Here is a 456,379-nt window from a genome sequence, read left to right on the forward strand (position 1 = left end):
CCGGGATGTTCCCCGCCACCAGCACCGTCGCGCCGAACTCACCGAGCGCTCGCGAGAACGCCAGCAGCGCGCCCACCACCACCCCGCGCCACGCCAGCGGCAACGTCACCCGGAAGAACGCTCGCGCCCGCGAATCCCCCAACGTGCGCGCCACCGCCACCAACCGGGGGTCCACCTCCTCGAACCCCGAGCGCGCCGAGCGCACGAGCAGCGGGAACGCCATCACCGCGCTCGCCAGCACCACCGCCCCCGGCGTGAACACCACCTCCACGCCCATCGCATCCAACACACGCCCCAGCGGCCCCTCGCGCCCGAGCAACTCCAACAACACCAACCCCACCGCCGTCGGCGGCAACACCAGCGGCAGCGCCAGCACCGTGTCCACCACGCCCCGCCCCGGCCCTCGCCAGCGCGACAACGCGTAGGCCACCGCGACCCCGGGCGGAAGGATGACCAGCGTGGCCACCGCCGCCACCGTCACCGTGAACCCCACCAACCCCACCGTGTCGGCCGTCACCGCGCCTTCGTCCCCGCGTCGGCCGGGAGCACGACGAAGCCATGGCGCTGGAAGGCCGCTCGCGCGGGCTCCGTCTGGAGGAACTTCACGAAGGCGACGCCGACCTCCGGCGCCTTGCCCTTCACCAGCGCCGCCACCGGGTAGACGATGCGCGGCGCATCCGCCGACGGCACCTCGAACGCCACCCGCACCTTCTTCGACTGCGCCGCGTCCGTCGCGTACACCACCCCCGCGTCCACCCGCCCCGCCTCCACCGCCGCCAGCGCCCCCCGCACGTCCAACGCCGGCACCACCTTCCCCTCCACGTCCTTCCACGCCCCGACCTTCTCCAACCACGCCTTCGCGTACACCCCCGCGGGCACGATGCCCGGGTCCGCCAGCACCAGCCGCTTCAGCCCCTTCAGGTCCTCCGCCCTGCCCGGCGCCACCTTCGCGCCCACCGGCACCACCACCACCAGCCGGTTCGACAGCAGCTCCACCCGCGTACCACGCCGCACCAGGCCCGCCGCCTGCACGGCCTCCATCCGAGCCACGTCCGCCGACAGGAACGCATCCGCCGGCGCGCCCGCCATCGCCTGGCGGGCCAGGTCCCCCGACGAGCCCAGCGCCACCACCACCGTGTGGCCCGTGGCCTTCGTGAAGGCCGGCCGCAGCTCCTCGAGCACGTCCGTGGTGCTGGCCGCCGCGAAGACGAGCCCCTCCTCCGCTCGCGCCAACAAGGACACGAGGAACAGGGACGTCACGTACAGCCGAAACATGGTACGCACTCCTGCACGCTCCTCTCACCACCGTCGGCGAAGGAGCGCATTGTCCGCACGGCAGCCCACGCCGTGACAACGGGTTGACCCGTGGGGCCATGCCCGCTAAGCCATACTCCGTGTCCCGGAATATCCATTCTAAAGAGGATGAGGACCTGTCGGCGGACGTGCTGAGGCTCCAGCACCTGCTGCTCGCCATGGGCCGGCGCCGTTCGCTCCGCGACCCCATCGCCGCCACGTGCGAGCAGCTCCAGTTCACCGCGCCCCAGGTCCATGCGCTGCTGTGGCTCGGCCAGGACGGCGCGCTCACGATGGGTGAGCTCGCCCGCCGGCTGGGGGTCACCGAGAAGACCGTCACGGGGCTCGTCGACCGGCTGGAGCGCGAGGGACACCTGGTGCGCGAGCGCACCGCCGAGGACCGCCGCGTCGTGCGCTGTCGGCTCACCACCGATGGCCTGCAGACCTACCAGCGGCTCGAGCGCTTCGTGATGCAGGGCATGGGGCAGTTGCTCCACATCCTCGACGCGGGCGACCGCAAGGCGCTCTTCCGCATCCTGGAGAAGCTCCTGCGCCGCATGGACACGCTGGGCGCGGCCGCGGCCACGCCCTCCCGCGAGCGCTCGGCCTGATGTCCCCCGAGCGGGCGAGCCACGCCCGCTCTTGCGTGCCGCCAGCAGCGAGGCGCCCCAACTCACTCCCGTGACGTCGCGTGGGCCCGAGGGAGGAACGTGATGAAGGGATGCAGAAGCACGGGAGTCCTGGCCCTGGTCCTGATGCTGTCGGCCTGCCGACGCGGCCAGGAGGAGGCGCCCGCTCCTCCGCCTGCCTCCACCGGGTCCCCGAGCGCTGAGTCCGCGCCCGCGAAGCAGGTCATGCCGCCGGACATGAACGCGGCGCTCGCGTCCGTCGCGCCGCTGGTCGCGTCGGTGCAGCCCGCGGTCGTCAAGGTGGAGGTGCGGGACGCGGCGCCCACCCGGCGCTCGCGTCCGGGCTCGCCGTGGGGTGACGAGGGTCGAGGTGGGACGTTCGGCGGCGCGCTCCCGTTCGGCTCGCCCTTCGAGGACCCTCGTGAAGAGGGGCCACGCCAGGGGCTCGGCTCCGGCTTCGTGGTGGACGCGCGTGGGCTGGTGCTCACCAACAATCATGTGGTGCAGGGCGCCAGGTCCATCCAGGTGCACTTCTCCGACGGGCGACAGCAGGACGCGAAGGTCGTGGGCACGGACCCGCTCACGGACGTGGCGGTGCTCCAGCTCCAGGGGAAGGTGGAGAAGCTGCCCGTGGTGAAGCTGGGCGACTCGGACGCGCTGCGCGTGGGTGACTGGGTGGTGGCCATCGGTAATCCCTTCGGCCTGGACTCGAGCGTCAGCCTGGGCATCGTCTCCGCCAAGGCGCGCGACATCCAGGCAGGCCCCTTCGACGACTTCCTCCAGACGGACGCCGCCATCAACCCGGGCAACTCCGGCGGGCCGCTGTTCAACCTCCAGGGCGAGGTGGTGGGCATCAACACCGCCATCGCGGGCCAGGGCTCCGGCATCGGCTTCGCCGTGCCCAGCACGCTGGTGAAGCAGCTGCTGCCCCAGTTGGAGAAGGAGGGCACCGTCACCCGGGGATGGCTGGGCGTGGCGGTTCAGGACGTGACGCCGGATCTGGGCGCCGCGCTGGGGGTGCCGGTGCGCGATGGCGCGCTCGTCACCGATGTGACCCAGGGCACTCCGGCGGCTGAGGCGGGGCTGCGTCCGGATGACCTCATCATCGAGGCGGGGGGACGGCCCATCGCCTCGGGACGCGCGCTCACGCGCACCGTGGCGCTGAAGGCGCCGGGCAGCACGCTGCCGCTCACCGTGTATCGCGATGGGAAGAAGACCGAGGTGAACGTGACGCTGGGCACCCGACCGGACCTGGAGGGCGTGGCCGCGCGACGTCCCGCCGAGGAGCCCGAGGCACCGGCGCATCAACGCGTGGGGCTCACGCTGTCGGACATGGACCCGAGGCTGGCGCGGGCGCAGGAGCTGCCTCGCGCGGGCGCGCTGGTGACGGACGTCGTCCCGGGCTCCAGCGCCGAGCGCGCGGGACTGGTGCCCGGCATGGTGGTGGTGGAGGCGTCGGGTCGGGCCGTGCGCCGCGCCTCGGATCTGGCGCAGGCCCTGCGCGAGGCCGAGCCCGGTGAGTCCGTGCTGCTGCGCGTGGCGATGCCTGGCGGCGACCGCGTGCTGCGCGCGCTCAAGGCGCCGGAGTCGTGACGTCCGCGGGCGCTCGCGCGAGCAGCACGCGTGGGTGCAGCAGCAGGGCGAGGGCCTCGCGCATCGTCCAGTAGCAGCGGTCCACCCAGCTCAGGTTGCGCTCCGTCTGGAGCGCGGGGCTGGTGAGCACCTCGAAGCCGTTGAGTCGGAAGTACTGCCGCGCGCGCAGCAGGTGATACGGGTCCGACACCACCACCACGCGCCGCGCCCCCAGCTCTCGCAGCAGGGCCGACGTCAGGCGCGCGTTGTCGTCGGTGGAGTGACTCTCCTCCTCCAGCACGCACGCCTCCGGGGGCACGCCCAGTCGGGTCGCCAGCGCCAGCATCGCGCGTGCCTCCGAGGGAGGATGCACGCCCACGCCTCCGGAGAACACGAGCCTCGACGCCACGCCGCGCTGGTACAGCGCCACGGCCTGCTCCGTGCGTGCTCTCAGCGCACCGGAAGGGACACCGCCCGCCAGCACCCGCGCGCCCAGCACCACCACCGCATCCGAGGACTCGGCGCGCTCGCGCTGACCGAAGCGGTCCACCCAGAACGCGAGGCCGAACACACCACACGTCGCCACGCCAACGGACACGACGATGAGTCGGCGGAGACGACCAGGACGGGAGCGCAGCGAAGCGGGAGGCACGCACCCCACACTATCCGCGAGACGACGCGTTTACCTCAGGGCTCGAAGCCACCGAGGAACAACTCCCACGCGCCCGCCAGCCGACCCGTGCCCAGGTCCACCGGCCCCAGCTGCGTGCCCAACACCGCGCCCGGCCCCTTCGTCGACAGCGACACGAAGTCCCTCACCGCGTCCGCGTCACCGAGCGCCTCCCGGGGAAAGCCTCGCGCCCACTGCACCACCCCATCCACGCGGTCCAGCTTCACCAGGAACAGGTTCATGCGGCTCTCCGCCACCCCCGCCATGGGGCCCGTGCCCAGGTCATCGCCCTCCTCGTATCGGCCGACGACGAGCGCCCCCTCCTGCTCGTCCAACGCGAGCCCCGTCCCCATGAAACCGAAGTCACGCAGCCAGCGAGGCGCACCCTCCGGGTCGAACGCCGCCACGAAACCCCTGCCGCCTCCAGGCTCCACCGCGCAGGTCCGCTCCAAAAACGTGAGCGGCGCGGTGAAGCCTCCCGTCACCAGCACCCGCTGCCCCCGCACCGCCACGCCCGTGGCCCGGCCCGAGCGCGTGTCGAGCCGCCGCTCCCACCGCGCCCGCCCTCGCGCATCCAGCTTCACCAGGAACGGCTGCGAGTCCAGGGCCCCACGCACACGCGAAGCCTGGAGCGCCCCCGCGACGTAGACCTGCCCCTCCGCGTCCACCGCCGCTGACACCGCCTCGCCCTGCCCTTCGTGCACATACGTCCAGAGCAGCGCGCCCTTCGCGTCCAGCTTCACCGCGGCGGGAACCCGACCCCGCTTCGCATCAAACACAGAGCCCACCAGCACCAGGTTGCCCAACCCATCCACGTCCGCATGCCGAGGAACCAGCGTGTCCGGCACCCCGAGCGCCTCCAGGCTCCGCGCCCGGATGAACACACCGTCACGTCCCAGCTCCAACAGGAACCGACCCGCCGGCAACGGCCCGCCTCCCAGGTCCGCCCCCGCCACGTTGCGCCCCACCACGAAGACGCGCCCGCGAGCGCTCACCGCGAGCACCTCCGCGAACCCGGGCAACGACAGCGACCACTGTCGCTCACCCCCCGTGCCGTAGCGCGCCACCGCGAAGGTCTCCGGTGTCACCGGCCCCGTGCGAGGGTTGAGCAGCGGACCGAAGAAGTCCGCCACCGCGGCGTCCGAGTTGAGCGCCACCACCACCTCGCCCCGCGCGTCGTGCGCGAGCCCCGCGGCCGATTCGCGCCCCGGCCCCGTCAACGGCCGCACCCACCGCGTCGCGCCCGTCGAACGCGGGCCCCGGGTGACACGCTCGACGCTCGAGTCCTTCTCCGGAGCCGGGAGCTCGTGCCGCTCACAGGCCAGGGCGAGCACCACCACCCCCCAGCCCACCCTCCAGCCCCGTCCGCCATGAAGCATCGCGTCGTGCCCCCAAACCACCTGCGCAGGCCCATGAAATTCCGAGGAAGCGTCGGGCAGGGTGGGGACCGGCGGCTGTCCGGTCGAGGGGCCCCCGGGTGCGAGATGACCAGCCGCATCTGGACGCGGGGCCCGCGCGTGGGCTCCAATCCACCGGGTGATGACCCAGGATGAAGTGGCGAAGGCGCTCTCGGACGTGGAGCTGGTGCCGTGCGCGGAGATGGCGCTGGCGGACGCGCGACGTCTGGTGGACGCATGTCTCGAAGCGGACGTCCCGGCGCTGGTGCACCGCGAGGCGTGCGCGAAGCCAGGCTGCAGCCCGAAGTTCCAGGTGCTGGTGCGCCCCGAGGACGGCGTGCGCGTGGCCACGCTGCTCCAGCAGCGCTGGATGGACAGCATCCAGCGCGAGGGCGTGCTGGCACAGGGCGCCGCGCCCTTCGTGCTGCCCGCGTCCGAGGAGGGCGAGCCCCCCTGCCCCGCCTGCGGCACCGTCGCGCCCCTGGTGGAGGGGGCGTGCGCCGACTGTGGTCTTCAGCTCGAGTAGCGACCGGGCGGCGCCTGCGGCGCGAGCCCGAGCACCCTAACCTTCCCGGGAGACACCCGGGACGGACTCCCCGAGCGCGGCCCCGCGCGGGGCAGCAGTGGAGGCACACGGATGGAAGTCAAAGGCGTGGCGTTCCTGGCACGGCAGCAGATGACGGTGCAGGCGCACGGTGAGCAGGCGTGGCGGGACTTCCTGGCGGACATCAAGAAACGCGAGCCCGTCTTCTCCCTGCCCATCCTCCCGGTGACGCGCATCCCGGTGGATGCGTTCCTCCGGTTCAACGAGGAGCTGCTCCAGCGCTTCTATGGCGGGGACCAGGGCGTGTGGTGGCAGTTCGGCGTGAAGTCCGCCGAGTACGCGCTGGGACAGGGGCAGCTCAAGGCGATGTTCAGCCCCGGTGACTTCCGCCGCTTCCTCTTCTTCACGCCCGGCATCTGGAAGGGCTACTTCACCGAGGGCGAGATGGAGGTGCTGCCGGGTCAGGGCTACACGGACCTGCACATCTTCAAGGTGCCCAAGCCGCACGTGTACTTCGAGCTGTCGGTGATGGGCTTCGCGGCGGGCGGCCTGACGTTCCTGGGCGCGAAGAACCTGAAGCACGAGGTGCTCAAGGGCTTCACGCGCAAGGACCCGGACGTGCTCTACCGCTTCAACGTGAGCTGAGCGCGGCGGTGGACGCGGACACGTCCAGGCGCAGGTCCGCCACCACCGGGTAGTGGTCGGACGCGTCCACGCGCAGCACGCGGCTGGCCACGGGCGTGAAGGCGTCACACGCCAGCACGTAGTCGATGCGCAGCGTGGGCAGGAACAGGGGCATGGGGTAGGTGCCCCGTGCTCCGCCCGTGGCGGCGACGACGTCCTTCATCTGCCGGCGCAGCAGGCGCAGCGGGTTCGAGTCCGGGTCGTCGTTGAGGTCGCCCATGAGCAGGTGGGGCCTCGTGTCCTTGGCGAGCAGGTTCGCCACGAACGCGCTCTGGCGCAGGCGCGCGCGGGCGTTGAAGGGTCGGCGGATGAGGTGCGTGAGGTAGACGCTCACCTCGCGGCCATCCACGTCCATCACCGCGTGGGCGAGCGTGCGCGGCTCGGCGCCCTGGGGGTTGGGCAGCGGGTATTGCGCGAGCGCCTCGAGCGGGAAGCGGGACAACAGCGCGATGCCGTACGCGCCGCCGTGGAGGTCCGTGGTGCGGAAGTGCGCGCGGTGGGGCAGGCCGGTGAGGCGCGCGAGGGCCTCCACCTGGTCCACGCCGCCAGCGCGGGCCGAGCCGACGTCGACCTCCTGGAGCGCGACGACATCTGGCACGGAGGCGCGGATGACGCGGGCCACGCCGTCGAGGCCGCGGGCACCGGACTGGATGTTGAAGGTCATCACCCGCAGCGTCCCGGGCTCGCGGTGCACGGCGGCCACGGGGACTTCGGGCGGGAGGAGACCGGGGCCGGTCGCACACGCGAGCGGCCCCAGCATGAGCAGCATGGGGAGGAGGCGGAGGTGCATGGGGCGAAGGCGCGATGCTACGTCGCGCCGTCGTCCGTTGTCGCCCCGCCCTCCGGGGCCTGTCCGATGGGCAGGCGGGCGGGCTACTCGTCGCGGCGGCGCAGGCGCGCGCCGAGCAGCATCAGCGCCGCGCCGAGCAGGGGCGCGCCGCCGGCGGCGGAGCAGCCACCGCTGTCATCATCGCCGCCGCCGTCGCCGCCACCATCACCGACCTTCACCTTGAGCTGGGTGCCCGCGGACGCGTCACCGGTGTCCTCGCCGTTGCCGTTGGTGGAGTTGCCGGCGCCGAAGAGGGTGAGGGTGGTGCCGGTGGACGGGGCGACGACGCTGAAGGCGAAGCGCACGGAGCCGTCGGTGAAGGGCTTCGGCTGGGAGTGGGTGAGCTCGCCGGAGAGCTTCTTGGAGTCGGAGCCGCCGGCGGTGAGGGTGGCCTCGCCGTCCACGGCGACGTTGTAGCCACCGCGCACGCCGGGGCCGCCGGTGATGACCAGGGTGTAGCTGCCCGTCTGGCCGGGGTTGAGCGTGGCGGGGCCCTCGATGGTCACCGTGGGCGCGGTGCCCGAGCGCGAGTGGCAGCCGGAGGAGCAGGTCTGCCCGCTCTTGCCGCTGTAGTTGCTCTGGCCGGTGGCGTAGGCGAAGGCGGAGCCGGAGACGAGGCACGCGGCCAGGGCGGCGGCGACCTTGAGGGACGGAAGGAACGACTGCATGAAGCCTCCAGGTTGAGGAACCCGAGAAGGAAGGGGGAGACCTTCATACCGCGACGCGGCAACGCTTCCCAGCACTCGCCCGGGAGGGCCCACGTGACGGTTTCGTCGAGGGTTTCGCTCCCGCGCGAGGACTCCAGTCACTCGGTATCAGAGGTCCCGGCCGACACCTCGTAAGGGTGCGCAAGCCACTGGCAAGAGGCGGCTCGAACACATGTCTCACGAGGGGTTCGCGAGGCCGCGGGTGATGGACTCACCGCCCTCCTCGCACCCAGCGGACGTGCCCCGCGTGCCCGTCAGGGTGACACACGGGGGAGGTCCGGAGCGACGGGGCCGTTGATTTCTGGGTGGCCCCATCGTAGGCAACCGTCCTCTTTCCACGACTTTAGAAGGGTGCTCCGCACATGGCCGAGAAGCTCACGCCCCGCGAGAAGGGCTTTTCCGAGTGGTACGTCGACGTGGTCCAGAAGGCGAAGCTCGCCGACTACTCGGACGTGAAGGGCTGCATGGTCATCCGGCCCAACGGCTACGCCATCTGGGAGAACATGCAGCGCGTCCTGGACAAGATGTTCAAGGACCTGGGCCACAAGAACGCCTACTTCCCGCTGCTCATCCCCGAGAGCTACCTCAAGAAGGAGGCCGAGCACGTCGAGGGCTTCAACCCCCAGCTCGCCGTCGTCACCCACGCGGGCGGCGCCAAGCTCGAGGAGCCCTACGTCATCCGGCCCACCTCCGAGACCATCATCAACCGCAGCTTCGCCAAGTGGATCCAGAGCTACCGCGACCTCCCCCTGCTGCTCAACCAGTGGGCCAACGTCATGCGCTGGGAGATGCGCACCCGCCTGTTCCTGCGCACCACCGAGTTCCTCTGGCAGGAAGGCCACACCTGTCATGAGACCGAGGAGGACGCGGAGAAGGAGACCCTCCAGATGCTGGAGGTCTACCGGACCTTCGCCGAGGACTACATGGCCATGCCCGTCATGACGGGCCGCAAGTCCGAGTCCGAGCGCTTCGCCGGCGCCCTGCGCACCTACAGCATCGAAGCCATGATGCAGGACAAGAAGGCCCTGCAGGCCGGCACCAGCCACAACCTGGGCCAGAACTTCGCCAAGGCCTTCGAGACCAAGTTCCAGGGCCGCGACGGCCGCGAGCACTTCGTCTGGCAGACGTCCTGGGGCGTCTCCACGCGCCTCATCGGCGGCCTCATCATGACCCACTCGGATGACTCGGGTCTCATCGTCCCGCCGAAGCTCGCCTCCAACCACGTCGTCATCATCCCCATCTTCGGCAAGGCCACCGACGCGGAGAAGGCCCAGGTCCTGGAGAAGAGCCACGGACTCGCCGCCGACCTGCGCAAGGCGGGCCTGGGCGTCGTGGTGGACGACGACGACAGCAAGGGCCCGGGCTTCAAGTACTTCGAGCACGAGCTCACCGGCACCTGCGTGCGCATCGAAATCGGGCCCAAGGACCTGGCCAAGGGCACCTGCGTCATGGTGCGCCGCGACCTGAAGGTGAAGGAGTTCATCCCGCTCGGCGAGGCCGCCGCCAAGGCCCAGTCCATGCTGGACAGCATGCAGAAGGACCTGTTCCAGAAGGCCAAGGACTTCCGCGAGGCGCACACCTTCGAGGTCAACTCCTACGAGGAGATGAAGGAGAAGGCGGACGCGGGCTTCCTGCTCGCCCACTGGAACCTGGACCCCAAGGTGGAGGCGCGCATCAAGGAGGAGACCGGCCTGACCACGCGCAACCGGCCCTTCGCCCTCAAGCAGGAGCCGGGCAAGTGCATCGTCACCGGTGAGGACTCGCCGGGCCGCATCGTGTTCTCCAAGGCGTACTGAGCCGTCCCTTGTAGACACCGAGGGCCGTGGGAGGAGCCGTGTCGCTCCCCTCGCGGCCCTCGCGCTTTCTCAGCCCACCTCGCGCAGCGCCCGCCGTCCCGGGACGAACGTCGCCACCGGCTCCGTCTTGCCCGCGACGGGCAGCGTCGTGGCCGGCTCGAACGACAGCGAGGGGTCCGCCTCGCTCGCGCGGCACGTGGCCTCCGACACCAGCATGGGCACGCCGACCTTCTTCGTCAGGCCCTCGATGCGGCTGGCCAGGTTCACCGCGTCGCCAATCACCGTGTACTCGCGCCGCTGCGCGCTGCCCACGTCCCCCACCACCACGCGCCCGGTGTGGATGCCGATGCCGATGCGCAGCGGCTCCTCTCCGCGCGCCACGCGCTCGGCGTTGAGCGTCTCCAGCGCCTCCAGCATCGCCAGTCCACACGCCACCGCGGAGCGCGGGTGCCCGGGCAAATCCAGCGGCGCGCCGAAGTACGCGAGGATGCCGTCGCCGATGAACTTGTCGAGCGTCCCGCCGTGGCGGAACACCACGTCCACCATGCGCGACAGGTACTCGTTGAGCAGCGCCACCACCTGGGGGCTCTCCATGCGCTCGGACATGGAGGTGAAGCCGCGGATGTCGGAGAACAGCAGCGTCACCTCGCGGTGCTCACCGCCCCCGGCCTCGGAGCCGTGCTGGGCAATCTGCCGCGCGACCTCCGGCGAGAAGTAGCGCCCCAGCCGCTCCAGGCGCATCTCCTCGCGCGCCACCTGCGTCACCAGCCCCAGCACCTGCCGGCCGATGAAGGACGCGGCCGCCGCGCCCAAGGACAGCACCAGCACCAGCCCCGGCAGGAACGCCTCCCACGCGAGGCCCGCCTGGAACACCAGCGCGGCCTCCAGGCCGATGGCGAGCGCGGTGGCCAGCACGACGATGACGGGCGAGAGCGTCACCAGCGACACGAGCACCACCAGCACGATGTACACGCCCAACGTCAGCAGTGAAATCGGCACCGCGTTGTCGTTGTCCACCGCGCCGATGGCAAGCGACTGGAGGACGAAGATGGCGGGCATGTCCAGGAACGCGAGCCCGAGCGCCGGACGGCGTCCCAGCGAGGGCCACCTGCGCGCGCCGGCCCACAGCGCCACGGCCAGCACCAGGTAGGCGACGAGCACGGAGGGCGGCACGCGCCACTCGAGCTGGAGCGCCATCCCCAGCCAGCACACCACGCCGACGGCGCGGACACGGTTGAGCCACTCGCCGACCTGCGCGCGCCACCCGGCCAACCTCCGCCGCAGCGTATCCTCGACCTGGGAGAGCCTCCGCATGCCCCTGTCACGCTAGCCCACCCTCCCCTCGCCCCTCCAGGGAGGTCCGAGACACGAGCCTGGGTCCTCGCGGACGGCTATCCTCGCGGGCCGGAGACATCCATGGCGAGCATCGGTCACGTGGCGGTGGGGCTGGCGTTGGGGAGGTACGAAGCGAACGGCAGGGCGACGAGGCGGCTGCTCGCCTCCATGGCGCTGTTCTCCGCGCTGGCGCTCTTGCCCGACGCGGACGTGGTGGCCTTCGTGTTCCGCATCCCCTACTCGGCGCCCTGGGGACACCGCGGCGCGTCGCACTCGTTCGCCTTCGCCGCGGGCATCGCGCTGCTGGTGGCCCTGGTGGCGAGGTGGCGAGGCGCCTCCGCCACGAGATGGGGAGGGCTCGCGTTCCTCGCGGTGGCGAGCCACGGGCTCCTGGACGCGCTCACCGACGGCGGGCTGGGCGCGGCGCTCCTGTGGCCCTTCTCCAACGCGCGCATGTTCGCGCCCGTGCGTCCGCTGCCCGTGTCCCCCATCGGCGCGGGCATGCTGTCGCCGCGAGGGATGTACGTCGTCGGCGCGGAGCTGCTCGCGTTCATCCCCCTCTGGGCCTATGCGCTCTGGCCGCGCCGGTCCGCGAGGAGGAGCTGAGCCATGCGACTGTTCACCGCCGTCACGCTGGGCGATGTCATCGAGGCGCGCGCCGCCGGGGAGCTGTCGCGACTGCGCGCGCTGGCGCCCACGGCCCGCTTCGTGCGCGCCGAGGGGGTGCACCTCACGTTGGTGTTCCTGGGGGAGGTGGAGTCCTCGCGGCTGCCCGCCATCCGTGAGGCCCTCGCGTCGGTGGGCCCGCGCCACGCGCCGTTCACCTTGTCCGTGGGAGGCGGCGGCACGTTCGGCACGCCGTCACATCCGCGCGTGCTCTGGTCCCACGTGCGCGGAGACGTCGAGGCGCTCGAGGCGCTGCAGGCGGACACGGCCGCGCAGCTGCTCCCGCTCGGCTTCGAGCCCGAGCACCGCGACTACGCGCCCCACCTGACGCTGGCCCGGGCCAAGGCGCCCAGGGGCGACCCCGCGCTGCTCGCGTGCGCGCAGGCCCTGGCGAGCGTCGAGCTGGGCGAGGGGCGCGTGGACCGGCTCGTGTTGTTCGAGAGCCGAGGGCCCGACTACGTCCCCGTGGTGGAGGTGCCGCTCACGCGCGCGAGCTGATGGCGCGTGGTCGCGCCCCGCTCCAACGCGGTGCCAGCTCACCCGCTCACGCGCGGACTGATGGCGTGTGCCACAAACGAGCCCACACACCGCGCCAACGCGGTGCCAGCTCACCCGCTCACGCGCGGACTGATGGCGCGTGCCCCAGACGAGCCCACGCACCGCGCCGACGCTGCGCCCACTCGTCCGAGCCCACGCACCGCGCCGACGCGGCGCCCACTCGTCCGAGCCACGGCGAGGGCAGACTCCCACGGTGTCAGGACGACCTCCCCCGGACGCGCGCTGGCACCACCCCTGCAATCCACCCAGCCGAGCGCACGCAAGCGCCGGAAAGGACGGGCACATGCGGTGGATGATGGGGTGGGCGCTGTGGCTGTGGGGACTCAGCGCGGTCGCGGCGCCACGCGATGCGCTGGAGGCGAAGCTGCGGACGGGGGACATCGTCCTGCACACCTCGCGCTCGCGGCAGTCGCAGGCCATCCAGGTGGCCACGCACAGCCCGCTGTCCCACGTGGGCCTGGTGGAGGTCACCGAAAAGGGCGCCTTCGTGGTGGAGGCCGTGCAGCCCGTGCAGCGCGTCCCCTTCGCGAAGTGGAAGGCGCGCGGCGTGAAGGACCGCATCCTGGTGCTGCGCGCGGAGGACGTCGACGCGAAGACGAAGCAGCGCGTGCTCGCGGCGGCCAAGGCCCATCTGGGCAAGCCGTACGACTGGCGCTTCGAGTGGGGCGACGACGCGATGTACTGCTCGGAGCTGGTGCGCAAGGCGTACGCCCAGGGCGCGGGCGTGGAGTACGGCGAGCTGGAGACGCTGGGCTCGCTCGATGTCGAGGGCCTGCGCAAACAGATGCGTGAGCGCTACGGCGCCAAGGTGCCCCTCGAGCTGACCCTGATAACGCCGGCGAGCCTGGCCCGGGATACCCGCCTGTCTGTGGTTCACTCGGATTTTCCGGAAGTGCCGTAGCAGGGCCTTCCGCATATCCGGGGTGTATTCAACCCCGTCACGCGAACGCGTGAGACAGGGCCCGGAGCAGGTAGACTCCGTCTCATGAGACGCCTCCTGCTCGTACTCCCCTTGGTCCTCATCGTCGGCTGCAAGAAGGACGTCACCCAGGGCGCGGTGAAGGTCACGGTGAACTACACCCGTTTCCTGCCCGGCTGCCTGCGCGTGCAAGCGCGCGACGTGGAGAGCGGCAAGGAGCTCACCCAGGACGTGACGGAGGTGCGCGGGACGCGGGCCCAGGGCGGCACGATGACGGTGGGCGTGGCGCCTCCGACGGACTGGGGAAAGACGGTGGAGGTGCGCGCCACGGCCTTCGAGCAGGCCTGCGTGGGTGACGGCGTGGTCACCGACTCGCAGCGCGTGACGCTGGTGATGGATGCCATCCAGGACACCACGCTGACGTTGCAGGCGGTGGACGCGGACCAGGACGGCTATGTCGACGTGAGCAGCAACGGCACCGACTGTCGGGACGACGTGGCCGACATCAACCCGGGCGTCGAGGAGCGGTGCAACGACCGGGACGACAACTGCGACGGCGTCGGTGACGCGGAGCACTTCCAGCTGGGCGCGAGCTGCTCGACGTCGGATGACTGTCACGGTGTCTACCGCTGCGACCTGACGGACTTCGTCCAGTACTGTGAGACGCCACCGAGCCGCAGCGTGTATCCGGACAACGACAGGGACGGTCACGGACAGCTGGGCTCCGAGCCGCTCCTCGTCTGCAACGCCACGCCCGAGGGCTACACGTCGGGGCCGCCGGACGACTGCAACGACAACGCCTTCAGCGTGCACCCGGGCAGCCAGGACCGCTGCGACGGCGAGGACACCAACTGCGACGGCCGGCTGGACGAGGACTTCCCTCAGCTCACCCAGGCGTGCACGGACGCGTTCCAGTGCGCGGGCGCGCATGCCTGCGCGGAGGACAAGCTGGGGGTCACCTGTGTGTCCACGGTGACGCCGACGGCCTGGTACCCGGACGAGGACGGCGATGGCTTCGGCGCGGCCTCCGGAGAGGTGCGCTCCTGCGTGAAGCCCGCGGGCGTCTGGGTCACCAACAACACGGACTGCAACGACGGCAACGCGCGCACGTATCCGGGCGCTCCGGAGATTTGCGACGGGCTGGACAACGACTGCGATGATCAGCCCGAGAACGCGCAGGCGGTGTGCCCGGGTGGCGCGGCTCCGGCATGGAGCAGCCGGACCGTCACCAGTGGAGGACAGAAGCACTGGTACTCCGCCTCCTCGTGGACGAAGGGCGGCGTGTGGGTGGGCGGCCACGACGACCGGCTCGCGAAGCTGGTGCCGAGCGCCACCAACTTCTCCGTCACCTCGGACACGGGCTGCGGCGCGTCCGACACGCAGTGGCGCGCCGTCTGGGCCGACCCTGGCAACAATGGCCGGGTGTGGCTCGGCTCAGAGGGCGGCAAGAAGGCGCACCAGGACGTCAACGCCTCGGGTTGCACCCAGGTGTCGGACGATGACAAGTGGATCTTCGGCCTGACGGGCGTGAGGAACGGCGGGGTGCTCACGATTCACGGCGCCGCGTCGCCCAATGACACCGACTCAGCGACGACGGGCCAGGCTTTCGCATGGGATGGCGGCGGCACGCTCGACTACAATGCCGCCAACAACCCGCTCCCCAAGGTCGAGGACGTGCATGGCATCTCCCATGCGCACCTGCTGCTGGTGGGCGGGCAGTCGGGGGGCCCGCGGGTCTTCCGGTTCAACCCGGGCAACAGCCGCTGGGAGTCGGAGAACGCCGAGCAGGACACGATTGGAGCCCAGCGCCTGCGAGGCGTCTGGGTGGTCAACGAGCGGGTGGCCTTCGCCGTGGGCGACGGTGGAACGGTGTTGAGGAAGGTCAACGGCACGACGTGGACCCGGCAGACCTTCCCCAACAACCATCAACTGACGTCTGTCATCGCCTTCGGCGCTGGCTCGGCGTACGCCACCTGCGCCAACCAGCACATCTACCGGTACGACGGGCAGTCGTGGACGAATGTCTACTCGGGAGACAGGCGCTACAACGACATCACCGGAACGGGTCCCGATGACCTGTGGGTGGTCGGCAACGACGGGCGCATCGTCCGCTGGCCGGCGTGGCCGTAGCCGCTCGAGTCACCCGCCCCGTCGCGCCACCACGAAGCGGCGGGTGAAAAGGAACGGAGTGCCCCGCGCATGCGCGGGGTACGCCTGACGCAGCCGGGGCCGCAGCTCCTCCACGAAGGCCTGGCCCTCCTCGCCCCCCAGCGCCGCCAGCACGGGGCGCAGCGTCGTGCCCAGCAGCCACTGGAGCACCGCGTCCTCGCCCGGCAGCAGGTGCAGGTACGTGGTCTCCCACGCGTCCACGGACAGGCCCAGGTCGGAGAGCAGGGACTCATAGCGCTCCAGCGTCTCCACGGGCCTGCGTCGCACGGGCGCGAGCTTCGCGGCGAAGCGCGGCAGGCCGCGCACCTCGTCGACGAGCCGATGTGAGGGCGCCTCGAAGTTGGCGGGGACCTGGAAGGCCAGCACGGCGCTCGGGGCCAGCTTCGCCACCAGGCGCCCCATCAACGTCGCGTGGTCCGGCAGCCAGTGCAGCGCCGCGTTCGACACGAGCACGTCCAGCGGCTGCTCCGGACTCCAGTCCGCCAGATCCCCCACCTTGAAGCGCACGGTGGCCGAGCCCGGACGGCGGCGCGCCTCCTCGACCATCTCCACCGAGGAGTCCACGCCCACCACCCGGGCCCGGGGCCAGCGCTCGGACAGCACGCGCGTGAGGTCCCCCGTCCCGCAGCCCAGGTCCGCCACGTGCGAGGGGGACTGCGCGTCCACGCGCGACAGCAGCTCGAAGAACGGGCGCTTCCGCTCGTCACGGAAGCGCGTGTACTGCGTCGGGTCCCACATGCCTGTCCTCCCGGTGACGCGCCCACGTCGCGCACCGGAGGATGTAACCCACGACGTGGGCCCGTGCTCGCACACCGACGTGCACCGTGAGGTGGAGCACTCGGGCCCCACCTCACGCCTCACGCTCAGCGTCGGATGCGCAGCACCTGGAAGCCCGTCCCCGCGCTCCCGAAGCCGCTCACGTTCTCCATCCGCACCACCAGGTCCCCGGAGGGCAGCACGCCCCACACGTCGGCGCGCGCCAGGTCCGCGCCACCCAGCCGCTCATACCGCCGCGCCTCGCTCCACGTCGCCCCATCGCCGCTGGTGAACAGCCGCACGAAGACATCCCCCGCCGCGTGCACGTCCCCGGCGCTGGACCACGCCGTGCCCAGCACCCAGCCACCGCCGGGCGCCGCCGCCAGCGAGTACGCCGGCCCCGGCAGCTCGAACACCGTGCTCACCTGCCCCGTGCGCGACACCCGCAGCAGCTTCGGATGCTCGGGCTCGAAGAGCGTCGACTGGCCGAGCAGCAGCGTGCCGTCCGCCAGCACCCCGCCCGCCACGCCGTTGGCCGCGTAGCCCTGCAGCATCGACGTCCACGTCCGCCCGCCATCCGTCGAGCGCAGCACCGCCGCCTGCGTCTTGTTGCTGCCCATCATCGCCCACAGCGCGCCCGTCGCCGGGTCCGCCACCAGCGCATGGCCATGCCGGTGCGCCGTCAGCGTGGAGCGCACACTCCAGCTCGCCCCGCTGTCCGTGCTCGCCCACAGCCGCACCGGCACCGCGGACGAGGTGAACGTCTGGTACTCGAGGAAGAACCAGGTGTTCCCGAGCTGCGCGAAGCTGCGCGGCCCCATCGCCCGGTAGCTGCCCAGGCTCACCTCGTCCCGCCACGTGCGCCCGCCGTCCGTCGAGCGCTTCAGGAAGTACGCGCCGCTGTGACTCACCACCGCCAGCAGCGTCCCGTTCGACATCGCCGCCATCGTCCACAGGTTGCCGCTGTCCTGGCTCCGCGCGGAGAAGCTCACGCCCCCATCCGTGCTCGCCATCAGCCGCGAGCGCTCGCCCCCCACCGCGAGCCCGTACAGCGTGCCGGCCCCATCCACCGCGAGCAGCTCGTGACTGGAGGAGGAGCGCACCACGTCGAGCGAGAACGGCCCCTCCCCCTGCGGCTCCTCGTCCCGCACCCACGCCACCCGCGACACCGTGCCCCGCGAGCTCGCGTCCGGCGCCTCGCCATACAGGCACGGCACCTCCGCGCTGTCCGAGGGCAGCACGTCCACCGCGTTGGGATAGCCCTTGAACGTCGCGTCCCCATCCAGCGTCACCGCGCTGCCCAGCGTGCCGTCCGGCGCGAGCACCCTCGCGCGCAGCTCGTAGTGCGCGTTGAGCACGCGCATGCGGTTGTAGAAGATGTAGAGCGAGTCCCCCACGCGGGTGACGGCGGCCTGGATGGCCCAGTCCGACGTGCCCTCCACCAGCGTGCGCGGCCCGAAGGACGTCCCGTCGAAGCGCCGGTAGTACAGCCGCTCCTGCTCGTCCTTGTAGACCAGGTGCATGCCGCCCCGGCCGTCCGCCACCGCGCTCAGCGCCGCGCCATGGTAGATGCCGTCGGAGAACGCCTCGCGCACGGGCGCCCAGGTGCCCGTCGGGTCCTCGTCGTCACGCACGCGCATCCGCGTGGGCACGAAGCCGTCATGCATGGCGTAGACGAAGACCAGCCGCGTCCCCACGCTCAGCAGCCGTCCTCCGCCGCGCCTTCTCACCTTGTCCAGCGCCTGGTGCCCACCGAAGCTCTGCCCCCCGTCCGTGGACACCGCCACCACCGCCGTGGAGCCGCCGTCGGACTCCAGCCGGAAGGCCTGCACCCACAGCCGCCCCTTCGAGTCCCGCGCGAGCAGCGCCCGCGAGTAGCCCGTGCTCGCGTCCGCGTTCATCACCCGCACCGCCGGCTCCGGCGTCCACGTGTCCGCGCCGGACTGGTAGCGCCACCACTGGAACCAGACGTCATGCCGGCTGGAGGGCTCCAGCTGTGGCCCCTCGTAGGAATACACGAGCGCCACGTCCCGCCCCACCGCGAGCAGCTCCGCCCGGTCCGCGTGCGTGGCATCCGACTGGATGTCGCCCACCCGCCGCACCGTGCGCAGCGCGTCCTCGGAGCGGTAGAGCACCAGCCCCTTGGACTCCACGTTGCCGTGCTGGATGGCCACCAGCAGGCTCGCGGGACGACCACTGCCTGTCTCGACTCGAACGATGTGGCGCTGCGCCGGGAGCGTGAGGGCATTGCCCCCGCTCACCGGTACCAACGCCGTCCCACCCGCCGCGAGCACCGCGGCGAGCAAGGCCCCTGCAAGCCCTGTCATGAATCCCCTCCCCGGACATCCGAGGAGAGAATGTGGGCGAGCACCTACCGAGGGAAGTCACCCCGCAGCGTGCGGGCCCCCATCCGTTGAACAGCAACGGGGCCCGTGTCGCCGGCTGCACGCTCCCCAGCGAAGGGAGCGCGGCCCGGGGCGAGCCCTCCGACTACTTGGCGCGACGACGCTTCGCGGGGGCGGGAGCGCCCGCATCCGGGGCACCGGCGTCCGGAGCGGTGGCCTCGACAGCGCCTGCGTCCGGGTCCGTGCCACCGTCACCCACGCCACCATCCGCGCCCGCCGCGCCCGCGCGCGGAATGGCCGGAGGAGGATTCACCAGCCCCAGCGAGCCCAGGAAGTCCTCCGCGCCCGGCGCGCCGATGCTCGGGTTGTAGAGGACCAGCATGGTGTAGAGGCGCGGGCCCACCAGGTAGTTGCGCGCGCGCACCTCGCCGTTGGGCGAGGACACCGTGTAGGACTTGCCGGGGTAGCCATCCAGCGTGAGCTCCTGCTCGTTGCTGACGGTGCCCTTGAGCTGGTTGGTGAGGCCGTCGCGGCCCTCGTTGAGGAACGCCTCGGGAGGACGGCTCGCGACGACCTTCTCCGGGTAGTCCGCGGTGCTGATGGAGTAGATGACGCCCTCGGCGGTCTGCAGCGAGTACGCCGCCGTGGAGACCTCGCCCGCGGGGATGTTCACCTTCTGGCGCTGGACCTGGGGCTGGCCCGGCATCTTCACGGTGAAGCCCTCTTCGGCCGTCACCTCGGTCAGCTGCGGGCCCGCGGCGGCGGCCGGCTGGCCCCCCGACTCACCGCCCTCGTTCGGCAGCTCCTCGACGGTGGAGGTCGCCTGCTGGTTGGGGTCGGTCTTCTGGGCGCTGACGCACGCGAGTGAAATCAGCGACAGGGTGGCAAGGGCGGCAAGGAGGCGAGACAACGAAGGCATGGGCGCGCTTCCTGAAATTTGGTGTGGGAGATGAACGCGGTGCGTCGGACGACGCTAATAGAACTGCTCGACTTCTGACTACCCGAGATTGGGACAGCCGCCAGTTTCCAGGTGTCACGCACACCCCAGAAGCGTCCGCGGCCGGACGGAAGCGGGCGCTTCGGAGGCTGAAAATCGGCCTCCGGAAGCTATTCACCCAGGTAGGCCCGGCGCACCTCCGCGCTCTCCAGGAGCGCCTTGCCGGGGCCCGCCATCGCCACCTCGCCCGTCTCCAGCACGTAGCCGTAGTGGGCGCAGTTGAGCGCCAGGTGGGCGTTCTGCTCCACCAGCAGCACGCTGACACCCGTCTGGTTCACCTCGCGCAGGGTGCGGAAGATGGTCTCCGTCACCTGCGGGGCGAGGCCCAGCGAGGGCTCGTCCAACAAGAGCAGCTGGGGCCGGCTGAGCAGCGCGCGGGCGATGGCCAGCATCTGCTGCTCGCCGCCGGACAGCGTGCCCGCCATCTGGGTGCGCCGCTCCTTGAGCACGGGGAAGAGCGTGAAGCTCTTCTCCATGTCCGCCTTCACCTCCGCGGTGTCGCGGCGCAGGTAGGCGCCCAGCTCCAGGTTCTCCAGCACGGACATGTTGGGGAAGATGCCCCGCCCCTCCGGCGCGTGCGCCATGCCCCGGGGCACCAGCTGGTGCGCCTTGAGGTGGGTGGTGTCCTGGCCGCCGAAGCGAATCTTCCCGGCGCTGGCCTTGAGCATGCCGCTCACCGCGCGCAGGGTGCTCGTCTTGCCCGCGCCGTTGGCGCCGATGAGGGCGACGACTTCACCCTTGCCCACCGTCAGCGACACGCCCTTCAGGGCCTGGATGGCGCCGTAGTGGACCTTGATGCCCTCCACCGTCAGGAGCGGCGCGAAGGCCTGGCGCTCACCCAGCGTCTTCACCTGCGCCTCGCTCACGCCGCGCCTCCGTGACTCTCCAGGTAGCTGTCGCCCAGGTACGCCTCGATGACCTTGCGGTCGCTGCGCACCTCGGCGGGCGCCCCGCGCGCGATGGTCTCGCCGTGGTCCAGCACGGTGATGCGCTCGCAGATGCCCATCACCAGCTTCATGTCGTGCTCGATGACCAGCACACCCAGCTTGAAGTCGTCGCGCAGCTTGCGGATGAGCACCATCAGGTCCGCCTTCTCGCGCGTGTTCATGCCGGCGGCGGGCTCGTCGAGCAGCAGCACCCGGGGCTGGCTGCCCAGGGCGCGGGCAATCTCCAGCCGGCGCTGCTCACCGTAGGGGAGGTTTCGCGCCTCCTCGTCGCGGCGGTGCGACAGGCCCATGACCTCCAGCAGGTGCTCGGCCTGCTCGGTCAGCCGCCGCTCCTCGCGCTGGAAGCCCGGGGTGAGCAGGAGCGAGCGCCACCAGTCCGCGTAGTTGTGGGCCGCGTTGCGCAGCTTGGAGCCCACGCTGAGGCTGGACTGGTGCAGCGCCGTCTGAGCACGGCAGGCCACCTTCACGTTGTCCAGCGCGGAGAGCGCGCGGAACAGGCGGATGTTCTGGAAGGTGCGCGCCACGCCCAGCAGGTTGATTTGATGCGGCTTGCGCCCGTTGACCTGCGTGCCGCTCACGCGCACCACGCCCTGGGTGGGCTGGTAGACGCCCGTCAGCACGTTGAACGCGGTGGACTTGCCCGCGCCGTTGGGGCCGATGAGGCCCAGCAAGTCCCCCTGCCGGATGGACAGGTGGAAGTCGGTGAGCGCCTTGAGGCCGCCGAACTGGATGCTCACGCCGTCCGCCACCAGCACGGGCTCGGGGGACGTGGAGGAGAGGGCCGTCACGTTCGCGCTCACGCCAGCCCCCGGCGCTTGCGGGGCAGCCACCGTGGCAGCACGTCCCAGATCTCCTTCGTGCCGAACAGGCCCTGGGGCCTGGCGAGCATCAAGACGACGAGCAACAGGCCGTAGATGGGCATGCGAATCTGGTCCACCCGCTGCGCCAGGCTGCCCTCGGTGCCCAGCGCGCCGAACAGGGAGCGCATGCCTTCGGGCAGCAGCGTCAGGAAGATGGCCGCGACGAAGGCGCCCGTGGTGGAGCCCAGGCCGCCCAGCACCACCATGACGACGATTTCCATCGAGCGCACGAAGGTGAAGGAGCCGGGGTTGATGATGGGCACGAAGTGGGCGAACAGGCCGCCGGCGATGCCCGCGAAGAACGACGAGAAGACGAACGCGCGCACCTTGTAGCCGGTGGTGTCCACGCCCATGGCCTCGGCGGCCACCTCGTCCTCGCGGATGGCCCACAGGCTGCGGCCGTGGCTGGAGCCGGCGATGCGGCGCGCGGCCAGCACCACCAGGAACACCCAGAAGAACACCATGCCGGGGCTCGAGTACTGGGGGATGCCCGACAGGCCCAGCGCGCGGCCGAACGCGTCCGTGTTCTGAACCACGACGCGGATGATTTCGCCGAAACCCAGCGTGACGATGGCCAGGTAGTCACCGCGCAGGCGCAGGGACGGCAGGCCCACCAGGAAGCCGCACGCCGCCGCCGCGACGCCGCCCGCGAGCAGCGCCACGGTGAAGAGCACCTGGTCGCTGGCCGCCACGGGGAGGAAGGACAGCGCCACCTCCTTGAGCTGCAGCGAGCAGTACCCGGCGATGTACGCGCCCACGGCCATGAAGCCCGCGTGGCCGATGGAGAACTGCCCCGTCATCCCGTTCACGATGTTGAGGCTCACCGCGAGGATGATGTTCACGCCGACGACGGACAACAGGTACGTGGCGAAGTCGGAGCCGCTCAGCGCCCACTGGAACAGCACCAGCGTGGGGATGGCGACGAGGACCGGCAGCACGCCACGCAGCGAGGGCGGCACGAGCGTGCGGGCCTCGGGGATGGGAAGCGCGGGGGTCTCCATCAGACCTTCTCCGCGGCGACCCGGCCGAACAGGCCACCGGGCTTCACGAGCAGCACCAGGATGAGGAAGCCGAAGGCCACCGCGTCGCGCCAGGTGCTGGCCGCGTAGCCGACGACGAACTCCTCCACCAGCCCCAGCACCAGCGCGCCCACCACCGCGCCCGGCACGTGGCCGATGCCGCCAATCACCGCCGCGACGAAGGCCTTGAGGCCCACGTACAGGCCCATCAGCGGGCTCACCGACGTGTCCTTGATGGCGTAGAGCAGGCCCGCGCCCGCGGCCAGGCCGCTGCTGAGCATGAACGTCAGCGCGATGACCCGGTCGGTGGGAATGCCCATCAGCGCCGCCACCCGGTGGTCCCAGGACACCGCGCGCATGGCCCGGCCGAAGCGCGTGCCGAACACCAGGTACTGCAGGCCCACCATCAACCCCACGGCGATGAGGAAGCTGATGACCTGCCAGTTCCACACGACGACGTCGCGGTCCCCGATGATGAGCCACTCGGTGGGCTCGATGATTTCGGGGAACGCGCGGGGGCTGGCGCCCGGCAGGAAGCCGATGTCCAGCTGGAAGCCGTAGGACAGGGCGAAGGAGATGCCGATGGCGGTGATGAGCGCTGTCAGCCGGGGCTTCTCGCGCAGGGGACGGTAGGCGAAGCGCTCGATGAGGAAGCCCATGAGCGCGCAGCCCAGCATGGCCACCGCGAAGACGGCGGCAATGCCCAGGAACGAGCCGCGCGCCTCGCGTCCAATCGCGAACGCGGTGGCGTAGCCCATGTAGACGCCGACCATCATGACGTCGCCGTGGGCGAAGTTGATGAGCTTGAGGACGCCGTACACCATCGTGTAGCCGAGCGCGACGAGCGCGTAGATGGTGCCGGCGGCCAGGCCGTTGATGAGGTGCTGGAGGAGCTGCGCCATTTAGGGATTGATGGTCGTCACGTACTGCGTCTTGCCATCCCCGACCTTGAGGACGACGGCGGACTTCACGGCGTTGCGCTTCTCATCCAGGGTGACGGTGCCCGCCACGCCCGGGAAGTCCTTGGTCTGGGCAATCGCGTCGCGCACGGACGGGCCGCTCAAATCCTTGGCGCGCTTGAGCGCTTCAATCGCCACGCGGGCCGCGTCGTAGCCCAGCGCCGCGAGCGCGTCCGGGACGCCGCCGTAGGCCGCCTTGTAGTCCGCGATGAACTTCTGCACGCGGGGGTCCGGGTTGTCCGGCGAGTAGTGGTTGGAGAAGTAGCTGCCGGTGATGGCGCTGCCACCCAGCTCGAAGAGCTTCTCGGAGTCCCAGCCGTCGCCGCCCATCAGCGGCACCTTGAGGCCCACCTCGCGCGCCTGGCGGGCGACGACGCCCACCTCGCTGTAGTAGCCCGGCACGTAGATGCCATCCGGCTGCGTCTTCTTGATGGCCGTCAGCTGCGCGCGGTAGTCGGTGTCGCCCTGGCTGTAGCTCTCCGTGGTGGCGATCTTCCCGCCCATCTCCGTGAACTTGCGCGTGAACACGCCCGACAGGTCGATGGAGTAGGCGCTCTTGTTGTCCTGCAGCACCGCCACCTTGCCGAGCTTCAGGTCCTCGCGGGCGAACTTCGCCATCACGAAGCCCTGGAACGGGTCGATGAAGCACACGCGGAAGATGTAGTCGCCCTTCTCCGTCACCGTGGTGTTGGTGGACGAAGGGGTAATCATGGGCACGCCCGCCGCCTGCGCCTTCTCCGCCATGGCCAGCGAGTTGGACGAGGCCACGTCGCCCAGGATGAGCACCACCTTGTCCTGGGTGATGAGACGGGTGGTGGCCTGCGCGGCCTCCTCCGGCTTGCTCTGGTTGTCGTAGACGCGGATCGCCAGCTTCTTGCCGTTCACGCCGCCGGCGGCGTTGGCCTCCTTGAGCGCCAGCTCGATGCCGTTGCGCGTGGAGATGCCGAACGTCGCCTGGCCGCCGGTGAGCGCGCCCACCTGGCCCAGCAGGATGGTGTCCGCGCCCGCGGGCGTGCCGCCGCCGGGGCTTGGGGCCTGTCCCTGCGCGGCCTGCGTGCCGGCCTCACCAGAAGGGGTGGGCTGCGTCTTCTTCTCGCAGGCGGCCGCCAAGACGGCGAGCGCGGCGAGCAGCATCGGGGCAAGGCGTCGCATGCGGAGCAATCCTCCTCAACAGGGGGTGCTGCGAGTCAAAGCCCCGGTTTTCTAGGGGAGCCCTCTCCATGGGTCAAGCGCGCTGCCAGACAGGCCCTCCCCCCACGTACCCTCCGTGCGGCGCGTCACGCGAGCCCCCGTCGAGGGCGGAGCGCTCGAATCCCAGGCTCCCGCGTCATCCCACCCGCTTCGCCGGGGGTGCCCGGAAAGTGGACAGGGCCGGAGTTCGCGCGGGCGGGCGGGCATGGGGCGCGACGGCGACCACGGGGGCGAGCCCTGAGCACGCATGTTGGCGAGACACTGTTCATCCGCGGACCCGCTCCCACCTTCCCGGTGATGCAGCAGGAGGCATTCAGGAGGAGCCAGCCATGCTCAAGAACAAGAAGGACGTACGCGAAGGGATGGTTGTCCGCAGCATCGACGACGAGAAGCTCGGCAAGGTCTTCGCCATCGGCGACGACGCGTTCCACATCGAGAGAGGCCTGTTCTTCCCCAAGGACTACCGGGTCTCCTTCACCGAGGTGAGCGAGATTCGCAACGGGGAGGTCATCCTCAACCGCGGCAAGGAGGCCCTGCAGCAGGTCTCCGAGGCGGAGCGCACCCGGAGCGGCGCGGACCTGGGCACCGCCGGCGCCATGGGGCTGGCGTCCGAGCGCACGGTGACGGAGACGCGCGTGCGGGAGACGGACCTGAACGCGGGCCGGGCCTCGGTGACGCCGCTGCCCACCACGGGCTTGAAGGAGGACGTCGGCTACCAGGCCAACATGAAGGCGGACACGGAGCTGCGGCGCGCCAAGACGGAGTGGAACGACAACCGTGACATCTCCATCCCCGTCCACCGGGAGCGGCTGAGCGTGGAGAAGCACGACATGCAGGCCGGAGAGCTGCGCGTGCACAAGGAGATCGTGGAGGAGGAGGAGGTGGTGAAGGTCCCCCTGCGCCACGAGCGGGTCCGCGTGGAGCGGCGGGCGGTGACGTCGGACACGCCGGTGACGGGCGCGTTCAAGGACGAGACCATCGTCGTCCCCCTGCACGCCGAGGAGGCGGAGGTCATCAAGCGCCAGGTGCTCGACGAGGAGGTCGTCATCCACAAGGACGTCGTCGAGGAGGAGCGCCGCTTCACCGAGCGGGTGCGCCACGAGAACGTGGACATCCGCACCGAGGGCGAGGTCGACGCGCCGCGCACCCTCAACGCGACGTCCGACGACCCGTCGCTGCGCCGCTCCTGAGGCATCGGTCGCGTGAAGTGAAGGCATGGCACCCGGCCACCGCTCCCCGACAGCACGGGGGCGGTGCCGGGGTCAGCGCGCGGCCTTCTTCTGGGGCTGGGGCGAGGGACGCGGGCGCGGCTCGGTGTCCACGTCCTCGATGTCCTGCTCCACCGCGGGCGGGGACACGCCCAGGCGGCCCTGCGCCTCGGTGCGGTCCAGCTGCTGCAGCTCGCGCAGCCGGTCCGGGAAGTGCCGGGCCATCAGCCGCGCCAGCTCCGCGTCCTTCACCGGCGTGAGGGCGTCCTGCAGCCGCTCCGCCATCTCCAGGGCGTCGGAGAAGCGCGCCGTGGGCGACTTGGCCAGGGCCATCTCCAGCACGTCCCACAGCGGCTGGGAGATGGAGTCCGGGCGCGTCAGCCGCTCGTCGCAGATGGCCTGCATGGAGCGCAGCTCGTCGCCCCGGTCGAACGCCCGCTTGCCGGTGAGCGCCTCGTAGAGGATGAGCCCCATCGCGAACAAATCACTGCGCGCGTCCAGCCGCTGCCCCCGCGCCTGCTCCGGGGACATGTACAGGGGCTTGCCCTTCACGATGCCCGGCAGCGTTATGGTCCGCTGGGCGCGCGCCTTGGCCACCCCGAAGTCGAGAATCTTCACCCGCCCGTCGAAGCCCACCATCAGGTTGTGCGGGGACAGGTCGCGGTGCACCAGGTGCAGCGGCTTGCCGTCCTCGCCCTTGAGCGAGTGCGCCGCCTGCAGGCCGTGCAGCGCCTGCACCACCACCGCCACCGCCTGCTCGGGCATCAGGGGCCCCCGGCGCGCGCGCAGGAGCCGGTCCAGGTCCACGCCCCGCACCAGCTCCATGGCGATGAAGTACGCCCCCTGCGCCTCGCCGAAGTCGTACACGTGCACCAGGTTGGGGTGCGCCAGCCGCAGGCCGATGCGCGCCTCGTCCAGGAACTGCTGGACGATGGCCGGGTCCGCCGTCAGGTGCGGGAGGATGCGCTTGAGGGCCACCAGCCGGCCCAGCCCCTCGGGGCCCCGGGCCCGCGCCACCAGCACCTGGGCCATGCCGCCGGTGCCCAGGGGCGTGAGGACCTCGTACTTGCCGATGCGCCCGCGCGGCACCGGCGTGTCGTCCATGGCCAGGTCGTCCAGCCGCTCCAGCGGGCCCTGCCCGTCCGTCAGCGCCAGGAAGGCCAGCACCGACGTGTCGAGCTGCTCGCCGATGGCCTCCACCAGCTTCATCACCAGCCCGCCGCCGTCCGGGAAGGCGCCCTCCACCGCGAGCCCCATCCCGCCCAGCTCCAGCGTGCCCAGCTTCAGCCGGGTGCAGAAGAGCATCCGCCCGTTGGGCAGCCGCTTGGGGCCGCGCCAGAGCGCCGCCTCGAACACGTCCGCGCCCAATTCGCCCAGCACCCGCGTCAGCACGGGCCCCCGGGTGCCGCGCAGGGAGACGAAGCCCGCGGGCGCATGCACCATGCGCGCGCACTGCGTGAGGAAGACGTCCAGGCCCGCGTCCAGCGTCAGGCCGCGCTGGAGGCAGTCCTCCAGGATGTCGTCCGCCATCCGCTGCACGGCCACCAGCCCACGCAGGAACGCGACCTCTGTCTCCAAGGAAGGGAATTCCACCCCCCTATTACAACCTGGGAGGGATTCCCCGGGAAGCCAGGGACCAAGAACAGCGTGCGTGGGTCAACGACACCGCGTGGGCTAGACGCGCTCGCGGTCCTTCAGGGCCGTGGCGCCGGGCGGCAGGCGCTCGGAGGGGCTGGTGGGGAGAACCACGCGGCGGTCCTCGATGAGGCCGTGGGCCTCCAGCACGCGCTCCAGGTAGGCCACGCGCTCGCGCAGCAGGGCGTTCTCCGGGTGGGAGCCCAGCTGGGCCTCGCGCAGGCGGATGAAGGCCTCCAGCACGGGCTTGAGCGAGAAGCGCAGCGTCAACCCCAACAGGGGGATGCCGCACGTCATCGCCACCACGAGCACCATGACGACGCCTTCGACTGGATCCATGACTGAGACCTCGGAACGGACAGGGGGTGACTGACTCTACGCCGGAAGGGTTCCGGCGATTGCATCCCCCCGCCCGTGAGGCGGGTGCTTCAGCTCGCCTGGCCCGTGTAGATGGCGTCGGCGATGCGGTAGGCGCTGCCCTCCAGGCGCTGGAAGGCCTCCTTGAGGGCGACCGGGTCGGAGGTGTTGAGCAGGCCCTTGAGCCGCTCCAGGTCCGACTTGATCTCCTCGCGGTCCTTCTCCGACAGGAGGCTGGCGTACTCCTCCAGGCTCTTCTCGGTGGTGTAGATGAGGCCGTCCGCGTTGTTGCGCAGCTCCGCCAGCTCCTTCTTCTTCTTGTCGTCGGCGGCGTGCGACTGGGCGTCGTTGATCATCGCCTGGATTTCGGCCTCCGACAGGCCGGAGTTGCTCACCACGCGCACCTGCTGGACCTTGCCGGTGCCCAGGTCCTTGGCGCTGACGTGCACGATGCCGTTGGCGTCGATGTCGAACGACACCTCAATCTGCGGCACGCCACGCGGCGCCGGCGGGATGCCCACCAGCTCGAAGCGGGCCAGCGTCTTGTTGTCCGCCGCCATCTCGCGCTCGCCCTGGAGCACGTGCACACTCACCAGCGGCTGGTTGTCCACCGCGGTGGAGAACACCTGGCTCTTCTTGCAGGGGATGGTGGTGTTCTTGTCGATGATCTTCGTGAAGACGCCGCCGGCCGTCTCGACGCCCAGGGACAGCGGCGTCACGTCCAGCAGGAGGACGTCCTTCACCTCGCCCTTGAGCACGCCGCCCTGGATGGCCGCGCCCACGGCGACGACCTCATCCGGGTTGATGCCCTTGTGCGGCTCCTTGCCGAAGAACTCGCGCACCTTCTGCTGCACGCGGGGCATGCGCGTCATGCCGCCCACCAGGAGCACCTGGTTGACGTGCTGCGCGGTCAGGCCCGCGTCCTTCAAGGCGATCTTGCAGGGCTCGATGGTGCGGTCGATGAGGTCCGCCACCAGCGCCTCGAAGGTGGAGCGGTCCACCGTCTCCGTCAGGTGCTTGGGGCCGGAGGCATCCGCGGTGATGAACGGCAGGTTCACCTCCGTCTCGGGCGCGCTGGACAGCTCGTGCTTGGCGCGCTCGGCGGCCTCCTTCAGGCGCTGCAGCGCCATGCGGTCGCGGCGCAGGTCCAGGCCGTTGTTCTGCTCGGCGAAGCGCTTGGCCAGGTAGTCGATGAGCCGCTGGTCGAAGTCCTCGCCGCCCAGGAACGTGTCGCCGTTGGTGCTCTTCACCTCGAAGACGCCGGCGGTCAGCTCCAGGATGGAGATATCGAACGTGCCGCCGCCCAAATCGTACACGGCCACGCGCTCGGTGCCGCCGTCCTTGACCTTGTCCAGGCCGTACGCGAGCGCCGCGGCGGTGGGCTCGTTGATGATGCGCAGGACGTTGAGGCCCGCGATGCGGCCGGCGTCCTTGGTGGCCTGACGCTGGCTGTCGTTGAAGTACGCGGGGACGGTGATGACCGCCTCGGTGACGGGCTCGCCGAGGTAGTCCTCCGCCGTCTGCTTCATCTTCATCAGGACGATGGCGGAGACCTCCGGCGGGCTGTGGCCCTTGCCGCGGATCTCCACCCAGGCGTCGCCGTTGGGGCTCGCGGCCACCTTGAAGGCGCTCACGCCGATGGCCTTCTTGGCCTCCGGCGAGTCGAACTTCCGACCGATGAGCCGCTTCACGGCGAACACGGTGTTCTCCGGGTTGGTGATGGCCTGCCGCTTGGCAATCTGGCCCACCAGCCGCTCACCGGAGTCCGTGAAGCCCACCATGGAAGGCGTGGTGCGGCTGCCCTCGCTGTTGGGGATGACCACCGGCTCGCCGCCTTCCATGACGGCGACGCAGGAGTTGGTGGTCCCCAGGTCGATTCCAATCACCTTGCCCATGATGCTTACTGGCTCCCCCCGGAAGTGCTGTCCGTGTGCTGCTCGGGTGCTTCGGCCCGCGGCTCGGCTTCCGCCGGAGGTGAGTCCTCGGCGGGCGCGGGGGTGGATGAGGCGGCGGCGTCCACGACGGGCGCGGCGACGGCCTCGGGCGCGCGCGCGACGACGACCATGGCCGGGCGCACCAGGCGCTCGTTGAGGAAGAAGCCGCGCACCACCTCGTAGACCACGTGGCCCGCGGGCGTGTCGGCCGTCTCCACCTGCTGGATGGCCTCGTGCATGCGCGGGTCGAACGGCTGGCCCTTGGCGCTGAAGGACTTCACGCCGTGGCGGCCGAGCGCGTCCTCGAAGGACTTGCGCGTCATGGCCACGCCCTTCTGGAAGCTCTCGATGTCGGGCGACTTGGTCGCGGCCTCGAGCGCGCGGTCCAGGTTGTCCATCACCGGGAGCAGGTCCTTGAGCAGCTTCTCCGAGCCGAAGCGCTGGACCTCCTCCTTCTCCTTCTGCGCGCGCTTGCGGTAGTTCTCCAGGTCCGCGGCGGCGCGGACCATGCGGTCCTGCGCCTCCTTGGCGCGCTCGTGCGCCTCGCGCAGCCGCTCCATGGTCTCGCGACCCTTGGCCTGGCTGAACTCGACCTGCGCCTTGAGCGACTCCACCTCCTGACGGAGCTGGGCGACCTCTTCCGCGGTCGCGGAGGGCGCTGGGGAGTCCTGGGGAGGCACGGAATCCTCGGGGGCGACGGAGGCGGCCGCGTCCTCGGAAGCAGCGGCCTGGGGGGCCTCCACCTCGATGACGGTCACCTCTTCATCCTCCATGCGACGCTCGACGCTGCGGACCGCCGCGTCGATGACGTCCTGCCCGATTTCCGCCTGGATGCTGTCCTTTTCACTGGAGCCGGCCACGGCGCGCACTATCTCACGCGCCGCACACCGTTCCAACTGGCGGCAATGACTGACGGAACCGGAACCGGAAGTCCGGACCTGTCTGATTCAAGGCCGGGCGGAACTTCACGCTCCGGCGGTGGGCTTCTTCGCGCGACCGACGGTCTTCTTGGAAGTTGGGGCGGCCTTCTTGGCGGCCGGGCGGCCGCTGGCCTTCTTGCGGCCGATGGACTTGGTGCCGGGGGCGGCCTTCTTCGCGGCCTTGGGTTCGGGCTTGGGGCGCGGGGCCCGGGGGGCCTCGGCGTCGGCGGCCTCGGACTTCGTGGTGCCCGGCGCGCCCGCCTCGCCCTCCTCGGGACGGAAGGCGCGCTCCACGGCGCCCTCGACCTGGCGCACGGCGGTTTCAATCTTCTCCGCGGCGACCTTGGTGGTGCTGGCGGCCCAGGTGCGCAGCTGCACCAGGCCCTCCTTCACCTTGGCCTGCTTGTCCGGGTCCTTCACTTCCTTGAGGAGGCGCTGGGCCTCGCCGCGCAGGTCATCGGTGGTGCGCTTGAGCTCGTCGCCGGTGCGCTTGAGGAACTCCATCAGGTGCTTGTCCCACTTCTCGGCCATTGCGCAGGTCCTCTCGTCCGGGCGGCGGCGCCCCCCGTGGGTTTCGCGGCCCTCGAATATGTCACGGACATCCCCCGGCGCCATTGCAGTTCCCCGAGGGGACACGTCCCGCGAGCATCCCCCCACGGGATACGGCTAGAGTGTCTGATTCCATATAGGGGGAACGGCCGAGCCCCCACCGCTTCTCGGGGAGACCACCTTCATGTCCATCCAACGCGCGGTCGGGATGCTGCTCATCCTGACCTTCCTGGGCGCCTGCTCCGGCGGGGACGACCCGAACCCCGGCAGCGGCCCGAAGCTGCCCAACATCTCCGCGCTGACCGACACCACGGTGGGCGCGCCCTACGACACGCGGATCACCGCCACGGGGGGGACGGCGCCCCTGCGCTACACGCTGAAGTCGGAGGTGCCCCCGGGCTTCTCGTTCTACTCGACGGACGGGCGGCTGACGGGCCCGGCGAGCGCCGCGGGGGACTACTCCCTCCAGGTCGGCGTGGTGGACGTGGAGAAGAGCGAGGACTCGCGGACGTACACCCTCAAGGTGTGGCCGGCGCCGGCGCTCGTGGGCGCGACGCTCACGGCGGCCGTGGCGGGCAATGGCTACACGTACACCTTCGGTGGCGTGGGCGGGCGGCCCCCGGTGACGTTCTCCGTGGTGGAGGGCGCGCTGCCGGAGGGCCTGTCGCTGTCGCAGGACGGCGAGGTGACCGGCGTCGCGACGCTCGCGGGCACGACCAGCTTCACGGTGAAGGTGGAGGACGCCAGCGGCATCGCCGCGCAGGCGCGCTACTCGCTGGAGGTGAAGCCGGGCACGGGCACGCCGGACGGAGGCGGGACGGATGGCGGCCCCTCGACGAGCTTCCCCCTGTCGGTGGGCAACTGGAACATCGAGTGGTTCGGCCACACGGGACAGGGGCCGTCGGATGAGGCGCTCCAGCTGGCCAACGTGAAGACGGTGATTGCCGGCGCGGGCGTGGACGTCTGGGGCCTGGCGGAGGTGGTCGACGCGGCGCACTTCGAGGCGCTCAAGGCCCAGCTGCCCGAGTACGACGGCTTCCTGGCCAGCGACCCGCTCGTGTCGTCCGGCTCCTTCTATTACGACGCGGACGAGCAGAAGCTGGGCATCCTCTACAAGAAGGGCCTGGTGCAGGTGCGCGAGGCGCGCATCGTGCTGGGTTCGAGCGACTACTACTTCGCGGGCCGGCCGCCGCTGCGGGTGGACCTGCGCGTCACCCGGTCCGGCACGAACGTGGACCTGTCCGTGCTGATGCTGCACATGAAGGCCACGAGCAACGGCACCGAGTCGGCGGACTACGAGCGGCGGCTCGAGGCGGGGCAGCTGCTCAAGGGCTACCTGGACAGCAGCATGCCCACGCAGCGGGTGATGGTGGTGGGCGACTGGAACGATGACGTGGACGTCTCCACCGTCAACAACCGCGACACGCCCTATCGGAACTTCGTGGACGACGCCGACAACTACCGCTTCGTCACCCAGGAGATGTCCGTGTCGGGCATCGGCTCCACGGTGAGCCGCAACACGTTCATCGACCACCAGCTGGTCAGCAACGAGATGCTGGAGTCCTACGTCCCGGGGTCCGCCGCGGTGCTGCGCCCGAGCATCACCCGCTATGGCACCACCACGTCCGACCACTACCCCATCATCAGCCGCTACAACTTCGGGCAGGTGACGGCGCGCACGCTGAAGGTCACCGCGCCCAACGGGGGCGAGGTGCTCGCCGCGGGCAGCACGTTCGACATCACCTGGACGGCCTCCGGCGTGCAGAACGTGCGGCTGCAGTACTCGCTCGACAACGGCGTGGTGTGGAGCGACATCGCCACCTCCGTGCCCGCGGCCTCGGGCAGCTTCACGTGGACGGTGCCCTCGGAGGGCTCCTCCACCGCGCGGGTGCGCATCAACGACGCGGCGGACTCCACCCTGGCGGACATCAGCGATGCCCCCTTCACGCTCAACCGGCCCGTGCCCACGCTGTTCATCAACGAGTACCTGCCCCAGCCGCTGCCGCCGAGCGGGAGCACCACGCCGGACTACGACAAGATGTTCGTGGAGGTGCGCAACACCGGCACTGCCGCGGTGAACCTGGGCGGCTACTCGCTGCATGACGACGAGTCCCGGCGCGGCGACAAGCCCGCGCGCCACGTCTTCCCCGCGGGGACGATGCTGCAGCCGGGCGCCGTCTACACCGTGTATGGCGACGCCTCGGCCGTGCCCATGGGCGTGCCCAACACCGCGGGCGCCAACGGTGGCGACGGACTTCGCTTCAACCGCTCGAACGACTCCGCCTACCTGGTCCGTCCGGACGGCTCCGAGCAGGACCACGCCTCCTACGGCAGCACCACGCTGGGCGTCTCCTTCAACCGCAACCCGGACGGCACGGGCGCGGGCGAATGGGTGCGCCACGATTCGCTGTCCTCCTCGCTCGCGTCCCCGGGGCGCCGCGTGGACGGCTCGGCCTTCTGAGCCGCGCTGAAGGCCACACGGGCGACGGGCTCTCGCAAGCCCGGACGCCCAGCATCGACGGCGGGAGCCTTCGACCTCGCCCGCGCCCCATTGGCGCGGGGTGGGTCGGAGCGCTCCCGCTTCAACATCGACCCAGGCGGGTCTTCCCATCCCACGATGGAAGTCTTTGAAAGGAATCAGGGCAAACCCCTGAATCAACTGGCCTTTCCCCAAACGCAACTCAAGGTCAGGTGTGAGGGATAATCTCCTCAAAGCCAGTCGAGCCGGAGAAGACCGATGTCCCTCCCTCCCTTGTCCACGCGTCGTCCCCCCACGCCTGTCACCTCGCGAGAGGAGGCCCCGCGTGAGGTGCCCCGGACGGAGCCCACCGCGCCAGCGATTGCGCCTCGGGCGCAGCCTCCGGCGGAGTTCCGCGGCGTCTCCAGCTTCGACCCCGCTCCGGCGGGAGAGCGTCGACAGGTCGCGCAGGCGGTGACGGGCGCCGCGCCGAGCGCTCCCGCCGAGGCGCCGCGCGCGAGCTGGGCCCAGAGGGTGGGCAGTTGGGCGGCGGACACGGCGCGGGGCTACGCCACGGGCGCCGCGAACCTCGTGCTGGACTCGGCCAGCCTGGTGAACGCCGGCGTCAACCGGGGCCTGGGGGCCGCCGGCATCGACTTCCGCTTCCGCACCGACCTGGCCATCCAGCCCCGCTCGCAGGCGGAGGCCGCCGCGCAGAACGCCGTGAGCCTCTCCTCGATGCTGCTGGGAGGCGTCGGGGCGGCCCGCGCCACGGCGGGTGCCATCGCCCCCCGCGTGGGTGGAGCGGCGGCGGCCGCGGGTGTGGAGGGTGTGGCCGCGCCCGCCGCGGCGAGGGTGCTGCTGGAGGAGGCCAAGCAGGGCAAGCACATCGTCGGGCACCAGAACTACATCCCGGGCCGCAGCCCCTTCACGCACCCCAACCCGCAGGGCCTGCTGGACCGCTTCTCCGGCCAGGGCCAGCCCGTGGGCAGCGTCGCGCGCGGTCAGCCGGGCTTCCGGGAGCGGGTGGACTTCGGTGAGGTCATCGGTCAGGTCAACGGCCAGCCGACGACGCGCGGAATCATCCACTACTCGAGTCAGGGCGCGCATATCGTCCCCGCCAATCCATGAGCACCCCCAACCGAAGCAGCCTGGTCCACCTGTCGCTGCAGCGGGCGCTGCTGGGAGCCATCCCCTCCCGGCTGCGCGCCGTCACCGTCCGCTTCGATGACACCAGGCTGCACTTCGAGGCGTTCTTCGACGGCGCGATTCGCGACGAGGACCGCGAGACGATGTCCGAGGTGGAGACCGAGCTCATCGCGGACTTTCCCGACGACCACGAGATCTCCCACGAGTTGATCCGCCTGGACCCCCCGGCCCTGATTCCCAAGGACCGGGCGTGGGTGTACTACCGCCAGGAGTCGTAGCCCTCGGAAGCGGTCAGGGCGTCACGCCAGCCCGCGTCGACGGCACGCCATGCCTGTCCCGGCATGGCCCCGCCCTTCCTCGAGGAGACGCCCATGGTGGAGACGCTCACGCTGTACCGCCCGGTGGGGCTGAAGGAGGCGCAGCTCGTCCGGGAGGTCGACGGCCGAGGCTTCCCTCCCCGGCTGCCGGACCAGCCCTTCTTCTACCCCGTGATGAACGTGGACTACGCCCGGCAGATTGCCCGGGACTGGAACGCGCCGGACGCGGGCAGTGGCCACGTGGGCTTCGTCACCGCCTTCGACGTGCAGGCCCCCTTCCTCGCCCGCTACCCCGTCCGCACCGTGGGGGCCAGGCTCCACCAGGAGCTGTGGGTCCCCGCCGAGGAGCTCGCGGAGTTCAACGCCCACCTCGTGGGCCCCATCCGCTTCCTCGAGGCCTGGTTCGGCCCGGACTACCAGGGCCCCGCCATCCCCTGGGTCCCCGCCGGCGACCCGCACACCGTGGCCCGCCCGGCGCGCTGAAGCCAAGGGCCCGGGCCCGTCCAGCCTGAAGTGCCGCCGGGAGGGAAAGCCCCCTCCCGGCAACTATTTCCGACCCGCCACGCAAGGAAATCGACCCCTCTTCGTTGAGGTGGACGACCCATTTCGAGGGCACGCTCCGTATCCTTTTTCGAGGATGACGGCTGGCCGGGCATTGGGCTCGGACTCGGCTCGCGTGGGTCGGAGACACCGTGCTGCCAGGCAATGACCGCTCCGTCCTGGAGTCCTTCCGTCGTGGGGACACCACCGTCCTCACCCAGGTGTACCGCGCCTATTCGCCGGAGGTACTGCGCTACCTCTCACGACGGTTCGCGGTGGGCGCGGAGGGAGGAGCCAGCCGCACCATCTCCCTGTCCGCGCTGGACCTGGACGCGGCCCACCAGGAGACATTCGTGCGCGCGTTCCGCCCCAACATGCGACAGGCCTACGACGGGGTCCGCCCCTACCTGGGCTTCCTGCTGACGGTGGCGCGCTCCACGGCCATCGACCTGATGCGCGCATCGGGGCGGGTGTCCCGGGAAGCGGTGTCCCTGGACGAGGCGCCGGAGCTCGGTCAGCTCCCCAACGAGGGACGCAGCCCGGAGGAGGAGGCGCTGGGCACCGAGGTGCGCGAGCTGGTGCGCCGCTTCCTGGAGTCCCAGCCCGAGGAGGCCCGCGCGCTCGCCCAGCTGCGCTTCGTGGACGGGCTGTCCCAGGAGAGCGCCGCCGAGCAGCTGCAGCTCACCCGCGGAGAGGTCCGGGTGCGCGAGCGGCGGCTGCGCACGCAGTTCACCGAGTACCTGAAGACCTCCGGCTGGTTGGAGACGGCGGCGGAGCCCGGGCGCATGGAGCTGGGTGTGCTCCTGGCGACCCTCGCCCTGTGCGCCATAGGGAGCATCCCATCATGAGGTGGTACGAGCGACACATCGACGCGGGACTGACGCGACAGGCCCAGGGTGAGCTGCCCTCGCCCCAGGCCGCCCGCCTGCTGCGCCATGCGCATCTGTGTCACCGATGTGGCCCGCTCTATGAACGCTGGGCCCGGGCGCAGCGCGCCCTGGAAGGCTCGCTGGAGGCGCCCTCCTCCGTGGAGCGGCACGCGCTGACGGAAGGCGGCCTGGAGGCCGCGCTCGCGGCGGCCGCGCCCCTGGAGGCGCCCGCGCGCTGGCCCTCGCTGACGGCCCTGGGCGGCGCGCTGGCGGCGGTGGTGCTCGCGGTGGTGCTCACGTCGCTGCCCCGGGACGAGTTCCGCTCGCGGGGCCTGGGCACGCCCCCACCCGGCGTCGCGCTGCGCATCTTCTGCGCCACGCCCGGCCAGCCGCTCAAGGAGCTCCACGCGAGCGAGGCCTGCCCCGCCGGCGCCATGCTCGCCTTCGCCGCCGGAGGACAGGCGCCCTACACCCACGTGGCCCTCCAGGTCCGCGGCACCCAGCGGGCGGAGCTGATGGCCGGGCCCTTCGTGCTGACGGGCACCCCGGGTCAGGAGGCACCGCTGGAGCTGACGGTGCCCCTGCCGGAGACGGTGGGTGAGGCGGAGGTGACCGCCGCGTTCGCCGGCAGCCCGTCCGCGGCCCTGGCGGCCTTGCGCGGCGAGGAGCAGGGGGGGGCAGTGGTGCTCAAGCAGACACTGAGGGTAGAGGAAGGTCCATGAACAAGCTGGGAGTGCTCCTCGGGGTCGCCGCGCTCTTCGCAGCCCGCGACGCCTCGGCGGATGCCCTGGTCCGACGTGCCCTCGTGATTGCCCACAACGGGAGCGACGACCCGTCGCTGCCCGCGCTGCGCTTCGCCGACGATGACGGCGTGCTGTGGGCGGAGACGCTGCAACGGCTGGGCGTGGAGACGACGCTGCTGGTGGACCCCGACGCGGCGACGCGCGCGGGGGGACGGCCCGTGCTCGCGGGCGCGCGGCCGCCCACGCCGGAAGAAGTGAAGCGCGAGGTGGCCCGGCTGCGCGCCGCCAGCCTGGCCGATGACGAGGCGGGCCGCGCCACGGACGTGCTCGTGGTGTACGTGGGCCACGGCAACACGGACGAGGCGGGCCGCGCCTACTTCACGCTGGCCGGGGGCCGGCTGGACAAGTCGAGCCTCTACGCGGACGTGGTGGACCCGCTCGCCGCCGACTACGTGCACCTCATCGTGGACGCGTGCCGCGCCTCGGGTGTCGTCGGCAGCCGCGGCGGGCAGACGGAGGCGGCGGTGCTGGCGGAGCTGCGCGGCATGCTCGCGCGCGAGCAGCTGGCCACGCGCCCCATGGTGGGCGCCGTGTTCGCGGAGAGCGACGACGGCGAGACGCACGAGTGGTCGCGCATCCGCGCCGGCGTCTTCAGCCACGTGGCGCGCTCGGGCCTCTTGGGCGCCGCCGACATCAACGGCGACGGGCAGGTGGAGTACAGCGAGCTGGGCGCCTTCGTGTCCGCGTCACTGCAGGGCGTCAAGGGCCTGCCCGCGCGGCTGAGCATCCACGCCTTCGCGCCCACCGGCGAGCCGCGCCGGCCGCTCGTCGGCGCCGCGCCCGCGGGCCCCAGCCTGGTGCTGAGCTCGAACTTCGGCCAGTCGCGCGTGTCCGTGGAGGACGCGGAGGGCCGGCGGCTCGCGGACGTGCGGCGCGCGGAGGACCAGTACGTGATGCTGCGGCTGCCCGAGCGCGACGTGTACTGGCTGCGCACCCCCACCAGCGAGGCGCGCATCACCCTGGCGGAGCTGAGCCAGGGGGTGCTGGACTTGAAGCCACGCGAGCTCCAGGAGCGTGGCCCCGCCGAGGAGGCGCTGCGCCGGGGCCTGTTCGCGGTGCCGCTCGACAAGAACTTCTATGACCAGTACGTGGCCGCTGCGGGCCTGGTGCCCGTGGACTTCTCCCGCGCCTTCCCGCCGGCCGAGGGCGGCGGCTTCGTGCCCCGCTCGCTCGTGTTGACGGCCCCCCACCCGTTCTTCTCCGGCCTGGAGGTGGGGCTGGTGGGCCAGCAGGCGCCGCTGGGGCTCGACGCGTACGCCACCGGCCCCAGCCTGTCGTGGCGCAGCCAGGGCGACTCGAACTTCTATTACGGCGGGCGCGCCAGCTACACGGTGATGCCCAAGCGGTTCGAGAACGTGCGCACGCACCGCGCCACGGTGCTGGCGCTGGTGGGCACCCGGGACGTGCGGCGCACCCCGCTGTTCGTGGAGGCCGGAGCGGGCTGGGGCATGCTCGGGGTGTCGTCGCCGAACAAGCGCATGGGGGACCTCACCGTCTCCACGGGCCACCTCGCGGCGGGGGCGTCGGGACGGCTCCTGGGCATGCACCTGCGGCTGGCCGCCACGGCCTCCGCGGACCGCGTCACGCTGGATGGCGATGACGCGTGGGACACGATGTTCGGTCTCGAGCTCGCGTTCCGACGCTGAAGCGCCGAGCGGCCTCAGGGGGCCTCATGATGCGACGTCTGGGAGTGACGCTGCTGGGCCTGCTGCTCGCCGGCTGCGACGGAATCAACCTGTCGCAGCTCACCTGGCGCTACCCGCCGCTGACCCGCTTCGAGGTCGAGCCTCCCGGAGGCCGGTGCCCGTTCGGTGGGGACCGGGTGCTCACCGGCATCGACCAGAACGAGGACGGGCTGCTGACCGGCACCGAGGTCATGTCGGAGCACTACGACTGCGACGGCCAGCCGCTGGACTGGGTGACGCAGGCGCGCCCCGTGGAGCCCACCGATTCGTGCCCCCTGGGCGGCGTGAGCACGCGCTCCGGACTGGACCAGAACCGCGACGGCGAGCTGAGCGACGCGGAGGTCACCCACGAGCGGCTCGACTGCACGGGCGTGTATCCGGTGAACGTCCGGGTGCGGGGCGTCGCGGAGGGATATCCCGCGTGCGAAGGAGAAGGCGCGCTGGTGGAAGCGGGGCCCGACCTGGATGGCGACGGCCAGCTCGGGGCCATCGAGCGGAGGTCCCTGGCGGTGCACTGTGGCGAAGCCCCCTCGCGAATCCTGGCGCGGCTGGAGAGCGAGCCCGTCGGGGCGCGCTGCGCGATGGGCGGCCACCGGGTGGACTCCGGAGCGGACCAGAACGCCGACGGCGTCCTCCAGGAGCAGGAGGTCACCCAGCGCAGGCGGGTGTGCCAGGGAGCGCCCATCCTCGACGGAGACCTCTTCGCGACCACCGCGGAGGACTTCGCGCTGCTCAAGACGCTCGTCCGCATCGAGGGCTCGCTCGTGCTCTTCCGCACGCCGCTGGAGCAGCTCGTGCTGCCGCGATTGGCGGAGATCTCCGGCGGGTTGATCGTGTCGGAGAACGCCACGCTGACGCGCCTGGAGCTGGACGCGCTGCGCTTCGTGGGCAACGAGGTGCAGATCTTCGTCAACCTGGAGCTCACGGTGCTGCGCTTCGGCGCGGCGACGCAGCCCCAGCCGGTGTGGCTGGAGAACAACCTCTCGGTCTGGAACAACCCCCGGCTGGAGAGCCTGGACGGGCTGCGCAGCGTGCGCGTCCGTCAGGACCTCTTCCTCGCCTACAACGACTCGGCGCAGAGCCTGGTGTCGTGGGACCTCACGGACCTGGGGGGGACGCTCTCCGTCGCCGACCACAAGAGCCTCAGCCGCCTGCCGTTCCAGAACCTCCGGACGGTGGGGGGCTCGCTCGCCATCCACAACAACCCGGTGTTGACCACGATGAGCTTCCCCGACCTGCTGGAGGTGGGGCAGTCCATCGACATCGGCAACAACGCCTCGCTCAGCCGCTTGTCGGGGCTGTCGTCCCTGCGCGCGGTCCATGACGTCTTCATGGTGAGCAACAACGAGTCCCTGCACTCCATCGACGCGATGCCGGGGCTCAACCACGTGGGCTCGCTGATGCTGATGAACAGCCCTCGGCTGGAGGCGTTCGACTTCACGAACCTCCAGTCCATCCGCGGCCAGCTCGTGGTGGCCTACTGCCCGAAGCTGTCGAGCCTGGGCGCCTTCCCGCGCCTGGAGTCGGTCGCCGGCCTGGAGCTCCTGGACAACGCCTTGCTGTGGGATGTCTCGGGCCTGGACCGCGTCCGGAGCCTGCGCTCGCTCGTGGTGCGGGACAACGCCTCCCTGCAAGGCCTGGCGGGCCTGCGCAAGCTCCTGTCCGTGTCGGACCTGACCATCCAGGACAACCCCCGGCTGCTGACGTTGGACCTGGACGGGCTGACGGAGGTCGGCGCCACGCTGACCATCCAGCGCAACCCGTCGCTGCCGTCATGTCTGGCGAACCAGCTGGCGGACCGCGCCCTCCGGGGCGGGACGCGCACGGTCCAGGACAACGACGAGCAGACGCCCTGCTCCTCGCCCCTGCTCCTCCCCGGAGAGCCGGTCGCGGCCCGCGGGGCCGCCGCTGGAGAAGACGCACCATGAGATGGACCTGGCTGGCCCTGCTGCCGCTCGCGGCGGGGTGTGACTCCCTGCGCATCCGCGACCTGATGGACCACCCGACAGCGCTCAGCCGGGAGGTGGTGGAGCTGCCCGGCGAGAGGTGTGAGCTGGGAGGCCGCGACGTGCTGGTGGGCACGGACGACAACCGCAACGGCGTGCTCGACGACGAGGAGGTCACGGGCTCGACGCTCGTCTGCGCCATCGCCGAGACGCAGATGCGGGTGGAGCAGCAGCCGGTGCCCCCGGGCGAGCGGTGTCCGGGCGGGGGGTGGGTCACCCGCGCCGGCCACGACTTCAATCAGGACGGCGTGCTGGACATGGAGGAGGTCGCCCGCGAGGTGTATTCGTGCCGCGACATCGCCGAGGCCCAGCTGCTCACGCGCACGCGAGCGGCCACGCCCTCCTCCCGCGTCTGCCTGGAGCCCACCACGCTCACCGTCGTCGAGGCGGGCCACGACGAGGACGGCGACGAGGTGCTCGGCGACGACGAGGTGCGCACCCGCCTGGAGGTCTGCGTGGAGACCTCCCGCCTGCTCATCACGCGCGCCTGGGAGCCGACGTGCGCGGCCGGGGGCACCCGCGTCAGCGCGGGCATGGACCTGGACGCGGACGGGGTGCTCGACGACGAGGAGGTGCTCGCCTCGAATCCCATCTGCGAGGACCTGAACACGTTCGACGGCACCTTCGTCATCCGGGGGCCGGTGGACGTGGCCGTGCTGAAGGGCATCTCCCGCATCCGGGGCAACCTGGAGGTGAGGACGGGCAACACCCCGGTCGCCGAAATCCAGCTCACCGCGCTGGAGGTCGTCGACGGCACGCTGTACGTGCAGGACAACGCGTCCCTCACGCGGCTGGAGCTCCCCGGGCTGCGCTTCATCGGCCAGGGGCTGAGCGTGCTGAACAACGCCGCGCTGGAGACGGTGACGGTGGGCGGCGCGACGGGACAGACCTCCTGGGTGGGCACCCATCTGGAGGTGGCGCACAACCCCCGGCTCCAGAGCCTGGACGGGCTCCAGTCGGTGGTGCCGCGGGGCGGCGTGCTCATCGAGGACAACGCGCGGCTCACCCACTCGTCGGAGGGCCTGGGACTGCGCGCCATCCAGACGCTGACGGGCTCGCTGCGCATCAAGGACAACCCCGCGCTGGAGCTCCTGCCGCTGCCCAACCTGACGAGCGTGGCGCAGAGCGTGCTCATCGAGAACAACGCGCGCCTGACGACCCTGGAGGGCACGCGGCTGGAGCACATCGGCAAGAACCTGGAGGTGACGAACAACCCCGCGCTGCGCACGCTGACGGGGCTGGGGGCGCTGCACACCATCGGGGTGACGCTGGAGGTCCGGCTCAACGCGGCGCTCGTCGACAGCCACGGGCTGGGCTCGCTCGCGCAGGTGGAGAGCATCTTCTTCTCGCGCAACGACGCGCTGGCGTGGTGGGGGAACATGCCCCGGCTGCAGGGCATGCGAGGCACCCTCTCGCTGGAGGCCCACGCGCGCCTGGTGGAGGTGCGCGGCATGGAGTCGCTGCGGATGCTGTCGTGGCTGAGCCTCTACAACAACCCCGCGCTGACGACGCTGACGGGGCTTGCGGGCGTGGAGCGGCTGACGGGGCTGGCCTCGGAGCAGAACGGCGCGCTGACCAGCCTCGCGGACCTCAAGGGCCTGCGCACCCTGGAGTCGCTGATGCTGCTGGACAACCCCGTCCTGACGGAGCTGGGGCTGCCCGCGGTGCAGCAGGTGTCGCGGTACTTCTCCATCCAGCGCAATCCCCAGCTCCCCACGTGCCGGGTGAGGGCCTTCGGCGAGCGCGTCTACACCGGTCCGGGGAACGTCTACCTGGTGGCGGGCAACGACGACGCGGCCACCTGTCCCTGAAGGCGAAACGTCGTGCGAGCCGGGCCTCCGTGCCCGGGAAGAAAGGGGGCTCCCATGCGGTGGTACTGGCTGGTGCCGCTGGCCTGGCTGTGCGGCTGTGATGACATCCGACTGGGCAGCTTCCTCGAGTCGCGCCCGACGTTGAGCCGCAAGGAGGGGGTGCCACCCGGCGAGCACTGCGCGCACGGCGGGCAGGTGGCGTACGCGGGCGAGGACCTCAACGGCGACGGCCTGCTCGCCGACGACGAGGTCACCCGCGCGGAGTACCTGTGCACGCCCGCGCCGCCCCAGGCGAGGCTGCGCACCCGCGGCGAGCCCGCAGGCGAGCACTGCGAGCATGGTGGCCTCGCGGTGGAGACGGGCGTGGACACCAACGCGAACGGCACGCTCGAGGACGACGAGGTGGACGACGTCGACTACTTCTGCGCCACCCCCCTCCCCGGCGTGCTGGTGCACCTGCGGCGCGAGCCCATGGGTGAGACCTGCCCGCTTGGAGGACAGGTCACCCAGGCGGGGCTCGACGCGAACGGGGACGGACTGCTCCAGGCCGGTGAAATCTCCCGTGAGGTCGTGGGCTGCATGGAGCCCGCGCGGGTCCTCTCGCGGCTCGAGGCCCTGGGCGTGGGCGGTGCATGCGGCACCCAGTCCAGGTACGCGGTGGAGTCGGGACCGGACCACGACGGCGACGGCGCGCTCGACGACGACGAGGTGCGGGCCGTCAGTCAGCTCTGCGCCTCGACGATGAACACGCTGTCGTGGCGCCATGCCGACGAGCCCGCGGGGATGAACTGCGTCTCTGGCGGCGTCGTGGTGGCGGCGGGCAATGACCTCGACCAGGACGGTGTGCTCCAACAGAGCGAGGTCCTCGACGTCGCATATGTCTGCCATCCCTCCGCGACCTACGACGGCGACTATGTCGTGACGACGGAAGCGGACGTCGCGGCCCTCCAGGGCATCTCCCGCATCCGGGGCGACCTCGTCGTCTCCTCTCCCAGCCTCCTCGAGCTCGCGCTGCCAGGCCTGGAAGCCGTGGACGGAAGCCTGCGCATCCAGTCGAACCCACAGCTCTCCCGCGTGGTCCTGACCTCCCTTCGCTTCGTGCGCGAGGACCTGTCGTTCTCCGACCACGACGTCCTGCGGCTGGTGTCGCTCGGTCCCACCAACGCTCCCGTGCCGCAACCCGTGTATGTGGGCGGCTCCCTGCGGGTGGAGCGGAACCTCCAGCTGCCCTGGGCCGGTCTGTCCTCGGTCGCGCCGCGCAAAGGTCTGCGGGTGACGGACAACTTCTCCCTCCTGGAGCTGGGCCCCCTGCCCTTCGTGGACACGCTCTCGGGGGACGTGGTCATCGAGCGGAACCGGCTCCTCAGGAAACTGAAGCTCTCCCAGCTCACCCACGTCGGCGCGAACTTCTTCCTCCGGGACAATCCCAGCCTGACGTCGCTCGAGGGGCTGGACCTGCTGCGCGGCGTCGGTGGCGACTTCTCCGTGATGGAGAATGGCCTGCTGGCAGACGTGGCGGCGCTGACCCGCCTCGAGGCCGTGGGCGGAGCCTTCGTGCTGGAGACCAACGCGAACCTGAAGCACGTCAGCCTGCCCCGGCTCTCCCGGGTCGAGGGCCTGTTCATCACGCAGAACCCGGCGTTGACCACCCTCGGCCCGCTCCCCGCCCTGCGGGACACGGGGCACGCCTTCGTCCTCGTCCTGAACGACAACCTGGACCTCGTCACGGGGCTCGAAGGGCTGCGCGCCTTGAACGGCACGCTCGCCATCGGCGGCAACCCGAAGCTCACGAGCCTCATGGCCTTCGAGCCCCTCGAATCGCTGACCCACCTGCAAATCAACGAGAACCACGCACTGCCGAGCCTCGCGGGCCTCCACAACCTCCGCACCCTCGACACGCTGTCGGTGCGCGAGAACCCGGCCCTCACCGAGTTCGGGCTCCAGGCCCTGACGCAGGTCCGGGGCTCCTTCGTGGTGCGCGACAACCCCCAACTGTCCCAATGCCATGTCACCGCGAGAGCGGACGCCGTCTTCACCGGCCCCGAGGACGAGCGCTCCCTCTACGGCAACGACACGACGGCGGTGTGCACGCCCCCTTGAGCCCCGCCCGCTGACGCCCGCCCTCCGAGCGCGCCACGGGCCGCCCGTCCCGTCGCCTGGGGCACGAAGCCGCGCCGATGCGCTCCTTCCCGGAGGAGCGTGCGCATGGCCAAGCCCGTCATCCTCGCGGTGGACGACGACACGGAGGTGCTTCGCGCGGTGGAGCGCGACTTGCGGCGCCAGTACGGCCGCGAGTACCGGGTGCTCAGCGCGGACCGGGGAGAGGCCGCGCTGGAGACGGTGCGCCAGCTGCGGCTGCGCGGCGACCCGGTGGCGCTCTTCCTGGTGGACCAGCGCATGCCGGGCATGTCCGGCGTGGAGTTCCTGGAGCAGGCGAAGACGCTCTACGACGAGGCCCGGCGCGTGCTGCTCACCGCGTACGCGGACACGCAGGCGGCCATCCACGCCATCAACGAGGTGCGGCTGGACCACTACCTGCTCAAGCCCTGGGAGCCGCCCGAGGAGCGCCTGTACCCGGTGCTGACGGACCTGCTGGAGGAGTGGTGGGCCCACCACCCGCCGACCTTCGAGGGCATCCGCGTGCTCGGCAACCGCTGGGCCCCTCGCTCGCATGCGCTGCGCGACTTCCTGGGCAGCAACCAGGTGCCCTACCAGTGGCTCGACGTGGAGGGCAGCGACGAGGGCCGCCTGCTGCTCGCGCAGGCCGGAGGCGCCGCGGTGGAGAAGCTGCCGCTGGTGCTCTTCCCGGACGGCACGCGGCTGATGGGCCCGTCCACGCTGGAGGTGGCCGAGCGCATCGGCCTGAAGGTGCGCGCGACCAAGCCCTTCTACGATTTGGTCATCATCGGCGGAGGCCCCGCGGGGCTGGCGGCCGCGGTGTACGGCGCGTCCGAGGGCCTGGGCACGGTGATGGTGGAGCGCAGCGCGCCGGGAGGCCAGGCGGGCACCAGCTCGCGCATCGAGAACTACCTGGGCTTCCCCGCGGGGCTGAGCGGCTCGGACCTGGCGCGGCGCGCGGTGGCGCAGGCGGCGCGGTTCGGGGTGGAGATACTGACGCCGCAGGAGGTGAGCCACCTGCGCGTGGAGGACCCGTACCGCATCGTCACGCTCGCGGATGGCACGGAGCTCAGCTGCCACGCGCTGCTGCTCGCCATGGGCGTGCAGTGGAAGAAGCTCTCCACGCCCGGCATGGAGGCGCTCACCGGAGCGGGCGTCTACTACGGCTCGTCGCGCACGGAGGCGCTGTCGTGCAAGGACGAGGAGGTCTACATCATCGGCGGCGCCAACTCCGCCGGACAGGCCGCGCTCTACTTCGCGCAGTTCGCCCGTCGGGTGACGCTGGTGGTGCGCGGGGACTCGCTGGAGAAGGGCATGTCCCATTATCTGGTCGAGCAGGTGCGCTCGCTCGCCAACGTCACGGTGCTGCTCGACACGGAGGTGACGCGCGTGGAGGGCGGCGCGCATCTGGAGCGCGTCACGCTGGCCACGCGCGGACAGCCCGAGCGCACCGTGCCCGCGAGCACGCTGTTCGTGATGATTGGCGCGGTGCCCCGGACGGAGTGGCTGGACGGGCTGGTGGCGCGCGACGAGCGCGGCTACATCCTCACCGGCCCGGACCTGATGCCGGCCGGACAGCGGCCCAAGGGGTGGAAGCCGGAGCGGGCGCCCTTCCTCCTGGAGACGAGCGTGCCGGGCATCTTCGCCGCGGGCGACGTGCGCCACGCCTCCATCAAGCGCGTGGCCTCCGGCGTGGGCGAGGGCTCCATCGCCATCTCCTTCATCCACCAGTACCTGAGCGAGGTGTGACGTGTCCGTGGAAGCGAAGCAGCCCCAGGAGCGACTGCGGTGCCTGGAGCACACCGTGCTGCGCCAGGAGAAGCTGGCCGCGCTGGGGCGACACGCGGCGGGGCTCGCGCACGAGATGAACAACCCGGCCTCCGCGGGCCGGCGCGCCACCGAGCAGCTCACCCAGGCCATGGACGCGCAGGAGGACCTGTCCGTCGCGCTCGACCAGTGGCGCCTGACGCAGGCCCAACGCCAGTTGCTGCTGCGCACCTGCCGGCAGAGCCAGGGCCGGGGCGCGACGCGCGACATGGACCCGCTCACGCGCGGAGACGCCGAGGATGCGCTGGCCACGTGGATGGACGCGAAGGGCGTGGTGAACGCGTGGGACCTGTCCCCCACGTTGCTGGACGCGGGCATCGGCGAGGCGCAACTGGAGCCGCTCACCCAGGCCCTGCCCGCCCAGTCGCTGCCGGACGCGCTCGCGTGGCTGGAGGCCCTGGTGCGCACGCGCGCGCTGCTGGCGGAGGTGCGGCAGAGCACCACGCGGCTGGCGGAGCTGGCGGGCGCGGTGAAGTCCTATACCCACGCGGGCAAGGAGCAGCCCGAGCCCGTGGACGTGCACGAGGGGCTGGAGAACACGCTGCTCCTGCTCAACTACAAGCTGAAGCACGGCGTCGAGGTGAAGCGCGAGTACGACCGGAGCCTCCCGCGCGTGCAGGCGCTGCCCGGGATGCTGAACCACGTGTGGACCAACCTGGTCGACAACGCCATCGACGCCATGGGCGGCAAGGGCCACCTCACGGTGCGCACCGCGAAGGACGAAGACTCCCTCCTCGTGGAGGTGGTGGACGATGGGCCCGGCATTCCGCCCGAGCTGCTGCCGCGCATCTGGGAGCCCTTCTTCACCACCAAGCCCATGGGCCAGGGCACCGGCCTGGGCCTGGACATCATCCGCCGCGTCATCGTGGACCGGCATCACGGCGACGTTCGCGTGGAGTCGAGGCCGGGCCGCACCGCCTTCCAGATACGCCTGCCCCTGAAGTGAGGCTCACGCGCCGCGCAGCTCCTCGGGCTCCGGACGCTGACGCGGCGAGGGCGCGCGCGGACGCGCGGGCTCGGGGATGAAGGCACCATCGAGCTCGAAGGGCAGACGGACCTGGAAGCACGTCTCGCCGGGGCGCGAGGTGACGATGACCTCGCCCTGGTGGAGCAGCGACACCACGCGGTGGGTGATGCTCAGCCCCAGGCCCGTGCCCTCGCCCACGCCCTTCGTGGTGAAGAACGGGTCGAAGATGCGCGGCAGCACCTCGGGCGGAATGCCGGGCCCGTCGTCCACCACCTCGACCACCACGTGGTCCGTGTCCCGGTGCGTGCGCAGCCGCAGCGTGCCGCCGCCGTGCTCCTTGATGGCGTCAGCCGCGTTCTCGATGAGGCTGGTCCACACCTGGTTGAGCTCCGTGCCGTACGCGGTGATGGGCGGCAGGCTCCGGTCGTACTCGCGCACCACCTGGACGCCGCGCAGCCGGTGGCCCAGCACCGCCAGCGTGCTCTCCAGTCCGTCATGGACGTCCACGCGCTGCAGCGGGGCCTCGTCCAGGTACGTGTACGCGCGGGCCGCGTTCACCAGCGAGGCGATGCGACCTCCGGCCTGCCCCACCTCGTCGAGCAGCACGGAGATGCCCCGCGTGGCGGCCACCCAGCGCAGCGTGCCCTTCAGCACCTCGCCCGACAGCGACGCCAGCTCGTGCTCCAGCTTCTCGAGCGACAGCCCCGACTCCACCAGGTCCGGCGCCATCACCCAGGCCTCCTCCACGCCGCGCGCGTCCAACCAGCGCGCGAGCGCGTCCTCCGCGTCGCCCTTGTCCAGCGGGTTGAGCGTCTCGGGTGACACCGAGCCGCGGGCCTCCAGCGCGCGCACCTGGGGCTCGGACAGCGTGCGGCAGTCCAGGGACAGGGCCAGCGAGGGCAGCTCGCGCAGACGGTCGCCCAGCGCGCGCACACCGCGCATCACGGCGGACACGGGGTTGTTCAGCTCATGCGCCAGCCCCGCCGCGAGCGTGCCCAGCGAGGCGAGCTTCTCCTGCTGGAGCGAGATGGACTGGAGCGCCTTCATGCGCTCGGCCATCTTGCTCAGGATGCGCTGATTGGCCGTGGGACAGTCCGCGAGCATCCGCCAGAAGGACGGGTGCGACAGCCGCAGGAGCCGACAGTGCGTGAGCGCGCGGCTGCTGGCGAGGAAGCACTGGCCGAGCAGCAGCGGCACCTCGCCGAAGAAGTCGCCCGCGCGGAACACGGAGATGAGCGTCTCCACGCCGCCCACGGTCTTGGTGATGCGAATCTCGCCCTCGAGGATGAGGTAGAAGGAGGCGGGCTCGCCCTCGTGGCCCAGCCACTCCTGGGGTTGGAGCTCCAGGTGGGTGGACTCGGCGCGCAGGCGCTCGGCCTCCTCCTCGTCCACTTCCGAGAAGAGGGTGCTGCTTCGCAGCTCCGCGAGGAAGCGCTCCGCCGCGTCTCCGTCCTCCGCGCTCGCCAGGGTGGGACGCGGCACCGGACCCGGGGCGTCGGGGCGTGGCGGGGGAGCGACATGCGGCTCCATGCGGAGGCTCCTTTTCGACGGGGTTCCCCCGAACAGTGCGCCCCGCCCTCCGTGCCCGCCGTCCTCCGCGCTCCGCTGTCCGCCTCCCGGAGGGGCCCTCGGGCGGCGGCTGCCTGCCCTGTCCGGATGTGGGTGGGCGATGCGCGCACCGGACGTTCGGACGATTCCGGGCCTCGGGTGCAGGTGGAGATGGACACCCTTCCGTCCACCCAGGCAGCATCCAGGCGACATGGGAAGCGAGGACATCGTCACAGCGCTGCGCCGGGTACCGCTGTTCTCCCGGCTGGGCGACGAGCAACTGCACTGGGTGGCCAGCCATGGGCGGCAGCTCCACTTCCCAGCGGGGGCCCGCGTCGCCGCGCAGGGCGACCCGGCGGACGGGCTCTCCATCATCCTCGAGGGCCGCACGGTGTGGGCCCGCCGCGTGGGCGAGCAGGACACGCCCACCGGCGCGCTGGAGGCAGGCGACATCTTCGGGGAGCTCATCCTCTTCCTGAACTCGCCCTACCCCACCACCGGGCACGCGCACACGGACGTGCGCCTGCTGAGGTTGGAGCCCGCCGCCTTCTGGGAGCTCTTGCGACTGGCGCCGTCCTTGAGCCGGGGGCTGATGGAGGTCGCGGCCCAGCGCACCCAGCCGCAGGAGGTGGTGTCCACGCAGCAGCCGCTGGCGTTGAAGCCGGGGCAGATGGTGGCGGGGCTCGCGCCGGAGCTGGGCAACCCCGCGGCGTCGGCGAACCGGAGCGCGTCGCGGCTGCGGGACACGCTGCGGCTGGTGTCCGCGCGGGCGATGGCGCTCGGGCAGCATGGGCTGTCCTCCGCGCAGCGCGGGGCGCTCTTGGCCCTGCCCCGCGAGGCCGCCGACCGCGCGCGGGCCACGCCGGCGCTGGAGCCGCTCGCGCGCACGCAGCGCGAGGAGGAGATCGGCTCGTGGCTGGAGCTTCGCGGGATGACGGACGCGTGGGACGTGGCGCCCGCGCTGGTGGCCTCCGGGCTGGATGTGGCCTGGCTGGACTCGGTGGCGCGCCGCGTGGGTGAGGCGCTGCTGCGCGACACGCTGTCCTGGTTGGTGGCCGCGGTGAGCGGTGACGTGCTGCTGGCGGAGGTGGAGCGCGGCAGCGCGCGGGTGCACGCGCTGGTGGAGGGCGTGAAGGCCTACAGCTTCATGGACCGGGCGCAACCCTCCGAGGTGGACGTCCACGAAGGCCTGGAGAACGCGCTGTCGGCGCTGCGTCACCGGCTGGAGGGAGACCACGTCCGCATCGAGCGGCAGTTCGCCTCGGACGCGCCGAAGCTCCAGGCGGAGGCCCACGCGCTCGACGAGGTGTGGACGCAGCTGGTGCTCAACGCGCTGGAGGCGCTGGGGGAGCGGGGCGGCACGCTGCGGCTGCGCACGTGGACGGAGGCGCGGGGGCTGGTGGTGGAGGTGGCGGACGACGGGCCCGGCATCCCGAAGGACTTGATGCCGCGCATCTTCGAGCCCTTCTTCAGCACGAAGCCGAACGCGGCGGGGCTGGGGTTGGACATCAGCCGGCGCATCATCGAGCGGCATGGCGGGGACGTGCGCGTGCTCTCCGCGCCGGGGCACACGCGGGTGCAGGTGCGGCTGCCGGCGTGAGGGCGGCTGTCATCCGGCGCACGCGCGGAGCATCCACCGGGTGACGGAAGCGCGCGGCGAGCGTCGAGCCGTGCACGCAGGCGGAGGCCCCAGACTGGCTCCGGGCGCGGCATGAAGGTGGAGTGTCTCCACGTCAGGGGGAGCACTCCATGTCCGGCGAAATCCAGGGCGCCTGGTTCAAGGCCATCCTCGGCTCGATGACGGCGGCGGCGTCGCGTTTTCCCACGCACCAGCGCACCATCAACGGCATGCGTGACGACACGTGGTACGCGTGGGAGGACTACGTGCACATCATGCGCGAGCTGCACAAGTCGCTGGGAGACCGGGCGGTGGAGGCCATCGCCCAGCGCTCGGGGATGCGCACGTTGCCGCTGGCGCGGGCCAGGGGCTTCGACTCGGTGGAGAAGGTGTTCGGAGACTTCGACTCGGTGCTGCGCTCGCTGGTGAAGGGGCTGCCCTCGACGGACAGCGCGCGCACGGTGGCCTTCATGCCGCTGGCGGCGGAGCTGGAGAGCGGCTCGCGGCTGCCGGCCCCGCTGCTGTTGGGGACGTTCCGGGGCTTCCTGATGGGCTTCGGGAAGATTGTCACCGAGGCGAAGACGACGCCTCGCATGGGGATGCAGCGCTACTCGCTCAAGTGGATGTGACGCGGGCGCGGGTCACCAGGCGCTCCACGCTCCTCAGGTGGGCGCGGCCGAAGAGGAGCATGGCCAGCACGGCGCCGCAGAGGGCGAGGAACATGTCCCACTGCGCATCCCAGATGTCGCCCTGGGTGCCGAGGAACGCGTCACCGCCGGCCGGGTCCAGCGCGAGCGCGGCCCACCACTCGAGCAGCTCGTAGAAGGCGCTGATGGCGAGCGCCACCGAGCCGGTGAGGAAGTTGAGCCACCCGCCCCGACGCAGCGGCGTGGAGCGCAGCAGGACCTCGCGGATGATGAACGCGGGGAAGAAGCCCTGCACGAAGTGCCCCAGCCGGTCGTAGGGATTGCGGGACAGCTCCAGCGCGTCGCGCACCCAGTTGCCCAGGGGCGTGAGCGCGTAGGTGTAGTAGCCGCCGTAGGTCAGCACGAGGATGTGCAGGAAGACGCAGACGTAGACCCAGCGCGACATCGGGAAGCGGCGGAACGTGGCGGCCAGCGCAATCATACCGGCGAGACCGGGGCCCACCTCCAGCAACCAGTTGAGCTTGCCGGCGGGGCTGAGGAAGAACGTGGCGACGAGGATGGGCGCGAGCACGGCCGCGAGCAGCAGCGGGGTGCGCGCCTCCTCACGGGACCCTCGCACGGGCGGATAGAACGGCGCGACGCTGTCGACGGCGGGAGCGTCGAGCGGGACTGCGGGCTGCATGGCGGGCCTTTGCTCGGTCATGTCCGGACTCGGGGAGGACGGGCGCCGCGCAGCATGGCACGGAGATGGAACGGGCGTCGCCGGGTCGCGCGCGAGCACGCACGCGGGTCATCTCTGGCAGGCTGCGCCGCATGACGACGCGCATCGGCATCATCGGCACCCGGTGGGGACTCATGCACGTGGGCGCGTTCCGCGCGGCGGGCGTGCAGGTGGTGGCGCTGTGCGGCCGCTCCCCGGAGTCCACGCGCGCGGTGGCCGAGCATGAGGGCATTCCCCTCGCCACCACGGACGTCCATGAGCTGTGTGCCGCCGTGGACGCTGTCGTGGTCGCGAGCCCCGATGCACAGCACGCGACGCACCTGCTCACGGCCCTCGAAGCCGGGCGCGCGGTGCTGTGCGAGAAGCCCCTCACGCGCACCGTCGAGGACGCGCGGCGCGTCGTCCTCCGCGCCCGTGCCCTGTCGAGCCCCAGCGCCGTCAACTTCCCCTATCGCATGCTGCCACCCGTACGCGCGCTGAAGTCCTGGCTCTCGGGACGCAAGGTGCAGCACCTCGTCGTCACGCTGCGCACCGGCTTCGTCCCGCGCCATGAATCCAACGTCGAGGACGCCTCGGGAGACTGGGGTGGCCTGTCCCACGTCCTCGATGCCGCGCTGTGGCTGACGGACGCGACGCCGCTGTGGGTACAGGCCACGCTCTCCGGGCGCCCCATCCACACCGCCGCGCTGCACGTCGGGCTCTCCAACGGCGCGGTCCTCGTCCTCACCCACGCCGCCTGCGCGGAGCCCGGAATCCAAGGGGGCTGGAGCCTGCTCGGCCAGGACTGGGAGGTGGGCTTCTCCGCGGGCTATGTGCCCGCGCGTGAGGGCTGGTGCATCTCCCCCATCCGAGGCTTCGAGCACGGCGGTTGGAGCGACGTCGCCCCCGGCGCCGAGCCCCACCCCGGACAGCTCGAACCCTGGGCCCAGGCCCACGTGGAGACCGCGCGCCGGTTCCTCGGCCTGCGAGGTCACGCGCCTCGCGATGGGCTCGCCACCGTGGAGGATGGAGCCCTCGTCCAGGAGGTCCTCGCGGCGGCGCTCCGCTCCGACTCCGAGGGGCGTCGAGTCCCCATGACGCACACCTCCAAGCACGGGTGACCCCCACCCTCGCGCTCGCTCCCCTGTCGGGCGCAAGCCATTGCAGGGGGCCCTCGTTTTCGTCTGGCGAGGGGGCCCACTAGAGTAGCGGGGGAATGTCGTCCCCCACCCCTGGCAGCGCCAACGCCCACCGTCCCGCCGAGCCGTGGCTCGAGGAGCTCGACATCCTCGTGCGGGCCCGCTACCCGCTGCTCTACCTGGTGTCGTGGGAGGAGCACCGCGTGGACGCCATCCTCGCGGAGCTGGCGCGCGCGCACGGCAAGGCGCTGTTCCAGTGGTCCATCACCAAGGGCCTGCGCGCCTCCGGCACCACGCGCGCCGCGCCGCTGCCCGACGACACGCGCAACCCCCTCGACGCGCTGGCCGCCATCGAGAAGCTGGGCGAGCCCGCGCTGGTGGTCCTCAAGGACTTCCATCCCTACCTGGAGGAGAAGGGCGTGGTGCGCGCCCTGCGGGAGCTGGCGCACTTCCTCAAGAGCACCTTCACCACCGTCATCCTCCTGTCGCCCACGCTGCTCATCCCCGTGGAGCTGGAGAAGGAGGTCTCCGTCATCGACGTGCCCATGCCCGGGTACAACGACTTGCTCAAGCTCCTGAGGGAAATCGTCGCGGTGGTGCGCCGCACGAACAAGGCGACCATCGAGCTGTCGCGCGAGCACGCCGACCAGCTCATCAAGGCCGCGCTCGGGCTGACGATGTCGGAGGCGGAGAACGCCTTCGCCAAGGCCATCGCCCATGACGGCAAGCTGGGCCCCGAGGACATCAAGCGCATCCAGGACGAGAAGCGCCAGGTGATTCGCAAGAGCGGGCTGCTCGAGTACTACCCGCCCGAGGAGTCCCTGGGCAACGTGGGCGGCCTGGAGTACCTCAAGGCCTGGCTGAGCCAGCGCACCGCGGCCTTCGGCGAGCGGGCCCGACAATTCGGCCTCCCCGAGCCTCGGGGGCTGCTGCTGCTCGGCGTGCAGGGCTGCGGCAAGAGCCTCACCGCGAAGGCCATCAGCGCGCACTGGAACCTGCCGCTCCTGCGCCTGGACATGGGCCGCATCTTCAGCGGGCTCATCGGCTCGTCCGAGGAGAACCTGCGCAAGGCCATCCGCGTGGCCGAGGGCGTGGCGCCGGTGGTGCTGTGGGTGGACGAAATCGAGAAGGGGCTGTCGGGCGTGGCCTCCTCGAGCACCGCGGACAGCGGCGTGTCCGCGCGCGTCTTCGGCACGCTGCTCACGTGGCTCCAGGAGAAGACGGCGCCCGTGTTCGTCGTCGCCACCGCCAACCGCATCGAGGGCCTGCCCCCGGAGGTGCTGCGCAAGGGCCGCTTCGACGAGATCTTCTTCATCGACCTGCCCGAGCAGGCCGAGCGCGAGGACATCTTCCGCATCCACCTGCGACGCCGGAAGCGCGAGCCCTCGGACTTCGACGTGGCGGAACTGGCCACGCTCACCCAGGGCTTCAGCGGCGCCGAAATCGAGCAGGTGGTGGTGGCCGGTCTGTATGAAGCCTTCGCGGAGAACTCCGAGCTGGCGCAGCAGCACCTGGTGCGCACCCTGCGGGACACCTTCCCGCTGTCGGTGACGATGCGGGACGAGATTCGCCGCCTGCGCGACTGGGCCAAGGGGCGCACGCGTCCGGCCTCGTCCTCGGGCGCGCTGGTCGAGAGGGCGCCATGAGTCCCAAGCTGTCGCGCTTCCTGCACCTGGAGAAGGACCGGAGTGAGCGCTCGAAGCGCGAGCAACCCTCCCAGTTGCAGGACGGTGGCCGCCGCTTCGAGGACATCGCCGAGCGCGGCGCGCTGCCCCAGGGCGACGTCCCCGAGGCCCACCTGGAGCGCTTCAAGGCGGAGGCCCCCGTGGTGCTGGAGCCGCGCGCCGCGAGCCTGGAAGAGGCCTGGGATTTCCCGCGCTGCGCCATCTGCGACTCCGACAACGGTCGCTTCGCGAAGCTCTGTCAGCAGTGCGGCGCGGACCTGGGGACACCGCAGCAACTGGAGCATCGGGCCAGGCTCGCGGCGGAGCGGCGAGAGGCGCGCGCCCGTGAACTGGGCGAGGAGCGACAGGGCGCGCTCGAACGGCTGGAGCAGGAGCGCCGCGCGGACTCGGAGCGCTACGCGTATCTCCTGGAGAAGCTGCGCGCCGAGGAGCAGTCCTACCGGGGCTGGCGCATCTTCGCGCGGCACTCCACCGTGGGCACGGGGCTGCTGGCGCTGCTGCCCAACACGCTCACGCGGTGCCTCACGGTGGCGGGCTGCGTCGGCGTGTGCGCGGGCCTGATGCGCTTCGGGACGGGCAACACCCGCGTGGTGGGCGCCTGGCTGCTCATCGTCTTCGTGCTGCTGTTCGTGCCCAGGTCGGCGTTGCGCCACCGCTGGCGCCTGCGCTGACCGCCGCCCTCTTCGAGCCGGAGAAGGAGCGCGCTCGCGACTGCTGCCGCCGCTGGCGCCTCCGTCGAGCCAGCGAGGCACCGCGTGCGCACGGTTCCTCGCGGTGCTCGCGCTGACCGCTCCCCCTTCGCACCGAGGAAGCGGTCGCGCTCACACGGGCACTACCCGCCGGTGGTCTCGGTCTCCGGGGTGCTCGCCCCGTTGACGGCGATGGCGCCGGCGTTGCCGCGCATGAAGGCATCCAGCTCCGCGGGAGACAGCTCGATGGGAGCCGCCGTCGGCTTCGTGTGCGCGGGGTCGCAGACGATGAAGTTGCCCTCGGGCGTCCTGCCCACCACGGCGACCAGGTGCTGGGTGGAGCCGTGCTGGCCCTTCCACGTGTCCGCCTTCTGGTGCCACTCGTCGGGCACGCCATTCCGCAGGTCCGGCGCGCCGTCATTGTCGCTGTCGACGTAGAGGTTCCCCTCGGGGCTCACCAGCGCCTCGGGCGTCCCCTCCGGGGCCGGCTTCTTCTCCACGAAGGTGCCGGAGATGACCACGGTGCTGCCGTTGTCGATGGCCGTCATGATGGCCGTCGAGTTCGCGGCCACGCTCGACGTCGTCCCACCCGCCGCGGCCACCGCGTTCTCCACGTCCTTGAAGCCGGTGAACGTGGAGTTCTCGTTGCCCGTCCCATCCAGCGAGTACGCCAGCGTGCCGTCCTCCTTCGTGTAGACGCCGTCGCTGTCCGTGTCGTCCGCCTGGTTGCCCCAGTAGCGCACCGCCTGCACGTCCGCGCCCGTGGTGCCGTTGTGCTCGATGCCTGGGATGGCCGGAATCTCCAGCCCCTCGTTGAGCAGCGCCGTCAGCGTGGAGGAAGGTCCGCAGTTGGCGTTGCTGGCGTCGCCGCCCACCTCCTTCTCGGCGGCGAACTGGTTGACGAAGACGCTCTGGTACGCGGCGGCGGCCGGCGTGGTGATGCCACCCGTGGCGGCGGGCTGCGCGGCCTCCTCCGCCGTCAGCTCCCGCGTGAACTCCGCGCTCACCCAGCCCGTCTCCCCGCCGGGCCCGCGCACGTAGATGAAGCCGTTCTTCTCCGACGACCCGCCATCCGGCGGCGTGGCCACCTCCAGCCGCGCGCCCGAGGGGAAGCTGCCCGTGGGCTTCTGGGACGTCCCCGCCTCGGGGCGGAGGTTCAGCGTGTCATCCCCCGTGGTCACCGTCCGCTTGTCCCCCGGCTGCACCTGCCCATCCCCCTGGTTCGCGGAGACCGGGGCGGCGGTGACGGGGGTGGCGGGAGGCGGGATGACGGTGGGGCTGCCGAGAATCACCGTCGGCGGCGGCAGGACGTTCAAGGCCACCGGAGCCCGGGCGGGCTTGCCCTGCTCGAACGAGGACACCGCGAAGTCCACCACCGCCTTGGCCGCCGGCTGCATCGCGGGCGGCACCGCCTGCTGGACAGTGGCGTTCGCCACGGTGCGGATGATAGGACCCAGACCCCTACGAATTGCATCAGTCATGTAATTTCCCCCTCTACTGAAAACATTCTACTCGAAATGTTTTCGCATGACCAGGGCCCGGCGTTCATCCGTCATCTGGACGCGGGCTGGTCACGTCAGGAGGGGAGGCCGAGCGCCACCAGGGCGGCGGCCACCACCTGCTTCACGGGGACCCCGGCGGCCTCGGCGACGCGGCGGCAGTCCTCGAACTCCGGATGCGCGTTGAGGACGGCGCCGTCCCGCAGGCCGCGCTTCACGCGCACGCGCCCCCACGGCGTCTGCACCTCCACCCAGTCGCGCGCCAGGGCCTGACGCTCGACGCGGTGGTAGCGCACGCCCAGGGACGTGGACTCGCGCAGGAGCAGGTCCACCGTGGTGTCTCGCAGGCCGCCCTCCACCAGCGCGCTCAAGAGGTGCCCCGGGCGGCCCTTCTTCATCACGACGGGCGCCACCCACGCATCCAGCGCGCCCACCGCGAGCAGCCGCTCCACCAGGTGCCCCAAGAGCTGCGGCGTGGCGTCGTCCAGGTTCGCCTCCACCACCCACAGGCCCTCGGTGCGCGAGTCCTCCAGCCGCCCCAGCGACGCGCGCAGCACGTTGGGCCTGTCGCGGAAGTCCTTCGTGCCCACGCCGTAGCCCACCTTCTCGACGATGAAGTCGGGCGGGTGGCCAATCTTCGCGAGCACCTTGAGCAGCGCCGCGCCGGTGGGCGTGGTCAGCTCACCCACGCCCTCGAAGCGCACGGGCACGTCGCGCAAGAGCTCCAGCGTGGCCGGCACGGGGATGGGCATCATGCCGTGCGCCACGCGGATGGAGCCGCTGCCCAGGGGGGGCGGCGCCGCGTGGACCTCCGGGTCACCCAAGAGCTCCAGCACCACCGCCGCGCCGCAGATGTCGACGATGGAGTCCACCGCGCCCACCTCGTGGAAGTGGATGTCGTCGATGGAGACGCCGTGCACCTTCGCCTCGGCCTCCCCAATCGCGCGGAACACCGCGAGCGCCCGCTCCTTCGCGCGGGGCGGCAGCGTGGACGCGGACTCGATGAGGCGGCGGATGTCCGCGTAGGCGCGGTGCGGATGGGCCTCGCGCGCGTCCAGCACCACGTCCAGGTGCGTGCCGCTGATGGCGTGGCGCACCGCGCGGCCCACCGCCAGCTTCCAGCCCGGGACGCTCAGCCCCCGCAGCGCCGCCTCAATCGCCGCGGGCTCCAATCCCAGGTCGATGCCCGCCGCCAGGAACATGTCCCCGGCGATGCCGCCCACCGGCTCCAGGTAGAGGATGCGCCGCATGCCGCTCACCGCCGCCCCTTCGTGCGCGAGACGAGCGCGGCGTAGAAGCCCCCGCCGAAGCCGTTGTCGATGTTCACCGTCGCCACGTTGGAGGCGCACGAGTTCACCATCGCCAGCAGCGCGGACACGCCCTTGAAGTTGGCGCCGTAGCCCACCGACGTGGGCACCGCGACGATGGGGATGCCGACGAGCCCGCCCAACGCGCTCGCCAGCGCGCCCTCCATGCCCGCCACCACCACCGCGGCGTGGCACTCCTGAATCTCCTCCCGGCGCCGCAAGAGCCGGTGGATGCCCGCCACGCCCACGTCGTAGACGCGGCGCACCTCCGCGCCCATGGCCTCGGCCGTCACCGCGGCCTCCTCCGCCACGGGGATGTCGCTGGTGCCCGCGGTGACGATGGCCACGCGGCCCGCGCGCACCTTGCCCTGCTTGAGATGGAAGATGCGCGCCACCGGGTGGTACAGGCCCTTGGGGAAGCGGGCCACCAGCGCCTCCGCCTTGTCCGGCTGCAGCCGCGTCACCAGCACCGTCTGCTTGCGCTCCACCAGCGCGCCGACGATGCCCAGCAGCTGCTCCACCGTCTTGGGCTCGCCCAGCACCACCTCCGGGAAGCCGAAGCGCAGGTTGCGGTGGGTGTCGAGCGTCGCGTACCCCAGCTCCGCGAAGGGGAGGTCCTTGAGCTTGCCCACGGCGTCATCCACCGAGACGCGGCCCGACTTCACGCTCCCCAGGAGCTGCTTCAGCGCCTTCTCATCCATGGCGCCCCTGTACCCCGAAACGGGCTACACGCCCAGCCGCGCCAGGAGCGCCCGGGAGCTGTCGCGCTCCAGCACCAGCAACAGCTGCCCGCTCACCGGGGGCGTGGCCGCCGCCATGAAGCGCGCCTCCAGCACCACCACGCGGCCAGGGTCGCCCTCCACCTGCCCCACCGCCGCGCCCACCAGCTCGCGAGCGCTCGCCCGCCGCAGCGTGGGCACCGACGGCATCAGCCGCCAGGACGTCAGCTTGCCGATGGCGGACAGGCACGCGCTCGCGACGATGTTCGCCGCCTCCGACACCGCGCTGTCGCGCTCGGCCTGCCCGCACTCCTGCGCGCCCAGCAGCAGCGTCTCCAGCGCCTGCGCATCCGAGGCCGGCAGGGCCAGCATCAGCACGCCCCGCAGGGCCCCGGTGATGGCGAGCCAGGCCGCCACCGCGGACGCGTCGCCGCCCAACAGCCCCGCGGCGTCCTCGGGGCCGGTGAGCACCACGCGGGGGACGGACAGGTCCACCTGACGTCCGCCCATGAGCCGGGAGAGCGCGTTGGCCGCATGGCCGCAGCCGATGTTGGCCACCTCGCGCAGGGCATCGAGCTGCGCATCGCTGGGAAGAGGCAGGCTCACGCGGACAGTAACCTCGGAACATCCAGGATGAAGACCGGACGGCCGCTGCCGAGGATGGTCACCCCGGAGAGGCCGGGCAACAGGTCCAGCGGGCGCGACAGCGGCTTGAGCACCACTTCCTCCTGGCCGAGCAGCCGGTCCACGCCCAGCGCCACCCGTCCGGAGTCCCCCTCCATCACCACGAAGGGCCGCACCCCGCGCAGGCCGGGCGCCGGCACGCCGACGAGCGAGTCCAGCGCGTGCACGGGCAACAGCGAGTTGCCGTGCGGCAGGAGCGCCGTCTCGCGGCTGCGGCTGAGCGCGTCGCTGTCCGCCTCCGTGGCGCCCACCACCTTGGCGATGGGCAGACCGAAGACCTCCTCGCCCACCTCCACGAGCAGCAGGTGCACCACCGCCACCGTCAGCGGCAGCCGCAGCGTGAAGCGCGTGCCCCGGCCCGTCTCGCTGTCGATTTCGAGCGTGCCACCCACGCTCTCCACCACGCGCTTGACGGCGTCCATGCCCACGCCTCGGCCGGAGATGTCCGTCACGTCCTTGGCCGTGGACACGCCCGGCAGGCACGACAGCATGAAGGCCTCGCGGTCCGTCATCCGCGCGGCGGCCTCCGGGGTGAGCAGCCCGCGCGCCACCGCGGCGGACTTCAGCTTCGCGGGGTTCATGCCGCGGCCGTCGTCCTCCAGCTCGATGATGACGCGGTCCCTGGCGCGCTTGACGGCCACGAGCACGCGCCCGCGCGGGCCCTTCTTCGCGGCGACGCGCTCCTCGGGCGACTCCAGGCCGTGGTCGATGCAGTTGCGCAGCAGGTGCAGCAGCGGGTCCGCCAGCTCGTCGAGGATGGCGCGGTCCAGCTCGATTTCGGCGCCGGTGATGACCAGGTCGACCTCGCGCTCCTTGCGCCGGGCGATGTCGCGCGCGGCGCGGGGGAGCCGGTCGGTGATGAGCGACAGCGGCGTCATGCGCGCCGTCATCACCTTGTCGTGCAGGTCCTTCACCAGCGTGTGCAGCCGGTAGACGCCCTCCTCCAGCGCGGGGCGCACGTTCTCCGGCAGCACCTTGCCCACCTCGCGCAGGCGCGCCGTGGCGAGCATCAGCTCACCCACGGTGTCGAGGAAGTAGTCGAGCAGCTCCGTGCGCACGCGCACCGTGCGCGACGAGGAGTCCGCGCCCACGCCGCGCCCCGCCTCCGCCGCCGACGCCGGGGCGACCACGGGGAGGGGGACCGCCACGGCGGGCTTCACCGAGACGACGTCCACCTCGGCCACGTTCTTGAGCGACTGCTGGATGCCCGCCTCGCCCACGGACGTCTCCAGCTCCAGCTGGATGTAGCCGTCCGGGATGCGACCGGCCTTGAGCTCCTCGAGCGCGGGCCGCAGGTCCACCAGCGTGCCCAGCGTGGTGAGCCGCTTGTGCACCAGGAAGGCGCGCACGCCGGGCACCTGGCACGTGGGGGAGATGCGCAGCCGCACCGCCCAGCGCTGCGTGCCGCCTTCGGGGCGCTCGCCGGGCAGCGGCGCCGTGGAGGCCGCCTTGAGCGCCGTGCCCAGGTCGTTCAACGCCACGTCACCGAGTCCGAGCGGGGCTCCCGTGGACGCGTTGCCGTGCGGAGAGGATGCGGGCGCGCCGATGCCGAGCACCTCGCGCACACCGCCGACCCCCGGGTCCAATGAGGTCAGTCGGGGGGGGACCGGCGACTGGGGACCGAGGTCCGCGCCGCTCGTGCCCGTGGGGCCGTTCGATGGGGAGGACGTGCTGGGAGCGGCACCGGACGCAGAGGCTGGACCACTGGCCGTGCCGCCCGGTGAACCGTTGCCGCCCGTCGAGCTCACGCCGCTCGTCGAGCCTGCACCGTCACTCGCGCCGCCAGACGAGCCCGCACCACCTGCCGCGCCCGTCGCGCCCCTGCTGCCCGCCCCCGGGCCGCCGGTCGTGCCCGAGCCACCCCCGCCAGCACCACCATCCGTCGAGCCCGCGCCGGAGGAACCACCACCCGTGGCACCCGAACCACCCGTCGAGCCCGCGCCAGAGGCGCCACCACCGCCTGCGCCGGAGCCACCCGTCGAGCCCGCGCCCGAACCACTCGCGCCGGAGCCACCCGTCGAGCCCGCGCCCGAACCACTCGCGCCGGAGCCACCACCCGTCGCGCCCGAGCCGCCAGTCGTGCCCGAACCACCCGTCCCGGAACCACCACCCGTCGCGCCCGAACCACTCGCGCCAGAGCCACCACCCGCCGTGCCCGTGCCGCCCCCGGAGCCGCCCGAGGAATCTCCGCCGTCGGAGCCCTCCGGCTTGAGCACGGTCACCTTCGCGACGCGCGTGGCGGTGGGGGCGTGGCCCGTCATCGTGGTGACGCGGGCGGCGAGCTGCGCCAGGAGCGGGGCGGCTTCATCCGGAGGATGTCCCTCGGCCACGGCGCGCACCTGCGCCAGCAGCGTGTCCGAGGCACTCAGCAGCAGGTCCACCAGGTCCCGGTCCAGCCGGCTGCGGTCCTGCCGCACGGCGTCCACCAGGTCCTCCACCCGGTGCGCCAGAATCGCGATGGGCTCGAAGCCCATCGACGACGCCATGCCCTTCACGGAGTGGGCGTGGCGGAACATCGAGTCCACCGCGCTCGAGGACCCCTCGCGCTCCAGCTGTACCAGGTCCCTGCCGAGCGCCTCGAGGTGCTCGGTGGCCTCCGAGATGAAGAGGCCCAGGTAACGGGACATGTCCATCGTCATGCCCGACCTCGTTCAGAAAGCGCCGAGTGACCGCCCGCGGGCGACGTCGCTCACGCCCCTCCCACTCCCAGGACCTTCTTCACCACACCCAGCACGTCCTCGGCGCGGAACGGCTTGACGATGAAGTCCGAGGCGCCCGCCTCGATGGCCTCCATCACCAGGCTCTCCTGACCGAGCGCGGAGCACATGATGACCACCGCGCTGCTGTCGTGCTTGATGATCTCCCGCGTCGCCTCGATGCCGCTCTTGAACGGCATGACGATGTCCATCGTCGTGAGGTCGGGCTTGAGCTCCTTGTACTTCTCCACGGCCTCCAGGCCATTGGCCGCTTCGCCGACGACCTCGAACCCTCCAGACGCGAAGATGTCCTTGATCATGTTGCGCATGAAGATGGCATCGTCGACGACCAGGACCCGCTTAGCCATGTGAAGAACTCCGCCTCCGAATCGCCTAGCCTAGAGGAGCGCGCACACTAGCACCCGCGCTTTCCAGGGGGCTACTCACTTGGAATGGGTGAACAAGGCAACCACCGCGGCGTCCAGTCCCTCCGGGTCCAGCACGGTCACTCCCAGCCCACCCAGCCGGGCGACGCCACGGATGGCCGGTGTCGACTTCCCCGGCGCCGTGCTCACCCGCTCGACCGCCTCGATTCCATCCACATCCGTCACCAACAGTCCCAGATCCCTCCGGCCGCGGTCCAGAAGAACCACGCGGGACGGGGGCGAGGCCCCATCCGGGAGCCCCAACAGCTGGCGCAGCTCCACCACCGTCACCACCCGGCCCCGCAGGTTCATCACCCCGGTAATCGCAGCCGGCGCGCGCGGCACCCGGGTGAAGCGCTCCGGAGGCACGACGACCTCCCGCACCGCCGACAAGGGCAGTCCGTAGCGCTCCTTCTCCACCCGGAAGATGACGTGCCGCACAGAGGTCGTGTTGTATCAGCTTTGCATTGAGCGGGACGCCGTGGCGCGTCGCGCCGTGCGGGGCCGCTTCCCCCCGGGCGCCACTTTCCTCGCGGACGGTTTGTCTGCCGCCGCAGCCACCTTCTTGCCAGGACGCTTCACCTGCGCGCCCGAGGTCTTCGAGCCTGCGGGTGCCGCCTTCACCCCCACGGCCTTCGCCTCCACGCCCGTCGACTTCACGTTCGCGCTCACCGTCTTCGGCTTCGTGGCGGCTGGCTTCAGCTTCGCGTCCGACGACTTCACCTTCGCGCTCGCCGACTTCGCCTTCGCACCAACCGCCTTCACCTTCGCGCCCGTCGACTTCGCCTTCGCGCTCACCGTCTTCGGCTTCGCGGCGGCGGGCTTCAGCTTCGCGTCCGTCGCCGTCACCTTCGCGCTCGCCGTCGTCAGCTTCGCGGCGGCGGGCTTCACCTTCGTGCCCGACGACTTCGCGCCCGACACCGTCGACTCCGCGCCCACCGCCTTCGTCTTGCTCGCGGCGGACTTCTTCACCACGGACGCACCGTCCCCCAGGGACTTGGGCGCCACGGCGCGGAAGCTCTCCTGGATCCACAGGGCCATCAGCTCCACCGGGACCTCCTGTCCGGGGGAGAAGCGCGCCGTCACCCAGCCGCTCTTGCCCAGGCCGTAGCCCGTGGGCTCGGCGAACGGGAGCATCAGCGCCGCCTCGTTGGACGTGGGCAGCTTGGTGGTGACGCGCAGCCCCTCCTCGTCGAGCACGAGGATGGCGAACATCTTCCCGCGCACCTTCGCGGTGCGGTGTCCCCAGGGGAACTCCTCGGTGACGTCCGGCAGGGCGAGCATCACCTCGCGCAGCCGCGCCTCCGCGGCGCCCAACACGACGGTGGCGCCCTGGCTCATGGCCCCAGACGGAAGCTGCGCACCACGCTCTGCAGCTCGACGGAGAGGTTGGTCAGCTCGCTCGCCAGCGACGTCATCCGCGACACGGCGGCCGTCTGCTCCTGGATGACGGACTGGATGGCCTCGGTGGAGGCGGCGTTGTTGCGCGCCACCAGCTTGATCTCCTCGATGGCCTTCACCATCTCCTCGCTGCCCTTGTGCTGCTCGCGGGTGCTCTCGGAGATGAGGTGCACCTTCTCGGAGCCCTTGCGGATGGTGTCGGTGATGGCGCCCATGGAGCGCACGATGTTGGTGAGGTCCTCGCGGCCCTCCGCCAGCTCCGCGATGCCCTCCTTCATGGCGCTCACCACGGACGTCGACTGACCGGAGATGTCCCGCGCCAGCTTGGAGATCTGCTCGGCGGAACGGCCCGCGCTCTCCGCCAGCTTGCGCACCTCGTCGGCCACCACCGCGAAGCCTCGGCCGTACTCACCCGCGCGCGCCGCTTCAATCGTCGCGTTGAGCGCCAGCAGGTTCGTCTGCTGCGCCACCTGGGTGATGGCGTCGACGATCTTCGAGATCTCCTGCGTCTTCTCGCCGAAGGCGAACACCTGCTGGCTGGCGGACTCGATGCGGTTGAAGACCTTCTTCACCTTGTCGCCGGCCAGCCGCGCCGCCTTGGAGCCATCCTCCGCCGCGCTGCTCGTCTCCGCCGTCGTGCGCGCCGCGTCCTCCGCGCTGCCCGTCGTGCGCTGGATGCTGCTGGCCATCTCCGTGATGACCTTGGAGGCCTTGGACACCAGCTGCGACTGCGTCTCCGCGCCGCCCGCGATGATGTTCATCGACGAGCCCACTTCCTCCGTGGAGCCGTTGACGTTCTCCGCCGAGCGCTGCAGGTCGATGGCCGTGTCGGCCACGCTCTTGGCCGTCTCTTGGATCTTGCCCACCAGCTCGCGCAGGTTCTCCTGCATGCGGATGATGGCGCCCGTCAGCTCGTCGATTTCGTCGCGCGTGCTGCCGCCCTCGGCGGCCACCGGCTTGGACAGGTCGCCCTGCGAAATCTCGTACGCGGAGTTGCTCAGCACCTTCACGCGCGTGACGCGCGCCAGCAGCGACGGCAGCGCGAAGGCGGCAAGACCGGTGATTCCAATGGCCCCGAGCATCCGGATGGCCACCTTCCACTCCGCCACCTGGTCCAGGCCCAGCATCTCGACCAGCCCTTGCGCCAGCGGCTCCGAGGCGACCATCCAGATGGTGAGCGCCAGTCCCAGCACCACGTAACCCTTGGTGATGCTGGACTGGAGGGAGACCACCTTGGTCGTACGACGCCCGTCCACCGCGGCGCGCACCAGGCGCTGCAGGGGCTCGCGGCGAGGCGTCAATCCGGGGGCAGTGTCGTCACGTAGGGGACGGCGCACGGGATGCTTTCGGGGGAGGGGCGGAAGCGCCCTGGGTTTAGCCTTGCTGTCGGGCAGGGTCAATCCACCCGGGAGGCTTGTCGGAAGTGGTCGAACCCGCCCGGCCGGCGCACGTCGCGTCCGGACTCGTCGTGGATCACCCACCCCACCCCCTCCGAGAGCGCCCCCACGCGCGTCACCGGATGGCCGCCCCGAGCACACGCCCGCTCGAAGGCACGCCCCCGCGCCGAGGGGACGGCCATGAGCAGCTCGTAGTCCTCCCCGCCCGCCAGCGCCCCCTCGGGGCCCAGCTCCCGCCGCACCGCGGCCGACATCGGCAGCTTCGCCAGCTCCACCACCGCGCGCACCCCCGACGCGGTGCACAGGTGACCCAGGTCCTGTGCAAGACCATCGGAAACATCCAGTGCCGCGGATGCGAAGCGCGCGGCGAGCTGGCCCAGGGCGACGCGAGGTCGGGGTCGGCGTTGGCGTTGGACGCTGGCGCCGCGCTTCACCCCGGCGCGCAGGTGGGCGAGCCCCAGCCTCGCGTCGCCGAGCGTGCCGGACACGTAGAGCCAGTCACCGGGCCGGGCCCCCGCGCGGGTGAGCGGAGGGCGGGAGAGCTCGCCGGTGGCGGTGATGGTGATGGACAGCTCGCGCGCGGAGGTGAAGTTGCCGCCCACCAGCGCCACGCGGTGCTCGCGGGCGAGCGCCGCCATGCCCCGGGCGATGCCCGACAGGTGCGCGGGAGGGAAGTCCCTGGGCAGCGCGAGCGCGCAGACGAACCAGCGCGGCGTGGCGCCCATGGAGGCCACGTCCGAGAGGTTCACCGCGAGCGCCTTGTGGCCGATGTCCGCGGGGGAGAAGGACGCGCGGGTGAAGTGCACGTCCTCCACCACGGCGTCGGTGGTGACGCACAGCGCCCCGCGCGAGGGCGCGAGCACCGCGCAGTCGTCCCCGGGGCCCACCGGCACCCGGGCCTTGGGGAAGTGGCCGAGGAAGCGGCGGATGAAGTCGAACTCACCAGGCATCGTCCGACAGCAAAGACCAAGGGCGCGTCTATTGGAAGACGCTGAGGCCCACGCCGGGCACCTCGCCCCCGTGCAGCCAGGTGGCCACGGCGTCGCCCCGCGCGCCCACGGCCACGTGCGCAAAGCCCGTCTGTGCGGAGGTCTCCGTGTCGAGCCAGGTCGCGGGTCCCCAGCCTCGGCCGAGGACGTAGCGACTGGCGGCGATGCGCCGGCCGCCCTCGACCTCCTGGGTCCAGACGGCGAGCGACTCCCACGCGCTCACCGACACCACCCGCGGGTCCAGGGCGACGAGCCCCTTCGGCGGCGGGGCCACGTCCTCGCGCGGACGGAAGCCGCGGGTGAAGTCGAAGGGCCGGCTGGACAAGCGGGTGACGCCGTCGCGCGCGCGGGGCCAGACCACCAGGGTGCGTCCCTCCCGCTCCGCGGTGGCCTGGGCCGCGCCGGAGCTGCCGAGGACCTCCTCCAGGCGCTCGGGCGTGGACCAGCCCGAGCCGGGCACGAAGCGCCGCGCCCACAGCTCCACCTCCACCGCGCCCAGGCCGCTCCACAGCGCGAGCGCCGTGCCGCCCGGCCCCGCCACGGGCTCCGCGTAGAAGCCGTCCACGCCTGGAGGGCTCAGGCGCTCCGCGGCGCTCCAGCCCTCGGAGGGGGTCCACCGGCTGAACCACGCCACGGGGATGCCCTCCAGCTCGTCGAAGCGGTCCCACCCCACCAGCACGTGGCCGTCCGAGCTCACCGACACCCGAGGCGCCAGGGAGAAGCCCGGCGCGGGCGTGTCGATGCGGCGCGCGGGCTCCCAGCCCGTCGCGGGCGAGCCGCGGGTGGTCCAGACGTTCTCGCTGAACGTGTCGCCGTCGAACTGCGTCCAGATGACGGTGAAGCCGCCCGCCGCGTCGCGCGCGAGCTCCAGGTGCGTCGCGTCTCCCAGGGGATGCGCCAGCACGCGGTCCGCCTTGCTCCATCCCTCGCCCGGCACGTGCCGCGCGGACCACAGCTGCGTCGCCGTCGAGCCCTCGCTCTGGAGCCACATCAACAGCACGCGGCCCTCGCCGTCGGCGACGACCTGCGGCTGCCGCACCCGGAGCTCGTCGTCCGGGAGCTCGCGGAAGAGGTCCACCTTGCGCGCGGAAGACCATCCCGTGGTCGGCGTGTACTCGCTGGCCCACAGCCACGCGTCCAGTCCGTCGCTCTCGGTCCACACCGCCATCGCGCGGCCGGACTCCGTCACGGCCACCCGGGGCGTCGCCACCTCCAGGCCCGGAGTCCCCACGAGACACGGCGTGGCCCACCACGAGCGGCCCGTCAGGTCCACCGCGGTCTGCGCCGATGGCGCCACGGACGAGAGCCCCGTACGAGCACTCCACGCCTCGAGCCGCTCGGAAGTCCCCGCCCGCGAGAGCTCCGCGTGGGTTCGCCACGAAGCGAAGTGCTCAGGCGCTTCCACGGACAACGCGCGCGCGCGCCCCTCGCCAGCCCGCCACGCCTCGGGCGACCCCGACGACCCTACCCGCGCAAGCCCCGCACGGGCGCTCCCCGCCTCGAGCCGCTCGGGCGCTCGCGCCCCCACCGCCGACGGCGTGCGCGCGAGCCCCACGCGGGCCCTCCACGCCTCGAGCCGCTCGGGCGGGCGCACCCGCAGCGGCACCTGACCGGGCCTCCCGGGCTCCACGGCGGCGGGACGCTCCGGACAGAAGCCCGGCGGCGGTGGCCGGGGTGGCGCGTCTCCGCAGGCCAGCAAGCCCATCACCAGCACGCTCATCACCACCGTGTTCCGCATCCGTGCTCCTGTCGTCACCAGGTTGTCTCTCGTGCCCACCCAGACAGAACGCCCCACCGGCGCCAGGCGCGTCGGTGGGGCGGCGGTGCTTCGTTCCTCGAAACCGCGAGCTAGCGCTGACCCGCCACGAACGCGGGGGCCAGGGCGTAGTCCTTGTGCCACGAGGCCGGCAGACGCTCGAGCGTCTCGCGCGAGTCCGCCACGGGCGCCGTCAGCTCGCCCTGCATCGCGTTGTCACCCACGCGGAAGCCGTTGGCGAACATCGTGTTCGCGTGCTTCCCCGCGCGCGCCAGCTCCTCGGTCGTCCCCAGGCTGAAGTTGTAGACCTTGCCCGTGTACTTCTCGCGCGTGACGGAGGTCAGCGTGGCCACGCCCTCGCGGGTGCTGACCTGGTCCGCCACCTTCAGCTTGCCGGCCGCCAGCGGCCTGCCATCCGCCATGATGACCGGGTGCTTGTCGGTCAGGCTGACCGCGTGGCCCTTGTCGTCACGCAGGTTCACCATCGCGTCGCGCTCGCCACCCACCTGGACGTCGCGCACGGTGAGCGTGTCACCCTTCGCGTTCGTCACGATGCGCTGGCCGCGCTTCACCGACTCCACCGGGACGACGCTGCCATCGGCCAGCACCACCTGCGTGCCCTCCGCCATGCAGGAGTTCCACACCTGCACACCATAGCGATAGCGCGAGTCGGACAGCATGCGCACCGTCACCGAGGCCGGCGTGTTCGCCGCCGTGCCGCAGTTCACCTTGGTGCTCACCGTGATGACGTACTCCACCGGCTGGTTGATGATGGTCTGCATCGCGCAGTTCTCGACGCCCGTGCCCGCGATGGACGTCTCCCGCGTCAGGTCCGCCAGCAGCGTCACGTTCGCCGTCTGGCTGTTGATGGAGCTGGTGAGGAAGGGCGTCAGGTCCGCCTGGCTCATGCAGGTGCCGCCCGTGATGGGCTTGACCAGGCGCACCTTCGAGCCCGGGAGGATCTCCTTGATGACGCAGGCGATGCCGTTCTTGCTGCCCGCGTTGAAGGTGAACTTGGTGGGCACGTAGACGTGGCTCCAGTCCCACGCGCGCGTCAGGGGGAAGTTGTTGCTGGCATCCCCCACCCACGAGGCCGTCACGGCGGGGTTGCGCAGCGCGATGCTCGTCGGGGTGTTGGCCCCCGAGGGCGCCAGCGTGGCGCCCACCGCGGCGTAGTCACAGTCGATGCCGCCGCGCATCTGGCACAGCTCCGTGTTCAGCTTGCCGCTGTTGGGCACCGACAGGCGCGGGTGCTCGAGCGCCAGGTCCGCGCCGCCCGTCGTCGTGCTCGACTGGCCGCGCACGAAGGTGACGACCTCCTCACCCGTGTTCTCGTTCATGGCGATCATCATCGAGTCGAGGATGACCTGCCGGTCCTGGTTCACCGGGATGGCCGGCCGCACGATGACGTCGTCGAAGCTCTGGCCGGCCGCGTACTCCTCGCCGGAGGCCGAGTCCACCACCGTCGTCTGCGTCTCCGCGTTGTTCGCGTTGAAGGCGACGATGTCCGTGTACACGTAGCTGGCGCCGTTGAGGCACGCGGCCCAGGGGTTGCTCTCGTAGACGCGCACCGAGCCGCTGGTGACGCCGCGGGTCAGGTTGAGGAAGTGGTCACAGCCCCAGTTGTTGGCCAGCGGCGCGGCCTGCGTGCCCGCGGCCTGGTGCGCCAGGGCCTTCCTCTGCGCCAGCGCCAGCCGCTCGAAGAGCCGGGGCGAATTGGCGACCGTCTTCCCGGAGCCGCGCAGGCGGTTCATCACGAAGCGGTACTGGGCCGGGTCGGCCAGGTCGATGGCGATGCTCTCGCCACCGGCGCCCCGGGTCTTCTCCTCGAAGACGCGGCGCATGTACTGCGAGTCCTCCACCAGCGTGGCCCCGTCCAACCCCCGGTCCGGGGAGCGCAACGGGCCGGCCCAGGCGGACGTCGCGAGCGCGACGAGCGGCAGGGCCGCGGTAACAGGCACCGAGAAACGCGAGCACGGCTTCATGTGTAACCCCCTCTGCTGCAGTGGACTGCCGACGACGACAACCACACCGACGACACTCAGACCTGCGTGTGGACCGCTGCCCCCCAGGGCGGGCCTGTCTGCCGAAAGGCCCGCGCATGACCGCTACGGCCAGGCGTCCCGACGGGCGCGGGGGTGCGACGACCGCCCGCCGGGACACCTGGAGTCGCTGACTACTGCGCGTTGCAGGCCAGGCCGCAGACGTCCTGCGCCGCCTCCACGCAGATGACGTCCCAGGAGCCCGAGCAGCAGAACGGGTCGCCCTCGCACACCGCCGCCGCGCACGGCGAGCAGTGAGTGGCGATGGGGTTGCCCGGATTGCACACGTTGTGGCACGGGCGCGGGCGGCTCAGGTACTCCTCCAGGACGGCCTTCCTGTGCGGCAGGAAGACGTTGGTGAGCGCCGGGGAGATGCGGAAGCGCGTGCCCTCGGGCCCCTCCTCCGTCAGCTCGCTCACGTGGGTGAAGCCCAGCGAGGCGGGCCACACCACGCCGCCGCCCAGGTTGTTGCCGTTGCTCAGGTCGTGGCAGCCCGCGCACGACAGCGCCTTGGCGCGGGACACAATCTGGTTGGGCGTCAGCGTGCTGCCGATGCGGGTGAGCTCGTTCTGGATGAGCGTGCGCAGCGCGGAGGCGTTGTTGCCGAAGTGGAAGGTGTAGTTGTTCTCCGTGCCCTGCGCGTCGGACTGGCCCGCGTTGAACTGGTCCTGCACGTCCATGTTGAAGAGGTTGACGTCGTTGCGCGCCAGCGCCTCCACCTGGCTGGCGAAGAAGAAGCGGAAGTCCTCGGCCCGGGCGTGCGTGGACGTCGGGCTGAACAGCGGGCCGAACGGGTTCACCTTGTCCGTGGAGAGGATGGCCCTCAGCGACGTGCACGTGCCGGCCAGACACGTCTTCTGCAGCTTGAACTCACGCAAGAGCCAGTTGGCCTGCATGAACTGGTTGGTGCGAATCTGGCCCGCGACGGTCGCCGGGTCCGCGCCGTAGTTGTCGATGTGCACCACCGGCCGGAAGCCCGGCAGGCCCTGCAGATAGAACGCCCGCAGCTGCTGGGTGCGCGAGGCCACATCCGGGTTGGTCGTCAGCCGCTGCCAGAACTCCGCCACCGGCAGGCACCCGTCCAGCCCCTCGTCCTGGTGGGGGTTGGGCAGCACGGCCTCGAAGATCATGAAGTTGCGCTGGCCGGCGTTGGTCTCTCCGGACCTGCGCGCGAAGACGATGCGGTACTCGCCGCAGTTGGAGCCGTCCGCGGGCGCCAGGTCGAAGCGGTTGAACAGGCCCACCGCCCGGTAGCCCTGCGTCGCGACGTTGAACGGGTCCTGGCCGGCCTGGGCGCCCTCCGCATTGCGGCACTGGTACGGGAAGCTGTTGAAGACGGACTGCGAGCCCGACATCTGGTCGTTGCAGTGCTGGTTCGGGTTGATCTGCCCCGGCGTCGGGTTCTGCGTGTCCCAGAGCTGGCGGTAGAGCTTGAGGCCCGTCATCCCCGCCACGCCGCTCTGCACGGCGAGCTGGTCCATGACCTCGCGCAGGGAGAAGTTGTTGACGATGGCCGTCTCGGTGACGATGAGCGAGCGGAACGTGTTGACCGTCACCGTGTTCATCGCCGACTTGTCGCCGGAGGCGAGCAAGAGGCCGATGCCGCCGCGCTCGGAGTGCAACGGCGCGGGCCGCGCGGCGGGTGGGGCCTCGGCCTCCACCACGTCCTCCTGCGTGCTACAGCCGGCGAGAGCCAGAATCGATGCCAAAGCAAGACACGAGCGCCGGATGCGCTTGTCCATATGCTCCCCCTCTTCGGATTGACACAACTGGTTTCACCACGTCTGTCCAACGCGCGCCCTTATGAAGCATTCAACAAATATTTACAAGACAGAATCGGATTCACCACAAATCCCACCCAGCCATCCATGCGGGTGCTCTACGGAATTCCCACGACATGCGAGGACTTGACCCTGGGTGCGTCAAGACTGCACGCGCAGGCGCACCCAATGGGACGCACGCGGCGTCAGGAGCGGACGCGCCGGGTCCCGAGCGGACACGCGCGCCCGCGTCCCGGACGCACGCGAGGGCGCGTCCGGTGAGTACGCGAGACATGTGTCAGAGGGTTGTCCGCGGGCAGGCGCGCGCGACGGGGCTCGGGGCCACACGTTCGGACGCCAACAGCATACATGCCCGCGAGGGCGGCATCTGGAATTTTATGACAGGGCTAATCGCTGACAGTCATTCAACGCGTGGCGTCGGGCGGGAGGCCACGGTGCGCAGCGCGGTGGTGAGGCCCGCCCACCACAGGCCCATCATCGCGAGGAAGGCGGCGACGTCCTGGCCATGACGCACGGGGTGGTCGGGGCGCAGCGACTCCCAGCCGCGGTGCTCCAGGACGACGCGGGTGCCGCCCTCGGCGGACTCGAAGCGCACCTCCACCTCGGTGAGCTCGCCGGGCGCGAAGTTCCTGCCGCGCCACTCGAAGCGCAGGTGGAGGCCCGGCTCCCACGCCAGCACGCGGCCAATCTCGAAGACGCCCTCGGCGTCCTCCTCCACCAGCCGGCCTCCGGCGCCGCCCTCGAAGCGCACCACGCTGTCGGGCGAGCGGGAGCCCCGGAAGCGGGGCCCCTTGCGCCACCAGAGGTTGGTCTCCTCGGTGAAGACTTCGAAGGCCACCTGGGGCTCCAGTCTGAGGAAGGTCGTCACGCGGGCGGTCTGCGGCGTCGTCATCTCGGGGCCTCGAGGCTCAGGTCTTCTTGCGGGTGCGTTCGGCGTGGGCCTTGAAGGCGGAGAGCTGGTCGCTCCAGAAGGACTCCACCTCGTCGAGCCACGCGCGCAGCTCCCCGAAGCGCTCGGGGCGCAGCCGGTACACCTTCACCCGGGCGTCGTCCTCGAGGGCCTCCTCCTCCACCAGCCCCGTCTTGCGCAGCACGCGCAGGTGACGGGACATGGCGGGCGCGGACATGTCGAAGGCGGCGGCCAGCTCGCCCGCGCGCCGGGGCTCCTCGCAGAGCAGGTCGATGACCCCTCGACGGGTGGGGTCGGCCAGCGCGGCGAAGGTCTCATCCAGGCGACGGGCGGCTCCCATGGCGTCAGCCCTTGGAGGACATCCGCTGGGCGAACCACCAGGAGTGGCCCTCCAGGTCCTCGGCGCCGTAGCCCCGGTCCGTCCAGTAGTCCTCGCCGTAGTCCGTGGTCTTCGGCTCCTGGGTGATCCGGGCGCCCGCGGCCTTGGCCCGCGCGCAGTGCGCGTCCACGTCATCCACGTACACCATCAGGTAGCACGCGCTCGTGCTCCCCGTCGTGCGGCCCGGGAACTTGGGGGAGACCGAGTTCACCAGGATGACGGCCTCGCCATACACGAGCTCCGAGTGGACGATGACGCCCGGCGCGCCCTCCACCTTCAGCCGCGTCTGGAAGCCGAAGGCCTTCTCCAACCAGTCGATGGCCTTGGGCGCGTCCTCGTAGAACAGCCCGGGACTGATGCGTGAGAACCCCTCGGGAACCGGCTTCATGGCGTGTCTCCTTGGCGAACGAATCGTTAACCTCTGGGGCAATATTTAACGCCGTCGTTAACCATCCGCAAGCGCGACGCGCACGGCGAGGGGCGCGGCTCGCGAAGCGTGTGGAAAGTCGGCCGGGCCCTCGGTGGGGCTCCGGCCGGCGGTGCGCGGGGAGCGGCGCGCTAGACGAACAGCATCGGGTCGAACTCGTCCACGTTGACCGGCAGGAGCCGGGGCAGCGGGCGCTGGAACACCTTCGCGTTGAGCTCCAGGTCGACAATCTTGAGGCCCGCGGGGACCAGGTCCCGGAAGCGCTGGCTGACGTACTCGCGCAGGCCGAGCACGGCCACCTGGCGCTTCTCCTCGAGCATGGGCTTGAGGGCCTCGGCGAAGTCACCGCCGTCGTGGCTGGCCAGGCCCACGGCCGCCTTGGGCCGCTGGGTGCGGATGGTCTCCAGGAGCTTGAGGATGCCCAGGTCCACCACCTTCTGGTCCGGCCGTCCGTAGAGCAGCGCCACCTCGCAGCCCGCGGACTTCAGCGCGCGGATGAAGCCAATCATCACGTCGGGCAGCTGCTCGCCGCGCGCGTTGAGCACCACCACGCAGCGCACGGGCGCGGGGAAGTACGTCTCGCAGAAGGCGACCAGACGGTCGAACTGCACGCGGTCCTGCGACTCGGGTTTACGGCCGACGACGTTGGAGACGGCCCAGTCGATGTTCTCCGCATCGATGAGCACGTAGGAAGCGGCGGAAGGACGTCCGGTGAGCATGGGCGCGGACAATACGCCCGGGCGATGCCTTCCGGGGGGATTGCGTGTGACACGTCCACGACGCGCCACATCCCGCGCCCGGGAAGGCACGGTCCCGGTCGACCTCCCGCGTCAGAAGCGGTCGGGCCCCGGGGGCAGCTCGGGCACGGGCGCGGGGGCGGCCAGCAGGCCGTGCTCGGGGATGGGCGGCTGCATGGGCAGCACCACCGTGAAGCGCGAGCCGCGCCCGAACTCGCTCTCCACGAACACCTTGCCGCCGTGGCCCTCCACCAGGCTCTTCACGATGGCCAGGCCCAGCCCCGCGCCGCCGTGCTCGCGCGTGGAGCTGCCGTCCACCTGATAGAAGCTCTGGAAGATGCGCTCGAACTGGTCCTCGCGGATGCCCACGCCGGTGTCCTCCACGCAGACGCGGTAGCCGGTGAGGCCCAGCGCGTCCTGGACACCCGCCTCCGACATCACCACCGACACCCGCCCTCCGGACGACGTGAACTTCAGCGCGTTGGCGAGCAGGTTCACCAGCACCTGGCGCAGCTTGTCCGCGTCGCCCGCCAGCCGGGGCCTGGGCACGGGCGGCAGGCGCACCTCCAGCTCCACGCCCTTTCTCTGCGCCTGGGGCAGCACGCTGGAGACCGCCGTCTGGATGACGCTGGCCAGGTCCACCGGCCCCACCGACAGCCGCAGCTTGCCGGCTTCAATCTGGCTCAGGTCGAGGATGGACGAGATGAGGTTGAGCAGCGACTCGCCCTTCTCGACGATGGTGCGCACGTAGAGCAGCTGCTCGGGGTTGAGCACGCCGGCCAGGCCCTCGGCGAGCATCTCCGAGTAGCCGATGATGGACGCCAGGGGCGTGCGCAGCTCGTGGCTCACCGTGCCCAGGAAGGTGGACTTGAGCCGGTCCAGCTCCTTGAGGCGCGTGTTCACCTGGGCCAGGCGCGTGTTCTGCGCCTCCAGCTCGCGGTGCGTCTCCAGCATCGCCTCGATGTGCAGCTGCGTCGTCAGGTAGGTGCGGTGGCCGCTGGCGACGAGCGCGGCGAGCACCTGGCCGAAGTGCGTCAGCACCTGCACCACGGTGCGCTCGGGCGCGCGGCGCACCTTGGACACCAGCTCCTGGGCGCGCGTGAGCTCCAGCGCGGGGATGTCCGTGAGCGTGTCCGGGAAGTCGCCCAGCTCCTCGGGGGTGAAGGGCCCCAGGATGACGCGGCCCAGGAAGTCGCCCTCCCAGCGCACGGGCATCACCAGGTAGCGCAGGCCGGTGAAGCACGGCAGCGCGATGAGGCCCGCCTCCTCCGCGCCGTCGCCCTGGGCCACGCGCGCGCCGTTGAGCGGGACGACGGGGCCGTCCTTCACGCGCGCCACGGTGGCGGTGCAGCGCGAGCGGCCGTCCGGGAAGGAGAAGACGTACGCGCAGAAGTCGCCGTGGCCCACCTTCACGTCGGCCAGCTTGGTGCCGCGCGCGTCGAGCACCTTGATGCCCACGCGGTACAGCTCGCTGAAGCTCTTCACCACCTCCGAGAACGACGGGAGGTCCAGCATCTCTCCCAGGGACAGCCGGCGCTGGAGCACGGACTCGCGGCGCGAGCCCTCCGGGGGCACGCTGCCCTGATAGCCGCTCATCGCCCGCCCCCCACCTGCTCGTCGCGGGTGACGGCGGCGTAGCGCCCGGCCAGCGCGGTGCCCGACAGGTCCATGCGGCCGAAGACCTGGGACAGGAACTCCGCCTCGGTGAGGCCCACGTTGCGCGCCAGGTGCGCGCGCGCGTCCAGCCGCCGGTAGGCCGCCTGCGCCACGGCGTGGAAGGTCTCCAGCACGCCCTCGCCCTTGAGGGCCACCGCGCCCACCACGGCCTCGCCGCCGCGCTTGCGCGCCTCCTCCAGCTCCGCGTCCGTGCGCGCGTCGGGCAGGTCCCGCTTGTTGAACTGGATGACGACGGGCACCTGCGCGGGGTCCAGCCCGTTCTCCTTCATGTTGTCCTGCAGGTTGCGCCAGTAGGCGTTGTTCTCCGCCGTCGCGCTGTGCCGGCTGTCCGCGATGAACACCACCGCGTCGGCCCCCTGCAGCACGATGCGCCGGGTCGCGTTGTGGATGACCTGCCCGGGCACCGTGAAGAGCTTCACCTTCACCTTGAAGCCCGAGGACGTGGAGAAGAAGACAGGCAGCAGATCGAAGAACAGCGTCCGGTCGTCGTGTGTGTCCACCGTCAGCAACCGACCCCGGACCTCCGGGTACGCGCGGGCGTGGAGCTGACGCAGGTTCGTCGTCTTCCCGCTGAGTCCGGGACCGTAGTAGACGATCTTGAGCGTCAGCTCGCGCTGGGCGTGGTTCAGTTGCAAGGGGTGCTCGGGCAGGCGGAGTCGAGGGGAGGAGAGGCCAGCCCTCCGGTGACGACCAGGGTTTTTATAGTGGGAACGCCTGCTTCGCGGAAGGCCGGCCGGATGGCGGCCGTGGAAGCGGGGCCTCTGCCCTGGAATGGCGCCGGCGAAGGTGGGGTTGACCCGAATCCGACCCTCTCGTGCCAGGGGGAGGCAAACTCCTCACTTGAGAAGACAATGTGCGCGGAATCACCGCGTGCACCGGTGGCGGGGGTGCGGTTAGGATCGCAGCGCGACGGAGGAGATGGCGATGACGATGAAGCAGGTGGACCCGGGCGTGGAGATGGCCCCAGCCCCGGTGCTGGATGTGGTGGGCCTCCCCAACGACCTGATGGCGGCGGTGAAGTTCACCCTGCCCACCGACGAGGACATGACGGCGGTGGCGGCCCTGCGCGCCAGCTCCGAACCCTGGAAGAGCCGGGGTGAGACGCAGGAGGACAGCCTCAAGGCCCTGACCCAGCTCAAGCCCTTCATCCACGTGGCCCGGCTGCAGAGCCAGATCGTCGGCTACGTCACGGTGGAGCGCGACGGCCCGGTGCCCGGCGCCGCCTACCTGCGCAACATCGTGGTGAAGCCGGAGCTGCGCAAGAAGGGTCTGGGGATGGTGGTGCTGGAGCAGGCGCTCCGGGCCGCGCGGGACATGTACCGCAAGACCATTGCCCTGCGCGTGGACCCGTCCAACGCGCCCGCGGTGGGCTTCTACCGCAAGGCGGGCTTCACCACCGTGGCCACGGTGGTGTCCAAGAAGTCCGGCAAGCTGCGGCTCCTGATGTCGCGCGAGCTGTAGTCCCGCGCCGTGGCGCACCTGGCGGGAGGCCGCTTGCCTCCCGCCCTCGCTCCGAGCGGGCCCTCAGGGGCCCCGGAGCCCCCTCCCCCACCTTGGCGAATCGACTCCGTCCACCGCTGACAGGTGGGTGTGGGGCCCACTGCGCGTGGCGACGGCAGGCGGGCGTGGCGCGGGGGAAGAAGCGCCAGGATGGACCGGGGGGTGGGCGCATTCGACGCGTTGTCGACTATCCTGCGGACCACCCCCGCGCTTCGCGCTTCGCCCCAGCCCGAGTCGACTTCCGCATGAGACCCCTTGCTGAGCTGTTGCGCCATCTGTCGCGGCCTGGAGTGACGGAGCTGACCCTGGCCACGGGCCGACCGCCGATGATTCGGGGGAGCAGTGGCTATGAGCCGGTGGACCCGGCGGCGGTGACGACGGAGGACGTCGTGCGCGCGCTGCAGGCCATGGTGGGCGTGGCCCGGGCCTCCACCGTGTCGGATTCACCGTCGCAGTGGTCCGTCAACGCCAACGGGTTGGGCGCGCTGTCCATCGCCGCCCAGCGCCGGGGCGACCTCATGCACCTGAGGCTGTCGCGCGCGGCGGAGGCGGGCGCCACGGCGGCGGCTCCGGCCGCATCGACGGCGGCGACCGCGGCGGCTCCGGCGACCGCGCGAGCTCCCGCCGCGGCCGTGCAGGGCGCGGCAGGGTACGGCGGACAAGCCGCTGCTTCAGCGGGCGCCTCCGCGCAAGGCGCGGGACAGGGCGCGGCAGGGTACGGCGGACAAGGCGCTTCGGCGGGCTACGCCGCACAAGGTGCGGGACAGGCCACGAGCGCGGCAGCCGGGTACGGCGCACAGTCGGCTGCGAGGAACGTGGCCACCGGGGGCCACGGCGCGCAGGCCGCGTCACCGGGCGCGGCGGCCGGTTACGGTGCGCAGGGCACCACGGGACAGGCCACGTCGCCGGGCGCTTCAGCGGGTTACGGCGCGCAGCCCGCTTCGGCGGGCTACGGCGCACACGACGCGGGACAGGCCTCGTCACCGGGCGCATCGGCGGGCTACGGCGCACAGGGTGCGGCGGCGCAGAACACCGCGACCGGGTATGCCCCCTCGCAGGGCGGGTATTCGAGCGCGGGCACGCAGGAGGCCGCGCGGAACCTCGCGGCGTCGCGGCTGACGGGTGGGGCCCGGGACCTGGCGGTGGTGCTGGAGCAGGGCCGCAGCGTGCGCGCCAGCGACGTGCACGTGGTGGCCGAGCGCCCCGTGCTCTTCCGCCTCGCCGGGGACCTGGTCCCCCAGGGCGGCGTGCTCGACGCCGCGCGCGTGGAGGGCATGCTGCTGCCCGTGGTGCCGGAGCGGCTGCGCGCCGTGCTGGAGCGCGACGGCAGCTGCGACTTCTCGCTCGACTCCCCGGAGATGGGGCGCTTCCGCGTCAACGTCTCGCGGCACCGCACGGGCCTCAAGGGCACCTTCCGCGTCATCGCCCGCGACATCCCCACGCTCGAGTCGCTCGGCCTGCCCCAGGACATCGCGAAGGCCACGCACCACCACCAGGGCCTCATCGTCATCACCGGCCCCTCCGGCCATGGCAAGACGAGCACCCTGGCGGCGCTGGTGGACCTCATCAACAGCCACACGTCCCACCACATCCTCACCGTGGAGGACCCGGTCGAGTTCGTGCACCCGCGCAAGAAGGCGCTCATCAGCCAGCGCGAGGTGGGCGCGCACACGCGCACCTTCGCCAGCGCGCTCAAGGGCAGCCTCCGCGAGGACCCGGACGTCATCGTCGTGGGCGAGCTGCGCGACACGGAGACGGTGCGCATGGCGCTGGCGGCCGCGGAGACGGGCCACCTGCTCATCAGCACCATGAACACGCCGAGCGCGGCGAAGACCATCGACCGGCTCATCGACCTGTTCCCGCCCGCGGACCAGCAGCAGGTGCGCCTGTCGCTGTCGAGCGGCCTGCGCCTCATCGTCAGCCAGCGGCTGATGGCGAGCGCGGACGGCAAGAGCATGGTGGCCGCGGCGGAGGTGCTGCCGGGCTCCGTCGCGCTGGGCAACCTCATCCGCGACAACAAGACGTACCAGATTCCCTCGCTGCAGCAGCGCGGCAAGAGCCTGGGCATCGTCCGCTTCGAGGACTCGATGGCGGACCTGGTGCGCGCGGGCAAGGTGAAGCTGGAGGTGGCCAAGGGCTTCGTGGACAACCCGGACGAGCTGGAGGCGGTGGTGACGGGACGCAGGCCGGGCACGGCGGTGGCCGCGCCGGAGACGCCGCAGGACAGCGCGCGGCTGCTCAGCAAGATGGGCTCGCTGATGGGAAGGAAGGGGGGCTGAGATGAGCACGCCACGCATCGCCCAGTTCTTCGACATCCTCTTGGAGCAGAAGGGCAGCGACCTGCACCTGAGCGTCGGCTATCCCCCCATGGGCCGCATCCGCGGGGAGCTCACGCCCCTGCGCGAGGCGGCGCTGACGACGCAGGAGCTGGAGGGGCTGCTCTTCGAAATCGTCAACCCGGCGCAGAAGCGACAGATTGTCGAGGAGCTGGACCTCGACTTCGCCTACGGCTACGGGACGAAGGCGCGCTTTCGCGCGAACTACTTCTACAAGCAGACGGGCCTGGGCGCGGTGTTCCGCACCATTCCGAGCAAGGTGCTCACGCTCGACGACCTGAAGACGCCCGACATCGTGCGCAAGCTGGCCGAGCGCCGCAGCGGCCTGGTGCTGGTGACGGGACCGACGGGCAGCGGCAAGTCCACCACGCTCGCGGGCATGGTGAACCACATCAACCAGACGCGCCCGGCGCACATCCTCACCATCGAGGACCCGGTGGAGTTCGTCCACGAGTCCGCGAAGGCGCAGGTGACGCACCGCGAGGTGGGCCCGCACGCGTCGAGCTTCGCCACGGCCATCCGCTCGGCGGGCCGCGAGGACCCCAACGTCATCCTCATCGGCGAGCTGCGCACCAACGAGACGATGAAGCTGGCGCTCCAGCTGGCGAGCTTCGGCGTGCTGGTGTTCGCCACGGTGCACACCAACAGCGCGCCGGCGACCATCGACCGCATCATCAACTCGTTCCCCGCGGACGAGCAGGCGCAGGTGCGCGGCATGCTCGCGGAGAGCCTGGCGGGCATCGTCGCCCAGCAGCTCATCAAGACGGCGGACGGCAAGGGCCGCGTGGCGGCGCTGGAAATCCTGGTGGGCGGCGCGGCCATCGCGGCGATGATTCGCGAGGGCAAGGTCTTCCAGATTGCGTCCAAGATGCAGGCGGGCCAGGGCCAGGGCATGCAGACGCTGGACATGCACCTGGAGCGCCTGGTGCGCGACAACGTCATCACGCCCGACGCGGCGCTGGAGAAGGCCCAGGACAAGGAGAACCTGGCCAAGGTCATCCAGCGGCTCAAGCCGGACTGGGTGCTGCCGGAGTCGATGAAGGCGTAGCGCCCGTGTCAGGAATGCCGTGGCATTTCGTCCCTCGCGCCCGCGGGAGGGGCGACATGCTCTACGGCGACGAGAAGTCCTTGCAGATGGCGCGCAGCCTGTTGCCCTCGCAGTGGAGGGAGAAGGCCCGTTGGTATCGGGCCAGCCAGAGCCGGAGCACGCGGCGCGCCGTCCGGGTCCGCGTCTCCCGGCTGGCGCTGGAGCCGGACCTCTTCGAGGACTGCGCCGACCTCGACGAGGATGCCGCGTCGAAGATGGGCTGGGTGGTGCACCGTCGACGCCGGTCCGACAAGGTGAACCCGTTCATCCGCTGGGCGAAGCACCGCACCGCCGAGGAGCCGAGGGACTCCCGCCTGAGTCGCATCCGAGGCGTCGTGCCGGAGGGCCTCATCGGCGCCCACGCGCTCGACCATTTGCGTGGCGACGAGCATTTCATGAGCACCGCGGACCTGGCCTCCTGGGAAGCGCGGCGATGGGTCAGCAAGAACCGGTGGCGCTCTGAACGGGGGTTGATGGCGCAACTGCTGCGGCGACTGTTGCGCATCGCTGGAGGGCAGAAGGCTTTCAACGGGTACCTCAAGCGAGCCTCCGCCAAGGGCTGGAGCAAGCGACTCGGGCACGATGGTCAGCGCCACACGGTCTTTCACGGCGACGACTCACTCCGGCTGTTGATGGGGGTGCACGACGTGCGTCCCTTCCTGGACGCCATCGAGGTCCACGCGCGCACACCCCGAGACTGGAGCCGGCCTCAAAGACCCGCGTCGACCCGGGGGCCTGCGCTGGACTTCCTTCGCGCCTTCCACCGCCACACGTTCGACCTGGACGCCACGCTCAGGAGCCTCCCGGTCCCCAAGCTGACGAACCTGCCGCCCTGAGACTCCTGGTGCGCGTGCGAAGTCGGTGGTGGGCGACAGGTCCCTGAACCAGGATGGGCGCATGATTCACGGTCTGGAGCAGGTGGACACCGAGCGGCTGCGGCTGCGCGCCTTCCGCGAGAGCGACGTGGAGGCGATGTTCGAGCTGCACAGCGACCCGAGGACGAACCTGGTCGATGCCTCCGCCGCGATGAGTACGCGGGAAGAAGCGCGGGAGCTGCTGTCGCGGTGGCTGGGGGATTGGGCCGAGCGGGGCGTGGGGTACTGGGCGGTGGAGCGGCGCGAGGCGCCCGGCGTCGTCGTGGGAGTCGGGGGTGTGCGGCACAAGCCGCTCGAGGGGCGGACGGTGTTGAACCTGGCCTATCGGTTCTTCCCGTCCACGTGGGGCTCGGGGTTCGCGACCGAGGTGAGCCTGGTGGCGCTGGAGAAGGCGCGGCTGCACCTGCCGGAGGTTCCGCTGGTCGCCATCATCCATCCCGACAACGTGCCCTCCGTCCGCGTGGCGGAGCGACTGGGGCTGCGCTTCGAGCGCATCATCCCCTACGGGACGGGAGACGTTCCCCACCGGCTGTACGTGGTGGGGTGAAGTCCCATCGAAGCACCTTCTTCTACAGGCGCGCGCGCAGGCCCTCGCGGAACAGCGTGAACACGGCCTGGCCGCAGCGGTCGGAGGCATCCGCGCGGGCCCTGGCCACGCGGACCTCGTAGCGGAGGCCCTTCAACAGCAACTGCTTCGTCTCTCCCACGGAGACCGTGACAGGCGCCGAGTCGCGTCCCCGTGGTCCCTCGAAGCGCAGCCTCGCGCCACGGGTCCGCTCGCCCGGCTTCGCTTCACAGCCCGCCAGCTCCCAGTGCACCTTCAGCTCCGGCACGAGCCCCGGAGGCAACAGGACCTCTCCGTCCGGCGTCGTGGGCGCGCTCGGCACCGTGAGCAACAGCAAGCGCCCCTGCTCGTCTCGGAGCGTGTCACCCGCGAGGAGCGCAGGTTGGTCGCCATCACCGGACAGACAGCTCGCGGGCTCGCGATGACTGGCCCACGTCAAGATGCGCCCGGTCAGATCCGCCAAAACCTCCGGCACCGTGAGCCCGTAGCTCACGCCTCCGTGCACTTCGCCTTTCGCGTACTGGAGGACCGAAGCCCACTGGTCCGCGTGGCGGTAGGCGCCTCGCAGCTGTCGGGCCACCTGGAACTGACGCTCCAAACGAGGCCCCTCGCGCTCGAGCGCCAGCGTCTCCGGCTCCTCCTTGAAGGCCACCTCCACCCTCCCCTCTCGCCACAGCTCGTCACAGGCCCGATGCGAGTCGGTCGTCGCGGAGGAGCCCCAGGCGGGCGACGCGGCCCTGGGCGTTCGGACCTCCGGCGACGCCATGACCATGGCGCCCGCTTCCCGAGAGACAGGCGCGCGACCGCCATCGTTCGAAGAAGGAGAGGACCCACCTGACGCTGTCGTGGACGACTCGCCAGCGTCCGACCGCGCGGGCTCTGTCCGGGACAGGCACGCTGTGTGGGCGAGCGCCAACACCAGTCCCCCACTCGCGACGAGCACGCGCGACGCCGCGCGCCACCTCGGCCGCCCCCAACCGTCACATGCGACCTCTCGCCTCATCATCGCGGATGCCTTTTCATCGCCCGGACGGTTCCACGCGCAACATGAGCGCGGGGCCACTTCGAGAGGCCTCGCGAGGCACGCGTCTCGTCGTCCCGCCTGGCCTCCGGTCCGGGCCCATCAGAGACACTCCGCGTACAGCAGCGTCCCGTCCGCGGACACGTGGAAGTCCCGCCCCTCCACCCGCCCCCGCGCCAGCAATCGCTCCCGCTTGCGGCGGACGTCCTCACGCCTGCGGCTCACCGAGCGCTCCTCGTGCGGAACCCGAGGCTGGAACCGCGCGGGCCCGCCCTTGTCATCCGGCGCGTACCGCGTGAGCAGCGAGCGCTTCACGCCGCGCTCCGCGCCGTCATCCGCATCCCCGTCGTCGGTGAAGTCGACCTCCAGCGAGCCCCACTCACCCACGTCACAGTCACACGAGCCACACCCCGGGAAGCTGCATCCGAGGAACCCGTCCCGACAGGAGACACACTCGTACTTCGGCGAGGAGCCACACGTCGCGCAGCCGTTGTCGCCGAACGAGTACGAATGCCAGCCGGAGTGACTCACGCCCGTGAACTGGTAGCGGTAGTTCATCACGCTGTCGTGCACCACGCTGTACTGTCCCCCCACGTCGTTGCCGTTGTGGTCCAGGTCCAGGTTGTGCCCCAGCTCGTGGATGAAGGTGCCTCGCTGCTCCTGGATGCTCGGGCTGCTGAAGCAGCCCATGCTGACGATGAGGTCATTGCCCAGCATCTCCGCCTTGCCCGAGGAGCACGTGCTGAGGCTCGTGTGCCGGTACGCCCACATCGCATAGTGGAAGTACGGCCGGCGCTCCGGGTTCGTCGACGAGAAGTGGCTGCCCTTCAGTGAATAGAAGTCCACGCCGCCCGTGCAGCTCCCGTAGCAGACCACCTCGCTCCACGGCAGCGGGTTGTCGATGAAGGCATGCAGCCGCACGCTCCCACCCGAGTCCTGCGCGAACACCGCCGCCGCGTCCGCCACCAGCCCCGCATAGGGCTGCCGGGTGAGGTACGGGTTCGTCGGGTGCTGCATCCAGTCCACCTCCACGAAGATGTCCCGCTTCGTGGGGCTCCCCCACTCGGAGAAGGAGAAGCCGTCGTTGCCGAACACCTCCAGCGTGTCCGGGATGCCGTCCCCATCCGAGTCCTCCTCGTCGACCTGCAGCCCGAGGAGCGGCTCCAGCGCGTCCGACAGGCCGTCCTCGTCATCATCATTGTCGTCGAAGATGGTGGACCAGAGCTCCTCGTCGTGGATGAAGCTCGCCGTGCCCGTGCTCCCGGGGAAGCGGCCCACCACCACGCGCTGCGTGCCCACGTTCTGCGTGCTCGCCGCGGTGACGAGCGGGTAGTACTTGGGGCCGCTGTCGTCATCGTGCTGCAGGTACTCGGTGTTCGAGCGCAGCAGGAAGAGCAGGTGGTCTCCACCTCCCGGCGTGGCCGCCGAGGCCCGGAAGGTGTCCTTCGCATTCCACGCGAAGAGCACCGGCACGCCCCCGAAGGGCTGATTCGTCAGGATGCGCTCGTTGTTGCGGTACACGCTCGCCGTGCCGCCGCGCCCGTCCGCGTAGGCGCGAACCCAGACGCGGTAGTAGCCCGTGTCCGGCGCCACGAAGGTCACGCACGAGCGCGTCCCGCCCAGGCAGTCATCGCTCACCGCCACCTGGCTCCAGCCGCTCCTGTCCCGCAGCACGTGCAGCACCGTGTCCGGCGCCGAGCCCGAGAGCTCCCGCGTCTCGAACGTGTAGCTCTGTCCGGCCTCCAGCCAGGTGCTCAGCCAGATGAAGCTGCCCCAGTCCCTCGGGGCCACGTAGTGCGGCCCTGCCCACGCCAACATCGGTGCCAGCAGCACGACCGCGCGCAGCGCTCCCATGAAACCCTTCATCGCGTCTGCTCCCCCTGGAAGAACCATTCCTTGAACGTGTCCTGCGCCCGGGCTCGGTCCTCGGGCGAGAGCTCCCGCCACTTCTCCTGCTCCCGCGCGAGCGCCTGCCGGTAGCGGGCATCCACCTCGCGCGCCCGCGCATCCTCCGCGAGAGGGGCGGAGAGCTTCGCGACCAGGTCGAGCGCCGCGTGGTAGCGCCGCTCCAGCCGTGCGCGCGTCTCGGGGGTGGCGTCCATGAAGGCCCGCTCCGTGCGCGCCACGAGCGCGGACAGGTCATCCACCGACTCCTCGCGCAGCAGCGCCTGCTCCTCCGCCGTCAGCGGCACCAGCGCGTCTTTCGCGAAGCGCGCCAGCGCGGAGTCCGGGGGCACGAGGCCCGCGACCTGGACCGTCGCTCCACCCGCGCCCTTCACCTGCTCCACACGGAGCCCGGGCTCCGGCATCGCCTTCGGAGGGTCGTTCGTCGCGGGTGACGGGGACGTGGCCACCGCAAGAGGCTCTGCGGCTGGCGCCTCACGCCGCCCGGGTGGCACCGACACGCAGATGCCCAGGGTGACGAGCACCGCGCCCAATATCACTCCACTCAAGCCTGCTCGTGCGCGCATCCGCCCCCCTCGCGCCTGATGCTAGCACCCGTCCCAGGCCACGCGGCGGCAGGGCCACCTCCGCCCGGTCTCCAACACCCCGTGCTCATGCCAGGACAGGCCCTCACGGGATGAATCCTCTCTCACCCGACACATGCCCTCCGGCCCCATGGCCGACGGGACCTCAACGCGCCTGGCGGGAAAGCTTCGGTCGCCCGTGACCAGGAGCGGCCCTCTCGCTCAACGGACACCCGCTACCGTGTGGAGCTTGTTGTCCGCGAGCTTGACGTCCCCCTTCCGGCACCTCCCCTCCCTGGAGCCGCAAGAGGCCGGCGCGAAGACATGCGACGAGGCCCTTCAGCTGGTGGGGCTCGACAGGCGTCCTGCTCAACGAAGACGCGTCGAAGCCCCGCTCACGGGTGCGCCCCGGCGGACGCCGGCATCGGACCCACTGAGAGCGGGAGGCCCGGATTGGGCGTGAGAATCTCGCAGCCCTCGCGCGTCACCAGCACGGTGTGCTCGAACTGCGCGGAGAGGCTGCCGTCCACCGTCACCACCGTCCACTCGTCCTCCAGGATGCGGATGTCGGGACGCCCCAGGTTCACCATCGGCTCGATGGTGATGACCATGCCCGAGCGCAGGGTGATGCCCGTGCCCTTCTTGCCGAAGTGCGCGACGTGAGGAGGCCCGTGCATCGAGCGGCCGATGCCGTGCCCGCCGAACTCGCGCACGATGCTGCACCCCTCCTTCTCCGCCAGCTCCTGGATGGCCGCGCCGATGTCGCCCAGCTTCGCGCCATGGCGCACCACGGAGATGCCGATGTCCCGACACCTGCGGGCCACGTCCACCACGTGCCTCGCGTCCGCGGACACCTCGCCGATGCAGAACGTGGCGGAGGTGTCCCCGTGATAGCCATTCAGGTTCGTGGTGACATCCACGTTGATGATGTCACCAGGCGCCAGCCGCTCGTTCGGGTCCGGCACGCCGTGACAGACGACGTGGTTGCGGCTGGTGCAGACCGTGGCCGGAAAGCCGTGGTAGCCCAGCTGGCTGGGGATGCCGCCCCGCCGCGCCGTGTCCTCGCGCACCCACTGGTTGATGTCCTCGGTGGAGATGCCCGGCGCCAGCCGCCGCGCGACCCAGGCGAGCGTGCCGGCGGCCGCCGCGCCCGCCAGCCGCAGACGCTCGACCTCCGCGTCCTTGAAGAGTGGAGTTCCCATGGCGGGACAAGGTGACCGTCCCGCCCGGGAGCGTCCAATGCTGTTTCAGCATCGTCCCCGGACGTCAGGGCGTGTAGCAGTTGAACTGCATGGTGTAGACCGCCCAGAACTCCCTGTCGTCGATCTCCCGGCAGTCACCCCGGGTCTCGACGACGTTGCAGAAACCCTGGGGACAGATGGCATTGGCCTTCACCCGGGCTTCGATACGCGCGGTGGTATAGGCCCCCGCACAGGAGAAGCCAGAGCCGTCCCCCATGGTGCCGTGCAGCGAGGTGCCGCAGGCGAGCGCCTGCGAAGCCCCCGCCGTCTCCGGGACGAAGTCCTCCTCACCCGGGTCTCCTCCGTTGCACGCGGCCACGAGAGGAAGCAACAGAGACATCCCCAGACGCCAGCTGTGTCGTGTCATCCGAGCGAGGCTAGCGAGCGGACCCTCCGGGCCTCCATCGTGGAAACCCACGCCAGGATGCCCAGTGACAGCGGCCTGGCGTGAGTCCTACTCGGCCTCGTCGGCGAGCGATTTCCAATCGAGTCGAGGCGTGAGCACCAGCGTGCCTTCCCTGGGCACGTCCACGTCGCTGACGTGGAAGCGTGGCAGCGCCTTGCTCGTGAGCAGGAGCGTGGCCCGGCCCGCGGGGACGTGTCGGAAATACAGCGCGTCCTCCCCCCACTGCGCGCTCAGGCCCGGGGCCATGCACGCCCCCAGCTCCTCCTCCTTCGTCGGATGCGCGACGCCCCCCGGCACCAACGCGACGCTGAGGTCTTCGTGGTAGGGCACCACCAGCTTCACGATGGCACCCGCCGTCAGGGCCTGGAAGGAGACGGAGGCCCGGCCGCGCTCGGGGACCACCACGCGCTGGGGAAGGAACGTGGGGGACTCCTGCTCCGTGTACCGCGCGGGAAGCACCGAGACGACCCAGGTGCCCGGGGCCAGCCCACCCTTCCAGGCCTGTCCCCGTTCGAGAGGACTCGTGGCCCAGTCTCCATCCGGGGCACTGAAGTACGCCACGTAGCCGTCCAGGGGGCGGCCGCGGGCATCCTTCGCCGTCACGCTCACGAGCGCCGTGGGCTCCAGTCTCGCCGTCACCTCCTCCTGGCCCTCGCCCACCGACAATCGCAGCACATGGTGGCCTGCCGGCTCACGGAGCGTCAGGGTGAGCGGCCCCGGCGCCAGCTCCTGTTCCTTGAAGAGGAACAGGCCTTGCGCATCCGAGAGCGTCTCCAGCTCCCTCGACTCCGCAGCCGCGGCCTGCGCGCGCGCGGAGACGGTGACTCCCGCCAATGGCTGGTCCGTCAGGGCATCCACGACGCGGCCTCGGAGACGACGGCCTCGCTCCAGCCTGATGTCTCCCAGGTCGAGGTCCGGCGCCTGCGGGCCCCCGTCGATGAGGCGCTCCGCGGAGCGCAGTCCCTCGGCCGCGAAGAAGTACCGCCTGGAGGAGACGTGAGGATTCCGGGGGAACGAGAACGTCCCATCCTCGGACTCCACCAGCTCGCCTCCCGCCATGAAGCGACGAAGGGGACTTCCGTCGGGGCCGACGACGCGTCCCCGGACCCGGGCCTGGCGGTCCATCACCAGCCGCAGCGGCGTCGTGCCGGAGGGCACACGGAGCGCGGGCTCGTAGAGCGTGTCCTGGATGATGAGGCTGCGGTGGACACCGCCGTGGGTCTGGAGCACCGCCTGCGTGGCGGCATCCAGGCGCAGCGCGTAGCCGGGCTTGAAGGCCGTGATGGCGTGCGCGCTGGGGCCAAGCCCTCGCAGCACGAAGCGGCCGCTCGCGTCGGTGGGAACGCCCCGGTCGAAGCGCTCCACCATCTTGAGGATGGCGGGCCCCCCCGGGGGCAGCGCATCGCGCGGTTCGGCGCGGACGAGGACCCCTTCGAGGGGGGCTCCCTCGGCGTCGACGACAAGGCCCTCTCGCGTCTGCCCCTCGTCGAGGCGCAGCTCCACGCGCGTCACCGCATCGGCCGCGACCTCCACGTCGCTCCAGGCCCGCTGGTCCACGCTGTCCGTCGTCCGCTCCACGACCACCCGGTAGCGTCCCGGAGCGAGTCCCCGGCGCGTGAACCGCCCCTGGGTATCCGTCCTCGTCGCGTTCAGCCTGAGCTCATCCGTGAAGAGCTTCAACACCACGGAGCCCCCGACGAGCGGATGTCCACGCCCATCCACCACGTGTCCCTCCACCGTCGCACCGACGCGCACGATGATGTGCACGTCGCGCGCTGGCACCTTGACGAGGACGGGCGCGTCGAGGAAGTCCGGTGTGTCGACGACGACCTCGTAGTCACCAGGCTCGGAGGCATCCAGCGTGAAGCGGCCCTCGGCGTCCGTGGTGTCGTCCTCGGTCTGCTCCGGACGACTCCCCTCCCCGACCCAGCGGAGCCCGACGGGGACGTGGGTGACGGGATGTCCCGCCCCATCCGTGACCCGTCCGGTGAGGGAGTACGCGCGCGCCAGCGTGAAGTCCTGCGTGCCCGTGTCCGCGGACACGAGGCGCTGCTCGGCCTTTGACGGCTCGAGCCAGCCCTTCGCCCGGAGGGTGAAGTCCCAGGCTCCGGGTTCCACGGGGCCCAGGCGATAGCGCCCCTGCGCGTCGGTGACGGCCGTCAGCGGCTCGCCCTGCTGCGCCGAGGAGGCCAGCTTCACGCTCACGCCCTCCAGCGGCTGTGAGGCGTCGTCGAACACCGTGCCCTCGACGTGGAGCGCGCTGCCCAGCTCCAGCGTCACGTCGCGAAGGGAGGACGCACCGAGGTCCAGTCGGGTGAGGGCGTAGAGACCTTCGTGCTCCGCGGTGAGGGTGTGGTGCCCCGTCGAGAGCTCGAAGGTGAAGGCGCCTCGGGCGTCCGTCCTTGTCTTCGTGGCCTTCGGATTCTCGGGGGCGCTGGTCCGGAGGGCGCGGACCTCCACGTCCTTCACGGGCACACCGCGGGACATCACGCGTCCGGAGACAGCGCGCACCGGACGCAGCTCCAGGTCCCATCCCGAGGTCCCCGTCGTCACCGCCGGGGACCAACCCTCTTTCGACGCGAGCACGAGATAGTCTTCGCGCGGCAGGGGACCGAGCTGGAAGCGCCCCGCGTTGTCGGTGCGCGTGTCGAAGAAGCGCGTGTGCCCGCGGCTCACCACGGTGATGGAGACGTCGGGCAGCGGTGCGCCTTCGCTCGTGACCTTTCCTTGTCGCTGCGTGCTCGCCTCGAGCACCAGTTGCACACCCCGGCTCCCTGCTGGAATGCCCGGGTGCACGGTCGCGCCGCTCCCGGAGAGGACCCAGAGCGACTGAGGGCCCTCGGGAAGCCCCTCCAGGACGAAGGTGCCGTCCCGCGTCGACACCGCCTGCGCGAAGACGGGCGCCTCGCCTTCGCGCGCGAGGAGCCGCTGCACGATGAGGTCCTCCGTCCACGGCAGACACCACGGCAGGCTCCTCGTGCGCGGGAAGACGGACACCACCTCTTCAGCCGGGTCCCCCGGCCCGGGAGGCGGCGTGTCCTCGGGGCACGGCAGCGCTGAAATCGTCTCGCCCTCGATGGGCCAGGAGGCGGAGACCCGGGCGCCGGTGACGGGCTGTCCCCACGCGTCCACGACGGTGCCCTGGATGCGCAGCCCCGCGGCGGCAGGGGGCCTGGGGGGCGCGGTGCGAGGGAGCGTGCCGCCCGAGCGGGTTCGGGTGTTGCCCTCGGGCTGGGACTGCTCGGGGCCCAGCAGCTTCCATGAGAGGAGCGCCATCGCGCCCAGAATCAGGAGGGTTCCCCCTATCCACCCGCGCATGCTCCAGTTCCTGCCGTCCGACATGAGGGATTCGAGGATATCAGCGGGCGGCCGGTCGCCCTCCTGCTGGATTCGGAACAGGGGCGGGGGATGGGGGGTGCACGTCGGGGGGAGGTCTCGATAACGTGGGGGTCGTGAGCATCACGCACCTCCAGTCCTTCGTCGCCGTGGCCGAGGAGAAGCACGTGGGCCGTGCCGCGCGTCGGCTCCACCTGACGCAGCCGCCGCTCAGCCGGCACATCCTCGCGCTGGAGGATGAGCTGGGCACCCGGCTGTTCGAGCGCACGCGCCAGGGCATGCGCCTGCTGCCGGCTGGCGAGGTCTTCCTGCACCACGCGCGCCGCATCCTCGCGGAGGTGGACACGGCGGTGCTCACGGTGCGCGGGCTCGCGCCGCGTGAATCAGACGGGTGATGTCTCGCCCGCGACTTCCAAGGGCAGCGACAGGGTCTCTCCTCGGTGAACGAGGGCCGCGGCTCGAACCCATTGCCGCACCTGGTGGGCGCTGAGCGGCAGCTCGCGGAAGAGCCGGTACGGAGAGAAGTCACCCACCGACATGTCGAGCAAGGGGCTCTGCCCCACGCGCTCGGCGCGCAGCTCATGGCGGAGCCCCGCCACTTCGATGACGAGCGCACAGTCCAGCGCGTCGAGTCTCCGGACCTCGAGGATCCGCAGGACGCCCCCCGTGCCGTGCCCTCCCCGCTGCGTCTCTTCTGACGTGGACATCGGGTGCTTCTCTCCGCCTCGCGTCGCCCATCGGACGAAGTCACACGGGACCAGGACCGCTCGCCATGGTCAAGCCATGACTCGGTGCGCGCCCCGCGCATACTGAGGCACCTCGCCTCCCACCGGAAGGGACCACCCGAACATGCCTCGCAGGTCGTCTCGCCTCACCTCGTCGAAGCTCCGTGGGTGCCTCCTGCTTCCAGGTGCGCTGCTCGCGTCCGCGACCTGGGCCCAGTCCGCCGACCCCGAGACGAATCCCCCGCCGCTTGACGTTGTCACCGCCGCGTCGACTCGCACGACCCCGACGGCGCACGAAGGTCCTCACCTCCCTGGCCATGTCGTCGCGCAACCCGCGTCCACGAGCCCGCCCCCCGTCGACGACACACCTGAGCCCGCGGAGCCCGACTCGACCTCGCGCACCGTCGTCACGGGCACGCGGCTGCCGCGTCCCATCCGCGACGTGCCCGCCACCACCGTGGTGCTGCCTCGCGAGGAGATCGACCGCAGCCCCACGCTGACCCAGGACACCCTGGTCCGCTCGCTGCCGTCCGTCGCCACCTTCCGTCGGACCCCGAGCCTCGTCTCCGACCCCACCGCGCAGGGACTCAACCTGCGCGGCCTGGCGCCCTCCGGCGTCGCGCGCACGCTCGTCCTCCTCGACGGTGTCCCCGTCAATGACCCGCTCGGAGGCTGGGTCTTCTGGCGCTCGCTTCCACGACTGGGCCTGGAGCGCATCGAGGTCGTCCCCGGCGGCGGCTCCGCCCTCTACGGCAGCTCCGCGCTCGGCGGCGTCGTGCAGCTCATCTCCCGTCCCATCACCGGCCCCGCCCTCGACGCCGACGTCTCCTATGGCAACCGCGGCACCGGCCTCGTCGCAGCGCGCGGCGCCCAGCGCTGGGGCCCCGTCGCCGCCGCCCTGGAGACCGAGCTGCTCACCAGCGACGGCTACCGCATCGTCAGCCCCGGCCAGCGCGGCGCCATCGACGGCGACACGCCCAGCAACCACGTCGTGCTCAACGGCCGCGTCGAGGCCCAGCCCACCGACACGCTCACCCTCTCCGCCCGCGCCAACCTCTTCCGCGAGAACCAGAACGGAGGCACCCGCTTCACCACCGCCCGCGTGGAGCTCGCGCAGTTCGGCGCGAGCGCGCGCCTCCAGACCGAGGCCCGCGGCACCTTCACCCTCGACCTCTTCGGCCGCGCGCTCCGCTTCGAACAGGACCGCGCCCGCGTGGCGCAGGACCGCGCCACCGAGGTCCGCGCCGCCTCCCAGGACGTCCCCGCCAACGACCAGGGCGCCTCCCTCGTGTGGACCGCGCCCGACTGGAGCGCGGGCGGCGCCCATCAACTCTCCGCGGGGCTCGACGCCCGCCGCATGGCCGGCACCTCGCAGGAGCAGCTCTTCCCCGCCACCCAGGCCCCCGAGGCGCTCGTCGCCCGCGAGGCCGGCGGCACCCAGTGGAGCGGCGGCCTCTTCCTGCAGGACCTCTACGCCCCCATCCCCGCCGTGGAGCTGTCCGCCGCGCTCCGCCTGGATGCGTGGCGCAACACCCGCGGCCAGCAGCGCGTGGAGCGCGTCAACGGCGCCACGGACACCACCCGGTACGACGACCGCACCGAGCACCAGCTCAGCCCACGGCTGGGCCTGCGCGTGCGCCCGTGGGACCCCGTCACCTTCCGCGCCTCCGGCTATCGCGCGTTCCGAGCCCCCACCCTCAACGAGCTCTATCGCCCCTTCCAGGTCGGCACCGTCCTCACCGCCGCCAACGCGGACCTCTCCGCCGAGCGCCTGTGGGGCGCCGAGGCCGGCGTCGAGGTCGAACCCCTGCGCGCCCTCACCGCGCGCGTCACCGGCTTCTGGAACGTGCTCGAGGACCCCATCACCAACGTCACCCTGCCGGGCAACGCGGGCCGACAGCGCCAGAACCTGGGGCGCGCCCGCGTGCGCGGCGTGGAGGCCAGCGTCGACTGGCGACTGTCACGCCGCTGGACCGCGCTGCTCGCGTACACCTTCGTGGACCCCACTGTCACCGAGGCCCCCGGTCAACCCGAGCTGGTGGGCCGCCAGCTCGCGCAGGACCCCAGGCACCGCGGCGCCGCCAGCCTCACCTTCGAGGACCCGCGCCTGTTCACCACCACCGTGCAGCTCCGCGTCATCGGCCCCCAGTTCGAGGACGACCTGAACGAGCGCGGCATGGGCGGCGCGCTCGTGGTGGACGCCGCCGTCAGTCGACGGCTCTTCTGGAAGGTGGACCTGTTCGCCGCCGTGGAGAACCTCTTCGACCGCGAGTACCTGGCCGGCCGCGCCGGCGTGGACACCCTGGGCCCGCCCGTGCTCGCGCGCGTGGGCCTGCGCCTCAGGGATGCGCCGTGAGCCTCACGGACACTGGCGGAAATAGTCCACGCGCCGCAGCGGCCTGGCCCCGACCTCCGGCACGAACACCGAGGTGAGCATCACGTGCACGCGCTGCCACGCGTCCAGCTCCATGAAGGCCCCTCCGTAGTCGCGTCGGTCCGGCCCCACATTGGCGTCCAGCGTGGCCTTCACCCAGCCCTGCTGCGTCTGGACCCAATGGGCCAACGGCCCCGAGAGCCCCGACATCAGCAGGTGCACGGCGCCCGAGCTGTCCACCGCCATGCTCTCGAGCGGATGGACCCCCGGCTCGATGAGGCTCGTGTTCCAGTTCCCCTGCTCATCCCGAACGGCCAGCCAGGTCCCACCGGAGGAGCTCCACGCGACGTGCGGGACACCGGAGGAGGACAGCGCGAGGAGCGGGTCTCCCCACACCTCGGCGACGACCTCCGACACCCAGGTGCCCGAGGCGTTCGTGGCGTAGTGGAGGCGCTTCTGCGGATACCCCTCGTAGACCAGGTGGGCCTTGCCTTGCCCGTCCACCTTCAGCGAGGTGAAAGCAGACCGGTCCAGGGCCCGCAGGCCCGTGTCCTCCACCACGAGCTCCCCCGGAGGCCCATGCGTGTACATGAGGCGGTGCTCCGCGCCGATCCACGTGGACAGCGCATGGATTTGGCCTTGCGCGTCCAATTCGAGGCTCTTCACCAGACCGCTCGCCATCCGCGTCTCGACCCAGCGGCCCGACGTGTAGCGGAAGAAGTGCGTGGGGACATCCGTGGCGCCCTGCGCGAACTGCGGACTCAGGGCCACGTGGACCTCGCCCGAGGCGTCCACTCGGATGCCACCCGGCCAGGGCGGCGGCCCCATGAAGCCCGTCCTCGGAAACGTACGCCAGGGCTTCGTCGTCGGCACCCGCACGATGTCGTCGGTGAACTCGATGAGGTACGCGTCACCGTCCGCGTCGAGCGCGAAGTGCGCGTAGCCCTTGGTGCCCTCGGGCAGCAGGTTGCGCTTCTGCCAGCCCTGCTCGCACGCGCTCCAGGCCGACATGCGCGCGTCGACGCCCGCATCACTCAGCACGGGGCCATCCGGGTTGTGCGGCCACCCTCCCGCGTCCGGCGTCCCGCCATCCTCATCCACCCCGCCGTCCGCTGGAGGGAGCAGCTCACCGCCATCCCCCTGCCCGCCATCCTCCCCTGCATCCGGCCCGGCGTCCCGCATCATGGGCGGAGGTCCCGCGTCGTCTCCGGCGTCGAGGCCCGTCTCCGGCTCGCCGCCATCATCCCTCCCCGCGTCCCGGCTCTTGCCGCCAGCGTCCTCCTGGAGCCCGATCCACTTCTTGGGGTCGATGATGGGCTCACACGCGCACAGCCCCACCGAGACACACAGCAGGACGAGACGCAGTCGGAGAGAGGGCGAGCGGTCCACGAGCAACCTGGGGAGCGGAGACGGACCCGAGGGCCACGTCGGTGATGAAGGAAGCGAGAGGGAACTGTATCCGAAATCACGCGGGGGCCCAGGCGGGCCCATTCACTGACATTGCCGATAGGAGTCCATGGTTCGCAGCGGCCTGCCGCTCACCTCGTCGGGCTTCAGCCACGTGTGCATCACGTGCGCGCGGCCCTGTGAATCCAGCTCCATCGACGACCCCGTCGCGGAAGGAGGAAAGCCGAGGGGCTCGGGGCCGAGCCTCGTCCGCACCCAGCCACCACTCGCGTTGCTCAGGTGCAGCGGCGAGCCGTCCCACACCGTCAACAACAGGTGCACAACACCCGTCGGGCTCACGGCCAGCGCCTCCATCGAGGCCCTTTCGTCGCCGACGGACACCGCGGTCCATCCCGTCTGCGCGTCCCGCGAGGCCAGCATGATGTGGGTGCTGTCCATCCAGGCGATGTACGGCGCCCCCGAGGGCGACAGCGCGAGGTAGCCATCGTCCCCCTGCGAGGAGACGGGCTCCTCCACCCAGGCGCCGGACGCGTTCGTGGCGTAGTGGATGCCCCGGGGCTTCCTCGGGATGAAGGCCACATGCGCGTGTCCCCGGGCATCCAGCTGGAGGCTCGCCCGGTAGATGTCGTCATCGAGCACGAGCCCCGACTCCTCGACCACCAGCGCGTCCGGCGGTCCATGTGTGTACAGGAGGCGGTTCTCCGGGCCGATCCACGTGGACATCGCGTGCAGGTGTCCGCGCGAGTCCACCTCCAGGTCCCACAGCAACCCGCCAGGCTTCACGGTGTGGACCCACCGGCCCGCGGTGTAGCGCAGGAAGTGGACGGGGACGTCCGTGTCGCCCTCGAGGTAGCGCGGGCTCAACGCCACGTGGACCTCTCCCGTCGGACCCACGCGCACGCCGACCACGTAGGGCTGCGGCCCCAACCACCCCGTCCTCGGGAACGTGCGCCAGGGCTTCGTCGTCCCCACGCGCAGGATGTCGTCGGTGTGCTCGATGAAGTACGCGTCACCGTCCGCGTCGAGCGCGAAGCTGCCGTACCCCTTGGTGCCCGCGGGCAGCACGGTGCGCTGCTGCCAGCCCGCGTCGCACCGGCTCCACTCGCTCATCCGCACGTCGACGCCGCCGTCTCCCAGCACCGGGCCGTCGTTCCCGACGCCACCTCCCGCGTCCCCCGCGTCACCGGGGCCGCCATCGGCGCCGCCGTCCTCGCCCGGCGTGGGCTCGCCGCCGTCCTCCCCCGCGTCTTCACCCGGCGTGGGCTCGCCGCCGTCCGCTCCGGCGTCATCGACATCCGGGTCGTCATCCACGGCGCCCGCGTCGGGCGGCTTCGCGATGGCCCAGGGCGACAGGACGATGGGCTCACACGCCACCACCCCCGCCACGGCGGCGAGCAGGAGCACTCTCGAGCAGAGCAGGACAGCCCAATCCACGAAACACCCTGGGAGCGGGGACGACAGGAGGGGACACACCCCGCCAGGGGCATACGCAGCGGGCGATTTATCCGGGCCATTTCCGCCCGGAAAATCCGCCGCTCAGTCCACCGGCCGCAGGATGCGCAGGGGGCGCACCGGGCCGTTGAACCAGCGGCTCAGCTCCACCAGGTCATCCACCCGGCGCGCGTCCGGGAGGCTGTCCAGGAACACCTGCCCGTACGCCTTGGTGCGGATGCGCCGGTCCAGCATCGTGACGATGCCCTTGTCGGACTGTGTGCGAATCAGCCGGCCGAAGCCCTGGCGCAAGGCCAGCGCCGCCTGGGGCAGCTGGTACTGCTCGAAGGGCTCCTCACCCCGGGACTGCAGCTGCTTGATGCGCGCGGCCACCAGCGGGTCTCCCGGCGAGGCGAACGGGAGCCGGTCGATGATGACCAGGCTCAGCGCGTCCCCGGGCACGTCCACGCCCTCCCAGAAGCTGTGCGCCGCGAAGAGCACGCTGGGCGTGTCGCGGAACGCCTCCAGGAGCTGCGCCTTGGGACGCTCGCCCTGCAGCAGGGCTTGATACGGCAGCCGCCCCGCCGTCAGCTCGTACGCGCGCACCATGTTGCGCAGCGACGTGAAGAGCACGAAGGCGCGCCCGCCCGTCACCTCGCACAGCCGGATGATTTCTTCCGCCGCCGCCTCGATGAAGCCCGGCGCGGTGGGGTCCGGCAGGTGCGTGGGCAGGTACAGCGCGGCCTGGCGCGGATAGTCGAAGGGGCTGGGCACCGCCAGCGTCCGCACGCGCGTCACCGTCTGGCCGTCCTCGCCGTACAGCCCCATGCGCCGGGCGAAGAAGTCGAAGCGGCTCTCCGCCGCCAGCGTCGCGGACGTGTACACCACGGTGTCGAGCGCGCCGTACATCCGCTCGCGCAGCTCCTTCGCCACGTCGATGGGACTGGCGCGCAGGAACAGGCCCTTGCCGCGCTGCTCCGCCCAGTACACGTGGTCCGTCGACTCCGCCTTCTCCAGGAAGGTGAGCTGCTCCTCCAGTTCGTCCGCGCGGCGCGTGATGGCCGCCAGCTCCGGCTCGCGCTCGCCCGCGGTGAAGGCGGACAGCGCGCCCAGCCCCTCGCGCACGCCGCCCAGCGCGCTGGTGAGCTTCGCCATGCCCTCCGCCTGGAGCGTCACCGACGCCTCGTGGCCGGACAGCCCCAGCGCGCGGGGTGCCTGCGCGAAGAAGGCGTCCGCGCCGGTGCGCAGCCGGGCCGCCAGCGCGCGCAGCATCGCGTGCCGCGAGTCCTCCTCCTTCAGCGCCGCCACCGCGTCGCGCGCCAGCTCCTCCAACCGGTAGTTGGAGACACCCACGCCGAAGTGCCCGCTCGCCGCGTCCTCGAGCGCGTGCGCCTCGTCGAAGATGACCGCCTCGTAGAAGGGCAGCACGCCCTCGGTGCGCTTGCCGGAGCTGCGCAGGGACAGGTCCGCGAAGAACAGGTGGTGGTTGACCACCAGCAGGTCCGCGCCCTCCGCGCGCTTCCGCATGCGCGTGACGAAGCACGTCTCGTACAGCGGGCAGCGCGTGCCCACGCACGTCTCGGACGTGGTGGACAGCCGGGGCCAGGCGCTGAAGGACTCGGGCAAATCCAACTCGCCGCGGTCGCCCGTCTGCGTGTCCTCCGCCCAGGCCTTCAGCTTGGGCCAGTAGCGCGACTCCTCGCGCGTGGCGAACTGCGGGTCCTTGGAGAACGCCTCGTAGCGGTGCAGGCAGAGGTAGTTGTTGCGCCCCTTGAGGTAGGCCGCCTCGAAGGTGAGGCCCATCTTCTCGCGCAACAGCGGCAGGTCCTTGAAGAAGATCTGGTCCTGCAAGGTCTTCGTCGCCGTGGACACGACGACGCGCCGGCCCGACAAGAGCGCGGGCACCAGGTAGGCGAGCGTCTTGCCCGTGCCCGTGCCGGCCTCCGCCAACAGGTAGCTGCGCTCGGCGAAGGCCCGCTCCACGGCGCGCGCCATCTGGAGCTGCTCCGGGCGGTGCTCGTACGCCGGCAGCGCCACCTGGAGCGCGCCCCCCGGACCGAGCAGGCCATCGACGGACAGAGTGGGAGAGACGGGGAGCGTCATCGGGAGTGGCCAGCCTCGCGCAAGCGGCCCGACACGATAGCAGCCACCCGCGTCCGGAGCCCGTTTCCGACCACCCGCGAGCGCCACGGCCCGCACGGCCGGCCGCCTGGCGACGGGGCGTTTCGCGCCGGAGGATTCGTCAGGGCACGTCGCCGGACAGGAGCACGCCGACGCGCTGGATGATGAAGGCGGACATCAGCAGCACCACCAGGAAGAGCACCGCGATGGCCACCCCGCGCATCCGCCGCGACAGCAGCGACGCCCCCGCGCCCTCCACCTCCGTGGGCACCACCACCGTGGCGCGGCGGACGATCTCCTCCCGCGCCCGCTGCGCCACCGCGTCGTCCGGCGCCCGCGCCAGCCGCACGCGGTACAGCCGGCCCGCCGTCGCCAGCTCCCCGCGCCCCATGGCCAGGGTCAGCAGCCGGTCATGCGCCTCCCACTGTCCCCACTCCCCCGCCAGCCGGCGCCACTCCTCGCGCAGCGCCTCCGAGGGCTGGTGCTCCGACTCCACGAAGTTGGCGTACACCAACCCGCACTGCGAGCAGGACGTGTCCACCTCGCGCCGCGTCGACACGCACTTGGGGCAGTGACCGGGCGGCGGCACGAAGAGCGCTTCGTCGTCCAGCGGCGGCGCCGCGGCCACCGCGCCCCGCACCACCCGCAGGGCCGGAGCACCGGCGCGCGCGGCGGACTCCAACACGGGCTCCTCCGCGGGCCTCGCGCTGGCGAGCGGCTCGCCGCCCACCGACGGCGTCACCGCCAGCGGCTGCGCGGCCCGGGCGCGACTCTCCGCGCCGCACCGCTGACACGACACCACCAGCCCTCCGGACTCCAGCCGGTAGGACTCCAGGGGGATGAGCCGCTCGCACGCCTCGCACTGGAACTTCATGACACCACCTGACGCAGGGGCACGGGCATCGCGCAGCCGATGAGGGCCAGCAGGCACAGCGCGCAGATGAGCTTGCGCGTGGGGCTGAGCGGCTCCTGCGGGTACACGACCTCCGGATGCCCGAAGCCCACCACCTTGCTCGTCACCAGGAGCCACAGCCCCCAGGACGCGGTGACGAAGAGCGTGAGGAACAGCAGCACGGCGGCCATCAGCCGCCCCACCCAGTGCGCGTGGCGCCCCAGCACCGCGAACGCCAGGTGCCCCCCATCCAGCTGCCCCATGGGCATCAGGTTGAGCAACGTGACGAGCAGACCGAACCAGCCCGCGATGACCACCGGATGCACCAGCACGTCCTTCCCCTCCGGCAGGGGGCCCAATGCCAGCCACGTCAGCCCCTGCATCAACAGGCTGTCACCAAACAGGGTCTGCACGCCATGGAAGGCTTGCTCCGGCGCGGGCGGCGCGTGGGTCACCTTCGCCATCACCCAGGTGAACAGCTCCTTGCCGTACACCCACAGCGAGGACTCGCCGGGGAACTGCGAGGCGACCTTCGGCGCGTCCACCACCGCCGAGTGAGACAGCCCCCAGTACAGGATGGGCAGCGCGACGACCAGCCCCGCCAGCGGCCCCGCCGCGCCGATGTCCACCAGCGCGTTGCGGTGGGGGATTCGGTCGCGGATGCGGATGACCGCGCCCAGCGTGCCCACCCCCAACACCGGCAGCGGGATGAAGTACGGCAGCGACGTGTCCACCCGGTGCAGGCGCGCCAGCACGTAGTGACCCATCTCGTGAGAACCGAGAATCGCGAGCAGAGAAAGGCTGAACGACAGCGCGCGCGTGGCGGCCTCGGTGGAGACCTCGTCGGGCGAGTACGGCCGCTGGAAGTGGAAGTAGAGCAGGTAGGACGTGAAGGTCGTCGCCACCGTCAACAGCAGCAGCAAGAGGTGCAGCCAGTACCTGGGCGCGGGACGTGCGACGGGGACGGAGTCCATTCAGGGAGCCTCGGGTTCTGGGCTAGCAAGGCGAGGTGCGCATTACAACGCGGGCGCGCATCCACCATGGCCATACAGTGTGTCCGGACGGACCTTGACATGGGGTCGACATCTGGTACGACCGCGCCCGCTTGAAGGTCACTTTCAAACGGACGTGCGCCCTCGTGGGTGCTCGTCCACCGGACAAGCGACACTCACTAGAGGGGAAAACCATGAAGAAGCTCATCCTGTCGGCCGTTGCCGCGTCCAGCCTCATCGGCTGCACCAGCGTCGAGAGCGCCGTTGTCTCCGGGACCGAAATCGCCGCCAACGGTGAGGCCGTGGCCGTCATCCAGACGAACGCGCTGGGCCTGACCGCCATCTTCCACATCATCGACATCGTCCAGAGCGACCTGGACACCGTCGTCAACAAGCTCCTCATCGCCGAGGCGAAGGCCATGGGCGCCTCCAAGGTCGACCTGAAGTCGGCCAGCACCACGCCCCGCCACGGCATCTACGCCCTGTTCGGCACCATCATCGGCGTGACCTCCTCCACGGCCACCGGCGTGGCGGTGAAGTAGTCAGGCAGCCGGCCCTTCAGGGTTCGGCGACCTCGGGAGGCCCCCTGGCGACAGGCGGGCCTCCTTGCTTTTCAGCCCTCCTCCTGCCCCACTCGCGCCCCATGTCCCCTCGCCTCTTCGTGTGCTGTGTCGTGCTCGTCCTCGCGGGCTGCTCTCGGAAGTCGGACGACGTCGCGGCGCTGGCCTCGCAGGTGAAGACGCGGCTGGTCGAGCGTGACCAGAAGCTGTCCGGCTACGGCATCATCGGGATTGTGAAGGACGAGGGCCAGGACGCGGTGCCCTTCACCTTCGAGCACCGCGCGCCGGACCGCATGCGCGGCACGCTGGGCGAGCCCCCCGCGCGCATCTTCTCGTGGGACGGCACGCACCTGTTCGAGCAGCTCGACGGGGAGAAGCGCTTCACCACGTTCAAGTCGGAGCTGCCTCCGGCGAAGCTCGCGGGCTTCCTCACGCAGACCTTCAGCGCCTTCATCCCCGAGGGCTTCCGCGCGCCGCTGGTGTCGCACGGGGCCACGCTGCGCCGGGTGAAGCACGCGCGCGCCGAGGAGGCCGTGGAGCTCTCGTTGTCGCTCGGCGGCGAGGCCCAGGGAGTGGAGCTGGTGTACGTGCTGCGCTGGCCGCAGCTCGACTTCCTGACCAAGCGCTCGCGCTCGCCGGACGGGACGGAGGCGGAGGTGCGGATGGAGGAGGAGCACTGCGACCCCCAGCTGGGCCTGTGCGTGCCGAAGCGGCTGAGCCGCTGGTTGGGAGGCCGCAAGGTGGGCGCGACGACGCTCATCCAGCTGGAGCTGACGAAGCCGCCGCCCAACGACGCCTTCACCCTCGTGGCGCCCGAGGGCTACGATGTGAAGACGCGGACACTCGTGGAGGCCACGGAGGAGAACCCTCCCTCGGGCGGTTGACCCTCGACAGGTGCGTCCCCACTTTCGCCCGGGAGGCGAGTGATGGTGGAGAACGTCATCTTCGACGTGGATGGAACGCTGGTGGACTCGGTGGACGAGCACGCCGAGGCGTGGCGACGCTCGTTCCTGCATTTCGGACGGGATGTCCCCTTCGCGCACGTGCGCAGCCAGATTGGCAAGGGCGCCGACCAGCTCATCCCCGTGTTCTTCAACGACGAGGAGCTGGAGCGCTTCGGCAAGGAGCTCGAGGAGTACCGCTCCAAGCTGTTCCTGGACGAGTTCCTGCCCAAGGTGCGGCCCTTCCCGCGCGTGCGGGAGCTGTTCCAGCGGCTGCGTCAGCAGGGGCGGCGGCTGGCGCTGGCGTCCAGCGCGAAGGACGAGGAGCTCAAGCACTACGTGCGGCTGTGCGGCATCGAGGGCCTGTACGAGGCCAAGGCCAGCAAGGACGAGGTGGACAAGAGCAAGCCCCACCCGGACATCTTCGAGAGCGCGCTGGCGCGGCTGGGCCGCCCGGACGTGAGCACCGCGGTGGTCGTGGGGGACACGCCCTACGACGCGCTCGCCGCCGGCAAGCTGGGCCTGCCCACGGTGGGTGTGCTGGCCGGGGGCTTCCTGGCCGAGGACCTGCGCGCGGCGGGCTGCCGCACGCTGGTGAAGGACGCGGGGGAGCTGCTGCGGCTGGCCGAGGAGTCCTCGGTGGAGTGGCCGTGGAACGGGCCGGGCGCGTCGCCCGCCGCCAAGGATGAAGAGCCGCGCTGAGCGCCGCGTGCGCCGCCGGACTCCGGACGGCGCATCGGGTCCTGCTCGCCCGCTGGCGCGCGTCAGGCACCTCGTCGAGCCTGGCTCGAAACGCATGACAGGCCAGGCGCACCGCCTCACTCGAGATGGAGGCGCCTGACCTGGGGACTGCTACTTGCGCGAGCGCCCGCCGCGCGAGGTCCGCCGGGCGGTGGTGCCGCGACGGCTGGTGGTCTTGCGCGCCGTGCCGCCGCGAGAGCGGCTGCTCGTGGATGAGCGACGGGCCGTGGCGCGCCTGGCGGCCGTGCGGCGCGCGGTGGACTTGCTGCCGGAGCGCGTGGCGCGCGTGGGCTTGCGCGCGGTGGACTTCCGGCTGGACGTGGCGCGCTTGGTGGCCGTGCGGCGGCCTCCCTTGCTTCCGGCCTTGCGCGCGTTGGCGCGGGCCTTGGGACGACGGCGCGCCGCCTTCGCCTTGCTGCCGGAGCCGCCCTTCATGCCGCCACCGGTGAGCTTGTTCACCGTGGCCCAGGCCCGAGCCTCCGCGGTCTTCTCCGAAGTGCCCTTGTCCTCGTAGCCCTTCTCGATGTGCTCGGCCATCCGCTTCTGTTTCGCCGTGTACTTCGCCTTGCTTCCTCGTGCCATGCGTCGCCCTCCGGGCTGTGTGCTCCACCGGCACAGGGCCGGCCTTGCCTGGAAGGTGCGCAGCCACCCATGCACAGGGAAGGGGCGCGGCAACTTCTTCCCACCCAAGAGGTTCGAGCCGTGCGAGGCCGGACACCGCGGCCCCTCACCCGGAGCGCATCCGATGAACCGACGCACCCGCATCCTCGCCGCCACGCTGCGCCTCGCCCTCGCGTGGGGACTGACCGCCTGCGGCCCCGAGTCGAACGAAGCCGCCGCGCCCCATGTCCGCGAGGCCGCGTCCTACCTCGCGCTCGCCGAGGAAGAGGGCGGGCTCGGCGAGGACGCGGTGGTGGACGCGGACACGCCACGGCTGGAGGCCATGGTGGAGGAGGAATTGGAGGACGGGCGGACCGAGCCCACGGACACCGGTGACGTGTGCGACTTCGAGGCGCACCGCGCTCGAGTCGTGGCCCGCCATGACGAGAACGCGGATGGTGTGCTGGGACGGCGAGAGCTTCGCGCGCTGCGCGTGGACCTGGGCGAGCGACGCGACAGCCTCGACTCCCGACGGGTGCACGAGGGCCGGCGTGTCCGACCGCAGGCCTTCTGGCGTGTGCGCTGGGTCTTCGACCAGGACACGGACGGCGCGCTGTCGCCCGAGGAGCGCGCCGCGCTGGGGGATGCCATGGAGGCACGTTGCCAGCGCCTGCGTGCGCAGCGACTGGAGCAGTACGACACGAACGGCGATGGCGTCCTGGATGAGACCGAGCGACGGGTCGTGCGTGAGGCGCGGCGCGCCCGCTGGGAGTTCCTGCGACGGGAGTGGCTCGAGACGTACGATGTGAATCGCGATGGTGTGCTCGATGCATCGGAGCGCGCGACGCTGCGCAAGGCGCGCGTGGAGGCGGCCTGGAAGCGGCGCGCGGAGGTGCTCACCACGTACGACACCGACGCGGACGGCGTGCTGAGCACCGCGGAGGCATTACCGCTGAGAGAAGCCCTTCAGCAGCGCATCACCGAAGGCCACGACGCGGAGCGCTGAGCCGCTGCGTCCGCGCGCCACCGAACCGGCACGAAGCTGCGGGGCCCACCCGCTGCGGCGAACAGGGTCGCTCGAACGCCTCCACCGACACGAAGCCGCTGCGTCCATCCGCTGCGGCCGCCAGGCCCGTGGTGCCCCACCGATACGAAGCCGCTGCGTCCACCCGCTGCGGTCGCCAGGCCCGTGGTGCCCCACCGACGCGAAGCCACTGCGTCCACCCGAGGCTCCTCCCTACGGGAGATCCCCATGAGCCCGGCCCCACGCATGGAGCCATGACGTCCTCCGTCATGTCGGGCGGGCCCGCAGGCCCACACCGAGCCCTTCACCCTCCGGATGGAGGGCCTGGCCCCAGGAGGAGGCTCCCGGCCCCGCGCTCGCCGCGAGCCTCGTCCTCCGGGGCCCGCTGGCCTCGCGGACGGGGCGTGCACATCTTGCCGACCACGCGACAAGGAGAAGGTCCCTGGAACCCGCGCTCATCGAGCCTCCCCGCCGGCTGCCTCTCGACGAGGGCCCCGCGGCTTTGGTCGTGAACACGCAGTCCCGCTCGGGCCGGGAAGCCTATGCGCTCGCCAGGAGCGCCCTCGCCTCCCGGGGTGTCGTGCTGGCGGAGAGCCATGCGTTGTCCAGAAGCGGACGACTGCGCCGCGTGCTGGAACAGCTGCTCGAGCGGGGCACGCGCCGCATCCTCGTCGGAGGTGGAGACGGGACGCTGAGCGGCGCGGTGGGCCACCTGCTGGGTCGCGACGTGACGCTCGGCGTGCTGCCGCTGGGCACGGGCAACGACTTCGCGCGCTCGCTGGGAATCCCCGCCGACGTGGAGGCCGCGTGCGACGTCATCGCCCGGGGCTACGCGGCGCGCGTGGACGTGGGCCTCGCCAACGGTCGCCCCTTCCTCAACGCGGCGAGCCTGGGCCTGGCCACCGCCATCGCCAAACGCCTGACGAAGCGACTCAAGCAGCGCGCCGGCGTGCTCGCCTATCCCGTGGCCGCCGCCGCCGAGGTGATGGACCTCAAGCCCTTCCGCATCCGGCTCAAGGCGGACGAACAGGAGGTGGAGATGGACGTGCTCCAGCTCGTGGTGGGCAATGGCCGCTACCACGGCGCGGGCATCATGGTGGCGCCGGACGCGCGACTGGACGACCGACGGCTGCACGTCTACGCCATCGAGGCCCCGTCGGCGAGCTCGGGCCGCGACGGCACGGGCCTGGGCCAGCTCCAGGACCTGGCCACCCTGGCGCGCGTGGCCCTGTCGCTCCGCAGCGGAGAGCATGTGGACCACCCCGCCGTCACCTCGCTGCGCGCCGCGCGCCTCTACGTCGAGGCCACGCCCGCCCAGGAGATCAACGCGGACGGGGAGCTCATCGGGATGACGCCCATGCGCTTCGAGGTCGCTCCCGCGGCGCTGCGCGTCTACGCCCCCGCGCCCTCCTGAATTCCGAATTGTTTCAGGGTGGCTTACGCTGGCCTCTCCGCGAGGACGAGCCATGCGACAGCGTTTCCACCGTCCCTTCATCATCGCCGCCTTCCTGGCCCTCTGCGCCGTGCTCCTGCTCTGGCTCCGAGTCCCGCATCAGGGCGAGGCGGCCCCCGCGAAGGAGCCCACCCCGCCTCGCCCCCTCAACGGCGAGACGACGCGGCCCGCCCCTGGAAGCTCCGCGCCCGCCACGCCGCGTGACACGCCGGTGACGCCCGACGAGGGCGCCTTCCTCGTGCGCGTCACCGGGCCCCAGGGGCCCCTGGCGGGCGCGAAGGTGCGCGCCTTCCGCCGGCCTCCCGATGAACGCCGCGAGCCCACGTGGCGACTCACCAGCGAGGGGACCACGGGCCCGGACGGCACCGTCCAGCTCCCCGCGCGCCCCGGTGACTATCTCGTCACGGCGCAAGCCCCGGGCCACGCCCCCGCGCGCCGCGAGGCCACCCGCCCGGAGGACCTGCCCCAGACGGTGGTCGAGCTGACGCTGACCGAGGGCGTGACGTTGCGAGGCCGCACGGTGGAGGAGGGCGGCGGTGAGCCGGTGCCCCTGGCCGAGGTGACGCTCCATCCCTACCCGGGCACGGCCTTCTCCTGGGCCCAGCCCGTGGAGCTCGCGGAGGAGGCGGCCACGGCGACGAGCGACGGCCGTGGCCAGTTCGAGCTGTCCGGCCTCGCGCCCGGCCGCTACCGGCTCACCGCGCAGGCGCCCGGCTTCAGTCGCCGCGAGCTGCTCTTCCTCCACGTCCCCCAGCAGGGGGAGCTGGTGGTGGGGCTGTGGGGCGCGGGCACGCTGGAGGGGTATGTCGTGGACGCGAAGGGGCAGCCCGCCCCTGGCGCGCGGGTGCGGGCCACGGGAGGCCTGACGCCCCTGGAGACGACTTCGAGCGAGGGCGGCGGGTTCGCGCTGGAAGTGGGCATGGGCAACTGGGTGCTGACCGCGCAGCGTGGCGACGCGGTCGGTCGCGCGCCCGGGACGTTGTTCGTGGGCCCCGGCCAGACGCTGCGCGGCCTCACCCTCACGCTGGGCGCCGAGGGTGGCCTGACGGGCGAGGTGCGCTCCACCGACGTCGCCTTCCCGGTGCGCTCCGCGGAGCTGGTGGTGCACCCCGCGGACAGCCAGGGGGAGCTCGCGCGCACGACGCTCGGCGGTGGCGGCATCTACCGGCTGGGACTGCCTCCAGGCAGCTACGACGTGGTGGTCCAGTCGCCGGGCTTCTCGCGAGGCATGAAGGCGAACGTGGAGGTCGGCACCGGCGTCTTCACGCAGCTGGACTTCGAGCTGGAGCCCGCGAGCGCCAGCCTGCAGGGCATCGTCCAGGACGCGCGCGGCACGCCCGTGGAGGGCGCGGAGGTGCGCCTGGACGCGGGCCGCCGCTCGGGTGTGGCGGCGCGCACCACGCACACCGACGCGAGGGGCGCGTTCGCGTTCCGGGAGCTGGTCCCCGGACAGGTGCACGTGCGCGCGCGGCGCGAGGGCGTCCAGGGATGGACGGAGAAGGTGGAGACGCTGCTGCCGAAGCGGTCTGTCTGGACGACGCTGGTGCTGGCGGACACCGGCATGGTGCAGGGCCGCGTGACGCAGGCGTCCGGCAAGCCTCCGTCCGAGCCCGCGCTGGTGCGCGCCGTGGCCCGCACGTCGACGGGCGGCGGCGCGGCGAACATCAGCTACGCGGAGACGGACGCGCAGGGCGTGTACTCGATGGAGCTGCCCGCGGGCGTGTACCAGCTCACCGCGGTGCTGCCGCGCGCGCGCTTCATCTACTTCCAGGACGATGACCCCAGCGTCACGGTCCATGCGGGGAGCGCGGTGCAGCAGGACCTGGTGCTGCTCGAGGAGCGCGGCATCTCCGGCACGGTGCGCGAGCCCTCGGGCGCCCCCAGTCCCTTCGCCATCGTCGCGGCGGTGCAGGGCGGTGACATGCCCTTCATCCTGCGCGTGCAGGCAAACGAGGAGGGCACGTTCGAGGTCCCCACGCGTCCCCAGGGCGCGCCGCCGCTCGCGGAGCTGGCGGCGTACAACGCGGGACGCACGGTGAGGGTGCCCTCGGTGAGCGAGGGTCAGGGTCTGGTGGAGCTGCGGCTGAAGCCGGCGGCGCGCCTGCGCGGGAAACTGGTCGCGAAAGGGGGTACCCCCCCGGATGGCTTCACGTTGACGCTGACGGAGGCGAGCGGCGAGGAGCTGCCCTGGGAGGCGGAGGCGCCGTCGACGCGGCACTTCACGGGTGACACGTTCGAGCTGCTCGACGCGCCGGGACAGGCGCTGAAGGTGCACGTGCGCGCGAGAGACGGGCGCACGGGCTCCGCGCAGGTGGCGCTGACGCCGGGCGGCGCGAGCGAGGTGGAGGTGGAGCTCGAGGGGACGGGCGCCGCGGGAATCGCGGGGCGCGCGGTGTGGGCGCGCAATGGGGGACCGGCCGCGGGCGTGGCGGTGTTCCTGGACCAGCCCGTGTCCGCGAAGCCCGACACGCACACCGGCCCGGACGGACGCTTCCAGCTCCCGGACGTGCGCCCCGGGCCGCACACGGTGCGCCTGATGCCGTTCGAGGGCCGCGTGGAGACGCGCGCGGTGAAGGTGAAGCCGGGCGAGACGACGGACGTGGGCGACGTGACGGTGTCTCCGCGCCGCGCGCAGCCGGGCACGGTGGGGGCGGGCTTCAGCGAGGCGCGCGGCTCGGTGGAGGTCGCGTGGCTGACGCCGGACGGGCCCGCCGCGCGCGCGGGCGTGGTCGTGGGAGACCGGCTGGTCTCCGTGGATGGCCTCGTGGTGAGGGACCGCGCGGAGGCGGAGGCCAGGACACGGGGCACGCCGGGCTCACCCGTGCGGCTCCAGGTGCGACGCGAAGGGCAGGAGCGCGAGCTGTTCGCCACCCGCGCGGAGTAGGCCGCGCGGCACGCGCCCGTCCCTGCGTCGGGCTACACCTTCTCCAGCACGCGCGAGAGCACCTGCGCGGTGAAGTTCACCAGCGGAATCACGCGCCGGTAGTCCATGCGCGTCGGGCCGATGACGCCCACCGTGCCCAGCACCTGCTCCTGGTTCCCGTAGGGGCTGGCGATGACCGTCACGTCACCCGCGGCCGAGAAGTCGCTCTCCGCGCCGATGAAGATCTGCATCTCGTTCGCGCGCTGCACCCGGTCCAGCAGCGACAGCAACCGGTGCTTCTCATCGAGCGCCTTGAACAGCGCGCGCATCCGCTCCACGTCCGCGAACTCCGGCTGCTCCAGGAAGGAGCCGGTGCCCTGGATGAGCACGCGCTCCGTCGTCGGCAGGTCCGTGGCGGCCGCGCCCAGCTTGAGCGCCTTCGCCGTCAGCGCGTTGTAGAGCGCCTGCTCCTGGTCCATCTCCGCGCGGATGCGCTCGCGCGCCTCCTCGAGCGGCACCTCGTGCAGCAGCTCCGACAGGAAGTTGCTCGCCCGCATCAGCTCGTCCGAGGTGATGGGGAAGTCCACCGTGATGGCCTTGTTGACCACCTGCCCGCTCTGCCCGACGAGGATGGCCAGCACCCGGTCCTCGCGCAGCCGGACGAACTCGATGCGCCGGAACACCGCCGAGTCGGGCCGAGGCGTCACCACCACGCCCGCATGCCGCGTCAGCGAGTGGAGGATGCGGCTCGCCTCGCCCAGCATCTCCTCCAGGTTCGCCTCATGGAACAGGCCCGCGTGGATGAGCTCCCGGTCCCTGGGCGTCGGGTCCTTCAGCTTGACGAGCGTGTCCACGTAGAAGCGGTAGCCCGCATCCGTGGGGACCCGGCCGGCCGACGTGTGCGGCTTCTCCAGGAAACCCAGCTCCTCCAGGTCGGCCAGCACGTTGCGCATGGTCGCCGAGGAGACCTCGAACCCAGGGCGCCGGGTGAGCTGCTGGCTGCCCACCGGCCCGCCCGTGGAGATGTACTCCTGCACCACGGCTCGCAGGACTTCCTTCTCGCGTTCACCCAGCTCTTCGGACATCCAGGCGCTCTCACTTGGGAGCCCGTGGCCCACCACCTCGCGGCCACCGCTCCAACACCCAAGTGTAAGAAAGCGCGTCCGCGGGTTCAATCCACGCCCCATCCGCCGAGCGGCCGACAGCGGGCCCCCACCGCGCCCCGTCCGCCAGCGTCCGAGCGGGCGGGCACTCGCACTGTATCGCCCGGGAGAACGACCGACTGTGGGGTATGGCAATGCTCACATGGCCGACGGGGTGTGCCGACGCTACAAGCCGCGCCACCGTGACCGCCTCATCCGCCGCGTCATCCCTGTCCGCGCCTCCCGCCCCCACCCTCACCTCCGTCTCCCTCGCGGACACGCCCACCCCGAGCGCCCCGCGCGGCCGCCTCCTCTTGTGCCTGGTGACGCTGTACCTCGTTTGGGGGTCCACCTATCTGGCCATCCGCTGGGTGCTCCAGGGAGGCATGCCGCCGTTCCTCGCGTCGGGGACGCGGTTCCTGCTGGCGGGGACGCTGATGTTCGCGGCGCTGTGGCTCAAGGGCACACCCGTGCCCACCGGGCGACAGTGGGGCGCGAGCGCGGTGGTGGGCACGCTGCTTCTGGGCGTGGGCAACGGCGGGCTCGTCTTCGCGCAGCAGTGGGTGCCCTCGGGCGTGGCGGCGCTGGTGGTGGGCAGCCTGCCCATGTGGTCGGCGCTGTTCGGTGGGCTCTTCGGACAGTGGCCCGGGAAGCTGGAGCGCTGGGGGCTGGCGGTGGGCTTCGGCGGCATCGTGCTGCTCAACCTGGGAGGTGAGCTGGGCGGAAGCCTGCTGCCCACGCTGGTGTTGCTGGTGTCGCCGGCGAGCTGGGCGCTGGGCTCGGTGCTGGGCCGGCGCATGCCCATGCCCACGGGCATGATGGCGCCCGCGGCGCAGATGCTGTGCGGCGGCGCGCTGATGCTGCTCTTCGGGCTGTTGCGCGGCGAATCGTTCGACGTGATGCCGGAGCCGCGCGCGTGGGCGGCCTTCGCGTACCTGGTGACGTTCGGCTCGCTGGTGGGCTACAGCGCGTATGCGTACATGATGCGGCACGCGAGCCCCTCGCTCGCCACCAGCTACGCGTACGTCAACCCGGTGGTGGCGGTGCTGCTGGGCGCGGTGTTCGCCGGCGAATCCCTGAGTCCCCTGGCGTGGGTGGCCATGGCCGCGATTCTTGGCGCCGTGGTGCTGCTGACACGCAAGCGCTGAGGGACGACGTTCGCGGACCCGCCGTGCCCGGGGGGACACACGTGCGGTGTCAACCCGGGCCGACGAGGCCAGACGGCGCTTGACGTGGGTTGTGTCTCGGGCTGTTTAACGGAGGGATGGAATCCCTTCGCGCGCTCTGCCTCGCCTGCCTGCTCGTGACGGGCGTGTCCACCGCCGCTCCCGTCATCCAGGTCCCCGAGGGAGGCCCGAGCGTCCCCGTCACCGCCAAGGGCACGCTGTGTGGCCCCGTGAGGGCCGGCTGGACGCTGTCGCCGGACGGACGCTCGCTCAAGCCTCCCGCGCGCGTGGAGCAGGATGACGCGCGCATCCTCGAGCTGAAGGTCGCGCCCACGGGTGGCCAGTGCGAGACGACGGAGGAGCGCGTCACCGTCATCGCCACCGGCCCCTTCCCGCGCGTGGACGCGGCGGGCACCAACTTCTTCCCCGACGAGGGCCGGGTGGAGCTGCGCGGCACGGGGCTGTCGCACGTGGGCGTCGCCTGGAGCGGCACGCCGCGCACGGTGGCCGAGCCGACGTTGATGGAGGGTCAGGACGTGTGCCTGACGCCCTCCGTGGAGCGAGGCCCGGGCAACTGCACGGTGCCGGTGGCGCGCGGGCTGCCCACGGACGCGGCGCTGTACTGGACGCCGCCGCATGGGCGCTGGGGCAAGGACGTCACCACGTTCGATGCGTCCGGCAACGTGGTGGACCCGGAGACCTTCCGCCTGCGTCCCGGGCGCGTGGTGCTCACCCAGCCGCTCATCCAGTCGGCGGGCGTGGACGTGTCGCGCGGGCCGGGCTTCGTGGCGCTGAGCCACTCGGAGGCGCTGGCGTCGGTGGACTGCGGTCCGGTGCGCTGCGAGGTGAACGAGGGCTCGGTGTCCTTGCGCAACGTGCCGGGCGTGGACGTCAGCGTGACGCTGCGGCTGAGGCTCGCGCCGCGCATCTACTTCGCGCGCGGCGAGGCGCTGGACCAGGTGCTGGTGGAGACGCTGCCGGTGCTCGCGTGTCCGCTGACGGCGGTGGACGGCACGGTGCTGCGCGACGCGGAGAACTCCGCGATGGTGGTCCGCCTGGACGTGTCCTGTCAGCACGACCCGCGCAAGCTGCTCTGGGCCATGAACGACCAGCGCGCCCGCGTGGAGCGCGTGGTGAAGGCCTCCGACGGCACCTACGTGCTCCTGCGCACCGGCGGCACGTCCGAGCAGCAAGTGACAGTGAGCGCGCAGACGTCGCGGGTGGAGGGCTCGGTGGTGGCGTCGGACACGACGAGGACGCAGCCGTTGCCGGTGCCCAGGGCGTCGCTGGAGCTGGGCGACCAGGGCACCATCGACTTCATCCCCATCAACCGGCCCGCGGAGCTGCACGTGGCGGCCAGCGGCGAGCAGGGCCGCTTCGTGCCGCGCCCCGTGGCGGGCGCGTACACCGTCACGACGCGCGACGGGACGACGTACGTGCAGGGCGAGCCCACCGCGGGCGGCTTCGTGTCGCTGCGCTTCGGCTATCAGCTCTCCACGCTGCCGGGGGAGCTGGCCACCACGGACCTGGTGGTCGTCACGGAGCGGGTGCAGCGCTCGGTGCGCGAGGCGAGCGTGCCCATCCGGGTGGAGAGCGTGGTGGAGCTGGTGTGCGCGGACAAGGACGGCAAGGACCGGGTGCTGGAGCCCAGCCGTCCGCACCGCATCGACTACGCCATGCGCAACTCCTGTCGGGTGGTCATCCACCGCGAGCGGCTCAAGCCCGAGCAGGGCGCGCAGGAGGTGGTGCTGCGCATCGGCGTCACCAAGCCGGATGGTTCGGCGCGCGGGGAGAGCCAGGTGGAGCAGCGCATGTTGCTGCGGCCGCAGGGGGAGACGCGCACGATTCCGGTGCCGGGGCAGCTGGGCCAGTTCGACCGGATTCTCGTGCAGGTGTCGCTGGTGGCGGACGAGTCGCGCTATGCGCTGAGCACGGCGGACCGCTCGGGGCTGCCGTCGGCGCAGTGGACGGCCATCGTCAGCGGCGGGCGGCTGCGGCTGTACACGACGGCGACGATTCCGGCGGGTCTCTACCGGGCCACGGAGCCCAGCGGTCAGCTCATCCTCAACTTCGGCGTGGTGTCGCGCCTGGCGCTCTTGAATGACGAGGGCCAGGAGCGGCTGCTCGGCTTCGAGATGGGGCTGATGGGCATGGGATTGATTCCCCAGTCCGGCGACATCGAGTTCCCGCCGACGTTGGCGGTGGTGATGGGGCTGAGCTTGCGGGTGCCCATCGGTCCGGGCGCGGCGGTGGGCGCGCAGGCGTGGGTGGCGCGGGAGTTCCGCGACGACATCACCCGCCGCTCGGACGGCTCCGTCGTCGACTCGAGCCGCTGGTCCTTCATCTTCGGACCCAGCATCTCCGTGGGCAACGTGGGCTTCAACCTGTGACGCGAGGGGGCGCCCTCGCGCCCCTCGTCAGCTCGCCGTGCGCGGGCCCGGCTGCGTGTGGTGCACGCCCGGCACTTCCGTCTCGCGCGGCAGCCACACGTTGAAGGTGGAGCCCTGTCCCGGCACGCCCGGGGACTCCACCCAGATGCGGCCGCCGTGCTGCTCGACGATGCCCTGGCTGATGGTGAGCCCCAGGCCCAGTCCGCCGTACTTGCTGCCGTGCGCGCGGCCGAAGCGCTCGAAGATGAGCGCCTGCTTGTCCTTGGGAATCCCCACGCCGCTGTCCTTCACGGACAGGTGCACGCCCTCGCTCCCCTCCCCCGTCAGCCGCACCAGCACCGCCCCGCCCTCCGGCGAGTAACGGATGGCGTTGGACAAGAGGTTCGTCAGCACCTGGTCCAGCCGCCCGCGGTCCCAGATGCCCTCCAGGTTCTCCGGCGTCTCCACCTGGATTTCATGCCCCTGCGACAACACCGCCATCCGGTCGCGCGTCTCGTGCACCAGCTGGCTGAAGTCGAACCGCTCCAGCTCCAGCGACAGCCTTCCTGCCTGCAGCCGGCTGATGTCCAGCAGGTCCTCGACCAGCTTCGCCATCCGGTCAATCTGACGGTTGATGATTTTCAGCGACTTGCCCGGCCCCGCCTCCGTCTCGCCCCCCAGCTTCAGGAGCGCCAGGTGCGCGTGCCCCTTGGCCGCCGCCAGCGGCGTGCGCAGCTCGTGGCTCGCCGCCGCCAGGAACGCGTCCTTCGCCTCGCTCGCCAGCCGCAGCGCCGTCTCCGCGCGCTGCCGCTCGGTGATGTCGCGCGCCACGGAGATGAACCGCCCGGGCCCCTCCGCCGCCGACACGAACTGGAGCACCACCTCCACCGGCACCTCGCTGCCATCCCGCCGCCGGTGCGTCGTGGAGTACGTCTGGCTGGGCAGCGTCCCACTCACCAGCGGCGCCAGCAGCTTGCGGAAGCCCGCCTCGTCGAACGCCCCCTCCACCTCCAGCACCGACAGCCCCACCAGCTCATCCGTGGTGCTCGCCAGCTGCTTCGCCGCGCCCGCGTTCGCGTACGTCAACGTCAGCGAGTCCGGCGAGAACATCAGGACGCAGTCCAGCGTCGCGTCCAGCGTCATCTTGAAGCGCCCCAGCGCCTCCTCGGCGCGGCGCTTGTCGTCGATGTCCGTGGCCACCGCAATCCATCCCACCACGTGGCCCGTCTCGTCCCGCTCCGGCACCGCGCGTGCCAGGTGCCAGCGATACACCCCGTCGAACCGGCGCAGGCGGAACTCGCGCTCCACCCGCTGACTGGAGCGGATGGCCGTCTCCCACGCCTGCCGCATCTCGTCGCGGTCCACCGGGTGCACGAACTCCAGGAAGGTGCTCAAGGACAGCGGCTGCTCCTCGTGGATGCCCGTGTAGTCACGCCCCGCGCGGTTCGCGTACGTGAACGAGCCGTCCGCGCGCGCCGCCCACATCACCTCCGGCAGCGACTCGGTGAGCCGCCGGTAGCGCAGCTCGCTCTGGCGCTCCATCGCCTCGCGCTCGCGCTGACGCAGCAAGGCCGCCTGCCGCTGGATTTGCTGCTCCTTGAGGAACAGGTCCACGAAGACGCTGACCTTCGAGCGGAGGATTTCCGGGTCGAAGGGCTTGAGCAGGTAGTCCACCGCGCCGTGCGCGTAGCCCTTGAAGATGTGGGCCGCGTCGCGGCTGAGCGCGGTGAGGAAGATGATGGGGATGGTGCGGGTGCGCTCGCGCTGCTTGATGAGCGTGGCCGTCTGGAAGCCATCCAGCCCCGGCATCTGCACGTCCATCAGGATGACGGCGAAGTCGCGCTGCAGGAGGAACTTGAGCGCCTCCTCGCCGCTCGTCGCCTTGACGAGCTCCTGCCCCAACGGCTCGAGGATGGCCTCCAGCGCCAGCAGGTTGGACGGGTGGTCGTCCACCATCAAGATGCTCGCCCTGGAACGGGTGCTGCTGTCCTGCGGGCGTTCGGCGGAGATGTGTTCGCTAGGCGTCATTGAAATAGGAGCAAGGTATGCCCCGACCGTTTACTGGCCGGACAGGCTAGGCGCGGCCTCCGCCGGTCAAAAGCCCGGCAAAGACGAGTCGTGCGCTAGCCATCAATCGGACCCTCTCTTCGTCATGCCGATACCCACAGACGGATGAGCTCCAGAAGCTTGTCCGTATCCACCGGCTTGGGCAGGTAGTCGCTGGCCCCTGCGGCCATGCACTTCTCCCGGTCGTCCTTCAGCGCCTTGGCCGTCACGGCGATGATGGGGAGGCTGGCGTACCGGAGGTCCTTGCGGATGGCCCGCATGGTCTCGTACCCGTCCATCTCCGGCATCATCACGTCCATCAGGACGACATCCACGTCGCGGTGCTGCTCGAGCGTCTCGATGGCCGCCCGCCCGTTCTCCGCGAAGACCACCTGCATGCCGTGGTTCTCCAGCACGCTGGTGAGGGCGAAGATGTTGCGCATGTCGTCATCGACGACGAGCACCTTCTTGCCAACAAGCTCGGACTCCTCCTCGTTGCGCTGGGCCAGCGCCGCCCGCGCCCGGGGAGGCAGATTCTGGTCCAGCCGGTGCAGGAACAGCGCGGTGTCGCTGAGCAACTGTTCGGGACTCTTCGTTCCGCTCTTGAGGATGACACTGCCGGTGTAGCGGCGTAGGCGGGCCTCGTCCTTGGGCGTGAGCTCCTTGCCCGTGTAGATGACGATGGGCAAATCCCGGAAGCGCTGCTGGGTCTTGACCTCCTCCACCAGCTTGATGCCGTCCATGTCGGGCAGCAGCAGGTCGATGACCAGGCAGTCGTACTCACCCTCCTCCAGCTTCTGGAGGACCTCCTGGCCGGTGGCCACGGCCGTGACGACGACGTCACCGCCCTCGGCGAGCAGGCTGACCAGGCTGCTGCGCTGCACGTCGTCGTCCTCGACGAGCAGCAGGCGGCGCTCCTTGCGCTCCAGGAAGCGCGCCAGCTGGTTGAACACCCGCTCCAGCCCTTCCTTGCTGACGGGCTTGGTGAGGTAGCCGAACGCGCCCTGGGCGTTGCCCAGGTGCTTGTCCATGACGCTGATGATGTGGACGGGGATGTGGCGCGTGCGCGGGTTGCGCTTGAGCCTGTCGAGCACGCTCCAGCCGTCCACCACGGGCAGCTGGATGTCGAGCGTCACCGCGTGCGGCTGGAACTCGTTGGCCATGGACAGGCCGGTGTCGCCGCGGGTGGCGACCAGGGCCTTGAAGCCCTTCTCGCGCGCCAGCTGCACCATGATGCGGGCGAACTTCAGGTCGTCCTCGATGATGAGCAGGACGCGGTCACCCTCGCGGATGTGGTCGCGGTCATCCTCCACCGCGAGCGGCGGCAGGAGCGAGTCCACCGGGGGCGGCAGCGCGGCGTCCAGCACGTGGCCGCTCTCCGCCACGGCGGGAGGCACCGGCGCCGGCGCGGGAGGCAGCGGGGCCTCCGGCACCACGTTGCTGCCGCGGGGCATCAGGGGCTCGAGCGGCGCGGGCATGGCGGGCAGGGCCGGCAGGCCGTCGTCGTCGGGGCCCACGTACTCGGGCGGCAGGTACAGCGTGAAGGTGCTGCCCTTGCGCGGCTCGCTGCTGACGTGGATTTCGCCGCCCAGCAGCTTGGCGATTTCGCGGCTGATGGACAGGCCCAGGCCGGTGCCGCCGTACTTGCGGGCGGTGGAACCATCCGCCTGCTGGAAGGCCTCGAAGATGAGGCGCTGCTTGTCCTTGGCGATGCCGATGCCCGTGTCCGTCACCGCGAAGGCGATGACGTAGCGCGAGCGCTTGAGCACCTCGTGCTCCAGCCGCGCGCCGGGCTCGGCCAGCTTCACCGTCAGCTTCACGCTGCCTTCGTCGGTGAACTTGAAGGCGTTGGAGAGCAGGTTCTTGAGCACCTGCTGCAGCCGCTGCGGGTCGGTGCGGATGGCGCGCGGGGTGCCCTGCGCGACCTCCACGGTGAAGGCCAGGTTCTTCTGCTCGGCCACCGGGCGGAAGCCGCGGTCGATGAACTGGTTGAGCTCCGTGAGGACGATGTCCCGGGGCTCCACCTGCATCTTGCCGGCCTCCACCTTGGACAGGTCGAGGATTTCGTTGATGAGGCTGAGCAGGTCTCCGCCGGACGCGTAGATGGTGTTGGCGTACTCCACCTGCTTGGTGGAGAGGTTGCCGTCCTTGTTGTCCGACAGGAGCTTGGCCAGGATGAGCAGGCTGTTGAGCGGCGTGCGCAGCTCGTGGCTCATGTTGGCCAGGAACTCGCTCTTGTACTTGGAGATGACGGTGAGCTGCTCGGCCTTCTCCTCCAGGCTGACGCGGGCGCGCTCGACCTCGTTGTTCTTCTCCTCGACGCGGCGGTTCTGCTCCTCGAGCAGCTTCGCCTTCTCCTCCAGCTCGCTGTTGCTGCGCTTGAGCGCGTCCTGCTGCTGGGTGAGCTCGCGCGACTGGCTCTGCAGCTCCTGAGTGAGCCCCTGCGACTGCTGCAGGAGCTGCTCGGTGCGCATGTTCGCCATGATCATGTTCAGGACCACGCCGATGCTCTCGGTGAGCTGGTCCAGGAAGATCTGATGGATGGCGCTGAAGGTGTGGAACGAGGCCAGCTCGATGACCGCCTTCACCTCGCCCTCGAAGAGGACGGGCAGGACGATGATGTTGAGCGGGGCGGACTCACCCAGGCCGGAGGAGATGGTGATGTAGTCCGGCGGGACGTGGGTGAGGAGGATGGTCTTGCGCTCCAGGGCGCACTGACCGACGAGCCCCTCGCCCAGGCGGAAGCGGTTGGCGATGTGCTTGCGCTCCCGGTAGGCGTAGGTGCTGGTCAGCTTGAGCACCGGCGTCCCGGAGTCGGTGTCCATCAGGAAGAAGGCGCCGTGGTGGGCGGAGACCAGCGGCGTCAGCTCGCTCATGATGAGGCGACTGACGGCGTCCAGGCTCTTCTGGCCCTGCATCATGCCGCTGAACTTCGCCAGGTTCGTCTTGAGCCAGTCCTGCTCCTGGTTCTTCTGCGTGGTCTCACGCAGGTTGACGATCATCTGGTTGATGTTGTCCTTCAGCGCGGCGACCTCGCCCTCGGCGACGACGGTGATGCTGCGGGTGAGGTCACCCTTCGTCACCGCGGTGGCCACGTCGGAGATGGCGCGCAGCTGGCTGGTCAGCGTCCCGGCCAGCTGGTTCACGTTGTCGGTCAGCTGCCGCCACGTGCCGCGAGCGCCGGGCACGCGGGCCTGGCCGCCCAGCTTTCCTTCGATACCGACCTCGCGGGCCACGGTGGACACCTGCTCGGCGAAGGTGCCCAGCGTGTCCGTCATGTTGTTGATGGTGTCCGCGAGCGCGGCCACCTCGCCCTTCGCGTCGACGATGAGCTTCTGGGTGAGGTCACCGTTGGCGACCGCCGTCACCACGCGCACGATGCCGCGCACCTGCGTGGTGAGGTTGGAGGCCATGAAGTTCACGTTGTCCGTGAGGTCCTTCCACGTGCCGGCCACACCGGGCACGCGGGCCTGGCCGCCCAGCTTCCCCTCGACACCCACTTCGCGGGCCACGGTGGACACCTGCTCGGCGAAGGTGCCCAGCGTGTCCGTCATGTTGTTGATGGTCTCCGCGAGCGCGGCGACCTCGCCCTTCGCCTCGACCACCAGCTTCTGCTTGAGGTCGCCGTTGGCGACGGCCGTCACGACCTTGACGATGCCGCGCACCTGCGTGGTGAGGTTGCGGGCCATGAAGTTCACGTTGTCCGTGAGGTCCTTCCAGACGCCGGACACCCCGCGCACTTCCGCCTGACCGCCCAGCTTTCCTTCGGTGCCGACCTCGCGCGCGACGCGCGTCACTTCCGAGGCGAACGAGTTGAGCTGGTCCACCATGATGTTGATGGTGTCCTTCAGCTCGAGGATCTCACCCTTGGCGTCGACGGTGATCTTCTTGGACAGGTCTCCGTTGGCCACCGCGGTGGTCACCAGCGCGATGTTTCGCACCTGCGCGGTGAGGTTGGAGGCCATCGAGTTCACGTTGTCGGTGAGGTCCTTCCACGTGCCGGCGACCCCGGGCACCGCGGCCTGACCACCGAGCTTGCCGTCCGTGCCGACCTCCTTGGCGACGCGGGTCACCTCGGCGGCGAACGCGCGGAGCTGGTCCACCATCGTGTTGATGGTGCTCTTGAGCTCGAGGATCTCGCCCCGGGCCTCGACGGAGATCTTCTGCGACAGGTCGCCATTCGCGACCGCCGTCGTGACCTTGGCGATGTTTCGCACCTGGTCGGTGAGGTTGCCGGCCAGCACGTTCACGTTGTCGGTGAGGTCCTTCCACACGCCGGCGACCCCGGGCACCGCGGCCTGACCGCCCAGCTTGCCCTCGGTGCCGACCTCCTTGGCGACGCGAGTCACCTCGGACGCGAAGCCGCGGAGCTGGTCCACCATCGTGTTGATGGTGTTCTTGAGCTCCAGCACCTCGCCCTTCACGGAGACGGTGATCTTCTGGGACAGGTCGCCATTGGCGACGGCCGTCGTGACCTTGGCGATGTTTCGCACCTGGTCGGTGAGGTTGCCTGCGAGGACGTTCACGTTGTCGGTGAGGTCCTTCCACACGCCGGACACGCCCTTCACGTCGGCCTGTCCGCCCAGCTTTCCTTCGGTGCCGACCTCCTTGGCGACGCGAGTCACCTCGGCGGCGAACGCGCGGAGCTGGTCCACCATCGTGTTGATGGTGCTCTTGAGCTCCAGCACCTCGCCCTTCGCGTCGACGGTGATCTTCTTGGACAGGTCGCCATTGGCGACCGCCGTCGTCACCTCGGCGATGTTTCGCACCTGGGCCGTGAGGTTGTTGGCCAGCAGGTTCACGTTGTTGGTGAGGTCCTTCCACGTGCCCGCGACGCCCGGCACCTCGGCCTGGGCGCCCAGCTTGCCTTCCACGCCCACCGTGCGGGCGACGTCCGTCACCTGCTGCGCGAAGATGGACAGGGTCTGCGTCATCGCGTTGATGGTGTCCGCGAGCGCGGCGATCTCACCCTTCGCGTCCATCATCAGCTTCTGGGTGAGGTCCCCGTTGGCGACCGCCGTCACCACGCGCACGATGCCGCGCACCTGGCTGGTGAGGTTGGACGCCATGAAGTTCACGTTGTCCGTGAGGTCCTTCCAGACGCCGGACACCCCGCGCACCTCGGCCTGACCGCCCAGCTTCCCCTCGGTGCCGACCTCCTTGGCGACGCGGGTCACCTCGGACGCGAAGCCTCGGAGCTGGTCCACCATCGTGTTGATGGTGCTCTTGAGCTCCAGCACCTCGCCCTTGGCGTCGACGGTGATCTTCTTGGACAGGTCACCATTGGCGACGGCCGTGGTGACCTCGGCGATGTTGCGGACCTGGTCGGTGAGGTTGTTCGCGAGCAGGTTCACGTTGTTGGTGAGGTCCTTCCACGTGCCCGCGACGCCCGGCACCACGGCCTGGGCGCCCAGCTTGCCTTCCACGCCCACCGTGCGCGCGACGTCCGTCACCTGCTGCGCGAAGATGGACAGCGTCTGCGTCATCGCGTTGATGGTGTCGGCCAGCTCGGCGACCTCGCCCTTGGCCTCCATCTTCAGCCGCTGCGTGAGGTCACCGTTGGCGACCGCCGTCACGACCTTGGCGATGCCGCGCACCTGGGTCGTGAGGTTCACGGCCATCACGTTCACGTTGTCGGTGAGGTCCTTCCAGGTGCCGGAGACGCCCTTCACCTCGGCCTGACCGCCCAGCTTGCCGTGGGTGCCGACCTCGCGCGCCACGCGCGTCACCTCGGAGGCGAACGAGTTGAGCTGGTCCACCATCGTGTTGATGGTGTTCTTGAGCTCCAGAATCTCGCCGCGCGCGTCCACGGTGATCTTCTTGGACAGGTCGCCGTTGGCCACCGACGTCGTCACCAGGGCGATGTTGCGCACCTGGGTGGTGAGGTTGGAGGCCATCGAGTTCACGTTGTCGGTGAGGTCCTTCCACACGCCGGCAACGCCCTTCACGTCGGCCTGACCGCCCAGCTTGCCGTCGGTGCCCACCTCGCGAGCGACGCGCGTCACCTCGGAGGCGAAGGCGCGGAGCTGGTCCACCATCGTGTTGATGGTGTCCTTGAGCTCCATCACCTCGCCCTTCACGTCCACGGTGATCTTCTTGGAGAGGTCACCCTTGGCGACGGCCGTCGTCACGTCGGCGATGTTGCGCACCTGGGCCGTGAGGTTGTTGGCCATCAGGTTCACGTTGTCGGTGAGGTCCTTCCACGTGCCGGCGGCGCCGGGCACCTGGGCCTGGGCGCCCAGCTTGCCCTCGACGCCCACCGTGCGCGCCACGCTGGTCACCTGCTGCGCGAAGACGTTGAGCGTGTCCGTCATGTTGTTGAGCGTGGAGCCCAACGCGGCGATTTCGCCCTGCGACGGCACCATCAGCTTCTGGGTGAGGTCGCCGTTGGCGACCGCCGTCACCACCTTCACGATGCCGCGCACCTGCGTCGTGAGGTTGGACGCCATGAAGTTCACGTTGTCGGTGAGGTCCTTCCACGTGCCGGAGACACCGGGCACCGCGGCCTGACCGCCCAGCTTTCCTTCCGTGCCCACCTCGCGCGCCACGCGCGTCACTTCGGAGGCGAAGCCATTGAGCTGGTCCACCATCGTGTTGATGGTGCTCTTGAGCTCGAGCACCTCGCCGCGCGCGTCCACCGTGATCTTCTTCGACAGGTCGCCGTTGGCGACGGCGGTGGACACCTCGGCGATGTTGCGCACCTGGGCCGTGAGGTTGTTGGCCATCAGGTTCACGTTGTCGGTGAGGTCCTTCCAGACGCCGGAGACGCCCTTCACCTCGGCCTGACCGCCCAGCTTGCCGTCGCTGCCGACCTCGCGCGCGACGCGCGTCACCTCGGCGGCGAACGAGTTGAGCTGGTCGAGCATCGCGTTCACGGTGGTGCCGATGCGCAGGAACTCGCCCTTCACCGGCTGGCCGTCGATTTCCAGGGCCATCTTCTGGGTGAGGTCGCCCTCGGCCACGGCCACCAGCACGCGCGCGACTTCCGTGGTCGGCTGCACCAGGTCGCCGATGAGCGCGTTGATGGAGTTGATGCTCGTGGCCCAGTCTCCGCGCCCGTCGCCCAAGGACACGCGCTCGGCCATGCGGCCCTCGCGACCGACGACTCGCGCCACGCGCACCATCTCGTGCGTCATGGCGGAGTTGAGGGTCACCACCGCGTTGAAGGCGCGGGAGATGTCGTCCATCACCGGCACGGAGGTGAAGTCCGGCAGGCGCACGGAGAAGTCGCCGCCTTGCACGGCCCGCAGCGCGGCGAGCAGCGTCTGCATGGGGTCATCCCCGCGGATGCGCGCGCCCGGCGTCCTCGCGCCGCCGCCTCGGCCGCCCGTCTGTCTGCCGCCCTCCTCGGTGACACGGCCGCGCGTGCGCTCGGACTCGACGCGGTTGGCCGCGAGCTGCGGGCTGGACGCCGCTTCGCTCCGGGGCTTGCGCGTCGAGGCGCGCTTCCTGCCATTGCCGTTGGAGCTGGGAACCTTGGTGTCGTCCACGAGGAGAACCCTTCTGATCGGGATGAACGCCGCGAGCCGAGACCTCGCAGCGGACGGGCAGGAGCGAATCTCCTGTGAGTTCGCGGGCTTGTCGAATCAAAGCCCCGGTCCTCCAGGTGATTTGTCGCTTACTGAACTTCGAGCCCGGGCGATGGATACCGCGCGTGAAACATGCGGAACCCACAGCCTCTGTCCAACATGTCAGGGCGGCGGCGCCGTGCAGGGAAAACCGTCGCAGCCCTGGACATAAAGCGGCCGACCGGAGAGCCGGCGAGCAGGGGCCAACGCGCGGCCCTCGGGCACGGGAGTCCGCTCCCCCGTCCGCACATCGAGCGAGAACGACGGCGCCCCGGTCGGGGAACAGCCGATCATCAACTGCTCGGGTGCGTCCAGCCACCACATCGTTTCCACCTGACAGGGGACATCGAGGGGGCGGTGGGAGAGGGAGCGGGTGTCGTAGACGCGGAGGTGTCCGTCGGAGAGCACGGCGGCCAGCACGCCGCCGGCGCCCACGGAGAGCCGGGCGGTGGAGGCGGGGACCTGGGTCTGCGCGAGCACGGAGCCGTTGGAGGAGACGGAGACGAGCTGCCCCGAGGCATCGAGGGCGAGCATGCCGTGCGCGTGTCCGGCGAGGGCGATGGGCTGGAAGTCGCCCATGGGGACGAGGGTGGCGCCGTCCTCGCGCAGGAGGCGGTTTCCGGCGGAGAGCCACAGGTGGTTGTCCGCGTCGAAGGCGATGGCGAGCGCGCCGGTGAGGTCATGGCGCGTGGTGGCGTTGGCGGGGCCGCAGGTGGCGACGGAGTGGGCGCCGAAGACGGCGGCGCGCGAGGCATCGGGCGAGACGGCCCAGCCGAGCCGGGCCTCGGGGTGGGCCTTGAAGAGACAGTGGTTGAGGGCGCCGAAGTTCGGGTCCGTCGTGGGGGAGGACACGAGGTAGGGCAGGCTGGTGGTGGCGACGTAGAGGAGCAGGCCCAGGGAGACGGCGGAGGCGAGGGTGAGGGGCCAGGGCCTGAGGCTGCGCGCGCGGGTGTTCCTGGCGGGAGCACGCGCGTTCTTCCTTCCCGTGGTCACCGCGCTCTCGCGTCCGCTCAAGGTGACTCCTCGCTGCCTCGCGCCGCCCGGCCCTACGCATAGCGCCCGGCCTGTCTCCAGGCCACTCCCCCCGAGGTGCATCCCAGCACATCACGGAATGGACTCGGGTGCCTGCTTGCTTCATGCGGAGCAACGGATGATTGGGGCAGGACTGGTCCGCGCGTTGCACAGCGGGCCGGCCATGCGTCGCATCCTCCCCGCGCGGGCACGACTGTGGCTGCTGGGCCTCATCCTCGTGGCGCCGCTGGCCACGGTGGAGTGTGTCTATCGGTACGCGCTCACGCGCCTCCCGGAGCTGCCTCCTTCGCCCACCCAAGGGCTCACGCCCTCCGCGCGTCAGCGGGTGACGTGGTGGAGGGATTTCTCTCCTGACACGGAGCGCGTGCAGCCCGTGTGGTCCTGGACCGTGGTGCAGGGGCTGCTTCGCGTCGCGCTCTCCCCACCCTCGCTCGGAGAGGGGCTCATGCCCGAGGGCTTCGAGCACGCGCGGGACGCGGCGGACCGCTGGCTCCGCGTGTTGAAGGCTCGCGACTCGGTTCGATATCGGGGACTCGAGCGGGTCGCCCTGGCCATCTGGCTCACGCGCCACTGGGATGAGGCGGACTGGCGGGTCGCCGCCATCGAGTCACGGTGGCACGCGTCGAGCGTGAGGCGCGGCGTCCCCGTGTTCCTCGCGCGAAGCTGGACCCAGCTCCCCGTCGAGGACCTCGCGTTGCTCATGGCCCTGGGGCAGCTCTCCTGGCGCGTGGACCCGTGGTGCGAGCGGGAACAACTCCATGCGGTCCGTGATGCGCTGCTGTGGACGCTGCATGACCGCGAGGGGCTCGATGAGCCGGCGCTGGCGACGGCCCTCCGCGCACCGCTGTTCCTCACGGTGCGCCCCATCGACTGGGGAACTTGTGGACAACCCGCGCTGACACGCGTGCTGGAGTCTCGGGTCACCACGCCGCTCCCCGAGTAGCCACGGGGCCGAGCCCTCCGTGAGGCTCGCTTGTCGCTGGCCGTCCTCGCCTCAAGTTTGAGCACGAGGAAAGGACCCCACCCATGCGACGAGCGCTCTGCACCGCGGCCCTGACGTTCAGCTTCCTCTTGTCTCCTGTCGCCCTCGCCCAATCAGCGGGCAGCGGAGCGGGCGCAGGGACGTCCTCTCAATCCCAGTCGGGCGTCGGCGCCAACCAGGCACCTGGCACCTATCCGTCCGGGACCTTCTCCGTCGTTCCCTATGGGTCCACGGGCGCTGAAGACATCTCCAGCACGACCACCACCACGCAGGCGACCGGTGGCGCTGGCAACACCTCGAACACCAACGCTGGCGGCACGGACACAGGCAACAATGCGTCGGATGCGCGCGGAACGGGCGGCTCTGGCAACAAGGACTCCGTGCCCGCCGGTCGCCCCGAGCCCACGCGCCAGGGCACCGAGCCGCGAGATGCGGCGGGCGATGCACGAGGCGGCAGCGCGGAGGCAGCCGCGTCCGGAGAGGACCTGAGCCAGAGAGACCTGACCCGAGAGGTCGCCATGCTTCGCAACGATGTCCTGCGACTCCAGCGACAGGTCAACGCGCTCCGAGGCGGACATGCCAATGACGATGACTCGGGGAAGCAGCAGGACGGCACGGGAGGCTCGGGCCCAGCGAGCGCGCCTCGACAGGACGCCTCCGCCAATGACACCGGCGACGTGAACGCCGACCCCGAGAAGACCATCGTCGCGAACGTCGTCATGCGCGGACAGGTGACCTCGGCCACCCAGGACCGGATTGTCATCAAGGACTCGGAGACCGGGGACCTCTACGACCTGCGCGTCGGAGAGAACACCCGCATCGTCCGCAACGGTCAGCGCATCTCGACGCAGGGCCTGCGACAGGGCACCGCCGTCCAGGCCGCCTACAACCTCATCGCGGATGGCACCTCCGACGCGACCCGAATCCAGGTGACACCGCGCTCGCGCTGATTCCCGGCGGAGGCGCTCACGTCAGGCCCCGGCGCAAGCACCTCTCGCTCACGCGCGAACCATGAGCTGGGTCCGCGTCCTGCCCGCGCGGGCGCCTCGGCGCGCGGCCTGCGCGCCTCGTGTCGCCAGCTCATGTGCGAAGGAGCTTCACCGCTCGCGCGCGAACCGCTCGATGCGCACAATCGCCAGCTCCATCTTCTGGCGCGCCGAGCTGTTCGCCGAGTGCACGCGGACTCGCGGAGGAACGAAGCCTCGCGTGGCCACCGCTTCCTCCAGCCACAGCAGCACGTCATACCCGGTGCCGTGCTCGTCATCCCCGAGGTCATGGTCGAGGCTGAGCTCGACCACCTGTCCTCCCTCGAGCAACGCGATGGCCTCTTCCGGCCAACGGACAGCCACCCAGCCCTCGGGAGCGGGCCGCTCGTCATCCAGATACACTCTCACCGCGTCACCCCAGGCGAGTCAGCGTCCGCCGTCCTTCGACGACTTGCCCTCGGCGAGCTGACGCATCTTCGCGGCGAAGGGGCTCTCCCCCTCTACCCGGTTGGGACCGCCCGCCAGCCGCTGCCGCCGAGCCATCGCCAGACCTCCCTCCGCGGGGCCCTCGAGGGCCTCCTTCTCGTAGCGGTCCTGCCCTCCGAGCGCGCGTCCCACGGGACGAGCGGAAGCAACACGGCGGTTCGTATCCACGGGCATGACCAGACCTCCAGCGGTGACGACGCCCCGTTCTACCCCACCTGCGTCCCGCTCGCAGCCCCCAGGGTCTCCTCGGGCGACTCCAGCACCTCCCCGACATGCCGGAGCACCCGCGCCACCACCTCCACATCCAGCGCCCGCGCATCCCACGTACACGTCAGCGTCATCACCTTCCCCGGCACCAGCTCCCCCGCCTCCACCACCGGCTCGGTCCGCACGGAGCAAGGCGCCAGCACCAACGGCACCCGCGTGTACGGCACGGTCGCCACGTAGCCCCGTTCGAGCCCCAGCGTGCCCAGGCTCGTCACCACCACCGAGCCGAACGGGTCCCTCGGCATCCCCACCCAGCGCAGGTCCACGTTCAGCGTGAACCACACGAAGGACAACAGCCGCAGCGCCCACCCCATGAACATCCCCGGGATGCGATACGAGCGGCGCTTGCCCCGCTCGATGACCGCGTCCTCCCGCGAGCGCACCCGCCCCACCACGCCCTCCATCGCCCGCACGAAGTCCGCGAGCGACAGCGTGTCCGCGCGGTGCACCGTGGCCGTCGTCAGGTCCACGCGCCCCGACGGCTCGGGCTGCACCACGAGCACGCACACGCCCACGTCGACGCGCGGGGACGGGCTGCCCCAGCGCATGAGCACGTTGGCCTCGGGGTACAGCCGCAGCGCGTCCGCGGCGGCCTTGGCCACCAGGTGTGTCACGGTGAGCCGCTGCCCCGTCCGCTCGCGCCACGCCTCCAGGAACGCGAGCGCGCGCTCCATGCGCACCTCGAGTGCGGCATAGGAGGTCGGGTCCCGAGGCGCGCCCCAGGCCCCCAGGGCGAGCTTGCGGAAGGCACCTGGTGGTGGCGCCGGCTTCAGGTCGAGGTCCACGAAGAGCCCGGGCTTCGCATGGAGTCCAACGCTCCTGCAACCCCACCCTGCGCGGCGGAGGGCACCCTGTTAGACAGGTCGTCCGCAGCCAGCCCTCCACCGAGGCCCCCGACATGACGCCCATCGCCCTGGCCCTGTCCCTCGCCCTTCACGCCGCGCCGGCCCCCAAGGCCGCGCCCCCGACGAAACCCGCCGCCCCCGCCAAGAACGTGTCCGCTCCCTCGACGCCCGAAGACCTCACCGCCGCCACCCGCACGTGGCACGAGCAGCGCCTCCAACGACTCCAGTCCGAGGACGGCTGGCTGTCCCTCGTGGGTCTGTTCTGGCTGGAGGAGGGCACGCAGACCGCCGGCTCCGCGCCGGACAACAAGCTGGACTTCCCGGACGGCACGCCACCGAAGCTCGGCACCTTCACGCGCAAGGGGAAGGAGGTCTCCTTCCAGCCCGAGAAGGGCGTGCAGTTCACGCGCAACGGTGAGCCCTTCACCGGCGGCGCGTTGAAGACGGACGAGCAGGGCTCGCCGGATGTGCTGAAGCTCGGCAGCCTCAACTTCCACGTCATCCAGCGCGGCGACAAGGTGGGCGTGCGGGTGAAGGACTCGCAGTCGCCCGCGCGCACGGGGTTCCACGGCATCCCCACGTACCCCGCGAGCAACGCCTGGCGCGTCACCGCGCGCTTCGAGCCCGCCGAGACGCCGCGCATGCTCCAGGTCCCCAACGTGCTGGGCACCACGGAGGAGATGAAGGCCCCGGGCACGCTCGTCTTCACGGTGGCGGGCAAGGAGTACCGCCTGACGCCGGTGGAGGACGGCTCCAACCAGCTCTTCGTCATCTTCGCGGACGAGACCAACCGCGATTCGACGTACGGCGCGGGCCGCTTCCTGTACGCGGACATGCCGAAGGACGGCCAGGTGGTGCTCGACTTCAACCGCGCCTACAACCCGCCCTGCGCGTTCACCCGCTTCGCCACCTGCCCCCTGCCCCCGCGCGGCAACCGCCTGGCCCTGCGCGTGGAGGCCGGTGAGAAGCGCTACGGCGACCACTGAGCCACGGACGAAAATCGACTCATCCCACGGGCCGGCTCCGCATCCATCGCGGGCCGGCCCGTTCATTTTCCATCGTGATTCCAAAGAGATGGAAGCCTCAGAACGCGGCGCGCGCGTCCTGTGTTCTGCTCACGAATCGAATCACTCTTCTGCTCACGGAGGAGGACTTCGGGAGTATGCGGAGGCACGGGCATGGCCACGGTGGAACAGCTTCTCGCGGCGCTCGGCCGTCGCGGCGATGCGCAGGCGAGCGAGCTCGCCACGTGGCTCCAGGTCTCTCGGCCCACGGTGACACGCTTGCTCGCGGCCGCGGGAGACCGGCTGTGCCGCATGGGGAAAGGCCCCGCGACGCGCTATGCGCGGACACGCTCACTGCCTTCACTCGGCACGCGGCTGAGCCTCCATCGCATCGACGAGACAGGTACCATCCATCGGGACGGAGAGCTCCACCTGCTCGCGGAGGGACGTCACTGGCTCGAACGCGTGAAGGGAGAATCCGAGCTGTTCGAGGGACTGCCACCCTTCGCGGCGGACATGAGTCCCCAGGGCTACATCGGTCGGACCTTCTCCCTGCGATGTCCCGAGCTCGCCCTGCCCCAGCGTGTGACGGACTGGACCGATGATGACTGTCTGGTCGCGCTCGCGCTGCGAGGCGAGGACTGCGTCGGAGATTTCATCCTCGGCGATGAATCACTCGACCGGTATCTCGCGACGCCCGATACACACGCCACTCCCGACGACTATCCCCGGCTCGCTCGGGCCTCGGGACAGGGACATCCTGGCTCCTCCGTGGGAGGCGAGCATCTCAAGTTCGCGACGCGCGTGAAGGACCGGCACGTCATCGTGAAGTTCGCGGGCAATGACGAAGGCGCGGCAGTGTCCCGATGGAAGGACCTGCTCGTCACCGAGCACCTCGCGCTCGAAGCCATCCGTGACGCGGGGCACGCGGCGGCGTCGACACGCTGGTTCGATGCGGAGGGCTATCGCTTCCTCGAGGTCGAGCGCTTCGACCGCGTCGGCCTCCGTGGCAGACGCGGCCTGCTCTCACTCGGCGCCATCGACAATGAGTACCTCGGCGTGCGCGGCACCTGGACCCAGGCCACGCTGAAGCTGTGCGAGGCCCGCTTCATCTCCGAGGAGGACGCACGCCAGGCGCGGTGGCTCGACGTCTTCGGCCAACTCATTGGCAACACCGACCGACACTTCGGCAACCTCGCCTTCTTCACGGAAGGACCGAAGCGGTTCCGGCTCGCACCCGCGTACGACATGCTGCCGATGATGTTCGCGCCCGTGGGCACGAACCTCGTCGAGCGCGAGTACACACCCCAGCCTCCCAACGCGACCACGCTGGACGTCTGGCCTGACGCCGCCCGTCGGGCCCTCGCCTACTGGGAGCGACTCACCCAGGAACTCACGCTCAGCGCCCACTTCCGCGAGCGCTGCGCGGCCTGTGCCGAGTCGTTGCGCGCGTTCATGCAGACACAACGCCTCTGAGCCCAGGTCCGTGGCTCAGTGCATCGTCGGAGGCTGCTCCGACGCGGCCTCGGGGGCGAGCGGCGCCTCCAGTCGCCGCGCAATCCCGTGGTCCACCTGACGCAGCAGCGCCTCGCTGAACGCCAGCAGGTCCCCCGGGTTGCGCGAGGTGATGACGTTGCCGTCCTCCACCACCTCACGGTCCACCCAGCGCGCGCCCGCGTTGATGAGGTCCGTCTTCAACGACGGCCACGAGGTGAGCGTCCGCCCATCCGCGATGTCCGCCTCCACGAACATCCACGGCGCATGGCAGATGGCCGCCAGCGGCTTGTCCGCCCGGAAGAAGTCCCGAACGAAGCCCACCATGTCGATGTCCATGCGCAGGTGGTCCGGCGAATAACCGCCAGGAATCACCAACGCGTCGAACTCCCGCGAGGACACGTTCCTCACGGCCTTCTCCGGCGTGATGACCTCCTCCCCCTTCTTCCCCTTCACCGGCTCGCCAGCCTCCAGGCCGATGATGACCGCCTCGTGCCCCGCCTGCTTCACGCGGTCGTAGGGCACACGAAACTCCGCATCCTCGAAGTCGTCGGCGAGGATGAACGCGATGCGCGCCATAGGACGTCTCCTTGCTTCACCTGGGTGGGTTGTCCCGTGCGCTGAAGGTGCCCACGCGCCCCACCGCGAAAAAGGAGTGATCGCAGCCCCAGCCCGTCCGCCTGCCCGCCCTGCCCTCAGGGACCCTCTCACCCGATGAACCGTCCACCCCTCCGCACCCGAGCACCCTCGGCGCTGGCGTGAGCGCTCACCGCCGGACATTAATCGCCCCATGCGCGTCTCTCGCCTGCTCGCCCCGAGCCTCGTCGTGCTCGCCCTGTCGGCCTCCGCCTGCCGCAAGAGCCAGTCCCAGGGCACCGCCAACTCCCAGGACTGCGTGCGCGTCGCCGACGACTGGGGCCCGGATGGCACCGTCCCCATCACCGTGGACGTCGTCGCCGAGGGACTCGAGGTGCCCTGGGGCATCGCCTGGCTGCCCGGCGGTGACGCGCTCGTCACCGAGCGCCCCGGCCGCATCCGCCTGCTCAAGGCCGGCGCCCTCCAACCCCAACCCGTGGCCACCGTGCGCATCACCCGCGCCGCGGAGGGCGGACTGCTCGGCATCGCCGCGCACCCGGACTTCACCACGAACCGCCAGTTCTACGTCTACGTCACCACCGACGCCGGCGGACAGGACGAGAACCGCATCGAGCGGTGGACGCTCTCCGAGGACCACACCACCGCCACCTTCGACCGCGTCGTCTTCGGAAACATCCCCTCCGCCACGTACCACGACGGCGGACGCCTGCGCTTCGGCCCGGACGGCATGCTCTACGCGGGCACCGGCGACGCCCGCTCACCCGACCGCTCCCAGGATGTGAACGACCCCGCCGGCAAGCTCCTGCGCCTCACCCCCGACGGCCAGGTGCCCCAGGACAACCCCTTCCCCCACTCGCCTGCCTTCCTCACCGGCCTGCGCAACCTCCAGGGCTGGGACTGGAAGGATGCCACCACGCTGTACGTCACCGACCACGGCCCGAGCGGCGAGACGATGCGCCGAGGACATGACGAGGTCAGCCTCGCGCGCCCCGGCGGCAACCTGGGCTGGCCCGGCATCTACTCGTGCGAGGTGCACGAAGGCTGGGTGACGCCGTCGCTCACCTTCGCGGACGCCATGCCTCCCGGCGGCGCCGCGCTCTACACCGGCACCGCCATCCCCGAGTGGACGGGCTCGCTGCTCATCGGAACGTTGGGCTCAAAGCACCTGCACCGGGTGGAGTTCGACCAGGGCAACCCCGCCCGGGTGGCCCGGCACGAGGTGTACCTGCGCGACACGCATGGCCGGCTGCGGGAGGTGAGCATGGGGCCGGACGGCCACCTGTACGTCACCACCAGCAACTGCGACGGCCGAGGCGACTGCGGGCCTCGCAAGGACCTCATCCTGCGCTTGCGGCGTTGACGCACGGGGGCCTTACGGGCGCTCGCGCGTTCTGGAAGACTGCGCGCCGTGCACTTGGAGATGCCCCTCGTCATTGGATTGATGGTGGCAGCCATCGTCCTGGCCATCGCGGCCAAACGGGCGAACATGCCCTACAACGTGGCGCTCGTGGTGGGAGGGCTGCTCATCTCGGTGGGCAACCTGCTCCCCGGCGTGCCGCCCCTCAACCCGGAGGTGGTGTTCCTCGTCTGCCTCCCGGCGCTGCTCTTCGAGGGAGGCATTACCGCGGACCTCAATGGCATCCGCGCCAATGCCCTGCCCATCCTCATCCTGTCCACGTTGGGCATGGTGCTGGCCATCGGCGCCACGGGCTCGCTCCTGCACGTGCTGGTGGACCTGCCCATCTGGCCCGCGCTGCTGCTGGGCGCGCTGCTCGCCGTGACGGACACCGTCTCCATCCTCTACGCGTTCCGCCGCGCGCCGGTACCCTCGCGGCTGTCGGGCATCATCCAGGGGGAGAGCCTCTTCAACGACGGCACCGCGCTGGTGGCCTACGCGGCCATCGCCAGCGTGGTGGCGGGAGCGGCGGCGCCGTCCATCCCCATGCTCGCCGCGCGCGTGCTGCTGGCCTCCGCGGGCGGCGCGGTGGTGGGGCTGGCGGTGGGCATGCTCGGCGGCTTCGTCATCCGTCGCACCGAGGACCCGCTCGCCGAAATCATGGTGACGACGGCCGTGGCGCTCGCGTCGTTCGTGGTCGCCGAGCAGCTCCACCTGTCGGGCGCCATCGCCGCCGTCGTCGCGGGGCTCGCCGTGGGTGTCAGCCTGCGCAGGGAGGCGTCGCCGCAGAGCCAGGTGGCCATCCACTCCTTCTGGGAGTACGCCACCTTCGGGGTGAACACCTTCCTGTTCCTCGCGGTGGGGCTCACCACGAAGCCGCAGACGCTGCGCGACTACGTGCCGGAGACGCTCATCGCGGTGGGCTGTGTGCTCGCCGGGCGCGCGGTGGCCATCTACCTGCCCTTCCTGCTGCTCAAGCTCGCGCGTCCGGCGGAGGCGGTGCCGCCCCGGTGGCAGCACGTCTTCATCGTGGGGAACATCAAGGGCGCGCTCTCCATCGGGCTCGCGCTGGGTCTGCCGGCGACGACGCCGGGGCGCGAGAAGCTGGTGGCCATCGCGTTCGGCGTGACGCTGGTGTCGCTCGTGGGACAGGGCATGGCGCTCACGCGCGCGTTGAAGTGGTTGGGCTTGTTCCAGCAGGACGAGGTGGCGCTGTCCATGTCCGAGCAGCGCGGCCGGCTCATCGCCAGCCGGGCGGCGCATCAGGAGCTGGCGACGCTGCACGAGCAGGGGCTGGTGCCCCGGGCGGCGTATGAGCACCTGCGCAGCGAGTACCAGGTGAGCATCGCGCGCGCGGAGCGGGAGCTGCGCCGGCTCAACGAGCACCATCTGGCGCAGGGCGCGAAGGACCTCATCGCCATGCGGCGGCGGCTCATCGACGCGGAGCGCACGGCGTTGCAGAACGCGCGCAGGAGCGGGCTCATCCCCGAGACGACGGCGGAGCACATGCTGGCGCAGCTGGATGAGCGCACGTTGAACCTGGAGAAGATGCTGCACGGCGCGCACGGCGAGGAGCCGACGGCGGAGCACGGGAGGAAGGCGTCGTGAAAATCATCATCGCGGGAGGGGGCCGGGTGGGCAGCGTGCTGGCGGCGCGGCTGGTGGCCGAGCAGCACACGGTGACGGTCATCGAGCGGGACGCGGGCATCTGCGCGCGCCTGTTCGACGAGGTGGGCGTGGTGGCCGTGTGCGGGGACGCGACGAGTCCCCAGGTGCTGGAGGCGGCGGGTATCTCCTCGGCGGACGTGGCCGCGGGGGTGCTGGCGCGGGACCCGGAGAACCTGGCGTTCGCCATGCTGGTGCGCAGCATGTCGCCGGCGCGCATCATGGTGCGCATGCTGGACACCAGCTATCGCGAGGCGTACCGGCTCGCGGGCGTGAAGGAGCTGGTGGCCGAGGCCGAGGTGGTGGTCGCGAAGATGACCACGGCCATCGACTTCCCGCAGGTGGCGGGCTCGCTGCCGCTGGGTGACGGCGACACGGTGCTGTTCGAGCTGGAGCTGCCCTTGCGCGCGCGGGTGGCGGGGCAGACGGTGGCGCAGGTGCGGGCGATGGAGGGCTTCCCGCGCGAGTGCGTGTTCATCGGCATGGTGGACCCGCAGGGGCGGGCGACGCTGCCGGACGGGAGCACCGTGCTGCGCGCGGGGCACACCATCATCCTCGTGGCGCGGCGGGCGCACCTGGCGGACGCGGTGACGTTCCTCACGGCGGAGCCGGTGGGCACCACGGGCGCGGCGGCGCTGGCGGCCACGCTGCGCAAGGTGGACTTCCTGGCGCCGTTGAATCCGGAGGAGCTGGAGACGGTGGCGCGCGGCGCGGAGCACCTCCAGCGGCCGGCGGGCACGGAGCTGTTCCGCCAGGGTGACGCGGGCGAGAGCTTCTACGTGGTGCTCTCCGGCGAGGTGCAGCTCAAGGACACGGGTGGACAGGCCGTGGCCCTGGTGAAGCCCGGGGGCTTCTTCGGTGAGCTGGCCTTGCTGACGGGCGAGCCGCGCACGGCCACGGCGGTGACGGCGACGGCGTGCGAGCTGGCCGCGGTGGGCCGCGAGGACTTCCGCAGCGTCGTCATGGCCAACCCCGGCGTGGCGCTGGAGATGAGCCGCATCCTGGGCGAGCGGCTGTCACGGGCCCAGGGTGGCAAGGCGCACAAGCGGTGGGGGCTCTTCGGACGGTAAGGGCTCGGACCTGAGCGCGAGGCGATGGCGCTGAACCGTCGGCATCGCGAGGCTCGCGTCTCCGGGCGGCACGGGCACCGCGCATGAATCGAGGACCGGAGCGGACGAGGCACTGCGATGCCCCGCCCCCTCGGACAGCGTCTTCTCTGCTCGCGCACGATGCGCTCACCCAGCGCGAGCGCACGAATCGAGGACCGGAGCGGACGGGGCACCGATGCGCCCCGTCGCTCGGACACCTCAGCCCGCGTTGAGCGTCTTCAACAACCGCTCGGCCTGCTCGCGCACCACGCCTTCGCCCAGCGCGAGCGCCTTCTGCGCGTGGTGGATGCACGCCTGACGGTCCGTCAGGAACGTGGCCACCGCCATGTTCAGGTGCGTGGTCGCATCCTCGGGATGCGCCGCCAGCGCGCGCTCCAGCAGGGGCTTCGCGACGGCGTGCTGGTCGTCCTGCATCAGCAGCAACGCCAGGTCATTCACGGGCCCCAGCTCCGTGGGGACCAGCGCCACCGCCTCCTCCATCCGTCGGCGCATCTCCGCGCGCTCACCCAGCGCGCCATGCATCTGCGCCAGCGCCTGGAGCGTCTGCCAGCTTCGCGGCGCCAGCCGCAGCGCCTCCTCGAAGAGCGCCTTCGCCTCCGGGAACTGCGCCGCGCTCATCATCGCGAGGCCGTGCATGTAGACGTAGTTGACGTGCGACGGGTCGAACTGGCGCAGCTCCTGCGCGGTGCGCTTCGCCCCCTCGGGGCTGCCCCCGGACAGGTACAGCTTGAACAAATCCTCCAGCACCGCGCGCCGCAGCCCGCCCTGCGCCTTCTCCAGTGCCTGCGTGCCCGCCTGGATGCCCAGCCCCAGCGAGCCCTGCGCCGCGTGCGCGCGCGACAGCATCAGCAGCGGCATCGCCTCCTGCGGCGCGGCCTCGGACGCCTTCTGGAAGTGCGTCACCGCCGCGCCCGCCTGCCCCTGCGCCAGGCCGATGCGGCCCAGCTCGAAGTGCACGTGCGCGCTGCCCGGCGCCACCTGGAGCGCGGACTCGTACGCGGCCTTCGCGCCCTCCAGATCCCCCCGGTCCAGCAGCAGCCCGCCCAGGTTGAAGCGCTCGAAGTAGCCCGCCGTCGGCGCCGAGGCCAACGCCTTGAGCGCCTCCAGCGCCTCGGCGCTCCCCGCCTGCGCCCGCAGCATGGCCAGGTGCGCCTGGCCCTCCGCGTGGTCCGGCTTCACCTTCAACAGCCGCAGCGCCGCCGTCTCCGCGTCCGCCGCCGCGCCCGTGCTCAGGTACGTCCGGACGAGCCCCAGCAGGCACTCCACGTCGTCCGGGTCGATGGCGAGCCCCTTCTGGAAACTCTTCACCGCCTCCTGCGGCTGCCCCACCTGGAGCAGCCGTCCGCCTTCCCGAGCATGCGTCGATGACATGCGCCGGGTTTATCACGGCGCTGGCGCCCCGACACCCCGAGGCCCCCCGCCCTGCGCTGGGAGAGCGGGTCGTGACACTCAGCGACGCAGGGCCGCCGCCGCGATGCCCGGCACCTTGAGCCACGAGGGCGATTTCTCGAACTGGACCAGCCGCTGTCCCAGCTCACCCACCCCACGGTGCCCCGGCACCCACGGAGGCGCCGGCAGGTTCGTCAGCGGCGCGCGGAGGACCGACTTCTCCACCCCCTCCAGCATCAACGTGTTGTGCACCCAGCCCAGCCCGCTCTGGATGTCTCGCGGCGTCGAGGACGGATGCCCGCCCCACGGCAGCGACACCAGCGCGTACGCCGCCGCGGGCCACGTGTTCACCGCCACCGTGCCGTAGCGCAGCTCGCGCACCGCCTGCTCCACCGCGCGGCAGACCTCCGCGTCCTTCAGCGAGCCCGGATGCACGATGAGCGTGGCGTTCAGCGTGCCCCACACCTTCTCGTTCAGGAACGCCACCGCGCGCGCCAGGAAGGCCACCGGGTCGTCCGTCCCCTCCAGCCCCGTCTCCGACAACACCGTGCACCACGGCTCGTGGCGGAAGACGCGGTCCTGCGTCTGGAGCGGGTCCACGTCGGCAATCAGCGCGTAGGGCAGCTCCCCCTCCGCGGCCCGGCCCACCTGGCGCAGGTGCGCGCGGCCTTCGGTGAACTGACGCCAGCGCTGGTCCGCGCCCGGGTAGTACGCGCGCCGCACGGCCGCCTTGCCCAGGCTCGCCTCCACCGCGTCGACCACGCGCGAGCGCGCGCTCCACGACTTCGGCTGCACCAGCAGCTTCGCGGAGTTGCAGTTGAAGGACGCGTTGTTGGCCACCATGCCGGCGATGTTGTCCGCCTGGAAGCGCAGCTCGCCGTCCGAGTACGGCCCCGGCACCACCACCACCGGGGAGATGTTGCCCAGCTCGCTGGTGAAGGGCTTCTTCAGGAGCGGCTCGTTCCGGGCCCGCCGCGCGTCCGACTCGGGCCCCGGCGGTCCCCACACCAGCGCGTCATGCGTCTTGTCGCTGCCGGTGATGTGGACCTCGTCCACCGCGGGATGTGACACCAGCGCCGCGCCCTCCGCCGCTCCGCCGTACACCACCGCGAAGAAGCCCCGGCGCACCAGCGGGGCGAACGCCTGCGCCAGGAAGGGCCCCAGGTAGGCGTTCACCGGGTTCATCTTGAGCACGCAGGCGGTGCCCTCGACGAACAGCTTGTAGAGACAGTCCGCCGGGGGGATGGAGTTGACGTTGCCCGCGCCCAACACCGCGCACAGCCGGCCGCCGTGCGGCTCCCGGTAGAACGCGGCCTGGTGCTCGCGCAGGTTGGCGGCGGTGACGCCGGGCTGGAAGTGGACCTCGCCCTCGTTGCGCGGCAGCAACATCCCCTCCAGCGAGTCCATGGGGAAGATGCGCGCCGCGAGCCTCCCGTCCTCGAGCGTGCGCAGGCGGGAGGCGGGGATGCGGGGGACCCCGTGGTGCTGGATGTCCCGGAGCGAGGCGGCCAACAGGCGCAGGTTGCGCACCACCACCATGGGGCCCGACAGCCACTCCTCACCGGCCAGCGGACTGTCGGGTTTGATGCCCTTCGCCTCGCACGCCGCGCGCACGCTCGGCTCCGCGATGGCGACATAGCCCCGCCCCAGCTCCTCCAGGAGGGAGATTCGCTCCGGCAGCGTGAGCTTCACCCAGGAGAGCGAGCCCGACTTCACGCGCTGGATGGCGGACTCGAGCGCTCCGGCGGGGGTTCCCTGCGGACTTGCGGCGAGACTCATCGGACGGGGCCTCCTGTGAGAGGACGGGTGGCTCCTCTCACGGTAGAGGAGCGCTCATCCCCGCGTCCCAGGTGCCCGCCGGCAACCGTCATCAGGTGGGCAGCGGCTGGCCCAGGCCCTTCCTCAGGGCCTCGTCGATGAGGGACTGGACCTTGCGCTCGGCCTCGCGTCGCAGGGCTTCGGCCTTCTCGCTGACCTTCTCCTGTTCGCGACCGAGCGCTTCCTGACGCTCGCCGAGCTTCTCCTGCTCGCGGCCGAGCGCCTCCTGCTCACGGCTCAACGCTTTCTGCTGCTCGTCGAGCGCGTCGATCTGCTTGTCCAGCTCCGCCTCCTGCTTGTCGAGCTCCGCCTGGCGGCGCTCCCGCTCGGCCTCGGGCAGGGCGTCCGCGCGGTTCGACTCGAAGCGCAGCCCGGCGCGCTTGTGGGCCAGCTCCGCGTGCCGCAGGCCGAGCTCGCTCTGCTTGATGCCCAGCGCGCCCTGCTTCATGCCGAGCGCGCCCTGCTCGCGGCCCAGCGCGCCCTGGCGCTCGCCGACCTTGCCCTGCGCCTCGCCCGCGGTCCGCACGTCGTTGAGCGCCTCGCGCACCGTCTTCAGCGTGGCCGCGTCGCGGATGAGGAAGGTCTCGCCCTTGCGGCGGACGTAGAGCAGCTCGCCGCCCTTCTTGTCCTTGAACATCTTGGCGAGCTGCAGGTCCACCATGCTGCCGTTCATCGTCGCGCTGTCGCCGGACAGCAGCACGTAGCCGGAGTCGTCATCGAGCGGCTCGGGAGGACGCGGCGGCTTCGGCGCCGGGGGCCCACCCGCCATGGCCATCATCGGCGTCGGCGGCGTGGGAGGACGCGGCGCGCTCCCCATCATCGGCGTCGGAGGCGTCGGCGGCATCACGCGCATCGAGGGCGTCAGCGGCGTCACGAGCGTCGGCGGCGTCACCGCAGCCGGGGCCGTGGGCGACACCGGCGTTCGCGGAGCGGCGGGCGAGGCCGGCGTCGGCGCGGGCATCACGCCGGTGCGCGTCGTGCCCTGCTTCTGGGACGGCGAGGCCGGCGTCTCGGCGGCGGGCGCCGGAGAAGGCGCGGCGGCGGGCGCCGGTGCCTTCGACGTGTCCTGTCCTTCCGGCCGGGCGACGACCTGGAAGGGCACCAGGGCCACGAGGCCCAGCACGGACAGCGTCACCTTCAACCAGCGACGGGAATGGGAGGAACCGATGTCGACGTGCTCCAGCATGCTCAACCTCCTGTGCAACGCGTGAACGTGGTCCGAGGCGCCGAGCGCCGCGGCGCTTCCATGGGGACGGGCGACCCCGAAGGCGAGCAGCAGCTCGCCGTAATCCGCGGGCTCCGCGCCGGTGAGACGCAGGGCCTCCGCGTCACACGCCTCCTCGCGAGCCAGCGCGTATTCCTTCACCGCGCGCCGCGCGAGCGGATGGAAGAACAGCAGCGCCTCCGTGAGCGCCGGCACCCAGCCGAGCCACAAGTCGCCGCGCTTCAGGTGCGCCACCTCGTGCGCCAGCGCCATGCGCAGCCCCGCCAGCGGCAGCCGTCGCACCGCCTTCGTCGGCAGCACCACCACGGGCTTCCACAACCCCGTGGCCAGCGGGCTCGTCACCTGGTCCGACACGAGCAGCGCCGGCACGCGCCGCAGCCCCGCGCTGGCGGCCAGCTCGCGGACCTCCTCCTCCAGGTCCGGATGATTCAAGCACCGCGCATCCCGACGCAGCCGCGCCATCGTCACCCAGTTGCGAGCCTGCGCCCGCACCCGCCACACCACGCCCCCGAGCCACGCCGCGAGCACCGCCCACAAGAGGAGCGCCTTCCCATGGGACGCCAGCATCCGCGTCCACCCCGCCACCTCACCGCGAGGCGCGACCGGCGACACGACGAGCCCCTCCGACGCGACCTCGCGCTTCTCCACGTGCACCTCCCGCGTGCCCACCCCGCGGTACACCGGCGCCTCCACGTACGCCCCATGCACCACCGGCGCCGAGGGCTCGACCTGCGCCAGCGAGGCCACCGGCTCCGCCGACGCGCCGCCCAGGAACGAGAGCGACGCGGGCAACACCGGCAGCGACAGCGGATGAGGCCCCACCAGCGACACCACGAACTTGAGCGCCACCAGCCACCACAGCCCCGCGCGCACCGCGGCCGGCATCCGCGCCCACAGCCGCGTCAGCGCCCACACCAGCCCCGCGCACAGCGCGCCCTGCCACGACGCGCGCCACAGTCCCTCCGGCCATGACGACAGCCACGCGGCCACATCCACGAGCCATTCCGTTCGCATGGGCTAGTCCTTCTTCTTCTTCGAGCGAAGCCGAGCCACCACGTCCTGCAGCTGCGCCAGCTCCGCGTCGGAGACATCCTCCGCCTCCGACAGATACGCGGCGAACGGCGACAGCGAGCCGGACAACGTCCTCTGCACGAAGTCGTCCACCACGCCCCGCAGCAGCTCCCCCTCCGGCACCGGCGAGGCGTACTGGAACACGCCGTCCACCTTGCGCCGCGTGAGGTACCCCTTCTGCCGCAGCCGCTCCATCACCGTCAGGATGGTGGAGCGCGCCAGGCCCTGCGCCTCGCCGAAGCGCTCCGCCACCTCGCCCACCGTGGCCGGCCCATGCTCGGCCACGTACCGCAGCACCGACAGCTCCTGCTCACCGACCGGCTTCTTCATGGCGCATCCCGTGACGACAACTGTAGTCACGAAGAAGGTACGCGTGACTACAAACGTAGTCAAGCGCGAGGCTCCAGGGGAGCGGCGCCCTTTCGCGGGCCCGGAGCGCGTCCCATGTTTGAAACAGCGCCCTCCCAGGTCCGGGACGGGAGCAGGCGACATGGGCACGGAAGGTGGAGCGCATGGCGAAGGGCGACATGCGACGATGGCAGGCGGGCCCGGGTGCCCAGGCCGCCTCGCGCCCCGTGACGCCCCACGAGCGGCTGCTCCAGGTGGGCCGCGACCTGCGCGCCGCGCTCGTCGTCGACGCCCAGGGAGGCGTCATCTGGATGGACCTGGTGCTCGCGCTGGCGGCCGGCTGGGAGGGCGGTGGAGAGCAGGGCCGCTCCTGCCGAGAGGTCCTCGCGCGCCTGCCCTGGCTCTTCACCGCCGTGCGGGCCGCGCTGGCGGGCGAGCAGGGGCTGGGTGAGGGCAGCGGCCAGGGACAGCGTCTCTTCGCCGTGGTGCTCCCCGTGTACGGGGACGACGGCTCGCTCGTGGGCGCATGCGCCCGGCTTCAGCCGCGACAGGCCCCGCGAACAGCGCACGCCGTCCCGAGCGCGGAGCACGTGCGCGAGCACTACGAGAGCCTCATCGACAGCATCGACGGCATCGTGTGGGAGGCGGACGCGGAGTTCCGCTTCACCTTCGTCAGCAACCAGGCGGAGCGGCTGCTGGGGCTGCAAGCGCGGCGCTGGGTGAGCGAGCCCGACTTCTGGGCGCGCCATGTCCATCCGGAGGATTGGAGCCGCGTCATGGCCACCTGCCTGGGCGCGCTGCGCCAGGGGCGCACCCACGAGCTGGAGTTCCGCATGATGACCGACAGCGGCCAGGCCGTGTGGATGCGGACGCAGGTCACCGCCACCGCGGAGGAGGGCCGGCCGGTGAGGCTGCGCGGGTTGCTGGTGGATGTCACCGAGCAGCGCCGCGCGCGCGAGCGCCTGGAGCACACCCACTCCGTGCTGCGCGCGACATTCGACTCCATCGCGGACGGCGTCATCGTGGTGGACGCGGAGCGGCGCATCATCGCCTTCAACAAGCGCTTCCAGGACATGTGGGACCTGAGCGACGCGCTGATGCGCCCACGCATCGCGGAGGCGGCCCTCCGCCACGCCGCGCCCCAGACGGCGGACCCGGAGGCGTTCCTCGCCAGCATCCAGGCGCAGTACATCCCCTCCGACGCCGTCCACGTGGACGTCATCGAGATGAAGGACGGCCGCGTGCTGGAGGGCACGTCGCTGCCACAGCGGATGGGCGACGCCATCATCGGCCGGGTGTGGAGCTACCGGGATGTGACGCAGGAGCGCCGCGCGAAGGTGGAGCGGGAGCGGCTGCTGGTCGCGGAGCAGAACGCGCGCGAGCGGACCGAGGAGTCCTTCGCGCTGCTCGACACCTTCCTGGCCCACGCGCCCGTGGGGCTCGCGTTCCTCAACCGGGAGCTGCGCTACCTGCGCATCAACACCGCGCTCGCGTCACTGCACGGCCACTCGCGCGAGTGGGAGCTGGGGCGGACCGTGTGGGAGGCCAACCCGCTCATGGCGCCGCACTTCGCGCCGCTGATGCTCCAGGTGATGGAGACGGGCATCCCCATGAGCGACATGGAGATGTCCGGCAACGTGCCCGCGACGCCGGAGGAGCTGCGCCACTGGCGCGTCAGCTACTACCCGGTGAGCACGCCCAGCGCGGGCATCGTCGGCCTGGGCGCCGTCGTCGTGGAGGTGACCGAGGAGCACCGCGCCCGACAGGAGCGCGAGCGGCTGCTCAAGGAGGCCCAGGAGGCCATCCGCGTCCGCGACGACTTCCTGTCCATCGCCGCCCACGAGCTGAAGACGCCGCTGACGCCGCTCAAGCTGCACCTGCAGATGATGAAGCAGCAGGCCACCCAGGGCCACGCCCCCAAGCCCCACCACGTGGACAAGGCGCTCTCCCAGGTGTCGCGCCTGTCGCTGCTCATCCACGACCTGCTGGACGCCACCCGCATCGAGGCGGGACGGCTGGAGCTGCACCGGGGCGCCGTGGAGCTCCAGACGCTCATCGACGAGGTGCTCGCGGAGACACGCCCGCTCACGGGACAGCACACCCTGGAGCGCGTGGTCCCGCCCGAGCCGCTCGTCGTGCTGGGGGACCGCGGGCGGCTCGCGCAGGTGCTGTCGAACCTGCTGGAGAACGCCTTCAAGTACAGCCCCACCGGGGGCTGCGTGCGGCTGAAGCTGGAGCGCGACGGGAGCTGCGCCCACGTGTCCGTGCGCGACTCCGGCATCGGCATCCCCGAGGACCAGCGCGAGCACCTGTTCCAGCGCTTCTTCCGCGCGCGCAACGCGCCCATCTCCGGCTTCGGCGGGCTGGGCCTGGGGCTCTACATCTGCCGCGACATCATCGAGCGCCACGGCGGCCACATCTGGGTGGACACCCGCGTGGGCCACGGCTCCACCTTCCACTTCACCCTGCCCCTGGCCCCCTGAGGCGCGCGCCTTCAGCGCTGGAAGTCCACGCCCACGCCCGCGCCCACCGTCACGCCGCGCACCAGCACGTTGTCCGCCTGCGGGAAGTGCACCGTGCCGCCGGAGCCCCAGGCGTACAGGTGGTTCACCAGGCGCTGACGCACCTCCGCGCTCACCGAGTAGCGCGGCCGGTCTCCCAGCGCCGTCAGCACCGCGCGGCCCAGCACGCGGGTGCGCCCGCCGGGCAGCTCGAAGCCCGCGGACACGTCCAGGTCCGTGCGGCCGAAGCCGTGATACTGCGCGGCCACGCTGCCCAGCAGCAGCGTGGTGTCCGCGCTGCCCTTGGCGATGGAGGCCTCCAGGTAGCCGGAGAAGCCCGTGGGCAGCTCCTCGTCCGCGATGGGCTGCTCCGCCAGGCCCGTGCCGGAGAAGCGCCCCAGCTCGTAGTCCGGGCCGAACATGCCGAAGCGGAAGCGCCCGCCCTGACGGCGGCCCTGCACCGTCACGCTCAGCTGCGTGCCGCTGGCCAGCTGCCCCTCGAAGGCCACGCCCAACAGGCCACCCACCGCCGGAGAGTGCGACTCAGCGAAGCGCGCGCCGCCGCCCAGGAGCGCCCACGCGCGCAGCCGCTCGCCCTTGTACAGCGCGATGTCGCCGCCCAGCGAGGTGAGCGTCATGTTGGGGGACTCGCCGCCGGCCTTGCCCGCGTCGTGCGCGGCGGACAGGCGGAGCAGGTAGCGGTCGAAGCGGTTCGCGTCGTCGCTGGCCGCGCGGCCCAGGTCCAACATCACCTCCGCGGCGAAGATGCGCGCGGCGAGCACGTCGCTCGCGATGACCTCCGCGCGCACCGGCCCCTTCACCACCGTCAGCGAGCCGCCGGCCGGGTGGTAGTCGGGCGACAGCACGTTGCTGTAGCGGCCCATCAGGTAGCCCCGGCCCAGCGACTCCTCGACGAAGGGCTCCACGCGCAGGAAGAACGGCCGGCCCTCCTGGCCGATGCGCAGCATGCGCACCACCTGCCCCATGTCGCTCAGCTCGTCCCAGTCCTCGCGGCGCAGGCGCGCGCCGTAGTCCCCGTCCGCCTGCTTCGGCTCCTCGTCCACCATGCGCATCCGGAGGTTCGCCCCCAGCCGCAGCACGAAGGAGTCTCCCTTCGTCAGCCCCAGCGACGGGTAGACGCGGATGAACAGGTCCTGCCCGCCTCCCGGTGTGCCGGACGGCAGGCTCAGCCCGCCCACCTCCAGCTGCCCGCCGAAGCCGAAGCCGTCACCGCCCTTGCGGCTGCCCGGGGGCGCGGGCTCGTCCAGGCGCGCCTTGGACACGGGCGTCTGCTGGCCGGAGGAGATGGAGCTCTCGTCCGAGGGCCCCTCCTCGGAGATGGTGGAGCTCTGGTGGGTAACGAGGGCGAACAGGACGAGGAGGGGGGCGCCAGTCATCGTCTCCCGAGTCTACCCGGCCCCGCCCTCCCGCGAAGCGCCCGGCCGCCGCCCGGGTGTGGGTGACACTGCCGAGCCTCGGCACACCCACCCGACGGGTGACACCCCGGGAGTGACGGGTGCGTCACCCTCCGCCGTAGTGGCCGCCCCCCTCGGAGTCCGCGTCCGCGGGGAGGATGGCCCGGTGGGGCCGCTCCTCGGCCGCGCCCACCAGCCAGCGCGACAGCAGGCGGATGCCGGAGGCGAACAGCCCGTCCTCGCCGCCGCGCAGCGCCTCGAAGAGGGACTCGTCCAGCACGGAGTCCTCCGGGTCGATGACCAGGTCCTCGGGCTCCAGCGACTTGAGCAGCGGGCTCTGGTCGAACACCGTCTCCATGGGGTGCGGGCGCAGCCGGTGCAGCCCCGCGCTCGCCACCGCGTCCAGCCAGTCCACCAGCCCCGCGTCCGCGCGCATCAGCGGCGCCAGCGTCTCCGCGCCGGACAGCCCCGCGTGCTCGGCCATCAACGACACCCGCACGCGGCGGATGGCGCGCGACACCGCGTCGCCGTCGGCCTCCGCCTCCCAGCTCAGGTTCAGCTCCGAGTCCAACCCCAGGCTGCGGTTGGTGGTGTTGGCCGAGCCCAGCGTGAGGAAGCGGTCGTCCACCACCATCACCTTCGAGTGGATGTAGGTATAGACGTCCTCGCCCGTCTGCTCGTCGCGCGCCGCCGAGCAGTACACGCGGAAGGTGTTGCCCGTCTCGCGCGCCACCCGCTCCAGCGCGCGCAGCAGCCGCACCTGGGCGATGCCCATGGCCAGTTGCTCGCGCAGCGCCTCGGGCTGCTTGGGCAACACCAGCACCACCTGGATGGGTGGACGCCCGGACTCGCGGAAGCGGCGCACCAGCGCCTGGAAGATGGCGCGGGAGGAGAAGTACTGGTTCTCGATGTAGATGAACCGGTCGGCCGCCTCGATGGCGTCCAGGAACAGCGCGCGCACCTCCTGCACGGCCTCCTGGGGCGGCAGCAGCGTCTTGCCGAACGTGCGGCTGATGGCCACCGGCCCCGGCGGCGCCGGCACGCTCGAGCTGAACGTCACGTCGTCGCGCGCCACCGTCGGCAGGTGCAGCTCGCCGCCGCCCGAGTGCGCCCATCTCGCCTCGAACAGCTCCGTCAGCCGGCCCACCACCGGTCCGGTGAACACGGCCTGCACGTCGTGGTAGGGCCCATGCGGGTCCCTGCCGCTGTCGCAGCGCAGCGACGAGCTCAGCCGGTGGTCGCGGTCGTCCCAACGACAATCACAGACATCCATGCCGCCGCTGAAGGCCTGCACGCCGTCGATGACCACCAGCTTCTGGTGGTGCGCGCCATACAAGGGACTGGACGGGTCGAAGCGGAAGCGCACGCGCTCGTTCGTCGTCCAGTTGAACAGCAGGTGCTGCATCCACTCGCGCTCCATCGCGAGCAGCAGGCTGAAGTCCCACGCGAGGATGTACACGTGCAGTTCGGGGTTGGCCCGACACAGCGCGTCCAGCATGGGCAGCAGGCGGACCTCGCCGCCGCGCGCCTCCTCCAGGTCCTCGCCTCTCAGGAGCGACACGTCGCTGTCGAACTGCCAGCCCGTCATCGCGATGTAGCGCCGGGCCTTCTTCGCGGCCCGGTACAGCTCACGGTAGTAGGCGCGTCCATCCACGAGAACGCCCGCGTCGCTCGTTTCCTCCACCGTCCAGCAGTTGCGTCCGGGAATGATGATGCGCTTCACACACCCAACCCCCTCGCCGCCCTCCCCTGGCGCCACGCGCTCGTGGCGCCCTCACCGCCAAGGCCCCGGCCCTCAGCCCACGAAGACGATGTGCTTGCCGGTGGCCAGCACCATGTCCTGCGAGGACATCACCTGCTTCACCTTCTTCACCTCGCCGCCCACCGTGTCGAACGCGGCCGCGATGAGGTCCCCCAGCGTCACCTGCACCTTGCGAGCGCTCTTGCCAGCCCCCGACACCGCACGGGCCGTCGTCGCCTTGACCTGCCGAGCCTTCCGGATGACCGCTCCACGCCGCTGAGTCTTCGCCATGGTTCTTCTCCAAGGATGAGGGTTACCGCGTAATCCCGCCGCCACCGCCGCCGCCCGACTGCCCCCTGCCCTTGAGCAACCCACGTGCCGAGCCGCCTCCCCCTGTCCTCTCGCGGGTTTGCGGCACTCGCCCCCGCCCGGAGGGCTGGAAGGACTGCCATTTTTTCAGTCCGTGCGGCGATCTCCGCACCCAATGTTCCCAGCCCCGCATGGGCACACCCACCCCCACGTCCCACGCCACACATGACTGTCTGGAATCAGACACGAGACAGTGAGACATGGGTCAGCCCCGCCCCAATCCAAAACATCCACAGCAACGGAAAAGTTTGAACATATCAGTCAATTTGAAAATACCCGCGAAACCCGGTTCAATGCGTGGCATCGAATCGCGAGGTCAGCCACGTATGGAATTGAAGACCCCCTCCGTCCATCCCACCCCTCCGGCCTTCGCGTCCTACCAGGGCATCGAGGTCATCGGTCAGTCCATCCTCGCCATCGTCAACGGGATGGAGCTGGCCCAGGCGCGGGCGCTGCGCATCCTCGCGGAGAATGGCATCACCCCGCTGGAGGCCAAGACCTGGTACCCGATGTCCGCGCTGCTGAAGTCCTTCAGCCTGGTGTTCGACAAGATTGGCCCCAGCACGGTGCGAACGATTGGCCGGAAGATTCCGGACAGCGCGCACTTCCCGCCGGACATCGACACGCTGGAGAAGGGGCTGCGCGGCGTGAACATGGCCTACGGCATGAACCACCGCGGCAAGGGCAACATCGGCGGCTACCACTTCGAGCCCGTGGACAAGCGCAACGCGAGGATGCGCTGCGACAATCCCTACCCGTGCGACCTGGACTACGGCCTCCTGGAGGCAATCACCGACAAATTCCGCCCCAAGGATTCTCTTTGGGTGCGTATTGAACATGACCCCAAGAGTTGCCGTCGCCGGGGAGATGGGGCCTGTACGTACAACATCAGTTGGTAGCGCACACCGCTGGCCTCCAAGCCCACACATCTCCCCTGCGTGGGCCTGGGCGCTTCGACAAGACACTCCGCCAGGGCCGAGCGGAGTCCAAGCATCCGCATCTGGGAGGGACATCCATGAAGGCCGTGCTCCAACACATCGCGGTGTGCGAGGAGCGGTTCGCCTCACACCCCTTCTTCTCGGACCTGAAGCAGGACCGCCCGATTGAGCAGGTGATGGCGTTCGCGCCGCGCCTGACGTTCTGGGTGATGACGTTCCAGGACGTGCTGCGCCTCAACGCGCACTTCATCCAGGACGCTCATCTCAAGATGCTCGCCACGCGCCACCACGCGGAGGAGGGCGGCCATGACCAGTGGTTCGAGGACGACATCGCCCAGCTCACCGGGGGCTCGCTGAGCATCGGCGCGCTCTACGGCAAGGCGCACGCGAAGACGCGCGACGCCGCCTACGCCATCATCAGCGAGGTGTACCGGCCGGTGGACGACCGGCTGCGCATCGTCCTCTTGTGGGCGCTGGAGTCCACCAGCCACGTGTTCTTCAGCCGCACCGCCATCGTCAGCGCGGCGCAGGGCGCCGACGAGCGGCTCAAGTACTTCTCCGACCACCACATGCAGGCCGAGGCGCAGCACGCCATGTTCGAGCAGGAGCTGGCGGCGGAGCTGGAGGCCATGGTGCTGGAGCCCGAGGTGCGCCGCGACGCCCTGGCCATGGTGGACCGCGTCTACCGCGCGTTCGACACCATGTTCGACGGGCTGCGCATCCACCTGGAGCACGAGCGCGCCGACCAGGCCGAGCCCCGCCAGGCGACGGTGGCCCCGGCGCCCTCGCGCGTCGAGGAGCCCTTCGAGGTGGACGAGACGGACTTCAGCGACGTGGCGCTCGCGGTGGACCGGGCCGCCTGAAGTCCCGAGAAGACCTTGGCCGGCCAAAGCGTGACGCGGCCGGCCCGGGGTTACTTCGAGGGCGGGGAGAGCACCAGGATGAGCTCTCCGCCCACGTGCTTGCCGGCCTTCTGGTAGACGGCGCCCTGACGGCCCAGCTCCACGTCCAGCGTGGGCTGGCGGGGGATGGCCACGCGCACGGTGGCGGTGCCGTCCTTCATGCCCACCAGTTGCAGCGACGCGTTGCTGCCGTTGGGCAGCTTCACCTCGGTGGACTGCTTCGCGGTGACGTCCAGCGTGTCGTTGGACAGCCGCTTGAAGGAGGTGAAGTTGAAGTTCTGCTTCTGGAACTGCTCCTTCATCTTCGCCAGCTCCGGAGGGTCCACCTCCGTGCCCTTCTTGGAGGCGAGCACCACCTCCACCTGGACGCGGACCTTCTGCTCCTCCTGGGCCTGGCTCACCAGCGGCATGAGCACGCCCAGGCCCAGCACGGCCAGCAACACCCGGCCGGACGACATGTGTCTCATCACAGGGGACCTCCCGAGGGCCGCTCCACTTCCGACTTCGGCTTGCCCAGGGGTTTTACTCCCTTGCCGCCACGAAGGCCGCCCCCAATGTCCTCGCCCTGCTCCTCATCCTCCTGGGACGGGTCGTCCTGCGTCTCCTCGTCGACCAGCCAGATGATGGTGCCACCATTGTCCGTCTCCATCACCACGGGCGCCACGCGCGCGTCCTGGTAGGGCTGGATGGACTTCACCGTCATGCGCTCGGCGCCGTAGCCCACCGGGGCCCTGTCGCTGAGCAGCAGCGGCAGGCCCACCGCCACCAGCACCGCCGCGGTGGCCAGCGAGGAGACCATCGCCGTGCGCTGGTAGAGGAACATCTCCGACAGGGCCAGCTTCAGCCGCTCCAACAGGGGCGGCTTCTCCGGCGTCACCCGCGCCATGACCTTCTGGGCGAAGTCCTTGAAGTCGACGTCGTCCACCGCCATGTCCAGGCCGACCCGGAGCAGGCCCGACTCGGCGCGCAGGTCCGCCGCGCGCCCGGTGCAGTCTCGGCAGGCGGTGAGATGCCGCTCCACGTTCACCCGCTCCGCGGGCGTCAGCTCTCCGTCGACGTACGGAGAGAGCATGGGGACGAAACGCTCACATGCGGGATTTCCGGCCATAACCTTCACCCTGCTCGGTGGTGGAACCTGCGAATGCTGTGGCTGTGACGCCGGGTCCCCTCAGATATTCGAGGGCCCTTCATTCGTTCCCCACGCCGCTCTTCGCTTCGTCCAACTCCAGGTATTCACTCAGGATTTTCTGGACCTTGGCCCGGGCATGGAACAGCCGGCTCATCACGGTGCCCTTGGGAATATCGAGCGTGCGGGCCAGGTCCTCGTAGGACATGCCTTCGATCTCCCGGAGCAGCAGGATGGCGCGGTGCTTCTCCGGCACCGTGCTCAGGGCCTCCTGAATCTTCTCCGCCAGCTCCCGCCTCAGCGCGCTCTTCTGGGGGTTGGTGCCCAGGCGGCTGCCCAAAGCGCCGATGCGCGCCTCGGACAGGTCCATGGCCTGGCTCTCGTCGAACTCCACCGCCTCGCCTCCACCGCCGCGCTTTCGCAGCACGTCGATGCAGATGTTCACGGTGATGCGGTAGAGCCACGTGTAGAAGGACGAGTCGCCCTTGAAGTGGTCCAGGTACTTGTAGACCTTGACGAACGCCTCCTGGGAGACGTCCATCGCCTCCTCCTTGTCCTTGAGCATGCCGAGCGCGACTGCGTACACCTTGCGCTGGTAACGCTCGACGAGGAGCTTGAAGGCGCGTTGGTCGCCGCTCCGGACGCGCTTGACGAGTGTGAGGTCGTCGGTTGCCAATGGGTGCGGCAACGTACCACAAGCCGGCGGGGGCCGAGACTTTTCGCACGCGGACCGGAAGAGTCCCCCTCGCCCGCCCTAGAGGCTGACGAGCGCCAGCACGACGAGCGCGATTCCCACCAGGGCCAGCACCGCCCCGAAGGCCACCCGGTCCCACTGCCCCTGCGCCACCGCGCCGTCCTCGGCGTCGTCGCGGAAGCGGTGCAGCACGTTCCAGAGCATCATCGCGCCCAGCTTCTTGTTCGTCGTGCGGCGCGGGAGGCCCTCGTCGTCCGGCTCGCCCTCGTCCCGCTCCTGGGACTCCGCCGGCCGCATCGCGATGGGCGCGGGCGCGCCTCGCAGCGAGTCCGGGCCCCGGCCCTGGGCCGCGAGCCCCGGGTCGACGGTCCCCTCGGCGCGCACCGCGGCCTCCGAGTGGCGGACCTCCGGGGGCGGCTCCAGCCGGACGCTGGCCACGCGCTCGCGGGCCTCGTCGGGCGTGCGGGCCTCCAGCACCCACAGCCCCTGCGTCACGCCGTCCTTCCCCGTGTTCGCGTCGCGCAGCTCCGCGAAGCCGTGGCCCTCCAGCGACTCCCGGAAGGCCTCCTGGCCCTCCTTCTGGGGCGGCTGGGCGGCGGCCGTCTCCGCGTACGCGGCGAAGAAGGCCCACAGCCGGGTGGCGCGCTCGGAGCCGGACATGCCCGAGGGCTGCAGGTGCGCGGACAGGAGCGCCGCGTCCGAGCCGAAGCGCACGCCCAGCTCCTGCTTGCCCACCAGCTTCTCCAGTCCAGGGGGCACCAGCTCCGCCACCTTGCGCAGCGGGGCGCGCTCCTGGCCCCCCAGCGTCGGCTGGCCCGTGGTGGGCACCTGGCTCTTGAAGCCGTCCTTGTTGCCCCCCGGGAGGCCGCCGCGCTCCGGCGCCTTGGGGCCCACGCGGGGGATGGGGCCCGCCGGCGACTTGAGGATGTGCTGGGCCAGCCGGGCGAAGGCAGAGGGGACGCGCGAGGAAGAAGACATGGCGGGTTCCTCATCGGCCGTGGAGTGGGACGGCGGCTGCTCGAGAGGGTCGGAGCCTAGCGCGGGTCGCTCCGGAGGACCGTTCCGGGGGTTGAACGAAGTGTCCGCCACCGACGCGCGCGGCGGGCGGCCAGGCTCGGTGCCGTACGCCACGCCGTCCCCAGGGAGCACAGGCAGGCCGGCGGGCGGTGTCCCCGAGCCCGGGCGCCCACCTCCCCTGCCCGAGCGGGGGCCCTCGCGAGGCGCCCGGATGTCTCCGACGTGGCCCATCTCCCGGATTCTCGCGCCAGGAGCGGGGCGGGTTGCGCCCGGGGGCTACTCGCCCTCGCGCTCGACCTCGATGGGCGTCGTCATGCCATTGGAGTCCAGGCGCACGCGATAGACGGAGTTGAGCCCGTCCGCGTCGAAGTCGCCGCGCGCCAGGCACGACACCTCCGGCTCGCCCACGGGGCTCTCCTGCAGCACCACCTCGTACTGGAAGCGCACGCCGTCCTGGGGCTCGAAGCCCAGCCGGTGGAAGGCCTCGTCCTCCGGGAAGGGCACCGCGCGGCCGCCCCGGGGCACCTCCCGCGGCGTGGGCCCGGCGAGCTGGTAGTTGCCGTGCTCGTCGCGGTAGGCCTGCACCGCGTCACACAAGGCCAGCACGTTGAGGCGCGCCTCGCGGTCCGTCAGCGGCTCGGCGGGCGCGGGCGACAGCCGGTACGCGAACACGAAGGCGGCCCCGGTCGCGAGCACGAGCCCGACGACGGCGAAGGGCCACTTCCTGCCCATACCGCTCGGTGCGGGTGTCTTCGCCATGGCGCTCAGCCCTCCTTCGTCCACGCGGCCCAGTCGCGCGGGCTGCGCAGCACGTCCACCAGCCGGGCCTCCCAGGTGCCGGGCTCCGGGTGGAAGTCGTAGCGCCAGCGCGTCTGGGGCGGCAGGGACATGAGGATGGACTCGGTGCGCCCGCGCGTCTCCAGGCCGAAGACGGTGCCCCGGTCGTACACGAGGTTGAACTCCACGTACCGGCCGCGCCGCACCTCCTGCCAGACGCGCTGCTCGGGGGTGTAGGGCGTGTCCTTGCGCTTCTGGGCGATGGGCAGGTACGCGTCCACGAAGGCCCGGCCGCAGTCGCGCACGAAGTCGAACTCGCGCTCCAGCTCGCCCCCCATGTTCTCGAAGAAGACGCCGCCCACGCCGCGCGTCTCGTCGCGGTGGCGCAGGAAGAAGTACTGGTCGCACGCCGCCTTGAAGCGCGGGTAGTAGGCGGCGTCGTGCTTGTCGCACGCGGCCTTGTGCACGCGGTGGAAGTGCGCCGCGTCCTCTTCGTAGAGGTAGTACGGCGTCAGGTCCGCGCCGCCGCCGAACCACGCCTTGCCGCCCTGGTGGATGAAGCGGTAGTTGGCGTGCACGGTGGGCACGTGGGGGTTGCGCGGGTGGAGCACCAGGGAGATGCCGCCGGCCCAGAAGCTGCGCCCCTCGCCCTGGAGCTTCTTGGCGAACTGGTCCTCCAGCTCGCCGAAGACCACCGAGGTGTTGACGCCCGCCTTCTCCAGCACGGCGCCGTCCTCCAGCACGCGGGTGCGCCCGCCGCCGCCGCCGGGGCGCTGCCACGGGTCCTCGCGGAAGCGGGCCGAGCCATCCAGCGTCTCCAGCGCCTGACAGATTTCGTCCTGCAGGGACTGGGTGAAGGCGGCCATCCGCTCCTTGAGACTCTCCACGTCCACCTTCGTCATGCTCGGCTCCCGGCGATGCCCACTCACTGCGCGGAGTAGTCGGCCGGCGCCTCGAAGTCCACAGGAGGAACGGGGGGCGCGTTGTGCCCGGCGGCATCGAACGCCTCGATGCGGGCGCGGTAGCTGCGGCCGTCCTCCATGGCGAACGTCCCGCTGCACGCCTCATGGCCGATGAAGGCCGCGTTGTTCGTCACCGGCACCACGTACTGCTGCACGCTGGGGCCCGGGCGCCGGGGCTCCAGCTTGACCACCAGGTAGGCGGGGCTCTCCTCGCGCAGGGACAGGTTCAAGCGCACGAAGCGGGCGGTGCCCTGGGCGGTGCGACGCAGGAAACCCTCGGAGACGGCGGGGCGCTTGAGCCAGCGCGGCGGCTGGGTGTCGGCGCCCTTGCCGGTGTGCCACTCGGGCAGCACCGCGCCGCCGCGGCCGTTGAGCAGCGCCACGTTGGGCAGCGCCTCGTCGATGCGCAGCGTGTAGCGCTTGTCCGCCTCCAGCTTGCCCACCACCTTGAGGATGATGGTGGCCCGGCCCAGGCTGCTCTCCCAACCGCGCTGCGCCTTCACCTCCGCCTCGTGGCCGTCCGCCACCAGCCGCAGCTTCTTGCCCACCAGCGCCACCACCGGCTCGCGGGCCGTGCCCACGCCCTCCAGGAGGAAGCGGCTGTTGATGGGGACGATGGCGCCCGGCGTGGGGAAGACCTGCACGCCGTCCCCCAGGCACTGGGCGAAGGCGTCGCGGGCGAGGAGCAGCACGAACAACGGCACGAGGAATCGGAGCACGGTGGAGCCAAGTCTGCGCCCCTGCGGGGTGGATGCCAAATCCGTTCCCGGGCCCTGGCGATATGGGGACCACGCCCCGTGCGTTCCAGCACGCGAAGCCCACGCCATCGCCCCGGGCGTCGGACCGTGCTTCACGTCACTCCACGTACGGGGCCACCTCCGGACATATTTCCATGCGCTCACGCCTCTCGACGTGGGTGACGGCCTGGCTCCTCGTGGGGGCCAGCGGCTGCGCCGTCACCCGGGACCCTCGACAGCAATTGCTGGAGACCACCAGCGCGAACGCCGTCTACAAGCTGCCGCCCGACGCGCTGCTGGAGGCGACGCGCCAGCTGCTGGCGGAGCAGAAGTACGAGCTGCTCCCGAGCGTCGACCCGCTCTACGTCCACACCACCTGGCGCATCGAGGGCAACCTGGACAGCGGGGCGAGCTGGTCGAAGATCTTCGTCCAGGTCCACCCCACGTCCAACGGGCGCGCGGTGGTGCGCGCCTACCGCATGGCCTACACGACCATCGGCCGGGCCATGTCGCACCCGAGCCTGGGCGCGGGGGACCGCGACTCCAAGCTGGCCCAGGTGCCCACGGGCACGTACGTCCTGGGCGAGCCGCTGTCACCGTCGAAGCCCGTCGTGCGCCGGGCGCCGGACTTCGAGTGGGAGGTGCTGGAGCGGGTGGAGCCGCGCTTCGCCGCGTTCCTGGAGACGCGCGCCCAGCACTACCTGGCGCTGGGCAGGGACCCCAGCGAGCCCACCGAGGAGTGAGCGCGCCCGGGCGTCAGTGCATGCCCCCGTCGTCCTCGCGCAGGACGATGGGGCCGTACTTCGCCTCGTAGCGGTTGAGGTTGTCCTGCATGGCCAGCATCAGCCGCTTCATGTGCTTGGGGCTGGTGATGATGCGCGAGCGCACCTTGGCCCGCAGCTGCTGCGGCTGGACGTAGATGAAGTCCAGGGTGAATTCCGTGTCCGTGTGGTTCACGAGGGCCATGTTGGCGTACTGACCATTGGCGACGTCCTCGTCGATTTGAATCTGCAACTGCATGTCCGGGGGCTTCGGAGTGTCCGCCATGAGGCATGTGGCATAGCGCCTGGGCCCTCGCGTGACCAGCGTGTCTTCATGATGGACACCTTGCTCCCGATGGACGCGGCGAAGACGGGGCCCTTCGACCTGGGGCAAGGCCCGGAGGCGTGCCTCTTGCTTCACGGCTTCACCGGCAGTCCCTGGGATGTGAGGCCCCTGGGCGAGGCGCTGGCCGCGCGGGGCATGCGGGTGGTGGCCCCCCTCTTGCCCGGCCATGGCACGACGCCCCAGGCGCTGTTGCGCGTCACCTGGCGGGACTGGCGGGAGGCGGCGCTGGAGGCGCTGGACGATTTGCGGGGGCACTCCAGCGTCTACGTGGCGGGGCTGTCCATGGGGGCGTTGTTGGCGCTGGGGCTGGCGGCGGAGCGGCCGGAGGCGGTGCGGGCGTTGGCGCTCGCGGCGCCGGCGATTCGGTTCCGGGGGCCTCGGATGATGCTCATCCGACAGTTGTCGCGCACGCCGCTGCTGGAGTGGGCGCGGCCGTGGGTGGAGAAGACGGGCACGGACATCTCGGACCCGCTGGCGCTGGCGGAGGCGCCGGTGCTGTCGGCGTTCCCGGTGGCGCGGCTCAGGGACTTGGTGACGCTGCAGGACGAGGCGGCGCGGCGGGTGGCGCAGGTGCGCTGTCCGGTGTTGGTGGCGGTGGCCGAGCAGGACCACGTGGTGGACCCGGAGGGGGGCCGTTGGCTGGCGCGGCGGCTCACGGCGTCGCCGTGTGTGCGCGTGGTGTCGCTGCGGCGCGGCTTCCATGTGATTCCGCGGGACACGGACGGGCGGCTGTTCGCGCGGGAGGTGGCGGACTTCCTGGGGCAGTGGCGTGACTTCGGGGAATGGGAGCCACAACCCGCGGGCGCATGAGGTGGGTTCGGGGCGCGGCGAAAAGCCGGGCGCCCGTGTATCAAGAGCCCACCCATGTCCGACACGCCTCCCGTCGTCGAGCTGAGAGACGTCACCAAGTCCTATGTCGAAGGCGACACCGCACGCGAGGTGCTCTCCGGGGTGAGCCTGTCGCTGTGGCGCGGTGAGTTCGTGGTGCTGCTGGGCCGCAGCGGCTCGGGCAAGTCCACGCTGCTCAACCTCATCAGCGGCATCGACCTGCCCACGCGCGGCGAGGTGCACGTCGATGGGAAGAACCTGGGCGCGCTGAGCGAGCGTGAGCGGACGCTGCTGCGCCGCGAGCGCGTGGGGTTCATCTTCCAGGCCTTCAACCTGCTGCCCACGTTGACGGTGGAGGAGAACGTGCGGCTGCCGGTGGAGCTGAACGGGAGCGACGCGGCGAAGGCGGGCGCGCGGGCGCGCGAGCTGTTGGAGCAGGTGGGGCTGGCGAACCGCGGGGGCAGCTTCCCGGACCGGCTGTCGGGCGGAGAGCAGCAGCGCGTGGCGGTGGCGCGGGCGCTGGCACATGCGCCGCCGCTGCTGTTGGCGGATGAGCCCACGGGGAACCTGGACGAGGCCACGGGGCGGCAGGTGCTGGATTTGCTGGAGGGGCTCACGCGGCGGGGACAGGCGTGCGCGCTCGTCGTCACGCATGAGCCGGGGTTGGTGGCGCGCGCGGACCGGGTGCTGGAGATGGTGGGCGGGAGACTGGTGGAGCGAGAGGCGCACCGGAAGGAGCGGCCGTGAATCGGTGCATCGCGCACACGGACGGCTGGGCGTGGGCGAGCTGTCCGGGCATCGAGGATGGAAGCCGCGGCGCGCATGAAGCCCGGACCGGGGGGCGCCCGTGAGGAACCTGCTCGTGCGCTCCAGCCTGCGTCACCTGGGGCGGCATCCGTGGTTGACGGCATTGTCGCTCCTCGGCATCGCGCTCGGCGTGGCGGTGGTGGTGTCCATCGACCTGGCGAGCGGCAGCGCGCTTCGTGCCTTCGAGCGATCCACGGACGCGGTGGCGGGACGTGCCACGCATCAGCTCGTGGGCGGGACGTCGGGCTTGTCGGAGGACGTGTATCGCGACTTGCGCTTGCGACAGGACGCGCCCGTGGCGGCGCCCGTCGTCGAGGGCTACGTACAGGCCGCCGTAGGGGACCGGCGCACACTCACGGTGCTGGGCGTGGACCCGTTCATGGAGTCTCCCTTCCGCGCGTATGCGGGAGGCGAAGCGGTCGGTGACGTGAGCGCGCTGCTCACCGAGCCGGGCGCGGTGCTCCTGAGCGAGCGCGCCGCGCGGGCGCTGGGTGTCCGCACCGGAGAGCGGTTGCCTGTGCGCGTGGAGGGACGTGAGGTCTCGCTGCGTATCGCCGCGCTGCTCGCTCCCGCCGACGAGGATACCGCGCGAGCGTTGGAGGCCCTGGTGCTGACGGACATCTCCACGGCGCAGGAGGTGCTGGGCCGCATGGGCCGGCTGACGCGCGTGGACCTGCGGCTGACGGAGGACCAGGCGGAGGCGCTGCGCTCGACGCTCCCCGAAGGCGTGGAGGTGGTGCGCTCGTCGGCGCGGGCGAACACGGTGGAGCAGATGACGCGGGCGTTCCGCACCAACCTCACCGCGCTGTCGCTCCTGGCGCTCGTGGTGGGGATGTTCCTCATCTACAACACGATGACGTTCTCGGTGGTGCAGCGGCGCGGTCTGCTGGGACGGCTGCGCGCGGTGGGAATCACCCGGAACGAGCTGTTCGCGCTGGTGCTCGGTGAGGCGCTGGTGCTCGGCGTCGTGGGCACCGTGGCGGGGCTGTTGCTCGGCATCCTGTTGGGTCGTGGGTTGGTGGGGCTCATCACCCAGACCATCAATGACCTCTACTTCGTGGTGAGCGTGCGCGGGCTGGCGCTGGAGCCCTTCACGTTGGCCAAGGGATTGGCGCTGGGGCTCGGCGCGACGGTGCTCGCGGCGCTGGTGCCGGCCTGGGAGGCCGCGCGCTCGGCTCCGGCGACGACGCTGCGACGCTCGACGCTGGAGGATGTGTCGAGGACTCGCGCGCCTCGGCTCGCGGTGCTGGGAGTCGCCGTGCTCGCGGTGGGCGTGGGGCTCCTGAGCTGGTCCACGCCAGCGCTGTTCCCCGCGTACGTGGGCCTGTTCGCGGTGCTGCTTGGCGCGGCGCTGTTGGTGCCGTGGGTGACGGAGCGGCTGTCGCTGTACGCGGCGCTGCCGCTGGGGCTCTCGTTCGGATTGCTCGGGCGCATGGCCGCGCGTGGGGTGAGGACCAGCCTGAGCCGCACGGCGGTGGCGCTGGCGGCGCTGATGGTGGCGGTGGCGACGACGGTGGGCGTGGGACTGATGGTGTCCAGCTTCCGGGGCACGGTGCTGTCCTGGCTGGAGACGTCGCTCCAGGCGGACGTGTTCATCTCACCGCCGTCACTGGTCGCGCGGCGGGGTGGCGCCACGATGGTGCCAGGACTCGCCGAGAAGCTCCGAGCGACACCGGGCATCGCTGGCAGCAGCACGTTGCGCGTGGCGCTCGTGCGCGCGAATGAGATTCCCACGGACCTGATCGCCGTCGACTTCAGCCAATCACCGGCGCGGCCCTATCGCTTCAAGGAGGGCGGCGACGAGGCCGCGGTGTGGCGCGAGCTGGACGCGTCAAAAGACTCGCTCGTCGTGTCCGAGCCCTTCGCGTTCCATCGGCGCGTGAAGGTGGGCGACACGGTGCGGCTCTCCACGGACCGCGGGCCGCATGACTTCAAGGTGGCCGGGGTGTACTTCGACTACGGCTCCGACGTGGGGACGATGCTGATGCCTCGCGCTACGTATGACCGCTGGTTCGACGACCGGGGCGTCAGCGGCGTCGCGCTGTACGCGACGCCGGGGCAGGACGTGGACGCGCTGGTGAACACCGTGCGAGCGCAAGCGGGGGATGAACAGGCGCTGCTGGTGCGCCCGAATCGCTCACTGCGACAAGCGTCGATGGAGGTGTTCGACCGCACATTCACGATTACGCAGGTGCTGCGGCTGCTGGCCATCGGCGTGGCGTTCGTGGGCGTGCTGAGCGCGTTGATGTCATTGCAATTGGAGCGCTCGCGCGAGTTCGCGGTGCTGCGCGCGATGGGCCTGACGCCGGGGCAACTGTGGGGGTTGGTGTCGCTGCAGACGGGGCTGCTGGGGTTGCTGGCGGGATTGTTCTCCATGCCGCTGGGCGTGGGGCTGGCGTACATCCTGGTGCACGTCATCAACCAGCGCTCCTTCGGGTGGACGCTGCGGCTCGCGGTGACGTCGGAGACGTTGGGTCAGGCGATGTTGCTGGCGCTGGTGGCCTCGGCGCTGGCGGGGCTGTACCCGGCGTGGCGGATGGCGAGAGCCAATCCCGCGCTCGCGTTGAGGGAGGAGTGACGCCATGAGCAACGGCCGAGGGCTCGTCATCGGGACGGCGGTGGTGCTGGTGGCGCTGGCGGTGGCGGCGTACTTCGTGACGCGCGAGACGGAGCTGCCGCCCCTGGCGCGGGGCGGCACGTTGACGGTGGCGTCGGCGCTCGGCGGGAGCGACGGTGGGATGGAGGGCTATGCACGGGCCTTCGAGCCTCGTGAGTTCCACTTCCCCGAGGACCACGGTCCGCATCCGGAGTTCCGCACGGAGTGGTGGTACTGGACGGGAAATCTGGAGACCGCGGACGGACGGGCGTTCGGGTATCAGTTCACGCTGTTCCGCAATGCGCTGTCGCCGACGGAGTCACAGCGTGACTCGGCGTGGGGAGCGCGGCAGGTGTACCTGGGGCACTTCACGGTGACAGACGTGGCGGCGGGACGGTTCCACGTCGCGGAGCGCTACAGCCGGGCGGCGCTGGGACTGGCGGGGGCGAGCACGCAGCCGTTCAAGGTGTGGCTGGAGAGCTGGGAGGCCACGACCGCGGGCGAGTCGATGTGGCCGGTGCGGCTGCGCGCGCAAGGTGACGATGTGACGTTGGAGTTGTTGTTGGAGCCGGGCAAGCCGCCGGTGCTCGAGGGTGAGCGGGGGTTGAGCCAGAAGAGCGCGGAGCCGGGGAACGCGTCGTACTACTACTCGATGACGCGGATGCCCTCGCGGGGCACGGTGAAGGTGGAGGGACAGACGTACGCGGTGACGGGGGAGAGCTGGATGGACCGCGAGTGGAGCACCAGCGCGCTGGGACCGGACCAGGTGGGCTGGGATTGGTTCTCGCTGCAGCTCTCCGATGGCAGCGAGCTGATGTACTACCAGTTGCGGAAGAAGGACGGCTCGGTGGACCCGTTCAGCGCGGGGACGTGGGTGCCGCCGGTGGGGGCGGTGGACAGTGCGTCAGTGCATCTGACCCGGGACGACGTGGAGCTGTCGGTGCTGAGCACGTGGAAGAGCCCGCGCGGTGGGGAGTATCCGTCGCGATGGAGGTTGCGCGTGGCGAAGCTCGGGCTGGAGCTGACGGTGACGCCGAAGCTCGCGGACCAGGAGCTGCCGGTGAGCGTGCGCTACTGGGAGGGCACGGTGGCGCTGGATGGCAATCGTGCGGGCCAGCCGGTGCGAGGACGCGGCTACGTGGAGCTGACGGGCTACGCGGACACACACGCCACCACGAGGCGACCGGAGACCCGGGCCCGTGGGACCCCGGAGACTCGCGGCGGCAACTGAGGCGCACGCCTTACGACAGGCACACACGCAGACCTGTCGGACCTGCGTGTTAGGCCCCGTTGAGTGCTCCTGCAGGCGAGCACTTGAACCTGGAGGCCTGAATGTCGCCAAGGTGGGGAGCGCTGCTGCTCGTGGGGCACCTTGTCATCGGGTGCGCGACACCGAGAGTGGTGCGGCTGGACACAGGAGAAGGCGCGCCCATTATCTACGCTCCACCGAGGAGCGTCACGCCCATCGCCATCGATGAACAGGCTTTCGAGAAGGCGCTGCTCGAGCTGATTCTGGAGATGCGCTTCTCCGTTGCCACAGCTGAAGTGAAACACCCTCGCATCCGATTGGCCTCCTGGGAGCACGACGCGTCAGGCGCGGAGAACGCCCACCGCGACTATCAGCACTGGTGCTCCCAACAGGGCAGTCCCGACGAATGCCTGACGCTCCTCGGCGGAGGTTTGAGCCTCCTGGACAAGCAGGCCCGCCGGGACCTCGCACTCAGCTTTGCTTGGGACGGAGTCTGGGAAGGAGTTCAGCACTCCGTGAAGGAGGTCGTTCACCCACTGGCCCTCAAGGCAATGCTGACGTCCGCGCTCGCGGCCTACATGCTGTTGGTCGTCATGCCCGAACCCGTCACGAAGCTCGTGGCGCTCGCACTGACCACCTACTTCGTCGCGTACCTGGGCCTGGAGTCGTTCTTCGACCTCGTGGATGGATGGCGGCGTTTGTCCCTGGAGTCGGAGCAGGCGATGTCCTTCGAGGAACTGGAGGACTCCGGACACCGCTTCGGCAAAGTCATGGGAGACAACGGGGCTCGCGTCATCATCATGGCGCTGACGATGGCCTTGGGTGGTGGCGCAGCGAACATGGCCTCAAAGGGTCCCCTGTTGCCCGGCTTCGCGCGTGCAACCCTCGCCGCCGAAACGAACGCTGGCTTCCAACTTTCCGCCTCATTCGCGGGGGGTGTTCGGTCCATCTCCCTTGCCGAGGGGGTCATGACGGTGGGGCTGGCCCCTCATGCCGTCGCCATGGTGGCACGAAACCCGGAAGGTGGGAGCGGGTCTCGGACCAGCGACTCCACGTCACCCGACCTGCTGGAGAATCAGAAGCCCCAGTTCCTCTCCGCCGAGTTGGAGCTCGCGAACCGACTGGGCATCCACCCCACGAGCGTCACGAGTCCCGAGTTCCTCCGCTATGTGAACGAGGGCCGAATCAAGTGGGTGGTCACCCAGGAAGGAACGCTGCGAATCGTTCCGCACACCTGGCGAAGAACTGAGATCTCACATGCGGTCGCCAGTCAGGGCCGACCTGTCCTGGCCGCAGGCGAGGCGGACATCGCCGTGCACGGCTCCACACGCATGGGCATCGAGATTACGCCCCAGAGCGGCCACTTTCTGTATGGTGCATCCGCGGCTCGGAGCGCCCGAGCACTGGAGATTGGAAAGCAGGCCTTCGCCGAGGCCGGAATCATCTTCCCTTGATGGTGAGAGCCATGAACACCCCTCGTGACCTCTTCGATGCTGTTCTGGCCAGACCGGCCCAAGCGGTCGCGGCGTGGCTCGAAGGCGTGACGATTGGCGAGCCCGTCGACCAGGAGGACTTCAACTGGGAGGTCTTCGCTTTCACGATGGCGACACGAGCCGGCGAGGAGCAGAGCCTCCCATGGGCTCGCATCGCGCTGCGGACATACGAAGCGCTCGCCCACCGCGCACAGGCACGCGCCGCGCACTCGCTCTGGCTCTCCGCCATGAACCTGCGCGCACGCCTCATCGAGGATCTGGGTCCACGACCAGGGGACGACATCCTGGACCCGGAAATCGTGAGGGGGTGGTTCCAACGCGTGGCCACCTTGTCCCCGCGAGATGCACAAGCCCTGCTGGCCTCGTCAGACCTCCGTGCACTCCCTGGAGACAAGCTGCTCCTGCTGCGGGACACCAAGAACGCCCTCAACATCCTGTCTCGAATCGCCGAGCCAGACCTCACTCGGCTGCACCCCGAATTGAAGGACTGGTTGATGCTGCGGGCTCAGCTCCCATGACTCACATGGCGGTACAGTCAGCCCAATGCGGCTGACCTGACAAACACTCGCAACCAAGCCTATGGGCAACGTGTCGAGGTAGGGCATTTGTCCACTGCCCAGCCTGACTGTTGACCTGCGCGCGCGGGGTGCAGGAGGCTTGAGAGCGACGTCACGTGCGCCCATGGACAACACCCAAACTGGAAAATCTACCCCAATCTCCGACACCATCGGCTGCATCACCGTGCTGGCCTTGGTTCTGGGGATTGGCTACCTCGTCTTCATGGGGGCCAAATCAGCCTGGGTATCGCATATCGCCAAGGAAGGGCCCACTCCAGAGGAGATACAGGCGAAGAAAGACTTGGACCTGCTGCGAAGCCGGATCGATGCGCTTGAGGCGGCGAACACTCTAATGCAGTCCGAGATGAGATTCGCAGAGCGCGCCGCCGAGAGTGCGAAAACCGCGTCCTTCACTCCTGGCTCTGCTGGATATCAACTTGTCCAGTCGAAGACTGGCACATTCCTCGTTTGGCTCGACAAGGTCGCTCCGTACGCGAATGGGCAGCGCTTGACATTCCGCGTCGCCAACACACAAAGCGTAACATATAAGAACCCCACTATCACCGTGACGTGGTCGACCGCTGCTCCAGAAGTCACGGGGTCCGAAGACTATGCGAAGGCATACGAAACATGGACCGCATCTCGACGAACGAAGACCGAGACTGTCTTCTTAGACCTTCGGCCCGGATGGTGGTCGACATTCAACATCGTGGTTTCTCCTGCCACTGCGTCTGACGTGGCCAACATCGAATTGGCGCTGACTGCGACCCTCGTGTCGATTCCCATTCGCTAGTTTAGCGATTTGCGTTGAGCAACGCCTCAGCCAGCGCACGCCCCTGCTGCTCACCAACATGCGCTCGAAGACGCCCAACCCGCGCGCCGTCGACAACACCGCCGCCCAGCTCGACCTCGCCAAGGTGCAGATGTTCTACTTCACCCTCATCGCGGCGGTGAGCTACTTCGTCAGCCTCGCCACCCTCCTCTCCTCCAGCAAGCCCGGCAGCGTGTCGAGCCTGCCCGCGCTCTCCCAGGGCTTCATCGCCCTGCTCGCCATCAGCCACGGCGGCTACCTGGTCAGCAAGACCACCGACCACTCCAACTCCAAGCCCGGCTGACGCACCGCCCACCGTATGCTCGTGCCCGCTCGTGACGCCGCGCGCCCGAGCCCGGAGGAGCCGTGCCCAGACCCCTGGTCGATGTGGACTCGGCGCCCGCGTCCGCCTTCTGCCTCACCGACGCCCTGTCCCCCTCCACCTCCCCGTGGCACACCCACCGTCGCCACCAGCTCCTCTACGCCGCCAGCGGCGCCCTCCACCTCGAGGTCGCCGAGGCCCAGTGGCTCCTGCCTCCTCAACGCGCCGCCTGGCTCGCCGCCGGCACCCGCCACCGCGTCCGCACCACCCAGCCCGCCACCCTCTGCACCGTCTACCTGAAGCCCTCGCGCGTCCCCGCCGCTCCCTCCGGCGACTGCCGCGTCTTCGTCCTGCCACCCCTCGCGCGCGAGATGCTCCTCCACTCCACCCGCTGGGGACCCGAGCGCTCACCTCGCGACCCCGTCGCCGAGAGCTTCTTCTCCACCCTCGCGCACCTGCTGTCCGAATGGAGCGCGGAGCCTCGCGACTGGCGCCTGCCCCGCGCCCGCACACCCGAGCTGGAGCGCGCCATGGCCTACACCCTGGCCCACCTCCCAGGCCCCGTCACCCTCGCGGGCGCGGCGAAGGCCGCGGGACTCTCCCAGCGCACCCTCGCCCGCCGCTTCGATGACGAGGCCGGCACCTCCTGGCGCCGCTTCCTCCACGACGCCCGCATGCTGCGCGCCATGGAGCTGCTCGCCGAGGACGGCGCCCGCGTCACGCAGACCGCCTACGCCGTGGGCTTCGAGAGCCTCGCCGCCTTCACCCACGCCTTCACCGCCTTCACCGGTGAGCGCCCCCGCGACTTCCGCCAACGCATCGCCAAGGGCACCACCGCGCTCCCCTCCCCTACCCGCCGCAGGCGACGCGGTTGACCAGGCCGTACACGCCGTAGCCCACCAGGTACGGCAGCTTCAGCTCCGGGAACGCCGCCACCGCGCGCTGCTCCAACTGCCCGTAGTGCGTCGACGCCTGCTCGCCGCACAGCTCCGGCTTGCGCTCGCCCAGCTCCGCCGCGTACCCCTCCACCAGCGTCACCATCCCATCCAGGTAGCGCCGCTGCGCTTCAATCACATCCATCACCGGCGCGCTGTCCCCTCGCCCGCCATGCACCGTGGACCGAGGCCACGCGGACAGCTCCCCCAGCGCCGCCTTCCATGAAGCCACGTCCGGCACCACCTTGCCCTCGCGCACCCCGCCCTCCAGCCACGCGTGCGCGCCGTGGTGCACCAAATCCCCGACGATGAGCGCCTCGCTTCCCGGCACGTACGCCACCGTCTGCGTCACCGTCACACCCGAGTGCTTCAGCTCCGTCAGCTCCACCTTCGCGCCCCCTTCGAGCCGCAGCGAGTAGCTCCCCGTGAAGGTGACATCCACCGTGGCCTCGGCGGGATAGGTCTCCTCCGTGAAGGCCTTCGCCACGTTCACCCAATAGAACTTCTTGTACGCGTGCACGGCGGGAATCGCCTCGGCGGTGGCCTTGCTCGCCACCACCTTCGCCCCCACACGCTGGAACACCGCCGCGCCGTTGAACTTGTCCGGGTTCGGATGCGTGATGACCACGTAGCGGATGGGATGCGCGGTGCGCGCGCGGATGTGCTCCAGCACCTTGTTCGCCTCTCCTTCCGTGAACTGCGCGTCGAACACCACCACCTCCGCGCCCGTGTCGTAGAAGAACGAGTGCGTGTCGAACCCGCTCGCGTCACTCGTGTAGCGCTCGAGCCGCGCCTCCCCCAGCCCCGCCTTCGTCCCCGCGCAGCCCATCCCCAACAGCGCACCCAACATCCACACCACCGACGTCATCCCGAACCCACGCATCGTCATCCACCTCGTGCCGAAAGGCCGGACCCACCCGAGGGCCCGGCGAACGAGGCGGAAGATGCGCCAGCGGCTCCTGGCCTGCTTGCGCGCATCGGCCGTCGATTTGCTCCCACCCGCCATCCGGCCCGACGCCCCCCGCGGGCCCGAGTCGTGCGGGCGCCAACACACCGCCCCGCCAACGGCATCCACACCGGCCGGGGACGTGGAGTAGGTTCCCCCCACATCCCCGGGAGGACCCACCTCATGCCGAAGACGAAGTACGTGCTGGCCCTGGACCAGGGCACCACTGGCACCCACGTCTCCATCCTCGACTCGAAGCTCAAGGTGGTGGGCAAGTCCTACAAGGAGTTCACCCAGCACTTCCCCAAGCCGTCCTGGGTGGAGCACGACCTGGATGAAATCTGGGCCACCAGCGAGTGGTGCATCGCCCGGGCGCTCAAGAGCGCGGGGCTCACCGGCCGGGACATCTCCGCGGTGGGCATCACCAACCAGCGCGAGACGACGGGCCTGTGGACCCGCGACACCGGCAAGCCCCTGCACCGCGCCATCGTCTGGCAGGACCGGCGCACCGCGGACCTGTGCCGCAAGCTCAAGGAGCGCGGCGTGGAGCCCCGCGTGCGCGAGACGACGGGCCTGGTGGTGGACCCGTACTTCTCCGGCACCAAGCTCACCTGGCTCTTCGAGCACGTGAAGGGCGCGCGCGCCAAGGCCGAGCGCGGCGACGTGTGCTTCGGCACCATCGACACGTGGCTCGTCTACAAGCTCACCGGCGGCACCACCCACGTCACCGACGTGTCCAACGCCAGCCGCACCCTGCTGATGGACCTGCGCACCCTGCAGTGGAGCGACGAGATGCGCTCGCTGCTCGACGTGCCCGGCGCGTGCCTGCCGCAGATTCGCGGCTCGGCCGAGGTCTACGGCACCACGCGCGGCATGCGCAGCCTGCCCGACGGCGTGCCCGTGGCGGGCATGGCCGGCGACCAGCAGGCCGCCCTCTTCGGCCAGGCCTGCTTCGAGCCCGGCGAATCCAAGTGCACCTACGGCACCGGCGCGTTCCTCCTGATGAACACCGGCACGGAGCCGGTGCGCTCGTCGGCGGGCCTGCTCACCACCGTGGCGTGGCGGCTGGGCGGCACCGGCTCCACCACGTACGCGCTGGAGGGCTCCAGCTTCATCGCCGGCGCCGCCGTGCAGTGGATGCGCGACGGCCTCAAGGCCATCAAGCGCGCCCCCGACATCGAGGCGCTCGCCGCCAGCGTGAAGGACTCCGGCGACGTCGTCTTCGTCCCCGCGCTCGCCGGCCTGGGCGCGCCGCACTGGCGCCCCGAGGCGCGCGGCCTGTTCGCCGGCATGGACCGCTCCACCACCGTGGCCCACATGGCGCGCGCGGTGCTCGAGGGCATCGCCCTGCAGATTCACGACCTGGCCGAGGCGATGCGCCGCGACAGCGGCCGCACCATCCCCGTCTTCAAGGCGGACGGCGGCGCCGCGGCCAACAACCTGCTCATGCAGTACCAGGCGGACCTGCTCGGCGTGCCCGTGGTGCGTCCGAAGAACCTGGAGACCACCAGCCTGGGCGCGGCCTTCCTGGGCGGCCTGGGCGCGGGCGTCTGGGACAGCCCGGAGGCCATCAAGCGCGCGTGGAAGGCTGACAAGACCTTCAAGCCGAGGATGAAGCCGCCCGAGCGCGAGCGTCACCTCGCCAAGTGGAAGCGCGCGGTGGAGCGCGCATGAAGTCCCGGCGGCTCCTCCTGCTCGCCCTGGCCTTGCTCACGGGCTGCCCGGACGCCCTGCCTCCCGAGGAGTGTTTCCTCACCGGCGCGGCGGAGCCCTCCACGCTCATCATCGCGCAAGGGGAGACGGCGAGCGTGCGCGTCCCCGCCACCAGCCCCCAGGTCTGCGACACGCCGGAGGACGCCCACACGCCCGAGTCCGTCACCGTGGAGGTCCACGGCCCCGACAACCTGCCCGTGCCCGCCACGGTGGAGTTGCAGCCGGGCACCTGGTTCGCCACCGTGCGCTTCACGCCGAAGTCCACGGGCCGCCACCACGTCATCGTCGCCTTCGCGCCCGTGGGCAGCCTGCGTCAGTTCGACGTCCACGTGGCCCAGGACGAGCGCTCGCTCCCCCCGGTGGCGACGCTCGACGCGCGCCCCACCTGTCTCTTCGTGGACCGCACGCGCAGCGGGACCTGGCTGTGCGACCACCTGGCCCTGCGCGAGCCGGGGACCCTGCCCCAGCCCGTGGGCCGTGAGAGCCAGCCGGCCACCGCCGTGGCCGGAGACGTGGTGTGGGCGATGACGGAAACCGAGGTGCGCCGCTACGTCGACCCGGGCACGGGGCCCCTCGTCCTCACCGGCGCCGCGCCCCTCCCGCCCGGCTCGTACGACACGGACCGCACGCCCCACTCGCGGCTCGCCACCGAGGACGAGTACCTGGTGGCGGACGCGACGACGCTGCACCGCTTCATCTTCCGCGAGGGTGAAGGGGTGCTCGCCTTCTCCAACACCCCCTGGAGCTCGCTGACCACGCCGCAGCTCACCTTCGGCACCGACAGCACCCGCGCCATCCTGGTGCGCGGCGGGGACACCGTGTGGCTGGTGAGCTCCGCGCAGGACTCCGTCACCTTCACCCCGCGCACCCAGGCCTGTCCCTTCCAGGTGGACGCGCGGGGCTTCTATCGCCCCAGCACCACCCGCGCGTGTGCGGTGCTCGCCGGAGAGCCCGTGGGCCATGGCGAGGGCGTGGTGTGGACCCGTGACACGGTGCAGACCTCGACCGGCTTCATCCCCGTGCTGCACCGTCATGAAGTGAGCGCCGCGCACGGCCTCCAGGAGGCGGGCGCGCTCTCGCTGGACAGCAGCATCACCAGCTTCGTGCAGGAGCTGCGGCCCGGGCCCTCCCATCCGCTGCTCAGGTCCTCGAGCGGAGTCGGAACCCTCGCCACGCCCCGATGGAACGCGGAGCGAACCGCGCTCGTGCTCGCGTTGCTACCCGACCCCGGACACGCGAATCACATTACGCGCATCTCGGACCATTTCACCTGGACGGTGAACCGTCTCGGCGCGCCGGGGGTGCGCGTGCATCCGTGGACGTCCTCCCCCTGACGGGTGCTTTCCTCGGGCGGCCAAGCGGATATGAAGGAGGGCACCATGTCCCAGAAAGCCCCCCTGCTCGCGCCCGAGGCCCTCCAGTCCTTCCTCGCCCAGCATCCCGAGTGGAAGCACGAAGGCGGGATGATTCGCCGCACCTACGAGGCCCCGTCCTTCCTCGCGGGCATCGCCTTCGTGGAGCGCGTGGCGCACGCGGCGGAGAAGGCGGACCACCACCCGGACATCGACATCCGCTGGCGCAAGGTGACGCTGGCGCTCGTCACGCACGACTCCAACGGCCTGACGTCCAAGGACACCGACCTCGCCCATGAGGCGGACCGGCTCTTCGACGAGGTGGTGCCCCAGAAGTGAGCACCTCGGCTGTGAGTGGATTCGTCGTGATGACCTCCAGGACCCTCGCGGGGCTGCGCGCGCTCGTCGGGTGCGCGGTGGTGATGCTGTCGTCCGCCGCGCTCGCGCAGGACGAGCAGCCCACGGAGCCGCGTCCGGAGCGGCTGTACTTCAACCCCGGTTCGCTGTTGGGCTCGGCGCGCGTCGTCGCGCTGGGGGGCGCCTACGTGGGCATCGCCGAGGGCGCGGCGGGCTTCCCCAGCAACCTGGCGGCGCTGGCCCACCGGGGCCCCGCGCTGGAGAAGGACTGGGACCTGGGCGTCACCCTGTCCTGGCTGGACCTGCCGTTCACCAGCGGACGCGCGCGCGACGTGGACAACGACGGCCGCGCGGACGAGTCCCAGGACCGGCGGCAGCTGCTGGGCGGCCTGCTGCTGCAATACAAGCGCTTCGGCATCGGCTTCGCGCTGCGCAACAGCGCCGTCACCTACTGCGCGACGGTGGCGTGCGCGACGGACAGCGAGCGCATCCGCGTGTCCATGACGCAGTCGGTGCTGGCGGGCGCGGTGTCCTTCGGCCAGGACGACTTCATCCTCGCGCTGGGCATCTACGCGGCGCAGGCCACCTTCCGGCTGTCCTCCGGCGGTGAGGACTGGCGCTACGGCGACACGGGCGTGGCCGTGGACATGCTGTACCGGCCGCATGGTCGCGCCTGGCGGCTGGGCGTGACGGTGCGGCCCGAGGTGGTGGCGGACTGGCGCCGCAAGGACGGCCAGGCGCCGGTGCTGGCGGACCGCACGCTGTTCAGCGCGGTGGTGTCGCCCGCGGTGCTGTCTTTGGGCGCGAGCTGGCGGCTGGGCGAAGGCTCGGAGCGCTACAACCGCCTGTCCCCCGCGGCGCGGCGGCAGCTGCTCGTGGACGGGGACGCGCTCCCGGTGCCGGAGGAGGAGCCCCGGGACGCGCCCGCGGGACGGTGGCTCATCAGCGCGCAGGTGGACCTCTTGTCCGGCGTGGACAACGCGGTGCCGCTGCGCACCTTCGCGTCCACGGCCCAGGAGCAGCTCGTGGGCCACACCTCCGAGTTCGCGCCCCGGCTGGGCGTGGAGCACGACACCGTGCCGGGGATGATTCGCCTGCGCGCGGGCGTGTACGCGGAGCCCTCGCCCTTCGATGGCCGGCCGCCGCGGCCGCACATCACCGGCGGCTTCGAGGTGTTCGTCCTGCGCTACTGGGAGGACTGGTCCATCAACGCCTCCTTCGACCTGGCGAGCCGCTACACCAACGTCGGTCTGTCCATCGGCTTCTGGCGCTGAAGGCGCGGCGCGCGCCCGCACGTGGGTAGCGCGCGGGCCTCCGTGGCGACACCGGGTGCGCGACCAGGGCGCGCGGCCACTCCTCGTGGGAAACCTGGCGCGCGCGTCGAAGCGGGCGAGCGAGCAGACATCGCACACGGTATTGCTGGCACCTACCAGCATGGAGACCCTCCGAGTGCGGAGGGGGCTTCATGCATCAAGGGCGGCGGTGGTTGCGGACTGTCGCGTGCGCGACAGCGCTGGGTTGGGCGGGCTGGCTGACGGGCTGTGAGGACTCGGCCCCGGAGGAGCCAACCGATTGTGTGAGCGAACCACGACGAGGGGGCTGTCCCGAACCCGCGCAGGAGCTCCCTCCTCCCGAGGAGGACGCGGGCACTCCACCTCAGGAAGGGGACGCGGGGACACCCGACGCGGGTCCACCGCCCCTGGAGCCTCCGCCTCCGCCGCCACCGGCGACGACGGGGAGCACGCTGTGGATGGCGCGCGAGGGCACCGCGCAGGATGACCTGGCGCTCGGCGCCGCGGTCGACTCCAACGGCGACATCCTCACGGCGGCGCAGTACGAGCTGGACGACCTCCAGGAACGTCAGCCCACGGACGACACCGTGCGGCTGGTGCTCACCCGCCGCGCGGAGACGGGCGACGTGCGGTGGACACGCGCCTATCCGGTGCGCGTGGCCCAGACGCCGGAGTCCCTGCGCGCGGAGGTGAATGCACGCGTCGCGCCGGCGCCGGAGGGGGGACTCTTCGTGGCCGTGGATGCCCGGGGCCTGGTGGACTTCGAACCCCAGGAGCTGGGGGACGGCGCGTTCCTGGCGCGGTTGGATTCGGCGGGCAACCTGGTCTGGACGGCGCGTGTCCCCGGGGGCGACGCGACGGTGGCGGACCTGCTGCTCGACGCCCAGGGCCGGCCGATGGTCGCGTTCAACACCTCCGGCTCCACCGACTTCGGCGAGGGCGTGGTCGGCTCCGGCGCGGTGGTGGTGACGTACTCGGTGGACGGCAAGCCCGAGCAGGCGCTGAACGTCGGACGCGCGGAGGGCGAGGGCGCGCGCGTCCTCATCACCACGATGGCCCTGGGGCCGGACGGGCACGTGGTGGTGGGCGGGCGCTACACGGGCGCGGTCCGCTTCGGGACGCAGCGCTCGGAGGGCGCCTCCGAGGGCAGCGCGTTCGTCGCCATGTACCTGCCGACGGGCGCACTGGTCTGGGCGCGGCCGCTCGCGCAGGCGAAGGGCACGGTGAGCGACGTGGGGGTGGATGCGCGAGGCACGGTGGTGGCGCTCGGCTCCTTCCTGGGCACGGTGTCCTGGGGGACGGCGAAGCTCCAGGGCCACGCGTACCGGGCGAGCCCCTTCCTCGTGTCCGCGGACGCGGCGGGCAAGGAGCGCTGGAGCCGCAACCTGGGCGATGGACTGCGGGCCGGAGCGCTCGGGGTGAAGCCCTCGGGCGAGCTGGTGGTGGGCGGCTTCACGTACTCGCTCATCGTGGACGGCGCGGCGGGGCCGGATGGACTGGGCTCGGCGCAGCCCGTGGCCCTGCGCTACGGCGCGGACGGCGCGTCGCTCGGGCTGAAGCTGTACATCTCCGACCCGCCCCAGCCCCGAGGCGAGCTGTACGGCGTGGAGGACCTCCGCTTCGTGGGCATGCTCCCGGACGGCGATGTCCTGCTGTTCGGCCACACGGACCGCAACTCGGACTTCGGCACGGGCCGGCGCGCGCCGGCGCGCAGTGATTTGTTCCTGCTGCGCATGAAGCAATAGGCGGCGCGAGGGCCTCGAGCATGACTCGGGGCCCTTCGCCTCCGCTCGGATGACACGGGCTTCTTGGCTCACGCCGCGACGAGCGGCGTCGAGCCTCGTGTCGGGTCCACCCTCGTGTGATGGGTGCGCGGCGCCGGGGCGGCTGAGCCCACCGGGCCTCGAGACAGACACATCCGCGGCGCGCGCGTGGCCTTCGCGCCGGAAGTCCCCGGTCAGCCGCCGCTCGGAAGGCACCTGCATCCCGAGGCGGTCGGCTCACCGGAGCGTGTGGACAAGGCGCCTAGCGGCGCGTGGTGCGACGCGAGGTCTTCCGGGCCGCGCCCTTGCGAGCCGCCCCCTTGCGCGCGGTGGTGCGGCCACGGGCCGGGCTCTTGCGAGCGGTGCGACCCGCCGTTCCGGTCCGACGCGCGGTCGTCTTGCGAGCACCGCCCCGCTTGCTCCGGGCCGGGGTCTTCTTGCGAGCAGTCTTTCCGCGCGTGGTCGTGCGCTTCGCCGCGGCCTTGCGGCGCGAGGTGGTCTTCTTCGCGCGAGCACCGGTGCGGCCCGACGCCTTCTTCGTGGCGCGACGGCGCCGCGAGGATGACTTGCGCGTCGAGGACGTCGAGGGAGCCAGGGCCATCTCCGAGGGGGCCAGGCTGTCGGTGATCTGCGAATTGACGGTCTCGTGAGTCATTCCATCTCCTCCGGTGAACGAGAACAACAGGCGATGCGAAACGCAGCGTACGCCTGTGCGCGCGCGATGAGAGCCCTCCCCCTCGCGAAGATGAACGACAGCGGACGAATGGCGCGTCGGGCTTCGCCCATCAGGGTGCGTAGCCGAGTTCGCGCTCCGCCTTCTCCACCTGTCCGAGCGCTTCCTTCAGTCCTCGTGAGGAAGCCACCGCGCGCGCGCGCCGCAGGCGCTCCTCGACGCGCGCCTTCTCCCCGAGCAGCGCGTGGGCCCGGCCCAGCTCCAGCAACGCATCGACGGCGGACCACCAGTCCTCGTGGGACTCCGCGTTGGTGAGGGCCTGCTCCAGATGGGGCAGCGCGGCGGGGACATCGCCCCGACGCAGGTGGAGCCGGCCGAGGGAGGTATGGGCCTCGCGCTGGCCAGCGGGGTCCTTCACCCGACGAGCCAGGGCGAGGGCCTTCTCCGAGAGCGCCAGGGCCTGGGCGTCCTTGGGGTCCTTGCGCGAGCGCACGTTGGCGAGGGCGACCAGGGCGAACATCTGGCCGGTGTTGAAGCCGACCTGCTCGCGCAGCCGCAGGGACTGTTCATACAGGGTGATGGCGGAGTCGAGCCGGCCCTGGTCCTCGTCGAGGGAGGCGAGGTGGCGAAGGTTGTAGGACTCCATCAGGACGTCGTTCGAGGCGCGGGCGAGGGACAGGCCATGCGCGTAGGTCGACCTCGCGGCCTCGGCCTGGCCCTGGAACTGTTGGGTGAGGCCCAGATGGAACAGGGCCTCGATGTGCCCTCGCGTGTCACCGGAGGACGCGGCGAGGTCCCGGGCCTGCTCGAAGAGGGCGACGACGGGAGCCCACTCGCCCTGGCCGGTGAGGAGCACGATGAAGTAGTGGAACATGCCCTCGGCGTCGAGCGCGGCGACGCGGGCGCGGGCGTCACCCGAAGTGTCGGCGAGGTGGCGGGCGCGGCGCAGCACGTCGAGCACCTGGGTGGTGTCCATCCCCGGCTGGTGACGGAGCATGCGGGACATGACGCGGCCCTGCTCGGCGAGGATGCGGGCTTCCCCTCCCGGGTCCTTCAGGGTCCGAGCGCGCTCACTGGCGAACTGACCCAGCGACACGGCGTCATCGAAGCGGCTCTCCAAATCGTAGGCCTGCATCACGGTGACGGCGGCCTCGCTGAAGGGGCGCCCCTGCTCCGCGGCCGTGCCGATGCTGGTGGCCTGGGCGGACCGGCCGGTCGCGCAAGCGGTGACGAGTGATGCCAATCCCACACAGATGAGCTGCCGCATGTCCGAGTCCTCCGGGAGAGGCGTCGTGCCCCTCCATCGCGGAGACGAGGCTAGGGGGTGGGTCGCGCCGTGGGGCGCTGATGGGATGAGACGCGGATGGGAGGGACGAGCCGCGGACGGGGAAGGATGAGTGTCCCGCTGTCGGGGGCGCCTCGGATGGGGTTACCCTCTGCGACATCATGACGGCCGAGGAACGACAGAAGCTCGTGGAGCAAGCGCGGGCGCTCCTGTTGGAGCAGGTGGTCCGCTGGGAGTCCCCCATGCGGTGGAGCGAGGACGACAGCAATGGCTACCGGAAGCTCGCGGTGGCGGCGCGTCAGGCGCTCGCGGGGGACATGGGGGCGATTGCGACACTGAGGCGGGTGTTCGACGAGTCGTTCTTCGCCAGGACGAACTCCCACAACGAATACGGACTGGCCTCGCTGGGGCTCGCGCTGCTCGGGGACCGCGAGTCGGTGGAGCGCATCCGCGCGGTGTCGCCCATCAACCTGAACCGGACGACGAAGCCCCTCGCGCTCGCGCTGCTCGAAGAGGACTGACGCGGCTCACAGCGGATGGCCGAGCACCTGCTCCAGCCGGGCCCGGTACGTGCGGCTCAGCGTCAGCTCCTGGCCGTCCTTCAGCACCAGTCGATGGTCCCCGGACAGCGTGGGGGACAGGGAGACAATCCGGTCCACGTTCACGAGCGCCGAGCGATGCACCCGCGCGAACCGTCGCGCCGGCAGCCGCCCCTCCAGCTCCGCCATCGTCTCGCGCAACAGATGTGTCTCCGTGCCGACATGCAGCGTGACGTAGTTCCCCGCGGACTCCACCCAGTCCAGGTCCTCCACCGGCACCAGCAGCGTCCGCGTCGCCGACTTCACCACGAGCCGCTCCGCGGGCTCCGGCCTCAGCTCCTGGAACATCCGCTGGAGCTGCTGCCTCAAGTCCCCCGCAGGCGCCGTCAGTCGCTCCCGCACCCGCGTCAACGTGCGCCGGAAGCGCTCCACCGTGAACGGCTTGAGCAGGTAGTCCACCGCGGCGGCATCGAACGCGCGCAAGGCATGCTGCGGCCACGCCGTGACGAAGACGACCACGGGAGGCGGTGTCTGCCCCAGCTCCGCCAGCACACCGAACCCGTCCCGCTCCGGCATCTCCACATCCAGGAACACCAGCGCCGGCCGCTCGTGCGACAGCAACTCCAGCGCCTCCTGCCCGTCGCCGCACTCCACGACGGGATGCAGGTCCGTCTCCGACGCCAGCAACGTCCGCAGCCGCTCGCGCGCCAGCGGCTCGTCATCGACGATGAGCGTGCGCACCGTCATGCCCGCGTCCTCCGATAGGGCAGCGAGAGCGAGAGGAGGAACCCGCTCGGCGCACGCGCCTTCCACGTCACCGACTGCTCGGCACCGTGCAGTCGCTCCAGTCGCGCCCGCGTGGCCCCCAGCCCGATTCCCTCCTCCAGCTCCGTCCGCCCCGCCGGCGGCCCCACCCCGTCGTCCTCCACCTCCACCGCCAGCCGCGCCCCAGCACACCGGACCCGGACCCAGACCTTCCCAGGCCCCCTGCGCGGCGCGATGCCGTGTCGGATGGCGTTCTCCACGAGCGGCTGGAGCAACAACGACGGCACCAGCGCGTCCCTCGCGTCCTCCGCCACGTCGACGTCCACCTGGAGCCGGTCCGAGAAGCGCGTGCGCTCGATGTCCAGGTAGGGCGAGAGCAGCTCCAGCTCCTCCGAGAACGGGACCTCGTGTCGCCCGTCGCGCTCCAGGCTCGCGCGCAGCAGCTCGCTCAGCTGTCCCACCATCCGGTCCGCGGACTCCACGTCCCGGTGCATCAGCGCGGAGATGGCGTGCAACGTATTGAACAGGAAGTGGGGCTGGAGCTGACTGCGCAAGAGCTGCAGTTGGGCCTGCGCGAGCTGCGCCTCCAGTTGGGACGCGCGCACGGCCTCCTCGCGCATCCGCCGGGCGTACGCCACCGCGGCCTCCATGCCCACCAGGGAGAAGTAGATGAGCAAATCGAAGTCCGTCGTCTTCGACGCGATGAACAGGAAGTAGGTCCACGCCGCGGACGCGCCACCGCTGACCTCCACCACCAGCCACTCGCGCAACACCGCGAACAGCCCCAGCGCCAGCACCGCGAAGCCCACGCCGGGCACCAGGTGCAGCAGCAGTTGCACGAACCACGGCCGGCCCGTCGCGCGAATCCGACGCGCCACCGCCAGCACGAACGGCGTGAGCGCCGCCCAGGCGTACCAGACACACACCCCCGTCAGCAGGGCCTCACCCAGGCGCGGCGGCTCCCCATGCGAGGCGCGGTACACGAAGAGCTGCGCCCCGTAGAGCAGCGCGAGCACCGTGTACCCGGCCCCAATCACCGCGGGCCAGAACCACCGCGAGGACAGCCCCCACCGAGCCCCGGTGGACGAGGACTCAGCGGCGGACACGGGACTCCATGACACGGTCGGGCTCGTCGACATGATGGACGGCGTGGACTCTAGTCCGTCCACGCGTCCCTTGCCGAAGCCCGTCCCTTCAGCCCTTGAGGAACGCCGCCAGCTTCTCGTACGCCACCGCGAGCGGAGCAATGGGCGCGCTCTCGTTGGCCTGGTGCGCCTGCGCCGTCTCACCGGGCCCGTAGTTGATGGCGTCCACGCCCCACTCACCGAACCGGGCCACGTCCGTCCACGCCTGCTTCGACGCGGCGGGCAGCCCGGTGATGGCGAGCAGCTTCTGGAACAGCGGATTGCCCGCCACCACGGGGCCGCTGGGCGAGGCATCCGTGATGATGACCTCCGCGCGTCCCGCGACGAGCGCGTGCACGTCCGCCTTCGCCTGCTCGATGCTCTTTCCCGGCGCGAAGCGGTAGTTGAGGTTCAGCTCGAACGACTCGGGGATGACGTTGCGCGCGCGGCCACCCTTGGCGAGCGTGGCGTTGATGACCTCATAGAAGCGGAAGCCCTGCACATCCACCTCCACCCGCTGACGCGCCAGGAGCTCCGTGAGGAACGGGCCCGCCTTGTGGATGGCGTTCTCCCCCTGCCACGGCCGCGCCGAGTGCGCGCTGCGTCCGCCGAAGCGCACCGTCACCTGCATGGAGCCGACACAGCCCACCTGCACCTCGCTGTCCGTGGGCTCCATCGCGATGCCGAACTTCACCTTCGCCAGGTCCGGGCGCGCCGCGAACAGCGGGATGAGGCCGCTCTCCGCATACGCGCCCTCCTCGCGCTCGTAGAAGAGGAAGGCCAGGTTGACCGGCAGCGTGTCGCGACGGAGGTCCTCCGCCAGCGCCATCATCACCGCGAGCCCACCCTTCATGTCCGAGGCGCCCAGGCCGAAGACGCGCTCACCCTCGATGCGAGGCTCACGGCCCTGGTCACTCGGGTGCGCGGGCACCGTGTCCAGGTGACCGATGAGCGCCACCGTGGGACGAGGGTCCTCCAGTCGACCGAGCAACAACGTGTGCCCCACGCGGAAGACCTCCCCAGGTGGGAAGTGCTGGAGCGCCCAGCGCTCGACGAAATCCGCGATGGGGCCTTCCTGCGTGATGGGACTGGAGATGCGGCACAGCTCGAGCGTCGTGCGGGCGAGCCTCGTGGCGAGGTCTTGAGAGGACATGCGGACACCACCATAACCCCACCCCCTCCCCCTTCGCTGGCCTCCCCACTCTCCGACAACGAACCGGTCTCCCCAGGACTCCGGAGCCTCCGGATTGACGCCCGGTGATTCCGACGTCTCACCCCAAGGCAGGGCGTGACACTGATCGCGCGTTCACCGAAGCTGCCCCCGCCCCCAGTCCTCCGAGGATGAAATGTCGTCGAACAGCGAAGCGACCCAGGCCCTGCTCTCCCTCTGCGGCGACAAGCGCCGGTGGAAGACGGAGCTCACGGTGGACGCGGTGAAGAAGCTGATTGCCGACGGCGCGGACGTGAACGCTCGGGACGTCCATGGCCAGAGCGCCCTGCACCACGCCGTCCAGGGGCAGTACCAGAAGGGGGATCCGCTCCCTGACGTCGCGGTGGTGCGCGCGCTCATCGAGGCGGGCGCGGATGTGAATGCGCGGGACAACCACCAGCAGACGCCGCTGACCCGCGCCTTCCCCTCGGAGAAGACCCCGGAGAACGAGGCGCTGGCGCTGGAGCTCATCGCCCTGCTGAAGGCCGCCGGAGGGAAGGTGCCCTCGGACGTGGTGGACGGGAACGGCGCCGCGTTCCGCTGGACGACCGCCAGGCTCCTCAAGGAGGTGCTCAACGCGGGGGCCCGCCTCGACGCGCGCAACGAGCGGGGCGGGACGCCGCTCCACAGCGCTGTGATCTCCGGAGACCCCGACGTCATCCAGCTGATGCTGGAGCGCGGCGCCGAGGTGAACGCCATCGACGGCCAGGGCCGCACGGCGTTGGGCATCGCCCTGCGCACCAAGGAGGAGGTCTGGGTCGCGCACAACAAGCGGACGGCCGGGTTCAACGCCGTCATCCAGGCGCTGGAGGCCGCGGGCGGCAAGGCCAGCGTCTCCATTCCCCTGAGCAATGACCTCTTCGCCCCCTACCCCGTCGACGAGGCGGCGTTCCGCGGGGCCCTGACGGAGAAGAAGCAGAAGCTCTCGTTCAAGCACGCCATCGCCTCCGCGCAGGAGGCCATCACGGGGCTGCACGGCTACGGGGACCCGGCCGCGGCTCTCGCCAAGCTGGAGACGCTGCGGGACACGCTCACCGCGCCGCCCAGGAAGGTCCACCTGAAGGAGTCGCTGAACATCCGGAGCGCCTTCTTCCACCACGGCGACCTGGAGGTGGACGGCGACCTGGACATCGGCCGGCCGTTCGCGGTGACGGGTGACGTCATCGTTCACGGCGTGGTGTGGGACTCGGGCAACGACTCGCTGGTGCACATCCTCGGCAAGCTGAAGTGCCACGGGCTCTACACGAGCGGCGAGTTCAGCGTCGCCAAGGACATCGAGGCACGCGACGTGGTGCTCGGCTACTACAACGACCACCTGCTCTCGGCGAACACCATCCGGGCCCGCGTCGTCATCGAGGATGACCACGCCTTCGATGCCCGCACCGAGGCGCAGCACCACTTCGACATCGACACCTACGCGCAGGGCTACGGCGACGGCGTGGCGGAGGAGCTGAAGGCCATCTTCGTCGACGAGGTCTTCGAGACCGCCGAGGAGGCGGACGAAGAGGACGGCGAGCCGGCCCGCATCGACAAGGGCGCGCTCTTCCACCGCATCAGCAAGGGCCTGCCCGTCTTCCGCGAGTAGGGGCCGCGACCGACTCGCCCATGACCTGGAACTCCGGCGCGCGCAGGTAGCCCGACCGCCCCTGCGCGACTACACATTCATCGAGTACTGAAATTCTCGCAGCCCTCCCGGCCAACGCTTCAATCAATAACCAACACATCGGCAATATTCACCATCAGAAAACACAAACAAAACCACGAGAGGAGGCATCATGACACGGCCTTTCACTCGGCACTCTGGGTGATGAGGGCTCGCTTGGGTCAATCGACCCAGGCGATGGCAGCGTTGCACACCTAAAAGGACACACAATGACCAAGAAGCTCTTTGGATTGCTGGCGATGGCGTCTCTGCTCATTCCTGCATGGGGCTGCGGAGCTCCCACTGCACAGGAAATGGATGAGGCGGCCATCCAGGAGCACCTGAGCAGGCATGAACATGTCGTGTCCTCCTCGTCGATCGTGGTGAGCGAAGGTGAAGGCAACGTCTGTTACTGCAGCGTCTGCGCGAAGCACCACGCACCCGAGTGTCTGTGATTCAGAGAAGGACAGGTCCCCGCCCGGCCTATCTCAGAACGTCCGAATGAAGTCGAGCTCCACGCCGGGGTTCTTCCCGGCGTCGGAGTCCGTCACCGCGGAGGCCGGATTCTCGGGCGCCGCCGGGCTCCCCGCCGCCTGCCACGCGGACACGTGACGGAAGGAGTTCGCGTCGAAGCCCGACAGCATCAGCACGTTGGGCACCCGCGACGGCAGCGGCGAGGCGTCATAGGCCGCCAGGTTCCACAGCACCACGTCCACCGGCCCCAGCGCGCGGTGCCACGCCTGGAGCGCGGCCTGCAGCGGCGGCACGCTCGCGTCGAACGCGACGTCATGCTCGCGCAGCCACGCCACCTTCGCCGGAGACATCATCTGCGCCTCCGGCGGATGGAACTGCATGTCGGAGAAGAAGTAGAGCGTGCGCGGCCTCGGTCGGGACGGCTTCTCCAGTAGCTGGGAGACCAGGTTCACCACCGAGTTCGCCACCTGCGTACCACCCCAGCCCTTCCCCTCCCGCAGCTTCGTCGCCAGGTCGAACACCTCCTGCTCGGGCCGACGCTGCTCGATGAAGACATCGTCGGAGAACGTCGCCGCGTACCCCAGCTCGCGCGCCATCACCGCCGACAGCACCACCGCCACGTCTCCCACCTTCGCGGTGCTCTTCGCGCCGCCCAGCGCCGCGTCGAACATGGAGCCGGAGATGTCCGCGAGCCCCAGGCTCAACCCCTGTGGCAGCAATCCCTCACACACCCGCTCCAGGATCGCCTCGAACACGGGCGCGAGCGCGGGCACCGCCTCCGCGTGGAACTTGAACGTGTCGCCCGAGTAGTTCGCGCGGGCGCTGCCATTCATCGCCGCCAGCCAGCCCATGTACACCTGATGCGGCCACAGGCCCGCGAAGCGTCGTCGCCGCGCCTCCGCCAGGAGCACCTCCACCGGGATGCCCGCCAGGTGCATGGCCCGCAGGTAGCCCTTGAAGGCCAGGTCCGGCAGCAGCCCCGGCACGTCCAGCACGCGCCGCCACGTCTCCTCGGTCGACCCCATGAAGGACAGCGCCTGCTCCGTCGACAGGCGCCCGTTCACGAAGTGCTCCACGCTCGCGTCACCGCCGAAGAACGCGCGCCGCGCATCCAGCAGCTCAAGCCCCGCCGCCAACGGCCCGCGCTCCCGCGTGGGCGCATGCAGGTACCGGTAGAGCTTCAGCGTGCGCTCATCCAGGTGCGCCTTCGCCACGCCCATCGCATCCACCAGCCGCAGGCTCGCGCGCTGACCGTTCTTCCGACGCCGCGCCACCGGGAACTGTCGACGCGCGTACTTGAGCAATTGATACACATCCATCCCCGCCAGCGCCCGGGCCATGCCCTTGCGCGCCGCGGGCGGCACCTCGCCCAACCCCAGGTTCTCGAAGTGCGTCAGGAACAGCACCACGTCATCCGCGCGGTGCTGGAGACACCGGAACGTGTACTCCTCCGTGAAGGGCCCCTCCGGGTCCGCCGCCGCGAGGATGGCCGGCGCCACGCTCCCCTGGATGCGGTTGCCCTTCCCCTTCACCGGGTCTCGCATGTACGCGCCGAACCTCCAGCCGAAGCCGCGCTCGTGCCGCTCCGCCGCCAGCAGCGCCGCCGCGTAGGAGCGAATCTCCCCCACCTGCGTCCGGTAGAAGGACTCCTCCAGCAGCGCCGCGCCCTTCGTGAAGGTCAGGTGCGGCAGCGGGTCGGTCTTCGACAGGTCGAAGGCGGCGGCCCCCTCGTGCGTCAGTGAGCCCACGACGTCACGCAGCACCCGAGGCATGTCCCCTCCGACCGGAGAAAAAGTCGGCGCCCCATCCCCGTCGGCAAGCCAACGGAGATTCATGGACGAAGTAGGGGCGCCAGATGACTGAAAGCCTAACCGACCTCAGCCGGCCGGTGCGAGCGCTTCCTCGAACTCCGTCGCGCCCTCCAGCAGCGACGCGCAAAGACACGCGGGGCCCTGCAACGCGGTGAAGCCATGCGCGCTGCCCTCCAGCTTGTCGAGCGTCTCACCAGGCCACACCTCGTGTCCGCCGTCCTCGCGCAGCCCGCCCTCCAGCACCAGGTTCCACTCGCGCCCCAGGTGCGTGTGACGCGGATAGCGCACGCCCGGGTTGAGCCGCAGCACCGCGGCCATCATCCCCTCGCGCGCGGGGCCCGTCTCCACCGGGAACAACTCCGAGCCCTCCACCGGCCCCGGCATCCACAGCGACGCATCCTCCAGCGACTCGAGCAGCGCGCTCGCCCGCTCCCGCGTCACATCGAAGAAGGCCGCCAGCTCCTGCGTGAAGCGCTCCAGCCGGCCAGGCCCCTCCATCCGCGCCATCAACGCGGTCAGCACCCCGGCCGGCGGCTCCACCGGCGACTCCAGCGCCAGCAGGCCCTCACGCACCGAGGACAGGCGGTCGGCCTCGACCCGGCAGCGCTCGCACGCCGCCAGGTGTCGCTCCAGCGCCTCCCGCGAGGAGGCGTCCAGCGTCCCCAGTGCCCACTCGGCCAGGATGTCGTCGAGGTGCTCCGTCATCGCGTCCCATCCCGTCCCATCACACGGGCACTACGGAAGCCGCCGCCCTGGTGGATTTCCCTGGGGGCTACACCGCCACCGCGAAGTCGCGGAGGGCCGAGTTGAGGCTCGTCTTCTTGTCCGTGGACTGTGTCCGCTGCCCGATGATGAGCGCGCACGGCACCATGTACTTGCCCGCGGGGAACTGCTTCTCGCGCATGCCCGGAATCACCACGCTGCGCGCCGGGACGCGGCCCTTGTAGACGCGCTCCTCGGGGCCGGTGACGTCGATGATTTGAGTGGACGCGGTGAGCACCACGTTGGCGCCCAGCACCGCCTCCTCCTCCACCACCACGCCCTCCACCACGATGCAGCGGCTGCCCAGGAACGCGCGGTCCTCGATGATGACGGGAGACGCCGTGGGCGGCTCGAGCACCCCGCCCAGCCCCACGCCACCCGACAGGTGCACGTCGCTGCCCACCTGCGCGCAGCTGCCCACCGTGGCCCACGTGTCCACCATGGTGCCCGCGCCCACGCGCGCGCCGATGTTCACGTAGCCGGGCATCACCACCGCGCCCTTCTCCACGAAGGCCCCGTAGCGCACCGTGCCCGGCGGGACGACCCGCACGCCCGCCTTGTCCAGGTTCTTCTTCAGGGGGACCTTGTCGTGGAACTCGAAGGGCCCCACCTCCATCACCTTCATCTCCGACACGGCGAAGAACAGGAGGATGGCCTCCTTGACCCAGGCGTGGACCTTCCAGCCGTCCGGGCCCTTCTCCGCCACGCGCAGCTCGCCCGCGTCCAGGCGCGCCACCGTCTCGCGCACGGCGGACACGAAGTCCGCATCCTTGAGCTTCGTCCGGTCCGCGAACGCGGCCGAGACCTTCTGGGACAGTTCTTCGATGGGCAACATGGCGCCACCTTGAAGCACACTTCGGCGCGCCGCGCCGCACCAACCTGCCCGCCCTCAGGGGTGGGACGCGTCCGGCTCCGTCGTCTGGCCCGCGTCCGGCTCAATCAGGCCCGCGGGCTCCGCCAGGGGCAGCGTCTGCGTGGTGATCTCCCCATGCAACGTCCGGGGTGCCACCTCCGTGTGCCCGCGTCCCTCCAGCTCCACCGCGCCCCGTGAAACATGTCTCACCCGGGCCATGGGCACCTCGCCCCAGGTCCGACTGAAGGGCCAGCGACGCACGTAGAGGTGCGTGTCGCTCAACAGCGCCACGTATCCCAGCAGCGCGCCGCCCTCGTCGCGCACGCGCATCCCTCGGGTGATGGAGCGCCGCTCATAGGGCGACGCCGTCTCGGGCCAGGCCATGCGTTCCACCTCCTGCCCCCAAGGTGCACCTCCTCCTGCCCACAGAGGAGCACCCCTCGCGCGCCCGCTTCCTCGCCTGCTTGAGGCAACTTGAGTCCCAAGGGCTCCGATAACTCTCTGTTTTGCCGCGTTGAGCAGTGTCCACAACTGGTCAATCGACCCCTGGTCGTGCCAGCATCGGGTCATCCCTCACCCCCTGGAGGGCACATGAGCGCTACCCCCTCGCGCCCGTGGAGCCTCGCCGTGGCAGTGCTCGCGTCGTTCGTCGCCGGATGCCTCGGCGAGGCGGCGCTCGACATGCAAGGTCTGCCGGGCCCCGGCAACCCCAACCCCCAGCCCCCGCCGGTGCAGCAGGACGGCACGCTCGACTGTGACCTGGACCGGGTGCCGGCGGGCGTGACGCTCGCGAGCATCGCCTCCGACTTCGAGCGCGAGGTGCACCCGGCCCTGGTGCGCGAGGTGTCCGGCTGCATCTCCTGCCACGCGACGACGAGCGGCCGGCTCTTCAAGGTGGGCCTCAACGGCGTGGAGAACTTCTACGCCATCCGCGCCGCCGGCTACCTCACGCCCGCGTCGGGCTCCATGCTGTCGCGCCTCGTCACGACGGACGAGAGCGCGCGCATGCCGCGCGGCGAGCCGGCGTGGAACGCGCGCGAAATCGCCGCGGTGGCCGCGCTCACCTGTCAGCTCAAGGCGGTGGAGACGCGCCAGCCCTCGTCGCGTCCGGACGAGGAGTTCCCCCCGGCGCTCCTGGAGCCCTACCGGGGCCCCTCCGTCGCCACGTATGACAATCCCTTCCTGGGCTTCGAGCAGCTCAAGGGCAAGGTGAAGGCCGTCTTCGACGACGACTGGGTGCGCGGCGGGGTGGACCGCTTCGCGCAGAACGTGGGCCTGCTGGGCGGCGTGGACTACAAGGACCACTTCGTCGAGGCGCGCGTCGCCACCGCCGACTTCTTCCTGGGCCTGGATGACCTGTCGCGCGACGTGTGCCTCACGGCCGCCACCCATAAGACGGGCCCCTTCTCGGGCCTGGACCTGGCACAGCCGCTGACGGACATCCCCGCGCCCACCACCAAGACGTACGAGATGGAGGCCGCCGCGCGCGACGGCACCACCCTCCCCGCGGGCACGCAGATTCTCGCGAGCACCGGCGGCAAGTCCGGCAGCACGGGCTGGAACCTCTACACCACCGGCACCCTCACCACGCTGCAGCCCTACGTCTTCCCCGCGTCCGCCACCTACCGCTTCACGGTGAAGGCCAAGGGGGACCTGTGCGGCCCGGACCTGCCGAACATGCAGCTCAAGGTGGACGGCGTGCTGGTGAAGGAGTGGAGCGTCGCCAACAACACGGCCTACGCGGACTTCGTGCACACGCAGGCCGTCGCCGGCGGGGACCACCTCCTCACGGTGGGCTTCACCAACGACTACGGCGAGACGGGTGTCTGCGACCGCAACCTGCACGTGGACGCGCTCGTGGTGTACGGCCCCACGGAGGCCGCCACCGGCACCCAGCGCGCGGACGCGGCGAAGGCCAAGGTGGACACGCTCTACCGGCGGATGCTGTACCGGGCCTCCTCCCCCGAGGAGCGCGCCAACGGCTACGCGCTGGTGACGGACCTGCTGGGCATCGAGGCCAACGCCACCAAGGCCTGGAGCGGCCTGTGCGAGGGCCTGATGCGCGCGCCCGACTTCCTCTTCACGCTGCCGCCCTCGTACGAGCGCTTCACCGGCAAGGAGCGCGAGCGGCTGCTCTTGGTGAAGCTGGCCATGGACCTGCTGGGCAGGCCGCCGTCCGCGCAGGACTTCACCGCGCTGGAGGACGGGCAGAAGTCGTGGGAGGCGATGGTGGACGGATACCTGGCCTCGGCGGACTTCCGGGCGAACTACTTCAAGCGCATGCGCGTGCGCACCGAGAGCGAGGGCACGCCCGACACGGACGAGCCCGCGCGGCTGTGGACCTTCCTGGTCGAGCAGGAGCGGCCCTTCGGGGAGCTGCTCACCGGCGACTACTCGGTGGACGGAAGCTTCCAGCAGGTGACGCGCCCCCCGCAGCACGGCAAGACGGGCGTGCTCACGATGAAGGGCTTCATCAAGAACAAGCCGGGCCTGCCGCACTACAACTACGCGGCGCGCGTGATGACGGACTTCATGGGCACCCTGTACGAGGTCCCCGCCGAGGTCTTCGACATGCGCGGCGCGGCCACCGCGTCCTCCACCGTGGACCCCAGCAGCATCTGCTACTCCTGCCACCAGACGCTCACCCCGCTGGCGCACCAGCGCCTGCGCTGGGACGACGAGGGCAACTACCGCACCCAGGACGAGCAGGGCGTCACGCTGGACGACACGGACAGGAACCTCGCCGCCACCTATGCCTTCAAGGGCCAGGGCATGGAGGCCTTCGCCACGCAGGCGGTGAAGAAGGAGGCCTTCGTGCGCCGCACGCTCAACGCCCAGTTCGCCCTGCTGTTCGGCCGCGAGATGCGCCACGAGCAGGACGAGCGCGCCATCTACAAGCGCCTGTGGGACGTCAGCCACGAGCACGACGGCAACCTCAAGGCCGTGCTCAAGACCCTCGCCACCTCTCCCGAATACCTGCGCCAGTAGCGCCGCCCAAAAGGACCGCCGCCATGAACCGCCGCCGATTCCTCGCGGGCGCTGCCGCGGGCGCCGCCATCAGCACCCTGGACTGGCTCCGCTTCTTCCGCGCCTTCGGAGTGCCCGGGACGAAGAAGGAGCTGGGCTTCGCCGAGGCCGCCGCCGCCGAGGCCGACAACCCCCGCTTCCTCATCTACTGGTTCCAGGAGGGAGGCTGGGACGGGTACTCGATGTTCAACCCCGTCCACACGCCCAATGACTCCATCCGCGTCATCCCCGCGGGCGAACTGCGCCCCACCCCGTCGTGGACGAACCACCGCTACCGGCCCAAGGGCTACGGCGCCACGCCGTCGGACCCGCCGAAGACGCAGGGCAACATCCAGTACGGCTACCTGGCGCAGGACGGCCTGGACCTGTTCCCCGACCTGGCGGTGGTGTCCAGCCACAACGGCAACACCTTCCACTCGGGCGGACGGTGGGAGTACCACTACGGCAAGTACAGCGCGTCGCTGTCGGGCAAGCGGGGCGCGGACGAGCGCACGGTGATGCAGGCGTTCTGCGAGGCGTACGGCACGGGCTTCCTCTTGCCCCACGTCTCGTGGCACCGGTGGCTGTCCGACGGTGAGCTGTCCATCCCGTCCTATCCCGAGGGCACCGGCTACTACGAGAAGCTGGGCCCGGTGCACGCGCACACGCTCTACGGCAAGACGCCCGCGGCGATGCGCGAGCGGCTCGCGTCGCTGGGCAACGTGGCGCAGGGCCAGCGCGACGCGCGCATCCGCCAGTTCACCGACAACCTGCAGGCGAGCTTCCTGGCGGAGAAGAACAGCGAGTCGGTGCGCGCCTTCAACTCCGCGCTCCAGATTCACCGGGCGCTGACGGCCGGCGGCAGCATCAACCTGGACCCTCGCACGCTGTTCACCCACACCACGCTGCGCGCCGAGTTCGGCATCACCGCGGCGGACGAGGCCACGGACTCGTCGTCCATCAACGGCAACCCCGCGCGCACCAAGGAGACGCCCAACACCAACGTGCAGGCGTTGATGACGTACGAGATGATGACGAAGGGGCTGTCCATCGGCTTCTTCATCGAGAACCGCGGCCTGCGCCAGTTCGACACGCACCGCGACCGCCGCTCCATCATGAACAACAAGGGCCAGACGGAGCAGCGCGACATGATGCGCAAGAACCTCTGGAACCCGCTCAGGACGCTGGTGGCGAAGCTCAAGTCCACGCCCTACGGCACCACGGGCAAGAGCTACTACGACTTCACCACCATCGTCCTCGCCTCGGAGATGGGCCGCACGATTCAGGGCGACGTGGAGGGCATCCTCGCCAAGGCGGGCGTGACGGACGCGCAGAAGTACGAGGAGATCATGCTCCAGGACTGCTGCCAGCACTGGCGCGTCAACAGCGTGGCCTTCCTGGGTGGCACCGTGCGCGGCAACACGCAGTATGGCCGCGTGGGCAGCGCGTCCCTGGACGGCATCCCGATGATGCCCAACGGCACGCTGGACCCGGCGTACGACCCGGACACGGGCCTGCTGGTGCCGGGGCGGACCAAGAACGCCACCAGCTTCGTGTCCGACGCCGGCCACGTGTACGCCACGGCGCTCCACCTGTCCGGGTTGGACCCGGCGGCGCTCAAGGCCGCGGGCAAGGGCAAGAACGACCGCCCGCCCATGACGTTCATCAAGCGCTGAAGCGCCCGCATGATGCGGGGCCGCCACCGTCCCTCCGGAGGCGGCCCCCAAGGCTCAGGCGACTTCAGGCGTCGAGGACGCGCGCCACCGCGTCCACCACCTCCTGGTCCGTGGGGAAGGCCAGCGACGCCTTCCGGATGACCACCTTGCCGTCGACGGCGACCTCGTAGCTGCCCGACGGCCCGGGCTTCAGCTCCGCCTCCACATCCAGCTCGTCCTTCAACGCGGCCGCCGCACGGGCGGCCCTGGGCTTGTAGCCTCAGGAGTTGCAGTACGTAATCGTGACCTTCTTGTCGGCCATGGCGTGTCTCCTCGCGCGGGGCTCGACCCCGTCCCCGAAGAGATAATGCGTTCGCGGCCCGCGAGCCAGCCCACGCCTGGCGCCGGGGACAGGACGCGCGCCGTCCGCGGCGCTAGGTTCTTCTCCGCCATGACGGACTTTCGTGAGCGCATCGCCGCCGCCTATGACGTCGAGTCCTTCCGCCGCGAGGGCCAGCGGCTGGTGGACACGCTGGCGGACTACCTGGCCCAGGCCGAGCGCGGAGAGGGCCTGCCGGTACTGCCCTGGGCCGCGCCCGCGGTGAGCGTGGACCGCTTCCCCGCCGCCTTCCCCGAGGAGCCCACGGGCGACTTCGCGGAGCTGGTGGCGCGCGTGCTCTCCGGCTCCAACCACCTGCACCACCCGCGCTACGTGGGCCACCAGGTGACGGCCCCCGTGCCGCTGGCCGCGCTGTGCGACGCCGTCTCCTCGCTGCTCAACAACGGCATGGCCGTGTACGAGATGGGCCCCGTCTCCACCGCCATGGAGCGCAACGTGCTGCGCTGGATGGCCGCGCGCCTGGGCCTGCCGGAGTCCGCGGACGGCGTGCTCACCTCCGGCGGCTCCCTGGGCAACCTCACCGCCCTGCTCGCCGCCCGCCAGGCGAAGGCCGGCTACGACGCGTGGAACGAGGGCGCCCACGCGGGCCCGCCGCTCGCGGTGCTGGTGCCCGCCACCGCCCACTACAGCCTGTCGCGCGCCATCCGCGTCATGGGCTGGGGCCAGGGCGGCGCCATCCCCGTCGCCGTGGACGAGCGCTTCCGCCTGCGCCCCGACGCGCTCGGCCCCGCGCTGGAGTCCGCCACGCGACAGGGCCGCAAGGTCATCGCCGTCGTCGCCAGCGCGGGCTCCACCGCCACCGGCGCGTTCGACCCGCTGGAGCCCGTGGCGGACTTCTGCGAGCACCACGGCCTGTGGTTCCACGTGGACGCCGCGCACGGCGCCTCCGCCGCGCTCAGCGCCGCCCATCGCCACCAGGTGCGCGGAATCGCCCGCGCGGACTCCGTCGTCTGGGACGCGCACAAGGGCCTGCTCATGCCCGCGCTGGTGACGGCGGTGCTCTTCCGCGACGGCGCGCGCTCCTTCGAGTCCTTCGCCCAGGAGGCCAGCTACCTCTTCGGCGACACCGAGCGCCCGTGGAGCGACGTGGCCCTGCGCACGATGGAGTGCACCAAGGAGATGATGGCGCTCAAGCTGTACGCCTGCCTGAGCGTGCTGGGCACCCGCCTGTTCGCCGACGCGGTGACGGAGTCCTACGCCCTCACCCGCCGCTTCGCCGAGCGGCTCTCCCAGGCCGGCGACTTCCAGGTCCCCGTCCCGCCCGACTGCAACATCCTCTGCTTCCGCCACACCCCCGGACACGTGCCGCCCGAGGCGTGGGACGCGCTGCAGGCGCGCCTGCGCGAGCGGCTGGTGACGCGCGGAGACTTCTATCTGGTGCAGACGAAGCTGCCCCAGGGCGTGTTCCTGCGCGTCACCGTCATCAACCCGCTCACCACCGACGCGGACCTGGACGCGCTGATGGAGGCGCTCAGGACGGCAGCTCGACGGTGAACTCGCTGCCGACGCCGGGCTCGGACGCCACCGAGACGACGCCGCCCAGCACCGACACCATCTCCCGCACCAGCGTCAGCCCCAGCCCCACGCCCGGCTTGGACTTGTGGTCCAGGGGCTCCAGGTGTGAGAAGGGCTCGAAGATGTGGGCCTGCTCGGCGCGGGGGATGCCAGGCCCGGTGTCGCGCACCCGCAGGCGCCAGCCCTGGGGCCGCGCCTCCACCGCCACCGACACCCCGCCCTGCTCGGTGTACTTCACCGCGTTGGACACCAGGTTGAGCAGCACCATCTGCACGATGCGCGGATCCGTGCGCGCCACTGCCTGCCCCCGGGGCCGGTCCCACTCCAGCGCCAGCCCCTTGCGCCGCGCCTCCAGCCGCGCCTCCTCCACCACCTCGTCCACCACCGCGCCCAGGTCCACCGTCTCGCGCCGCACCACCAGCCGGCCCTCCTCCAGCTGGTTGTACTGGAGCACCATCTCCACCATGTCGCGCAGCCGCAGCGTGGAGCGGTGCATCCGGTCGAACATGTCCAGCGCCCGGGGCGGCAGCCCTCCCAGCTCCCGCTGCAGCGCGTGCTGGGTGAGCTGCAACACCGACAGCGGCGTGCGCAGCTCGTGTGACACCAGTTGCAGCAGCGTGCTGCGCGACGCGCTGGCGCGCTCGGTGGTCTCCAGCGCCACCTCCAGCTGCCGCTTGCGCATGCCCAATTCGCGCGCCATCGCCTCCAGGTCCACCGAGCGCGCGGCGAGCAGCCCCTGGAGCACCTCGCGCGTGCGCTTCATCACGGCCAGGTTCGTCACCCGCGCCACCAGCTCCTCGGACACGAAGGGCTTCACCACGTAGTCCTGCGCGCCGCCGCGCAGCAGGTCCACCCTCAGCGCGTCATCCGCGCGCGCGGTGAGCAGCAGGATGGGCGTGGACTCCAGCCCCGGGCGCGTGCGCACCGCGCGCACCAGCTGGTCTCCGCCCATGCGCGGCATCATCAAGTCGCTCACGATGACGTCCGGCAGCATCCGCTCCGCCTTCGCCAGCCCCTCCAGGCCGTCCTCGGCGGTGGCCACCTGGAAGTCCTTCGCCAGCGTGTCCACCACGTAGCGGCGCATCTCCTGGGTGTCCTCCACCACCAGCACGCGCGGCCGGCTCGAGTCATCCGCCCGCGTGGCCACCGCCACCTCGCGCTCGGGCGGCCGCAGCACGTCCAGCTCCGCGCGCGCCGCCTCGACATCCACCTCGTGCGCCGGGGCGTCCGCGCGCGCCGCGAGCTTCACCCCCGTGGGCGCGAGCAGCGGCAGCTCCACCACGAAGCGCGCGCCGCCACCCGGGCGCTCCTCCGCCCAGATGCGCCCCTCGTGCAGCGCCACGAAGTCCCGGGCGATGGCCAGCCCCAGCCCCGTGCCCCCGGTGTCGCGCGTGGTGGCCGCGTCCCCCTGGCGGAAGCGCTCGAAGATGCTCTCGCGATGCTCGGCGGGCACGCCCGGCCCGCTGTCCTCCACCACCAGCCGCCCCTGCCCCGCCTCCGCGCTCACCGCCACGCGGATGTGCCCGCCCTCGGGCGTGAACTTGGCCGCGTTGGACAGGAGGTTGAGCACCACGCGCTCCACCTTCTCCGGGTCCACCTGCGCCGGCAGCATCGCGGGCAAGTCCAGCGCGAAGTCCAGCTTGCGCTCGGCCACCAGCCCCTCGAAGTTCTCCGCGGCCAGCCGCACCAGCCGCGCCAGGTCCACCTCCTCGTACGACAGCCGCATCTGCCCCGCGTCCAGCTTGGCCACGTCGAGCAGCGCGTTGACGTGCCGGAGCAGCACCCGCGCGTTGCGGCGCACCACCTCCAAATCGCGGTGCGCCGCGTCCGGCAGCGTGCCCTGCTGGAGCAGCCGGTCCACCGGCCCCAGGATGAGCGTCAGCGGCGTGCGCAGCTCATGGCTGACGTTGGCGAAGAAGCCGGTGCGCTGCGCCTCGGAGGCCTTCAGCTTCGCGTACAGCGTCTCCAGCTCCCGCGAGCTCTTCTCCAACTGCACCCGGCGCTCCTCGGACAGCCGCGCCGCCTCCGTCACCTCCACCACCCGCCCGCGCAGCGGCACCAGGTACATGCCCGTGGCCACCGACGCCACCGCCGTCACCACCTTGATGCCGCCCCCCAGGTAGTAGGCCGAATACCAGACGTTCCACACCTCCATCAGGTGCGTCAGCCCACACGCGCCGATGAAGACACCGAACGACAGAATCATCCCGCCGAAGGGCAGCCGCGCCCGCCGCACCAGCGCGTACAGCGTCAGCGAGATGAAGAAGTACGCCGAGCCGATGAGGATGTCCGACAGGACGTGCATCGCCACCAGGTCCTGTTTCCACAGGTAGCAGTGCCCGTGTGGCATGTTCCAGGCACCGTAGAAGAAGTCCCGCAGGCCCTCTGTGAGCTGGGAGAACCGCTCCAGGGAAACCGCGCCGCGCACCGCATGTCCGAGCTGGTCGTTCATGGCGTTCCCTTCCACTGTCACGCATGGCGGGGGCCCCCACGGCTGTTCCCCCCGGAGGAAGTATTCCATGCAAAACAGGTGACTCTTGCCACCCCCCATCTCACACCGGGACGCGGGGAAAGGGCATGAGACGTGGGTACACGCGCCGGGTGCTGGACAGTCGCCCCCCGGGTCGAAATGCGATAGAGCCCGAGCCGCCATGCTCGTCTCCCTGGTCATCCCCGTCTACAACGAGATTCCCACCCTGGCGGAGCTGCTGCGCCGCTGCATCGCGGTCGACTTCCCCAAGGAGCTTGTCCTCGTGGACGATTGCTCCCGGGACGGAAGCCGGGAGCTGTTGCAGCAGCTCGCCGAGCAGGGTGTGGGCCTGCTGGGGGGCACGCCGAAGAACCGCAACGAAATCCGGGTGCTGTTCCAGGAGCAGAACCAGGGCAAGGGCGCCGCGCTGCGCAGGGGCTTCGCCGAGGCCACCGGGGACATCATCCTCGTGCAGGACGCGGACCTGGAGTACGACCCGCGCGACATCCCCCGGGTGATTCAGCCCATCCTGGACGGTGAGGCCGACGTCGTCTTCGGCAGCCGCTTCACGGGGACGCCCCGCCGGGTGCTGTACTTCTGGCACACGGTGATCAACAACCTGTTGACCACGCTCTCCAACATGACGAGCGGGCTGAACCTCACCGACATGGAGACCTGCTACAAGGCCTTCCGCGCCGAGGTGCTGCGCTCCGTCGAGGTCGAGGAGGACCGCTTCGGCTTCGAGCCCGAAATCACCGCCAAGGTGGCCCGCGGCAACTGGCGCATCTACGAGGTGCCCATCAGCTACCACGGGCGCACGTACGAGGAGGGCAAGAAGATTGGCTGGAAGGACGGCGTGCGCGCCCTCTACGCCATCGGCAAGTACGCGCTGAAGCGCTAGTCACGCGCGTCGTCCGGGAAGACCCCGTCCCCTCGCGGGACACGGTGACATCCCGGGTCGTCCGGCGCGGGCCTCGCGTGCACGAGGTCCGCCCGGACACACGCCCCTTCACGACTAGCGCCGGGTGCCGCTGTCGCTGGCGCCCGAGGGGCCCGCGTTGGTGCCCGTGGTGCCGCCGGAGCCGCTGTTGTCGAGCCCCGCGCCCGAGCCGCCGGTGCCGCCCGTGGTGTTCGGGTTGCCCGTGCTGGTGCCGCTCGCGCCCGTGCCGCCGGTGCCTCCCGGGCTGGTGCCGCTGGTGGCCGGGTCGTTCGTGCTGCTCGTGCCCGACGTATCCGTGGTGTCCGTCCCGCTCGCGCCGCTGCCGCCGGAGCCCGTGCCGTTGAGGTCGGAGCCGGTAGTGCCCTGGCTGCCGGTGCCGCTGCCACCCGCCCCCGTGCCGTTGAGGTCGGAGCCGGTGCCGCTCGAGCCCGAGCCGCTGACATCCGAGCCGGTGCTGCTGCCCCCCGCGCCCGTGCCGTAGACGCCGGAGCCGGTGCTGCCCGGCTGGGCGCCCGAGCCCTGGACATCGGAGCTGCTGCCGCTGCCCCCGATGCCGTCGTCGCTCGAGCCCGCACCGCCGTGGTCCTGCGTGGCGCCACTCGGGACGGCGTCCTGCGAGCCCCCCGTCATCTCCGTCGTGCGACCCGAGCCCCCTGTGCCCTGCTCGTTGCGTGAATCCGCGGACTGCCGGGACTCACAGGCCCAGCCCAGCGCCATCGCCGGCACCAGCGCGCCAATCAACCACCCTCTTCGGAAATCTTTCATGGTCGTGCTCCCCACCACTGTGGACCTCTCAATGTGAAAACGAGGCGCACGAAGGACAGGGGCACGGCGGCGGGTGTCGGGCCGTCGCTCGGAGAGCAGGACGCCCAGACACATCGCCCCTTCCGTGGACTGTGAGGCAAGGGAGCGTGCTCGCACGGGCGCGGGGGCCGCGTCGCGCGACGGGGGCGGTGAGGCTCACCGCCCCCCAGGCGGACAGGCTACCCGTGGGCGCGCGTCTCCTCCGTGGGAGGGGGCTCGGGCGGCGGCACCGAGGGCGGCGCGCCCAGGAGCAGCGCCTTCGCCGCGTCCACCGCCTCGCTCGTCCCCGTCAGCGCGAGCACGTCGCCCACCCGCAGCACCTCCTGCGCGGTGGGCACCGACAGGCTCTGCTCGCCACGCTGGATGGCCAGCACCGTCGCGCCCGTGAGGCCGCGCAGGTTCACCTGGGCCAGCGTCTTGCCCGCGCCGGGGCTGGACTCCTCCAGCCGCACGGAGGCCGGCGCGCCCAGGCCCGGCAACAGCCCCTGCACGTGGTCCAGCGCGTGCTCCTCCGCGCCCGGCTCCTTCGAGTGCGACTGCGCCGCCAGCGCCGCCACCAGCACCTGCGCGCCGGCGCGCACGTGGCCGTGCAGATTGGTCGCCCCGCGCCAGAAGGCGACGCCCAGCGCGCCCACCAGCACCAGCAACACCAGGGGGCCCGCCACGCCCTTCAAGAAGGGCTGCGTCACCACCACCACGGGGATGGCCACCAGCAGGACGATGCCCACCTGCAGCGTGACGAGCAGCACCCGCCGAGGCGCCGCGGCCAGGTCCAGCTTGCCGTCCTTGCGCGCCGGCAGCGCCGCCTCCGACAGAATCGAGCCCAGCCGCCGCGCCATGCCGATGACGCCCAGGATGAACGGCACCGCCAGCAGCACCGCGCCGCCCAGGATGAGGTTCTTCGACAGGTCCTCGTCCACGCCCGTCTGGACCTCGACGAAGTGGGCCATGCGGTCCGCCATCAGCGCCGTGCCGATGACCAGGACCACCAGCAGCACCGCGTCCAGCACCAACAGCCGGATGAGGCGCCGCACGCCCGCGCCCAACGTCTCCCGACGCGGCGCCTGCCGCAGCCGCTCCACCCACGTACCGTACAGCGTGACGAAGGTCTGCAGGGGCTTGGGCAGCTTGCGGTCCACCCACGACGCCACCGGCCCCGAGGCCTTGATGAGCAGGGGCGTGGTGAGCGTGGTGATGGCCGACACGGCCACCGCCACCGGGTAGATGAACGAGCCGGTGGCCTTCAGCGACAGGCCCAGCGCGGCGATGATGAAGGAGAACTCGCCAATCTGCGCCAGGCTCAGGCCCGCCTGCACGGAGGTGCGCGTGCTGTTGCCCGTCAGGAACGCGCCCAGCGCCACGCTGACCAGCTTGCCGACGATGACCACCACGGTGAGCACCAGGATGGCCGCCCAGTGCTCCATGATGAGCGCGGGGCTGATGAGCATGCCCACCGACACGAAGAAGATGGCCGCGAACATGTCGCGCACCGGCTGCACCAGGTGCTCGACCAGCTTCTCCTCACCCGACTCCGCCACCAGCGAGCCCGCCAGGAACGCGCCCAGCGCCACCGAGTAGCCGAACGACTGGGCCAGCAGCGCCACCGCGAAGCAGATGCCCACGCTCGTCACGAGCGTCGTCTCCGGCCGGTTCAGCTTGATGACCGCGCGCATGGCCCTGGGGATGATGAACAGGCCCACCGCCACCAGGCCCACCAGGAACGCCACCAGCTTGCCCGTGGTCAGCGTCAGGTCCTTCACCGACAGGCCCGCGCCCGTGGAGATGGCCGTCAGCGTGGCCATCAGCAGCACCGCGATGAGGTCCTCGACGATGAGCACGCCCACCACCAGCTCCCGCAGCTTCCCGCGGATGCCCTGCTCGTCGAACACCTTGGCGATGATGGTGGTGCTGGACACGGCGATGATGGCGCCGGTGAAGATGCTCTCCAGCGTCGTCCAGCCGAAGGCGCGCCCCACCACGAAGCCCAGCCACACCATGATGCTGCACTGGATGACGGCCGTGAGCCCGGCGGTGAACCCCACCGAGAACAGCTTGCGCAGGCTGAACTCCAGCCCGAGCGAGAACATCAGCAGGATGACGCCCAGCTCCGACAGCGTCGTCACCACCTCCTGGTTGGCGACCAGCGGAATCGGCAGGTAGGGGCCCACCACGAGGCCCGCGAGGATGTAGCCGAGCACCACGGGCTGGCGCAGCTTCTGGAAGACCACCGTCGTCACCGCGGCGACGCACAGGACAATGGCAATGGCCTGGAGGACCTCGTGGGCTCCGTGCATCAGGTCACCTCAATCTGGAAGACTCGGACGGGACGCGCCCCGCTTTTTTCCGAGGACTCGGAAAGACAAGGGCCATCCCTCGGGGATGAAAGGAAAAGACGACGTCACGCCGGGCTTCTCGCCCGGACCACCGCGGGACTCCACGCGCGACCCCGGCCCGGCAGAGGGCCCGCGTCGCGCACGGGTCAGCCGAACTCGGGCGGTCCGCGCAGCGTCCGACTGGCGATGGAGGGACGGTCCGCGACTTCCCCGCTCGACGTGGGCGCCGCCGGGGCACGACGTTCGCGCAGGGTGACGCGCGTGAAGGCGTGGTGACGCTCGCGGCCCCAGCGGTACAGGGCCAGCAGGTCCGGCTCCAGCCCCGTGCGGGTCCGCACCGAGGAGGCCGCGAAGACGACGGGCCCCGCGCCCACATGGAGCCCCAGGTCCCAGCCGCCCAGGTCCGTGATGTGGAACTGCGCGCCCCAGCGCCGCGAGGACTTCTTGGAGGACCCGGCGCCCTGGAGCACCGACGTCACGCCGGAGTCGGCGTAGAAGCCGCGCTCGGGGGTGCTTCGGGTGGGGCACTCGGCGTCCCCGGCGCGCAGGACGGTCACCAGGACCAGCGCCATGCCCAGGGCCAGCAGCCCGGCACGGAGCAGCTCACCCCCGGAACCGGGCATTCGCGATGTCGGGCCGGGGGAGCGCATCGGCCGTTCAGGTACTACGCCGGACATGGCCCCGTAAAGCGCGGGTTGTCCCCCGCCCGCCAGTCCGCTCAAGCCCCACCGCGCGGACGAGGTGGCGAGCGCGTGGAGCGGCGGCGCGGCCATGTGCCCGTGGCTCCACGCGCCCTGACGCGAGGGGACGACACCCCGTTCCAGGCGGGTGCGTCACCGGGCTGTAGGCCCATGTCCTCCTCTCCACGAATGAGTCGACCGGGACGGGGCGCGAAGGCGCGCGTGGACGATGACAACGTCCGCCCGTGCACAGCGATGGCAGGCGTCGATGCGGCGCGTGCATGGGCGTGCCGCCGAGGGGGAGCATCCCTAGGTTGAGGATGTGCTTTCACGATTCCTGCTCTACGGGTGCACGGGTTGGGTGCTGGAGGTCCTCTTCACGGGGGCGAACGCGGCCCTGCGCCGGGACAGGAGCGCCACGGCGCAGACCTATCTCTGGATGCACCCCATCTACGGGGGGACGGCGCTGGCGCTGGAGGAGGTCTCCGCCAGGCTCAAGCCCCTGCCCCGGCCGGTGAGGGCGCTGGCCTACACGGCCCTCATCTTCGGGGCGGAGTACGCCACGGGGTGGCTCTTGAAGAAGGTGCTCGGCCGCTGCCCGTGGGACTACACGCCGCACCGCTGGAGCGTGCACGGGCTCATCCGCCTGGACTACGCGCCCGCCTGGTACCTCACCGCGCTGCTGTTCGAGCCGGTCCGCGACGGGCTGCTCCACGTCACCAGCGAGGCTTTGCGGCACACGCCCGAGTACCGGGAGGCCGAGGAGGCCGGGGTGGTGCCCGCCGGGTGCCTTCCCGAGGGCGAGGCGGAGCAGGCGGGTGTGGTGGCCACGCGCTTCGAGCGGGCCCAGGTGGTGGAAGTCTCCCCCTGAGGCGGGGGTTCGTGGGGGGTGGCCCTTCCCCCGCCCGAGTCCGCTGGTCGACTGCTCCCCAGGCGGTTGTGAAAGGGCTTCCGGCTTTTCTTCCTCCGTGCCGCGTCGCGTAGTACCTTCGCGGCCGCATTCCCCCACGCGCCAGCGGGAAATTCCGCCGACTCTCCGAAAGTTTCCGCCCTCGTATGTTCGACTGGCTTCACACCCTCTTTTCGCGCGACCTCGCCATCGACCTCGGCACGGCGAACACGCTCATCTACATCCGCGGTCAGGGCATCGTGTCCAACGAGCCCTCGGTGGTGGCCGTCCAGCAGGACGCGCGCGGGGGCAAGAAGGTCCTCGCGGTGGGCAAGGAAGCCAAGGAGATGTTGGGCCGCACGCCGGGCAACATCGTCGCCATCCGGCCGATGAAGGACGGCGTCATCGCCGACTTCGAAATCACGGCGGCGATGCTGCGCTACTTCATCCAGAGCGCGCACAACCGCAAGACGCTGGTGAACCCGCGCATCATCATCGGCATCCCCTCTGGAATCACGGAGGTGGAGCGCCGCGCGGTGCGCGAGGCGGCGGCGAACGCGGGCGCGCGCGAGGTCTACCTGATTGAGCAGCCGATGGCGGCGGCCATCGGCGCGGGCCTGCCGGTGACGGAGCCCAGCGGCAACATGATTGTGGACATCGGCGGTGGCACGTCCGACGTCGCGGTCATCAGCCTGGCGGGCATCGTGTTCGCCAAGAGCGTGCGCATCGGCGGCGACAAGCTGGACGAGGCGATCATCCAGTACGTGAAGCGCAAGTACAACCTGCTCATCGGCGAGCGCACGGCGGAGCTCATCAAGATGGGCATCGGCACGGCGTATCCGACGGACGAGGTCATGACCATGGAGATCAAGGGTCGCGACCTGGTGGCGGGTGTGCCGCGCACGCTGACGGTGTCGAGCGACGAGGTGCGTGACGCGCTCGCCGAGCCGGTGAACGGCATCGTCGAGGCGGTGAAGCTGACGCTGGAGCGCACGCCCCCGGAGCTGGCCGGTGACATCGCCGACAGGGGCATCGTGCTGGCCGGTGGTGGCGCGCTGCTGAAGAACCTGGACACGCTGTTGCGTGAGGAGACGGGCCTGCCGGTGTTCCTGGCCGAGGACCCACTTTCCGCCGTGGTGATTGGCGCGGGCAAGGCGCTGGAGTCGCTCGACATCCTCCGCCAGGTCTGCCAGCCGGGCTGAGCCTCGGCCCTGTCGTGAGCACCGCGGCGCCGTGCCTCCTGGAGGCCGGCGCCGTTCGTGTTTCCAGAGGTCAGACCTCGGTGAACCTCACGCCGGTGACTTGAGCGCGCTCCAGTGCGAGCTTGAGGTCCTCGGAGACGATGAGGCCCAGGTCCCAGCCCCAGGTGCGGAACACCTTGGCGTCACCGACCTTCGACTTGTCGATGCGCATGCCGATGACGGACCTGTACTCCCCCACCCGCTCGGGCTGACCGTCTTCGGGCTTCCAGTACAGGACCTCCTCGGACGCCTCATCGTCGATGCAGCGCAGGAGCTTCGTGGCCACCAGGATGAGGTACTGGTCGGGCAACCCCTGGATTTCGACGGGGCAGAACTGCACTGCGTCAGGAGCCAGCTCCATGAAGAGCGTGGCGACACGGACATGGACGACTGGCGCCATGCCAAGCCCCGCGGTGCTGAACTCCAGGCGTCGCCCGGGCTCATCGATGGGGATGCTCAAACGTCCTTGGGGTGGAAGCGCTCGTCCAGAACGGAAGACATAGGGGTCCTCCAGTTCCACGCCACGCTCATCCAACGGATCTCCCAGGTCCCAGTTCCCCGACTCCATCACCTGCGCGAGCTTGAAGTAACGCTTGGGCATATCTGGCCCTCTACCTCACTTTCCTCGCGTCACCAGTTCGTTGAGCCTCGTCCCCTTCGTCCTGACTTCCACGGACAGGGCCTGGAGTTCGGTGGTCAGCGCCTTGCGACAAGCTTCCACGGTGCGACACGTCCTCGTCACGCTGTTGAGCCGCTCGTAAATGGCTTCGTGGTACTTCTGAGGGTGAGGGCCTTTGTGGCCTCGCACTTCCACGACGTTCTCCGGGTCCTTCAGCTTCATTCCCGCCTTGCGGAAGATTCTCCTGAACTGAGGAGTCCAGGGTCCCCCCTGGACAGCGGAGACGCTGTTCTTGTCCGTGGCGATGTGATGGCGATGCGGCTTGCTCGTACCGTTTCGCTGGCCAGCCATCGCCAGCGCATTGGGTGCCAGAGCGATGGTGAATCCCTCGCCCGACACCGCGACCGAGCGCACCGCCCCCATGGCCGCGAACTGGAAACCCGCCTGAGATTCGACCGCCAGCGCCGCCTGTGCGGAGCCCGGCAACTGCGCTGACCTCGTCGCCAGCCCCGCCGTGCTGCCGATAGCGGCGGTGGCCAACATCACGAAGACACGCGCCGCGTTCTCCCCCAGCACCGCTCCAAATGCGGAGCCCGCTTCGTCGAGCTGCTCGAAGGTGGTGGCACGGTCCACTTCCCGGACAAGCGCGCACCATCCCCCGATGATGTCCAACACCGTGTCGACGCCCAGATAGGCGATGGCCGTCACTGTCAGCAACGTCGCCAGGCCCTTCGACACAGGCTCGGGCAAGGACCACAGGAGCATGTACATCGTCACGGAGGCCATCACCACCGAGAGGACTTGCTTGGGGTCGGTCATGTCCTCCAGCGCCTCGGCCGACTCATCCCAGACCGAGCCCATGGCGATGGCCATCGCCAGCACGTACTTGCCATCACTGCCGAGCAGCGGGCCTTCTTCCAGCAGACTCAGGCAATCACCCGGCGTGCCCTTGTTCCGACACCATCGGCCATAGGCCTGGGTCATCTCCTCGTCCGCATAGGTCTCCAGCAGGTGAGGCCCCTCAGCCGAGGGCTCGCCTCTGACCGAGAGCCGGTGCGCCCGGTGCTCGTAGAGGTACAACCCGCTGCGGGAGGGGAGCCCGAACAGTTCACGGGCCTGCCTCATCGGGTTGTTCGAGGGAACGACATCACGCGACAGGGACTTCATCGCATCCTCGAACTCGTCATCTTCGAGTCGGGCCTCGGCCAGCTCCGCACCCTCTTCCTCATGGGGCGCCAGGGTCAGGACCTCGCGCCCCGTGTCGAGACGAACGACCCGGGCCGAGGAGCACCCAACTCCCGTCAACAGCATGAGCAGCGCGACGCACCAACGTGGCGACATGGGCCCTCCGTGTCAGGAGCCCGAACCATGCCTCGCGGCCCTGACACGTCCCCTCACCCGGGCCAGAAAGGGAGCACGAGCGGGTTTGACACCCACACAGGCCCTGGATTGTGGTGCGCCCATGAGCACATCCACGGTTCGTCACACGTTGTCGAAGGTCCTCGCCGCCACGCTGCTCGTGTCCTCGCCCGCGCTCGCGGACTGGGTCGGTGACCTGCGCGTGAAGAGCGCGCCCCCGCCCGGCCAGAAGGCCGCCCCCGAGACCAAGGGCAAGATGTACGGCCGCACCGGCATGCTGCGCATGGACCTGTCCCCCGCCGAGGTCCCCGGCGGAATGTCCATCCTCTTCAACTGGGAGAAGCGCACCGGCTCCACCCTCTTCCACGAGCGCAAGGCCGCCACCACCCGCAACCTCGACGACATGTCCGTGAAGATTCCCGGCGCCTGCTCCGGGAAGAACCAGGACTTCGACGCGTGCTTCAAGGAGCAGGGCTTCAAGAAGGTCGGCACCCAGAAGGTCAACGGCCACCCCACCGTCATCTATGAAGGTGTCCCTCCCGGTGCCGAGGGCGCCGTCGAGCGTCAGAAGGTGTGGCGCCCCACCGACCTCCCCGAGGTCGCCTACGTGCGCAGCCAGACCTTCGACACCAAGGGCAAGCTCCAGGCCGAAATCGACGTCACCAACATCAAGGTCGGCGAGCAGCCTGCCTCCCTCTTCACCATCCCCGCTGACTACGAGGAACTCGACGCCCCCGGCCCCAACGACTCCGTCATGGGCTCCTTCAAGCCCGAGGACTTCAAGGGCAAGTCCCCCGAGCAGATTCAAGAGATGATTCGTCAGCGCATGGCTGCCCCCCAGAGCACCCCGCCCGCGAAGACGAAGTAGCCCGCTTCAGCTCGCGCGAGCCACCACACCGCCAGCCCCCAACAACGCGGGGCGGCGGTGCTTCGCATACAGCGAGTCCCTCCACGCGAGCAGGTCCGGGAACGCCGCGGCCAGCGACTCGTGATGCCACACCTCACGCGTCCCCGGCCCCACCGGCAACCACGCGTCATCCACGGGCCGCACGAACTGGAGCATCAGCCCCGCCGTGATGTCCGCGTACGTGAAGCCGTCCATCAGATAGGGACGCCCCTTCAGCTCCGCGCGGAGCCGCTCCAACGCGGGGACCGCCTTCTCATGCAGCACCCGCTCGGGGTCCGCCACCGCGTGATGCTTGCGCGAGATGAACCGCACCCCCAGTCGGGCCACCGGCGCGGACAGCCCCCGAAGAAACCCAGGGATGTACGCGGGCAGGCTCTCCCGCTGCGCACGCGGATTCTCGAGCATCCGGCGCAGCACGTTCGCCCGGGCGACACCCAGTACCGCGTCGCTCACCAGCTCCCAGCGCTCGATGGTCTCCATCGCACTCGCGGGAAACAGCGGCGCACCGCGCCCCTGTGCCTCCGCCCTGCGTGCAATCGAGAACGAACCCGTCGTCGCCCCCTCCGGCTCCACGAGCAACGGCACCGTGGGACGCGTGCCCTTCGGCGTGCGCCAGCGCAGCGCCAGCTCCCCCGTCAGCGGCGTGTGCTCGCGGTAGCGGTAGTCGACACCGTGGTGGTCCAACGCCCAGAGGGCCTTCTCCGTCCAACCCGAGTACCGCAACCCATACAGAGTGCGCATAGGCCCCGGAACCTACGCCGGACCTGGCCGGGATGTATAACCCGGACATGACGCCTCCCCTCCGACTGCACCTGCGTGACATCAGCCACTCCCTGGTGGAGGCCTGGCGCCAGGAGTTCGCGGGCCTCGACGGCGTCACCATCTCCCGAGGAGACATCTTCTCCGAGCGAGAGGGACAGGTGTCCCCCAAAGACCCCATCGACATCCGCGCCGACGCCATCATCAGCCCCGCCAACAGCTTCGGGTTCACGGATGGCGGCATCGACGCCGTGTACACGTACCAGCTCGGCCAGCAGGTCCAGGACCGCCTGCGCGAGCTGCTCGAGAAGGACTGGGGCGGCGAGCTGCCCGTGGGCAACGCGGTGCTCGTCCCCACCGGCCGCGAGGAGATTCCCTGGTGCATCAGCGCGCCCACCATGCGCGTGCCCACGGATGTCAGCGAGACGGTGAACGCCTACCTCGCCATGCGCGCCTCGCTGCGCTGCGTGCTCGCGTACAACAAGACGGCGAAGACACCCATCCGCACCATCCTCACCCCAGGCCTGGGCACCGCCGTCGGCCGCATGCCCGCCCTCCGCTGCGCGCGACAGATGAAGGACGCGTGGCTGCGCACCGTGGTGGGACCGGACTTCATCCCCGGCACCCTCCGCGCAGCCGCGACGGATGACGCCCGGCTGAAGCCATAGCGCCGCGGACCCGTGCTACAAGCCGGGCCCATGAGCCCTGCCCGCGAGCCCCGCTCCTCGACGAAGCAGTCCTCCCGCCCCGCGTCGAAGCGCGGGAAGACCACCGCCCCCGTGAAGGCCGCCCGGAACGCCCTCGCCGCGAAGTCCGTGGCACCGCAGACGCCTCCTCGCGGCGCCAGGGGCGGCAAGTCCTCCGCCCCGAAGCCCTCGGCCAGCGCGGCGACCGGCAAGTCCTCGGCCACGAAGCCCACCGCCAGCACCGCGCCGCGCAAGGCCGGTGCTCGAAAGACGCTCGCCAGCGCCGCGACCCACAAGTCCCCGGCCGCGAAGCCCACCACCAGCGCCGCTCGAAACCCGCCCATGCCATCCAAGTCCGCGCCCGCCGCGACCAAGACGCCGTCCGCCCCCGCCCCCACGGACGGCCTGCCCATCGTCTTCTTCGAGACCCCCGCCGCCTTCGACCGCTGGATGGAGAAGCACCACACCACGCGCGGCGCGTGGCTCAAGTTCACGAAGAAGGGCCACAGCCCCACCTCGGTCACCTACCAGGAGGCGCTGGAGGTCGCGCTGATCTGGGGTTGGATCGACGGCCAGAAGGGCCGCTTCGACGAGACCGCGTACCTGCTGCGCTTCACCCCACGCGGCCCGCGCAGCATCTGGTCGAAGATCAACCGCGAGAAGGTGCTCGCCCTCATCGACGCCGGGAAGATGCGCCCCACGGGGCTGGCCGAAGTCGAGAACGCGAAGAAGAACGGCCGCTGGGACGCCGCCTACGACTCCGCGCGCACAGCCACCGTGCCGGAGGACCTCGCCCAGGCCCTGGCCGCCAACCCGCGCGCCCAGGCGTTCTTCGCGACACTCAACTCCGTCAACCGCTACGCCATCCTGTTCCGCGTCCAGAACGTCAAGAAGGCGGAGACCCGCGCCCGCAAGATCGCCGAGTACGTCGACATGCTCGCCCGGAACGAGAAGATCCACACCTGATGCCCGCCTCCAGCTCCTCCCCCGTGCTCGCCGTGCGCGAGCTGTGCAAGACCTACGCGGGCACGGTCGCCGTCGACGGCATCTCCTTCGAGGTGGGCCGCAACGAAATCGTCGGGCTGCTCGGCCCCAATGGCGCCGGCAAGACGACGACCATCAACATGGTGCTCGGCGTGCTCGAGCCCACCTCCGGCTCCATCCACATCCAGGGCGTGGACCTGGCGAAGCACCGCTCCCAGGCCCTGGAGCGCACCAACTTCGCCGCCGTCTACGCGCCCCTGCCCGGCAACCTCACCGTCGAGCAGAACCTGCGCTACTTCGGGCTCATCTACGGCGTGAAGCACGTCTCCGAGCGCATCGAGGCCCTGCTGAAGGAGTTCGACCTGGTGCGCTTCCGCGACACCAAGAGCGGCGTGCTCTCCTCGGGCGAGCAGACCCGCGTGGCGCTCGCCAAGGCCATGCTCAACCAGCCGCAGTTGCTCCTACTCGACGAGCCCACCGCGTCCCTGGACCCGGCCACCGCGAAGGACATCCGCGCCCGCATCCGCGACTTCGCGGCCCAGGGCACCGGCGGCGTGCTGTGGACGTCCCACAACATGTACGAGGTCGAGGAGGTCTGCGACCGCGTCCTCTTCATGTCGCGCGGCGAGGTGCTGCTCCAGGGAGACCCTCGCAAGCTGCCGCAGGAGCACGGCAAGGCCACGCTCGAGGAGCTGTTCATCACCGTCGCCCGCGAGCCGCTCGCGCTGGGGAATCACTGAAGCCATGCGACTGTCCCGCGCCGCCGCCGTCGTCCTGCGCCAGTTCTACCTGCTCAAGGGCAGCCCCTCGCGCGTCTTCCCCCTCTTCGCGTGGGTGGCCATCGACATCGTCCTGTGGGGGTTCATCACCCGCTACCTGGGCACCATCACCCACGAGCCCGGCATGGACCTGGTGCCCGCGCTGCTGGGCGCCGTCCTCCTCTGGGACTTCCTCACCCGCGTCATGCAGGGCGTGACGATGGCCTTCTTCGAGGACGTCTGGTCGCGCAACTTCCTCAACGTCTTCGCCACGCCCATGTCCATCAGCGAGTACGTGCTGGGGCTGGTGCTCTCCAGCATCGCGACCAGCTCGGTGGGCCTCGTCGTCATGCTCGTGGTCGCGGGCACGGTGTTCGGCCTGTCGATGCTCGTCTATGGCGCCATGCTGGTGCCGTTCCTGCTGGTGCTGTTCCTCTTCGGCATCGCGCTGGGCATCATCGGCACGGCGGTGGTGCTGCGGCTGGGGCCGTCCGCGGAGTGGTTCATCTGGCCCATCCCCGCGCTCCTGTCCCCGTTCGTCGGCGTCTTCTACCCGCTGTCCACGCTGCCCTCGTGGATGCAGGGCATCAGCCGCATGCTGCCACCCTCGTACGTGTTCGAGGGCATGCGAGCCATCGTCGCCGGTGGCTCGGTGTCCTGGTCCACGGTGGCGCTGGGAGGCGGCCTCGCCATCCTCTACATCCTGCTGGCCGCCTTCTTCTTCACCCGCGTCTTCCGCCACGCCGTGCGCACGGGCCTCATCGCCCGCTACAGCGCGGAGAGCGTCAGCTAGGGCGCCGCGGCGTCCATCAGCTGCTGCGACAGGTACACGTGGTGCAGCGCCCACCGGCGCGCGTTCAGCATCGGGTCGGAGTCGTTGCTGTGCCCGCCGTCCGTGTTCTCGTAATACAGATACGGCAGCCCCATGGACTCCAGCTTCGCGGCGAACTTGCGCGCGTGTCCCGGGTGGACGCGGTCGTCCTTCGTGTTCGTGGTGATGTACGGCTTGGGGTAGCGCACGCCCGGCTTGAGGTTCTGGTAGGCCGAGTACTTCGAGATGAACGCCGCGTCCTCGGGCACCGCCGGGTCGCCGTACTCGCCCACCCAGGACGCGCCCGCGGGCAGCTTCGGGTAGCGCATCATGTCGATGAGCGGGCTCTCGATGACCGCCGCGTTGAGCAGCTCCGGCCGCTGCGTCATCACCACGCTGGTGAGCACGCCACCATTCGAGCGCCCGTAGATGCCGATGTGCTTCGGCGACGTCACCTTGCGGCGCACCAGGTCCTCCAGCACCGCGGCGAAGTCATCGAACGCGCGCTGACGCTTCTCGCGCAGGGCGGCCTGGTGCCAGCTCGGGCCGAACTCACCACCGCCGCGGATGTTGGCGACGACGTACGCGCCGCCCCGCTCCAGCCACAGCTTGCCCATCTCCGGCAGGTAGACGGGCGGCTTGGACACCTGGAAGCCGCCGTAGCCGTACACCACCGTCGGCGTGACGCCGGCCACCTTCGGCTTCACCGGGCGCACCAGGAAGTACGGCACCTTCGTCCCGTCCTTCGACTTCACCCAGAACTGCTCGACGCGGTGCTTGGACGCATCGAAGCGCGCGGGCAGGGACTTGATGCGCTTCACCTTCCCCGCCGCCGCGTCGCCGAACCACAGCGACCCAGGCTCCAGGAAGCCCTCCGCGCCCGCGAACACCTGGTCGTGCGAGGAGGACGTGTCGACGATCTCCACCGACGCGTTCTTCGGCATCGCCAGCCGCTTGCGCGTCCAGCGCTTCTTGCCCGGCGTGTAGACGTCCAGCGCGCCCTTCACGTCCTCGTACACGTTGACGAGCAGCAGGTTGCGCGTGGCCGCCACGCGCTCGATGCCCTGGCGAGGACCGGGCTGGAGGATGAGCGTGGGCTTCGCCTTCGCCGGGTCCGCCTTCAGCGCCGCCAGCGGATAGGCCAGCAGCGCGCCCTGCTTGAAGCCGCCCCAGTCCTCCTCGATGGTGAAGACCACCTGGCCCTGGAGGAAGGCCTGGAAGGACACCTTCCTCGGGAACGGCAGCCGCACGGGCGCCGCGTCTCCCAGGAGGTACAGCTCCGACTCGTAGAACGTCACCCCGCGGTTGACGAACACCGCCTGGAGCACGCCCTCCTCGTCCCGCAGGATGATGGGCGACGCGGACACGTCCGTGCGCTCGCCACGAAACACCTCCGTCGCCTGCTCCACCGGCGTGCCGCGCTTCCAGCGCTTGAGCACGAACGGGTAACCGGACTCGGTGAGCGTGTCCCCGCCCCAGTCACGGCCCACGAGCAGCGTGTCCGCGTCCAGCCAATCCACGGACTGCTTGCCCTCGGTGAGCTTGAAGCCGTTCTCGACGAACTGCTTCGTGCCCGCGTCGAACTCGCGCGCCTCCACCGCGTCCTTGCCGCCGTTGGACAGGCGCACGATGCAGCGCTGGTCCGCGGGGGGCAGACACTCCTTGCCCTTCCAGATCCAGTTGGCGCCCTCCGTCTTCGACAGCGCGTCCACGTCCAGCACCGTCCGCCAGGGGATGGTGGGGCTCGCGTAGCCCTCCGTGGTGGTGTGTCGCCACTGGCCGCGAGGGTTCGCCGCGTCCTGCCAGAAGGTGTCCACGCCGCCCGCGCGGAACGAGGGCCCGGGGATGCGGTCCGTGGCGGTGAAGATGCGCAGCGCCTCGGCCTGGAAGGGCTCGAAGCGCGGGTCCTTCTCCAGCACGGCCTCCGTCTTCGCGTTCTGCGCGCGCACCCACTCCAGCGCGCGCTGTCCCTGCACCTCCTCCAGCCACAGGAAGGGGTCCTCCTCCGCCATCGCCGCCGAAGCGGTCAACAGCCCGGTCAGCAGCGGCGCGACAAACAACCTGCCCATGGTCCTCGTCTCCTGGTGGGGATGCGGCGGGCCTCCAACACGGCTCGGCCGCGCCCATTCCAGGCCACGGCCCCGCTTCCTCCCACACGGCAGGCAGCTTCCCTTGAAGCGCGGGGTCCCCACCACCCACGCCCCGTCACCCCGTCGGCTCAGGGGCCCTGGAAGCCCTTGGCGCGGAAGGTGAGCACCAGGGTGTCGCGGTGTCCTGAGGCCCCCAGCGGCTGGATGGGCGTGCTCTCGTGGATGACGCGCTCGTCGTCGAGCAGCAGCGCCGACCAGGGCTCCGTCAGCGTGAAGCGGATGCCGTTGGGGCCAGCGGCCTCGAACACGCGCGTCTCGCCGCCCTTGATGCCGTCGCGTCCGACGAGCAACACCACGACGAAGTCCACGCCGTCGCGGTGCGCGCCCTCGGGCGTCGGCCGGCCGATGCCGTCCGTGGTGTCGATGCGGAACTGGTGCGCCTCCACGTACCAGGGCTGCGCGCCCTTGAGCGCCGAGCCGCAGGCCGCCAGGCGGCTGAGCAGCCGGGGCCACTCGGGGCGCTCGATGACGGTGGACGTCATCGGCTCGAACCAGCGCTCCAGGCCGCCGTGCAGGGCGTTGTACTCGACGGGCTGCCAGTGCGCGCGGTGGGGCACCGGGGTGACGGTGTCCCCCTCCACGACGAAGCACGAGTGGCGGCGCGTGCGATACCGGCCACCGTCCCGCAGGTAGCCGTCCGTCGGCAGCGCGTCCCAGGTGGGCCGCCATGAATCCAGCTCCGCGGCGGGGATGCCCACCAGCTCGGACAGGCCCGCGCGGTCCAGCACGGCGTAGCCCCTGTCTCTCAGGGCGTTGACGGTTTCGGAGGGAGCGCTGATGGGGGGCGAGAAGCTCATGCGTCTTGCCGGCCAGACATCGTCCTTCCGGACACCGCCGTCAACCCTCGCGTGCGCCCCGGGCTCGTCGGTCCCCCAACCGACACCGGACTGTTCCGGTGGGCGGGCGCCTCGACTGTGCACCCGTGCCCCGCTCCCCCGAGGCACGGGCCCGCGCGCGGGCTACTTCTTCCCGTACTCCAGCTTCACGCCCTTGCGCTGCGCGTAGATGTACGCCTCCATCGCGCGCATCCGAGGGTCTCCATCCGCGAGCGGCTTGCCGCGCACCGGGTTCTCGATGCACCAGTTGATCATGTCCCGCAGCAGCGCCACGCGGCCCAGCTGCACCTGGTACTTCGGATACGTCTCCGGGTGGGTGTTGGATGCATCCGGGTGACACATGTCACAGGATACCGCGATGGTGCCGCCCACCGCCGCCGCGTCGTGGAACACGCGGTGGCCCTCCTCCACGAACTGCTGCGTGGACGCGGCCCACACCGCCTCATCGCGAGGCGTGAAGGCGCCGTAGGAGTGGCCGTCCTGGATGTTCGCGCCGGCCTCCTTGCGCACCTCGCGGCCGCCGCTCTCCGCCGTGACGCCGCCCTCGCGCACCACGCCGCCCGTCGAGGGCTGGTTGGTGCCCATGGGCGGGTTGGGCTGCGGCTGCTTCTGCGGCGGGGCCTGCGCCACCACGCGCCGCACGGGCGGCGGGTCCCACGTCGCGTCCGGGTTCTTCTGGTGCCACGCGGCCATCAGCTCGTCGGACACGCGCTGGGCCTGCTCGCGCGTGAGCGACTCGCCCTCCTTGATGCCCTTGACCTCCAGGGACGTCTGGCCGTCGCACATGCCCACCACCAGGTTGCCGTCCTTCGACACGGGCACCTGGTGACGCGGCAGCGGCTCTGTCTTCAGCGAGGACGCCTTGGGGCGCTCGGCGGGGCTGGTGGCCAGGGCCACGCCTCCCGCGAAGGACAGCAGCGCTCCGGTTCCCACCCACAGCTTCATCCGGAAGTTCATCGTGTCGCCTCGCGCTCAGTAGCTCGGAAGCTTCGTCCGGGGCGGCGCGTCCTGCTTCCCACCCGAGCCCAGGTAGCTGGCCCGGACGGTGATGGGGTTGCGCTCCCAGAGGTTGTACAGCTTGTCCACCAGACCCGACTCCAGCACGTCCATGCGTCCGTCTCCGCACCCGTCGAACTGGCTGAACGGGTCCGGCCGGTTCATCTGCACCGTGAGCTGCGGCAGGCCCTCGGGCGCGTACGGCCACGGCCACGCGGTGGACAGCATCCCGTGGAACTGGATGTTGCCGATGCGGTTCGACAACAACTGGTGCGTGTGCCCGTGGATGACGGTGACCTTGTCGAAGGGCTTGAGCAGCGCCTGGACCTCGTCCGCGTCATCCGTCCAGAAGTTCCAGGGGCGGTAGTACTTGTAGAGCGGCGAGTGGCTGAAGACGATGACCGGGGTCTTCTTGTCCACCTTCGCCAGGTCTTGCTTCATCCAGGCGCGCTGCGGCTCGCCCACCTCGAAGCGGGACTGGATGCCGTTGTCCAGGCCCGCGACAATCTGCATCCGCTCCTTGGGCGTGAGCTTGCGCTCCGTCCAGAAGTCCTTCTCCAGGATGGAGTTGAGCACCACGAAGTGCACGCCCTTGTGGTCGAACGAGTAGTTCGGCGCGCCGAACAGGTCCTTCCACATGTCCCCCATGTCGAGGAACCAGTCGTGCTCGCCCACCATCATCTTCACGGGCGCCTTGACGCTCTTGAGAATCTGGGCGCCCAGCTTCAGCTCGCCCGGCGCGCCCAGCTGGGCGAGGTCCCCGCCGAAGAGGACGAAGTCCGGCTGCGGGTCCAGCCCGTTGACGTCGTCCACCGCCTTCAGGATGGAGCGCACGAAGCGGTCATTGAGCTTCTGCTCGTACAGGTGCGTGTCGGAGATGTACGCGAAGGTGAAGCGCGGCTTGGTGCCTTGCGCCTCGGCCACGTTGACCAGCTGGAAGCTCTGCGGCGTGCGCAGGCCCATGCCGGCGACGATACCGGCGGACATGCCCGCCACGCGCAGGAAGGCCCGGCGGTCCAGGCGCTTGAGGCCCTCGAAGAAGGCGTCGCGCTCCTCGTGGTGCTTCGTCTCGATGCTGCGGAACTTGTTCCCCATGGACGGCGCCTCCTCAGGGCTGCTTCGTCGAAGCGGGTTTGGGCAAGGTCTCGGTGCCATACACGCCGATGTCCGCCGGGTTCTTCACCGCCAGGTCCGGATTGGGCGCCAGGTCTCCCAGGTTCCCCTTCTTCCCCATCGCCACCGCGGTGTCGCGCTCCGGGCGCTTGTTCTTGCGCGCGCGCTGCTTCGCCAGCTCCTGGCCATTGAGCTTCGTGAAGCGCTCGTCGGTGAGCGTGAAGAGGAAGGCCACCAGGTCGTCAATTTCGGGCTCCGTCAGCCCCAGCCGCTGCATCCCCCCATCGAGGAACGGGTTGGCCACGCCGCCCTTGTTGTAGTGGTCCATGACGTCCCACAGCGTCGCGAGCGTGCCGTCGTGCATGTACGGGGCGGTGATGCCCACGTTGCGCAGCGTGGGCGTCTTGAAGGCCCCCACGTCGTTCTCCTGCTTGGTCACCAGGAAGCGGCCCAGCTCGGAGAAGCGCGTCTGGAGCGCCAGCTCGTCGATCTGCTTCTCGTCGCCCAGGCGGACGATTTTCAGGCCCTCGCGGGCCAGCTGCGGGAAGTCCTGGTTGTGGGCGGACACGCCGATGTTGTGGAACTTCTGGTCACTGAACAGCGGCGACACGGCGTTGCCCGCGTGGCACGAGTTGCAGCGCGCCTTGCCGTTGAACAGCGCCCAGCCCCGGCGCTCGGACTCGTTGAGCGCCTTCGTCTCGCCGTGGATGAAGCGGTCGAAGCGGGCGCTGCCGGAGAACTGCGTGCGCTCGAAGGCGGCGATGGCCGCGGCCAGGTCGTCGTAGTTGATGTCGCGCTTGAAGACCTGCTGGAAGGCGGTGACGTACTCGGGGATGCCCTTGAGCTTGGCCACCACGGCCTCGGGGGACGGCATGGCCATCTCCACCGGGTTGAGGATGGGCAGCTTCGCCTGGTCCTCCAGCGTCGCCGCGCGCCCGTCCCAGAACTGCGAGGCGTTGAAGAGCGCGTTGAGCACCGTGGGGCTGTTGCGCATGCCGAACTGGCCCTTCACGCCCGCCGACACCGGCAGGTGGTCCGTGAAGCCCTTGGCCGGGTCATGGCACGTGGCGCACGACACGCTGTCATCCAGGGACAGACGCTTCTCGTTGTAGAGCTTCTCTCCCAACGCCACCCGCTCCGGCGTGGGCGCCGCGCTCTCCGGCACCGACAGCTTCCACAGCACGGCCGACACCCCGGGCGGCAACGGCGAGGGTGGCGGAGCCGAGCGCGGGGCTTCGGGCGCGGCGTGGCTCTCGTGGACCCACAGCAACACGGCGAGCGACAGGGCAACGCCCCACGGCGTTCGCATGGTCACCCCTCCCAACCGGCGACGGACGGCGCCGCGAGAAAGTCGCGGCGCCCGAAGCCGGAACAGCTCTTTCCGGAAAACACCATTCTCCCTGCCTTCGGGTCCAGGCGACTTTCGGAGGAGTGTCGACCTGTGGAAACCCGCGAGGGCGGGATGTCCGCCAGGGAATGAGCGCGGCGCGTCAGCGCGCGGGCAGGCGGAAGTCGCGAGCGCGCACGAGCAGGCCGGAGGCGGTGGCGGGCGCGAGGATGGCGGCGGTGATGACCAGCCAGTCGACGGGGCCGCGCGCGCGGGGCGCGTTGTAGACGGCGGCCTGGACGAAGGTGAGGCACGCGTCCGCGGCGGTGAGGCACACCAGGGCGGTGGCCAGCCCGTTGCGCCAGCGGCGCACCAGCGAGAAGAGGCCCGCGGCCAGCGCCACGTCGAACAGCACCCAGCTCCACTGCACGCGCAGGGACGGGAACCAGCGCGTGGTGGTGGGCAGCGCGAGCAGCGCCGTCCAGGGCACGAGCAGCACAGCGAGGGCGTGCACCAGCAGGCGGGGGCGCCTGAGCAGCGTGGCGACGCCGAAGCGCACCAGGCTGCCGCGCGCGAAGGCTCGCAGTGCGTCGTAGACGGCGAGCACGCCGGCCCGTGGCTCGGGATACGAGAGGTGAAGCGGCACCCAGGAGTCGGGGCGGAACTTCGCCTTGAAGGTGCGCAGGCCCTCGAAGTCGAACAGGGGCCGGCCACAGGCGCGCGCCAGGCGCAGCCACGGGCGCACCGGGCCGGAGAGGGGCGCGAGGCCCAGCGTCACGTAGCGGCGGTCCTCGGCGGCGGCGGTGCGCATGGCCGCGTCCACCAGGGCCTCCGCGGTGCCATTGGGGGACTCCGGATCTCTCACCAGGTCCTGGAGGAACCAGCCGTCGCGCGCGTAGACGGGGGACACGAGCAGGAAGCCCATGAGCTCGCCCTTCGACTCGGCGACGAAGGCGCGTCGCTCGCGCGCGAAGGAGTCCGGGCGCAGCTGGACCAGGAAGCCCATGGGGGCCATGCGCCGCGACGCGAGCCACCGCTTCTTGAGCCGCTCCAGCGCCTGCCGCGAGGGGTGCTCCGCGTCCTCGAGCGCCTGCGAGGGCAGCTCGCGCACCGCGACGCCATGAGCGCGCGCGCGGCGCAGCTGCTCACGCAGGCTCTTGCTGCCGCGCACCACGGTGTCCCAGCGGGAGGGTTCCCACACCGGCTGCTCGCCGATGGAGAGCGACTCCATGGGGACGGCCTCGGTGAAGCGCGGCTCGGTGGCGAAGAAGCACACGCGCCGACCCTCGCGCCTCGCGGCTGCACGGAAGCCCTCCGCCGCGCGGGCCAGGGACGCCTCCGAGGCGATGGGCGCTCCGGCGGCGACCCACGCGCCGCCCGTGTCCACGTACGCGACGAAGGCGTCACCCGCAGGGTCGAACCAGTAGCGGAAGCCCGGCATCAGCACCTGGAAGGACGTGGCGTTCCAGCCGAACCGGCGCAGCAGCTCCAGCGCGCGCTCCCGCTCCTCCCCTGCGTGCTCTTGCTCGACGTCCACGGCTTCGATGCTCCTCATTCCTCGCGAGGGTAGCCCACAGGCGACAGCGTGCCCATCTGACTAGACCTCCTCGAACTCCGCGCCCGTGACGTTCGCGCGCTCCAGCGCCGCCTTGATGTCCTGGGAGACGATGAGCACGCCAGACCATCCCCAGGGACGGAACACCTTGGCGTCACCCACTTGAGCGGGGTCGATCCGCATCCCGAAGACGCTTCGATACATGCCGAGCTTGTCCGGGCGCTCATCCTCCGGCTTCCAGTACAGCACCTCTTCAGAGGCTTCATCGTCGATACATCGGACGAGGCGCGTCGCGACGAGGATGAGGTATTCATCGGGGCAGCCCTTGATGCTCACGGGGATCAACTGCACGTCGCTCGGGGCCATTTCCGCGAAGAGGGTGGCCACCCTGACGTGCACGATGGGGGTCGCTCCAGCACCCGCGGTGCTGAAATCCAATCGCCTCCCGGGCTCGTCGATGGGAACCGTCAGGCGGTCGGAGACGTGAGCGGGCCGTCCCGATGAGAATTCCCTGAAGTCCTCCAGCTCGTGTCCCTGCTTCGTGAGCGGATCGCCCAGGTACCAGTTCCCTGCCTGGACGTTCTCCATGAGCCTGAAGTATCGCGATGGATTCGGCATGGTGGATTGCTCGAGGGTCCTACTTACCCTGAGTCACAAGCCTGTTGAGGACCGTTCCCGGAGTCTGCGCTTCTGTGGCGAGGTTGCGCAGCTCCCGCGTGAGGGCCGTGCGGCAAGCCTCCACCGTCCGGCACGGGCCCAATGCATCCTGGAGCCGCAAGAAGACCGCGTCATGGTACTTCTTCGGGTGAGGCCCTTTGTGACCAGAGACCCTGACGATGTTTTCAGGATCCTTGAGCTCCATGCCAGCCCTCGCGAACAGCTTCCTGAATCGCGGCGACCAGGGTCCACCTCTCGTGGATGAGACATCGTTCTTGTTCGTGGCGATGTGGTGTCGCTCACCACCACTCATGCCCTGGTTCGCCATGGCCATGGCGGTGGGAGCGAGCGCCAGGGTGAAGCCCTCCGCCGTCACGGCGACGGTCCGCACGCCTCCGACAGCGACAAAACGAATGCCCGCCTGAGACTCCACGGCGAGAGCCGCCTGGGCGGACCCCGGCAGCCCCACGGCCTTCGACGCCAGACCCGCGGTGCTGCCCACCGCGGCCGTCGCCAGCATCACGAAGACGCGCGCCGCGTTCTCCCCCAACACTTCTCCATACGCTTCACTCGCCGCATGGAGCTGTGCGTAGGTCGTCGCCCGCTCCACTTCGCGCACCAACGTCAGCCAGCCGTCCAGCAAACGCCAGACCGTATCCACGCCCAGGTAGGCGATAGCGAGGGCTGTGAAGGTCGCCGCGACACCTTTCGAGAGCGGCTCCGGTAGCGCCCAGAGCATGAGATACATCGTCGCGCCGGCGGTGATGGTGGACATGACCGCGACGGGGTCCACCATGTCCTCCAAGGCTTCGGCGGTCTCCTCCCACACCGAATCCATCGCGATGGCGAAGGCCCAGGTGAACTTGCCGTCGCTGGCCAGCAAGGGGCCTTCCTCCAACAGGCGCAGGCAGTCGCCAGGCCGGTCCTTGCGCTCGCACCACAGGCCATAGGCACGCGTCAGCTCTTCGTCGGCGTAGGCCTCCAGCAGGCGAAGGCCGTCCGCATCTTCTCGAGACTGGAGTGTCAGCCGAGGCGGGTGGTCCTCATAGCCATACACGCCACCTCGGGGCGGAACACCGAAGAGGTCTCTCGCTTGCCGCATGGGGTTGCGCTGCGGGCGAACGTCCCGCGCAAGCACCGTGAGAGCCGCTTCGAACTCTTCGTCATCCAATTCGACGGACGCCAGTTCCGCGTCGGGCTCCTCCCTTGGAGTGACAACGAAAGAATCCTGCCCGGTCTCCAGCCGCACGGTGCGGGTCGTCGCGCAGCCCGTGATGCACATCAGCAGGAGCAGCGGCACTGCCCAGCGAATTCGCATGCAATGTCCCCGACAAGCGTCCCTTGGACGAGCATGGCATACCGGACCATGGGTGCTGGCCACCCGACATCCGGTGTCAGCACTGCCTCCCCCCTTCGCGTGACGCCGGCCGTCGGTGGTTGGCGAGCAGATGACCCCAGTGCGAGGATGACGCACGTGAGGCGCACGCCGGACCCGCGTCGCCCACTTCAGGAGCACCCCATTTGAAACACTCCAGACGTTCTCGCGTGCGAGCCATTGGCACCGGAACCGCCGCCCTGTGCAGTCTCCTCGTCGCCTGGCTGTCTCCCCTGCCCGCCTCCGCGGAGCCCTCGGTGGGCGTGCGCACCAACACCGCGCGACTGATGGGCTCGGACGCGGCGGAGGTCATCGACGCGCCCGTGCTCGGGCTGCAGCGCTCCGCGTTGCCGTTGTTCGCGGGGCTCGCGCTGGACACCTCCGTCTACGCGGACCTGCTGCTCGCACCCAACCTGGGCCTGCGCTGGGCGCTCGCGTCCGGCCCGCACCGCTTCGTCCTGGGCGCGCGCTACACGCACTTCGTCGGCGCCTCCGTCTACTCGGGCATCGTCGAGTCCCGGACGACCGGCCTGCAACGCTTCGAGCCCGAGCTCCAGGGCCCCTCGTTCTACGCCGTCTACGGCCTGTCGCTCGGCCGGCTGCTGGTGCAGGGCGAGGCCCGCTACGCGCGCTACACCACCGACTACCTGTCCTTCACCGGCGGCGCGGCCTTCAACTTCGTCGGGCACTGGTCCGTGGTCGCGGAGGCCGGCGTGCGGGTGAAGGGTGGCGCGAAGCTGCGCGCCGCCGCGGGCATCCGCTATGGCGGCGAGGGCTTCGGCCTGGGCCTGGGCGCCACGTATGTCGACCTGAGCGACCCGGCCGTCCCCGGCGAGACGCTCCCCGTCCTTCCCGTCTTCGATGTCTCCTGGTCCTTCCGATGATGCGCGCCCTCTTCGCCTGCAGTGTCCTGATGTTGTCCGGCTGCTCGGCGCGCATCGACATCGCGACCGAGCCCTTCGACGTGCGCGTGCCCGTCACCTCCGTGCTCCAGCCCGTCTACGCCGAGGTGGCGCTCGACCTGCCCGAGGAGTCGGTCAACACCGAGGACCTGGACATCGTCGTGGAGGAGGTCTCCTCCACGTTCACCATCGTCAACCCGTCCCCGTCGCTGACGCTGCGCACGTCCATGCGGCTGTCCTTCACCGGGCAGGCCACACCGGACGAGCCCCTCGTCTACTCGGACCTGAACCGGCCCGCGTACTACGCGCAGGCGGCGGAGATCCTCCCCACGCGGGACTTCGACCCGGAGACCCGCACACCCATCCGGTTGGACCATCCCGCGCTGAAGGACGCCGTGGGCAAGCGGCGCGTCTGGTTCATCGTCAGCAACACCGTCGTGCGCAGCGGGCTGGGCACACCCCGGTTCCCCGTCGAGATTGTCCTCGAGGACATCGTGTTCCAGGCCGTGCTGACCAAGCCCTTCCCGGGGTTGGGTGGCGCGCTGGAAGCGGGCGGGCTGTAGCGCCCCACTCCGGGCCCCCGCCTTCTTCCTCGGAGGAAGCGCCTTGCCCCTCGCCTCGTCCCTCGGGATGAGGCGAGGGTCGGGCTCCGCACGTCCGCGCGCGGCACCCTCGATGCACAGCCGGCCTCCTCGCGAGCACGCGGCGTGGGGAGGGGCGATGCACGGAAGCAGGAAGCGGGGATGGCGGGAGGCGGGGGCGATGGCGGTCCTGGCGTTGCTGCCGCACTGTGGTGGCCTCACGTCACCCGAGGCGGTGACGCCCCTGGAGCAGCAGGGCGACTTCGCGACCGGGGGCGGCACCTTCGTCGCCGTCGCGGATGCCCACGTCGACTCCGTCAGGCCCGACAAGAACTTCGGCGCCGCGTCACAGCTCTACGTGGACGACGCCCCCGTCGAGTACCGCTCCTTCCTGCGCTTCGAGGTGTCGGGGCTGAAGGGCCCGGTGAAGCGCGCGGTGCTGCGGCTGTTCGTGACGAACGGCTCGGGAAACGGGCCCATCGTCCGGTTGGTGGACTCTGACTGGAAGGAGGACAGCGTCACGTTCGACCGGCAGCCCGCCGCGGTGGGCCCCGCGCTGTCTGACGCGAAGGAGGTGCGCGCCGGCCGCTGGGTGGAGCTGGATGTGACGTCCGCGGTGACGGGGAACGGCACGCGGGACTTCGGACTCTTCTCGACGGACATCGACGGCGCGGACTTCGCCTCGCGCGAGGACGTGGACCCGGCGATGCGGCCGCGCCTCGTGGTGGAGACACGGGAGCCGACGGCGCCTCCTCGGACACCCGCACCGGATTGGAGCTGGCATCGAGGTGGAGCAGGAGACGAGCGCGTCACGGCGATGGCGAGCGCGGAGGATGGGCTCGACTTCCTCGTCGCGGGCGCCTTCAAGGACAGCGGTGACTTCGGCGGCGAAATCTTCCAGGGCGAGCGAGGACTCGTCGTGGCGCGCTACGGCGCGGATGGCTCGCACCAGTGGTCGCGAGCCTACGCGGTGGGCGAGCGCGTGGAGGCCACGGGGCTCGCGGTGGCGACCTCGGGTGAGGTCTGGGTCGTGGGCGCCTATCAGGGTGACCCAGACCTGGGCACGGGCGCGCTGACGTACATCGAGGAGGCGTCGGTGGCGTCCGGCATCTTCCTGCTCAAGCTGTCCCCGGAAGGGACACCGCTGTGGTCCCGAGGCTTCCGCGCGGAGATCTCGGACACGCGCTCGGGGCTCGCGAGGGCACAGGCGGTGACGCTCGACTCGCGAGGGAGCGTCATCATCACGGGCCACTTCACGGGCGAGATGGGCCTGGGGCGCGGGAGGCTCTACGCGGACCCGGGGAACCGGACGCGGGATGACTCCGTGCCCGCCCTCTTCCTCGCGAAGTTCCATGCGAGCGGGGCGCACGAGTGGTCGCTCGCGTTTCCTGGTGGGGACGAGGGCTCGAGCGCGGAGGCACTCGCCACGGATGGAGCGGGCTTCATCTACATCGGCGGGCACACGGACTCGTGGCTGCTGAACGCGACGGGCGGAGAGACGCCGTTCCTCGGCAAGCTCTCCGCGAACGGCACGCCGCAGTGGTTCCGCGCGTTCAACGGAGCCAAGGGCAGCATCCGTGCGCTCACGCCCATGGCACGTGGGGACGTGGCCTTCGTCGGTGACGTCAGCGGCCGGTTCTCCTTCGACGGGAAGGAGGTCGAGGCGAGCGAGGACGTCCTGCTCGGTACGCTGCATGAGACGGCGGCGGATGGCTGGGCGCGCGTCATGGGCGGCGCGGGAGCCGCGCGCGGCCAGTCCCTGGGCCGCAGCTCGAAGGGCGAGCTGGTCGTCGCTGGCTGGACGCGGGACGCGAAGCTGGACCTCGGAGGCGGCGCGCTCAGGAGCACGGCGCTCTCACGGGGTGAAGTCCTCCACTTCGTCGCGCGCTACGACAGCACGGGGAAGCACCTCGACGCCCGGGAGCTGGGGAGCACCGCGCCGGACAGCGTGGCCCTCCAAGTCACGTATGGTGGCCAGGCCCGGCTCTGCGTTCCCTTCACGAAAGCCCTGGCGCCCGGAGACGCGTCGTACACCTCGCGAGGCGCGGGAGACCTGCTGTTCCTCCAGCTCACGCCCTGAACGCACGACCACCGCTCAGCTGAGGCCACGAGCCGCCTTGGAGGCTCGTGAAGCAGGCTCCACGGAGCGACGGCGCGAAGAGGCACGGGCATCAACCAGGCGCACGATGGCACCTGGCGCTTCGCGAGCCATCGCGCAGGTCACGCGTCGTCGTCCGCGCCTTCGTCTCCATCGTCGCTCTTCCCCGCGGGCGTGCGCCCCAACAACCGGTCGATGTCTGCACGCGCATCCGTGGCCTGCGCCTCGGAGATGCGCCCCACGGACTCCATCCGGTCCACAATCCAGTGCGCACGCCGCCACAGCGCGCGCGAGCCGGAGGACGGACCACGCTTGCGCGGCGCGGGCAGCATCGCGGCGAGGATGGCCCCCTGGGCCACGGAGACCTGTGACGCGGACACCCCGAAGTGCTCCCGCGCTCCGGCGTCGATGCCATAGACGCCGTTCCCCCACTCGACGACGTTGAGGTACAGCGTGAGGATGCGCTTCTTGGAGAGCGCGTCCTCCAATCGCCGAGCGAGCACCAGCTCCTTCGCCTTGCGGAACAAGCTGCGGTCCGTCGACAGCCAGAGGTTCTTCGCGAGCTGCTGGGTGATGGTCGACGCCCCGCGCCCCAGCTGCCCCTTCGCCCACGCTTCCCCCAGCGCCTTGCGCATCTCCGTCGTGTCCACACCCTCGTGCAGATAGAAGCTCGCGTCCTCGGAGATGAGCACCGAGTCCACCGCGTGCTTCGGCACCGACGCGAGCGGCACCCAGTGCTGGCGCCGACGGACCTTCTTCCCCTCGGCCCGAGCCTCCTCGGCGCGCTGGTCCATCAGCGCGGTCGACTTCGGGTTCTCCTTCTCGAGTGACGCGGCCTTGGGGAGCGTGACGTACTCGTACAGCCCGAAGCCGAGGAGCAGCGCCACGGCCCCGAGCACCAGCTTGAATCGCCACGTCCTACGGCGACGAGGCGCGGGGGCCTGCGAGGACACAGCCGCCACCGAAGGCGTCCGGGCCGTGGCCTCGGGACCCTCCGGCGAGCCTTCCGGTCGTCCATCCGTGGTCGACATCGGCGCCGTGCATAGCGCCTCGCGCCCCGGACGTCACCTCCCCCTCAGCGCTGCGTCCGCGATGCGGTGACGGGCGCCTGCCAGCTGTCGTCCACGGAGGCGAAGCCGGCCACCAGCTCGCCCGCCAGGTAGGCCCGCTGGCGCTTCTCGCGGCGGCGCAGCCAGTCATTCACGACGCGCCCCTTCTCGTCCTTGTGCACGTCCGGGCGCGCCTGGTTGAAGCGGCCGCGCTTCACCCCACCGCCCGCGCGATGCACGAAGGTGACGGTGCCGTCCTTCCCCACCTTCTCGACGATGCCGATGTGCGTGAGCCCGTCGTTGCGACGTCCATCCTTGTTGCGGTCCAGCGTCTCGCGGAAGAACACCAGGTCCCCCGGCTTCGGCGTCTGGCGAAGCGCGCCCAGCGAGCCCGCCTTCCGGTAGATGGCCTTCACGCCGTTCTCCCCGGGCAGGGTGAGCGACGGCATCAGGCTGAGCCCGGGGCGGCGGTAGGCCAGCTGCGTCAGGCCCGAACAGTCATCGTTGACCGAGCTGCTCACCGTCTTCAGCGAGCCCAGTCCCACCCAGCCCTTCGCGCGCCACACGGCCCGGTCCGACAGGGACACGGCCGCGGCCCGCTTCGGAGGGCTCCGCCTCGCGGCCTCGGCCGTTCCACCCCACAGCCACAACCCCACCAACGCCCCCAACCACACGCCACGATGCATACCCGCACGCCACAGCAATGGACGTGCCCTGTCCCTCGACGCCTCCGACGTCCGCTCGCGAACATCTCCCCACCCCACGCACGCCCCTCCCTTGAGCAATCCCTTTCCCACCCTGCCCCGGTGAGTCGTCCTCCTGGCACCTCGACGCATCACGCCGCACGGCGGTCGCCTAGAGTGCGCGGCCGCCCCGTGCCCTTCGCCTACTACGAGAACCTCGACCCCGAGCAGCAGCGCAGCTACCGCATGAGCGACGGGGTGAAGTCCCTGCGGGTGAGGGCCCCCGGGGCGCTGGCGCCGCTCGTCGACGCCGTGCGTGAGACGCTGGCCAGCGGAGCCCGGGCCCCGCTGGAGCGCGCGAGCCGGGCCCTGACGGATGCCCTGTGCGAGCGATTGGACGTGGCCACCGTCCGGGTCCAGGTGCTGGAGGTCCGCCCGTCCTCCGAGGAGGGTGAGCTGCACGGCCTGTACACCTGGGAGGCCGGGCGCCTCCCCCGCCTCCAGGTCTGGATGCGCACCGCGAAGCAGGCGCGCGTCGTGGCCTTCCGCACGTACCTGCGCACGCTGCTGCACGAGCTGTGTCACCACCTGGACTTCCAGCTCCTGGAGCTGCCCCACTCCTTCCACACCGAGGGCTTCTTCGAGCGCGAATCCAGCCTCTTCCACCAGCTGGTGCCCAAGCCCGTCCCGCGCGGCCCGAAGGGGGCTCGGGGATAGGCCCGCGGGAAGGGTGTGGCGGACGACACCCCACCCGGCCGGCGACAGGTTTCTTGCACCGGCGTGACAGAAGTGGGAACGCGCGCCCTGAGCGAGGCTAGATTCCGCCTCCCTATGGCGCATCCGACCGAAGACAAGAACTTCCGCCTTCCCCTCACCGTTCGCCCCCAGCGCTACGCGGCCACGCTGACCCTGGACCTGGAGGCGAAGACCTTCTCTGGTCAGCAGACCGTGGACGTGACGCTGGCGGAGCCCACGCGCGAAATCATCCTCCACGCCATCTCCCTGAAGCTGGGGGACGTGACGTTCCGCGCGAAGGGTGGCGCGTCGCACAAGCCCGCCTCCATCCAGGTCAACGCCGTGAGCGAGACGGTGCGGCTGACGTTCGACGCGCCGCTGCCCCAGGGCGAGGCGCAGCTGGACGTGGCCTGGACGGGCCCCTTCACGGACGGCCTGCGCGGCCTGTACTCGGCGGGCAAGGTGGCGGCCACGCAGTTCGAGGCCGCGGACGCCCGCCGCGTCTTCCCCTCGTTCGACGAGCCGGCCTTCAAGGCGAAGTGGTCGCTGAGCGTCCGCGTGCCCCAGGGCCTCGCCGTGCTGGGCAACGGCCCGGTGGTGAAGGAGGAGCAGGACGGCGCGCTGACCAAGGTGACGTTCCAGGAGACGGAGGTGCTCAGCAGCTACCTCATCGCGCTCGTGGTGGGCCCGCTGGTGGGCACGCCCGTGGAGCACGTGGGCACGGTGCCCGTGCGCACCTGGGCGCTGGAGGAGAAGAAGCACCTGACGCGCTTCGGCCAGGACGTGGCGCTCGCGGTGCTGCCGCGACTCCAAGAATACTTCGATCTGCCGTATGCCTTCACCAAGGTGGACCAGGTGGGCATCCCGGACTTCGAGGCGGGCGCGATGGAGAACGCCGGCCTGATTACCTACCGCGAGGTGGCGCTGCTGCTCGACCCGGCCACCGCGCCGCTGTCGGTGCAGAAGCGCGTGGCGGAGGTGGTGACGCACGAACTGGCGCACCAGTGGTTCGGCAACTGGGTCACCATGGTGTGGTGGGACGACCTGTGGCTCAACGAGGCGTTCGCCACGTGGATTGCCTTCAAGATCGTCGACCAGTGGCGCCCCGAGTGGCGGATGTGGCTGGACTTCGACTCGCACCGCACCAGCGCGCTGTTCCTGGACGCGCTCAAGTCCACGCACCCCATCCACGGCGAGGTGAACAACGCGGGTGAGGCGGGCGAGAGCTTCGACGCGATTACGTACGAGAAGGGTGGCGCGGTGCTGCGCATGATTGAAGGGTTCCTCGGCGAGGGCCCCTTCCGCGACGGCATCCGGCTGTACATGCGCCGGCACGCGCGCGCCAACGCGGTGAAGGAGGATTTGTGGAACGCGCTGGGTGAGGCGGCGAAGCAGCCGGTGGAGGAGCTGGCCACGGCGTGGGTGGGCCAGAGCGGCTTCCCCCTGGTGACGGCGCGCGTGGAGGGCCGCGAGGTGACGCTGTCGCAGGAGCGCTTCTACTCGGAGCCCGGCGTGGCGAGCGCGGAGAAGTGGCCGGTGCCCATGGTGCTCCGGTACGAGGACGCCAGCGGCGTGAAGGAGCAGCGGGTGCTGCTGCGCGACAAGCAGGCCACGGTGAAGCTGGAGGCGGGCTCGGGCGCGGTGAAGTGGCTGTGCGCCAACGCGGGCTCCACGGGCTTCTACCGGGTGGCCTACGACAAGGCGACGCTCGCGGGCCTGTCGGCGAACCTGCACGCGCTGGCGCCGTCGGAGCGCATCTCCCTGCTGGCGGACCAGTGGGGGCTGGTGCGCTCGGGGCGGGCGTCGGTGGGGGAGCTGCTGGACCTGGCCGCGCTCTTCGGGAACGAGGAGGATGACTCCGTCCTGGACGAGCTGGTGGGGCGGCTGGCGTACGTGGAGAGCCGGCTGGTGGAGGGCGAGGACCAGACGCGGATGCGCGCGTGGGTGGCGCGGCTGTTGGGCCCGGGGCTGGAGAAGCTCGGGTGGCAGGCGCTGGCCGGGGAGACGGACCGGGTGAAGCTGCGGCGCGCGGCGCTGGTGCGCGCGATGGGGGGCCTGGCGCGTGAGCCGAAGGTGCTCGAGGAGGCGCGGCGGCGGGTGACGTCGATGCTGAAGGGCGAGCGTGACGCGCTGGAGCCCAACCTGCTCGACGCGGCGGTGTCCATGGCGGCGCGCGCGGGGGACTCGGAGCTGTTCGACACCTTCCTGCAGCGGATGCCGAAGGAGCCGGACCCGGCCACGCAGCGTCGGTACCTGATGGCGCTGACGGCGTTCGAGGAGCCCGCGCTGGCCGAGCGTGCGCGCGCATTGTTCTTCTCGGACACGGTCAAGACGCAGGACGTGGCGAGCTTCGCCACGGGCCTGCTCGCCAACCGCACGGGCCGCGAGTCGTGGTGGGCGCAGATGCGCAAGCAGTGGAAGGACGTGGTCGCCCGCACGGGCGGCGCGCCGATGCTGGTGCGCCGCATCGTGGAGTCGCTGGGCATGCTGCTCACGCGCGAGCACCTGGACGCGGTGAGGACGCTGCTCAAGGAGCAGCCGGTGAACGACGCGCAACAGGCCACGGCGCAGACGCTGGAGCGGCTGTCGCAGGACGTGGAGCTGCGGGAGCGCTGCGGTCCGGAGGTCAGCGCCTGGCTGAAGCGCCAGCCGTAGCGTGAGCCGCCGTTCGAGAGGCACTCGATGAAGACCACCCTGACACCCAACAGCCTCTCCAGCGTGCGTGAGTCCCTCCGGCGAGCCAACGCCGGGTTCTCACGCACGTACCCGGGGGACTCCCCCCGTCGCCAGCCGGTGCACGTCGTGTACGGCGGCGCGCACCTCTTCCGCGCGGAGGCGGCGCGGAAGCTGGGGGACCTGGCCCTCGGTGCGTTGAAGGACTATGCGCCGGACTCGGCCGAGCTGGCGCACGGGCTGGGGTTGCCCCAGCGAGGGAGGTTCGCCCAGCGCGTGTACGAGCGCGTGGTGGACAAGCTCCAGCGCGAGCCGGTGGAGGACTACCGCATCGACTTCGAGGACGGCTACGGCCACCGCTCCGACGCGGAGGAGGATGGCCACGCCGTGTCCGCCGCGAAGGAGCTGGCGCGGGGGCTCGAGCAGGGGACGTTGCCGCCGTTCATCGGAATCCGGGTGAAGTCGTTCAGCGAGGAGCTGTTCGAGCGGGCGTCGCGCACGTTGGACTTGTTCGTCACGACGTTGTTGGAGCAGAGCGGCGGGAAGGTGCCGCCGTCGTTCGTCGTCACGCTGCCCAAGGTCGCGTTGCCCGAGCAGGTGGCCGCGCTCGCGCGCATCCTGGAGGTGCTGGAGACGGAGCACGGCCTGGAGAAGGGGGCGCTGGGGCTGGAGCTGATGGTGGAGACGCCGCAGGCCCTGTTCGACCGGGAGGGGAAGCTGCACCTGTCGGCGCTGGTGGCCGCGGGGGCGGGGCGATGCTCCAGCGTGCACCTGGGGCTGTATGACTACACGGCGGCGCTCAGTGTGAGCGCGCATGTGCAGAGCATGCTGCACCCGGCCTGCGACTTCCTGCGGGATTTGGTGCAGGTGTCGCTCGCGGGCACGGGCATCCAGATGGCGGACGGCGCGACGAACGTCATGCCGGTGCCTCCGCATCGCAAGCAGGGGGACACGGCGCTCCTGCCCACGCAGTTGCGGGAGAACGCGGAGGCGGTGCAGCGGGTGTGGCAGATGTCGTATCGCCACATCCGGCACTCGCTGGAGCGCGGCTGGTATCAGGGGTGGGACTTGCATCCGGCCCAGCTCCCGGTGCGCTACGCGGCCGTGTATGCGTTCTTCCTCGAAGGGCTGGACGCGGCCACGCGGCGGCTCAAGGCCTTCATGGAGAAGGCGGCGCAGGCGACGCTGGTGGGCGACGTGTTCGACGACGCGGCCACGGGCCAGGGCCTGCTCAACTTCTTCCTGCGCGGCTCGAGCTGTGGCGCGCTCAGTCAGGAAGAAGTGCTCGCCACGGGGCTCACGCTGGACGAACTGCGCAGCCGCTCGTTCAAGGCCATCGTCGAGTCACGCCGCACGGGCAGGTGAGACCCACGGGCTCGCCATGACAGCGAGCCCGTGTCTCAGGCGCTCGTCGGGCCGGAGCTCGATGAGTCGCCGCTCCCGGGCGGAGGCTCCTCCCGCGCGTTCGCCGCGCGATGCGCCTGGTACAGCGCGAAGTCGATGGCCAATGCCCCCGCGAGGAAGACCAGCGGCCCCAGTCGCAGGGACAGGCCCAGCAGCCCCCACACGGTGATGGCGCCCGCCAGGATGTAGGGCGTCTGGGATGGAATCGCCTCACGGAGCCGGGGCACGGCGGCCAGCATGGCGAGCGACATCAGCGCCATGACGACCAGCGGCGCCCCGGGCCGAGCACGCCCGGACGTCGCGAACGAGGTGAACGTGTTGGTGATGCCCGGCTGCCACCCGTAACGGGTTTCGATGTACGAGTGCCCCGTGGAGCGACCGGTGCTGTCCACCTCGTGCACGAGGCTGTTGTCGTAGCCGTAGCCACCCAGCGACGTCCACGTCCGCATCCCCGAGCCCCACGTGAGCAGCAGCGACACCGCGCACACGGCCGCGCCGCCGAGCACCCAGCGCTTCAACCGCGCGGCCCCCGGCGCGGGCCGCAGCTCCGGCATCGCGGCGGCCGACGCCTGGAACACGCGCCACTGCACATACCCGAGCACCACCGCGGCCGCGACCCAGACCAGCGGCACCAACCCGAGCCCGAGCGAGAGGAACGCGAAGGTGATGACCAGCGACGTGTAGAGCAACAGGAACGTGGCGGACGCGGCCATCCGCGCGAGCTGCTCCAGGAGCGGAGGAACCGGCCGCCCCGCCGCGCTCCACTCCCGAGCCCCCAGCAGGAGGCTCCCGCCCAGCATCACCACCGACCACGGGATGCCAATCGTCCCGCTGATGAAGGGAAGCCCCGGCAGCAGCACCGCCGCCGCGACGAGCCCCGACCCGAGCAACGGCAACGAGCCCCCAGGGAGCCGCTCGCGCAGCCGAGGGTCCTCGAGCACCGTGCGCACCGCGCGCCCCGTGGCCTCCGCGGCCCGACGCGCCGACTCCGCGGCGTCGTCCGGCAACTCGGTCCCACGCGCGGACGCCCCCACGCTCTGCCCACAGGACGGGCACGCGAAGACGCGAGCATCGGAAAGCGGCTGACCGCAGTGCGGACACGACGACATGGGCTCACTCCGGACCAACGGCGTGGGCCTCCCAGCCTAGCGCCTCCGGCCCCGGGCTCCACGCACGATGCGAGCCCTGCTTCTTCACCAGAGCATGTCCTGGTCCTCGCTCACGCCGGGGACGTGCGAGAGCTGGTGTGTCCGCCCCCCCACCGTCACCGTGCCGTCGAAGAAGCCCACCGGCTGGGCGAAGTGGCTGATGATGAGCCGCAGGTTGCGCTCCTCGCGGTGCACGTAGAACGGCGTGAAGCGCAGGTCCACCGCGCCATCCACCGTCGTCATCCGCCACGGCCCGAGCAAATCCTTCGTGTCGTACTCGAACCGCGCGCGCGCCAGCGGATACAGCCGGTCCCCCAGCCAGAAGGCGTTCTCGTTCGCCTCGGTCGCCGTCTCGTTGAAGCCCTCCACGAGGTTCAGCCCCACCGGCGTCCCATCGGCCAGTCGCCCCGCCGCGAACGCCCAGCGCCACGCCGTGTGCCGCGCCAGGTACCCCTGCGTGTAGTCGATACCGCCCACGCCCCCATCCAGCCGGAAGCGCTTGCCGCCCGCCTCGATGCCGCCGAAGGACAACAGCCCGTTGCGCTTCATCGTGACGTTGACGAGCCCGTCCCCCTGCACCGGCGCAATCACCGTCAGCGCGGGAGGCCCGCCCGCCACCAACATCTCCCCATTCCACTGGAACGTGTTGAGGCTGCCCGTGCGCACGCGGCTGACGTCCACCTCCACCTGGTAGCGCTCGTCCTCCTCGCCCCGACGGATGGCCAGCTTCCCACCCAACGTGCGGAACGACGCGTCGAGCCCCGCGCCGGGCTTGTCCCCCAAGGACACCATGGGCCAGGGAACGCCCAGGAAGCTCACGTCACACAGCGGCTTGCGCTCGCGCAAATCCAACGCCACCGCGAACGCGCTCGCCGAGTACCCCAGGTCCACCACCGCGAAGAGCGCGGCCACCTCCGGCGTCGCCGTGAAGGTGTAGTGCCACCGCTTGCGCTTGAGCAGCCGCGTGGTGCGCTCGGGCGCCCAGCGACCCAGCAACCGGGGCAGGTCCACCTCGGGCAGCTCACCCTGGTACGTGCCGAATCGGGGCTCGCCCTGGGCGGTGGCCACGGAGGCCGGGGCGAGGGGCAGGAGGGCTTCTCTCTCGGGTGTCATCACACCCCATTGGAGGCCAACCTCCCGCCGATGTCACCCGGCGTCGGCCAGCCCGCATCCCCAACCGACGCCTCGACGACACTGCCCACACCCGCTCAGGCCCGGCCGAAGACGATTTTCTCCTTCGACAACAACCCCGTGGTCACACGCAGGGCCACCAGCGCCAGCAGAACGCTGGACGCCGCGGCGAGCAGGAAGGGCAGCGGCCCCAGCGCCTCGCCCCGCATCACCTCGGCCGCGAGCATCTGCTGGCCCGCCACCGGCACCGCGAACATCCACGTCTGCGTCTGCACCGGCGACATCGCCAGCAACATGCCCGGCAGCGTCGGCACCACCGTCAGCAGGCTGAGGTACGTCTGCGACTCCTTGAACGAGCGCGCATAGGTGGACACCCACAGCTGCACCGCCGAGGCCGCCAGCGTCAGCGGCAGCACCGCCAGCACCATCCCCAGGACGATGGGCAGGTCCATGCGCGCCTTGAGCCCCAGTTCCTCCAGCGGCACCGCGCGCACCACCAATACGAAGCCCACGAGCGACACCAGCACCGTGCTCGCCGCCATCGTCACCGTGGCCAGCCACTTGCCCGCCACCAGCGCCCCGCGCGGGGCCGGGTTGAGCAGCAGCGGCTCCAGCGAGCCACGCTCGCGCTCACCCGCCATGGTGTCGCTCGCCACCTGCAGGCCGCCCGTGAAGGTGGCCATCACCAGGAACAGCGGCAGCATGTTGAACAGCGTGGCCGCGGTGCGCTCGGGCGTGGACAGGTCCAGCTCCTCCACGTCCACCGGCATCGCCAGCTCCGGCGCCATGCCGCGCGCGTACAGCCGCTGGTCGCCCACCTGCCGCGAGTAGATCTCCACCATCATCCGCGCGCGCTGCACCGACTTGCGGGCCGCCGTGCGCGAGCTGTCCATGATGAGGCTCACGTCCGCGGTGCGCCCGGTGGAGAAGTCCCGGCCGTAGCCCTCCGGCACCACCAGCACCACGTCCAGCACGCCCGTGCGCACGCGCGCCTCGTAGTCCGAGGGCGCCTCCTTCAGCGTCACGCCCTGGCGCTCCAGGAACGCCATCAGGCTGGGCGCGTGCTGCCGGCCCACCACGGGCAGCTCCAGCGGCTTGTCCCGCATCATGTTGGACATGAGCTGGAAGGTCGCCAGGAACACCAGCGGACCGAACACCGCCCACAGGAGCGAGGAGCTGAGCGTGCGTCGGTCCCGGACGTGGTCCGTCAGCTCCTTGCGCAGGACACTGCCCACCAGCCGCTTCATTGCATCAACCCCTGCTCACTGCCGATGGTCGCCACGAAGGCCTCTTCCAGGCTGTCCTTGCCAGTGGCCTGCCGCAGCGCCTCCGGCGTCCCTTCCGCCACCACCCGGCCATGCGCCACCACGACGACGCGCTCGCACAGCGCGGCGACCTCCTGCATGACGTGGCTGGAGAAGACGATGCACCGCCCCTCGTCCCGCAGGCGGCGCAGGAGCGTGCGCACCGCGCGCGTGCTCATCACATCCAGGCCGTTGGTGGGCTCATCCAGCAGCACGTTGCGAGGCCCGTGCACCAGCGCCCGCGCCAGCGCCACCTTCACCCGCTCGCCCTGGCTGAAGCCCTCCACCCGCCGGTCGACGATGTCCTTCATGTCCAGCAGGTCCACCAGCTCGTCCACGCGCTTGTCGAGCGCCGCGCCCGACAGCCCGTGCAGCTCCCCGAAGTAGCGCGCGTGCTCGCGCGCGGTGAGCCGCGGGTACAGGCCCCGCGTGTCCGGCAGCACGCCCAGCCCCCGGCGCGCATCCTCGGGACGCGCCACCACGTCCACGTCGTCCACCACCGCGGTGCCCTTGTCCGGGCGCACCAGCGTGTAGAGCATCCGCAGCGTCGTCGTCTTGCCCGCGCCGTTGGGGCCGAGCAGCCCGGTAATCATCCCGTCCTCGGCGGTGAAGGACACATCCTCCACCGCCGTCACGGCGCCAAACCGCTTGTGCAGATTCGTCGCTCGAATCATCCGCGTCGCGTCCTCAGGGTACCGGTCCGGCGAAGGACGTGAAGAAGGGCGGACGCGCGAGTCCCGCGCCGCACGAGGGCTTCAGCGTGTCCACCCGACCGTCCGCCACCAGGTCCACCATCAGCTTGCGCACGCAGTCGACGCCCAGCGTGTTGTGCCCCACGCCCGGGACCTGCACGTGCAGGCTGTTCTTCAGCGTGCGCTTCGCCTCCTCCGCCCACGCCGGAGGCGTCACCGGGTCCAGCTCTCCGGAGAGCAGCAGCGTGGGCACGTCCGACACCACCGCGTCGCGGAAGCCCGCGGGCACCGTCGCCTTGGGCCAGCCCTCGCACGCCTTCATCATCTCCAGGCCCATGCTCGCGCCGAACCACGTCCCCTTCGCCTCGCGCTCCACCGCGGCCGTGTCGAGGAACGGGACATCCTCCGCGCAGACGACGGCCATCTGCAGGCCCCGGCTCATCACCTTCTCCATCCGCTCGCCGCGCCCCACGTTCAGCGCCACGAACGGCGCCCAGTCACCTTGCGTCACCCGGTCCAGCATCAGCGGAACCATCGACGAGTCCTCCGCGCTGTAGAGCAGCCCGAACAGCGCTCCGACGAAGGCCTGGCGCGTCAGCACGATGTCCTCCGGCACGCCCGTGCGCGGATGGGCCACCCGCACCCGCGCCGGCTCCTGGGAGAGCTTCTCCAGCAGGGCCTCCGTGCGCGTGCGCAGCCGAGGGAAGTTCTTCTCGCAGGCCGCGTCCTTCTCGCAGTGGGCCAGCAGCAGGTCCAACGCCCGCTGCGCGTCGCGGGGCATGTACAGCGGCAGGTACAGGCTCATGGGCGCCACGCCGTCCAGGATGGCGGTGCGCACCCGCTCCGGATACTGGCGCATGTACACCAGCGCCGCGCGCGTGCCGTAGGAGCCGCCCCAGAGGTTGAGCTTCTCGTACCCCAGCGCCGCGCGCACCTCGTCCAGGTCCGCCATGGCGATGGGCGTGGTGTACTGCCGCACGTCCGCGTCCCAGCGCTCCCGGCACGCGCGGATGCGCGGCGCCAGGTCGTCGTCTTCGCTGAAGTAGTCGGCCAGCCCGGCGTCCTTCGGGAGGAACTCGCAGTCCAGCGGGCTCGAGTCCCCCGTGCCGCGCATGTCCACCAGCACGATGTCGCGCTGGCGGCGGATGTGCTCCACCGCGCGCAGCACGGCGCCCAGTCGGGTGGCCGCCTGCCCGGGCCCTCCCGCCAGGAACACCAGGGGGTCGGGCTGGGGCTGCGCCGCCAGCGCGGGCACCACCGCCACGCGCAGGGACAGCTTGCGGCCCGTCTTCGTCTCCCGGTTCTCGAAGACCTCCAGCGCGCCGCACTGCGCCTGGGGCGCCAGCCCCTCCAACTGGCAGGGCTCGAGCTTCAAGGTGCGCGCCTGGGGTGACGAGCCCCCCCGCGAGCAGGCCGACAGCGCCACGAGCCCGAGGACCCAGGCCAGGCGGCGGAGGATGGAGCGGATGTGGGTGTGGGCCCCGGCCAAGTGTGTCTCCCTGTAGGGTGCGGGCGCACCGACCTTTAACACCTGCCGCCTCGTAGTACACCCGCCCCCGCAAGTGATTGCCTCGACACCGCCCGAGCGTGAATCCCACGCGGGCGCGGCCGTCTGGTGATACGCCCATGCCCACGATGAAACGCTTCGCCCTCGTCCTGTTCGCCCTCTGCTTCACCACCCTCGCCGGCTGCGCTGGCCTGCAGAGCGCGCTGAAGAAGGCCTTCAAGAAGCCCACCCTCACCTTCAAGACGGCGCGGCTGTCCAGCGCGTCCCTCTCCGACGCCACCGTCGACCTGGTCTACGAGGTCAACAACCCCAACGGCTTCGGTCTGGAGCTGGCCTCGGTGGACTACTCGTTCTTCGTCGAGGGCAAGCAGGTGGTGGCCGGCAAGCCTCGCAAGGGCCTGAACCTCAAGGCCAATGGCCGAAGCGAGCTGGTCTTCCCCGCCAACGTGCGCTTCGCGGACATCGTCCCCGTGGTGGAGACCTTCCTCAACAAGGACCGCGCCGCCTACAAGGCCCAGGGCAGCGTCGGCGTGCAGACGCCCATCGGCGTGCTCTCCTTCCCCCTCCAGAAGGAGGGCGCGTTCGACGTCCCCAAGATTCCCCAGGTCGCCTTCCAGCCCCCGCGCATCACCAACATCGGGCTGACCAGCGCCACCGTCGAGTTCCCCCTGGCCATCACCAACCGCAACAGCTTCCCCCTGCCCGTCGCCGGAATCACCGGCGCGCTCAAGGTCGCCGGCGCGGATGTGGGTACGCTGTCCACCGGCAACCTGGGCATGCTCGACGGCAGCGGGACGAAGCAGGTGACGCTGCCGCTCACCATCAACTTCGCCCGGGCCGCCTCCGCCGCCGTGGCCCTGCGCTCGGGGGGCAACGCCAAGCTGAGCCTGGACGGCAAGCTCACCTCGGACTCGCAGTCCGTCCCGCTGAACCTGAGCCAGCTGGTCAACATCGTGAAATGACGCCCGTCCGGGCGCCGGGCGGGCAGGAGCGCACCTGAAGGTTGTCCCAGGGCGTCACAGCCGTTACGGTTGGGCGCCCTTCGTGGGACACACGCCATGCGCCGCATCCTCTTCAAGTCCAAGATCCACCGCGCGACGGTGACCCAGGCCGACCTCGACTACGAGGGTTCGGTCACCATCGACCTGAACCTGCTCCGCGCGGCGGACATCATCGCCAACGAGAAGGTGGCCATCTGGAACGTCACCCAGGGCACGCGCCTGGAGACGTACGCCCTCGAGGGCGAGCCCGGCAGCGGCGTCATCTGCATCAACGGCGCCGCCGCACACCTCAACAAGCCCGGCGACCTGGTCATCATCGCGACCTTCGCCGAGGTCGAGGACGCCGAGGCCCGCGACTGGAAGCCCAAGGTCGTCTTCGTCGACGCGGCCAACCGCATCGTCCCCGGACAGACGGAGGAGATTCCGGGGCCCGCTCGCCGCATTGCCTGAGGGCAGGCGTCCTCCCGCCGTCGGCTTTCGCCTCCGCGCGCCTTTTGCCATGCTCGCCCCACCTTTTAGAGGGGGGCCCATGGCCCCGGAGGCACCATCACGATGAGGCGGCTGTGGGCGGGAGTCAGCGTGTTCGCGCTGGGACTCTCCGGATGTTCCGGGGTGGGCTCGTTCCGGCCCAACCCCAACGACGAAGACCCTCTCTACGGGGCCATCCCCGTCATCAAGGCGCCGCCCCAGACGCGCTGCGCCGGCCACGGGAAGTCCTCGGTGCGCGGCCACTGCGACGAGGCGCTCTACCTGGCCACCGAGTACACGCGGCGCCTGTCGGTCGGTGACGAGGTCTGCCTGGAGGGCGGCTACGGCGAGGAGCCGGGCTATGCGTGCAAGGCGCGCGCGGCCGTCATCGACACGTCGCCCAACCAGGTGAAGCTGGAGGTGCGCGGGGCGAAGCCGGACTCGCGCTGGTTCAACGCGGAGATGCGCCACGCCTGGTACGAGGAAGGCGCGCTGGTGGACCTCTACCTCGCCGAGCGGGGTTATTAGAGGACCCGGGACAACCCGAGGCGGGAGACACACCTCATGGCCTTCTACGACAGCGTGGCCGAGCGGCTGGCCTTCATGAAGAAGCTGACCCCGGCGGAGCTCAAGAAGCTCGGCGCGGCGCGGCTGTCGGACATCGTCCTGCAGGAGACGAAGCGGGCCCGGGTGCGGGTGGCGGAGCTGGAGAAGCGCTACCCCCGCGCGGACACCCGGGAGCTGGCCCAACGTCTGGTGGACGACAAGAAGAACCTGGCCAGCATGGTGGGCGGCGTCAGCGGCGTCTTCGGCCTGGTGGCGCTGCCCGCGGACCTGCTGTTCATGTCCTATCTGCAGATCATCCTGCTCACGGACGTGGCCACGCTCTACAAGGTGAACCTCAAGAGCGAGCGCGCCCGGGGGGAGATGTTGGACCTGTTCGGCTACGCCAACGGCCTGGGCCCCGTCCAGCGCTCCAGCCCCAAGGTGATGGGGAAGCTGGCCGCGATGGTGCTGGAGAAGGGCGGGATGCACACGCTGGGACGGGCCATGCCGCTGGTCGCCGCCCCCATCACCGCGTACTTCAACAACCAGCACATCCAGCGCGTGGGTGAGCAGGCCGTGCGCTTCTACGAGGGCTTCGACAAGGCCCACGCCAAGGCCAAGGCCCAGCGCCCCCAGCAGGCGGGGTGAGGGTTTCCCCGCGGATCCGGAAATATTCCAACGGGTCCGATATGCCTCCTTCGCCGCCACGTTCACGTCCCCAAGCAGGGGGCGAAAGCCCTCCATTCATGGCGGACGACCGACGGACTCCCAAGGGCCGGTTCGGGGAGACGGTGTCCGCGAGGCGGAGGCACGAAGATGACCGAGCTTTCGGCGGAAGTGCGTGTTCAGGTGGCGCGGTTACGCAACCTGGTCATCGATGTGGCGCGGTGTGGCGCGCTCGCCAGTCCCCTGGGTGCCTTGCCTCACCATGAGCTGGACCCCATGGAGGTCCAGGCCATCTGGTGGCTGAAGGCCGAGAGCCTGCTGCCCGTCAACGTGCTCGCCGACCGCCTGGGCGGCATCGCCCTGCCCCGCCTGAGCCGGCTGCTGGACCGGCTGGAGGATGCCAAGCTCGTGCAGCGCGAGCGCTCGGTGCGGCATGACCGCCGGCGCGTGCGCGTGCGGCTCACCGAGCAGGGACGGGCGCTGGCGGAGAACGCGGACTCGGTGGTGCAGGAGCGCATGGCGCGCCTGTTGATGCCGCTGGGGGGCGAGCAGCGCAGCGCGCTGATGGACTTGCTCGAGGGCTGGGTGGAGGCGCTGGGTTGCTGGAACCGCGCCGAGGAGCAGGCCGCCGAAGAGGCCGAGGCCAACCACCGGGCCCAGGCGCATCGACCTCGACTCGCCGCTGTCGAGGACGTAGGCGTCACCGCCAGCGCGGCCTGAGTTCCTGAGTTTCGTGGGCGCCGGCCATCCTGGGTCCGGCGCCTTCCTGTCGTCCCCGAGCGCGAGGCTCGGTGAAGTCCTGGCTCCCTGACGCCCGTCGACCTGAGTGTTCCTCGGCGACGGGGTGACGGGTGAGCGCTCCCAGCGGACCCGCGCCTCGACTGGATGCCAGCCCTCCGCTCACCAACATGGGCATCACGGCATGCGCGATGCTCACGCATCCCGAGATGACGTCTCTTCGCGCGCACGACGTGTGCCCTCCGGACGGACCAGCCCCTGCACTCGTGCAGCGTCGCGGCCAGGGCGACCCACGCGGCCTCCCGATGTGACGCCCTCGCTCCGCGAGCGCTGGACGGTTGCCACTCCAGAGGGAGCAGCCTCCCACATCCACATGAACATCGCCGCCGGGGCACGTGCGCCCTGCATCCCGAGGTGCCGCCCCTCCGCGAGCGTCCGACGGTGACCTCACCGTCCGGAACAAGTCACCGCGCATTCGCGCGAGCAGCGCGGGCACGTCGTGCGCGTGACGCGCGGCGCGGCGAGCCCCCGAGGCCGCGCAAGACCACCGGCCGCGGGGGCGCACCGCCACCCATCACGGAGTTCGCGGCGCCTCCCAACACACCCCCGCAGCGGGTCCCGACTCGCCCACCCCTCGGACCAGGCCGGAGCCATGCCCAGCAAATGCAACTTGATTACTTTTAGATCTCAGTTGCATATTTGCGGGGTTCGCGGGGACTGACCGGCTGACGCCCTCGTCGGCCGCCGACACGGTCCTGGCGCGGGAGCAGAGCGATGAAGCGAATCATCTGGAGCGTGGGAGTGGCGGGGCTCGCGCTCGCGTGCGTCGCGTCCGCGCTGTTGCGGCTCCCCGACCGCCCGCCGCCGCCCGTGGAACCCCAGGACTTCCACGTCGAGCCCACGCGCAGGGAGGAGCCCGTCGCGGTTGCTCCCCAGCCCATGGCGCCCTCGCGCCCCCCGCCCTCCGCGCCCACCCAGCCTCCGCTCCCCGACGAGCCCGAGCCGCTGGAGTTCGAGTCGCCCGACCTCGAGCAGCTCCCACCCGCGCCCTCCGTCCGCGCACGCCGTCCCCTCTCCGAGTCACGCAAGCTGCTCGTCCAGTCCCTGCGCAAGGCCCCCGCCGACCCCAAGGCGCGCCGTGACGCCGTGCTCGCGGCCTTGGAGTCCACGGGCGCGAGCCAGGAGCCCTGGACCGCCGGGGCCCGAGAAGCGCTGGACACGTGGCGACAGCGGATGGCGACGAGCATCCAGCCCGTCGAGGCCGAGCCACCGCGCTGCTTCGCCGCGGGCTGCGTCACGCGCGTCACCTTCCCGGACGCGGCCACGCACGACGCGGCCTTCCGCCTCACGCCCGAGCTGCGTCTGCCGGGCAACGCCGCGCACCTGCAACTCCCCGCCGAGCACCTCGCCTCGGGCCAGGTCCTGGCCACCTGGGTCGTGCTCCGCCCGGACACGCCCTGAGCCACCGCCCTTCGCAGTCGACACACCCGCCGTACCCACAACAAGGAGAAGTCCCCAGATGAAGCCCCAGTCCCTGCTGCACAAGTCCCTGCTCGCCACCAGCGTCGCGCTCCTGCTCACCGGCTGCGGCACCACCGCCGAGGAGCCGGCCGTCCAGGCCGAGGCGCTGACCACCAGCGAGTCCGCGCTGCTCTTCGGCGCCCTGCCCTCCTGCGACGAGCCGGAGGAGCTCGACGAGGTCATCGAGCACGCGTGCATCCACGCGGAGATGGGACCCTTCGAGCCCGTCACCGCCGCGGCTCTCGGCGCCCCCGTGCTGGTGGACGTCAGCGCGCCCCACACCACGTTCAACATCAGCCTGCCGCGGAGCACGAACTCCTGGGGCTGGGCCGGCCGCGTCTCGTTCCTCCCGGATGAGTCCGGTGAGTTCGCCTTCATGCTGTCGCGCAACCGCGGCCTGCGCATCTACGAGGCGGCCACCGGCACCGAGGTGGCGCGTGAGTGCCGCTACGAAGTCCCCGCCGAGGTCTGCGGCGCGCTGAAGACCACCATCCTCGCGGACCTCGAGGCCGACACCGAGTACTACCTGGAGTTCCGCTCCGTGCTGCGCCGCAACGCCTCCTTCTCGCTCATCGTCGAGGAGGCCGGTCACCACCACGAGGAGTAACCCCTCACCGGCGGGTGCCTGGAACCGTTCCGGGCACTTCCGCCCCAGGCAGCGTCGTTCAAGACCTTCTTCCCAGCCCGCCTCTCAATGACATCCACCTCTCGAGCCTTCGTGGAGCGCTCCCCCATGCGTTGGAAACTCCGTGCCCTCCTGGCCACGCTCGCCCTGGCGACCTCCGCCTGCGGTGGCGACGCCCCTCCGCCCGAACCCAAGCCCGAGCCCTCGGCGGACCCGTGCGAGCCCCATGGCCACATCCACCGCGAGCCCGAGGGTGACTGGTGTCACTGCAACAAGGGCTACCTGGCCGCGCAGGACGGCCTCTCCTGCGTCGTGGACCCCGACTACGTCCCCAGCGAGGGCTTCGACTTCGGCGACGACGGAGAGCACGCCTGCTGGCACGTCGAAAGCGGTCCCTTCGTCACCGTCACCGCCTCCACCACCCGCGACCCTCGCGTCGACGACTTCCACACCTACTACACCGTGAAGCTGCGCGAGGTGGATGGCCAGTACACCGGCACGTTCAACTACAAGGCCTTCGCCTCCGGCAACTTTGTCGTCTACCTGAGCACCCCGGACGTCCCCGTCACCCTCGTGGAGACCGCCGTCCAGAAGACCGTGCCCCCCGCGGGCACCCGACCCACCGGCGACTTCTGCTCGGGCTTGAAACACATGGTCGGCTACGAGCTGACCGACCGCGTCCAATACACGCTCACGCTCGGCCCCACCTCGCACACCGAGCTCGGCATGGTCATCGAACACCTCCAGTAACGCGATACGCGATGGCTCCTGGAAATCGTACGCGCCGTTATTGCAACTGAGTTACCATTAAGACATGAATACCGGCGCCGTGGCGTGTCTCGGGACGCCGCTCCGGTGCCCGCGCGTCGCGCCCGGCCTTGAAAGGAAATCCCACATGAAGATGCTGAAGCAGACCCTCTGCGGTGCGTTGCTCGGGCTGTCGCTCGCGGCCTGCGGACCGACGGAGGACGTGGAGCAGGAGTCGACCGGCCAGGCCGAGCAGCCGCTGGAGGCCGGGTGCGTGTCGGTGGACGACACCCTCATGACGACGCACGCGTGCACCCACGCGAGCAACAGCGGCGACAACGTGAACGTGACGGCCAGCGCCACGCGCGTGGACACGGCGCCGGACATCAGCACGCAGCACAAGCACTACACGCTCACCCTGCCGGCGGGCGCCGAGGGCTCGGTGACGTTCACCCCGACCAACGTGTCCGGGAGCGGCACCGTGGAGTCCGTCGCGTTCTACGTGAACAAGAACGTGGCCCTCACCGTGGTGAACGCCACCACCAGCGCGACGGTGTCGCCGCTCATCAACGAGTCCGTCGCGGAGACGGGCTGCTCGCTCATCAAGGCGCAGGTCTACGACCTCACGCCGGGCACCGAGTACATCGTCGTCTCGGCCACCGCGTCGGGCAACCAGGTGGGCATCGTCCCCGAGTACCTCTACAACAACCGCGACCGCTACTACCGGGACCAGGACGGTGACGGCTACGGCGTGAACACGCCCGTCTACCGCTTCGCCTGTGAGGTCAACAGCGGCTACTCGAAGACGCGCTTCGACTGCGACGACACCAACCCCGCCATCTTCAACTGCTGACAGTCGCTGATTCGTCACAAGGAGTCCGCGTGACTCCCGGCGGGGCACCCCAGACATCCGGGGTGCTCCGCCCTCGTCCTTTGACTCACCCTCGCGAGGTCACACCCGATGCGCTTCTCCAACGCGGCCACGTTGCTGGCCACCTGCACCCTGCTGGCCCTGACGGGCTGCGACAATGACGACCCCACGCCCACGCCTCCGGATGCAGGCTCGACGACGGACGCGGGCCCCGACGCGGGCGACACCGCGCCGCCCACGGTGACGGGCACCACGCCCGCGGCCGACGCGGTGGACGTGGCGCCCGGCAGCGCCATCACGGTGCGCTTCAGCGAGCCCGTCCAGCGGGACTCGGGCACGGTGCGCGCCGCGGATGGCGACGTCATCCTCTCGCTGGAGACGGGGCACTGGGAGGACGAGGGGCGCACGCTCATCGCGCACCCCACGCAACCCCTTCGCGCTGGCGCGAAGGTGGACGTCACGGTGGAGCGCTTCGAGGACCTCGCCGGCAACCGACAGGCGACGGCGTACAGCTTCTCGTTCCAGGTGGGCGCGGACGTCGCGCGGCCCCACGTCGTGACCTCGAATCCGGCGGAGGGCGCCACGGGTGTGCTGCCGGTGCAGACGTACAAGGTCGGCACGAGCACGACGCTGCGGCGGCTCGTCACCGTCACGTTCAACGAGAAGATGGACGTCACGGAGGGCCGCGTGACGCTGCGGGATGAGAGCGCGCCCGCCAACGCGCCGCGCTCGCTCACGGGCACCTGGTCCGAGGACGCGCTGACGCTCACCGTCTCGATTCCCCGGCCGGAGTCGGACCTGCCGCCGCTCGAAGAGGAGAGCCGTTACTCGGTGGACCTCACGCTCCTGCGCAACGAGGCGGGCCATGCGCTGGACACCACGCACGCGAACCTGGGAGACGGGCGGCTCGACTTCACCACGGGCAAGCGCGACGGCGTCACCGAGCACGCCTGTGGCCACGCCCTGCTGGAGGCCCCTGTCGCCGTCACGGCGGGCGCATCCCCCACGGCCATGTATCCCGCGACGGACGCGCCCCACGAGTTCTACGAGCTGACGCTCCCCGCGAACGGCGGCGCGTTCCTCGGCTACTCGGAGGTCGTCTCGGACGAGCGCGACCGGCCGGTCGTCCTGTACCTGAACCAGGACGTGCCCATCGTGGTGCACGACGTGACGGAGGCCGAGACGGTGGTCCCCTCCACCGTGACGCCCGCGCCGCAGGTCTGCCTGCCCGCCATCACCCACACGCTGAAGTTCACCGCGCCCGCCGGTGACCGCTTCCTGCGCCTCACCTACGGCCCGACGCCACTGGAGAAGTTCACCTTCGTCTTCGAGCGGTACTGAAGCGCGCCTCGAAGGACCGAGCGCACCGTGTGGGCCCTGGGTGCGGGCTTCACTCGGTGCGCTTGCGCCGTCTGGACATGATGCGGCTCAGGGCCACCTCGGTGATGCCCAGGTAGGCCGCCACGTCGCGCTGCGGGACGCGGCCGCGCAGGTGCGGGTGCTCCGCCCAGAAGGTGTCCAGCCGCTCCTCCGCGGACAGCTCCAGGAACTCCTGCTCGCGGCGCTCCTTCAACAGGAAGTGCCGCTCGGCGACGCGGCGCGCCACGCGCATCCAGCACGGGTGGCCCTCCTCCAGCGCCTGGAAGTCCTGCGTGCGGAACACCAGCACCCGTGCGGGCTCCAGCGCCTCGATGGACGTCATCGATGGCTGTCGCTGCAACATCTCCGCGTAGGCGCCCAGGAGTTCACCCTCGGCGCGGAACGCCTTCACCGACTCGCCGCCCCGCGCGGAGACGCGCACCAGGCGGAACACGCCCTGGAGCACCACGGCGAAGCGGTCCGCCGGGTCTCCGGGACGCAGGAAGTGGGCCTTGCGCTCCACCGCCTGCTCCCTCGCGAACGACTCGGCGCGCTCCCACTCACCCGGGGGAATGGGGCCGAGCGGGGCGAGCTGCTCGTAGAGCGTCGGGAATCTCACGGGTAGGTGGGACGAGGTTAACCCAGGTTAAGGCGCCCAGCGAGCCGGGCGCCGTACACCCGAGGGCATGTCCATCAACGTCTACGCCATCGCCACGCCCTTCGTCATCGCGCTGGCGCTGGGCGAGTTCATCTACTGCGTGGCGAAGCGCAACGGCTATTACAGCTTCCAGGACTCCATCGCGAGCGTGGGCACCGCGGTCCTCAACCAGTGCGTCAACGTGGCCGTGGCGCTGATGGTGCTGCCCCTGTTCACGCTGCTGGGCGAGCTGTCCCTGTGGCGCATCGACAGCACATCGCCGTGGGCGCTCGTCGGCCTCTTCCTGGGCGTCGACTTCCTCTTCTACTGGTTCCACCGCTTCGGGCACCGCACCAACATCGGCTGGGCCGCGCACTCGCCGCACCACTCCACCGAGGAGCTCAACTACGCGGTGGCCCTGCGCGCCAGCGTCACCCAGCGGCTGTTCTCGTTCCTGTTCTACTGGCCGCTCGTCGTCATCGGCTTCTCGCCGGAGGCCGTGCTCGCCATGGTGGCCTTCCACCTGGTGCTCCAGTTCATCCCCCACACCCGCGTCATCCCCAAGCTGCCCCGGTGGATTGAGTCCTGGCTCAACACGCCCTCGCACCACCGCGTGCACCACGCGCGCAATGACGTCTACATCGACAAGAACTACGCGGGCTTCCTCATCATCTGGGACAAGCTGTTCGGCACGTACCGGGAGGAGACGGAGGAGTGCTCCTACGGCGTCACCACGCCGCCCAACACGTGGGACCCCACCGTCATCAACTTCCAGTTCTGGGCGAAGCTGTGCAGCGACGCGGTGAAGACGCGCAGTTGGTGGGACAAGCTGCGGCTGTGGGTGATGCCCACCGGCTGGCGCCCCGCGGACCTGCCGGCCCGCGTGGAGACGAAGTGGAACCAGACGGGCGTCGAGGTGAAGTTCCAGTCCACCGAGCTGCCCAATATCCGCGGCTACCTCGTCTTCCAGATGATTGCGTCGATGCCCTTCATGTTGCTGGTCAGCCACCACGCCTCGCCGCTGTCGGGCTGGCAGAAGCTGATGCTCAGCGTCTTCTTCTGGGGCATGGCCACCGCGTGGGGCGGGATGATGGAGTCCAAGCGCTGGGGCCTGCCGCTGGAGATGGCGCGGGTGTTCGCCATGGGGGGCGCCGTGACGCTGTGGCTCGCCCAGGCGAACGCGCCCATGTCGTGGCGGGCGCTCACCGTGGGCTGGCTCGCGGTGACGCTGGTGTGGCTGAGCATCTCGCGCGCGACCCGCCGGAGCGCGTCTCCCGTGCCCGGTGGCGCGAGCACGTCATGACGTGAAGCCCGGCTCCCACGCCCCCGAGAAGGCCGTGAAGCGCCGCACGTTGACGGACAACGCGCGGTGCACCTGGGTCTCGGCCGTCACGTCCACCGGGAGCCCCTCGGTGGACGGAGGGAGCCGGTCGAAGTGCGCGCCCTGGAACCACTGATGGGGGCGGACCTCCACGACGAAGAGGCCGTCGTCGTCCAGGTCCGCCTCGATGGGCACGAAGTCCACGCGCTGGAGTTCCACGGGCGGAGGGAAGTCGAGCGCGACGCGGAAGGGGACGCGCTGCTCGCCCCGGAAGGCCGTGCCCTCCATCAGCACGGAGTGCCCCTGCAGCGCCGCGCCCTCGTCGCCGAGTGCCCGAGAGGGCGGCTGGAGCAGCAGGGAGAACGAGCGCGCACGACCCGCGATGCCGGGAGAGCGCCCGAGCACCCGCGCGTCACCCTGGGCGAGCAGGTCGAACACCACCTCGCGGTCCCACTCACCGAGCACCGTGCCTCCGGAGAAGAAGTCTCCGTCGTGCGCGTGGGCCGTGGGAAGGAGCACGTCCATCAGCGAGCGGAGGACCCCGCGCGCCTGTTGCTGGAGGGGGGACGCGTTCTCGAAGAGGTAGATGGGCCCCAGCACCATCCGCGCCGAGGTGAGCCGCACGCCCCAGCCCGTGTCCGTGGTGAACTCACCGACCTGCGTGGCCTCGGGCGCGAGCGCGGTGCGCAGGCCCATGTGGAACACGATGCCGCGACCACCGGTGCCGGAGAGTCCACAGGCTGAGCCACCCGCCGCGAGGGCCGCGCCCAGGCCCAGCGTGAAGGCACGGCGGGACATGCCGCGAGGAAACACGGGCGAGCTCATGGAGAGTCCTCCTCGAAGTCCAGGTACAGCGTGAGGGTGCCGCGGAAGGTGCGCGGAGGCCCGGCGGTGAAGTGCCGCGTGGCGAGCAGCGAGGCGGGCGCATCCGCGCCACGGAAGTTGGAGACGTAGTTGAGCTCCGTCTCGCGCCAGCGCGTATCGAGCGCGTTCTCCACGGACACGCCGAACTCCACCCAGCTCCAGCGCGCGCGCGTGGCCACGTCGAAGAGGAAGACGGGCGCGCTGTAGCGGTCGAGAGGGAGCGGCCGAGGCCCCACCGCGCTGTGCCCCAACGCCACGTTCCAGCCCACGCGCTCACCCGCAAGCGTGACGTCGCCGCGCACCGACGCATCCAGTCGACCCAGCAGCGCCGGGATGTAGGGCATCACCGCGCCATCCCACAGCTTCCACGCGGACGCGCCGGGCGTGGGCAGCGTGGCGCGCGCCCAGGCGATGGAGGCCTGCACGTCCATCCACTCGCTCCACACGAAGCGGCCCGTGGCGAAGGCGCCCAGGCGCTGCGACGCGCCGATGGGTTGATTGCGGCCCAGGCGCTCGTCGAAGACGAAGTCCTGCGACACACGGGTGGCGAAGACAGCACCGCGTGCCTCCAGGGTGTACGGATGCCCCTCGCCCTCCAGCCGCCAGCCGAGCCCCGTCTCTCCCGAGGCCACCCGCGCATACGGCGCCAGCTCCGCGTCGGACAGCGCGGCCGCGTCACTGGAGCGCGCGCCGAGCCCCGCGCTCGTCATCCAGGTGAGCCGGGGGGACAGCTTCACCTCCGCGCTGGCCCTGGGACTGGCGAAGAAGCCATAGGCATCCACGGACTCATCCGTGAGCCGGGGCCCGTCCCGGTCCACCGCGGGACGGTTCAGGTCCTCCACGCCGAACAGGAACGTGTCCAGCCGCAGGCCCGCGCGCAGCGTGAGCCAGGGACGGGGCGAGACGCGCAGGGACGCGTAGCCACCCAGGTTCGTGGTGCGCACCTGGTTGTCGTAGAGCGTGGCGTAGGGCGCGCCGCCGCTGTCCCGCAGTCGCCGTGAGCGCGTGCGCACGTCGTCGTAGCGGGCCACGTAGCCCAGCTCCAGCGGACGCGCTTCCCCCAGCAACGTGAGCCCCGGGATGTACCGACCGCGCAGGCCCAGCGTGTTGCCGCGATAGAAGCCCTCCGCCGTGTCGCCTCGCTGGGACTGACCAACGGGCGGGGTGTCCTGCATGAAACCGGTGAAGTTGTCGCGGATGCGAGTCTGGCGCAGCACCACGTACCCCTGCTGCACCAGTCGGCCGCCGCGCTTCAGCCGAGACTGGAGCTCGGCGGAGACGATGTGGCGCTGGCTCGCGCCGCCCTGGTTCTCGTCGTAGAAGCAGAAGAACTGTGAGTCCGCGTCCGGCGCGCAGGGCAGCCGCGAGTCCACCACGTCCGTCTCGCGCACCACCCCCGCGGAGGCGAAGCGCGCGCCATAGCTCGTGCCGAGCAACCGCAGCCGGGTGTCATCACCGAGGAGCAGTTCCACCTGCGCCATGGCGCTCGCGTTGGCGAACGAGCGATTCGGCCCGAAGCCGTCGCCCTGACGCAGGAGCAGTCCCACGAAGGTGGCCTCGCTGGACTCGGGCGGGCCCCACACCAGCGCGAGCCGACGCGAGGCGAAGCTGCCGTAGCTGACCGACGTGGTGAGCCCCCGGCGCTTCAGCCCGAGCTGGTACTCCACCGTGCCCGCCACGCCGAAGTCTCCCTGGGACGCGTCATAGGGACCTTCCGTCACTCGAAGCGCGTCCACCAGCTCCGGGATGATGAAGTACGTGTCCGCGTAGCCGTGGCCGTGCGCGTGGGAGACCTCATTGAGGGGCACGCCGTTGAGGCGCATCTCCACGTCCTTGCCCTCGCCCGCGTCGAAGCCCCGGATGAACACCGTCTCCGCGTGTCCTTCGCCTCCGTGGTTCGCGAGCATCACGCCGGGCGCGAGCAACATCAGGTCGGAGGCGGAGTTGCGCGGCACGTCCGCGAGCTGCCCCACCTCGATGTGGAAGTCGCCCACCGCGACGGGCGGAGGCGCCGCGGCGACATCGCGGACGGTGGTGGAGAGGACCCGCTCGGAGGACTTCGTCTCCCTTGTGACGCCCTGCTCCCGTAACGAATCCGAACTCTCTGCGTCGTCCGAGGTTGAAGCGCCCGGAGCAGCGCCTGTTTGCGCCGATGACGCGATGCTCGTCGCCTCACCTGGCGATGCGCTACCAGCCGCCGCGCCTTGGGCCGAAGCTCCCCGCAACGAGCGGGACTCCGCCGCGGAACCGAGCCCATCGCTCGGCGATTCAGCCCCGGCCGCCGTGCTTCGAGCCGACGCCTCCCGCGAAGAGCGGGACGCCATCGAGGAGCCGAGTTCATCGCTCGGCGATTCACCGCCAGCCGCCGAACCATCCGACGTGGACCGGGCGCCCGTCGATTCGCTCCCTCGCGCCGGCACAGCCGTGGCGGCCATCGCCTCACCATGATGGTGCGCCCCCACGCCACCCGCCGCCTCCGGGACGAAGTGCACCGGCACATCCACCCGCACCTCGAGCGGCGCCTCACCCCGTCGCGCCGGCTGGAAGCGCCACCGCACCGCCGCCTCCATCGCCGCCCGGTCGAACACCCGCCCCGCCGAGGCCTGCACCTCCGCGCGCGACACCTCCCCCGCCTCGTCGATGGTCAGCCGCAACACCACCGTCGCCGGCCGCTCCAACACCGGCGCATCCACCGGCATCGACGGCGGCGCCGCCTCCACCGGAACCGGCGGTGTGATGGGCACCTCCTCCAGCGCCCCCATCGCACACATCACCAGCATCGCAATCCACACGGCGAGGCCCTCACTCCTGGAACCGGCGGCACCCGCCACCGCGAACGTCGACCGCTCGCAGATACAACGAGCCCGCTTGAATCGCAACTTGGTTGCATATACATCCCAGGAACATGAAAACGAACCCGAGAGGTCTCCTGCTCTGCGTGCTCGCCCCCCTGCTGTTCGCGGGCTGCGACAACGTGGCCACCGGAGACGTGCGCGTGACGATGAGCGGTGGGGACGGCACCCAGCGCGGCCTGCCGGACACCCTCTTCCAGGATGGCTGGTCCGTGCAGTTCACCAAGTACCTGGTGTCCCTGGGCGAGGTGCGCCTGACGTCCGCGTCCGGCGAGGTGCGCGAAAGCCCGCGCCACGTGCTGGTGGACGTGCAGAAGGGAGACATCCCGCTCACGGAGCTTTCGGGCCTGCCCGCGGGCCGCTGGGACGTGGGCTTCCGGGTCAGCCCTCCCCACGACGGCACCGAGCTGGCCGACGGACAGGTCTCCGCCGACGACCTGCACAGGATGCGCGAGCGCGGCTTCAGCTACTGGGTGGAGGGGCGCGCGGTGAAGTCCGGTGTGGGTGTGTTCGAATTCCGGATGGGCTTCCCCGTCGACGCGCGCATGGTGGACTGCATCAACGGGGTGGACGGCACCCAGGGCATCATCGTCCCCGAGGGCTCACGCGCGGACGTGGAGGTCACCATCCACGCCGAGCACATGTTCTACGACAGGCTCGGGACCCACCGGGGCGTGCAGCTGCGCTTCGACGCCATCGCCGCGACGGCGACCGAGGGCAACCTCATCACTCCGGAGGGACTCGCCTCCCAGCTGCTCACCGACCTGCGAGGTCGGGACGGAGGCGAGCTGCGCGACGCGGCGGGTCAACCCGTGGTGTATCTGCCCGGCGCCCACGATGTGCGCACGCTGCAGCAATTCGTCACCCAGAGCATCGTCGACCAGGCCCACCTCAACGGCGGAGGGGTTTGCACGGTCGCCAAATGACGGAGCGACCCGCGGACGAGCCCGCCCCCCTGGACTTGGCCCACCGGGCGCCGCTAGGAAAGTGACATGGACTCTCCCGCGCACCTGCAAGCCCGCATGGCTCTCTGCCGTCCCGAACACCTGGTGCTCGACCTGTTCGTCCACTGTCTCAGGGAGAGCATCGCCAGGAGGATGGGCCAGTCGCTCGCCATCGCCGCCCAAGCGCCCATCCCCGCCGTCCCCGCGCGCGGCGCGCCCACCCACCGGCCCGCCAGCGACTACCTGGCGCTGCTGCACGAGGGCGCCCTGTCCGTGGGAGAGAAGCTGGGTGAGGACTACGCGGCCGCGGTGGAGCAGCTGTCCTTCACCGCCGCCTCCCACGTCTTCTCCGCCCCCGTGGGCGAGATGGTCATGGCCATCACCGGCGAGGACCCGCACCGCGGCCTGTCCGTGGGCTCGGGCCTGGCGGGCGCCACCAGCACCTTCGGCGAGCGCGAGTACGAGCGCGTCTCCGACACCACCGCGCGCCTGAGCTTCAAGGACGAGTTCTTCGGCCCCGCGTGGTGCAGCGGCCTGGTGCGCAGCGGCCTCTTGCAGACCAACCCCGAGCGCCGCTTCCGCGTCGAGCTGGAGTCGGGCGAGCCGCCCTACAAGGACTTCTCCCTGCTCATCCACTGGTGAGCCGCCCCACCTCACGCGAGCGGACGGACCTCCATCCGCTCGCGCGAAGCCAGGCCGCTCAGGCCTTGGGCGCTTCCTTGCCCCGGCGCTCCTCGATTTCCTTCTTCACCTGCGCCATGTCCAAGCCCCTCACCTGACGGACCAGGTCCTCCAGCGCGGCGGCCGGCAGCGCGCCCGCCTGCTCGAACAGGAGGATGCCGTCACGGAACACCATGAGGGTGGGAATGGAGCGGATTTCAAAGGCCCCGGAGAGCTCCGGCTGAGCCTCGGTGTCTATCTTCCCGAAGACGATGTCCGGGTGCTTGCCGGACGACGTCTCGAAGGTGGGCGCGAAGAGGCGGCACGGGCCGCACCACGACGCCCACCAGTCCAGGATGACGATACCGTCCTTGCCGACGGTTTCCTTGAAGTTGTCCTTGGTGATTTCCACCGTCGCCATGACGGCCCTCGTTTCTCCCCGCCGTCAGCGGGGCATGACTTCAGCGGACGTCCAGCAGCTCCACCTCGAACACCAGGGTGGCGTTGGGCGGGATGACGCCGCCCGCGCCGCGCGAGCCGTAGCCCAGCTCCGGGGGGATGGTGAGCTTGCGCACGCCGCCCACCTTCATGCCCGCAACGCCCTGGTCCCAACCCTGGATGACCTGACCCGCGCCGAGACGGAACGTGAAGCCCTGGCCCCGGTCCCGGCTGCTGTCGAACTTCTTGCCGTCCGTCAGCGTCCCCACGTAGTGCACGGTGACCGACTTGCCGGCGGTGGCCTCCGTCCCGGTGCCCACCTTCGAATCCTCGACCTTCAGGCTCATTCCCTCTCCTGTTGCAGTGGAAGGTTTCACCTTAACCCGCGGGTGCCCCGCGCGCCGCACCTGAAAACACAGCGGCGCGGGCCCGTTGGCTACCGGGCACCGCGCCACTGACCACGCCCTGTGTGAAGGCGTCAGGACCGCCACTCAGAAGGTACCACCCACGCTGACGGTGCCCTGGTAGCTGCCGCCCCCGTCGAAGTCACCGCCGCCGGAGTCGATGCCCGGAGCGAAGTCCTTGTCGAAGAGGAAGTTGTAGTTGGCGCGCGCGTCCACGGTGAAGTTGCCCACGTGGCCCCGCAGACCCACGCCCGCGGGCACGTTGCCCACGGTGTCATCCTTGTAGCCCAGCGACTGGCCGCCCCGGAAGTTGTAGTCGCTGATGCCGATGCCGCCCAGCACGTACGGCTGCCACGGCGTGGGCGTCAGCCCGAGCGTCGCCACCGCCTGACCGCCGTTGCGCACCAGGTCCGGACCGTCCGTGTCCACCTCGCCGCGCTTGGAGTCGATGTTGTTGAGCGCGCCGGTGTAGCCCAGCTCGATGCCGAACACCTTCGAGGGCCGGATGGCGGCCGTCACACCCGCCGTGGGGCCCGGGTTGAGCTGCGGAGCCAGCGCGCCGGTGTAGCCCTCCACACCGCCGTTGAGCAGCAGGCTCAGCCCTTTCATGTCGTGCTTGTCCTTCTTCTTCACCTCGAGCGGCTCGATGGGCTCGGCCGATTCCGCCGAGGGCCGATAGTCCGCCGGAGGAGGCGCCGCGACGCCGCTCCCACCGAAGGCGTCCTGCTCGGGCGCCGGATAGGACTCCGACTGCGGCTCCACCGGAGCCCCCGCCTCGGGACGAGGCTGCGGCGCGGACGGAGCGGGGGCCGGAGCTGGCACGCTCTGGATGCCCTGCTGCTGGCTGTCGAAGCCGCTGCCACCCGTGCCCTGCTGCTGCGAGTCCGCGGGCTCACAGCGCAGCGGCATGTTGATGCGCAGCTCGCCCTGTGCGGGCGGGAGGGCCTGGCTGCTCCCACTGGAGGAGTCATCCTGCCCGCTCGTTCCACTGCCACCGATGCCCGAGTCGTCGTCCACGCCCATGGAGTCGGGCACCGGCTCGGTCTCGATGATGATGTCTTCCTCCTGCAGCACGTCCGAGCTGCCCGAAGAGGTGTCCTGCGACTGGGCCAACAACACGCCTTGCCCCTGGCGCTCCGTGCTCGCCTGGGGCGGCGGGCAATCGCCATCCGAAGCCAAGGCCGAGGTGCCGTACATGAGCGCCCCGATGGCGCCAGCCAGAATCTTCGCTTTCATCCAACCCTCCGTCGTCGAGTGGCTGACATGAAGGTTGTTTCCGGGGCGACATCCGGCAAGGAGCACAAGGGTGGAGATCACCCCAGCGCGCCCCCACGCCCAGCAAGCGGGCGGACGTGGGGCACGGGCAACACGGTGGCGCGTTCAGTGGCTCACTTCGCGCGCAGCCACTCGGAGCCGGTGACGACGGGCAGCTGCAGCGCGCGCTCGCGGTCCAGGTCCAGGTTGCCGATGTGCAGCGACAGCGGGGACTGGACCCACTTGTAGATGGACTGGTTGAACAGCCGCACGAACTTGTCCACGTGGCCCGCAAGCCGCGTCGCGTCCACCTCCGGGAACATGGCCGTGAGCGCCTGGAGCATCTCCGCGGGCGTGAGCTTCTCCGCGGCGAACAGGTAGAAGCACGCGTCCAGGATGGGGAAGGGCATCAGCTCCTCCTCGCCCACCTGGTTGTGCGCCAGCTCTGGCCCCGCGGGCTTGGCGAGCACCTTGCGGATGCCCTCGTGGCCGGTGGTCTCCTGGAGGTAGTCCAGCAGGTACATCACCACCGTCTTGGGCACGTTGGAGATGACGGCGAGCGCGCCCATCAGGTCTCCGCCGATGGTGGTGTAGCCCACGGACTTCTCGCTCATGTTGCCCGTCTGCAGGAACAGGCCGCCGCAGGAGTTGCTCCAGTTCCACATGCGCTGGGCGCGCAGGCGGGCCTGGATGTTCTGCTCGGTGATGGCGGTGACGGGGGCGCCGCCCAGCATCGTCTCCGCCACGGCGCGCTCGCGCTCGAAGGCCTCGTCGATGGAGACGACCTGGAAGGCCACGCCCAGCTCGCGCGCAATCGTCTCCGCCGCCTCGCGCGTGGAGTCGCTGGAGAAGCGGCTGGGCATGTAGAACGCCTGGATGAGCGAGCCGGGGTTGTCCGGCCGCGCGCGCTTCGCGTAGCGGTGGGCGATGAGCAGCGTGAGCAGCGAATCGCGTCCGCCCGACAGCGCGATGCCCAGCACCTTGAAGGCGCGCGTCTTCTCGAAGTAGTCGCCCACGCCCAGCGCGAGCGCGTCCAGGATGTCCTCGCACAAGGCCTCGCGCGCGGGTCGGCGCTTGTCGGGGGCGGGCAGGAAGAAGCTCCTGTGCGGCGGCACCGGATACGTGAGCGCCTCGCGCCGCGTGGCCACCGTCTTGGTGCAGTCGAGCACCGGCACGCTCTTGCCACCGGAGGACAGCCACGACTCGCGGTCCACGCGCCAGGTGGTGGCCTCGCCCCTCAGGCGCAGGGTGCGGTCCAGGTCGACGACGGCCGCCGCGTAGCCCTCCTGGAAGCGCGGCGTCTCCATGACGTGGCGACCGTTCTGGTTGAGGAAGCCGCCGCCGTCGAAGATGAGCCCGTCGTTGCTGCCCACCGCGTTGCAGTAGGCGATGGTGCACTGGTGGTCCGCGGCGCGCGTGGCGATGAGCTCGCGGCGCGTCTCCACGAAGCCCAGCCGGAACGGGGACGCGGACAGGTTGATGACCAGCTCCGCGCCCGAGTACGTGCGCCGGCGCATGGGGCCATCCGCGCTCCAGATGTCCTCGCAGACCTCCGGCGCGATGAGGCCGAAGTCGAACTGGAACAGGTAGTCGCCCAGGGGCACGCCCCGGTACACCTCCGCCATGCCCGGCTGGCCGCGGCCGAACGTGCGCGCCTCATAGAAGACGCTGTACGTGGGCAGCTTCTCCTTGGGCACCAGGCCCAGCACCCGCCCTCCGGCCACCACCGCGGCGCAGTTGAGCCGCTGGCCCTGCAGCGCCACGCCCACGCCCACCAGGAACACCGTGGGCAGCGACGCCGTCTGGTTCGCGAAGCGCTCCAGCTCCGGCCACTGCCGGTCGATGAAGCCCTGCCACTGCACCATGTCCTCGGCCGGGTAGCCGGCGATGAGCTGCTCCTGGAAGACGCCCACGGTGACGCCGTCCTCGGCCATCCGCTTCGCCAGTGCCAGGGCCCGGTCCGTGTTGCGGACGAAGGCTCCGACGACGGTGTTGACGCTGGCGATGCCGACTTTCACGAGCCGCATGGTTCCCCACTCCCCTTTCGTTCCCGACGAGGGGCCCAGCAATGCCTGGAGCGACGCGCAAGGCAAGCCCCGCGACGGGGGGCCCGGGGTGCTTCAGTTCAGTGGGCCGGAGGGCCGCACGGGCTGGAGCCGGGCGATGAGCTCACCCACGTCCGCGAGCACCGCCTCCAGCCGGCGCTTCACGTCCAGCTCCACGAGCAGCTGCTGGCGCCGCTCGGCCTCCGGGATGATGGCCGAGGCCACCACGTCCGCGAGCATCCCTCCGCCCGCGCGCGCCGCCACCGGCAGCAGGCTCTCCGCGAAGGTGGGAGGCACGCGCCCGGCCAGCTCGAAGACGGCCTGTCGCAGCCGCTCCTCCTCGGGCCCCTGGTAGGGGTGGTCCGCGAGCACCTGCGCGCGCACCTCGCGGTAGGACTTGTCGCCCGACAGCTCGGAGATCATCCGGATGCGGCTGACGCCCTGCAGGAGGATGTTGTAGCGGCCCTCCTCCACCTGCTCGTCCCAGGCGATGACGCCCGCGCACATGATGGGCTGCATGGGGGGACGCCCCTCGTAGTTGCCCTCCCAGCCCGTCTCCAGCTGGGCCAGCGCCACCACGCGGTCCCCCGCGAGCGCGTCACGCACCATGTCCCGGTAGCGCGGCTCGAAGATGTGCAGGGGGATGAGGGTGTGGGGGAAGAGCACCGCCGACGGCAGCGGAAACACCTTCAGCGCGCGGGCGGCGGCGGTCTCGACGCGTTCTTGGGCGGTCATGTCGGGCATCCTTACCCGTGTTGATAAGCCTCCCGGACGCCCGTCGCACCGCAAACCCGCGCGGCATGGGGGAGGTGGGACAAGGAGCGGCGCAACCGGCCGGATTCGCAGGGACTTTCCGGCCCGAAAGGGCGGTGTTCCCCCGGGTCAGCGCGCGCGAGGCCGGCTGGCCGGAGGGCTCCAGGCCCGCATCGCCACCTCCACCAGCCCGAGCAATTCCGCCTCGCTCGCGCCGTCCTGGGCCTGCACGGACATGCCCTGGATGATGGCGCCGTGGTAGCGGGCCATGGCCTCCGCGTCCGTGCCCGCGGGCAGCTCCCCCTTGGCGATGGCGCGCTGGATGTGCTCGCGGAACACGCCCACCGCGCGGGTGCGCAGGCTCGCGACGAAGTCCGCCACCGGCTGGTGCTCCTCCGCGCAGCGCAGGAGCGCCGTGGAAATCATGCAGCCGGGAGGCTGCTTGCGGCGCGTGAAGTGATGGGCCGTCTCGCGCAGCAGCCGCTCGACGGCGGCCCTCACGGTGGGCTCCTCGGTGAACACGTTCCAGGTGTAGGCGCCCGGGCCCTGCTGGTAGCGCTCCAGCACCCGCCGGTACAGGCCCTCCTTGGAGCCGAACGCGGCGTAGAGGCTGGGCGCGGTGAGCCCCATGGCCTGGGTGAGCTGCGCCACGGACGCGCCCTCGTAGCCCAGCCGCCAGAACACCTCCAGCGCCCGGTCCACGGCCTTCGTCTCGTCGAACTCCCGGGGCCGACCTCGGGGTCGGGGCTGGAGGGCCAGGTCCTTTTTCATAACGCTCACTATTGAAATCCCCAAAGGCGGGTCCTATTTAAATAACAATCGCTACATAAAAAGGAGTCCCGACCCATGAATCCTGCCATCGCCAGCCTGCTGGTGGCTGCCAGCCTTGGTGTGTCCTCCGCTGCTCCCACGTCCCCTCCCAAGTCCACCGCGGCCCCGACGGCCACCGGCCCGGCCGCGGTGGCCCGCAACCTGGATGCGGTCATCGACCAGGCCCTGGCCGAGCAGCGCATCGTCGGCACGGTGGTCACCGTGCTCCGCGATGGAAAGGTCGTCTACCGCCGCGCCGCGGGCTTCGCCGACCGGGAGGCGAAGCACCCCATGCGCGAGGACAGCGTGTTCCGGCTGGCGTCCATGACGAAGCCGCTCGTCTCGGTGGCGGCGCTGGCGCTGGTGGAGCAGGGAAAGCTGTCGCTGGAGGACCCCGTCACGAAGTGGCTGCCTGACTTCCGGCCGAAGCTGTCGGATGGCCGCGAGCCGGTCATCACGGTGAAGCACCTGCTGACGCATACCTCGGGGCTGACGTACGGCTTCCAGCCGCAGAACGAGGCCGCCCATGAGAAGGCGGGCGTCTCCGACGGGCTGGACGAGGTGGCTGGGCTCACGTTGGAGGAGAACCTGCGCAGGCTCGCGACGGTGCCGCTGTCTTCCGAGCCGGGGCAGCGCTGGAACTACTCGCTGTCGACGGACGTGCTCGGCGCCGTGGTCTCTCGCGCCGCGGGGGCGCCGCTGCCGGAGGCCGTGGCGAAGCTCGTCACGAGGCCCCTGGGCTTGAAGGACACGTCCTTCCGGGCGGGCGATGCCTCGCGGCTGGTGGCGGCGTACGCGGACGGCAAGCCCACGCCGACGCGCATGGGCAGGACGCAGGACGTGCCGCTCTGGGGCGGAAAGGTCCGCTTCTCACCGGGACGGGCGCTGAGCGCGGAGGCGTACGCCTCGGGCGGCGCGGGCATGGTGGGGACGGCGGCGGACTATGTGAAGTTCCTGGAGGCGCTGCGCAAGGGCGGCGCGCCGGTGCTGAAGAAGGCCACCGTGGACAAGCTCGGCGCCGTGCACGTGGGGCCGGAGTCGCAGACGCAGGGACCGGGCTGGGGCTGGGGGCTCATCTCCGCGGTGCTGGCGGACGCGGAGCTGGCTCAGGGTGAGCAGGCGCAAGGCACGTGGCAGTGGGGTGGCGCGTACGGACACAATTGGTTCGTGGACCCGCGCAGCGGCGTCACCGTGGTGACGCTGACCAACACCGCGTTCGAGGGCATGTCGGGCGCGTTCCCCGGCGCCGTGCGTGACGCCGTCTACGCGGGGCTGAAGCCGTAGTCAGGGGCCTCGTCACCGGGCCTCGGAGGTCCCTTCGCCGAGGCCGGTCCGACGGTACGCGCCGGGCGTGACGCCCACCCACTTGCGGAAGGCCTTGCCGAAGGAGCTCTCCGTCTCGTAGCCCACGGCGCGAGCGACCTCGGCCAGCGACGCGTCCCGGTCCTTCAAGAGCGTCATCGCCCGGTGCATGCGCCACTGCCCCACGTACGCCAGGGGCGCCTCTCCCACAAGCGACTTGAAGCGCTCGGCGAACACGGAGCGGGACATGCCGGCCCGCTTCGCCAGGCCCTCCAGCGTCCACGGCGCCTGGGGCTTCTCGTGGACCTGCTGGAGCACCGCGCCGATGCGCGGGTCCACCAGGGCTCGCAGCCAGCCGTTCTCCCGCGAGGACGACTCCAGGTGCGCGCGCAGCGCCTGCACGAAGAGCACGTCCGCGAGCCGGCTGACGACCACTTCGTGTCCGGGCTGTTGAGCCTCGATTTCGGAGGCCACGAAGCGCAGCGTCGACTCCAGCCACCTAGGAGACCTGGGGTCGTCCGCGCGGACGTGGAGCAGCGAGGGCAGGTGCCTCACCAGCGGGCTGAGCGTCTCGCCCTCGAAGAGGAACGAGCCGACCATCAACGTCACCGCCTCGCCTCCGCCGCCGTACTGGAGCAAACCGCCGCAGCGCAGGGGCTTTCGGGTCGCGTAGACCTCCTCGATGGGCAGCGCGCGCGTGGAGCGTCGGTCCTTCAGCGTGAACTTCACGTCGGCGGGGATGAACACGAAGTCGCCACTCGCCAGCGCCAGCTCCCGCGCGTCGGTGGACAAGAGACAGCCGCCGCGCATCACCGCGTAGAACAGCGGGAACGGGGAGCCACTGATTCGCATGCCCCACGGCGCGGTCAGCTCGTAGCGCGCGTTCACCCGGCTGCGCAGCTTCACGCCCTGGAGCACGTCCCCGAGGACATCGAGCCCGGGTGGCTTGCCGGACGGTTGGACGAGAGAAACGGACTTCTGGCGCATGTTCGTCCTTTCACCCAGGACTATAGGTCCATCGCATGAGAGCCATCCGCCTGCATGCCTTCGGCGGCCCCGAGGGGCTGCGTCTCGACGAGGTCCCCACTCCGACGCCCGGAAAGGACGAGGTGCGCATCCGGGTCCACGTCTCGGGCCTCAACTTCACGGACCTGGGACAGCGGGAGGGACGCATCCCGGGCACACCGCCCCTCCCCTTCATCCCTGGGCTGGAGGTCGCGGGAGTCGTGGACGCCGTGGGCCCCGACGTGCGCGGGCTCGAGCCCGGCACCCGCGTCGTCGCGCTCCTGCCGAGCCAGGGAGGCTTCGCGGAGCAGGCCGTGGTCCCCGTATCGGCCGTGCTGCCCCTCCCGGAGGGCGTGTCCTTCGAGCAGGCCGTCTGTCTTCCGGCCCAGGCGCCCACGGCACTGCTCGGTCTGCGCGAAGGCGCGAAGCTGCGCGAGGGGGAATCCGTCTACATCCCTTCCGCGGCGGGAGGCGTGGGCAGCCTGCTCGTGCAGCTCGCGAAGCGGCTGGGGGCCGCGAAGGTCATCGGCGGCACAAGCAGTGAGGACAAGCGCGCCCTCGTCCTCCGCCTGGGCGCGGACGCCGTCGTGGACACCTCGCGCGACGACTGGCCCATGCACGTACGCGAGGCCACGTCGGGACAGGGCGCGGACATCGTCTTCGTCGCGGGAGGCGGAGCCATCCCCGCCTCGAGCCTGCGGGCCCTCGCCTTCCGGGGGAGACTGGTGCTCTTCGGCGCGGAGAGCATGTTCGACACCGCGTGGAGCCGGGAGCAGATGATGGGCGTCCTGGCCCAGAATCAGTCCGTCGTCGGCTTCGCCACCTTCACCCTCCCCTTCGAGCAACGTCAGGCGGCGCTTCGCGAGGCCCTCGGCCTGGTGGAGCGCCGTCTGCTCCAGCCCGTCTTCGAGCAGGGCTTCCCGCTCGAGGCCGTCGCCCAGGCGCATCAGGCCATGGCCGCCCGGAAGACGACCGGCAAGGTCCTCATCCGCGTCGCTTGAGCCCTCGCACCATCGACACCCGCCTGTTTCTGTATCGCTGAAACTTCAGCATCCAGCCTCCCCGTGTACTTGGAGTGCACTCCTGGACTAGAACTTGTTTTGCTGTTCTGTCCGGGAGATTCAACCTTGAACAAGTCCTTCATCCTGCTGGGGAGCTGTGTCGGCGCCCTGGCGCTGAGCGGTTGCGACCCGACGCCCCAGGCGCCCATCGAGGAGTCGACGCGCTCGGCGTCGCTGGAGACGCTGGTCAACGTCACGTTGAACAAGCCGGCGACGGCGTCGCAATACCAGACGGACCCCTACGTCTTCCTCCCGCAGTACGCGGTGGACGGGAACATCACCTCGGATGACTCGCGCTGGTGCACCGGCGAGTACTTCACCTCGCAGCGGTATCTCGACGTGGACCTGCAGGGGACGTTCGACCTCCACCGGATGGAGGTCTACACGGGCTACCAGGGCGACAGGGCCATCGCGAGCTTCGCGCTCCAGTACCACGACGGGACGAGCTGGCAGCCCATCCCCGGCTCCACGGTGACGGGCAACCCGGCCACGGGCGTCGCCGTGTCCCGGACCTTCACGCAGGTGGTGCGGGGCCAGAAGGTCCGCTTCCTGTGCAACGAGCCCGCGGGCTCGAACTGCCGTGTGAAGGAGCTCTGGGTGTTCGGCGCGCCCGCCACGCCCGGGGCCAATCAGCCGCCTGTGGCCAACGCCGGCACGGACCAGAGCGTGGTGCTGCCCACCTCCAGCCTCATGCTCACGGGCTCCGCCACGGACGCGGACGGCACCATCGCCCTCTACTCGTGGACGAAGGTCAGCGGCCCCGCGGTCACGCTCGCTGGAGCCAACACCGCCACGCTCTCCCTCAGCGGCCTGACGGCCGGCACCTTCGTCTTCCGGCTCACCGTGGCGGACGATGACGGCGCCACACACTCGGACGACGTCACCGTGACGGTGACCAGCGCCCCGGTGAACCAGCCCCCCGTCGCCAACGCGGGCGTGGACCGCACGGTGGTGCTGCCCACGTCGAGCCTCACGCTCACCGGCACGGCATCGGACTCGGACGGGACCATCGCGTCCTACGCCTGGACGCAGGTCAGCGGCCCGACGGCCACCCTGACGGGCGCGGCCACCTCGACGCTCACCGTGAGCAACCTCTCCGCCGGGACGCTCGTCCTCCGCCTCACCGTGACGGATGACGATGGCGCCACGCACTCCGACGACGTCACGGTGACGGTCGCCAACACGCCGCCCAACCAGCCGCCCGTGGCCAACGCGGGCGCGGACCGCACGGTGGTGCTGCCCAACGCGGGCATCACGCTGACGGGCTCCGCCACCGACTCGGATGGCAGCATCACGTCCTATGCGTGGACGCAGGTGAGCGGCCCCACCGCTTCGCTGAGCGGCGCCAACACGCCGTCCCTGTCCGTCAGCGCGCTCGCGGCCGGCACGCTCGTCTTCCGCCTCACCGTGACGGACGACGACGGCGCCACGCACTCGGACGACGTCACCGTGACGGTGTCGAACCCCACCACCACGCTGACGAACGTGGCGAAGAACAAGCCCGCCACCGCCCTGTCCACCGACGGCGCGAACGTCCCCACTCGCGTCACCGATGACAACCTGTCCACCTTCTGGAAGTCCGGCTGGACCACCAAGCGGGGCACGCACCTCGACATCGACCTCCAGGGCAGCTTCCTCATCCATGGCGTGGAGCTGCACTCGTCCTTCTACGTCGACTCCCCGGAGGCCCTCGTCAACTTCGACCTGCTGGCGTGGGACGGCGGCTGCTGGAAGCCCATTCCCGGCGGCTCCGTGCGCAACAACCCCAAGACGACGACCGTGAAGACGGTGACCTTCACCACGCCCGTGGTCGCCTCCAAGGTCCGACTGCTGTGGCTCGAATACAGAGACCCGGCCACCGGCCTGGGCCCCAGCAACGCCCACGTGCGCGAGCTGCGCGTGATGGGCCATCCCACCACCCCCAGCACCGGCCCGCTGACGTGCACGGCCGGCGAGCAGATCACCGTGAAGGACGCCCGCTACGCCTACGCGCTGTTCCTCCCCGCGGGCTACAACGCGGACCGCGACGCCCGCTGGCCCATCGTCTTCTCGCTGCCCGGCACCGGCGGCGTGATGCTCACCGATGACCACCAGGCGGTGAATACGAACGCGGAAGGGCTCGCCTGGAACCTGCGCGACGCCACCTACCGCGCGGGCTTCGGTGCCATCGCCGTGTCCATGCACTATTGGACCAACGGCCGTGTCAGTGGAGAGAACGCCTACTTCAACGTCAGCAGCCTGATGGCGCTGCTTGGCGAGCTGAAGCGCGACCTCCTGGTCGACGCGGACCGCGTCTACTTCGCGGGCTTCAGCGGCGGCGCCAACGTCCTCTACGAGTCCACCGGGCTCGCCAGCTACATGGACCGCGTCTCGGCCTTCGTCCCCCTCGCCGTCACCAATTATCCTGTCTCCGCCAACACGACCAACCTCTGCAACCTGCGCACGCTGCCCATCTGGCCGTTCCATGGCGGCTCGGACACCATGGGCGCCGCGTCCCAATCCACCGCGCTCAAGACGAAGCTGGAGACGCAGTGCGGAGGCACCACCAGCGCCATGCACGCCATCACCACCTACCCGGGCGTGGGGCACTCCAACACCGTGTGGCAGAACGCCTTCGCGGACCCGGCGCTCTGGACCTGGCTCTTCCAGCAGCGCATCAGCACCCGTCAGCCGTGACACACTCCGCCGGGTGGCGCCGTCCTCAGTGACGCGCGCCGCCCGCGCGGGCCACCACCGGCTCGCGCTCGTCCTCGTCTCGCGAGTCGAGCGCGTCCAGCGCGGCGTCCACCGACGCCATCAGCACCTCGGGCCGGACGGGCTTCTCCAGCACCAGGTTCTGCACCGTCTCGATGAAGCCGCGCGTCTCCGCGGTGTAGGCCCCGCCGGAGATGAACACCACGCGCTCAATCAACTCCGGCGCCATCACCCCCAGGCGCCGGAAGAGCGCCGCGCCGTCGATCTCCGGCATCTGCAAATCACACAGGATGACGTCGAAGCGGTTCCCCGCCGCCACCAGCGCGAGCGCATCCTGGCCGCGCGTCGCCGTGACGACGTCGTGGTAGGGCTCCAGCAGCAGCCGCATCGACTGCGCCAGCCGGGGCTCGTCGTCCACCACCAGCACCCGCCCCCGCCTGCCCGTCGAGGGCATGGGCACCTTGCTCCGGGGCACCGGGCGCGGCGGCACCTCCACCTGCACCGGCGCCGCCGGCAGGTACATGGTGAAGACGCTGCCCTTGCCCTCCTCGCTGCGCACCTCCAGGTCGCCCCCGTGCGTGCGGACGATCTGCTGGCAGATGGCGAGCCCCAGCCCGGTCCCCTCTCCCGAGGGCTTGGTGGTGAAGAAGGGCTCGAAGATGCGCGACATCACCTGCGGGGCGATGCCCACGCCCGTGTCCACCACGTCCACGCGGGCCCGGCCCGTCACGTCCGTGCTGGTGCGCACGCGCACCTCGTGGAGGCTCGGGTTGCCCTCGGGCACCGCCTGCATCGCGTTGACCAGCAGGTTGAGCAGCACCTGCCCCAGTCGCGCCTCGCTGCCCAGCACCTTGGGCACCGGGCCGAACTCCTCCACCAGCCGCGCGCGGTGGCGCAGCGCATGGCTGATGATGCGCACCGCCGGAGGCACCAGCGCGTTGAGGTCCACCAGCGAGCGCTCCTGGTCCCCCTGCCGGCTGAACACCTGGAGGTCGCGGACGATGAGGCGGATGCGCTCGGCGCCCTCCAGCGCGCCGCGCACGCTGGCCTGCACGTCCCGCATCGCCATCATCCCGTTCTCCGACAGCGCGCGAGAGGCGGACTCCAGGTTCAGCACCAGGTAGGCCAGCGGGTTGTTGATTTCATGCCCCACGCCCGCCGCGAGCGTCCCCACCGCGGCCACGCGCTCGGCCGCCACCAGCCGCGCCTGCAGCTCCTTGGTCGCGGTGATGTCGCGATGGGTGGCCACGAAGTGGGACACGTCCCCGCCCGTCGCGCGCACCGGCGACAACAGCACCTCCGTGGACACGATGCGGCCATCCCTGCGCGGCACCGTCACCTCGACGCAGAGGGACTCGCCCGCCTGGAGCGCCGAGTGCACGCGCTGCGTGAGCCGGGGGTCCTGGTCGCCGTAGAGCAGGCACGGGTCCTGGTCCACCATCTCCTCGGGAGGCCGGCCCAGGAGCATGCTCAGCGCCTCGTTGGCGAAGACGGTGCGCAGCCGGCCGGGCCCCACCACCTCCGCGATGAAGACGCCCTCGTGCACACCGCGCACCGTGGTGGCGAGCAGCTGCAGCCGCTCCACCGCGCGCCGCCGCTCCTCGCTCGCCGCCGCCAGGAGCTGGCCCGTCACCGCGTTGATGACGATGAAGAGCTGGAGCACGAGCAGGTCCTGCGCCACGTTGCCCGAGGAGAACGGCCCCTGTCCGCGCACCGTGCCGACGATGGCCACCGCCGAGATGGCCAGCGTCGCCAGCGCCGCGCCGCGCGGTCCGAAGCGCAGCGCCGCCAGCGCGGAGATGGGGAACAGCAGGAAGCTGGCCGCGTGCGCGAGCCCCGGCTGCGAGTTCCGGAAGAGGAAGATGCCCACGCCCAGCACCGTCGTGAGCCCGGAGAGCGCCAGCGCCTCGCCCAGGCGGGCGGGCCATGCGGGGCGGCTGAGCACGAGCAGCGGCGGCGCCACCACGAGCACGCCCATCATGTCCCCCACCCACCACACCCAGACGGCGTGGCCCATCTGCTCCCACGGCAGCACGCCGCCCCAGAACAGGCACAGCGGCCCGACGAGCGAGCTGACCCCGGTGCACACCGCGCCCGCGCCCACACACAGGACGACCACGTCGCGGATGCGTGACAGGTCCGCGTCCATGCGCAGCCGCCGCGTCAGGAGCGCGCCGAGCACCATCGCCAGCGTGTTGCCCGTGGCCACGCCCAGCACCACCGCCGGGGGCGCTCCCGTCGACAGGGTCGCCAGACATGCGCCCAGGAAGACGCCCGGCCACAGCACGGGTCCACGCAGCACCAGTGCGGCCAGCGCGACACCGGTGGGGGGCCACACGGGGCTGACATTTCCACCCACGGTGGCCAGGGAGAGGCCCAGCCGAGCGACGGCGAGGTACACGCCGGCCAGGACCAGCATCTCGACGAGATGCCGCCCGCGAAGCGCGCGCGCGCTGGCTCGAAGCAGCCCGATGATGACCATCCCCCCGGAAAGCCCGTCCGCCGACCCGACGGGTTCACAAAGTGGGACCATGGTAGCGGGCTGGGAACGGTATTGCACCTTCCCCTCGCCGCGCAGGGCAGCCAAGCGTCCAGGAGCCGATAGGTGGGATGCCCCTCCGGATGCAATGGCTCCGGCCGGCGCGCGTAGGGAAGAACAAGGAGGTACCAAGACGATGTCGCGTCCCGGAATCGCAGCCCTGTTGTCCTTCCTCATCCCAGGCGTCGGGCAGATCTACAACGGGGACATCCTGCGCGGTGTCTTCTGGCTCATCATCACCCCCGGCTTCTGGATTGGCACCGGCGGATGTCTCGGCTGGGTGTGCCACATCATCGCCGCGGCCACGGCCTACAACCGCGCGGAGGACAAGGAGAAGTACCGCGTCACCGTCGTCTGAACGGCGTGAGATGCGGGCTCGCGCGGGTCGGTCCAGGGGGAGGGCCGACCCGCGTTTCTTTTCGTCAGGACAGCAGCAGCAGGATGAACAGCGGAATCGCGCCGACGAGCAGCCCCACGCCGAGCGCCAGAACCTGCTGCACGAGGAACAGGTCCTCCAGCCGCTCCACGAGCGCGACCTGCAGCCGCTCGATGGCCAGCGACTCCAGCTCCCGCACCGCCGTGGCGCCATCCGGCGAGGCGACCACCGCGCGCACGGCGATGGCGCCCAGCACCCGGTAGGACTGCTCCATGAAGAAGCGCTCCAGCCCACCCAGTCGCGAGGCGACGGTGGACGGCGCCGAGGGCCCGCTCGCGCGCTCGGCCACCGACTCCTTGACGGCTCGGAGCAGCTCCTTGCGGCTGAGCGTGCCCTTGCTCCGCAGGCGCCCGGCGAGCTGCCGCGCCGCGGGCTTGATGACCGCGTAGAGGTAGCCCAGCCAGCCGCGCTTCTCCGCCTCCTCGCCGAGCCGGGAGGCGCCGCCACGGAGCATCATCGCGTAGCCGCCCGTCACCGCGAGCGACAGGGGCATGAGCACCAGGCTCAGCATGTCCAGCCAGGGAGGCCCTCGCGCGCTCCCGAGCCAGAGCGGCGCCAGCACGAAGGCGAGGGCCAGCGCGAGGCCGACGCAACCGAAGATGAAGAACCCCTTGAGCGCGCCCCACAGCCCCGAGCCGAGGAGCGAGAACGTCACGCGCAGCACGGGCCACAGGTTCGAGAGGGCCGCGCTCACCGCGCTTCGACGTGGGCTCTTGGGAGCCGTCGCTGTCGGAGCGTCGCCGGGCGGCGCTTGCACGGCGACCAGCTCGTTCAATGGCGCCGCCACTTCGCCGGAGGGAGCGGCGCTCTGTTCGGTGGCCTCGGCTCGCGCGCCCTCCGTCTTCGTCGCGGTGCTCACGTCACCCCCTCCCGGAGATGACGGCTCGTGCACTGCGGCTTCGCGGCGCATCGGACCCTCGCGAGCACGCCTCGTCCAACGGTCCACGCGGACCTGCGTCCGAGACGATGCTCCGCCAGCCCCCTCACCCCAGGCACGTGGCCCTGCTCCATCAAGCGATGCACCTCACGGCCCCATCGTAGAGGGTGGGGAGGGGCCGCGAAAGCCACCCGCCGTGAGGCGCCCCCTGCGACTCAGGTGCGATGGACGCGGCGGCGCGCGTGCATCTCCTGCGTGAGCCGATAGGTGGCACCACCGTCGTCCGACATGAAGCCCCGCCAGAGGAACGCGCCGTCGGTGACGGCGGTGAACATCCAGCGCAGCGGCTTGCCGTCCATGTCCTTCCCCTCGATGTGGATTTCATCGCCGACGGGGCGACCAACGAGCGAGACGAGGTACCCCGCGGTGGCGCCCATCCACACGACACGCCAGGTGCCCTGCTCCGGGATGAAGTGCCGCAGCGATGTGCCGATGCGCCTCGCTCCCGCGGACGCATCGAGCCCCTCGGGGTTCGGATAGATGAGCACGTCCTGGATGACGCGTCCGTCCAGGACCCACGAGAAGGACCACTCGCCGGGCTGGCGGTAGGTCTGCCTCCCGGCGGCGTCGAAGAACGCGACGTCCACGTCCCAGGCGCCGATGAAGCGGCCGAACAAGGCGAGGGAATCCGCCAGCGCGGGCAAGGGTCCGTCCGCGCGCAGCAGCTCCAGCGCACGCTGCGAGAGCGGTGACTCGGGCTTCGACATCATGATGCACGTCTCCCATCAGGCACCGAAGTCGCTCGGCGCCCCTGTGAATGGCACTGCGTTGTCCGGGATGGACTCAGCGCGAAGCGGAGGACACGCGCACCCACGCGGGCGGATAGCGCGTCACCAGTCCGAGCTCATCCGTCTCCACCTCCGAGGTGAAGCGGCCACCGCCGCTCTCGTAGCGATAGCGCGTGGGGGACAGGCGCGTGTAGCGCTGCGGCAGCTTCTCGAGCGACAGGTCCGGCATGCGCACCCACGCCGCCGTCACGTCGCTGCCCTGCCCCACCTCCAGCGACAGCCTGCGGATGGGCAGCGTGTTCGTCGACGGAGAGAAGGCCAGGTCCACATCCGTGCAGCCCGCGAACTGGACCACCTCCTCGCGACCTCGCCACCAGCGCAGCCCATCATCCACGCGCAGGTCCAGCGTCCGCGAGACACCCGCCCCTCGCAGCGCGACGTGGACCTGTCGCGTCCGCCACCGTGAGTCGCTCTCCACGGAGTACTCCGCGAGGAAGGGCGTCCCCTCCCGTGAGAGCACCACCGAGCCCGCCAGGGCCCAGCCATCAGCGAGCTCGTGCAGCTCCGCGTATTCGCCGCAGGGCTCGTCTTCGCGCGTCCATTGCCAGGCACGGACGCAGCGGCGCGAGGACTTCGAGAGAAGGTCCAGGTAGGTCATGGGGTAGCCCGTGGAAGAGAGACCACCCTAGGGAACAGCGGCGGCGCCGTCTTACACATCCTTGCTCCCACTGTTCGCGAGCACACGCGCACCGGACCGCTTGCCCGCGCCTCGGGCGACGCGCCATGTTCACGACATGCCGCGCATGCACGCCTCGCTCCTGTACAGCGCGCCGGACCTCCAGCTCGCCCGCGTCACCTGCGACGGACACGACAGCCCCAGGCCCCGGGAGGAAGGCGTGGACAGCGAGCGGCTCGTCCTCGCGCTGCACGGGCGCTTCCAGTACCGCGATTCGCGGACGCGGGCCGTGGTGTCCCCTGGCGTCGGACTGAGGCTCGGTCCCCAGCGGCCCTGTGAAATCCGCCATCCCCATGGCGGCGGCGACGCCTGCCTGTCCGTGAGAGGAGCGTGGCTGCGTCGCTGGTCGCACCCGGACGCGTCGACGCTCGCCGTGAGCGCCGAGGCCTATGTGCGCCTCCAGTCCCTCCTGTCCCATGTGGCGCGCGAGGAACCCGTGGAGCGCGTCCAGGTGGAGGAGGCCCTGGGCCTCATCCTCACGACGCCCGGCGAGCGAGGCACCACCGCCGTGAGGCCACGCGAGCGGGACATCGCCCACGCCATCGCGCACGAGGCCGCGCTCCACTTCGACGCGAAGGTCTCCGTGGAGACCCTGGCCGCGAGCGCGGGCGTCTCCCCGTTCCACGCCTGCCGCGTCTTCCGCAAGGTGACGGGGACCGGCATCCACCAGCACCTCCAGGAGGTGCGGCTGCGACACGCGCTCGCCCTCCTGCTGGACACCCGGCTGCCGCTCGCGGACGTGGCGCTGGAGGCGGGCTTCGCCAACCAGGGCCACCTGGGCAACGCCTTCCGCCGTCGCTACGGACAGACACCGGGCGCCGCGAGGAGGACCCGGTCCGTCTGAACGCGTGACGTCAGCCGCGCACCGAGCGAAGCGCCGCGAGCAGCTCCTCCGCCGTGGTCGCCACCGCGCGAGCGCCATTCGCGTGCAGCTCCGCCACGTCGCGGAAGCCCCACGTGACGCCCACGCCGTACATCCCCGCCGCGCGCGCCGTCAGCATGTCCACCGCCGTGTCCCCCACGAAGCCGCACACGCCCGCCTCGACCCCCAGCTCCGTCGCCATCCCCAGCACCGCCGTCGGGTCCGGCTTGCGCGGGATGCCGGGCCGCTCGCCATACACCCGGGCGAAGGGGAGCCCCGGCAACAGCCGCTCCACCAGCCGCTTCACGAAGCTGTCCGACTTGTTGCTCAGCACGCCCATCACCACGCCGTCCCGCGCGAGCGCGTCCAGCATCGCGGGGATGCCCGGGTAGGCCGCGGTCCGGTCGAAGAGGTGCTCGTCGTAGTACGCCCGATACGTCTCCAGCACCGGCGCCGCCTGGTCCTCGCGGCCCGCGGGCACCGCCCGGCGCGCCAGCTCCCTCACCCCCTCGCCGACGAAGCGGCGGTAGTCGGCCTCCGGATGCGTGGGCAGGCCATGGCGCGCGAGCGCATGGTTCATCGCGTCGGCGATGTCGCCCAGCGAGTCCACCAGGGTCCCATCGAGGTCGAAGAAGACGGCACGAAGCTGCATGGGATGAGGTCTCCAGACAAAACGAAAACGCCCCGGCCGCGGTGGGCCAGGGCGTTCGAGCAGACCGCTCGAGGATGCGCGTCGCTAGTGCGTGGCCGCCGCGGTGGCACCACCGTCCGAGGGCGCCACCGTCATCACCGCGAAGTTGATGTTGTTGTAGCCCGCCGTGGCGCAGCTGAACATCACCCGCTTGATGATGGCGTACTCCACATCCTTGTGCGCCTGGATGTTGATGTCGCCCTTGAACGTGTTGGCGTCGTCGTTCGCCATCGCGTGCAGGTCCTCGAACTGCTTCTTCATGTCCCGCAGCTTCTCCTCCAGCGCGGGGATGTTGAGGTACTCGTCCTTGGAGAAGTCCTCCACGCGTCCGACGATGGTGCCGGAGACGCTGACCTGGTCGCCGGAGACCATGACGACGGGGTGCATCTCCACCTCGGCGACGTTCACCGCCTCGGGCAGCTGGATGTCCTTGGTCATCATCAGCACCTCACCCGTCGCGGAGAAGTTCGCGATGAGGAAGAGCACGATGATGACGAACATGTCGACCAGCGGCGTGATGAGGAGGTCGGCGTAGCCGCTGCGCTTGCCGTGCGCGCCGTGTCCGAACACCTTGGAGTGCTGGAGGCGCTTGCCGTACCGCTTGCCTGGAACCTTGATGGCCATGACTGGGTGTGGCTCCGTGCTCGGCTAGCCCATCGCCGCGGACACCGACACCTGGGGCAACCCAGAGCCGATGCACTCGTCGATGATGCGGACCAGGTCCTCGTAGCGGACCTTGTCCTCGGGCTGAAGGGTGATGGCCGTCTGGTCCGGCAGCTGCGCCTTCAACTCCTTGAAGCGCGCCACCAGCTTGGACAGGTCCGTCTTCCCCTTGCCGTCCTTGGTGAGGGGGATGGGGTCGAACGTGCTCTGGTCCGCCGACAGCCGAAGCTCCGTCGGGGTGATGAGCAGCGTCAACTGAACCGTCTTGGTCTCCGTCGGGGGCGGCTCCTCCTCCGTGGAGGGACCTCCCGCCTGGGACACCTGGAGACGACCGATCTGGGTCCAGACGGCCGTCATGATGAGGAAGCTGATGGTCACTGCCATCAGATCGATGAAAGCGGTCAGGTTGATGGCGGTATCGAGCGGCTTCTTGCCGCCCTTGCCACCTTGACCTGTGTCCATTCCGCCGGCCATGGCGTTCTCCTCCTAAGGCCCCGCGCGGTGAGGCGCGGCAAGAGACTGAAAGGGGCGCGCCGCACGTCCCCACTCATGGGGACAGGACAGCGCGCCCGGGTCGCGGGTTCCCGAGCGGGAGGCCCGACTCAGTCGTCGTGGTGGTCCCGAGCGGCGGGGACGTTCAGGTTCTTGAACTTGTCCTTGTTCGCCACGATGAGGTTGAGCACGGAGACGCTGGTCTCGTTGATGTCGTTGACCAGCGACTGGGTGCGACCCATCAGCACGGAGAAGGCGATGAGGCAGGGAATCGCCGTCACCAGCCCGAAGCCCGTGCAGTTCATGGCCTCGGAGATGCCGTTGGCGAGAATGGTCGCCTTGTCGGCCGGGTTCACGTTGGCCACGGCCTCGAAGCAGGAGATGAGACCCGACACGGTGCCGAGCAGACCGGCGAGCATCGCCGCGTTGCCGAGCATCGCGAGGTAGCCGGAGCGGGCCTCCAGGCGGGGCGTCTCGCGCAGGGTGGCCTCGTCGAGCGCCGCCTGCACTTCGTCCTGGCCCTTCGGGACGTTCATCAGACCGGCCTTGATGACGCTGGTCAGCGGCGTGGACTTCTGCCCCGCCACGTAGTTGATGGCCTTGTCCAGGTCACCCGCGTAGATGTGCTTCTTGAGGCCGCGCAGGAAGGCTTCCTTGTTGATGGAGGCCTTGCCGAACAGCACGATGGTGCGCTCGACCATGATGGACAGCGCCACCACGAGACACGCGGCGATGGGGTACATACCCCACTGACCGGCCTCCCAGCGCTTGGCAATCTCTTCGAAGAAGCCCCGCTCGGGGCCCCCCGCGTTGGCGAGCACGGCCAGATTCGTCAAAAACCCCAGGTTCATCGCGTCTTGCCTCCACGGCGGCTCGGCCCGGCGCTCCGGACCTTCCAGAACCTGTCGCCCCCCCGGGCGTGCGCCCCAGTGATTGGGCGGCAGGAATGGATGTTGAAAACGGTGGTGCCGACTTTAGGAATGGCTGTCTGGGGTGTCAAGGCAGGGGGCCCGGCGTTAAGTGCTGAAATCTCACAGGAATTTTGCGCTGGAGTACCCCTTGCCAGCATGGACTCCAGGCAGCAATGCGGGCCATTTCCGGGGGCTTCCCAAGAACGGGCGGTTGTGTCTGCGGGCGCTTGGGCGCCTGGGGGCCGCGTGGTAATGCCGGCGCCATGGCGAGGAAGCGCATTGGCGAGCTGCTCCTGGAGCAGCGGGCGATCAGCGTCGCGCAGCTCGAGGCGGGGCTTTCGGCCCATCGGAAATCGGGCCAGCGGTTGGGAGCCACACTCATCGCGCAGGGGGCGATCACCGAGGCGACGCTCGCGGGGGCGCTGAGCCAGGCCCTGGGGATGCCGCAGGTGGACCTGGCGGCGGTGACTCCCGAGTGGGCGGCGGTGCACATGCTGCGCGCCAGGTTCTGCGAGCAGCACGACCTGTTCCCCATCGCGTTGGAGAGCGTGGGCGGGCGCCGTCAGCTCGTGGTCGCGATGAGTGATCCACTCAACGTGCCGGCGGTGGAGGAGATCGAGTTCACCACGGGACTGAAGGTCAGCGTGCGCGTGGCGGCGCTGTCGGCCGTGCGTGGCGCCATCCTGCGCTACTACCACAAGGTGCCGGTGGCGACCGCGAGCGGCACGGCGGCGGCGACCCCGCCCCGGCCCGCCCCCACGGCGCGTCCGCGTCCGGCGGTGCCCGCGAAGCCCGCGCCGGTCGCGCCCGAGGAGGATGACGAGGAGGTCATCGTCGGCGAGGAGCTTCCTCCGGGTGAGACGACGCAGCGCACGTCGCTGGCGGAGTTGATCCGCACGCGAGAGGAGCAGCGCAAGCAGAAGCGCGAGCAGTCCGCGGCGAAGCCCAAGCCCGCCTCGGGCGGCGGCGTGCTCGATGATCTGGACTATCTGTTCGGCCAGGCGCGCGAGGACCCGGACCGCGTCGAGGAGTTGGAGCGGAAGTTCTGGGCGCTGATGCGCATCATGGCGCGCAAGGGCCTGCTCACGAACGAGGAGTTCAGCCGCGAGCTGGACGACGAGGACAAGCCGCAGGAAGGCTGAGCCTCGTCGTCGTTCCGGGGTGCTGGCGCGGGTGTCGCGACAGCACTCATCCGCACCTCGCGGGGCTGCCCTCGAGACGCCGACATCCCGCATCGAGGGCGACGTGCGTGTCGGGAAGCGCGGCGGGCTCGAAACGACTGCGGTATCACGTGAGCCTCGAAGCGCGGCGCCACGGCCGGTCCTCCCTCGACTCCCTGCAGGATTGGCGACGTGTCTTTCGCGGGCATGCGTGGCGCGGCGGGCTCGGTCGTCCGCCGGCTGTCCGGGGCGCCCGCGACACAAGTGTCACCGCGGCTGAAACCGACTTCGGGGCCCGCGCGTAAGGGAACAGAACCCCCGCGCGTCGCGGCGTCACCGGAAGAGGTCTGCGCCATGTCGTCCACCTTCGTCGTCACCTCGCATCGCGCTTCAGCGAGCGCCTCGCGGAGCCTGTGGTTATGCATGGCGTTCGCGGTGTTCGCGGCGTGCACCCAGGCGAGCGGCGCGGCCTCGGGAGGCGGCGCGCTCGAGTCGGGGACGCTCGCGGTGACGAAGGACACCCGCCGCTACGAGAAGCCCTCGGATGCGGAGCTGCGCCGCACGCTCTCCCCTGTCGCGTACCAGGTGACGCAGGAGTCGGCGACCGAGCCACCGTTCCGCAACGCGTACTGGAACCACCACGAAGAGGGGCTCTACGTCGACGTCGTCACCGGAGAGCCGCTGTTCTCCTCGCGCGACAAGTTCGACTCGGGCACGGGCTGGCCCAGCTTCACCAAGCCCGTGGACACCGCCCGCGTCGTCGAGAAGCGCGACGAGAGCCTGGGCATGGTGCGCGTCGAGGTCCGCTCGAAGGCCGGCGACTCGCACCTGGGACACCTGTTCGATGACGGCCCGCGCCCCTCGGGGCAGCGCTACTGCATCAACTCCGCGTCGCTGCGCTTCGTGTCCGTGAACGATTTGGAGAAGCAGGGGTACGGCGAGTGGCTCGCGCTGTTCGGTCGCAAGCCCACGAGCGCCGCGTCGCCGAAGGTCGACGTGGGCAAGGCGCTGGCCGCGTCCGGTGTCACCGAGACGGCGCTGCTCGCGGGTGGCTGCTTCTGGGGGATGGAGGACCTGCTGCGCAAGATTCCGGGCGTGCTCCAGACGGACGTCGGCTACACGGGGGGCTCGCTGGAGCGGCCCACGTATCAAGACGTGAGCACGGGCAGGACGGGACACGCCGAGTCGGTGCGCGTGGTGTTCGACCCCAAGGTGCTCAGCTACGAGACGCTGCTGGAGCAGTGGTTCTTCCGCATGCACGACCCGACGACGCTCAACCGCCAGGGCAATGACGTGGGCACGCAGTACCGCTCCGCCCTCTTCGTGCTCTCCGACAGGCAGTGGCAGGTGGCCGAGGCCGTGAAGGCCCGCGTCGATGCCTCCGGGAAGTGGAAGCGCCCCGTCGTCACGCAAATCGTCCGCGCCGGTGAGTTCACCCCCGCCGAGGCCTACCACCAGGACTACCTGGTGAAGAATCCAGGCGGATACACCTGCCATTACATGAGGGACTGAGAAACCCCGCGCCCTCGAGGCCGCTCGTACGCCCCAGAGATGGGGAAAGCGTGAGAGCACTTCGCGACTCAGGCTGGATGTTTCATGACCCGCCGAGCAGGCGAAGCGAGGTGGGTGTGAGTGCGGCTATGCTGGGTGGATGATCTGCCCAGTCTGCGCGCGACTTCGCGACGGGGCATCGGGGGAGTCATGCCAGGAATGTGGCAACGCCCTCGTGCCCGTCACCGAGCCGCACTTCGAGGCCCTCGTCAAGACGACGCTGTGGCGACACATCGCGTCCTGGCGCGACGGCGCGCTCATCGATGAGTCGACCGCGCTGCGGCTCGAAGGAACGCTGACGCCGGTCATCGCCGAGCCCGCGGTCGTCACCGCGCCGGAAGTCGTCCCCGTCGAGCCCGTCGCGCCGCCGCTGGACCCCGCCGCGCGCGTGGAGGCCTGGGCGGACGGTGTCGCCGCGTCGGTGCGAGGCGCGGAGGGTTGGACGTGGGGATGGGCCGGAGCGCTCGCGCGCTCGTTGGACAACGCGGCGAAGGAGGAGCGTGAGCAGGCCGCTCGCCGCAAGCACGGGGACCGCGACGCGAGCGAGGACGACCTGGGCTCCGCGCTGGGCTCGGGACAGTCGCTCTTCGCGCGGGATGCCTCTGGAGCGCTGGGCGGCGGGCTGGAGGCGATGGTAGCGCTGGATGCGGAGCCCGCGAGCTCGGCCCGGCTCAATGATTTCATCTGGTGGTTCCTCGGCGCGGTGCTGGTGCTGGGCGGCTCGCTCATGGGCGTGCGCGAGGCCTGGCAGGCGTTGGGCGGCGTGCCCCGGCAGCTCCTCGTGACGGGCGCGCTGTGGGGCTACCACGCGGCCTTCATCGGGCTGGGGGTGTTCCTGTCACGCCGCTCGTTGCCCGTGGGCCGCGTGCTGTCGGGCATCGGGCTCGCGCTGCTGCCCGTGGCCTTCATCGCGATGTCCTCGCTCGTGGGCCTGTCGCTGACGGTGGGCATTCCCGTGGCGCTCGGAGTCACGGCCATTGGACTGGTGCCGCTGCGCTCCGCGGGCCGGTTGCTGTACGGGACGTCCGCGTCGGCGCTCGCGCTGGCCCTGTTCCCGTCGCTGCTCGCGGGACTGCCGTTGATGGGGCTCGACGATGCGCCGTGGGCGCGTGTGCTCTGCGCGTCGGTGGGTGTGGTGGCCCTGGGTGCCACGCTGTGGCGAGGGCGGGCCGCGAAGGACGCGAGCACGGTGCTGGTGTCCGCCTGCGCCGCGCTCTATGGCGCGCTCTGGCTGGCGGTGTTCGCCGTGGCGAGCGCGCCCTCGGGCTTCGACGCGATGGAGCCGGGCGGCGCGCTGTTCGCGGGCATGACGCTCTGGACGCAGGGGCTCGCCACGGTGCTCGCGCTGGCCGCGACCACGGAGTTCGCGCGCGGGACGCATCCGCGACTGAGCGCGGTGGTCGAGACGGTGGCACACGCGGTGCTGTCCGCCGGGGCGCTCGCGGGCGCGCTGGGTGCGTTCACCCTGGGCGCCGGAGATGATGTTCAGGTCGCCGCCGCATCGGCGCTCGCGCCCGTGGTGGCCGCGGGAGTCTTCTTCCTGCTCGAGTCGCGACGTCGGGCCCTGGTCCATCCCGCGGTCATGGCCACGCTGCTGGCGGGTGTGCTGGTGGCGCGTGTCGTGGCGCCCACGGATGCGGGCTGGTGGGTGTTCGGCGGCGCCGTGGCCGCGTCCGGGTTGATGTTCGCTTCACGCAGGTTCGCGGCGGCGATGCTGAGCATCAAGCTGCTGACGTGGAGCCTGGTCGCCACGGTGGCGTCGATGCCGCTGGTAGCGCGCTTCGAGGGCGAGAGCACGCCGTGGCCGCGCGTCCTGACGGGGCTGTGCATCGCCCTGGTCGCGCATGTCACGGGCGGCTGGCGCTGGCGCGCACTGCATTACCTGGGAGGCCTGGCCGCGCTCTTCGGCGCGCTGGCCTTCGTGGATGGAACCCCGGAGCTGACGGGAGAGTGGAGCCGACTGGCGGTCTTCTCGCTGCTGGCCACGCTTTACGGCGTCGTGGGGCACGTGCAGCTCGCGTGGGCGAAGCCGGCGGCTCCGCGCGACGCGTTGTTGCCGCTGGATGACCTCTCGATGGTGCTGGCCTCGGCGGGCGTGGTGCTGTCCGTCGCCGTCTCGCCGGTGGTCCCCGAGCTGCTCTCGGGACTGCCTGGCACGGCGTGGCTCGCGCTGCCCACGGCGTGGGCGTCCGCGTGGTTGCTCCTGCGAGCGCGGCGGGATGAAACCCGGCTGGTCACCCTCCTGGCGGCGCTGGGTGTCTCGCTCGTCGTGTCGCAGGTGCTGGGGACCACGTGGGACTTCCAGTCGGCGCGGGCGGCGCTCGTCGCCGCGTCCGTGGCGTTCGGCTTCGCCGTCTTCGCGGCCCTGCGTCCTCGCGTGCCCGTGGTGACCGACGGGACGCCGCCCGTGCGCGGCTTCTGGGGACGGAAGGTGTTCGACCTGGTCCCCCTCCCCCTGGGAGCGCGAGGGCTGTCGCTCTACACGGACGGCTTCGCGACGGTGGCGCTGGCCCAGGCCATCATCGCGACCCTCACGTTGGCCCACTGGCTGACGCTGCCCTCCGACGCGGAGCGCGCGCTGTGCCTGCTCGCGGGAGGGATGCTCGCCGCGGTGGCGCTGCTGGCCTTCGTGTCGCGTGGGTTCGTGGACTGGCAGCTGCGCGGCACGGTGGTGGCGCTGGCGGCGATGGGTGGCTTCATCGCGCTGACGGCCATCATCAACCGCGCGGGTCGTCCGTTGCCTCCGGACATCGTGGCGATGCGCCATCCGCTCGTCGGAATCGCGCTGTGGGGTATTGCGCTGGCGACGCGGCGCTTCGGGCCGTGGGTGGCGGCGCGACTGGAGAAGCCCTCTCACGGGCCGCACTACCATCTGGTGCCCCACGCGGGCGTGCTGGCGCTGGTGTTCGTCCTGCTCAAGGGCGCGGTGCTCGTCGGCCTGCCGGACCCGTCTCGCGCGCTGGGCATCATCCCGCCGCTGATGGTGCTGGGCGCGGCGATGCTGATGTTGTTGCTCGCGCGCTCGTTCCGCTCGGTGCCGCTGGCGAACGTGGGGCTGTACCTGGGGATTCCAGGGGCTGCGCTCTGGGCGGCACGGCAGTCGCTGCTGGGGCCGTCGCTCGTGTCGCTGGCGCCACCGGATGGACAGTGGGTGCGAGCGGGCGCGGAGGGCTACCACTGGCTCCAGGAAGGCGCGTGGCTTTCGCCCGGGGACACGCTGTTCCTGCTGTGGCAGCGCGCGTTCGTGGGCATCGCGGCCGTGGGGCTCGTCTACGCCGCGGCCTCGATTCGTGGGCTGCCCGAGTCCTTCCGGCACCTGCTGCACCGTCGCGCGGTCACCACGGTGGTGCTCGTCAGTCTGGCGGCGCTCTTCCAGCCCGGGCTGACGGCGGCGGGGCTGGTCTTCGCCACGGGCGTGGTGCTGTTCGTCGGCGGGGCACGGACGAAGGGGCGCGGCGTCCTGGGAGTGAGCGTCCTCTTGCTGGTGCACGCCGCGGCGCATCGCGTGCCCATCCTCGAGGCGTGGCCGGGTCCGGTGCTCGCGCTGGTGGGGCTGCTGGTGGTGACGGTGGGGCCGTGGGTGGTGGCGCGGCGTGGGATGCCCGAGGGACCGGCACGAGTCCGCATCCAGCAGGCCATGATGGTCTACCTGGCGGCCGGTGGGCTGTACGCGCTGGCGGTGAACGGTGACACGTCGCCGACGTTCGCGGCGCTCAACCTCCTGGGAGAGGTGCTCATCGGCCTGGGGGGGACGTGGATGGTGTCACCGGCCTTCGCGGTGACGCTGGCGCTGTCCTCGGCGGCGGTGATGGTGGCGGCGCTCCGCTGGAAGGGTTCGTTCGCGTCACTCGTCGCGGCGATGGCGACGGGGATGATGGGGGCCACGGTGGTGGCCTCGGTGATGACGTTCTTCACCATCCGCGCGAGCCTGTCGGGCCCCTGGCTTCGCTATGACGACCTGTTCTCGGCGCATGGCGCGGCGCTGGCGCTCGCGGCCGCGGGAGCGGTGGCGGCGATGCAGGCGGCGCAGCGGTGGGCGCGGACGCGGCGGCTGGACATCGCGGGCGGGATGACGTGGGGGCGCGACGGGTGGCTGGTGACGAGCGGGCTGATGCTCACGCTCTTCGCCGTGGTGGGGCAGCCGTCCGACGAGGCGCTGAGGCTGGCCATCGCGGCCATCGGCCTGTCGGTGCTGGTGGCGCTGCACTGCGCCTGGGTGGAGCACACGGGGCGGCACGTGTACTTCGTGCAGCTCGCGGTGGTGGGCGTGTACGCGATGGTGCGGGCGCTGTACGCCTCCGGGCTTCGGGCCGAGCACGACGCGCTCTTCGCGCTGGCGCTGGGCTTCGTGTTGGTGGGCGTGACGGTGATGGCGCGGCGCGCGGGGGTGAAGCCGGTGGAGGCGGCGACGCGCAGGTTCGCGGCGCTCTTGCCCATCGGCATGGCGCTGGTGTTGCCGGGCGAGGCGACGCGGGAGGCGGCGCTGCTCGCGGGAGGCTCGGGCCTGTTGTACGCGGCGCTGGGGGCGGTGGAGCGCAGTCGGATGTTCGGTGCCTTCGCGGCGGCGGCGTGCAACCTGGCGCTGCTCATCGCGGCGCTGGCCTTCGGACTGGAGGGGCTGGAGATCTACCTGGCGCCGCTGGGGTTGTTGCTGCTGATGCTGGGGCAGCTCTTCACGGAGAGCCTGCCGCACGCGGCGCGCAACACGGTGCGCATCCTGGGCGGGATGCTCCTGTACGTGCCGGCCGCGTCGAAGCTGGCGATGAGCGTGGGCCAGTCGCCGGACGGGACGTATGCGCTCGTCTTCGGAGGCGTGTGCCTGTTGGGCGTCGTGGTGGGCATGGCGCTGCAGATTCGTGCGTACCTGGCGCTGGGCACGCTGTTCCTCACGCTGGACGTGGTGGCGAACCTGCTCGACGCGGGCCTGAGGGACCATCGCATCGGCTTCCTGGTGATGACGCTCGCGGGCCTCACGCTCATCGGCGGTCGCATCCTGACGACGATGAAGCGTCAGGAGTGGGAGCTGCTGGTGCGCAAGGTCCGCGTGGAGCTGCGCGGCTGGGACTGAGCAAAGGCGGCCGCTGTCACTCCACGGGCAGCGGCAGTCGCACCGAGAACGTCGTGCCCGCGCCCACGGTGCTCTCCACCGTGAGCCGGCCACCGTGGTTCTCCACGATGCCCTGGCAGATGGACAACCCCAGCCCCGTGCCCTTCCCTTCCGGCTTCGTCGTGAAGAAGGGCTCGAAGATGCGCTGCAGGTGCTTCGGGTCGATGCCCGTGCCCGTGTCGCGCACCGACACCACCGCCTCCTGACCTTCGCGCCGCGTCGAGAGCATCACCGAGCCGCCCGGCGGCATCGCGTGACACGCGTTGGTGATGAGGTTGACGAACACCTGCACCAGGTTCGCCCGCACCGCCGACAGCGGCGGCAGCTCCGAGTACTCCCGGTGCACGCTCACCCGCGCCTGCCCCACCACGTGCTCACAGAAGCCCACCGCCATGTCCACCACGGCGTTGAGCTGCACCCGCTCCGGCCGGTCCTGCGCCGGCCGCGCATAGCTGACCAAATCGCGCGTGAAGCGCAGGATGCGATGGCTGCTCTCCAAAATCTTCCGCAGCTTCTCCTGGTCCGCCGGGTTCGCACCCGGCGTCGTCCGCGAGCGCTGCAACAGCGCGTCCGCGTACGTGGCCACCGCCGTCATCGGGTTGTTGATTTCATGCACCACGCTGGCCGCGAGCTGCCCAATCGACGCGAGCTTCTCCGCGTGGATGATGCGCTTCTCCAGCTCCTTCACCACCGTGATGTCCTGCCCGATGGCGATGACCCCCTCCACCTCGCCGTGGTGCGCCAGCATCGACGACGTGGCGAAGGACACCCGCACCTCGTGGCCCTCGCGTGACAACAGCCGCGTCTCGAAGCTGTTCACCGACTCGCCGCGAATCGCCGCCGCGATGACCTGCGACAGCCGCAGGTGCTCGCTCTCCGGCACCAGCCAGAAGATGTCCTTGCCCAGCACGTCTTCCTTCCGGAAGCCCGTGAGCGCGCTCAGCGCCTGGTTGAACACCACCACCTGCTTGTCCCGGTTGGCGACGAGGATGAGCGCGTTCGCCTTCTCCAGCAGGTCCTCCAGGTACTTGCGCACGAACGTCAGCTCGTCGATGAGCTTCGCGTTCTTCACCGCCACCGCCACCTGGCTGGCCAGCTGCAACAGCACGCGCTCGTCGTGCTGGACGTCCGCGTCCAGTCCCTCCGGGTACTCCATGTTGATGGCGCCGAAGAGCTGCCCGCTCGCCACCAGCGGCGCGCTCACGCCGTGCGTGCTCCCGACGAAGAGCAGCGGCACCTCGCCCAGCACCGTCACCCGCCCCGGCGGCAGCGCCGCGCGCCCCAGGTTCAGCTTCTCCACCGCGCGCTGCAGCAACACCAGCGGCTCGTGCGCGCCCTCCTTCAGCCGGCCCTCCGCGTAGAGCGACGTCAGCCCGCCCGTGCGCGAGTCGGTGATTCGGATGCAGAACGAGCGCCCGGGGAACAGCTCCTTCACCCCGCGCGCCACCGCGGCCACCAGCTCCTCCTCGCCTCCCGCCTCCGCCACGCTGCGGCCCAGGTCCAGCAGCACGCCCTCCGTGCGCGCCTGCTCGAGCAGCGCCCGCTCCGCCACCACCAGCCGGTTGCGCGCCAGCTCCGGGTCGTTCCTCGCCCGCACGGCGACCACGTCACCCCGCCTGGACAGCGTCACCACCGCGCCCGGCTTCCCGGCGAACGGCAGCTCCACGTCGCAGCTCGAGTTGTCCACCGGCACGCCCACCGACGACAGCGTGCGCGCGACGTCCTCCACCGTGACGTGGTGGTCCGCGCAGAAGCGGTGGAAGGCCTCGTTGACCGCCAAGAGCCGCAGCGTGGGGTCACACAGCGCCACGGGCGCGTCGAGCGCCTCGAAGAACGCCTGGAAGGACTCGGGCCCTGGGCCGCTGGGGATGCGCATGGCTCGGGTCTCAGTCTTCATGGGAGGTCGCCTTGTCCAGGTCGAGAATCTGCTGCTCCCCCATGTAGGCCTTGGTCTCGTAGCGGGTGATCTTCCCAATCTTCCGGACGATCTCCGCCATGCGCTCCGCCTCGCGGTAGATGATGTCCACCGGCTTCCAGGCGAAGTCTTCTTCCTTCAGCTTGCGCTTGAGCAGCTCCGCGTACCCCATGACCGAGGTCAGCGGCTGATTGAGCTCGTGCGCCGCGGTGCCGGCGAGCGCGACGATGACGGCGCTCTTCTCGCTCTCCTCCAGCCGCGTCTCCGCGTCGGACAGCTTGCGCTCCAGCTTCATCCGGTCGCGCATGTCCGTGAAGATGCCGACGCTGAACGCCTCGCGCCCGCCCTCGTACACGATGGACGCCGTCATGTTCACCGGCACCCGCTCACCGGTGCGGTGCACCAGGTCCTCGCGCGTCAGCGACATGCGGCCCTTGCCGCCGTGCTCCGCCCCCCTGAGCGTGGCCATGATTCGCCGCGCCACGCCGGGCGGATAGAGCTGCTCCACGGTGAGGTTCGCCATCGCCTCCTGCGCGGTGTAGCCGCACAGCGCCTCCGCGCCCTTGTTGAAGAGGATGATGCGCCCCTTCAGGTCCGCGGCGATGATGGCGTCCACCGACGAGTCGATGAGCCGCTCCAGGAAGTCCTTCGTCTGGCGCAGCTCGTCCTCCAGCCGCCGCGCGTCGGTGACGTCGCGGAACGACAGGATGGTGGCCGCGTCCTCGTCTCGCAGCGGCGCCGCCGACATCGACAGCGTCAGCTTGCGCCCCGTGGCCGTGCACACCTCCACGTCCACGCCCGAGCGCGCCTCGCCGCGCGACGCCGCCGTCACCAGCTCCATCAGCACGCCGTCGTCCACCGGCTGCGTCACCTGGTGCAGGTGCCGCCCCCGGGCCTCGGGCGCCGGATAGTCCAGCATCGCCGCGCCGGAGGGGTTGAGCGACAGCACGCTCGCCTTGTCGTCGAGGATGGCCACCCCCTCGCTGACGTGCGCGAAGAAGAGCTGGTAGGGCTTGAAGGACGCCGCCTGCTCCTCGGCCGCCAGGCGCGCGGTCTTCTCCGCCTCCGTCTGCCCGCGCACCAGCTGGAGCACCGACGCGTTGCGCAGCGCCACCGCCGTGGCGTGCGCCACCGTGGTGAGGAAGTCGATTTCGCGAGGCGTGAACGTCCGCCGCCGTCCCGCCGCGCGCAGCAGCAGCACGCCCCGCACCTCGCCTCGGATGGGCAGGGGCAGCGCGGCGATGGCGTGGATGCCCCGGGCCGCCACCGCGCGCCGCTCCACGTCGCCGAGCAGCGGATGCGTGGGCGCCTCCTCCATCACCACCGGGCGACCGGTGCGCACCACCTCGCGAATCTCCGGGTAGCGCGACAGCTCGATGCGCAAATCCTTGAGCGCCGGGTCATCGCTCGCCGCGACGATGACGCCCTCGTCCGCGTTGCGGCCGAGCATCACCAGCGTGGCGCGCGCGATGTCCAGCTTCTCCGCCAGACGCCGGGTGACGCCGTGCAGGAGCGCCTCCACGTCCGACGTCTCGGCGTAGTCGGCCGTCAGCTCCAACAGGAGCGACAAGTCCTCCTGGCCGCGCTCCTGGGCCTCGCGCTCCAGGTGTCGTCCGGCGGCGCGCTGGAGGCGGAAGATGAGCTCGTGCGCGGCCACCGGCACCGTGAGCACGTCCGCGGGGCGCAGCGGCTCGGCGGCGGCGAAGCCCCGCTCGGTGGGCTCCACCAGGGCCACCAGGGTGACGTGCGAAGCGCGCGGTGAGTCGAGCAGGGCCTGGAGGTCCGGGCCACCGCCCAGCGCGGTGAGGTCCACCAGCACCAGGGCGGCGCCCTCCATGCCATCCACCACGCGCAGGCCGGCGCGCGCGGCGGACGCGGCCAGGAGCTCCCGCGCGGGCGAGGCCGGAGGCACCAGCGTGATGCCAAGAGCGAATTCCAACGGAGACGGCACGTGGAGGGTCGGGGCGGTAGGGGGGACGGTGCCCACTCTACACGCCCCGATGCCTCAGGGGCAGTCCGACTCGAATGCCCCCAGGTCGGGGGCCGTGCCACAGAAGGTCAATCCCAACCCCAGACCCGCGTTGCGACCCGCCGAGTTCGCTCCCAGACGGAAGTCCCCGGTGTCGATGTTGACGAAGGCCGGGGTCTTCTCCAACGAGCGCTTGTCCAGCCCCGTGCGAGAGCGCCAGTCCGCAAGCCCCGTGTCCGAGCCATCCACGTTGAACACGGCCGCTCCCGACGTGCGGAAGAAGAGGTTGCCGTCCATCACCGCGCCCGAGCGCCCCGAGCCCGCGCGCACATTCACCGCGCAGCCCGCGAACACGTTGTTGCGCACGTCCAGGCTGGCGCTCGGCCCGGTGTCGCCGTGGCCGAAGGTGAGGCACGGCCCCGGCATGTTCCACACCGTGTTGTGCTGCACCTTGACGTCGTGGGTGGTGTCCACACGGATGCCGCCGCCGTCCTCGCCGCCGCCCAGGCCGTCGCGGATGAGGTTGCGGCGGATGACGATGCGCGCGGGCGGCCCGTTCACCCGGTTGCCGCCGACGTTGATGGCGCGCCCGTTGCCGTAGAGCACGTTGTCCTCCACCGTCACGTCGGACGCGGACAGGTGGATGACGATGCCCTCGCCGCGCGAGGACGACGTGGCCTTGTGACCCCAGATGATGTTGTTGCGCAGGGTGACGCGGGTGCACGTCTTCACGTCCACGCCGTTCTCCCGGTTCTCGTGCAGCTCGTTGTCCTCCACGAGCAGGTTGTCGAACGGGGTGCCGGACACGGTGGCGCCGCCCTCGGGGCCGATGCACTGCACGGCGTCGCCCGAGTTGTGGTGGATGTCATTGCCGCGCACCACGACGTTCTTGGACGTCGTCTGGACGATGACGCCGTGGCTGTCGCTGCTGCCGCGGCTGAAGTTGGAGATGGTGTTGCCCTCGATGAGGATGTCGTGGGCCTTCTCCGACACGTTGAGCCCCGCGCCCGCGGTGCCGTTCTTCGCCACGCAGTCGCGCAGCACGCCGTGGTGCGCGGCGCTGCCCCGCCACAGCACGGCGAAGGTGGAGCTGCCCGCCGCGTCCAGCGTGAGCCCCTCCACGTTCCAGTACGCGCCGCGCACGTCCACCAGCGCGGACTCACCGCTGGGCTTCACCACGGGCGCGTGGCCCGGCGCCGCCTTCACGGTGAGCCGCTTCGCCTCCGAGCCTCCTCGCTCCTCCAGCTTGAGGCGCTCGGCGTAGTTGCCCGTCTTCAGATAGATGGCCTCGCCCGGCGCGATGAGCGTCAGGGCGCGCGTCACGGTGCGCAGGGGCGCGTTCTCGGTGCCGGAGGCGCTGTCGCTGCCGGAGGGCGCCACCCAGAGGATGCGCGTGTAGCTGGGCTTCGGCGGCTCGGGGGGCGGCTGCGGCTCTGGCTCCGGCGTGGGCTCTTGGGGGGTGGGGGTGGGTTCGGAGGGCTCCTCGGGGTCGGGCGAGGAGGGTTCGGGGGTGGGGTTCGTCGGCGTCGTGGGAGTGGTGGGCGCGGGTGGGTTCCCGGTGCCCGTCGAGGGTGTGCCGTCCGGAGACGGCCTCGAGCCCGTGTTCTGCGTCAGCTCGCTCTTGCCGTTGCAGGCGAGGAGGGCAAGCAGGGCCACGGAGCAGCAAGCCGTCATCAGCGGTAAGCGTTGGCGCATCCGGTCGGACTCCTTGTGTGGGTCGCGGCGTGTGGGGCGCTCGCGGGGACGGCCGCCAATCGGGGCTCGCGCCCTGTTCATTCCCCGAGGCAACGGCAAGCCAGGCTCGCCAGGCCGGAGGGGAAGAAGGCGAGAAACGCGATTCCAGGCGGTTGCGTGGAGCACGAAGAAGCCGTGCTGATGTTCGGACGGCCTCGGATTCGCCTCGCTATTTCGGCAGGTGTGCGGATGAAGGCGGATTCATTCCCGGGGCGGGAGCGCAGGCTTCACTCTGGGAGAAGCCCGCTCCGGACGGGAGCGTGCGAGCGGGGGCGCGTCGTGAAGCCGGCCCTGACGAGCCGTGGAGTGGGGCCTTTCCCCGTGCGCGGGCCGGTGGGCCGTGCCATCTAGCGCGCGGGCAACACATCCGAAGGAGACGTCATGAACGTGCTGGTTACGGGAGCCACGGCCGGGTTCGGCCTGGCCATCGCGCGACGCTTCATCCAGGAGGGCGCGCGGGTCATCGCCACCGGACGCCGCACGGAGCTGTTGGAGAAGGTGCGCGCGGAGCTGGGGGAGCGGCTGTTGCCGGTGACGCTCGACGTGACGGACCGCGAGGCGGTGAAGCGGGTGGTCGACGGGCTGCCCGCCGGGTTCGCCGAGGTGGACGTGTTGGTGAACAACGCGGGGCTGGCGTTGGGGTTGGAGCCCGCGCAGTCGGCGAAGCTCGAGGACTGGGAGGTGATGGTCGACACGAACGTGAAGGGGCTCATGTACTGCACGCACGCGGTGCTGCCCGGGATGGTGGCGCGCAACCGGGGGCACATCGTGAACATGGGCTCGGTGGCCGCGGACTATCCGTATCCGGGTGGCAACATCTACGGGGCCACCAAGGCGTTCGTGCAGCAGTTCAGCCTGAACCTGCGCGCGGACCTGCTGGGCACGGCGGTGCGAGTGACGGACATCGAGCCGGGGCTCGTGGGAGGCACGGAGTTCTCCAACGTCCGCTTCCGCGGTGACGACGCCCGCGCCGCGTCGGTGTACGCCAACACGCAGCCGCTGACGCCCGAGGACATCGCGGACACGGTGCACTGGGTGGCGACGCGGCCCGCCCACGTGAACATCAACGTCATGTCGCTGATGCCCGTGGCGCAGGCCTTCGGGCCGCTCGCGGTGAAGCGTCAGGGCTGAGCGGACTGGGGCCAGCCCGGAGTTTTCGTGCTCTCCGGGTCTCATACCCAATGAGTCCTCAGGTTGATTGAGGATGTCAGAGGTATGATTCATGCTGAACGGATGAACGAGGACATCCAGCACGAGGTCAGGGGTCGGGTTGCACGGGTGGTGGTGGAGTCTCATCCTGGGGGCGACATGAGTGACGAGTCGCCCATCGACAGGAGCCTCTACCGAGTGCTCGAAGAGCTTCCCGAGCATGTAGTGGGAGAGATCATCGACGGTGAGCTGCACGTCAGTCCGCGTCCGCTGCCTCCCCATGGACGTGCGGCAATCCGGCTGGCAATCGTGCTGAGTCCGTTCGAGCAGGGGCTCCGCAGGCGAGGCCCCGGGGGCTGGGTCTTCCTGCCCGAGCCCGAGCTGCATCTGGGGCCCAATGTGCTCGTGCCGGACCTGGCCGCATGGCGACACGAGCGCATGCCCGAGCTTCCACAGGTCGTGGGGATGACGACCGCTCCCGATTGGGTGTGTGAGGTCCTCTCCCCTTCCACGGCCTCCCGGGACCGGGGCGCGAAGATGAACCTGTATGCCCGCGCGGGCGTGAAGCACCTGTGGCTGTTGGACCCACGCCAGCAGCAACTGGAGGTCTACGGGCTGGAGGCCGGGCGTTGGACGCCCTGCGCCACGCACACCGGCGCCGTGAACATCCGGGCCGAGCCCTTCATCGCCCAAAACATGAATCTCGGTTCACTTTTCGAGCGCTGACCCCTGCGCTCCCGCGCACCCTTGGGCTAGCCTCAAGGCCATGAGCGACTCGGAACGTCCGCCTCCTCCTCGGGGACTCCTCGCCCGGAGCCTGAAGCTCCTGGGCCACCTCACCCATCCGGAGACGCGCACGGGCAAGGTGTTCACCCGCGCCGAACAGGGCCTCACCCGCGCCCTCTCTCGCGTCGCCGAGAGCCCCACCTATCTGCGCGCCAGCGGCACCGTGATGCGCCAGGGCCTCAACGCCCGCATCCGCCGCAACAGCTTCGTCGAGGGCGCGCTGCGCACCCTGCGCCTGCCCACCACGTCCGAGGTCGAGAACCTCCGCGACCAGCTCCGCCGCGTGAACGACCAGGTCGAGGCCCTCGGCTCCCAGCTGGAGGTCGTCGTGGACCTGCTCCACAAACAAGAGGCCGCCTCCGACACCGCGAAGAAGCCCGGTGACGCGCCATGACCGCCTCCTCGCCCCAGCGCCTGCGCTCCTTCGTCACGGGCCAGCTCCAGCTCACCCGCGCCGTCGCCCACGCGCTCAAGGCCCGCCCCTTCAACCCGTACCCGTACCTCAAGCCCTTCATCGAGCGCGCGTCCGGCGTCCGTGAGCCGCCCGTCAGCGCCACGCCCCACACCGTGGTGTACACGCGCGGCAGCATGCGGCTGCTCCGCTACGCCGCGCCCCGCCGACGCCACCGCACGCCCATCCTCTTCGTCTATTCGCTCATCAACCGCTGGTACATCCTCGACTTCCTGCCGGGCCGCAGCCTCATCGAGCACCTCACGAACGAGGGCTTCGACGTCTACGCCATCGACTGGGGCGTGCCCGGCCAGGAAGAGGAGCGCCTCACCTGGTCCGACCTGCTCGGCGGGCTCATCCAGACCGCCGTGCGCTGGACGCTCCGGGTCAGCAAGAGCCGGGATTTGACGCTCTACGGCTACTGCATGGGCGGCACGCTCGCGCTCGCGTACACGTCGCTGTATCCCGAGGGCATCCGCAACCTGGTGGCGCAGGCCACGCCCGTGGACTTCAGCAAGGGCGGCGTCTACACACTGTGGACCTCCGCCAACCACTTCGACGTGGACTCGCTGGTGGACGCCTACGGCAACGTGCCCACGCCCGTGCTGGAGAGCGGCTTCCTCATGGTGGCGCCCGTGCAGCGCGTCACCCGCTGGCTGGAGGTGTGCCGCCGCATCGACGACCCGGACTTCGTCACCACGTTCCTCGCGATGGAGCGCTGGGGCGCCGACCCCGTGCCCTTCCCCGGCGAGGTCTATCGCCAGTACATCAAGGACTGCTACCAGCAGAACCTCTTCCACCAGGGACGCATGAAGGTCGGCGGAGAGAACATCGACCTGGGACGCATCCAGGCCTCCGTGCTCAACGTCATCGCCGAGCAGGACACCATCGCCTTCCCCGCCATGAGCGAGCCCCTGGTGAAGCTGGTGGGCACGAAGGACGCCGAGACGCGGCGCTACCCCGTCGGCCACATCGGCCTGTCCGCATCCAGCAAGGGCTCCACCCACGTGTGGCCCTCCATCGCCGAATGGATTGGCGCTCGCTCGAAAGCGATGGAGTCATGAACACCGCGTTCTCGAACAGGACCTCCGGCGTGCAGGTGCGCGAAGGCTCCCTGCGACTCAAGGACGGGCGACGGCTCGCCTACGTGGAGTCGGGCGACCTGGACGGCGTCCCCGTCTTCTTCATCCACGGCAATCCGGGCTCGCGCTACATGCGCCACCCGGATGACCGCATCACCCACGGGCTCGGCGTGCGCCTCATCACGCCGGACCGCCCCGGCTACGGCCTGTCCGACCATCAACCCGGCCGCACGCTGCTCGACTTCCCGAGCGACCTGGAGCAGCTCGCCAACGCGCTGGGCATCGGGCGCTTCTCCCTCTTCGGCGTGTCCGCGGGTGGCCCCTACGCCGCGGTCTCCACGTGGCACCTGGACGACCGCATCCTCCGCGCGGCCATCGTCTCCGGCGCCTCGCCGCTCAAGCGCCCCGGGGGCATGGAGGGCGTCAATCGCGACTACCGCAACGCCTACGCCATGGCCGCCTGGCCCGAGTGGGTGCTGCACCCGCTGCTCGCGATGCATGACCGACAGGTGCGCGCGAACCCCGACCGCGCGCTCGCCGCGGTGATGGCCCACGCCTCTCCGGATGACCGTCGCGTGCTGTCCGACCCGCTCATCGCCGCGCAGGTGCAGGGCTGGCGACGCGAGGCCACGCGCAAAGGTGTCGCGGGCATCCGCCGTGAGGCCCACATCCTCGCGTCGCCGTGGGACTTCCCGCTCGAGGAGATTCGCCGCGACGTGGACCTCTGGTACTGGGACGGCGACAGCATCGTGCCGCCGCAGATGGGGCGCTATCTCGCCTCGCGCATCCCCACCGCCGTGCCCCACTTCCTGCCGGGCGGAGGGCACTTCTCCCTCTACTCGCACTGGCGCGACATCCTCACGCCGCTCGCGCGCGCGGGAGGCTGAGGCACCGCATGCACGGACTGACGCGGGCCTTCATCGAGGAGGAGTCGCACGGGCGGATGGAGCCGGAGATGCGCCTGCTGCTCGAGGGCCTGCGCGCGCTGGGCATCCCCACGGAGTGCTTCACCGCCAAGCGCCTGGAGCGGCGACAGCTCCCACTGACCCCGGACACGCTCGTCGCGGGCTATGTGCCCACGGTCCTGGGCGCCTTGAAGCAGCTCGGAATCGAGCCGCCCCCCACCCGGGACTATCCCTCCTGCCTCACGCCCTTCCTCCACCGCCGGTTGTGGAGCAGCACGGTGGGCGAGCTCACCGCGAGGGTGCTCGATGTCTCCAGTCCCCCTGTGTTCGCCAAGCCCCAGGGACGCAGGAAGCGCTTCACGGGGCACGTCTTCCAGAGCGCCGATGATTTGCTCTTCCTCGAGAGGGCGTCTCGGGCCACGCCGCTCCTCTGCTCGGACGTGGTGCAGTGGCGCACCGAGTACCGCGTCTTCGTGGCGCAGGGCACATCCGTGGGCATCCGTCACTACGCGGGGGACCCCACCGTCGCGCTCGACGAGGAGCGCGTGCGCGAGGCCCTTCGTCTGCTGGAGACCTCCGGGGAGGCCACCGCGGGCTACGCCGTGGACTTCGGCGTGCTCTCCTCGGGGGAGACCGCCCTCGTGGAGTGGAATGACGGCTTCTCGCTGGGCGCCTATGGCCTGGAGAGCGGGCCCTACACGGCGCTGACCCTCGCGCGCTGGCGCGAGCTGACCCGCTCGCGCGCCTCCCTGCCCTGACTTCGTTCAGTCCCCAACGCCCACCTTGCCTCCGGGAGCATCGGGCCCCAGCTTGGCCACCGGCCGGAGGACGAGCGGATTCACGGGGAATGAACATGGGACGGTGGCGGGCAAGCACGGCGGGGCTGATGCTGGGCATGTGGACCGTGCTCGGCTGTGGTGGGAGCGACGCCCCCATCGAGCCTCCTCCGCGCGAGGAGGAACCTCCTCCGCAGCCTCCCGAGCCTCCGAAGCTCGAGCCCGGTGACGCGCGGTGGACCGTCCACTCGCGGCTCCCCGGACAGCAGGAGGTCGTGGCCCTGGCCTCGGATGGGCTCGGCGGCCTGGTGCTCCTGGGCACCTCGCGGGCCACGGGCACCTCCGGTCCCACATCGGTGGAGGCGAACGGCACGTCGCTCGTGCTGTCGCATCACGATGGCGCGGGGCAGGTGCTCTGGACGCGGACCTTCACGGCCGAGCCCTCCTCGGAGAGAGGCCCCGCCATTGCGCACGCGCAGCTGTTGGGCATCGCCTCCACGGCGGAGCTCTTCATCGCCGGCAAGGTGGAGGGACGGCTGCGACTGGGCGAGACGCTCATCGCCGACAGCCACTTCGTGGCGAAGCTGGCCGCGGACGGCTCGCCGCAGTGGGCCCGCTCGACGGGCACGCTCAAGGCGCTGACGCCGGACATCGAGGGTGAAGTGGTGGTGGCGCACGGACGGCTGGTCACGCGCTACGACGCGCGAGGCACCGTCCGGTGGTCCCAGGAGCTCCCCGCGATGTCCTCGGCGTCCGCCGTGGCGTTGGACCCGGATGGCGGCGCGGTGCTCGTGGGCCAGCGGCCCCTGGCGCCCTTCGAGAGCATCGGCTTCATCGCCCGGCTGTCACCCGTCGGCGAAGTGTACTGGGAGCTGGAGGTGGGCCCCGACGCACCGAACTTCACCCACGTCGCCTTCGCCGCGGACGGCGGGCTGCGCTTCACCGGCGACTTCGCGGGCATCCTGCACTGGGGTGGCTCCGTGCTCTCGCCCACCTGTGATGCGCGGGGCTGTCCGCGCGCCGCGTTCATCCTCGCGGCGGATGCGGCGGGACGCCCCCTGTGGGGACACGCGCTGACGGGCACGGCGTCGGCGGAGGCCAGCGGCGCGCGGCTCACGTCGGATGTGAAGGGCGGCACGGCGGTGCTCTTCCGTCATGGCTGCGGCTCGGAGCTGGCGCGACTCAGCGCCCGGGGAGCGCTGTCGTGGAGAGCCCCCTATGTCACCGAGCCCTGCGCGCCGGGGCTCCAGCTGCGGGACATCACCTTCCTGCCAGGAGGCGACCTCGCGAGCGCGGGCTCGTTCACCGGCACGCGGGCCTTCGGCGCCCAGGAGCCATTCACCGCCGACGACACCGACACCTTCCTCCAGCGCCTGGTGCCGTGAGCCCCCGCCTCAGGCGGCGCGCGACTGCGCGGGGGCTGCGAGGTCCGCGGCAGGCTCGGGCTCACCGTCCGCGCCCAGCACCAGGGGCTTGATGCCCAGCTTGCGCTCCACCAGCGAGTGGCCCAGGTAGATGAACGGCGTCAGGCCCACCGCCACGAGCACCTTCACGACGTAGGACGAGAGCACGATGCCCACGATGACCTTCGTGGGCAGCACGCCCGTCCACGCGACGAACTGCATCACCACGGTGTCGATGAGCTGTGACACCAGCGTGGAGCCCGTGGCGCGCAGCCACAGGAGCCGGTTCTTCGTGACGCGCTTGAGCAGGTTGAACAGGGCGATGTCCGTGAACTGGCCCACCAGATAGGCCGCCATCGACGCGACGAGGATGCGCTGCGAGCCGTCGAAGACGTTGTTGAACGCGCTCTCCACCGTGCCCAGGTAGTCCGGCGCGCGCGTCAGCGGCGCGATGGGCACCTGCACCGCGATGGCAATCACCGCGAAGGCGAAGATGGCCATGAAGAAGCCCACCCACGTGACGAAGCGGGCCGTCCTCTTGCCGTAGAACTCGTTGAGGATGTCCGTCAGCAGGAACGTCACCGGGAAGGGCAGGATGCCGATGGACATCACCGCCACCACGCCGCCCAGGTGCACCTCGAACAGCTTCACGGCGATGAGGTCTCCCACCACCAGCGCCGTGACGAACACCGCCGCCAGCACCACGAAGAGCTGCATCCGTCTGTCGAGCTGCATGGTGTCGCGTCGTCCTCAGGGCAGCGTGTCGGCGGCCAGGCCCGGCGCCGCGGGCTCGTCGAGAGGGTAATAGGAAGTCCCGCCGAGGGCCTCGTGCACCCGGGGCGCCTCGGACGTCACGACGCGGGGCCGAGACACCCGCAGCACCGTCTGCTCCTGCGTCGAGGGGTTGTCGTAACGATGCGCCAGGGACGGGGCATCATGGAACGCCATGCCTCGCGCCACGGGGTGGCCCTGCATCAGGAGCTCCGGCCCCAGCACCAGGTCGCTCGCCTCCACCGCCGCATCCTCGCTCGCCGGGAGACTGCCACCAGGCTTCACGCGAAGACGGTGCACGCCGTAACCCGCGCCCTCGTGGATGACGTCCAGGTGACCGAAGGAGCGCTCCTCGGAGGCGTAGCTCATCTGCTCGGCCGTGCGGTGCACCTGGAGCGATGGCAGCGCGAGCCCACCGAGCGCCAGGGGCTTGATGACTCGCACCGTGGCCGCCTGCACCTGCGCGCGCGGCACATCCTGGGTGGGCGGCACGAGCAGGTAGCGGCTCACCGCCTCCACGGCGGATTCCAGCAGCTCGAACCGACACGCCTCCAACAGGAAGCGCAGCTCGCCCGCCAGTCGCCCGTAGTTGACGGTGTGCGCGAGCCGCCCGCCCGTGGCGGCGTTGCGCGTGTCCAGGAACAGGGCCACGTCCAACCGCAGCGGCTGGGCCAGCACGCGCTCGCGGTTGTACACGCCCACGATGCAGTCCACCGTGAGGCCGCGCAGCTCGATGACATCCAGCGAGCGCCCCTGGCTGTCGCGCACCACGGGAGGATGGAAGGCCAGCTCGGCGCTCACAGCATCACGCTCCTGCCACCGTCGACGGCGATGACCTGCCCGGTGATGTAGGGGGCGTCCTTCGCGAGGAAGACGACGGCGCGCGCCACGTCCTCCACGCTGCCCTCGCGCCCCATGGGGATGCGGCGCAGAATCTGCTCGCGAGCGACGGCGTCGAAGCTCTCCGGGAAGGCGGCCACGCCGGGCGACACCGCGTTGACCCGCACGCGCGGGGCCAGCTCCACCGCCAGCGCGCGCGTCAACATCAGCAGGCCCGCCTTGCTCACCGAGTAGTGCGCGAAGTGGCTCTCCGGCCGCTCGCCCGCGATGTCGCAGATGTGGACCACCACGGGGTCCTTCCCCGCGAGCAGCGAGGGCAACAGCGCCTGCGTGAGGAAGAAGGGCGCGTCCAGGTTGACGCCGAGCATGGTGCGGTACTGCTCGCGCGAGATGTCCTCGAAGGGCACACGCTCGTAGAGGCCCGCGTTGTGGACGACGACGTCGAGCGCGGGCCAGGCCTCGCGCACGCTCGCGCCCAGGGCATCCACCGCCTCGGGGCGGCTGAGGTCGGCGGCGTGCACGGTGACCCGGCGGCCCAGGGCGCGCAGCTCGTCCGCCAGCGAGCTCAGCGGCTCCAGCGAGCGGTTCGCGTGCAGCGCGACGTCATATCCGGCATGGGCCAGCGCCCTCGCCACCGCTTGACCGATGCGGATTCCTGCTCCGGTGATGAAGGCCGTCCCCATGCGGCGCACTGACTAACAGGCCCCGCTGAAAAGTCGAAGGGCGATGCCGGATACCCCCGTATCCCGGCACCGCCCCTCGTCCCCTTGGAGGTCTTTCAGCGAGTGCTACCGGACGTAGCTGGCCGGGTGCACGCGGTTGGAGCGCCAGTCACCGCCACGGTCGTAGGACACCCACACCCACTCCGTGGTCTGCACGTAACGGCCCGGCACCCACTGGTTCTCGTAGTAGCCACCGGTGCAGCGGGTGACGCGGTGACGGCGGTTGCCGCGCTCCTGGCAGACTTCCGGCACCCACACCTGGTCGTAGCGACCCTCGACCCAGCGGCTCACCGTCTGCATCTCGTAGCGGCCCTGCGAGCGCGGCGGCGGACGCGGCGCCGGAGCGTGGTGGCAGTGGCCGTTGTGGACGTGGGCCTCGTAGCGGTCGGGACGGGGACCGCGGTCGTCATGGCGGTCGTCGTGGCGGCGGTCATCGTTGCGGCGGGCCTGCTGCGTGGCCCAGTCGCGCATGCTGCTGTCGGCCGCGAGGGCCGTCGAGGAACCGAAGAACAGGGTGCCGAGAGCCAGGGTCGCGAGAGCAGTCTTGAAAGCCATGTCGTCCATCCTCCGTCGTGTTGCACCTTCTGACGGGGCACCCCCAGGAACATTCAAACACCAGGAGTTCCGCCCCCTTCGGACATAGGGGGCCGATGTAGGACATGAACTCCACGGAGGCGTCAGCGAGGAGCGACCTCGGCACAGGTGAGGCCCTCCTCGGGCGCGCAGTTGCGGCCCACGAGGCAGCCCCCCGCGCCCTGGTGGTCCACACAGCGGATGGGGCGACAGTCGACGTCACTGCCACACGCGCGACGGCTCACCGTGCACGTGCCCTGGCTGCACGCGTCCTGCACGCAGTCGGTGTCCTGCTGGCAGGTGCAGAAGCCCTCCACGTCGCCCTCCGCGATGGAGCAGCGCCCAGCGCACGCGCCGACTTCCTGGCCCTGGGTCTTCACGCACTGACCGCCGCGTCCGCAGTGTGAATCCTCGCGGCACGGCAGAGCCGGCGAGGGCGCGCACTCCGCATCCGAGCGGCAGCGCGCGCGGCTGGCGACGACCACCACATCCGCGCACTGGTAGCCGTGGGGACAGCCCTGTCCCTCCGAGCAGTCCGCGCCGCAGAAGGCGGTGCCGGGGCTCGCGGTCTCCCGCAGACAGAAGTTGGCGCCACGGCCGCAGACCTGGAGACCGCCGCCGTACGTGCAGCTCGCGCAGTAGGGACGGCGCACGGGGTCGAAGTCGCTGAAGCATGTCGCGGCACCGCAGCGCTCGCCGAAGGCACAGTCGCTCGCGTCCGCGCAGAAGCCCGCGTCGCAGACACCGAGCGCACAGGCCGCGCGGCCCTCGGGCGTGGTGGCGTCACAGAGGCATGGCGCGTCCTGGCAGCGACAGGCGGTGCCTGGACAGTCTCCGGAGGAGCGGCAGCCCGTGACACAGGTGGTCCGCGACACGTCGCAGACTTCGCCCAACGGGCAGTGCACATCCGAGCCGCAGCGCCCTCGCGTCAGACAGGTGCCGGTGCTCGTGTCGCAGAAGAGGGAGTCGTCGGCGCAGTCGGCGTTCGACTCACAGCCGGCGCGGTCCTGGCAGAAGCCCGCGGGGTTGCACGCCTCCGCGGGCGAGCCACAGTCCGCGTCCACCCGACAGCCCTCCGAGTCCACGGAGGAGTCACTCGGACACGCGGCGAGGAGGAGCAACAGGGGCACGGCGAGCCACGTCCAACGGCGCATCACGGGTCGAAGACCTCCGAGCGCCCGAGGACATACGCCGTCCAGGTCGCCGTGGACAACGCGTCATGGGTCCATTGCGAGTACTCGAAGCGGGGGACTCGCGCGAGGGAGAGGTCGGCTCGCAGTCGCGCGCCTTCGGGCAGTTCTGCGCGGAGTGCCGCGAGCGCGGGTCCGGGGAGCGTCACCTGCGTCTGCCCTCCCGGGAGCACGGCCGTCCAGCGGACGCCGCCCTCCGTTCCGGGCGCGAGCAGGGTGAGCAACTGCACCTCGGGCGTGGCGGTGGAGGCCGTGGGCGTCCAAGACACCGTGCCCTCGAAGCGAGCACCCGGCTGGGTGAAGACAGGCAGTGGCAACATCGGCGCGAGTGTCACGCCTCCGTTCAGGGCTCCCGGCTGACGGTGGTACAGCAGGCTCTGGGGATACGCGGTGGCTCCTCGCAGCAGGTCGAGGAAGAGCAGGTTCGCGCCGTCCACGTGGGGAAGTTGTGGGAAAGCGAGGCGCGGTCCGGGTCCTTCGATGCTCGTGTAGAGGCGCGTGCCCGTGCCCCAGTTGTGGGGATGGGGCACGAGGCCCTCCGCGCCCAGGTCCAACCAGGCGTAGACCTGATGCCGTGCCTCGCCTCCCGCGATGACGAGTGGGCCCTCCACGGTGAGCGGTGCGGTGACATCCAGGTGCATGTCGAAGATGACATCCTGGTTCTCCGCCGCCCGCGTCCCCGAGGCCGCGACACCTCGGCGGATGCCGAGCAGATAGGGCTCGAAGTCCACGCCGTCCCTGAGCACCCCCAGCACCGCGTACACGGCGCGCAGCCCGGGCTGGGCCAGGACGAGGAAGGAGCCTCCGTCCTCGCGGATTCGCCAGGTCTCCGCGCGACGGTCGCCCGTTCCCGTGAACGGTGGACCCGACGCGGGGCTGGATTGGGCCACGAAGACTCGCGCCTCGAGCACCTCATTGGCGCCAAGAGGTCGCGGGGGCTTGAAGCCTCGCACGCGGCCGGAGACGCGCGCGGTCGCGGGCACGGGCGGATTGCCGGGGTTGCCCTCACGGTCGAGACGGCGCAGGTACACCGTCAGGTTCTCCGAGCGGATGCCCGCCACCGTCACCGCGTCGTGGCCCGGCTTGAAGACCGTGATGACCTGCGCGCCCGCGATGCGTGGGTCCGAGAGCGTGAGCTGTCCTCGCGCGTCCGTGCCGCCATGGAGGAGGGGCGTGGGGTCCGGGCCCAGCAGCACCGTGGCTCCCGAGACGGGTTGGCCATAGCTCCCCGATGACGTGTCGAGCACCGTGACGTTCAACGTGCCCATCAGGGGCTCGCCGGAGAGACCTCCGGGGCCTCGTGGGTCGAAGTAGTGGAAGGACTCGGGGAGCGCCGAGCGCTGTGAGCCATGGACGACGGCGACCTCCACGGGTCCCTGGATTCGTGAGGCCGGGATGCGACAGGTCAGCGTGTGCGCGTCGTGGATGAGCACGTCGGTGGCGGGTTCTCCTCCGAACGTGACGGACGTTCCGTCGACGAAGCCCGCGCCTCTCACCGTGACCCGGGCGCCCCCAGCGACGGCACCACGGGAGGGCTCGACCTGGGACAGGGTGAGCGCGGCTTCGTAGGTGAAGGACGCTGGAAGCAGCGCTTCGTTCTCCGGGTCGCTCGCGGAGGAGACATGGAGCGAGTGCGGCCCCGCGCCTCCTGGTGGTGTGAGGAAGCGCAGCTCCGTCTCGCTCGACTCCGTGACTTGTGGCGCGGAGAGTGCGCCGACGTGCACCACGGCGTCAGGAGGCAGTGCGGTTCCTGTGAGTCGAGCCTGGGTTCCGCCTGTCGCGGGCCCATGGTCCGGCGTCACCTGGTCGAGCGCGAGACGGAAGGTGTAGCCCTGGGTGAGGCTCGCGCTCATGGCGCCGGATTGGACACTCACGGAGACCGTGCGCGGGAGCGTCTCCCGGGGAGGGACCCGGACCGTGGCGGTCGTCGCGGTGGCACTCACGAGCTGCGCCTGGACGGCATCGAAGGTGACGGACAGGTCGGGCGCATCGAGCGAGGTCCCCATCAGCGTCACGGTGCCATCGTCCCGGGCTCCGACTCTCGGGAAGACTCCATGCAGGGCGAGCGGTGCACTCGGGGAGTCGTCCACGTAGGCGAAGCCCTGGCGCACGGTCCAGGTGCCTCTCGGCGTGACGATGCGGATGGGCGCGACTCCGATGGACGGTGCGGGTGGAGTGGTCACCACGATTCGCGTGGAGGACTCCACCCGTAGCGCGGTGGCGGGTGTGTCTCCGAGGAGGACTTGAGTCGCTCCCTCGAAGCCCTGGCCCGTGATGACGGTGACAGTGCCTCCCTCTCTTGGACCCGTGAGCGGTGAGACCTGGGTGACGCGCGTGTCCTCGAGGTAGCGATACGCGCGTCGGAGCACGTCACCGACACCGTGGCCCTGGACTCGCACGTCCACGGAACCAGCCAAGCGTCCCCTGGGGACGAGGACACAGAGCTCCGACGAGGAGACTCGCGTGACCGAGGGACTCGCCATGTCACCGAAGAGGACCTGGAGCCCTGGCCCCTCGGGGAAGCCCTCGCCGAGCAGCGACACGGTCTCTCCTCCGGAGAGCGCCCCCGTGTCCTCCGAGAGCGCGCGGACGTCGAAGCTCTCGACGTAGGTGAAGCAGGACTCACAGACTGCCGTGCCGTTCGGGTTCTGGAGCGTGAGGTCCACTGTGCCTGCCACTCCAGGAGGCGTGCGCAGGTCGAGGGTGGAGTCGTCGATGAGCTGGAAGTCACGGACGGGATTCGAGCCGACTCGCAGCGTCGTGCGCGCTGCTGCTTCGGGTGCGGTACGGGCCACGCCCTCGACGAAGCCTCGGCCCTTCAGCGTCACCCAGGTCCCGCCGCCCCGCCCACCTCGCGCGGGCAGCGCGGACTGAATCACCGGCGCGCTCGGTGCGCCCGCATCGGCGTGGGTCCCCGCGTCTTGCGCTCCCGCATCAGGAACGCTCCCTGCGTCTGGCGGAATCCCTGGGGGGCGTGGGGAGCCACCACATGCCGCGAGCAACGTGGCGAGGAGGATGAACACCCGCGATGACGTGGTCCTCATGGGAGCCACTCCGCCTGGAGCGTGTAGCCGTTCGTCGTGCGCGCATCATCACCAGTGACCCTGGCCGTGAGCGACTGGCCCTGCACCGCCGACGCGGGCAGCTCCACCGTGGCACCCGTCGTGTCGATTGAGCACCCCAGCTCGGTGCCACCCTTCAGGACACACAGGCGCAGCAGCCCGCGGTCCGCCGTGTAGCCCGACAGTGACACCCGTGCGCCACGTGAGGGCGGCACCGAGAACCGCAGGTGGTCCGCATCCCCGGGACAGAGCATCCCGTCCAGCCTCAGGTCCTCCGGCAACGCCGTGGCCGTCTCGACCGTGTCGTTCGGCTCGTGGTCGTCATCGTCGCAAGGTGTTCCCCGCGAGAGGAAGAAGCCCACGTCGTAGGCTCTCGGCACCGCGTCCCGGGAGGCGATGCGAACCGTGTACAGGCCTCGCTCCGCGACGACATGCGACAACCGGAAGCGCCCCGTCGCCAGCACCCTTCCACTCGCATCCTGGAGGGACGAGGAGAACACCGGCTCCGCGAACACCTCCGCCTCCACATTCACACCGAGCTGGTCACCCCGCTCCAACGTGAGCGAATAGTGGTCCACGTCACCTGGGCACAGGGTGAGCCGCACATGGCGACTCGCGCTCACGGGATGGGCCGTGGCCACGGTGTCATTGGGCTCCAGCACGTCCGGCTGGCAGCTCCTGGGGATGCAGGCCCTGCTTCCGAGGTCACAGCGCCGGTCTGACTCACAGTCGTCGTCCGAGGAGCAGGGCGGCAGGCTCGGCAGACACTGCCCACTCGCCAGGTGACACACGTGGGGCACCGTGCAGTCTCGGTCCGAGTAGCACCTCGGCGTCACCGTGCAGCGGCCCGCGGCGTCACAGGTGAAGCCCACCGCGCAGTCCGAGTCCTCCTCGCACCGCACACAGCGCTCGTTTGAGCAGTGCTCCCCTTCCGCGCAGACCGCCGACGCGGTGGCCTCGGTGCAGCGTGGCACACAGGCATGCAGGCCCGGATTGCAGCGCTCCTCGGCGCCGCAGTCCGAGTCCTCGATGCACCCGAGGTCCTCCTCGCACACGAGCGCGCCCGCGTTGCACCGCTCACCTGTCGGACATTCCTCACGTGTGCCCATCGGGCACAGCACCACGTCGGCCCTCGCCCGGCACAGTCCCTGGCGACACCACTGTCCCAAGGCGCAGTCCGCGTGCGCCACACACGCTTCGCCCCAGCCCTCGCGCGCGACACAGGCTCCGGCCTCGCAGCGCTCACGGAGCCGACACTGACCGCTCGACTCACAGGCGCCACACACTTCGGCGAGCGTGCAGACCTGCCCTCCATCACAGTCCTCGCGCCGTGCACAGGTCTTCGGGCCGGGGTCCACCTCCGGCCCCGGTGGCATCTTCTCCGTGGAGGAACAGGCGAAGAGCCAGCACAGCCCCAACAGCCACCACCCCGTCCTCACGGCGCCTCCGTGACGACACCCGAGGGCCACTGCACGTCCGCCACCGTCCACACCTCACCCTGGCGCGACAGGGTGCGACGGAACTCGCCCTTCAGCACGCCCCGGTCATACACCCGCACCGTGGCCTCACTGCGCGGGTCCACGGCGCCGTTCTCGCGCGAGAGCACCACCGCGACCCGGTACGGGCCTGACACGGGGCGCTCGTAGCCGAAGACCTCCGGACCGAAGCCCGTCAGCCGATCCCTCAACAGCTCCGGGTCCTCAGCGAATCCGGGTGCGCCCCAGTCGGGACGCGGGTTCGCGTAGTGACAGTCATCGACGGACCCCAGCACCGCGTCCACGCCTCGCAGCACGTGCAGGTCCAGGTCCGTCTCCGCGTGGCTCCACGTCACGTCCACCCACAGTTGTTGGGCGGGAACCGCCACGACTCGCGCACGCGTGGGTTGCAGGCTGCGCGCGCCCGCCGCATCCGTCACCGTGAGCGCCACCTCGTACTCACCCGACACCACCGGATCCAAGCGCAACACGCTGCTGGACGCCCCTGGGGACAACACCTGCGCACGCGCGCCCACGGGCAGCGAGACCAGCTCCCAGGCGTACGTGAGCGGACCGTCTCCATCCGGGTCCATCGAGGCCGTGCCCTCCAGCACCACTTCGCCTCCCGGCACGCTCTCGCCCGGAGCGCTCACCACGGGCACCGGCGCGAGATTCACGCTGCCTCGCAGCTGCATTCGCGCCTCGCGCTGGTCCGGGTCCGTGGTCCGCAGCACCAGGGCTCCACTCACGTCCTCGGCGGCGACACCGGACGGCACCGCGTATTGCACCGACACCTCGACCTCACTCGCGAGGTCCAGCACCGCGGGCGTCCGCGTGGAGCCCACGAGCTGGAACACAGGAGACGCAGGCGCTTCGAGCGTCAGTGACTCCAGCACGAGCGGCGCGCTCCCTCGCGAGCGAAGCCTCACCGGCCGCACCACGACATGTCCCTCGGCGACCCGCCCGAAGTCGAGCAACGCGGGCTCCAACTCCAGCGCCGCGGCCGTGCGCCCCTCTCCTCGCAGCGACACCTCGACGTCCTCTTGAATGGGGTCGTCCGTGCGCAGCACCAGCGTCGCCGTGTAGCTCGACTCACGCGGCGGCACGAAGGCCAGCACCAGTGAGGTCTCTGCCTGCGCGGGCACCTCCTCGGGAACGGAGATGATTCGGAACGGGCTGCCGTCCTCCTTCACCACCGCGCTCACCACTCGCAGCGACGCGCGTCCCACGTTCACCAACGGCAGGGACACCGTGCGTTCGTTCAGCGCGGGCACGGCACCGAAATCCAGTGTGGACGCGGGCGCCACCCAGCGCGGCACCACCGAGGACGGCGGCGCGTCCCTCCCACAGGCCGCCACCAACAGCCAGCACACGAGCCACCCGCGCCTCACGACCCCTCCTCCACGTACTCCAACTCCACCCGCGACCCCAGCCCCGGCACCGAGTCCCCCGCGAAGAACACCGTCCCACGCTCGGGTTGGTACACCCACCCGTGCTCGCCTCCCGCCTCGGGGACGCACACCACCTCGAGCGCCTCCGCCGACCGCCCCTCGCAAGCCGCGCGGTCCACCGACACACAGGCCCTCAGAGAGGACTCCGGCGTCCCACAGGCGTGGCGAACACGGACCCTCAGCGAGTCCTCCCGAGGTACACGCGCGAGCGCGAACGAGCGCCTCAGCCCCACCGCGCTCGTCGCCAGCGTGCGCAGCGTCTCGGCGAAGTCCTCGTCGCAGATGCTCCCCAGCGCTCCGCCCATCCAGGACACGAGCTCCGCGTACCGCGTCCCCGGCTCCGCGCCACAGCCATTCGAGGGCACATCCCCGATGATGGCCGACGCCACCACCGTCCCGTCATTGCCCAGCCCCTTGGCTCGCGAGAACTCCCGCCAGTACATGCGCACGTCGTGCGGCGAGCGGTCGTCCTCGTCCGTCACGAACGCCAGATACAGCCACGCGTCCGGACGCAGGAACTCCACCGCATGTGTCGCGCGACACGCCTCCCGACACGCATCCGTGGCGCAGCTCGACACGCAGGCCGCTCGCGCCTCCAGCACCGGCGCGTTCTCGCGCGCCAGCCGCTCCAGCACCTGACGCGCGGCCTCCAGCCCCTTCTCGTACGCGCTCCCTCCCGTCCCCACTCGCACGCTGTCCGCGAAGGCCTGCTCCAGCCCCGGCGTGTCCGGACGCAGAACCCGCGGCGTGCCCACCAGCTCCCCGGGACGCGCGAAGGTGTCCGTGGTCGCCACGCCCATGCGGTAGTCGATGCGCCCTTCGCGAAAGAGCGAGATGAACGCCTGGAAGTTGCGCGCGAGCGACTCCTGGCGAGGCGCCATGGAGGCCGAATCATCCACCACCCACAACACATCCACCGCCGACGCCGAGCGCTGCGCGTACGTATCGACGTGGAAGCCCGGCGGGAGCGACGGCACCAATCGCTCATCCCGACAGTCGACGAAGAGGAGCGCCAGGAAGGCGACGACGGCGACACGGCGCATCCGCCCAGCCTACCCCGAGCGTTCATGGTGCACATCTCCGCCGAGAACCCGCCCTGACCGGGCCCCGGGTGCGCTACATCCTCGGGCACCATGTTCCACCGTCAGGGGCCCACCCTCCTCGAGCTGGCCGAGCAGGCCCTCTCCTCCGTCGAGCAAGGCTACGACCTGCTCGCCCCCAAGTTCGACTACACGCCCTTCCGCACACCGGACCCCGTGCTCCGCGCCGCCATCGAAGCCCTGGGCCCCTCGGGCTCCGTCGGCACCGCGCTGGACGTGTGCTGTGGAACCGGCGCCGCCATGCGCCACCTGCGCCCGCTGGCCCGCGAGCGGGTCACCGGCATCGACGTGAGCCAGGGCATGCTCGAGGAAGCCGACCGCAGGCTCTCCGGCGCACCGGGCACCGCCGCCCTCGAGTTCGTCCGGGGTGACGCGCTGGAGATGACCTTCGACGCCGCGTTCGACGTGGCCACGTGCTTCGGCGCCTTCGGCCACATCCTCGAAGCCGATGAGCCCCGGCTGATTCAGCGCATCCACCAGGCCCTGCGTCCCGGGGGGCGGTTCCTCTTCGTCACCGGCCATCCACCGTCGAAGCTGCGCCCCGGTTACTGGGTGGCCCGGAGCTTCAACGCCGCCATGCGCGTGCGCAACGCCCTGTGGAAGCCGCCCTTCGTCATGTACTACCTGACGTTCCTGGTGCCGCGCGCCCGCGCGCTGCTGGAGGCACAGGGCTTCAGCGTCGAGGTCCGCGACGGCATCCTCCCCGAGCCCTTCACGCCCCTGGCCACCGTCATCGCGACGAAGCGCTGACGCCGCGCCTCAATGTGACGCGTACTCCACGGACACCACGGTGTACTCCACCGCCCCGCGAGGCCGCTCCACCACCACGGCATCTCCCACTTCCTTGCCGAGCAGTGCCCGCGCCAGCGGAGACTCCACGCTGAGCCGGCCCGACTTCACGTCCGCTTCGTCCAGGCCGACGATGCGATAGCGCGTGCGCTCGCCGCCCTCGTCCTCCAGCTCCACCCACGCGCCGAAGAAGACACGGCCCTCCCGCGCCGCCTCCGGCTCCACCACGCGCACCTCCTCCAGCGTGGCGGCGAGGTGGCGCGCGCGGCGCTCGCGCTCCTGGCGCCGGACTCCCACCTCCAGCGGCGTCAGCCCCTCGGCCCCGGAGTCCGGCCCCTGCGTGGCCGCCAACTCCTCCTGCAGGGCGCGATAGCCCTCCGGCGTGATGTAGCGCTTGTCGCCCGAGGAGGACTTCGGCCGCGGCGGCACCAACACCTCGTCCCCGCCCGAGTCCTCCTTCGTGAACGCCTTCGACATTCCGACCTCCGACACAGTCCACTTCGGACCCGGGCACCTCGCGCCCGTGAGACTAAGCTACGCCGCCTCGTCCATCACTCAAGGGGTGCACGCATGGCAGGGCAGGCAAGGCTGACGGGCAAGCAGGGCCAGGAACTGGCGGGCTATCTGAGTGAAGCCACTCCAGCGAAGGGCGCGGTGGTCCTCGTCCACGAGTGGTGGGGCCTCAACGAGCACATCCGAGGCATCGCCGACCGGCTCGCGAAGGAGGGCTTCACCGTCTTCGCCGCCGATTTGTACGGCGGCCGCACGACGAAGGACGCGCAGGAGGCCGACAAGCTCCTGTCCCAGATGGACTGGGGCAAGGCCAGCCAGGCCCTCAAGGACGCCACGGAGGCGCTGCGCCAGCGTGGCGGCGCCGGCACGAAGGTCGCCGTCCTGGGCTTCTGCATGGGCGGCGCGCTGACGCTGCTGGCGGGAGCGAACGACGCGGGGCTCGACGCCGTGGTGCCCTTCTACGGGATTCCGCCGGACAGCGTGGACGTCACCCGCATCCGCGCGCCCATCCTCGGGCACTTCGCGACGCAGGATGACTGGTGCACGCCGGACCGGGTGGACGCGCTGGAGGCGAAGCTGAAGAAGGCGAACGTGCCGGCGGAGCTCCACCGCTACGACGCGAACCACGCCTTCTTCAACGACACCCGTCCGGAGGTCTACTCGCCGGACAATGCACAGCGGGCGTGGACCCGGACGGTGGACTTCCTCCGCGCGAAGCTCGGCTGAGCCTCGCGCGAAGGGGGCTCACGACTCCCGGCTCAGGTGCCGGGGGTCGCCGGCGTGGCGGGAGCCTGGGGCGCGGTCTCCGGCGAGGCGGGCGTCGTCGGCTGGGCCTCCGGGGCCTCGGGGGCAGGCGCCTGCTCCGGGGCGGCAGGGGCCTGGGGCGCCTGCTCCGCGGGGGACTGACCCGAGGGAACGAGCTGCAGGCGGTACTGCGACACGCCCTTGGGGAGCACCACCTCCACCAGCGGGTTCTCCTTCAGCAGGTCGGCGTTCGTCTCCAGCGTCACCAGGCCGTCCGCGTCGCTGACCAGGTTCATGCGCGTGCGGCGCTCGCCCGCGCGCACCTTGGCGCCCTGCACGGGCTTGCCAGCGCCGTCCACCACGCGCAGCGCCACCGTCTGGCCCGCGGTGACTTCGGCGGCGTTCGGCGCCACCAGCTCCCGGTAGGTCGGGCGCAGGGCACAGGCGGACAGGAGGGCGGTGGAGGAGAGGACGACGGTCAGCAGGGCTCGACGAAGGCTCATGGGAATTCCGTACGGACGTGAGGGGACTACCGGGCGCGGCAGCATAGCCGCAGACGGCGGGCCGCCAAGCCCCACCACGTCCGCCCCTCGGGGCACGGAAGCGGTTTTCCCGGGTTTGTTCCCCGGAAGGAGCCTGGGGCCACCCAGCCGGCCCGCCCTCCGGTGGAGTCAGCGGCCCTTCCCGATGCCCGCCGCCAGCCCCACCTGAACGGGAGCCGGGTGCACCGCGCCCGCCGCGAAAGGCTCGTACCCCATGGAGATGGTCCGCACCGACAAGGACACCTCGCCTCCGCCCTATGTGCACGACGTACACCGGGAGTTCTCCTACGCGGAGCTGCCGCCGGGCATCGGGATGAAGCCCGATGGCATCCACCTCAAGCACAACCGCTTCGACGTGAGCGTGGTGACGATGGTCCTCACCAGCCTCGTCGTCTTCTTCGTGCCGCTCTTCAACGGGCTCATCGGCGGCGTGTTCGGCGGCTTCCATGCGCGCACCTTGAAGCGCGCGCTGGCCGCGGCGGTGGTGAGCTCCATCGCCGTGCCCGCCATCCTCGCGGGGCTGTCGTTCTTCGCCGGCAACAACTCGCTGCGCATCTTCTCCGGGCTGGGCTTCGGAGGCTGGATAGCGCTGCATGTCATCGGCACGTTCATCGGCGCCGTGACGGGCGCGGCCAGCCGCCCCCTGTTCACCGAGGACCTCAGCGCAGCTCCAACCCGACCAGCAGCCGACGGTCCGACATACCGGACCACCACGTCGACGGTGCGGGTGAATCCCGACGTGACGGTGGAGCGAGTGAGCCCTCCCACCGGGCCTGTGCGCGAGGAGTGAGCAGCACGCCGAAGGGCCCCGCGCGCCCCAGCCACAGCTCCACCTGGAGCCATGCGCCCGCCTCGTGCGTGAGGCGCGCGTCGCCCAGGCGCCAGGTGGGTGCGTAGGCGGCCTCCAGGCGCACCGCGTTGGCGCCGGAGCCCGGCAGCCCCGTGCGGTGGGTCAGCGAGAAGCGAGGCCCCGCCGCGGGCGCGAGGGAGGTCTGGCTCCAGTGCATCCTCGCGAGCCCGCCCACGCCCACCGCCGTGAAGCGCGAGAAGCGAGCGGCCTCGTCGATGACCACCAGCGCCTCCGCCTGCACGGTGGCGCGGTAGGGCTCCGCGCGCGCCGTGTCCGTGGCGACGCGCGCCTCCGCGCCCCAGCCCAGCGAGTCCCACGCGGAGCCACGCAGCGCGAGCGGCTCTCGTTGCAAGGTGCGGTAGCCCACCAGCGTCATGTCCGTGGACACCACGCGCGGCGGTCCCCAGCGCGGCTCCAGGGACAGCTCGCCGTCGAGGACGCGCAGCTCGCTGCTCGCCTGGAAGCCGTGCTGGCGCGCATCGCCCAGCGCCTCCGCGAGGGCCGCGGTGCGCACGCTGACCAGGGGGCGCACGGCGCCCGTGTCGGGGAAGCCCACGCCCACGCTCACCACCGTGCGCGCCGCGCCCGACTCGCGCAGCGCCGAGGCCGCCCAGCGCGTCTCGTCCGCCACCTTGCGGCGGCGGTCCTCACCGAGGAAGGCGACCGCGTCCACGTCCGCGAACACGCCGTCGTTGAGTGCGCCCTGTGCGTCGGTGGCGAGGATGAAGGTGGCCTCGGTGCGCTCGGCGCGGACCAGGACCTTCAGCTCCTCGGGCGTCGGTGGACGACGGGGCGCGGTGGCCAGGGCCTGCTGGAGCAGCGCCGTGCGGTCCAGCACCGCGAGCTTGCGCTGGAGCGCGTCCTCTCGCTCGAAGACCCGCTGGCGCTCGCGAATCCCCGCCTCGGCCGAGCCGGCCACGGGCGTCTTCAGGGCCAGCAATCGCTGGCGTTCGATTCGCAGCCGCTCGCCGTCCATGCGGTCCACCGCCGCGCGCTCGACCCTCACCGCGTGGGCCACGTAGGCGTGGAGTGTCTGGCGCACGGTGGCGCGCGCGGAGGGGGTCGCGGTGTCGAGCACCGCCGTCACGACTCGCGGCAGCGCGGCGTAGGCTTCGCCTCGGACCTCGGGCTCCCGGGATTGCAGTTGCGCGTGGAGGGACAGGAGGCGTGACAAGGGTCGCGCGTCCACGTGTCCGGAGAGCGACTCCAGGGCCTCGCGGCGCGTCTTGTCCGCTCGCGCGGCGCGCTCTCCCGTGGACTCGAAGGCGTCCGGGATGAGCTCCAGCAGCGGGCCCGCGGGCCCCGCCTTGCCGAGCACCTCCAGCTTCGCGAGCACATCCAGCGTCGCCGAGGGCAGGACCCACATGAGTCCGGGCGGGCGCACCTGACGGTCATTCTCCAGGACACCGTTGAGCAGGAAGAGCAGCGCGCTCGCGCAGTTGTCGGTGAAGAAGTAGTAGCCCATGTACCCGCGCCGCTCGAGCTCCCAGATGCGCTCGAGCATCCGCGTCTCCTCACCGTGCGTCAGGCGCAGGCGGAAGCGGCGGATGGTGCGCTGCTCGAGCTCGAGCGACTCGTGCGCGAGGTCGCCCAGCGTGCCGGTGAGGAAGACGGTGTCGTAGCTCCCCGTCATCCCCTTCACCACGTAGCCCAGGCCCTTGGGCTCCATGCCCGTGAGGGCCACGAGCTGCACCACACGCTCGAAGGAGGGGCCGCGCACCTGGGCGCCCTCGCGCCACACCGGACGCAGGAGGAGATGTCCGAAGAGGGACTCGGGCTGTCGTCCCGTGGCGGCGACCATGAGCACCTCGAGGTGGGAGAGCAGGTCGCGCTCGGCCCAGGCATCGAAGGCGGGACAGGGTGCGCGCACGGGCCAGGCGCCCAGGCCCGAGGACTCCAGCAACTCCGTCAGCGCGCGCGTCTTGGAGAACTCCTGGCAGCGCACCTGCTCGTCCACGGACAGCGCGTCCTCGCGCAGGGACTCCACCGGGACGAACAGCTCCTCGGCGAACGTCACCAGGTCCAGGGCCGCGCTGTGCTGACCTCGCTCGCGACTGAAGGCGCCCGCGTAGTGCAAGCGTGCTTGCTCCTTCCAGACCAGGGGACGCTCGAAGGGCTTCATCCAGCCGGACAACCGGCGCCACCGTGTCTCTCGACTCCAGGCGAAGACGTCCTCCCACCGCTGCGTCACCGCGTGCACCACCGCGCGACGTCGCCACAGCCGCTCGGCGTCCTCGTCCGTCAGCCGGGAGAGGCGCAGCGTGGCGCGACGGTCCTGGGAGGGTGCGTACCGGTAGAGATGGAAGCGCGCGTGGCCTTCGGACCAGTCGGGGCGAGTCTGCGTTCCGTCTCCCAGGCCCAACGGCGAGGACTCGGCGTGGAGCACCAGCTCCAGCGGGCCGCCCGGGAAGCGCCTCATCGCGGGGGGCAGGGACTGGAGTCCCTGCTCCACCTCACGCACGAGCACGGCGTCGCGTGCCGCGGCGTCTCGCAGCACCAGTCCCGCGCGGGACAGGGCGTGGACACGGGCCGCCAGCGAGTCCTCGTTCGGGGAGGCCCCCGGCTCCGAGTCCCCCTCGCGCACCACCCCCGCCGCTCGCGCCCACACGGGCAGCGCGAGGAGCACCACGAGCCACACCACGCCGCGGCTCACCGCGCCACCTCCGCGGCCACCTCCTCCCCATGCACCGCGAGGAACGCGCGTCGGTCCTCATCGAGCCTCGGGTCCGTTCGCGCCAGCTCCCCCACCCGCGCCAGCCACGCCAGCGCGCGCTCGGCCGTGAGCGTCCGCGTGTCCGCCATCGCCAGCAGCTCACGACGGTTCGCGCGCAGGAGCCGGCCGAACGTCGGCAGGTTCTCCCGACGGATGCTCGCCGCCGCCGCCAGGTCCTCCACCGTGGGCCCCGCGCCCAGCGCCAGGTCCTCGCGCAGCTGGTGCGTCCTCGACTGCAGATACACCTGCGCCGCGCGCCCCACCTCCTCGGGAGGAGGCCCCTTGCGTCGCTCCGCCGCCACGACGCGCCAGATGACCACGCCCAGCCCAATCACCGTGGCCGCCACCGTCGTCGCCGACACCACGCGCCCATCCTTGTTGTCACTGTTGCTCGTCTCCGAGCGCGACTCCTTCCCCTCCCCGCCGCTCTCCGATTCGCTCGTCCCCGTCTCGCTGCGGTCGCTGGAGCGCGACTCGCTGGAGCCGCCCTCCTCCGAGCTGTGCGAGGTCCGCTCGCTCGAGTCCCCCGACTCGTTCGACGAGTCCCCAGACCCGTTCGACGAGTCGCCCGAACCATTCGACGAGTCACCGGACCCGTTCGACGAGTCCCCCGAGCCCGAGCCGGAGCCCGAGCCATCCGACGAGCCCTCCGACGCGCTCATCCCGCCATGGCCCATCGCCCCGGGTGTCCTGCACCCCGTCACCGCCAACAACACCGCCATTCCCAACGCACGCGCCGAGCTCCTGGTCGTCATTCCAGACACCCTCCCTGGTGAATGAGCATTCGTTCGACGTGAAAGCATGACGAGACACCGTGCAATTTCACGGAAGGAATTCATTTCCATGAATCAATTAGCCAGTGACGTGCCGAGCCTGGAACACATGATGTTTCGCGGCCTTGGGAGGCCAGGACAGGCTCCAGGCGCGAAGCAGGCATCCCAGGAGGTGCGTCGGGCGCTACGCGGCGGGGAGGTGCGGGGTTCAAGGGCAACGCGCCGGGCATCGACTTTCGACCCCGGCGCGCGCTCACATGAAACCTACCGCGAAAGGCCCTCCCCCCCGGTGGGCCTGCCCCTCATTGTCTCTTCGAGCGCAATGGGAATACCATCCGGGGAACCCCTGATGTCGGATTCCACCCGGACATCTCAGACTCCAGGGCATGTCGCAGCTCAATGCTCAACAGCTCACAACTTCCACGTCCGGGTGGGATAGTGGGAGCCACTCATTGGCATCGTATACTCAGGATACCTTGATTCGTTTGAATTCCGAGGAACAGCGTATCCTGGCGGACCTGGAGGCCCTGCTCGTCGAGGCGGAGCCGGGGTCTGAGTCCCTGCCCATGGTCCTGGAGGCATTGCGCGACACGCTCAAGGCGGAGCGCGCGGTGGCCTACGGCGTGGATGTGGGACCTGACCGCTACCATGTCAGCTACTCCCACAGCTCGGGTTTCCCGCAGCCGACAGAGGCGGTCTTCGACGCGCTGGAGACCTTCCTGTCGGACCGGGAGAGTCTTTGGGGCTGGTACGACCCCGCACGTCCCGCGCCCGCCCAGCGCAACCGGGCGCTGCACTTCCGCTCGCTCCAGGAGTCCGAGGCGCGGCAGATGCCCTTGCATGACCTGCCCGCGTATGAGGTGGGGCGGCGTCTGGGATTGAGCGAGGCGGAGCTGGAGGCGCAGAGGGACCGAGTCAACGTGCGCTCCGGGGCGGTGTATCGCCAGCTCGGGATGGAGCGCATGGCCTTTTTGCGCACGCTGGTGTGCGAGGGCCCCGCGCTGCTGGGCTGGATGGGATTGATGCGCGAGGAGCCCTTCACCGAGCGCGAGCAGCGCGTGCTCCAGGCGCTGACGCCCGCGCTGCAGCGGCGGTTGACGATGGAGACGCGGCTGCGCGAGTCGGGGCTGATGTCCACCGCGCTGGAGGTGGCGATGGAGGCCCTGGGGCGCGCCGCCTGGGTGGTCAGCCGCAGCGGCCGCGTGGTGCACGCCAACAGCGCGGGCCGCGTGTGGTTGGACCGAGGAGAGCCGGAGCTGATGGAGCAGCTGCGCCGGGGCGCGCAGGGGGTGCCCTGTTCGGGCCCGCTGACGCTCACGCCGCTGCGTACTCCCGGGCTGCCTCCGCACTACCTGGCCATCGACACGGGCACGGCCTCGAGCGCCGCGGCGCGGGTGCAGGCCCTGGCCGCGCGCTGGTCGCTCACCGCGCGCGAGTCGGAGGTGCTCACGCACATCGTCCAGGGCGAGACGAACAAGTCCATCGCCGGCCGGCTGGGCTGCGCCGAGCGCACCGTCGAGGTCCACGTCACGCACCTGCTCGCCAAGGCCCACGTGGAGAGCCGCTCGGCCCTCATCGCGCGCTTCTTCCAGACGTCCTGATGACGCGCGCGCCCGCGGGGCCCGCGCGTCTACAATGGGCGGAGTGAACGACTCCGCAGCCCTCCGACTCCAGGCCGCCCGCGCCCGCGCCCGACACGCGCTGGACTCGGGCCCCTTCTCCGCCCCGCCCGAGGGCGTCCCCCGGCGTCGCCGCCTCGTGATGGGGGACCCGCAGGCGGACTTCGACAAGGTGCTGGGCATCCTCGACCACCACGGGCTGTTGAGCGCGGAGGGCTGGCTCCTGCCCGACGTCCAGCTCGTCTCCGTGGGGGACCACTTCGACTGGGGTCCGCCCGAGGAGCGTCAGCGCGCCGCGGACAGCGCGCTGGCCCTGGTGGCGTGGCTCTCCGCGCACCCGGCGGACCAGGTCACCCTGCTGCTCGGCAATCATGACCTGGGCCGCGTGGGCGAGCTCGCGGGCTTCGACGCGGCGAGCTTCGCCACCGCGCAGGCGGAGGCGGACTGCGTCTACCAGAAGGGCCACACGGACGAGGCGGGTGAGCAGGCCTTCTTGAAGCGCTGGCCCCAGGTGCCCACCGCGGAGCTGGTGGCGCGCGACTTCGGCAACTTCCGTGAGCCGCAGCGCACGTGGGTGGAGTTCCTCCTGCGCGCGCGGCGCTTCCGGACCGCCCACGCCGCGGGCCCCGGGCTCGTCGTGCTCCACGCGGGCGTGACGCGGGAGGACCTGGACCTGGTGGGGCTCGCCCCCGAGCAGCACGCGGACGCGGACGCGGTGGCGCGCGCGCTCAACGGCGCGGTGGATGACGCGGTGGCGCGGTGGAAGGGCGGACCGCTGGAGGTGCCCCACCTGCACCAGCCGGGCGACGCCGCGCGGGGCGAGGGCACGGGCATCTTCTACCAGCGCCCCAGCCTGAAGCCCGACGACGCCGAGCGCACCCGACAGACTCCGCGCCGGCGCTTCGACCCGAGGCGACTGCCCAGGGGGCTCACCCAGGTGGTGGGCCACACGCGCGACAAGCGGGTGCTGGAGCTGATGGGCGTCACGAACCTGACGCCGCGCGACGGCGTGGTGCGAAACCTGGTGACGGACGGGACCCGGGTGGACTGCGCCCACGGCGCGCCGCCGCCACCGCGAGACACCCAGGCGGCGCTGGTCTTCGTCGACGGAGGCATGAGCCACTGCCCCGTCGAGTCCTACGAGCTGTTCGACCTGGACACGCGCGCCGCCGCCGCTCGGACGACGGCGCGCTGAGCCCCGCGGGCTACTTGGGCGCGGGCTGGGCCTCGGCCTGGAGACCGGCGAGCTTCTTCTCCAGGTTCTTCACCATGCGCGGCGACGCCTGCACGGCGGGCAGCGTCTTGGCGAAGGCGAGGGCCTCCTCCAGCGTCTTCACCGCGGAGGCGTTGTCCTTGCGCGCGATGAGGATGTCGACCCGGCCGGACATCACGCTGAGCCGACGCGAGCCCTGCACCCGGGCCAGCGCGCGGTCACTCGCGGCGAGCGCGTCGTCCAGCCGTCCCACGGTCCGGTACAGCGTGGCCAGGCGCGCGGGCGGGTTGTAGTCCTGGGGCAGGTCCTTCTCGCTCTGCTCCAGCGCGGGGATGGCGCGCTCGGGCGTGCCCAGCTTCATGGCCGCGCCCATGCGGTGCGCGTCGAAGACGGCGCGGGCCTCGGGGTTGGGGGCCTTGGCGGCCTCGGCCTCCAGGAAGGCCAGCCACTCCTCGGCGAGGACCTTCTTGCCGGCCTCGTCCTTGGCCACCTCGCGCGCCATGAGGCGCGCCTCGTACAGCCCCGAGCGGTCATCACCGGACATCTCGATGACGGGAGCCCCCATGGCGTCCACCACCTTGGCCTCCAGCGCGCTTCGCAGCTCCTTCACCCCGGCCGCGTCCTCGGGCATGGACACCGCGCACATCAGGCCGAACATCGCGGCGTTGGCCCACGACAGCGAGCGGGGCGTGCCCGGAAGCAGCTCGAGCGCCTTCTTCGCGCACGGCTCCACCTGCATCGCGCCGTACATGGCCGTCATGAGCGACTCCAGGGCGCGCCCCCGGCGGGACCAGTCGGCGGGCGCCTCGGCCAGGGCCTCCGTCAGGGTCTCTATCGCTTCGGCGGAGCGGCCCTCGGCATGGAGCGCGTCACCGCGCGCCAGCAGCGCCTCCGCGCCGGTGACGCCGCCCTTGTAGGCGCGCTCGCCGTCCTCGAAGAGCTTCTCCAGCTGCGACACGGTGGCGCTGCCCGCGAAGCGCAGGAGCGGCTTCTCCGCGCGCGGGTCGATGACGTACAGCGTGGGCCAGAACTCGATGGGGAACTTCTCCTGGAACGCCGCGTTCTGGGTCAGGTCGGTGTTCACCTCCAGCCAGACGAAGCGGTCGGCGTGGCGCGCCAGCGACTTGTCCGACAGGACGTACGCCTTCATGGAGCGACAGGTGTGGCACCACGGCGCCCAGACGTCGACGAAGAGGGGAACCCCCTTCGCCTTCGCTTCCGCGAGGGCTCGGGCGTAGTCATCCTCGATGAACGGCAGGGGAGCTCCGGCGTGCGCCGCTTCCGTGGACACGGGCGTGTTCGTGTTCGCGGCGGTGCAGCCGACGAGCCCCCAGAGCAGCAGGCTGGCGACAAGGGTGCGCATGGCGCGAACCCTACACCCGGGATGGCGCCGCTCGCGCCTGCTCCGAAACTGACATCCACCGCGCAAGCATCTGGGCACCTGCCCGTTCGCATGCTCTGGTGTGCGCGGACCTCCGATGACGCGAGACCCCTACCCCCTGCGTGACGCGCTCGCGTCCGCCCTGGACGCCCTCCCTGCCGCCGAGCGGTTCCCGGACCCCTCCGACGCGGACCTGGCCCGCCGGCTGGCGGAGCGGCTGCGGCGGGATTTGCTGCCCCGCCTCGGCTCGGCGGACGCGCCCCTGCTGCTGGTGGCCATCGCCGGCCCCAACAATGTCGGCAAGTCCACGCTGTTCAACGCGCTGGTGGGCGCGTCGCTGTCGCCCGCGAGGCCCGAGGGAGGCCTGACGAAGCAGTGTCTGGCGGCGGCCCACCCGGAGACCTGGACGGGCGCGCTGAAGGACTTCCTCACCCGCCGCTACGACACGGTGCCGGTCGCGTCGGGCGAGTCGGCGCCGGTGGACCAGCCGGGGCCCTCCGGGCGGCTGTACCTGGTGCTGGCCGAGGATGTGCCGCGCGGGCTGCTCGTCATGGACACGCCGGACTTCGACAGCGTGTACCGGGAGAACCGCGAGCGCGCCGAGGCGCTGCTCGTCACGGTGGACGTGCTCGTGTTCGTGGTGAGCCGGCAGACGTACCAGAACGCCGCGCTGGTGGACTTCCTGCGCGCGGCGGTCGGCCATGGGCGGCCGTACCTGCTCGTCTACAACGAGGCCTCTCGCGAGGAGGTGGCGCGCGGGCACCTGGACAAGCTGGCCTCGGATGTCGGCCATCCGCCGCTCGCGCGCTACCTGGCGCCGCACCAGCCGGAGGTGGAGGCGGGCCTGCGGCCCCTGGCGACGGTGCCGCTGGATGGGAAGCCCGCGCTGGGCTCCCTGTTGGGAGAGGCCGAGCACGCGCGGGAGTTGAAGGCCCGGGCGCTGGAGGCCTCGCTCGCCGATGCGCGCGCGGAGATGGGGGCGGTGGCGCTCGCGGCGGGGCGCGCGGCGAGCGAGCCGGAGCGGCTGCGGCAACGGCTGCGTCACGAGCTCGAGGGCGTGGGCGCCGCGGCGGCCCTGAAGGCGGTGCCCGCGGACGTGCTCATCGATGCGTTCCGCGACGAGCTGGATGCGCGCAGTCAGTTCCACAAGTGGGTGCGGCTGCCGTTCCGGGGGCTGGCCACGGCGCTGACGTACGTGAGCCGCAAGGTGCGGCAGTCCTTCACGGGGCCGGAGCCCGAGGGGGCCGAGACGCCGACGCGCACGGTGGACGCGACGTTGACGGATGGAGTGCGGCGGCTGGTGGATGCCTTCGCGCCGGAGGTCGCCGCGTGGCGCGGGGACCCGGCGACGCGCGCGCTGCTGGCGGAGGCCTTCGGGCCGGTGACGCTGGCGAAGCTGGAGGAGCCGCTGGGCTTCGAGGCCTTGCATGCCCACGCGGCGGACCGCGCCACGCTGTACGCGTACTGCCGCGACCTGGTGGCGGCCGAGCTGCAGGGAGGCATGCGCGAGGAGCTGCTCCAGGCGATGACGACGCTGGTGTACTCGGTGCCATCGGGCGCGGCGGCGGTGGTGACGGTGGCCACCGGGGGCTTCGGGCATGACGCGGTGGTGTGGGCGGGGACGCTCCTGTCCACGCCGCTGATGGAGCGCTTCGTGGACCTCCTGGGCGCGCAGGTGCGTGCCCGCGTCACCCGCAAGTGGGCGGACGCGCACGGCGCCACGCTGGCCCGGGCGCTGGAGGCGCGGTTCTTCTCGGGCGTGCTCGGGCACCTCGACGGGCTGGCGGAGGCGTGGCACCACACCGCGACGCGCCTGGAGGCGACCCGGACCGAGCTGGCGTGAGACCGAGCCGTCGTCCTCTTCGCCTGGGAGAAACCGAGACGCTGAGGAAGGGGCGGGACGGACGGACAGGACGGGCGATATTCCGCCCGTGCGTGTGCGGCGACAATGCGTCATGCTGCGCGCGTCATGAATGGCTCGGACCCCGACGCACCGGGCTCCCCACCTCCGGTCCTCTCCTTCCGCCACCTGCTGACCGACGCCGTCGGCACGTTCCTGGACGAAGCCGGGATGACGTGCGCGCAGACGGCGGACTCCATCGGCGAGCTCATCGTCACGCTCTCGCGCTACCGCGAGGAGGGCGCCCCGCTGTTCCCCATGGCCTTCGTGGGGGATGACCTGGCGCGGATGCTCACGCTCCTGGGCGGGCATGACCCCCTCGCCATCGGCATCGGGCCGCGCACGCGCGCCACCATCCAGCGGGCGCTGAAGCAGTGCGCGCAGTTGGGACAGGGACGGTGGTGGGCGCTGTACCTGCTGCGGGTGCCGGAGGGGTTCGCGTACGGCGTGTTCCGCACGGACCCGTTCCCGCTCGCGGAGTCACCGCTGGAGCGGCTGCGCCGCGTCGAAGAGGCGCAGGCGGGGGTCGTCGGCGTGCTCCAGCTGGCGGACAACATGCTGGAGCTGCGCGCCGGCGGTGGACTGTGCCGGCACGTGTACCTGTCCGGTGCGCGTGTGGAGTCGGCGTCGCCGCCGGTGATTCTCGACGAGTTGGCGGACGCCATCACCCAGGGCGTGGCGAGCGCCAGTCGCGAGCGAGCGCGGGGGTTCTTCCGACGGGTGTTGTTCGAGGTGATGCAGACGTCCCATGGGACGCTGGTGGCGGTGCTGCCTCGCGAGCGCGCGGGCTCCACGCTGTTCGTGGATGGCATCATCCTGCCTCGGCCGCTGGACGTGGTGGCGTTGCTGGACCGCTACCACGTGGACGCCACGTTCTCGGCGGCGACGGCGGTGCGTGCCACGGGGCAGTTGCTGCGCGGGATGATGGCCACGGATGGAATCACGGTGCTGCGCGCCGATGGTTGCATCGTGGGGTACAACATCTTCGTGCGACACCCGGAGTCGCTCGCACATGAGCCCTCCGTCGTCGGGGGCGCGCGGCGACGCACCTATGAGGTCCTGGGCGCGGCCGTGGGCACCGAGCTGACCGCCGCGTTCATCCGCTCGCAGGATGGGGATGTGGCCTGCCGTCGGGCGTGACGTCTCCGGGACGGAGCGGGGAGGTCCGCGCCGCGTAGGATTCGTGCGTACACGCGAGGAGGCGGGACTTTCCAACTCTTCCGGTTATCTGACACATCCGCGCCGGAGTTGAGGCTCAGGTCATCTTGGGAACACCTGACCTGCCACGTCACATCTTCGCTTGATGGCCCGTGTGTCCGGGGATTTGAGTTTGTCAGAGGGTTCCAGCATGCTGGCCCCGCCTTGAAATCCCCCTTGTTCAGTATCGAGCGGCTCGCGCTCGCCGTCCTATCGGTGTGCCTCCTGGCTTCCCCTGCCTGGGGCCAGAAGCTACCTGACGTCGTCGTCTCCGGGCCGCCCATCGTCCCCGCACTGAACGAGAACGGACAGGGCCTGTGTGTCGCGTCCAATGTGTGGACGAGGGCCGTCAATGAGTTCCCCCAGAGTCGGGGCACATACATCGACGTCATCAACGGGTTCTTCGAGGAGCCGGCGAGCAGGCAGAACCGCGTCTCGACCGTACTGCGGACTGCTTTCGACCTGTCGAACAACCTCAACGACGGTCGCACGCTGAGCTTTGGCGACTTCGTGAGCGCGGTCCCCTCCGCAGGATGCTCCACGGGCGGATGCAGTTTCAATGTCATCAATGATGGCGATGCCTTCACGCCGTTCGTCTCGCGGTTTCGCGGCTACCTGAACATCCGCGAGGACTCCGTCGGGCAGCCACTGCACCTTGGCTTTTACGCGGATGATGCCGTCAGCTTCGTCATCTACGACCGGGCGCAATCCTATACGGTCATCAATCGCCCCCCGCAGCTCGGTCTCCCAACCTGGCGAACCACGAACTCCGTCACCTTCACGGTGCCGGGACTCTATGCCGTGGAAATCGTTTACGCCCAGGTCAGTGAGCACGCCGCGCTTGAGTTGTCGATGCGTCAGGGAGCTTTCACCGACTTCGAGCGGGCCGCGAATCAACCACCGATCGTCAGCTTGGAGAACAGCGGCTTCCAACTGCTCCAACCAACGCAGTTCTTCCAGACGGAGAACGGCCTCCCCGCTTACGCCGGCTCCCCCAATCGCTGTGAGCAGTGCAACCGCGCTGACGCGAACTCCCAGGGCAACAGCACCTGCGGCACCTCCTACTACTGCAACAGCGCTGCGCTCTGCGCACCCTGCGACTCCGCCCTCTTCTGCGGCGCGTCCTGCACCCGCTGTGGCCCCTCCTCCCCCTACTGCGCCAACCTCAACGGCGTCACCCAGTGCGTGGCTTGCACGGAGGACTCACAGTGCCCGAACGGCCGCTGTGACCTGACCGACAACACGTGCCGCGGATGCAACGGCGACGAGGACTGCCCGAACACCGGCCGCTGTGACCTCGCGACCAACCAGTGCTCCGGCTGCAACGATGACAGCGACTGCCCGGGGAGCACCGTCTGCGACGAGCCCACCGCCACCTGCGTGCCCTGCACCGAGGACGCCCACTGCCCCAACGGTCAGGTCTGCGCGACCGACATCCACGAGTGCCGCGAGTGCAACAATGACTCGCAGTGCCCTCGCGGAGAGGTCTGCGGCAATCACCAGTGCGGCCCCTGCGCCACCAACGACGCCTGCGCCGGCAACTCCTGCAACTGCTGCCCCAACGGCACCCAGTGCGCGGCCCTGACGCCCGGCGCCTCGCCCTCGTGCGTGGAGTGCACCACCGACGACCAGTGCGCCGAGGGCCAGAAGTGCGACCCGCTCAACGGCACCTGCGTCGCCGCCATCCCCGAGTGCAACACCGCCGAGGCCTGCGGTCCCGCCTGCGCCAAGTGCCCCGGCGAGCGCCCCTTCTGTCTCGACGGCCAGGTCTGCGTCCAGTGCCGCACCGACCTCGAGTGCGGCGACGGCCAGTTCTGCCTCAGCGGTGAATGCAGCTCCTGCACGACCGACAGACACTGCGGCTCGCGCTGCGAGGCCTGCGACGTGGACGCGCCCTTCTGCCTCTCCGACGGCTCGGTCCAGAACAGCGCCTGCGTGGGCTGCCGCAACAACGACGACTGCGGCAGCGGCCAGTGCAACCCCACCACCCGCACCTGCGAGAACGCCGGCGCCTGCGCGGTGACGTGCGACGCGGGCCTCGTCTGCGACGGCGCCGCCTGCGTGGAGTGCTTCGCCGACGCCCACTGTCCCTGCGGCGGGACGTGCGACACCGCGAACAAGACCTGCTCCGAGTCCTGCGAAGACAGCAACGACTGCCTCGGCGTCCAGCACTGCTCCGCCAAGACCCAGCAGTGCGAGCGAGGCCGTCGCAAGCCCGGCACCGACCCTCAGGGCGGCGCCTTCTGCTGCGGCACCACCGAGGACGCCACCCCGGCCGGCAGCGCCACCATCCTCTTCCTGCTCGCCGCGGGCCTGCTGCTCCTGCGCTCCCACCGCCGCGTCCGATGAAACCCTTCCATCTGCCCCTCCTCCTCCTGGCGCTGGGAGGGGCCAGCATCGCCTCCGCCCAGCCGGACGCCCGCTTCGACGTCCAACTGTTCCGCCCGTCCGCCGCGCCCCAGGACCTGGTCGTCGTCACCCAGTCCCGTCCGCTGTCGCACCTGTCCGTGGCCGCGGGGCCCTACTTCAGCTACTCGCTCAACCCCCTCACCCTCGTCCCCGAGGGCGGAGACCTCGAGAAGATCAGCCTCGTCGGCAACCGCCTCCAACTGGACGTCATGGCCATGGTGGGCCTGTTCGACTGGGGCGAGTTCGGCGTGGACCTGCCGCTCATCCTCGCGCAGGGCGGACAGAACCTGGAGGTCATCGGCACCGAGGGCAGCGTGGAGAGCTTCGTGCTCGGCGACCTGCGCCTCACCGGCAAGGTGGCCATCCCCGGCATGCGCCGCCCCGCCGAGGGCAAGGGCTGGGGCGCCGCGATGACGCTCAACGTGAGCTTCCCCACGGGCGCGCAGGACGCGTTCGCGGGGGATGGCGAGCTGACGTGGGCACCGGGCCTCGTGCTCGACTACCGCTTCGGCAACGGCATCCTCCTGGCGCTCAACGGCGGCTTCTGGAAGCGGCCAGACCGCGTCTTCGACGGCGTGGCGCTCGGGGACATGGCGCCCTTCGGCCTGGGCGCCGAGGTCCCCATCCTGCGCGGCAGCGGAATCACCGCGCTCGGCGCCGTGAACGGCGCGGTGGCCCTGAAGAAGGCCCCCGGCGCGGAGCGGCAGATTCCCGCGGAGCTGCTCATCGGCCTGCGCTGGTACAGCTCCACCGGCGTGACGTTCACCTTCGGCGGTGGCGCGGGCTGCGGGTGCTCGCTGGCCTCGCCCACGCTGAGCTTCTTCACGTCCATCATCTGGATTCCGGCGAAGACGCGCGAGTGGGAGGCGCTGGAGCGCTTCAAGGAGCCGCCCGAGCCGCCCCCCCCGCCCCCGCCCCCGGTCGACCCGGATGGGGACTCCGTGATTGGGGCGGGAGACAAGTGCCCGGACGTGCCCGGCCCGGTGGAGAACGCCGGCTGCCCGGACACGGACCGCGACAGCGACGGCGTGGTGGACCGACTCGACCGGTGCCCGGACGAGCCCGCGGGTGGCCGCGGCCGCCACGGGTGCCCCCTGGCCCGCCGGGAGAAGAACAAGATTGTCATCCTGGAGCAGGTGAACTTCGCCACCGACCAGGACGTCATCCTCTCGGAGTCGTTCCCCATCCTCGAGGAGGTCGCCCGGGTGATGAACGAGAACCCGGAGATGGACCGCGTGCTGGTGGAAGGCCACACGGATGCTCGCGCGAGCGACGCGTACAACCTGGACCTGTCACGTCGTCGCGCGGCCAGCGTGATGCGCTTCCTCGTGGAGACGGGCGTGGCGGCCGAGCGCGTGTGCTCGCAGGGCTTCGGGCGCAGCCGCCCGCTGTCCGACAACGCGACCGAGGAGGGCATGGCGCTCAACCGCCGCGTCGAGTTCACCATCCAGCCGCCGAGCGACGGCCCCCGTCCGCCCTGCCCGGATGACCTGGACAAGAAGGGCAAGCGCCCCCGGCAGAAGCAGCCGGGCCCCAAGCCTCCCGCGCCGAAGCGGTAGGCCCGAGCCGTCGCCGCTCGCGGGCACGTGGGAGTCCGCTCCCCGTGCCCGCCCGCGACAGTCTCAGGGGACGACGAACTCCGCGGCGGAGCGGCGACGACCGGCGACCACCGAGACGACGGCGCGCCCAGGGCCCACGGCCGTCACGCGGCCATCCTTGGACACCGACACCACGGACGCATCCGAGGTGAACCACTCCAGCGGCACGCTGTCGAGCACCACGCCGTTGCGGTTGAAGGCCCGCGCGAGCAGCAACACCGACTGCCCGCGCCGCTGGAACTGGTGATGCGTCAGGTTCAGCCCGAGCCTCGCGAAGTCCGCCGGCACCACCTGCACCGCGATGTGCCGCGCCAGATGTCCCAGGCTCGCGCTCACCGTGGCCGAGCCGGGCTTCACCGCGACGACCTGCCCGTCCTCCACCCTCGCCACCGACTCGTCGGACGAGCGGAACTCCGGCGTGACGTTCTGGAGCGACGCGCCCTGCTCGTTGCGAGCCACCACGCGCAGCTTGATGGTGCGCCCCACCTCCAGGAAGTCCGCGCCCGGGGCGCGCACGTCGAGCGAGTTGAGGATGACCAGGTCCAGGTTGAGGGCCTCGCGCACCTTGCCGCCCGTCACGCCGATGACCGTCTTGCCGGACTTGCGCACCGTCATCACGCCGTCCTGGACCAGGGCCACGTCCGTCGCGGAGCTGGTCCAGCGCAGCTTCGGCTCGCGCATGCGTTCGCCCTCCGTGTCGAGGACGACGTAGTCCAGCTTCACGCTCTGCCCGGGCGTGCGCAGGAACTGGGACTCCAGCGGCTGGAAGGTCAGGGACCCGGGCGTCGGACCGCAAGCACTCAGGAGCCCGAGGAGCACAACGAGGAGGACGGAACGAAAAGGAATGCGCGGCGTCTTCACGGCGGCGTCGACAACGGTAGCGAGGGCGGGAGCAGCGCCATCTTAACCACGCTCGCCGGCCCCGGTGATACCCACGAACAGCTTCCGGCCCCCGTCGCGAGGGAGCGTCCGTCCAGACAGGCGGTATCCTCCCGCCCCCAGCGGCTCCGCGGCCCTCAGGCGAAGAGGAAGTGCGGGACGTTGAAGTCACTCTCGGTGGAGTCCAGGGACGCGACGATGTTCAGCCGCTGGCCGGGCTCCGCGAGGTCGACCACGTAGTCCGCCTTCGTGCGGCCCGCGCCCTGGATGACCCGCACGCGGGGCCTGGCCGCCTGGGCCGCGTCCGAGGGGACATCCATCACCACGCCGAGCTGCCCGCCCGAGAGGCGCACCAGCGTCCCCACCGGATAGAAGCCCGCCACCGAGGTGAACAGGCGCACCACGCGCGCATCGAACCGCGTCCCGGCCCGGTGGGTGATGAGCCGCAGGGCGGTGTCCGGCGCCAGCCCTGGATGCGGAGGCGCCGGGAAGGTCAGCAGGTCGAAGGCACACGGCACCGCCAACAGCCGCCCCGCCAGTCCCACCGGGCGCTGCACCGGGCCGCTCCACGCCGGCTGGAGGCAGTCGTGCGCGGCCACCACGCGCTCCAGCCGGCCCGTGTCCAGCGGGCGCTGCAACAACCGCAGCGCCGTCTTCAGCGGCCCGCGCCGCGCCAGCAGCTCGTGCGAGGCCCGGTCGAACTCCTGCTCGGGAGGCAGTGTCGACGCACCCCGCCCCAGGTCATGGAACAGGCCGCTCAGGGCCAGGTCGAGCTGCTGCGCGCGCGACATCCCCATCCGCCGCGCCATCAACAGCGAGAGCACCGCCACCGCCGCGCCGTGCTGACCCCCGTCCACGTCCGTGCGCCGGAAGCGCGTCAGGCCCACCAGGAGCGCCTCGTGGCCCACCGAGGCCTCGGCCAGCCGCAACAGCACGCGCCGGAAGCGCTCCACGCGCACCGGCGACTGGCTGGTGATGACGTGCTTGAGGAGGACGACCAGCCGCGCGTAGTAGCGCAGCATCACCTCGCGCGGCGTGAGCACGTTGTGGGAGGACAGCACCTCCCGCAGGCGGATGGGGCCCAGCTTCTCGTTGAGGATGGCCTGGGGCTTCTGGGCGCGCCGGTGCTTCTGGAACGCGAGCAGGAAGGCTCGCAGGTGCTCACGGCGCAGCCCCGCGCCGAAGGAGATCTCCTGGACTTGAAGGTGCTCCAGGTAGCGCCGCAGCGAGACGGCCATCTCGAGGTGCTCCTCGCCCAGCTTCATCCGCGCGCCGTTGAGGAAGGGGATGCCGCCCACGCACTGCAGCTCCACCGACTTCTGCCCTCGCAGCTCCGCGTCCAGCAGCGCGCCCAGCTCCTCGAGCCCCTCCTTCACACCCGCGTTGTCCACGTCGTGCAGGGACACCGTGTTCAGGCAGCGCACCACCAACCCCATCAACCTGGGGCCCACCCGCGCCGCGTCGTCCCGATTCGACTCCGTCTCCATGGTTCCCCACCTGGCGCCCCAGGCGCCTCAGCCCACCGGAGCCAGCTGCGCCAGCGCCTCACGACAGGCCTGCTTGAGGACGCGCGGCGCGAAGAGCTTGCTCGCCACGGCCTCCAGGAGCGGCCGGGCCCTGGGGTCTCCGAGCACGCCGATGCACCGCGCGCAGTGGGCCTTGAGCTCCACGTCCTGCTCCCGCTCGAAGGCCGTGCGCAGCGCCGCGCCCGCCAGGGGCCCGCCCAGGTCCGCGAGCGCGCGCAGCACCGCCATCCGCTCACGCGCCTCCAGCTTCACCTCCAGGCGCGACACCAGCGGCCCCACCGCCGCCTCCACCCCGTGCCGCACCAGCAACACGAGCGCCGCGCCGCGAACCTCCGCCTCCGGGTCCGCCAGCAGCCGCAGGAGCGCCGAGCGCTGCGGCTCGATATCCCGGGGATTGAGCCGCGACAGCAGCGCCGCGCGCACCCGGGGCCTGGGGTGCGAGAGCAAGGCCGCCGTCAGCGGCTGGGCCTCGGGGCCCGCCTCGCGCAGGAACTGCAGCCAGTCCAGGTCCCGCTCCCCCAGCGACGCGGCGCGCGTCACCAGCACGCCCAGCGACACACCCCGGCGCACGAGCAGCTTCGCCAGCGCGCCGCGCGCCTCCGGAGACGGCAGCTCGAACAAGAGGTCCGTGGCGCCCTGGAGCGCGTCGCGAGGCAGCGCGCTCAACAGCTCCAGCACGCGCAGCAGCACCCCTGGCTGGGCCGTGGCCTGGGCGAGCGCGAAGCGAGGCGCCTCCAGGAAGAACAGCCGCGTGACGGCGTACAGGTCCGGCGCGCGGGCCCCGGATGCGCGCGCATCCCGTGTCATGCCCTGCACCACCTGCGACAGCTCCGCCCACCGGCCATGGGAGACGAACCCCGACAGGAGCTCCTCCATCCAGCCCAGCAGCGCCGCGCGCTCCTCCTCGCGGCACACCGCGAGCAGGCCCCACACCATCCACACGCTCCGCTCATGCACGCCCACGCCGCCGCGCTCGCGCTCCAGCAGGGCGCGCAGCTCCGCCACCTCCGCGTCGCTGGCGCCCTCGAACGCCGGCGCCCCCGAGCGCACCAGGTCCTGCGCGCTGACGGGGGCCAGCACCTCCGCCTCCAGGCGCGCGAGCCACTCGTCGTGCCCCACCGGGCGACGCCGGCCCGAACCCGAGGACTGGCGCCGCGTGAGGTCCGCGAACAGCTGCTCCTCACGCTCGGCGAGCTGCGCCTCCGTCTGCGCCGACTCGCCCGTCTCGGCCGAGGCGGGCACCTCCGCGACGACGAGCTCGATGTCCTCGAACCCCCGCTCCCAGAACCACGTGTAGAAGTCGTACTCCGGCGGCAGCGTGCGCTGCAGCGCGCGGTGCCACATGGCCAGGAACGCCCCCAGCTCCTCCGCCTCCACACCCGGCTGCCACAGCACCTCCTGCACGCCCTCCAGGAAGAGCGGCCGCGTCACGGAGTCCTTCGCCGACGCCGACTCCACCAGCACCACGTCCCCCAACAGCAACGCCGAGGAGCGGATGTGCAGCACCACCGCCTCCCCCGTCACCGCGTGGTAGCGGCTCACACACTCGACCAGCCGCTGCTGGACCTCCGCCAGCGCGGCGTGGCCCTCCGCATAGAAGCGGTACGCGCCCAGCACCTTGTTCAGCGCGTGCCCCACCTCCGTCGCGGCTTCCTCCGCGGTGAGCACGGGCGCGCCACCGGGCGTCGGGACGGCCATCGGACTTCGAGAGGCGGGCATGGGCATGGTCTAGCAATTCATTGAATTCAATGAACCGCACCAAAGCCAGAAACCTGCCAGGGATTGTGGGGTGGACCGTTCAGGGTCGGGGAGCGAGAGCGCCCAGGGCCTGCGTGGCCAGGGCCTCCCCCTCGCGCCAGCCCGCGATTCGGGAGCGCTCCCGCGCGCGCTCCAATCGCTCCCGCGCCTCGGCGAGCTGGCCGCCCGCGCCCAGCAACCGGCCCGCGTTGTAGTGGATTCGGGCCGCCTCCTGTGAATCCCCCGCCTGCTCCGCGAGGGAGAGGGCGCGCTCCAGTTCCGTGAGGGCCGCCGCATGTTCTCCGGCGAGGACCCGCAGACCCGCGAGGTTGGAGAGCGCACGCGCCTGACCCACGAGGCTGCCCGTGGCGCGCGCCTGCTCGGCGGCGTGGGTGAAGCTGACACGGGCCTTCTCCGCCTGCTGGAGGCGCAGCTGCAGGCGACCCAGCAGGTTGAGGTGCTCCCAGTAGAAGTCCGGCGCCCGGGCGGGCTTGCCGCCCATCCGCTGGAAGGCCCGGGTGACGAGCTCCACCGCGCCCGTGATGTCCCCCCGCGCCTCGCGGGCCCGGGAGTGCTCGCCCAGGACCCACGCCTCCACCTCCAACTCGGTGGCGGCGGCCTCGCGAATCGCCAGCAGTCGGGCCTCCGCGGCGGCCACCTGCCCCAGCTTCAGCTCCGCGGCGGCGATGCGGCGCACCAGCTCCGCGCGGGCGGCGGGCGCCTCGGTGTCGGGCAGCCTCCCCAGCCACGGCTCCGCGATGGACGCCACGGAGGCGGGGTCCACCTGCGTCAGACAGGTGCACGCGCGCGTCAGCATGCCCCACTGCCAGAGCCGCGCCGCGGGCGTGGCGCCAGGGGAGTCGCCCATGGCGCGTCGGAAGTAGTCGAAGGCCGCCCGCCACTCCCCTCGCGCGGAGAGCCGCTCCCCCGCGCGCTCACAGGCCGCGGAGGCTCCGGGTGCGCCCGCGACGAGCAGGTGGTCGGCCACGCGGACCTCGCGCGCGGGCTCGGCGGCGAAGGCGTCCTTGCCCAGCGCCTCCGCCAGCGCCTGGTGCGCGCGGCGCAGCGCGCTCACGGGCAGCCGCTCCAGCAAGGCCTGGCGGGCCAGCTCCTGCGTGAAGCGCAGACAGCCGGGCCGCTCCTTCACCTCCGTGAGCCACCCATCCACCACCAGCAGCTCGGGCACGTCCGCTTCCACGACTTCGTCCGACAGCGAGGCGCGCACGAGCGCGGCGGAGAAGACGGCCCCCTCGACGGCCGCGCGGGACAGGAAGCGTTGCAGCGGCGGCGGCAGCAGGTCCAGACGCGCGCCCAGCGCGAGGCCGAGGCTGTCGGGCAACACCGCCTCGCCCAGCGGCTGGGTGGCCTGCAGGGCGCCGCCCAGCCGCTGCACGGCGCCGCGCTCGACGAGGGCCCGCAGCAGTTCCAGCGCGAAGGAGGGGTTGCCACTCGAACGCTCGAAGACGAGCGTCTCCACCTCGGCGCTCGGCGGCGCGCCGAAGGCCGAGGCGAGCAGGGTCCGCAGCTCCGGCCTGGGCATGCCTCCCAGCACCGAGAGGGGAAGCGACGTGATGGCGACGGGCAACGCCTCCGGCGCCGTCGTGGCCATCAAGGCGACGCGGGAGCCGGGCGCGCTCACCAGCGCCACCAACAGCTCCAGCGAGGCCACGTCCGCGTGGTGCACGTCATCCACGAGCAGCAACAGCCCGCCGACACGTGCCGCACGCAGCAGCGTCTCCGTCAGCGCGGCATCGGCGGCCTGGAGCTGGCCCGAGGGTCCGCCCTGGGACAACCGTCGCCAGAGCGCGGCGACCTCCTGCGAGGACAGGCCCAACAGGGCGAGCGGCTGGAGCGGCGCCCCCTCGGGCACGGGGCCCAGCATGCGCGCGAGGCCGGTGAGCACCGAGCGCATCAACCCCATCGCCCCCGCGCCGCGCAGGTCCTCCGCGCTGGTCCTCACCACCCGCGGCCCCGGCTCGCGTGCGGCCTGCTCCGCCACGGCCTCGAGCAGCCGGCTCTTGCCCATGCCCGCCGCCCCCGAGAAGAGCCGGGCGCTCCCCTGCCCCGCCTTCAGCGCGTCCACCACCCGTCGCGCGGCGACCAGCGCGTCCTCACGGCCCACGAAGGGCGTGCCACGCATCACGCCGCCCAGGCCCTCCACGCGCCAGGCGCTCCCCGAGGCCAGGCTCCGCTCCGGTCCGAAGCGGACGCCCTCCTCCAGCAAGCCCTTCGCGGCGGAGCCCACCAGCACCTCTCCCGGGGCCGCCGCCTGCGCGAGCGCGGCGGAGTGCTCCAGTCCCACGCCCGTCACGCGCCACGGCGCGCGGCCACCGCCTCCGCTCACCAGCACGGCGTCGAACTCCAGGCCCGCGCGCAGCGTCGGCGCGGGAGACACGCCCGAGGCCTCCACCGCGCGCAGCAGCTCCAGCACGCAGCGGACCGCGCGCGCCGGGTCATCCCGACGCGACACGGGCAGGCCGAACGCCAGGCTCCAGCGCGACTCGGTGAGCTGCACCACCTCCGCCTCGTGTCGCTCGGCGATGGCCGCGGCCAGGTCCATCAGCTGGCCCACGGCCTCCATCCCCTCCTCGGGCCCCAGCGCCTTGCGCAGCGCCTCGGCGCCCTCCAGCGCCACCGTGACGATGACCAGCTTGCGCTTGAGGGAGCCGGCCTCGCGCCCCCGCATCCTCACCGTCGCCGCGGGGCCGTCCTCCGCCAGCGGCACGGACGCGGCCGTCGTCACCGTGGCAGGGCCGTGAAGCTCCGTCGGCGGCGCCTCCAGGTCGATGAGCTGTCCGTCGGAGACCACCGAGACGTCCTGCGAGCGCGCGCCTTCGGGACGAAGGCTTCTCGTCCGCGTCGCGCCCGCGGCATCTCCCCCGGGAGCGGGCGGCTCGGCCGTGGCGAGCGGTGCCTTCGCCTCCGGTGAGCCGGACACGCCCCCGGAGATGGCCGCCATGGCGCTGCCACAGTGCGGACAGAAGCGACTGCTGCCCCGCGTGGACTGTCCACATCGAGGGCACGTCACGCTGGACTCGGAGACGCGCGGCAGCAGGCTTCCCAGGCCCACGCTGGACTCGCGCATCCGCGCGCGGACCATCTCGCCCACCAGCCGCTCGGCCGTCTGGGCGACGTCGTCCTCGGGTCCGCGCGGCGTCTCATCCAGGTACTGCTGGAGCGCCCGGGCCACGTCGCCGCAGCGCTCGAAGCGCTGCTCACGCGGCTTGGCCAGCATGCGCAGGATGATGCTGTCGAGCAGCGGGGAGACACCGTCGACGAGCATCGACGGCTTGAGCGCGGGCGTCAGCGCGATGCGCCGCATCGCCTCGGGAGCGTTGTCCGTCTCCACCAGCGGACGGTGCGTCACCAGCTCCCACAGCACGACGCCCAGCGCGTACTGGTCGCTGCGCCCGTCGAGCGGATGGTTGCGCACCTGCTCGGGTGACATGTACCGCAGCTTGCCCTTGAGGATGCCGGTGCGCGTGCGCGTGGAGCGATTGCTCGCCTTGGCCACGCCGAAGTCCACCACCTTCGTCACGCCGTCCAGTCGCACCATGATGTTCTGCGGACTGATGTCACGGTGGACCAGGTCCAGTGACACGCCCTGGGCATCCACGGCCTGGTGCGCATGGTCCAACCCGAGCGCGGCGTCGCGGATGATGCGCGCACAGACGCCCGGGCTCAGCGCCGCCCCGGAGCGCGAGGCCGCGCGGGCCAGCCGTCCGAGGTTCTCGCCCTCGATGTACTCCATGGCGATGTAGAAGGTGCCCTCCCACTCGCCGACCTCGAACACGTGGACGACGTTGGGATGGTTGAGGCGCCCGGCCACCCGCGCCTCGTCGAGGAACATCTCCAGCGAGCCCTCCTGCTCCAGCAGGTCCGGCAGCAGGCTCTTCAAGATGACGGGGCGCTCGAAGCCGCTGACGCCCACCTGTCGCGCCAGGAAGATTTCGCCCATGCCGCCCACCGCGAGCCGGTTGAGCACCGCGTACCGGCCGAAGACGAGAGGGACAGGGCTGCTCGAGGTGGACATCGCCAGGACACGCTAGCCACCCCGCGCGGAAGCCCGCCAGTTCCTATCCTCGGCCGCTGGGGCATCTGTTACCCAGTGGCGTTCACTCGCCCGGCGCCAACCAGCGCAGGCGAGGGACACGCCCCAGCGAGGGCCCTCCTGGCGCGAGGGCCAGCGGTTGGAGGTACAGCCCCCGCCGCTCACGCGTCCACCACGCACCCGTGCGCTGACGCTCCTCCACGTCCGTCATGCGGTAGTCGTACAGCACCGCGCGCACCTGGCGGGGCGGCGCGTCCGGGAAGGGGTTGCGCGCGAGCAGGGACAACACCTCGGGCGAGCCCTCCAGCAGTCGCGCCAGGAACATGATGAACCAGCTGGGCGGCGCGCTCAGCGCGGCGAACCACATCTGCCAGTCGAGCCGGGGTTGATGCGGCGCCACCTGCACGGGCGGCCGGGTGACGTCGTCCACTTTGTAGCGGAAGCCATAGGGCTCCCAGTGCTCGCCGTCGCGAGAGCCCTCGACGAGGATTTCAGGCCGCTCCACCGTCATCACGCTGAAGAGCCCATAGCGATTCACCGAGCGCAGCGGACGCGCGCACCCGTGCAGCCATGACAGCGAACGCTGGACCCGCTCTGGCAGACGCGCGCTCCGCTCGAACCGCAGGAGGATGTCCGCCGCGCCGAGCACCAGCAACGGACCGAAGAGCCCCGCGCTCAGGACCTTGCCCCAGCCCGCGCCGCGCCTCGACGGGGGCGGAGGCTCGCGCAGGAAGGGGAGCATCCGCCTCAGGCTCACGTCGTCCAGGAGCCACAGGCCGAGCACCAGCGATTGCACGTTGAAGAAGCCGTAGTTGCCCGTGGCCATGATGGCGAGCTGGAGCGCGGAGAACGCGCCGAACGCGAGCTGCCTCGGCCGACGCGGCGCGAACACGAGCGGCGGCAGCGCCACCTCCAGCGCGAGCACCGCCCCCGTCGACGCACGCTGCAGGCTCACGGGCAGATGATGCGCGGACCATCCACCCCGCGTGGGCAGGGGCGCGGTCTCGTAGTAGTGCCGACACGCCGTCAGCTCACGCCAGGTCCTGTCCCCGGACTGCCACTTGCTCAGCCCCGAGCCGAAGTAGAGCCGGAACACGAGCAGCCGGAAGAGGAACACCTCCAGCGACGTGGGCGAGGCGCGCCCCAGCCCCGGCCTCAACCCCGAGGGCGCGGTGAGCGCGGACAGCAGGCCCATCTCCAGCAGCAGGACATCCCACTGGAACGAGAGGAACTCACGCCCCACCGCCGCGTACGAGAGATACAGGCCCCACAGCAGCGCGAGCGCGCTCCGAGGCGCGACATTGAAGATGACGGCCAGCGAGAGCAGCTGCCCCACCCGGCAGCCTCGCAGCAACGCGGCGTCGGAGGCGTCGAACCAGAACACGGTGGGAAGCCGTCTCCAGCGCTCGAGCGCCGGTTGCTCGCGCAGGTCCGACTCGACGAGGTCCTTCACGGGACGGATGCCGCGAGCCCCGAACAGCCCCAGCACCTGCGGCCGCAGCGAGGTGAACGCGATGAGGAACACGCCTCCCGTCAGTCGCAGGAAGAGCCAGCGCACCTGGCGTCCGTCCCGGGGAACCACCGTGCGCCCGAAGAGCCAGCGGTCCACCCGCGAGGCCGCGCGGCGATTGCGCGCGATGACGCCGTACACGACCTGGGACACGCCCAGCACGCCGGGCAGCAACCCCAGCTTCGCCATGCCGCGTGTCAGCCAGCGCGGCGAGCGGGCGAGCGCGCGGAAGACCGCCTCCGCACCCTGCGTCACCCGTCCCGAGGGCTCCACCAGTTGGGTGGCGCGGCGCATGTTCCGCCGGGGAATGCCGAGCAGCAGGAGCAGCCAGCTCCGCCCCGGCAGGAAACGGACGCCCCCGTCGCTGCGCTGCTTCCACCGCGCCACCCAACGGCGGCAGAAGCCACAGTCCGCGTCGTACAGGAGCAGCGAGGGACCCTGCTCGAGCGTGTGTGAACCCACCATGAACGAAGCATGGGCGCGGCCAGGGAGTGAGGCCCGTCACCCGGGTTCCGACGGTGGTCGCTCCAGGGCCGGGGTGGCGGGCGGGCGAGCGGGAAGACCTGGTGCCCCCTGGACATCGCCGGGGGGTGCCTAGCTTCACCGAATGAGTGAGCCGAAGGGGAAGGCGAAGCGACTGGTCGAGCTGGTGCCGGGCATCCACCACTGGACCGTGACCGACAACCGCATCGGCGGCACGCGCAGCGATGCCTACGCCGTGGTGGACGTGGATGGCTCCGTCATCCTCATCGACCCGCTGCCCATCGACGAGGCGAAGCTGCGCGAGCTCGGCGATGTCACCGCCATCATCCTGACGGCGGGGAACCACCAGCGCTCCGCGTGGCGATTCCGGAAGGCGTTCGGCGCGCCGGTGTGGGCCCCGGAGAACGCGTACGGGCTGGAGGACAAGCCCGACTTCATCTACGTGGCCGGAGACACGCTGCCGGGCGGACTGCTCCCCTTCCACACGCCTGGACCCGCCGTGGCCATGTTCACGCTATGGATGCAGAAGCATCCTCGCGGTGTCGCCTTCATCTCGGATTTGCTGACCCACGACAGCCAGGGCACGCCCGAGTTCGTCCCCAGCGAGTACCAGGATGAACCCCTGCGCACACGGCAGAGCGTCCAGCGCATCCTCGACCACCTCACCGTGGACGTCCTCTGCTTCGCGCACGGCGAGCCCATCCTGAAGGACGGCGCGAGCGCGCTACGTCGAGCACTCCAGGAGGACATGGACGCCCCCGCCGCGCCCTCACCGTGAGCACGGCGGAGTCACTCAGGTCACGTCCTCGCTCACCAGGACATGGCCGTCTTGAACCCCCGGAGGCACCAGGTAGAGCTGCTCGCCCGCCTCGGCGCGGTCGAGCAGCTCACTCAGCTCCGCCAGGTCCGTGACGGCGATTCGACGCGAGTGCGGCAGCGACAGCCGACGCGCCATCGCCTCCGCCACGCGCGCGCCGTCGGACAGGTCCGTCTCGTAGACGAACGTCCGCTCCCCGTACTCGTGTCCTCCGGGGACCCGGCCCACCAGCCGCAACGGCCCCAGTCGTGAGTGGACGCGGACGCTCGGGTTGTCCCACTGGGCCACGCCGCGCAGCCGCTTCGCGCGCAACATGCTCAACGTCAGCGTCTTCACCCACGCGCCCGCGCCCGTCCCCGGCAGGAAGCTCAACAGCGACACGCCGATGAACAGCCCCGGCGTCACCGAGGGCGCCGCGTAGTACGCCGCGCCGATGGCCGGGTCCTCGTCCTCCAGCCCCAGATGCGCGCGCGCCTCCGGCTTCAGCATCCTCGCCGGACAGCGCAGCAGTCCAATCGCTCCCGGCATCAGGTACAGGTCCGACAGCACCCAGCGCGGCACGCCGATGCCCCCAAACGCGAACTGATTCAGCGCGAGGTACTGCGCCGCCAGCGACAGGTTGCGCTCCGCTGGCAGGTACGTCGCCGGCAATCCCAACGGAGACAGGTCCATCGACTCGGCGTGCTCACCCGCGCCCAGCGCCAGGAGCGATACGCCCGGGTGCGCGGAGAAGAAGGCCTCCGCCTGTCGCGTCAAGGCCTCGGTGTCACGCATCGGCTTCGATGTCCCTCGCCACGGCCGCCAGGCGGGCCTCGTCCGGAATGCTCACCGCCCCATCCTCCACCACCGCTCGCGACACGAGACAGCGCGAGGAGCCACCGCCCTTCTCGCAGAGCTCCCCCATGTCGAGCGACACCACCCGCATCCCCAGCGCCTCCAGTCGGGCACGCACCGACCCGGGCACCACCGAGGGCGCGAGCAGCTCCCGCCCCAGCGGCAGTCCATTCGTGGCGTAGCGACGAATCTCGTCCTCCGTCACCACGAGCAGCCGCGCGTCACCGAAGCGCTCACGCAATCGGGCGAAGGACTCGGGCGCGATGACCTCCGGGCACACCAGCATCCGGTCCACCGCGGGCAGCGGCAGCAACGCCATGTTGCCGTGGAACGCGGGCTCGCGGACCTGCACGCGCACCACCTCCCCTGGGAACCAGCGCGCCGCGGCCTCCAGCCCTTCGAGCGTCGTGCGTCCGCCCCAGAACAGGAGCGTGACACCGTCGAAGTGCGCCACATCTCCGTGCGCCTCCCAGATGCCCACGCCCGGGTCCACCACCTCGAAGCCCATGCGCCTGGCCAGCGAGGCCCAGTGCTCACGCTCCGCGCGCCGGTGATCGCTCATCATCCGGGGCAACACGAACCAGGGTGCACGTCCCTCGCGCGCCACCACCTGTCCACACTCCGCCGCGTAGGGCATGCCCGTGAGCAGCTCCAACGGCGAGGTCAGCGCCACCACCGTGCCGCCGCGGGCCTCGATGGCTCGCGCCAGGGCCAGCCACTCGCGGCGGGCCTTGCGCGCGTCCACCTGCGGCGCCTCGCGGCTGCGGAAGTTGTTGCGTCCTCGCAGTGCCCAGCCACGTCCCGGCGGCGACATGAGGAAGAGTTCCATGCCCCCTGGTTCTACCCGAGAGCGCCCGGCTCCTGCACCGCCACGCACAAGGCCACCGGCGCACACCGAACGCAGGCGCAGGCCCGGCGACATTCGTGCTGGTCTCGGGAAGCGGCCAGGGCGGACCCTCCCTCCGAGAGAGCGCCCCGCTCTGGCACCGCCGTGCACAAGGCCACCGGCGCGCACTGAACGCTGGCGCACGTCCGACGACATTCGCGCTGGCCCCCGGGACACGGGCAGGACAGGCTGTCCCTCCCCGTGGACGAGACGAGCCTGCCCGAGCCCGAAGCCCTGCGGTCCCTCTTGCGGACCGCCCTGGAACTGCCAGCCCTCCAGCCGCATGCGGCGCGCTTGGAGCGACTCGTGGACGACTACGCGCGCGGCGTGGCGAGCCGGGACGCTCCTCTCGCCGTGGCGCTCGTGGGCGCCACCGGCGCCGGCAAGTCCACCCTCCTCAACGCGCTCGCGGGGCAGCCCCTCTCACGCGAGGGCGTGGACCGCCCCACCAGCACCGTCGCCACCGTGTTCGCCCCCGAGGGCGCCGCGGCCGACTCGCTGGCCCAGTCCGGCGCCCGCGTCACGCGCTACCTGCCCGGCCCCCAGGCGCTCTGGGGCGGACAGGTGTTCATCGACACACCCGACCTCAACAGCGTGGCCACCACGCATCGCGACGTCGCACGCGCGGCGCTGGAGCGCGCGGACGTGGCGCTGGTGGTGATGCACCGGGGCAGCGTGGCGGAGGCCACCCAGGTCCAGTTCCTCACCGAGTTCGCCCGCCGCCGCGCGCTCGTGTTCATCCTCAACTTCGCCGACGAGCTGTCCGCCGAGTCGCGCGAGACGCTCAAGGCCCAGGTGCGCCGCGTCGCCTCGGAGCAGTACGGCCTTTCGCCCCAGGACGTCCCCGTGTTCGCCATCAGCGCGCAGGCGGCGAAGGACGGCCGCGACGTGTCCGGCGAGTTCGGCCCGCTCCTCTTCCACCTCCGGGGACTGGCCACCCAGGCCATCGCCGCGCGCGTGCGACGCGGCAACGCGATGGGCGCGCTGGAGGAGGTGTCCTCGCGCGTGAAGGCCGCGCTCGAGGAGACGGAAACCCTGCTCGGACGCACGCGCACGGCCCTGGGCTCCGGGATGGAGAAGGCCTCCGAGGGCCTGCGCGAGGACTTCGACTCACGCCTCAAGCTCGCGCATGGCCACCTGGCCGCGGAGGTGCGACGACAGGCCGGTGGACGCTTCTGGGGGCCCGCGGCGTGGGGCCTCCGACTGTCCCTGTGGGGCGCGAGCGGACTGGGCGCGGCGGCGCTGGTCGGACGCGCGAGCCTGCCCGCGGGGCTCGCGGTGGCGGCGGCCTCCACCGTGGTGGACGCGGTGCGAGGCCACACGCGCGCACGCGCCGCGGAGAGCACGGTGGTGGAGCCCTTCGAGGACGACTTCGGCGTGGAGTCCGCGGCGCGCACCGCGCTGGCGGAGGCGCGCAGCATCGCGCGAGCCGGAGGCCTGGAGCCCTCGGTGCTCGGCGTGCCGGAGCTGGACGTGCTGCTCGACGAGGTGCGCGCGGCGCGGGCGTCCGCGTGGCGCTACACCGTCACCACGGGCGTGGGGGAGGCGGTGGCGGGATGGTGGCGCACCGCGCGGTGGCTGGTGCTGCCACTCATCAACCTGCCCTTGCTGGTGCTGCTCGGACACGTGGGCTACCGCGTGGTGCGGGCCTACGTGGAGGGCCCCCTGTTGCCGTTGGACTACTTCGTCAACGCGGGAGCCCTCTTCGCGCTGCTCGCCGGAGCGGGCGCGCTGCTGGCCTCAGCGAGTCTCGCTGGGGCCGCTCGCCGTGCGGGCTCGGGCGGGCGCGCGCGCTTCGTCGAGACCCTGGCCACCCTGGGCCGGCGGCTGGGAGAGGCCGTCGATGATGGCCTTCGCCCCGGGCGGGAGGCCGCGCGGCGAATCCTCGCGCTCCGGTGACATGGACACCACGGGCTGGCCCGGCGTGTGCGTGCCGTCCGTCGTGGCCATGAGCGTGTCGCGACCGGACTCGCGGCAGATGGGCGCGGCCACGCGCGTGTCGCGCACCGGGTCCCCGTAGCCAGCGATGCGCGCGGGCACGGACGGGTTGTTCCAACCCTTGCCCACCTCGCGCGCCACCTTGAAGTGCAGGTGCGCGCCGCACGCCCAGCCGGTGGAGCCGGAGAAGCCGATGAGCTGCCCCTCCTTCACGCTCTCGCCGGGCTTCACCACCACCGCGCTGAAGTGGAGGTACTGCGTCTCCAGCCCGTCACCGTGCGAGATGACGACGTAGTTGGCGTAGGGCGCGAACTTCTCGTCGCAGCCACCCTTCGTGCTGTCACCGCGGGCCAGCCGCACGACCCCGTCACGCGCCGCGACGATGGGCGTGCCGTCCGGCATGCGGAAGTCCCAGGCGAACGTGTCGTTGTGCTGGTGACTGCCCGTGTCGTGTCCCTGGCTCACCGTGTGGATGCGGCCACAGGCAAACGGGACGCCCACTTCCGGCAGGTCTGCCGCCGGAGAGGCCATCGAGTTGGAAGCCGCTGGCGCGGACGCCAGGAGGGAGCCGACAAGGAGAGCGGAGGAAAGGTTCATATCGGGCCGGCGGACAACGGAGACAAGTGCCTGGGGTATTTCCCAGACGAATTATCTCGAACCCGCGAGGACTATCACCAGGGCCTCTCGGGCTCGCCTGCCCGGCCGCTGGGCCATGACCCACTTCCTCCGAGGACGAATCGCGCCATGGCGGACGTGCACCTGTCTGCTCGCCCGCCCGAGGTCCCGCCGCGAAAAGCCCCGAGCAGGGCACGCTTGCGACGAAGGTCGGCGCATGTCTCACCGTCTCGGCGGGAGTGGCCGCGTGGATCACCCTCTCGCACGCGCCCGCCCAGGGCTCATGAACTTAGTGACTGGTCACTCATTAAGTCCGGCGTTATGCTTGGCGTGACGATGGCCCCCAAGCCCCCCACCCCGGATCGCAAGGCGGCGCGCCCCGTGCGGCGCACGCAGCAGGAGCGGCGCGAGACGACGCGGCGCAAGCTGCTGGACGCGACCATCGAGACGTTGGTGGAGCTGGGTCACGCCCGGCTGACGACGGTGGAGGTGGCGAAGCGAGCGGGCGTCTCCCAGGGCGCCCTCTTCACGCACTTCGACACGAAGGAGGAGCTGCTCGCCGCGGCGGTGGAGCACCTCTTCCCCCGACTCATCCAGGACTACCTCGCCGGCGTGGGCGCGCGGCCCTCGGGCAAGGACCGCATCGCCTCGGCGGTGGACATGTTGTGGGCGGCGTACCAGCGACCGGAGCTGCAGGCGGCCATCGAGCTGTACGTGGCGGCGCGCACGGACGCGGAGCTGCGCGTGGCGCTCGCCGCCGTGGACGGTCCCCACCGCGAGAACATGCACCGGGTGGCGCGCGAGCTGTTCCCCGACGTGGCGTCCTCGTCTCCGGAGTTCCACGCGGTGGTGGAGCTGGCGCTGGACGCCGTGCAGGGCGCGGCCGTGGGCGGCAGTGCCCGTCCGAACGACCCGGCCCACCGCGGCATGCTGGATGCCCTCACCCGCTTCATGCGCAGCGCCTTCTCTCCTCCGACACCGCAACGAGCGCGCCCACGCCCCAGGTCCTGAGCTTCATTGAAGGAGGTGTCCCATGGACGCCACGCACATCCCCGACCTCATCGCACCCGCCATTCCCGTGTTCATCCTGACGGTGGTGGCCGAGTTCTTCTGGGTGAAGAAGCTGCGCGAGGAGAACGCCGCCATGGTGGGGCACACGTGGAAGGACTCGCTCGCAAGCCTCTCCATGGGGCTGGGCAACGTGTTCATCAACGTGGTGTGGAAGGGCGTGGCCTTCGCGGGCTACCTGGCGCTGTACCAGCTGACGCCGCTGCGCATGGGCACGGGCGTGCTCGCGTGGGTGCTCCTCTTCTTCGCGGACGACCTCTGCTACTACTGGTTCCACCGCGTCCACCACGAGAGCCGCTTCTTCTGGGCATCACACGTGGTGCACCACTCCAGCCAGCACTACAACCTGACGACGGCGCTGCGGCAGACGTGGACGCCTCCGACGAGCTGGGTGTTCTGGGCGCCCTTGGCGCTGCTGGGCTTCTCGCCAGTGATGATTGTCGTCCAGCAGTCAGTGAGCCTCTTGTACCAGTACTGGATTCACACGGAAGCCATCGGCCGGCTGCCGCGGCCGCTCGAGTGGGTGCTCAACACGCCGTCGCACCACCGCGTGCACCACGCGGCCAACCCGCGCTACCTCGACAAGAACTACGCGGGCATCCTCATCATCTGGGACCGGCTGTTCGGCACCTTCGAGCCGGAGGGTGAGAAGCCCGTCTACGGCCTCACCAAGAACCTGAAGACGTTCAACCCGGTGCGCATCGCGTTCCACGAGTTCGCCTCCATCGCGAAGGACGCGGCGAAGCGAGGCTCGCTGCGGCAGCGGCTGAGCTACATCTTCCGCAACCCCGCATGGAAGCCAGCGGACTCCTCCACGCCGCGACAAGGTCCGCCGAGTTCGGAACCGGAGACAGTGAGCCCCTCGGCCTGAGGCCGGGGCCCATTCGGCTTCCCACGGCCGCTCGGAGGCGCTAAGCCACCTGGCACTTTTTCTTCGCGCGAGCCCCCAGGAGGAGCCATGACCGAGCGTGAGCTGTGGGAGCGGTACCAGCGTTATCTGAGCGTCGTCCCGTCGCTGGGGTTCTCCCTCGACGTCTCGCGCATGGGGTTCGCGGCGGACTTCCTGGAGCGGATGCGGTCTCGGCTGGAGGAGGCCTTCAGCCAGATGGAGGCGCTGGAGAAGGGCGCCATCGCGAACCCGGACGAGAACCGCCGCGTGGGGCACTACTGGCTGCGCGCGCCGGAGCTGGCCCCGGAGCCCGCGCTGTCGAAGGACATCACCGACACGGTGGCCGCGGTGCACGCCTTCTCGCGGGACGTGCACGAGGGGAAGCTCAAGCCGCAGAAGGCGGCGCGCTTCACGCACCTGCTGCTGGTGGGCATCGGCGGCTCGGCGCTCGGGCCGCAGCTGGTGGCGGACGCGCTGACGTCGCGGGACGACCAGATGCAGGTGTCGTTCTTCGACAACACGGACCCGGACGGGATGGACCGGGTGCTGGGGCAGCTGGGCAGCAAGCTCGCCGAGACGCTGACGGTGGTCATCAGCAAGTCGGGCGGCACCAAGGAGACGCGCAACGGCATGCTGGAGGCCGAGCGTGGCTATCAGGCGCAGGGGCTCGACTTCAGCAAGCACGCGGTGGCCGTCACGGGCGCGGGCAGTGAGCTGGACCAGCACGCGAGGAAGCAGGGCTGGTTGCGCATGTTCCCGATGTGGGACTGGGTTGGCGGGCGCACGTCGGTGATGTCGGCGGTGGGCCTGTTGCCGGCGCGGCTGCAGGGGTTGGACATCGACGGGATGCTCGCGGGCGCGCGGGAGATGGACGTGGCGACGCGGCAGCGCGACGCGCTGAAGAACCCGGCGGCGCTGCTCGCGCTGATGTGGTTCCACGCGGGCGACGGGCGCGGCGTGAAGGACATGGTCATCCTGCCGTACAAGGACCGCCTGCTCCTGATGTCGCGCTACCTCCAGCAGCTGGTGATGGAGTCGCTGGGCAAGGAGAAGGACCTGGACGGCAAGGTGGTGAACCAGGGCATCGCCGTCTACGGGAACAAGGGCTCCACGGACCAGCATGCGTACGTGCAGCAGCTGCGCGAGGGGGTGCCGAACTTCTTCGCCACGTTCATCGAGGTCCTCAAGGACCGGGACGGTGAGTCGATGGAGGTGGAGGGCGGCATCACCAGCGGCGACTACCTGCTGGGCTTCTTCCTGGGCACGCGCCGCGCGCTGTACGAGAAGGGCCGCGAGTCCATCACCCTGACGGTGCCGGACGTGAGCGCGCGCACGGTGGGGGCGCTCATCGCGCTCTACGAGCGCGCGGTGGGCCTGTACGCGAGCCTGGTGCACATCAACGCGTACCACCAGCCGGGCGTCGAGGCGGGCAAGAAGGCCGCGACCAGCGTGCTGGACATCCAGAAGAAGCTCACGGCGCGGCTGAAGGAGGCCAAGGCGGAGGCGCGCTCGGCGGAGCAGCTCGCGGCGGACATCGGCCAGCCGGATGAGGTGGAGACGGTGTTCAAGGTGCTCCAGCACCTGGCCGCGAACCCCGGGCGCGGCGTGCAGCGCTCGGGCGGCGCGAGCCCCTCGGAGGCCCGCTTCCACGTGAAGTGAGCCTCACGGTGGGGCAGGCCCGGTGACCTCGAGCACCGGGCCCTCCCACGGTGCGGTGTTCCTCGATGGATGCTCCCAGAGACTCCGGCGTCTCCTCACGAAACCCTTGGCGGAGACCCATGTCGTTTCTCTGGTTCACCCTCAAGGCGTACCTGTTCGACGTCCTCTACTCCTATGCGGTGGGGCTGTGCTTCGTCGCCTTCGCGCTGGCGGCCTCGGCTCGTTCGCGGAAGGCCGCGCGCGGGCATGACGGTGACGCCGCCACCTCCGAGGCCGCGAGGCGGACGGAGAATGTCGTCATCACCAGCGTGTTGTTCATCCTCTGCTCGGTCCAAGGGTTGATTCTCGCGGGAGCCGTCAAGGCATCGCTGGAGTCTCGCCCCGAGGCGTGGTGGCTGTTGTGGTACGTCGTCGGCTTCGGCGCAGCGCTCCCGGCCGGGCTCAGCGCCGTTCAGCGCGACAAGGACAACGCGACCTCGCAGAGCCTCTGCTACCTGGGCGCCGCGGGGAGCTATCTCGCGGCATGCATGTGGACTGACCTCATCCCCGCCATGCTGCTGAAGGTCTCACGGCTCCTCGCGGTCTAGGCAGGCTCGTCAGCCGACCCCCACAGTCGTCGAGCCTCCTCGACGAAGAGGTCCGGTGAGTCAGCGCTCGACCGCGAGCAGAGGGTGTCACCTGCTCCCAGCGGATGCATGGGGGCACCCTGCCATTCGCCGTGCCCACAAGTGGCGCGAACGAGGACTCGATACCGCGCCCTCGGGACGGGGCCGCTCGCTCGCGCACTGAGCCTCCGCACATCACTGTCCCTCGCGAGTGGAGCTCCGCTACATGCCCTGGCAGCGTGCGCTCCGCGTCTCATGACTCGGCGCGTCCGCACGATGATGCTCCGAACAAGCCACGCTCCTGACCTCGTCGCTCAGCGCCCGCGCGACTCCGTGCCGGACAGGCCCGCCTTCTCGCGCCGGCACACCTCCGCCACCCAGTCCGCCGTGGCCCGCACGCGCAGGCTCCGCTGCAAATCCTTGTGGAACGTCAGCCACAACGGCCGCTTGGCCAGCACCTCCGCGCCCACGCGCGTCAGCCGCACATCACGCCCGCCCGTGAGACACGGCAGCAACGCCACGCCCAGCCCCGCCGCCGCGGCCTCGCGCAGCGCCGACGTGCTGTTGCTCTGCAGCAACCGACGCCCTCCCGCCGTCACCCGCTTGAGCTCCTCGGACTCCTCGCCCGACGTCAGCCCCGTCCGGTACACGAGCACCGTGTGTCCCTTGAAGTCCCCGGGCCGGGGCGCGCCGTGTCGCCGCAGGTAGCCTCGAGACGCGTACATCGAGAACGCCATCTCGCCCACCTTGCGCACCACCAGCGCGTCCCCTCGCGGCGGCACCAACCGCAGCGCCATGTCCGCGTCCCCCCGCTGGAGGTCCACCAGCTCCGTCCCCACCAACAGCTCCACGTTCAACCCCGGATGACGCGCATGCAGCACGCCCAGGTGCGCGGCGAACAACGCCTGCGCCAGGTGCTCCGTCGCCGCGATGCGCACCGTCCCCTCCACCCTCGCCTCCGCCGACACGGCGTCATGCAGCGAGCGCAGCGAGTCCTCCATCTCCCTCGCACGCGCCACCACCGCCTCGGCGTCCTCGGTCAGCCCCAGCGTGCGCGAGCCCCGCAGCACCAGCCGCGTCCCGAGCGCCTTCTCCAGCGCCGTCAACCTGCGCCCCACCGTGGTCGCATCGACGCGCAGCTCCCGCGCCGCCCCGGCGAGCGAGCCCTGGCGCGCCACGGAGAGCAGGTAGCGCAGGTCGTCCCATCGCATATCCATGCCTGCAATGGTGCAGCAAAGCCCTGCATTCCCGCAGCACTTCCAGCGCTATCTCGGACAGGACGAATCAGCGGACGCCCAGGCAGGCGCCGCATGAAACACAGGAGAACATCATGTCCATGGCTCATGCGCCGGTGCTGGAACAGGACGCGGGCCCCACGGTGCGCGACCTCCCCCAGGAGGAGCGACTGACGGTGGCGGATGCCAGCCCGAGCACCGGCGTCCCCTTCCGCCTCCAGGCCCTGGACGGCTACCCGCTCTCCGCCACCCTCTTCCCCCACGAGGGCGCGGAGGTGGGCGCGGTGGTGCTCATCAGCAGCGCGACCGGCGCCCGCCAGCGCTACTACGCGCGCTTCGCCGCCTTCCTCGCCCGGCGCGGCTTCCCCACCATCACCTTCGACTACCGCGGCATCGGCGGATCCCGCCCCGAGAAGCTCGAGGGCTTCGAGGCGAACATGGAGGACTGGGGACGCCAGGACCTCGCGGGCGCCATCGCCGCCGTGCGCGAGCGCTTCCCCGGCCGCCGGCTCCTGCTCGTGGGCCACAGCGTGGGAGGCCAGCTGCTCGGCCTCGCCGAGAACGCTCGCGAGGTCTCCGCGCTGCTCACGGTCGCCGCCGGCTCCGGCTACTACAAGCTCTTCCCCCAGCGGCTGCGCATGGCCCTCAACTGGCGCGTGCTGACGCCCGCCCTCACCCGCGCCTTCGGCAAACTGCCCGGCTGGGCCGGCACCGTGGAGGACCTGCCCGCGGGCGTGGCCCGCCAGTGGGCCCGCTGGTGCCTGGACCCCAACTACCTCCTGAGCGAGGGCGGCGAGCCCCGCCGCGAGTCCTACGCGTCGCTCTACCTGCCCGTGCGGGCCTACAGCTTCTCCGACGACCCCATCGCCTCGAAGGATGCCGTGGAGCACCTGCTGGGCTTCTACGCGGACGCGCTCGTCGACCACCGCCGGGTGACGCCCAAGCAGGCGGGCCACCCCATCGGCCACTTCGGCTTCTTCCGCGAGGGCTCCCGCGCCTCTCTCTGGGAGGAGGCCGTGGAGTGGCTCGCCATCCAGGCCCTCACACCCCGGCCGGTGAACCCCCGGTAACCGGACCCGGCCGTCGAATGTCGGGCAACCCCCACACTCCGTCCCATTCCCCCCATGTGCCCTGAAGTAGAACGCGGGCCCATGAACCTGGAGCTCAAAGGCAAGGCGGCCCTCGTGACGGGGAGCAGCCGGGGAATCGGTCGAGCCATCGCGGCGACGCTCGCCAAGGAGGGCGCTCGGGTGTGCCTGAGCGCTCGCGGCGCGGACGCCCTGGAGGCCACCGCGAAGGAGCTGCGCTCCTCGGGCGCGAGCATCACCACCGTCGTCGCGGACGTGTCCACGAAGGAGGGCGCGAAGGCGGCGGTGGACGCGGCGGTGGAGGCGTTCGGCTCGCTGGACATCCTGGTCAACAACGTGGGCGGCAGCGGCGGCGCGGGCGCGTTCGACATGGCCACCGCCGAGCAGTGGTCCACCGTGCTCCACGGCAACCTCCTGTCCGCGGTGTGGTGCAGCCAGGCCGCCGTGGAGGTCATGCGCGCCAACAGCGGCGGCTGCATCATCCACATCAACTCCATCTACGGCCGCGAGTACGCCACCAGCGCCCCCTACACCACGGCCAAGGCGGGCCTGACGGCGCTGACCAAGGAGATGGCCGTGGACCTGGCGCGCCACCACATCCGCGTCAACGGCGTGGCCCCCGGCTCCATCCTCTTCCCGGGCGGAAGCTGGGACAAACGCCAGAAGGCGGACCCGGAGAAGGTCGCACGCATGGTGCGCAACGAGCTGCCCTGGGGCCGCTTCGGCACCCCCGAGGAGGTGGCGGACGTGGTCGTCTTCCTCTGCTCGGAGCGCGCCCGGTGGGTGACGGGCGCCACGCTTCCGGTGGACGGCGGACAGGGCCGCGCCTTCTGAACGCGGCGGACCCCCAGCGTCATGCTATGCAGGGCCCTCCCCTGGGGTCTTACATTGCTGAAGCTTTACAAGAAGGAAGGCGACCGCCTCCGTTACTGGGAGGCGTGGGTCCATGAGGGCGTGCTCACCACGCACTGGGGCTTCGTCGGCGAGGTGGGCGAGCAGAAGGACGCGCCGCTGCCTCCGGAAGAGGACCCCGACTTCGCCATCGCCGACGTGGCTGGCCCGCTCATCGAGGAGGGCTACGACGAGGTGGAGCCCGACAGCCTGTCCACGCTCATCGTCCAGTACCCCATCGAGGGCAAGGGCACCGGCCACGACGTGGAGAAGCGCGTCGCGGTGGAGGAGCTGCTCACCGACGCGCTCGGCTGGACGGGCAACGGCGAGGTGGAGGGCGGCGAGCTGCGCGAAGGCCACCTGCGCGTGTACTGCCTGGTGATGGACGAGAAGGCCGGCGTGTACACCGTGCTGGAGGCCCTCGACTCGGAGGACCTCGCGGACGACGTGAGCGTGCTGGTGGCCAGGGGCGACGAGGAGCCCCGCGTCGCCTGGCCCCAGACGCCCTGAGCGACGTCAGGCTCCGGCAGCCCGCACCTGCGGCACCGACTCCACGCCGGCACCCGACGACACGCGGTGCCAGAGCTGGTGCGAGGTGATGAGCAGCACGAACATGGCGACGGGAACGGCGGACTTGCCCGCCGGGTCCCCCATGGCCGTGTGAGACACCGCCGCCGCCACGAAGTCGATGGCGAAGCCGGCGTAGGCCCACTCCCGCAGCGTGCGCGGCAGCGGAGCCCACAGCGCCAGCACGCCCAGCACCTTGGCGATGCCGAGCATGGTCCGGAAGTAGGCCGGGTAGCCCAGGTGCTCGAAGGCGGCCACCATCGGCGGCGCGTCGGTGAGGTACATGAAGGCGGAGCCCGCGGCGGACAGCGAGACCAGCGCGGTGACGACCCAGTACGCGACTTTCAGCTTCATGCACACGCCTCCAAGGAGCACATGGGCTGACTCGCAGCCCCCCGCGCGCGACGATACGGGTTACAAATCCGCGGTCGCAACCGGGCCAACCTGACCCGCCCCCTCGGCCTCCACGAGGTGCCGGCCGTCGTACGGCCGGTCCGGCCTGCGCCCCCGGTCCAGCTCGTCCCGGTCGAGCATCCCGTCCTCGTCCTGGTCCACGCCGATGCGTCGCTCGGAGCCCGCGGGCACCACGGTGTAGGTCAGCTCCGCGCCGGGGCGGATTCCCGCCAGCAGCAGATACGCGCCCACCTTCTCGGAGGCGCGGTCCGACTGGAAGACGCCGTTGCCCACGTAGGTGAAGCCGCGCGGCTCACCCTGGCGCACGCCCTTGGCCACCAGCCCCACCTTGCCCTGCTCGGCCAGGGACATGAACTGGAGCACGCGCACGAACTGGGCGGGCGTCGCCGAGGACAGCGTCACCTGCTGCCCCACCGCCGCGTGCGAGTCCTTGGAGTCGGGCCCCGGCGGCAGGAACATGTCCGTGGCCGAGCCGCGCGGCAGCTCCGAGCCCGCGAAGGACAGCAGGAGCGCGGTGAGGTCCGCCACCTCCTGGTCGCTCTCCGGGTTGAAGGTCGGCTCGGTGATGAAGCGCGACAGCGAGTCCACGCTGCCGTCGTGGATGAAGGCGAAGCCGGCCAGGCTCTCCTTCTGCGTCAGCTCCATGCCGACCTTCTCATAGAGGTTGCGAAGCTGCGGCACCTTGAGCGTGACGTTGGTGCTGCCGTCGGTGGACACGAGCGCGTGGTGGGACTCGCCCATCGCGCCCTTCGGCAGCGGCATCCACATGGCGCCGTTCCACTGCATGCTCACCGCGAGCCCCGACGGGAAGGTGTGGCAGGTGTTGCACGCGAAGAGCCCCTGGGCCAGGAGGCGCGGCGGACGGAACAGCGCCAGCCCCCGCGTCGCGTCTCCGTTGGGCAGCGGCGTGCCCACGGGCGCGAAGCGGCCCGTCGTGTAGTGGCCCGGCAGCGGCAAGTCACGCGGCAGCGAGTTGTCCAGGTTGCGGAACGGGTTGGGCGGGAAGGTGAGCGTGGCGAGGAAGGAGCGCAGCTCGCTCATCTCGCGCGGGGTGAGCTGGGTGTCGTCGCCCTGCAGGCCCTCGAAGGCGGGGTTGAACTCCTCCAGGCTCGCGCGGTCTCCGCGCCAGTGCAGCGGCTCCTTGCCGATGATGTCCTGGAGCGTCTGCGTCGTCATGGGGCCCTTCATCGGGTGCCACGCCTCGAAGGGCGGCAGCGGCAGGCCCATGCCCAGGTTCTGGCCGTCCAGCGCCTTCACCGTCCCGCTCGGGTCGCCCAAATCCCACGCGAGCCGGTCCATGCGCCCGTCCACGTGGCACGACGCGCAGGACACGTGCCCCAGGCCCGACGTCTTGTGCGTGTCGTAGAGGTGCTTGCGGCCCACCTTGATGGCCTTCGGCGACGGGTCGAAGAAGGCCACGCGCGACAGCTCCTCCAGCCGGTCCGCGTTGAGCACGGAGATGCTCGCGCCGAAGTGGTTGAGCACGTAGAGCCGCTCGCGCCCCGCGTCGAGGACGATGCCCGTGGGGCCCTCGCCCACCTCCACCTGGCCCAGCCGAGAGCCGCCCTGCCCCACCGCCACCACGTTGTTGGAGCCCAGCCCCGTCACGAAGGCCCGCGTGCCGCGCGCGTTCCACACCACGCCGCGCGGGTCTCCGATGGAGAGGTCGCGCACCGACTGAGGCACCGTGGGCGTGGCGTAGTCGAGGTGCGGGTTGAGGTCCTTCACCGTGGAGGAGGACGGCCGGCGCGGGTCCACCGTCGCCATCAGCACGCGCAGGAAGCGGCCGTTGACGTTCGGCTCGAAGCGCACCTCGTTGCGCGCGTCCGTGCCCACCACGGTGACGGTGCCGGACGGGTGCACCGCCAGCGCCATGTTCAGGTTCATCAGCCGCGTGGCGTAGGTGACGTCGAGCGAAGCCGTGTCGATGATGGCCAGGTCGCGGTCCGGCAGGTCCCAGCCCTGGAGGCGGCCGGACGCGGAGGCATTCACGCCGCTCACCAGGTCCGTCCAGTCACCCCGGTTGTCGTCGAACCACTGGCCGCGCCCGTTCTTGCGCACGATGAGGCCCACGGGCGGAGGCGGCGGGTTGGAGGGGTTTCGCGCGGGGACGAACGAGGTGCCCGCGTTGGGCGGAGGATTCACGCCACCGTAGGGGCCGCGCGCGTCGCTCACCGCGTTGGGCGGGTACGCGTCCGGAATCAGCGAGCCGCCGCCGAGGATGGTGGTGCCGTTGCCGGACTCGAAGATGGCGGCGTAGACGAAGCGGCCGTCGGGGCTCACCGCGAGCGCGCGCGGGTCCTCGCCCTTCAGGGTGAGGCGGTGGGGCGTCGCGTCGGGGCGGCGCGGGTCCACCACCAGCACCCGGTTCACCTGGGAGCAGGTGATGAAGGCGCGCTCGGGGCGGCCGGCGAAGACGACGTCCGCGGGCTCGTCATCGGTGTGCACGGTGGCCGTCACGGTGGCGCGTCGCAGGTCGACGATGCTGACGCTGTCCGAGACGTGGTTCACCACCCAGGCCTCGGTGTTGCTCCTGGCCCGCACCGACACCGGGTCCAATCCCACGGGGATGGACGCCAACAGCGCCAATCCCTTGCGCGACGTCGTGTCGAACACCAGCAGCCGGTTGTCCGCCGTGTTCACCGCCAACAGCAATCTACCGTCAGGAGTCAAATCCAGCGGGTGCACATGGGGGGTCTCCCAATTCACGAAGGACTCACTCGCGTGAGACCTCCCCGGGAGCAGGAGCGCGACGAAGCACAGCGACACGACCGCGCGACGGACGACACCCATATCGGCGACCTCCACGTCAGGAAGAAGCGGTGCTTCTTTCTGTCATGCATTCATCAACGCCGCGGTTGCAACTCCTTGCGTGAGAAAACACAAAAACCACATCCGCCCTCACGAGATGTTTCACCTCGGGAGCCAAAGATTCGAGCGGCCTGGAAAAGGATGCGGGGCGTCATTCACGCCGAGCAAAGACAGACACCCGGCGCGGACCTCCCACTCGGACACTCCAACGAGACGGGATTTTTCTGTCTCACCCCTGGAGGTGTGGAGCGGACATGCCCTCGGGTCGGGGGCGGAAGACCCGGAAGAGGAGGACGACGGAGGGGATGACGATGAGCGCGCCCACGCCGATGGCGACGAGCAGCAGCTTCAAGGTGCCAGGGCTCGCCGCCGCGGCCCGCAGGGTGATGTCCGGCACCACCAGGTAGGGATACTGGGACGCGGCCCAGCCCAGGACGATGAGGCCCGCCTGGAGCGCCGCCGCCAGCCGTGCCCACGCGAAGCGCCGCGTCCACAGGAGCGCGAAGGCGGCCGCCGCCGACACGCCCGTGGCCGCGTGCAGCGCCAGCGCGAAGGGTGAGCGGGACAGCCCCTCCCAGACCCGGGGCGCACCGTCGCGCGCCAGCACCAGCACCAGCACCGCCGCCACGAAGACGGCCACGCCCGCGCCGAGCGCGCGCGCACGGAAGTCCTCGCGCAGCCCTGGCGTGGAGGACTCGTGCGTCAGGTACACCGCCGCCAGGAAGGCGAAGAGGGACAGGGCGAGCACGCCCACCGCCCACGCGAAGGGCGACAGCCACGAGGCGAAGAAGCCGCTCACCACCACGCGCCCCTCCACGCGGATGGCGCCGCTCACCACCGCGCCCACGCACATGCCGAGCAGCAGCGGCGCCACGACGCTCGCCCCGCTGAAGACGAGCCCCCACCTGCGCTGGGCCGCGTCCCCCCGCGTGTCATAGGTGCGGAAGGTGAACGCCGCGCCCCGGAACACGATGCCGAGCAACAGCAGCGTCAGCGGGACATGCAGCGCCACGCTCAGCGCGGCGAAGGCGCGCGGGAAGCCCGCGAACAGCAGCACCAGCCCGACGATGAGCCAGACGTGGTTCACCTCCCACACCGGGCCCATCGCCCGGGCGATGAGCGCGCGCTGCTCCGCCTTGCGCGGCCCGAACGCCAGCAAGTCCCACACACCGCCGCCGAAGTCCGCGCCCCCGAAGAGCGCGTAGAGGACGAAGGTCCCCGCCATCAGGAAGCCGAGCAGGACGTCAGTGGACATGGGCCTCGCCTCCCTCGTCGTGCTTCTCCTCGCGCCCCGGCAGCGTGCCCGCCACCTGGCTCAGGAGCAGCGACACCACCACCACGCCGAGGAATAGATACACGGCGGTGAAGGTCCAGAACGGCGCGGCCAGATGCGGCACGGGGGTCACCGCCTCCGCGGTGCGCATGACCCCGCGGACAATCCATGGCTGCCGTCCCCACTCGGTGACGAGCCACCCCGCCTCCAGCGCCACCAACCCCAGCGGCCCCGACACGAGCCACGCCCGCATCATCTTCCGCCCCGAGGGCCACGCCTTCTTTCGCCACCGGTGCACGAGCGTCACCAGCGCGAGCAGCGCCATCAGCGAGCCCGTGCCCACCATCACCTGGAAGGCCCCGTGCACCTTGGCCACCGGGGGCCACGTGTCCTTCGGGAACTCGTTGAGCCCCTTCACCTCCGCGTGTGGATCTCCAAAGGCCAGGATGGACAGGGCCTTGGGGACCTCCACGCCGCCCAGGCGCAGCGGCGCGCCGCGCTCCGTCTCGTAGTGGCCCTCCATCGCCGCGAGCTTCACCGGCTGCGCCTTCGCGACGTGCTTGGCGGACAGGTCCCCCACGAGCGGCTGGAGCAGCGCGGTGACACACGCGAGCGGCAGCGCCACCGACAGCGCCTTGCGATGGAACGCCGCGCCTGGATGGCGCAGCAGCACGAACGCGTGGATGCCCGCCATGGCGAACGCGCTCGCCTGATAGCAGGACAGCAGCACGTGCGCCGTCTGGTACGGCCAGCCCGGGCTGAACATCGCCACCAGCGGCTGGATGTTCGTGGGGCCCTCGGGCGTGGCCACGAAGCCCGACGGGTCGTTCATGAAGACGTTGACCAGCGTGACGAAGAACGCGCTCGCCGCGCCGCTCAAGGCCACCATGACGCCGGAGAACAGGTGGAGGTTCGGCGACACCCGCTGGCGGCCGTACAGGTAGATGCCCAGGAAGATGGCCTCGGTGAAGAAGGCCACGCCCTCCAGACTGAAGGGCAGGCCAATCACCTCGCCGTAGCGGCCCATGAACTCCGGCCACAGCAGGCCCAATTCGAAGGACAACATCGTCCCGCTCACCGCGCCCACCGCGAAGAGGATGGCCGTCCCCTTCGCCAGCTTCTGGCTCAGCTTCACGTAGTCCGCGTCACCGGTGCGCCGCGCCTTCCAGTCGCTCAACACCATGAGCACCGGCAACGCCACGCCCGCCGCCGCGAAGACGATGTGAAAGCCGAGCGACAGCCCCATCTGCGCCCGCGCATAGAGCAGGTCCGCCATGCACATCAGAATGCGTTATATGCATTTCCGGCGCATTTAGAGATTCTACTCGGGCAACGAAGCGGGGCTCGGAGGCTGGCGGGCAGGCACGAGCGTCTGCACGGAGTTCTTGGCGACGGCGGTGGCCAGCGCGGTGGCGAAGATGAGGACCAGCTTGCGTCCCAGCTCCACGCCGATGGGGCGCTCCTTCGCGCTGGAGGCGACCTGGTCCGGGTTCTCCCAGGCGCGCTGCAGGGCCTTGCGGCGCTTCTTGCGCAGGATTTCGTCGCGGCGGCGCGCGCGGTAGATGGCCAGGCCCACGCCCGAGCCCACCAGCACCATGGCCACGGCGCCCGCGGCGACGAGCGCGCTGGAGTGCTGCTGCACCTGGTAGCGCACGTCGAGCATCCGCCCTCGGCGCCGGTCCAGCTCCTCGAGCGTCAGCAGGAGCTCGTCGCGGATGCGGTCCGCGGTCTGCTCCACCTGCTTGCGGTCATCCATGCCACGGGTGATGCGATGGTCGACGTGCTGCTGACGCTCCGCCAGCTCGTTGCCGCTCCGGCCGTTGTCGTTCATTGCAGCGTCTCCCGCGTGAGCTGGTAGTCGAGCTTCAGGCGCTCCTGGGTGTGCGCCAGCGGCTTCTTCGGCAGGCGCCTGGTGCCCATGAAGAGCATCCCGCCGGCGACGGCGAGCAGGACCACGCCCACCAGCAGCACGCCCAGCGCCGCGCCCAGGGGCAGCGCCAGCCCCAGCGCCACGAAGAGCACCGCCAGCGACGTGAGCGCCAGCACGGCGCCCGCGCCCATCAGGATGCCCGCGGTGCGCGCGGCCTTCAGCTCGTCGCGCAGCTCCTTCTTGGCGTGCAGCACCTCGGCGCGCACCAGCAGGCGCGTCTCCGCCAGAGCGTGCCGGATGAGCTCGGCCGTGGAGAGTGACTCCAGCTGGCTGCGCTCCAGGCGTTCGGATTCGAGGTCCACGACGTCCTTCTCCCGCGCTCGCGGAGGGGGACTCCCGGGTGCTCGCTCGTTCGCTCGGCCGCACCTGACCCCACTCCTCCGGACAAGGTGGGCAGGGCGGACGAGCGCGAGAAGCCCGTCCGGGAGTGGGGCGTGGAGCCCGCCTGCCCGCTCGCCTTGGGGGCCCCCCTCAGCGCCGACGCTGGTGGGCCAGCGCCGTGGCCAGCGTCTCGCGCACCTGATGGGCACGGAACAGTCGGTCCGCGGTGTCCACCAGGTTGTCCACGTACAGCACGGCCTTGCGCAGGCGCGCGGGGATGGCGCGGGTGCCCAGGTGGGCGCCCACCAGCGCGCCCGTCAGCGCCGCCGCCACGTCCGCCTCGCCGCCACAACGCAGCACCAGCGCCACCGCCTCGCGGAAGTCGTGGGGCACGCGCAGGGTGGCGTACAGCGCCGTCAAGAGCACCGGCACCACGTGCGCGGGCAGCCCGTCCACGCCCTTGAGCTCGCTGGGGGGCACGCCCACCTTGCGAAGCTGCGACAGGGCGCGCGTGGTGTCCCACGTGAGCAGGCGGGGCAGGTGGCGCACCTCCTCGGCCAGGCCCTTGTCGTGCACGGCCGCCGCCAGCGACAGCTGCTCGCAGAAGGCGGTGGGCGTCAGCGGCTCCTCCTCCATGCCCAGCGCGGCGGCCTGCGCGAAGGCGGCGGCGGCGGCGGCACAGACGGGGTCCTTGTGGGTGATGACGGTGAGCACGCCCGCGTCATGCGGCAGCTTCGCGCGCTGGCCGCTCTCGAAGAGCCCCACCACCAGCGCGCGGCTGAGCACCGACGGGCACAGCGTGCCCAGGGGCGCGCCCGCGCTCATCCACGGCACGCCGCTGGAGAGCCGCTGGAGCGACTCGGCCAGGCTGCGCGGCGGCTGGAGGATGATGCCCTCCTGCCACAGCCACGCCAGGTGCGCCGCCGCGCTGCGGCCGTCCACGCGGCCCTCGCGGATGACGCTCTCCGCGGAGGCGAGCAAGAGCTGCGTGTCGTCGCTGAACTGGCCCTTGGCGAACTTGCCGCGAGGCCTGGGCGCGAAGTCCTCCGCCAGCCCGGGCAGCCGCGCGAGGCTCGCGGGCGGGATGCCGCGCAGCGGGAAGCCGAGCGCATCTCCGATGGCGAGCCCCACGAACGCCGCATGGAACCTGTCCTGGCGCTCGGAGGGAGTCAGCGGCATGGAGTCGAGGAGATTAACCGAGGCTCAGGGCTGGACGGACAGCGAGAAGCGCGCGAAACGCGCGAAGCTCGTGGTGGATTGACGTGCGTGGGGGCTTGACTCGCGCGGGAGGAGCACACTCGCGTTCGCCACACGAGCGATTCCGACGTCACACTCCAGGCCGCACGCCATCATCACCGTCCACCCTTCCTGGTTCGAGCCCATCCGCCGACGCGTGCGCGGGGTGGGCTGACTACCGCAACCAGCACGCGCGCGGCAAGTCCGAGCACCCGGGCGCCCAGGCACACCTGTACACGTGTCCAACTCCCGAAGCTTGAGCGCGGCGACTCGCACGGAGCGCATGGCGCACGAGGAGTGGGGAGGTGGCAGCGGCGCGCGCAAGTCGGCACACGCGCCGTCACGCGTCACGCGTCGTCGCGGCCCAGGTTGACGACGGCCTGGAGCCGGGCCACCACGGCCTCGGCGCCCTGGTGCAGTTGCTTGCCGTCCCAGAGCGCGGGCGTGGCGTGGCCGCCGTGCAGCGTCCAGTCCAGCTCCGCCTCGGCGTACACGAGGTTGCGGAAGATGACGCGGTCCTCCAGCGCGTGGTCGACGATGTAGCGGCGCGCCACGGCGGAGGGCGGGTCGGCGATGCGGTGGAACAACTCGAGGGGAGCGGAGGTCATGGCGCCATCACCGGGAGGAACAGGTCGGCCAGGTCCTTGCGGGAGCGGCCCACCAGGTCCGCCAGTGTGTACCGGTCCAGCACCGCGAGGAAGGCCTCACGTGCCTCCGCGAGCACGCCCTTCAGCCCACAGGCGGGTGCGATGGGGCAGGTGTTGCGCTCGCGGTTGAAGCACTCCACCAGCTCGAAGTCCGGCTCGGCCGCGCGCAGCACGCGGCCCACGCGGATGTCCTTCGTCGCCTTCGCCAGCGTCACGCCGCCCGAGCGCCCCGCCTTGACCTCCACAAAGCCCTCGCCCGCGAGCGTCTGCACCACGCGCACCAGGTGGTGCTTGGAGATGCCGTACGCGTCCGCCAGCTCCTGCGTGGAGGCGAGCCTTCCGGGGCGGGCGGCGAGGTAGAGCAGGACGCGCAGCGAGTAGTCGGCGTGGAGGGTGAGGTGCACGGTCAGCGGGCTCCGACGGCCTTACGCCCTGGGTGTGCTCGGCAGGAAGACGTCCGCGTGGAGGTCCTTGAGCGCAAGCCCGGAGAGGAAGAGCTTCTTGCGCAGGGATAACACCAAATCGGCGTCGCCGCAGAGCCACGCGCGGAAGCCCACCGGCTTGGGGCACTCGGCGCGGATGACGGCGTCGAGCGCTCCCTCGGCCACGTCCCGGGAGCCGCCCGTCAGCACGCTCGGTCGATAGTGGAAACCCGCGTGTTGCTCGGCCAGCTCGCGCAGCTCGCGCGTCAGGTAGAGGCCCTCGGGGGTGCGCGCGCCGTGGAACAGCCAGATGGGGCCCTGGTGTCCCGCCTCCAGCGCGTCGCGCGCGATGCCGTACAGCGGCGCGAGCCCCGTCCCCGCGCCCGCGAGAATCAGCGACTGCTCGGGGCGGCCGTCGACGTAGAAGCAGCTGCCCGCGGGGCCCTGCACGGCCACGGCGTCACCGACGCGCGCCTCGCGAGCGAGCCAGCCGCTCATCTCGCCGCCCGCCACCAGGCGGACGTGCAATTCCAGCAGGCCCTCGCGAGGGAGGCTCGCCAGCGAGTAGCTGCGGGCCAGGCCGTCCGCCCGCAGCAGCGACACGTACTGGCCCGCGCGGTAGTCCAGCGGAGCGTCCGTGGACAGCCGTACGCGCAGGACGCTTTGGGACAACAGGTCCAATGAGGCGATGCGCGCGGGGACTCGCAGCGCGTCCGCGCCGGAGACCTCCAGCGCGGTGTCCGCCGAGGGGCGGCACATGCAGGCGAGGAAGTAGCCCTGCGCGCGCAGCGTGTCCTTCAGGCCCACGCGCGCGGCCTCCGGGACGTCGCCCGCCGTCGCGCGCATGAGGCAGGACTGACAGGCGCCGGCCCGACACGCATGGGGCACGGCGACGCCCTGTCGCAGGAGCCCGTCCAGCACGCTCTCCTCGGGCTCCAGCGGATACCACCGCGACTCGTGCTTCACCGTGGCCATGGCGAGCCTCTCGTTCCCGTCAGCGGTTGAGCACGTCGGCGCGAGCGCCGCCCGCGATGGCCAGCACGCGCGCAACCAGCGGCTCGGGCACGCCCAGCTCCCGGAGCGTCGCGCTCAGGTGCTCCACCACCGCGTCGAAGTGCACGTCGTTCAGCCCGCGCTTCACCAGGTGCGCGTGGCCCGCGCGCATGTCCTTGCCCGAGTAGGTCGACGGGCCTCCCGTCACCATCGTCAGGAAGGCCTTCTGCCTGGCCGACTGGCGCTCCATGTCCACGTCCTCGAAGAAGTGGCTGATGCGGTCGTCCGCCAGCACCTTCCGGTAGAACACGTCCACCGCCGCCGCCATCGCCGGCTCTCCGCCAATCTGCTCGTAAACGCTCTTCTCCTGCGCCGCCGTGCTCATCGCGTCTGCTCCTTCCGCCCGACCGGGCTTAAAGATGCATTTCAAATGCATCGATTCGAGCCAGACGTCAATTTGGAAAGACAAGACAAGCGAATCGAGGGAATCCGCCGACGCCGCGGCGCAACGATTGCGCGCGCGTCACGTCTCCGCGCGAAAATTGCGCCCGAGGCCGGGCCCGGTGCCCACGTAGTGACGGAAGACATAGAGCAGCGGTTGCCACTGCGTGACATCGACGTGGTGGGTGTCGGGCACGGTGACGTGCTCGTGCGCGTGGACGCGGGTGACGCGCAGCTCGGCGATGACGAAGTCGGAGGAGGACTCGGGCGTGGGGGTGGCCATGTGCGCTGCCAACAAGACGGCCTCCAGTTGCAGCGGACACTCGGCCACGCGTGGGGGTGAGACGGTGTCCGAGGGGAGTGGCGTGAGGCCCGCGCGCTCGAACTTGCGAGGCTCGTGTTGGTAGCCCATCGCGCGCTTGGTGTCGGGCACGGGGAAGCGGCCCGTGGTGGGCGCGAGGCGCTCGACCTGGGGCCACAGTGAGGCCGAGGGCAGGTTCACCACCGCCTCACCCGTGCGGCGCAGGTTCTCCAGCCCCTGGCCCAGCATCCCCAGGCCGAGCACCAGCCTGTCGTCGAGGGCCCACGCGGAGGACAGCGGCGTGAGGTTGGGCGAGCCGTCCTCCTGGAGCGTGCTCAAGAGGGCCACGGGGGTGCCGAAGTAGAGGATGCGAGGCGCAATCACACGGTGTCGCGGCGTGTCGGTCATGCCCGCGTGAGTAGTGCGCGCGGACGTGCCGATGCTTCGGTGCGCGCCGAACCGTGTGCAACGTGGGATGCAGCAGCTCTCTCAAGCCCAGTCGATGCCCCGAGGTGGCTCGCCAGCTCGACAAACGCATACCGAACGAGTTGCTTCGCTTCTGCATTCATCCGCCAACCGAGATACTTCGGTGCACGCCGAAACGTCCTCGCGTCCGTACAGCACAGACTCCCGCCATGCCCCACCCGCTCGACCTCGCCCTCACCGCCTCGCTCATCGGAGACCCGGCCCGCGCGGGCATGCTGTCGCGCCTGCTCGAAGGTCCCGCGCGCACCGCCGGAGAGCTCGCGCAGGAGGCCCGCGTCTCGCCGCAAACCGCGAGCGGCCACCTCGCGAAGCTGCTCGAGGGCGGCCTCGTCCGCGTCGAGGTTCAAGGCCGCCACCGCTACTACCGGCTCGCCACGCCCGACGTCGCCCGCGCCCTCGAAGCCCTCAGCCTGCTCGTCCCCACGCGCCAGGGCACCGTGCGAGTCCCCGAGCCCCTGCGCTTCGCGCGGACCTGCTACGACCACCTGGCGGGCACGCTCGGCGTCGCGCTGGCGGACGGACTGGAGCGCCGCGGCCTCCTGGAGACAGGCGACGACAGCTACGCGCTGACACCCGAGGGCGCGCGCTTCATCACCAGGTGGGGCGTGGACGTGGACGCGCTGTCACAAGGCAGGCGCGCCTTCGCGCGGCGCTGTCTGGACTGGAGCGAGCGACGCGCTCACATCGGCGGAGCGCTGGGCGCCGCGCTGGCGGAGCGCCTGTTCGCGCGGCGCTGGATTGCGCGCCGGCCCGAGGGCCGCGGAGTGCGGCTCACCGTCGAGGGCCGGCGGGGATTCGACCGGGAGCTGGGGTTGTCCTGGCCCTGAAGCGGCCAGGACACCGACTCAGGCGCGAGCGCCCGCGGCGCCGATGCGGGCCGCCTCGCGGCGCACCGTGGCCTGCTCCAGCTCGTAGCGGGCGTCCTCGGAGGACAGGCCCTTCAGCCGGTCCTGCGCCTCACCCAGGCGCTTGCGCGCGCCCTCCACGTCGATGCCGGACACGTGCTCGGCGGCGTCGGCCAGCACGAGCACCTTGTCGTTGGCGACCTCCACGAAGCCGCCCGCGACGAAGTACGCGTCGCGCTTGCCGCCATCCACCAGCGTCAGCGCGCCCGGCTCCATCAGCGACAGGAAGGGGGTGTGCCCCGGCCGCACGCCAAACAGGCCCTTGCCTCCGGGCACGATGGCCTCGTCGGCCTGCACCGACAGGATGCGCTTCTCGGGGGTGACAATCTCCACAGTCAGCTTGGCCATGACGCTCCTCGCACTACCCACTTCAGAAATTGAGCTGCCGGGTGGTCCCACCCACCGGCTCGAACTCGACCACCCCGGCGTCCGTCAGCCGAGGCCCCTTGCCAGGGATGCCGAGCGTGCCCTCCAGCCACTTCAGGTGGTGCGTCATGTGCCGCACCTCGGAGAGCTGCTTCGCGGGGACCAGGTCCGTCAGTCGCCGCTCCAGGATGCGCTGTCCGTCGCGGCCGTACTGCCCCGCCACCAGCACCTCCGTGGCCCAGTCCGGCGGCCCCTTGGGCTTCTTGCCCTTCTTCGTCTTCGGCGCGGGCCGGGCCTTCCCCTTCTCCACCAGGGGCCACAGCACCCAGACCCGCTCGCCGTCGTTGGAGACGAAGTAGAAGTCGTCCACCGTCCCCAGGCACTGCTCCAGCTGCCAGACGGGTCCGCTCTCCTTCGTCACCTCCAGCCGGCACCTGCCCGGCCCCACGTCCACCATGCGCACGCTGTACAGCCCGTTGGCGCTCACCCGGGCGCGTCCCTTGCGCTCCTCCGCCAGGGCGGGGAGCGACAGGACACAGAGGAACAGGGCGAGCGCCGCGTGACGCATGGTCACCTCGGTGGAGGGTGGGACAGCGAGTCTACGCCGCCAGCTTGCGCGCGTTCTCGACGACCTCGTTGATGGCGCCCGCCATGTAGAAGGCGCTCTCGGGGATGTCGTCGTGCTTGCCCTCGGCGATCTCCTTGAAGCCCTGGATGGTGTCCTGGAGCTTCACGTAGCGGCCTTCCTTGCCGGTGAAGACCTGGGCCACGAAGAAGGGCTGCGACAGGAAGCGCTGAATCTTGCGGGCGCGCGCCACGACCAGCTTGTCGTCCTCGGAGAGCTCGTCCATGCCGAGGATGGCGATGATGTCCTGGAGCTCCTTGTAACGCTGCAGGATGCCCTGGACCTTGCGGGCCACCGCGTAGTGCTCCTGGCCGATGATGCCCGGGTCCAGGATGCGGCTGGTGGAGTCGAGCGGGTCCACGGCGGGGAAGATGGCGAGCTCGGCGATGGAGCGGTTGAGCACCGTGGTCGCGTCCAGGTGGGCGAACGCGGTGGCGGGGGCCGGGTCCGTGAGGTCGTCGGCGGGCACGTAGATGGCCTGCACGGACGTAATCGAGCCCTTGGTGGTGGAGGTGATGCGCTCCTGCAGGCCGCCCATCTCCGTGGCGAGCGTGGGCTGGTAACCCACGGCGCTGGGGATGCGGCCCAGGAGGGCGGACACTTCCGAGCCGGCCTGGGTGAAACGGAAGATGTTGTCCACGAAGAGGAGCACGTCACGGCCCTCCACGTCGCGGAAGTACTCGGCCATGGTCAGCGCGGAGAGCGCGACGCGGGCGCGGGCACCAGGCGGCTCGTTCATCTGGCCGTACACGAGGACGGCCTGGCTGGCCTCCAGGTTGTCGGTCTTGATGACGCCCGTGTCCTGCATCTCGTGGTACAGGTCGTTGCCCTCGCGGGTGCGCTCACCGACGCCGGCGAACACGGAGAAGCCGCCGCGCTCGATGGCCACGTTGCGGATGAGCTCCTGCAGGAGCACCGTCTTGCCGACGCCGGCGCCGCCGAACAGGCCGATCTTGCCGCCGCGGGTGTAGGGGGCGAGCAGGTCGATGACCTTGATGCCCGTCTCGAACATCTGCACGCGCACGTCCTGCTCCGTGAACGGAGGGGGCGCGCGGTGGATGGGCCAGTACTCCTGCGACTTCACGGGGCCCATCTCGTCCACCGGGTCGCCGGTGACGTTCAGGATGCGACCCAGGGTGGCCTTGCCGACCGGCACCTGGATGGGGGCGCCCGTGTTCTTCACGGGGGTGCCGCGGGCCAGACCCTCGGTGGAGTCCATGGCGATGGTGCGGACGGTGTTCTCACCGAGGTGCTGGGCGACCTCGAGGACCAGGTTGTCCGCCTCGTTGCTGAGGTTCGCGTTCGTCACCTTCAGGGCGACGTAGACTTCCGGGAGGCCGCCGGGCGGGAACTCGACGTCGACCACGGGGCCGAGAACCTGGATGATTTTGCCTGCCGTAGGAACTTGAGCGCTCATGGGTGTCGTCTGCCTCGTGCGGGGGGCGACCGGCGCCGTGCCCGTCATCAAAATTCCGCCCGGATATGAGGGCGGTGCCCCTTTACCGGGGGCCTCCCGCAGAATCAAGCCTCCCGGGGTCCTGACCGGTAAGTCCCGCTTAGCGGATCCACGCCCCGGACGCCAACCGGGCTATTTCCCGTCCACCTGGTAGACCAGCGGCAGGTTGCCCCTCGAGCCGCCGCCCACGACCACCACCTTGGCGTTGGGGCTCTGGGCCAGCTTCTCGGTGGCCTCGATGCCCTTGAAGCGCAGGTACTCCTCGGTGAGGCCCTGGCGGACGATGGTCTGGTACCTGGCGATGCCCTCGGCTTCGATCTGCCGGCGCTCGGCCTCCTGGCGCTCCTTGTCCAGGGTGAAGCGCATCTTCTGGCTGCGCTGCTCCTCGGCCAGCTTGTCGGCGATGGCCTCGCGGATGGACGCGGGCAGGGACACGTCGCGCACCAGGATGGCCTCCACGACGACGTGCTTGCCCGCGAGCGCGCGCGTCACCTCGTCGTAGATCTCCTTTTCGATCTGCTCGCGCCTGGTCGAGTAGATCTCCTCGGGCGCGTAGCGGCCGAACACCTTGCGCGCCTCCGAGCGGACGATGGGGGCGATGAGGATGTCCGCGTAGCGGGGGCCCGTCTGCGTGTGCAGCTCGAACAGCTTCAGCGGGTCCACGCGGTAGCGCACGCTGGAGTCCACCTTCAGGTCCAGGCCGTTGTTGGACAGCACGTTGAGCTCGTCCTTCATCTCCTGGACGCGCAGGTCATACGTGATGAGCGACTTGCCCGGCCGCATCACGTGCAGGCCTTCACCGTAAGGCTCGCGCTGGGTGCCGCTGCCGAACGAGTCGAAGCCGATGCCCCCGTGGCCGCTGGCCACCGTGTCGAAGCCACAGCCACCCAGGAACAGCGCTCCCAGCACCACCCACAGTCGCTTCACGCAGGGACCCCTCCCGAGGGCCCTGGACGGGCCCGAAGCGGCCCTTAAACGCGAAGGGCCCGCTCCCAAAAGTGGGGGCGGGCCCGGGGTGCGACGGGGTGGCGCTCGGGACTACTTGAGCGCCTCGGCGCCGGAGACGATCTCCATGAGCTCCTTGGTGATGACCGCCTGACGGGTGCGGTTGTAGGTGAGCGTCAGGCTGGAAATCATGTCGGAGGCGTTGGAGGTGGCGTTCTCCATGGCGCTCATGCGGGCGCCGTGCTCGCTGGCCACGCTCTCCAGGAGCGCGCGGTAGAGCTTGATGTTGACGGCCTGGGGCACCAGGCGGTCCAGCACGGCCTGGCGGTCCGGCTCGTACTTGAAGTCCACCATGGCCGCGGCGCCCTCGGAGGGCGCGGCGCCGGCGCCGAGCGTCTGCAGGGGCAAGAGCTGGGTGACGACGACCTTCTGGTTAATGGCGCTGATGAACTCGTTGTAGACGATGTGCACCGCGTCCACTTCGCCGTTGAGGAAGCTGGCGACCAGCTCCTCGGCCACGTCCGCGGCGGCGCGGTAGTTCAGCCGCTGGTACAGGCCACCGAAGTCCTTGCGGATGTTCTGGTTGCGATTGCGGAAGAAGTCGTTGCCCTTGCGGCCCACCGTGGAGAGCTGGATGCGCTCCAGGCCCGCGTTCTCGTAGAGGAACCGGTTGGCGCGGCGGGTGACGTTGGAGTTGAAGCCGCCGGCGAGGCCGCGGTCCGACGTGAGCGTCACCAGCTCCACGCGCTTGACGGGCCGGGTGGCCAGCAGCGGGTGGCTGAGGTCGTTGTCCCCGGAGCGCGCGGCCAGGTCGGAGATGATCTGGTCCAGCATCGACGCGTACGGACGCGCGGCGAGGATGGCGTCCTGTGCCTTGCGCAGCTTCGCGGCGGAGACCATCTTCATGGCCTTGGTGATCTGCCGCGTGTTCTTCACCGAGCGGATGCGCTTGCGGATGTCGCGAAGGGACGCCATGGGACGGGGAACTCCTGTGGGACGTTCTGCCGGGTGCGCCGGGGTGGGAGCAGGGCAGTCTGACGGCGGGGCCCCCTATATAAGCGGGGCGGGAGCCGGTCAACGGCAGTCCTCCCGGGGCTTTCCGGACACGGGAGCCAGGGCCTCCCAGGGGCCTCCCACGAGGGGCGACCGGGCGACCTGCGCCCCCGAGGACTCGCGGGTGTGCCCCCAGGCCCTACCTTCCTGTCATGGGGCCTGCCGACACCGGACCGCTGCTCATCGTGGAGGATGACCTGGACATCCGTGAGGCGCTCCAGGGGTACCTGGAGCTCCAGGGGTACCGGGTGCTGGTGGCGGACCACGGGAGGGAGGCGCTCGCGCTCCTGTCGGGCACGCCCCGGCCCTCGCTCATCCTGTTGGACATGGGGTTGCCGGTGATGGACGGGCACCGGGTGCTGACGGCGCGCAGGAGCGACGCGGCGCTCGCGAAGGTGCCCGTGGTCATCCTGTCGGCGGAGACGGCGGAGATGAGTCCCCGGGACAGGGCGGTGTACGCAGCCAGCCAGGGGGTTTCCGCCATCCTGTCGAAGCCGGTGGACCCGCGGCAGTTGCTGGAGACGCTCCAGCGGTTGTTGCCGGGGCAGGCTGCTCCCCAGGCGGACGCGCCCGCGTGACGCGCCGGGCCCACACAGGGCTTTTCGAGGGCGGCGGGCCGTAACACAATGGCGCCGGGTGCGGTGTCACCCCTGGGTCCATGAAGCCAACCCGAGCGAGCGGTGTCTGGGCGCGCAGGGCCCTCTTCCTCCTGCTCGTGGGCGCGGTGAGCCTGCTCGTCCTCTCGCACTGGGTGCGGGTGAGCTACGAGGAGCGCATCGTGAGCCTGGCGGACGCGCCCGACGCGCCCGTGGCGCTGGTGTTCGGCGCGGGGCTGGCGCCGGGGGCGGTGCCGTCGCCGGTGCTCGCGCAGCGGCTGGACATGGCGATGGCGCTGTGGCGCGAGGGCAAGGTGGGCTCGGTGCTGGTGAGCGGCGACGAGGTGAAGCCGTTCCATCATGAGACGCGGGCCATGCGCCGCTACCTGCTGGAGCGCGGCATGCCGGCGGAGCTGGTGCTGGGGGACGAGGCGGGGTTGTCCACGTACGACAGCTGCCTGCGGGCGCGGGGCGTGTTCGGCGCGAAGCAGGCGCTGCTCGTCACGCAGCGCTTCCATCTGCCCCGGGCGCTGTTCATCGCGAACTCGGTGGGCATCGATGCGTGGGGTGTGCCCGCGGACGAGGGGCGCTCGACGCCCTGGCGCTACACGGTGCGCGAGACGCTGTCGCGGGTGCTGGCGCTGGGGATGGTGCTGCTCGAGGTGGAGCCCGTCTACCCCTCGGGCCGCGCGGCGGTCCCCAAGGGCTAGGCGGACGAGCCCGGCAGGCGGCCGGCCGGCGCGAATTGCGGTGGGGCGCGTGGGTTCTCATTGTTGAGACACGGCGGCCGGCCCACCCCGCTTTCGCGAGGAGACACCATGCGATTCAAGAAGCTCGGCTCGGAGGACGTGGGCGAGGCCACCTCGCGACGTCATGTGAACCAGGACACCGGCGAGGAGGAGATCAACATCTCCGACCAGGACCTGGCGGCGACCCCTCCGCTGGAGGAGGAGCCTGACTTCCGCGACATCCTGCCGGACCAGATTCACGAGTTCCGGCGCGGTGACGAGGAGCCGGAGGAGGTGGAGCTGACGGCGCAGCCCGAGGAGCGTCTGCGCCCGGCGCGCAGGGACCAGCTCCCGGAGGGCTAGGTTCGCGCCCGCGCGGCTGCCGACGTCGGATGCGCGGATGCATCCGTGCGCTGACGCGGTCCCGGCGCGCGGGGCCCGCTTCTCGGAGGTGGGGCTCGCGGCTGCGCGAGGCGTGGTCCCGACGGACGATGGATGCGCGAATACGTCCGTGCTCGAACGCGGTCCCATCTCGGGGGATGGGACCGCGCTGATGCGAACGGGGTCAGCGCTTCGACTTCGGCTTCTTCACGGCGCCCTTCGCCGAGGGCTTCCTGGCGGCTGCCTTCGAGGGTGCCGACTTCCTGGCGGGCTTCGTGCCCGTGGACTTCTTCGCGGCGGACGACTTCGAGGCAGCGGGCTTCGCCTTCGCGGGCTTGGAAGCCGCGACCTTCTTGCTCGCGAGCTTCCCAGCGGACTTCTTGGCCGCGGGCTGTTTCCCGACGGGCTTCGCCCCCGCGGACTTCTTCGCCGCGACCTGCTTCGTGGTGGGCTTCGCCCCTGCGGACTTCTTCGCCGCAGCCTGCTTCGTGGTGGACTTCGCCGTCGTAGCGGACTTCTTCGCCGCAGCCTGCTTCGTGGTGGACTTGGCCACCGCGGGCTTCGTTGCGGCAGACTTCGCCGGCGCGGACTTCTGCGTCGCGGCCTTCACCACCGCGGGCTTCGTTGCGGCAGACTTCGCCGGCGCGGGTGTCTTCGCTACGGACGGCTGAGTCGCGGACTTCACCGCCCCAGGCTTCGCCGTCGCGAGACTCTTCGTCGCGGACTTCGCGGTGGGACTCTTCGTCGCGGGAAGCACCGCGGGCGTCTCCGTCACGGGCTGGGCGGCGGGCTTCGCCTTGGGCTGCGTCACCTCCACAGCCTTCGCGACGGTCTTCGTCGTCGCCGTGGCGGCCGCGTCGACAAGCTTCGTGACAGCGGTCTTCGTCGCCTTCGCGGGCTTCGAGACCGCATCCTTCACCGCCTCCGCGACCTGCGCCACGGGCTTCGCGACCGCGTCCTTCACCGTCTCGGCAATCGTCGCCACGGGCTTGCTGGCCTTGGACTTCACCGCGGGCTTCTTGGCCGTCTCGGGCCCCAGTTCCTTGCGCAGCGCCTCCTGCATCGTCGGTCGCACGAACAGCTCGGCCTGCGTCACCGAGGACCTCAAGGCCGGCTTCTTCCCGCCCCCGGACTTCGCCCCGAAACGGCCGAAGCCTCCGGACTCGTCCTGCGCCCCACCCCTGCGGCCCCGCGACACATCCTCGTCGTACTCGTACGCGAGCTCGCGCTGCGCGCCCGTGTCCTCTTCCTCCTCGGTGGACGATTCCTCGGCCTGCTCCTCCTCGGACTCCTCCTCGCCAGACATGCCCGAGAGCGCCTCCTGCAGCACGGCGTTCATCGCCCGCGCGAAGGTGCGCTCACCGAAGCTCTCGACCTCCGCGGGAGGCACCAGCACGTCGAGCATGTCCTTGAGCGAGCGGTACAGCCGCATCTCCCGCTTCTCGCTGTCCCAGGTGCCGTAGAGCCAATCCTCCGCACCCAGCGCGTCCACCCAGCCCGGCAGCGGCCCGCCCCCGTCCCCCTGCTCCACCATCGCCGACTTGCGCGCGGAGAACAGGTGCCGGTGCGGCCCCTTCATCCCGATGCGCCACACGCCCGCGGCCGGCAAGCCCACCAGCTTCAGCCGCGTCTTCTCCAACACGCTCACGGAGCCCTCGGGCCCATGCAGCGGGAAGAGACTCACGTCGCCGTGGAGCTCGCCTCCGTCGAAGGTCAGGTACAGATGGCCGAGGTCCTCGGGAAAGGGGACGCCACACTCCGTCTCCGCCCGCCGGACCTCATCCGCGGACACACCCGATGACGCGGCCTTCGCTGACTTCCGCAGTGCCTCCAACCACTCGTGCATGACCCCTCCACGACACGTCCGATGCCGCCACCTTACGGCGGCTGTGCCCCTCAGCGCAGTGCGCACCTGAAGCTTTTGACGCCCCGCACACGAATGCTCCAGCCCCCCGGCTGACGCCCGGCAGGCCCATCCCGGGACCTATCACGACAACCGCCAACCCGGGCTGCCTCCTTCCACTCCCTCGCAAGCCGGCCCCTCCACCAGCCCGGGACCCTCGCCTCCCCCAGTGCTTCCGCGGCCCCTGGGACGCCCTCCCTCCCCCGGGAAGCCATCCCCTCGGGGCCCCACCCGGCTTGAAGGCCGACGGGCGGACCGTTACCCATGGGGCATGGCACATCCGGTCAGCTACGAGGGAACGGCGGAGAACTTCGACCAGCTCGTCATGCAACCCCAGGGCGAGCTCGTCGTCGTGGACTTCTGGGGCGACGGCTGCCCGAACTGTGAAATCTACGCGGCCGCCGAGCCCGAGCTCCTCTCCGAGCTGGACGGCGCGAGGATGCGCGTGGTGAAGGTGAACGCCTATCAGCACGAGTCCCTGGCCCACCGCTTCGGGCTCTACGGCATCCCCACGTTCCTCTTGTTCCGCGACGGGAAGCTCATCGGGAAGATGAGCCAGTACTACGGAAAGGAGTACTGGCTCGGCGTCGTCCGCGAGCACCTGCCCGCCGCGTGACGAGGCCCCCACCCTTTCACGGTGCCACCCGGGGGAATCGCATAGGGTGGCGCCATGAAGAAGACGCCCAGGAAGCCTCGTCACGCGCCCCAGGTCCACCCGCTCCCGCCTCCCTCCGTGGAGCTGGCGGAGCTGCTCGGACGACTCGCGACAGGTGACGCCGATGCGCGCTGGGAGGCCTCCATGGCGTTGATGAAGGTCGGCGACGACGTCGCGGCCGAGCATGTGGCCCGGCTGCTGCGGACCGCCGACGACGTCCGGGCGCGCGAGGTCTCCGCGTGGCTGTTGTGCAGCCTCGGCGATGGCAAGCCCTCCATCATCGACGCGCTGCTCCAGTCCGTCGAGGACACCTCCGAGAGTATGGACGTGCGAGGCCAGGCCATCGAGGCCCTCGGCTCCCAGCGCACGATGGCGCCGACCCTGCGTGAGCGCGTGCTGGGCATCCTCGTCGAGCTGCTGGAGCACCCCGCCGCGGAGCTGCGCTTCTGGGCCTGCTTCGCGCTCGGCGCCTTCCGCTACCGCCCCGCCCTCCCCGCGCTGCGCAAGGTGGCCCAGGAGGATGAGCGCGTGAATCCCGGCTGGTGGTACGTCAGCGAGGAAGCGCTCGACGCGATTGCCCAGATCGAGTCACGGGAGTACCCAGACCGTATCCCCGTGCACCAACGTGGCCGCGCTGCGTCCTGACGCACCGTCTCCCCGTACGAGGCGTCGCCACCTCCCGAACGCCTCCACCGACAGCGGGACGGCCTGACGCCTCGCCGCGCCTCTCGCAGCCTCCGGCCCACGTCCTCCACCGAGTGGACCCGTGCCAGGGAACATGGAGCACGGGAGGTTCCCACCCTTCGGGGCAGCGTGGTTGATGCGACGCGCGCCCGTTACGAACATGGAACCTCGCGGTTGGCGGTCCAATCAGGGGGGCAGTGCGCAATGACGAAGCATCGACTGGGGCAAAGGCTCACGCATATCGCTTGTCTGCTGTCGCTGTGGGCGGGGGCCATGGCCTGCGGAGAGGGACACCTGGAGGCGCCGGAAGCAGCCGCGCCGGTGGACGGGCTGGAGACCCGGACCGCGAGGCAGTCCCCGGCGTTCACGGAGGCCCTCTTCTACGACAACTGCCCGGCCGCGTCGGTCGCGCAGGGCCCAACGCTCTATGTGTCGAAGAGCGGCCCGAGGGACCCGTCCAAGCCGCTCGGCTCCGACCTGAACCCCTACAGCACCATCATGGCCGCGGTGAAGGCGGCCCGCCCGGGCAACATCATCCTGGTGCGACAGGGCGACTACAACGAACAGGTCGCCATCACCGCGGCGAAGGGAGCGCGCCCCGGCACCGCCACCGCGCCCATCGTCCTGCGCGGGGAGCAGTCGGGCCAGCCCCGCATCCTCCCGGCCGCCACGAACGTGGGCAGCCTGGTCCAGGTCAGTCAGCCCTACTGGGTCGTCCAGTTCTTCGAGGTGGACGTGCAGGAGCGCCCCTCGTTCGCCGTGCTCTTCGAGAACAACACCCGGTGCTCACAGGTCCTCGACTCCAAGCTGCATGGGGGCCGCGCCGGCGGCGGTGTCATCACCAGCTACGCGGACTTCGTGCTCATCGACGACAATGAAATCTACGACTTCTCCAAGCAGAACACCGACTCGCACGGCGTGGCGATTCGCGGCGTGACGCGGAACGTGTTCATCGTGGAGAACGACATCCACGACGTCTCCGGGGACGCGGTGCAGTGTCAGCCCAACGGCGGCAGGCCCGCCGTCATCCTCGTCGAGCGCAATCGCTTGCATGACACCGGAGAGAACGGGGTCGACGTCAAGGCGTGCGACGACCTGCTCCTTCACGAGAACAAGATCTACAACTTCCCCAACCTCGCGAAGTACCCCTGGCAGGCGAACACCTCCGCCGCGGAGGGTGTGTTGGTGCACGAGGACGCGACGAACGTCCAAATCCTCTACAACGAAATCTGGAACGCGGGCCGGGGCATCTCCATCGGCGGCAACAACGTCATCGACATGCCCGTGAACGTGCAGATTGAAGGCAACCACGTGCACGACATCTATGACTATGCGAAGCGCAACAACGGCCAGGGCATCCGCATCGTCAAGGCGAGGGGCGTGACGCTGCTGGGGAACATCGTCGAGCGGACGTTCGACGCCGGGCTGCGCCTGGCCGCCGACCCGCCCAACGCCGTGCCGGGGCTGCTGGTCTACAAGAACACCCTGCGGGACATGCGGCTGTTCGTGCGTCTGGGCGCCAGGGCGTACCGGCCCGGCCTGGGCATGGACCTCAATCGCTACGAGGGCGCCTCGGGCGTCTTCACCATCACCGACGAGCTCTGGGAAGGAAGCCACGCCCGCTGGCGCGCGGTGCTCGCGCCGCTCTACCTGGACCAGTTTTCGGAGCGCATCATCCCCGGCTCCCGTCCCAAGGGGCTGACGGACGACGAGGGCGTCACGTCGACCTCGGGTGAGTAGTCAGCCCAGGCCGCGCTGATGGAGAGGGCCCACGCCCGCCGCGGGCCTTGCGTGGCGGGAGGCTTCAGCTTCCCGTCCGCTTTGCCTAGTCTCGGGTGCTCCTCCAACCCGGAGCACGCTGGTGGCGCGCATCGCATTCGTGGTGATTCCCCCCTTCGCGGACTGGGAGCCGGCGCTGCTGGCCGCGGGGGCGCGGGATGACTTCCGTGACCAGGTCTCCTGGTGGTCCCCGGGAGGCCGTCCCGTGCCGTCCATCGGGGGCATGACCATCCAGGTGGATGGCGCGGTCGAGGACTTCTCCCCGGAGAAGGCGGACGCGCTGGTGCTGATTGGCTCCAGCACCTGGATGACGCCTCAGAGTCCGGACCTGACGCCCCTGCTGCGCCGCGCGGTGGAGGCAGGGCTCGTCGTCGCGGGCATCTGCGGCGCGACGCTGGCGCTGGCTCGCGCGGGGCTGCTCGAGGGGCGCGCGCACACGAGCAACGACCTGGCGTTCCTCCAGAAGCACGCCCCGGGCTACCAGGGCGCCGCGCACTATCGCGACGTGCCGCAGGCGGTGAGGGACGGGCGCATCATCACGGCATCCGGAGCGGCGCCCACCACGTTCGCCACCGCGGTGCTCGGCGCGCTGCACCCCGACGCGAGCCAGGCGATGGTGGACTTCCGCGCGTTCTTCGCTCGCGAGCACCGGACCCCTTGAGGAGCACTCCGCCATGACGATCATCGAGCCCTTGCTGCTCGCCACCGGCGCCCTGGGCGGCCTCACGGGCGCCATCCTGGGCGTGCGCGCCGAGCCCTGGTGGGGCGTCGACGGAGTCCTCGGCGGCGTCATGCGGGGCTTCGGCGGCTTCGTGGGCGGCGCGCTCGCGCTGCCCCTGGTCTCGGGCGTGATTCTCTATGGACTGGGCCTGGTGCTGATGCGCCGCGAGGCGAGGAACAAGCAGAGGTCCTAGGCACCTCGCCCGCGCGTCTCAGTCCTGATAGCCCCGCGCCTGCAGGCGGAACAGGTGCGCGTAGCGGCCGTCCTTCGCCATCAGCTCGTCGTGGCTGCCCAGCTCGTCCACGCCGCCGTTGTGCAGCACCGCGATCTGGTCCGCCATCCGCACCGTGGAGAACCGGTGCGAAATCACGATGGCGATGCGGTCCGCCGCCAACGCCTGGAACCGCTCGAACAACGCGTGCTCCGCCTCCGCGTCGATGCTCGCCGTCGGCTCGTCCAGAATCAGCACCTCCGCGTCGTCCCGCATGAACGCTCGCGCCACCGCCAGCTTCTGCCACTGCCCCGCCGACAGCTCCTGCCCCTTCTCGAACCACCCGCCCAGCATCGTGTCGTACTGCCCCGGCAACGCCTCGATGACCCCGCTCGCCCCACCCAGTTGCGCCGCCTTCACGATGCGCTCCCGGTCCTCCAACGCCGGCACGTGCCCCAACCCGATGTTCTCCGCCACGTTGAACTGGTAGCGCACGAAGTCCTGGAACACCGCCCCGAAGCGCGAGCGCAAATCCCCCACGTCCATGTCCCGGAGGTCCACGCCCCCATACAGAATGGCCCCCTCCGTCGGCTCGTACAGCCTGAGCAGCAGCTTCACCAACGTGCTCTTCCCCGCGCCGTTCTCCCCCACCAGCGCCAGCTTCTGCCCCGGCCGCAACGTCAACGACACGTGCCTCAACGCCCACGCCTCCTTCCCCGGATAGCGGAAGGACACGTCGCGCAGCTCGATGTCGTTGGTGCGCCCCCGGGGCGGTGACCTGGGCGGCGACACCCGCGCCACCTCGCTGCCCGTCGGTATCTCCAGGTACATGAAGAGGTTGCTCATGAAGAGCGCGTCCTCGTACATGGAGCCCACGCTCGTCAGGATGCCCTGGAACGCCGCCTGCCCCTGACGGAACACCCCCAGGTACAACACCATGTCACCCACGCTGATGGCCCCGTCCGCCGCCCGCCCCGCGACGAACAGGTAGCAGCCGTAGAACGCCGCCAGCGACAACAACCCCAACCCCAACCCCCACCCCATCCGCTTGAAGGCCAGCGCCCGGTCCTCCGCGAAGAACTTGCGGAACAAGTCCCGGTAGCGCCCCAACACCAGGTCCCCCAACCCGAAGAGCTTCACCTCCTTCACGTGGCTGTCCCGCGTGAGGATCCACTCCAGGTAGTTGAGCTTGCGCCCCTCCGGCGCGCGCCACGAGTACAGCCGGAAGCCCGCCATCGCCAGCCGCGCCTCCGCGATGAACGCCGGAATCGACGCCGCCACCAGCACCACCACGCTCCACGGCGACAGCGCAATCAACAGCGCCGCGAACGTGGAGAGCGTTATCGCGTTGCGGACGATGGAGAACGCCTGCATCACCAGCGACAGCGGACGGCTGCTCGCCTCGCGCCGGGCGTTCTGCATCTTGTCGTACGTCTCCGAGTCCTCGAAGTGCCGCAGCTCCAGCTCCAGCGCCTTCTGGAGGATGCGCTCGTTGAGCAGGTTGCCCAGGTTGGCGCGCAGGAGCTCCCGCGTCAGCGTCAGCCCGCGCTCCACCACCCCGGAGCCCAGCATCAGCGCGAACTCCAACCCCACCAGCCCGTAGACGCGCGAGTGCGCCTCGGCCGAGCCCTGCGCCGCCGCCACCACCGCGTCCACAATCAGCTTGCCCACCCAGGCGATGGCCGCCGGCAACACCGCCGCCACCAGCGTCAACAGCCCGAGCACGACGGCGCCCCGGGGGCTGGCCTGCCAGAAGATGCGGAACGTCCCGGGGAGCTGACGGAACAGGCTTCCGGCGCTCTTCAGCCGCTCCTTGAGGGAGCTCTTCGCGGGGAGGGTGGACTCGAGTGGACGGGGAGACACGTCCCCCGTTCATAACGTGCTCGCCCGACATCCGCTCGAAAGAGCCGCCCCTCACCCCACCGCGGGCTGCTCGTGCCGGGACACCAGCACGTCGCACGAGGATTGCGCCAGCACCCGCTCCACCAGCGACGCCTCGTCCCCGGCCCCTCGCGGGCCCGCCACCACCAGCAGGTCCGAGCCCAGCTCGAGCGCGTGCGCCAGGAGCGCCTCGCCCGGCTCCCCGGAGCGCAGCCGGGCCTCCAGCTCGCACCCCGTCTCCCGGTACGGCGCCAGGAAGCGGGCGAGCTCCAGGCGCGCGTCGAGCTCGCGCTCATGGCGCAGCATCACGAAGCGCTCCGGCGGCGCGCCCCGGGCCCGCAGCGCCGCCTCCTCCTCGCGCGTGTCCACCACGTGCAGCACCGCCACCGGCGTCAGGGGACACAGCCGCATCGTCAGCTCCAGCGCCCGCCGGGACTCACGCGTGAAGTCCACCGCGACCAGGGGAGTCTCGTACGGCCTCGCCGGATGGGGCAGCACCGCCAGCATCGACGTGTCCAGCTGGCGCAGCGCGCGCCGCACCATCGAGCCCTCTCCCAGCGACCTGCCCGGCGTCAGCACCCGCTCGCCGCCCAGCACCACCAGCTGGGCGCCCTGCTCGCGCGCCACCGCCGCGACCGCGTCCAGCGTGTCGCCCTGGCGCAGCTCCTCGCGCACCGTCACGTCCGACCGGTGGCGCAGCCTCCGACACGCCGCGTGCACGGCCTTGCGCAGACAGCCGCCTCCCAGCACCACGCCTCCGGGCGAGCCCTCCAACACCGGCCCCGCGTGCAGCAGCGTGAAGGTGGCGCCCAGGCCCAGGGGCAACCGCAGCGCCCGGGCCAGGGCGAGCTCGGAGCGCAGCGAGAAGTCCGTCGCCACCACCAGGCGTGTCAGCCCCCTGGGACCCCGGAAGGTCCCCGGCTGCAGCAACGGGATATCCAAACGGGTCAGCACATGCTGCCTCATCACGAGACCCTCCTTTCAATGGCCTTGCTGCTCCAGCGTCGGCGCCGTGGGGGCGTGATTCGCCATCCCATGCGCCCGACAGGGACCTGTCCGCGAGCCGTTGCCCGCCGGTCCGCCGCGCCTCGCGGCCCAGGCCCCGTGAGGCCCTCACCTCGAAGATTCAGGCGGCCGCGCCGGGATGCCACCCTCGCCCCGGGGACGCCGTGTGCACGAGCGGGCGGAGGAGCCCTTCGGTCCTCGCGTGTGGCGGCCCACGTCACACGACTGGCGGCCAGCGTCACACGACTCGTCCTCGAGTGAGGGTGGAGCACGACTCCCGTCCCGCGGGGCCGTGCGGAGTGGGGGCGGACGGCCGCCTCACACCGTGGGGTGTCCCCCTGAAAAAACTCCAGGCGCGCCGCATCCGTATCCCTCACGGGAGTTCCACGCGCGCATTCCTGCCTGGAGATTGGCGCGCTTGGCACGTTCGCGGAGCAACAGAGCGTCTTCAGCGGGCCGCGCGGGAAGCGGCCGGAGCTTTGCAGAAGGGCTCCGACGACAGCGCGGTGGGTGGTGGCGGGACGGACGGGAAGCTGAAGAAGGGGGAGGACCAATGCGCGGCGTCATCACCGGAAGAGAGGTGGTCACCAATCTGGGTCTCATCTACCGAGAGTTCGGCGCGGGCTGTGTGCTGCGCTGCTTGTGGGTGATGCTCAGCGGGAAGACCACGACGTTCCTCGAGGTGGCGTGTCCGCCCGAGGTGAAGCGCTAGCCACGGCGACGGGCCGCGAGGAGAGCCTCCCCGCGACCCGGCCGTGTGCTGGTTTGCTCGTCGCCGAGAATCAGAACTCGTCGCGGCGCGGCTTGTCGTCGTCCACCGCGTCCCGGACGGCGCGCTTGGCGTCCTCCAGCTTCTCCTTGGCGTGGCCCTTGGCCGTGTCGACCTTGCCCTCCGCTTCCAGCGAACGGTCGCCGGTGGCCGCGCCCACGGTCTCCTTGATCTTGCCCTTGGCCTTGTCGATCAACTCACCCATGTCACTCTCCTGTGGCTGTGAGCTCGTGAGAGCCGTTGTGGAGTGAGTGTGGGCATGGCCCTGGAGTCGTGCAGGAGGGCCAGGCCGCTCGCCTGCTCGGGTGGCGGGGGCCGGCCCCTTCCAGAAGCAGTCCCGCAATTCAAGGAAAATACCCAGACATTCAGGCGAGCGAAGCGCGGCCACGGACTTGCGGAGGTCCGGTGGCCCCAGTGGAATGGGGGGAGCCCGAGACGCTCCCTGGTTGGAATCCTTCCCCCCTGCTGAAACGGGACATTGACGCAAGGCGCGCTGCCCCGCACGCTGAAGTCACTGCCACCCCGGAGTCACTGCTTCCCGATGTCCACTCCTCCGCTTCCGACCCCTGGCGCGCTGTTCCGGCGGATGTACCTGTTGCGCTCCCTCATCACGACGGTGGCCTTCTGCCCGGCCCTGTACGTGGACATGCAATTGCTGTCACTGGAGGGGCCGAAGGCGACGCGCATCCTGCTGGGAGTCATCACGCCGCTGGTGCTGGGGCTGTGCGCGGTGGCGCAGCCGATGGTGGTGTTGCCGTGGCTCCTGAAGCGGGCCATGGCGACGCAAGGGCGGCTGCGGGTGGAGCGGTTGATCCGCATCCCGTCGCAGCTGGCGTTCGGCGAGTCGATGGTGTCGTGGTTCATCGGCGGGGTGCTGTTCAACGGGGGCGTGGCGTTCCTGTTGGACCGGCCGATGTCGGTGGTGCCGGTGGGCGTGGCGGTGTCGATGAGCGCGGGGCTGTTCAGCAGCCCGCTGCTGTACATGCTCTATGAGCAGGTGCTGATGCCCACGGTGCTGGACGCCTACCAGAAGGCGCCCAGCGCGCGGCCCGCCGGAGAGGGCTTCGCGCCCCGACAGCTGTGGCTGCTGCCCGCCACCGTCGTCTCCGCGCTGCTGGTCACGTGTCTGACGAGCGTCGTGACGCTGAACCTGCGCATCGAGCGGGAGCTGGGGGCGCTGGCGAAGGACATCGAGTCGAAGGGCCAGGCCGCGTCGGCGGCGCAGGTGCGCGCCACGGTGGCGCCGCTGCAGAAGGACCTGGTGCTGCCGGTCGTCATGTTCGGCGGCTACGCGGCGCTGGGCTCCATCCTCACGGCGGCGTGGGCGGCGCGGCGGCTGGCCAAGGGCTCGCGCGCGGTGGGCGCGTCGCTGGAGGCGCTGGTGGAGGGCCGCGCGGCGCCGCCGCGGTGGGTGTCCACGGACGAGCTGGGCGACCTGGCCGCGACCACATGGCAGCTGTACCAGCGGCTGCAGGAGCTGCCGCGCTCGCTGCGCACGTCTGCGGGGGACCTGGCGCAGGCGGGCACGCGGCTGTCGGAGGCGAGCAACCAGCAGAACCAGACGCTGTCGCGGCAGGCGGCGGCGCTGCACCAGGCGCGCGCCACGGCGCAGGAGATCCAGCAGGCGTCGCACGTGGCGGCCTCTCGCGCCACCAGCATCCTCCAGGTGGCCGAGCGCGCCGCCGCGGTGGGCCGGCTGGGCGAGGAGTCGCTGCAGGGCACCGAGAAGGGCCTCGCGTCCATCCGCGACATCGCCGACGGGCTGCACGGGCAGATGCAGGACCTGGAGCAGCGCGCGCGGGAGGTCGGCCGCGTGTCGGAGGTGGTGAAGGCGCTGGCGGACCAGTCGCACATGCTGGCCATCAACGCGGCCATCGAGGCCACGCGCGCGGGTGAGCACGGCAAGGGCTTCGGCGTGGTGGCGCGGCAGATGCGCGAGCTGGCGGACCAGTCCGTCCAGGCGACCAACCAGGTGCGCGGGCTGCTGGAGACGATGGCCTCGGCGGCCACCCAGGCCACGGAGATGACGGACCGGAGCGCGGCGGGGGTGGAGACGGCGCTGGCGCCGCTTCGCACCAGCGGCGAGCGGCTGCGCGAACTGGCCACGCTGTCGCGCGAGTCCGCGTCCGCAGTGCGGCAGATCGCCGAGGCCGTGGCCCAGCAGCACCAGGGCGTGGACCAGCTGTTCGCCGCGGTGCGCGAGCTGGATGAGCTGACCACGGACACGCTGCGCCACCTGGACACCACGCAGCAGGCGGCCGTCGCCGTCACCCACGCCACCGGACAGGTGTCGCAGCTGGCCCAGCGCTACGTCTGAGCGAGCGCGGCCTCCTCGGGGGACACGGGCGGCTCGGGTTCGAGTCGCCCGTCGGGCCCCAGCACCGGGGCGCGGAGCAGCACCACCAGCCGGCCCACGAGCAGGCCCAGGCGGCCGAGGCGCTCGCGGGGCTCGGGGCCGTCCTGCTCGAAGCTCGCCGCGTCCAGGTACGCAAGCTGGACCTCGGCCCTCGACTGGAGCGCGCCCACGCGGGTCTCCAGCGAGGTGAGCCTTCCGAGCAGGGCGTCGAGGAACTCCGTGGCCTGTCGGAGCGTCGCCGCGCAGGCGTCCAGCTGACGCACGCGGGCCTCGTCGGTGTCCTCCACGGTGCTCGCCGAGGCCCATGGCGCCGCGGCCTCGAACAGGGAGACCCCATCGACGACCACCGGGGCCGCGTCCTCCTGCAGCCAGCCTCGCTCCATCCACGTGAGCACGGGCTCCCAGCCGGGGGGCACGGGCGCGCCCGCGCCCAAGAGGGGCCATGCCCGGCGCGCGGCGCGGGAGACGGGCTCGGAGGGCAGCGCCTCCAGGGCCGCGAGGGCCTCGGGCGGGAGCACGTCCTCCCGCTTCGCGTGCTCCCAGCGCTCCAGTCGCGCGAGCAGTCCTCGCAGGGGCTCGACGACCTCCGCTCGGGCACGGGCCTGACGCTCACCGTAGGAGGCGAGGCCCGTGCGCACGCGCAGCCGGGCGGACTTGAGCGCGCCGAGCGCGGCGGCGTGTCGCTCACGGGCCTGGGCGAGCGCGGGGGACTCGACGACGCGGCCCTGGTCCCAGACCTTCTTCGCACCGAGCCCCAGCGCCGTCAGCACCAGGCCTCCCACCGCGAATGGGATGAAGAACGGCATGGGAGACAGCTTCGCATCCGTGGGGCCTCGTTGCGAGCCGGGCCCCCTTGGCCTGCATGGCTGGAGAGGAGGCGCGGCCGGAGTGACGCGGCGCAGTGCCGCGTCAGCCTGCGCGCGCCTGGGGCGCCGACCGCGCCTCATCCTCCAGCGGCGGCACGTACGGCCAGCCCGGCAGCGGCCCCTTGCCCGCCTCGCGCGTCAGGTAGTCCGCCGCGATGTTCGCGCTCTCCATGATGGTGAGCAGTCCGCTGCCCGGGTGCGTGCCTCCGCCCACCCAATACAACCCCTCCACGTCCGGACTCTTCACCCGCGGCCGCAGCGGGCCCAATTGCATCCACGTGTGCGAGAGATTGAAGACCGCGCCCCGGAACACGTTGAACTCGTCCCGCCACGTCTGGGCCGTGAAGTAGCGCTCCGCGCGGATGTGCTGACGCACGCCCTTGAGCCCCACCTTCTCCAGCATCGCCGGGATGCGCTCGCGCAGCGTCGCCTCCGTCTTCGCCCAGTCCACCGGCCGCGCCGTGTTCGGCGTGGGCACCAGCACGTAGAGCGTCGAGTGTCCCTCCGGCGCCCCCTTCGGGTCCGTCACCGACGCGTTGCACACGTAGAAGGGCGGGTCGTCCACGTCCAGCTCCCGGTCCTCCAGCGCGTCCCGGTCCGTGCGCCGCGCCGACTCCGAGAGGTAGATGAGGTGGTGCGGCAAATCGTCGTAGCGCGTGTCCAGGCCGTAGTACGCCATGAACGTGCTGCACGAATACTTCGCCTTCTCCAGCGCCGCGTCCGTCAGCCGCGAGCCCTCACGCGCCTCGGCCGACAAGAGCTTCGTCGCCGCGTAGGGCAGATCCGCGTTCAGCACCACCGCGTCCGCCTCCAGCACCTCGCCGCCCTCCAGCTCCACGCCCGCCACGCGCCCTGCCTCCACGCGCACGCGCTTGACGGGCGCGCCCATCCGGAACGTGGCGCCCAGGTCCTGCGCGCACCGCATCATCCCGCGCGCCAGCTCCCGGAAGCCGCCGTCCACGTGCCACACCCCGAAGGCCAGCTCGATGAAGGGAATCACGCTGAACACCGACGAGCACGTCGTCGGGTGCAGACCCAGGTACTTCGACGGGTACGCCAGCGCGTACGTCAGCCGGTCGTCGTGGAAGAACGAGTCCAGGTGCTTGTAGAGCGTCTGCCAGGGCTTGAAGCGCAGCGTGGAGGCCAGCCGCCAGGGGGCGTAGTAGGCGAGGCTGCCCGCGTGCGTGCAGATGAACTTCTCGTACGCGATGCCGTACTTGTCCTTCCCCTCGGCGAGCCAGCGCCTGAGGCCCTCCACCTGCTGGGGACCGAAGCGCGCCACCTCCGCCTCCATCCGCGCGGGGTCCCGGCTGGTGTCCAGCTGGGAGCCATCCCAGAAGTGCAGCCGCGTGTTGACGTCCAGCGGGACCAGCTTCACGTAGTCCGCCAGCCGACGTCCGGAGCGCTCGAAGATGCGCTCCAGCACCCCCGGGAGTTGGAGGATGGAGGGCCCCGTGTCGAGTGTGTACTCGCCTTGGGCTCCGAGCGTCAGCCCCTTCATCCGCCCTCCGGGCACCGGGTCCTTCTCCACCACGGTGACGCGAAAGCCCTGCCCGGCCAGGTTGATGGCGGCGGACAGCCCGCCCGGTCCTGCTCCCACGACGATGACGTGACGCACCATGGCTCCTAGAATGCCCCGAGCGAGCAGCCGTTGCAGTGTCGCTCACGCGGACGGATGGACGGGGATTGTGTTTCAGGCCCGGGCGTTTCTCCTGGAGGACACTCGTGTCGACCTCCCTCGCCTCCCACGTGCGCCGCAACGCGGCCGCCCTCCTCGCCCTGCTGATGGGGCTGCTCGTCACGGCGGGGGCGACCACGTACATCCGGCGGGGGGTGAGCCTGCGCAGGCAGCAGCTCTTCGATGACGCCACCGCGGACGGCTCCGTGGCCCTCCTGCAGCGCCTGGACGTCTACCAGGCCATGCTCCTGGGCACGCGCGGCGTCTTCACCGGCAGCGAGGCGGTGGAGCGGCGCGAGTTCCGCGCGTACACGGAGAGCCTGGAGGTGCGCCAGCGCTACCCCGGCATCCAGGCCGTCGGCCTGGCGCGGTGGCTGAGCCGGGACGAGCTGGCGCGGCACGAGGCCCGGATGCGCCAGGAGGGCTTCCCCCAGTACCGGGTGTGGCCCGAGGACGCGCGCGAGCACCACGCCGTCGTCGACCTGGTGGAGCCGTTCGACGTGAACAACCTCCGGGTGCTCGGGTTCGACATCATGTCCGAGCCGGCGCGCAGGGCGGCGCTGGAGCGCGCGATGCGAAGCGGCCTGCCCGCGGCCACCGGCAAGGTGCAGCTGGTCTCCGAGCCCGTGGACCAGGTGGCCCAGGCGGGCTTCGTCATCTACGTCCCGCTCTACGCGGGGATGGTGGAGCCCACCACGCCCCAGGCCCGCGGCGAGCGGCTGGAGGGGTTCGTCTTCGGCGCCTTCCGCATGAAGGACTTCGTGGAGGGCCTGCGCTTCCAGGGCTTCCAGTCCACCATCGACCTGACCATCTACGACGGCGCCACCGTGAGCGAGCCGGCGCGGCTCTACACCTCGCACCCCGGCGCGCCGGACGCGGGGGGGCTCCGGCAGCAGCTCACCGTGCAGGTGGCCGGGGTGCCGTGGACGTTGGTGTTCACCACCCGCGAGGCCTTCATGAGGGGCACGCGCTCCAGCCATCCCTTCACGGTGGCGGGCGGCGGCCTGCTGATGTCGCTGCTGCTCTTCCTCGTCACCCGCGCGCAGGTGAACGCGCGCGCCCTGGCGGAGCAGGCCAGCGCCGAGCATCGACGGCTGGCCGATGAGGCCCAGGCCGCGGTGCGCGTGCGCGACGAGTTCCTCAGCGTGGCCGCGCACGAGCTGCGCACGCCGCTCACCTCGCTCAAGCTCCAGCTGCAGCTGCTCTTCCGACAGCTGAGGCAGCCGGGGCCGCTGGACGCGGAGCGGCTGGAGCGCGGAGTCGAGACGTGCGAGCGGCAGACCACCCGGCTCACCAAGCTGGTGGACAGCCTGCTGGACGTGGCGCGCCTGTCGAGCGGGCGGATGGAGCTGCAGCTGGAGGACGTGGAGCTGGGGGAGCTGGTGCGGGAGCTGGCGCGTCGCTTCGAGGCGGAGGCCCAGGCCGCGGGCGTGCGGCTGGAGGTGGACGCGCCCGAGCCGATGACGGGCCGGTGGGACCGGCTGCGCCTGGAGCAGGTCCTCACCAACCTGATGTCCAACGCGCTCAAGTACGGGCACGGCGCGCCGGTGGACGTGCGCGTGCGCGGCGACGCGGAGCTGGCGCGCGTGGAGGTGCAAGACAGGGGCATCGGCATCGCCCCCGAGGACGCCGCGCGCGTCTTCGACCGCTTCGAGCGCGCGGTGTCCAGCCGGCACTACGGCGGGCTGGGGTTGGGCTTGTTCATCACCCGCCAGCTCGTGGAGGCCCATGGGGGCCGCATCCTCCTGGAGAGCCGCCCGGGCGAGGGCTCCACCTTCATCGTCCACCTTCCTCGCGCCGGGCCGCCCCTCATGGACACCCCTTGAGGTCAGCTCACTCGTAGGTCGGCAGGCACTTGTTCTGCCAGACGCAGTGCCGGGCTCCCGACGAGGCCTGGTTGCACGTCGCCTGCGTCTTGTACTGCGCGCAGAAACACTCCCAGGCATTGCCAGTACAGAGCCCCTGCTCCGTCTGTGCGGGGGACTCGGGCTGCGGCTCGGCTTCGACTCCTCCACCGCACGCGGACAGCCCCAGCAGCGAAACCAACACGACAAAGCGACGCATGGTGTGTACTCCGGCGCAAGGAGGGTGGCCCACCCTCGGAGGGGAACTCGACCTTGCCCCACGGTTGTCTGGACTGTCTAGTTCGACTCCAGGACACACGTGGGCGCCGGGTGGCGCATGAATCGTGAGCGCCAGTCCCACGCCTTCGCGCCGTATGCAGTCAGCGGCGATGGATACCCAGACACGAGGAGGCAAACCATGGGTGCATTGGATGGACGAATCGCGGTCATCACGGGCGGGGCCACGGGCATCGGGCTGGCCATCGCCGAGCGCTTCGCGAGCGAGGGCGCGGAGGTGGTCATCGCCGGCCGGCGTCAGGGGCGGCTGGACGAGGCGGTGGCGCGGATTGGCCATGGCGCGCGCGGCGTGGTGACGGATGTGGGAGACGAGGCCCAGGTGGTGCGGCTGATGGAGTCGGTGCCCCGGGTGGACCTGCTGGTGACGTGCGCGGGCGGCGCGGTGTTCGGGCCGGTGGAGACGGTGCCGATGAGCGCCTGGGAGGCGCTGTTCAAGGACCGCTTCTTCGGACAGCTCTCCGCGGTGCGTCACGCGGTGCCGAAGATGCGGGAAGGGGGCGCCATCCTGTTGTGCTCGGGCATCGCCGGGCACGCGGCGCTGGCGAACTACGCGGGCGGGGCGGGGCTGTGTGGGGGCATCAACGCCATGGGGCGCTCGCTCGCGGTGGAGCTGGCGCCCCGGGGCCTCCGGGTGAACGTGCTGTCACCCGGGCTCACGAAGGACACGGCCATCGACTGGGGCGTGCCGGTGACGCAGGTGGGGGCGTTCCTGGACACGCTCGCCGCCCACGTCCCGATGAAGCGAGCGGGCGCTCCCCGGGACATGGCCGACGCGGCGTTCTTCCTGGCGACGTGTGCCTATGCCACCGGCATGGTGCTGGACGTCGACGGTGGCTGGACGGCGGTGTGAGGCATTACCAGGCGTAGTCCTCGGGCGCGGGTTTGTGGCCCGGGAAGATTTCGTCCAGCCGGGCCAGCGTCTTCTCATCGAGCTTCACGTCGAGCGCGCGCAGGGCGGCGTCGAGCTGGCCCGCCACGCGCGGTCCGATGATGGGCGCGGTGACGGCGGGCTGGTGCAAAAGCCACGCGAGCGCGACGTCTCCGGGCTCGTGGCCCAGCTCGGCGGCGAGGGCTTCGTAGCGTTCGATCTTCTCCTGGTTCTTCTGGAGGGCCTCTCGCGCGCGGCCCTCCAGGCGGCGCTTGCCCTCGCGCTCCTTCTTGAGCACGCCGCCGAGCAGGCCGCCGTGGAGGGGGGACCAGGGCAGCACGCCCAGGCCGTAGTGGCGGGCGGCGGGGAGCACTTCGAGTTCCACGGTGCGCGCCAGCAGGTTGTAGAGGGATTGCTCGCTGATGAGGCCCAGGAAGTCGCGCCGTGTGGCGGCGGCCTGGGCCTGGGCGATGTGCCAGCCGGCGAAGTTGCTGCTGCCGACGTAGAGCACCTTGCCCTGGGTGACGGCGACCTCGAGGGCCTGCCAGATCTCCTCCCACGGGGTGGCGCGGTCGACGTGGTGGAACTGGTAGAGGTCGATGTAGTCGGTGCGCAGGCGCTTGAGGCTGGCGTCGAGGGCGCGGCGGATGTTGAGGGCGGACAGCTTGCCCTCGTTGGGCCAGTCGCCCATGGGGCCGTAGACCTTGGTGGCGAGCACGGTGCGCTCGCGGCGCCGTCCGCCCTGGGCGAACCAGTTGCCGATGACCTGCTCGGTGCGGCCCTTGTTGTCGCCGAAGCCGTAGACGTTGGCGGTGTCGAAGAAGTTGATGCCGCGCTCCAGCGCGGTGTCCATGATGGCGTGGGACTCGGGCTCCTCGGTGTTCCAGCCGAAGTTCATCGTGCCCAGACACAGCCGACTGACGGAGAGCCCCGAGCGACCCAGGTTCGTGTACTGCATGGCGACTCCTTCGCGGCCGAGGGACTCCAGCGCGCCACGGCGGTCCGGCCCAGGCCGCCAGGCGCCGCGTACAGTGACGAGTCACCGGGGCCGAGTCGAGCGTCCTGGACGGACTTCGGGGGGTTGTCGTGCGCAGGCGACACAAGTCAGCGCGCCCCTCCTCTTCGTTTCACCGCGACGTGGGGAACCGAAGGCGGTCAAGCAGGCGGAGGCACGCAGCGCCTCCAGGAGTCCTCGTGAGGGGTGGCCAGGGAGTCAGGCGCCCGCGGACGATGGCGACCTCTTCGTCGGTACTTATCGTTGGTCCGTCGTTGGAGCGCGCTTCGAGCCACTTCATTCCGGGAGCCACCCCATGAAAGCCGTCGTGCTGAAGGCCTATGGAGATGCGGACAACCTCGTCGTGACGGAGATGCCCGAGCCGAAGGTGGGCCCGGGAGACGTGAAGGTGCGCGTCATCGCCGCGAGCATCAACCCGGTCGACTGGAAGATTCGTCGAGGCGACATGAAGGAAGTGATGCCGGTGACGTTCCCCGCCATCCTCGGACGGGACGTCTCGGGAGAGGTCGTCGAGGTGGGGCAGGGCGTGAAGGGCTTCAAGAAGGGCGACCGGGTGATGGGCGTGGTGTCCTCGGGCTATGCGGAGACGGTGGTCGCCCCCGAGGAGGTCTGGGCCCGGGTGCCGGACTCGCTGGAGCTGAAGGACGCGGCCGCGCTGCCGTTGGTGACCCTGACGGGCGTGCAGTTGATCGAGGAGCAGATGAAGCCGGCCCCGGGGGACACGGTGCTCGTCACCGGCGCGGTGGGGGCGGTGGGACGCGCGGCCCTGTTCGCGGCGAAGGCGCGGGGGGCGAAGGTCTGGGCGGGCGTACGGGCCACGCAGGTGGAGGAGGCCCGGAAGCTCGGCGTGGACGGGGTGGTCGCGCTGGAGGATGCGAGCGACATCGCGAAGCTGCCGACACTGGACGCCGTGGCGGACACGGTGGGCGGCAAGGCCGTGGCGGCGGTGTTGGACAAGGTGAAGCGCGGCGGACGGGTGTGCAGCGTGGTGGAGGAGCCGAAGGGGGCGAAGGAGAAGGGCTTCCAGGTGAGCAGCTTCTTCTCGCACCCGGATGGACGCCGGCTCGCCCAGCTGGGAGAGAGCGTGGCCAAGGGCGAGTTGACCATCCCGATTGGCAAGACGTTCAAGCTGGATGAGGCGAAGGACGCCCAGAAGCACGCGGAGAAGGGCGGCACTGGCAAGGTGCTGCTCGTCAACTGAGCTCTCGGCTCGGTCCCGGAGGAGTCCCCGGACGTGAGCCCGGGGACTCCTCGTCGAGCCCCTTGGATGCGTCGCTTCAGAGCAGGTCCACGTCCGTCAGCGCGGAGACGATTCGCAGACAGGCGCGCAGGGAGGGGCCCGGTGGCGTGGGGCCTCTCGCGATGGCGAGCTCCACGTGTCGTGCGTGTCCGGCGATGGAGCGATAGACGGCGCCCTCGCGCGTGAAGGTGCGCACGGACTCCGGCAACAGGGCGCAGCCGAGCCCCGCGGCGACCAGGCTGACGATGGTGAACCACTCCCCTGCTTCCGCCACGAAGGTCGGCGCGAAGCCCGCCTCCAGGCACATCCCCGTCACCGCGTCATGCAGCGAGGGCGCCGTGTCCCGCGGAAAGCCAATGAACGGTTCGTCGGCGAGCTGCTCCAGGGGCACTCGCGTCTTGCGTGCCAGTCGATGCCCCGAGGGCAGCACGACGACGAGCCGCTCGCGACGGAGCGTGTCGATGCGCACTCCCGACGCCGTCACGGGGCCTCGCACGAAGGCCACGTCGAGCCCTCCCAGTCGCACCTCCTCCAACAACGTCGTGCTGTCCGCCTCACGCAACATCAGGTGGACCTCCGGGTGCGCGGCGCGCAGTCGACGGAGCACCTCGGGCACGAGCGAGAACGAGGCCGGACTCAGGAAGCCGACGCGCAGCAACGTCTGCTGCCCCGCCGCCGTGCGCTGCGCGGCCTCCGTCGCATGGGAGAGGTGCACGAGCACGCGCCGCCCCGCGTCCAACAGGGCCTGTCCCGCGGGGGTCAGCTCCACGCGCCGTCGGTCCCGGCGCAGCAACTGGCAGCCGAGCTCCTCCTCCAGCCGGCGAATCTGCTGACTGAGCGCCGGCTGCGCGAGGTGGAGCCGCTCGGCGGCCTTGCGGAAGTGCAGCGTCTCCGCGACCGCGATGAAACAACTGAGGCGACGGGTGTCGAGGGGCGGTGATTTCACTGCGTTATCACAGGGTGGTTTTTCCGTATTGGACGCCGCTTCGAACGCCGGGTCTAGAGTCCCCCATGTCCTCGCGCTTCTTCGTCCTCGTGACGGGGCTGTTCCTCGGATTCACCGCCCATGCCTCGGCCCCGGAGGCCGTCCCCCGCTTCGAGCCGACGCCCTGCCCCGCCACCGTCGCGTCCGACGAGGCCATCGACTGCGGCCTGCTCGTCGTCCCGGAGAACCGACAGAAGGCGGACAGCCGCCTCATCAAGCTCCCGGCGATGCGCCTGCGCAGCCGCGCCCAGAAGCCGGCCCCGGACCCCCTGCTCTTCATGCCCGGCGGGCCCGGCGTCAGCGCCGTCTCCAACGTGCGTTCCGGCAAGCGCAACCCGCTGCTCGATGAGCGCGACTTCCTGGTCCTGGAGCCTCGTGGCGGGAAGCTGGCGCAGCCCGCGCTCGAGTGCCCGGGCATCAACGCGCTCAAGGGGGAGATTGCCGCGGGCCGGCTGCGGGGCCAGAAGGCGCAGGACGCGCTGACGAAGGAGGCCGGGCGCTGCCGCGCGAAGTGGGCCTCCGAGGGCGTGGACCTGGATGGCTACACGACGGCCGCCACGGCGGATGACATCGACGCGCTCCGGCAGGTGCTCGGGTACACGACGCTGAACCTGCAGGGCCTCTCGTACGGCACGCGGCTGATGCTCACGGTGGCGCGCCGGCACCCGGGGACGGTGCGCTCGCTCATCCTCGATTCGGTGCTGCCGCCCGAGGTGAACTTCGACGAGGTGTCCGCCGCGAACTTCCAGCGCGTGCTCGATGTGGTGTTCGATGGCTGCGCCCTCGACCGGGAGTGTGGCGCCGCCCACCCGGAGCTGCGCAAGCGCTTCGCCCAGCTCGTCGCGGCGGCGGACCGCAAGCCCCTACCCCTGGTGTTGAATCCGTCGAAGACAGAGGGCAAGCGAGTGGAGGTCCGGGGCGCGGAGGTCGTCCGGGCCATCGACGCGGCACTGCACGACCCGAAGCGCATCCCGCTGGTGCCTCGCATCATCTCGCGAGCGGCGGCGGGGGATTACTCGGAGCTGACGCCGCTGGTGGAGGACAGCCTGGGGCCCTCGACGATGACGTGGGGCTTGAGGCTGTCGGTCTGGTGCTCGGAGGAGCTTCCTTTCGAGGACACCCAGCGCAGCGCCGCGCAGCGGGCGCCCTCAGTGGGGCTCGGGGGTGTGGACCAGGGCACGGCGTCGGTGGAGACCTGCCGCGCCTGGAACGTGGCGCGCGCTCCGGCCGAGGAGAACACGCCGGTGACGAGCGACGTCCCCACGCTGGTGTTCGCCGGCGAGTTCGACCCGGACACGCCTCCGGACTGGGGGCGACAGCTGCTCGAGTCGATGCCTCACGCGCGCTACGTCGAGATGCCGGGACAGAGCCACGGCGCGTCCTTCAATCGCTGCGGCGGAGAAATCACGCTCGCCTTCTTGCGTGCCCCCGAAGCGCCCCTGCCCCTGGACTGCGTGACGAAGCTGCGCGGCGCGGACTTCGGCCAGAGCGCCGCTGTCGCGCCCCCCTGAGCGCGGGGGCCTACGTCGACAGGCCCGCCCTGGGCCGCATCAGCCGCGCGCCCAGGGACACCACGGCCCACCACACCAGGCCCCAGAAGAGCGCGAGCAACAGCCACCCCTCCAACGACGGCGGCGCCCAGCCTCCCGACTCGCCAGGTCCGTACACACGCAATCCCAGGCCACTCAACAACATCAACGGCAGATAGACCGAGCCCGCCACCACCGGCCCCAAGGCCTCGACCGGGAACACCGTCACGAGGAGCTGCACCCCCAGGAGCGCGCCCCAGACCACCCATCGCAGTCGCATGGCCTCCCAGCCTCCTGTGACACGTCTCCTGGGTCAAGGCGCGCCTCCGCATGCACGCACCGCGTCGTGGACCGCCTCGTCCGCGTGCATTTCACCTCCCGCTCGCGCTCCGTTTCGGGTGGAATCCGCGCCCCATCCCGGAGGCCGCACCATGTCGTCGACCGCATCGCCCCTCGCCGCGCCCGAAGCCTGGAACCTCGTCGCCCCCGAGTACGTGCGCGAGCTGCTCCCGGTGTTCGAGCACTTCGCGAAGGACGCGCTGACCCGCGTGGCCGCCCCCTCCGGCGCCCACGTCCTGGATGTCGCCGCCGGGCCCGGCACCCTCGCCCTGCTCGCCGCCCGTCAGGGCCTGCGCGTCACCGCCATCGACTTCGCCCCCAAGATGCTCGCCGCCCTGCGTGAGCGCGCCACCTCCGCCGGGCTCGACATCGACGCGCAGGTCGGCGACGGCATGGCCCTGGAGCTGTCCGAGCAGACCTTCGACGCCGCCTTCTCCCTCTTCGGCCTCATGTTCTTCCCCGACCGCCCCCGGGGCTTCCGCGAGCTGTACCGCGTGCTGCGCCCCGGCGGCCGCGCCGTCGTCTCCAGCTGGCGCCCCATGGAGCACTCCCCCGCCATGAACCTGGTCTACCAGCGCTTCGCCGAACAGCTGCCCGGCCAGGGCGCTCCCCGCGGCGGCGTCATGCCCCTGTCCGACCCCGACACCTGCCAGCAGGAGATGGGCGCCGCCGGCTTCGACGACGTCCACGTCCACCAGGTCTCCGTCCCCGCCCACTACCCCTCCACCGCCGCCATGGTCGACGCCATGATGCGCGCCGCCGCCCCCGTCGCCCTCGCCCGCCGCGCCCTGGGCGCGCAATGGCCAGACATCGAGAAGACTGTCGTGGACAAGGTCACCCAGGACCTGGGGCCCGGCGCACAGGTCGTCCAGTTCAATGCCTACCTCACCGTCGGCATCCGTCAACCGACCCCGTCTTCCAATATCAGACACCCCTCCACTCCCAAGGGTTGAGCAGCCGACAGTCCGACAGCTTTTCGGCGGGGGCCTCCGTACGCCTGCCGGATTCTGGCTTTTCCTCTCTTCGGAACACTTGCACTGCCATTGCAACTTCCGGAGACAGCGTGGGGACCTACCGGATCGTCAAGAAGCTCGCCGCGGGAGGCATGGCCGAGGTCTATCTCGGCAAGGTGGTGGGCGCGGAGGGCTTCGAGAAGCCTGTCGCCGTCAAGCGCATCCTGCCGTCGTTCGTGCAGGACACGTCCTTCGTGGAGCTGTTCCTGCGCGAGGCCAAGCTGGCCGTCACGCTGCAGCACGGCAATGTCTTGCAGGTGCTGGACCTGGGCACGAGCGCGGGCCAGTACTACATGGTGATGGAGTTCGTGGACGGGGAGAACCTGAGCGCGCTCATCAAGGCGGCGCGCAAGCGACAGGTGCCCCTGGGCCTGCGCGAAATCTGCTTCATCGCCCAGCAGGTCGCCGACGGGCTCGCGTATGCCCATGGGCGCACGGACCCGTCCGGCGCGCCGCTCGACATCGTCCACCGCGACATCAACCCCGCCAACGTCATGGTGGCCAGCAACGGCGGCGTGAAGCTGGCCGACTTCGGCATCGCCAAGGTGGCCGACGAGGAGCGGCAGGAGACGCAGGCCGGCATCCTCAAGGGGAAGATCAACTACCTCTCCCCCGAGCAGGTGCACGGGCGCCCCGTGAACCAGCGCAGCGACATCTTCCTGTTGGGCCTGCTGCTCTACGAGATGCTCGCGGGCAAGCGGCTCTTCGAGGGCAGCACGCCGCAAATCATCCACGCGCTGGGCAGCTTCGACGAGCGCGCCCTGGAGCCGCTGCCGGGCGTGCCCGCGCCGCTGTGGGATTTGCTCCTGCGCGCGCTGGCGGCCAACCCGGACGCGCGCTGCCCCGCCGCCCGCGAGTTCTCCGAGGGCATCCAGAGCTTCCTCTTCGACCACCGGCTGCGCGTGGGCGCCGCCGACATCGCCAGCCTCTTCGCCCGCGCGCTCCCCGAGTGGCGCTCGCCGCTGGCGGACCTGGCCGGCGCGCCGGGCGAGGAGATCCGCCTGGTGGACGAGGACCTCGCGCGCATGCGGACGCCCGCGCCTTTGCCGCCCCGGGAGGCGCGCCGCCCCGGGGCCGCCACGCTCGCGCCGCCCACGCTGCGTCCGGTGACGCCGCCACCCTCGGGCCCCCAGGCCACGTCCGTGGTCCGGCAGCCCGTGCAGGGCGCCGAGCCGGCCACGCGCCTGGGCTCGCCTCCGCTGCTCGGCACCCGCGTCGTGCGGGCGCGACAGCAATTGGGCGCCATCCTGCTGACGCGCGGCATGGTGACGCCGCACATCCTGAACGAGGCGCTCACGATTCAGAGGAAGCGCGGCGGCAGGCTGGGCCAGGTGCTCGTCCACGAGCGCTGGCTGGAGCCCGACAACCTGGTGCTCGCGCTGTCCGAGCAGTTCGGGCTGCCGCACATCACCGAGCAGCAGCTGATGACGATGCCGGTGCCGGAGGAGCTCTTGCGCCTGGTGCCGCGCGAGCTGTGCGACCGGCTGTGCGCCCTGCCCGTCGGGCTCAAGGGCCGCGAGCTGCTCTGCGCGGTGCTGGACCCGCGCGACGTGGAGGTCACCAACAACCTGAAGTTCAAGGCGGGCGTCGTGTCGGTGCAGGGGCTGTTCGCCTCCGAGCAGGCCATCCGCAAGGCCATCCTCCGCTTCTATGACAACGAGATGCCGAAGGTGCGGGACCGCTCGCCCATCGAGCTGGAGGAGCCGGCCGAGGCGAAGGAGCGCGACACCCGCGTGCTCCAGTTCGCGGAGCAGTTCACCGGACGCCGGGTGCTCGACGGACAGACGCTGGAGGGCCCCAAGCCCGCGCCCGTAGAGCCCGTCAGCCGCGCCACGCCCGTGAAGAGCGACGTGCGCGCGCGCATGGTGCTGGTGGTGGCCGAGCCCTCCGAGCCGCGCGAGGCCGCGGTGAAGCTGCTCCTGTCCCAGGGGCTCGCGGCGGCCACCAGCCCTGCGGCGGACGCGGCTCGCGCGCTGGCGCTCGGGGGCTATGACCTGGTGCTGGTGCTCGAGGACACAGTCGCGGAGCCGGGAGCCCTGGCGCAGAAGCTGCGCGCCGCGCACCCCAAGGTCGAGGTGCGGCTGTTGCCCTCGTACAGCGCGGCGCTGACGGGCGAGGGCGGCCCGCTGGCGAAGCTGGGCGAGGTGCAGGCCCGACTGCTCGACGGCGTGCTGTCGATGCTGGGGGGCAGCGGGACGCTGGCGCCCGCCCTGACGAAGCTGGCGCGGCGGCTGGCGACGCGCATGGGCGCGGGGCGCGTGGAGGAGGTCCTGGTCACCACCGCGGCCAGCGCGCTGGCCCTGGCCGCGCGGCTGGAGGAGCCGCGTCGCTTCGCCCTGCCCTCGCGCGCCCGGGCGCTCGCGCTCGTGGGCAGCACCACGCCCGAGGTGAACGAGCTGCTCGTCTCCGTCCTGCCGGAGGGCGAGGACCGCACGCCGCCCGCGAGCCGCACCGCCGGCGCCCTGCTGTGCGCGGCGCGCTTCGTCCAGGAGGTCCAGAGCCCCCAGGCTCCGCCGGCGCGCGCGGCCCAGGCGCTCCAGGCGCTGCGTCAGGACCCACGGCTCCCCGCGCCCGCGCTGGAGGCGCTCACCGCGGAGCTGGAGTCCACCGCGCAGACGGACAAGGCGGCGCTCCGCGTCGTGGTGGCGGAGACGGACGGCACCAACGCGCTGACGCTCCAGATCCGCCTGATGGCGGAGGGCATGGCCGCGGTGCGCGCGCGGACCCGGGCGGAGGTGGAGAAGGCGCTGGGCGCCGGAGCACACGCGGCGGTGCTCGCGGACCCGCTGCCGGACGGAGACCTCCACTCGCTGCTCCAGGCGCTGCGCAAGGCGCCTGCCACCGAGGACCTGCCCGTCTTCCTCATCGTCGACAAGGACGACCCCGTCGTCTTCACCGCGGGCCTGGAGGCCGGCGCCGACGACGTCATCGTGCGCTCGGCCAGCCCCGAGGTGCTCATCGCCAAGCTGCGCCGGAGCATCCAGCAGCGTCAGGCCTCGAGGCGCGGAGCGAAGAGCGCGCCGTGAGCGCGGGGGCGGAACGGACCCGTCGAGCGCTGTTCAACACAACACAGGCATGCGCGGTGACGCATGCGGGCAATGCGGGAGTCCTCGGCATCATGCCCTCGAGTCCTTCCACAAGGAGCCGCGCATGATGCTGAAGCCCGCCTCGGGGTTCGTGTTGGCGTTGACCGTCGCCGTGGGAATGGTCGTCACCACCCTCTCGCAGGAGGAGCGACCTGGGGACGAACGGCCACCGGCCTCCACCGCATGTGAGGCCGCGCGCCAGCAGCGGCTCATGTCGGGCGCCCAGGACGTGGAGCCGTCGCTCCTGGTCCAGGAGCCCTCGGGTGCGCTCGGCTACTGTTCGTGGGATTGCTCGTCCTGCGCCACCACCGCGGAGTGCAGGGCCCGCAACGCGGGCAGTTGCTACAACATCTGTCCGTGAGCGACGAGGACCGCCCGGCGCTCCATCGTGAGCACCGGGCGGACACCTCCCACACGAAGACGGCTCAGCCGCAGGTGCTGGAGTACTCGGTCACCGCGAACGACGTGCGGCGGCCACCGATGTACGCCGTCTCGTAGCAGGAGCAGCTCATGTAGCCGACCCACTTCGTCAGCGTCGCGTCGGAGTAGTAATCAATCCAGTAGGACTGGTTTCCGCAGAAGGGCAGCGCGTCCTCGCGCGTGTCGAGCTCCGCCTGCGTCTCCTCCAGCGGCTCCGCGCCGCCACAGCCCACCATGAAGCCCGCCGCCAGCAGCAACGCACCCAGGATGTTCCTGCTCCGCACGTGTGTATCCTCCACCGGGTCTGTCTTCCGCCCCGGTGGCGATACCCTAACACCACCCAGCAAAACGAGACATCATCGACAAACTGAGTCATCCAGGACTCTTGTGCGCGAGTGTCTCACGGAGCCCTGAGACACCGCGGCCGCGTTCAGCCGGCTGCGCGGCGCAGGGCGTCCAGGTCCAGCTTCTTCATCTTGAACAGGGCCTGTGTCACCCGGGCGCCCTTCTCGGGGGACGAGCTGGCCAGCAGCTGGGGCAGCTCGGTTGGCACCACCTGCCACGACACGCCGAAGCGGTCCTTGAGCCAACCACACTGCTGGGCCTTCTCGTCGCCGCCCTCGGACAGGCGGGACCAGTAGTGGTCCACCTCCGCCTGGGTCTCGCAGTTGACGATGAGCGACATCGCCTCGGTGAACTGGTAGTGGGGCCCGCCGTTGAGCGCGAGCAGTTCCTGGCCGTCGAGCGAGAAGAGGAGGGTCATCACCGCGCCGGGCGGCTGACCGCTCGGTCCCGCGCTCTGCTCGGTGTACTTCGTGCGCGTGATGACGCGGGAGTTGGGGAAGACGGACGTGTAGAGCGCGACGGCGGCCTCCGTCTGCTCGTGGCTCTGGAACCAGAGGCACTGGGTGATGCGCTGGAGCTTCTGGGACATGGCGGGTTCCCTCCGTGGGGTGTGTGAAGGCAAAGCTGCACAGACTCGAAGCGGGCGGCCCGGCGGTGCGACCCGGGGGCCCTCGCGCGGACGACGGGTCGCCCGTCCGCACGGGCGGGAGGAGAGCCTGGGGCCGCGGCGCCCCTCCCGTGAGACAGGCTAGGGGACGACGTTCACCGTGGCCATCGCCGTGCCCACGGTGCCCACCTCGTCCTGGAACAACTCCAGGCCCACGGTGTGAGTCCCTCGGGCGCTCGACGGGATGTGCTTCGTCATCGTGAAGGTGAAGTCACCGCCCGGCGGGAGGTTCACTCCCCAGTCGGAGAACTCCGTGTCCCAGCCCGTGGTGTCGTTGTTCCAGAAGTCGTACCAGACCCAATGGCACGACGCCGCGTCGTGGTTCGCCACGTGGACGGTCCACGTCACCTGCGAGCCGGGCGCCGCCGTCACTGTCGTCGGCGAGAGCGTCAGCGTGGGCGCGGCCGTCACGCAGGGCGCGAGGACGTCGAGGGTGGCGGTGCCGCGCACGGTGTGGCCGGAGCGGGTGACGTCCACGCCCGTGGTGTACGTTCCCGGCGCCATCGAATACGGCGTGTAGAGCTGCAGCGTCAGGGAGACGGAGCCGGACGCGGCGATGGTGCGCTGCGGGGAGAGCGGGTCCGCGCTCCAGCCCGTGGGGATGATGGACGCGAGCTGGAAGGTGCTGGGGCCACAGGCCGGGCTGTCGCGGTTGACGATGAACAGCTCCACCTCCGGGCGCGCGCCCGGGTAGACGGTCGGCTCGAACGGCGTCACCTCGATCTCAGGCGCCGCGCGGACACAGGAGCCCTGACGGTACTGGACCTCCACGGTGAGCCCGGCGGGGGTCGCGGACACCACGCGCAGCGACAGGTTGCTGTACGGGTCCTCCCAGGTGATGCCCGGCAGCAGCGCCGGGTCGCTCCAGGACGCCGTCCCCGGCGTGAAGTCCAGCAGGTGCGTCCCATCGCGCGTGTCCCCGTCCTGATAGTGGACCAGCGCGCCGCCGAACACCTGCGCGGGCAGCGTCGGCTCGTAGCCACCCGTCGGCTGGCGGTACTCCAGCCACAGCCACGCGTCGTTGCCCTGTCCCCGGCGCACCTTGAGGGCCTTCACCCCGGTGGAGGACACCACCGGCGCGAGCGTGAAGGTGCCGCCCACGCCGTCCACCTGCGTCACCGAGGTCGAGGCCAACCAGCCGATGCGCGCCTTGTGCGGCGCCGCGTAGTGCCCCAGGTTCCAGCGGCCCATGGTCGAGAACAAGTCCCCGTACTCGTCCAGCGTGCCCAGCGTGTTCAACAGTCCCAGCGGCTCCGCGCCGAAGTCGCGCGACTGCGAGTGGTTGAGCGACAGGTTGTGCCCGGCCTCGTGGGTGATGAGGTGCACGGCGCGGTCATAGGTGTCCATGGACTCCGCGACCAGCCACGCGGTGGACGCCGTCACGGTGCCCGACGGCGTCGGCACCTGTCCACACGACAGCGTGGCGAGCCCTCCGTAGAAACAGCCCGCGAGCGGACGCGGGTGGATGACGAAGATGCGGTCATACGCGGTGAAGTCCACGTCGTCGCCCACCGCGGCAATCGCCGCGTCCCGCATCTCGTTCGTCTCCGAGCACGAGTACGCGCGGTCCAGGGTGTACCAACCCACCACATCACCTGTCGTCGTGGTGCGCCCCTCGGAGACCTCGCTCCAGTAGCCCGCGAGCGAGCGGCGCGTGGTGGAGAAGAACGCATCTTCCACCATGGACAACGGGAGCGACGGCGTGGGCTGGCCCGGGAACTCCGCGAGGATGACCAGGCTGCGCTGCACACCCGTGACCCCACAGGCCGGGGTGACGCTCGCGGAGCGGTGCTCCGGGTCCAGCTCCACCGCGTGCGCCACGAGGGCGCCGTCCGAGTCACGGCCTCGCAGCCTCACCCGCTGCCCGCTCACCAGCCCCTGGGGCGCGGTGTCCGCGAACACCACCGGGCGACGCTCGCGGCCGGCCACGAGGAAGTACTCCTGATACGCGTGCTCGAGCGAGGGCGAGTCCACCACCCGGACCTCCAGCTCGCCCTCCCATGCCTGCTCGCGGGACACCGGCTCCGGCGCCTCCGGGACGGGCTCCTGCGTGCCACAGGCCATGAAACCCACGGCCGCCACCATGCTCCACCACGTACGGGACATCTGCCCTCCGACGAGCGGCGCCTCCGGACGGCCATCGCCCGAGGAGCGTCGCCACGCGCCTTGTGCCCGCGCCCGCACGCCCTGGCAACCACCGAGACATCGCGGCGGCGTGAGTCACGGCCGACCGGGCAGTCCTGCTCGGGCGGAGCCTCGTGAAACATCCTTTCGCCACGAACGCGTCACATCGTCCCTGTGATGCACTAGCATCCGGGTTTCTCTTTTAAAGGAGTCACCGATGAAGTCGCATCTGCTGGTTCTCGTGGCGGGAGTGTCGCTGGGGTTCTTCGCCGCGTGTGGCACCACCGAGGCCGCCCCGGAGACGACGGAGACGACCGTGTCCGCGATGGGCGACCCGTGTCCGTGCGGCTCCGCCGGAGGCGGCGCGTGTCTGCCGTGCACCTATCTCTGCGGCGACAACTCCTGCGACAGCGCCAACGGCGAGAGCGCCTCCAACTGCCCCGAGGACTGCGTCGCGGCTCCGGTGTGCGGCGACGGCATCTGCAACGGGAGCGAGACGTGGGTGACGTGCCCGCAGGACTGCACCGCCCCGAGCACCTGGTGCGGCGATGGCATCTGCAACGGCGGTGAGTGGGCGGGGAGCTGCCCGGCCGACTGCGCCGCGTCGTGCGGTGACGGCTTGTGCCAGGGCAACGAGGCCACGTGGTGCTACGTGGACTGCGTGCCCGGCTGCCAGCAGGACCCGTCCACCTGCCCGCAGGTCCCGGAAGGGTGAGCTGAGGTGAAGGCCCCACCGCGCCCGTCCAGCCGTGTCGGGCGCGGTGGCGTCGTCTCTTCCGGGCCTACTTCTTCTTGAGCGTCCCGTGCGGGTCGATGACGAACTTTCGCGCCACGCCCGCGTCGAACTCCTGGTAGCCCCGGGGCGCGTCATCCAGCGAGATGACGGTGGCGTTGACCACCTTCGCGATGTTCAGCCGGCCGTGGAGGATGGCCTGCATGAGCTGGCGGTTGTAGCGCAGCACCGGCGTCTGCCCCGTGTAGAAGCGGTGGGACTTGGCCCAGCCCAGACCGAAGCGCATGCGCAGGTTGCCCTGGCGCGCCGACTCGTCCTTGGAGCCCGGGTCCTCGGTGACGTAGAGGCCGGGGATGCCGATGGCCCCCGCCGCGCGGGTGATGGCCATCAGTGAGTTGAGCACCGTGGCGGGCGCCTCCGACGAGGCCTGCGCGCCATGGCCGTGCGCCTCGAAGCCCACCGCGTCGATGGACGCGTCCACCTCCGGCTCCTTGATGACGGCGGCGATGAGGTCCTCCAGCTTGTCGCTCTTCTTCAGGTCGATGGGCACGAAGCCCACCGACTTCGCGTGCGCGAGCCGGTCCGCGTTCATGTCCCCCACCATCACCACCGCCGCGCCCAGCACCTGCGCCGAGGCCGCCGCCGCGAGCCCCACCGGCCCCGCGCCCGCGACGTACACCGTGGAGCCCACGCCGACGCCCGCCGTGACGGCGCCGTGGAAGCCCGTGGGCAGGATGTCCGACAGCATCGTCAGGTCGAGGATCTTCTCCAGCGCCTGCGCCTTGTCGGGGAACCGGATGAGGTTGAAGTCCGCGTAGGGGACCATGACGTACTCGGCCTGTCCGCCCACCCAGCCGCCCATGTCCACGTAGCCGTAGGCGCCGCCAGCGCGCCCCTTGTTCACGTTGAGGCACACGCCCGTCTGCTGCTCGCGGCACGTGCGGCAGCGGCCACAGGCGACGTTGAAGGGCACCGTGACGAGGTCGCCCACGGAGAGGTACTCGACGTCCTTGCCCTTCTCGACGATCTCCCCGGTGATTTCATGCCCGAGCACCAGCCCCTTGGGCGCCGTGGTGCGCCCGCGCACCATGTGCTGGTCCGAGCCGCAGATGTTGGTGGTGACCACCTTGAGGATGACGCCGTGCTCGATGGACTTCCCTTCCGGGTTGACCATCTTGGGATAGTCAATGGAGCGGACTTCCACTTTGCCGGGACCGAGATAGACGACGCCGCGATTGCTGGCCATGAGCGGACTCCTCCGAGGCGGCCCGGCCATCCGCCGCGCCGCGTGCAGGTCCGGGTAACGCTGGGGACGCGCGCCCCCGCACGCACGGCGGAGGCGGCCTGGCGGAAGAGGCCCTCGCCGTCTCGGCCGCTGTCACCCTTTGAGAAGCTCGCAAAGACAGACGCGTCCACCGTCACGACAATGAAACGCTCCCATTGCACCCCCGAGAGAGAAACTCCCTTCTTCTCATCCTATGAAGAAGGTGAGTCATCGCTCATCCCGCCATGTCTTATCTCGCGGATAAAACATCTTACCGAGTCAACAATGATATCCGTGGAAGTGCCAACAAGACGACAGTACAAGCCCTGGCAGTCAACGAGGGGTGAGCATGTCCAAGGCGCGTCAGAAGCAACCATTCCAGCTGCCTGAGTTCTACGTGCCGTGGCCGGCGCGGCTGAACCCGAACCTGGAAGCCGCCCGTGTGCACACCAAGGCGTGGTCCTACCAGATGGGCATCCTGGGGCCGCCGAGGGACGGGACGGACCGGGAGGTCTGGTCCGAGCGCCGCTTCGACGGCATGGACTACGCGCTGCTCTGCGCGTACACGCACCCCGAGGCGCCGGGGCCGGTGCTGGACCTGGTCACGGACTGGTACGTCTGGGTCTTCTACTTCGACGACCACTTCCTGGAGGTCTTCAAGTACTCGCGCGACGTGAAGGGCGGCCAGGCCTACCTGGACCGGCTGCCGCTGTTCATGCCGCTGGACATGAGCCAGACGCCGCCGGAGCCCGTCAACCCGGTGGAGCGCGGCCTGTGGGACTTGTGGCAGCGCACGGTGCCCGCCATGTCCATGGACTGGCGCCGCCGCTTCTTCGAGAACACCAAGCACCTGCTCGATGAGTCGATGTGGGAAATCGAGAACATCAGCGAGGCGCGCGTCTCCAACCCCATCGAGTACATCGAGATGCGCCGCAAGGTGGGCGGCGCGCCGTGGTCGTCGGACCTGGTGGAGGTGGCCGTCGCGGCGGAGATTCCGGACCGGGTGGTGAAGAGCCGGCCGATGCGCGTCTTCAAGGACACCTTCTCGGACGCGGTGCACCTGCGCAACGACTTGTTCTCCTACGAGCGTGAAATCCTGGAGGAGGGGGAGCTCTCCAACGGCGTGCTGGTGGTGGAGAAGTTCCTCGACTGCGACACGCAGCGCGCCGCGGACCTGGTCAACGACTTGCTGACGTCGCGGCTGCAGCAGTTCGAGACGACGTTCGCCACAGAGCTGCCGTGGCTCTTCGCGGAGTACGGACTCAACCCGGTGGAGCAGGCGCAGGTGCTCACCTACCTGCGAGGCCTTCAGGACTGGCAGTCCGGCGGCCACGAGTGGCACATGCGCTCCAACCGCTACATGAACCAGCACGCCCAGGAGCGCCCGGCGCTGTCCATTCCGGTGCCCGCGGGCCTGGGCACCTCCGCGCTCCGGCTGCCGCTGACGGCGGGCGCGCTGGGGATGGGGCCTCGCGCCCGCTCGCTGAGCCACACGCCGCGCCAGCACGTGGGCCCCACGACGTTGCCGAAGTTCTACATGCCGTACAGCACGTACCTCAGTCCCCACCTGGACCATGCGCGGAGGGCCTCCAAGGCCTGGGCGCGGAAGATGGGCCTGCTCGAAGTCGTGCCCGGCGTGGGCTTCTACGTCTGGGATGACCACAAGTTCGACGCGGCGGACGTGGCCCTCTGCGGCGCGCTCATCCACCCGGACGCGACGCCCGAGCAGTTGGAGCTGACGGCCTGCTGGCTGGTGTGGGGGACGTACGCGGACGACTACTTCCCCCTGCTCTACGCGAACACCCGGGACATGGCGGGCGCCAAGGCCTTCACCGCGCGGCTGGGGCAGTTCATGCCGGACGACGTGGAGACGGCCAGCGCCGCGGTGCCCCTCAACCCGGTGGAGCTGAGCCTGGCGGACCTGTGGAAGCGCACGGCGGGCCCGCTGACGCCGCGCGGCCGAAAGCTCTTCCGCAAGGCCATCCAGGACATGACGGACAGCTGGGTGTGGGAGCTGAACAACCAGCTGCTCAACCGCGTGCCGGACCCGGTGGACTATGTGGAGATGCGCCGCAAGACGTTCGGCTCGGACCTCACCATGTCGCTGGCGCGCCTGTCCCACGGCGACGCGGTGCCGGAGGACGTCTTCAATACCCGCACGTTGCGGGCGCTGGAGAACTCCGCCGCGGACTACGCCTGCTTCGTCAACGACCTGTACTCCTACCAGAAGGAAATCCAGTTCGAGGGCGAGCTGAACAACTGCGTGCTCGTCGTGCAGAAGTTCCTGGGCGTGGACAAGGACGCGGCGGTGCAGGTGGTCAACCAGATGATGACCGCGCGCATGAAGCAGTTCGAGCACCTGGTGGCCAAGGAGCTGCCCGCCGTCATCCGCACCTTCGAGCTGGACGAGAAGGCGCAAGGCAAGCTGCACAAGTACGTGGAGCAGTTGCAGCAGTGGATGGCGGGCATCCCCCGGTGGCACGCGGGCGTGACGCGCTACACCGAGGTGGAGCTCATCCACGACGCGGCGCCGAAGCTCAAGACGGGCAAGCCCGCCCCGCTGGGCACGTCGGCGATGCGCATCGCCGAGCTGCTTCGCGCCACCCGGCCCTGACGCTGGCGACACATTCCGCAGTGAATCCAAGTCTTCAATCCGAAGAAGGGTGACCCATGTCCAATGATTCGAAGAAGTTCGACGACAACAACCAGAGCCTGGGCACGCAGGCGGCGCGGCAGCTGGCGACGACGACCAAGTCCGAGCCGCAGATGCAGGGCATCTCCTCTCGGTGGCTGCTCAAGCTGCTGCCGTGGGTGCAGGTGTCCGGCGGCACGTACCGCGTCAACCGCCGCATGACGTACGCGGTGGGCGACGGCCGCGTCACCTTCACCAGCACGGGCGCCAAGGTGGCGGTGATTCCGCAGGAGCTGGGCGAGCTGCCTCTCTTGCGCGGGTACGAGGACGTGGACGCGCTCACCGCGCTGGCCAACCGCTTCGAGCAGAAGGAGTTCAAGGCGGGCGAGGTCATCACCGAGGCGGGCAAGGAGGCCGACTCCATCGTCCTCATCGCGCACGGCAAGGTGAACCGCATCGGCACCGGCAAGTACGGGGAGCCGGTGGTGCTGGAGACGCTGGCGGACGGAGACCACTACAGCTACCAGGCGCTGCTGGAGTCGCAGGACTACTGGCAGTTCACCGCCAAGGCCGTCACGCCCGTGATTGCGCTGGTGCTCCAGCAGTCCGCCTTCGAGACGGTGGTGGCGCAGGTGCCGTCGCTGCAGAAGCACCTCGAGAAGTTCAAGGCGCGCTCCAAGAAGAAGCAGGACCACTCGGGCCAGAAGGCGATTGAGCTGGCGGCCGGCCACCACGGCGAGCCGGTGCTCCCCGGCACCTTCGTGGACTACGAGACGAGCCCCCGCGAGTACGAGCTGTCCGTCGCCCAGACGGTGCTCCAGATTCACACCCGCGTGGCGGACCTCTTCAACGACCCGATGAACCAGACGCAGCAGCAGCTGCGCCTGACGGTGGAGGCGCTCAAGGAGCGCAAGGAGCACGAGCTCATCAACAACCGCGAGTTCGGCCTCTTGCACAACGCGGACCTCAAGCAGCGCATCCACACCCGCTCGGGCGCGCCGACGCCGGACGACATGGACGAGCTGCTCGCGACGGTGTGGAAGGAGCCGTCGTTCTTCCTGGCGCACCCGCGCGCCATCGCCGCCTTCGGCCAGGAGTGCAACAAGCGGGGCATCTACCCCACCAGCGTGGAGATGAACGGCAACCACGTGCCCGCGTGGCGCGGCGTGCCGATTGTTTCCTGCAACAAGCTGCCCATCTCCGAGACGCGCACCACGTCCATCATGCTGATGCGCGCGGGCGAGAAGAACCAGGGCGTCGTCGGCCTGCACCAGGCGGGAATCCCCGACGAAATCGAGCCCAGCCTCAACGTGCGCTTCATGGGCATCAACGAGAAGGCCATCATGAACTACCTGGTGACGGCGTACTTCTCCGCGGCGGTGCTGACGCCGGACGCGCTGGGCATCCTGGAGAGCGTGGAGCTGGGGCGCTCGTAGTCGTCGCATCCGGACCAAGGAGGACGACTTCATGGCGAATCCAGACAGAGAGCTGACGGCCCACGAGGGCACCAGCCTGAGCACGGCCGGCGCGCGGCAGCTGGCGACGACGACGAAGACGCAGCCGGTGATGCAGGGCATTTCGCCCCGCTACCTCTTGAGCATCCTGCCGTGGGTGCAGGTGTCGGGCGGCACGTACCGCGTCAACCGGCGGCTGACGTACGCGGCGGGCGACGACCGGCTGAACTTCAGCAACATCGGCGTCAAGGTGGAGGTGATTCCGCAGGAGCTGCTGAAGCTGCCGCTGATGCGGGGCTTCCAGGACGCGGATGACCTGCTCATCCGCACGCTGGCGGGACGCTTCACCCAGCAGCAGTACAAGGCCGGGGACGTCATCGTGGAGGCGGGCACGTCCGCGCACCAGGTGTTCCTCATCGCGCACGGCAAGGCGCAGAAGCTCTCGAAGGGCAAGTACGGCGACCCGCTGGTGCTGGACACGCTGGCGGACGGCGACCACTTCGGCGACCAGGCGGTGGTGGAGTCCAACGACGTGTGGCCCTTCACCGTCAAGGCGCTCACGGCCTGCACGGTGATGGCGCTGCCGCAGGACGTGTTCGAGGCGCTCATCGTCCAGTCCCCGGCGCTCAAGGCGCACGTGGACCGCTACAAGGCGAAGCTCAAGAAGCCCCAGGACAAGGCGGGCCAGGCGGCCATCCCGATGTCGGCCGGCCACCACGGCGAGCCCGTGCTGCAGGGCGGCTTCGTGGACTACGAGCTCAAGCCGCGCGAGTACGAGCTGAGCGTGGCGCAGACCATCCTTCGCGTGCATACCCGCGTGTCGGACATCTTCAACGACCCGATGAACCAGACGCAGGAGCAGCTGCGGCTGACCATCGAGGCGCTGAAGGAGCGCAAGGAGTGGGAGCTCATCAACAACCCGGAGTTCGGCCTGTTGCACAACGCGGACCTCAAGCAGCGCCTCAACACGCGCTCGGGGCCGCCGACGCCGGACGACATGGACGAGCTGGTGACGCGCCGTCGCAAGACGCGCTACTTCCTGGCGCACCCGCGCGCCATCGCGGCGTTCGGCCGGGAGTGCACCCGGCGCGGCCTGTACCCGACGGTGGTGGACGTGGGCGGGGCGAAGTTCCAGGCATGGCGCGGGGTGCCCATCCTGCCGTGCGACAAGCTGCCCATCAGCCGGGAGAACACGACGTCCATCATCGCCATGCGCACCGGCCAGGAGGACCAGGGCGTGGTGGGCCTGCACAACGCGGGCATCCCGGATGAAGTGGAGGCGAGCCTCACCGTCAAGCGCATGGCCATCAACGACCAGGCCCTCACCCAGTACCTGGTGAGCACCTACTACTCCGCCGCCGTGCTCGTCCCCGACGCGCTGGGCGTGCTGGAGAACGTGGCGCTCGGCGGCTGAATCACCTCGCCACATCGTGAAACAACTGGACGGGCCCGGTGCGCTCCACCGGGCCCGTCGTCGTTTCACGAAGGGCCCCGCAATGACAGACAGGCCCACACCGGCGACACCTCGTTCCCCGCACCGGACCTGGCTCCTCGTCCAATCCCGCCGAGCGCTGAAAGACCTCTCCCGTGTGGCTCGTTCAGGAAACCAGCCCTCGGGATGAGGGATGTGCTCGCCCCGTGAACACTGTCCTTGACTGAAGACAGACACCGGAGACGAGACACAGGCTCGGACACCACCGGATATCAGCCATGCCACTCGGACGAGGAGATGCGGCGATGGAGTACCAGGCGAGCGTCTTCCGTCCGCTGACGGAGGGCGTGCTCCGGGCCGCGGGGCTGCGGCCCGGGATGCAGGTCCTGGACGTCGGCTGTGGCGTGGGGAGGTGAGGTGAGGTGAGGTGAGCCCCCTCACCGCGGAGTTCGTCGGTCCCTCGGGCGAGGTGGTGGGCATCGATTGCGCCGCGCAGTCCCTCGAGTGGGCCTGGCGCCGCGCTCGGGAGCGGGGGCTGTCGCAGGTACGGTTCCAGCATTGCGACATGGCGTCACTGCCGCGAGAGCGAGTCTTCGACGCCGTGGTGGAGCGACGGGTGCTCGTCCGTCAGAAAGACCCGCTCCTCTTCATATCCAGCGGATGGCTTGAGACGCTCGGCCGTCACGTCAGAAGGGGGCTGGGGCGTGGAAGTCGTGTCGCGCGCCCGTGCGCGGATGCGTGAAGACGAGTCCCTCGGCGTGCAATCGCCAGGGCCCGGCTTCGCTCCCGAAGCGGGTGTCTCCGACGATGGGGGCACCGAGCCCCTCGGGATGCGCGGTGTGGATGCGCAGCTGCCAGGCGTGGCGCGTCCTCGGCCAGAGCCATACGCGCGTGCGGCCCGCGTGTGACTCCACGACACGCCAGTCCGTCACCGCGTGCTTGCCGTGGGCGCGCCCCGCCAGGGACTCGAGCGCGCCGGAGGTGGTGCCTCGCAGCGGCAGGTCGATTCGGCCCTCCGTGCCCGGGAGTCCCCCTTCGACCCAGGCGACATGGCGATGCTCCGCTTCCCCCCGCGCGAGCTGGCGCTGGAGCGCGGCCCGCGTCTCGACGTCCCGCGCGAGCACCTGGAGGCCGGAGACCTCCGCGTCCAGCGCGTGGAGGAAATGCGCGGAGGTCAGCTCGGGGTAGCGCGACTGGAGGCGGACGAGCACGGAGTCCCGGCCCGGGGCATGACGCCCCGGCACCGAGGCGAGCCCCGCGTCCTTGTCCACCACGAGCAATGCCGCGTCCTCGTGCACCACCCTCACCGCGCCTCCGGTGGGGAGCGGCGGAGCGGGGTCCACGTCGAGCCCCTCCAGCATGAAGCCGAGGACCACGCGGCACTTGCTGTCACACGCCGGGTAGTACGCCCCGGAGACCCGGCCGCCGCCCTCGGGCTGTGCGCCCCACCAGAACTCCGCGAGCGCGAGGGGCTTCAGGCCATGACGGTAGGCCTGCGCCAGCAGCTTGGGCGCCGCGCACTCCCCCGCGCCTCCGGGGACGGGACGCGGGTCGAACAGGCTCGCCAGGGGGACCCGGCCTCCTCGCGCGTTGGGGATGTCATAGTCCCAGGTGAGCCGGTGCCACAGGGCCCGTGAGCGCTCCGCGCGTTCATGGGACAGGGCGTCTCGACGTTCGCTGAGCGCTCGTGCCTGGGCGCTGGAGGGCCCCGAGTCCAGGACGGCGCGCTCATGGTCCCTGGAGAGCTCGCGCAGACGGTGGCCCAGCTCGGCCAGCTCCACTTCGCCCCGGGGCAGGAAGGTCTTTCGCGCGCTCAAGTCGAAGAGTGGGGGCGCGAAGCCGTCCACCTCCCAGCGGCCTCCGAGCATCCCTGAGAAGGCGCTCAGGAAGCCTGGTGGCCCTTCCGGCGTGGAGACGACCAGGACGCCGAACATCTTTCCTCCACCCGGACGCCACAGGGACTCCCAGCGAGGGGCCTCGAACTCGAGGCGCTGACGGAGCATCTCGGCGGCCCTCCGGGCGAGCGGCCCGGGCGCCCCGGGCGCGAAGGGGCTGGGCAGACGCGGGGGCACCTCTCCGGGCAGGGGCGGGGAATCGAAGAGGCGCGGGGACAGGGGTGGCTCGCTCACGGGGATGCGCGAAGGAGGCTCTCACAGGTCCGGCGCTCCGGGGGCCCCTTCCCCTGGGGGCGGGCTCGCCGGCCCACTCCTCCGGGAGACAGGGGGACACGGGCGGTGAGACACGGGGCTTGCGCCATTGGGCACTGGTGGACAGAGGACGTGCGGGGTCCACGCCGGGTTCGACAGCCCGCAAACCAGCGTCTATGTCCTCCCTTGCATGGTGTCCGCTCCGCGAGAGGTGCTGCTGTTCACCCTGGCAGGTCAACGCTACGGCCTCCCCACCGAGGACGTGCGTGAGCTGGTGCGCGCCGTGCGCCTGACACCCCTGCCCCAAGCACCGGATGTCGTCGAGGGACTGCTCAACCTGCACGGCCAGCTGCTCCCCGTGCTCGACCTGCGCCGGCGCTTCCGGCACCCCGCCCGGCCCCTGTCCTCCTTCGACCACCTCATCATCGCCCAGGCCGGCCCCCGACAGGTCGCCCTGCGCGTGGACCGCGCCGAGGGCCTGCGGGTGGTCGCACCCGAGGAGTGGGACGAGACGCCCCGCGAGCTGCCCGGCGTCGGCTACGTCACCGGCGCCGCCAAGCTGGAGGACGGCCTGGTCCTGGTCCACGACCTGCGCGGGTTCCTCTCCGAGGCCGAGTCCCTGGCCCTGGACGCGGCGCTCGCGTCCTCGACGGAGCGTGCGTGAGGCAAGGGCCGTGGAGCCATCCGGGCTTTCCCGCCGTGCTCGCGCTCGTCGAGGAGCGCGCGGGGCTCGCTCCACCCTCCTGCCCCGCCTCCGCCGAGGAGGGCATCAGCCGCGCCATGGCTCGCGCCGGCGTCCGGGACTTCGAGACCTATCGCCTGCGCATCAGCGATGACGCGGCCGCGATGGACGACCTGCTCACCGAGCTCACCATCGGTGAGACGTACTTCTTCCGCACCCCCGAGCACTTCGAGCACCTGCGCCGCGTCGTGCTCCCCGGTCTGCGCGAGCGCCATGGACAGGACTACAGCGCGCGCCTGTGGAGCGCGGCGTGCTCGTCCGGCGAGGAGCCGTACTCGCTGGCGGCCCTGATGATGAACGAGGGCTGGGGCCAGCACATGACGGTGCTCGCCACGGACGTGTCGCGCACGGCGCTCGCTCGCGCACGGCGCGCGCACTACGGCGAGTGGTCCCTTCGGGGCCCCTGGGCCGAGCGGATGCGCGCGCACCTGCGCCCCGAGGGCCGCCAGTACATCCTGGCGCCGGATGTGAAACAGCACGTGCGCTTCAGCTACCTGAACCTCGCGCTCGACACGTGGCCCTCGCCCGACTCCGGCATCTGGCGGCTGGATGTCGTGTTCTGTCGCAACGTCCTCATCTACTTCAACGACGCCACCATCGAGGCCGTGGCCCGCCGCCTCCATGCGTCGCTGGCGGAGGGAGGGTGTCTGTTCACCGGTCCCTCGGACCCGCCGCTCGGAGGGCTCGCTCCGCTGGAGCCCATCCTCACCGAGTGGGGCGTGTTCTATCGGCGGCTTCCTCCCGGCACCACCGTGGCCGTTCCCGATGGGGCGCCGTTCGGCGCGCACCCGGCGGGTGCGGCACATGAGGGTCATGGGGCTCGGGCACCGCATGAAACGTGGCCGTCGCAGCCCGTGGGCGGCGCCTGGGCGCAGGGCTCGGGCGCTCATCCCGAGGCGGGTGGCGCGGGACAGGGTGGCGCGTTTCCGCGCGGGCCGGGCGCTCCGTACGATGCGGGCGCGTTTCAGCGCGAGCAGGGCTCTGCGCGCGATGCCGGCGCCGCGACAGGCGATGCCGGTGCGTTCCAGCGCGGGCCAGGCTCCGCGCAGGATGCCGGCTCCGCGGGCGCGTTGCCAGGTCAGGCGGGCGCAGTCAACCGCGGACCGGGCGCCTCGTCCGCGGCCACGGTTTCCGGTGCGAACACGCAGGGCTCCGCGCCTCGTGGCCCCCACCCCCGGGTCCTCCATCCCGCGGAGCTGTCCACCGCGCGTCGCGCGCTGGAGCGCGGCGACTGGCGCGAGGCCGCGACACGGTTGGGCGCGCTGGACCCCGACCCGGACATCGCCACCACCGCCGTGCGCGCCATCGCCAACCTGGATGCCCAGGCCGCCCTCTATGTCAGCGCCGAGGCCGCCACCCGCCATCCGCTCGTGCCCGGCCTGCGCTACCTCGAAGCCCTCCTCCTCCTCGGCCAGGGCCGCCTCCCCGACGCCGAGCGCGCCGTCCGTCAGGCCCTCTACCTGGAGCCCACCCTCGCCGTCGCCTGGCTCGTCCTCGGACGCGTGCTGCGCCGGCTCGGCGACCTCCCCGGCGCCCGGAAGGCCCTGCGCGAGGCCGAGACGCTCTGCGAGGCCCTGCCCCCCGACACCGCCGTGCCACTCGCGGAGGGCGAGCGCGCACGTGAGCTGGCACGCGCCGCCCGCGACGAGCGCGTCCGCATGGAAGGCTCCTGATGCCGCACTCCAAGAACATCGACTGGACCGCCGTCCGGGCCCGGCTCGCCGAGCTGGAGTCCTCTCGCGAGGCCCAGGGCGACCTCACCCCCGAGGAGGAGGCCGCGCTGCTCGACGAGCGCGCCCGCGCCCTCGGCCGCCCCCTCACGCCCGACCTCGCCCCGGACACCCTGCGCGAGGTGGTGCGCTTTGGCGCCTCCGGCCAGACCTACGCCCTGGAGTCCCGGTTCGTGCTCGAGGTCGTCCGCTCCGCGGAGGTCATCCCCCTGCCCGGCGCCCCCGCCGCCCTGCGCGGCCTCACGCTGCTGCACGGGGAGGTGCTCCCCGTCGTCGAGCTGGCCCCGCTCTTCGGCCGCGCGCCGTCGAGCGCCACCGGCCCCCTGCTCGTCGTGGGCACGCACCGGGCCGAGCTGGGCGTGCGCACCGAGGAAGTCCAGGAGGTCACCCAGGTGTCCAGCCTGGACCTGCTGCCCACCCCCGAGGCCCTCGTGGATACCGCCGGCGGTCTGGTGTTCGCGGCCGACAGGGATGGAACTCTCTTGCTGGAGGGCGACGCGTTGCTGAGTGACAGTCGCCTCGTGTTCGATTTGTCCGACGAAGGAGTCGTATGAACATCGGGAACCGCATCGCGGTCGGCTTCGGACTCTCATTGATTGTGCTGCTCATCCTGGCCGTCGTCGCGTTCCAGGGAGCCCGCCAGCTCAACGAGACCACCGAAGGCCTGCTCAAGGCCCACGAGAACTACAAGCTGGTGCGCGAGGTGCGCGCGCTCATCGTCGACGCGGAGACGGGACAGCGCGGCTTCCTGCTCACCGGCGAGGACTCCTACCTGGAGCCCTATCAGCAGGCGGTCGCCACGCTCCAGCAGGACATCAACCTGCTGCGCGACGCGATGGCGCCCTTCCGCCAGCAGCGCGACCGCATGGTGCGCCTGGAGCCGCTCATCACGGGGCGGCTGGCCCTGCTCGAGGAGGGCATCCGCCAGCGCCGCGACAAGGGCCTGGAGAACGCGCTGCCCATCGTCCGGGGGCACCGGGGCAAGGAGCTGATGGACCAGATTCGCGGCGTCATCAACGAGATGCTCGCCGAGGAGCAGGAGCGCTGGAAGGAGCACGCCGACGCCGCCCAGGCCGCCGCGCGGCAGATCATGTGGGTGCTCGCCATCTGCGCCGTGATGGGTCTGCTCATCGTCTCCGTGGGCAGCTACGTCATCACCCGCAGCATCACCGTGCCGCTGCGCCGGCTGATGCTGGGCGTGGAGCAGCTGGGCTCGGGGAAGCTGGCCCACCGCATCGACATCAAGGGCCGCGACGAGACGGCGGAGCTGGCGCGCGCCTTCAACGACATGGCCGAGCGCCGTCAGCAATCCGAGGCGCAGATCGCCCGGCAGTCCGAGCAGCGCGAGCACACGCTGCGCACCGTGGCGGAGTTCGTCAATCAGCTCGCGGGCGCCAGCTCGCAGATTCTCGCCAGCACCACCGAGCAGGTGGCTGGCGCCCAGGAGCAGGGCAGCGCGGTGACGGAGACGGTGAGCACCATCGAGGAGATCACCAAGACGTCCGAGGAGGCCGCCGGCCGCGCGCGCAACGTCAGCGACTCCGCGCGCCACGCCGAGGAGGTGGGCCGCTCCGGCCGTCGCTCCGTGGAGGAGGCCGTGTCCTCCATGGGCACCGTGCGCGAGCAGGTGGAGTCCATCGCCCAGCGCATCCTCGCGCTCGCCGAGCAGGCGCAGGCCATCGGCGACATCATCACCACCGTCAACGACATCTCCGAGCAGACGCACATGCTCGCGCTCAACGCCTCCATCGAGGCCAGCCGCGCGGGGGAGAACGGTCGGGGCTTCGCCGTCGTCGCCGCCGAGGTGAAGGCGCTGGCGGACCAGTCCAAGAAGGCCACCAGCCAGGTGCGGCAGATTCTCGGACAGATTCAGAAGGCCACGCACGGCGCGGTGATGACCACCGAGGAGGGCACCAAGAGCGTGGCCACCGCCACCCGCGTGGTGTCCGAGGCGGGCGCCACCATCCAGACGCTGTCGGACCTGCTCGCGCAGGCGTCGCTCACCGCCGCGCAGATCGCCGCCTCCGCCAACCAGCAGGCCACGGGCATCGCGCAGATCCGCCAGGCCATGCATGACGTCAACCAGGCCACGCAGCAGGGCCTGTTGTCGTCGCGCCAGACGGAGCGGGCCATGCAGGACATCAACGGCATGGGGCAGAAGCTCAAGGGTCTGCTCGAAGAGTACGGCCGCTGATGGACCGCGACAGGCTCGCACAGGCGCTGCTCGCCACGTTCCTCGAGGAGCTCGAGGGACATGTGACGTCGCTCAACCGCGACCTGCTCGCGCTGGAGCGGGAGCAGGGGACACCGCCCGCCACCGAGCGCGTGTCGGCGCTCCTGCGCACGCTGCACAGCGTGAAGGGCGCCGCGCGCGCGGCCAGCGCCCTGCTGGTGGAGACGGCCTGTCACCGGCTGGAGGAGGTGCTCGAGCCCTTGCGCGACCGGCGCACCGCGCCTCCGGAGCTGTATGAGCTGTGCTTCGCCGCCGTGGACGCGCTGGACGACGCGGGGCGGCGACTGGCTTCGCGGCAGGAGCTGACGGGCTCGCCGCTGGAGCTGCTGCTGCCGGACCTGGAGCGCGCGGCCCAGGACGCGGCGGCGCCGGCACGTCCCTCGGCGTCGGAGGGCTCGCGCACGAGCGGGAGCGTGGGCAACTCGGGGGCCGGCGGTGCGGCGTCCGCGCACGACGGGGGCGCCTCACGCGCGCTGGCCGCCAGCGGGCCCTCCTCCACGCGTGACGCGGGAGGTTCACGCGCTCCGGGCGCCGGCGGTGCGGAGTCCTCTCGCGACGATGGAGGTTCACGCGCTCCGGGTGCCGGCGGTGCGGAGTCCTCTCGCGACGGTGGAGGTTCACGCGCTCCGGGTGCCGGCAGTGCGGAGTCCTCTCGCGACGGTGGAGGTTCACGCGCTCCGGGTGCCGGCAGTGCGGAGTCCTCTCGCGACGCTGGAGGTTCACGCGCTCCGGGTGCCGGCGGTGCGGAGTCCTCTCGCGACGCTGGAGGTTCACGCGCTCCGGGCGCCGGCGGTGCGGACGCCTCTCGTGACGCGGGGTCCTCTCGCGCTCCGGGCGCGGAGCCGTTGGAGTCCTCGTCCGGTGGCGCCGGCCTGGAGACGACGCTGCCGGTGCGCGTGTCCGCGCAGAAGCTGGACGCGCTCTTGTCGCGCAGCGGGGAGCTGCGGGTCGCCGCGCTGCGACTGGAGGGCCGCGCCGAGACGCTGGAGACGGTGCGCGAGGAGCTCGCCCGCGTGCGCGACGCCGTGCGCGGCACCGACGGCGAGGCCGCGCTGCGCCGCGCGGAGACGGAGCTGGCGCGGGTGGCGCGCGAGCTGGCCGCGGACCAGCGGGCCCTCGGCGGTGTGGCCACCGGCATGGATGACGAGGTCCGCCGCGCGCGCACCCTTCCCTTCGTCGAAGGCTGCAGCGGGCTGGAGCGCGCCGCGCGCGACGTGGCCCGCTCCGAGGGCAAGAAGGTCCGCCTGGAGATCCAGGGCGGCACGCTGGAGCTGGACCGCTCCCTGCTCCAGTCCCTGCGCGAGCCGATGCTGCACCTGGTCCGCAACGCCGTGGCGCACGGCCTGGAGTCCCCCGAGGAGCGCGAGCGCGCGGGCAAGCCCGAGGAGGGGCTCGTCACGCTGTCGGCGCGCCTGCGCGGCAGCCGCGTGGAGGTCACCGTGGAGGACGACGGGCGCGGCCTGGACCTCCAGGCGCTGCGCGCGCGCGCCCTCGAGCGAGGCATCGAGGTCCCCGAGGACGACGCGGACGCGGCGCGGCTCGCCTTCCACGCGGGCCTGTCCACCACGTCGCGGGTGACGGAGGTCGCCGGACGCGGCGTGGGCCTGGACGTGGTGCGCACCCAGGTGGAGGCGATGCGCGGCACGGTGGAGGTGGCCACCCAGCCCGGCAAGGGCGCGCGCTTCACGCTCGACGTGCCCCTCACGCTGAGCACCCTGCGGGTGCTGCTGGTGTCTACCGGAGGACAGACGCTGGCCCTGGCCAGCGAGGGCGTGGCCCGGCTGGTGCGGCTGGCGCCCGAGGAGGTGCGCGACGTGGAGGGCCGACCCACCTGGGTGGCCGAGGACGCGCTGGTGCCCCTGGCCTCGCTGTCGGACGTGCTGGGCCTGCCCGCAGGGCCTCCGCGTCAGCGCCGGGGAGCGGTGGTGCTGGCGGCCGGCACCGCGCGCGCCGCGCTGGTGGTGGACGAGGTGCTGGCCGAGCAGGAGGCCCTCGTCCGCGCGCTGGGCCCCCGGGTGCGCCGCGCGCGTCACGTGTCGGCGGCGGCGGTGCTGCCGGACGGACGGCTGTCCCTGCTGCTCAACCCCGCCTCGCTGGTGCGGGCCGCGGGGGGACGACCCTCCACGGCGCTGTTCCCCACCCCGGCGGCCCGGGCGGCGCGGCGGCGCATCCTCCTGGCGGACGACTCGCCCACCACGCGCGCGCTCGAGCAGAGCATCCTGGAGGGCGCCGGCTACGACGTGGTGGCGTGCGCGGACGGGGCCGAGGCCTGGGAGCGGCTGCAGACCGTCGGCGCCGAGGCGCTCGTGCTCGACGTGGAGATGCCGCGCATGGACGGCATCGCGCTCACCGAGGCCGTGCGTGCCTCCCCCCGCTTCTCGCGGCTGCCGGTGGTGCTGGTCACCGCCCGGGGCAAGCCCGAGGACAAGGCGCGCGGGCTGCAAGCGGGGGCCAGTGCCTATCTTGTGAAAAGCGCGTTCGACCCGACGAGCCTGCTGGAGACCCTGAGACGACTGCTATGAGGACTGAACCGTTGCGCATCGTGGTGGCCGAGGACTCGCCCACCGCCCGCCGGCTGCTGGTGGAAATCCTGCGCGCCGACCCCGCGCTGAGCGTGGTGGGCGAGGCGAAGGACGGCGTGGAGGCGGTGGAGCTGGCCCAGCGGCTGCGGCCCCACCTGGTGACGATGGACATCCAGATGCCGCGCATGGACGGCCTGGAGGCCACGCGCCGGATCATGACGGAGGTGCCCACCCCCGTCGTCGTGGTGTCCACGCTGGTGGAGCGCGACATCCAGACGTCCATGGCCGCGCTGCGCGCCGGCGCGCTCGCGGTGCTCCAGAAGCCCCTGGGCCCCGAGTCCCCGGACTTCGACGCGGAGAGCCGTCGACTGCGCGACACCCTGAAGGCCATGGCGGAGGTGAAGGTGGTGCGCCGCTGGCCGGACCGGGGCACCGCGCCCGTGCCGCCTCCTCCCGCCACGCCCGCGCCCCGCAAGTCGCCGCCGCGCACGGCGGTGGTGGCGCTGGCGGCGTCGACGGGAGGACCGGCCGCGCTGTTCCGGCTGCTGTCGGAGCTGCCCTCGGACTTCCCCTCGCCCGTGCTGGTGGTGCAGCACATCGCGCTCGGCTTCGGTCAGGGCCTGGCGTCCTGGCTGGCCACGGCGGGGCCCCTGCCCGTGCGGGTGGCGGAGGAGGGAGAGCTGCTCTTGCCCGGCCACGTCTACCTGGCGCCGGACGACCGACACCTCGGCATCCAGGACGGCCGCGCGCAGGTGTCCAAGGCGGCGCCCGTCAACGGCTTCCGCCCCTCGGCGACGTGGCTGTTCCGCTCGGTGGCCAGGGCGCATGGGGCGGAGTCGCTCGCGGTGGTGCTGACGGGCATGGGCCAGGACGGGCTGGAGGGGATTCGCGAGCTGCGCGAGGCGGGGGGCCGGGTGCTGGCGCAGGACGAGGAGTCCTCCGTCGTCTTCGGCATGCCGGGCGTGGTGGTGGGGGCGGGGCTGGCGGACGAGGTCGTCTCCCTGGCCTCGCTGCCCGCCCGACTGACGCTCGCCGTCCGGGCAGGCGCACAGTCGGGGTGAGCCATAATATCCGCTTGTTAAATCTTGGAGCCTGACTGGACACGGAGGAATGGTCTTCGTGTCGAGGGGTGTCAATATCCCATCAGGCCCATCCCCCCGTTCCAATGAGCACATCCCTGCCTTCCTTGCTGTCCGCCTTCATGGCGCTCCCCGACCCCGCCTACGTCCTGGACGCGGTGGGGCGACTCATGGCGACGAGCGCCTCGGGCGCACGGGCCTTCGGGCAGGGGCCCGAGGGGCTGGTGGGCCGGAGCTGGAGTGAGCTGGGCCTGCCGGTCGAGGACGCCGCGAGGCTGGAGTCCGCGCGAGCGCGGGCCTCGTCGCTGGGGGACAGCGTCACGGTGGAGCTGCCCTGGCCCATGGACTCGGGCCTGCGGCGGCACGCGCTGGTGCTCACCCCGCTGCCCGCGTCCGACAGCGAGCAGGGCCTGGTGCTGGTGACGGCGCGGCCGCTGACGGAGGCGGAGGCGGTGTACTCGCGCGCGCTGGAGCTGGAGCAGCTGGCGCGCGCGGAGGTGGAGCAGGCCGAGCGTCGACGCTCGTTCCTCTACCAGGCGATGACGACGCTGTTCACCCATCCGCCCGACCCGCACGGCATGTACACGCTGCTGGCGCACCTGGCGGTGCCGGACCTGGCGGACTGGTGTCTGGTGGACGCGCTGGAGCAGGGCAACTGGGTGTCGCGGGTCGCGGTGGCGTGCCTGGACCCGACGCAGCAGGAGCGCGCGGCGGCGCTGCCCCAGCGCATGGAGCGGCGCGACGACGCGCCCGTGGGGCTCTTGCGCGTCTTGCGCACCGGGGAGCCGGAGCTGGTGCCGGCGGTGACGGACTCGCTGCTGCGCGCGGCGGCGGCCGAGCCCGCGCACCCGGCGCTCCTGCGCACGCTGCAGGCGCGCTCGTACATGATCATCCCGCTGCGCGCGCGCGGGAACACGCTGGGCGCGGTGACGTTCGTGGCCTCGGGCTCGGGCCGGCGGTACGGGCCGGATGACCTGGCGCTGGCGGAGGACCTGTGCCTTCGCGCGAGCCTGGCCATCGACAACGCGCGGCTGGTGGGCGAGTCGCGCCGCGCGGCCCGGGCGCGTGAGGACCTGCTCGCGGTGGTGTCGCACGACCTGAAGAACCCGCTGGGCGTGGTGCAGCTGGGCTCGGCGCTGCTCTTGCGCGGGCCGGGCGCGCGGCCGGGCGGGGAGATGGTGGCCAAGCAGGCCACGCGCATCCAGGACGCGACGGACCGGATGTCGCGCCTCATCTCGGACCTGCTGGACTGGGGACGGCTGGAGGCGGGGGGGCTGCCGCTGGAGCTGGGCGAGCATTCCATGACGGCGCTCGTGACGGAGGCGATGGACGCCATCCGGCCGCTGGCCGAGGCCAAGGGGCTGCACCTGCACACGCGCTCCACCGAGGACGACGTGCGCGCGAAGTGCGACCGCACGCGGGTGCTCCAGGTGCTGGGCAACCTGCTGGGCAACGCGGTGAAGTTCACCCCGCCGGGGGGAGACCTGGAGGCGGGGGTGTCCGTGCGCAACGGCGAGGTGTGCATCCACGTGCGCGACACGGGCTCGGGCATCGACCCGGAGGCGCTGCCGCACATCTTCGACCGGTACTGGCAGGCGCGCGACGCGGCCAGCCGGGGCACGGGGCTGGGGCTGGCCATCGCCAAGGGGCTGGTGGAGGCGCATGGCGGCCACATCCACGCGCGCAGCACGAAGGGCGAGGGCAGCACCTTCTCCTTCACGCTGCCGCTGACGGGCGTGTCCACCGCGCCGCACTCCAGCGCGTCCCGCGCGCGACTGGACGCCTGAGACGGGGCGAGGACGGCTAGAGTCCTCGCCCGGTCATGCCCATCACCACGGAGCCGCTCCCCACCGCGTTCCTGCTCGCCGTCTGCGGCGCGCTGCTGGCGCTCAGCGTGTTGTTCAGCCGGGCGTCCGGCCGCTTCGGCATCCCCGTGGCGCTCTTGTTCCTGGGCGTGGGCATGGCGGCGGGCTCGGACGGCCCGGGCGGCATCGCCTTCGACAACTACGGCTTCGCGTTCCGGCTGGGCACGGTGGCGCTGGTGCTCATCCTGTTCGACGGCGGGCTCAACACGCCCCTGGCCGCCATCCACTCCGCGCTGAAGCCGGCGGCGGTGCTGGCGACGGTGGGCGTGGTGGCGACCGCGGCGCTGATGGGCGCGGCGGCGCACTTCATCTTCGGCTTCGGGTGGACGCAGTCCCTGCTGCTCGGCGCCATCGTGTCGTCCACGGACGCGGCGGCGGTGTTCTCCGTGCTGCGCGGCAGCGGGCTGCACCTGAAGCGGCGGGTGGGCACGACGCTGGAATTGGAGTCGGGGTTGAACGACCCGATGGCCGTCATCCTCACCACGGGCCTGACGCACACGCTGGCGAGCGGCAAGCCGCCGGGGTGGGACCTGGCGGTGGAGGCGGTGGTGCAGATGGTGGTGGGCGCGGGGCTGGGGCTCGCGATGGGCATGGGCGCGAGGCTCCTGCTCAAGCGCCTGCGGCTGCGCGTGGCGGGGCTGTACCCGGTGATGACGCTGGCGCTGGCGCTGCTGTCCTTCGGCCTGCCCACGCTGCTGCACGGCAGCGGCTTTCTGGCGGTGTACGTGGTGGGCATCGCGCTGGGCAACGAGAGCATCCGCTACCGCACGGGCCTGCTGCGCGTGCACGACGCGCTGGCGTGGCTGTCGCAGGTGTTGATGTTCCTGGTGCTCGGGTTGCTGGTGTATCCGCGCAACCTGGTGGAGGTGGCGTGGGAGGGGCTGGGGTTGGGCCTGGTGCTCGCGTTCCTGGCGCGGCCGCTGGCGGTGTTCCTGTGCCTGCTGCCGTTCCGCTTCCCCTTCGGGGAGATGGTCTACACGGGCTGGGTGGGGTTGAGGGGCGCGGTGCCCATCATCCTGGCGACGTTCCCGGTGCTGGCGAACGCGCCGGGCTCGCGGGACATCTTCAACATCGTGTTCTTCATCGTGGTGGTGAACGGGCTCATCCCCGGGGCGACGGTGCCGTGGGTGACGAAGAAGCTGGGCCTGGCGGCCAACGTGCCCGAGCCGCCCCAGGCGGTGCTGGAGATTGCGTCCACGCAGCTGCTCAAGGGGGAGCTGAGCTCGTTCTACATCGACAAGGCGTCGGCGGTGGCGGGCGAGCGGCTGGCGGACCTGCCCTTCCCGCCGGGCTCGGCGGCGATGCTGCTGGTGCGCGGACGGGAGCTGCTCGCGCCCAAGGGCGACACCGTGTTCCAGCCCGGTGACCACGTGTATGTCTTCGGCCACGCGGAGGACCTGCCGCTGTTGCGCCTGCTCTTCGGGCAGCAGGAGGACGAGTAGGCGCGCGTGCGCTGGGCCCGGCCGGAGCGCCGATGCTTTGCCGTCGAATCATCGGCGTGCCGCCGTGGCTGTGATTGCTCGTCCCAGGCGTCCGTGACAGGAAGCGGGTTCATGTCCTTCCTGCATCAGGCGCTGGTGTTCCTGGCGGCCGCGGTGGTGTCCGTCCCGCTGTTCAAGCGGCTCGGCCTGGGCTCGGTGCTGGGCTACCTCGTCGCGGGCGCCGTCATCGGCCCCTCGGGCGCGAAGCTCATCGGCGACGTGCAGAACGTGCTCCACTTCTCCGAGCTGGGCGTGGTGCTGCTGCTGTTCGTCATCGGCCTGGAGCTGCAACCCTCCCGCCTCTGGAGCCTGCGCCACTCCGTCTTCGGCATCGGCGGCGCCCAGGTCGTCGTCACCGGCGCCCTGCTCGCGAGCGTCTGCTGGCTGTTCGGCCTGTCCCCCGGGGCGTCCATCATCGCGGGCTTCGGCCTGTCGCTCTCCTCCACCGCCTTCGCCCTCCAGCTGCTCGCCGAGCGCAACCAGCTCACCACCGGCTACGGACGCCTCGCCTTCGGCATCCTCCTGTTCCAGGACCTGGCCGTCATCCCGCTGCTCGCGCTGCTGCCCCTGCTGGGCCACGCGAGCACCGCGTCACCCGAGCCCGGCTGGCTCACCGGCCTCAAGGTCGTGGCCGTGCTCACGGGCGTGGTGCTCGCGGGCCGCTTCCTCTTGCGCCCCCTCTTCCGCGCCGTGGCCTCGTTCCACAGCCAGGAGCTGTTCACCGCCACCGCGCTGCTCGTCGTCGTGGGCACCGCCGCCCTGCTCCATGCCGTGGGCCTGTCCATGGCGCTCGGCGCGTTCCTCGCCGGCGTGCTCCTGTCCGAGTCCGAGTACCGCCACGAGCTGGAGGCCGACATCGAGCCCTTCAAGGGCCTGCTGCTCGGCCTGTTCTTCATCGCCGTGGGCATGAGCGTCAACCTGCGCCTCATCGTCGAGCAGCCCGTGCTCGTCACCGCCCTCGTCCTGGGGCTGGTGGCCCTCAAGGGCGCCGTGCTCTACGGCCTGGGCCGCTTGAGCCTCAAGGAGAACGAGCCCTCGCTCAGCCTGGGCGTGGTCATCTCCCAGGGCGGCGAGTTCGCCTTCGTCCTCTTCGCGCTCGCCGTGTCCTTCCACGTCATGAGCGCGCACGAGGCGGACCTGCTCGTCGTCGTCGTGGGCCTGTCCATGGCCACCACCCCCATGCTCTACGCGGCCTACGAGCGCCACGTCCGCCCCCGCTTCCAGAAGAAGGCCCAGACGCGCGAGTTCGACGTGGCGCCCCAGGAGGACCACCCCGTCATCATCGCCGGCTTCGGCCGCGTGGGTCAGGTGGTGGGCCGACTGCTGCGCGCCAAGCGCATCGGGTTCACCGCCATCGACGCGAGCCCCGAGCACATCGACTTCATGAAGCGCTTCGGCAGCCAGGTGTTCTACGGCGACGCGTCCCGGCTGGACCTGCTGCGCGCCGCCCGCGCCGACAAGGCCCGCGTCTTCGTGCTCGCCATCGACGACATGGAGGCGTCCCTGCGCACCGCGAAGACGGTGAAGGAGCACTTCCCCCACCTGGTCATCTTCGCGCGCGCCCGCAACCGCGTGCACGCGTACCAGCTGCTGGACCTGGGCATCGAGCACGTCATGCGGGAGACGTTCGCCGGCAGCATGGAGCTGGGCGGCGACATCCTCCAGACGATGGGGCTCACCTTCTCCGAGAGCCACCGCGTCATGGAGCGCCTGCGAGAGCACGACGAGAAGCTCCTGCGCGAGACGGCCCGCTTCCACCGCGACGAGGCCAGGCTGGTGGAGGCCGCCGCCCGCGCCCGCAAGGAGCTGGAGCGCCTCTTCGAAGAGGACGACGCCGAGCAGAAGAAGTCCGCCTGAGCCGCCCCACCCTCGCGAGCCGGGTGCTCCCGGACAGCGCCCCTCATCACGTCCGACCTGGACTGACCCACCTCCCTGGGATTCCGGACTCCAGACGAAAACGCTACATCCCAGACCCACCCCGTTTCCCGGGTTATCTGAACCCGCATTCACCCCGGGCGCATCCGGCCGGCCGAATTGCAGTCACGCTGCAAGAACCGGCCGTTCGGAACGGCAGGCAGGGACCTGGAGCGCACCGAGCGAGGAAGGAGCAGCGGGGGCCGCTCGCGCCAGACACGGAGCGGAGTATGGTTCTGCCCGGATGCGTTTCGGCCTCACCGCAGCACTCAAGCCCACCCCCTTCCGTGCCTCGGCCCACGCGGAAGCGCGGGGATGCCACGCGCTGACGACGTCACCCCGTGCGCGGGGGACGGCCGCCGCGCCATGCCGCCCCTTTGCGCGGAGCACCTTCTCGACGAGGAGCCCGGAGAATCCCGAGGCAGCCTGTCCTCCCTCCTGACACGGCCCCGCCTCCTCTCCTCGACCTCCAGCTCCTCCCGCGAAAACCCACGACGCATGCCCTCCACCCCCGCCAAGAAGCGCCCGCGATCCCCGGCCCCGGCCCTCCCCTCCGAGGCGTCGGCCGGCGTACCGCTGCATGCGCTCCTGGAGGGACTGCCGGATGCGTTCTTCACGCTCGACGCCGGCTGGCGCTTCACCTACCTGAGCCCGCGCATGGCGGAGCTGCTGGAGGGCTCCGCCACGGTCGGCGACGACGTGCGCCGCGCGTGCCCCCAGCTGCTGGATTTGCGCCGCCACCTGCGCTTCGAGCAGCCCGCCACCCAGCAGCCCGCCACGCGCTTCGAGCACGGCTGGCCGGAGCGGGACTCGACGTTCGACGTGCGCGCGCGCGTGGTGCCCGGGGGGCTGTTGGTCCACTGCCGGGACATCAGCGGGGAGAAGCGCGCGAAGGAGGAGCTGCGCCGCGCCAGCGAGGTGTTCCGCGCCATCCACGAGGGGACGACGGACTCCGTCTACACGAAGGATTTGGAGGGCCGCTACCAGCTCATCAACGCCTCGGGCGCGCGCGCGGTGGGCTACGAGGTGGAGCAGATGGTGGGCCGCACGGACCACGAGCTGTTCGCGCCCGAGGTCGCCCGCGTCAACGCCGCCAACGACCGGGAGGTGCTCGCCTTCGGCCGCACCGTCACGTACGAGGACGCGCAGCCTGGCGTGGAGGGCCCGCGCGTGTGGCTGAGCACCAAGGGCGTGCTGCGCGACGGTGACGGCAAGGTGGTGGGGCTGTTCGGCATCAGCCGCGACATCACCCAGCGCAAGTGGGCCGAGGAGGAGGCGCGCCGCCACTCCGAGTTCCAGGAGCAGCTGATGGGCATCGTCAGCCACGACATCAGGAGCCCCCTGGGCGCCATCATGAACTGGTCGCGCGTCATGGCCGAGTCCGGCACCGCCGAGGACGCGCGGCGCACCAGCCAGCGCATCGCCACCGCGGCGGTGCGCATCGAGCGGCTCACGCGCCTGCTGCTCGACTTCACGCGCACCCGGCTGATGGGCGGCGTGGCGATTGAGCCCAGGCCCATGGACTTGAAGGACCTGGCGCTGCGCGTGGCGCACGAGTTCCGAGTGGCCTACCCCGAGCGCGTCATCGAGGTGGAGCACAAGGGCAACACGCAGGGCATGTGGGACCCGGACCGGCTGGGGCAGGTGGCCAGCAACCTGCTGGAGAACGCGCTGAAGTTCGGCCCCTCGGACACGCCGGTGCGGCTGGAGGTCCGGGCCACGCGCGGCAACAAGGTGGTGCTGGAGGTGCACAACGGCGGGCGGCCCATCCCCGCACACCTGCTGCCGCACCTGTTCGAGCCCTTCCGCAGCGGCCCGCAGACGACGCGCACGCTGAAGATGAGCTACGGGCTGGGGCTCTACATCGTCCGGGAAATCGTGCAGGCGCACGGCGGGGGCATCGAGGTGAGCTCCACCGAGGAGGACGGCACGTCCTTCACGGTGACGCTGCCGCGCCGCTCGCTGCCCGCCCGGCCCCAGGCTCAGTCGCCGCGGGTGCCGCGCTCCGAGCCCAGGTAGCGGTTGAGCAGCGCCGCCAGCTCCGAGCCCGCGAAGGGCTTGGTGAGGTAGTCGGTGCAGCCGCTGTCGAAGCCCGCCTGCACGCTCGCGGGCTCCATGCGCGTGCTGCACAGGATGATGGGCGTGTGGCGCGTGGGCTCGCGCTCGCGCAGCGCGCGGCAGGTCTGCAGGCCATCCAGGTGCGGCATGTGGATGTCCAGCACGACCAAGTCCGGCGCCTCCACCTCCACGCGCGCCAGCGCCTCCAGCCCGTCGCGGGCGATGAGCGTCTCGTAGCCGCGCTCCACCATCATCATCTGGTGGAGCATCAACACCGTGTGCGAGTCGTCGACGAGCAGGACCTTCTTGCGCCGCATGACGTCTCCTCGATGGGACCAGGGCTCACGCGGGGGACGTGGCCTGGCAGAGCTGACGAAGGTGCATCAGGCGCGGAGGGCCCATGCCCAGGAAGCGCACCCCCATGCCGTGGGGCGCGCACAGGCTCTCGCGCTGCGCGCAGGGGTTGGCCCACGCCACCACGCCGTGGGACTCCAGCCGCTCACCCGTGGTGGGCAGGTGAAGCCGCAGCGTCACCGCCGTGCCGGGGCGCGCCGGCACCAGCGTGCGCACGAAGAGGCCCGCGGGGCTCATCGCGAAGGACACGCCCGACGTCCAGGGGGCGGCCTTGCTCTCGCCCTCCGCGAACTCCACCGGACAGCAGAAGGGCACCCGCTCCTCCACCCGGAGCGAGGCGCCGTCGCGGCCCAGGAGCGTGTGCACGCGCGGCAGGAGCGCCCCCGCCCGCGCGCACTCCGCGGGCGTCACCGACAAGGTCGGCACTCCGTCCAGGAGCGCGCGCGCCGTGGCGCTCGCGCGGGCCCACACCCCACCCCAGGCGCCGTCACCCGCGACGACGAGCAGGTGGGGCCGGGCGCCGTGCTCCTCCACGCGCGAGGCGGCGCCCTCCACGGTGGCGCTGTACAGCAGGTGATGGCCACAGGCCTCCAGCAGCGAGCCCAGCCCCGTCCACGTGCGCGCGCCGCCCGCGCCCGCGAGCAGCACCACGCGCGGGCTGTAGCGCTCGCTCGCGGGGGCTGCGGGGCTCTTGCCCAGCAGCGCGGACAGCCGGGCGCGCACGGCCGCCTCGCTCACCGGCGTCACCAGGCAGTCCTCGATGCCCTCGGCGTCCGCCGCCTCCAGCACCTCCGCGGGCGTCTCCGGCTCGGCCACCAGCACCAGCGGCGCGCCGGACGCGCCCACGCGCGCCTTCAGCCCCCCCAGCCCTCCAGGGCCACGCTCACGCACGTGCCGCCAGTGGACCAGCACCAGCCGGGGCCGGGCTCGCGAGGAGGGCTCACCCGCCACTCCACCCGCGACGGCCGCCTGCACCGGCTCACACCCCAGCGCCCGGGCGGCGCGCGACAGACACAGCCACGCCTCGCCCACCACGCCCACCCACAGCACACGAGGCGCCCCGGGCGTCTCGCCAATGACGGGCCGGACCGGGCCTGAGGCCATCCTCATGCGGATTCTCCGTGTCTGGTTCCCCCCGGCCCCGCCACTCGCGTTGTTGGCGAGATATGGGAAACAGCCACACGGTGAATACTCCCCCTGGTCGGATTCCAGGGAGAGGTGAGGAATACAGGACAGAGAGAATCAGCCCGACCTTTCGGTGCGGGCGACGTCAGACGCGGGCGACGTTCACGCCCGAGTCCACCGCCTGCAGCTCGTCGCCGAAGGACACGTCCACGGCGCCGCCCTGGGGCGGGTCATAGGGCGCGCGGCCGACCTGGGTGGTGCCGAAGCGGGGGAACAGCGGCGCCAGCACGTAGGAGCGGAAGCACCAGCCGAAGAAGCTCACCGGCTTGAGCCGGGGGTCGATGGAGGCGGCAATCTTCGCGTGCGCCTCCGGCAACAGGCTCCAGTGCAGCCCCGGCGTCTCGTGGTGCACCGCGTGCAGCCCGTTGTTGAAGAGGAAGAAGTTGATGAGGCGGCCGGTGAAGCTGCGGCTGTGGTCGTGCTCGCTCCAGGGGTCCGCGTGGACGTGCTGGATGTAGTTGAAGAACATGATGGTCCACAGCGAGAAGACCGCCGGAATCAGGAACGCGAAGGCCCAGACGCGCAGGCCACCACCGATGCCGTGCAGGTAGATGGCGAGCGCGACGAGCGCCGCGTGGGTGCCGCCCCAGACGACGTACTGGAGGACAATCTGGCGGAACAGGGCGGGGTTGCGCGCGCGGGCCTTGTCGATGAAGGCCTTGGTGGGCTCCTGCTGCCAGTAGGTGGAGACGAAGGGGAAGAAGAAGGCGACGAGGAAGTTGTGCTTCTTCGAGTAGCGCCAGGTGATGGTGGCGTCGCCCGCCTTGTTCACGAACTTGTGGTGGTTCAGGTTGTGCGTCGGAATCCACACGAAGGTCGGGTAGCCGTAGAACAGCGACAGCCACATGCCCATCGCCTCGTTCATCTTCCGGTTGCGGAAGGTGGGGCAGTGATTGTGGTTGTGGGCGATGACACCCGCCGACAGCGCCAGGTAGCACGCCAGCGGGCACAGGTAGGGGATGAGCCCGGGGTCCCAGAACATCGTGAGGGCCACCACGGGCATCGCCAGGCACCAGAGGAGGGTGCGGATGTCGGCGCTGTAACGGAGCATGGCGCGCAGTGTGCCTTACGCCACAGTGAAGGCCCAAATCTATCGCTCGCCCTCCAGCGGGGCCTCCCTCTCCCCCTCGCCGTGTAGGAGAGCGGGCGACGCTCTCCCCACCCTCGCTTCCAGGGATTTCAGTGCAGGTGCGAGCGCAGGAGCTCCACCATGCCGCCCAGGGGCGCGCTCGCGGTGGCCAGGCCCGCATCGTCGACGGCGCGGGGCATGCCGTAGACGACGCAGGAGCTCTCCGACTCGGTGAGCACCACGCCGCCCGCCTCGCGGATGGCGCGCGCGCCGTCGCGGCCGTCGTCTCCCATTCCGGTGAGCACCACGCCCACCGTGTCCTTGCCCCAGACGCGGGCGGCGCTCTGGAAGAGCACGTCCACGGAGGGGTGGTGGGGCATGCGCAGGGGGTGACGGTCCAGGCGCACCAGGCTGAGCGCGCCGTGACGCTCCACCTTGAGGTGCTGGCCGGCGCGGGCGAGCACGACGCGCCCGGGGAACAGCTCCATGCCGTCCTCCGCCTCGCGCACCTCCAGCGGACACAGCGCGTCCAGCCGCCGCGCCACCGCCTCCGTGTAGCCGGGGGGGATGTGCAGCGCGAGCGCCATGGGCGCGGGGAATTCCGCGGGCAGCTCCGACAGCAGCTTCGTCAGGGCCTGCGGGCCGCCCGTGGAGGTCCCCACCACCACCAGCTGCCGGGCGGGCGGGAGCGCGTCCGGGGACGCGAAGGACGAGGGGGCCACGGGCGAGGCCACGGGGCGCCGGGCGGCGCGGGCCGCGACGCGCACCTTCTCCACCAGCTCCGCGCCCAGCTCATAGAGCCGGTCCGTGGCCAGCGCGGTGGGCTTGTGCACCAGCTCCACCGCGCCGTTCTGGAGGGCCGCCACCGCCAGCTCGCTCTCCTCGCCCGCGCTGCTGACCACGACGACGCGCGGCGCGAGCTCCATGGAGGACAGGGCGCGCAGCACGCCCAGCCCGTCCAGGTTGGGCATCACCAGGTCCAGCGTGAGCACGTCCGGCGACAGCTCCGCCACCTTCTCCAGTGCGTCCAGGCCGTCCCGGGCGGTGTCCACCACCTGGATGTCCGGCGCGTTGGACAGCACCTGCTTGAGCACCTTGCGCGCGAAGGCCGAGTCGTCGACCACCAGCACGCGGATGGGGGCCGGGGTCATCATGTGTCCGCCTTGTTGTAGAAGAAGACGCCCCGGCGCTCCTCGCAGCAGAGCGCGGTGCCGAAGCGCATGAGCGACTCGGAGGTGCCCACCAGCAGCTGGCCGTGGGGCTTGAGCGCGCTCGCCAGCGACTCCACCACCCGGCGCGCCGTGGCGTCCTGGAAGTAGATGAGCACGTTGCGGCAGAGGATGGCGTCGAAGGCGCCCAGCCGCGCCACCGCGGCCTCGTCCACCAGGTTGACGCGCATCCACTGCACCCTGTCCACCAGCTCCGGCTTCACCCGCACGCGCCCCTCCACGCCGCGCTCCAGCCAGCGCCCCTCCACGCCCGGAGGCAGGGCGCGCAGCGAGCGCAGGTTGTGGTCCCCCGCGCGCGCGCGCTCCAGGACCCGGGAGCTCAAGTCGCTGGCGACGATTTCCACGCCGGCCAGCGCGCCGCGGTCCGCCAGCATCATGGCCAGCGTCAGGGGCTCCTCGCCGGTGGAGCACGCCGCGCACCAGACGCGCGGCTTGCGCCCCTGCTTCGCCAGGGGCACCAGCACGTCCTCCACCAGCACCTGCAGGGGCTGGGCCTCGCGGAAGAAGTACGTCTCGTGGACCAGCAGCGAGTCCACCAGCGCGTCCAGCGCCTCGGCGCCCGCCGGGTCGTAGCGAAGGAAGTAGTAGTAGTCGAGCAACGAGTCGAACCCCGCCTCCAGCGCGCGGTCCGACACCTTGTCCGCCATCAACTCCCGGTCCTCGGGCGAGTAGTGCAGCCCGGCGCGCTGCTCGATGAGCGCCGCGAGGATGGCGAACACCTGGGGAGACATCGGCAACGAAGGCATGGCGTCCTTGTCACCGCCCCAGCGCCACGAGACAGGCGCGGCGCACTTCCTCGTCCTCGTCCCGGAGCGAGGCGCGCTCCAGCGCGTCGCGCGCCTCCACCGTGCCCAGCGCCCCCACCGCGGGCACCGCCGCGCGGCGCCCCGAGGGGCTGGCCGTCTCCAGCGCCTGGAGCAGGCCCGCGCGCGCGTCCGCCCGGCGCATGCGCGCCAGCGCCGCCACCAGCAGCGGCGCCGTCACCTCGTCCGCGGCGTCCAGCGCGGCGAGCAGCCCCGGCAGCCGTCCCTCCATGGGCAGGGCCAGCGCGCTCACCACCCGCTCGCGCACCGTCAAATCTCCCAGCAGCGACACCAGCGCCTGGGTGGAGGGGATGCCCGGCCGCGTGGCCAGGAAGCCCACCGCCGCGCTGCGCACGCTGTCGTCCCGGTCGCTGGCGGCGCGCAGGAGCGCGGGCAGGGTCTCCGGGGCCTCGTACTCGGCCACCGCGGACAGGGCGACCAGGCGCGTGGCCGCGTCCTCGGACGAGGCGGCCTCCAGGAGCACCGGCAGCGCGTCCTGCCGGCGCGCCACGCCCAGGCCCAGGAGCGCCGCGCGCCGCACGTCCGCGTCCGCGCTGGCCGCCGCGCGCCGCAGCGCCGTCATGGCGCTCTCCGTGTGCATGTGGGCCAGCGCGTCCACCACGGCCACGCGCACCTGGCCCGCGTCGTCGTCCGCCAGCGCGACGATGGCGTCCGCGGCGGCCTCCTCGTTGAGCTTCCCCAGCGACTGGCACGCGTAGTAGCGCACCCACGGGTCGCGATCATTGAGGCCTCCCAGCAGCATGCTGGTGATGCGGGCCTCCTTCTGCGTCTGTCCCAGGGCGCGCATGGCCGCCGCGCGCGTGCGCTCCGACTCGTGCGTGGCCGCCGTGAGCAGCGCGTCCACCGCGCGCGGGTCCTCGATGAAGGGCAGGCCGTAGATGGCCGCGTCGCGCAGCCGCTCGTCCGAGTCGCGCATGGCCGACAACAGCACCTCCAGCCCGCGCGGATAGCCGAAGTAGGAGATGATGCGCAGCGCCGCCCGGCGCAGCCGCGCGTCCGGAGAGCGCGCCGCCTGGAGCGCCAGCGCCTCCGTGTCGTCGCTGCCCAGCGACTGGATGGCGCCCGTGGCGGCCTGCACCACGCGCGGGTCGTCGTCCACCAGGCGCTCGAAGAGCGCGCCCACCGCGGACGCGTCGCCGATGCGCGACAGCGTGTCCGCCGCCATGGCGCGCACCGAGGCGTCCCGGTCCTCCAGGCACACCAGCACCTCCGGCACGGACGCCACGCGGCGCCCCACCAGCGGCAGGAGCACCCGGCGCCGGGCGCTGTCCCCGTCGCGCAGCGCCTGCAGGATCTGCTCGTCCGCGTCCGAGCCCAGCTCCGCCAGGGCCGCCGCCGCCGCGCGCGCCACCGTCGGGTCCGGCGCGTCGAGCAGGCGCAAGAGCCCCGCCGCCGCGTCCTGGCCCCCAATCCAGCCGAGCAGCCGCGCCAGCGCGGCGCGCTCCGCGGAGTCCGCGGTGCTGATGGCCTGCGCCAGCTTGCGGCCCAGCACGGACAGGTCCCCGCCGGAGCGCAGCGCCGCCTGCACCGCGCGCGCGCCGCCGAAGCGCTGCACCTGCGCCTCGTGGATGTCCACCAGCGCCACCGCCACCACGCGCACCAGGCTGTCGTTGCCCCGGCGCAAGAGCCCCACCAGCGCGGGCACCGCCGCGTCCTGGCCCGTGCGGCCCAGCGCCCTGGCGGCCTCCAGCGAATAGAAGGGGTCCGCGAGCAGGCCCAGCAGCGCGGGCACCACCGTCGGGTCGCCGCAGCGGCCCAGCACGTCGATGGCGGGGAAGATGCGGAAGAAGTTGCCGCTGCCCAGGGCCGCCAGCAACGCGTCCACCGCCGCGCCGCCGCCGATGCGGCCCAGCGCTTCAATCGCCGCCACCGCGACGTTGTCGTCCGGATGCACCGTGAGCCGGGCGAGCAGCGGCACCGAGCGCCGGCTGCGCCTGCGGCCCAGCACCTGGGCCGCGTCACAGACGATGGCGGCGACGGGGCTGTCCGCCAGCACCTCGAGCGACTCCTCCACCGCGCCCGTGGAGGCCACCAGCGCCTCCACCGCCGCGGCCAGCCGCGCCTCGCTGTCGCGGCGGCTCCTGAGCACCTCGCACAGGGGCGGCACCGCCTGGGTGCCCAGCCGGGCCAGGGCCGCGACGACGGCGCGGCGCACCGCCCAGCTCGGCGTGTCCAGCCCGGCCACCAGCCGCGCCAGGTTGTCCGCGCCGCCGCGCGCCAGCTGCTCCACCGCGTCCACCTGCGCCCGGTCCTCCGCGGAGAGGAACAGGGGCGAGGCGCCCACCGCCGAAGACATCGTCGCCGTCATGCCTGCCGCTCCCTCGTCGACTCGACGCCCGCCGGTTCGGAGGGCTTCACGCCCCCCATCCGGGACAGGCTCTCCCATTGCTCCGCCTGCAGTCGCGACAGCTGCCCCAGGCGGTTGGACACCTCGCGCACCTCGGCCGCGTTGCCCGCCACGGCGCGGACCTGCTGCGCGGTGGTGACGGTGATTTCCCGCGCCCGCGTGCGCATCTCCTCCACGCCCCGGGCCAGCCCCTCCGTCACCTGGGTGGCCTCCGCGCTGGCGCGCGCCACGGAGGCGATGCCGGTGGCCTGCCGCTGCGCGGACACCGCCAGCGAACCGAGCACCTCCGACTGCTCGTCCAGCGCGCGCGCCGTGCTCTTGGCCACCCGGCGCACCTCGTCCGCGCCCTTCACCAGCGCGACGAGCGCCTGGGCCTGCTCGTCGGTGGCCCGCGTCACCGCGCCCGCCAGCTGCGCCACCTGGCGGCTGGCCGCCTCGCCCTGCTTGAGCGCGCGCGCCTGCTCCGCCATGCCGCGCGCGGACTGGGCCACCTCCTTGCGCGTGGCGTCCATGGCCCGCGTCACCTCCGCCGCCGCCTTGGCCTGCTCGGCCAGGCCCGCCAGCGTGCGCTGCGTGGTGCTGGCCATGTCCTGCGCCAGCGCGCTCACGCCCGTGACCTCCTTGCTCTGCGTGCCCACCACGTTGCTGACGGTCTGCACCAGCTGGCGCATCTGCGCCGCGGCCTTGGACAGGTCCGTCGACGCCGCGGCCTGCTCCTGCACCGCGCGCGCCACCTTCTGGGACACCTCCGCGAGCTGCCCGTTGGCGCGCACCACGTCGCGCAGCGCGCGCGCCTGCTCCCCGGAGGCCTGCATCGTCTGCCGGGCCATGCGCCGCATCTCCGAGCCGCCCTGCGACAGGGACTGCGCCGCCTGGGCCTGCTCCGCGGCGGACGCGGCGATGACGCGGCCCTGCTCGCTCATCCGCACGTTGCCCTGCGCCAGCGCCTGCGCCGCCTGCACCTGCTCCCCGGTGGCGCGGCTCACCTCGCGTACGTTCTGCCCCAGGTCATCCACGCCCTTGAGGATGGTGGTCAGCGCCTTCTCCGCCTCGGAGGCCAGCGCCGAGCCCTCGTCCGCGGCGCGCATGCCCTCGCCCGTGGCGGCCGCCGCCTCGCGCGCCGTCGTCTGGAGCCCGCGCACGATTTTCGCCACGTCCGAGCTGGCCGCCGCCGCCCGGTCCGCCAGCGCGCGAATCTCCTCCGCCACCACCGCGAAGCCCCGGCCGTGCTCCCCGGCGCGCGCCGCCTCGATGCTCGCATTGAGGGACAGGAGGTTGGTGCGGTCGGCGATGAGGTTGATGGTCTGGACGATGTCGCCAATCTCCTCGGCGCGCTTGGCCATCTCCTTCATCACGCCCGACGACTCGACGATGGACTGACGGATGCGGCCGAAGCCCGCCATGGAGCGCCCCACCGTGGCGCCGCCCTCGCGGGCGATGGTGCCCACCCGGTCCGCGGTGGCGCGGGCCTCCTCCGTCATCTGCGCCACGCGGCGCGTGGAGGTCTCCAGCTGAGTGGAGGCCGAGGCGCCGGAGGCGGCCTGGCCGTTGATGGACTCAGCGGCCTTGGCCACCGCCTGCGCCGAGCGCGCGAGCTGTTCAATGGTGGAGGCGTTGGCGTCCACCACGGCGGCGTTCTTCTCCGCGGTGGCGGCGACCTCCTCCACGCTCGCGGCCACCTCCTCCATGGCGGAGGCGTTGGAGGCCGCGTGCGTCTCCAGCACGCGCGCGCTCTCCGCCACGCCGCGCACGCTGCGCGCCAGCTCCTCCGCGGTGGCGGCCACCTCCTCCACGCTGGAGGCCATGGAGGTGGAGTCGCGCGCCACGTCCCCCAGCGAGCGGCCCAAGAGGCCCACCGCGTGGGCGACCTGCGTGGCGCGTTCACCCACGCCCTGCGCGTCCGAGGCCAGCCGGGCGATGCCCTTGGCCATCTCCTCGATGGTGGCGCCCACCTGCTCCGCGGAGGCCGCGCCGGACTGGTTGCGCGTCACCAGGTCCGCGACGGTGGCGTTCATCTCCGTCATGGACGCGAGCAGTTCCTCGCTGGAGGCGGCCAGGTCCTCCGCGTTGGAGCTGACGCCCTTCACCGAGCGGGACACCTCCTCCAGCGTGGCCGCGGTGGTGTCCGCCTCCGCCGCCAGGTGGGCGGCGTCCTTGCGCACGTTGGACACCGACGCGCTCACCTCCTCCACCGAGCCCGCCGTCGCCTCCGACTCCTGCTGCAGCTGGCGCGAGGAGTCGCTCACCGTGCGCTGCGTGCGCACCAGCGACTGCACCGCCAGCCCCGTCTGCTCCACGTGCGTCGCCACCGATTCGATGGCGGCGCGCACCTGCTCGGTGCCGGCGGCCTGCTCGTTGCCGCTGCCGGCCACGCGCGTGGCCATGGCCTCCAGCTCCTGGAGCAGCGTGGTGCTCTCACGGAGGCTCCGGGTCAGGCGCTCGGCCAGCCCGCGCGCGTCGTCCTGCCCCTTGGGGGCGTCAGTGTCCTGCGTCGCCATCCGGCGTCTCCTCCCCGATGACTCGGGGGAAATCGATGAGCATCACCAGCCGCGGACCCACCTGCGCCACGGCCTTCACGAAACCCTGCGCGCCCTCGGTGACCAGCGGCGGCGGCGGCTTGAACTGGCCCGGGTCCAGCTTCAGCACCTCGCGCGCGCTGTCGACGAGCAGCCCCACCACGCGCGCGCCCAGCTGCCCCACCACCACCCGCGAGTCGAGCGTGCGCTCCACCGCCGGCAGGCCGAAGCGGCGCCGCGCGTCCACCACCGGGATGACCCGGCCGCGCACCTGCACCAGCCCCGCCACGTGCGCGGGCGCGCCCGGCACGGGCGTGGCGCCGTTGAAGGACTCCATCTGGAGGACGTTCGACGCCGGCAGCACGTACTCGGCGCCATCCACCTTGAACACCACATGCAGCACGCTCATGTCGCGCGCTCCTCTCGTCCCCCGCCCCCCTGCCGGCGCGACGCGCCCAGCGTGGGCAGGTCCAGCACCAGCGTGGGCTGTCCATCGCCCAGGTCCGTGGCGCCCGCCACGCCAGGCACCTTCACCAACGGGTCCTCCAGCGGGCGCAGGACGATCTCCTGCTGCCCGAGCAGCCGCCCCACGCCGAAGGCCACCAGCTCCCCGCGCTGGCGCACCAGCAGCGCCCGCGCGGGCACGGTGTCGGCCGCGCTGGCCGTCCCCTGCCCCAGCAGGCGCTCGAGCCACACGAGCGGCACCGCCTGTCCCCGCCGCTCCACCAGGGCCACGCCCCGGCCCCCCGGGGGACGCACCACGCGGGAGGCGTCCACATCGAAGAGCTCCTCCACGCACGACACCGCCACCGCGTAGCGCGCGCCGGCGCACTCGAAGACGATGGCGTCCAGCAGGGTAATCGTCAGCGGCACGCGCAGCCGGAACGTGGTGCCCACGCCGGGCCGCGTCTCCATGCGCAGCTCCCCGCCCAGCTGGTCCACGACGATGCGCCGGACGATGTCCATGCCCATCCCGCGCCCGCTGGTGGAGGTGACCGACTCCCGCGTGGAGAAGCCCGGCCGGCACAAGAGCTCCAGCACATCATCGTCCGTGCGCGGGGCCGGCGCGCCCGCGCGCTTCGCCACCGCCGCCCCGTCCACGCCGCGCCCGTCGTCGCGCACGAGCAACTCCACGAAGCCGTTGGCCTGGGCGTGACATGCCAGGCGCACCAGCCCCTCCGGGGCCTTGCCCAGCATGCGGCGCTCCTCGGGCGACTCCAGGGCGTGGTCCACCGCGTTGCGCACCAGGTGCACCAGCGCGGGCATCAGCCGGTCCGCCACCGCCTTGTCCAGCTCCGCGTCGCCCACGTCCAGCTCCAGCCGCACCGCCTTGCCCGTGGCCCGGCGCAGCCCGCGCACCAGGAGGGGCAGCCGCTCCAGCACGTCCCCCACGCGCACCATGCGCAGCCGGAGAATCGCCGCGCGCATGTCGCGCAGCTGGCGCGAGTTCTCCTGGAGGATGGCGCGCAGCTCCCGCGTGGGCGCGCCCGCCGCCGTCAGGTCCGCCACCGCGCGCTGCAGCCGCGAGCGGTTGACGACGAGCGCCGCCAGCCGCTCCAGCGCCTCGTCCAGCCGGGACACCTCCACCCGCAGGGTGCCGCCCCCGCGCCGCAGCTCCTCCGGCTCCTCGTCCAGCTCCCCGTCCAGCCGCGCGGGCGGGCTCACCACGGGCACGGGCGACAGGGCCTGCTCGACGGCCAGCGGGCGCACCAGGGCGGGCTCGCCCCCGGCGGCGTCCATCAACACGCCGTCCGCGGCCTCGGTGCTGAGCAGCAGCACGAAGGTGAGCGAGCCGCCCCCGGGCACGGGCCCCGACAGCGGGACGACCTTCACCAGCTCGCCCAGCGCCGCCAGCCGCTCGCGCACGCTGTTGATGGTGACGCCCTTGGCGGCGCGCTCGGCGCCGGGGATGAAGTCCACCCGCACGGGGCGGCGGCCGCCCGCGGTGGCGGTGAGCTGCTCGCGCTCGGTGGGCGTCAGCTTGGCGCCGAGCGCCAGCGTCTCGTCGAGCACCACCGCGACGGGCCGCGAGGCCGCCGGCGCCGTCTCGGAGGCCTCCAGCGCCTCCAGCCGCTCCAGGAGCCCCGAGGGCACCGGGGCCGCGGGCTTGCCGGAGGCGAGCTGGCGCATGCGCTGCTCCACCGCGCGCAGGCCCTCCATCAGCGGCTCCACGCTGGACTCCGGGAGCCGGCCGCCGGCCTGGTCCGCCTGACGCAGGGACGTCTCCATCCAGTGAGAGATGGAGACGATGGGCTCCACGTCCACCATGGCGGACAGGCCCTTGATGGTGTGCAGCGCCCGGAACAGCTCCCGCACGGCCTTGGGGTGGGCCGCGCCCCGACGCGCGCTGGCCTCCACCGCGAGCAGGTGGCGGTGCGCCGAGTCGAGCAGCTCCTCCACCTCCGCCAGATAGGCGGGGAGGAAGTCCGCGAGGTCCACGGAAGCGGTCAAGCCCGCGTCTCTTCCAGCAGCCCCCGCGCCTCCGCGAGGATGGCGTCGGGGGTGAAGGGTTTGGTCATGAAGCGGTTGGCGCCCGCCTCCAGCGCCCGCGCGCGCGACGCCTCGTCCCCCCGCGTGGTCACGATGATGATGGGCAGCGTGCGCAGCTTGTCCTGCCCCCGCACGAACTCCACCACCTCGATGCCTCCGATGTCCGGCATGTTCAGGTCCAGCACCAGCAAATCGTACGGGCTCAGCGACAACCGCTCGATGGCCTCCAGCCCGCTCGAGGCATGGGTGAAGTTCAGCCCCGGGTAGGGCCTCAGACAGGCCACCACCATGTCCCGCATCACCTTGCTGTCATCGACGACGAGCACCTCTGCCATGGATTCCCCTGAAGACGAGCCGCGACCCTAGAGCGATTTCCCGGGCGGGAAAGAGAACGGCGGGGCCCCCCGTCCGCCACCTTCCAGTGGTCGACAATCGTACGTTGGGACAGGCACCCGCAGTGCGAGCCCTCGGACGCCCCCACGCTTCCCGAGTGGATGGGCACCCTGCCCCCAAAGCTCCGCGTACCCCGACTTCAGCCCCACTCCGTGGAAGCTGAAGCACTTCACCGGCTTTCCGGCAGGTGCTTCTCCCTCGGGAAATCCCCGGGAGCAAACGCCAAATTGAGCCGCCGGCCGCTTGCGTGCCCCGAGGTGCGAGGGGTATGAGCTCGGGCACTTTCTGACTCTGCAAATCAATCTCAATAAAACCCAACAAACCAGGAGTCCTGATGAAGTCCCGAGCCTGTGTCCTCGCGCTGGCGGCCGTGTGGCTGGCGGCGTGTGGGTCGGATGTGGAGACCACGCCCGGCGTGCCCGTGGCGCCGTACGTCCAGCTGCACTCGCACGTCTCCGGCGCCAGCGCCGAGAGCGCGCAGGTGAAGCTGCAAGGCTCGGTGAGCGCGCCGGGAAGGCTCGCGGAGCTCACGGCGCGGCTCAACGGCGGCGAGCCGCGCGCGGTGGAGTTCCAGACGAGCACGCCCACGAGCGCGAGCTTCACGCTGGAGCTGACCCTGGAGGAGGGCGACAACGACATCACCCTGGCGGCGGTGGACCAGACGGGCGCGCGCACGGAGCGCACGCTGGCGCTGCGCTTCGACGAGGCGCCGGTGGTCCAGGTCCGCTCGCCCCGCGAGGGCGTGGCCACCACGGTGCGGCGGATGCACGTGGAGTTCACGGCCACGGACAACGTGGCGGTGACCCAGCTTGCGTACACGCTCAACGACGGCAACGAGCAGGCGCTCACGCTGCCGGCCACCGCGGGCGAGCCGGTGTCCTTCGAGGTGACGCCGCGCGCCGGCCGCAACACCGTGGTGCTGCACGCCCGGGACGCGGCGGGCAACGAGACCGAGCAGGCGGTGTCGTTCCACTTCGGCCAGCTTGCCTCGGCCGGCGGCCTGCACAGCGGCGCGCTCAAGAACGGCCGCGTCTACACGTGGGGCCGCAACAACCGGGGCCAGCTGGGCCTGGGGGACGACGTGCGCACGGACCAGACCCAACCCCAGCCGGTGCCGGGCCTGGAGAACGCGACGGCCATCGCCTTCAACCAGAACTTCGCCATGGCGCTGACGGCCGACGGCAGCGTGTGGTCCTGGGGCGAGAACAACGACAGCCAGCTGGGCCTGTCCCCCCCGCCCTCGGGCGAGACGCCGGGCACCCCCGACGTCACCCCGCGCTACGTGGCGACGAGGATTCCCAACCTGACGGGCGCGGTGTCGGTGGCGAACGGCTTCCGCCACGCGCTCATCCTGATGGAGGACGGCACGGTGCAGAGCTTCGGCAACAACGCCAACGGCCAGCTGGGCGACGGCACCACCGTGGCGCGCGGCTACCCGATGCCGGTGCAGGGCCTGACGAACGTGGTGAAGGTGCTGGGCGGCTCCATGCACTCGGTGGCGCTCAAGGCCGACGGCACCGTCTGGGTGTGGGGCCGCAACGACTACGGCAACCTGGGCACGGGCGTGGTGGACGGTGACAGCCACCCGCTGCCTGGCCAGGTCCCGGGAATCACCGACGTGGTGGACATCGCCAACGGCCGCGACCACATCCTCGCGGTGCACAAGGACGGCACCGTGTCCGCGTGGGGCCTGGACGCCACCGGCCAGCTGGGCACGGGCGCGCTCAGCGCGGGCGGCGAGAGCGCCACCCCGGTGAAGGTGAAGGGCGTCACCGACGCGACGGCCGTGTTCGCCAACGGCAACTACAGCTTCGCGCGCCGCGAGGACGGCTCGCTGTTGGGCTGGGGCTCGAACTTCAACGGCCAGCTGGGCATCGGCATCAAGGAGACGAACGAGCTGGAGGCGCGCGCCTCCTCCGGGACGCTGACGCCGCTGACGGCCATGGGCATGGGCGCCACCCACGTCATCGCCGTGCGCGAGGACGGCTCGGTGTTCGCCTGGGGCTGGAACCTCAACGGCTCGCTCGGCCCGGACGGCGTCATCGACCGCTGGTCCTACACCGACCCCATCCCGGTCCCCCTGCCGTGAAGCACGCCGTCGGTCTGGGTCTGTTGTTGGCGCTCCTCGGGGCCGCCGCCGCGTGCGGTGACTCCGGGGCCCCGCCCTCCATCACGCCTCCGGGTGAGCCGCCCCCGGAGCCGCCTCCTCCCGAGCCGCCCCCTCCGCCCCGCTTCGACGTGGTGGAAGCGGGCGAGGACCACCCCGGCGGAGCCACCAGCGTGACGGTGACGGGCGCGGGCGCCTTCACCCAGCCGGCGGCCAACCTCGGCCTGGCCCGGCGCGCGGAGTTCTTCGTGGGCGAGTCCGTCTTCGAGGCGGACTGGGTGCGCGCGCCCAGCACCTCGCAGCAGGACCGGGACGGCCTGGGCCCCCTGTTCCACTCCGTCTCGTGCCTCGCCTGCCACCTGGGCAACGGCCGCGGCCGTCCGCCCGAGGGCGACGAGGTGGCGGACACGCTGCTCGTGCGCCTGTCCATCCCGGGCACCGGCCCCCACGGCGAGCCCGTGCCCGAGCCCACCTATGGAGACCAGCTCCAGCCCCGGGGCATCCCCGGCGTACCCGCGGAGGGACAGGCGCGGGTGGAGTGGACCGAAGTCTCCGGCACCTTCGCGGACGGCGAGCCCTACACGCTCCAGTCCCCCACGCTGGTGCTGACGGACCTGGCCCACGGGCCCCTGTCGGCGGACACGATGATGTCCGCGCGCGTGGCCCAGAACATGGTGGGCCTGGGCCTGCTGGCGGCCATCCCCAACGAGACGCTGCTGGCGTGGGCGGACCCGGACGACGCGGACGGCGACGGCGTGTCCGGCCGGGTCAACCGCGTGTGGAACGGGCGCACGAACCGCGTGGCGCTGGGCCGCTTCGGGTGGAAGGCGAACCAGCCGGACATCGAGCACCAGAACGCGTCCGCGCTGCTGGGCGACCTGGGCCTCACCACCACGCTGTTTCCAAAGGACACGTGCACCCAGGCGCAGGCCGTGTGCCTCGCGGCGCCCCACGGCGGTGAACCCGAGGTGACGGACCGGCAGCTGACGGCGCTCGACTTCTACTCGCACACGGTGGCGCTCCCCACGCGCGCGGGCGTCGACGACGCCCGGGTGCTCCAGGGCAAGGCCGTGTTCCACCGCGTGGGCTGCGCCAGGTGCCACAAGCCGTCGGTCACCACCGGCACGCTGGAGGGCTACCCGGAGCTGTCCGGGCAGCTCATCTGGCCGTACTCGGACCTGTTGCTGCATGACCTGGGAGAGGGGCTCGCGGACGGACGTCCGGACTTCCTCGCCAGCGGCCGCGAGTGGCGCACTCCGCCCTTGTGGGGCCTGGGCCTGACGCGGACGGTGAGCGGACACTCGCGCCTCCTGCATGACGGACGGGCGCGCACGCCGCTGGAGGCCGTGCTGTGGCACGGGGGCGAGGCCGAGTCCTCGCGCGAGCAGGTGAAGGCGCTGTCGCGCGGGGAGCGCGAGGCGCTGGTGGCCTTCCTCGACTCGCTCTGAGTCAGGCGCGGGCGACGGGGGGGCCGCCCAGGGGCAGGCGCACGCGGAACGTGGAGCCCTCGCCGGGCGTGCTGTCCACGGACACCTGACCGCCGTGCGCCTCGACGATGCGGCGCAGGCGGTACAGGCCCAGCCCCAGGCCGCCGTAGTGCCGCACCGGCACCGCGCGCTCGAAGCGGCGGAACAGCCCGTCCACCCGCTCCGGGGAGATGCCGATGCCGTGGTCCTTCACCACCAACGTGGCCGTGGCGTCCTGCTGCTCCAGCGCCACCTCCACGGGGCGGCCCGGGCCGAACTTCATCGCGTTGGACAACAGGTGGCGCACCACCTGCCCCAGCCGGGCGCCGTCCCACCGGCCCGGCGTGGGCGGCATGGGCCCGAGCACCAGCTCACACCCCGCTCTCGCCGCGGCCGGCTCCGAGCGCGTCACCGCGTCGCGCACGACGTTGGACAGGTCCACCACCTCCAGCTGCAGCCTGGGCGGTCCGCCCTGCGCCTGGGACACGTCCAGGAGCGACTCCACCAGGTCCGACATCCGCTGCACCTGACGGTCCGCGGCCTCCAGCGCGCGCTCCAGCCGCGGCGCCGCCTGGGCCGCGCCCAGCATGCGCAGCGCCCCTTGCGCGCCCTGCACCCGCAAGCGCAGCGCGGCCAGGGGCGTTCTCAGCTCGTGCGCCGCCACGCTGAGGAAGTCGTCGCGCACGCGCACCGCCTCGTTCGCCTCGCGGTAGAGCCGCAGCTGCTCCGTCACGTCGCCGATGATGCCCGCCATGCGCACCGGCCGGCCCTGCTCGTCGCGCAGCGCGCGCCCCCGCCCCACGCACGAGCGATAGCCGCCCGTGGCGTGTCGGAGCCGGAAGGCCACGTCGTACGGCGCCCCGCGCTCCAGGTGCTCCGTCATGGCCGCGAGCACGCCGGCGCGGTCCTCCGGGTGGAGCAGCTCCACGAAGGCCTCGTGCGTGCCGGCGAACGTCCCGGGCGTCAGCCCCAGCATCTCCAGGAGGCGCGGGCTCCAGTACAGCGTGCCCCGCCGCAAGTCCCAGTCCCAGATGCCGTCGTAGGAGCCCTCCACCACCAGGCGGAAGCGCTCCTCGCTCTCGCGCGTGCCGCGCTCCGCCTGCTCGAGCAGCCCCACGCGCCGCTCCAGCTGGCGTACCATCCGGTACAGGTGGTCCTCGGTGTTCAGCTCCAGCGCGGGCCCCACCGGCGGCGCGAGCCCCAGCGGCGTGGGCGGCCCGGCCTTCAGCGCGCGCAGCAGCACGCCCACCAGCTCGTCCCCGTCCTGCGCGCGGCGCACGAAGCCGTTGGCGCCCACGTTGTGGGCCATGCGCAAATCCAGCTCGTCCGGCGTCAGCGCGTGCGTGAGGATGACCGGCACGCGCGCGAAGCGCGACTCCTGCCTGAGCGCCATGCACAGCTTGTAGCCGTCCATGCGCGGCATCAGCGCGTCCGCCAGCACCACGTCGGGCCGCCGCCTCCTCGCGACCTCCAGCGCCTGCATCCCGTCGTCCGCGGACACCACCCGGAAGCGGAAGGGCACCATCATCAACTGCAACAGCTTGCGCGACACCGGGTCGTCGTCCGCCACCAGCACCAGCGGCCGCGCCTCCGGGGGACCCTCCTCCGGCACCACGCGTCGGACCTTCTCCACCAGCCCGCCCAGGGACAGGGGCCGCCAGAAGAAGCCGGTGAGCGGCAGCGCCAGCCTGCGCACCACCTCCTCCTCGGCGGGGAAGGCGCGCACGTACAGCCCCACCGACGCCGCCTCCAGCGCGCCGCGGAACGCCTCCAGCGCCTCCCTGCCCGCCGCCAGCACGCCCGCCGCCGCCACCACGAGCAACACCGGCTGCGTCTGCATCAGCGAGGCGGCCGCCGCCACGTCCGCCAGGGCCACGACCTGCCATCCCTGGCTCTCCAGCGCGAGCACCTGGAGCTCCCGGGCCACACTGGCTTCTTCGATGAGCAGGAGACTGGGCTTCGTCACGGCGAGGGGGACCCGGAGACACGAGCAACAGGGCCTGTCGAGGCCCCGACGGAACGACAAAGGCGCAAGTGTGGGCACTCATCGCTCCCAGTCAAGGAGCGCGGGATGGACTGTTCGCCGGTCCAACACCCGCCGTCGCCCTCCAGGCGACCCCAGGGGGCCCTCCCCTCCTCTTCCCAGCGGACGCCTGCGACAAGAACACCTAGGATGCTTTTACAACTCAGATACGAGATGAAGCCCCGCCCGCCACCCCGCCCCCGCGCCACCGCCCGCCCCCCTGCCCCCCGCTCCGCTCAGCCGGGGCCATCGCGACGCGCCCGGGCCCGGCCGCACCCACCCGGTCGCCGTGCTCGGGGCACCGCGTCACCGGTGACTCATGAGTTGCAACTGCACCCTGGAATCACTGGACTCCCGGACACCTCGCCGCGCGCGGGGAGGCCCTGGGACACCTGGCGGAAACTGTCGTGCGCCGGACACCCCCGCGCCGGTTCGCGACGCTGGCGTGGCCACTCCACCGCATCCGGGGTCCACCGACGTCCAGGCGTGACTGACCGGAAGTCGGGAAGCGCGGTGAATCATTACGCACAAGGATTGCACCAGTATCCTGGACTCCTGGTGCTCACTCTCGTATCCAGGAGTCTGGGGGGACCCGGCGGGCAAGCCACTCCAGTCCTCGAGGCCGGACGTCGTACTCCGGGCGAGGTGAAAGTGTCCCGCAGATGGGTTATGCGAAAAGACATCATGGGAGCAAAACGAATCGCCGTGCAGCCGAAGCTCGCTGATTTCCAGGAGAGGATCCGCGCGTCGGGTCTGCGCAGCACCGCGCCCCGCGTGGCGGTGCTCCGGGAGCTGGAGTCGGCCACCGCGCCAATGAGCCACGCCGACCTGGTGGATGCACTGGGTGACGAGGGCTATGACCGGGTGACCATCTACCGCAACCTCACGGACCTCACGGAGGCCGGGCTGGTGGTGCGCGCGGACCTGGGAGACCACGTGTGGCGCTTCGAGCTGCGACGCTCGGGCGACGAGCACAGCGGCAACCACCCGCACTTCACCTGCACCGACTGCGGCACCGTCGCGTGTCTGCCGGAGGAGTCCATCCGCATCGCGTCCTCCAAGGGCGTGCCGCGCGCGGTGGCCCAGAAGAGCGTGGACGTGCAGCTGCGCGGCCTCTGCGACCGCTGCGCCTGAAGGACGTCCCCCGCGCCGCCACGCGCGCTGGCCGGGATGAAACACGAACGCCCGGGCCCTCCCGACTCCTGCAAGAGGGACGGCCCGAGCGTGTGACACGCGGCACGGGCGCTTGCTGGCCCCGTGCCCCTGAGCCGGCGGACTACTGGATGGTGTACGCCACCGTGCCGCTGCAGCTGTTGCTGGAGTAGCAGCCCGCGCGGATGGTGTACGTGCCCGCCGTGGTGGCCGTGTACGAGAAGAACGACAGCGTGCCGCAGGAGTCGTCGTTGCTCGCCACCGACGTGCCCGCCGCGTTGCTCAGCCGCAGGTAGGTGTCACCCGTGCCGGAGGCGCCGCTCACCGAGCAGGTGCCCACGCGAATCGTCTGGCCCGCCGCCAGCGTCACCGCGCGGTTGGTGGTGTTCTGCTGCGCGTTGTTGGTGTTGGACGCGGTGAAGGTGAAGGTGGTGGACGGCGGGGGCTGGGTGGTGCCGCACAGCCGCAGGCTGCCGGCCACCGCGCAGTACGCGTTCACCGCGGGGCGCACGTAGGTGATGTCCTCGCCGCGGCAGCCCGTCTCCGTGCACGTGTTGACGATGCGGCAGCTGCCGCTCGACACGTAGTCCGTCTCGCCGCGCACCAGGATGCCCGCCACCGTGTAGCCGGTGTTCTCGTACACGCCCGAGCCGGAGTTGCCACCGAAGGTGTCCGTGGTCGCGACGAAGTAGTCCAGCGAGCCCGCGCGCGCGTCGCGCACCTTGCCGCCCGAATCAATCTTGAACGGGATGCCGCTGCCCGAGCCGATGACCGTCACGCCCGTGCCCACCGGCAGCGCGGCGTTGCCGGCGCGGATGGGCGCGGGCACGAAGCGCGGCGTGGCGGCGCGGTCCAGCTTGATGATGGCGTAGTCCAGGTTGGGCGTGCCGGAGGTCACCTGGCGCACCACGATGGACTGGCAGGAGAAGATGTCCGCGCTCGTCACCTGCTTGAGCGTGTTGGCCGCCGTCTTGTAGAAGTTGAACACCACGCGCGTGCTGGTGCAGGCCGAGGCGCTGGTGATGCAGTGTCCGGCCGTCAGCACCAGGTCGTCATCGATGAGAGTGCCGGAGCAGAACGCCGGCGTCAGGTCGGTGAGGAAGCGCTGGTTGGAGCACAGGTTGTACGCCGACTGCAGCGTGGACGCGTTGAACGTCACGTTGCCGTTGCTCCCCACCGTGTAGTCGGACGTCGTCATCAGCGCCACGGTGGACTGCTCGGCGCGCTGGCGCAGCGTCGCGTCCGGGTGCGCGTACACGTCCTGGCGGTCGTCGGTGCCGTACACCACCGGCTGCTGCGTGGTGTCCGTCTGGGGCTGCTCCGGCTGCGGCTCGCCCTGCTGCTCCGGCGCCGGACCGCAGGCCGAAATCGTCAGCGCGCACAGCATCGTTCCCAACAGCTTCCTGCCCGCAACTCGAGACATGGTTCGCATGAGGACTGCTCCCTGGAAATGAGCGCCCGCCTGGTAGACGGGTCGCCGCCGCCATCTTCACGGCATCCGGGAATACGAGCAAACCGATATAAAAACTGCTTCCGTGTATCTCGATTAAAGCAACTCCATTGCAAATTCCGCACTCCGGGCGGGCGGTGGAGGGGGCAGGCGTCGGCTGGTGAACCGAGATTCACCCCGCCCGGCCGCCGGAAGCTTCCGTCCTGACACCCGCGGCCCCATGGTTGAGGCGGTGTGGGAGCGAGTCGGCCCCGACCAGGGTGGGGAGAGCCGGTGCAAGCGCTTCAGACACTGCTCGTCGTGGACGACGACCTGGACATCCGGGACGCGCTGCAGGACGCCTTCGAGCTGGAGGGCTACGCGGTGCTGCTGGCCGCGGACGGGCTGGAGGCGCTCGCGCAGCTGCGCCAGCAGGACACGCCGCCGCACCTCATCCTGCTGGACCTGATGATGCCGCGCATGGACGGCTTCGCCTTCCGCGAGGCCTTGCGCCATGACACGGCGCTGGCGGACATCCCCGTCGTCGTGGCCAGCGCGGACCTGCACCTGGAGTCCGCCGCCCGCGAGCTGGACGTGGCCGGATGCCTGCGCAAGCCCCTGGACCTGCACGAGCTGTTGTCCACGGTGAAGCGGCTGAGCCAGGGCGACTGAAGTCGTCCCTGCTTCGCCCGGCTGCCCTGCGGACGGGCCGCCCCTGGGGCCATGCAGGGCGGGTTGGCGGAGGGAGGCAGCCTCCCCACCCTTGCTCCCAGAAGTCATCCAACGGACCCAAGGGAGAGGGACGCTCATATGAAGAAGCTCATCGCCACGTTCGCCATGTGTCTGGGAACCGCCGCCTTCGCGCAGAGCGCACCGGCGCCGTCGCAGACGCAGATTCCCAGCCCGAGCACGCGCGTGGACACGGGCGTGAACGCCACCGACGTGGGCCGCGGCATCAGCGGCGCCACCCGCGAGGCCTCCAACGCGCAAGCGCAGGACAACCTCTTCAAGAAGGAGCACTCGCTGAGCCTCAAGGGCACCTTGAAGAAGGCCGACGACGACAGCGTGAACCTGACGCGCAAGGATTTGCCCGACGCCGAGCTGGACGTGAAGGCCCAGACGGTGGTGATGCTGGACGGCAAGAAGGTGCGGGCCGACCAGATTCCGGAGGGGTCCGAGGTGCGCGCGCGCTTCCAGCTGGACGGTGACAACGCCGTCGCCGTGGAGCTGCGCGCCACCAGCCCCAAGGGCACGGGCGGCTCCGGCGCCGTGGACACCATGAAGAAGGACGCCAAGAAGGCCGGCGACAAGGTGGAGGAGGCCGGCGAGGACGTGAAGCAGGACGTCGACGACGCCGTGCACTGAGTCCGGGCGCCGTCGCCCGAATGACAGTCTCACGGGCCCGCTCCCTTCCGGGGGCGGGCCTGGTCATTTCCAGTGCCACGTCACGCCGCCCGGGTGCCCACGGTGGGAAGCCCGCTTCCCTCTTTCCATGACGGTGCATGTGCGCAAGGGCCGGTACGCCGCTTGCTCCACACCGGGGACGGGAGGAAGCGGTGATTCGACGACTGTTGGGCGCGTGTGTCGGTGTGGCGGTGATGATGACGGCGGTGGCCTGCGACAGCTCGGACGGCACCGGCAAGGGGCCGACGGATGGCGACGTCCAGGCTCCTCCGGATGACGCGGGCACTCCGGACGCGGGGGATGGAGGCACGGACCCGGTGCCCGACGCGGGCAGCGGCGATGGCGGCACGGACCCGGTGCCCGACGCGGGCAGCGGCGATGGCGGCACGGACCCCGTGCCGGACGGCGGCGTGCCCACCACGCCCGAGGGCCCGTGGCCCACGGACGCGCTGACGGACTACTCGTCGAAGTACGGCATCCCCAAGGTCGCCTCGGTGGGCGTGGACGGCGCGCACAACATCTGGGTGCTGGATGGGGACCGCATCGGCGTGCTGCGCGCGGACACGCAGAAGCTCGTGTGGACAAGCCAGCCCGTCGGCCAGGCCAGCCTGGGCTTCGGCTCGGAGCCGCACCAGCTGGCCACCGGCTCCACCGTCATCTGCGGCGGCAAGGCGGGCGAGGCGTATGTGGGCTACCTCACGTACGACAACGTGCCGGGAGGCCAGCGCATCGCCGGCCGGGGCGAGGCCGACTTCGACGAGGCGCGCTACTTCGAGTTCCAGAAGGGCGACATGGACCTGGTGCAGCTCAACGGCGACGGCACGGACATCGTGCTGCGCGAGCACCTGTACCGCTCGGTGGGCACCAGCCGTCCCAGCCGCAACGAGGCCATCGGCATCCGCAACAGCAACGACTTCCACTACGACGAGGACCGCTCCGTCCTGTCCTGCATGCGGGTCATGAAGGGCCCGTACGAGGGTGAGGTCTATATCGGCACCAACCACGGCGTGACGCGCATCCGCGACCTCGAGTACAGCAGCCACCGCCACCCGGCCTGGTGGCTGCTCACCCGGACGCCGCACCCGACGGACCCGAACCAGGAGGTCGTCAAGGAGTCGCAGCGCGCGGGCTTCACCTACGGCCTGGGCTACTCGCAGGCCGGCGAGCTGCTCATCGCCAACGACTGGAAGATTGGAATCCTCCCGCCCAACAAGGAGCTCAAGTGGTGGGACCGGGAGAAGCCCGAGGCGGGCATCCCCGAGGGCACGGAGCTGTCCATCTACCGGCTCAACACCTTCGTGGACCCCGTCAACCCGGGCCCCGAGGACAGGCGCTGGGAGGTCGCCCCGCAGAACCGCTGGCGCGGCTTCCAGCAGACGACGGACGGCCTGTACTACGTGGCCGGGCTCGGCAGCGGCCTGTGGCAGTTCAAGGCCGAGCCCACGCGGCACGACCCGACCAAGAGCGCGGACACCGACTACGTCCGCATCGACGGCGCGGGCACGGACCGCTACACCGCGCTGGCGGCCACCGACGACGGCTCGCTCTTCGTGGGCACCGAGGGACGCGGCCTGTGGCGCCTGACGCCGCAGAAGCAGCTGGAGAAGGTCCCGGGCGTGGGCGGCTCCAAGGTGCAGCAGCTGGTCTACGACCCGCGCGTGACGCCCAGCGCGCTGTACGTCCTGGTCGACGGCAAGGTGTACGTGCTGCGCGGGCACTGAAGACGCGCTGGAGCGTGAGGCCGTGACGGCGGGCGCCTTCCGGACACTCCGGGGGCGCCCGCTGGCGCTTTCGCGCAAGTCAGCGGGCCCGGCTCGCCGAGGCGCCCTGCGCGGTGGCCGCGCGGGGCTGGGTGGGCAGCCGCAGGATGAAGGTGGAGCCCTGACCCTGCGCGGAGCGCACGGTGATGCTGCCGCCCATGGCCTCCACGATTTGGCGGGTGATGTAGAGCCCCAGGCCCAGGCCGCCGTAGTGGCGCTCGGAGACGGCGCGCTCGAACTTGCCGAACAGCCGCGCCATGCCGTCCTCGGAGATGCCGATGCCGTGGTCCTTCACGGCCAGCACCGCCATCGTGCCCTCGCCCACCAGCGACACCTCCACCGGGCGGCCCGCGCCGTACTTGGCCGCGTTGGAGAGCAGGTTCACCAGCACCTGCTCCACGCGCAGCGGATCCCACTGCCCGGGCAGCGTGCCGGAGACGTGCACGGACAATTCGCAGCCGGCGCGGGCGAACTCCTCCGAGAAGGCGTCCACCATCTGCCGCACCACCTGCACCAGGTCCAGCTCGCGCGGCTCCAGGCTCAGCTTGCCCGCCGCCACGCGCGACACGTCCAGCAGCGTGTTCACCAGGCTGCCCAGCCGCGACAGCTGCCGCTCCAGCACCTGGCCCCGGGGCGCCAGCTCCTGGCCCAGCGCGGGCTGCGCGCCCGCCACCTGACGCAGCAGGAGCTGCAGGTGCAACCGCATGCTGGTCAGGGGCGTCCTGAGCTCGTGGGCGGCCACGCTGAGGAACTCGTCGCGGGCGCGCACCGCCTCCTGCGTCTCGCGCAGGGCCTGCTCGCGCACGGCGCGCTCCCGGGCCGCGCCCGCGTCACGCTGGGCCTCCACGCGGCGGCGCTCGGTGAGGTCCTCCACGTAGAGGCACGCGGCGATGACCACGCCGTCGCGGCGCACCGGGTGGTAGCTGGCGCGGAAGACGCGCGTGCGCTCCACGCCGCCGCCCGGCTCGCGGTGGATGATTTCGACGCCGTCCAGCGGCTCGCCCGTCTCCAGCACGCGGCGCACGCGGCGCGAGGTGTCGCCGAGCGAGGAGTGGGGGTTCATCACCTCGTCCATGTGGCGCCCGAGGTGGGCCTCGCGCGGCCGGCCGTTGAGGGCCGCGAGCGTCTCGCTGACCTCCACGAAGCGCAGCTCCCGGTCCACCACCGCCATGCCCACGGGCATGGTGGACATCAGGTCCGCGAGGCAGACGGCGCCCGGACCGAGCGATGCATTCCGCGGTCTCTCACCGGCTGGCATCGTCACATCCGGGCCGAGATCAGGGGCCACTCCAAGCCGGGGGCTCATCGTCCTCGGCTGTGTACCAACGTCGCTGGACGCCGTCACCGCTCGCCCCCTGGCCGTGTGTCCAATGGTGGAAGAAAGCTCCCACGCTCGTCCGGAATCTTCCTCGAATCCTTGGGGTTTTTCCCTCACCCCGTGAGCCGGCCGACAGGAGGGCAGGCGTGCGCGGGACACCTGCTTCAACCCACCTCCCCTGGCTTCGTAGAATCGCCGTCCCTCCCCGGCCCGGAAAGGAACCGCACCGCATGCGCTTGAGACGTCTGGCCCGCCGTCGCCCCGCCTCCCCGTCCAGTGAGTCCCCCCTGGAGCCCGTCGCCGGAGGACGCAACGAGGTGGTGGCCTGGAGCGGCGCGGACCCACTGCGTCCCGAGCGACGCCTGCGCTGGAGGGACCACTTCTCCCTCACGGAGAACCTGCTCCACCTGCCGCACCTGACGGGCCACCATGACGGCCTGCGCGTGGCGCAGCTGTCCGACGTGCACGTGGGTCAGGCCACCAGCGACGTGCGCATCCGCCGCGCGGTGGAGGCCGTCAACGCGGAGGCCCCGGACCTGGTCTTCCTCACCGGCGACTACGTCACCCACAGCCCCAAGCCCCTGCCCCGCGTGCGCGACGTGCTCAGCGGCCTCAGGGGCCAGGTCTTCGTGGTGCTGGGCAACCATGACCACCAGGTGAACGCGCCCTACCTGCGCGAGAGCTTCGAGCGGCTGGGCTACACCGTCCTGCAGAACGAGCACCGCGTGGTGCACGTGAAGGGCGCCCCGGTGACGGTGCTGGGCGTGGACGACGGGCGCACGGGCCGCGACGACGTGGAGGCCACGTTCCGGGGCGCGCCGGAGTCCGGCACGCGGCTGGTGCTGGCCCACACGCCGCCCACGGTGGACAAGCTGCCGGCGCACGCGGGCCTGGTGCAGTTCTCCGGGCACACGCACGGCGGCCAGTTCATCGTGCAGGGGCTGACGGAGGCCATCTTCCGCCGCGCGGGGCAGCCCTACATCCGCGGCCACTACCACGTGAATGGCAACCAGCTGTACGTGAACCGGGGCCTGGGCTTCGGCTTCGGCGGGCCGTACCTGCGCCGGGGCAGCGAGCCGGAGGTCGCGTTCTTCACCCTGCGGGCCCAGGCGCACGTGGCCGTGGCCAGCTGAGCGGGGCTCTTGAGCGCGCGCGGGCCCGAGAGCCTTCGCGCGCTCAGTGCCTCAAGGGCGAGCCCAGCCGTCCACCGCCCAGGCCGCTCTCCTGCCGTCCTCCGCGCCGGAGGCTGAAGGGGCCCGAGCCGAAGTAGACGATGAAGAGCGCGCCTCCCGCCATGGAGAGGTTCTTCATGAAGTGGATGAGCTGATCCTGCGCCTGCACCGGGTCCGCGACGAGCCAGAAGCGGTGGACCATGAAGGCGGCCGTCACCAGGAAGATGGCGATGGCCGCGGCCCCCAGGCGCGCGAGCACACCGAGCAGCACCGACAGCCCCCCGAGCACCAGCGCCGCGCCGGACACCAGCACCGCCCAGCGGGGCTCGGGCACGCCCGCGTTCTGGGCCACGGTCGTCAGCGCGTCGAGCTGGATGAAGTGGTTCAAGCCGCTGGTGATGAAGATGGCTGAGAACAGCAATCGAGCAAGCGGCACGAGCACTCCCATTGGATGGCCTCCTGTGTCCCACCAACGCCGGGGCGTGGAAGTCATTCTCAACCTGCCCATGACTTCCCGCGGGGCAGCCGGCGCCCGGCCTCCTGCCTGCCCTCCTTCGTGCCCTGGGGGCCGCCGCCTTGTGTCCCGGACAGCTGCGACAACACGCCACACGCGGGGGGCGGGCCGGGGGCGTAGGGTGCTCCTCGTCGTGAAAGCCCCACTCTCCCTCCTGTCCTCCCTGCTGGGCGCGGTGCTGGCCCTCGCGCCCGTGTCGTCCGCCTGGGCGTGTGCCACCTGTGCGTGTGGCGACCCCACGCTCATGTCCATGGGCACCGAGCAGCCGTTCTCGGGCCGGCTGCGCTTCTCCTCCACCCTGCGGGGCTGGGGGCACACGGTGGGACAGGACCACGTGGACGCGCTCCGGCTGCGCGAGGCGCGCATGGACGTGGCGGTGGCGTACGCCCCCCTGCCGTGGCTGTTCCTGTCGGCGACGCTGCCCCTGCAGGCGCGCGAGGTGCGCTCGGTGAGCCTGGCGCGCGAGCGGGGCTGGGGCGTGGGCGACGTGGAGCTGACGGCGAAGGCGTTCCTGTACCAGGACCGCGCGTTCTCCGCGGACCACCTCTTCAGTGTGCTCGTCGGCGTGAAGCTGCCCACCGCGCCGAAGCTGCGGCTGGAGGACGGGACGCTGATGGACCTGGACACGCAGCTGGGCAGCGGCTCGGTGGACCCGCTGGCGGGGCTCGCGTACCAGCACTTCCGGGGGAGCTGGTCGTTCCTGGTGAGCGCCACGGGCTTCCTCCCGACGCGCGGCATCCTGGGCTACCGGGCGGGCGCGTCGGTGCGCACGACGATGGCCGCGCAGTACCAGCCGGCGGAGCGGTGGGCCCTGCGGCTGGGGCTCGACGGGCGCATCGAGGCGGCGGCGGACATCGACGGCGAGAAGGAGGAGAACGGCGGGGGCGTCATCGGATATGCATCTCCCGACATCCTCTTCAGTCCTCGGATGGACCTGGTGGTGGCCGCGGGTGTGCGGGTCCCCTTCTTCAACCGGCTCCGCGGTCGCGTGGCGCCCACTCCCATCGCGATGCTGTCCGTCGCGTACGACCTCTGACGCCATGGCCTCTGTCGTGAAGCCGTTCGTGCTGCTCGTGTGTCTCACCGGCTGTGGCGGCGGGGAGCGCATCGAGGGGATGCAGTTGAGCCTGGGGCTCACCACGGGCCGAGCGCGGAGCGTCCCGGAGGCGGCGGGGGCTCGCACGCTCGTCACGGACGAGGGAGCTCGCGCCACGCTCGCCAGGGCACTCGTCACGCTGGGCAGCGTGGAGCTGTTCAGGTGCGAGGAGACGGGCCTGCGTCAATGGCTGCGGGCGCTGTCGCCGGTGGGCACGGCGTGGGCGCACTCGACGACGAACGCGCTGCGGCTGGGCACGCCGCACGTGGTGTCCCTGGGTGAGTCGGACGGCGCGGTGGTGGCGCTCGGGGTGCTGCATCCTCCGCCGGGGCGCTACTGCCGGGCGCGGCTGACCTTCGAGCCGGCGGACTCGGACGCGGAGGGCCTGGGCGCGGCGCTCCAGGGCGCGCGGCCGGTGGACATGCTGGGGTTGAGCCTGCATGTCCGCGGGACGCTCGAGGACGGTGAGGCGCGCGACTTCGAGTTCGAGACGCGCGGGCGCTCGTCGGTGGACGTGGTGTTGGATGGGGTGGAGCTGTCGGAGGCCTCGCCGAGGGCGGAGCGGGTCTTCACACTGGCGTGGGATTCGTGGCTGGATGGCGTGGGCCCCGGCGAGTCGCCGCGCAACGTGGACATGCTGGGCAACGTGGCCCGGTCCGCCTCGCTGCAACCTCCTGTCGTGCCATGACGCCTCCTGTCGCCAACGAGCCCGCCTCTCGCGCCCGCATCAACCTGGAGTGGCTCTTGCGGCTGCGCTGGGGCCTGCTGCTCGGGCAGGCGCTGGTCATCGCGCTGGCGGCGTACGGGCTGGAGCTGGCGCTGCCGGTGGCGGTGCTGGCGGGGCTGTTGGGGCTGGAGGCCGCGACGAACGTGGCGGTGCGCGCGTGGCTCGGCCGGGCTCGGGTGAGCGAGGCCACCATCGGCAAGCTGATGTTGTGGGACACGCTGGTGCTCACGGGCCTGCTGGCGCTCAGTGGAGGGACGCACAACCCCTTCACGACGCTGTACCTGGTGAACGTGGCGCTGGGCACGGTGCTGCTGCCGGCGCGGTGGATGTGGGGCCTGTTGGGCTTCACGTTGACGGCGTTCGGCTCGCTGTTCGTGTTGCAGGACGTGGAGCTGGTGCCGGGGCTGTCGCGTCCGGACCACGCGGCGCTGATGCGGCTGCACCTGAACGGCATGTGGGTGGCGTTCGCGGTGGCGGCGGGCTTCATCGTGTACTTCGTGCAGCGGGTGACGCGGGCGCTGGAGGAGCGCGAGGAGGAGCTGGCGCAGGCGCGCGTGCAGCATGCGCGGCGGGAGAAGGTGGCCTCGCTGGCGACGCTGGCGGCGGGCGCGGCGCACGAGCTGTCGACGCCGCTGTCGACCATCGCGGTGGTGTCGAAGGAAGTGGAGCGGGCGCTGGCGTCGGCGGGGACATCCGAGGCGGTGCGTGAGGACTTGAGGCTCATCCGGCAGCAGGTGGACCGCTGCCGCGACGTGCTGGTGCAGATGTCCGCGGACGCGGGGCAGACGACGGGCGAGGCCTTCCATCCGATGGCGCTGGGCAGGCTGGTGGAGGACTCGCTGGCGGAGCTGGCGGGGGTGGAGCGGGTGAAGGTGGAGCTGCCGACGGCGCTGAGCGGGCGGTGGGTGCAGGGGCCGCCGCGCGCGCTGGCGCGGGTGGTGCGCGGGTTGGTGAAGAACGCGCTGCAGGCGTCGCCTCCGTCGAAGGCGGTGGAGCTGCGGGTGGTGGAGGGCCAGGGCGGCGCGCGGTTGGAGGTGCGCGACGGTGGCGCGGGGATGCCCGCGGACGTGCTCGCGCGCGCGGGTGAGCCTTTCTTCACGACGAAGGCGCCGGGCGAGGGCATGGGCCTGGGGTTGTTCCTGGCGCGCACGCTGGCGGAGCAGCTCGGGGGGTCGCTGGAGCTGCGCTCCACGCCGGGACAGGGCACGGTGGCGAGCCTGGCGCTTCCGCTCGGTGCGCCCGTCGTCACGGAGGTGGCGTCATGAGCACCACGGTGGGTGATGGCCACCACCCGAGCCTCCTGCTCGTGGACGACGACGCGACGCTGCGCGAGCGGCTCGCGCGGGCGTTTCGGGAGCGCGGCTGGGAGGTGACGACGGCGGGCGACTACGACGAGGCGCTGGCCGCGGCGAAGCGCGAGTCCCCCGAGTACGCGGTGGTGGACCTGCGCATGCCCGGACGCAGCGGGCTGGAGGTGGTCAAGGACCTGCTCGCCGTGGACGCGTCCACCAAGGCCATCGTGCTCACGGGCTATGGGAGCATCGCCACCACGGTGGATGCCATCCGCCTGGGCGCGGTGAACTACCTGCCCAAGCCCGCGGATGTGGACGACATCCTCGCGGCCTTCGCGCGGGCCAGCGGTGAGCCCTCGCTCGCCGCGCCCGAAACCTTCGAGGCACCGTCACTCGCGCGAGCGGAGTGGGAGCACATCCACCGCGTGCTCGCGGACTGCGCGGGCAACATCTCCGAGGCCTCGCGCAAGCTCGGCATCCACCGCCGCTCGCTCCAGCGCAAGCTGCAGAAGTACCCGCCCGCGCGCTGACGCGCCTCACACGCGACGCGAGCTCGGCCCTCCAGCACAAGCCGCAGAAGTACCCGCCCGCACGCTGACGCGCCTCACACGCGACGCGGGCCCGGTCCCTGGCCGCGCGCCAAGAAGGCGCAGCTCAAGCCCGACGTGGCCAGGAGCGCATCAGCCCGCGCTCACGGATACGTCACGCTGAACGTCACCGGCCCCTTCAGGTACTTCAAGCCCTCGGAGGAGCGGCACCCCTTCTCCACGTCGGCCGTCAGGTACGTGGTGGTCCGCACCGCGGTGGCGCCCTGGAACTTGCCCGACAGCACCTTCCCCGTCTGCGTCACCAGCGTCGTCGCCTCCTGCACGGACACGTGGGACTGCCCCATCAACACCGTGGACGTCTCCGCCGTGTTCCACGTCACCACCTGCCGGCCCGCCCCCGCGCGCGACAGGTCCGCGCACGACAGCCCCCGCACCAGGCTGGGCGTCTCCGAGCCCAGCGTCGCCGACGTCACCGCCGAGCCCAGCACCGTCACGCACCCGCTCACGCTCGCCAGGAACGACACCTCGCTGTCCCCCGGCTCCCCCTTGAGCCCCGTGCCGTACTTCGCCTCGCCCAGCCCGAGCGGACAGGTGATGAGCACCTTCTCCAACGGACGCTCGAGCGTCATCCCGCTCCCTCCGGTGCCCTCCATCAGCGGCCCCGCCGCCTGACGCCCCTCCCCTCCACAGGCCAGCACCCCGAGCAGCAACACCGCGCACGCCGACGTCCCACGCATGTGCATCCCCCCTGATTCAAGTCACGGTGCGGATGAGCTCGAGCGTCGCCGGTCCGCTCAACCAGATGAGCCCGCCCGGTGAGTCACAGCCCTTCTCGATGTCCGCGTTCAGGTACGTCACCGTCAGGATGGCCATCGACTCCAGGAAGGCCCCCGACTCCACCGTGCCCGTCAGCGTGAAGACCGTCAGCGGCCCCTGCGCCAGCTCCCGCGATTGGCTGAACACCAACGTGGACGTCTCCCCCGTGTTCCACCGCACCACCTGCCGCACCGTCCGGGGCGTCAGCAGGTCCGCGCACGAGTAGCCCGCCAGCAGGCTCGACTCGAGCGGCAGGCTCGCGGACTTCACCCCGGACGCCGGAATCGTCACGCAGTTGCTCAACGTGGTGGCCCCCGCCACCGTCACGTCCTTCGCCCCCTCCGACAGCCCCGGCAGGTACGACGCCTGGCTCACCCCCACCGGGCACGTGACGACCACGCTCCCCAGCTCGCTCTTCGCGCTCGGCTCGGCGACGGCGGCGGCCACCTGTTCCCGGGACGCCCCCCGCTCCTCCTCCCCGCTCCCCGCCGACACATCGAAGGTCGACGTGAGGGCGAGCGCGGAGAGAAGCACCATCACCGCCGCCAACAGACTTCTGCGCATGGCCACCACTCCCGACTTCGCGTTGCTCCCCCAGATAGGAAGCCCGCCCCGGCAAGCCCATCCGGCCCCACGCCCAAGCGACGCTGACGGACGCTCACACCACCCCGCGGACACGGCCCGGTGTGCGCCACCCACCACCCCGACTGTCCACCGCCCGGAACTTTCCCGGTGACCCCCTCCACGACCAACCCGGGCGCATCGGCGCGTATAGCGGCGGGGGCCATTCCACGCGGCTTTTCCCTGACCCGCCCGGTCAGCGGGAGCGCGCGCAAAGACAGCCATGAAACTCACCACCGCACTCTCCGTTGGAGTCCTGTCCACGTTCGTCTGGAGCGCGCCCGCGCTCGCGGAGACGTCCGTCGTGGACCTCATCTCACCGTCGCGCTGCACGCTCAGCGGCGGCCGGCTCACCCGCTGCGCCATTCCCACGCAGACGCTGAACGCCACGCCGTTCACCAGCGCCGTGCCGCTGCGCACCACCGTGCGGCGCGTGCTCACCGGCAACTGCTCCACCCAGTACCCGCTGGAGGTGACGCTCACGCCGCCGGGCAACGCCGGCACCCGCTACACCTTCCTGGGCACCCCGGAGCTCGTCCTGAGGGACCTGGACCGCGAGCTCATCGCCTCGCTGGAGCTGAAGGACTCCTCGCCGTGGACGAACGCGGCCGCGTTCAACGAGACGTGCCGCGTGTCGCTCAACATCACCTGGAACGAGGTGGACGTGGACTCCGCCGCCCAGGCGCAGTCCATCCTCCAGGGCCTGCAAAGCACGCTCGCCACCAAGGTGGCGCAGCGCGAGCACCTGGCCAGCCTGGTCGAGTACAGCGCCGCCTTCGACTACATGAAGACGCTGTCCAACAGCTTCCTCGTGGACCTCAACAACGAGACGGCGCACGCGCTGCACGTCCAGGCGCTGGAGGCCGGCCCCGTCATCTTCCAGGCGGCCATGGGCTGCGGCGGCGTGCTCACCCCCGAGGAGAGCATCACCCTCACCAACTTCTACTTCGTGCTCGGCTCGCTGGGCGACCCCACGAAGTACCACCACCCGGACGGCTCGCCCAAGACGCTCGAGGAGCTCATCGGCCCCGCGGCGCTGCCCGTCATCCAGAAGCTCTCCCAGCTCTCCGCGGCCGGCGCCAAGGAGCAGTACCAGGCGCAGTACCTGGTCGCCGCCCAGGAGGCCGCCGCCGCCCAGGCCCAGGTCGACCTGGCCACCGCGCAGCTGGCCCCCTGGCTCAACCCCTGACCCCTCTTTTCCCAGGACAACACCCTCATGAAGACCTTCATCCAGAGCCTGTGCACCCTGCTGTTCCTCGGCGCCACCGCGTGCGGCGCCCCCTCCTCCACCGACGTCTCCGACGACACGGGCGCGTCGCTCGACACCACCGAGCAGCAGGCGCGCTGCGAGACGTGTCCGGGCGGCGGCGGCGGAGGCGGCGAGGAGGACCCGCCGCCGCCCATCATCGTGCACGGCTATGAAATCGACCTGCCGCTGTTCAGGCCGTCGATGCTGCCCGCGGGCTGGTGCTACGTCTACGTCGAGGCAGGTGGACACATCTGGCCGTGCAACGGCGCGGGCAAGGCCACCATGGACTGGCTCGGCGGCAACACCGTGTTCCACGCGAGCCGGGACAGCTGGTACCAGGAGGAGGTCTTCTATTACAGCCGGCTGATGACGCAGCTGCCCGCCACGGACGGCTTCGTGCCCATGGCGCAGACGATGGGCTACTACAGCCACCCGCAGGACCTCCCGGGCCTGGTGCGAGGCTCGGTGGAGCTGCTCGTCCCCAACCAGTGGCCGCTGCCCGGTGCCGCCACCAGCGAAATCACGCTCGCCCTGCAGGTGCAGGAGAACGGCGCCTGGGTGAACAAGGCGACCAGCCACATCGCCATCACAAACCTGCGCCAGATGCATGAGCTCCAGGCCGTCGTGTATCCGAATCAGGAGGTGCGCTTCGTGGTGAGCGGCAAGGCCCGCGCGGACCACGAGATGCGCTACCTGCTGTGGAAGGTCCGGATGTTCGGCGCCCAGTGCTACCCGGACTTCGCCAACGGCGGCGCCTGCCTCTAGGCCGTCTCCCCATATTCCGAACCTCGGAGTCACACCATGTCGAGAAGACCCGCGAGGACTCGCGTCCTCGGTTCGCTACTGCTTTGCCTGGGGGCCGCCGGCTGCGGCACCGACGCGAGCACGCCGCCCGCCGTCGAGTCCCAGGCCCCCTCCACGCCCACCGCCCAGGAGCAATCCCTGTCGACCAGCGACGTCTGCGTCCAGATGTTCTTCTGGGGCAGGGACCGCAAGCTGTGCAAGCCCCTGGGCACCAGCATCGACACCCTCCTCTCCGACTTCCGCCCCCTGCAGGAGGCCATGTGCAACCAGGAGCAGAACGCCGAGCTGCGGCAGCAGTGCCTCGGCAAGTCGCCCTACGTCTTCGTCCCGAAGGGCAACCCCGCCGCGCCGCTCCAGTGGATTGCCGACGTGGAGAGCGTGCAGTCCTACTTCCGGCTGTCGATGGGCGCCTCCATGACCATCTACGAGGAGAGCCTGTCGAAGATGGCGGACCTCGCCTCGGAGATGACCGGCCCGTCCGAGGAGGAGCTCAAGCGGCGGCGCACGCGCATCACCGAGCGCCGGGGACAGCTGGGTGAGAAGCTCAAGGCGCGCGCGGCCGCCGAGCAGGGCACCGCCAAGGCGGACCTGGCCGAGCAGCGCGAGCTGCTCTCCGCCTACGAGGCCACCTTCAACGCCTATCACTCCGCCGTGCAGGCCCTGGCGCCCGCCATCACCGACGTCTACGAGGACTTCGTCACCTACCGCGGCACGGAGGCCGCCGTCTTCGCGCAGCTCGAGGACATCGCCCAGCGCGCCTCCACCTCGACCATCGCCCAGATGGGCCCCCTGCAGTTGGAGCTGGTGACGCTCGCCCGCACCGAGAGCCAGCGGCCCCAGGAGCTCTGGATGGAGTCGCGCCGGCTGGGCAACGCGCTGTCGCAGCTCCAGACGCTGCACCAGGCGAGGCTCGCGCACTACGCGGACTTCATCACCCGGCACGCCATCCCCCAGGTGAACCTCACGGAGCGCTCCGGCGTCATCCTCAACAACATCGCCGGCTACTCGGACGCGCGCTACGCCCGCGTCGCGGAGGTGGTGAAGAAGCTCTTGCAGGGCCTGACGGCGCGTCAGACGGCGCTCGTGGCGGCCCAGGCGGACCTGGCCACGCGCCAGACGATGGCCAACGCGGCCACGCTGAAGGCGTCCCAGGAGTTCCTCGCCAGCGCCAACGCGCGCACCACCGCGCTGTGGCAGCTGCCGCCCCGCAGCCAGACGCTCAACCTGTTCTTCCTGGCCACCAAGCACGTGGACTTCGAGAGCATCCTCCAGTTGGAGCCCCTGTGCCTCCACGTGGGCCCCAACGCCACGGGCTGGATGGAGTCGGGCTGCATCGCGCTCCGGCGCCAGTTCACCAGCGCGCGCAACTACCTCAACACGACGCTGCCCAACATGGTGCGGCTCAACGTCACCCAGATGCGCCGCGCCGGTGTCACCGAGGCGCTCCTGGTGGACGTGGAGACCCACCTCAACAACGGCAACCTGCGCCAGGCCGTGCTCTCGCACGACGTCGCGCTGCGCGCCTCGGACCTGTGAGGACCCCACCCATGAGACCATTCCTGTCACGGGCCCTGGCCCTGCTGCTCGCGGGCACGGCCCTGGCGCCCGACGACGCGGACGCCACCTACCGCAACTACGCCATCGCCTGGAAGTCCACGTCCTTCCGCAGCCAGGGGAGCTGCCAGGTCACGACCGGGCTGGCGCAGGAGGGCCAGGCGAACTTCTCCGTCAACGCCGTCCCCCTGCCCACGTACACCGCGCCGAACCGCTACGTGCTCTACGGCAACGGCGACGACTCCAACATCTTCACGGCGGGCTTCAACGCCACGCTGCTGCGCTGGGGCGCGAACCACTTCTACTTCGGCGCCGCCGTCACCGGCTCCACGCAGACGTGTGTCATCGCGGATGACTTCGTCACGCTGGAGACGGGCGGCCTGTCGGCCCGCCCCCTCTTCATGGTCAAGCGCCGGGGCACCCACTTCGAGGGCGAGTCCTCGGTGATGCTCGACCTGAAGGAGATCAACCCCGGGCTGTCGGCGAACCTGGAGCGGCTGGAGCAGACGCTGCACGACCGCAAGGCGCAGCTGCTCAGCCTCGGCGGCGACCTCGCCGCCGCGCAGGCGGAGCTGGACCGGCTCGCCGAGCTGAAGGCGGAGATCGACGAGCTGTCCAAGCGCCCGCTCGACTCCATCACCGAGGCGGACCTCAACGACATCCTCTCGCGCTACGGCGACATCGACCCGCGCGTGCGCGGCGCGCTCCAGCAGCTGCTCCGGGACTTGAAGAAGGACCTGGAGGCGCTGCGCACGGAGCTGACGCGCATCATGGACGAGTTCCGCGGGCAGCTGGGCGGGCTGGATGACTGGCTCGCGGGCACGCCGCCGCCGAGCGGCCCGGACCTGGGCGACTCCGGCACCTACCAGCCGGGCAAGGACGCCGAGGACATCCCGGACGTGGAGCTGCCGGACCTCAACGTGCCCGACGACTTCGACCCGGACAACGACCCGTACCTCGCCTACGCGCAGCAGGTGCTCCAGCAACTGGAGACGACGCGGCAGAACGGCGCGGTGGTCAACCGCTCGGGCTTCATGAGCATCACCCGCTCCTGGCGCCAGAACCAGGACATCTTCGAGAAGGCCATCCAGGGCCGCGGCTCGGCGGTGTCCCAGGAGGAGGTGGGCGCGTTCATCAACGCCCGCACCCTGGTGCTGAACACGGTGCGGCAGCACATGGACGAGGAGGGCTGGTTCCTCGACACGCCGGTGCGCCCGTCCACGAAGGCGCTCATCGAGTACCTGCGCGGACGCGCGGACACCCGCAACCAGGCGGACGGGCTGCAGGCCAACCTCAACCTCTGGCAGGGCGCTTCGCCCACCGCGCAGCAGGACGCCATCCTGGAGACGCTCGACGGTCTGCGCGGCGGCTGGCAGGCGGTGGAGAACGGCGCGATGGCCGAGGACCCGAACATCATCACGCGGCTGTTCGGCATCGGCGAGGAGGCCCAGGTCATCATCAAGGAGGTGGCGTTCTTCGGCCTGGCGCTGACGCCGGTCGGCGACTTCATCGACCTGTGCGAGGTGGTCACCGGCTGGGAGCACTGCATCCCCGGCGGCAGGCGGCTCGAGGTGGGGGAGCGCATGTTCTCCGGCCTGGGCCTCATCGTCGGCAGCGGCAAGTTCTGGCGCGGCGTGGCCGACGCCGTGGCGCCCCTGGGCAAGGCCATCGCCAACGAGTGCGAGACGCTCATCCGGGCCTGGAACGACCTCCCCGACAACTTCACCCGCATGCACATGGTGCAGGCGCTGGGGCCCCAGGCCATCCCCCACGTGGGCGGGCTGACCGGCAAGGAAGTCAAACGCATCATGGTCAACGTGGGCGAGGAGCACGTCAGCAAGCTCGCCCAGCTCCTCAAGAAGAAGGGCCTGCGGGAGCTGGAGGAGATGAGCATGCTCAGCCTCCCCGCGCTCAAGCGCCAGTACGCCCTGACGCATGGCCAGGCGGTCAAGGCGCTGGGCACCATGCCCGGCAAGACGGTGGCGGAGCTCAAGACGCGGCTGCAGCAATTGAACTTCACGGAGCTGGCTCCGGCGGGGTCCGGCAACTGGGTCCACGTGGATGGCTCCGTCGTCCGCATCCAAGCGGCCACCCCCTCCCGGCCCGCCTATTTCCGACGGGAGATCGCCGACCCCGCGGGCAACATCAACCGGGATGCCATCGTGGCCAAGGTGACGGGCGCCAAGAAGTTCGACGACGACGGGTATCCCATCGACGAGGACGTCTTCAGTCCGCCCGAGTGGACGGACTCGGCGGGCGCCATGCTCCAGGTCCGCAACTGGTTCGCCGCGACGATGAACGTGCGCCCCGACGAGGTGCTGAGCAAGTACCCCGACGCCATCAACGAGCTGGAGAAGGTCTGGATGAAGCAGACGCACTTCGACCTGCTGCCGTAGTGCGATGATGAATCCCCGGGCCATCCGTGACACACCACGGGTGGCCCGGGGCCTTCGTGTCTCTTGTATCGGGAGTCCGCCGAATGACGCAGGTCCTCCGTTCCGACAATGGCCCGCGCTGGATTCAGCGCTCCCGGCTGGGCACGCCCGCGCCCGGCCCCGTCGAGTTCCAGCAGGTCGCCTTCTCCTCCGACGGAGAGCTGCTGGTGGCGCTGGAGCAGAAGGGCGGCGAGCGGCTGCGCTGGTGGCGCTGGCGGGAGGAGCGGCAGCTGGGCGAGGTCACCGTCTCCCAAGGCGTGGCGGTGCAGGCGCTGCCCTCGCTCGGCGGCCTCGCGGTGACGGACGCGCGCTTCCAGGTCGGGCTGTACTCGCTGGAGGACGGCCGGCCGCTGCGGCTGAGCCGCGTACCGGACTACGAGGTGCGCGGGCTGGAGGTGAGCCCCGACGGCACCCGGCTGGCGATGCACGACCTCACCGGCAGCGTGCTGTTGTGGGACACGCGGACCTGGACGTCGCTCGGTCAGCTCCAGGGGCCCCAGCAGGAGGTCGCCAGGCTCGCGTTCTCGCCGGACGGGCGGCTGCTGGCCGCCGCCTGCCTGCGCGGCCACGTCGTCGTCTGGGACGTGGCGAGCGGCAATCCCATCCTCGTGCACGTGGAGGCCGACGAGCAGTTCGTCTCGGTCGCCTTCCACCCCGCGGGCACGGAGCTGGTCGCCACGACGACCGGCCCGCGCATCCAGCGCTTCCGCCTGAGCGACGGGGGCCTCGCCGGGACGCTCCGGGGCCCGGTGGCGGGCTCGAGCCAGGCGACCTTCAGCCCCGACGGCGGACTGCTCACCGTCACCCGGTACGGCTTCAGCGTGCTCGACGCGCGGACGAGCACGCGCGTGTTCCGCCACGAGGTGGACAACGACTTCTACGCCGCCAACGCGGCCTTCAGCCCGGACGGCACCGTCATCGCGTGGGGCGAGGACGACGGCACCGTGGGCCTGTGGGGCCTGCCTCCGGAGCCACGCTGAACATGGCCCCTACTTCCACGGATTGGAGAAGCGCGGGTCGGTGGTGAAGTCGGTGTCCGTGAGGCTCTTCAGGAAGGCGATGAGGTCCTGCTTCTCCTCGTCGGTCAGCTCGAAGGGCCGCACCAGCGGGTCCTTGTTCGGGTTGTTGCGCCCGTCACCCGCCAGCGGCCCCTCCGTCACGTTGCGGCCACCGGACGTGTAGTGCTCGATGACGGCCTCCAGCGTGGGGATGCTGCCGTCGTGCATGTACGGCGCCGTCAGCTCCACGTTGCGCAGCTGCGGCACGCGGAAGCGGCCGTGGTCCAGCGCGTCGTGGGTGAACTCGAACAGGCCCGGGTTGTCGGGCGGGTACGCGCCCTTGCCGTCCAAGTCGTACAGGCCCGTGTTGAAGAACTGCGCCACCTGGGGCTTGGTGTCCTTGGCGCGGAACGAGTTCGAGAGGTGCCGGCCGCTGTGGCAGTGGTAGCACTCCGCCCGCTCGCCGAAGAACAGCTCCATGCCCCGCCGGGCCGAGCGCGACAGCGCCGCGTTGTCGCCCTGCAGGTAGCGGTCATACGGCGAGTTCCCCGACAGCAGCGTGCGCTGGAAGGACGCGAGCGCCTTCACGATGGAGCCCTGGCTCACCGGCTCCGGTGCGTCCGGGAACGCCGCGCGGAACAGCTCCGGGTACTTCGCGTCAGCGCGCAGCCGCTCGAGCGCCTCCTCCAGCTTCGGCGTCAGCCCCAGCTCGGTGGGGAACTCGTTGAACAGCGGCACCAGCGCCTGCGACTCCAGCGTCTCCAGGAGCGGGTTGGCCCAGGTGTACGTGCCCAGGTACGCCACGTTGGCCAGGCCCGGCGAGTTGCGCGCGACGTGGTCGCCCGTGGAGCCCGTGGGCGTGGCCTTGCCGTCGGAGAAGGCCCGGGCCTGCTCGTGGCAGCTCGCGCAGGACATGGTGCCGTTGCCCGACAGCCGCGCGTCGTGGAAGAGGTGGCGCCCCAGCTCCACCTTCTCCACGGACATGGGGTTGTCCTCGGGCACGAAGGGCTCGGGGAAGCCCGCGGGCAGGCTCCACGCGTAGGCCGGCGGCGCCGGACGTCCCGGCGCGTCACCCCCACAGCCCGCGGCCGACAGCAGGGCCACGGCCACGCTCAGCTTCCCCGCACGCGAAGACATCAGCCCGCTCCTTCTCTCAGCGCACCTTGAAGAACGTCTTCGGCAGCGCCTTGGGGGTGCCGTCCGCGTTCAGGCCGAACTGCGACAACAGCGGCGGGCACTCCGGGTCCGTGGGGCCGGACATGCAGCCGGGCATCATGTCCGAGCCCGTCGGCGTGCGATTCACGTCCAGCTCCGACAGCAGGCCCGCGACG

386 protein-coding genes and 1 pseudogene (2 of these 387 cut by a window edge) are annotated in these 456,379 nt (G+C 70.9%); 183 read left to right on the forward strand and 204 right to left on the reverse strand.

From position 1 onward, the window contains the following. Positions 1-517, reverse strand: the 5' portion of a protein-coding gene (modB, locus tag AC6JA9_RS37800) for a molybdate ABC transporter permease subunit (RefSeq protein WP_223750738.1). The gene continues 161 nt to the left of window position 1, outside the view; 517 of the gene's 678 nt are visible here — the first part of the coding sequence; its start codon is at positions 515-517; the stop codon falls past the left edge of the window. Continuing rightward, positions 514-1,275: a molybdate ABC transporter substrate-binding protein gene (gene modA / locus AC6JA9_RS37805; protein ID WP_497958596.1), complete on the reverse strand. Its 762-nt coding sequence runs from the start codon at positions 1,273-1,275 to the stop codon at positions 514-516. Before modA ends, modB begins: the two co-directional genes overlap by 4 nt. A 98-nt stretch (positions 1,276-1,373) precedes the next feature. Here modA and AC6JA9_RS37810 point away from each other — a divergent pair, with 98 nt between their 5' ends. Next, positions 1,374-1,904: a MarR family winged helix-turn-helix transcriptional regulator gene (locus AC6JA9_RS37810; protein ID WP_194869602.1), complete on the forward strand. Its 531-nt coding sequence runs from the start codon at positions 1,374-1,376 to the stop codon at positions 1,902-1,904. A 102-nt stretch (positions 1,905-2,006) separates the two neighbouring features. Then, positions 2,007-3,515 carry a trypsin-like peptidase domain-containing protein gene (locus tag AC6JA9_RS37815; protein ID WP_497958597.1) on the forward strand — a complete coding sequence of 503 codons (1,509 nt, stop codon included), beginning with the start codon at positions 2,007-2,009 and terminating at the stop codon, positions 3,513-3,515. On the opposite strand, the gene AC6JA9_RS37820 is transcribed toward AC6JA9_RS37815, so the two are convergent. Together AC6JA9_RS37820 and AC6JA9_RS37825 are read right to left on the reverse strand one after the other, a co-directional pair. Beyond that, complete coding sequence (locus AC6JA9_RS37820) at positions 3,496-4,146, reverse strand: YdcF family protein (RefSeq protein ID WP_223782733.1); 651 nt, start codon at positions 4,144-4,146, stop codon at positions 3,496-3,498. The two genes, AC6JA9_RS37815 and AC6JA9_RS37820, sit on opposite strands and share 20 nt — an antisense overlap. A 35-nt stretch (positions 4,147-4,181) precedes the next feature. Further along, entirely contained in the window at positions 4,182-5,543 is a 1,362-nt protein-coding gene (locus tag AC6JA9_RS37825) for a hypothetical protein (RefSeq protein WP_223782734.1), read from the reverse strand. Between the two features lie 160 nt (positions 5,544-5,703). Here AC6JA9_RS37825 and AC6JA9_RS37830 point away from each other — a divergent pair, with 160 nt between their 5' ends. Together AC6JA9_RS37830 and AC6JA9_RS37835 are read left to right on the forward strand one after the other, a co-directional pair. Next, the gene (locus AC6JA9_RS37830; protein ID WP_194869560.1) at positions 5,704-6,087 is read left to right on the forward strand and encodes a hypothetical protein; all 384 of its coding nucleotides are present in this window, start codon (positions 5,704-5,706) and stop codon (positions 6,085-6,087) included. Between the two features lie 111 nt (positions 6,088-6,198). Next, on the forward strand, positions 6,199-6,750 hold the full coding sequence (locus tag AC6JA9_RS37835) for a hypothetical protein (RefSeq protein WP_223750733.1): 552 nt from the start codon (positions 6,199-6,201) through the stop codon (positions 6,748-6,750). Here the strand turns inward: AC6JA9_RS37835 and AC6JA9_RS37840 are convergent. Together AC6JA9_RS37840 and AC6JA9_RS37845 are read right to left on the reverse strand one after the other, a co-directional pair. Then, a complete protein-coding gene (locus AC6JA9_RS37840; protein ID WP_223782735.1) occupies positions 6,737-7,579 on the reverse strand; it encodes an endonuclease/exonuclease/phosphatase family protein in 843 nt (280 codons plus the stop codon). The genes AC6JA9_RS37835 and AC6JA9_RS37840 overlap by 14 nt on opposite strands. Before the next feature lie 83 nt (positions 7,580-7,662). Next, a complete protein-coding gene (locus AC6JA9_RS37845) occupies positions 7,663-8,286 on the reverse strand; it encodes an MXAN_6652 family MXYO-CTERM-anchored protein (RefSeq protein ID WP_141332736.1) in 624 nt (207 codons plus the stop codon). Positions 8,287-8,687: 401 nt separating this feature from the next. Here AC6JA9_RS37845 and proS point away from each other — a divergent pair, with 401 nt between their 5' ends. Next, entirely contained in the window at positions 8,688-10,121 is a 1,434-nt protein-coding gene (proS, locus tag AC6JA9_RS37850) for a proline--tRNA ligase (RefSeq protein WP_223750730.1), read from the forward strand. Positions 10,122-10,190: 69 nt separating this feature from the next. On the opposite strand, the gene AC6JA9_RS37855 is transcribed toward proS, so the two are convergent. After that, complete coding sequence (locus AC6JA9_RS37855; RefSeq protein WP_497958598.1) at positions 10,191-11,435, reverse strand: adenylate/guanylate cyclase domain-containing protein; 1,245 nt, start codon at positions 11,433-11,435, stop codon at positions 10,191-10,193. 102 nt (positions 11,436-11,537) lie between these two features. Between AC6JA9_RS37855 and AC6JA9_RS37860 the strand changes: the two genes are divergently transcribed. From AC6JA9_RS37860 to AC6JA9_RS37875, 4 genes are all read left to right on the forward strand, one after another. Continuing rightward, on the forward strand, positions 11,538-12,062 hold the full coding sequence (locus tag AC6JA9_RS37860) for a metal-dependent hydrolase (protein ID WP_223750728.1): 525 nt from the start codon (positions 11,538-11,540) through the stop codon (positions 12,060-12,062). Between the two features lie 3 nt (positions 12,063-12,065). Then, positions 12,066-12,620 (forward strand): RNA 2',3'-cyclic phosphodiesterase, encoded by a 555-nt coding sequence (thpR, locus tag AC6JA9_RS37865; protein WP_497958599.1) that lies wholly within the window; start codon positions 12,066-12,068, stop codon positions 12,618-12,620. Between the two features lie 343 nt (positions 12,621-12,963). Continuing rightward, positions 12,964-13,581 (forward strand): YiiX family permuted papain-like enzyme, encoded by a 618-nt coding sequence (locus AC6JA9_RS37870; RefSeq protein ID WP_223750726.1) that lies wholly within the window; start codon positions 12,964-12,966, stop codon positions 13,579-13,581. 84 nt (positions 13,582-13,665) lie between these two features. Further along, positions 13,666-15,729, forward strand: a complete 2,064-nt coding sequence (locus AC6JA9_RS37875) for a putative metal-binding motif-containing protein (protein ID WP_223750725.1) — start codon at positions 13,666-13,668, stop codon at positions 15,727-15,729. Positions 15,730-15,738: 9 nt separating this feature from the next. Here the strand turns inward: AC6JA9_RS37875 and AC6JA9_RS37880 are convergent, their stop codons facing one another. The 8 genes from AC6JA9_RS37880 to AC6JA9_RS37915 form a co-directional block, all read right to left on the reverse strand. Then, positions 15,739-16,506 (reverse strand): methyltransferase domain-containing protein, encoded by a 768-nt coding sequence (locus AC6JA9_RS37880; RefSeq protein WP_497958600.1) that lies wholly within the window; start codon positions 16,504-16,506, stop codon positions 15,739-15,741. Positions 16,507-16,631: 125 nt separating this feature from the next. After that, positions 16,632-18,851: a WD40/YVTN/BNR-like repeat-containing protein gene (locus AC6JA9_RS37885; protein WP_497958601.1), complete on the reverse strand. Its 2,220-nt coding sequence runs from the start codon at positions 18,849-18,851 to the stop codon at positions 16,632-16,634. Between the two features lie 163 nt (positions 18,852-19,014). Beyond that, complete coding sequence (locus AC6JA9_RS37890) at positions 19,015-19,788, reverse strand: hypothetical protein (protein WP_223782740.1); 774 nt, start codon at positions 19,786-19,788, stop codon at positions 19,015-19,017. 188 nt (positions 19,789-19,976) lie between these two features. Next, positions 19,977-20,732: an ABC transporter ATP-binding protein gene (locus tag AC6JA9_RS37895; protein WP_267699255.1), complete on the reverse strand. Its 756-nt coding sequence runs from the start codon at positions 20,730-20,732 to the stop codon at positions 19,977-19,979. After that, positions 20,729-21,613: an ABC transporter ATP-binding protein gene (locus AC6JA9_RS37900; RefSeq protein WP_370640426.1), complete on the reverse strand. Its 885-nt coding sequence runs from the start codon at positions 21,611-21,613 to the stop codon at positions 20,729-20,731. Before AC6JA9_RS37900 ends, AC6JA9_RS37895 begins: the two co-directional genes overlap by 4 nt. Beyond that, positions 21,610-22,674 (reverse strand): branched-chain amino acid ABC transporter permease, encoded by a 1,065-nt coding sequence (locus AC6JA9_RS37905; protein WP_223750720.1) that lies wholly within the window; start codon positions 22,672-22,674, stop codon positions 21,610-21,612. Before AC6JA9_RS37905 ends, AC6JA9_RS37900 begins: the two co-directional genes overlap by 4 nt. After that, complete coding sequence (locus tag AC6JA9_RS37910; protein WP_046716478.1) at positions 22,674-23,594, reverse strand: branched-chain amino acid ABC transporter permease; 921 nt, start codon at positions 23,592-23,594, stop codon at positions 22,674-22,676. Before AC6JA9_RS37910 ends, AC6JA9_RS37905 begins: the two co-directional genes overlap by 1 nt. Beyond that, a complete protein-coding gene (locus AC6JA9_RS37915) occupies positions 23,595-24,803 on the reverse strand; it encodes an ABC transporter substrate-binding protein (protein ID WP_223750719.1) in 1,209 nt (402 codons plus the stop codon). Positions 24,804-25,171: 368 nt separating this feature from the next. On the opposite strand from AC6JA9_RS37915, the gene AC6JA9_RS37920 reads away from it, so the two are divergent. Beyond that, complete coding sequence (locus AC6JA9_RS37920; protein WP_223782741.1) at positions 25,172-26,032, forward strand: YsnF/AvaK domain-containing protein; 861 nt, start codon at positions 25,172-25,174, stop codon at positions 26,030-26,032. 72 nt (positions 26,033-26,104) lie between these two features. Here AC6JA9_RS37920 and AC6JA9_RS37925 read toward each other — a convergent pair whose 3' ends face one another. The 5 genes from AC6JA9_RS37925 to AC6JA9_RS37945 form a co-directional block, all read right to left on the reverse strand. Further along, complete coding sequence (locus AC6JA9_RS37925; protein ID WP_497960819.1) at positions 26,105-27,580, reverse strand: serine/threonine-protein kinase; 1,476 nt, start codon at positions 27,578-27,580, stop codon at positions 26,105-26,107. A gap of 144 nt (positions 27,581-27,724) precedes the next feature. Beyond that, entirely contained in the window at positions 27,725-28,024 is a 300-nt protein-coding gene (locus AC6JA9_RS37930; protein ID WP_223750717.1) for a hypothetical protein, read from the reverse strand. A gap of 89 nt (positions 28,025-28,113) precedes the next feature. Continuing rightward, the gene (gene dnaK / locus AC6JA9_RS37935; RefSeq protein WP_141326698.1) at positions 28,114-29,937 is read right to left on the reverse strand and encodes a molecular chaperone DnaK; all 1,824 of its coding nucleotides are present in this window, start codon (positions 29,935-29,937) and stop codon (positions 28,114-28,116) included. Between the two features lie 5 nt (positions 29,938-29,942). Next, positions 29,943-30,845, reverse strand: a complete 903-nt coding sequence (grpE, locus tag AC6JA9_RS37940; protein WP_223750716.1) for a nucleotide exchange factor GrpE — start codon at positions 30,843-30,845, stop codon at positions 29,943-29,945. A 96-nt stretch (positions 30,846-30,941) separates the two neighbouring features. After that, the gene (locus tag AC6JA9_RS37945) at positions 30,942-31,427 is read right to left on the reverse strand and encodes a transcriptional regulator (RefSeq protein ID WP_223750715.1); all 486 of its coding nucleotides are present in this window, start codon (positions 31,425-31,427) and stop codon (positions 30,942-30,944) included. Between the two features lie 202 nt (positions 31,428-31,629). On the opposite strand from AC6JA9_RS37945, the gene AC6JA9_RS37950 reads away from it, so the two are divergent. From AC6JA9_RS37950 to AC6JA9_RS38005, 12 genes are all read left to right on the forward strand, one after another. Continuing rightward, complete coding sequence (locus AC6JA9_RS37950) at positions 31,630-33,906, forward strand: lamin tail domain-containing protein (protein ID WP_408888984.1); 2,277 nt, start codon at positions 31,630-31,632, stop codon at positions 33,904-33,906. Positions 33,907-34,182: 276 nt separating this feature from the next. Beyond that, on the forward strand, positions 34,183-35,034 hold the full coding sequence (locus AC6JA9_RS37955) for a polymorphic toxin type 50 domain-containing protein (RefSeq protein WP_497958602.1): 852 nt from the start codon (positions 34,183-34,185) through the stop codon (positions 35,032-35,034). Continuing rightward, positions 35,031-35,330 (forward strand): MafI2 family immunity protein, encoded by a 300-nt coding sequence (locus AC6JA9_RS37960; protein ID WP_223750712.1) that lies wholly within the window; start codon positions 35,031-35,033, stop codon positions 35,328-35,330. The genes AC6JA9_RS37955 and AC6JA9_RS37960 overlap by 4 nt, the downstream gene beginning before the upstream one ends. A gap of 63 nt (positions 35,331-35,393) precedes the next feature. Next, positions 35,394-35,852, forward strand: coding sequence for a hypothetical protein (locus tag AC6JA9_RS37965; protein ID WP_497958603.1), 459 nt, complete (start codon positions 35,394-35,396; stop codon positions 35,850-35,852). 209 nt (positions 35,853-36,061) lie between these two features. Continuing rightward, a complete protein-coding gene (locus AC6JA9_RS37970; RefSeq protein ID WP_223750710.1) occupies positions 36,062-36,757 on the forward strand; it encodes an RNA polymerase sigma factor in 696 nt (231 codons plus the stop codon). Beyond that, a complete protein-coding gene (locus tag AC6JA9_RS37975; protein WP_194869257.1) occupies positions 36,754-37,500 on the forward strand; it encodes a hypothetical protein in 747 nt (248 codons plus the stop codon). Before AC6JA9_RS37970 ends, AC6JA9_RS37975 begins: the two co-directional genes overlap by 4 nt. After that, positions 37,497-39,227, forward strand: a complete 1,731-nt coding sequence (locus AC6JA9_RS37980) for a caspase family protein (RefSeq protein WP_223750709.1) — start codon at positions 37,497-37,499, stop codon at positions 39,225-39,227. Before AC6JA9_RS37975 ends, AC6JA9_RS37980 begins: the two co-directional genes overlap by 4 nt. Before the next feature lie 26 nt (positions 39,228-39,253). Then, complete coding sequence (locus AC6JA9_RS37985) at positions 39,254-41,194, forward strand: DUF7151 family protein (RefSeq protein ID WP_497958604.1); 1,941 nt, start codon at positions 39,254-39,256, stop codon at positions 41,192-41,194. Further along, positions 41,191-43,083, forward strand: a complete 1,893-nt coding sequence (locus AC6JA9_RS37990; RefSeq protein ID WP_497958605.1) for a DUF7151 family protein — start codon at positions 41,191-41,193, stop codon at positions 43,081-43,083. Before AC6JA9_RS37985 ends, AC6JA9_RS37990 begins: the two co-directional genes overlap by 4 nt. Positions 43,084-43,137: 54 nt before the next feature. Continuing rightward, positions 43,138-45,183 carry a DUF7151 family protein gene (locus AC6JA9_RS37995; RefSeq protein ID WP_497958606.1) on the forward strand — a complete coding sequence of 682 codons (2,046 nt, stop codon included), beginning with the start codon at positions 43,138-43,140 and terminating at the stop codon, positions 45,181-45,183. 105 nt (positions 45,184-45,288) lie between these two features. After that, the gene (locus AC6JA9_RS38000; protein WP_483578850.1) at positions 45,289-46,950 is read left to right on the forward strand and encodes an FAD-dependent oxidoreductase; all 1,662 of its coding nucleotides are present in this window, start codon (positions 45,289-45,291) and stop codon (positions 46,948-46,950) included. Position 46,951: 1 nt separating this feature from the next. Beyond that, positions 46,952-47,974, forward strand: coding sequence for a sensor histidine kinase (locus tag AC6JA9_RS38005; RefSeq protein ID WP_497958607.1), 1,023 nt, complete (start codon positions 46,952-46,954; stop codon positions 47,972-47,974). Between the two features lie 3 nt (positions 47,975-47,977). On the opposite strand, the gene AC6JA9_RS38010 is transcribed toward AC6JA9_RS38005, so the two are convergent. Then, positions 47,978-49,525 (reverse strand): ATP-binding protein, encoded by a 1,548-nt coding sequence (locus AC6JA9_RS38010; protein ID WP_473568470.1) that lies wholly within the window; start codon positions 49,523-49,525, stop codon positions 47,978-47,980. A 229-nt stretch (positions 49,526-49,754) separates the two neighbouring features. On the opposite strand from AC6JA9_RS38010, the gene AC6JA9_RS38015 reads away from it, so the two are divergent. Then, positions 49,755-51,143, forward strand: coding sequence for an ATP-binding protein (locus tag AC6JA9_RS38015; RefSeq protein WP_223750702.1), 1,389 nt, complete (start codon positions 49,755-49,757; stop codon positions 51,141-51,143). Positions 51,144-51,292: 149 nt separating this feature from the next. After that, a complete protein-coding gene (locus AC6JA9_RS38020) occupies positions 51,293-51,790 on the forward strand; it encodes a hypothetical protein (RefSeq protein ID WP_223782750.1) in 498 nt (165 codons plus the stop codon). Here the strand turns inward: AC6JA9_RS38020 and AC6JA9_RS38025 are convergent. Beyond that, positions 51,777-52,490, reverse strand: coding sequence for a DUF2238 domain-containing protein (locus tag AC6JA9_RS38025; RefSeq protein ID WP_426744830.1), 714 nt, complete (start codon positions 52,488-52,490; stop codon positions 51,777-51,779). The genes AC6JA9_RS38020 and AC6JA9_RS38025 overlap by 14 nt on opposite strands. Positions 52,491-52,621: 131 nt before the next feature. Between AC6JA9_RS38025 and AC6JA9_RS38030 the strand changes: the two genes are divergently transcribed. The 3 genes from AC6JA9_RS38030 (at position 52,622) to AC6JA9_RS38040 (ending at position 56,003) form a co-directional block, all read left to right on the forward strand. Then, complete coding sequence (locus tag AC6JA9_RS38030; protein WP_497958608.1) at positions 52,622-53,629, forward strand: Gfo/Idh/MocA family protein; 1,008 nt, start codon at positions 52,622-52,624, stop codon at positions 53,627-53,629. A 95-nt stretch (positions 53,630-53,724) separates the two neighbouring features. Beyond that, positions 53,725-55,293: a Ycf46 family AAA ATPase gene (locus tag AC6JA9_RS38035; protein ID WP_497958609.1), complete on the forward strand. Its 1,569-nt coding sequence runs from the start codon at positions 53,725-53,727 to the stop codon at positions 55,291-55,293. Continuing rightward, positions 55,290-56,003, forward strand: coding sequence for a hypothetical protein (locus AC6JA9_RS38040; protein WP_223750698.1), 714 nt, complete (start codon positions 55,290-55,292; stop codon positions 56,001-56,003). The genes AC6JA9_RS38035 and AC6JA9_RS38040 overlap by 4 nt, the downstream gene beginning before the upstream one ends. A gap of 161 nt (positions 56,004-56,164) precedes the next feature. Here the strand turns inward: AC6JA9_RS38040 and AC6JA9_RS38045 are convergent, their stop codons facing one another. The 19 genes from AC6JA9_RS38045 to AC6JA9_RS38135 all read right to left on the reverse strand — a co-directional run bounded on the left by AC6JA9_RS38045 (position 56,165) and on the right by AC6JA9_RS38135 (position 77,482). Beyond that, positions 56,165-57,457: an SH3 domain-containing protein gene (locus tag AC6JA9_RS38045; protein WP_408888975.1), complete on the reverse strand. Its 1,293-nt coding sequence runs from the start codon at positions 57,455-57,457 to the stop codon at positions 56,165-56,167. A 140-nt stretch (positions 57,458-57,597) separates the two neighbouring features. Further along, on the reverse strand, positions 57,598-58,770 hold the full coding sequence (gene larC / locus AC6JA9_RS38050) for a nickel pincer cofactor biosynthesis protein LarC (protein ID WP_497958610.1): 1,173 nt from the start codon (positions 58,768-58,770) through the stop codon (positions 57,598-57,600). A 5-nt stretch (positions 58,771-58,775) separates the two neighbouring features. Further along, positions 58,776-59,528, reverse strand: a complete 753-nt coding sequence (gene larB / locus AC6JA9_RS38055) for a nickel pincer cofactor biosynthesis protein LarB (protein ID WP_046716500.1) — start codon at positions 59,526-59,528, stop codon at positions 58,776-58,778. 24 nt (positions 59,529-59,552) lie between these two features. Next, positions 59,553-60,152: a chemotaxis protein CheC gene (locus AC6JA9_RS38060; protein WP_223750695.1), complete on the reverse strand. Its 600-nt coding sequence runs from the start codon at positions 60,150-60,152 to the stop codon at positions 59,553-59,555. Further along, on the reverse strand, positions 60,149-62,869 hold the full coding sequence (locus AC6JA9_RS38065) for a chemotaxis protein CheA (RefSeq protein ID WP_497958611.1): 2,721 nt from the start codon (positions 62,867-62,869) through the stop codon (positions 60,149-60,151). Before AC6JA9_RS38065 ends, AC6JA9_RS38060 begins: the two co-directional genes overlap by 4 nt. 50 nt (positions 62,870-62,919) lie before the next feature. Beyond that, a complete protein-coding gene (locus AC6JA9_RS38070) occupies positions 62,920-63,294 on the reverse strand; it encodes a response regulator (RefSeq protein ID WP_046716503.1) in 375 nt (124 codons plus the stop codon). 75 nt (positions 63,295-63,369) lie between these two features. Further along, on the reverse strand, positions 63,370-63,792 hold the full coding sequence (locus AC6JA9_RS38075) for a chemotaxis protein CheW (RefSeq protein ID WP_046716504.1): 423 nt from the start codon (positions 63,790-63,792) through the stop codon (positions 63,370-63,372). A gap of 15 nt (positions 63,793-63,807) precedes the next feature. Then, the gene (locus AC6JA9_RS38080; protein ID WP_497958612.1) at positions 63,808-64,692 is read right to left on the reverse strand and encodes an MmcQ/YjbR family DNA-binding protein; all 885 of its coding nucleotides are present in this window, start codon (positions 64,690-64,692) and stop codon (positions 63,808-63,810) included. Continuing rightward, positions 64,689-66,032 carry a methyl-accepting chemotaxis protein gene (locus tag AC6JA9_RS38085; protein WP_255653669.1) on the reverse strand — a complete coding sequence of 448 codons (1,344 nt, stop codon included), beginning with the start codon at positions 66,030-66,032 and terminating at the stop codon, positions 64,689-64,691. Before AC6JA9_RS38085 ends, AC6JA9_RS38080 begins: the two co-directional genes overlap by 4 nt. Before the next feature lie 116 nt (positions 66,033-66,148). Next, on the reverse strand, positions 66,149-67,099 hold the full coding sequence (gene thiL, locus AC6JA9_RS38090; RefSeq protein ID WP_223750691.1) for a thiamine-phosphate kinase: 951 nt from the start codon (positions 67,097-67,099) through the stop codon (positions 66,149-66,151). Between the two features lie 28 nt (positions 67,100-67,127). After that, positions 67,128-68,876, reverse strand: a complete 1,749-nt coding sequence (locus AC6JA9_RS38095) for a hypothetical protein (protein ID WP_497958613.1) — start codon at positions 68,874-68,876, stop codon at positions 67,128-67,130. A gap of 110 nt (positions 68,877-68,986) precedes the next feature. Further along, entirely contained in the window at positions 68,987-70,879 is a 1,893-nt protein-coding gene (locus AC6JA9_RS38100; RefSeq protein WP_223782759.1) for a Hint domain-containing protein, read from the reverse strand. 191 nt (positions 70,880-71,070) lie between these two features. Continuing rightward, positions 71,071-72,678, reverse strand: a complete 1,608-nt coding sequence (locus AC6JA9_RS38105; RefSeq protein WP_223750688.1) for a hypothetical protein — start codon at positions 72,676-72,678, stop codon at positions 71,071-71,073. A gap of 439 nt (positions 72,679-73,117) precedes the next feature. Then, positions 73,118-73,609, reverse strand: a complete 492-nt coding sequence (locus AC6JA9_RS38110; protein WP_223782760.1) for an SRPBCC domain-containing protein — start codon at positions 73,607-73,609, stop codon at positions 73,118-73,120. 16 nt (positions 73,610-73,625) lie between these two features. Next, complete coding sequence (locus AC6JA9_RS38115; RefSeq protein ID WP_223750686.1) at positions 73,626-73,967, reverse strand: ArsR/SmtB family transcription factor; 342 nt, start codon at positions 73,965-73,967, stop codon at positions 73,626-73,628. Positions 73,968-73,971: 4 nt separating this feature from the next. After that, the gene (locus AC6JA9_RS38120; protein WP_223750685.1) at positions 73,972-74,394 is read right to left on the reverse strand and encodes a VOC family protein; all 423 of its coding nucleotides are present in this window, start codon (positions 74,392-74,394) and stop codon (positions 73,972-73,974) included. 170 nt (positions 74,395-74,564) lie between these two features. Further along, positions 74,565-75,152, reverse strand: a complete 588-nt coding sequence (locus tag AC6JA9_RS38125; protein ID WP_046716512.1) for an NYN domain-containing protein — start codon at positions 75,150-75,152, stop codon at positions 74,565-74,567. Positions 75,153-75,263: 111 nt separating this feature from the next. Then, positions 75,264-76,766, reverse strand: coding sequence for an ATP-binding protein (locus AC6JA9_RS38130; protein WP_408888968.1), 1,503 nt, complete (start codon positions 76,764-76,766; stop codon positions 75,264-75,266). Continuing rightward, a complete protein-coding gene (locus tag AC6JA9_RS38135; RefSeq protein WP_223750683.1) occupies positions 76,763-77,482 on the reverse strand; it encodes a GTP-binding protein in 720 nt (239 codons plus the stop codon). The genes AC6JA9_RS38130 and AC6JA9_RS38135 overlap by 4 nt, the downstream gene beginning before the upstream one ends. A gap of 289 nt (positions 77,483-77,771) precedes the next feature. On the opposite strand from AC6JA9_RS38135, the gene AC6JA9_RS38140 reads away from it, so the two are divergent. The 5 genes from AC6JA9_RS38140 (at position 77,772) to AC6JA9_RS38160 (ending at position 83,192) form a co-directional block, all read left to right on the forward strand. Beyond that, positions 77,772-78,308, forward strand: coding sequence for a GNAT family N-acetyltransferase (locus AC6JA9_RS38140; RefSeq protein ID WP_141331932.1), 537 nt, complete (start codon positions 77,772-77,774; stop codon positions 78,306-78,308). Positions 78,309-78,592: 284 nt separating this feature from the next. Then, on the forward strand, positions 78,593-80,626 hold the full coding sequence (locus AC6JA9_RS38145) for a type IV pilus twitching motility protein PilT (RefSeq protein ID WP_497958614.1): 2,034 nt from the start codon (positions 78,593-78,595) through the stop codon (positions 80,624-80,626). Position 80,627: 1 nt separating this feature from the next. Then, complete coding sequence (locus AC6JA9_RS38150) at positions 80,628-81,731, forward strand: type IV pilus twitching motility protein PilT (protein WP_426744804.1); 1,104 nt, start codon at positions 80,628-80,630, stop codon at positions 81,729-81,731. A 56-nt stretch (positions 81,732-81,787) separates the two neighbouring features. After that, entirely contained in the window at positions 81,788-82,606 is an 819-nt protein-coding gene (locus AC6JA9_RS38155; protein ID WP_497958615.1) for a hypothetical protein, read from the forward strand. 61 nt (positions 82,607-82,667) lie between these two features. Beyond that, positions 82,668-83,192 (forward strand): GNAT family N-acetyltransferase, encoded by a 525-nt coding sequence (locus AC6JA9_RS38160; RefSeq protein WP_223750679.1) that lies wholly within the window; start codon positions 82,668-82,670, stop codon positions 83,190-83,192. Between the two features lie 22 nt (positions 83,193-83,214). Here AC6JA9_RS38160 and AC6JA9_RS38165 read toward each other — a convergent pair whose 3' ends face one another. The 6 genes from AC6JA9_RS38165 to AC6JA9_RS38190 all read right to left on the reverse strand — a co-directional run bounded on the left by AC6JA9_RS38165 (position 83,215) and on the right by AC6JA9_RS38190 (position 91,688). Then, positions 83,215-83,982, reverse strand: coding sequence for a hypothetical protein (locus AC6JA9_RS38165; RefSeq protein WP_223750678.1), 768 nt, complete (start codon positions 83,980-83,982; stop codon positions 83,215-83,217). Positions 83,983-84,333: 351 nt separating this feature from the next. Next, positions 84,334-86,097 carry a zinc metalloprotease gene (locus tag AC6JA9_RS38170; protein ID WP_497958616.1) on the reverse strand — a complete coding sequence of 588 codons (1,764 nt, stop codon included), beginning with the start codon at positions 86,095-86,097 and terminating at the stop codon, positions 84,334-84,336. Beyond that, entirely contained in the window at positions 86,094-86,702 is a 609-nt protein-coding gene (locus tag AC6JA9_RS38175; protein ID WP_497958617.1) for a hypothetical protein, read from the reverse strand. Before AC6JA9_RS38175 ends, AC6JA9_RS38170 begins: the two co-directional genes overlap by 4 nt. Before the next feature lie 392 nt (positions 86,703-87,094). Further along, positions 87,095-87,901 (reverse strand): type I methionyl aminopeptidase, encoded by an 807-nt coding sequence (gene map, locus AC6JA9_RS38180; RefSeq protein WP_223750676.1) that lies wholly within the window; start codon positions 87,899-87,901, stop codon positions 87,095-87,097. 64 nt (positions 87,902-87,965) lie between these two features. Continuing rightward, the gene (locus AC6JA9_RS38185) at positions 87,966-88,280 is read right to left on the reverse strand and encodes a hypothetical protein (protein ID WP_223750675.1); all 315 of its coding nucleotides are present in this window, start codon (positions 88,278-88,280) and stop codon (positions 87,966-87,968) included. 114 nt (positions 88,281-88,394) lie between these two features. Further along, complete coding sequence (locus tag AC6JA9_RS38190; protein ID WP_497958618.1) at positions 88,395-91,688, reverse strand: carboxypeptidase regulatory-like domain-containing protein; 3,294 nt, start codon at positions 91,686-91,688, stop codon at positions 88,395-88,397. Between the two features lie 110 nt (positions 91,689-91,798). On the opposite strand from AC6JA9_RS38190, the gene AC6JA9_RS38195 reads away from it, so the two are divergent. After that, complete coding sequence (locus AC6JA9_RS38195) at positions 91,799-92,077, forward strand: LysR family transcriptional regulator (protein ID WP_046718573.1); 279 nt, start codon at positions 91,799-91,801, stop codon at positions 92,075-92,077. On the opposite strand, the gene AC6JA9_RS38200 is transcribed toward AC6JA9_RS38195, so the two are convergent. After that, positions 92,066-92,389 (reverse strand): hypothetical protein, encoded by a 324-nt coding sequence (locus AC6JA9_RS38200; RefSeq protein ID WP_223782767.1) that lies wholly within the window; start codon positions 92,387-92,389, stop codon positions 92,066-92,068. The two genes, AC6JA9_RS38195 and AC6JA9_RS38200, sit on opposite strands and share 12 nt — an antisense overlap. Before the next feature lie 142 nt (positions 92,390-92,531). Between AC6JA9_RS38200 and AC6JA9_RS38205 the strand changes: the two genes are divergently transcribed. Further along, positions 92,532-94,763, forward strand: a complete 2,232-nt coding sequence (locus AC6JA9_RS38205) for a TonB-dependent receptor (RefSeq protein ID WP_497958619.1) — start codon at positions 92,532-92,534, stop codon at positions 94,761-94,763. A gap of 3 nt (positions 94,764-94,766) precedes the next feature. Here AC6JA9_RS38205 and AC6JA9_RS38210 read toward each other — a convergent pair whose 3' ends face one another. From AC6JA9_RS38210 to AC6JA9_RS38230, 5 genes are all read right to left on the reverse strand, one after another. Next, complete coding sequence (locus tag AC6JA9_RS38210; protein WP_497958620.1) at positions 94,767-96,170, reverse strand: hypothetical protein; 1,404 nt, start codon at positions 96,168-96,170, stop codon at positions 94,767-94,769. A gap of 102 nt (positions 96,171-96,272) precedes the next feature. Continuing rightward, positions 96,273-97,622 (reverse strand): hypothetical protein, encoded by a 1,350-nt coding sequence (locus AC6JA9_RS38215; RefSeq protein WP_497958621.1) that lies wholly within the window; start codon positions 97,620-97,622, stop codon positions 96,273-96,275. Positions 97,623-97,724: 102 nt separating this feature from the next. Continuing rightward, entirely contained in the window at positions 97,725-99,722 is a 1,998-nt protein-coding gene (yoaA, locus tag AC6JA9_RS38220) for a DNA repair helicase YoaA (protein ID WP_223782770.1), read from the reverse strand. Between the two features lie 139 nt (positions 99,723-99,861). Then, positions 99,862-100,614: a hypothetical protein gene (locus AC6JA9_RS38225; protein ID WP_223750668.1), complete on the reverse strand. Its 753-nt coding sequence runs from the start codon at positions 100,612-100,614 to the stop codon at positions 99,862-99,864. Next, the gene (locus AC6JA9_RS38230) at positions 100,611-101,606 is read right to left on the reverse strand and encodes a site-2 protease family protein (RefSeq protein ID WP_267699220.1); all 996 of its coding nucleotides are present in this window, start codon (positions 101,604-101,606) and stop codon (positions 100,611-100,613) included. The genes AC6JA9_RS38225 and AC6JA9_RS38230 overlap by 4 nt, the downstream gene beginning before the upstream one ends. Before the next feature lie 212 nt (positions 101,607-101,818). Here AC6JA9_RS38230 and AC6JA9_RS38235 point away from each other — a divergent pair, with 212 nt between their 5' ends. From AC6JA9_RS38235 to AC6JA9_RS38245, 3 genes are all read left to right on the forward strand, one after another. Then, positions 101,819-102,166, forward strand: coding sequence for a hypothetical protein (locus tag AC6JA9_RS38235; RefSeq protein WP_223750666.1), 348 nt, complete (start codon positions 101,819-101,821; stop codon positions 102,164-102,166). Positions 102,167-102,267: 101 nt separating this feature from the next. Continuing rightward, positions 102,268-103,068 carry a hypothetical protein gene (locus AC6JA9_RS38240; RefSeq protein WP_223750665.1) on the forward strand — a complete coding sequence of 267 codons (801 nt, stop codon included), beginning with the start codon at positions 102,268-102,270 and terminating at the stop codon, positions 103,066-103,068. A 42-nt stretch (positions 103,069-103,110) separates the two neighbouring features. Next, positions 103,111-103,827: an HAD family hydrolase gene (locus tag AC6JA9_RS38245; protein WP_408888960.1), complete on the forward strand. Its 717-nt coding sequence runs from the start codon at positions 103,111-103,113 to the stop codon at positions 103,825-103,827. 150 nt (positions 103,828-103,977) lie between these two features. Here the strand turns inward: AC6JA9_RS38245 and AC6JA9_RS38250 are convergent, their stop codons facing one another. Further along, a complete protein-coding gene (locus AC6JA9_RS38250) occupies positions 103,978-104,448 on the reverse strand; it encodes a transcriptional regulator (RefSeq protein WP_267699218.1) in 471 nt (156 codons plus the stop codon). 163 nt (positions 104,449-104,611) lie between these two features. On the opposite strand from AC6JA9_RS38250, the gene AC6JA9_RS38255 reads away from it, so the two are divergent. The 3 genes from AC6JA9_RS38255 to AC6JA9_RS38265 all read left to right on the forward strand — a co-directional run bounded on the left by AC6JA9_RS38255 (position 104,612) and on the right by AC6JA9_RS38265 (position 109,827). After that, on the forward strand, positions 104,612-105,472 hold the full coding sequence (locus AC6JA9_RS38255; protein WP_497958622.1) for an EF-hand domain-containing protein: 861 nt from the start codon (positions 104,612-104,614) through the stop codon (positions 105,470-105,472). A gap of 526 nt (positions 105,473-105,998) precedes the next feature. Next, the gene (locus tag AC6JA9_RS38260) at positions 105,999-106,904 is read left to right on the forward strand and encodes a lipid kinase (RefSeq protein ID WP_324289149.1); all 906 of its coding nucleotides are present in this window, start codon (positions 105,999-106,001) and stop codon (positions 106,902-106,904) included. A 52-nt stretch (positions 106,905-106,956) separates the two neighbouring features. Beyond that, positions 106,957-109,827, forward strand: coding sequence for a carboxypeptidase regulatory-like domain-containing protein (locus AC6JA9_RS38265; protein WP_223750662.1), 2,871 nt, complete (start codon positions 106,957-106,959; stop codon positions 109,825-109,827). A 32-nt stretch (positions 109,828-109,859) separates the two neighbouring features. On the opposite strand, the gene hrcA is transcribed toward AC6JA9_RS38265, so the two are convergent. Beyond that, complete coding sequence (hrcA, locus tag AC6JA9_RS38270) at positions 109,860-110,891, reverse strand: heat-inducible transcriptional repressor HrcA (protein WP_046716540.1); 1,032 nt, start codon at positions 110,889-110,891, stop codon at positions 109,860-109,862. 260 nt (positions 110,892-111,151) lie between these two features. On the opposite strand from hrcA, the gene yedA reads away from it, so the two are divergent. Together yedA and AC6JA9_RS38280 are read left to right on the forward strand one after the other, a co-directional pair. Continuing rightward, positions 111,152-112,096, forward strand: coding sequence for a drug/metabolite exporter YedA (gene yedA / locus AC6JA9_RS38275; protein WP_497958623.1), 945 nt, complete (start codon positions 111,152-111,154; stop codon positions 112,094-112,096). A gap of 116 nt (positions 112,097-112,212) precedes the next feature. Next, a complete protein-coding gene (locus tag AC6JA9_RS38280) occupies positions 112,213-114,504 on the forward strand; it encodes a hypothetical protein (RefSeq protein ID WP_223750660.1) in 2,292 nt (763 codons plus the stop codon). Between the two features lie 27 nt (positions 114,505-114,531). On the opposite strand, the gene AC6JA9_RS38285 is transcribed toward AC6JA9_RS38280, so the two are convergent. The 3 genes from AC6JA9_RS38285 to AC6JA9_RS38295 all read right to left on the reverse strand — a co-directional run bounded on the left by AC6JA9_RS38285 (position 114,532) and on the right by AC6JA9_RS38295 (position 125,111). Next, positions 114,532-116,511: a hybrid sensor histidine kinase/response regulator gene (locus AC6JA9_RS38285; protein WP_497958624.1), complete on the reverse strand. Its 1,980-nt coding sequence runs from the start codon at positions 116,509-116,511 to the stop codon at positions 114,532-114,534. A gap of 122 nt (positions 116,512-116,633) precedes the next feature. Next, the gene (locus AC6JA9_RS38290) at positions 116,634-123,800 is read right to left on the reverse strand and encodes a HAMP domain-containing protein (protein WP_420715383.1); all 7,167 of its coding nucleotides are present in this window, start codon (positions 123,798-123,800) and stop codon (positions 116,634-116,636) included. A 420-nt stretch (positions 123,801-124,220) separates the two neighbouring features. After that, complete coding sequence (locus AC6JA9_RS38295) at positions 124,221-125,111, reverse strand: hypothetical protein (RefSeq protein ID WP_223750655.1); 891 nt, start codon at positions 125,109-125,111, stop codon at positions 124,221-124,223. Between the two features lie 136 nt (positions 125,112-125,247). Here AC6JA9_RS38295 and AC6JA9_RS38300 point away from each other — a divergent pair, with 136 nt between their 5' ends. Together AC6JA9_RS38300 and AC6JA9_RS38305 are read left to right on the forward strand one after the other, a co-directional pair. After that, entirely contained in the window at positions 125,248-126,072 is an 825-nt protein-coding gene (locus tag AC6JA9_RS38300; RefSeq protein WP_223750654.1) for a hypothetical protein, read from the forward strand. Between the two features lie 83 nt (positions 126,073-126,155). After that, entirely contained in the window at positions 126,156-127,061 is a 906-nt protein-coding gene (locus AC6JA9_RS38305; RefSeq protein ID WP_497958625.1) for a hypothetical protein, read from the forward strand. 147 nt (positions 127,062-127,208) lie between these two features. Here the strand turns inward: AC6JA9_RS38305 and AC6JA9_RS38310 are convergent, their stop codons facing one another. From AC6JA9_RS38310 to AC6JA9_RS38320, 3 genes are read right to left on the reverse strand one after another with little or no spacing between them, the layout of a single operon-like run. Further along, positions 127,209-127,505 (reverse strand): cyclic-phosphate processing receiver domain-containing protein, encoded by a 297-nt coding sequence (locus AC6JA9_RS38310; protein ID WP_223750652.1) that lies wholly within the window; start codon positions 127,503-127,505, stop codon positions 127,209-127,211. An 18-nt stretch (positions 127,506-127,523) separates the two neighbouring features. After that, entirely contained in the window at positions 127,524-127,757 is a 234-nt protein-coding gene (locus tag AC6JA9_RS38315) for a hypothetical protein (protein WP_141330261.1), read from the reverse strand. A 32-nt stretch (positions 127,758-127,789) separates the two neighbouring features. After that, positions 127,790-128,635 carry a 2-oxo acid dehydrogenase subunit E2 gene (locus tag AC6JA9_RS38320; protein ID WP_267699206.1) on the reverse strand — a complete coding sequence of 282 codons (846 nt, stop codon included), beginning with the start codon at positions 128,633-128,635 and terminating at the stop codon, positions 127,790-127,792. 113 nt (positions 128,636-128,748) lie between these two features. Here AC6JA9_RS38320 and AC6JA9_RS38325 point away from each other — a divergent pair, with 113 nt between their 5' ends. Further along, positions 128,749-129,681, forward strand: a complete 933-nt coding sequence (locus tag AC6JA9_RS38325) for a DUF1684 domain-containing protein (protein WP_497958626.1) — start codon at positions 128,749-128,751, stop codon at positions 129,679-129,681. 192 nt (positions 129,682-129,873) lie between these two features. Beyond that, entirely contained in the window at positions 129,874-131,175 is a 1,302-nt protein-coding gene (gene yjjJ, locus AC6JA9_RS38330; protein ID WP_497958627.1) for a type II toxin-antitoxin system HipA family toxin YjjJ, read from the forward strand. Between the two features lie 15 nt (positions 131,176-131,190). On the opposite strand, the gene AC6JA9_RS38335 is transcribed toward yjjJ, so the two are convergent. Next, entirely contained in the window at positions 131,191-131,772 is a 582-nt protein-coding gene (locus AC6JA9_RS38335; protein WP_223749708.1) for a type 1 glutamine amidotransferase domain-containing protein, read from the reverse strand. A gap of 211 nt (positions 131,773-131,983) precedes the next feature. Here AC6JA9_RS38335 and AC6JA9_RS38340 point away from each other — a divergent pair, with 211 nt between their 5' ends. From AC6JA9_RS38340 to AC6JA9_RS38350, 3 genes are read left to right on the forward strand one after another with little or no spacing between them, the layout of a single operon-like run. After that, positions 131,984-133,150: a PQQ-dependent sugar dehydrogenase gene (locus tag AC6JA9_RS38340; RefSeq protein ID WP_267699202.1), complete on the forward strand. Its 1,167-nt coding sequence runs from the start codon at positions 131,984-131,986 to the stop codon at positions 133,148-133,150. 48 nt (positions 133,151-133,198) lie between these two features. Beyond that, positions 133,199-134,794 (forward strand): cation:proton antiporter, encoded by a 1,596-nt coding sequence (locus AC6JA9_RS38345; RefSeq protein ID WP_223749706.1) that lies wholly within the window; start codon positions 133,199-133,201, stop codon positions 134,792-134,794. Next, the gene (locus AC6JA9_RS38350; RefSeq protein ID WP_223749705.1) at positions 134,791-135,921 is read left to right on the forward strand and encodes an NAD-binding protein; all 1,131 of its coding nucleotides are present in this window, start codon (positions 134,791-134,793) and stop codon (positions 135,919-135,921) included. Before AC6JA9_RS38345 ends, AC6JA9_RS38350 begins: the two co-directional genes overlap by 4 nt. A gap of 237 nt (positions 135,922-136,158) precedes the next feature. Here the strand turns inward: AC6JA9_RS38350 and AC6JA9_RS38355 are convergent, their stop codons facing one another. The 4 genes from AC6JA9_RS38355 to AC6JA9_RS38370 all read right to left on the reverse strand — a co-directional run bounded on the left by AC6JA9_RS38355 (position 136,159) and on the right by AC6JA9_RS38370 (position 141,793). Further along, positions 136,159-137,331 (reverse strand): tetratricopeptide repeat protein, encoded by a 1,173-nt coding sequence (locus AC6JA9_RS38355; RefSeq protein ID WP_141330287.1) that lies wholly within the window; start codon positions 137,329-137,331, stop codon positions 136,159-136,161. 78 nt (positions 137,332-137,409) lie between these two features. Next, entirely contained in the window at positions 137,410-139,128 is a 1,719-nt protein-coding gene (locus AC6JA9_RS38360; RefSeq protein ID WP_497958628.1) for an aldehyde dehydrogenase family protein, read from the reverse strand. A 91-nt stretch (positions 139,129-139,219) separates the two neighbouring features. After that, positions 139,220-141,406, reverse strand: a complete 2,187-nt coding sequence (locus AC6JA9_RS38365; protein WP_497958629.1) for a M56 family metallopeptidase — start codon at positions 141,404-141,406, stop codon at positions 139,220-139,222. A 3-nt stretch (positions 141,407-141,409) separates the two neighbouring features. After that, positions 141,410-141,793 carry a BlaI/MecI/CopY family transcriptional regulator gene (locus AC6JA9_RS38370; RefSeq protein WP_141330281.1) on the reverse strand — a complete coding sequence of 128 codons (384 nt, stop codon included), beginning with the start codon at positions 141,791-141,793 and terminating at the stop codon, positions 141,410-141,412. A gap of 182 nt (positions 141,794-141,975) precedes the next feature. Between AC6JA9_RS38370 and AC6JA9_RS38375 the strand changes: the two genes are divergently transcribed. Further along, on the forward strand, positions 141,976-144,294 hold the full coding sequence (locus AC6JA9_RS38375; RefSeq protein WP_497958630.1) for a PAS domain-containing sensor histidine kinase: 2,319 nt from the start codon (positions 141,976-141,978) through the stop codon (positions 144,292-144,294). 11 nt (positions 144,295-144,305) lie between these two features. Here AC6JA9_RS38375 and AC6JA9_RS38380 read toward each other — a convergent pair whose 3' ends face one another. From AC6JA9_RS38380 to AC6JA9_RS38390, 3 genes are all read right to left on the reverse strand, one after another. Continuing rightward, positions 144,306-145,709 carry a hypothetical protein gene (locus AC6JA9_RS38380; RefSeq protein WP_223749701.1) on the reverse strand — a complete coding sequence of 468 codons (1,404 nt, stop codon included), beginning with the start codon at positions 145,707-145,709 and terminating at the stop codon, positions 144,306-144,308. Positions 145,710-145,833: 124 nt separating this feature from the next. Further along, complete coding sequence (locus AC6JA9_RS38385; RefSeq protein ID WP_223782783.1) at positions 145,834-147,450, reverse strand: phospholipase D-like domain-containing protein; 1,617 nt, start codon at positions 147,448-147,450, stop codon at positions 145,834-145,836. Between the two features lie 72 nt (positions 147,451-147,522). Then, on the reverse strand, positions 147,523-147,759 hold the full coding sequence (locus AC6JA9_RS38390; RefSeq protein WP_046716565.1) for a hypothetical protein: 237 nt from the start codon (positions 147,757-147,759) through the stop codon (positions 147,523-147,525). 404 nt (positions 147,760-148,163) lie between these two features. On the opposite strand from AC6JA9_RS38390, the gene AC6JA9_RS38395 reads away from it, so the two are divergent. Together AC6JA9_RS38395 and AC6JA9_RS38400 are read left to right on the forward strand one after the other, a co-directional pair. After that, a complete protein-coding gene (locus AC6JA9_RS38395; RefSeq protein ID WP_223749699.1) occupies positions 148,164-148,736 on the forward strand; it encodes a hypothetical protein in 573 nt (190 codons plus the stop codon). A 116-nt stretch (positions 148,737-148,852) separates the two neighbouring features. Next, entirely contained in the window at positions 148,853-149,638 is a 786-nt protein-coding gene (locus AC6JA9_RS38400) for a hypothetical protein (protein WP_223749698.1), read from the forward strand. 50 nt (positions 149,639-149,688) lie between these two features. Here the strand turns inward: AC6JA9_RS38400 and AC6JA9_RS38405 are convergent, their stop codons facing one another. The 7 genes from AC6JA9_RS38405 to AC6JA9_RS38435 all read right to left on the reverse strand — a co-directional run bounded on the left by AC6JA9_RS38405 (position 149,689) and on the right by AC6JA9_RS38435 (position 154,972). After that, a complete protein-coding gene (locus tag AC6JA9_RS38405; RefSeq protein ID WP_420715346.1) occupies positions 149,689-150,147 on the reverse strand; it encodes a hypothetical protein in 459 nt (152 codons plus the stop codon). Then, positions 150,144-150,785, reverse strand: coding sequence for an anti-sigma factor family protein (locus tag AC6JA9_RS38410; RefSeq protein ID WP_046716569.1), 642 nt, complete (start codon positions 150,783-150,785; stop codon positions 150,144-150,146). Before AC6JA9_RS38410 ends, AC6JA9_RS38405 begins: the two co-directional genes overlap by 4 nt. A 79-nt stretch (positions 150,786-150,864) precedes the next feature. Next, on the reverse strand, positions 150,865-151,479 hold the full coding sequence (locus AC6JA9_RS38415; protein WP_141330510.1) for an RNA polymerase sigma factor: 615 nt from the start codon (positions 151,477-151,479) through the stop codon (positions 150,865-150,867). Between the two features lie 78 nt (positions 151,480-151,557). Then, complete coding sequence (locus AC6JA9_RS38420) at positions 151,558-152,475, reverse strand: Immediate early protein ICP0 (protein ID WP_497958631.1); 918 nt, start codon at positions 152,473-152,475, stop codon at positions 151,558-151,560. Positions 152,476-152,790: 315 nt separating this feature from the next. Further along, positions 152,791-153,273, reverse strand: coding sequence for a hypothetical protein (locus tag AC6JA9_RS38425; RefSeq protein ID WP_223749695.1), 483 nt, complete (start codon positions 153,271-153,273; stop codon positions 152,791-152,793). Between the two features lie 5 nt (positions 153,274-153,278). Continuing rightward, positions 153,279-154,193, reverse strand: coding sequence for an oxygen-dependent coproporphyrinogen oxidase (gene hemF, locus AC6JA9_RS38430; RefSeq protein ID WP_141330512.1), 915 nt, complete (start codon positions 154,191-154,193; stop codon positions 153,279-153,281). Between the two features lie 23 nt (positions 154,194-154,216). Next, positions 154,217-154,972, reverse strand: a complete 756-nt coding sequence (locus tag AC6JA9_RS38435) for a hypothetical protein (protein WP_074953978.1) — start codon at positions 154,970-154,972, stop codon at positions 154,217-154,219. A gap of 173 nt (positions 154,973-155,145) precedes the next feature. Here AC6JA9_RS38435 and AC6JA9_RS38440 point away from each other — a divergent pair, with 173 nt between their 5' ends. After that, positions 155,146-155,733, forward strand: coding sequence for a hypothetical protein (locus AC6JA9_RS38440; RefSeq protein WP_223749694.1), 588 nt, complete (start codon positions 155,146-155,148; stop codon positions 155,731-155,733). A gap of 13 nt (positions 155,734-155,746) precedes the next feature. On the opposite strand, the gene AC6JA9_RS38445 is transcribed toward AC6JA9_RS38440, so the two are convergent. Next, positions 155,747-156,037 carry a DUF3467 domain-containing protein gene (locus AC6JA9_RS38445; RefSeq protein WP_046716576.1) on the reverse strand — a complete coding sequence of 97 codons (291 nt, stop codon included), beginning with the start codon at positions 156,035-156,037 and terminating at the stop codon, positions 155,747-155,749. 69 nt (positions 156,038-156,106) lie between these two features. Between AC6JA9_RS38445 and AC6JA9_RS38450 the strand changes: the two genes are divergently transcribed. The 9 genes from AC6JA9_RS38450 to AC6JA9_RS38490 all read left to right on the forward strand — a co-directional run bounded on the left by AC6JA9_RS38450 (position 156,107) and on the right by AC6JA9_RS38490 (position 165,635). Then, positions 156,107-156,907, forward strand: coding sequence for an alpha/beta hydrolase (locus AC6JA9_RS38450; protein WP_497960821.1), 801 nt, complete (start codon positions 156,107-156,109; stop codon positions 156,905-156,907). A 54-nt stretch (positions 156,908-156,961) separates the two neighbouring features. Further along, the gene (locus AC6JA9_RS38455) at positions 156,962-157,672 is read left to right on the forward strand and encodes an ABC transporter ATP-binding protein (RefSeq protein ID WP_074953981.1); all 711 of its coding nucleotides are present in this window, start codon (positions 156,962-156,964) and stop codon (positions 157,670-157,672) included. A 100-nt stretch (positions 157,673-157,772) separates the two neighbouring features. Beyond that, positions 157,773-160,310, forward strand: coding sequence for an FtsX-like permease family protein (locus tag AC6JA9_RS38460; RefSeq protein ID WP_497958632.1), 2,538 nt, complete (start codon positions 157,773-157,775; stop codon positions 160,308-160,310). Positions 160,311-160,314: 4 nt separating this feature from the next. Continuing rightward, entirely contained in the window at positions 160,315-161,559 is a 1,245-nt protein-coding gene (locus AC6JA9_RS38465) for a lipocalin-like domain-containing protein (RefSeq protein ID WP_497958633.1), read from the forward strand. Between the two features lie 101 nt (positions 161,560-161,660). After that, entirely contained in the window at positions 161,661-163,031 is a 1,371-nt protein-coding gene (gene sitA5, locus AC6JA9_RS38470; RefSeq protein WP_497958634.1) for a SitA5 family polymorphic toxin, read from the forward strand. An 11-nt stretch (positions 163,032-163,042) separates the two neighbouring features. Further along, entirely contained in the window at positions 163,043-163,588 is a 546-nt protein-coding gene (locus AC6JA9_RS38475) for a hypothetical protein (RefSeq protein WP_141330520.1), read from the forward strand. A 163-nt stretch (positions 163,589-163,751) separates the two neighbouring features. Further along, positions 163,752-164,420, forward strand: coding sequence for a SadB/YajI family lipoprotein (locus AC6JA9_RS38480; protein ID WP_473569814.1), 669 nt, complete (start codon positions 163,752-163,754; stop codon positions 164,418-164,420). Between the two features lie 58 nt (positions 164,421-164,478). Further along, a complete protein-coding gene (locus tag AC6JA9_RS38485; protein ID WP_141330524.1) occupies positions 164,479-164,742 on the forward strand; it encodes a hypothetical protein in 264 nt (87 codons plus the stop codon). Positions 164,743-164,804: 62 nt separating this feature from the next. After that, positions 164,805-165,635, forward strand: a complete 831-nt coding sequence (locus tag AC6JA9_RS38490; RefSeq protein WP_426744740.1) for an AraC family transcriptional regulator — start codon at positions 164,805-164,807, stop codon at positions 165,633-165,635. Here AC6JA9_RS38490 and AC6JA9_RS38495 read toward each other — a convergent pair. Then, complete coding sequence (locus tag AC6JA9_RS38495) at positions 165,610-166,584, reverse strand: MBL fold metallo-hydrolase (RefSeq protein ID WP_497958635.1); 975 nt, start codon at positions 166,582-166,584, stop codon at positions 165,610-165,612. The genes AC6JA9_RS38490 and AC6JA9_RS38495 overlap by 26 nt on opposite strands. Positions 166,585-166,824: 240 nt before the next feature. On the opposite strand from AC6JA9_RS38495, the gene glpK reads away from it, so the two are divergent. The 5 genes from glpK (at position 166,825) to AC6JA9_RS38520 (ending at position 173,100) form a co-directional block, all read left to right on the forward strand. Then, entirely contained in the window at positions 166,825-168,315 is a 1,491-nt protein-coding gene (glpK, locus tag AC6JA9_RS38500) for a glycerol kinase GlpK (RefSeq protein WP_223749687.1), read from the forward strand. Beyond that, positions 168,312-169,688, forward strand: a complete 1,377-nt coding sequence (locus tag AC6JA9_RS38505; RefSeq protein ID WP_497958636.1) for a hypothetical protein — start codon at positions 168,312-168,314, stop codon at positions 169,686-169,688. Before glpK ends, AC6JA9_RS38505 begins: the two co-directional genes overlap by 4 nt. 45 nt (positions 169,689-169,733) lie before the next feature. Next, positions 169,734-170,045, forward strand: a complete 312-nt coding sequence (locus tag AC6JA9_RS38510) for a 4a-hydroxytetrahydrobiopterin dehydratase (RefSeq protein WP_223749685.1) — start codon at positions 169,734-169,736, stop codon at positions 170,043-170,045. Between the two features lie 29 nt (positions 170,046-170,074). Further along, complete coding sequence (locus tag AC6JA9_RS38515; RefSeq protein ID WP_223749714.1) at positions 170,075-171,337, forward strand: hypothetical protein; 1,263 nt, start codon at positions 170,075-170,077, stop codon at positions 171,335-171,337. Positions 171,338-171,639: 302 nt separating this feature from the next. Next, positions 171,640-173,100, forward strand: a complete 1,461-nt coding sequence (locus tag AC6JA9_RS38520; RefSeq protein WP_408888932.1) for a hypothetical protein — start codon at positions 171,640-171,642, stop codon at positions 173,098-173,100. A gap of 280 nt (positions 173,101-173,380) precedes the next feature. Here the strand turns inward: AC6JA9_RS38520 and AC6JA9_RS38525 are convergent, their stop codons facing one another. Next, positions 173,381-173,773 carry a hypothetical protein gene (locus AC6JA9_RS38525; RefSeq protein WP_046716582.1) on the reverse strand — a complete coding sequence of 131 codons (393 nt, stop codon included), beginning with the start codon at positions 173,771-173,773 and terminating at the stop codon, positions 173,381-173,383. Positions 173,774-173,903: 130 nt separating this feature from the next. Further along, positions 173,904-175,058, reverse strand: coding sequence for a tetratricopeptide repeat protein (locus tag AC6JA9_RS38530; protein WP_497958637.1), 1,155 nt, complete (start codon positions 175,056-175,058; stop codon positions 173,904-173,906). A gap of 179 nt (positions 175,059-175,237) precedes the next feature. Here AC6JA9_RS38530 and AC6JA9_RS38535 point away from each other — a divergent pair, with 179 nt between their 5' ends. Further along, a complete protein-coding gene (locus AC6JA9_RS38535; protein WP_408888930.1) occupies positions 175,238-175,597 on the forward strand; it encodes a hypothetical protein in 360 nt (119 codons plus the stop codon). Between the two features lie 6 nt (positions 175,598-175,603). Here the strand turns inward: AC6JA9_RS38535 and AC6JA9_RS38540 are convergent, their stop codons facing one another. The 3 genes from AC6JA9_RS38540 to dapE all read right to left on the reverse strand — a co-directional run bounded on the left by AC6JA9_RS38540 (position 175,604) and on the right by dapE (position 178,657). Continuing rightward, positions 175,604-176,362: a LytR/AlgR family response regulator transcription factor gene (locus tag AC6JA9_RS38540; protein WP_408888929.1), complete on the reverse strand. Its 759-nt coding sequence runs from the start codon at positions 176,360-176,362 to the stop codon at positions 175,604-175,606. Then, positions 176,359-177,486 (reverse strand): sensor histidine kinase, encoded by a 1,128-nt coding sequence (locus AC6JA9_RS38545; protein ID WP_497958638.1) that lies wholly within the window; start codon positions 177,484-177,486, stop codon positions 176,359-176,361. The genes AC6JA9_RS38540 and AC6JA9_RS38545 overlap by 4 nt, the downstream gene beginning before the upstream one ends. 88 nt (positions 177,487-177,574) lie before the next feature. Next, a complete protein-coding gene (gene dapE / locus AC6JA9_RS38550) occupies positions 177,575-178,657 on the reverse strand; it encodes a succinyl-diaminopimelate desuccinylase (protein ID WP_046716586.1) in 1,083 nt (360 codons plus the stop codon). Positions 178,658-178,850: 193 nt separating this feature from the next. Between dapE and AC6JA9_RS38555 the strand changes: the two genes are divergently transcribed. Both AC6JA9_RS38555 and AC6JA9_RS38560 read left to right on the forward strand, forming a co-directional pair. After that, the gene (locus AC6JA9_RS38555; RefSeq protein ID WP_267699181.1) at positions 178,851-180,299 is read left to right on the forward strand and encodes an ankyrin repeat domain-containing protein; all 1,449 of its coding nucleotides are present in this window, start codon (positions 178,851-178,853) and stop codon (positions 180,297-180,299) included. A 287-nt stretch (positions 180,300-180,586) separates the two neighbouring features. Continuing rightward, on the forward strand, positions 180,587-180,811 hold the full coding sequence (locus tag AC6JA9_RS38560; protein ID WP_267699180.1) for a hypothetical protein: 225 nt from the start codon (positions 180,587-180,589) through the stop codon (positions 180,809-180,811). Between the two features lie 33 nt (positions 180,812-180,844). Here AC6JA9_RS38560 and AC6JA9_RS38565 read toward each other — a convergent pair whose 3' ends face one another. From AC6JA9_RS38565 to AC6JA9_RS38580, 4 genes are all read right to left on the reverse strand, one after another. Then, complete coding sequence (locus AC6JA9_RS38565; protein WP_497958639.1) at positions 180,845-182,602, reverse strand: hypothetical protein; 1,758 nt, start codon at positions 182,600-182,602, stop codon at positions 180,845-180,847. 105 nt (positions 182,603-182,707) lie between these two features. Continuing rightward, a complete protein-coding gene (locus tag AC6JA9_RS38570; RefSeq protein WP_141329167.1) occupies positions 182,708-183,346 on the reverse strand; it encodes a cupin domain-containing protein in 639 nt (212 codons plus the stop codon). A 67-nt stretch (positions 183,347-183,413) separates the two neighbouring features. Next, complete coding sequence (locus tag AC6JA9_RS38575) at positions 183,414-184,238, reverse strand: 2,3,4,5-tetrahydropyridine-2,6-dicarboxylate N-succinyltransferase (protein ID WP_223749674.1); 825 nt, start codon at positions 184,236-184,238, stop codon at positions 183,414-183,416. A 54-nt stretch (positions 184,239-184,292) separates the two neighbouring features. Beyond that, positions 184,293-184,640 (reverse strand): hypothetical protein, encoded by a 348-nt coding sequence (locus AC6JA9_RS38580; RefSeq protein ID WP_408888925.1) that lies wholly within the window; start codon positions 184,638-184,640, stop codon positions 184,293-184,295. 207 nt (positions 184,641-184,847) lie between these two features. On the opposite strand from AC6JA9_RS38580, the gene AC6JA9_RS38585 reads away from it, so the two are divergent. Beyond that, positions 184,848-187,244 carry a carbohydrate-binding domain-containing protein gene (locus AC6JA9_RS38585; RefSeq protein WP_223749672.1) on the forward strand — a complete coding sequence of 799 codons (2,397 nt, stop codon included), beginning with the start codon at positions 184,848-184,850 and terminating at the stop codon, positions 187,242-187,244. A 23-nt stretch (positions 187,245-187,267) separates the two neighbouring features. Beyond that, positions 187,268-188,938 carry a DUF1501 domain-containing protein gene (locus tag AC6JA9_RS38590; RefSeq protein WP_223749671.1) on the forward strand — a complete coding sequence of 557 codons (1,671 nt, stop codon included), beginning with the start codon at positions 187,268-187,270 and terminating at the stop codon, positions 188,936-188,938. Between the two features lie 64 nt (positions 188,939-189,002). Here the strand turns inward: AC6JA9_RS38590 and AC6JA9_RS38595 are convergent, their stop codons facing one another. Next, on the reverse strand, positions 189,003-189,239 hold the full coding sequence (locus tag AC6JA9_RS38595; RefSeq protein WP_255653472.1) for a SelT/SelW/SelH family protein: 237 nt from the start codon (positions 189,237-189,239) through the stop codon (positions 189,003-189,005). A gap of 129 nt (positions 189,240-189,368) precedes the next feature. Between AC6JA9_RS38595 and AC6JA9_RS38600 the strand changes: the two genes are divergently transcribed. After that, positions 189,369-190,811, forward strand: coding sequence for a pyridoxal phosphate-dependent decarboxylase family protein (locus tag AC6JA9_RS38600; RefSeq protein ID WP_473569793.1), 1,443 nt, complete (start codon positions 189,369-189,371; stop codon positions 190,809-190,811). Here the strand turns inward: AC6JA9_RS38600 and AC6JA9_RS38605 are convergent. Further along, on the reverse strand, positions 190,789-193,284 hold the full coding sequence (locus tag AC6JA9_RS38605; protein ID WP_223749669.1) for an ATP-binding response regulator: 2,496 nt from the start codon (positions 193,282-193,284) through the stop codon (positions 190,789-190,791). The two genes, AC6JA9_RS38600 and AC6JA9_RS38605, sit on opposite strands and share 23 nt — an antisense overlap. Before the next feature lie 199 nt (positions 193,285-193,483). On the opposite strand from AC6JA9_RS38605, the gene AC6JA9_RS38610 reads away from it, so the two are divergent. Beyond that, on the forward strand, positions 193,484-194,203 hold the full coding sequence (locus AC6JA9_RS38610; protein WP_223749668.1) for a glycosyltransferase family 2 protein: 720 nt from the start codon (positions 193,484-193,486) through the stop codon (positions 194,201-194,203). Positions 194,204-194,317: 114 nt separating this feature from the next. On the opposite strand, the gene AC6JA9_RS38615 is transcribed toward AC6JA9_RS38610, so the two are convergent. The 3 genes from AC6JA9_RS38615 to AC6JA9_RS38625 form a co-directional block, all read right to left on the reverse strand. Continuing rightward, positions 194,318-195,007 carry a hypothetical protein gene (locus AC6JA9_RS38615; RefSeq protein WP_483578883.1) on the reverse strand — a complete coding sequence of 230 codons (690 nt, stop codon included), beginning with the start codon at positions 195,005-195,007 and terminating at the stop codon, positions 194,318-194,320. A 218-nt stretch (positions 195,008-195,225) separates the two neighbouring features. Then, complete coding sequence (locus AC6JA9_RS38620) at positions 195,226-197,340, reverse strand: monovalent cation:proton antiporter family protein (RefSeq protein WP_223782801.1); 2,115 nt, start codon at positions 197,338-197,340, stop codon at positions 195,226-195,228. Positions 197,341-197,525: 185 nt separating this feature from the next. Next, the gene (locus tag AC6JA9_RS38625) at positions 197,526-198,002 is read right to left on the reverse strand and encodes a hypothetical protein (RefSeq protein ID WP_267699170.1); all 477 of its coding nucleotides are present in this window, start codon (positions 198,000-198,002) and stop codon (positions 197,526-197,528) included. Positions 198,003-198,381: 379 nt separating this feature from the next. Here AC6JA9_RS38625 and AC6JA9_RS38630 point away from each other — a divergent pair, with 379 nt between their 5' ends. Continuing rightward, positions 198,382-198,930: a putative ABC transporter permease gene (locus tag AC6JA9_RS38630; RefSeq protein ID WP_141325547.1), complete on the forward strand. Its 549-nt coding sequence runs from the start codon at positions 198,382-198,384 to the stop codon at positions 198,928-198,930. A gap of 185 nt (positions 198,931-199,115) precedes the next feature. Next, a complete protein-coding gene (locus tag AC6JA9_RS38635) occupies positions 199,116-200,150 on the forward strand; it encodes a rod shape-determining protein (protein WP_011556714.1) in 1,035 nt (344 codons plus the stop codon). Between the two features lie 70 nt (positions 200,151-200,220). Here the strand turns inward: AC6JA9_RS38635 and AC6JA9_RS38640 are convergent, their stop codons facing one another. Together AC6JA9_RS38640 and AC6JA9_RS38645 are read right to left on the reverse strand one after the other, a co-directional pair. Continuing rightward, positions 200,221-200,790 carry an imm11 family protein gene (locus AC6JA9_RS38640; protein WP_408888918.1) on the reverse strand — a complete coding sequence of 190 codons (570 nt, stop codon included), beginning with the start codon at positions 200,788-200,790 and terminating at the stop codon, positions 200,221-200,223. A gap of 15 nt (positions 200,791-200,805) precedes the next feature. Continuing rightward, positions 200,806-202,149: an AHH domain-containing protein gene (locus AC6JA9_RS38645; protein WP_497958640.1), complete on the reverse strand. Its 1,344-nt coding sequence runs from the start codon at positions 202,147-202,149 to the stop codon at positions 200,806-200,808. Between the two features lie 121 nt (positions 202,150-202,270). On the opposite strand from AC6JA9_RS38645, the gene AC6JA9_RS38650 reads away from it, so the two are divergent. Next, positions 202,271-203,035: a hypothetical protein gene (locus tag AC6JA9_RS38650; protein ID WP_223782804.1), complete on the forward strand. Its 765-nt coding sequence runs from the start codon at positions 202,271-202,273 to the stop codon at positions 203,033-203,035. Positions 203,036-203,041: 6 nt separating this feature from the next. On the opposite strand, the gene AC6JA9_RS38655 is transcribed toward AC6JA9_RS38650, so the two are convergent. Continuing rightward, complete coding sequence (locus AC6JA9_RS38655) at positions 203,042-203,815, reverse strand: glutathione S-transferase family protein (RefSeq protein ID WP_408888916.1); 774 nt, start codon at positions 203,813-203,815, stop codon at positions 203,042-203,044. A gap of 47 nt (positions 203,816-203,862) precedes the next feature. On the opposite strand from AC6JA9_RS38655, the gene AC6JA9_RS38660 reads away from it, so the two are divergent. The 4 genes from AC6JA9_RS38660 to AC6JA9_RS38675 are packed head-to-tail and all read left to right on the forward strand — an operon-like array spanning position 203,863 to position 207,054. After that, on the forward strand, positions 203,863-204,501 hold the full coding sequence (locus AC6JA9_RS38660) for a macro domain-containing protein (RefSeq protein ID WP_497958641.1): 639 nt from the start codon (positions 203,863-203,865) through the stop codon (positions 204,499-204,501). A gap of 30 nt (positions 204,502-204,531) precedes the next feature. Beyond that, positions 204,532-205,485 carry a YdeI/OmpD-associated family protein gene (locus tag AC6JA9_RS38665; RefSeq protein ID WP_408888914.1) on the forward strand — a complete coding sequence of 318 codons (954 nt, stop codon included), beginning with the start codon at positions 204,532-204,534 and terminating at the stop codon, positions 205,483-205,485. After that, positions 205,485-206,243, forward strand: coding sequence for an ABC transporter ATP-binding protein (locus AC6JA9_RS38670; protein WP_497958642.1), 759 nt, complete (start codon positions 205,485-205,487; stop codon positions 206,241-206,243). Before AC6JA9_RS38665 ends, AC6JA9_RS38670 begins: the two co-directional genes overlap by 1 nt. 4 nt (positions 206,244-206,247) lie before the next feature. After that, positions 206,248-207,054 (forward strand): ABC transporter permease, encoded by an 807-nt coding sequence (locus tag AC6JA9_RS38675; RefSeq protein WP_046716604.1) that lies wholly within the window; start codon positions 206,248-206,250, stop codon positions 207,052-207,054. Here the strand turns inward: AC6JA9_RS38675 and AC6JA9_RS38680 are convergent. The 8 genes from AC6JA9_RS38680 to AC6JA9_RS38715 all read right to left on the reverse strand — a co-directional run bounded on the left by AC6JA9_RS38680 (position 207,051) and on the right by AC6JA9_RS38715 (position 217,024). Next, positions 207,051-209,141, reverse strand: a complete 2,091-nt coding sequence (locus AC6JA9_RS38680) for a prolyl oligopeptidase family serine peptidase (RefSeq protein WP_408888913.1) — start codon at positions 209,139-209,141, stop codon at positions 207,051-207,053. The genes AC6JA9_RS38675 and AC6JA9_RS38680 overlap by 4 nt on opposite strands. Positions 209,142-209,290: 149 nt before the next feature. Then, on the reverse strand, positions 209,291-210,019 hold the full coding sequence (locus AC6JA9_RS38685; protein WP_223749657.1) for a 2OG-Fe dioxygenase family protein: 729 nt from the start codon (positions 210,017-210,019) through the stop codon (positions 209,291-209,293). A gap of 162 nt (positions 210,020-210,181) precedes the next feature. Next, positions 210,182-211,015, reverse strand: coding sequence for a c-type cytochrome (locus tag AC6JA9_RS38690; protein ID WP_497958643.1), 834 nt, complete (start codon positions 211,013-211,015; stop codon positions 210,182-210,184). Positions 211,016-211,030: 15 nt separating this feature from the next. Then, positions 211,031-212,149, reverse strand: coding sequence for a metallophosphoesterase family protein (locus AC6JA9_RS38695; protein ID WP_141325564.1), 1,119 nt, complete (start codon positions 212,147-212,149; stop codon positions 211,031-211,033). Between the two features lie 13 nt (positions 212,150-212,162). Further along, positions 212,163-213,476 carry a cytochrome-c peroxidase gene (locus AC6JA9_RS38700; protein ID WP_267699161.1) on the reverse strand — a complete coding sequence of 438 codons (1,314 nt, stop codon included), beginning with the start codon at positions 213,474-213,476 and terminating at the stop codon, positions 212,163-212,165. A gap of 181 nt (positions 213,477-213,657) precedes the next feature. Next, positions 213,658-215,031: a phosphatidylglycerol lysyltransferase domain-containing protein gene (locus AC6JA9_RS38705; RefSeq protein WP_497958644.1), complete on the reverse strand. Its 1,374-nt coding sequence runs from the start codon at positions 215,029-215,031 to the stop codon at positions 213,658-213,660. A gap of 60 nt (positions 215,032-215,091) precedes the next feature. Then, positions 215,092-215,637, reverse strand: coding sequence for an imm11 family protein (locus AC6JA9_RS38710; RefSeq protein WP_408888911.1), 546 nt, complete (start codon positions 215,635-215,637; stop codon positions 215,092-215,094). 49 nt (positions 215,638-215,686) lie between these two features. Next, complete coding sequence (locus AC6JA9_RS38715) at positions 215,687-217,024, reverse strand: AHH domain-containing protein (protein ID WP_223749652.1); 1,338 nt, start codon at positions 217,022-217,024, stop codon at positions 215,687-215,689. 227 nt (positions 217,025-217,251) lie between these two features. On the opposite strand from AC6JA9_RS38715, the gene AC6JA9_RS38720 reads away from it, so the two are divergent. The 3 genes from AC6JA9_RS38720 (at position 217,252) to AC6JA9_RS38730 (ending at position 220,644) form a co-directional block, all read left to right on the forward strand. Then, positions 217,252-217,965, forward strand: coding sequence for a hypothetical protein (locus tag AC6JA9_RS38720; RefSeq protein WP_223749651.1), 714 nt, complete (start codon positions 217,252-217,254; stop codon positions 217,963-217,965). Beyond that, positions 217,962-218,546, forward strand: coding sequence for a hypothetical protein (locus AC6JA9_RS38725; protein ID WP_223749650.1), 585 nt, complete (start codon positions 217,962-217,964; stop codon positions 218,544-218,546). Before AC6JA9_RS38720 ends, AC6JA9_RS38725 begins: the two co-directional genes overlap by 4 nt. Positions 218,547-218,745: 199 nt before the next feature. Next, entirely contained in the window at positions 218,746-220,644 is a 1,899-nt protein-coding gene (locus tag AC6JA9_RS38730) for a CBM96 family carbohydrate-binding protein (RefSeq protein WP_223782817.1), read from the forward strand. 140 nt (positions 220,645-220,784) lie between these two features. On the opposite strand, the gene AC6JA9_RS38735 is transcribed toward AC6JA9_RS38730, so the two are convergent. Then, positions 220,785-221,549 carry a transglycosylase domain-containing protein gene (locus AC6JA9_RS38735; RefSeq protein ID WP_370640395.1) on the reverse strand — a complete coding sequence of 255 codons (765 nt, stop codon included), beginning with the start codon at positions 221,547-221,549 and terminating at the stop codon, positions 220,785-220,787. A gap of 188 nt (positions 221,550-221,737) precedes the next feature. Beyond that, on the reverse strand, positions 221,738-222,397 hold the full coding sequence (locus tag AC6JA9_RS38740; protein WP_223749647.1) for a CHAP domain-containing protein: 660 nt from the start codon (positions 222,395-222,397) through the stop codon (positions 221,738-221,740). Positions 222,398-222,586: 189 nt separating this feature from the next. Here AC6JA9_RS38740 and AC6JA9_RS38745 point away from each other — a divergent pair, with 189 nt between their 5' ends. The 3 genes from AC6JA9_RS38745 (at position 222,587) to AC6JA9_RS38755 (ending at position 227,167) form a co-directional block, all read left to right on the forward strand. Then, complete coding sequence (locus tag AC6JA9_RS38745) at positions 222,587-223,111, forward strand: hypothetical protein (RefSeq protein ID WP_223782818.1); 525 nt, start codon at positions 222,587-222,589, stop codon at positions 223,109-223,111. A gap of 114 nt (positions 223,112-223,225) precedes the next feature. After that, on the forward strand, positions 223,226-225,784 hold the full coding sequence (locus tag AC6JA9_RS38750; protein ID WP_223782819.1) for a M1 family metallopeptidase: 2,559 nt from the start codon (positions 223,226-223,228) through the stop codon (positions 225,782-225,784). Between the two features lie 27 nt (positions 225,785-225,811). Further along, the gene (locus tag AC6JA9_RS38755) at positions 225,812-227,167 is read left to right on the forward strand and encodes a DUF6986 family protein (RefSeq protein WP_223749644.1); all 1,356 of its coding nucleotides are present in this window, start codon (positions 225,812-225,814) and stop codon (positions 227,165-227,167) included. Between the two features lie 35 nt (positions 227,168-227,202). On the opposite strand, the gene AC6JA9_RS38760 is transcribed toward AC6JA9_RS38755, so the two are convergent. The 5 genes from AC6JA9_RS38760 to AC6JA9_RS38780 all read right to left on the reverse strand — a co-directional run bounded on the left by AC6JA9_RS38760 (position 227,203) and on the right by AC6JA9_RS38780 (position 232,970). Continuing rightward, positions 227,203-228,315, reverse strand: a complete 1,113-nt coding sequence (locus AC6JA9_RS38760; protein ID WP_223749643.1) for a zinc ribbon domain-containing protein — start codon at positions 228,313-228,315, stop codon at positions 227,203-227,205. A gap of 84 nt (positions 228,316-228,399) precedes the next feature. Then, the gene (locus AC6JA9_RS38765; RefSeq protein WP_141329983.1) at positions 228,400-229,467 is read right to left on the reverse strand and encodes a DUF2804 domain-containing protein; all 1,068 of its coding nucleotides are present in this window, start codon (positions 229,465-229,467) and stop codon (positions 228,400-228,402) included. Positions 229,468-229,562: 95 nt separating this feature from the next. Continuing rightward, positions 229,563-230,732 carry an ABC transporter permease gene (locus tag AC6JA9_RS38770; RefSeq protein WP_426744639.1) on the reverse strand — a complete coding sequence of 390 codons (1,170 nt, stop codon included), beginning with the start codon at positions 230,730-230,732 and terminating at the stop codon, positions 229,563-229,565. Beyond that, positions 230,729-231,463: an ABC transporter ATP-binding protein gene (locus tag AC6JA9_RS38775; protein WP_223749640.1), complete on the reverse strand. Its 735-nt coding sequence runs from the start codon at positions 231,461-231,463 to the stop codon at positions 230,729-230,731. Before AC6JA9_RS38775 ends, AC6JA9_RS38770 begins: the two co-directional genes overlap by 4 nt. 13 nt (positions 231,464-231,476) lie before the next feature. Next, complete coding sequence (locus AC6JA9_RS38780) at positions 231,477-232,970, reverse strand: alpha/beta hydrolase (protein ID WP_408888903.1); 1,494 nt, start codon at positions 232,968-232,970, stop codon at positions 231,477-231,479. Positions 232,971-233,107: 137 nt separating this feature from the next. On the opposite strand from AC6JA9_RS38780, the gene AC6JA9_RS38785 reads away from it, so the two are divergent. From AC6JA9_RS38785 to AC6JA9_RS38830, 10 genes are all read left to right on the forward strand, one after another. Beyond that, entirely contained in the window at positions 233,108-233,950 is an 843-nt protein-coding gene (locus tag AC6JA9_RS38785) for an LEA/WHy family protein (protein ID WP_223749638.1), read from the forward strand. Positions 233,951-234,046: 96 nt separating this feature from the next. Further along, complete coding sequence (gene panD / locus AC6JA9_RS38790) at positions 234,047-234,439, forward strand: aspartate 1-decarboxylase (protein WP_141329993.1); 393 nt, start codon at positions 234,047-234,049, stop codon at positions 234,437-234,439. A gap of 102 nt (positions 234,440-234,541) precedes the next feature. Beyond that, complete coding sequence (locus tag AC6JA9_RS38795) at positions 234,542-234,985, forward strand: hypothetical protein (protein ID WP_223749637.1); 444 nt, start codon at positions 234,542-234,544, stop codon at positions 234,983-234,985. A 36-nt stretch (positions 234,986-235,021) separates the two neighbouring features. After that, a complete protein-coding gene (locus AC6JA9_RS38800) occupies positions 235,022-235,651 on the forward strand; it encodes an EcsC family protein (protein ID WP_223749636.1) in 630 nt (209 codons plus the stop codon). A 168-nt stretch (positions 235,652-235,819) separates the two neighbouring features. Continuing rightward, positions 235,820-236,389 carry a MarR family winged helix-turn-helix transcriptional regulator gene (locus AC6JA9_RS38805; protein WP_223749635.1) on the forward strand — a complete coding sequence of 190 codons (570 nt, stop codon included), beginning with the start codon at positions 235,820-235,822 and terminating at the stop codon, positions 236,387-236,389. Between the two features lie 792 nt (positions 236,390-237,181). Beyond that, entirely contained in the window at positions 237,182-237,868 is a 687-nt protein-coding gene (locus tag AC6JA9_RS38810) for a hypothetical protein (RefSeq protein ID WP_223749634.1), read from the forward strand. A 58-nt stretch (positions 237,869-237,926) separates the two neighbouring features. After that, the gene (locus AC6JA9_RS38815; protein WP_223749633.1) at positions 237,927-238,535 is read left to right on the forward strand and encodes a hypothetical protein; all 609 of its coding nucleotides are present in this window, start codon (positions 237,927-237,929) and stop codon (positions 238,533-238,535) included. A gap of 126 nt (positions 238,536-238,661) precedes the next feature. Continuing rightward, positions 238,662-239,303, forward strand: a complete 642-nt coding sequence (locus AC6JA9_RS38820) for a hypothetical protein (protein WP_223749632.1) — start codon at positions 238,662-238,664, stop codon at positions 239,301-239,303. Between the two features lie 145 nt (positions 239,304-239,448). Then, on the forward strand, positions 239,449-240,153 hold the full coding sequence (locus tag AC6JA9_RS38825) for a DUF859 domain-containing protein (RefSeq protein WP_223749631.1): 705 nt from the start codon (positions 239,449-239,451) through the stop codon (positions 240,151-240,153). A 108-nt stretch (positions 240,154-240,261) separates the two neighbouring features. Then, positions 240,262-241,512, forward strand: a complete 1,251-nt coding sequence (locus AC6JA9_RS38830) for an Ig-like domain-containing domain (RefSeq protein WP_223749630.1) — start codon at positions 240,262-240,264, stop codon at positions 241,510-241,512. A gap of 49 nt (positions 241,513-241,561) precedes the next feature. Here the strand turns inward: AC6JA9_RS38830 and AC6JA9_RS38835 are convergent, their stop codons facing one another. Further along, complete coding sequence (locus tag AC6JA9_RS38835; protein WP_223749629.1) at positions 241,562-242,149, reverse strand: Crp/Fnr family transcriptional regulator; 588 nt, start codon at positions 242,147-242,149, stop codon at positions 241,562-241,564. A 67-nt stretch (positions 242,150-242,216) separates the two neighbouring features. On the opposite strand from AC6JA9_RS38835, the gene AC6JA9_RS38840 reads away from it, so the two are divergent. After that, positions 242,217-243,470: a sterol desaturase family protein gene (locus tag AC6JA9_RS38840; RefSeq protein ID WP_223782826.1), complete on the forward strand. Its 1,254-nt coding sequence runs from the start codon at positions 242,217-242,219 to the stop codon at positions 243,468-243,470. On the opposite strand, the gene AC6JA9_RS38845 is transcribed toward AC6JA9_RS38840, so the two are convergent. Both AC6JA9_RS38845 and AC6JA9_RS38850 read right to left on the reverse strand, forming a co-directional pair. After that, positions 243,465-244,313, reverse strand: coding sequence for a hypothetical protein (locus tag AC6JA9_RS38845; RefSeq protein WP_497958645.1), 849 nt, complete (start codon positions 244,311-244,313; stop codon positions 243,465-243,467). The genes AC6JA9_RS38840 and AC6JA9_RS38845 overlap by 6 nt on opposite strands. Then, entirely contained in the window at positions 244,310-247,144 is a 2,835-nt protein-coding gene (locus AC6JA9_RS38850) for a TonB family protein (protein WP_497958646.1), read from the reverse strand. The genes AC6JA9_RS38845 and AC6JA9_RS38850 overlap by 4 nt, the downstream gene beginning before the upstream one ends. A 113-nt stretch (positions 247,145-247,257) precedes the next feature. Between AC6JA9_RS38850 and AC6JA9_RS38855 the strand changes: the two genes are divergently transcribed. Together AC6JA9_RS38855 and AC6JA9_RS38860 are read left to right on the forward strand one after the other, a co-directional pair. Next, positions 247,258-248,130 carry a hypothetical protein gene (locus AC6JA9_RS38855; protein WP_223782829.1) on the forward strand — a complete coding sequence of 291 codons (873 nt, stop codon included), beginning with the start codon at positions 247,258-247,260 and terminating at the stop codon, positions 248,128-248,130. A gap of 66 nt (positions 248,131-248,196) precedes the next feature. Further along, positions 248,197-248,790: a DUF2378 family protein gene (locus AC6JA9_RS38860; RefSeq protein WP_223749625.1), complete on the forward strand. Its 594-nt coding sequence runs from the start codon at positions 248,197-248,199 to the stop codon at positions 248,788-248,790. A 58-nt stretch (positions 248,791-248,848) separates the two neighbouring features. On the opposite strand, the gene trxA is transcribed toward AC6JA9_RS38860, so the two are convergent. From trxA to AC6JA9_RS38890, 6 genes are all read right to left on the reverse strand, one after another. Then, positions 248,849-249,229, reverse strand: a complete 381-nt coding sequence (gene trxA / locus AC6JA9_RS38865; protein ID WP_141326991.1) for a thioredoxin — start codon at positions 249,227-249,229, stop codon at positions 248,849-248,851. A gap of 40 nt (positions 249,230-249,269) precedes the next feature. Next, positions 249,270-249,593: an FKBP-type peptidyl-prolyl cis-trans isomerase gene (locus AC6JA9_RS38870; protein WP_046716635.1), complete on the reverse strand. Its 324-nt coding sequence runs from the start codon at positions 249,591-249,593 to the stop codon at positions 249,270-249,272. 144 nt (positions 249,594-249,737) lie between these two features. Further along, positions 249,738-250,886: an outer membrane protein gene (locus AC6JA9_RS38875; RefSeq protein WP_223782830.1), complete on the reverse strand. Its 1,149-nt coding sequence runs from the start codon at positions 250,884-250,886 to the stop codon at positions 249,738-249,740. Between the two features lie 152 nt (positions 250,887-251,038). After that, positions 251,039-252,931 carry an NAD(+) synthase gene (nadE, locus tag AC6JA9_RS38880; protein WP_223749623.1) on the reverse strand — a complete coding sequence of 631 codons (1,893 nt, stop codon included), beginning with the start codon at positions 252,929-252,931 and terminating at the stop codon, positions 251,039-251,041. Between the two features lie 93 nt (positions 252,932-253,024). Beyond that, on the reverse strand, positions 253,025-253,684 hold the full coding sequence (locus AC6JA9_RS38885; RefSeq protein WP_223782831.1) for an LON peptidase substrate-binding domain-containing protein: 660 nt from the start codon (positions 253,682-253,684) through the stop codon (positions 253,025-253,027). 147 nt (positions 253,685-253,831) lie between these two features. Then, entirely contained in the window at positions 253,832-254,473 is a 642-nt protein-coding gene (locus tag AC6JA9_RS38890) for a TetR/AcrR family transcriptional regulator (RefSeq protein WP_223749711.1), read from the reverse strand. Between the two features lie 75 nt (positions 254,474-254,548). On the opposite strand from AC6JA9_RS38890, the gene AC6JA9_RS38895 reads away from it, so the two are divergent. Continuing rightward, the gene (locus tag AC6JA9_RS38895) at positions 254,549-255,796 is read left to right on the forward strand and encodes a serine hydrolase domain-containing protein (protein ID WP_497958647.1); all 1,248 of its coding nucleotides are present in this window, start codon (positions 254,549-254,551) and stop codon (positions 255,794-255,796) included. Positions 255,797-255,808: 12 nt separating this feature from the next. Here the strand turns inward: AC6JA9_RS38895 and AC6JA9_RS38900 are convergent, their stop codons facing one another. Further along, positions 255,809-256,801 (reverse strand): AraC family transcriptional regulator, encoded by a 993-nt coding sequence (locus AC6JA9_RS38900; RefSeq protein ID WP_223782833.1) that lies wholly within the window; start codon positions 256,799-256,801, stop codon positions 255,809-255,811. Positions 256,802-256,836: 35 nt separating this feature from the next. Between AC6JA9_RS38900 and AC6JA9_RS38905 the strand changes: the two genes are divergently transcribed. Together AC6JA9_RS38905 and AC6JA9_RS38910 are read left to right on the forward strand one after the other, a co-directional pair. Further along, positions 256,837-257,820, forward strand: coding sequence for a quinone oxidoreductase family protein (locus tag AC6JA9_RS38905; protein ID WP_497958648.1), 984 nt, complete (start codon positions 256,837-256,839; stop codon positions 257,818-257,820). 126 nt (positions 257,821-257,946) lie between these two features. Then, entirely contained in the window at positions 257,947-260,556 is a 2,610-nt protein-coding gene (locus AC6JA9_RS38910) for a PKD domain-containing protein (RefSeq protein ID WP_223782835.1), read from the forward strand. Positions 260,557-260,581: 25 nt separating this feature from the next. Here the strand turns inward: AC6JA9_RS38910 and espC are convergent, their stop codons facing one another. Beyond that, complete coding sequence (espC, locus tag AC6JA9_RS38915) at positions 260,582-263,056, reverse strand: serine histidine kinase EspC (RefSeq protein ID WP_497958649.1); 2,475 nt, start codon at positions 263,054-263,056, stop codon at positions 260,582-260,584. 193 nt (positions 263,057-263,249) lie between these two features. Between espC and AC6JA9_RS38920 the strand changes: the two genes are divergently transcribed. Further along, complete coding sequence (locus AC6JA9_RS38920; RefSeq protein WP_046716643.1) at positions 263,250-263,471, forward strand: DUF5683 domain-containing protein; 222 nt, start codon at positions 263,250-263,252, stop codon at positions 263,469-263,471. A 64-nt stretch (positions 263,472-263,535) separates the two neighbouring features. Here the strand turns inward: AC6JA9_RS38920 and AC6JA9_RS38925 are convergent, their stop codons facing one another. The 3 genes from AC6JA9_RS38925 to AC6JA9_RS38935 form a co-directional block, all read right to left on the reverse strand. After that, positions 263,536-264,408: a hypothetical protein gene (locus tag AC6JA9_RS38925; protein ID WP_223782837.1), complete on the reverse strand. Its 873-nt coding sequence runs from the start codon at positions 264,406-264,408 to the stop codon at positions 263,536-263,538. A 233-nt stretch (positions 264,409-264,641) separates the two neighbouring features. Next, positions 264,642-265,196: a hypothetical protein gene (locus AC6JA9_RS38930; protein WP_223782838.1), complete on the reverse strand. Its 555-nt coding sequence runs from the start codon at positions 265,194-265,196 to the stop codon at positions 264,642-264,644. Positions 265,197-265,269: 73 nt separating this feature from the next. Next, on the reverse strand, positions 265,270-265,872 hold the full coding sequence (locus tag AC6JA9_RS38935) for a putative glycolipid-binding domain-containing protein (protein WP_223782839.1): 603 nt from the start codon (positions 265,870-265,872) through the stop codon (positions 265,270-265,272). Between the two features lie 145 nt (positions 265,873-266,017). Here AC6JA9_RS38935 and AC6JA9_RS38940 point away from each other — a divergent pair, with 145 nt between their 5' ends. Next, the gene (locus AC6JA9_RS38940; RefSeq protein ID WP_497958650.1) at positions 266,018-266,794 is read left to right on the forward strand and encodes a helix-turn-helix transcriptional regulator; all 777 of its coding nucleotides are present in this window, start codon (positions 266,018-266,020) and stop codon (positions 266,792-266,794) included. A gap of 10 nt (positions 266,795-266,804) precedes the next feature. On the opposite strand, the gene AC6JA9_RS38945 is transcribed toward AC6JA9_RS38940, so the two are convergent. From AC6JA9_RS38945 to AC6JA9_RS38960, 4 genes are all read right to left on the reverse strand, one after another. After that, positions 266,805-267,464: an HAD family hydrolase gene (locus AC6JA9_RS38945; protein WP_497958651.1), complete on the reverse strand. Its 660-nt coding sequence runs from the start codon at positions 267,462-267,464 to the stop codon at positions 266,805-266,807. Positions 267,465-267,548: 84 nt separating this feature from the next. Then, the gene (locus AC6JA9_RS38950) at positions 267,549-268,127 is read right to left on the reverse strand and encodes an ExbD/TolR family protein (RefSeq protein WP_141327011.1); all 579 of its coding nucleotides are present in this window, start codon (positions 268,125-268,127) and stop codon (positions 267,549-267,551) included. 24 nt (positions 268,128-268,151) lie between these two features. After that, positions 268,152-268,640 (reverse strand): ExbD/TolR family protein, encoded by a 489-nt coding sequence (locus AC6JA9_RS38955; protein WP_046716648.1) that lies wholly within the window; start codon positions 268,638-268,640, stop codon positions 268,152-268,154. A gap of 128 nt (positions 268,641-268,768) precedes the next feature. Further along, on the reverse strand, positions 268,769-269,509 hold the full coding sequence (locus AC6JA9_RS38960; protein ID WP_046716649.1) for a MotA/TolQ/ExbB proton channel family protein: 741 nt from the start codon (positions 269,507-269,509) through the stop codon (positions 268,769-268,771). Positions 269,510-269,832: 323 nt separating this feature from the next. Here AC6JA9_RS38960 and AC6JA9_RS38965 point away from each other — a divergent pair, with 323 nt between their 5' ends. The 3 genes from AC6JA9_RS38965 to AC6JA9_RS38975 all read left to right on the forward strand — a co-directional run bounded on the left by AC6JA9_RS38965 (position 269,833) and on the right by AC6JA9_RS38975 (position 277,348). Beyond that, positions 269,833-270,711, forward strand: coding sequence for a GspE/PulE/PilB domain-containing protein (locus AC6JA9_RS38965; RefSeq protein ID WP_497958652.1), 879 nt, complete (start codon positions 269,833-269,835; stop codon positions 270,709-270,711). Between the two features lie 441 nt (positions 270,712-271,152). After that, entirely contained in the window at positions 271,153-272,241 is a 1,089-nt protein-coding gene (locus AC6JA9_RS38970; RefSeq protein ID WP_497958653.1) for a bifunctional methionine sulfoxide reductase B/A protein, read from the forward strand. 214 nt (positions 272,242-272,455) lie between these two features. After that, a complete protein-coding gene (locus AC6JA9_RS38975; protein WP_497958654.1) occupies positions 272,456-277,348 on the forward strand; it encodes a hypothetical protein in 4,893 nt (1,630 codons plus the stop codon). Between the two features lie 16 nt (positions 277,349-277,364). Here the strand turns inward: AC6JA9_RS38975 and AC6JA9_RS38980 are convergent, their stop codons facing one another. From AC6JA9_RS38980 to AC6JA9_RS38990, 3 genes are all read right to left on the reverse strand, one after another. Further along, on the reverse strand, positions 277,365-279,263 hold the full coding sequence (locus AC6JA9_RS38980; protein WP_473569865.1) for an ATP-binding protein: 1,899 nt from the start codon (positions 279,261-279,263) through the stop codon (positions 277,365-277,367). 10 nt (positions 279,264-279,273) lie between these two features. Further along, a complete protein-coding gene (locus AC6JA9_RS38985) occupies positions 279,274-281,139 on the reverse strand; it encodes a PAS domain S-box protein (protein WP_255653490.1) in 1,866 nt (621 codons plus the stop codon). A 168-nt stretch (positions 281,140-281,307) separates the two neighbouring features. Next, a complete protein-coding gene (locus AC6JA9_RS38990; RefSeq protein ID WP_223749610.1) occupies positions 281,308-282,966 on the reverse strand; it encodes a right-handed parallel beta-helix repeat-containing protein in 1,659 nt (552 codons plus the stop codon). A gap of 420 nt (positions 282,967-283,386) precedes the next feature. On the opposite strand from AC6JA9_RS38990, the gene AC6JA9_RS38995 reads away from it, so the two are divergent. The 7 genes from AC6JA9_RS38995 to AC6JA9_RS39025 all read left to right on the forward strand — a co-directional run bounded on the left by AC6JA9_RS38995 (position 283,387) and on the right by AC6JA9_RS39025 (position 289,539). Continuing rightward, a complete protein-coding gene (locus AC6JA9_RS38995) occupies positions 283,387-284,136 on the forward strand; it encodes an SDR family oxidoreductase (protein WP_223749609.1) in 750 nt (249 codons plus the stop codon). 84 nt (positions 284,137-284,220) lie between these two features. Then, positions 284,221-284,880 carry a Uma2 family endonuclease gene (locus AC6JA9_RS39000; RefSeq protein ID WP_408888887.1) on the forward strand — a complete coding sequence of 220 codons (660 nt, stop codon included), beginning with the start codon at positions 284,221-284,223 and terminating at the stop codon, positions 284,878-284,880. 40 nt (positions 284,881-284,920) lie between these two features. Beyond that, positions 284,921-285,334 carry a hypothetical protein gene (locus tag AC6JA9_RS39005; RefSeq protein ID WP_074954179.1) on the forward strand — a complete coding sequence of 138 codons (414 nt, stop codon included), beginning with the start codon at positions 284,921-284,923 and terminating at the stop codon, positions 285,332-285,334. Beyond that, a complete protein-coding gene (locus AC6JA9_RS39010; protein WP_267699122.1) occupies positions 285,331-286,455 on the forward strand; it encodes an alpha/beta fold hydrolase in 1,125 nt (374 codons plus the stop codon). The genes AC6JA9_RS39005 and AC6JA9_RS39010 overlap by 4 nt, the downstream gene beginning before the upstream one ends. Continuing rightward, positions 286,452-287,360 carry an alpha/beta fold hydrolase gene (locus AC6JA9_RS39015; RefSeq protein ID WP_223749605.1) on the forward strand — a complete coding sequence of 303 codons (909 nt, stop codon included), beginning with the start codon at positions 286,452-286,454 and terminating at the stop codon, positions 287,358-287,360. The genes AC6JA9_RS39010 and AC6JA9_RS39015 overlap by 4 nt, the downstream gene beginning before the upstream one ends. 8 nt (positions 287,361-287,368) lie before the next feature. After that, positions 287,369-288,136 carry an ATP-grasp domain-containing protein gene (locus AC6JA9_RS39020; protein ID WP_223749604.1) on the forward strand — a complete coding sequence of 256 codons (768 nt, stop codon included), beginning with the start codon at positions 287,369-287,371 and terminating at the stop codon, positions 288,134-288,136. Positions 288,137-288,225: 89 nt separating this feature from the next. Further along, a complete protein-coding gene (locus tag AC6JA9_RS39025) occupies positions 288,226-289,539 on the forward strand; it encodes an outer membrane protein assembly factor BamB family protein (RefSeq protein ID WP_408888885.1) in 1,314 nt (437 codons plus the stop codon). A 9-nt stretch (positions 289,540-289,548) separates the two neighbouring features. Here the strand turns inward: AC6JA9_RS39025 and AC6JA9_RS39030 are convergent, their stop codons facing one another. The 9 genes from AC6JA9_RS39030 to AC6JA9_RS39070 form a co-directional block, all read right to left on the reverse strand. Beyond that, entirely contained in the window at positions 289,549-290,292 is a 744-nt protein-coding gene (locus AC6JA9_RS39030) for a queuosine precursor transporter (RefSeq protein WP_408888884.1), read from the reverse strand. Positions 290,293-290,307: 15 nt separating this feature from the next. Then, positions 290,308-291,129: a dihydroneopterin aldolase gene (locus tag AC6JA9_RS39035; protein ID WP_408888883.1), complete on the reverse strand. Its 822-nt coding sequence runs from the start codon at positions 291,127-291,129 to the stop codon at positions 290,308-290,310. Next, on the reverse strand, positions 291,126-291,851 hold the full coding sequence (locus AC6JA9_RS39040; protein WP_223749600.1) for an SDR family NAD(P)-dependent oxidoreductase: 726 nt from the start codon (positions 291,849-291,851) through the stop codon (positions 291,126-291,128). The genes AC6JA9_RS39035 and AC6JA9_RS39040 overlap by 4 nt, the downstream gene beginning before the upstream one ends. A 105-nt stretch (positions 291,852-291,956) precedes the next feature. Next, the gene (locus tag AC6JA9_RS39045; protein ID WP_223782848.1) at positions 291,957-292,445 is read right to left on the reverse strand and encodes a hypothetical protein; all 489 of its coding nucleotides are present in this window, start codon (positions 292,443-292,445) and stop codon (positions 291,957-291,959) included. A 122-nt stretch (positions 292,446-292,567) separates the two neighbouring features. Beyond that, complete coding sequence (locus AC6JA9_RS39050; protein ID WP_408888882.1) at positions 292,568-293,620, reverse strand: hypothetical protein; 1,053 nt, start codon at positions 293,618-293,620, stop codon at positions 292,568-292,570. Further along, complete coding sequence (locus tag AC6JA9_RS39055; protein WP_497958655.1) at positions 293,617-296,532, reverse strand: IPT/TIG domain-containing protein; 2,916 nt, start codon at positions 296,530-296,532, stop codon at positions 293,617-293,619. The genes AC6JA9_RS39050 and AC6JA9_RS39055 overlap by 4 nt, the downstream gene beginning before the upstream one ends. Positions 296,533-296,693: 161 nt before the next feature. Then, on the reverse strand, positions 296,694-298,154 hold the full coding sequence (locus AC6JA9_RS39060; protein WP_497958656.1) for a hypothetical protein: 1,461 nt from the start codon (positions 298,152-298,154) through the stop codon (positions 296,694-296,696). Next, positions 298,151-299,581 carry a choice-of-anchor D domain-containing protein gene (locus AC6JA9_RS39065; protein WP_223782852.1) on the reverse strand — a complete coding sequence of 477 codons (1,431 nt, stop codon included), beginning with the start codon at positions 299,579-299,581 and terminating at the stop codon, positions 298,151-298,153. Before AC6JA9_RS39065 ends, AC6JA9_RS39060 begins: the two co-directional genes overlap by 4 nt. Further along, a complete protein-coding gene (locus AC6JA9_RS39070; protein WP_497958657.1) occupies positions 299,578-300,684 on the reverse strand; it encodes a vWA domain-containing protein in 1,107 nt (368 codons plus the stop codon). The genes AC6JA9_RS39065 and AC6JA9_RS39070 overlap by 4 nt, the downstream gene beginning before the upstream one ends. 90 nt (positions 300,685-300,774) lie before the next feature. Between AC6JA9_RS39070 and AC6JA9_RS39075 the strand changes: the two genes are divergently transcribed. Then, positions 300,775-301,491, forward strand: a complete 717-nt coding sequence (locus AC6JA9_RS39075) for a class I SAM-dependent methyltransferase (RefSeq protein ID WP_426744591.1) — start codon at positions 300,775-300,777, stop codon at positions 301,489-301,491. 9 nt (positions 301,492-301,500) lie between these two features. Here the strand turns inward: AC6JA9_RS39075 and AC6JA9_RS39080 are convergent, their stop codons facing one another. Continuing rightward, positions 301,501-302,007: a GreA/GreB family elongation factor gene (locus tag AC6JA9_RS39080; RefSeq protein ID WP_497958658.1), complete on the reverse strand. Its 507-nt coding sequence runs from the start codon at positions 302,005-302,007 to the stop codon at positions 301,501-301,503. A 93-nt stretch (positions 302,008-302,100) separates the two neighbouring features. Here AC6JA9_RS39080 and AC6JA9_RS39085 point away from each other — a divergent pair, with 93 nt between their 5' ends. Next, positions 302,101-302,769 (forward strand): dienelactone hydrolase family protein, encoded by a 669-nt coding sequence (locus tag AC6JA9_RS39085; RefSeq protein ID WP_497958659.1) that lies wholly within the window; start codon positions 302,101-302,103, stop codon positions 302,767-302,769. Between the two features lie 32 nt (positions 302,770-302,801). Here AC6JA9_RS39085 and AC6JA9_RS39090 read toward each other — a convergent pair whose 3' ends face one another. The 3 genes from AC6JA9_RS39090 to AC6JA9_RS39100 form a co-directional block, all read right to left on the reverse strand. Beyond that, positions 302,802-303,290 carry a hypothetical protein gene (locus tag AC6JA9_RS39090; protein WP_497958660.1) on the reverse strand — a complete coding sequence of 163 codons (489 nt, stop codon included), beginning with the start codon at positions 303,288-303,290 and terminating at the stop codon, positions 302,802-302,804. Between the two features lie 698 nt (positions 303,291-303,988). Then, positions 303,989-306,832, reverse strand: coding sequence for a lipoprotein N-acyltransferase Lnb domain-containing protein (locus tag AC6JA9_RS39095; RefSeq protein WP_497958661.1), 2,844 nt, complete (start codon positions 306,830-306,832; stop codon positions 303,989-303,991). After that, positions 306,829-307,257: a hypothetical protein gene (locus AC6JA9_RS39100; RefSeq protein WP_497958662.1), complete on the reverse strand. Its 429-nt coding sequence runs from the start codon at positions 307,255-307,257 to the stop codon at positions 306,829-306,831. Before AC6JA9_RS39100 ends, AC6JA9_RS39095 begins: the two co-directional genes overlap by 4 nt. Positions 307,258-307,267: 10 nt before the next feature. On the opposite strand from AC6JA9_RS39100, the gene AC6JA9_RS39105 reads away from it, so the two are divergent. The 3 genes from AC6JA9_RS39105 to AC6JA9_RS39115 all read left to right on the forward strand — a co-directional run bounded on the left by AC6JA9_RS39105 (position 307,268) and on the right by AC6JA9_RS39115 (position 310,479). Then, on the forward strand, positions 307,268-307,672 hold the full coding sequence (locus AC6JA9_RS39105; RefSeq protein ID WP_223749588.1) for a hypothetical protein: 405 nt from the start codon (positions 307,268-307,270) through the stop codon (positions 307,670-307,672). A gap of 469 nt (positions 307,673-308,141) precedes the next feature. Next, positions 308,142-309,266: a response regulator transcription factor gene (locus AC6JA9_RS39110; RefSeq protein WP_046716674.1), complete on the forward strand. Its 1,125-nt coding sequence runs from the start codon at positions 308,142-308,144 to the stop codon at positions 309,264-309,266. Positions 309,267-309,300: 34 nt separating this feature from the next. Next, positions 309,301-310,479 carry a metallophosphoesterase gene (locus AC6JA9_RS39115; RefSeq protein WP_473569712.1) on the forward strand — a complete coding sequence of 393 codons (1,179 nt, stop codon included), beginning with the start codon at positions 309,301-309,303 and terminating at the stop codon, positions 310,477-310,479. Between the two features lie 10 nt (positions 310,480-310,489). On the opposite strand, the gene AC6JA9_RS39120 is transcribed toward AC6JA9_RS39115, so the two are convergent. Next, positions 310,490-311,860 (reverse strand): thioredoxin family protein, encoded by a 1,371-nt coding sequence (locus tag AC6JA9_RS39120; protein ID WP_473569711.1) that lies wholly within the window; start codon positions 311,858-311,860, stop codon positions 310,490-310,492. 115 nt (positions 311,861-311,975) lie between these two features. On the opposite strand from AC6JA9_RS39120, the gene AC6JA9_RS39125 reads away from it, so the two are divergent. The 4 genes from AC6JA9_RS39125 to traB all read left to right on the forward strand — a co-directional run bounded on the left by AC6JA9_RS39125 (position 311,976) and on the right by traB (position 318,943). Then, the gene (locus AC6JA9_RS39125; RefSeq protein WP_497958663.1) at positions 311,976-313,721 is read left to right on the forward strand and encodes a GTPase; all 1,746 of its coding nucleotides are present in this window, start codon (positions 311,976-311,978) and stop codon (positions 313,719-313,721) included. Positions 313,722-313,847: 126 nt separating this feature from the next. Further along, positions 313,848-314,918 carry a hypothetical protein gene (locus AC6JA9_RS39130; RefSeq protein WP_223749584.1) on the forward strand — a complete coding sequence of 357 codons (1,071 nt, stop codon included), beginning with the start codon at positions 313,848-313,850 and terminating at the stop codon, positions 314,916-314,918. Between the two features lie 222 nt (positions 314,919-315,140). Beyond that, on the forward strand, positions 315,141-317,324 hold the full coding sequence (traA, locus tag AC6JA9_RS39135; protein WP_497958664.1) for an outer membrane exchange protein TraA family protein: 2,184 nt from the start codon (positions 315,141-315,143) through the stop codon (positions 317,322-317,324). Beyond that, positions 317,321-318,943, forward strand: coding sequence for an outer membrane exchange protein TraB (traB, locus tag AC6JA9_RS39140; protein WP_223749582.1), 1,623 nt, complete (start codon positions 317,321-317,323; stop codon positions 318,941-318,943). Before traA ends, traB begins: the two co-directional genes overlap by 4 nt. Positions 318,944-319,006: 63 nt before the next feature. Here traB and AC6JA9_RS39145 read toward each other — a convergent pair whose 3' ends face one another. The 5 genes from AC6JA9_RS39145 to AC6JA9_RS39165 form a co-directional block, all read right to left on the reverse strand. Further along, the gene (locus AC6JA9_RS39145) at positions 319,007-319,843 is read right to left on the reverse strand and encodes an Ig-like domain-containing protein (RefSeq protein ID WP_141325697.1); all 837 of its coding nucleotides are present in this window, start codon (positions 319,841-319,843) and stop codon (positions 319,007-319,009) included. A gap of 155 nt (positions 319,844-319,998) precedes the next feature. Then, positions 319,999-321,348 carry an HD-GYP domain-containing protein gene (locus AC6JA9_RS39150; protein WP_483578924.1) on the reverse strand — a complete coding sequence of 450 codons (1,350 nt, stop codon included), beginning with the start codon at positions 321,346-321,348 and terminating at the stop codon, positions 319,999-320,001. Between the two features lie 27 nt (positions 321,349-321,375). After that, positions 321,376-323,085, reverse strand: coding sequence for a HEAT repeat domain-containing protein (locus tag AC6JA9_RS39155; protein ID WP_223782865.1), 1,710 nt, complete (start codon positions 323,083-323,085; stop codon positions 321,376-321,378). 100 nt (positions 323,086-323,185) lie between these two features. Further along, the gene (locus tag AC6JA9_RS39160) at positions 323,186-327,157 is read right to left on the reverse strand and encodes a protein kinase domain-containing protein (protein WP_497958665.1); all 3,972 of its coding nucleotides are present in this window, start codon (positions 327,155-327,157) and stop codon (positions 323,186-323,188) included. 82 nt (positions 327,158-327,239) lie between these two features. Continuing rightward, complete coding sequence (locus AC6JA9_RS39165) at positions 327,240-329,150, reverse strand: lipase maturation factor family protein (protein WP_497958666.1); 1,911 nt, start codon at positions 329,148-329,150, stop codon at positions 327,240-327,242. A 142-nt stretch (positions 329,151-329,292) separates the two neighbouring features. Here AC6JA9_RS39165 and AC6JA9_RS39170 point away from each other — a divergent pair, with 142 nt between their 5' ends. Next, the gene (locus AC6JA9_RS39170) at positions 329,293-329,946 is read left to right on the forward strand and encodes an MBL fold metallo-hydrolase (protein WP_141325702.1); all 654 of its coding nucleotides are present in this window, start codon (positions 329,293-329,295) and stop codon (positions 329,944-329,946) included. 15 nt (positions 329,947-329,961) lie between these two features. Here the strand turns inward: AC6JA9_RS39170 and AC6JA9_RS39175 are convergent, their stop codons facing one another. Both AC6JA9_RS39175 and AC6JA9_RS39180 read right to left on the reverse strand, forming a co-directional pair. Continuing rightward, a complete protein-coding gene (locus AC6JA9_RS39175) occupies positions 329,962-330,759 on the reverse strand; it encodes a hypothetical protein (RefSeq protein ID WP_267699105.1) in 798 nt (265 codons plus the stop codon). After that, a complete protein-coding gene (locus tag AC6JA9_RS39180; RefSeq protein WP_483578927.1) occupies positions 330,752-331,648 on the reverse strand; it encodes a dimethylarginine dimethylaminohydrolase family protein in 897 nt (298 codons plus the stop codon). The genes AC6JA9_RS39175 and AC6JA9_RS39180 overlap by 8 nt, the downstream gene beginning before the upstream one ends. A gap of 258 nt (positions 331,649-331,906) precedes the next feature. Between AC6JA9_RS39180 and AC6JA9_RS39185 the strand changes: the two genes are divergently transcribed. After that, positions 331,907-333,604 (forward strand): GTPase, encoded by a 1,698-nt coding sequence (locus tag AC6JA9_RS39185; protein ID WP_408888866.1) that lies wholly within the window; start codon positions 331,907-331,909, stop codon positions 333,602-333,604. A gap of 183 nt (positions 333,605-333,787) precedes the next feature. On the opposite strand, the pseudogene AC6JA9_RS39190 reads toward AC6JA9_RS39185, so the two are convergent. Continuing rightward, positions 333,788-334,240, reverse strand: a pseudogene (locus AC6JA9_RS39190) (M23 family metallopeptidase); the annotation flags it as partial. Positions 334,241-334,594: 354 nt separating this feature from the next. Here AC6JA9_RS39190 and AC6JA9_RS39195 point away from each other — a divergent pair. The 4 genes from AC6JA9_RS39195 (at position 334,595) to AC6JA9_RS39210 (ending at position 338,461) form a co-directional block, all read left to right on the forward strand. Continuing rightward, positions 334,595-335,269 (forward strand): TetR/AcrR family transcriptional regulator, encoded by a 675-nt coding sequence (locus AC6JA9_RS39195; protein ID WP_408888865.1) that lies wholly within the window; start codon positions 334,595-334,597, stop codon positions 335,267-335,269. Between the two features lie 22 nt (positions 335,270-335,291). Continuing rightward, complete coding sequence (locus tag AC6JA9_RS39200; RefSeq protein ID WP_141325707.1) at positions 335,292-336,197, forward strand: sterol desaturase family protein; 906 nt, start codon at positions 335,292-335,294, stop codon at positions 336,195-336,197. Positions 336,198-336,284: 87 nt separating this feature from the next. Continuing rightward, entirely contained in the window at positions 336,285-337,874 is a 1,590-nt protein-coding gene (locus AC6JA9_RS39205; RefSeq protein WP_408888864.1) for a glucose-6-phosphate isomerase, read from the forward strand. A 119-nt stretch (positions 337,875-337,993) separates the two neighbouring features. Next, positions 337,994-338,461 (forward strand): hypothetical protein, encoded by a 468-nt coding sequence (locus AC6JA9_RS39210; protein WP_223782871.1) that lies wholly within the window; start codon positions 337,994-337,996, stop codon positions 338,459-338,461. A 332-nt stretch (positions 338,462-338,793) separates the two neighbouring features. On the opposite strand, the gene AC6JA9_RS39215 is transcribed toward AC6JA9_RS39210, so the two are convergent. Further along, positions 338,794-339,696 (reverse strand): LysR family transcriptional regulator, encoded by a 903-nt coding sequence (locus AC6JA9_RS39215; RefSeq protein WP_223749571.1) that lies wholly within the window; start codon positions 339,694-339,696, stop codon positions 338,794-338,796. Between the two features lie 113 nt (positions 339,697-339,809). On the opposite strand from AC6JA9_RS39215, the gene AC6JA9_RS39220 reads away from it, so the two are divergent. From AC6JA9_RS39220 to AC6JA9_RS39230, 3 genes are all read left to right on the forward strand, one after another. Further along, positions 339,810-340,784, forward strand: a complete 975-nt coding sequence (locus AC6JA9_RS39220) for an alpha/beta hydrolase family protein (protein WP_497958667.1) — start codon at positions 339,810-339,812, stop codon at positions 340,782-340,784. 81 nt (positions 340,785-340,865) lie between these two features. Continuing rightward, positions 340,866-341,636 (forward strand): SDR family NAD(P)-dependent oxidoreductase, encoded by a 771-nt coding sequence (locus AC6JA9_RS39225; RefSeq protein WP_223782874.1) that lies wholly within the window; start codon positions 340,866-340,868, stop codon positions 341,634-341,636. Between the two features lie 54 nt (positions 341,637-341,690). Next, complete coding sequence (locus AC6JA9_RS39230; RefSeq protein WP_267699097.1) at positions 341,691-342,203, forward strand: hypothetical protein; 513 nt, start codon at positions 341,691-341,693, stop codon at positions 342,201-342,203. 6 nt (positions 342,204-342,209) lie between these two features. Here the strand turns inward: AC6JA9_RS39230 and AC6JA9_RS39235 are convergent, their stop codons facing one another. The 12 genes from AC6JA9_RS39235 to AC6JA9_RS39290 all read right to left on the reverse strand — a co-directional run bounded on the left by AC6JA9_RS39235 (position 342,210) and on the right by AC6JA9_RS39290 (position 353,457). Next, complete coding sequence (locus AC6JA9_RS39235) at positions 342,210-342,614, reverse strand: DoxX family protein (RefSeq protein WP_141325714.1); 405 nt, start codon at positions 342,612-342,614, stop codon at positions 342,210-342,212. Between the two features lie 60 nt (positions 342,615-342,674). Continuing rightward, entirely contained in the window at positions 342,675-345,317 is a 2,643-nt protein-coding gene (locus tag AC6JA9_RS39240) for a hypothetical protein (RefSeq protein WP_473569863.1), read from the reverse strand. Between the two features lie 397 nt (positions 345,318-345,714). After that, on the reverse strand, positions 345,715-346,740 hold the full coding sequence (locus tag AC6JA9_RS39245) for a cytochrome d ubiquinol oxidase subunit II (protein WP_223749565.1): 1,026 nt from the start codon (positions 346,738-346,740) through the stop codon (positions 345,715-345,717). Beyond that, positions 346,730-348,034: a cytochrome ubiquinol oxidase subunit I gene (locus AC6JA9_RS39250; RefSeq protein WP_497958668.1), complete on the reverse strand. Its 1,305-nt coding sequence runs from the start codon at positions 348,032-348,034 to the stop codon at positions 346,730-346,732. The genes AC6JA9_RS39245 and AC6JA9_RS39250 overlap by 11 nt, the downstream gene beginning before the upstream one ends. 45 nt (positions 348,035-348,079) lie before the next feature. Beyond that, positions 348,080-348,589 (reverse strand): hypothetical protein, encoded by a 510-nt coding sequence (locus AC6JA9_RS39255; RefSeq protein WP_223749563.1) that lies wholly within the window; start codon positions 348,587-348,589, stop codon positions 348,080-348,082. Further along, entirely contained in the window at positions 348,586-348,990 is a 405-nt protein-coding gene (locus AC6JA9_RS39260) for a phage holin family protein (RefSeq protein WP_141330309.1), read from the reverse strand. Before AC6JA9_RS39260 ends, AC6JA9_RS39255 begins: the two co-directional genes overlap by 4 nt. A 169-nt stretch (positions 348,991-349,159) precedes the next feature. Continuing rightward, positions 349,160-350,188, reverse strand: coding sequence for an ADP-ribosylglycohydrolase family protein (locus AC6JA9_RS39265; RefSeq protein WP_223749561.1), 1,029 nt, complete (start codon positions 350,186-350,188; stop codon positions 349,160-349,162). Positions 350,189-350,592: 404 nt separating this feature from the next. Then, a complete protein-coding gene (locus AC6JA9_RS39270) occupies positions 350,593-350,853 on the reverse strand; it encodes a hypothetical protein (protein WP_046716700.1) in 261 nt (86 codons plus the stop codon). Further along, on the reverse strand, positions 350,850-351,296 hold the full coding sequence (locus tag AC6JA9_RS39275; RefSeq protein ID WP_223749560.1) for an RrF2 family transcriptional regulator: 447 nt from the start codon (positions 351,294-351,296) through the stop codon (positions 350,850-350,852). Before AC6JA9_RS39275 ends, AC6JA9_RS39270 begins: the two co-directional genes overlap by 4 nt. Before the next feature lie 21 nt (positions 351,297-351,317). Beyond that, positions 351,318-352,289, reverse strand: a complete 972-nt coding sequence (locus AC6JA9_RS39280; RefSeq protein WP_223749559.1) for a 2Fe-2S iron-sulfur cluster-binding protein — start codon at positions 352,287-352,289, stop codon at positions 351,318-351,320. A 19-nt stretch (positions 352,290-352,308) separates the two neighbouring features. Further along, positions 352,309-352,692 carry a group I truncated hemoglobin gene (locus tag AC6JA9_RS39285; RefSeq protein ID WP_223749558.1) on the reverse strand — a complete coding sequence of 128 codons (384 nt, stop codon included), beginning with the start codon at positions 352,690-352,692 and terminating at the stop codon, positions 352,309-352,311. Between the two features lie 138 nt (positions 352,693-352,830). Continuing rightward, positions 352,831-353,457, reverse strand: coding sequence for a flavin reductase family protein (locus tag AC6JA9_RS39290; RefSeq protein ID WP_497958669.1), 627 nt, complete (start codon positions 353,455-353,457; stop codon positions 352,831-352,833). Between the two features lie 227 nt (positions 353,458-353,684). On the opposite strand from AC6JA9_RS39290, the gene AC6JA9_RS39295 reads away from it, so the two are divergent. Continuing rightward, positions 353,685-354,362: an ArsR/SmtB family transcription factor gene (locus AC6JA9_RS39295; RefSeq protein ID WP_223749556.1), complete on the forward strand. Its 678-nt coding sequence runs from the start codon at positions 353,685-353,687 to the stop codon at positions 354,360-354,362. Between the two features lie 18 nt (positions 354,363-354,380). Here the strand turns inward: AC6JA9_RS39295 and AC6JA9_RS39300 are convergent, their stop codons facing one another. The 5 genes from AC6JA9_RS39300 to atpG form a co-directional block, all read right to left on the reverse strand. Then, entirely contained in the window at positions 354,381-354,788 is a 408-nt protein-coding gene (locus AC6JA9_RS39300; RefSeq protein WP_141330323.1) for a F0F1 ATP synthase subunit epsilon, read from the reverse strand. A gap of 22 nt (positions 354,789-354,810) precedes the next feature. Further along, positions 354,811-355,374 carry a hypothetical protein gene (locus tag AC6JA9_RS39305; protein ID WP_141330325.1) on the reverse strand — a complete coding sequence of 188 codons (564 nt, stop codon included), beginning with the start codon at positions 355,372-355,374 and terminating at the stop codon, positions 354,811-354,813. A 31-nt stretch (positions 355,375-355,405) separates the two neighbouring features. Continuing rightward, positions 355,406-356,848, reverse strand: a complete 1,443-nt coding sequence (gene atpD / locus AC6JA9_RS39310) for a F0F1 ATP synthase subunit beta (protein ID WP_046716707.1) — start codon at positions 356,846-356,848, stop codon at positions 355,406-355,408. A gap of 171 nt (positions 356,849-357,019) precedes the next feature. Continuing rightward, a complete protein-coding gene (locus tag AC6JA9_RS39315) occupies positions 357,020-357,814 on the reverse strand; it encodes a prohibitin family protein (RefSeq protein WP_497958670.1) in 795 nt (264 codons plus the stop codon). A gap of 111 nt (positions 357,815-357,925) precedes the next feature. Beyond that, a complete protein-coding gene (atpG, locus tag AC6JA9_RS39320) occupies positions 357,926-358,807 on the reverse strand; it encodes an ATP synthase F1 subunit gamma (RefSeq protein ID WP_426744558.1) in 882 nt (293 codons plus the stop codon). A gap of 230 nt (positions 358,808-359,037) precedes the next feature. Here atpG and AC6JA9_RS39325 point away from each other — a divergent pair, with 230 nt between their 5' ends. The 3 genes from AC6JA9_RS39325 to AC6JA9_RS39335 all read left to right on the forward strand — a co-directional run bounded on the left by AC6JA9_RS39325 (position 359,038) and on the right by AC6JA9_RS39335 (position 360,572). After that, the gene (locus AC6JA9_RS39325) at positions 359,038-359,463 is read left to right on the forward strand and encodes a response regulator (protein WP_141330333.1); all 426 of its coding nucleotides are present in this window, start codon (positions 359,038-359,040) and stop codon (positions 359,461-359,463) included. An 80-nt stretch (positions 359,464-359,543) separates the two neighbouring features. After that, positions 359,544-360,191 carry a SanA/YdcF family protein gene (locus AC6JA9_RS39330; RefSeq protein WP_046716711.1) on the forward strand — a complete coding sequence of 216 codons (648 nt, stop codon included), beginning with the start codon at positions 359,544-359,546 and terminating at the stop codon, positions 360,189-360,191. Between the two features lie 108 nt (positions 360,192-360,299). Next, positions 360,300-360,572, forward strand: a complete 273-nt coding sequence (locus tag AC6JA9_RS39335; protein ID WP_141330335.1) for a hypothetical protein — start codon at positions 360,300-360,302, stop codon at positions 360,570-360,572. Positions 360,573-360,774: 202 nt separating this feature from the next. On the opposite strand, the gene AC6JA9_RS39340 is transcribed toward AC6JA9_RS39335, so the two are convergent. Continuing rightward, the gene (locus AC6JA9_RS39340) at positions 360,775-362,436 is read right to left on the reverse strand and encodes an SMI1/KNR4 family protein (RefSeq protein ID WP_497958671.1); all 1,662 of its coding nucleotides are present in this window, start codon (positions 362,434-362,436) and stop codon (positions 360,775-360,777) included. A 328-nt stretch (positions 362,437-362,764) separates the two neighbouring features. On the opposite strand from AC6JA9_RS39340, the gene AC6JA9_RS39345 reads away from it, so the two are divergent. From AC6JA9_RS39345 to AC6JA9_RS39365, 5 genes are all read left to right on the forward strand, one after another. Next, entirely contained in the window at positions 362,765-363,109 is a 345-nt protein-coding gene (locus AC6JA9_RS39345) for a thioredoxin family protein (protein ID WP_497958672.1), read from the forward strand. 54 nt (positions 363,110-363,163) lie between these two features. Beyond that, positions 363,164-363,793: a HEAT repeat domain-containing protein gene (locus AC6JA9_RS39350; RefSeq protein ID WP_483579013.1), complete on the forward strand. Its 630-nt coding sequence runs from the start codon at positions 363,164-363,166 to the stop codon at positions 363,791-363,793. Positions 363,794-364,036: 243 nt separating this feature from the next. After that, the gene (locus tag AC6JA9_RS39355) at positions 364,037-365,572 is read left to right on the forward strand and encodes a right-handed parallel beta-helix repeat-containing protein (RefSeq protein ID WP_223749551.1); all 1,536 of its coding nucleotides are present in this window, start codon (positions 364,037-364,039) and stop codon (positions 365,570-365,572) included. A gap of 121 nt (positions 365,573-365,693) precedes the next feature. Continuing rightward, the gene (locus AC6JA9_RS39360; protein WP_497958673.1) at positions 365,694-366,272 is read left to right on the forward strand and encodes a type 1 glutamine amidotransferase family protein; all 579 of its coding nucleotides are present in this window, start codon (positions 365,694-365,696) and stop codon (positions 366,270-366,272) included. A gap of 13 nt (positions 366,273-366,285) precedes the next feature. After that, entirely contained in the window at positions 366,286-366,525 is a 240-nt protein-coding gene (locus tag AC6JA9_RS39365; RefSeq protein ID WP_223749549.1) for a hypothetical protein, read from the forward strand. An 18-nt stretch (positions 366,526-366,543) separates the two neighbouring features. Here the strand turns inward: AC6JA9_RS39365 and AC6JA9_RS39370 are convergent, their stop codons facing one another. Then, entirely contained in the window at positions 366,544-368,406 is a 1,863-nt protein-coding gene (locus tag AC6JA9_RS39370) for an ABC transporter ATP-binding protein (protein WP_223749548.1), read from the reverse strand. A 51-nt stretch (positions 368,407-368,457) separates the two neighbouring features. Then, the gene (locus AC6JA9_RS39375) at positions 368,458-369,390 is read right to left on the reverse strand and encodes a universal stress protein (RefSeq protein WP_223782887.1); all 933 of its coding nucleotides are present in this window, start codon (positions 369,388-369,390) and stop codon (positions 368,458-368,460) included. Between the two features lie 592 nt (positions 369,391-369,982). On the opposite strand from AC6JA9_RS39375, the gene AC6JA9_RS39380 reads away from it, so the two are divergent. Then, positions 369,983-370,141, forward strand: coding sequence for a hypothetical protein (locus tag AC6JA9_RS39380; RefSeq protein WP_015353070.1), 159 nt, complete (start codon positions 369,983-369,985; stop codon positions 370,139-370,141). A 70-nt stretch (positions 370,142-370,211) separates the two neighbouring features. Here AC6JA9_RS39380 and AC6JA9_RS39385 read toward each other — a convergent pair whose 3' ends face one another. After that, the gene (locus tag AC6JA9_RS39385; protein WP_223749546.1) at positions 370,212-370,403 is read right to left on the reverse strand and encodes a CsbD family protein; all 192 of its coding nucleotides are present in this window, start codon (positions 370,401-370,403) and stop codon (positions 370,212-370,214) included. Between the two features lie 336 nt (positions 370,404-370,739). Between AC6JA9_RS39385 and AC6JA9_RS39390 the strand changes: the two genes are divergently transcribed. Continuing rightward, the gene (locus AC6JA9_RS39390) at positions 370,740-372,515 is read left to right on the forward strand and encodes a methyl-accepting chemotaxis protein (RefSeq protein WP_223749545.1); all 1,776 of its coding nucleotides are present in this window, start codon (positions 370,740-370,742) and stop codon (positions 372,513-372,515) included. Here the strand turns inward: AC6JA9_RS39390 and AC6JA9_RS39395 are convergent. Continuing rightward, a complete protein-coding gene (locus AC6JA9_RS39395) occupies positions 372,506-373,360 on the reverse strand; it encodes a hypothetical protein (protein WP_223749544.1) in 855 nt (284 codons plus the stop codon). The two genes, AC6JA9_RS39390 and AC6JA9_RS39395, sit on opposite strands and share 10 nt — an antisense overlap. Before the next feature lie 103 nt (positions 373,361-373,463). Beyond that, positions 373,464-375,041, reverse strand: coding sequence for a phytoene desaturase family protein (locus AC6JA9_RS39400; RefSeq protein ID WP_223749543.1), 1,578 nt, complete (start codon positions 375,039-375,041; stop codon positions 373,464-373,466). A gap of 104 nt (positions 375,042-375,145) precedes the next feature. On the opposite strand from AC6JA9_RS39400, the gene AC6JA9_RS39405 reads away from it, so the two are divergent. Beyond that, the gene (locus AC6JA9_RS39405; RefSeq protein WP_497958674.1) at positions 375,146-376,924 is read left to right on the forward strand and encodes a CHASE domain-containing protein; all 1,779 of its coding nucleotides are present in this window, start codon (positions 375,146-375,148) and stop codon (positions 376,922-376,924) included. A 7-nt stretch (positions 376,925-376,931) separates the two neighbouring features. Here AC6JA9_RS39405 and AC6JA9_RS39410 read toward each other — a convergent pair whose 3' ends face one another. After that, positions 376,932-377,162 carry a hypothetical protein gene (locus AC6JA9_RS39410; protein WP_223782890.1) on the reverse strand — a complete coding sequence of 77 codons (231 nt, stop codon included), beginning with the start codon at positions 377,160-377,162 and terminating at the stop codon, positions 376,932-376,934. Between the two features lie 198 nt (positions 377,163-377,360). On the opposite strand from AC6JA9_RS39410, the gene AC6JA9_RS39415 reads away from it, so the two are divergent. Next, complete coding sequence (locus AC6JA9_RS39415; protein WP_223749540.1) at positions 377,361-378,089, forward strand: SDR family NAD(P)-dependent oxidoreductase; 729 nt, start codon at positions 377,361-377,363, stop codon at positions 378,087-378,089. A 4-nt stretch (positions 378,090-378,093) separates the two neighbouring features. Here AC6JA9_RS39415 and AC6JA9_RS39420 read toward each other — a convergent pair whose 3' ends face one another. Further along, positions 378,094-379,065 (reverse strand): aldo/keto reductase, encoded by a 972-nt coding sequence (locus AC6JA9_RS39420; RefSeq protein WP_223749539.1) that lies wholly within the window; start codon positions 379,063-379,065, stop codon positions 378,094-378,096. A 352-nt stretch (positions 379,066-379,417) separates the two neighbouring features. Between AC6JA9_RS39420 and AC6JA9_RS39425 the strand changes: the two genes are divergently transcribed. Next, the gene (locus tag AC6JA9_RS39425; RefSeq protein ID WP_497958675.1) at positions 379,418-380,323 is read left to right on the forward strand and encodes an NADP-dependent oxidoreductase; all 906 of its coding nucleotides are present in this window, start codon (positions 379,418-379,420) and stop codon (positions 380,321-380,323) included. A 76-nt stretch (positions 380,324-380,399) separates the two neighbouring features. Here AC6JA9_RS39425 and AC6JA9_RS39430 read toward each other — a convergent pair whose 3' ends face one another. Then, a complete protein-coding gene (locus AC6JA9_RS39430) occupies positions 380,400-381,308 on the reverse strand; it encodes a LysR family transcriptional regulator (protein ID WP_426744534.1) in 909 nt (302 codons plus the stop codon). 65 nt (positions 381,309-381,373) lie between these two features. Between AC6JA9_RS39430 and AC6JA9_RS39435 the strand changes: the two genes are divergently transcribed. Further along, positions 381,374-382,858 (forward strand): alpha/beta fold hydrolase, encoded by a 1,485-nt coding sequence (locus AC6JA9_RS39435; RefSeq protein ID WP_497958676.1) that lies wholly within the window; start codon positions 381,374-381,376, stop codon positions 382,856-382,858. A 10-nt stretch (positions 382,859-382,868) separates the two neighbouring features. Here AC6JA9_RS39435 and AC6JA9_RS39440 read toward each other — a convergent pair whose 3' ends face one another. Continuing rightward, positions 382,869-383,156 carry a hypothetical protein gene (locus AC6JA9_RS39440; RefSeq protein ID WP_223782893.1) on the reverse strand — a complete coding sequence of 96 codons (288 nt, stop codon included), beginning with the start codon at positions 383,154-383,156 and terminating at the stop codon, positions 382,869-382,871. Between the two features lie 151 nt (positions 383,157-383,307). Between AC6JA9_RS39440 and AC6JA9_RS39445 the strand changes: the two genes are divergently transcribed. The 3 genes from AC6JA9_RS39445 to AC6JA9_RS39455 all read left to right on the forward strand — a co-directional run bounded on the left by AC6JA9_RS39445 (position 383,308) and on the right by AC6JA9_RS39455 (position 387,675). Then, positions 383,308-384,168, forward strand: a complete 861-nt coding sequence (locus tag AC6JA9_RS39445; protein ID WP_223749534.1) for a class I SAM-dependent methyltransferase — start codon at positions 383,308-383,310, stop codon at positions 384,166-384,168. A 110-nt stretch (positions 384,169-384,278) separates the two neighbouring features. Next, complete coding sequence (locus tag AC6JA9_RS39450; RefSeq protein WP_497958677.1) at positions 384,279-387,254, forward strand: protein kinase domain-containing protein; 2,976 nt, start codon at positions 384,279-384,281, stop codon at positions 387,252-387,254. Between the two features lie 124 nt (positions 387,255-387,378). Then, positions 387,379-387,675 (forward strand): hypothetical protein, encoded by a 297-nt coding sequence (locus AC6JA9_RS39455; RefSeq protein ID WP_223749532.1) that lies wholly within the window; start codon positions 387,379-387,381, stop codon positions 387,673-387,675. Positions 387,676-387,739: 64 nt separating this feature from the next. Here the strand turns inward: AC6JA9_RS39455 and AC6JA9_RS39460 are convergent, their stop codons facing one another. From AC6JA9_RS39460 to AC6JA9_RS39470, 3 genes are all read right to left on the reverse strand, one after another. After that, a complete protein-coding gene (locus AC6JA9_RS39460) occupies positions 387,740-388,018 on the reverse strand; it encodes a hypothetical protein (RefSeq protein ID WP_267699072.1) in 279 nt (92 codons plus the stop codon). Between the two features lie 146 nt (positions 388,019-388,164). Next, positions 388,165-388,668 carry a VOC family protein gene (locus tag AC6JA9_RS39465; protein ID WP_497958678.1) on the reverse strand — a complete coding sequence of 168 codons (504 nt, stop codon included), beginning with the start codon at positions 388,666-388,668 and terminating at the stop codon, positions 388,165-388,167. Between the two features lie 159 nt (positions 388,669-388,827). Then, complete coding sequence (locus AC6JA9_RS39470) at positions 388,828-390,852, reverse strand: hypothetical protein (protein WP_497958679.1); 2,025 nt, start codon at positions 390,850-390,852, stop codon at positions 388,828-388,830. A gap of 235 nt (positions 390,853-391,087) precedes the next feature. Between AC6JA9_RS39470 and AC6JA9_RS39475 the strand changes: the two genes are divergently transcribed. Continuing rightward, on the forward strand, positions 391,088-391,585 hold the full coding sequence (locus AC6JA9_RS39475; protein WP_223749528.1) for a tenascin-X: 498 nt from the start codon (positions 391,088-391,090) through the stop codon (positions 391,583-391,585). Positions 391,586-391,652: 67 nt separating this feature from the next. Here the strand turns inward: AC6JA9_RS39475 and fdhA are convergent, their stop codons facing one another. Next, on the reverse strand, positions 391,653-392,849 hold the full coding sequence (gene fdhA, locus AC6JA9_RS39480; protein WP_141326887.1) for a formaldehyde dehydrogenase, glutathione-independent: 1,197 nt from the start codon (positions 392,847-392,849) through the stop codon (positions 391,653-391,655). Between the two features lie 367 nt (positions 392,850-393,216). Here fdhA and AC6JA9_RS39485 point away from each other — a divergent pair, with 367 nt between their 5' ends. The 5 genes from AC6JA9_RS39485 to AC6JA9_RS39505 all read left to right on the forward strand — a co-directional run bounded on the left by AC6JA9_RS39485 (position 393,217) and on the right by AC6JA9_RS39505 (position 399,127). Beyond that, positions 393,217-395,481 carry a family 2 encapsulin nanocompartment cargo protein terpene cyclase gene (locus AC6JA9_RS39485; protein WP_426744524.1) on the forward strand — a complete coding sequence of 755 codons (2,265 nt, stop codon included), beginning with the start codon at positions 393,217-393,219 and terminating at the stop codon, positions 395,479-395,481. Positions 395,482-395,537: 56 nt separating this feature from the next. Beyond that, positions 395,538-396,935: a family 2B encapsulin nanocompartment shell protein gene (locus tag AC6JA9_RS39490; protein WP_223752257.1), complete on the forward strand. Its 1,398-nt coding sequence runs from the start codon at positions 395,538-395,540 to the stop codon at positions 396,933-396,935. Between the two features lie 31 nt (positions 396,936-396,966). Next, on the forward strand, positions 396,967-398,367 hold the full coding sequence (locus AC6JA9_RS39495) for a family 2B encapsulin nanocompartment shell protein (RefSeq protein WP_483579024.1): 1,401 nt from the start codon (positions 396,967-396,969) through the stop codon (positions 398,365-398,367). Between the two features lie 296 nt (positions 398,368-398,663). Beyond that, a complete protein-coding gene (locus AC6JA9_RS39500; RefSeq protein ID WP_497958680.1) occupies positions 398,664-398,801 on the forward strand; it encodes a hypothetical protein in 138 nt (45 codons plus the stop codon). 11 nt (positions 398,802-398,812) lie between these two features. Then, on the forward strand, positions 398,813-399,127 hold the full coding sequence (locus AC6JA9_RS39505; RefSeq protein WP_497958681.1) for an SAM-dependent methyltransferase: 315 nt from the start codon (positions 398,813-398,815) through the stop codon (positions 399,125-399,127). Here the strand turns inward: AC6JA9_RS39505 and AC6JA9_RS39510 are convergent. Next, a complete protein-coding gene (locus AC6JA9_RS39510) occupies positions 399,072-400,388 on the reverse strand; it encodes an RluA family pseudouridine synthase (RefSeq protein ID WP_497958682.1) in 1,317 nt (438 codons plus the stop codon). The genes AC6JA9_RS39505 and AC6JA9_RS39510 overlap by 56 nt on opposite strands. A gap of 334 nt (positions 400,389-400,722) precedes the next feature. Between AC6JA9_RS39510 and AC6JA9_RS39515 the strand changes: the two genes are divergently transcribed. From AC6JA9_RS39515 to AC6JA9_RS39560, 10 genes are all read left to right on the forward strand, one after another. After that, positions 400,723-401,196 (forward strand): chemotaxis protein CheW, encoded by a 474-nt coding sequence (locus AC6JA9_RS39515; protein WP_141332646.1) that lies wholly within the window; start codon positions 400,723-400,725, stop codon positions 401,194-401,196. After that, on the forward strand, positions 401,193-402,947 hold the full coding sequence (locus AC6JA9_RS39520; RefSeq protein ID WP_497958683.1) for a CheR family methyltransferase: 1,755 nt from the start codon (positions 401,193-401,195) through the stop codon (positions 402,945-402,947). Before AC6JA9_RS39515 ends, AC6JA9_RS39520 begins: the two co-directional genes overlap by 4 nt. After that, positions 402,947-403,558 (forward strand): chemotaxis protein CheW, encoded by a 612-nt coding sequence (locus AC6JA9_RS39525; RefSeq protein WP_223751894.1) that lies wholly within the window; start codon positions 402,947-402,949, stop codon positions 403,556-403,558. Before AC6JA9_RS39520 ends, AC6JA9_RS39525 begins: the two co-directional genes overlap by 1 nt. After that, positions 403,555-405,198 carry a methyl-accepting chemotaxis protein gene (locus AC6JA9_RS39530; protein WP_223751895.1) on the forward strand — a complete coding sequence of 548 codons (1,644 nt, stop codon included), beginning with the start codon at positions 403,555-403,557 and terminating at the stop codon, positions 405,196-405,198. Before AC6JA9_RS39525 ends, AC6JA9_RS39530 begins: the two co-directional genes overlap by 4 nt. Further along, positions 405,198-407,759, forward strand: coding sequence for a hybrid sensor histidine kinase/response regulator (locus AC6JA9_RS39535; RefSeq protein ID WP_497958684.1), 2,562 nt, complete (start codon positions 405,198-405,200; stop codon positions 407,757-407,759). The genes AC6JA9_RS39530 and AC6JA9_RS39535 overlap by 1 nt, the downstream gene beginning before the upstream one ends. Then, a complete protein-coding gene (cheB, locus tag AC6JA9_RS39540; protein ID WP_223751897.1) occupies positions 407,756-408,820 on the forward strand; it encodes a chemotaxis-specific protein-glutamate methyltransferase CheB in 1,065 nt (354 codons plus the stop codon). Before AC6JA9_RS39535 ends, cheB (AC6JA9_RS39540) begins: the two co-directional genes overlap by 4 nt. Positions 408,821-408,960: 140 nt before the next feature. Next, positions 408,961-410,625, forward strand: a complete 1,665-nt coding sequence (locus AC6JA9_RS39545) for an ATP-binding protein (RefSeq protein ID WP_223751898.1) — start codon at positions 408,961-408,963, stop codon at positions 410,623-410,625. Positions 410,626-410,660: 35 nt separating this feature from the next. Next, positions 410,661-412,145, forward strand: coding sequence for a potassium/proton antiporter (locus AC6JA9_RS39550; protein ID WP_483579026.1), 1,485 nt, complete (start codon positions 410,661-410,663; stop codon positions 412,143-412,145). 111 nt (positions 412,146-412,256) lie between these two features. Beyond that, on the forward strand, positions 412,257-414,041 hold the full coding sequence (locus AC6JA9_RS39555) for a monovalent cation:proton antiporter-2 (CPA2) family protein (RefSeq protein ID WP_408888839.1): 1,785 nt from the start codon (positions 412,257-412,259) through the stop codon (positions 414,039-414,041). A 555-nt stretch (positions 414,042-414,596) separates the two neighbouring features. Beyond that, a complete protein-coding gene (locus AC6JA9_RS39560; protein WP_223751901.1) occupies positions 414,597-416,117 on the forward strand; it encodes a PAS domain-containing sensor histidine kinase in 1,521 nt (506 codons plus the stop codon). Here the strand turns inward: AC6JA9_RS39560 and AC6JA9_RS39565 are convergent. The 10 genes from AC6JA9_RS39565 to AC6JA9_RS39610 all read right to left on the reverse strand — a co-directional run bounded on the left by AC6JA9_RS39565 (position 416,081) and on the right by AC6JA9_RS39610 (position 428,505). Continuing rightward, positions 416,081-416,473, reverse strand: a complete 393-nt coding sequence (locus AC6JA9_RS39565) for a response regulator (RefSeq protein ID WP_141330647.1) — start codon at positions 416,471-416,473, stop codon at positions 416,081-416,083. The two genes, AC6JA9_RS39560 and AC6JA9_RS39565, sit on opposite strands and share 37 nt — an antisense overlap. Before the next feature lie 25 nt (positions 416,474-416,498). Continuing rightward, on the reverse strand, positions 416,499-417,620 hold the full coding sequence (locus AC6JA9_RS39570; protein ID WP_497958685.1) for a PilZ domain-containing protein: 1,122 nt from the start codon (positions 417,618-417,620) through the stop codon (positions 416,499-416,501). Positions 417,621-417,780: 160 nt separating this feature from the next. Beyond that, entirely contained in the window at positions 417,781-418,746 is a 966-nt protein-coding gene (locus tag AC6JA9_RS39575; RefSeq protein WP_497958686.1) for a fatty acid desaturase family protein, read from the reverse strand. 128 nt (positions 418,747-418,874) lie between these two features. Continuing rightward, positions 418,875-419,918, reverse strand: a complete 1,044-nt coding sequence (cheB, locus tag AC6JA9_RS39580; protein ID WP_497958687.1) for a chemotaxis-specific protein-glutamate methyltransferase CheB — start codon at positions 419,916-419,918, stop codon at positions 418,875-418,877. Then, positions 419,915-420,739: a CheR family methyltransferase gene (locus tag AC6JA9_RS39585; RefSeq protein WP_223751905.1), complete on the reverse strand. Its 825-nt coding sequence runs from the start codon at positions 420,737-420,739 to the stop codon at positions 419,915-419,917. Before AC6JA9_RS39585 ends, cheB (AC6JA9_RS39580) begins: the two co-directional genes overlap by 4 nt. A gap of 10 nt (positions 420,740-420,749) precedes the next feature. Next, on the reverse strand, positions 420,750-423,125 hold the full coding sequence (locus tag AC6JA9_RS39590; RefSeq protein ID WP_223751906.1) for a HEAT repeat domain-containing protein: 2,376 nt from the start codon (positions 423,123-423,125) through the stop codon (positions 420,750-420,752). Further along, positions 423,122-425,662: a methyl-accepting chemotaxis protein gene (locus AC6JA9_RS39595; RefSeq protein WP_223751907.1), complete on the reverse strand. Its 2,541-nt coding sequence runs from the start codon at positions 425,660-425,662 to the stop codon at positions 423,122-423,124. Before AC6JA9_RS39595 ends, AC6JA9_RS39590 begins: the two co-directional genes overlap by 4 nt. Beyond that, on the reverse strand, positions 425,643-426,089 hold the full coding sequence (locus AC6JA9_RS39600) for a chemotaxis protein CheW (RefSeq protein WP_141330659.1): 447 nt from the start codon (positions 426,087-426,089) through the stop codon (positions 425,643-425,645). Before AC6JA9_RS39600 ends, AC6JA9_RS39595 begins: the two co-directional genes overlap by 20 nt. Further along, on the reverse strand, positions 426,086-428,131 hold the full coding sequence (locus AC6JA9_RS39605; RefSeq protein ID WP_223751908.1) for a chemotaxis protein CheA: 2,046 nt from the start codon (positions 428,129-428,131) through the stop codon (positions 426,086-426,088). Before AC6JA9_RS39605 ends, AC6JA9_RS39600 begins: the two co-directional genes overlap by 4 nt. Further along, the gene (locus tag AC6JA9_RS39610; RefSeq protein ID WP_141330663.1) at positions 428,128-428,505 is read right to left on the reverse strand and encodes a response regulator; all 378 of its coding nucleotides are present in this window, start codon (positions 428,503-428,505) and stop codon (positions 428,128-428,130) included. Before AC6JA9_RS39610 ends, AC6JA9_RS39605 begins: the two co-directional genes overlap by 4 nt. A 392-nt stretch (positions 428,506-428,897) precedes the next feature. On the opposite strand from AC6JA9_RS39610, the gene AC6JA9_RS39615 reads away from it, so the two are divergent. Continuing rightward, the gene (locus AC6JA9_RS39615; protein WP_497958688.1) at positions 428,898-430,652 is read left to right on the forward strand and encodes an RCC1 domain-containing protein; all 1,755 of its coding nucleotides are present in this window, start codon (positions 428,898-428,900) and stop codon (positions 430,650-430,652) included. Continuing rightward, on the forward strand, positions 430,649-432,118 hold the full coding sequence (locus tag AC6JA9_RS39620) for a di-heme oxidoreductase family protein (protein ID WP_223783936.1): 1,470 nt from the start codon (positions 430,649-430,651) through the stop codon (positions 432,116-432,118). The genes AC6JA9_RS39615 and AC6JA9_RS39620 overlap by 4 nt, the downstream gene beginning before the upstream one ends. A gap of 1 nt (position 432,119) precedes the next feature. Here AC6JA9_RS39620 and AC6JA9_RS39625 read toward each other — a convergent pair whose 3' ends face one another. Next, positions 432,120-434,102: a hybrid sensor histidine kinase/response regulator gene (locus tag AC6JA9_RS39625; RefSeq protein ID WP_497958689.1), complete on the reverse strand. Its 1,983-nt coding sequence runs from the start codon at positions 434,100-434,102 to the stop codon at positions 432,120-432,122. Between the two features lie 741 nt (positions 434,103-434,843). Between AC6JA9_RS39625 and AC6JA9_RS39630 the strand changes: the two genes are divergently transcribed. After that, on the forward strand, positions 434,844-435,293 hold the full coding sequence (locus AC6JA9_RS39630) for a Fur family transcriptional regulator (RefSeq protein ID WP_141332778.1): 450 nt from the start codon (positions 434,844-434,846) through the stop codon (positions 435,291-435,293). A gap of 142 nt (positions 435,294-435,435) precedes the next feature. Here AC6JA9_RS39630 and AC6JA9_RS39635 read toward each other — a convergent pair whose 3' ends face one another. Then, positions 435,436-436,743: a trypsin-like serine peptidase gene (locus tag AC6JA9_RS39635; RefSeq protein ID WP_141332777.1), complete on the reverse strand. Its 1,308-nt coding sequence runs from the start codon at positions 436,741-436,743 to the stop codon at positions 435,436-435,438. Positions 436,744-437,034: 291 nt separating this feature from the next. On the opposite strand from AC6JA9_RS39635, the gene AC6JA9_RS39640 reads away from it, so the two are divergent. The 3 genes from AC6JA9_RS39640 to AC6JA9_RS39650 all read left to right on the forward strand — a co-directional run bounded on the left by AC6JA9_RS39640 (position 437,035) and on the right by AC6JA9_RS39650 (position 439,865). Further along, the gene (locus AC6JA9_RS39640; RefSeq protein ID WP_046716766.1) at positions 437,035-437,412 is read left to right on the forward strand and encodes a response regulator; all 378 of its coding nucleotides are present in this window, start codon (positions 437,035-437,037) and stop codon (positions 437,410-437,412) included. Between the two features lie 138 nt (positions 437,413-437,550). Then, entirely contained in the window at positions 437,551-438,105 is a 555-nt protein-coding gene (locus tag AC6JA9_RS39645) for a hypothetical protein (RefSeq protein WP_267699050.1), read from the forward strand. Positions 438,106-438,296: 191 nt separating this feature from the next. Continuing rightward, positions 438,297-439,865 carry a hypothetical protein gene (locus AC6JA9_RS39650; protein WP_497958690.1) on the forward strand — a complete coding sequence of 523 codons (1,569 nt, stop codon included), beginning with the start codon at positions 438,297-438,299 and terminating at the stop codon, positions 439,863-439,865. Between the two features lie 79 nt (positions 439,866-439,944). Here AC6JA9_RS39650 and AC6JA9_RS39655 read toward each other — a convergent pair whose 3' ends face one another. Beyond that, entirely contained in the window at positions 439,945-441,096 is a 1,152-nt protein-coding gene (locus tag AC6JA9_RS39655; protein ID WP_223783932.1) for a sensor histidine kinase, read from the reverse strand. Positions 441,097-441,452: 356 nt separating this feature from the next. Here AC6JA9_RS39655 and AC6JA9_RS39660 point away from each other — a divergent pair, with 356 nt between their 5' ends. Continuing rightward, entirely contained in the window at positions 441,453-442,355 is a 903-nt protein-coding gene (locus AC6JA9_RS39660) for a metallophosphoesterase (protein ID WP_223783931.1), read from the forward strand. A 43-nt stretch (positions 442,356-442,398) separates the two neighbouring features. Here the strand turns inward: AC6JA9_RS39660 and AC6JA9_RS39665 are convergent, their stop codons facing one another. Beyond that, a complete protein-coding gene (locus AC6JA9_RS39665; RefSeq protein ID WP_046716769.1) occupies positions 442,399-442,842 on the reverse strand; it encodes a DoxX family protein in 444 nt (147 codons plus the stop codon). Between the two features lie 199 nt (positions 442,843-443,041). Between AC6JA9_RS39665 and AC6JA9_RS39670 the strand changes: the two genes are divergently transcribed. The 4 genes from AC6JA9_RS39670 to AC6JA9_RS39685 are packed head-to-tail and all read left to right on the forward strand — an operon-like array spanning position 443,042 to position 446,553. Continuing rightward, on the forward strand, positions 443,042-443,944 hold the full coding sequence (locus tag AC6JA9_RS39670) for a transporter (RefSeq protein WP_267699048.1): 903 nt from the start codon (positions 443,042-443,044) through the stop codon (positions 443,942-443,944). A 4-nt stretch (positions 443,945-443,948) separates the two neighbouring features. Next, positions 443,949-444,692: a hypothetical protein gene (locus tag AC6JA9_RS39675; RefSeq protein WP_223751918.1), complete on the forward strand. Its 744-nt coding sequence runs from the start codon at positions 443,949-443,951 to the stop codon at positions 444,690-444,692. Then, positions 444,689-445,996 carry an ATP-binding protein gene (locus AC6JA9_RS39680; protein WP_497958691.1) on the forward strand — a complete coding sequence of 436 codons (1,308 nt, stop codon included), beginning with the start codon at positions 444,689-444,691 and terminating at the stop codon, positions 445,994-445,996. Before AC6JA9_RS39675 ends, AC6JA9_RS39680 begins: the two co-directional genes overlap by 4 nt. Beyond that, a complete protein-coding gene (locus AC6JA9_RS39685; RefSeq protein WP_223751920.1) occupies positions 445,993-446,553 on the forward strand; it encodes a response regulator transcription factor in 561 nt (186 codons plus the stop codon). The genes AC6JA9_RS39680 and AC6JA9_RS39685 overlap by 4 nt, the downstream gene beginning before the upstream one ends. A gap of 161 nt (positions 446,554-446,714) precedes the next feature. Here the strand turns inward: AC6JA9_RS39685 and AC6JA9_RS39690 are convergent, their stop codons facing one another. Beyond that, positions 446,715-447,308, reverse strand: coding sequence for a hypothetical protein (locus AC6JA9_RS39690; protein ID WP_223751921.1), 594 nt, complete (start codon positions 447,306-447,308; stop codon positions 446,715-446,717). Positions 447,309-447,324: 16 nt separating this feature from the next. Then, entirely contained in the window at positions 447,325-447,951 is a 627-nt protein-coding gene (locus tag AC6JA9_RS39695) for a hypothetical protein (protein ID WP_223751922.1), read from the reverse strand. A 280-nt stretch (positions 447,952-448,231) separates the two neighbouring features. On the opposite strand from AC6JA9_RS39695, the gene AC6JA9_RS39700 reads away from it, so the two are divergent. The 5 genes from AC6JA9_RS39700 (at position 448,232) to AC6JA9_RS39720 (ending at position 455,030) form a co-directional block, all read left to right on the forward strand. After that, complete coding sequence (locus AC6JA9_RS39700) at positions 448,232-449,197, forward strand: hypothetical protein (RefSeq protein WP_223751923.1); 966 nt, start codon at positions 448,232-448,234, stop codon at positions 449,195-449,197. Between the two features lie 27 nt (positions 449,198-449,224). Continuing rightward, positions 449,225-450,022, forward strand: a complete 798-nt coding sequence (locus AC6JA9_RS39705) for a hypothetical protein (RefSeq protein ID WP_497958692.1) — start codon at positions 449,225-449,227, stop codon at positions 450,020-450,022. Between the two features lie 36 nt (positions 450,023-450,058). Next, positions 450,059-451,597 (forward strand): hypothetical protein, encoded by a 1,539-nt coding sequence (locus AC6JA9_RS39710; protein WP_223783926.1) that lies wholly within the window; start codon positions 450,059-450,061, stop codon positions 451,595-451,597. A gap of 11 nt (positions 451,598-451,608) precedes the next feature. Next, the gene (locus AC6JA9_RS39715; protein ID WP_223751926.1) at positions 451,609-454,011 is read left to right on the forward strand and encodes a hypothetical protein; all 2,403 of its coding nucleotides are present in this window, start codon (positions 451,609-451,611) and stop codon (positions 454,009-454,011) included. 83 nt (positions 454,012-454,094) lie between these two features. Continuing rightward, positions 454,095-455,030: a WD40 repeat domain-containing protein gene (locus tag AC6JA9_RS39720; protein ID WP_267699043.1), complete on the forward strand. Its 936-nt coding sequence runs from the start codon at positions 454,095-454,097 to the stop codon at positions 455,028-455,030. A 9-nt stretch (positions 455,031-455,039) separates the two neighbouring features. Here AC6JA9_RS39720 and AC6JA9_RS39725 read toward each other — a convergent pair whose 3' ends face one another. Further along, entirely contained in the window at positions 455,040-456,185 is a 1,146-nt protein-coding gene (locus tag AC6JA9_RS39725) for a methanobactin export MATE transporter MbnM (protein WP_223751928.1), read from the reverse strand. Positions 456,186-456,201: 16 nt separating this feature from the next. Then, positions 456,202-456,379: the 3' end of an MbnP family copper-binding protein gene (locus AC6JA9_RS39730; protein ID WP_223751929.1), read on the reverse strand. 683 nt of this gene lie beyond the right edge of the window; 178 of the gene's 861 nt are visible here — the last part of the coding sequence; its start codon lies off the right edge, out of view — the gene reads right to left on this strand; it ends in the stop codon at positions 456,202-456,204.

The organism is Myxococcus sp. MH1 (assembly GCF_059738865.1).

Coding starts and splice junctions, on each gene's coding strand:
- modA (WP_497958596.1), bottom strand. CDS start 1,275: ATGTTTCGGCTGTACGTGACGTCCCTGTTCCTCGTGTCCTTGTTGGCG.
- AC6JA9_RS37810 (WP_194869602.1), top strand. CDS start 1,374: ATGCCCGCTAAGCCATACTCCGTGTCCCGGAATATCCATTCTAAAGAG.
- AC6JA9_RS37815 (WP_497958597.1), top strand. CDS start 2,007: ATGAAGGGATGCAGAAGCACGGGAGTCCTGGCCCTGGTCCTGATGCTG.
- AC6JA9_RS37825 (WP_223782734.1), bottom strand. CDS start 5,543: ATGCTTCATGGCGGACGGGGCTGGAGGGTGGGCTGGGGGGTGGTGGTG.
- AC6JA9_RS37830 (WP_194869560.1), top strand. CDS start 5,704: ATGACCCAGGATGAAGTGGCGAAGGCGCTCTCGGACGTGGAGCTGGTG.
- AC6JA9_RS37835 (WP_223750733.1), top strand. CDS start 6,199: ATGGAAGTCAAAGGCGTGGCGTTCCTGGCACGGCAGCAGATGACGGTG.
- AC6JA9_RS37840 (WP_223782735.1), bottom strand. CDS start 7,579: ATGCACCTCCGCCTCCTCCCCATGCTGCTCATGCTGGGGCCGCTCGCG.
- AC6JA9_RS37845 (WP_141332736.1), bottom strand. CDS start 8,286: ATGCAGTCGTTCCTTCCGTCCCTCAAGGTCGCCGCCGCCCTGGCCGCG.
- proS (WP_223750730.1), top strand. CDS start 8,688: ATGGCCGAGAAGCTCACGCCCCGCGAGAAGGGCTTTTCCGAGTGGTAC.
- AC6JA9_RS37855 (WP_497958598.1), bottom strand. CDS start 11,435: ATGCGGAGGCTCTCCCAGGTCGAGGATACGCTGCGGCGGAGGTTGGCC.
- AC6JA9_RS37860 (WP_223750728.1), top strand. CDS start 11,538: ATGGCGAGCATCGGTCACGTGGCGGTGGGGCTGGCGTTGGGGAGGTAC.
- thpR (WP_497958599.1), top strand. CDS start 12,066: ATGCGACTGTTCACCGCCGTCACGCTGGGCGATGTCATCGAGGCGCGC.
- AC6JA9_RS37870 (WP_223750726.1), top strand. CDS start 12,964: ATGCGGTGGATGATGGGGTGGGCGCTGTGGCTGTGGGGACTCAGCGCG.
- AC6JA9_RS37875 (WP_223750725.1), top strand. CDS start 13,666: ATGAGACGCCTCCTGCTCGTACTCCCCTTGGTCCTCATCGTCGGCTGC.
- AC6JA9_RS37880 (WP_497958600.1), bottom strand. CDS start 16,506: ATGTGGGACCCGACGCAGTACACGCGCTTCCGTGACGAGCGGAAGCGC.
- AC6JA9_RS37885 (WP_497958601.1), bottom strand. CDS start 18,851: ATGACAGGGCTTGCAGGGGCCTTGCTCGCCGCGGTGCTCGCGGCGGGT.
- AC6JA9_RS37890 (WP_223782740.1), bottom strand. CDS start 19,788: ATGCCTTCGTTGTCTCGCCTCCTTGCCGCCCTTGCCACCCTGTCGCTG.
- AC6JA9_RS37905 (WP_223750720.1), bottom strand. CDS start 22,674: ATGGAGACCCCCGCGCTTCCCATCCCCGAGGCCCGCACGCTCGTGCCG.
- AC6JA9_RS37910 (WP_046716478.1), bottom strand. CDS start 23,594: ATGGCGCAGCTCCTCCAGCACCTCATCAACGGCCTGGCCGCCGGCACC.
- AC6JA9_RS37915 (WP_223750719.1), bottom strand. CDS start 24,803: ATGCGACGCCTTGCCCCGATGCTGCTCGCCGCGCTCGCCGTCTTGGCG.
- AC6JA9_RS37920 (WP_223782741.1), top strand. CDS start 25,172: ATGCTCAAGAACAAGAAGGACGTACGCGAAGGGATGGTTGTCCGCAGC.
- AC6JA9_RS37925 (WP_497960819.1), bottom strand. CDS start 27,580: ATGGCGGACGACATCCTGGAGGACTGCCTCCAGCGCGGCCTGACGCTG.
- AC6JA9_RS37930 (WP_223750717.1), bottom strand. CDS start 28,024: ATGGATCCAGTCGAAGGCGTCGTCATGGTGCTCGTGGTGGCGATGACG.
- dnaK (WP_141326698.1), bottom strand. CDS start 29,937: ATGGGCAAGGTGATTGGAATCGACCTGGGGACCACCAACTCCTGCGTC.
- AC6JA9_RS37945 (WP_223750715.1), bottom strand. CDS start 31,427: ATGGCCGAGAAGTGGGACAAGCACCTGATGGAGTTCCTCAAGCGCACC.
- AC6JA9_RS37950 (WP_408888984.1), top strand. CDS start 31,630: ATGTCCATCCAACGCGCGGTCGGGATGCTGCTCATCCTGACCTTCCTG.
- AC6JA9_RS37955 (WP_497958602.1), top strand. CDS start 34,183: ATGTCCCTCCCTCCCTTGTCCACGCGTCGTCCCCCCACGCCTGTCACC.
- AC6JA9_RS37960 (WP_223750712.1), top strand. CDS start 35,031: ATGAGCACCCCCAACCGAAGCAGCCTGGTCCACCTGTCGCTGCAGCGG.
- AC6JA9_RS37965 (WP_497958603.1), top strand. CDS start 35,394: ATGGCCCCGCCCTTCCTCGAGGAGACGCCCATGGTGGAGACGCTCACG.
- AC6JA9_RS37975 (WP_194869257.1), top strand. CDS start 36,754: ATGAGGTGGTACGAGCGACACATCGACGCGGGACTGACGCGACAGGCC.
- AC6JA9_RS37980 (WP_223750709.1), top strand. CDS start 37,497: ATGAACAAGCTGGGAGTGCTCCTCGGGGTCGCCGCGCTCTTCGCAGCC.
- AC6JA9_RS37985 (WP_497958604.1), top strand. CDS start 39,254: ATGATGCGACGTCTGGGAGTGACGCTGCTGGGCCTGCTGCTCGCCGGC.
- AC6JA9_RS37990 (WP_497958605.1), top strand. CDS start 41,191: ATGAGATGGACCTGGCTGGCCCTGCTGCCGCTCGCGGCGGGGTGTGAC.
- AC6JA9_RS37995 (WP_497958606.1), top strand. CDS start 43,138: ATGCGGTGGTACTGGCTGGTGCCGCTGGCCTGGCTGTGCGGCTGTGAT.
- AC6JA9_RS38000 (WP_483578850.1), top strand. CDS start 45,289: ATGGCCAAGCCCGTCATCCTCGCGGTGGACGACGACACGGAGGTGCTT.
- AC6JA9_RS38010 (WP_473568470.1), bottom strand. CDS start 49,525: ATGGAGCCGCATGTCGCTCCCCCGCCACGCCCCGACGCCCCGGGTCCG.
- AC6JA9_RS38015 (WP_223750702.1), top strand. CDS start 49,755: ATGGGAAGCGAGGACATCGTCACAGCGCTGCGCCGGGTACCGCTGTTC.
- AC6JA9_RS38020 (WP_223782750.1), top strand. CDS start 51,293: ATGTCCGGCGAAATCCAGGGCGCCTGGTTCAAGGCCATCCTCGGCTCG.
- AC6JA9_RS38025 (WP_426744830.1), bottom strand. CDS start 52,490: ATGCAGCCCGCAGTCCCGCTCGACGCTCCCGCCGTCGACAGCGTCGCG.
- AC6JA9_RS38030 (WP_497958608.1), top strand. CDS start 52,622: ATGACGACGCGCATCGGCATCATCGGCACCCGGTGGGGACTCATGCAC.
- AC6JA9_RS38035 (WP_497958609.1), top strand. CDS start 53,725: ATGTCGTCCCCCACCCCTGGCAGCGCCAACGCCCACCGTCCCGCCGAG.
- AC6JA9_RS38040 (WP_223750698.1), top strand. CDS start 55,290: ATGAGTCCCAAGCTGTCGCGCTTCCTGCACCTGGAGAAGGACCGGAGT.
- larC (WP_497958610.1), bottom strand. CDS start 58,770: ATGCGGCGCATCCTCTACCTGGAGCCGGTGGGCGGCATCGCCGGGGAC.
- larB (WP_046716500.1), bottom strand. CDS start 59,528: ATGGATGAGAAGGCGCTGAAGCAGCTCCTGGGGAGCGTGAAGTCGGGC.
- AC6JA9_RS38065 (WP_497958611.1), bottom strand. CDS start 62,869: ATGACGATGGACATGTCCCGTTACCTGGGCCTCTTCATCTCGGAGGCC.
- AC6JA9_RS38070 (WP_046716503.1), bottom strand. CDS start 63,294: ATGGCTAAGCGGGTCCTGGTCGTCGACGATGCCATCTTCATGCGCAAC.
- AC6JA9_RS38080 (WP_497958612.1), bottom strand. CDS start 64,692: ATGAGCCAGGGCGCCACCGTCGTGTTGGGCGCCGCGGAGGCGCGGCTG.
- thiL (WP_223750691.1), bottom strand. CDS start 67,099: ATGCCTGGTGAGTTCGACTTCATCCGCCGCTTCCTCGGCCACTTCCCC.
- AC6JA9_RS38095 (WP_497958613.1), bottom strand. CDS start 68,876: ATGCGGAACACGGTGGTGATGAGCGTGCTGGTGATGGGCTTGCTGGCC.
- AC6JA9_RS38100 (WP_223782759.1), bottom strand. CDS start 70,879: ATGAAGCCGTGCTCGCGTTTCTCGGTGCCTGTTACCGCGGCCCTGCCG.
- AC6JA9_RS38105 (WP_223750688.1), bottom strand. CDS start 72,678: ATGGACAAGCGCATCCGGCGCTCGTGTCTTGCTTTGGCATCGATTCTG.
- AC6JA9_RS38110 (WP_223782760.1), bottom strand. CDS start 73,609: ATGACGACGCCGCAGACCGCCCGCGTGACGACCTTCCTCAGACTGGAG.
- AC6JA9_RS38115 (WP_223750686.1), bottom strand. CDS start 73,967: ATGGGAGCCGCCCGTCGCCTGGATGAGACCTTCGCCGCGCTGGCCGAC.
- AC6JA9_RS38120 (WP_223750685.1), bottom strand. CDS start 74,394: ATGAAGCCGGTTCCCGAGGGGTTCTCACGCATCAGTCCCGGGCTGTTC.
- AC6JA9_RS38125 (WP_046716512.1), bottom strand. CDS start 75,152: ATGCTCACCGGACGTCCTTCCGCCGCTTCCTACGTGCTCATCGATGCG.
- AC6JA9_RS38130 (WP_408888968.1), bottom strand. CDS start 76,766: ATGAGCGGCTATCAGGGCAGCGTGCCCCCGGAGGGCTCGCGCCGCGAG.
- AC6JA9_RS38140 (WP_141331932.1), top strand. CDS start 77,772: ATGACGATGAAGCAGGTGGACCCGGGCGTGGAGATGGCCCCAGCCCCG.
- AC6JA9_RS38145 (WP_497958614.1), top strand. CDS start 78,593: ATGAGACCCCTTGCTGAGCTGTTGCGCCATCTGTCGCGGCCTGGAGTG.
- AC6JA9_RS38150 (WP_426744804.1), top strand. CDS start 80,628: ATGAGCACGCCACGCATCGCCCAGTTCTTCGACATCCTCTTGGAGCAG.
- AC6JA9_RS38155 (WP_497958615.1), top strand. CDS start 81,788: ATGCTCTACGGCGACGAGAAGTCCTTGCAGATGGCGCGCAGCCTGTTG.
- AC6JA9_RS38160 (WP_223750679.1), top strand. CDS start 82,668: ATGATTCACGGTCTGGAGCAGGTGGACACCGAGCGGCTGCGGCTGCGC.
- AC6JA9_RS38165 (WP_223750678.1), bottom strand. CDS start 83,982: ATGGTCATGGCGTCGCCGGAGGTCCGAACGCCCAGGGCCGCGTCGCCC.
- AC6JA9_RS38170 (WP_497958616.1), bottom strand. CDS start 86,097: ATGAAGGGTTTCATGGGAGCGCTGCGCGCGGTCGTGCTGCTGGCACCG.
- AC6JA9_RS38175 (WP_497958617.1), bottom strand. CDS start 86,702: ATGCGCGCACGAGCAGGCTTGAGTGGAGTGATATTGGGCGCGGTGCTC.
- map (WP_223750676.1), bottom strand. CDS start 87,901: ATGGGAACTCCACTCTTCAAGGACGCGGAGGTCGAGCGTCTGCGGCTG.
- AC6JA9_RS38185 (WP_223750675.1), bottom strand. CDS start 88,280: ATGTCTCTGTTGCTTCCTCTCGTGGCCGCGTGCAACGGAGGAGACCCG.
- AC6JA9_RS38190 (WP_497958618.1), bottom strand. CDS start 91,688: ATGTCGGACGGCAGGAACTGGAGCATGCGCGGGTGGATAGGGGGAACC.
- AC6JA9_RS38200 (WP_223782767.1), bottom strand. CDS start 92,389: ATGTCCACGTCAGAAGAGACGCAGCGGGGAGGGCACGGCACGGGGGGC.
- AC6JA9_RS38205 (WP_497958619.1), top strand. CDS start 92,532: ATGCCTCGCAGGTCGTCTCGCCTCACCTCGTCGAAGCTCCGTGGGTGC.
- yoaA (WP_223782770.1), bottom strand. CDS start 99,722: ATGACGCTCCCCGTCTCTCCCACTCTGTCCGTCGATGGCCTGCTCGGT.
- AC6JA9_RS38225 (WP_223750668.1), bottom strand. CDS start 100,614: ATGAAGTTCCAGTGCGAGGCGTGCGAGCGGCTCATCCCCCTGGAGTCC.
- AC6JA9_RS38230 (WP_267699220.1), bottom strand. CDS start 101,606: ATGGACTCCGTCCCCGTCGCACGTCCCGCGCCCAGGTACTGGCTGCAC.
- AC6JA9_RS38235 (WP_223750666.1), top strand. CDS start 101,819: ATGAAGAAGCTCATCCTGTCGGCCGTTGCCGCGTCCAGCCTCATCGGC.
- AC6JA9_RS38240 (WP_223750665.1), top strand. CDS start 102,268: ATGTCCCCTCGCCTCTTCGTGTGCTGTGTCGTGCTCGTCCTCGCGGGC.
- AC6JA9_RS38245 (WP_408888960.1), top strand. CDS start 103,111: ATGGTGGAGAACGTCATCTTCGACGTGGATGGAACGCTGGTGGACTCG.
- AC6JA9_RS38250 (WP_267699218.1), bottom strand. CDS start 104,448: ATGGCACGAGGAAGCAAGGCGAAGTACACGGCGAAACAGAAGCGGATG.
- AC6JA9_RS38255 (WP_497958622.1), top strand. CDS start 104,612: ATGAACCGACGCACCCGCATCCTCGCCGCCACGCTGCGCCTCGCCCTC.
- AC6JA9_RS38265 (WP_223750662.1), top strand. CDS start 106,957: ATGCGACAGCGTTTCCACCGTCCCTTCATCATCGCCGCCTTCCTGGCC.
- hrcA (WP_046716540.1), bottom strand. CDS start 110,891: ATGTCCGAAGAGCTGGGTGAACGCGAGAAGGAAGTCCTGCGAGCCGTG.
- AC6JA9_RS38280 (WP_223750660.1), top strand. CDS start 112,213: ATGGAATCCCTTCGCGCGCTCTGCCTCGCCTGCCTGCTCGTGACGGGC.
- AC6JA9_RS38285 (WP_497958624.1), bottom strand. CDS start 116,511: ATGACGCCTAGCGAACACATCTCCGCCGAACGCCCGCAGGACAGCAGC.
- AC6JA9_RS38290 (WP_420715383.1), bottom strand. CDS start 123,800: ATGCAGACGCTGCTCGCCGCGCTGCGGGCCGTGCAAGGCGGCGACTTC.
- AC6JA9_RS38300 (WP_223750654.1), top strand. CDS start 125,248: ATGATTGGGGCAGGACTGGTCCGCGCGTTGCACAGCGGGCCGGCCATG.
- AC6JA9_RS38305 (WP_497958625.1), top strand. CDS start 126,156: ATGCGACGAGCGCTCTGCACCGCGGCCCTGACGTTCAGCTTCCTCTTG.
- AC6JA9_RS38315 (WP_141330261.1), bottom strand. CDS start 127,757: ATGCCCGTGGATACGAACCGCCGTGTTGCTTCCGCTCGTCCCGTGGGA.
- AC6JA9_RS38325 (WP_497958626.1), top strand. CDS start 128,749: ATGACGCCCATCGCCCTGGCCCTGTCCCTCGCCCTTCACGCCGCGCCG.
- yjjJ (WP_497958627.1), top strand. CDS start 129,874: ATGGCCACGGTGGAACAGCTTCTCGCGGCGCTCGGCCGTCGCGGCGAT.
- AC6JA9_RS38335 (WP_223749708.1), bottom strand. CDS start 131,772: ATGGCGCGCATCGCGTTCATCCTCGCCGACGACTTCGAGGATGCGGAG.
- AC6JA9_RS38340 (WP_267699202.1), top strand. CDS start 131,984: ATGCGCGTCTCTCGCCTGCTCGCCCCGAGCCTCGTCGTGCTCGCCCTG.
- AC6JA9_RS38355 (WP_141330287.1), bottom strand. CDS start 137,331: ATGTCATCGACGCATGCTCGGGAAGGCGGACGGCTGCTCCAGGTGGGG.
- AC6JA9_RS38360 (WP_497958628.1), bottom strand. CDS start 139,128: ATGAGTCTCGCCGCAAGTCCGCAGGGAACCCCCGCCGGAGCGCTCGAG.
- AC6JA9_RS38365 (WP_497958629.1), bottom strand. CDS start 141,406: ATGCGAACGGAATGGCTCGTGGATGTGGCCGCGTGGCTGTCGTCATGG.
- AC6JA9_RS38370 (WP_141330281.1), bottom strand. CDS start 141,793: ATGAAGAAGCCGGTCGGTGAGCAGGAGCTGTCGGTGCTGCGGTACGTG.
- AC6JA9_RS38375 (WP_497958630.1), top strand. CDS start 141,976: ATGGCGAAGGGCGACATGCGACGATGGCAGGCGGGCCCGGGTGCCCAG.
- AC6JA9_RS38380 (WP_223749701.1), bottom strand. CDS start 145,709: ATGACTGGCGCCCCCCTCCTCGTCCTGTTCGCCCTCGTTACCCACCAG.
- AC6JA9_RS38390 (WP_046716565.1), bottom strand. CDS start 147,759: ATGGCGAAGACTCAGCGGCGTGGAGCGGTCATCCGGAAGGCTCGGCAG.
- AC6JA9_RS38395 (WP_223749699.1), top strand. CDS start 148,164: ATGGAATTGAAGACCCCCTCCGTCCATCCCACCCCTCCGGCCTTCGCG.
- AC6JA9_RS38400 (WP_223749698.1), top strand. CDS start 148,853: ATGAAGGCCGTGCTCCAACACATCGCGGTGTGCGAGGAGCGGTTCGCC.
- AC6JA9_RS38410 (WP_046716569.1), bottom strand. CDS start 150,785: ATGGCCGGAAATCCCGCATGTGAGCGTTTCGTCCCCATGCTCTCTCCG.
- AC6JA9_RS38420 (WP_497958631.1), bottom strand. CDS start 152,475: ATGTCTTCTTCCTCGCGCGTCCCCTCTGCCTTCGCCCGGCTGGCCCAG.
- AC6JA9_RS38425 (WP_223749695.1), bottom strand. CDS start 153,273: ATGGCGAAGACACCCGCACCGAGCGGTATGGGCAGGAAGTGGCCCTTC.
- hemF (WP_141330512.1), bottom strand. CDS start 154,193: ATGACGAAGGTGGACGTGGAGAGTCTCAAGGAGCGGATGGCCGCCTTC.
- AC6JA9_RS38440 (WP_223749694.1), top strand. CDS start 155,146: ATGCGCTCACGCCTCTCGACGTGGGTGACGGCCTGGCTCCTCGTGGGG.
- AC6JA9_RS38445 (WP_046716576.1), bottom strand. CDS start 156,037: ATGGCGGACACTCCGAAGCCCCCGGACATGCAGTTGCAGATTCAAATC.
- AC6JA9_RS38450 (WP_497960821.1), top strand. CDS start 156,107: ATGGACGCGGCGAAGACGGGGCCCTTCGACCTGGGGCAAGGCCCGGAG.
- AC6JA9_RS38455 (WP_074953981.1), top strand. CDS start 156,962: ATGTCCGACACGCCTCCCGTCGTCGAGCTGAGAGACGTCACCAAGTCC.
- AC6JA9_RS38465 (WP_497958633.1), top strand. CDS start 160,315: ATGAGCAACGGCCGAGGGCTCGTCATCGGGACGGCGGTGGTGCTGGTG.
- sitA5 (WP_497958634.1), top strand. CDS start 161,661: ATGTCGCCAAGGTGGGGAGCGCTGCTGCTCGTGGGGCACCTTGTCATC.
- AC6JA9_RS38475 (WP_141330520.1), top strand. CDS start 163,043: ATGAACACCCCTCGTGACCTCTTCGATGCTGTTCTGGCCAGACCGGCC.
- AC6JA9_RS38480 (WP_473569814.1), top strand. CDS start 163,752: ATGGACAACACCCAAACTGGAAAATCTACCCCAATCTCCGACACCATC.
- AC6JA9_RS38485 (WP_141330524.1), top strand. CDS start 164,479: ATGCGCTCGAAGACGCCCAACCCGCGCGCCGTCGACAACACCGCCGCC.
- AC6JA9_RS38495 (WP_497958635.1), bottom strand. CDS start 166,584: ATGACGATGCGTGGGTTCGGGATGACGTCGGTGGTGTGGATGTTGGGT.
- glpK (WP_223749687.1), top strand. CDS start 166,825: ATGCCGAAGACGAAGTACGTGCTGGCCCTGGACCAGGGCACCACTGGC.
- AC6JA9_RS38505 (WP_497958636.1), top strand. CDS start 168,312: ATGAAGTCCCGGCGGCTCCTCCTGCTCGCCCTGGCCTTGCTCACGGGC.
- AC6JA9_RS38510 (WP_223749685.1), top strand. CDS start 169,734: ATGTCCCAGAAAGCCCCCCTGCTCGCGCCCGAGGCCCTCCAGTCCTTC.
- AC6JA9_RS38515 (WP_223749714.1), top strand. CDS start 170,075: ATGACCTCCAGGACCCTCGCGGGGCTGCGCGCGCTCGTCGGGTGCGCG.
- AC6JA9_RS38525 (WP_046716582.1), bottom strand. CDS start 173,773: ATGACTCACGAGACCGTCAATTCGCAGATCACCGACAGCCTGGCCCCC.
- AC6JA9_RS38530 (WP_497958637.1), bottom strand. CDS start 175,058: ATGCGGCAGCTCATCTGTGTGGGATTGGCATCACTCGTCACCGCTTGC.
- AC6JA9_RS38535 (WP_408888930.1), top strand. CDS start 175,238: ATGACGGCCGAGGAACGACAGAAGCTCGTGGAGCAAGCGCGGGCGCTC.
- AC6JA9_RS38540 (WP_408888929.1), bottom strand. CDS start 176,362: ATGACGGTGCGCACGCTCATCGTCGATGACGAGCCGCTGGCGCGCGAG.
- dapE (WP_046716586.1), bottom strand. CDS start 178,657: ATGTCCTCTCAAGACCTCGCCACGAGGCTCGCCCGCACGACGCTCGAG.
- AC6JA9_RS38555 (WP_267699181.1), top strand. CDS start 178,851: ATGTCGTCGAACAGCGAAGCGACCCAGGCCCTGCTCTCCCTCTGCGGC.
- AC6JA9_RS38560 (WP_267699180.1), top strand. CDS start 180,587: ATGACCAAGAAGCTCTTTGGATTGCTGGCGATGGCGTCTCTGCTCATT.
- AC6JA9_RS38565 (WP_497958639.1), bottom strand. CDS start 182,602: ATGCCTCGGGTGCTGCGTGACGTCGTGGGCTCACTGACGCACGAGGGG.
- AC6JA9_RS38570 (WP_141329167.1), bottom strand. CDS start 183,346: ATGACGGAGCACCTCGACGACATCCTGGCCGAGTGGGCACTGGGGACG.
- AC6JA9_RS38575 (WP_223749674.1), bottom strand. CDS start 184,238: ATGTTGCCCATCGAAGAACTGTCCCAGAAGGTCTCGGCCGCGTTCGCG.
- AC6JA9_RS38580 (WP_408888925.1), bottom strand. CDS start 184,640: ATGGCCTGGCCCGAGACGGCGTCGCCCTATGAGCGGCGCTCCATCACC.
- AC6JA9_RS38585 (WP_223749672.1), top strand. CDS start 184,848: ATGAGCGCTACCCCCTCGCGCCCGTGGAGCCTCGCCGTGGCAGTGCTC.
- AC6JA9_RS38590 (WP_223749671.1), top strand. CDS start 187,268: ATGAACCGCCGCCGATTCCTCGCGGGCGCTGCCGCGGGCGCCGCCATC.
- AC6JA9_RS38600 (WP_473569793.1), top strand. CDS start 189,369: ATGACGGACTTTCGTGAGCGCATCGCCGCCGCCTATGACGTCGAGTCC.
- AC6JA9_RS38605 (WP_223749669.1), bottom strand. CDS start 193,284: ATGAACGACCAGCTCGGACATGCGGTGCGCGGCGCGGTTTCCCTGGAG.
- AC6JA9_RS38610 (WP_223749668.1), top strand. CDS start 193,484: ATGCTCGTCTCCCTGGTCATCCCCGTCTACAACGAGATTCCCACCCTG.
- AC6JA9_RS38615 (WP_483578883.1), bottom strand. CDS start 195,007: ATGAAAGATTTCCGAAGAGGGTGGTTGATTGGCGCGCTGGTGCCGGCG.
- AC6JA9_RS38620 (WP_223782801.1), bottom strand. CDS start 197,340: ATGCACGGAGCCCACGAGGTCCTCCAGGCCATTGCCATTGTCCTGTGC.
- AC6JA9_RS38625 (WP_267699170.1), bottom strand. CDS start 198,002: ATGCCCGGTTCCGGGGGTGAGCTGCTCCGTGCCGGGCTGCTGGCCCTG.
- AC6JA9_RS38635 (WP_011556714.1), top strand. CDS start 199,116: ATGTTCGACTGGCTTCACACCCTCTTTTCGCGCGACCTCGCCATCGAC.
- AC6JA9_RS38640 (WP_408888918.1), bottom strand. CDS start 200,790: ATGCCCAAGCGTTACTTCAAGCTCGCGCAGGTGATGGAGTCGGGGAAC.
- AC6JA9_RS38645 (WP_497958640.1), bottom strand. CDS start 202,149: ATGTCGCCACGTTGGTGCGTCGCGCTGCTCATGCTGTTGACGGGAGTT.
- AC6JA9_RS38650 (WP_223782804.1), top strand. CDS start 202,271: ATGAGCACATCCACGGTTCGTCACACGTTGTCGAAGGTCCTCGCCGCC.
- AC6JA9_RS38655 (WP_408888916.1), bottom strand. CDS start 203,815: ATGCGCACTCTGTATGGGTTGCGGTACTCGGGTTGGACGGAGAAGGCC.
- AC6JA9_RS38660 (WP_497958641.1), top strand. CDS start 203,863: ATGACGCCTCCCCTCCGACTGCACCTGCGTGACATCAGCCACTCCCTG.
- AC6JA9_RS38665 (WP_408888914.1), top strand. CDS start 204,532: ATGAGCCCTGCCCGCGAGCCCCGCTCCTCGACGAAGCAGTCCTCCCGC.
- AC6JA9_RS38670 (WP_497958642.1), top strand. CDS start 205,485: ATGCCCGCCTCCAGCTCCTCCCCCGTGCTCGCCGTGCGCGAGCTGTGC.
- AC6JA9_RS38675 (WP_046716604.1), top strand. CDS start 206,248: ATGCGACTGTCCCGCGCCGCCGCCGTCGTCCTGCGCCAGTTCTACCTG.
- AC6JA9_RS38680 (WP_408888913.1), bottom strand. CDS start 209,141: ATGGGCAGGTTGTTTGTCGCGCCGCTGCTGACCGGGCTGTTGACCGCT.
- AC6JA9_RS38685 (WP_223749657.1), bottom strand. CDS start 210,019: ATGAGCTTCTCGCCCCCCATCAGCGCTCCCTCCGAAACCGTCAACGCC.
- AC6JA9_RS38690 (WP_497958643.1), bottom strand. CDS start 211,015: ATGAACTTCCGGATGAAGCTGTGGGTGGGAACCGGAGCGCTGCTGTCC.
- AC6JA9_RS38695 (WP_141325564.1), bottom strand. CDS start 212,149: ATGGGGAACAAGTTCCGCAGCATCGAGACGAAGCACCACGAGGAGCGC.
- AC6JA9_RS38700 (WP_267699161.1), bottom strand. CDS start 213,476: ATGCGAACGCCGTGGGGCGTTGCCCTGTCGCTCGCCGTGTTGCTGTGG.
- AC6JA9_RS38710 (WP_408888911.1), bottom strand. CDS start 215,637: ATGGAGAACGTCCAGGCAGGGAACTGGTACCTGGGCGATCCGCTCACG.
- AC6JA9_RS38715 (WP_223749652.1), bottom strand. CDS start 217,024: ATGCGAATTCGCTGGGCAGTGCCGCTGCTCCTGCTGATGTGCATCACG.
- AC6JA9_RS38725 (WP_223749650.1), top strand. CDS start 217,962: ATGATGCGCGCCCTCTTCGCCTGCAGTGTCCTGATGTTGTCCGGCTGC.
- AC6JA9_RS38730 (WP_223782817.1), top strand. CDS start 218,746: ATGGCGGTCCTGGCGTTGCTGCCGCACTGTGGTGGCCTCACGTCACCC.
- AC6JA9_RS38740 (WP_223749647.1), bottom strand. CDS start 222,397: ATGCATCGTGGCGTGTGGTTGGGGGCGTTGGTGGGGTTGTGGCTGTGG.
- AC6JA9_RS38750 (WP_223782819.1), top strand. CDS start 223,226: ATGGCGCATCCGACCGAAGACAAGAACTTCCGCCTTCCCCTCACCGTT.
- AC6JA9_RS38755 (WP_223749644.1), top strand. CDS start 225,812: ATGAAGACCACCCTGACACCCAACAGCCTCTCCAGCGTGCGTGAGTCC.
- AC6JA9_RS38760 (WP_223749643.1), bottom strand. CDS start 228,315: ATGTCGTCGTGTCCGCACTGCGGTCAGCCGCTTTCCGATGCTCGCGTC.
- AC6JA9_RS38765 (WP_141329983.1), bottom strand. CDS start 229,467: ATGACACCCGAGAGAGAAGCCCTCCTGCCCCTCGCCCCGGCCTCCGTG.
- AC6JA9_RS38770 (WP_426744639.1), bottom strand. CDS start 230,732: ATGAAGCGGCTGGTGGGCAGTGTCCTGCGCAAGGAGCTGACGGACCAC.
- AC6JA9_RS38775 (WP_223749640.1), bottom strand. CDS start 231,463: ATGATTCGAGCGACGAATCTGCACAAGCGGTTTGGCGCCGTGACGGCG.
- AC6JA9_RS38785 (WP_223749638.1), top strand. CDS start 233,108: ATGCCCACGATGAAACGCTTCGCCCTCGTCCTGTTCGCCCTCTGCTTC.
- panD (WP_141329993.1), top strand. CDS start 234,047: ATGCGCCGCATCCTCTTCAAGTCCAAGATCCACCGCGCGACGGTGACC.
- AC6JA9_RS38795 (WP_223749637.1), top strand. CDS start 234,542: ATGAGGCGGCTGTGGGCGGGAGTCAGCGTGTTCGCGCTGGGACTCTCC.
- AC6JA9_RS38800 (WP_223749636.1), top strand. CDS start 235,022: ATGGCCTTCTACGACAGCGTGGCCGAGCGGCTGGCCTTCATGAAGAAG.
- AC6JA9_RS38805 (WP_223749635.1), top strand. CDS start 235,820: ATGACCGAGCTTTCGGCGGAAGTGCGTGTTCAGGTGGCGCGGTTACGC.
- AC6JA9_RS38810 (WP_223749634.1), top strand. CDS start 237,182: ATGAAGCGAATCATCTGGAGCGTGGGAGTGGCGGGGCTCGCGCTCGCG.
- AC6JA9_RS38815 (WP_223749633.1), top strand. CDS start 237,927: ATGAAGCCCCAGTCCCTGCTGCACAAGTCCCTGCTCGCCACCAGCGTC.
- AC6JA9_RS38820 (WP_223749632.1), top strand. CDS start 238,662: ATGCGTTGGAAACTCCGTGCCCTCCTGGCCACGCTCGCCCTGGCGACC.
- AC6JA9_RS38825 (WP_223749631.1), top strand. CDS start 239,449: ATGAAGATGCTGAAGCAGACCCTCTGCGGTGCGTTGCTCGGGCTGTCG.
- AC6JA9_RS38830 (WP_223749630.1), top strand. CDS start 240,262: ATGCGCTTCTCCAACGCGGCCACGTTGCTGGCCACCTGCACCCTGCTG.
- AC6JA9_RS38840 (WP_223782826.1), top strand. CDS start 242,217: ATGTCCATCAACGTCTACGCCATCGCCACGCCCTTCGTCATCGCGCTG.
- AC6JA9_RS38845 (WP_497958645.1), bottom strand. CDS start 244,313: ATGAGCTCGCCCGTGTTTCCTCGCGGCATGTCCCGCCGTGCCTTCACG.
- AC6JA9_RS38855 (WP_223782829.1), top strand. CDS start 247,258: ATGAAAACGAACCCGAGAGGTCTCCTGCTCTGCGTGCTCGCCCCCCTG.
- AC6JA9_RS38860 (WP_223749625.1), top strand. CDS start 248,197: ATGGACTCTCCCGCGCACCTGCAAGCCCGCATGGCTCTCTGCCGTCCC.
- trxA (WP_141326991.1), bottom strand. CDS start 249,229: ATGGCGACGGTGGAAATCACCAAGGACAACTTCAAGGAAACCGTCGGC.
- AC6JA9_RS38870 (WP_046716635.1), bottom strand. CDS start 249,593: ATGAGCCTGAAGGTCGAGGATTCGAAGGTGGGCACCGGGACGGAGGCC.
- AC6JA9_RS38875 (WP_223782830.1), bottom strand. CDS start 250,886: ATGAAAGCGAAGATTCTGGCTGGCGCCATCGGGGCGCTCATGTACGGC.
- nadE (WP_223749623.1), bottom strand. CDS start 252,931: ATGCGGCTCGTGAAAGTCGGCATCGCCAGCGTCAACACCGTCGTCGGA.
- AC6JA9_RS38885 (WP_223782831.1), bottom strand. CDS start 253,684: ATGACCGCCCAAGAACGCGTCGAGACCGCCGCCGCCCGCGCGCTGAAG.
- AC6JA9_RS38890 (WP_223749711.1), bottom strand. CDS start 254,473: ATGAAAAAGGACCTGGCCCTCCAGCCCCGACCCCGAGGTCGGCCCCGG.
- AC6JA9_RS38895 (WP_497958647.1), top strand. CDS start 254,549: ATGAATCCTGCCATCGCCAGCCTGCTGGTGGCTGCCAGCCTTGGTGTG.
- AC6JA9_RS38900 (WP_223782833.1), bottom strand. CDS start 256,801: ATGCGCCAGAAGTCCGTTTCTCTCGTCCAACCGTCCGGCAAGCCACCC.
- AC6JA9_RS38905 (WP_497958648.1), top strand. CDS start 256,837: ATGAGAGCCATCCGCCTGCATGCCTTCGGCGGCCCCGAGGGGCTGCGT.
- espC (WP_497958649.1), bottom strand. CDS start 263,056: ATGGTCATCATCGGGCTGCTTCGAGCCAGCGCGCGCGCGCTTCGCGGG.
- AC6JA9_RS38920 (WP_046716643.1), top strand. CDS start 263,250: ATGTCGCGTCCCGGAATCGCAGCCCTGTTGTCCTTCCTCATCCCAGGC.
- AC6JA9_RS38930 (WP_223782838.1), bottom strand. CDS start 265,196: ATGATGTCGAAGCCCGAGTCACCGCTCTCGCAGCGTGCGCTGGAGCTG.
- AC6JA9_RS38935 (WP_223782839.1), bottom strand. CDS start 265,872: ATGACCTACCTGGACCTTCTCTCGAAGTCCTCGCGCCGCTGCGTCCGT.
- AC6JA9_RS38940 (WP_497958650.1), top strand. CDS start 266,018: ATGCACGCCTCGCTCCTGTACAGCGCGCCGGACCTCCAGCTCGCCCGC.
- AC6JA9_RS38945 (WP_497958651.1), bottom strand. CDS start 267,464: ATGCAGCTTCGTGCCGTCTTCTTCGACCTCGATGGGACCCTGGTGGAC.
- AC6JA9_RS38950 (WP_141327011.1), bottom strand. CDS start 268,127: ATGGCCATCAAGGTTCCAGGCAAGCGGTACGGCAAGCGCCTCCAGCAC.
- AC6JA9_RS38955 (WP_046716648.1), bottom strand. CDS start 268,640: ATGGCCGGCGGAATGGACACAGGTCAAGGTGGCAAGGGCGGCAAGAAG.
- AC6JA9_RS38960 (WP_046716649.1), bottom strand. CDS start 269,509: ATGAACCTGGGGTTTTTGACGAATCTGGCCGTGCTCGCCAACGCGGGG.
- AC6JA9_RS38965 (WP_497958652.1), top strand. CDS start 269,833: ATGGCGAGGAAGCGCATTGGCGAGCTGCTCCTGGAGCAGCGGGCGATC.
- AC6JA9_RS38970 (WP_497958653.1), top strand. CDS start 271,153: ATGGCGTTCGCGGTGTTCGCGGCGTGCACCCAGGCGAGCGGCGCGGCC.
- AC6JA9_RS38980 (WP_473569865.1), bottom strand. CDS start 279,263: ATGCGCATCCCCAGCGGCCCAGGGCCCGAGTCCTTCCAGGCGTTCTTC.
- AC6JA9_RS38985 (WP_255653490.1), bottom strand. CDS start 281,139: ATGGAGGGCGCCGCCCTGGTGCTGGTGGACCTCACCGCGCTGGGCGGT.
- AC6JA9_RS38990 (WP_223749610.1), bottom strand. CDS start 282,966: ATGCGCCAACGCTTACCGCTGATGACGGCTTGCTGCTCCGTGGCCCTG.
- AC6JA9_RS38995 (WP_223749609.1), top strand. CDS start 283,387: ATGAACGTGCTGGTTACGGGAGCCACGGCCGGGTTCGGCCTGGCCATC.
- AC6JA9_RS39000 (WP_408888887.1), top strand. CDS start 284,221: ATGATTCATGCTGAACGGATGAACGAGGACATCCAGCACGAGGTCAGG.
- AC6JA9_RS39005 (WP_074954179.1), top strand. CDS start 284,921: ATGAGCGACTCGGAACGTCCGCCTCCTCCTCGGGGACTCCTCGCCCGG.
- AC6JA9_RS39010 (WP_267699122.1), top strand. CDS start 285,331: ATGACCGCCTCCTCGCCCCAGCGCCTGCGCTCCTTCGTCACGGGCCAG.
- AC6JA9_RS39015 (WP_223749605.1), top strand. CDS start 286,452: ATGAACACCGCGTTCTCGAACAGGACCTCCGGCGTGCAGGTGCGCGAA.
- AC6JA9_RS39020 (WP_223749604.1), top strand. CDS start 287,369: ATGCACGGACTGACGCGGGCCTTCATCGAGGAGGAGTCGCACGGGCGG.
- AC6JA9_RS39025 (WP_408888885.1), top strand. CDS start 288,226: ATGAACATGGGACGGTGGCGGGCAAGCACGGCGGGGCTGATGCTGGGC.
- AC6JA9_RS39030 (WP_408888884.1), bottom strand. CDS start 290,292: ATGCAGCTCGACAGACGGATGCAGCTCTTCGTGGTGCTGGCGGCGGTG.
- AC6JA9_RS39040 (WP_223749600.1), bottom strand. CDS start 291,851: ATGGGGACGGCCTTCATCACCGGAGCAGGAATCCGCATCGGTCAAGCG.
- AC6JA9_RS39045 (WP_223782848.1), bottom strand. CDS start 292,445: ATGGCTTTCAAGACTGCTCTCGCGACCCTGGCTCTCGGCACCCTGTTC.
- AC6JA9_RS39070 (WP_497958657.1), bottom strand. CDS start 300,684: ATGCGCCGTGTCGCCGTCGTCGCCTTCCTGGCGCTCCTCTTCGTCGAC.
- AC6JA9_RS39075 (WP_426744591.1), top strand. CDS start 300,775: ATGTTCCACCGTCAGGGGCCCACCCTCCTCGAGCTGGCCGAGCAGGCC.
- AC6JA9_RS39080 (WP_497958658.1), bottom strand. CDS start 302,007: ATGTCGAAGGCGTTCACGAAGGAGGACTCGGGCGGGGACGAGGTGTTG.
- AC6JA9_RS39085 (WP_497958659.1), top strand. CDS start 302,101: ATGGCAGGGCAGGCAAGGCTGACGGGCAAGCAGGGCCAGGAACTGGCG.
- AC6JA9_RS39090 (WP_497958660.1), bottom strand. CDS start 303,290: ATGAGCCTTCGTCGAGCCCTGCTGACCGTCGTCCTCTCCTCCACCGCC.
- AC6JA9_RS39115 (WP_473569712.1), top strand. CDS start 309,301: ATGGGCGGAGTGAACGACTCCGCAGCCCTCCGACTCCAGGCCGCCCGC.
- AC6JA9_RS39120 (WP_473569711.1), bottom strand. CDS start 311,860: ATGCGCACCCTTGTCGCCAGCCTGCTGCTCTGGGGGCTCGTCGGCTGC.
- AC6JA9_RS39125 (WP_497958663.1), top strand. CDS start 311,976: ATGACGCGAGACCCCTACCCCCTGCGTGACGCGCTCGCGTCCGCCCTG.
- AC6JA9_RS39130 (WP_223749584.1), top strand. CDS start 313,848: ATGAATGGCTCGGACCCCGACGCACCGGGCTCCCCACCTCCGGTCCTC.
- traB (WP_223749582.1), top strand. CDS start 317,321: ATGAAACCCTTCCATCTGCCCCTCCTCCTCCTGGCGCTGGGAGGGGCC.
- AC6JA9_RS39150 (WP_483578924.1), bottom strand. CDS start 321,348: ATGGAGACGGAGTCGAATCGGGACGACGCGGCGCGGGTGGGCCCCAGG.
- AC6JA9_RS39155 (WP_223782865.1), bottom strand. CDS start 323,085: ATGGCCGTCCCGACGCCCGGTGGCGCGCCCGTGCTCACCGCGGAGGAA.
- AC6JA9_RS39160 (WP_497958665.1), bottom strand. CDS start 327,157: ATGTCCACCTCGAGCAGCCCTGTCCCTCTCGTCTTCGGCCGGTACGCG.
- AC6JA9_RS39165 (WP_497958666.1), bottom strand. CDS start 329,150: ATGGTGGGTTCACACACGCTCGAGCAGGGTCCCTCGCTGCTCCTGTAC.
- AC6JA9_RS39170 (WP_141325702.1), top strand. CDS start 329,293: ATGAGTGAGCCGAAGGGGAAGGCGAAGCGACTGGTCGAGCTGGTGCCG.
- AC6JA9_RS39175 (WP_267699105.1), bottom strand. CDS start 330,759: ATGCGTGACACCGAGGCCTTGACGCGACAGGCGGAGGCCTTCTTCTCC.
- AC6JA9_RS39180 (WP_483578927.1), bottom strand. CDS start 331,648: ATGGAACTCTTCCTCATGTCGCCGCCGGGACGTGGCTGGGCACTGCGA.
- AC6JA9_RS39195 (WP_408888865.1), top strand. CDS start 334,595: ATGGCCCCCAAGCCCCCCACCCCGGATCGCAAGGCGGCGCGCCCCGTG.
- AC6JA9_RS39200 (WP_141325707.1), top strand. CDS start 335,292: ATGGACGCCACGCACATCCCCGACCTCATCGCACCCGCCATTCCCGTG.
- AC6JA9_RS39205 (WP_408888864.1), top strand. CDS start 336,285: ATGACCGAGCGTGAGCTGTGGGAGCGGTACCAGCGTTATCTGAGCGTC.
- AC6JA9_RS39210 (WP_223782871.1), top strand. CDS start 337,994: ATGTCGTTTCTCTGGTTCACCCTCAAGGCGTACCTGTTCGACGTCCTC.
- AC6JA9_RS39215 (WP_223749571.1), bottom strand. CDS start 339,696: ATGGATATGCGATGGGACGACCTGCGCTACCTGCTCTCCGTGGCGCGC.
- AC6JA9_RS39220 (WP_497958667.1), top strand. CDS start 339,810: ATGTCCATGGCTCATGCGCCGGTGCTGGAACAGGACGCGGGCCCCACG.
- AC6JA9_RS39225 (WP_223782874.1), top strand. CDS start 340,866: ATGAACCTGGAGCTCAAAGGCAAGGCGGCCCTCGTGACGGGGAGCAGC.
- AC6JA9_RS39235 (WP_141325714.1), bottom strand. CDS start 342,614: ATGAAGCTGAAAGTCGCGTACTGGGTCGTCACCGCGCTGGTCTCGCTG.
- AC6JA9_RS39245 (WP_223749565.1), bottom strand. CDS start 346,740: ATGTCCACTGACGTCCTGCTCGGCTTCCTGATGGCGGGGACCTTCGTC.
- AC6JA9_RS39250 (WP_497958668.1), bottom strand. CDS start 348,034: ATGGCGGACCTGCTCTATGCGCGGGCGCAGATGGGGCTGTCGCTCGGC.
- AC6JA9_RS39255 (WP_223749563.1), bottom strand. CDS start 348,589: ATGAACGACAACGGCCGGAGCGGCAACGAGCTGGCGGAGCGTCAGCAG.
- AC6JA9_RS39265 (WP_223749561.1), bottom strand. CDS start 350,188: ATGCCGCTGACTCCCTCCGAGCGCCAGGACAGGTTCCATGCGGCGTTC.
- AC6JA9_RS39270 (WP_046716700.1), bottom strand. CDS start 350,853: ATGACCTCCGCTCCCCTCGAGTTGTTCCACCGCATCGCCGACCCGCCC.
- AC6JA9_RS39280 (WP_223749559.1), bottom strand. CDS start 352,289: ATGGCCACGGTGAAGCACGAGTCGCGGTGGTATCCGCTGGAGCCCGAG.
- AC6JA9_RS39285 (WP_223749558.1), bottom strand. CDS start 352,692: ATGAGCACGGCGGCGCAGGAGAAGAGCGTTTACGAGCAGATTGGCGGA.
- AC6JA9_RS39290 (WP_497958669.1), bottom strand. CDS start 353,457: ATGACCGACACGCCGCGACACCGTGTGATTGCGCCTCGCATCCTCTAC.
- AC6JA9_RS39295 (WP_223749556.1), top strand. CDS start 353,685: ATGCCCCACCCGCTCGACCTCGCCCTCACCGCCTCGCTCATCGGAGAC.
- AC6JA9_RS39300 (WP_141330323.1), bottom strand. CDS start 354,788: ATGGCCAAGCTGACTGTGGAGATTGTCACCCCCGAGAAGCGCATCCTG.
- AC6JA9_RS39305 (WP_141330325.1), bottom strand. CDS start 355,374: ATGCGTCACGCGGCGCTCGCCCTGTTCCTCTGTGTCCTGTCGCTCCCC.
- atpD (WP_046716707.1), bottom strand. CDS start 356,848: ATGAGCGCTCAAGTTCCTACGGCAGGCAAAATCATCCAGGTTCTCGGC.
- atpG (WP_426744558.1), bottom strand. CDS start 358,807: ATGGCGTCCCTTCGCGACATCCGCAAGCGCATCCGCTCGGTGAAGAAC.
- AC6JA9_RS39325 (WP_141330333.1), top strand. CDS start 359,038: ATGGGGCCTGCCGACACCGGACCGCTGCTCATCGTGGAGGATGACCTG.
- AC6JA9_RS39330 (WP_046716711.1), top strand. CDS start 359,544: ATGAAGCCAACCCGAGCGAGCGGTGTCTGGGCGCGCAGGGCCCTCTTC.
- AC6JA9_RS39335 (WP_141330335.1), top strand. CDS start 360,300: ATGCGATTCAAGAAGCTCGGCTCGGAGGACGTGGGCGAGGCCACCTCG.
- AC6JA9_RS39340 (WP_497958671.1), bottom strand. CDS start 362,436: ATGCACGAGTGGTTGGAGGCACTGCGGAAGTCAGCGAAGGCCGCGTCA.
- AC6JA9_RS39345 (WP_497958672.1), top strand. CDS start 362,765: ATGGCACATCCGGTCAGCTACGAGGGAACGGCGGAGAACTTCGACCAG.
- AC6JA9_RS39350 (WP_483579013.1), top strand. CDS start 363,164: ATGAAGAAGACGCCCAGGAAGCCTCGTCACGCGCCCCAGGTCCACCCG.
- AC6JA9_RS39355 (WP_223749551.1), top strand. CDS start 364,037: ATGACGAAGCATCGACTGGGGCAAAGGCTCACGCATATCGCTTGTCTG.
- AC6JA9_RS39365 (WP_223749549.1), top strand. CDS start 366,286: ATGACGATCATCGAGCCCTTGCTGCTCGCCACCGGCGCCCTGGGCGGC.
- AC6JA9_RS39375 (WP_223782887.1), bottom strand. CDS start 369,390: ATGAGGCAGCATGTGCTGACCCGTTTGGATATCCCGTTGCTGCAGCCG.
- AC6JA9_RS39380 (WP_015353070.1), top strand. CDS start 369,983: ATGCGCGGCGTCATCACCGGAAGAGAGGTGGTCACCAATCTGGGTCTC.
- AC6JA9_RS39385 (WP_223749546.1), bottom strand. CDS start 370,403: ATGGGTGAGTTGATCGACAAGGCCAAGGGCAAGATCAAGGAGACCGTG.
- AC6JA9_RS39390 (WP_223749545.1), top strand. CDS start 370,740: ATGTCCACTCCTCCGCTTCCGACCCCTGGCGCGCTGTTCCGGCGGATG.
- AC6JA9_RS39395 (WP_223749544.1), bottom strand. CDS start 373,360: ATGCCGTTCTTCATCCCATTCGCGGTGGGAGGCCTGGTGCTGACGGCG.
- AC6JA9_RS39400 (WP_223749543.1), bottom strand. CDS start 375,041: ATGGTGCGTCACGTCATCGTCGTGGGAGCAGGACCGGGCGGGCTGTCC.
- AC6JA9_RS39410 (WP_223782890.1), bottom strand. CDS start 377,162: ATGCGTCGCTTTGTCGTGTTGGTTTCGCTGCTGGGGCTGTCCGCGTGC.
- AC6JA9_RS39415 (WP_223749540.1), top strand. CDS start 377,361: ATGGGTGCATTGGATGGACGAATCGCGGTCATCACGGGCGGGGCCACG.
- AC6JA9_RS39420 (WP_223749539.1), bottom strand. CDS start 379,065: ATGCAGTACACGAACCTGGGTCGCTCGGGGCTCTCCGTCAGTCGGCTG.
- AC6JA9_RS39425 (WP_497958675.1), top strand. CDS start 379,418: ATGAAAGCCGTCGTGCTGAAGGCCTATGGAGATGCGGACAACCTCGTC.
- AC6JA9_RS39435 (WP_497958676.1), top strand. CDS start 381,374: ATGTCCTCGCGCTTCTTCGTCCTCGTGACGGGGCTGTTCCTCGGATTC.
- AC6JA9_RS39440 (WP_223782893.1), bottom strand. CDS start 383,156: ATGCGACTGCGATGGGTGGTCTGGGGCGCGCTCCTGGGGGTGCAGCTC.
- AC6JA9_RS39445 (WP_223749534.1), top strand. CDS start 383,308: ATGTCGTCGACCGCATCGCCCCTCGCCGCGCCCGAAGCCTGGAACCTC.
- AC6JA9_RS39455 (WP_223749532.1), top strand. CDS start 387,379: ATGATGCTGAAGCCCGCCTCGGGGTTCGTGTTGGCGTTGACCGTCGCC.
- AC6JA9_RS39465 (WP_497958678.1), bottom strand. CDS start 388,668: ATGTCCCAGAAGCTCCAGCGCATCACCCAGTGCCTCTGGTTCCAGAGC.
- AC6JA9_RS39470 (WP_497958679.1), bottom strand. CDS start 390,852: ATGTCCCGTACGTGGTGGAGCATGGTGGCGGCCGTGGGTTTCATGGCC.
- AC6JA9_RS39475 (WP_223749528.1), top strand. CDS start 391,088: ATGAAGTCGCATCTGCTGGTTCTCGTGGCGGGAGTGTCGCTGGGGTTC.
- fdhA (WP_141326887.1), bottom strand. CDS start 392,849: ATGGCCAGCAATCGCGGCGTCGTCTATCTCGGTCCCGGCAAAGTGGAA.
- AC6JA9_RS39485 (WP_426744524.1), top strand. CDS start 393,217: ATGTCCAAGGCGCGTCAGAAGCAACCATTCCAGCTGCCTGAGTTCTAC.
- AC6JA9_RS39490 (WP_223752257.1), top strand. CDS start 395,538: ATGTCCAATGATTCGAAGAAGTTCGACGACAACAACCAGAGCCTGGGC.
- AC6JA9_RS39495 (WP_483579024.1), top strand. CDS start 396,967: ATGGCGAATCCAGACAGAGAGCTGACGGCCCACGAGGGCACCAGCCTG.
- AC6JA9_RS39500 (WP_497958680.1), top strand. CDS start 398,664: ATGCCACTCGGACGAGGAGATGCGGCGATGGAGTACCAGGCGAGCGTC.
- AC6JA9_RS39510 (WP_497958682.1), bottom strand. CDS start 400,388: ATGCTCCGTCAGCGCCTCGAGTTCGAGGCCCCTCGCTGGGAGTCCCTG.
- AC6JA9_RS39515 (WP_141332646.1), top strand. CDS start 400,723: ATGGTGTCCGCTCCGCGAGAGGTGCTGCTGTTCACCCTGGCAGGTCAA.
- AC6JA9_RS39525 (WP_223751894.1), top strand. CDS start 402,947: ATGCCGCACTCCAAGAACATCGACTGGACCGCCGTCCGGGCCCGGCTC.
- AC6JA9_RS39530 (WP_223751895.1), top strand. CDS start 403,555: ATGAACATCGGGAACCGCATCGCGGTCGGCTTCGGACTCTCATTGATT.
- AC6JA9_RS39535 (WP_497958684.1), top strand. CDS start 405,198: ATGGACCGCGACAGGCTCGCACAGGCGCTGCTCGCCACGTTCCTCGAG.
- cheB (WP_223751897.1), top strand. CDS start 407,756: ATGAGGACTGAACCGTTGCGCATCGTGGTGGCCGAGGACTCGCCCACC.
- AC6JA9_RS39545 (WP_223751898.1), top strand. CDS start 408,961: ATGGCGCTCCCCGACCCCGCCTACGTCCTGGACGCGGTGGGGCGACTC.
- AC6JA9_RS39550 (WP_483579026.1), top strand. CDS start 410,661: ATGCCCATCACCACGGAGCCGCTCCCCACCGCGTTCCTGCTCGCCGTC.
- AC6JA9_RS39555 (WP_408888839.1), top strand. CDS start 412,257: ATGTCCTTCCTGCATCAGGCGCTGGTGTTCCTGGCGGCCGCGGTGGTG.
- AC6JA9_RS39560 (WP_223751901.1), top strand. CDS start 414,597: ATGCCCTCCACCCCCGCCAAGAAGCGCCCGCGATCCCCGGCCCCGGCC.
- AC6JA9_RS39565 (WP_141330647.1), bottom strand. CDS start 416,473: ATGCGGCGCAAGAAGGTCCTGCTCGTCGACGACTCGCACACGGTGTTG.
- AC6JA9_RS39570 (WP_497958685.1), bottom strand. CDS start 417,620: ATGAGGATGGCCTCAGGCCCGGTCCGGCCCGTCATTGGCGAGACGCCC.
- AC6JA9_RS39575 (WP_497958686.1), bottom strand. CDS start 418,746: ATGCTCCGTTACAGCGCCGACATCCGCACCCTCCTCTGGTGCCTGGCG.
- cheB (WP_497958687.1), bottom strand. CDS start 419,918: ATGATGACCCCGGCCCCCATCCGCGTGCTGGTGGTCGACGACTCGGCC.
- AC6JA9_RS39585 (WP_223751905.1), bottom strand. CDS start 420,739: ATGCCTTCGTTGCCGATGTCTCCCCAGGTGTTCGCCATCCTCGCGGCG.
- AC6JA9_RS39590 (WP_223751906.1), bottom strand. CDS start 423,125: ATGACGGCGACGATGTCTTCGGCGGTGGGCGCCTCGCCCCTGTTCCTC.
- AC6JA9_RS39595 (WP_223751907.1), bottom strand. CDS start 425,662: ATGGCGACGCAGGACACTGACGCCCCCAAGGGGCAGGACGACGCGCGC.
- AC6JA9_RS39600 (WP_141330659.1), bottom strand. CDS start 426,089: ATGAGCGTGCTGCATGTGGTGTTCAAGGTGGATGGCGCCGAGTACGTG.
- AC6JA9_RS39610 (WP_141330663.1), bottom strand. CDS start 428,505: ATGGCAGAGGTGCTCGTCGTCGATGACAGCAAGGTGATGCGGGACATG.
- AC6JA9_RS39615 (WP_497958688.1), top strand. CDS start 428,898: ATGAAGTCCCGAGCCTGTGTCCTCGCGCTGGCGGCCGTGTGGCTGGCG.
- AC6JA9_RS39630 (WP_141332778.1), top strand. CDS start 434,844: ATGGGAGCAAAACGAATCGCCGTGCAGCCGAAGCTCGCTGATTTCCAG.
- AC6JA9_RS39635 (WP_141332777.1), bottom strand. CDS start 436,743: ATGCGAACCATGTCTCGAGTTGCGGGCAGGAAGCTGTTGGGAACGATG.
- AC6JA9_RS39645 (WP_267699050.1), top strand. CDS start 437,551: ATGAAGAAGCTCATCGCCACGTTCGCCATGTGTCTGGGAACCGCCGCC.
- AC6JA9_RS39655 (WP_223783932.1), bottom strand. CDS start 441,096: ATGTCCACCATGCCCGTGGGCATGGCGGTGGTGGACCGGGAGCTGCGC.
- AC6JA9_RS39660 (WP_223783931.1), top strand. CDS start 441,453: ATGCGCTTGAGACGTCTGGCCCGCCGTCGCCCCGCCTCCCCGTCCAGT.
- AC6JA9_RS39665 (WP_046716769.1), bottom strand. CDS start 442,842: ATGGGAGTGCTCGTGCCGCTTGCTCGATTGCTGTTCTCAGCCATCTTC.
- AC6JA9_RS39675 (WP_223751918.1), top strand. CDS start 443,949: ATGGCCTCTGTCGTGAAGCCGTTCGTGCTGCTCGTGTGTCTCACCGGC.
- AC6JA9_RS39680 (WP_497958691.1), top strand. CDS start 444,689: ATGACGCCTCCTGTCGCCAACGAGCCCGCCTCTCGCGCCCGCATCAAC.
- AC6JA9_RS39685 (WP_223751920.1), top strand. CDS start 445,993: ATGAGCACCACGGTGGGTGATGGCCACCACCCGAGCCTCCTGCTCGTG.
- AC6JA9_RS39690 (WP_223751921.1), bottom strand. CDS start 447,308: ATGCGTGGGACGTCGGCGTGCGCGGTGTTGCTGCTCGGGGTGCTGGCC.
- AC6JA9_RS39695 (WP_223751922.1), bottom strand. CDS start 447,951: ATGCGCAGAAGTCTGTTGGCGGCGGTGATGGTGCTTCTCTCCGCGCTC.
- AC6JA9_RS39700 (WP_223751923.1), top strand. CDS start 448,232: ATGAAACTCACCACCGCACTCTCCGTTGGAGTCCTGTCCACGTTCGTC.
- AC6JA9_RS39705 (WP_497958692.1), top strand. CDS start 449,225: ATGAAGACCTTCATCCAGAGCCTGTGCACCCTGCTGTTCCTCGGCGCC.
- AC6JA9_RS39710 (WP_223783926.1), top strand. CDS start 450,059: ATGTCGAGAAGACCCGCGAGGACTCGCGTCCTCGGTTCGCTACTGCTT.
- AC6JA9_RS39715 (WP_223751926.1), top strand. CDS start 451,609: ATGAGACCATTCCTGTCACGGGCCCTGGCCCTGCTGCTCGCGGGCACG.
- AC6JA9_RS39720 (WP_267699043.1), top strand. CDS start 454,095: ATGACGCAGGTCCTCCGTTCCGACAATGGCCCGCGCTGGATTCAGCGC.
- AC6JA9_RS39725 (WP_223751928.1), bottom strand. CDS start 456,185: ATGTCTTCGCGTGCGGGGAAGCTGAGCGTGGCCGTGGCCCTGCTGTCG.